Genomic DNA, 452,304 nt, shown 5'->3' on the forward strand with positions numbered 1-452,304 from the left:
GTCAGGGCGCGGTTGACCGTGATCAGCGGGCGTGCCCAGACGGGGGCGGTCGCGTTGGTCCAGGCCGTTGCCCGGGCTCGGATGTCGTCGGCGAGCTTCTCGACGAGACGTTCGCGGTCAGTCAGGTAGTTGCCCCAAGTCGGATCGTCGTGCAGCGCGGTGGGGATGGCGGGCAGCCAGCGAAGGACACCGGTGCCGGAGGAATGGGCGCCGGTGGGGTCGATGCGGTGATCCAACACGGCGGCCGGGTCTATTGCGTCGTCGACGCTGCCCTTGGCCAGTGCGTCGACGAGCAGCTGGTGGGGTTGGCCTCCGTCGAGCGCTTGGACGGCGAGGTTGCGGCGCAGGACGGGCCAGGCTTCGCGTGTGCTCAGCTGGGGGATCACCTGGTCGGCCATCACGTCGAGGCGGTCGCGAGCACCGATGCCGAGGCGATTCTCCGCCGCCGCCCCGAGCGCGTCGTAGAACATGTCGGCTGCCGCCTGGAGCCGCGCGGCCGGATCAGCGGCCTGACGCGCGGCGGTAGTTGCCGAAATTTGGGCGCCGTCGCGGGCCAACGTCCGGGTGAGGACGTCGACGGCGGTATCGGGGTGGGTGGCCTTGGGGGAGAGCAGCCGGTGCGGATCGGCTTCGGCAGTCGACAGGTACAGGTGGTTTTCGTCGGTGCCGCGGGTCATCGCGACGTAGAGGTGCTGGCGGGTCATCGTGTCCGAGCCGACGATGTGGCAGGTGCCCCTGGTGGTGCGCCCGCCTGCGGTCAATCCCTGTGCGGAGTCGATGGTGGCTGCGTAGCCCAGCGTGACGTGTTCGGCGATATAAGCCGCGGGCAGCGTGACGACCAGCCCGCTGCGGACGTGCCGAGCCTTCACGGCGCCGGCGGGAAGGACCTCGGTGATGGTGTAGCGGTACCCGTTGCGCACGAAGTCGGTGCGGCCGATGGTGATGCGGCGGTTGTTCTTCCGGGTGCGGATGGTGTCTCCCACGCTGGCGAGCAGCTGATCTGCCAGCACCACGGTGGGCTTGGTGGCGGCCTCGGGATCGGCGGCCAGACGATCTATGCGGGCGCGGGCGTTGAGCGCGTTGATGACGTCGTTGGTCGGCGCGAGCAGGATGGAGTCCCCGCCGGCGGCCAGGTCGGCCCGCCACGCCTCGTAGGCCATGTCGGCGGCCGTCTCGTCGGTGCCGACGTGGATGCGGTGATGGTCGATGTAGAAGCCGATGCCGGCCGGGTCGGCGTCGTGCAACGCCAGTCCGGCGGCGGCCTCGGCCGGCGACTTAAAGCGGACGACTTCGGACAGGGTGAGCGCGTCGGTGGCCTCGGCGATGTCGCGCAGAACACCGCCGGCCGAGATCGATGACAGCTGTCCGTCATCACCGACGAGGCGCACGCTGGCGCCCTTGGTGAGTGCGTCGGCGATCAATGCGTCGAGCTGGGAAGTTGACGCCCGTCCGGCTTCGTCGACCACGATCAACGTGTCGGGACCTACACGGGTGAACCATTGCGGTCGGGCCGTGGTGGCGCTGGGGTCAGTGGACCAAACGTACTTGTCCAAGGTGTCGGTGGTGGCGCCCAGGTCTTCGCCGAGAACGATCGCGGCGTCGGCAGTCGGGGCCAGTCCGATGACGTGTCCGCCGGAGGTGCGCCACGCGTCGGCGAGCGCGGCCATCGCGGTGGTCTTGCCGGTTCCGGCCGGGGCCAACGCGAGGGCGACACGCCGCCCGGAGGTGGCCATGTCCGCTACCAGCGCGGCCTGGCCAGCGTTGAGGGTGTGACCGCGCGCCACCGAATTTGCCAGCGCGAGTTCGACGTCAAGCTCCGTCGCATACCGCCCATCATCACGACCGACCGCGACCAAGATCCGGCGTTCGGCGGCCAATGTTTCGCGGCTGGTGTAGACCTCGACTCCGTGGCGGCGGTAGACGCTGGCGCCATCGCGGCGACGCAATGCGACAGGTTCACCCAATTCGGCATCCGCGATACGGGCGTGCGGCACCGAAAACGTTTTGGACAGTGCAGTATCGGTAAGGCGGTCGGTGAGTGCGACATCGTGCGCCACGCCATGGGCGCGCACCATGCGCAGGGCTTCGGCACGCACATGATGACGTTGCCACGTCGACCGGGTTTGGCTGACGGTGGCGATGAGTTCGCCAGCGCGCGACGCTACCCACCGCTCATCGATGATGGGGACGCTCCGTGTTGGGCGGGGTCCGGCCAGAACGTCGGCCAGCGTCCGCTGCAGACCGTTGCGACCCAGCACCTGGGCAGCTTGGGTGCGCCAGGCTACGCGCTGCTCGGCCAGCGAGCGCGGCTCGTGCTTGGCCTCGCGCGTTTCCAGGGTCGCCTGTTGGGCCAGGGCGATGATCTCGACATGGGTGGGTTCGCGGCCGTGATCGGTGTGGAACTGTGTGGACAGTGTGGCGGTGCGAGCTTCGATGGCGGCGCGTCGGGTCGACCACTGCGACATCAGTTCGGCGGATAGACCGGCGATCTCGCGGACCGGGCGCTTACCGCGTCCGCGGGACTGTTCGACGAAGCGCACACCCAAGCTCGCGATCAGGTGGGCTTCCAGTCGGGTGTTGTACAACTCCGAGGCCGCGACGGTGACCCGGTGCAGCGGTTGACCATCTAGCGCTAGCCAGCGGCGCACGCCGTTGGTGTCGACGTGGGACACCTTGTTGGAGATCGCGACGTGGGTGTGCAGGTCGGGATCTCCGGCGCGGGAATCGCGGTGGGTGAACGCCGCGGCGATGAGCCCTTCGGTGTCGACTTGGGCGACTCCACCGGCGCCGGTGCGGGTGAAGGTGGCTTGATCCTGCAGCCACTCCAGGACGTCGGCCACTGCCGCGTCGTGGGCCGCCTCGATCTGTTCGGCCACGGTCAGCGGGGCGATGGCCCACAGTGCGGACACCGATTTCACCGGCGAGAAGGTCAGGTCGTACCCGGCGACGGCGGTGGTGCGGGCGCGGGTGTTGCGGGCGATGAAACCGGACAGTTCGCGGTCGTCGGCGGGCGGGCGGCCGTACTCCTCGGTGAATAGGTCTGTCGACACCCGAGTGCGGATCTGGGCGCGCACTTCCGGGGCGATGGTGGCGTTCCAATGGGCGCCGTTTTCGGCGTTGTGGTCCCGGAAAGCCACTGCGAGGCGACGGAGTAGTTTCGGCTCGCCGTCGCGGACCAGGAACTCCCGTCCCAGGCGGCTGGCTACCCGTTGGGTGGTGCCCATGCCGAGGCCGGCGACGTAGCTCTCGATGCGCTCGGCGTTGGGGTGCAAGCCCTCCCCGTAGAGGGCGCGCATCTGGGCCTCGCTGACGCCGGATTCCGCCTCGACGGTCCAAATATCCTCGCGTACTTGAGGGTTGACGTCGCAGCGACCGGTGTCGGAGAGGGCGGCCAGGCCGCGGCCCATCCAGCGGCCGGGGGCTTCGCCTTTGGCGGAGTAGTAGTCGGCCAGGCTGCTGCGGCCTCGTTCGGTGCTGTCAGCGGCAGCGACCTGCCGCACCAGGTAGAGATAGCCGTCCCCGGCGGTTAGCTTGTGCAGCGTCATCACCATGACGCGCTCCTTGGCTCCCACATACACCGGAGGCTACGAAGTCGACGGTCGGAAGAGCCACCACCAAACCGGTTGTTCTTAAACAACTCTCACGATTCGATACCTCGGTGCAAGAGGTGTGTGGTCCGTGGTGGGGCCGTGGGAGGCGGGGTTGAGCGGGGAGCTGGGCGGGCTCAGGAGCGGCGGCGGCGGGGACGGGTGCGGCGCGGTGAACGTGAGGCGATGCGCGCACGGTGGGAGGCGACGAAGAAAATTTGGTGGGGACGAATGTGGCTGGGGTGGTGGCGTGCTCGCCCCGGTCGCTCCTAATGTCGGCGACCATGACATCAGCGAGCACGTCCAAGGTCCAAGCGCGACGCCGGGCACGCGAAGCGACCCGACGCGCCAACGAGTCCCGCGCGGCGCGGGACAAGGCCAACATCGAGGACAGCGCGAACTACCTGGTGGCGGTCGGCAAGATCGCCGAGGTCGAAACCTGGAAGACCGATCGGCTCGCCCGGCTGCGCGAGCAGGTCGACGCCGAGGCCGCCAAGCGCGTCGCGGTGCACCGGGCCGAGGCCGGCGCGGCGATCGTGCGCATGCAGGACCGTGGTGAGACGTTGGCCACCATTGCCAGCCGGACGGAGGCGGGCGTCGGCGAGGTTCGGGCGATGCTGCGTCACGCACCGAAAGCCGAGAAACCCACGGCGACTGACGGTTCGCATGCACCAGGTGGTCAGGCGGTGCAGAACGGTCAACCGCCTAGACCCAATCACCCCGGCGCCAGCGAGCCAGCAGTGAACGCGACCGCTGTCTGACGGCACTGACAGTGCGGGGGAGAACGACGTGGCAGAACCAGCGCGTGAGATGACCGTCGCGCTCACGGCCAGAGTTACGTCGGCGTGCCCGAATCTTCAGCTGCGCTTACCAGTTGGCACCTCGTTGAAGTTGCAGCAGCCGTGGCGAGGACTGCGCCACCGCGGACCGCTTGGCGGGCATGATGAACGCAAGGTGCAGAGACGTCGGACCCTGTCCGGCGGAGCACCGAATGTCACCCCGCAGCTCTGCTCACCGACACGCGCGGCGGCGCTGCTGGTGAAGACGCCGGGGTTCGAGCACGGCCGCGCGGATGTCAGTGCAGGATCTAAGTCAGCGGACGTGAGAAGTGCGGGCCGACTAATTGTCGATCGGCGTCCGCACGCCTTGGAGATCGACCGTTTCCATAGCCACTCCGTTTAGGGGCAACGCATTCGGACCTCGACACCCAGACCGGTGCGATCGGAGCCGATGGTTACGGTCGTCGCTCCCTCGCCCGCGACGGTGTGGGGTTCTGCGTGCGGCCGCACCGTTACGCGTTGGCGATCGCAGGCGGAATTGTCTCGGCTGGGGTGGACGGGTTGTACGAATATCACAACCAGGTCGTGAAGATCGCAGCCGAGACAGACGTTGGACGACACGTCGTTTCCGTCTCCCAGGGCGACAGCATGGAGCGGATGGCGCGGATGCGTGCGGCGTTGGGCGCCATGCGGTGCGACGCTCGACAGTCGCGGGGCGCGGCTCGAACGATCGGTGGTTCCGCGTGATGCGGCGCTGCTTGGCGACCAGCCAGCGTTGTGGTGAGTACGCATGCCCGCAAGGGATCGACGACAGGGCTTCGCTGGGGCGTCTCATGGGCGCTGGGCACGCTGGCGGTGCGAGGTGTCGCAGCTGTTAACGACGGTCTAAACGTAGGCCAGGAGCGACGGTGAAAAGTAGGCCACGTGGTCGTGGTTTATTGTGCCGTGTTGTCGGCTCGGGCGGAGGGCAAGGTGTCTATTCCGGTGTCTTTGAGGCGGTAGCTGGATCCCTTCAGTGTGAGGACGTCGGCGTGGTGGACGATGCGGTCGATCATTGCCGCGGCGACGACCTGGTCGCCGAACACATCACCCCAGCGGGCGAACGGCAGGTTCGAGGTCAAGATCAGCGAGGCATGTTCGTAGCGGCTGGAGACCAGCTGGAAGAACAGGTTCGCGGCGTCCTGCTCGAATGGGATGTAGCCGACTTCGTCGACGACGAGCAGTCCGATGCGCCGCAGCTTGGCCAACTCGGCGGGCAAGCGACCCGCGTTGTGGGCGGCTTTGAGGCGGGCGACCCAGTCCACTGCGGTGGCGAACGCGATCCGGTGCCCGGTCTGGGCGGCTTTGATGGCCAGGCCGGTCGCGAGGTGAGTCTTGCCGGTGCCCGGCGGGCCGAGGAGCACTACGTTGCGGGCCTTGGCCAGAAAGACACCGGTACCGAGGTGGGCGATCATGTCACGGTTGAGAGCAGGTTGGTGATCGAAGTTGAAGTCCTCCAGTGACTTACGCGTCGGGAACCCTGCTGAGCGGATACGGGTCGCTGCACCGGAGGCTTCGCGGGCGGCGACTTCACGGGACAGCACCGCAGCGAGATACTCCTCATGACTCCAGCTGGCTTCACGGGCTTGCTCGGCCAACCGGGCTGCCGCATCCCTGATTCGTGGCGCCTTCAGCGCTTGCGCGTAGTGCAAGATGTCCTTGATCGGATCCTCCGCCATCTCAGGCCACCTCCCCGTCGAATCCGGTTGCACTGCTGGTGAAGTCGACACCGAAGGCACGGTCGTACTCGGCCAAGTCCCGCGCCAGATGCTCGCCTGCCAGTGGAGCCGGGCCCGTCTGGAATTGGCGGCGCATCGCCGCGGCGGTCGCGACGTGGGCCGGGTCGGTCAGGGTTTGACGTGCCGCCCAGCAGCGGTCATGAGCCGCCAGCAGATGCCCGGATCGGCTCACCGTCACCTGGGCCAGGGTGGTGCGAACGTCGACGAGTTGACCGATCGCCGTCGGATCCACCGAGTAGTCATTGCCGGCCACCCGGACGTAGTAGTCCCGTCCCAGCCGTTGGTGCGCCACGGTGTCGATCACCGGAGGCACGGGTGGCAGGACCAGCATCTGAGCTCGATCACGATCCAGGAAATCAACGGGACGCCCGTCGAGGACACGCACATGACGACTGTTGGCGGTCGGAAGCCATTGCCCCAGTTGACTATTGAAGTCGTGCGGGGAGTCGAAGCTGCGTCCGGGCAGGAACGAGGTCTCCAGGTAGCGGTTGGCTCGTTCCACCATTCCCTTCGATTCGGGGTCATAGGGTTTGAGTTGCACCATCCGCGATCCCAGCGTGCCCATCAACGCAGTCACCGGATCGGCCAACCGGCCCCGACGTCCGATCCCGGCTTCGTTGTCCCACCACAACTCGTGCGGCACCGCGGCGAAGCTGCTCGCCAGCAGCTGCCACATCCCGGCCACCAGATCCATCGTTTGGCGCGACGGCAGCATCACCGCGGCGATGAACCTTGAGAACGCCGCCACCATCACCAAGACCGGCAGCATCGCCTCCTGACCGAACCCCACCGCGATCTTGGGCGCCGGGAACCACAGATCGCACTGCGCCACCCGACCGGGCGGATGCTCGAGGCGATCCACCGGATCAGCGGGCAGGTACTCCGGGCGAACCGCCCGGACCCGCTCCCGAAACCACGAGATCGAACCCGTCCACCCAATCCGCTCCGCGATCACCGTCGCCGGCATCCCGGGATAGGCCGACAACAAAGCCCGAATCCGTGGCTCCACGGTATCGATCGCCGGCGTCACCGCCCGCCGCTCATATTTCGGTGGGACGTCGCTGGCCAACGCCCCAGCCACAGTGTCGCGCGCAATACCCATCTGCCGTGCGATAGCCCGCTGCGACAGACCCTCGCTGCGGTGAAGATGCCGAATCAAGGCCCAATCTTCCAAGGAGATCACCCATCCAATCTGTATGGGTGGCCTACTTTTCACCGTCGCGACTGGCCTAGATTTCAACCGTCGTCAACAGCAGCACAGTGCTGAGCCCAGTTTAGGGGCGAGCGTTGGGGTACCCCTGCCAGCACTCGGCCGCGCTGGAGCAGGACGGCGGTACGCGGCGGGTGTGCCGTGCTGTGGTGCTAAAGATCAGCCGTCACTCGTCATGGGGATGATCACCGTGAGCGTCGTCCAGCTGCTCCGCTGGAGGGAGCGAACCTTCGTCAGGTGTCGGTGCCGCGGGCGGGCCGATCGACTCGACATTCGGTGGGGACGTGGCTGGCTCTGAATGATCGTGATGGGCCTCTGCAGGTCCAACATTAGGGCCGTGGTGATCGGTTGCGGCGCCGGCCTGCTCGGGATGGCCGTGCCGAAGACCCGAGGCCACTCCTACCGTCGACGCCAGAGCGACGACAGCAGTTGCGCCGAGGAGCACGATCGCGTTCCCGAACGCTGGTATCGGTTCGCCGTGGTGGCCTCGGTACACCACCCAGCCGGCTGCCATCAAGACATAGATTTGAAGCAGCACCGCACAGAGGTCCGCGGCCTTGACGAGTTCTGGTTCTCCGGCGTGAGGGCCGAACGGCGCGCCCGACGTTCGTGAGAGTGCCCACAGCGCGATGGCCCCGACGTTGAGCATGATCCCCGCGGCGAGCACCGACGTCGTCATCCGAGCAAGGACCAGTCGCGCCCAAATCAGTTGGAACAGTGCGATCGAAAGAAAGAACAGGCCTGCCGGCACCCACTCTTGCCAGTGCGTTGGCACCACCGCGAAGTGGACGATAGCCGCGCCGAACGAAGCTAGTGCTGCAAGCTTCACAGCTAGCCTGCTGTCCGTCCTCGTCGCTGCTTTGGGTGCCACACGTCCGATGATGACAGCACTCGCTCGAACATCAACTGTGCGACACCGTATCTCAACCTGACCGAGATACCTCCGTCACCTGTCCGCCGTCGCAAGGCTGACGTGGGTGCACGGCTCTGCAGGCGGGCCGACTGCTCACTGCGCTTCGGCCGTGTCCGGCGTGGGGAGGCGAAGACGTTTGAGGGTCAACGCATTCACGGCGACGAGGATGCTGGAACCTGCCATCGTGATTGCGGCGATCTCTGGGCGCAGCACTAGACCGAACGCCGGCTCGAAGACCCCCGCGGCAATGGGTAGAGCGACGGAGTTGTAGCCAATCGCCCAGACGAGGTTCTGCTTCATCTTGCGGACCGTGCCCCGCCCGATCCGCAGCGCCACCGCCACATCAAGCGGGTCCGAACGCATCAGGACCACATCGGCGGTTTCCACCGCGACATCGGTGCCGGCGCCGATCGCAATTCCGAGGTCGGCCTGAGCCAACGCCGGCGCATCGTTGACACCGTCACCAACCATCGCCACCCGATGCCCGGCGTCCATCAACTCGGTGACCTTCGCGGCCTTGTCGCCGGGCAACACGTCGGCGATCACCTCGGTGACCCCGATCTGAGCGGCGATCCGCTGCGCGGTGGCCGCATTGTCTCCGGTGAGCATCACCACCTCGACGCCCATGGATCGCAGCTCCGCAACGGCGGCCGCGGACGTGGGTCGCACCGCGTCGGCGATGCCGATCACCGCTACCACCCGCCCATCGATCGCGGCGAGTACCGCCGTCCGCCCCCCTGCGGCGAGCTCCTGCTGCCGCGCAGCCAAGACACCCAGGTCGACGTTCTCCGAACTCATTAGTCGGGTGTTGCCCACCACGACCCGGTGACCATCCACGACCGCGACGGCACCCTGTCCCGCCACGTTGACGAAGTCGTGCGCATCGAGGCGGTGCGCTCCCGCTGCATCGGCGTGCCGAACCACCGCGGCCGCCAGCGGATGCTCGGAGTTGCGTTCGACCGCGGCGATCAGCGCCAGGGCCTCCGTCTCGGGCAGCCCGTCCACCAGTAGGTCGGTCACCTCCGGGGCGCCCAGGGTCAGGGTGCCGGTCTTGTCCATCACCACTACATCGATCTTCTTCGACGTCTCGATCGCGGTCGCGTTCTTGAACAACACTCCGCGGGCAGCGCCCAGACCGGTCCCGACCATGATCGCGGTAGGCGTGGCCAGCCCCAGCGCGTCGGGGCAGGTCACCACCACCACCGTGATCGCGAACAACAGGGCCTCGCTGACCGAGCGGCCCACCAGCAGCCACACCACAAAGGTGCCGACCCCGCCCAGAAGCGCCACCAGAACCAACCAGAACGCGGCCCGGTCCGCGAGGCGCTGACCGGGTGCCTTGGAGTTCTGCGCCTCCTGCACCAGCTTCACGATTTGGGCCAGCGCGGTGTCCGCGCCGACCTTGGTGGCTCGGACCCGAAGTGTCCCAGCGGTGTTGATGGTGGCCCCCACCACTTCATCGCCAAGACCCTTGTGAACCGGCAGGCTTTCTCCGGTCACCGTGGACTCGTCGACGTCGCTGTCTCCGTCCTCCACCACTCCGTCGACGGCGATCTTGGAACCGGGTCGAACCAACAACAGGTCACCCACCACGACCTGATCGGTGGGGATCTCCACCGACTCACCGTCGCGGAGCACGGTCGCCATGGGCGGGGCCAGCTTCAGCAGTGCACGGACGGCGTCGTTGGCGCCGCCCCGTGCCCGCATCTCGAAGTAGTGACCGAGCAGCACGAACGCGGTCAGGATGGTCGCCGCTTCGTAGAAGACGTCGCCGCCCCCAGTCAGGGTGACCCCGACGGAGTACACCCAGCCGGCACCGACGGCGACCGCGACGAGCACCATCATGTCCAACGTGCGGGCACGTAGCGCCCGGTATGCGCCGGCGAAGAACACCTGCGCCGAATAGAAGATCACCGGAACGCTCAGAATCAGCTGGAACACGTCGTCGCGCAGCCCGAACGGCGCGGCCACGGTGAACCCGAACACGTCGCGCCCGATCCGGGACCACAACGTGATCACCACACCGAACACCACCGCGACCAGGAAACGGTCCCGCATGTCGCGGATCATCGCGGCCATCGACATCTCACCGTGCCCGCCGTGCCCCATCACCTCGGTCGGCGTCCCCGTCCGACCCGCACCCGCCACGGCGCTGGCCTCATGGGCTGGGTGGCTTGCGTGGTCGGCAGCTTCGTCGGCGGTGCCGGGGGCCCGCTTCGCATCGGTGGCCGAAATCGGCATGGCACAGAGGTGATCCGGGACCGATTCACCCCGGCAGTGATATCGGCACTCTCGAACCCACCCAGCAAGGTCCTCCACCGTGGTGCGAGCCGGGTCGTAGCGCACCGTCACGGTCTGAGCCACCGGGTTGGCCTCCGCGCCAACAACTCCCGGTCGCCGACCGAGGACTGTCTCGACCACGTTCTTCTGAGTCGCCCACTGCACGCCGTCGAGTTCCAGCACCACGGTGTGCGTACCCGCGACTTCGACGTCTGTGTCCAACTCCTTCACCTGCGCCGACCCCCCATCTACCATGTCCCTGATTCGACTGACTCCCGCCCAGCTCGGCGCAAGCTGGTGCTCTCAGGGACAAGAGGGGCCAAATTCGGGCTGTCAAGGGAGATCATGATCTGCGCTGCGGATTTGTCAGTAGACCGTTCTGGGGTGTCGCACTCCATCTCGCCGCGTTGCTGGCTGCCGCCCATGCCGCGCATCATGACCAACATCGTCGCGGCGCAGGCGCCGAGCCCTACATACAGCGCCCATCCGCCGCTGTTCCCGGTGGAGAGCAGAAGAATCGCGGCAGCGCCAAGGCCGACCATCAAGTGAATGTGTGTCGCGTGTTTCATCACGAATTCTCCTCAGCCGGTTCTTGTCGGTGGGACGGCCACCACCGCTCTCGGAGAATTCTCCGCCGATGAGCCGTTGAGTCATAGGGACCTTGGACCCGAACTTGGACGACGGGAGCTGTTGAAACTGCTTCGATCCCAACGACTCTCGGCACCCGGACTGATGGCCGCAGCCGATACGCCTGAGCTTTGCGACGCCCCCTCGAAACCACGGTGAGTCGATTGGCCATCGAGGTTGGCGATCGACGCGCGCTCATGAGGAGTGGAGACCGAAATGCCGTCATCGTGCCGCCACCGCTAACACGATTCCGCACACCCAAATGCCGTCAAGGCCGACCAGCGCCCATCTGAAGTCCGAATGAATCATGAAGTTGACCAAGGACATCCAGCCGACCGAAGTAATTCCCGCCACTGCGACCATCACAACGGCACCAACGTTGCCGGCCCGCACGCCGGTGCTGGCGATGTACACGACCAGCACTCCCGTCGTGACGATGTAGCCACCCAGTACGCAGAACACGCGGCGCAGCCACGTGCCCAATCGGGGTATGTTGCGGTCGACGTTCTCGATGGTGACACCCATGTAGCGCGCATCCTCGGCCATCAGAGGTGGACGCAGCAGGAGGAAGAACCCACCGATAAGCACAAGTGCGACACCGCATCCTGTGAGAAGCCACGCTGCCAGCGATGTCACCGATCCGCCTTCCGCTGCCGGGGTCCCCGAGCTCCCCGGCACATGGTCGCCGCCCAGCGGCCAACCTACGTATCAACCTAGTAGATAGTCGGCTGCGGAGGTGTCGTATCACCGAGGTTGCGTGTCATCGATACCTGCCATCTTGACAGGACAGAGAACGCTTGTGACCGATTCCGCTACGGGCGCGGGGAGTTGGGAACGGCCGGCGTCGCTGTCGGGGACTGCTGCTGACCAGGGCCCATCATTCCGCCTGGCCCCATCGGTTGGCCGCCGGGCCCCATCTGACCAGGCCCCATCGGTTGGCCGCCGGGCCCCATCTGACCAGGCCCCATCATTCCGCCAGGCCCCATCTGACCGGGCCCCATCGGTTGGCCGCCGGGCCCCATCTGACCAGGCCCCATCATTCCGCCAGGCCCCATCTGACCGGGCCCCATCGGTTGGCCGCCGTACTGGTTCATCATGCCGAACTCGCCACCGTGATGATCGCGACCGAAGCTGCCAGAATGCACGCCGAGGACGAACCCCGAGAAGAAAATGACGGCGACGATGACGACGACACCGGCCACAATGCCCACCACTGCCGCGATCTGGTAGACCTTGTTGGGCCGGTCATGCCGAGGCGTTTCTTCCGTAGCCCGTCGATCCGGGGCCACGGCGGTCGGTTCAATTCGGGTTTCCAGTGGTTCTGTCATGCTTCACCATGCCTCTGTGAGTTGAGCGACGGGAGCGCTCCTACCAATGGATTGCCACGAACGTTGCTCAAACGGGCCAGCCGTGGGGATGCTTTGAATTCAACGCCAGCGACTACGTCGCACCTCGACGGGTGAATCTCTGTCGCTTGCCAGGGTGATGGGACCACCTGATTGCCAGGAGGATGGGACCACCGTGGCGCGTTATTGAGGATGCTCGGCGGGGTGGTCTGGGTCAAGCTGGCCGGGCCGGGCGCGTTGGCGGTAGGACGGTCCTTCGATGACCAGGGTGTGGGCCGCCGCGGTCAGTCGGTCGATGGCTGATTGAGCCAATAGCGTGTCGGCGGTCATGGTCAGCCATTCGGCGGGTTCCCGGTTGGAGGTCACGATGGTGGTCTTGGTGCGGTGACGTTCGACGACGATTTCGTAGAAGTCGCTGGTTTCGGTGGCATCGAGCGAGCGCAGCGCGAAGTCGTCGATGATGAGGACGTCAATCGCGGCCAGGCGGCGGATCTCGGTGTCGACGGTGTGGTCGAGTCGGGCTGCGCGTAGCCGGGTGAACAGTTTGTCGGCGCGACCGAATATGACGGTGTGCCGTCGGCGAATAGCCATGTGCCCCAACGCTGTTGCCAAATGCGTCTTGCCTACTCCGACGGGCCCGAGGACGATCGCGGACTGGCCGGCGTCGAGGAACCGCAGCGAGGTCAGATCCCCGAGCAGGGTGCGGTCATAGCGGAGGTCCTCTTGTGCGGTCCAGGTGTCGAAACGCATGCTCGGGTCGAGTCCGGCTTTGGTCGCCCGTAAGGCGGCTGAGCGGGATTCGCGTCGGGATACCTCATCAGCCAGCAGAGTTTCGAGGAACCCGATGTGGCTGAGTTTGTGTTGGCGGGCCAGGGCGGCACGTTCGGGCAGGGTGTCGGCCAACGCGCCGAGTTTGAGTGCTTTGAGCAGTCGGAGCAGATCAGCGCCGACCGGGTCGGCGGCTGCGCGGTTGGTCGTGGTCATGTCAGCGGGTCTCCTCGGGTTGCGCATCGGCCACGACGGTCAATGATGCTGGGGTGTTGGTGAATTCGGATGGATCACGCGAGAACCGGGTAGCTGACTGCCCGACCGCCCGGGGCAATGCCGGAGTGGTGGTTTCGGTGGCGCGTTCCAGCATGGAAGCGATCTTGTTGACCGAGACGACGTCGAGGTCCAACGCGAGTGAACATGCTCGATCGACGCGCTCAGCGCCGTAACGGCGCACCAGACCCTGGAGCCGGTAGACGGTCCGCATCCGGGTCCAGGGCAGCGGGTCATCGAGGATGCGTTCGGCGTAGATCCCGACATTCGGCCCGTGGCTGGCACACGCCGCGATCAACGCCGCCAAGTCCCGCAGCGCATAGCTGGCCTTGTGCTCAGGCAGATCATTGCGGTCGGTGCTGCGCCCACCTGCCGGTTGGCGGGGATGGACCTTCACCAGCGTGCCGCGGTGATAGAACTTCACCAGCTCGCTATCGGCGCGCACGTCCACCGTGGTGCCGATCCACTGCTCGGGCAACGAGTACAGGGCTTTGCCGACCTCGGCGTGGAAGTCGCGGTGCACCTTGACCGCCTTGAACACCGGCACGTCGTAGGCCCCCGGCACCGGCAGCAGGAGTCGCTGTTCTTCGGCGGTGAACACCTCCACCGGCCGTGCGCAGGTGGTGCCGTGGATGCGCATACCGGCCGTCCGCTCACACCACGCGGTCGCCGCCTGCTGCGCCTGCTCGAGACTGGTGAATGTTTCACCGTCCCAGAAGTTTCCACGCACATACTGCACCGTGCGTTCGACCCGCGGCTTGTCCTTGGGCGAGCGCACCCGGGCCGGGTCGGTGAGGAACCCGCCATGACCGGCGTAATCGAGCCAGCCCGCGGTGAACCGGGGGTTGACCGCATCGGCAGCGGCGATCACCGGTTTCAAGTTATCCGGGATCAGCACCGCGAAGACGCCGCCGAAGAACTCCCACGCCGCCTGAGCGCCAGCGATCACCGCCGCCAAGGTCTGCGAATACGACAACCACACGAACATGTGCCGGCTGTAGACGGCGGTGAAGATCAACGCGTGCACCTTGCGGCGACGACCATCACCGGTGTCGGTGAGCATCCCCAGGTAGCCGAAATCGATCTGGCATTCCACCCCCGGGTCGCCGTCGGCGACTCGCACCGTGGTGTCCTTACGTCCGAAACCGCAACGTTCACTGGCGAATCGGTTCAACGTCCGATACGGAACCACACACCCTCGGCGGTCCAACAGCGTCGCGATCTTGGTGATCGTCAACGGCCGCGCCTCGCCCTCGCCGGCCACCCACGCGGTGATCTGCTCCTCGAATTCGAGCAGCCGATCCCAGGCCGCGCCGTGACCATCGGGGCGCACCGGGCGGACCGCTTCGGCGACCGCACCGATCAACCCGTCATCGAGCGCGCTGACATCGTCGTCTCGGCGCAGCCCCGCTGCCTGGGCGGCCTCCACGTAGCGGCGCACCGTTTTGCGGTCCACACCGCAATGCGCGGCGATCCTGCGGTACCCCGGCGCCGGTAACCCCACCACCCCGAGCCACACCCGCAGCACTTCCCTGATCTCGTTCACACTGACCTCCCGAAAAGCCATGCCCGTGCCTCCGTGACTTGAACTGTCACGGCGATCGAACGGGCAAACGAAGAGACCACCGACGCGGCGCGCCGGTGGTCCCATAACTGGCAATCCAGGTGGTCCCATCCCACTGGCAAAATCAGGTCACAGTGGTCCCATGCTCATGGCAAACGACAAATCTCTTTGTCTGACCGCCGACGGAGACACGGGCTCTGGGACTCGACCGCAGGTCTATTTCAAAGCCGTTGAGGCGCAACGTCATCATCAATGCTCACGAAGTAAGGCGTGACTCTGCCGAAATTCGTCGGCGTCTATCTCGCCGCGAGCAAACCGTTCGGAGAGCAGATCCTCCGCGCGCGACGCACCGGAACTGGGCACGTGCGAGGCAGTACTACGTGAATCCGTCAGATACCGGATGCCGACAACTATGGCGGTGATCAACACCGCCCAGAACAAGACCATCGCCACACTGATCAAGAGCCAGCCGCCCCAGCCCCATCCGCCACTGCCAAACCACATCATCGTTTTTCGCCCTTCTTCGGAACAGTCCAACCCGAGCATTTGCAAGCGACTGCGCGCGCCAGTCTGCCCGCGGCACGCCGATCAGATGTAGTGCCAATGGTCCCCGCCGCCGACTCCAAAGGACCTTGAAGACCTGGAAAGGCCGGTGGCTCGTCTGACCTTGGAAACGATTGAGTCATCCGTAGGAACAGTTACCGGGTTGAGCCGACGACGCGTATGGCTGTGAGCAGGGGGCTGCCGCCGCACGGATGATCCGGACCGTGCGGACGCAGTTGGATGCTGAGCTGGGACGCGTGGGTAGTTCCTGGATCTTGCTCGTCATCGCCGCCATCGCGAATCGTCAAACCCCGATCTACGTACCAAGGACGTAGGATCAACGTGGGCAACGGCTACGCAATGGGCACGTGCCCGAACACCACACGGACAAGGCAGCGCGGAGGTTCCAAGAATGCCAGTAATCGACAGCAAGGTCGGTGCCTCGGCCGTCGAAGCGCCCCCCACATTTCAGGCTTCTTCGACGCCCCGCGATGAGGTGACCAACGAGCACCCCAACTTTCGACCCGTCGGTTCTTCGCTGATCCGTCAACGATTTCGCTGCTGGCCCAGGTCAATTGTCGCGCTCGTTGTTGCCGTCTTGGCGCTCACCGCTTGCACCGGAAACGTTTCGCCGCCGCCACCGGCTGCGCAAGTCATCTCAGAGAAAGGCGACCCATACTCGACCCTCTTGGTGCCGAAACTTGATATCTCGACCACCGACGGCGCCGTCGGCGTCGAGGTGGACTCTCCGATCACCGTCAGTGCTAGCGCCGGGGTGTTGGGCGCGGTGAGTCTGACCAACGACAACGGCAAGGCAATAGCCGGCCAACTGAGCCCCGACGGGCTGACGTGGGCGACGGCGGATCAGCTGGGTTACAACAAGCGGTACACACTTCGAGCCGAAGCCCTCGGGTTGGGCGGCATCGCCCACGACACGATGACTTTCCGTACCAGCTCGCCGGAGAACCTGACGATGCCCTACGTGCTGCCCAACGACGGCGAGGTGGTCGGAGTCGGCCAGCCGGTGGCGATCCGGTTCGACGAGAAGATTCTCGACCGCACGGCAGCCGAGAAGGCCATCACCATCACCAGCCAACCTGCTGTCGACGGCGCGTTCTACTGGCTCAGTGATCGCGAAGTCCGTTGGCGACCAAGGGATTACTGGAAGCCAGGCACCGCCGTCGTCGTCGCGGTGAACACCTACGGGGTCGATCTCGGGGACGGCCTCTTCGGCCAGGACGACGTCACCACGCGCTTCACCGTCGGCGACGAGGTCATCGCCACTGCCGACGACACCACCAAGACGTTGACGGTCCGGGTCAACGGCGAGGTGGTCAAGACGATGCCAATCTCGATGGGCAAGAACAGCGCCCCTACCGACAACGGCACTTACCTCATCGGTGACCGCTACCGCGACCTCGTCATGGATTCCTCGACCTACGGTGTTCCGGTGAACTCGGCGGAGGGCTACCGACTCGAAGTCGAGTACGCCACCCAGATGTCCTACAGCGGCATCTACGTTCACGCCGCACCCTGGTCTGTAGGCAGCCAAGGCCGTAGCAACGTCAGCCACGGCTGCCTCAACGTCAGCACCAGCAATGCTCAGTGGTTCTACGACAACACGAAGCGGGGCGACATAGTCCAGGTCCTGAACACGGTGGGTCCGACGTTGCCGGGCACCGACGGCCTGGGCGATTGGAACATTCCCTGGGACCAGTGGCAGGCCGGGAACGCGGTCACCCCATGAGTCGGGGTTGAGCGTCAGGGCTTCATCGGGGCGTAACAGGCGGACCGGGTGTCCAACCGGTTCCGCGGGACCAGGGTGATGAGCTTTGGCGTCAGCCCGCAGTCGATCGCCCGTAACCAATTCGGCGATCCCGAATGTCGTCATGTTAGCCAGGTTTCGACGGTAATCGCGCCGATGACCGCGGGTAGAGGGTCCGCTGTGCGGTACTTCACCTGAATGAAGGCCATTCCACCGCTGACCAACAACTGCTCAGCGATCCGAACGATTCGGAACGCCGCCTCGGGCCCGCGGTGAGTTCGATGACATAGGGGCAGAGAAAGGTTTCGCAGGATTCCTCGCGACCCTCCACGGCCCGTTTGGGGTTCTCGATGTCGATGTGCACCGGTTCGACGAGGGTCTGGCAGACCGCCCGGACATGTCGTACGCACCCCGTGACACTCTCGGGTGGGACGTCGGCGGCGAGGAACGTCGAAGCGATGGGCGCGAACGCGACGACGTTCGCACCGAGAACGCAACCCCATTCGATCACCCGACCGGGACTGGACGGAAGGTCAAGTTCCTTGGCGAACCGTTCAAAGATGCTGAGGTGATCTCGACCAACGTCCAGCCACGCCTCGTCGCCGAGACCCGTTGCGCCAGTGGGAGTCCGACGACTACGCCTCGCCCGAGGATGCGGACCTTTAGTTGCGAACGTCGGCGATCCTGCGGGAGATCCCCTGTGCTGGAACGGCTCGAACGAGGGCCGTCAGCACCCTGTGGGCTGAGTGCACGTATTCCAGGTGTGCATTATTCGTCTGTTCGACCGTAGATCTCGTCTTTTCGACCGTAGATCGAACCATGCGTCAGCAGAGGGTGGATGTCATAGACGGCTGTGGCGGGGACAAGGCGCGGAGCAGCCGAGTACCCGCTGGGCAACGCCGTCGGCTCGCGAAACCGCAAACCTCAATCGGGTTTCGCCCACCCTAGCCAGCCGCAGCAGCACGCCCCCACCGCAACGCCGAACGACGCCTGCTGTTCAGCGGTAATGGTGGCCGCGCCAGGCGTCGCGGCCTTCCCTGAACGCGACGGCGGCGATGATCAGCGCGACGACAGGGTCAGCCCACGACCAGCCGAACAGGCTATTGAGCAACATCCCGACCAGTAAGACTCCCGACAGGTAGGTGCACAGCAGGGTCTGTCTGGAGTCGGCAACGGCACTGGCTGACCCGATCTCACGGCCGGCGCGACGCTGGGCATGGGACAGAAACGGCATCACCACAAGCGATACCGCGGCCAGCACGACTCCCACGGTCGATGGTGAGGCGTCGACCGACCCGAACAACGCCCAGACCACCTCGACGGTGACATAGCCGGCCAGGGCGAAGAACGACGGTGCAATGACGCGCAGCGCGGCGCCTCACGGGTCTCGGGGTCACGGCCAGAGAAGTGCCATGCCACCGCGGTGGCGGAGGCCACCTCGATGACCGAATCGAGTCCAAACCCGATCAGAGCAGCCGAGGACGCGACCGTGGCAGCGCCGATCGCGACGACCACCTCGATCACGTTGTAGGTGATCGTCGCCGCGACGAGCAATCGCACCCGCCGGGTGAGCTGTGCGCGACGATCCTCAGAGAGGGGGGTTCGCTTCGATGCAGGCCAGGGAACTACCGGCGCGCTGTCGTGGGCGCAGCAGTGGAAATGGTTTGGGCACATTCACTGAACTCGTCCAGAAGTATTCGGTGATGTGACATCCGTCCAACGGCCGGTTGTTCCGGAAGGGCGATGACTCGGGGGGCTGGGGCTGTCCTCGGCCCCGGTCAGTCCTGCACTGCAGTGAAGTCGACATCGCCGGCGGCCGACATTCCAATCACTAAGCGCCGCCGTCGTTCGAGGGATATGCGTGTACCAAGGCGCTGGACAGTTTAGGTACTGCGTGGGTCAGTGTGTATTCGGCCTCGTGCGCGATTCGATGGGCATCGGACAGGCTGGTGGCCGGGTCGATGTCGAGTTCGGCGTCGGCGTGCAGGCGGTGGCCGAGCCAGCGCATCTTGACGCTGCGGACGGCGGTCACGCCGGGTTCGGCGGCCAGGGCGGCCTCGGCGGTGTCGACGAGTGCCGGGTCGACGCCGTCCATGAGGCGGCGGAACACGTCTCTGACCGCGGTACGCAGGACCGCCAAGATGGCGGCGGTGATGAGCAGCCCGATGATGGGGTCGGCGAGCGGAAAGCCCAATGCGACACCCCCGGCACCGAAAAGCACGGCCAGCGAGGTGAATCCGTCGGTACGGGCGTGGAGACCGTCGGCGACGAGAGCGACCGAACCGATGCGACGCCCGACCCGGATGCGATAGACCGCGACGAGTTCGTTGCCGATGAAGCCGACCAGTCCTGCGACGGCGACCCAGCCGAGGTGCTGGACCGGGACCGGGTTGATCAGGCGCCTGACGGATTCGACCCCGGCGATGATGGCCGACAGGGTGATCATCGCGATGACGAACAGCCCGGCGAGGTCTTCGGCGCGGCCGAACCCGTAGGTGTAGCGCCGCGTGGCAGCTTTGGTGCCCAGTGCGAAGGCGATCCACAGCGGGATCGCGGTGAGGGCGTCGGAGAAGTTGTGGATGGTGTCGGCCAACAACGCGACCGATCCCGAGATCAGCACGATCACCAGTTGCGCGATCGAGGTGGCACCGAGCGCGAGAAGGCTGATCTTCACTGCCCGGATACCGGCAGCGCTGGATTCCAGTGCCCCGTCGATACTGTCCGATGCATCGTGGCTGTGCGGGGCGAAGACCTCGCGGATCGCGGCACCGAACCGGCCGCCGCGGCCCTGATGGCTATGCCCGTGGGTGTGCCCGTCTTCTGCACCGTGGTCGTGTCCTGAATGGTGGCCCTGGCCGGGTGCGCCCGGTATGCCCTCGTGGGTCATGCGCGGTGTTCCTCCGGTCGCTTCGAGATCGGTTCGGAGGGTGTGTCTGATTCGAAAGGCCTGTCGGAGTGCAGGATTCGTAGGTCATCACTGCTGCGATGATGGCCCGGGACGCCGGGTCCGGCGTGTTCGGCGTTGAAGACTGCGTCGGTGACGAGTTGTCCGACGTGGTCGTTGTCCAGGCTGTAGAAGATCGTGGTGCCCTCACGACGGGTGCGGACCAGGCGCGCCATCCGCAGCTTGGCGAGATGCTGTGACACCGATGGCGCTGGTTTGCCCACGTGGGTGGCGAGGTCGTTGACCGACATCTCCCGGTTGACCAACGCCCACAGCACCTGCACCCGGGTGGCGTCGGCCAGCATCCGGAACACCTCGACCACCAAGCCCACCTGATCGGGCGGCAGCTCCCGATGACATGCGCCGCTATCTGCATTCATACGCAAATAGTAGGCGGGATAGATGGCCGGTGCAATCTCGGGGATGGGTATCTGGTTGATCTCCCACCACAGCGCTGGCATTCGCACGGTCTAACGAGGGACACTCGTGCGATCCAACCATGTCACGAAATCGCTTGATGGAGCGTGCATTAGGTCGATGGCTGGACTTTTGCGGTCCATTTACTCCACAAGGTCAGGTGAGTTCGAAGGCGCGTCCAGGTAACCCATCACCAACCGAGCGATCTCGGCGCTCAGGGCGTCGGTGGATTCGCCGACGGGCGCGTCGTGCGCGACGCTATGTGTGAGGTGCTCGATGACGCGGGCAGCGAGCTCGGCCCGTAACAGCAGTTCGCGGTCGGGCATTGACCGTCGCGTGGCTCGAAGCCGGTTGACGATCGTGTCGGCGATGAGGCGCCGGGTTTCTGACAAGTGACCCTGGAGCAGGGTGCTGCGCGGTGCGTAGGCCTGCATGATGCTGCCCAGGTCGGGATGCGCGGTGTTGTGTGCCAGCGTGAAGTGCACGAGCTCGGCGATCACGGAGCGAAGGTCGGGTCCCGGCAGATCACGAAATGCCGTCGCGATTGCTTGCTGGGCGGCGGCGACGTGGTGCTCCAACAGGGCCATCAACAGGTCGTCCTTGTTCGCAAAGTACTGGTACAGCGTCCCGATCGATACGCCGGCGCGTTCGGCGACCGCGTTGGTGGTGACCGCGTCATAGCCGCTTTCGGCGAAAAGCTGAGCCGCCGCTTCGAGAACAAATGACACCGTCGCGCGCGAGCGATCCTGAAGCGGACGTCTGCGCTGCTCAACGACACCGCTTGGCGGCAATGTGGGCACCGTGGAACCTTCCTGACGCCGGTCGTGAAACGCGAGTTGTCAAATATGAGGATTCCTCAGATATTAGAGGCATGTCGAATCCGAACACCACCGTTGGCCCGGCGAACAGCGTGGGAACGCTGGCGATCACCGGCGCGACCGGCACCATCGGACGCGAAGTGCTGACGTCGTTGATCGCAGGAGGCCACGAGCGACGCGTGCGCGCAGTCGTGCGCAATCCCGCCGACATCACCGCCGACGTGCAGACCGTCCACGCCGACTTCAGCGATCCGGACACGCTGACCGCCGCGTTCGACGATGCCGAAGCGGTGCTGTTGCTCTGCGGGCATCACCCCGACCAGCTCACCTACGAACGCGCCGCGCTCGCTGCCGCCACCGCAGCCGGGGTGGAGCGGGTCGTCTACATCTCCGCCGCCGCAGCCGACCGCGACCCCCCGCCCACAATCGCGCTCGACCACCATCGCCTGGAACGCGAACTCCTCGCCAACACCGGGTTGGCTGGGACCGTGTTGCGCCCCACCGCGGTGTTCTCGTCGCTTCTCGGCGGGATCAGCCGTCTGATCCGGCCCGACGGGCAGGTGCCGTTGGCCTTCGGCGCTGCCCGAGTCAACCTCATCGATGCGCGCGACGTCGGCGACGCCGCAGCTACCGCTCTGACCGATCCCCGTCACGCCGGCTGCGCCTACACACTGACCGGTCCCCAAGCGCTGTCAGGCGACGAGATCGTGGCGGCCCTGGCAGATGCGCTCGCAGTGCCGCTGCAGCACACTGATCACACACCCGACGAGCTGCAGAACCTTCTCCTTCGCGCAGGCGCCCCCACCGAGATGGTGAATCATCTCTTCGATCTGTTCAGCTACTTCGGCAGCGGCGAGATGGACACCGTCACAACCGACTTCGCCTCCCTCACCGGTCACCAACCACGGTCGCTGGCGTCCTGGTTGCACTCCTCCCAGGGCAAGGCGCTCGTCGCACAAATGACACTCTGATCCAACCGGCCAGCGGCCATCACGACTGAGTGCTGCTTGACCGACATTTCCGTTACTCCCATTCGACGCCAGCTCAGATCCACGGAAGGTTCATCACCATGACGAAAGTCGTCATTGTCGGCGGTACGGGAATGATCGGTGCCAAGGTGGCCGCCCAGCTCATCGCGCGTGGCCACCACGCACTGCCGCCTCACCGAGTACTGGGGTCAACGCGGTCACCGGCGACGGCTCGCCCAGGCGCTCACCGACGCCCACGTCGTCGACGTATCCAACTCGCCATCGCTGGACGACGAGGCCGTCCTCGATTTCTTCACTACCTCCACCGGCAACCTTCTGTCTTCGGAGACCGCGGCTGGCGTCCGCCACCACGTTGCCCTTTCCATCGTGGGAGCCGACAAACTGCCGGACAGCGGATACATGCGGGACAAGATCGCGCAGGAGCAGCTGATCAAGGAGTCCGACGTCCCATACTCGATCGTTCGTGCAGCTCAGTTCTACGAGTTCATCGATGCCATAGCTGATTCCGCAACCAGTGACACCACGGTCCGTCTCCCGCACGCGCTCATCCGGGCCGTAGCGGCCGACGACGTCGCACGTGAGGTCACTCGCGTTGCGCTCGGCGAACCCGCCGACGGAACGATCGAAATCGTTGGCCCAGAACCCATCGGCCTCGATGACCCCGCACGAACGACCTTAGCTCACCGGTCGGATCCACGTGACGTCTTGACCGACCCCGAAGCCCGCTACTTCGGTGCACTGCTGAGCGAGCGAACACTGCTACCCGGTGTCGGCGCCTACGTCTCCGAAACCCTCTTCGCCGAATGGATTTCGAGCACGAAGTGCTGAACGTATTCTGCAGCGCAGAGGCCACCCGATAGCCCGCAGTCGCCGAGGAGGCGGCGGCGAAAATTGCCTAATTCACGAATTGATACCGCCGAGGTCGGGAACGATGTCGCCAAGGCTGAAGGTCAGCGGCTGTTCGAGTTGAGCGTAGGTGCACGAACCCGCGTGGCGGTCGGTACGCCAGCGGTTGAATTGGGCGGTGTGGCGGAATCGTCGCACTTGCATTTGGTCGTAGCGGACAGCGCCTAGTACCGACGGGCATTGTGGAATGGAGACGAATCTACCGGCGCTACGCGAACCGGGGTGCCGTAGGTCGAGGCGTGCACCATCATTCCGTCCCCGATGTAGATCCCCGCATGGGACACGTCGGAGTAGAAGGTCACGATGTCCCCGGGCTGCAGGTCGTCTCGCGAGACGGGCTGACCACCGGTGGCAAGCGACTGGCTCGAATGCGGCAGCGACTTGCCGGTTTGCTGGAACGCCCACATGATCAGACCCGAGCAGTCGAACGCGTTCGGCCCGGAGCCACCCCACGAGTAGGGGGAGCCGATGCGGGTCAGGGCAGCTTGGACGACGGCCGCGTTCCCAGACCCCCCACCCACCGGCGGCGCCGCGTCGGGGGCGGTGACCTCACCCGGCGGTACACCGTCGATGGGTGGCACGACCTCGCCGCCGGCCAGCACGTCAGGCCCTGCTGCCGGTGTATTGACGGGCGGCGGGAGGGCTGCCAGCGCGGCCTGCTGGTCGGGGGTCAGCGCGTCGTATCTGGACTTCACCGCCGCAATCTGCAACCGGAGTCGAGTTTGCTTGGCCTGCAGTTCGGTACGGACGGCGCTGGCCTGCTCGGCAGCGGTGCGCGCCTCGGATGCTGAAGTGGCCGAGGCCCTTTCAGCGGTGCCGGCTCGGGCGCGGGCCTCCCGGAAGCGGCGCATCGTCGTGGCCATCTCGGTGCCCATCGCGTTCTTGACGGCAAGTTGGTCGATCAGCTGCTGCGGCGAGTTCGCGGTCAGAATGCCCGTGAGTTCGTCGGTGGGTCCACCCATGTACTCGGCCGCAGCAACGTCATCGACGGCCCCCTGATAGGTGGTGAGGTTGGCCCGCGCGATCGTCACGACGGCGAGGTCGTCGATATTCCTTCGCTCGGCGACGTCCTCCGCCGCCGCGGCCGCATCGAGGCTGAGTTGTGCCGAATGCATGGCTTCGGTGGTCTGCTCGGCCTCCCGCGACAGTTCGTTGAGTTGGGCGAGCGCGTCGGCGGCGGGGTCGGCTCGCACATCGGCAGCGATGACACCGGTGGACAGGATAAGCATCGCCAGCAGGGCGGCGACGAGACGATGGGATGCCGCGGTCACGCCGTTGGCCAGGGCGCGGGCAGACAAGAAGAGGCGGCGTGTGTGGGCCTGCATCAGATTTGCCAGTCCTGGGCGCCGTCGTTCTGGTCGTAGAGGCCGACGGAGTTCTTGACGACGACGGGATCGCCACTGCCGAAGTTGTCGTAGAACCACTGGGCGTCGGCAGGGCTGAGGTTGGGGCAGCCGTGGCTGACGTTGCGCTTGCCCTGATCGGCCACCGACCATGGAGCGCCGTGGACGAAGATTCCGCTGTTGTCGATCCGAACGGCGTCCTGAACCTTCAATTTGTAGCCTTCCGGGCCGTCGATCGGTACGCCGTAGGTGGAGGAGTCCATCACCAGGTCGGCGAACCTCTCCAGGACGTAGTAGGTCCCGTTAGGCGTTTCGTAACCCTTCTTCCCCAACGACACGGGGAAGGTCTTCTCCAGCTTGCCGTTTCGCATGACCTGCATCTGGTGTGTCTTGTCATCGATGGTCGCGACGAGTGCATCTCCGGTCCTGAAACTCGACTTCGTGCCGGCGGCGTCGATGGTGACGTTCGTGTTGGCTGGCCAGAAGTCAGTGGGTCGCCACCGGACTTGGCTGTCGCTCATCCAGTAGAACTTGCCTGGCACCGGCGGTGTCGAGGACACGTGAATGGCCTGTTCGGCCATCGGCCGGTTGGCGATCGGGCGTTGGAAGTTGACGATGATCGGTTTGGCCACGCCCACCATCGAGCCGTTGACCGGGTTGAACGACGGCGGCAAAAACGGCGGCTGCCCGGTGAACGGTGCCGGGTTTTGCCCAGCCGGCGTGCCCAAGGGCACGACTGCCGCGGGAGCTGCGAAGGGATCGGCGGGCGGCAAGGCCAGAGGTGGCGGCGGTATCCTGCCCGGACCGGGCAGGACTGCGGGACCAGGAAGCATCGGGGTCGGTGCGGCCAAATCGACTGGCACGTCCAGCAGTGCCGGATCGTCGACGACGGGGTCGGGGTCAGCTGACGCGGGTGTGCCGCCCATGAAGACTGCGGCCACACCCATCGCGGCAGCTATTAGCGCCCGCATGAACCGCGGCATCCTCGTGACCTCCAGTTGACGACATCGATCCGGATCGGGCGCATCGACCCAGACTCACTGCCTACGAGTGGCTTTGTCCTACATCGGCGGCGGTGGCGGCATCGGCATCGCCATCGGCGGGCAGCAGCTCGTGGCAGCGGCGGCAGCCATCGCGTCACAACACGCGCACATTGCTGGATCCATGGTCGTGACCTCCGTTGCCGAACCGTGACCAAGAACCTACGCACTAAAGTAGTACGTCGCAACACAGTAGATGCGATACCGGCAACGAGCCGCGCGGAGAACTGCTCTGCTAGGTCGCCTGTGCCGGCCCGCGCGTGTCAGGTCGTGGCAAGTCGGTAGCCGCTGCCCCGCACCGTGGTCACGTATCGGGGGCTGCTGGGTCATCACCGAGCTTGCGGCGCAGCCCACCGATGTGCGCCTCGACGAGCGCCCGACTGACCGGACGCGAGTCGCCCCACACCTCGGCCACCAGCTGCCGACGGGTCAGAACGACACCGGGCCGTGCCGCCAGCGCCGCACCTCGGAGCGACGTCATACCTGCGGGAGCTGGCGGCGTCGGATTGCAGTCCACTCACAGTTCGAAGTTACGCGTTCGACCTGCTGCGGTGGGTCCGGTTCCTGCACGAGCGGCTGATTGGTTGGGAGCGAGCCGAGCGTGTCGACGTCCGCGCCTTCGTGGAGCATCTACGCGAAACGCCGAACCCGCAGCGTCTGCGCCGGCACCCGGACCGACCCCCTCCATTCGGTCAATGCGCTCACGGGTATGACCGAGCTGCCGGTGAAGTACGCAGCGCGGACCATCAACCATCAACTCTCGGTGTTGTTCGGCTTCTACGACCATGCCTGCGCCACCGATCTTTGACCTTTGGTCAACCCAGTACCAGCGCAGCGCACCCGGGGTGGTGGACGTCCGCATGCGCACCACAATCCCATGCAGGACTTCGTCATTCACAAGCGTGCGAACTACCGGCAGAAGACGCGACCTGGACGCCGGCCGGTACACCATCACGGTGACCAGCAAGGGCAGCCGGGCGCGTGAGACGGTTCCGGCGTCGGTGGACTCCTTCGTGTGGTTGGCGCTGTACCTTGCCGATCAGCGGCCGTCGATGAGTCCCGGCGGTCCGCTGTTGTGGACGCGGCGATCCACGCCAGCACCGCTGAGCTATCACGCGATGCGGGCGGTCCTACGACGGGCGAATGACGGCTTGGGGACCAACTGGTCCTGCACGATTTCCGTCACACCGCCGCCGCGCGGATGCTGGCCGATCCCGCGTTCGCGCTGGTCGACGTACAGACCGTACTGCGGCATACCAGCGTCACGACCACCCAGATCTACACCCAACCGCGGTTGGAAGACCTGGTCGGCAAGGTCCTGGAGCGCTACGCCCAATCGCCGGTACGGGGCCGACGATCGAGCCGAGCTACGACGCGGCCGCGGTTCGGGAGCTATTGGGGCTTCCGCCGAAGTGACGATCGAGGACGAGGACCCCCGGCCTCAGGCACGTCGACAGGCGGCCGCGACCCGCGCGGCGGCCGCACCGCCAGTAGCGCTGTTGTCACGGCCCGACTCCCCTCACCAGGCAGCGATCCCGCCGGACGATCGGTTCGGCCGGACCGGCAAATTGCGAATTCACTCGATCTTGTTCGCCATCCGCGGCTTCTACCGCGATCTGGCCCGCGCAAGAACGAAACCTCCCGCTGGAATGCGGGCAAGGATCTCTCGTTCGTGCCGTTGCGACCCGAGCGGGTAGTCGAGGTTCGCGACGACCACATGGAAGGCGAGCGTTTCCGTCACACCGCCCAATTCAATCGCTGGCGCGTCGACCGCGACCCGTTCTCATTCACCACCCAGCTCGAACAACCGCTCAGCTTTGAATTGAGCAACATCATCCCCGGCCTCATGTGAACTGAAAACTGATGCGCTTTAAGCGGCTTCGTGCACCGCAGGGGGCCTGACTTGGCCACTAGAAATGTCACGCCGGCCGTGCAGTATGAGGTTGTTTGCCCCTCATTTCGTTCCAATTGCCTCGACGCAAGAATCTCCGCCAATTGTTGACCGACTCAGTCAGTTATAATAACGTGGCGTCATGCCGCGCGTCATACCTCCAGACCGCTTCCCTGCTGTCGTTGCCGCTGCGGCGCGGGTCTTCGTCACGCACGGATATCAGCGCACACAGATGCAGGACGTGGCCGATGCGCTCGGTCTGGCCAAGGGCACGCTGTACGGCTACGCACAGGGGAAGGCTGCATTGTTCGCAGCGGCGGTGCGCTATGCCGACGGCTACGAGCCGATGCCCGGTCCGACGGACTTGCCGATACCGGCGCCGGGGGACGGCGAACTCGCCGCCCTCGTCGCCGGACGGCTAACGGCCGAAGTCGCCGAGACTTCGCTGGCGCGAACGCTTCTCGACCCGTTACCGGCCGGGGCCACACCGGCGGAGTGCCGCGCTGAGCTCGCCGGAATAGTCATCGACCTGTACACCCGGCTCGCCCGGCACCGCATCGCGATCAAACTCATCGACCGCTGCGCCCCCGAGCTGCCCGACTTGGCCGAGGTGTGGTTCGGGGCGGGTCGCGACGCGCAGATCAGCGGCATCGAGGCATACCTCGGTCGCGGCGTGCGAGCCGACACCATGAACTTGCCCGGGCCGGTGCCGGTGGTCGCCCGAACGATCGTGGAGCTGTGCGCGCTGTGGGCGGTGCACTTCCACTTCGACCCGGCACCCGGCCAACATTCGACCGCCCGACCCGGAGTGATCGACGACGCTGCAGTCGCCGCGACTCTCGCCGAACTGGTCGTGCGGGCCACCACGCCACCTTCCACCAACTGACCGGAGGTCAAATCATGCTGAGCCGCTCCTGCCCAATCCCCGCAGAACGCAAGCCGTCCTGGTCCGCCCGGTACCTGTCACGCCAGGCCGCCCAGCCCAGCGGGGCATTCGGTTGGCTACTCGGCCGGATCTGGCTCGCCGAGACCGCCGAGGTCAACGACGTGGCTCTCGAACTGCTTGCGCCGGCGCACGGCGAGCGCGTCTGCGAAATCGGGTTCGGTCCCGGCCGAACCCTGACACAGCTCGCCGCGGCCGGCGCCGACGTCGTCGGAGTCGAGGTTTCGGGACAGATGTTGGCTGTTGCCGGGCGCCGCAACGCCGACCCGATTGCCGCAGGCAATATGTCGCTACATTGCGGGGACGGCACGACCCTGCCGTTACCCGACGACAGCCTCGACGCCGTTCTGAGTGTGCACAACGTGTACTTCTGGCCACACCCCGGTGCCACCCTCGCCGACATAGCCCGGACTCTGCGCACCGGCGGCCGGCTCGTCCTCACCTCACTGGCCGACGACCACCCACTACCCGAACGTTTCGACCCGACCATCTACCGGGTGCCCACTATCGCCGACACCACTTCATGGCTGCACTCGGCGGGCTTCGTCGACGTCGGTATCCACCGCAGGCCACACATCCCCACGACGGTGTGGTTCACCGCAACGGCGACCTGACCGCTGGTTGCCCGCATCGTGAGCGTGTGCGAGGCTCGAGCGGGAAGGCGCCAATGACATCGAGTGACACGGGAATCCGGGTTGCGAAGCAGCCCGGCGGTGACCGCCTCGCGGTCCGAGTCGTCGTGCCCGCCATCCTGATCGCGATTGCCGGCGTCGGATGGTGGTGGTCGGCGCGGGTGGCCGCAGGGATGGCCGACGGCGGGATGGACGACATGGCCGCCATGCCAATGTCGCTGGGCGCGTTCGTCATAGCGTGGGCCGCGATGATGGCCGCAATGATGCTTCCGGCCATCCTGCCGGTCGTCAAGCTGTATGCCCGCGCAGCGGCCCGCCGCACCGTCGCGCCGCTACCGTTCTTCGTTGGCGGCTACCTGGCGCTGTGGACGGTGCTGGCAGTGCCGGCCTACTTCGCGTGGCGCCCGCTGGAGATGGCGGTGGCCGGCGGACGTCCCTGGGCCGGGCGGGTCGCGGGCATCACCCTGATCGTGGCGGCGCTGTGGCAGGTCAGCCCACTGAAATCAGCCTGTCTACGGCATTGTCGGTCGCCGGTCGGATTCTTCCTGCGCTACAGCGGACGGCTGCACAGACCCGCTGGCGCGGTGCGGATGGGTGTCGTTCACGGCGCGTTCTGCATCGGTTGCTGCTGGGCATTGTTCGCCGTTCTCATCGCCACCGTCAGCATGAGCGTGCTGTGGCTGGTCGTCTTCACCGTGTTGATCATCGTCGAGAAGAACTACAAGCACGGCGAGCGCGTCGCTCTCGCCGCCGCACCGGTCCTCGCCGCCCTCGGCGTGGCACTCCTGATCTCTCCATCCTTACTGCACACCATCGCCTAGGAGGGCACATGTCAGTCACCGAAACGATCACCAGCTGGCGTCTCAAGGGCATCGGCTACGAGTTCTGCAACTGCCAGGCGGGCTGCACCTGTAACTTCAACGGATTCCCGACCTCGCCGGACGGCAGCTGCAAAGCTGCGGTCGTCAGCCAGATCACCGAGGGCAGCTGCGGTGACGTCGACTTGTCCGGTGTGACGGCACTGGCGATCATCGACTGGCCCAAGGCAATTCAAGACGGCCACGGCAGAGCGGTCTTCGTCGTCCCGCCGGAGGTCGGCGACGACCAGGTCGACGCGCTGGCCCAGATTTACACCGGTCGGCTGGGCGGCATGCCCTGGGCAATACTGGGGACGACCTTCGAGGTCGCCGGCATGGTGCGCGCCGAAATCGAGCTCGACGACGACGGCATGCACAGCGGCTTCCGCGTGCCGGGGGTGGGGCAGGCGAAGGGCACCACGCTCAAGAATCCGGTGACCGGTGAGGATCATCTCGTCTCGATCGTGCTCGACACCGGCTTCATCTGGAAGCAGGGTGACTGCGGGCAAGGCAGCTTCGACGTCGAGGCGGCGGGGCTGCATCTGGCATTTCAGGACACCAACTGGATCCGCTACGAGTTCGACTGGACCAACGCCGAGTCGTGATCACAGCGTCACCGTTGTGAAGACTTACCCTTTGGTCGATGTGGGAGCGGGTGCGGAGCGTTGGCCAAGGGCGAGGGCGGGAATGATCGCGAGTGAGACAGCGGCCCCGGCCAGGGCCAGAGCGGGGTAGCTGGCAGTCGCGACGACCACTCCCGACGCCAGGCCGCCGCCCGCACCTGCGACGGCGATGCACACGTCTACTGCGCCTTGAGTTGTGGCACGGGTAGCCAGCGGTGTCGAGTCGGTGATGATCGTCGTTCCGGCGATGAGTCCCATACTCCAGCCCAGCCCGAGCAGTCCCAGTGCAAGGGCCAGAATGAACACGGAATCGACGGGTGCGAACGCTGCGGTCACCCCCGCTGAGAGGAGCACGATCGCTGCGGCGGCCGCAACGGGGTAGGCCCCGACGCGGTCCACCAGCAGCCCCGACAGCGGCGAGGGCAGGAACATCGCTGCCACGTGCACGGAGATGACGAGACCGGCGGCGGCCACGTCGTGGCCGTGCTGTTGCATGTGGATCGGTGTCATGGTCATGATCGCCACCATCACCAACTGCGTCAGCACCATGATCGTTGCGCCCACGCCGATCGAACGGTGCCAACCAAGGTTCAATCCCCGGACTCGTTGTGGCTCAGCGGTGTCGGATGTGGCGCACTCTGCCGCGCCGTCCGCCAATTCCTTGGCGAGTAGCAGCGGGTCGGGCCGCAGCATGCGCCACAGCACAACGCCGGCTGCGGCGTAGGCGACGGCAGCGAGCAGGAACGGTCCGGCGAGGCGTGGAATCCCGACGGTACCGGCCAGACCACCGAGGACCGAGACGAGGTTGGGGCCGACGACCGCGCCGACGGTGGTGGCCACCAGGACCGTGCTGACCGCCCGCCCGCGATGCGCCTCGTCGGCGAGATCGGCTCCGGCGTAACGTGCTTGGAGGTTGGTGGCCGTTCCCGCCCCGTAGACGAACAGAGCCACGAAGAGCAGCGGGACGTTGTCCAGGGTGGCAGCGGCGACGACCCCGAGGCTCCCGGCAGCGCCGGTGCCGTAGCCGACGGCGAGTCCGTTGCGTCGGCCGAACCGCTCGGAGAGTCGGCCCACGATGGCTGCTGCCGCGGCGGAGCCGATGGTGAACAGTGCGGCGGGAACTCCCGCGAGACTCGTCTGCCCGAGCATGTCCTGCGCGAGAAGCGCACCGACGGTGACGCCGGCGGCCAAGCCTGCGCCGCTAGATATTTGGGCGGCGAACAGGACTTGCAACACCCGACGTTGGGTGGCCGCAATGGTGGGTTCACGCGTCGTCATTTGCGATCAATCGGAGATCGGGGATGGGTTTCGTCCATGCGCACCGCGACGATGAGTCCGGAGAGCACCGTGATGGCGGCGGCAGCCCAGACGGCGGCGCGCAGTCCCCAGATGTCGGCGGTGACGCCGCCGATGACCGCGCCGGCCGCGTAGCCGCTGTCGCGCCACAAGCGGTACACGCCGACCGCGCGCGCACGCCACAGCGGGTGGCCGACATCGCCGATCGCGGCGAGCAGGGTGGGATACACCATGGCGGTCCCGGCGCCCAGCAGTGCGGATGCCATGATCCACCAGGTGAAGGTGTCGCCAACGGCGATCAGTGCCAGCGCGGCGGCTTGGGTGAGCATGCCTGCGGTGATGAAGTGCTTGCGACCCCACCGGTCCGACAGTGCTCCGCTGGCGATCTGGCCAAGACCCCAGACTGCCGGGTAGACGGCGATCAGGATGGCGATGCGGTCGATGGACATGCCGGTGGTGGCGAACAGGAGGGGAAAAAGACCCCAGGACAGGCCGAAGTTGAGGTTGTTGACCAGACCGGCCTGGCTCGCCGAGGACAGGGCCGGTTCGGTGAGGCTGGTGCGGATGAAGATGTCGCGGTTGGTCAGGCCCGCGGCGGTGTCGCGTTCGGAGCGGGTCGCGTCTTGTTGGGCGGCTTCCAGGCGGGCGAATCCGCGGGTTTCTCGCACGAAGGCAGCCGAGATGCCCAGGCCGATGACGGCATAGGAGAGGCCGAGCAGAAAGGGCGCGGGCCGGAGGCCGTAGTTCTGCGCAAGGTATCCGGCGAGCACGGCGGTGACGGCGACTGCACCGTAGCCGGCGGCTTCGTTGAAGCCCATGGCCAGGCCGCGTCGCCGCGGTCCGACGAGGTCGATCTTCATGATGACGGTGGTCGACCAGGTCAAGCCCTGGTTGATGCCGAGGAGCACGTTGGCGGCTATCACCCATCCCCACGACGGCGCCCAGATCAGCATCAGGGGGACCGGCAGGGCCATCAGCCAGCCGGCCACGAGGACTGGTTTGCGCCCGTAGCGGTCAGACCAGGTGCCGGCGAAGTAGTTGGTGGCGGCCTTGGTGATGCCGAAGGCGAGCACGTAAGTCAACAGGAAGGTGTATCCCGTGAGCCCGAACTCTTGCTCGGCGAGCAGTGGCAGCACAGTCTGTTCCTGGCCGACCATGCCGCCGACGAGGGCGTTGACGGCGACCAGCAGGCCGAACTGAGCGAGGTTTACCCGCAGCCCTAGCCGGGGTTCGCGGTGCGTTGCGCTCATGCGCCGGTGGCCGATTCGTCGCCGGTCGCGTGAGCGCAGTCGGTAGGCCCACACTCGACCTCGACGGCGACGACCACCAGAAGCGTGGTCTGGAGCCAGTTTTCCCGCAGCCCGAGCCAAAGCGGGCGGCTCCGCCGGTCGCCGATGGTGGTGGTCATTGGTGTGCGGCGAGGTAGTCGTCGGGTCCACCGTCGAGTACGGCCAGATCGGTGCGGCCGTGGCGGGCCAGCACGCTGGCCGCCGTCATCGCCCGCTCTCCGTGCCCGCAGGCCACCACCACCCCGTCGGGAACCTCGCCGGCGTGTTCACCGAGGACGCCGAGTTCGACGTGCAGGGAGCCGGGAACGTGGCCGGCCTGGTACTCGGTGTCTTGGCGCACGTCGAGATAGGGGCGATCACCGAGCCGCTCGGCGGTGGCGAAGGTCAGATAGCTTTGCGGCCGGGTGGCCGCCTGCCACGCCTTCATGCCGCCGGTCAGTCGGCCGGCAAGCCGTTCGTAGCCGATCTTGGTAGCCTGCCAACCGATTTCGGACAGGTCCTGGTCGTCGTCGGTGATGAACACCAGCGGCGACTGGTCGTCGACGAGCCAGCCCAGCCAGGTGGCGAATTGGTCGCGCAGCGGGATGGACAACGCTGCGGGGATGTGTCCGGCGGCGAACGCTGCCGCGGGGCGGACGTCGATGACCACACCACCGTCGGCCAGCACCCCGTCGAACTGCTCGACGGTCAACGCGGGCAGCACGGGTGCGCCACTCATGATGGTCGGGCCGCGGCGGTTGACCTCGCCGAGACGACGGAAGTAGTCCGGGTAGCTACCCAGACTCGCCACCAGATCACGGACGAAGCCGTCCTCGTCGGGGGCCGACATCAGCGGATTGTGGTGTTTCTGGTCGCCGATCGTCGAGATCCGTTCCGTGCCAGGGGGTGCCGAGCAGAACGAGCCCGCCCCGTGTGTCGGCCATACCGCCACGTCGTCGGGCAGCGTCGCCAGCCGCCGCAGCGACCGGTACTGAAAGCGGGCGAGTTCTTCGGTGCGGTCGGCCCCCATCAGGTCGGTGCGAGCCGCGGAGTTCACGATCAGCGAGCCACCGGTGAACACCCCGAGGTGGCGGTCGCCGTCGAGCAGCAAGAATGACACGTGTTCGTCGGTATGCCCAGGCGTCGCCCACGCCCGCAGCACCAACCCACCCAGGTCGATCTCGTCGCCGTCAGCCATCCCGACGTGCTCGAACGCGCGCCGACCGTCGGCCGAGGCCAGGATCTGGGCGCCAGTGTCGTGGTGCAATTGCACCGCGCCGGACAGAAAGTCGGCGTGCAGATGGGTGTCGGCGGCGAACGCGACGGTCAACCCGAGCCGGTTCGCTACCGCCCGCAGCGCACGCAGGTCTCGGCTGGCGTCCACGGCCAGTGCACGTCCATCACCGAGGTCGACCAGGTAGGCGCTGTTGCCCAAACCCTCGTCGACCAGCGGGATCAGGTACTCGTCGGCGAATGCCATCCCCCAACCTTTCGGCGTGCTGCGGGGCGCTGGTGGTCATCGCCCAAAAGCAAAGCTACAGTAATCTATGGAAAGGTGGAACATGATGTTCGTGGAGAAGTCGCCTGCCAAGGCGCGGCTGTATGAGGCGTTCGCCGTCAGCGGGAAGGCAATGTCGAACGCCAGTCGACTCGAATTGTTGGACTTGCTCGGCCAGAGCGAACGCACGGTCGACGCACTGGCCAGAGCGGCCGGTTTGAATCTGACGACAGCCTCGGCCCATCTGCAGACCCTCAAGGCCGCCGGGTTCGTCGCCACTCGTCGCGAGGGGGTGCGGATCTACTACCGCCTCGCCGGAGATGACGTGGCTCAGGTGTTTGCGCTACTGCGCACAGTGGCCGAGGCCCATCAGGCTGAGGTGTCCGTCGCCCGCGACGAGTACCTGCTGGCCGGCGGTGACGTTCCGGCAGCGCTAGTCCGTGACGAACTGGCCGCCCGAGTAGGTGACGGAGTCACGGTCGTGCTTGATGTGCGTCCCCGCGAGGAGTACGAGGCCGGCCATGTCCCCGGGGCGGTGTCGATCCCGATCGATGAACTAGCCGAACGGATCGGCGACCTGCCCGTCGACACCGACATCGTGGTCTACTGCCGCGGCGAATACTGCGTCTTCGCCTACGACGCCGTGCGGATGCTCACCGACCACGGCCGCAACGCCATCCGCCTGAACGACGGCATGCTCGAATGGCGCCTCGCCGACCTGCCCGTCGCCACCGACCGTCCCGTCGACATATGACGGCATGCTGCTCAGTCCGACGACGGCGATGACCTTCTGGCAATCAGTGGGGCGAGTGCAAACGAGCCGCTCCATTGGACGAAAGGCCCTCCTTGTCGGAGGAGCCATCGGATGTTCAGGGTCGAAGAGCTTGGTCGAGTGCGGCGGTGAGATCCTCGTAACTGCGGGGCTGGATCCGTTCGCCGGTGAGGAAGAAGGTGGGGGTTCCTTGCACCCCTAGGGCGGTGCCGTCGGCGATGTCGACTTCGATCCGTTCCAGGGTCGCGGGGTCGTTGTAGGTGGTCTCGAACGCGCTCATGTCCAGGCCGAGTTGCTCGGCGAACCCGTGGAATACGTCGTCGGCGGGAATCTGTTGCTCGCCCCACTCTGCTTGTGTCTCATACATCTTCTGACACATGGCTTCGAGCTGGCCTTGTTGGGCGGCGGCTTCAACAGCGCGTGCGGCGCGTTCGGCGTTGAAGTGCGAGCGCAGCGGGAAGTAGCGCACCACGAAATTCACCCGGTCGCCATAATCGGCTCGGAGCTGCTCGATCGCGGGATAGACCGCCCGGCAGCCTTCGCATTCGAAGTCGAGGAACTCGACGAAATAGACATCGCTGTCAGGGACCGAGTTGAGCCGGTGGCTGTTCTCTCGGACAGTCTGCCCGGCCCGCGACCCGTCAAGTTCAATGTTGTTCGCCGAGTTGGTATCTCGGATGGAGAGAAACACAACGGTCCCCACGGTGGCCACTGGTATGACGAAAATCGTGAGGAGCACGCGGGTGTTGGTCAGGATCGCCCCGAACCCTTTCACGTTCATATCAACGTACTTTAGTATATGGATATGACTGAGCCGGTAGATACCTGCGATCTCCTTTGCTTGGACCTGCCCCATGCGGAGTCGATCCGGGCCACGGTGCCCAACAGTGCCACCGTGCAAACGGCCGCCGCGGCGGCACGCGGCTTGGCAGATGCGACCCGGCTGTCCATCGCGGCCGCGTTGGCCGCCGGAGATGAATTGTGCGTCTGCGATATGGCCTGGGTGGTCGGGTCGTCCCAGGGTTTGGTCTCTCATCATCTGCGCCAGCTCAAGAATGCCTCGCTGGTGTCCTCGCGTCGCCAGGGCAAGTTGGTGATGTATCAGCTGACCGAGCGTGGGCGTGAGCTGACCGCCGCGGTCTTGCCGAGCGTGGGCGCAGCGGCCGGGAAGGGGACTGATCGTGTCTGATGCCTGCTGCGGGCCCCAAGACGCCGCCGAACTCGATACGGGTCCGGAAAAGCTCTGGCAGGTCAGGGAATTGCAGCTAGCCGTGCTGGCCGCGGTCTTGCTGGCCGCCGGGTGGGTCCTTCGGAAGTACGGCTATGAGGGTGTCGCGGCAGCGGTGGAGTTGGCTGCCGTCGGTGCTGCGGCGATCACGTTCGTGCCGGATGCGGTGCGCAATCTGCGGCACGGCCGTATCGGTGTGGGCACGTTGATGACGATCGCCGCGATCGGCGCTGTGGCGCTGGGGCAGTTCGCCGAGGCCGCCCTGCTGGGCATCTTGTTCTCGATCGCAGAAGGTCTGGAACACTACGCCGTCAGCCGGACCCGCCGTGGCCTGCGTTCGCTGCTGTCGCTGGTGCCGCCGACGGCCTCGGTGCTGCGCGCCGGCGTTGAAATCAATGTGGCGCCCGATGATCTCGTCATCGGCGACGTCATGGTGCTCCGTCCGGGCGAGCGGGCCGCCACCGATGGCACGATCCTAACCGGTCAGACCAGTCTGGATCTGTCGGCGATCACCGGGGAATCCGTGCCGGTCGAGGCGCGACCGGGTAGCGACGTGTATGCCGGTTCGATCAATGGCGGCGGGGCCATCGAGGTGGAGGTCACTGCCGTCGCTGCGGACAGCTCGCTGGCGCGGATCGTCCATATCGTCGAGGAAGCCCAGGAACGCAAAGGCGCCGGCCAACGACTGGCCGACCGTATCGCCCGCCCACTAGTGCCAGCGATCATGGTTTTGGCCGCGCTCATCGCAGGGGTGGGCGCGGCAGTCGCTGATCCGATGCTGTGGCTGGAGCGCGCCCTGGTGGTGCTCGTAGCTGCCTCGCCATGTGCGCTGGCGATCGCCGTTCCGCTGACGGTGGTCGCGGCCATCGGCGCCGCTAGCCGCCAGGGCGCCCTCGTCAAGGGTGGCGCCGCAGTCGAAGAACTGGGCCGCATCAAAGTCGTCGCCCTGGATAAGACCGGCACCCTCACCCGCAATCAGCCGCAGGTCGTCGAGGTCATCACCGTCGCCGGTGTGAGCGAGGCTGACGCGTTGAGGCTTGCTGCGGCGCTGGAGGCGCGCAGCGAACATCCACTCGCGCAAGCAATTCTGGCTGCCGCCGGTCACGCAGCAGCTGGCAACGACGTGACCGCGGTGCCCGGTCACGGCCTGCACGGCCAACTCGATGGCCGACGGCTGCGCCTGGGTAAACCATCTTGGGTGTCGCCCGGAATCCTCGCCGCTGACGTCGAGCGGTTGCAGGCGGCGGGCGCCACTGTGGTCGTGCTGGCCCGCGATGAGGCCCCGGTGGGCGCGATCGCGGTCCGCGATGAACTTCGGCCCGAGGCCGCTGAGGCGGTCGGACTGTTGCAGCGTCTGGGCATCACGGTGGCGATGCTCACCGGCGATAACGCCCGCACTGCTGAGGCGGTAGCCGCCGAAGCCGGCATCACCATAGTGCATTCAGAATTGCTGCCCGAGGACAAGGCCGCGTTGTTGCCATCCCTGGCGAAGGGCCGGCCTATCGCCATGGTCGGCGACGGGGTCAACGACGCCCCCGCATTGGCGACCGCTGACATCGGAATTGCCATGGGCGCCATGGGTACTGACATCGCCATCGAAACCGCTGACGTCGCCCTCATGGGAGAAGACCTGCGGCACCTGCCCCAAGTGCTGGCGCATGCGCGGCGTGCCCGGCGGATCATGGTGCAGAACATCGCGTTCTCGCTGGCGATCATCGCTGTCTTGATTCCGCTGGCCGCGTTCGGTGTGCTCGGCCTGGCCACGGTGGTCTTCATTCACGAATCCGCCGAAGTACTGGTCATCCTCAACGCCATCCGCGCCGCCCGCATCAGCACCTTGCCCGGCGTGGCGGCGACGTCACTGCGCTTCACCGGTCACGCCATCAACGTCGGCCCCGCACCGGCACTCTCAGACCCGTGTTGCGGGCCCACCCCGTCCGCAACCAAGCCAGCGACCAGGATCGACCTCCCTGTAGCCGCATCCATGACGTCCCAAGCCGAGCGCGGGTGCGACTGCTGCACCCCCGCCGAGTCAACCCCGGAGTTCAGCGACTCGGCGGCACCGACGAGGCCCCGGACTAACCTTCTCTGACCAGGCGCGTGACCGCCAGACAGGAGCTAAGTCGATGTCAGCACTCAGTGCGCAGGCTCACCGGGTGTACCGCCGCGAGATGGCGGCCGCCAACGCCGCCGGCGACCCGCTGACGCGGTGGCAGCATCTGGAGCGGGCTCACATTGTGTCGCAACCGGATCCGTGGCTGCATACCTGCAATCACGCCGCAATGCTAGTGCTGGCTTTACGCCAGCACGACCGCCGCGAAGCACTCGGCCAAATGCTGCGCCTGATCGTCGCCGCCCCCGGATCGATGACCGGTCGGTATCCCGTCGGCAACACCGGGCGCGTCGCCGCAGGGCTGATGACACCAATGCGCATCCCCGATGACCTCGCCGCGGCCCTCGCCCGCCGAGGTCGGACCTAACGAGTTGATCGGGTCGGCCGCGACCCTTGACAAGTCCAGTGAATCCCGGTGCATGGAGTAAGCGAGGCTTCCCACCACGGGCCGGCGGTCGTCGACGACCAACGGCCGAAGACGACCCGATCCCGGGATCGGCTCCGCCGAAGGACACTGCGCCTCCTGAGTCACACCGTCTGCCATTCCTTGGCCGCCCCACCACGTTCGGGCAGCCACCGCGACGATGACGGCGCAGCGGTCAGGCTCACTGGGGACCGCCCGGGTTCTGGTTCGGAATGTCGGTGATCGGCAGGTTGCGCGCAGGCGCCGGTGACGGCGTTGGCGGAAGGGCGGGGATCTGGTCGGCAGGGATGTCGGCGAGGTAGTGGGCCGGCGGGCCGTTGACCCGGCTGCCGTAGCTGCCCCCGGGCTCACGGGGGCCGAGCAGATGGCCGACGGTGACCAGGTGATAGCCGTTGCTCGCCGGATCGGCGGCGACCTTGTTGCCGACGAGGAAGAACGCGGCCTTCGCGTCGTCGGCTGTCAGGACCCGAAGGAGCCGGTCGGTGAGCGGGGTCGGTCCGTCGTCGAAGGTCAACGCCACGCACTTGGCGCGGGTGCAGTCCACCGTGTCCGGATCTACGGATCGGTTCTGGAAGGCCACGACCATCACCGCCCCGGTCAGCGCGACGACCGCGACCAACGCGGCCAACGGAAGCCACCGGATCCGATGCGACCCGATGTACCAGAGCCCGTCGTCACGCCGTTTCATCGGATTCCTTCCTGTCCGTGGATCGCCGCGAGGCATTCGAATGTGTTGGCGTTGGGGTTGACACCCGAGGTGGGTCTGCTCACATCGTCATGATTCAGACTCACTGGCGCCGGGGTCACGTCGTGTAGTCGACACTGGTCATCATGCCGGCTTCTTGGTGATAGGTGTTGTGGCAGTGCATCATCCACACGCCAGGGTTGTCCGCGATGAACGTCGTACTCACCGTTTGCTTCGGTAGCACGAGCGCGGTGTCCTTGCGGGCACCCAGGCTGCCGTCGGGTCGAACGATCTGGAACGTGTGTCCGTGCAGGTGCATCGGATGCCACATCGTCGTGGAATTGCGGAAGGTCAGGCTGACTCGTTGACCCTGCTGAACCGTCATGGGTCGGGCGTCGGGGAACGTGACCCCGTTGATCGACCAGTCGTAGGTCATCATGGACCCGGTCAGTTCCGCGGTCAGGGAAGTGTCGGCCGCACCGGCGGGAAACGATGCGGCTTCCGTGGCGACGAACATCGCCGCTGTGCCGACGCGGCCCGCCATCTCCGGTGGCTGAAATCCGGCGTCGGGTCCAGTGCCCGCACCGGTGGACAGTAGAGCCCGCGCCAGGCCGTTCTTCCCCTCGGGCATGGCCACGAGCGCGAAGACGCCGTCGCCGGCGGTGAGGATCGCGTCGTAGCGCTCACCCATCCCCAGCAGCAACGCGTCGACCTCGGCAGGGACGACCGGGTATCTGTCGGTGTGCGTGACCGTCATGGAGTGATCGGTCAGCGCGACGCGAAACGCCGTGTCCGACCCGGCGTTGATGATCCGGAGCCGGATTCGCTGGCCAGGTTTAGCAGTGAAAATAGTTGGTGCAGCGGGGATTCGGCCGTTGACCAAGTAGTACGGATAGCTCACGTCCCCGGCGTCCCCGCCGAGCAACGTGCTGGTGCCCACGCCCTCCATCGTCGGCATGGCACCCATGCCCGGCATGTCGTCGTGCGCACCAGATCCGCTGCCGGACAGATCACGCCAAATCTGCTCGGGTGTCTTGCCGATTCCGTCGGTCCAGTCGTCGAGGACGACGATCCACTCGACGTCGTAGTCACCCGGCTCGGCGGGGTCGTCGACGATGAGCGGTAGGTAGAGGCCGGTGTCGGCGTCGAGGCCGGTGTGGGGGTGCGCCCAGTACGTTCCGGGATGGGGCACCGAGAATCGGTAGGTGAAGTTACCTCCGGGCTCGACGTTGGGGGTGACTGGGGTGGCGCCATCCATGTCGTTGCGCAGAGCGATGCCGTGACAGTGCAGTGACGTCGGATGGGTGAGCCGGTTGGCGAGGGTGATGGCCAGTTCGTCACCGACGTCGGCGCGGATGAGTGGGCCGGGAACATCGGTGCCATAGGCCAGCGTGCTGGCACGGGTGCCGCCCAGGTCGAGAATCGCCGGTTCGGCGGTGAGTGTCGTCGTGACCGTGCGTCCGGTGTGCGGCCGTGCGGCCTCGACGGTGTCGATGTCGGTCTGCCCGGTGGCTGAGGAATCAGGCGTCCTGGCGCAGCCGGAGAGGACGATGCCGCCGGCGATGGTGGCGCCGGCGGCCAGGAGTTCCCGTCGGTTCAGCCGGAGCCGATTCGGCGTGCGTTGGGTCATGGCTGTTGCCGTTTCAGGGGTGTGCTGGCCACGTGTCGGCCGCGGGGCATCCGGCCATTGTGCGTCGTGTTCCTGTGTGCCATCAGTATTCGATGAGCCTGGTGACATACGGGGTCATTCCGCTGGTCCGCACGGGGGAGATCTTGACCGTGGACCCGGTGTAGGGCGCCTCCAGCATCTGGCCGTCGCCCAGGTACATGGCTTCGTGCTGGCTGGCGTTGGGCCCGTAGAAGATGAGGTCACCGCGCCGCATCTGCGAGGACGGGATCTTGCGGCCGGCGTCGTACTGCGATCCCGAGTAGTGGTCGAGCTTGATGCCGACCCCTGCGAAGGCATACAGGTAGAGCCCCGAGCAGTCGAAGCCCACCGTTCCCGCGCCCTGGTCGATGCCGCGGGACGGCCCGTTGGCGTTCCCGCCGCCCCACGAGTAGGGCACGCCCAGCTGAGACATCGCACGACGGATGACGTACTCGGAGGCTTGGCGTCCGTACACCCGCGGAATGCGCCCGTTGGTGATCCCAGGATCGACGGCCGCGCTGGCCTCAGGCAGGATCCCGATCGTGGTCAAGAACTTGCGGCCCAGGTCGGCGGTGAGTTGCGCTGACGTGGAGGAGATCTGAAGCACCATGTTGATGATGGCGACGGGATCACCGGCGACGTTCGCGCTGGGCACCATGGGCAGCGTGGTGTCCCACTGGCCGGCGCCGGAGGGCGTCGCAGCCGCGGGATCGTGCGGGGCCGCCCGGTCTGAGTCGGCGGCGGCCGTGGGCACGGTGGGCGCCCCAATTGACGTCGCAGTGCCGCTCGGCATCACAGTCCCGCTCGACGTCGACCGCGTGCGGGCGGCATCCAGCCGGGCCTGCGCCGCTCGACGCTGCTCGGCGACCCGATCCACCTCGGCCTGCTGGTCACCGAACTGCCGCTGCGTCTGGGACAACGTCGTGACCGCGGCGTCCATGCTGGTTCGGGCCTGCGCCGCAGCCTCGTCAGCTCGCTCTCGAGCCGCCCGCGCCGAGGACTCCTCGTTCACCGCCGCGGTGCGCGCCCGCGCAAGGTCTGCCCTGGTCTTCTCGAAGCTGATCTGCAGCGTCTGGCCCGTCCCGGCAGCACCGATGACGTCCTCGGGACTGGCCGCCGTCAGGTAGGACTCGGAAGGGCCGTTGACGTAGGCCGCGACGGCGTAGGTGTCGAACCGCTGCTGCGCCGCGGCGATGGCAGTGTTGGCCTCGCGCACGGCCAGCTGGCTGGTCTCCACGTCGCGGCGGGCCGTCTCGGCCGCGTAGCGGGCGGTCTGGACTTCAGCGATCGCCCTGTTCACGCCCTCCTGGCGATCCTGGATTTGGGCACCGAGTTGCTGCAACCGTTGATCCGCCTCGGCTACCCGGACGATCAGCGCGGTCACAGTGTCCGCACCCCCGGCGACGGGTCCAGGTTCCCCGCGCGCAGGGGCGGGGGCGCTCATCGAGGTCACCACGAGCGCGGCGGCAGCGACCACCGACACGGTGCGGGCCAAATGCCGACTGATTGCCATTCGCCTGTGGTCTCCCTACGACTCGGACCGCGCCCACGTCCTGCGCGATGTGCCCGTTTGCTTCGTACGGCCGCCGTACTACGCATGTTCGTAGTACGTACTAGGGCCGTACGTTGCTGGACCGTATATCACAATGGCCGCGGCAGTAACTCTCGTCACAGGCGATGTGCAGAGCTGCAACGGTTTCGAGACATTGGCGCGCCGCGAATTGGCGCGACGCCGTTGGCGGCCTAAGTTGAGCTGCATCTGTCCGACCTCGCAGCCGGTGCGAGACGTCGCAGTCAAACCGCAGGAGCGTGCCGTGCGAGTTCGGGGTTTCGGAGAACTCGAGGCCGTGGTGATGGACCGAGTGTGGGACCACGACGACGTGTGCACAGTCCGCGACATCTTCGACGAACTCGCCGCAGACCGGGTGATCGCCTACACCACCGTGCTCTCGACGATGGACAATCTTCACCGCAAGGGCTGGCTGGAACGCGAACGGGTCGGCAAGGCGTACCACTACCGGCCGGCGATGACCCGGGAAGAGCATTCTGCCAAGTTGATGCGGAATGCCTTCGAATCCGGCGGGGACACCAACCTGGTGCTGTCGCACTTCCTCGATCAGATGAATGACGCCGAATCGGCGCAGGTGAAGTCGACGCTGCGCCGCTTCATCAACCGCCGGGCAGGCTCATGAGCGTCGCGGCGGGCCTCCTGCTGTACGCGGCGGTGATGAGTTGGTGGGGGCCACTCGCATTGGCCAAGATCACCACCCGCGGAATCAACCCGCTCCTCGGCGTGACCGCCTGGCTGACCGCGATCATCGGCGTCCTTGGCGCCTGGGCGGCAGCGATGATCGTGTTGGCGCTCGACGCCGTGGACACCTTCTCCAACAGTGTCGTCGGGACGATGTGCCTGGAGATCCTCGGCCACCTTGGCCAGATCGACATGGCTCGCCCCGTCGCGGCGACCATCGCCGTCACAATCATCGCGACGTCCCTGGCGTTGTCGCTCGTCTTCGGTCTACGAACCGTCGGGACGCTGCGCACGCTCCGAACGACCAGCCACGAGCACGCGATGGCAGCCCGCGTCGTCGGGCGACCCACCCCATGGCCCGACGTGTTCGTCGTGAACGCCGACCAGGCCGCGGCCTATTGCGTATCCGGGCGTCCGCGCGCCATCGTCGTCACCAGCGCGGCGCTGGCAAGCCTCGAAGACGACCAACTGGCCGCAGTACTGGCCCACGAATACGCGCACCTGACCGGTCGCCACCACCAACTGTTGATGGTGTTGCGTGCCGCCGCCGCCGGACTGCCCTCGCTGCCGCTCCTGGCCGCCGGGCCCGACGCGGTCTCACGGCTACTGGAGATGAACGCCGACGACAGCGCGGCTCGCCGCCACGGCCGACACCCCCTGCTGTGCGGCATGGCAGCGCTCGTCGGCCGGCCCACGGTTCCGGCGGCGGCCCTCGGCGCAGCCCACACCGCCGTGCTCGACCGCGCAGCCCGCCTGGCGACGCCCGCGCCTCCCGGTGTGCGGTGGCGCGATCGGGTCACGCTGTGGACGGCGATCAGCGTGACCATCGCGGTCCCGGTGTTCACCGGCGCGCTCTGCCATCACTGACCGAAGCTACCGCTCAGTGAGGGTGTAACACTCATCCGAGTGCGGAGTCGGAGCGTTTCAGTACGTACACCGCGTCGCTCGACGCGGCGTAGCCGGTGCCGTCCGGCCCCGAGGTCAATGCCTCCACCGCGCCGACACGTTCACCCTTGTCCCACTCGGCGCCGTCCGCGCTTGACCAGGCGTACCCGGCGGCATCGACGCCCCACAGTCCACGACCGTTGCCGCTGATCAGAGCCAGCGGCGGCGCGGCGGGCATCGCGGTGAACGACCCGCCGCCATCGGTGCTCCGTGCCACACCATCGGCGGTTATCGCCCACACCGCTGACGGGGTAATGGCCAGCGCCGCCACCGCGACATCGGCGCCCGCGGCCCAGGTGGCCCCACCGTCGTTAGAGGTCTGCAGCCCTCGACCGTCGGAACCCAGCAGAGTTTTGCCGTCGGTGGCCAGGACGTGGAAGTCGGTCGTCCCGGACCGAGATCGGGTCGTCCACGTCTGGCCGCCATCCATACTGCCTCGCAGCCCCAACGGGTTCGGCGCATCACTGGACGGACCGGGGTGCCCGGACGACACCAGGTCGTCAGTGCCAGAGACGCCGGATAGCCCCATGAAGTCGTCGTCGGAGTCACCGACCCGCACGGTCGCGCCAGTAGCGAGATCGATCGAGAACAGTCCACTATGCGTTCCGGCCAGCAACGTCCCCGCGTTCGCCACGTGCACGCCGTGCAAATGGCTGAGCGGCGCGTCGAGGGACACCGACACCGGCGTGGTGAATTCCGTTTCGGCAGAGGGGGATTGCGGATTCGAGCAGGCCGCGACGACCGCACTCAGTGCGCACACGGCGAACGACACGGCGACCCGGGCAGTCACCGTCGATTCCACTCCTCGTCCATCGCGGGCTGCCCGTGGCGTCGACGAGTTCATCACGATTGAGCGTCCTGCATTCGGTGATTCACAACCACGACTCTATACCCCTGTGGGGTATCAATAACGCTGCCGACTATGCTGTCGAGAGTGATGACCGGGCGTGGTGTGGCACCGTTGCCCTCCGTCGCGCGACTCCTCCTCTTGGTAGCCCTACTGGGTGGAATCATCACCATGCACGCCGTCACCTTCACACTCGGTCACGACCACGGCGCGCAACCCTCGATGGCAACGACAAGCCAGCACCACACCACCGGTGCGCTTGCCGCCCCGGCTTCCGCGCCCTGCGATGGCGACGACTGCGGCCACCAGCACACCGGGCTGCATGGCTGCGTCTTCATCATGACCGCCATCGCGATCATCGCCGGCCTGGCGACGCTGTGCTGGATCGGAACCCGCAACGCGGTGCTCGTCGCGCCCAATGCCCGGCGCAGCTTCCGGCGCCGTCAGCGTGCACCACCCTGGACCGTGCTCACCCTTCACCAACTGTCGATTCTGCGGGTCTGACAGGTAGTCGCGTGCGGCCGCTCAACTCGAGCAGGTCGCCCATTGACACCTGTCCTCATTCACCCCAGATCGACACAACGTAGAAGGAAACCAGTCATGTTCAGTTGCACCACCGCCGTCAAGTCCACCGTCCTTGCCGCCGCCGTGGCGGCAGCCCTGGCCGTTGCCGGCTGTACCGACACCACGTCCGACACCTCGACATCCGCGACCGTCTCGAGTTCCACCGGGATGAGCGGATCGATGCCCGGTATGGATCATGGCGGCTCGTCGGCGTCGGCAGCGCCGAGTGCTACCCGCACCGACTTCAACGACGCCGACGTGATGTTCCTGGAGATGATGTACCCCCATCACGCGCAGGCCGTCGACATGGCCAAGCTCGTGCCGAGCCGATCCCAGAATCAGCAGGTCATCACGCTGGCTCAGAACATCGAGAAGGCGCAAGGGCCTGAGATGACGCAGATGACCGGCCTGCTCACCAGTTTCGGCAAGCCCGCGCCGGCAGCAGAAATGTCCGGCCATGACATGCCCGGGATGGGAGGCATGCCGGGGATGATGTCCGCCGAGCAGATGACCAACCTCACCGGGTTGTCGGGCAAGGCGTTCGACCAGGTGTGGCTGCAGATGATGATCGACCATCACAGCGGCGCCATCGACATGTCCAACACCGAGCTGCGCGACGGCACCAACCCGGATGCTAAGAAGCTGGCCCAGGCCATCATCGCCAATCAGCAGGCGGAGATCACCAAGATGCGGGGCATGCTCGGCCAGAGCTAACCCTCGGCCGACGACGCGGGTGCTCGGCGGGCGACCGTCCGTCGAGCACCCTTCGGCCCGTATTCTCGCCGCCTCTCGAAAGCGCTCATGGGCGCAGGTGACATGTGATCGATCGGCCACCCCGCATCCGTCGACTCCGCGAATCTCGACCTACCGGTTCAGCGCACCGGAGACCGACCAGCGTTCGTGAGATGTCCCGGCGCGTTCGCGGGCACCGACCGCCGCCCGTAGCGCCCGGATGACCGACGTACTTGACTTCTCTATACCCCTCGGGGGTATAGTAGGCGTCATACCCCCTGGGGGTACACGACGAGAACGGATCACCCATGGAACACACCGCACCCGGTTATCTCCAGTCCAAGGATGCCCACCTCAAACGCCTCAGCCGCATCGAGGGGCAGGTGCGCGGTGTGGCGCGGATGGTGGAGAACGACAGCTACTGCATCGACGTCCTCACCCAGATCTCTGCCGCCACCAAGGCCTTGGAGTCCGTCGCACTCGCGCTGCTCGACGAGCACCTCACCCACTGCGTCAGCGCCGCCGTCCAGCAAGGCGGGGACATCGCCGACCAAAAGATCAGCGAAGCATCAGCGGCCATCGCCCGCCTCGTCCGCTCCTGATCGAACCCATTCTCCCGCAACCGCTCTCACCCACGGAAGGACATCACATGAACACCCTCGACCTACGCACGTCGCTGCCGTTGCTACAAACCCCCGACAGCGGTTGCGCATGCTGTGCGCCCCGCGCCGCGTCCGGACCGACCACAAGGATCCACGACATGGAGACGAATGACATCGGCACCGTGACTGCGTTCGCCGTCACCGGGATGACCTGCGGCCACTGCGTGGCCGCCGTCACCGAAGAAATCTCCGCAGTCCCCGGCGTCACCGACGTGACCGTCGACCTCAAACCGGGCGCCACGTCGACGCTGCGCGTCACCAGCGAGCATGGCGTCACCCGCGATCAGATCGCCGCCGCCCTCGACGAAGCCGGCGACTACCACCTCGCCACTGATTGACCCATTCAGCGACCGCACCCGCGTTCGCACCCACGAAAGGGACAGGACATGAGCACCACCGATCACATCGCCGACCTCGCGCTGCCGCGCAGTATCGAACTGTCGATCGGCGGTATGACCTGCGCGTCGTGCGCGGCCCGGATCGAGAAGAAACTCAACAAACTCGACGGCGTCAGCGCCACCGTGAACTACGCCACCGAGAAGGCGAAGATCAGCTACCCGGACTCCGTGGAGCCCGCCGATCTGATCGCCACCGTCGCGGCCACCGGCTACACGGCAACGGCACCCACCACGCCATCCCGCGAACCCGGTGCCGACGCCGTGCAGACTGCACCCGACGAGACCGCCGCGTTGCGAACCCGCCTGCTGGTCTCACTCGTGCTGACCGTTCCGGTCATCACGTTGTCGATGATCCCGATCCTGCAGTTCACCAACTGGCAGTGGCTTGCCCTAACGCTCGCCTCGCCCGTCGTGGTGTGGGGCGCGCTGCCGTTCCACCGCGCCGCCTGGGCCAACGCCCGCCACGGCGCCGCCACCATGGACACCCTGATATCCCTGGGCGTCGGCGCCGCCTACCTGTGGTCACTGTGGGCACTGTTCTTCGGTCACGCCGGTATGCCCGGCATGCGCATGTCGTTCAGCCTGCTGCCCGACGCGACGTCCGGTGTCGAGCACATCTACCTCGAAGTCGCCGCCGCCGTCACCGTCTTCATCCTGGCGGGCCGCTACTTCGAAGCGCGCGCCAAGTCCCAGTCCGGCGCCGCACTGAAAGCGCTGCTGGATATGGGAGCCAAGGACGTCGCCGTGATGCGCGACGGCAGCGAAACCCGCATCCCCACAGCACAACTCGCGGTCGGTGACATGTTCATCGTCCGACCCGGCGAGAAGATCGCCACCGACGGGGTCATCACCGAGGGCGCCTCAGCGGTCGACGCCTCGATGCTCACCGGCGAGCCGGTGCCCGTCGAAGTCCGCCCCGGCGACCACGTCACCGGAGCCACCGTCAACGCCGGCGGTCGACTCGTCGTACAAGCCACCCGCATCGGCGCCGACACCCAACTCGCCCAAATGGCGCGCCTCGTCGAGGACGCCCAGAACGGGAAGGCCTCCGTCCAACGCCTCGCCGACCGGGTCTCGGCCGTCTTCGTCCCCATCGTCATCGCCCTGTCTGCGGTAACGCTGGCCGCGTGGCTGTTGACGGGTCACCCAGCCACCGCGGCATTCACCGCCGCCGTCGCGGTCCTGATTATCGCCTGCCCTTGCGCCCTGGGCCTGGCCACACCGACCGCCCTGCTCGTCGGCACGGGCCGCGGCGCCCAACTCGGCATTCTGATCAAGGGACCGCAGATCCTGGAGTCCACCCGCCGCGTCGACACCGTCGTGCTCGACAAGACCGGCACCGTCACCACCGGGCAGATGAGCCTGATCGGCGTGCACCCCGCCGACGGAGAAACCGCCGCCCAGACCCTCGCCCTCGCCGGCGCACTCGAAGACGCCTCCCAGCACCCCATCGGCCACGCCATCGCAGCAGCCGCCGCACCCACCGACGGCACGACCCTGCCCCCGGTCGAGAGCTTTGCCGCTCGCGACGGCTACGGCGTCAGCGGCGTCGTCGACGGGCACGCCGTGCTCGTTGGACGGCGCAGCTGGCTCACCGACGACTGGTCGCTGGCCACCCCCGACGCCCTGCTCGACTCCGCCGAGACCGCCGAGGCGCTGGGACACACCCCAGTGTGGGTGGCCTGGGACGGAGCGATGCGCGCGGTGATCGTCGTCGCGGACACGGTGAAAGACACCTCCGCCGAGGCGATCTCACAGTTCCGCCAGCTAGGTCTGCGACCCGTCCTGTTGACCGGAGACAACCGACGCGCCGCACAAGCGGTCGCCGCGCAGGTCGGCATCGACCCCGACGACGTCATCGCCGAAGTCCTGCCGGCCGACAAGGTCAACGCCGTCAAGGACCTACAGGCCCGAGGACGCGTGGTCGCCATGGTCGGCGACGGCGTCAACGACGCAGCCGCACTCGTGCAGGCCGATCTGGGTCTGGCCATGGGAACCGGCACCGACGTCGCCATCGAGGCGTCGGACCTGACGTTGGTGCGCGGCGATCTACGCGCAGTGGCTGATGCGATCCGCTTGTCCCGGGCCACGTTGAAGACCATCAAGGGCAACCTCTTCTGGGCGTTCGCCTACAACGTCGCCGCCCTACCGCTGGCAGCCTTCGGACTGCTCAACCCACTGATCGCCGGCGCCGCCATGGCGTTCAGCTCGGTCTTCGTGGTCAGCAACAGCCTGCGACTGCGCCGCTTCGCCACCACCGCGGAAAACCAGACAGGGGCAGCTGCCACGGGCACCACGCCCGCGCGTACACCAGCCACAACCACCACCCGGTAGGCGCTCGCCGTTGACGCTTTCATGACCGAGCAGCCCTGGCAGGGATCGGCGCTCCTGCGTCCCGGCGTGTTGGCGTTCACTGGAACCATCGGCGTCACCGACCCCCACGCCCACCACGCCGTCCAGATCATGACCGCACCCACCGCGATGACCATCGTGGACGGCAACGGCGCCCGCCACCGCGGCACCACGGTCATCGTGCCCGCCGATGCGACGCATCGAATCGACAGCGGTGCGGCAGGGGGCGCCCTGGTGTTCCTGGATCCCGAGTCCACCGCCGGCCGCGCAGCCCACCACCGCAGCATCCACCACGGATGGACCAGCGGGCCCGTCCTGAGCCACGCCCGTGAGCGCACTCTGGGCGCGGTGGTGACCGACCTGATCAGCCAACTGACACCCGTTCCCGCCGGGCCGGTCCCGCAACGACACCCCGCCGTCCTCGCCGCGCTGGACCTGCTGGCGAATCTCACCGGCCCGGGCGCGGTGCGGGGCACCGAGGTGGCCGCTCAGGTCGGCATCTCGGCCAGCCGGTTGACGCACCTGTTCACCGAACAGGTCGGAATCCCGTTGCGCCGCTACGTGTTGTGGCGGCGATTGCACATCGCGATCACCCGGGTTCAGGCAGGCGATGACCTGACCGGCGCCGCTCACGCCGCGGGCTTCGCCGACAGCGCCCATCTCAGTCGAACGTGTCGCGACGCCTTCGGATTGCCGCCCTCGCTGCTGAGCAGGCACATACGTTGGGACATCGACACCAGGGTCTAGCCGAAACGTTCAAGCCCGAACACCCCGGTGGCGCCGACCATTCAGGGATGCACCACCTCACCGGCACCGCCATCCGCGCGATCACGCGCTACGCGTACGTCCCATTCATGCTGCTCGGCCTCAACGGAGCCGCGATAGCCCTCACTGTTGCAGGCACGGCGAAGTATTGGCTCCTAGTCCTTCTTGCCGTCGCGATCGGGATGTCATTCCTGGTGGAACGGATCATCCCCTACGACAGCGGCTGGAACCACGACCGCGCCGACAGTGCCCGCGACCGCGTCCACGCCGCAGTCAACGAGGCACTCATCCTGGCCAGCGTCACCGCCATCCCGCTGCTGGCCAATGTCATTCCGGTCCCCGAGATCTGGCCCCGCAGTTGGTTATTCATTGCTCAGGTATTGGCCGCCATCCTCCTCGCCGACCTCGGCATCACGCTGGTCCACCGGGTCAGCCACCACGTCGGGATGCTGTGGCGCTTGCACGCCGTGCACCACAGCACCACCCGCATGTACGGCCTCAATGGCCTCATGAAGCACCCGCTGCACCAGACCGTCGAGATGACTGCGGGCGTGGCCCCGCTGATCCTGATCGGCCTTCCCGTCGACGTCGCTTCGGTGCTCGCCCTCGCCGTCGCAATCCAGCTGCTCCTGCAGCACTCCAACGCCGACTACCGCATTGGCCCCGCCAAGCACCTGCTCGCCCTCAACGAAGGCCACCGCTTCCACCACCTCAAATGGGCCGGCGTCGGCGACGTCAACTTCGGACTATTCACCCTGATCTGGGACCACCTGATGTACACCTATTGCTACGACCCCACCCGCCGCTTCGACTCCACCCAACTGGGGATCGCCGTCAAACCCGACTACCCCTCCGGCTACCTGAAGCAGATGACGTACCCGTTGACGACCGCCGGCGGGTGCGCATCCACATCGCAAGCCTCGACATCCACCGCAGCGGTCATTGCGACTCGATGATGCAGGCCTTCAGATTCCCGATGTCCGTGGCGCTCGACTAGTCAAGGGTAGGAAGAGTCGACGCCGCACATGCCAACGCGCCCAACAAATTACATATGTGTTGTTCTGTTACTGGTGTTAACAAAGGGGCTGATGTGATGTACGTTCGGTCTATATCCGTTGCTGCTACGTACTGAGATGGCCCGTAGAACGGCGACCGGCGCACGAGTCGACGGCACTTCTGGCCCGACGGGCTATGGCCGCCTCAGAAGGAGAACTGACCTCGATGCCCTCCGTATTTCGGCTTAGCAAACATGGTCGACCTCTCAGCGCGTCGCCGAAGGCGGAAAGCGCAGGGCCACGTCGCTATGGCTTCACGCGTCTCCTCCTCGTCGGATGCGCCGTGACGGCGATCGTTCTGGCCACACCCGCTCACGCTGAACCCGTCAGCCCATGGGATCCGTTGCTGCCGAGCGTTCTTAGCGCGGGGGCCCCAGGTGATCCGGTGGCGATCGCGAACGCCTCCCTACAGGCCAGCGCCAACGCGGCAAAGACCACCATGGACATGGGACGCAAATTCCTGAGCAGCCTGGGCTTGACGAGCCCGGCGAGCGATCCGGGCTTCAGCCTGAGCGGCAACCGGGTCTACGGCGCGCAAGCCATCGAATACGTGATTCGCCGAGCCGGATCCCAGCGTGGTGTGCCCTACTCATGGGGCGGCGGTAGCCTGAACGGACCGAGTCGCGGAATCGATTCTGGCGCAGGCACTGTCGGATTCGACTGCTCGGGTTTGACTCGCTATGCGTTCGCCGGCGTCGGCATTCTGCTTCCTCGCTACTCCGGCGCTCAGTACGACGCCGGCCGAAAAGTCCCCCCGTCGCAGGCCAAGCGCGGCGACCTCCTGTTCTGGGGTCCCTCCGGGGGCCAGCACGAAGCCCTTTACTTGGGCAACGGCCAGATGCTCGAAGCGCAACAAACCGGGGTGCCCGTGAAGGTCTCACCCGTGCGCACCGGCGGAATGACACCGTACGTAACCCGTATCATCGAGAGCTAGCGCTCGGCTCAAATTCGTGGGCAATACATTTTGCACCGGGGAGTGCGGGACCGGCGCGCTCAAACAGGGGGCTATCGTTCGCGGCTGATTGTTGTATGGGCTTTAGTTGGAGCTCACGCCGGTTGCGTAGTTCGAGGGCAAGGCTAGCCACGCCCGGGTGCACGAGGACATTTGCAATCCGGCCTAGGCTAGGGCGTAACGCGGGTTCGATGCGGACTTTAGTCTGCAGGTTGAGACCAACTTCGGCGGCGGCAATCCGCACTTCGAGATCCCTCAGCTGCTGTCCATGCACAAGGCGGGCAAGCTGCCCGAGGCCTTCCAGGATTTGGTAGAGACGAAGTGGTTCTAGCCTGCGACGCCTTCGCGGCCGGTCCCGAGGTCTATCGCCACGGTCACCGGGTGTCGTTCTCAAACCCCCGCTGTGCCAAGAGTGTGCCACGACGCGCAGAAACGGCCGAGAAGCACCAGACGCTGCGTAACGCTTGCAACGCTCTGAGCTGGGCATATCCTTACCAAGAGGAACGCAGCGTTACAGCTGAAACGACACGTGGCGGCATTTACACACCAGCGGTCGTGGGTTCGATCCCCTCCGCGCCCACCGAAGTCATTGCAGGTCAGTCGGTGTGCCGCCCGAAAGGTCGGCTGGGCGCACGAGGATCCGGTAGGACACGGGGCGTCCGCCCTGACCCGCCGTCAGCACGCCCTCGTCCGCGAATCCCAACCGCTGCGTCAAACGCAGGCTGCGCTGATTCCAGCTCTGGACCGCGGCCCGCATCGACCGGCCGGGGTGGCGGAGAGCGAGATGGCGCACGACGGCCCAGCCGAACGCGGTGCCCTGCCCGCGGCCGACCAGGCTGGGGTCCATGCCCAGCCCAACGTCGAGCATGTGTGGTTCGACGGCGAGACCCGGAACGCGGGCCGCGTCGCCAGTGCAGCAGAAGCCGATCAACGTGTCAGCGGCAACCACCGCGTGATGATCGGTCAGGGCGTCGAGGATCGGTTCAGCCGACGGCAGATCGTAGACCGACCACGCGCCGCGGTAGCGCCATCGGGCGACTCGCTCGGCGTCCTCACGTGTCATCGGCCGCACCAACACATCTGACCGCAACCCACGCATGGTGGAACGGTAACCGCCGTCAGAAGACCACCGTGTGATTGCCGTCCCGGATGACGCGATCCTCGCAGTGCCACAGAACGGCCCGGGAGAGCACGGCACGTTCGACGTCGGCCCCGAGCCGGATGAGGTCTTCAACCCCGTGTCGGTGGTTCACGCGCACCACGTCCTGCTCGATGATGGGGCCAGCGTCGAGGTCTTCGGTGACGTAATGAGCAGTCGCACCAACGAGTTTGACGCCACGTTCACTCGCCCGCCGGTACGGGGCGGCGCCGGTGAACGAGGGCAGGAACGAATGATGGATGTTGATCAGTGGGCACCCGACTGCGGCGAGGAAGTGGGGCGTCAGGATCTGCATGTACCGGGCCAGCACGATGAGGTCGACGTTGCCGGTCAACACGTCGAGTTGGCGTCGTTCGGCATCTGCCCGGATCTCTTCGGGGACGTGAACGAAGGGCACGCCGAAGAGGCTTGCCCGGTCGGCCAGGTCGGGGTGGTTGGAGATCACCGCAACCACGGACATGTCGAGCTCGCCCCGGCGGTTCCGCCACAGAAGGTCGAGCAGGCAGCGGTCATCCTTGGAGACCATGATCGCCACTCGCTTGGGCGTGGATGCCTCGGTGAGGCTGAAGTCCATGTGGAATCGGGTCGCTATCCGCGCGACGAAGTCGCGTTCGAGCGCGTCGCGCGCACCCGACAGCCCCGGTAGATGAAAGACGGTGCGCTGCATGAACGTTCCACCCGTCGGCTGCGTCGAGTGTTGGTCGAGTGACACGATGTTCGCGCCAGCCTCGGCGAGGAATGCGCTGACGGCGGCCACCAGACCGGGGCGATCGCTGCAGCGCAACGACAACCGACCCATGTCGTCATTGACCGGTGACGCCCGCTCAGCGGGTTGGGGGCCGCCAGCGGCGGTGTCCGTACTCGCGGTCATGACGCATCCCTTCTCGATCGCTCGTCGAGGCCGCCTCCGAGAAGAAATGGATCCGAGAAGTGATGCATAACAGCATAGAGCTATGCATAGACGCATGCAATCGGCTAGTCTAAGGGGCGGCTAACACCCTAGATCACCGTCTTGGTGCTGACCTGGTTCGTTGAACGGCGGCGAAAGGCGACATTGATGGTGGAATCACACACGGATGCTTACCCTGACCGGATGGCCGACGGGACGTGGTGGCGATACGTGGCAACGGTGACTGGTAATTCCACGCAGAAGGACATCGCCGCTGCGACCGGAATCGACCAGTCCAGCATCTCCCGCTGGCAGCGTGGCAGCAATACTCCGCGCGCGGAAGCGGTGGTCACGCTTGCGCGGGTCTACGGTCACTCTCCGGTCGAGGCCCTGGTGGCCGCGGGGTATTTGACCAGTGACGAACTCGGGGTGGTGGAGCTGACGACTCTCACCGGTGATCTGACGGGGGCGTCGATCGACTCGCTGCTAAGCGAGCTGCGGCGTCGCCTGGTCGCTGCAGCTGGCAGCAAGGTGCAGTCCTGGCCGCCCGGTTGGTCCGCCGATGACCCGGGAGTGGGCGGGCCGCAGAATACCGAGGAGGCCAGCGATCTCATCAGCTGACAGATCATTCGGTTTCACCCGCGTCATCACCTGTTCCAATTCCCACCGCAGGTGGGGGAGTCCGCCGCCGCGGGCAGGTACCCCCTCCTCGGCGCGGGAGGCGGCCAAGCGCCCACCATTCTCTGAGATCTCCATATACTGAACCCCCTTCTCGAAGGGCCGCTGGCCGGAGTTCTCCTGCCTAGCAACCGCTCGATTTCCTGCGTACCCGTAAATAATCCCACCCCGCCGCTGGCTCTGTGCCCGCTTTAGCAAAAGCAATCCGCCCGGTCCGCCGTTTACGTAGATGAGCGACGTCACAGGGGCGCCAGTGTGAAAGCCTCCCGGGGACGGGATTGCCAGTTCACGTGTATTGCTGCGGAATCTTTACTTTGGCACGGGAAACACATCGCCAAATGGGCGTGTCACAAGGCCTTCCGGCTGGTTGCGCGGACTCGTGGGACCACGCCCGTTCGAGTCCGGTTGTGTTGCGCGGCAGCACAGCAAACACATAGTCACGTCAGCTCGAATCCCCTCGGCCAACGATCTACCTCTGCCTCGACCGATGAGCAGCAAACATTTTGTGTCGATTCGGTGGCGTCGTCGCCGCTGCCCTCGATGAGCCTCGGTACGGCTCTCGCAACGGTTTCGCAGCCGCGATGTCGATGGCAGCGGGTCATCATTGGGCTGACGCCCTCGATTCGGACGGCACTCGCCAAATAAATTGCTGGCAAAGGGAATCCGATGCGCACGATCGCCCTGGCCCGGCGGCAGAAACCCGCTGACTCGACGTCGCGGAAGCCCTGGTTGATGCCGACGACGCCGGGTCCCGGAGGCGGCGCACCCTCTCTCGGCAATGGCGTAGTCGACGTCATCGGCGAGGGATGGCGAAGACGCCGGGCGTTACGTGCCCGTCTTAGATTGGCCGTCACGCTGCCTGTCGGCCACCGCGGTAATCCGCTGGTGCGCGGTGAGCAGAAGCCGGTCATTGGTGATCCGGCTCTTGAGTGGTGTCGTTCTGGCGAGCTCGGCCATGTCCTTGGTGATTTGTTCGGCGATGAGTCGGAGCTTTACGTTGTGCTGCTGGGACTGCCAGCGCAAGAGGTCGAAGGCCGCGTCAGCGTCGATGCCGTAGATGAACATCAGCATGCCCTTGGCCTGCTCGATGACGGCCCGTTGTTCGGCGATCTCGCGCACGGCCTCGGTTACCGCGAGCCGATATGCTGACGACATCGACTCTTCGATCAAATTCTTCTCACCGGCTTCGATGCTCATCTCTGCTCCCTCGAGAACAACTATCTGTGTTGTCCTGGGTCGGCAGATGCACGACAAGCCGTCGCCAGGGTCCTGGGGCAACCGATCACACTCATGACGCGAGATATCTCACACCGGTCCGTGGGTACCCGCCAACTCCGTCGATTACACACGTCGTTCTCGGCCCCTGGTTCGCGCGACCCTTGCGAGTGCTCGTGAGACGCTGCGGGAGTGTGTGTGTCCCGCAGTCGCGGCCGAGCGGTCGGCTTGGCGGCGGGTTGGCTGGCCGACCTGCTGCTGGCCGACCCGCGGCGCGGGCACCCGGTGGCGTTGTTCGGCACCGTCGCATCGTCGTGGGAACGACTCAGCTACTCGGACGGTCGCGCTGCCGGGACCGCCCACACGGCGGTGCTCCTCGGTGGGCTCGCCGCGCTCGGGCTGGCGGTCGACCGCGCGGCCGCCCGGCGGGGTCCGCGGTGGACCGCGACGGTGACCGCCGTCGTCACCTTCTTCGTGCTGGGCGGGACGTCGTTGTCGCGGACCGGCAGCGAAATGGCCTCCCGACTGGAGCGAGGCAACCTCGAGCGCGCCCGCGCCTTGGTGCCGTCGCTCTGTGGTCGCGATCCTGCGTCACTCGACGAGGCGGGCATCGCGCGGGCCACCGTGGAATCGGTCGCCGAGAATACCTGCGACGCGCAGGTCGCGCCGCTGTGGTGGGGCGCGCTCGGCGGGGTGACCGGGTTGCTGGTCTACCGGGGCGCCAACACCCTGGACGCGATGATCGGGCACCGATCGCCCCGTTACGAGCGCTTTGGTTGGGCGGCAGCACGTTTCGACGACGTCCTGAACTACCTGCCGGCGCGGGCAACGGGACTTCTGGTCGCGGCGTGCGCTCCCGCGGTCGGGGGCACCCCTGGCGGGGCCGCGGCCGCCTGGCGCCGGGACGCGGCCCGACATCCAAGCCCCAACGCCGGCGTGGTGGAGGCGGCGTTCGCCGGGGCTCTCGGTATCCGGCTCGGCGGCCCGACGCAGTACGCCCACCGGCTCGAGATCCGGCCGACCCTGGGGGCGGGGCGGGTTCCGACCAGCGCCGACATCAACCGGTCCGTCCGGCTCTCACGCGCCGTTCAGGCGGGGGCAGCCGTCGCCGCCGTGCTCGTCACGACCGCCTGCCGTAGCGGTCGGCGAGCTTCTGCTCCGCGCTGAGCGGTGCGGTCGACGCCGCCCGCGAGTCGGTCTGAAGCTTCTCCCTACGGCGTTGCTTGACCTCGGCGATGACGAAGTACCCCACGCCGATCGGCGCGATGATCCCGAACGCAATCCACTGGATGCCGTAGGACAGGAACGGTCCCGCGTCGAGGTGCGGCAGGCTGATCACCCCGAGACCACCGGGCTGATCGTCGACGAGCTGTAGATAGGACCCCGCCAACGGCACACCCGTCACCTGCGCGATCTGCCCGGTGCTGATGGAGTACACCTGCCGAACTCCGGCCTCCGTGAACGGATCCTTGCCCACGGCAACGGCTTCCGAGTCACGCAGCCGGGCGGTGATGGTGACCGTTTCCGTCGGCGGAGGCGCGAAGTCAGGTACCGCAGTGCCCTTGTCTGGTTTGACGAAGCCACGGTTCACCAACACGGTGGGGCCGCCGTCGACGTGGAACGGCACCAGCACCTCATAGGCCGGGTTGCCGTCGATGACCCGCAGCCGGGCGAGCACCTGTGCGTCCGCCTGGTATCTGCCGGTCGCGGTGACCTGACGCCACTGCGCCCCGGGCGCCGTCGAATCTTGTTGCGGCAGAAAAGTGGTCACCGTTACCGGCGCCTGGGACAGCGAATCGGAGATCTGCGTGTTCTCGCGTGACGTCGTGGTGTTCTTACCGAGCTGCCACGGCGCCAGCACGGTGAAGCAGAGGTAGGCGAACGCGATCACCACCACGTAGAGCGCCAGCCACTGCGGCTTGAACAAGAACGCGAATCGGCGCAGGGCGGGAGCGAGACGCCCCGGGGATCCGGTACCCATCAGCTCGCCATCCCACGTTCGGCGAGCTGTTCGTCGACCCACCGGTGCAAGCCGGGAAGTGACGCCTCGATGACGGTGAACGTCTCCTCGTAGTCCTGCAGTGATCCGTAGTACGGGTCGTCGACGTCCAGCGCATGGGCGGCCGATCGCGGATCGAAGGAACGCATCATCCTGATCCGTGCGGGCGGCACCCCGAGGTCGCGAAGGATGCGGACGTGGTTGCGGCCCATCGCGACGACCATGTCGGCCGCCAGGTGATCGTCGTCGACCTGAGCGGCGCGGTGCCAGGTCGGATATCCCCGCTCGCGCAGGACGTGGGCCGTGCTGTCGTGGGCCGGGTCGCCGACGTGCCAGCTGCCGGTACCCGCACTGCTCACCCGGACGGCGTCGGCCAGACCGCGCTCGGCGTTCTGGTGGGCGAACATCTTCTCCGCCATCGGAGATCGGCAGATGTTCCCGGAGCACACGAAGGTCACGTGCAGCTGTCGCTGCGTTCCTCCCCGATGCTCAGACACCGAGCGCCTCCCGCAGATCGTCGATCGTCGCCACGTGCAGGTGGGCGGTCACCGCGCCGGGGCCGTCGAAGTCCGAAGCGCCGTAGCCCCATTCGACGACCACGGTGTCGATTCCATGTAACGCGGCGCCCTCGACGTCATGGGAGCGGTCACCGACCATGAGTACCTCGTCCGGCAGCGGACCCAGTTGAGCCAACGCGTGTGCGACCACGTCGGCCTTGGCGGAGCGGGTCCCGTCGGCGCTGGCCCCGGCGATCACCTCGAAGTGGCCATCGATGCCGAAGTGCTCGATGATCCGCCGGGCCGTCGTTTCGTTCTTCGACGTGGCGACCGCCAGCCGAACTCCCTCGGCGCGAAGGTCGGTCAGCAATTCGGGGATGCCGTCGAAGAGGCTGTTGATGGCCCAGCCCCTGGTGGTGTAGTCGGCGCGGTAGGCGGTGAAGGCCTCGTCCGCCCGGCCGCCGAGACCCATGGCCGTGAGCGTGTGGTGCATCGGCGGTCCGACGACCAGGCCGGCGAGGTCGCCGTCGGGCACCTCGGCGCCGACTTCACCGAGCGCATGCCGGAAGCTCGAGACGATACCGGCGGCGGAATCGGTGAGCGTGCCGTCGAGGTCGAAGATGACTAGCTGGGGGCTCACCGGTCCATTGTCTACTGTCGTGGGATGGGCAGTCGCGGAGCGGGTAGGGTACCGCAGTGAGCGCGCGATTGTCCGACGTCATCGAGGTGCTGGAGTCTGCGTACCCCCCCGCCCTGGCCGCCGAATGGGACTCCGTCGGTCTGGTCTGTGGAGATCCAGCCGAGTCCGTCGAGACCGTGACCGTCGCGGTCGACGCGACCTCGGACGTGATCGCACGGGTTCCGGACCGCGGCCTGCTCCTCGCCCACCACCCATTGCTGCTTCGAGGCGTCGACACGGTGGCGGCGAACACGGCGAAGGGTGCTCTTCTGCACCGGCTGATCCGCCGGGGCAGCGCCCTGTTCACGGCCCACACCAACGCCGACTCGGCATCCCCGGGCGTATCGGACGCGCTCGCCGAGACGCTCGGTCTCGTCGTCGAGGACGTCCTCTCCCCGGTGGCGGACGGCGCCCGGTTGGACAAGTGGGTGGTCTTCGTTCCCACCGGCGACGCAGCGGCGGTCCGCGAGGCGATGTTCGACGCCGGTGCGGGCACGATCGGTGACTACGCGCGGTGCAGTTGGAGCGTGCCGGGGTCGGGGCAGTTCCTGCCGCAGGACGGCGCCTCACCCGCCATCGGCCGGGTCGGCGAGGTCGAGCACGTGGCCGAGGACCGGATCGAGGTCATCGCGCCCGCCCGACTACGCGGCGCGGTGCTGGCCGCGATGCGGGGTGCCCACCCGTACGAGGAGCCGGCGTTCGACGTGCTGGCACTCGCCCCGCTGCCGTCCGACGTGGGCATCGGTCGCATCTGCCGACTGCCGAGCCCGGAACGTCTGTCCGCCTTCGTGTCTCGCGTGTCCGAAAGGCTCCCCGCAACCTCGTGGGGCGTGCGCGCGGCAGGTGATCCCAACGCCATGGTGACGCGGGTCGCGGTGTGCGGGGGAGCGGGTGATTCACTCCTCGACACCGTGTCGGCCGCCGGCGTGGACGTCTACCTGACGGCCGACCTCCGGCATCATCCAGCCGACGAGCACCTGCGCGCTTCATCCGTCGCGCTCGTCGACGTCGCGCACTGGGCCAGCGAGTACCCCTGGTGCCATCAAGCGGCCGAACTACTGCGAACGAATTTCGACGATGAGCTCGAGGTTCGCGTCAGCCCGGTCCGAACGGATCCATGGAACATAGAGAGAGATGTCACGAGTTCATGAAAGCCGCTGAAATGCAACAACGTTCGGTTCTCGAACTGGCCACCCTCGATGCCGCTCTGAGCCGGCTGGATTATCGCGCCAAACACCTCGACGAGCAGCAGCGGCTCGACGTCGTCCAAGCCTCGCACCGCGAGGCCACCGACGCCCTGGCGGCGTTGACGATGGCAATCGAAGACCTCGGGGGCCAGGTGGAGAAGTTCGAGAGCGAGATCGACTCCGTCCGCAAGCGCGAGGATCGTGACCGTGCGCTGCTCGACGGTGGCACGGTCGACGTCAAGCACGTCGGCGAGATCCAGCACGAGTTGGAGACGCTGCAACGGCGCCAGGGCAGCCTCGAGGACTCGTTGCTCGAAGTCATGGAGCACCGAGAGTCACTGCAGAACGATCGGGCGGTTCAGTCGAACCGGATCGAGGACCTGCACGCCGAGGTCGCCGAGGCCATGGCGGCGCGGGATCAGGCGCTGGTGCTCATCGACCAGTCGCGACACGAGGCGGCGTCGCGCCGCGACGAGTTGCATGGTTCGCTGGACGCCGCCCTGGTCGCCCTCTACGAGCGCCAGCGGGCCGGCGGCGGGGTGGGGGCAGGCCGGCTGCAGGGCGGACGGTGCGGCGCCTGCCGCATCGAGATCGACCGCGGCGAGCTGGCCCGTATCGCGGCGGCGCCTGAGGATGAGGTGTTGCGCTGCCCCGAGTGCTCGGCAATCCTGGTGCGCGTCAGGGACTTCAGCGAGTGAAGGTCCTCGTCGAGGCCGACGGTGGATCGCGCGGCAATCCGGGACCGGCCGGTTATGGCGCCGTCGTCTGGTCCGCCGACCGCGGACGCGTACTGGCAGAGAGCAAGGCGTCGATCGGGCGCGCCACCAACAACGTCGCGGAGTACCTCGGCCTGATCGCCGGCCTGCAGGAGGCGGCCGAGATCGGCGCCACCGACGTTCTCGCGCAACTGGATTCGAAGCTCGTCGTGGAGCAGATGTCGGGCCGTTGGCGCGTCAAGCATCCCGATCTGATTCCCCTGCGGCAGCGTGCGCTCGAGGTGGCTTCGGGGTTCGACGCCATCACCTACCGATGGATTCCGCGCGCCGAGAACGCACACGCCGACGGGCTGGCCAACGAGGCGATGGACGCCGCGGCCGAGGCGTCGGCTGGTGGCGGGATCGCCGACGCGTCGCCGGAAGCCACTGCTGCGCAGGCGATTTCACCAGCGGGCTGGACCGGCGCGCGGGGGGCTCCGACGCGGTTCCTGCTGCTGCGCCACGGCCAGACCGAGTTGTCGGTGGAGCGCCGATACTCGGGGCAGGGCGACCCGGCGCTGACCGAACTCGGGCGACGCCAGGCCGCCGCTGCCGCTGCCCACCTCGGTCCACGCGGTGGGGTCGCCGCCGTGGTGTCGTCACCCCTGCAGCGGGCGCACGACACCGCGACGGCAGCGGCCGAGGCGCTCGGGCTCGACGTCACCGTGGACGACGACCTGATCGAGACGGACTTCGGCGACTGGGAGGGCCTGACGTTCGGCGAAGCGGCGCAACAAGATCCAGGCCTGCACGGTCAATGGCTCAGCGACACCAGCGTGCCGCCGCCCGGCGGCGGGGAGAGCTTCGACGCGGTGGCCCACCGGGTGCGACGGGCGCGCACCAGATTGATCGCCGAACACGGCGCGGCCACGGTCCTGGTGGTATCGCATGTCACGCCGATCAAGTCGATTCTGAGGCTTGCGCTCGATGCGGGGCCAGGCATCCTGTATCGCCTGCACCTCGACCTGGCCTCGCTGTCGATCGCCGAATTCTACCCCGACGGCGGCTCGTCGGTCCGGCTCGTCAATTCGACGGCATACCTCGAGTGAGGCTCGGCATCAGTACTTCATCCACCAGTGCGCGCACGGTCTCGGCGGTCGGGAGGCGTTCGGAGACGACGGAGCGGAAGACGAGATATCCGGGCAAGAGATCCCAGATCTCGGGGTTTATCACCGCTGAGTCGATCTCCCCGCGGGCCACGGCGTCGCCGAGCACCTCTTGGATCAGCATGTTCCGGTGATAGATGAACTTGTCCTGCATGGCGGCGCTGAGCGCTTCGCTGCGGGACATCTCGTTCAGCACTGCGCGCATGGTGCCGGAGTGTTCTCGGGTGTGCTCACACACCGAGGTGCCGATGGCCAGCAGGTCACCGCGTAGCGATCCAGTGCGCGGAGGGATCGCCGACGCGCGGGTTCCTTCGACGAACGCCGCAAGCACTAGGTCGGCCTTGGATGGCCAGCGACGGTACATAGTGGCCTTGCTGGCCTTGGCCTCGGTGGCCACGGCCTCCACCGTCAGTCGGTCGTATCCGTGTTGCTGAAGCAGGTTCAAGGTCACCGCCAGCAGCTCGGCTTCGCGCGCGCTCCAGGAACAGTCGGACGTCGCGGCGGACGATTCCGTTGAGTCTGAGACCACATCAACATCCTTTGCGCAATGGTTTTCGACGAGTTGCAGTGACCCGTACCGTACCGTACCGTTCCATTTCGGTCGCCCTCAGCCGCAATGAGGACGGCACCGATCTGGATGCCGCGTCGCCGGCTGTCGAAAGGCCTACGGGTGAAGAAGAATTCGATCGGCAGCGTCGTACGGGGGCAGTGGGCCGTGATCATCGCGGTGATCGTCGTCGCGTTGGTCGCCTTCAGCGTCGTTCGCCTGCACGGCATCTTCGGCTCCGACAACGAAGTGACCAGACCCAGTGCCGACTCGTTGGAGAACACCGGTTACAACCCCAAGCGCGTGCTCTTCGAGGTCTTCGGGAGCCCGGGCTCGGTAGCCACCATCAACTTCCTCGATGAGAACGCTCAGCCCCAGCGGGTCGACGATGCGCCCCTGCCGTGGTCGCACACCCTGGTCACCGACGATCCAACACTCTTCGCGGACCTCCGCGCCCAGGGCGACTCTGCGCCCATCACCTGCCGGATCACCGTCAACGGCATCGTCAAGGACGAAAGGTCCGCCAACAACGTGAACGGATACATCGCCTGCCTGGACAAGTCCGCATGAGCGAGCATCGGGAAGAGGGTCCGGTCGAAGGCTCCCGGCCCGCGCGTCTCATTCGGGTCCTCGCGCTGCCGATCATGCTGCTATGGCTGGCCATCGCCGCGCTAACCAACATCGTCTCTCCGCAGCTCGAGGTGGTCGGCGCCGAACGCTCGGTGGCGATGAACGCGAGCGATTCGCCGTCCATCATGGCGATGCGGCACATCGGGCAGAAGTTCGAGGAATTCGACTCCGACAGCGCGGCGATGGTCGTGCTGGAAGGCGATCAGCCGCTAGGCCAGGATGCCCACGACTTCTACGACGTCCTGGTCAAGAAGCTCGACGCGGACACTCAGCACGTCGAGCACGTCCAGGACTTCTGGGGAGACCCGCTCACCGCGGGCGGTGCGCAGAGCAAGGACGGCAAGGCCGCGCTCGTCCAGGTGTATCTACGAGGCAACCAGGGCGAGGCGCTGTCAAACGAGTCCGTCGACAGCATCCGCAAGATCGTGGCGGACACCCCGGCGCCACCGGGGGTCAAGGCCTACGTCACCGGCGCTGCGCCCCTGATCACCGACAACTTCGAGGTGGGCAACGAAGGCACCCACCAGGTCACCGCCATCACCTTCGCGGTCATCGGGGTGATGTTGCTCATCGTGTACCGCTCCATCGTCACCACCCTGATCATGCTTCTCGTCGTGGTCGTCGAGCTGGCCGCTGCCCGTGGCGTCGTCGCGCTGCTGGCACACGAAGGCGTCATCGGGCTCTCGACGTACGCCACCAACCTGCTCACGTTGTTGGCGATCGCCGCGGGCACCGACTACGCCATCTTCATCGTCGGCCGGTATCAGGAAGCCCGTAACCGCGGCCTGGAACGCGAGGCGGCGTACTTCGACATGTTCCGGGGGACGGTGCACGTCATCGTCGGCTCCGGCCTGACCATCGTCGGCGCGGTGGCGTGCCTCTACTTCACCCGGCTGCCGTACTTCCAGACCCTCGGCGTACCGGCCGCGCTCGGCGTACTGGTGACACTCATCGCGGCGCTGACCCTCGGGCCCGCCGTCCTGGTCATCGCGAGCCACTTCGGGCTGATGGATCCGAGGCGCAAGGTGCGCGCGCCCGGATGGCGCCGGATGGGCACGGTCATCGTTCGGTGGCCCGGTCCCGTTCTCATCGCGACGCTGGCCATCGCCGCCATCGGTGTGCTCGCGTTGCCGGGCGCCAAGATCAGCTACGACGGCCGCCCCTACCTTCCCGACACGGCCCCCGCCAACGTCGGGTATGCGGCCGCCGAACGACACTTCTCCGAGGCCCGGCTCAACCCCGAGCTGTTGATGATCGAGTCCGACCACGACATGCGCAATCCGTCGGACATGCTGATCCTCGAGCGGGTGGCCAAGGCCGTGCTGCACACCCCGGGCATCGCACTGGTGCAGTCCATCACCCGGCCACTCGGCACGCCGCTCACGCACAGCTCCATACCGTTTCAGATCAGCGCCCAGAGCGCCGGGCAGATCATGAACCTCAGCTACCAGCAGGCCAGGGCGCAGGACATCCTCAAACAGGTGGACCAGGCCAGCAGGTCCATCGGCATCCTCGAACAGCAGCTGGAGTTGCAGAAGCAGAGCGCCGCCGCGACCGATGAGCAGGTCCAGGCGTTTCACGACACTGTCGCCACCATCAACGAAGTGCGCGACAACCTCGCGAACTTCGACGATTTCTTCCGTCCGCTGCGCAACTACTTCTACTGGGAGCCGCACTGCTTCGACATCCCGTCGTGTGCGGCGCTGCGATCGGTGTTCGACTCACTCGACGGAATCTCCACGCTCAGCGACCAATTTGGCAAGATCACCGCGAGCCTGGACAAGCTCAATGCCCTGCAGCCGCAACTCGTGGCCCTGATTCCGCCCCAGATCGACGTACAGGAGGCCAATCGCGATCTCCTGCAGTCGAACTACGCCACCACCGGGGGCACCAACACCCAGAGCCAGGAGGCGTTGGAGAACGCGACCGCTCTCGGCAAGGCCTTCGACGACGCGAAGAACGACGACTCGTTCTATCTGCCACCGGAGGCGTTCGACAACCCGGACTTCAAGCGCGGACTGAAGTTGTTCATGTCACCCGACGGCAAGGCCGCACGGATGACGATCACGCACGAGGGCACACCCGCCACGCCCGAGGGCATCTCGCACATCGACGCGCTGCGGAACTCCGCCTTCGATGCGATCAAGGCGACACCGTTGTCGGACGCCAAGATCTACGTCGCGGGAACGGCATCGACGTACAAGGACATCCAGGAGGGGTCGCTGTACGACCTCATGATCGTGGCGATCGCGGCGATCGCCCTGATCCTGCTCATCATGATCTTCATCACCCGCAGCATGGTCGCCGCCCTCGTGATCGTCGGCACGGTCGTGCTGTCGCTGGGGGCGTCACTGGGGCTCGCAGTCCTGGTGTGGCAGTACATCTTCGGCATCGAGCTGTACTGGATCGTGCCTGCGTTGGCGATCATCCTGCTGCTGGCGGTGGGGGCGGACTACAACCTGCTGCTGATATCCAGGTTCAAGGAGGAGATCGGAGCCGGTCTCAACACGGGGATCATCCGGGCGATGGCCGGCACCGGCGGGGTCGTCACCGCCGCCGGTCTGGTGTTCGCGGGCACCATGGCGTCGTTCGTCTTCAGCGACCTGATCGTCCTCGGCCAGATCGGCACCACGATCGCCCTGGGCCTGCTGTTCGACACGCTGATCGTGCGGTCGTTCATGACGCCGTCCATCGCGGCCATGCTCGGCCGCTGGTTCTGGTGGCCGCTCAACGTGCGCCAGCGTCCCGCGAGCCAGATGCTGCAGCCGTACGGCTCTCGGATCTCGGTGCGGAAACTGCTCGGCCCCGAGCGCAAGGACGCCGACTCAGGAGTGTAAGTGCAGCCGTTCACCGTGCGGGCCGAGGAGGGCCACGGCTTCCACCGCTTCCTCGACTGCCCCGAACCAATGCGGCGTCCACGTCGAGAACTCGACGGCCTCACCGGGTTTGATGGTGAAGTCGCGATCGCCGAGGAGTAGGCGCATGCGGCCGGCGAGCACGTAGATCCAGTCCTGACCGTCGTGAACGGGGAGTTCATCGGGCGGGGTGCGGCGACGCGCGCTCACCCGGATCTTGAAGGCGTGCAGACCACCGGCGGGCCCGTTGTTGGTCAACGGCCAGAACGTCACCCCGTGTCGGGTCTGGGCCGCACCCTTCACCCGCGGGTCCTCGGCGTCGGGTGCACGCAGCAGATCGTCAGTGCTCACCGAGAGCGCGACGGCGAGCCTCGGCAGGTGATCCAGCGCTAGTCGGCGCTTGCCCGACTCGAGTCGGCTCAGCGTCGAGACGTCGATGTCGGCGCGGGTGGCGACATCCTCGAGGGTCAGCCCGCGCTGCGTGCGCAGCTCCCGCAACCGTCTTCTGACCCGGAGGTCGACGTCATCTGCCTTTGCCTGCATGGCAAAGGATATTGGCAGATCGATCCGCGGTCGGCAAGAGTGGTCCTCAGGAGCCCGGCCGCCACGGCCGCGACGGAAGGAGCACGTCCATGGGAACGCATGACCACGAGGTGGCCGATCCGAGTCAGTCGGCCAAGGACTACTGGGAAGCGCACTACGCTGAGCGAGAACGTATTTGGAGTGGTCGGGTGAACGCCCACTTCGCCACCGTCGTCGCCGACCTGCCCCCGGGTCGCGCACTGGACCTGGGCTGCGGGGAGGGCGGCGACGCCGTCTGGCTGGCCGAGCGCGGTTGGCACGTGACCGCTGTCGACATCTCCGACACGGCGATGGGACGCGCGGGCGAGGAAGCCCGCACGCGAGGGGTGTCGGAGCGCATCGAGTTCCAGCGGCACGATCTGTCGGACAGCTTCCCCGAGGGGACCTACGACCTCGTCTCCGCACAGTTCCTGCACTCCACCGTGCGCCTCGAGCGGCCCCAGGTCCTGCGTCATGCCGCCGACGCCGTCGCGCGGGGCGGTTACCTCGTCATCGTCGACCATGGCGGGATGCCGCCGTGGGCGACGAAGGTGCCGCACGACCATCCGTTCCCCCCTGCCGAGGAGGTGCTCGCAGACCTCGATCTCCCGGCGGGAGAATGGGACCGCGTGCGGGTCGAAGCCATCGACCGGACGGCCACCGGACCCGACGGCGAGGTGGCCACGCTGCAGGACAACGTCATGGTTCTGCGGCGAAGGAGCTGACGCGTCGCCGACTGTGTGGGCTTTGGATGCAGATGTCGGAAGCGTTCGCCAAAGACCCACACACTCGCCGCGCCCGCGCAGCAGAGTACGGTGATCAGCGCGGACGAGTTGGCCGGGCGGCCGCGGCGGTCGGGTTCACCCGAACGTCGAGGAAAGTCCGGACTTCACAGAGCAGGGTGATTGCCAACGGCAATCCGAGGTGACTCGCGGGACAGTGCCACAGAGAACAGACCGCCACCGATTCGGTGGTAAGGGTGAAACGGTGCGGTAAGAGCGCACCAGCATTCCGGGTGACCGGAGTGGCTAGGCAAACCCCACCCGAAGCAAGGCCAAGAAGGTCGCAACCTGGTTGCGGCTGCGCAGACGTTCGAGGGCTGCTCGCCCGAGTCTGCGGGTAGGCCGCTCGAGGCACCCGGTGACGGTGTGTCCAGATGGATGGTCGCCGCCGCGCCACCAGTCATGGTGGTGCGGAACAGAATCCGGCTTACAGGCCAACTCGTCCGCCCTCGCCGGATCGCTACTCGGCGGCGCGCGCCGCCTTCTTCAGTTCTTTGAGCGCCTTCGCGAGTTGTTCCTCCGCACGCTGGGCGACCTCCGCCTCGAGCTGGTGAAGCACGCCGTAGGTGAACGTGTCCTCACCGGCACCGTGGGCCGTCACCGCTTCCTCGGACAACCGCGCCCGGCTGACGACGCTGTCCTGATGGTCGCCAAGCAGTGTCTGGATCACCTTGGCCTTGTCGGTGACGGCGGTCTCGCCGAGGGCGGCCGCCGTGTAGCGAAGCTGCTTGGCTCGCTTGCGGATCTTGTGCAAGGCCTCGTCGGCTTCCACGGCGGAGACGTCGGGGTCCGCTGCTGCGGCGTCGGCCTTCCTGGATGCCTTGCGGAGCCCCTTGTAGGCCGCGCCGACGGTCAACGGTTCGGGCTCGGTACCCGGCTCCAGCGGCGGTGGTTCCGCGGCGATCAACGCCTCCAACCCGTCGAGCAGGCGGAAGTAGCGCTCCGACCTCATCGCCACCAGCGTGCGCTTCCAGCCGGCGCGGTACCGCCGCTTGGCACCCTCGACGAGACGCTCGCGCACCGGCCCCCTGAGCAGTTCGTCGGGCAGTTGGTCGAGGGCGTTCTCGTACTTCTCGGCGAGCACCTCGGCGTCGCGGGCCACCCCGAGAATTCCGGCCAGCTGCTTGAGTTCGACCAGGATCGGTGAGTCGTCGGCGATCCCGAACGACGCCTCGGAGGCGCGGAGCAGGCTTCGGATCTTCCGCGTCACCACCCGCATCTGGTGTATGGAATCCCAGGCGTCGGTGCGCACCGCCCGGTCCCAGACCAACAGTTCCTCGACCTGGTCGGCGATGGCGCTGTGCACCGGGTCGTTGGCGCGCGGTGTCGCCTTCTGCGGCGTCCCCAGTACCTTGGCCAGTTTCGAGCCGTGGCCCGCGGGTTCGGCGCCGGCGTCGAACAGTCGATTGGCGAGCCGGTCGAGCAGTGCGGAATCGTTGTCGTTCCCAGCGCTCTCGACCACTTCGAGCTCCCATTCCCGCCATTCCTGCGGCGGTTGGTCACCCTGCGTCGTGGCGTGCACCGTGTCATCGCAGAACTCGGCCAGTGCCGCACCATCGTGTCCGTACAGGACGTCGACGATGCGGACGGTCGAGATCCGTGCCACCGGGCGCAGCGGTCGGTCCCGCACGATGGCGAGGACGACGTCGCGCAACTCGTCGGGCACCACGTCGTCGGCCGACCCCGGGTCGCCGAGCGGCACGCGGACCTCGGTGCGTGCGTCGGCCCCGCCCGGCAGCTTCAGGTGCCAGCCGGCGTCGGGTCCACCGGTGCGGCGGCGCAACGTGACTCGGCGGGCGGCGAGGTCTTCGTCGGGGGTGTCGAAGTACACGGCGTCGAGTCGTTGCGCCGGCGAGCGCTCCACCTTGGCGACCGCGGAGAGGCCGTCGAACGATGGGGACACGGTTCCGTCGACGACCGCGAACTTGCGCTCTACCTCCGTGTGACGCGACGGCTTGCGCTTGTCGGCTGGCATCTTCACCTTCAGTTGGGAGGGCTTGGTCTTGCAAATCATGAACAGGGTGCCACATCGAGATGAACGCACGACGACGCGCGACCAGAGCGGGTCACACGGGTGCGATAACGTCTGGCCATGCCCGACTTCGAAACGCTGACGTTCGCCGTGTCCGGACCCATCACCAGCATCGTTCTCGATCGGCCCACCGCCGCGAATGGGATGAACGACACGTTGACGCGCGAACTCGCCGCGGCAGCCGCGCTGTGCGACACGCCGTCGACGAAGGTGGTCACCCTGACGGGCGCAGGCAAGTTCTTTAGTGCGGGAGGCGATCTCAAGGCGATGGCGGCGGCGGCGGACCCGGGAGCATTCGTCAAGGGCATCGCCGACGATCTGCACCGGGCGCTGTCCACGTTCGCCAGGATGGACGCAATCCTGATCACGGCTGTCAACGGAGTGGCAGCCGGTGCCGGCTTCCCCCTGGGGGTATCCGGCGACCTCGTCCTCGCGGCCGAGTCGGCGTCGTTCACGATGGCGTACACGAAGGTGGGGTTGAGCCCCGACGGCGGCTCGTCCTACCTGCTGCCCCGTCTGATCGGTCTGCGCAAGACCCAGGAACTGATGATCACCAACCGCGTGCTGTCCGCCGACGAGGCGGCGCAATGGGGTCTGGTCACCGCCGTCGTCCCGGATGCCGAACTGACCGCCAAGCTCGACGAGCTGGCCACCCGAGTCGCTTCTGGCGCAAGTCATTCGCACGCCGCGGTGAAGAAGTTGTTGCTCACCACCTATGGCTCGGGGTTCGAGGAGCAGATGGAGCACGAGGCCAGGCTGATCAAGGCAAGCGCCGCCTCACCCGACGGCCGAGAGGGCATTGCGGCCTTCGTGGGCAAGCGCAAGCCCGAGTTCCCCTGAGGTCCCGCTAGAAGGAGTGTTCCTCGGCGGGGAACACTCCCATGGCCACCTCGGCCGCGTACTGCGTTGCTGCACGACGCAATTCAGCCCCGACATCACCGAAGCGCTTGACGAACTTCGCCGTCCGGCCAGCGGTCATGCCCGCCATGTCCTGCCACACCAGCACCTGCGCATCGCAGTTGGGTCCGGCACCGATACCGACCGTCGGAATGGTCAGCTTGCCGGTGATCTGCGTGGCCAGCTCCGCGGGCACCATCTCGAGCACCACCGCGATCGCGCCCGCCTCGGCGACGGCGATGGCATCGTGAATGGTCTGCTCCGCGGCGTCGCCCCGGCCCTGCACGCGGAAGCCCCCGAGGCCGTTGACGCTCTGCGGGGTGAAGCCGATGTGAGCCACCACGGGGATGCCGGCGCGCGTCAACGTCGCGATCTGGTCGGCCACCCGCTCGCCGCCCTCGATCTTCACCGCGGCCGCGCCGGTCTCCTTCATGAATCGGGTGGCCGTGGCGAGCGCCTGGGCGGCGCCGCCCTCGTAGCTACCGAACGGAAGATCGGCGACCACCAGCGCGTGCGGCGCGCCGCGCACCACGCCCCGCACAAGGGGGATCAACTCGTCGGCCGTGACCGGCACGGTCGTGTCGTAGCCGTAGACCACGTTGGCGGCGGAATCACCCACCAGCAACACGGGGATCTCGGCGTCGTCGAACACGCGGGCGGTGGAGTAGTCGTAGGCCGTCAGCATCGACCACTTGTGGCCTTCGGCCTTCCACTGCTGCAGGTGGTGGGTGCGGACTTTCCCGCGTGGCTTGGCGGGTGAATCGGTGACAGCACCGTAAACCGTTTGCTCAGACATCATTGTCCCCAATCTCGTCGATTCGCTCCTCGAGGCCCATCCGGGTCCCCGGGTCGTCTGACATCAGGAAGTCTGCCACTCCGTTCACCTCAGGTGAACATTTGGTGAAGTGCCGTTCCTCACATCTCGGGTAATTGCCGGGCCTACGATCGGCGGATGCAACGGCTCAGCGGACTCGACGCCAGCTTCCTCTACCTCGAGAGCCCTGCGCAGCCGCTGCACGTGTGTTCGATCCTCGAGATCGACACCGCCACCATCCCCGGCGGCTACACCTTCGCCCGGCTGCGGGATGCCCTCGGTCTGAGGATCAGGGCGATGCCGGAGTTCCGGGAGAAGCTCGGCGACAACCGCTTCAACATCGATCACCCGGTGTGGGTGGAGGACCGCGACTTCGACGTCGACCGGCACCTGCACCGCATCGGACTGCCGGGACCCGGCGGCCGTGTCGAGCTCGCCGAGATTTGCGGGCACATCGCTTCACTGACCCTCGACCGCAGCAGACCGCTGTGGGAGATGTGGATCATCGAGAACGTCGACGGCACCGACGCGCACGACGGCGGCAAGCTCGCCGTGCTGACCAAGGTGCACCACGCGGGCGTGGACGGGGTCACCGGCGCCAACCTGATGTCGCAGCTGTGCACCACCGAGCCCGACGCGCCGCCCCCCGACCCGGTCGACGGCGTGGGTGGCGGATCGGACTTCGAGATCGCGGTGGGCGGCGCCATCAAGTACGCCACCCGTCCGCTGAAGCTGATGAACGTGCTGCCGTCGACGTTGTCGACGGTGGTGGACACCGTCCGGCGCGCCCGCAGCGGGCTGACCATGGCGGCCCCGTTCGCGGCCCCGACGACACGCTTCAACGACACGGTCACCGGACACCGCAACGTCGCCTTCGCGCAACTGGACCTCGAGGACGTCAAGGCCGTCAAGAACCACTTCGGCGTCAAGGTCAACGACGTCGTCATGGCTCTGGTGGCGGGCGTGCTGAGGCGGTATCTGATGGACCGCGACGAACTGCCCGACAGCACGCTGGTGGCGATGGTGCCGGTTTCGGTCCACGACAAGTCGGACCGGCCGGGCCGCAACCAGGTGTCGGGCATGTTCGCCAGCCTGTACACCGACATCGAAGGTGCCGCCGAGCGGTTGAAGTCGATCGCCGAGGCGAATTCCGTTGCCAAACAACACAGTGCGGCGATCGGGGCAACCCTGTTGCAGGACTGGTCGCAGTTCGCCGCACCCGCCGTGTTCGGCGTCGCGATGCGCGTCTACGCGTCCAGCCGGCTGACCAGTGCCCTGCCCGTGCACAACCTCGTCGTGTCCAACGTGCCGGGGCCGCAGATCCCGCTGTACTTCCTGGGGGCCCAGGTCCACGCGATGTACCCGCTCGGACCGATCTTCCACGGCTCCGGGCTGAACATCACCGTGATGTCGTTGCTCGGCACGCTCGACGTGGGCCTCATCTCCTGCCCCGAGCTGGTGCCCGACCTGTGGGACATGGCCGACGACTTCGCCGTGGCAATGGAGGAGTTGCTCGAGGCGACCCGGTAGCGCCGCTGGCAGTGCCCTCAGCTGGGCCGACGGGTCTTCATGGCAGCATGACAGCCATGAACCTCAGACGCGGGGTCCTCGCGGCCGCCTTGGTGGTGCTGCTGGTGGCGGGCTGCAGCAGAGTGGTCGACGGTCGCGGCGTCATCGCGACGCCGAGGCCGGGCTCGCCGGTCGACTGGTCGCAGTGTGATCTGGCGTCGTCGGACATTCGGATCCCTGCGGGTGCGGAATGCGGAATGCTCTCGGTGCCGGTTGATTACGCCAAGCCCGACGGTGACGTCGCGCGGATCGCCATGATCCGGTTCAAGGCCACCGGCGACAAGATCGGTTCCTTGATCGTGAATCCCGGCGGTCCGGGAGAGTCGGGTGTGCAAGCGGCCGCCTCGCTGGTGGGAACCATGCCCGAGTCCGTCCGGCAGCGGTTCGACCTCGTCGGCTTCGATCCCCGCGGCGTGGGGTCGTCCACCCCCGCGGTGTGGTGCAACTCCGATGCCGACAACGACAGGCTGAGGGCCGACCCGCAGGTCGACTACACGCCCGAGGGTGTCGCGCACATCGAATCGGAGACCAAGCAGTTCGTCGACCGCTGTGTCGAGAAGATGGGCGAAGAGTTTCTTGCCAACGTCGGAACGGTAAGCGTGGCAAAGGATCTCGAGGCCATGCGCATTGCGCTCGGTGACCAGAAGCTGACGTATCTCGGCTACTCGTACGGCACCCGCATCGGCTCGGCGTACGCGGAGGCCTACCCGCAGAACGTGCGCGCGATGATCCTCGACGGCGCCGTCGACCCCAACGCCGACCCAGTCGAGGCCGACATCCGTCAGGCGGCCGCCTTCCAGACCGCGTTCAACGACTACGCGGCGGACTGCGCGCAGGGCCCGGACTGTCCCCTCGGTACCGACCCGGCGAAGGCCGTCGACGTCTACAAGAGCCTCGTCGAACCATTGGTGGAGAACCCCGCCAAGACCAAGGACCCGCGCGGCCTGAGCTACAGCGACTCCGTCATCGGCACCATCCTGCCGCTGTACTCGCCCAACCTGTGGCGCCATCTCACGCAGGGCCTGTCCGAACTCAAGCGGGGCTCCGGTGACACCATGCTGGCGTTGGCGGACCTGTACATGGGGCGCGACGAGCAAGGGCACTACAACAATTCGACCGACGTGCGGGTCGCGGTCAACTGCGTCGACGAGCCGCCGATCAAGGATCGCAAGACGATCATCGACGAGGACCGGCGCGCCCGCGAGGTGGCGCCGTTCATGAGCTACGGGCAGTTCACCGGCAACGCGCCGCTGGGCACGTGCGCGTTCTGGCCCGTGCCCGCGACGTCCACGCCGCACCAGCTCGAGGTGGCGGGTCTGCCGCCCGTGCTGGTGGTGTCGACGACGAACGATCCGGCGACGCCGTATCAGGCCGGCGTCGACCTGGCCAAGCAACTCGGTGGGTCCCTGCTGACGTTCGAGGGCACGCAGCACACGGTGGTGTTCCAGGGCGACGCCTGCGTCGACGACATCGCCGCCAAGTACCTGGTCGACGTCGCGGTACCGCCGCCAGGCGCGCGCTGCTGAGGAGTAGGTCACCGTCGGATCACCGTCCGGTTGCCGACACGTCTCTGCTGGTGCCCCGCTTCACCACCGAAGGCCTTTGCGTGCAACGATGTTCGCCATGTGGTTGGTGGGCAGGCTGATCGCGGCACTGCTCGCACCGGTACTGGTGTCGACTTTCACCGGACCCGCCGCGTGGGCGTCACCCGAGGGGCAGCCCACCGTGAACTACGGTCAGCCGCCCGTATGGGGCAGCTGCGCCGACTTCCTCGGGGCGGTTACCCCCATACCCGCCGCGCAGTGCGGAACCATCGGCGTGCCCATCGATTATGCGAATCCCGAAGGGCCGCAAACGTCCCTTGCCGTCATCCGGGTGCCGGCCACCGGTGACCGAATCGGAATCCTCTTGGTCAACCCCGGCGGCCCCGGCGCCTCGGCCGTCGACACCGTCGCGGGGATGGCGATGGGCCTCGCCGACACCGACGTCGGCCGTCGCTTCGATCTGGTCGGGTTCGACCCCCGTGGCGTCGGGCACTCCACCCCGCAGGTGCGCTGCCGCACCGACGCCGAGTTCGACGCCTACCGCCGCGAATCCCTCACCGACTACAGCGCCGAGGGCGTGGCCCGCATCGAGCAGATCTACCAGCAGATGGCGCAGAACTGCATCGACCGCACCGGGCGGGACTTCCTGGCGAACGTCGGCACGGCGTCGACCGCACGCGACATGGACGTCGTCCGCGCCGCGTTGGGGGAGAGCCAGATCAACTACCTCGGCTACTCCTATGGAACGGAGCTCGGCGCCAGGTACGCCGAACTGTTCGGTGACCGCGTGCGGGCCATGGTGCTCGACGGTGCCGTCGACCCCAGCTCGGATCCCATCGCGGAGAACATCCGTCAGCTCGCCGGCTTCCAGACCGCGTTCGACGACTACGCCGCCGACTGCGCCCGGTCGGTCGACTGCCCGCTGGGCCAGGACCCGACGCAGTTCGTCGCGCGATATCACCAGCTGGTGGACCCGCTCGTGCAACGGCCGGCGCCGACGTCGGACCCGAGGGGGCTGAGCTACCAGGACGCCATCACCGGCACGGTGAACGCGCTCTACACCGAGCGCTACTGGAAATTCCTCACCAGTGGTCTGCTCGGGCTGCAACGCGGCACCGACGCCGGTGACCTGTTGTTGCTGGCCGACGACTATCAGGAGCGCGACGCGAACGGGCACTACTCGAACCAGCAGGATGCGTTCACCGCGATCCGGTGCGTCGATTCGCCCTACCCGACCGATCCGTCGGTATGGGCCGAGGCCGACCGCCAGGCCCGCGCGGCTGCACCGTTCATGGCCTACGGCGAGTTCACCGGACTCGCGCCCAGGGACGCCTGCTCCATGTGGCCGGTACCTCCGACCTCGGCACCCCAGGGCGCCACGTCACCGGGGCCGGGCAAAGTCGTCGTCGTCTCGACCACCCACGATCCCGCCACCCCGTATGAGGCGGGTGTCGACCTGGCCCGCGAGATGGACGCCTCGCTGATCACATTCAACGGCACGCAGCACACCGTGGTGTTCAACGGCGATGCCTGCGTCGACTCCGCCGTGGTGGCGTTCCTGGTGGATTCGGTTCCGCCACCGCCCAACCTTCAGTGTTAGCTGGAGCGGCCTGGCAGGTGGCCTTCGGTCCTTCGCTCGACTAGTGTCGGGCGAACCGAACGCATTCGTATGCGTGACCGACGAAGGAAAACTGCACCCGATGGACAACGACACCAGCACCGTCGTCGAGGACGGCCATTACTACCGCGATCAGATCGGCAACTCCAACAAGGTCATCGCGTGGAGTCACCGGTCGCGGTTCGTCAAGGCGATCAGCCTGATCGACGACGACGCCGCCAACCTGCTCGACTACGGCTGCGGGGACGGCACGTTCCTCGCGATGGCGGCCGCAAAGTACGAGAAGGGCCACGGCGCCGACATCGACGCCAACCAGATCGAGGGCTGCAAGGAGCGCTTCGCCGATCTCGACGACGTGAGCTTCTCCGTGATCGGCGAGCTGACCAGCGAGTATGACGGCACCTTCGACGTCGTGACCTGCATGGAGACTCTCGAACACTGCACCGAGGACATCGTCGAGATCGTGCTGGCCGACCTGGCCCGGCTGGCCGCGCCCGGCGGCCGCGTCATCGTCAGCGTGCCGATCGAGATCGGTCCGTCGTTCGTCCTGAAGCAGTCGATCCGCGCCCTGGCCAGGCGCATGGGTAACAGCAGCTATCACATGGTGGAGCGCTACACCGCCGCCGACGCCGCCAAGATGGTGTTTGCTGGCCGCAACACATCGGTTGAGCGGCCGCTCTACAAGGTCGACGGTGCCGAGGGGTACTCGCACTTCGGCTTCAATTGGCGCGCCCTCCGCGAGCGGGTTGCGCACCACCTCGTCGTCGAGGAGACCCAGTTCACGCCCGTCGGACAGCTGCGCGGCTTCGCCAGCAGTCAGGCGTGGTTCCTCTGCCGGCCGCGCTGAGAGCGCCGCCGAACACGACATGCAGCAGGCGCGTAACACAGAATTAACAGCCGGTGCCTACGCTTCGCACATGGATCGGCAGAAGGAATTCGTGCTCCGGACGCTCGAGGAGCGCGACATTCGGTTCGTCCGGTTGTGGTTCACCGACGTCCTCGGGTACCTCAAGTCAGTCGCGATCGCGCCTGCCGAACTCGAGGGCGCATTCGAAGAGGGCATTGGCTTCGACGGTTCGTCGATCGAGGGTTTCGCCCGGGTCTCCGAATCCGACACCGTGGCCCGCCCCGATCCGTCGACCTTCCAGGTGCTTCCGTGGACGACGAGCGCGGGCAAGCACCACTCCGCCCGGATGTTCTGCGACATCACGATGCCCGACGGATCGCCGTCCTGGGCAGACTCGCGGCACGTGCTGCGCAGGCAGCTGGCCAAGGCGAGCGATCTCGGCTTCTCCTGCTACGTCCATCCGGAGATCGAGTTCTTCCTGCTGCAGCCCGGCCCGGACGACGGTTCCGAACCCATCCCCGCCGACAACGGCGGTTACTTCGATCAGGCCGTGCACGATTCGGCGCCCAACTTCCGGCGACATGCGATCGACGCGCTCGAGTCGATGGGCATCTCGGTGGAGTTCAGTCACCACGAAGGTGCACCCGGACAGCAGGAGATCGACCTGCGGTACGCCGACGCCCTGTCGATGGCCGACAACGTGATGACGTTCCGCTACGTCGTCAAGGAGGTCGCGCTGACCGAGGGCGTGCGCGCGTCGTTCATGCCGAAACCGTTCAGCCAGTACCCGGGCTCGGCCATGCACACCCACATGAGCCTCTTCGAAGGCGACACGAATGCCTTCCACACCCCGGACGACCCGCTGCAGCTCTCGGCCATCGGAAAGTCGTTCATCGCAGGAATCCTCGAGCACGCCAGCGAGATCAGCGCCGTCACCAACCAGTGGGTGAACTCCTACAAGAGGCTGGTCCACGGAGGCGAGGCACCGACCGCAGCGTCCTGGGGTGCGGCCAACCGGTCCGCGCTCGTCCGGGTGCCGATGTACACCCCGCGCAAGGCGTCCTCCCGCCGCATCGAGGTACGCAGCCCCGACTCGGCCTGCAACCCGTACCTGGCGTTCGCCGTCCTGCTGGCAGCGGGTCTGCGCGGTGTCGAGAAGAACTACGTCCTCGGGCCGCAGGCCGAGGACAACGTCTGGACGCTCACCCCCGAGGAACGCCGCGCCATGGGCTACAAGGAGCTGCCGGGCAGTCTCGGCATGGCGCTCAGCGAGATGGAGAACTCCGAGCTGGTCGCCGAAGCCCTCGGCGAGCACGTCTTCGACTTCTTCCTGCGCAACAAGCGCGCCGAGTGGGAGACCTACCGCAGCAGCGTCACCCCGTACGAACTGAAGACCTACCTGTCCCTGTAGAGGCGGGCCGGCCGAGCCGGTGCGATAACGTTCCTGCGTGGCCAAACCCGCGACGCAACGACCGACGTTGCCCAGCGTGGGCAGGCTGGGTCTGGTCGAACCGCCCGCACGGGCGGATCTGGACCGGCTGGGGTGGAACGCCGTCGAGCACGTGGAACTGTTGTGGTCGCTGTCCCGCGCCCCGGACGCCGATACCGCCCTGCGCTCGATGGTCCGGCTCGCCGATGCGCTCGACGACGACTGGGACGAGCTGAACCGGGCTCTGGTCAAGGACCGCGGGCTGCGCGGCCGGCTGTTCGGCGTGCTGGGCTCGTCGATGGCACTCGCCGACCACCTGATCGCGCAGCCACGGTCGTGGCACCTGCTGGCGGGCAGCGTCACCCTGCCCAGCGCTGCCGAACTGTCTCGCGTCTTCGCCGACCTGGCCGAGAAGTCCTCTGAGACAAACGAATTGCGCGTTCTCTACCGCGACCGGCTGCTGGTGCTGGCTGCACTGGATCTGGCGCCGACCGTCGAGAACGAACCGGTGCTGCCGTTCCCGACGGTGGGGGAGCACCTCGCCGATCTCGCCGACGCGGCCCTGGGTGCTGCGCTGATCGTCGCCACCAGGACCGTGTGCAAGGACGGCAAGGACGGCGCGCCGCCGCACCCACGACTGGCCGTCATCGCGATGGGCAAGAGCGGGGCGCGCGAACTGAACTATGTCAGCGACGTCGACGTCATCTTCGTCGCCGAGCAGGCCGACCCGATCACCACCAGGGTGGCCGGCGAGATGATGCGATTCGCCGGCGACGCCTTCTTCGAAGTGGACGCCGCGCTGCGGCCCGAGGGCAAGCAGGGGCAGCTCGTCCGCACGCTGGAATCCCATGTGGCGTACTACGAGCGGTGGGCCAAGACGTGGGAGTTCCAGGCCCTGCTGAAGGCGCGCCCGGCGGTCGGTGACCGCGCGCTGGGCGAGCAGTACATGGCGGCGCTGAAGCCGATGGTGTGGGCGGCCTCCGAACGTGAGGACTTCGTCTCCGAGGTTCAGGCGATGCGGCGGCGGGTCGAGGAACTGGTGCCCGCCGGGGTTAGGGCGCGCGAGATCAAGCTGGGCACCGGAGGGCTCCGCGACGTCGAGTTCGCGGTGCAGCTGCTGCAACTCGTCCACGGCCGCAACGACGAATCGCTTCAGGTGACGTCGACGGTCGACGCGATCGCCGCGCTCGGCGCGGGCGGTTACATAGGTCGGGACGACGCCGCCAACCTCACTGCGTCCTACGAATTCCTGCGGTTGCTCGAACACCGACTGCAACTGCAGCGGCTCAAGCGCACCCACATGCTCCCCGAACCCGACGACGACGAGGCGATGCGGTGGCTGGCCCGTGCGGCGCACATGCGCCCCGACGGTCAGCACGACGCGATCGGCGTGCTGCGCGAGGAGCTCAAACGGCAGAGCCTGCGGGTGTCACGGCTGCACGCCAAGCTGTTCTACCAACCGCTGCTGGAGTCCGTCGAGGGTGCCGTCGACTTCTCCCCGAGCATGTCGTCCGCGGCGGCCGAACGTCAGCTCGCCGCACTGGGATACGAGGGCCCGCAGAGCGCGCTGACCCATCTCGCCGCCCTGACCGGTAGCAGCGGCCGACGCGGACGAGTGCAGCAGGTACTGCTGCCGACGCTGCTGGACTGGCTGTCCGACACGCCCGATCCCGACGCCGGGCTGCTGGCCTACCGTCGCATCAGCGAGGCTCTCGCCGACCAGCGCTGGTTCCTGGCATCGCTGCGCGACGAGGGCGCCGTCGCCAAGCGACTCATGCGTGTCCTGGGCATCTCGGCGTTCGTCCCCGAACTCCTGATGCGTGCACCCGAGGTGATCCTGCAGTACGCCGACGGACCCGCGGGACCGAAGTTGCTGGAGGTCGAACCCGACGGACTGGCCAAGGCGCTGGTCGCGTCCGCCGGCCGGCAGGACGAGCCGCTGCGGGCCATCGCGGCGGCCAGGACTCTGCGCCGTCGCGAGCTGGCCCGCGTCGCGTCGGCCGACCTGTTGGGAATGCTCGAGGTGACCGACGTCTGTCGGGCCTTGACGTCGGTGTGGGTCGCCGTGCTGCAGGCCGCGCTGGACGTGGTGATGCGGGCGAACACCCCTGCCGGTGGCCCGTTGGCGCGGATCGCGGTCATCGGCATGGGCAGGCTGGGCGGCGGAGAGTTGGGCTACGGCTCCGACGCCGACGTGATGTTCGTCTGCGAGCCCGTCGGCGAGGTCGAGGAATCCGCGGCGGTGAAGTGGTCGGTCACCATCGCCGAGCAGGTGCGCGCGTTGTTGGGTACGCCGAGCGCCGACCCGCCGCTGGAAGTCGACATCAACCTGCGGCCCGAGGGACGGAGCGGGCCGTTGGTCCGCACCCTCGGCTCCTATGCCGTGTACTACGCCCGGTTCGCCCACACGTGGGAGGTCCAGGCACTTCTCCGGGCCCACTGCGTGGCGGGCGACCGGGATCTCGGCCTTCGCTTCCTGCTGATGGTCGACAAGACCCGCTACCCGCCGGGAGGTGTGTCCCCGGACGCGGTGCGGGAGATTCGACGCCTCAAGGCGCGCATCGACGCCGAGCGGCTGCCGCGTGGCGCTGATCCGAACACGCACACCAAGCTCGGGCGCGGCGGCCTCGCCGACGTCGAGTGGACGGTCCAGCTTCTCCAGCTGCGGTATGCGCACCGAATTCCGGCTCTGCACAGCACCTCTACGTTGGACACCCTCGACGCCATCGGCGCCGCCGAGCTGATCGCCGAGGGTGACGTCGACCTGCTCCGACACGCCTGGCTGACCGCAACGCGGGCACGCAACGCGTTGGTGCTCGTCCGCGGCAAGCCAACCGACCAACTGCCCGGGCCGGGCCGTCAGCTCAACGCCGTTGCCGCGGCGGCGGGCTGGCCCAACAGCGATGGCAGCGAGTTCCTGGACAACTACCTGCGGGTGACCCGCCGGGCGAAGACGGTGGTACGAAGGGTCTTTGGCGAATGAGCATGAACTTTCCGTTCGACCTCATCAGCGCCGAGGAGTACGACCGGCAGCGGATGATGCACGCTCCGCTGACGCAGGCCATTCGCGAGTTGATCGATGCGGGTATCCGCACCGACGTCGACGAGGACACCGTCGCCGACGCCCGGGCCGCCATCGAGGCGGTCACGGCCCGGCTGCGCAGCACCCAGCGCGCCGCCACGTCGACACTGCGACATGCGGGGACGGGTCGGCCGCTGGCGTGGGCCAATCCCGCGGTAGGACTGCGCAATGCGATCGCCCCGCCGATGGACATTCAGCACGAGGAGTCCGGTCGCTGCTGGGCCGAGTTCGACCTCGGGTTGGCCTACGAGGGGCCGCCGGGTCTGGTGCACGGCGGCATCTGCGCCCTGGTGCTCGACCACATCCTCGGGGAAGTCGCCAGTGACGGACTGACCAAGCCCGTATTCACCGGCACCATCACGCTGCGCTACCTGCGGGGCACGCCACTGGGTCCGCTTCGGGCGGAGGCGTTCATCGAGAGGACCGAGGGAATCAAGACCTACGCGCGGGGCTACCTCGGCGACACGGACGGCTGGAGCGTGGAGGCCGACGGTGTGTTCATCCGGCCGGCATGGGCGCGGGATGCCGGGTGAAGTTCTATGTCAGCCCAGCGTTCCTGAAGACCCGCGAAGTCGTCGAGTTGGCAAGGGCCGCAGACGATCTCGGATATGATGGGTTCGCCATCCCCGATCACGTCGTCAACCTGGAGAAGCTGGCCACGCCGTACCCGTACACCAAGGACGGTCAACGCCGGTGGCCGCCGTTCACCGACTGGCCCGACCCCTGGGTGCTGATCGGCGCCCTCGCTCAGGTCACCGAGCGACTGCACTTCGTCACCACGGTGTACATCCCCGGCATGCGGGACCCGTACTCGGTCGCGAAAGCCGTTGGTACCGCCGCTCATCTAGCCGACGGACGGGTCGAACTGGGTGTCGGGGTCGGGTGGTGCGAGGAAGAGTTCACCTTGATGGGCCAGCGGTTCGACCGCCGCGGCAAGCGCACCGACGAGATGCTCGAACTCCTCCGTGCGCTCTGGGCGCCGGGCTGGACCGAGTTCGACGGCGAGTTCTACCGCACACCCCGCTTGGAGATGGAACCCACCCCGCCGCACATCCCGATCTACGTCGGCGGGCTGAGCGACGTCGCGCTCCGCCGTGCCGCCCGCAACGATGGGTGGATCGGCGACCTGATCAGTACCGAGCGGGCCATCGCGGGAGCTCGACGCCTACGCGAACTCCGCGCCGAAAGGGGTTTGACGATGGACGGTTTCACCATCCTGACCCCGCTGACCGACGCGCTGACCATCCCGGACTACAAGCGTGCCGAGGTTGCGGGTATCACCCACATCATGACAATGCCGTGGATGTTCTACACGGGACCCAACGCGACGACGGCCGAGAAGATCGATGGCATGAAGCGCTTCCGCAAGGATCTGGCGCTCGACGTCTAGGTCTCGCTACCGGCTTCCTCGTGGTCGTGCAGGACAGCCAGGATCTCGCCGATGCGGTGACCTCGTTCGACCGGATGTCGCAACGGCCGGTCGTCGCGGATGCGGTAGTAGTTGCGTCGGCCTTCCCGCAACCGGTCCAGGTAACCGGCTTCGACGAGATCGCTGACGATGCGTTGGGCCGCTCGCTCGGTGACGCCCACGCGCTCGGCGACGTCGCGCAGCCGGATGCCCGGGTCGCGGGCGATGCACAGGAGGGCATGGGCGTGGTTGGTCAGAAACGTCCACTCCGCCATGCCGGAAGTGTAGTTCCGGCCTGGGAAGACCGGAAATGCGCCGCGCGGGCGGGCTGGACCCATCGATACCGACACGTAATTCACGAAGCTTGACACGCGTATTTCAAAACATGTAATTTGTGTCCCATGTTGGCGGGAATCCTGGTGGCGATGGTGGTGGTACCGGCCACGGTCGCGCCGATCGCCCTGATGACGGGGAAGTGGTACCCGCGGCCGGTCGGTCACGTCGGGGTGCTGGCCGCCGGGCTCGGGTTGATCGGCGCCGCCGTCCTCGCCGTCCGAGCCGCGGACGGTGCCGTGGTGTCGGCGGTGTTCGGGGGCCTGGCCGTGTCGGCGGACCAGCTCGCCGCGGTGATGCTGCTCCTGGTGTTCGGGGTCAGCGTCGTCGTCCAATCCTTCGCCGTGCGCTACCTCGCAGGAGATCCCCGGGCACCGTGGTTCGTCGCAGGAGCCAGTCTGATCACCGCCGCCTCGGCAGGGCTGGTGACGGCAGCCACGTTAATCGGTCTGGCGCTCGCCTGGACCCTGGCGGGCGCCGCGCTGTGTCTGCTCCTGGGCACGTACTGGCACCTGCCGGCCGGGCGCGAGGGAGTGAAGCGAACCGTGACGGCATTCCTGATCGGCGACCTGGCGCTGTGGACCGCGGTCGTCCTGGTCACCGTCCGGTGGGGGACTGTCGACCTGCGCGCCGCCGACCCCGTCACGCCGACGGGGCCGGTGGCGCCAGTGGTGGCGTGTCTCATCGTCGTCGCCGCGCTGTCCCGGTCCTCCCAGATCCCGTTCCACGGGTGGCTGCCCGCCACGCTGGCGGCGCCGACGCCGGTCTCGGCGCTGCTCCATGCCGGCGTGGTCAACGCGGGCGGAATCCTGCTGATCCGGCTGAGCCCGCTGGTGACCGGCAACCTGGCGCGCACGCTGATCATCGTCGCCGGTGCCGCCACCATGGTCTACGGCGCGGCCGTCATGCTGGTGAAGCCGGATGTCAAAGGGGCTCTTGCGCATTCGACGATGGCCCAGATGGGCTTCATGATCCTGACCTGCGGGCTCGGGCTCTGGGCGGCGGCGGTGTTCCACCTCGTCGCGCACGGTTTCTACAAGGCCACCCTGTTCCTGTCCTCGGGCTCTGCCATCGCCCACCACCGTCGGCAGGCTGCCAGCCCGCCCGCCCGTCCGTTGCGGCCTCGGGTCCGGCGACTCGACGCGATCGTCGCGGCGGCCCTACCCGCCGCCGGGCTCGCCGCTGCGGCACTGACACTTCCCGCGCCGATCGGGGACCACGCCGCAGGGCACGCCCTGCTGCTCTTCGCCTGGGTGACCGGCGCCTCGATGACGTGGGGCTGGCTGCAGCGACGCCCGGGTGCCGGCGGCATCCTCGCGGCGGGAGCCGTCCTGGTACCGGTGTCCTTCCTCTACGTCGGGCTGATCAACGCGGTCGGCGGATTCCTGGTGCCGGCACTTCCGGCGGCGGTGCCGGCGACGGTCACGGTCTGGCTGATCGCCGCCGCAGCCCTCGGTGCGCTCGGCCTCCTCGCCGTGCTGCGGTGGTCGCCCGGTCGACTGCACCGTGCCGTGTACGCCCGGGTGTTGACCGCAGGCCACGTTCCGATGTCCCTGCCCCGCCGACTGACAGGAGCGCCATCGTGACCACCGTGACGCACTCTGGTTCCGAGACCCGACGCGCGCAACTCCGCAGCGACGTCACGCTCGCCGCGCGGGTGCTGCCCACGCACTATCCGCTGGAGACCTTCATTGCGGTCAACCCACTGGCCGGTCTGGAATCCACGCCCTTCGAACAGGCGATCCGGCGCTCGGGTGATCTCTACGGCGCGCGAGGCACCCTTCCCGAGAGGGTCTTTCGTGATCGGCACCGCGCCGGCCGGATCACCGACGCCGACCTCGACGAAGCGTTGATTCGCCGCTATCCGAACCTGCTCGACCGGCCCACCGTCTGCCTCGGTCAGCGGGAGCTAACCCCCGTGGCGTTGCTACGGGCCGATCTGCTGTACGGACGTCCGGCGCCCGAGCCATTGCGGCGCAACCAGATTCGGCCCGAACGGGTCGCGCCTGACGTCGCCGCCACCGTCGACGACCAGGTGGCCAAGTGGTGTGCGGCGTTCTTCGGCCATGGTGCGTGGCCGATGCCCGGACGCGAGGACGGCTTCTATGCGGCCTGGCGGGCACTTGCGCCGAGTGATCGCTCGCTTCCCCGCGGGGTACGGGCGCAGCTGCGTGCGGTCGCCCATCGGGCAGACGACGCCGCACTGGCCGCGTTGTCCGCGTTGGCGGTCGACGACGACACCCGCATCCTCTATCTGCAAGCGCACCTCACTCGCCTTCCCGGCTGGGCCGCTCACGTCCAGTGGTGCGGTGGCAGGGGGATGGGCGTCGACATGGTGGACTACCTCGCGGTTCGGCTCACCTACGAGGCGGCGCTCTCGAGGGACCGTGGCGAGTGGCGATTCGTCGAGGCGGTGCCCGACCGGATTCCCTCGGCGCGAGAGCGGGTGGAGGACCTGATCGATGCCTGGGGACTCGTCGGCGTCGGCGAGACGGAGGTGGCGGCTGCGGCCCGGGTGCTCACCATCCTGCCCGTCCCCGCGCGAGAGCTGCTCTGGCAGAACGCCTTCGAGGGACACTACCGCGACGGTCTGCTGTCCGAACTGAGCCGGGTACGAGACCGGGAACCCAGGCCGGTTCACACGCAGCTGGTGAGTTGCATCGACACCCGGTCAGAGGGTCTGCGCCGACGTCTCGAAGCCTTCGACGGTTACGAGACCCTGGGGTTCGCCGGGTTCTTCGCCGTCGCGATTCGCTTCACCGATCTGCTCGGCGGGGCGGCCAACGATCTGTGCCCGGTGCTGATCTCGCCGAGTCACTGCATTCGCGAGGAGCCGGTGCCGGGGGCGGCCGAGGCGGCTGCCCGGCAGCTGGCCGGCGCGCGAAGCCTGGCGGGGGCGGAGTCGGCGTTCCACATCGCCAAGGACTCCGCCGCGGCGCCGTTCGCGCTCGCCGAGGCGGCCGGCTGGGCGGCGGGACCGCTGTCAGCGGTCAAGACGTTCGCCCCCGCGATGAGCGCGGGCATCAGGCGGCGGCTGCACGGTCTGGTCGCCCCGCCCGCCCCGGCGGTGGTCGACGTCACCGACATGCCCCTGGCCGAACGCGCGCTGTTCGCCCAGGTGGCGCTCACCACGATGGGTCTGGTCCGCGGCTTCGGCCGACTGGTGGTGCTGTGCGGCCACGGCAGCGCCACCGAGAACAACCCCTATCAGGCGGCCCTCGAGTGCGGCGCCTGCGGTGGACAGGCGGGCGGGCCCAATGCCCGCACCGCTACGGTCATCCTCAACCAGGACGAGGTGCGCGGCGAGTTGCGCGGTGTCGGCATCGACATTCCGGACGATACGTACTTCCTTGCCGCACAACACGACACCGCGACCGATCGGGTGAGCATCCTGGACCCGCACCTGATACCGGCCGGGTATCGCGACGACGTTCGTCGGCTGCACGAGGACCTGGTCGCCGCAGGGGCGGCACTCGCCGCAGAACGCTGCTCGGCGCTGCCCGGGGCGAGGCGGGTGAAGTCGCCGCGTCGCGCGGCACGCCACGTCGAAGGTCGAAGTGCAGACTGGGCGCAGGTGTATCCCGAGTGGGGACTTGCCGGCAACGCCGCGTTCGTCGTCGCGCCGCGTGACGTCACGCGGGAGGTCGATCTGGGCCGGCGGGTGTTCCTGCACTCCTACGAGGCCGACGTCGACGTCGATGGCACGGCGCTGGAGACGATCCTCACCGCGCCCCTGGTCGTGGCGCAGTGGATCAACTGCCAGTACTACTTCTCCGCCGTGGCCCCGGAGGTCTTCGGCGCCGGCACCAAGACCATCCACAATGTCGTCGGATCGGCGGGCGTGATCGCGGGCCACAGCGGCGACCTGCGACTCGGGCTGCCCTGGCAGTCAGTGGCGGACGGCGACCGGCTGTTGCACGAGCCGCTGCGGCTGTTGGCAGTGATTCAGGCACCCCTGGACCGGATCGACGCCGTGGTGGACCGCAACCCCATCCTGCAGCGGCTGTTTGGGAACGACTGGGTGGGTGTTGCCGCCCGGTCCGACGCCGGTCGGCCGTGGCAACGCTGGACCACCGCGGGATGGCGATCATGGTCCGAAAGACGTTCCGAGATAGACATTTCCGACGAGGAGGCCGTTCGATGAAGACACCCGAGCTGACCAAGATGACGAAGATCGAGGTCGTCGTCGCCGGTAGCGACGCACCGGCGGTGCGCGAGTTGATCCAGAGCGTCGGCGCGACCGGATACACCAGCGTGTCCGGTGTGTCGGGACTCGGTCACCATGGATATCACCAGGGCCGGCTCCTGTTCAACCAGCAGGCGACGCTGGAGCTCCTGATCACCGTGGTGCCCGAGTCGAAGGTCCAACCCCTGCTGGCCGGGCTGCGTCCGCTGCTCGACGCCTCGCCGGGGGTGATGTTCGTAACGGAGACCTACGTCAGCCGCCCCGACTACTTCAGTTGACCCGACCGATCGCAGAAGAAGGGATCACCGTCATGTCCACACCTTCAGATACCTTGCAACGACTCCGCCTGGGCAACGAGTCTTTCTACGTTCCGATTCGCTCGCGTCGGGCGGACCTGCCGTCCGAGCCTCCCAGCGCCGTGGTGTTCCGCTGTGCCGATGCCGTCGTCGCGAGCGAGATGGTGTTCGGCCAGAGCTGGGGTTCGCTGCTGAACGTCAGCACCTGGGGCCATGTCGTGGACAACGGCGTGCTGGCCTCGATGGAGTACGCCGTCGACACGCTGGAACTACCGCTGATCGTCGTTCTCGGACACCAGAATTGCTCGGCGATGCACGCGACGATGCGGGCCTGGCATCACGCGGAGCTACCCGACGGCGCTGCTCGCTCGATGGTCGAGCAGGCGATGTCGTCCATCGTTCGCCGCGGATCGGCCGCCGACTCCGTGGCGGCGATCACGGCGGCTCATGTCACCGAGGTCGGCCTGGCGCTGCTGAACCGGTCGCCGGTCATCGCCAGGCGGGTAGATCGGGAGCAGTGCGGAATCGTTTGCGCGACAACGGATCCGATGACTGGTCAGGTGGTTCCGCTGGCCACCATCGGCGCCCTCGGCGACACCGACGGCGCGTTGCTGGAGTGTGTATGAGCGCTAGCGGCGGCCCAGGCCGAACCCGCGGCGACGGGCGGCTGTGCCCGTGGTGGCAACCGATCCGGTGCGGCGCCGGGCATCTAGGGCCCACGCGCCCCCGCCGGTGAAGACCAGGAGGAAGAACGCGAAGCAGTAGAGAACGGCCAACTCGCCACCGTTGGTCATGGGAATGACTCCACTCGGCAGATGCTGTGTGAAGAAGGCAAAGGCCATCACGCCGGAGGCGACGAACGCGGCGATGCGGGTGAACAGTCCGATGATGACGAGGACCGACGTCACCAATTCGAGCACGCCGGCGAACCAGAAGGGCCAGGTTCCCACCGGTGCCTGCTGCGCCGCAAGAGGCCAGCCGAACAGGTGAGTGGTGGCGTGGCACAGAAACAGCAAGCCGACGATCACCCGGAACAGGCTCAGAACGGTGGGGGCGTGAGGGTTGAGTCGGGCGTCCAGATTGGTCATGTCTCCACGCTACTATTCGGACTGCGGTCCGCATAGTGCTGGTGACCACCCCACGACGAAGGGGCCGGACGAACTGAACTCCGCCCGGCCCATTCGTCGAACTACTTAGACGTCGTAGTAGAGCGCGAATTCGTAGGGGTGGGGCCGGATCTGGATCGGCATGATCTCGTTCTCCCGCTTGTAGGAGATCCAGGTGTCGATCAGGTCCTCGGTGAACACGCCACCCTCGGTGAGGTAGTCGTGATCCTCCTCGAGACGGTCGATCACCGCGGACAGTGACGTCGGCGCCTGCGGAATGTTGGCGGCCTCGTCCGGGGGCAGCTCGTAGAGGTCCTTGTCCACGGGTGCCAACGGCTCGATCTTCTTCTTGATGCCGTCGATGCCGGCCATCAGCATCGCCGCGAACGCCAGGTACGGGTTACCCGAGCTGTCCGGGCAACGGAACTCCAACCGCTTGGCCTTCGGGTTGTTGCCCGTGATCGGGATGCGCACGCACGCCGACCGGTTGCGCTGGCTGTAGACCAGGTTGATCGGCGCCTCGTAGCCCGGCACCAAGCGCTTGTAGGAGTTGACCGTGGGGTTGGTGAATGCCAACAGCGACGGCGCATGGTGCAGGATGCCGCCGATGTAGTGGCGGGCCAGATCCGACAGCCCGGCGTACCCCGACTCGTCGTGGAAGAGTGGTTTGCCGTCCTTCCACAGCGACTGGTGGGCGTGCATGCCCGAACCGTTGTCACCGAACAGGGGCTTCGGCATGAACGTCACGGTCTTGCCGTTCTTCCAGGCCGTGTTCTTGATGATGTACTTGAACAGCAGCACGTCGTCGGCCGCCGCCAGCAGCGTGTTGAACTTGTAGTTGATCTCCGCCTGGCCCGCCGTGCCCACCTCGTGGTGGCCGCGCTCCAGGGTGAAACCGGCATTCTGCAGGTTGGTGGCCATCTCGTCGCGCAGGTCGACGTAGTGGTCGTACGGAGCGACCGGGAAGTAGCCGCCCTTCTGGCGGACCTTGTATCCCAGGTTGGGGCTGCCGTCGGCCTCGTACGGTTCTCCGGTGTTCCACCAGCCCGACTCGGAGTCGACCTCGTAGGAGGTGCCGTTGATCTTCGAGTCGAAGGTCACCGAGTCGAAGATGTAGAACTCGGCCTCGGCGCCGAAGAAGCAGGTGTCGGCGATGCCGGTGCTAGTGAGGTAGTTCTCCGCCTTGCGGGCCACGTTGCGGGGATCCCGTGAGTAGGCCTCGCGGGTGAAGGGGTCGTGGACGAAGAACTGCAGGTTCAGGGTCTTGGCGTGCCGGAACGGGTCGATGCGGGCGGTCTCGGGATCCGGCAGCAGCATCATGTCCGACTCGTGAATGGACTGGAAGCCGCGCACCGACGAACCGTCGAAGGCCAGACCGTCCTCGAAGACGCTTTCGTCGAACGCCGAGGCCGGGATCGAGAAGTGCTGAACGACGCCGGGAAGATCGCAGAACCGGATGTCGACGTACTCGACCTCTTCGTCCTTGATCAACTTGAAGATGTCGTCTGCAGTCTTTTCTGCCACTGAGAATTCTCCTTTGACTGGTGATCCGCCGTTCGACGCTAGGTACACCATATTGCGCGGCGGTGAAACGCATGTTGCGCGGACGTTACGCACTGGCTGCCATGAATACCGGACCTATGCTGGATTCATGGCCCGCACCTTCGGTTCCTGGCTGTCCGGCCCGCCGCCCTCCGAGGCCGGTGATGCCAGCCAGGGGCCCAACGACTTTCCAGGTCAACGCCTCGGATTGCCCGAGAGCGGTTCCGGCTCGCTGTCCGGTGTTGGCCGTCGGATCGTCGCGCTGATGATCGACTGGTTCATCGCCTACGGGCTGGCGAGCCTGGCCGTCACCGTCGGCTTGGTCAGTTCGGACCGGTTCTTCGGCACGCAGATCGGCTCCACCGCGGTGATGGGGGTCTGGCTGGTCCTCGGAGTGCTCTCGGTCCGGCTGTTCGGCTTCACCCCCGGCCAGTACGCGGTGGGTTTGCGGGTGGCCTCGGTCGACCACCGGATGCACGTCGGGCTCGGTCGCGCCCTCTGCCGTGGACTGCTCGTCGCCGTCGTGGTGCCGGCGCTGTTCACCGATGCCGACGGGCGCGGCTTCCAGGACCGGTTGACCGGCACCGCGGTGGTGAGGCGCTAGCGCTACTTCCTGCGCACCGTGCGCTGCACGCCCCGCATCTTGGCTCCCGGCGGGAGCGGACCCTTCGGCATCGCCGCCGGTCCCATGCGCGAGCCCAGTGCCGCGAGCCGCGACTCGAGCGAGTCCATCTGCTTGACCGTGATGTTGGCGGGCAGCTTGGTCAGGTGCCGCTCCAGCTTGGACAGCGGCACCTCGCCCTCGCCATTGCCCACGACGAAGTCGTAGATCGGCGTGTCGCCGATGAGCCGCGCCGTCCGCTTCTTCTCCTGGGCCAGCAGCGGCTTGACCCGGGCGGCCGACCCCTCGCCGACGAAGATCACGCCGGGCCTGCCGATCACCCGATGGACCGCGTCGAAGTGTCCGGTCGCCGCGACGCCGGGGGTGACCCGCCACTTGCCGCGCAGGTTGTCCAGCGCCCAGGCGGCCGCTCCGGTCTGTCCCTCCGCCTTGCGGTAGACCGACTTCTGCGCGCGCCGACCGAAGATGATGAACGCGACCAGCAGGCCCAGCACGACACCGAGCGGGATCAGCGTCGCCGCGGTGAAGGTACTGCCGCTGACGACGCCCACGGCGACCGCCGCGGCCACGATCAGGACGAAGGCACCGACCATGTAGGGCAGGAGCCGGGTGTCTTCCTTGCGCTGAATCTGGAACGCCTGCCAGAGCTGGCTGCGCCGCTCCTTCGATGCGGCCTTGCGGGCGGTCTTCGCCTCGGCCTTGGCGGCCTTGTCGGCGGCGGTATTGCGGGTCTTCGCCATCGGATCAGGATACGGGTGGGCGGCTGGGATTCCGAAGCTGCGCTGCCGCGGCGTACAACTTGCCCGCTCGGTAGGACGATCTCACCAACGGTCCGGCCAAGACCCCGGGAAATCCGATCTCCTCCGCGTACTTCGAATGCTCGACGAACTCGTCGGGGGTGACCCACCGTTCCACCGGATGGTGCCGCGCCGACGGCCGCAGGTACTGGGTGATGGTGACGATGTCGCAGCCCGCCTCGCGCAGGTCGACGAGTGCGGCCCGCACTTCCTCCGGGGTCTCGCCCATGCCGAGGATGAGGTTGCTCTTGGTCACCAGGCCGTAGTCACGGGCCGCGGTGATCACTGCCAGGCTGCGCTCGTATCGGAACGCCGGGCGGATTCGACGGAAGATTCGCGGGACCGTTTCGACGTTGTGCGCCAACACTTCCGGGCGCGTCTCGAAGACCGTCTCGAGCTGTTCGGGGATCGCGTTGAAGTCCGGGATCAACAACTCCACACCCGTGTTGGGATTCAGCGCCTTGATCTGTCGCACGGTCTCGGCGTAGAGCCACGCGCCACCGTCGGGCAGGTCGTCGCGCGCCACCCCGGTGACGGTCGAATAGCGCAGCCCCATCGCCTGCACGCTCTCCGCGACCCGTCGCGGCTCGTCACGGTCCAGCTCGGACGGCTTGCCCGTGTCGATCTGGCAGAAGTCGCACCGCCGGGTGCACTGCTCGCCGCCGATGAGGAAGGTGGCCTCGCGGTCCTCCCAGCATTCGTAGATGTTGGGGCACCCCGCCTCTTCGCAGACGGTGTGCAGACCCTCGCGGCGGACCAGGGCCTTGAGCTCGGTGTACTCCGGGCCCGTCTTCAGCTTGGTCTTGATCCACGGGGGTTTGCGCTCGATCGGGACCTCGGCGTTGCGAACCTCGAGGCGCAGCAATTTACGAAATCCGGGTTCGGCGCTCACTTCATGAATGCTAGCGCGGTGCGGCCGTCGAGGGCGTCGGGGACTGCCCGCGCGACGGCGTCCGCCACCTCGTCGACGGTGACCCGCCGTCCGAGTTCGGCGGTCAGAGACGTCACACCTGCATCGGAGATGCCGCACGGGACGATCGATGCGTACGCCGAGAGATCACAGTCACAGTTGAGGGCGAACCCATGCAGCGTGGTCGCCCGCGCCACCCGGATCCCGATCGCGCCGACCTTGCGGGCCGGCCGGCCGTCGCTGGCGGGTACCCACACTCCCGACCGGCCCTCGACGCGGCCGGTGGTCAGGCCGAGGCTGGCGCATACCGCGATCAGCGAATCTTCAATGCGGCGAACGAATTTGACTACGTCCAGCGGCTGGGCCAGGCCGATGATGGGGTAGCCGACCAGCTGGCCGGGGCCGTGCCAGGTGATCTTGCCGCCGCGGTCGGTGTCGACGACGGGGATGCTCGACGGGCCGGACGACGCCGGTCGCTCGTGCGGTTCGGTACGCCTGCCCGCCGTGTAGACGGCCGGATGCTCGAGCAGTAGCAGGGTGTCCCGGCCGCCGGCGATGCGGGCCTCGGACAGTTCGCGCTGCATCTGCCAGGCGTCGAGATAGTCCACCGAACCCAGTCGCCTGACGTTGATCTCGGTGTCCGTGGACCGGACGGAAGCTGCCGCCATGGTGACGACGCTACGCGTCACGAGGGCCAGGCGTTCCAAGACTCCAGCGTCCTAGGACCCCTTCGGCGCGGTGACGTAGGACATCGCCTCGCCGATGGTGTTGTGGTGGAAGTCGAATCCGGCGCGTTCGAGGACTGCGGGAATGGCACGCTGCCCACCGAGCAGGCCCTCGTCGGCGAACTCGCCCAGCACGGCGCGCAGCGCGAACGCGGGCACCAGCATGGGAGTCGGCCGGTTCACCGCCCGTCCCACGGCGGCGGTGAACTCGGCGTTGGTCACCGGCGCGGGCCCGGTCCCGTTGACCGCTCCGGCGACCTCGTCGTGCCCGATGGCGAACAGCAGCGCCCGCACCTCGTCCTCGAGGCTGATCCACGGCATGTACTGGCGCCCATTGCCCAACCGTGCGCCCAACCCGAGCGAGAAGAGCGGCTTGAGGCGCGCGAGCATGCCACCCGACGGGGACAGCACCAGGCCGGTGCGCATCAGCACCACCCGGACACCCGCGGTGCTCGCGGATGCGGTGGCCGCCTCCCAGTCCTCGCAGAGTGTGGCGAGGAAACCCGAACCCGCGGGCGCCGACTCGTCGATGACCCGGTCGGACGCGTCGCCGTAGTAGCCCACCGCGCTCGAGTTGACGAGGATCGGCACCCCTGCCTCCACGACCGCCCGCGACAACACCTCGGTGGGGCCGATCCGGCTGTCGCGCAGGCTCTGCTTGAACGCCCCGGACCACCGCCTGTTCGCCACGCCGACACCACACATGTTGACGACCGCGTCGGCACCTCGCAGGGCACTCGCGTCGAAGTCGCCGGTGTCGGGATTCCAGAAGACCTCGTCGGCGTTCGACGGGGCCCGGCGCACCAGCCTCAGCACCCGATGGTCCGCCGCCCGCAGCGCGGACGTCAGCGCAGAACCGATCAGGCCCGAGGAACCCGCAATCGCAATGACGAGGTTTTGCACTGGCTCTACAGTCCGAGGTCGGCCTCGAACGCTCCCTCTTCGAGGCGCCGCTTGATCGTCGTCAGGAACCTGCCGGCATCCGCACCGTCGACGAGTCGATGATCGTAGGTCAGCGGCAGGTAGCACACCGACCGCACGCCGATCGACTCGTTGCCGTTCTCGTCGACCACGACCCGCGGGCGCTTCACGATCGCGCCGGTGCCCAGCATCGCCGCCTGCGGCGGGACCAGGATCGGGGTGTCGAAGAGCGCGCCCTGGCTGCCGATGTTGGTGATGGTGAACGTCCCACCGGACAACTCGTCCGGCTTGAGGTTGCCCGACCGGGCGCGTCCCGCGATGTCGGCGATCGCCTTGGCGAGCCCGCCCAGCGACAGATCGCCAGCGTTCTTGACGACGGGGGAGAGCAGACCCTGCTCGGTGTCGACCGCGAAGCCGAGGTGCTCGGCGTCGTAGTAGGTGATCTCCTTGGAGTCCTCGTCGTAGCTGGCGTTCACGTTCGGATGCGCCTTCAGGGCATCGATCACAGCGACCGCGAAGAACGGCAGGTACGTCAGGTTGACGCCCTCGCGCTCTTGGAACGTCGCCTTGGCGCGAGCTCGCAACGCCACGATCTTGGTCAGGTCGACTTCGTGAGTCTGCGTCAATTGTGCTGTCGTCTGCAGAGATTCGCGCGTCTTCTTGGCTGTGATCTGGCGGATGCGGTTGGCCTTCTGCGTGGTGCCACGCAGGTGTGCCAAGGCGGGCGCAGGCGCGGGCGCCTTGGCCGCCGGGGCTTGGGCTGCAGCGGCCGCAGGTGCGGGTGCCGACGGCGCGGGCGCCTTCTTGGCCTCTGCCGCTGCGAGCACGTCCTGCTTGCGAATCCGTCCTCCGACGCCAGTGCCCTTGACCGACGCCAGGTCGACGTCGTTCTCGCTCGCCAGCTTGCGCACCAACGGCGTCACGTAGGGGCTGCCGCCGTCGGACGCCGGGGCCTCTGCCGTCGCGGGTGTCGGTTCCGGCTTGGGTTCGGGTTTCGGTTCCGGCTTGGGCTCGGGCTTGGGTTCCGGCTTCGGCTCGGGCTTGGGTTCCGGCTTCGCCTCTTCCGCCTTCGGTTCCGGTTCCGGTTCCGGTTCCGGTTCGGGTCCGGGTTCCGGCTTCGGCTCTGGCGCTTCGGCCTTCGGGGCGGCACCCTCGGCGCCGATCTTGGCCAGCTCGCCACCGACCGCGACGGTGTCGTCCTCCTCGGCCGTGATCGACAGCAGTGTGCCCGCCACCGGTGAGGGGATCTCGGTATCGACCTTGTCGGTGGAGACCTCGACGAGTGGTTCGTCGACGTCGACGCTGTCGCCCACCTTCTTCAGCCACCGGGTGACGGTGCCCTCCGTGACGGATTCACCCAGTTCGGGCATCACGACGGAGGTGGACTCGCCACCTCCGGAGCTCGGGGCGGCAGCAGCCGGCTCTTCCTTCGCCTCGGGCTCTGGCTCCGGTTCTGGCTCGGACTCGGGTTCCGGCTCGGACTCGGGCTCTGGCTCCGGTTCGGACTTCTCCTCCGCTGCCGGAGCGCTCTCACCGCCGTCTTCGGCCGCGTCGCCGATCGTGCCGAGGTCACCGCCGACCTCGACGGTGTCATCCTCGTTGGCGATGATCTTGGTGAGTACACCCGCGGCGGGTGAGGGGATTTCGGTGTCGACCTTGTCGGTGGACACTTCGAGCAACGGTTCGTCGACCTCGACGGCGTCGCCTTCTTGTTTGAGCCATCGCGTGACGGTCCCTTCGGTGACGCTCTCACCGAGTGCGGGCATCTGGACGGTGATGGCCATGTGTTGTGACTCCTCGAACGGTGGCTCGTCATGGGTCGAAAATGCTCGCTGCCCATCCTGTCACGTCCGTGCCCGTCGGTCGTCGCAGACCTGTCGAGTTCGTCCTCTGGCACCATGGAAAGTCGTGGCGCCGCGATGGACGCAAGGGCGCCGAAGGGAGCGGGATCGCGTTGGGACTGTTCGACACCTTCCGTCGTCGCGGTTCCAAGCGCGCCTCCGACGGCCGTGATCCCGGGACGGATCTGAAGTATCTGCGCCAGTGGGTCGCCGAGCATCACGGTGTGGAGGCGTTCGTGGAGCCGAAGACCACCGTCACCGAGGTCACGGTGGTCCTCGTCGCCGCGGACGGCGAGTGGACCCGACGCCGCGCCGGTGGCGACAAGGGGGCCCGTCGGCTCAGCGACAAGCTCGACATCCCGGTCTACGACGTGCAGAAGGTCGGCTACCCGCAGCGGATGCGGGACCACGACGCGAGGCAGCGAATCCTCCGCGACCGCGAGCGCAAGGCACGCGACCGCGACATGCGCCGCGAGCTCGGCGAGAGTTAGCCCTTCTCGGCGATGTCCTCGAGCACGGCGAACATGGTGCGCGTCGGCACCCCGGTGCCGCCCTTGCCCGTGTAACCCCACGGTCCGCCCGTGTTGTACGCCGGGCCCGCGACGTCGATGTGCGCCCACTGCACGCCGTCGGCGACGAACTCGCGCAAGTAGACGCCCGCGACCAGCATGCCTGCGTAGCGGGACCCGCTGACGTTGGCGAGGTCGGCGACCGTCGACTTGAGATCGTCCTTGAGTTCCTCGGGCAGCGGCATCGCCCAGGCGTTCTCGCCGACGGCCTGCGACAGCGTGGCCACCCGGTCGCGGAACTCGTCGTTGCCCATGACGCCGGGCGTGCGACCGCCGAGGGCCACCGTCTGCGCGCCCGTCAGCGTCGACGTCTCGATCAGGTAGTCGGGGCCGTCCTCGCAGGCCCGCACGATGCCGTCGGCCAGGATCAGCCGGCCCTCGGCGTCGGTGTTGAGCACCTCGACGGTGATGCCGCCGTACTGGGTGAGGACGTCACCGGGCCGCTGCGCGGTGGACGACGGCATGTTCTCGGCCATCGGCACGGTGGCGATCACGTCGATGGGCAGTTGCTGCTTGGCGGCCAGCACCACGGTCGCGATGACCGCGGCCGCACCGCCCATGTCGGAGGTCATCTGATGCATGTTGGCGGCGGGCTTGATCGAGATGCCGCCGGTGTCGAAGGTGATGCCCTTGCCGACGAGGGCGACCTTCTTGGCCTTGCGCCCCTTGCCGCCCTTGTGGGTCAGCCGGACCAGGCGCGGCGGGCGTGAGGATCCCTTGCCGACGCCGATGATGCCGCCGTACCCACCCTTCTCGAGGGCCTTCTCGTCGAGGACTTCGACCTGCAGGCCCACCGATTCGCCCAAAGCCCTTGCGCGTTTGGCGAATTCGTCGGGATAGAGGTGACTCGGGGGAGTGTTGACCAGATCGCGCGCCGTGGCGACGGCGGTAGCGACGTTCGTGCCGCGGGCGGCGGCGGCCTTGGCGCCCTTGGCCGTCGAGAGCACCGTGATCTTCGCCAGGCCGGGCTCCTTGGGGGCGGTCTTGGCGCTGCGGAAGTCGCTGAACCGGTAGGCACCGAGGATCAGTCCTTCCACGGTCGCCGCCATGTCGAGTTCCGACAGCGTGGTGACGACGCTCTCGGTGCCGCTGAGGGCTCGCGCCGCCGCGCCGGCCGCCCGTCGGATCGCGTCGCTCGGCCATTCGTCGCGGGACTTACCGAGGCCGACCGCGAGCACGCTTCCCACCGCAAGGGACGGGGCGGGCAGCCGCGTGGTCTGGTCGGTGCCGCCCTTGGCCCCGAGGGCCTCCAGCGCCACCTCGATCTCGCCGACCGCCTCGGCGTCGAGGAACGGGTTCGAGACGACCTTCGCCCGGTCGTCGTCACCGGTCACGACCGGGACGATCAGCACCGCCGAGCCGGTGCCACGCTTGGGCAGCGTGGCGGAGACGGTGACGGACGGGGACTGGTAGCCGGGTGCGGTGCTCACGGACTGAGCCTAGTCACGGCCGCAGCCCGGGCGCAGAGGTCGCCGCGGCTCCCGGCTACTAGGCTCACTGGTCGTGAGTGAGAACCTGCTGAAGGGCCCGCTGGAGGACCGCCACCGCGCACTGGGGGCGAGTTTCGCCGAATTCGGGGGCTGGCTCATGCCGGTGTCCTACGCGGGCACGGTGAGCGAGCACAACGCCACCCGCAACGCCGTCGGTCTCTTCGACGTCAGCCACCTGGGCAAGGCGCTGGTGGTGGGACCGGGAGCCGCCGAGTACGTCAACGCCTCGTTGACCAACGACCTCCGTCGCATCGGCACCGGCAAGGCGCAGTACACCTTGTGCTGCAACGACTCTGGTGGCGTTATCGACGATCTGATCGCCTACTACGTCTCCGACGACGAGGTGTTCCTGGTGCCGAACGCCGCCAACACCGCCGCGGTCGTGGCCGCGCTGCAGGCGAAGGCGCCCGCGGGGCTCACCATCACCGACGAGCACCGCTCCTACGCGGTCCTCGCGGTGCAGGGTCCCAAGTCGGCCGAGGTGCTCCGCGCCCTGGGGCTGCCTGCCGACATGGACTACATGGGCTACGCCGACGCGGAGTACGCAGCGGGCGGGGAATCAGTCAAGGTCCGCGTCTGCCGCACCGGCTACACCGGGGAACACGGTTACGAGCTGCTGCCCGAGTGGGACCGCGCCGCGGTCGTATTCGACGCGCTGGTCGAAGCGGTGAAGGCTGCGGGCGGAGAACCGGCCGGGCTCGGCGCCCGTGACACGCTGCGCACCGAGATGGGCTATCCGCTGCACGGTCACGAACTGTCGCTGGACATCTCTCCGCTACAGGCCCGGTGCGGCTGGGCCGTCGGGTGGAAGAAGGATCAGTTCTGGGGCCGCGACGCCTTGCTGGCGGAGAAGGAAGCCGGGCCGCGGCGCGTGCTCCGCGGCCTGAAGGCACTGGGCCGGGGTGTGCTTCGCGCGGACATGACGGTGCTCGACGGCGACCGGCCGGTCGGTGTGACGACGTCGGGAACCTTCTCTCCGACACTGAAACTCGGCATTGCACTGGCTCTCATCGATGCCGACGCCGACGTCGCCGACGGGCAGCGCGTCGCGGTGGACGTGAGGGGTCGCGCGCTCGAGTGCGAGGTGGTCGCACCCCCGTTCGTGGAGGCAAAAACTCGCTAGTCATGAGTTATACAATCGGCTCATGACTGATGGCCCCCTCGAGTTCACGCTTGCCCGCAATGCGAATCCGGCAAGCGACGAGGTACGCGCCGGAATTCTCGCCGACCCGGGGTTCGGTCGCTTCCACACCGACCACATGGTGTCGATCACCTACGCCGAGGGCCGGGGGTGGCACGATGCGACGGTCCTCCCGTACGGCCCGATCGAGCTCGACCCGTCCGCGGTGGTGCTGCACTACGCGCAGGAGGTCTTCGAGGGTCTCAAGGCGTACCGATGGGTGGACGGCTCCATCGTGTCGTTCCGCCCCGAGGTCAACGCCGCGCGGTTGCGGAACTCCTGCCGCCGAATCGCCATCCCCGAACTGCCAGAAGACGTCTTCCTGGAATCGCTGCGACAGCTGATCGCCGTCGACCACGACTGGGTGCCCGCAGCGGGCGGCGAGCAGTCGCTGTACCTGCGGCCGTTCATCTTCGCCACCGAGCCCGGTCTGGGAGTGCGGCCGGCCACCGAGTACCGGTACATGGTGATCGGATCGCCGGCGGGGGCGTACTTCAAGGGTGGCATCAAGCCGGTGTCGGTGTGGCTGTCGACGGAGTACGTGCGCGCCAGCCCGGGCGGGACCGGCGCGGCCAAGACCGGCGGCAACTACGCCGCGTCGCTGCTCGCGCAGGCGGAGGCGGCGGAGCACGGTTGCGATCAGGTCGTCTGGCTCGATGCCATCGAGCGCCGCTACGTCGAGGAGATGGGCGGCATGAACCTGTTCTTCGTGTTCGGTAGCGGCGGCACCGCGCGCCTTGTCACGCCCGAACTGAACGGTTCCCTGTTGCCCGGGATCACGCGGAAGTCACTGTTGCAGTTGGCAACCGATGCCGGCTACTCCGTCGAGGAACGCAAGATCGACGTCGACGAATGGCAGAAGAAGGCCGCCGCCGGTGAGATCACCGAGGTGTTCGCCTGCGGCACTGCGGCCGTGATCACCCCGGTGTCCCACGTCAAGTCCAATGACGGCGAGTTCACCGTGGCCGACGGCGAGCCGGGTGAGGTCACGATGGCGCTGCGCCACACCCTGACCGGCATCCAGCGCGGCACGTTCGCCGACACCCACGACTGGATGACCCGCCTCGGCTGACCCTCAGCCGACCGCCAGGCCCAGCGCGGTGAGCGTGGTCGTCAGTTCGACGCACGCCCCGAGCACGTCGCCGGTGATCCCACCGAACCGGCGTACGCAATGCGCCACCAGCGCGACGCTGAACGCCAGGGCCACCACGACGACCAGCGGTCCCTGCCAGGGGAGTTCGGTTGCGGTGACCGCGGCGGCGGCGACGGCGGCGACCCAGGCCGCGGCCACCCACAGCGGCTGTGTGCCCGCGACCAGCGCCGCCAGCGTGCCGCCCGGCGCGGCGGGTACGGACCGGCGGCAGGCGAGAACCACCGCGACCCGGCCGGCCGCGACGGCGACGACGATCGCCATGGGTCCGAGCACGGTGAACGTCAGTCCCTGGACGACGATCGTCACCACGATTGCGGCCACCCCAAACGGGCCGGCCGGGCCGTCGCGCATGACGGCCAGTGCCCGCTCGGGCGGTCCGTAGCAGCCGAGTCCGTCCACCGTGTCCGCGAGACCGTCGACGTGCAGACCACGCGTCGCCAACAGCAGCACCGTCACTACGGCCATGCCGGACAGGGGATTACCGGCACCGAATGCCGCCGTGGCCACCCACGCCGCTCCCGCCGCCGCCGCACCCAGGGCCAGGCCGACGACCGGCAGCGCGGTCAGGGCGCCGCGACCGAAGGGTTGGCGAGTGCGCACCGGCAGAACGGTCGCAAATGCGAATGCCGATGCCAGAGAGCCGATCACGCCTCATTTCCCGGGTCGCTCCGCTCCTGCCCTCCGAATTCATTTCCCGGGTCGCTCCGCTCCTGCCCTCCGGATTCGATTCCCGGGTCGCTCCGCTCCTGCCCGCCGGATTCGATTCCCGGGTCGCTCCGCTCCTGCCCTCCGGACGCGTTGTCGGAGACGTGCGCCTCGTCGAAGGTGGCCATCGACGACAGGGCGGCCACCGCCGCCCGCAGCACCGGCAGCGCGACGGCGGCACCCGTACCCTCGCCGAGGCGCATTCCGAGATCCACGATGGGCTCCAACCGCAGGTGCTGGAGCGCGATCGTATGAGCGGGCTCGGTCGATCGATGCCCGGCCTGCCACCACGCCCGCGCCCCCGGCGCCAAGCGGTCGGCGACCAGGGCAGCCGCAGTCACGACCACACCGTCGAGCAAGACCGGAGTTCGTCGGACGGCGGCCTGCGCGAGGAAACCGGCCATCGCGGCGAGGTCGGCACCGCCGCACACCCGCAGCAGGCCGACGGGATCCGCGGAGACGTCGCGGGCGCGGTGCAGCGCATCCCGGATGGCCGCCGTCTTGCGGGCCCACCCCGCATCGTCGATGCCGGTGCCGCGTCCCACCACCACGACGGGTTCCGATGCGGTCAGCGCGGCAATCAATGTCGTTGCCGCCGTAGTGTTTCCGATGCCCATGTCACCGGCGATCAGCAGGTCGGCGCCGGCGTCGACCTCCTCGTCGGCGATCGCCCTGCCCGCCGCCACCGCGGCGACGGCCTCCTCGGCCGAGAGCGCGTCCTCGACGGCAATGTTGCCGCTGCCGCGCCGCACCTTGTGTGCGCCGATCGCCTGCGACAGTGGCTCGTCACAGTCGACGGCGACGTCGACCACCCGCACGGATGCGCCGGCGACGTCGGCCAGTGCGTTGATCGCCGCGCCGCCGCCGTCGAAGTTCGCGACCATCTGCGCGGTCACCTCGGGGGGGAAGGCGGAGACCCCGGCCGTGGTCACCCCGTGATCGCCGGCGAACACGACCACCCGCGGACGCAGGAACTGGTTCGGTGGGCACGCGCCCTGGCATCCCGCCACCCAGATCGACAAATCCTCGAGGCGGCCCAGTGACCCGGGCGGTTTCGTCAGCCTGCCGTGGCGGGTGCGGGCGGCGGCCTCGGCGTCGGCGTCGAGGGCCGGAACGTCGGGGATCGATGGCATGTCCGTCACGAGGGCTCCTTGACCGTCAGCGGCTGTCCGGCGATCACCAGTACGGCGTGATCGCACACGGACGCGAGACGTTGATTCAACACGCCCAGCTCGTCGGCGAACCGTCGGCCCGACGCGGTCGCCGGCACGATCGACAATCCGACCTCGGGACTGACCAGTGCCAGCGGCCCCCGAAAGGACTCGACTGCCTCGATGAGGTCGTCGACGTCGGCCGCTATCGCGCCCCCGGTCCACGCGTCGCGCCGGTCCATCGCGGCGACGAGCCAGCCGCCCACGTCGTCCACCAGGGTCGGCACCCTGTCATCGGACCGCAATTGCGTTGCTACGTCGGTACTTTCGACCGTGGACCACTGGTCGCTGCGGCGGGCCCGGTGGACTGCCACCCGCGCCGACCAGTCGGGATCGGACGAGATGGCACCGGTGGCCACGTAGCGGAGGTCGGCGCCGGGCCCGGCTGCCCGGGTGATGGTCGCCTCAGCCCACTGCGACTTGCCCGACCTGATACCGCCGAGCGCGAGGACGCGCACCTCGGCTCAAGCGACCTTCGCGCCGCGCTCGACCTGAGGGCGGGGGGCACGCATGCGGCGCAGCTGCGACGCGCGACTGGCGGCGTAGAAGCCGAGCTTCCAACCGCTCTCGGTGTTGTCGGGGAACTTGGCGTCGACGCCGGCGTTCACCCGCCGCGCGATCAGGAACCCGTCGATCACCATCACCACGACCAAGCCCAGCATGACGAACTGCACGTAGTACTGAATCTGGACCGATGGCAGCGACAACATGACGAACACGAGTGCGAGCGCGGCCGGCATGAACAGCCCGAGCAGGTTGCGGCGCGCATCGACGATGTCGCGGGCGTACCGGCGGAGCGCACCCTTGTCGCGGGGCAGCAGATAGGCGTCGTCACCCGCCATCATCTTCTCGCGGCGCTCGGCCAGCGCGGCACGCCGTACCAGCTTGTCGGCCTTGCGCTCGTCCTTGGTCATCGTCTGCTTGGCGGCCTTCTTGCGCTTGCGCGCCTCGGCAGCCGTCATCGGCGCGGGCGCCACCGGCCCACGCGCGCGGGTCTGGTTGCGCTTCGGCGTCGGCCTGCCCTTGGGGGCGGTGACGCGGGCCCGGGCCTCCGCCTCGGCGTTGGTCAACCTCTCGGCGCCGAAGCCGTCGGTCTCCTCGGGTGGGGGACTGTCCTTCTTACGACCCAGCAGATTCACGTCTCCCAGGTTACGTCCGTTTGGTGCGCCGCTCGACATGCACCTCCGACCACCCGGACTTACCGTGAACCGATGACGGTCTCGGCGATGCGCGTGTTGATCGCACCCGACTGCTACGGCGACAGTCTCACCGCGGTTCAGGCCGCCGAGGCCATCGCCACCGGCTGGCAGCGGGCCCGCTCCGGCGATCGGTTGACGCTCGCCCCCCAGTCCGACGGCGGCCCCGGCTTCGTCGACGTGCTCGCCAGCCGCTTCGGCGGTCGCCGCTCGGCGGTGGTCAGCGGCCCACTGAGCGACGACGTCACCGCGGAATGGGTCTACGACGCCGCGTCGGGAACGGCCTACGTCGAGTGCGCGCAGGCGTGTGGACTTGCCCGGCTCGGCGGTCCGCCGACGGTCGAGACCGCCGTCGCCGCGCACAGCGGGGGAGTCGGTCAGCTCCTCGACGCCGCGCTGCAGGCGGGCGCCGCTCGCATCGTCGTCGGGCTGGGCGGCAGTGCCTGCACCGACGGCGGCCGCGGCATGGTCGAGGCGCTCGACGGCCTCGACGCCGCCATCGCGCGTCTGGCGTCCGTGGAGTTGATCGCCGCCACCGACGTCGAGCACCCGCTGCTCGGCCCACGCGGCGCGGCCCACGTGTTCGGCCCGCAGAAGGGCGCCGATCCCGCCACCGTCGACCGGCTCGAAGCGAGGTTGACCGGCTGGGCCGACGTGCTGGCTACCGCCGGGGGCCGCGACGTCCGCACCGAACCCGGCGCTGGAGCCGCCGGAGGCATCGGGGCCGCCCTGCTGGCGCTCGGCGGGCGCCGCGAGTCGGGCGCCGCCGTCATCGCCGAGCACACCGGGCTGTCGGGCGACGTGGCGGACGCCGACCTGATCATCACCGGCGAGGGTCGTTTCGACGACCAGTCACTGCACGGAAAGGTGGTCAGCGCGCTGGCCGGGGGCGCCCGCGACGCGCCCGTAGTGGTGCTCGCCGGGCAGGTGACGCTGCCCGCGGCCGCATGGCGGGAGGCGGGCATCGCCGCCGCACACTCGATCACGGACTACGCGGGCTCCGTCCAGGTCGCGATCGACGACGCCGCGCGTCAGCTCACGGGGCTCGCGGAACAGACCGCTGCGGGTTGGGGAGACCGCACGGGTCGGGAATAGCGGTCCGGCAAGGTACCGTTGAGCTATCCGACGCATGACAATGCACAGGGAGTAGGAATGACCATTCAGGACGAGTCGACCACGACTACCACCGCTGCTCACGGAGCACTCCTCACCGACGCTGCCGCTGCCAAGGCCAAGTCGCTGCTGGACCAGGAAGGCCGCGATGACCTGAAACTGCGGATCGCGGTTCAGCCCGGCGGTTGCGCGGGCCTTCGCTACGAGCTCGCCTTCGACGACCGGTCGCTCGACGGTGACCTCAACGTCGAGTTCAGCGGTGTCACGCTGACGGTCGATCGCATGAGTGCCCCGTATCTACAAGGCGCCACGATCGACTTCGTCGACAGCATCGAGAAGACCGGTTTCACGATCGACAACCCCAACGCGGGCGGCTCCTGCGCGTGCGGCGATTCGTTCAACTGAGTCACCCCCGCTAGCCGGCCGATGCGCCGAACGTGACGCCACTGCGAGATTCACGACGACTTCTCGCAGTGGCGTCACGTTCGACGGCGTTGGAGCTGGCTAGAACTGCCCGGCGTTCCTTGGCAGGTATGAGCAGACCAGGATGTCCGGTCCCTGGATGAGCAACTGGGCGATGCCTTGGCGCTCCACCTCACCCTGACTGCGGCCTGCGGGTGTGGCCCGCATCGTGAAGAGCACCTGGGACTGATTGGGCGACCACGCCACGACCTTGTCGATTTTCGACACTTCGACGCTGTCGTACTGCCGTTGGAAGGCGTCACTGGTCAGCTTGGCGAGCGTCATGTCCGACCGCTTGTCGGTGACCGCATCGAAGAATCCGCAGGAGTTGTTGCGCGCCACCGTCTCGTCGTCGCCCTTGGTCAACGCATCGAGGTAGCCCTGGATGGCGGTCGTGGCCGACGCATCGGTCACGGTGGCGAGGCCGCCGTCGTCCTTGCGTGAGGTCATGACGATCGTCGTGATGACGGCGACCACCAGGGCGATGACCACCAGGGCGACGATGATGAGCGCAAAGCGATTGCGGCGCTGAGGTGGCGGGTAGTTGACCGGGGGCGGCAGAGTGCCCGGGTACGGCGATGGCGGATAACCCGGATGGGGCATGGGTCCGAGGGGCCGCTGATTGGGGGACTCGGGGTACGGGATTGGGCCAGCCATGACGTTGTTAGGCTAGCGCACCGACCTGCCAGCTAGTGTTGTCTAGACGGTTTAACTAATTGAGGGGTAGCGCTTCGTGACGATTGTGGTGACCGGATCCATTGCGACCGACCATCTGATGAAGTTCCCCGGCAAGTTCTCTGAACAGTTGCTGGCCGACCACCTCCAGAAGGTGTCGCTGAGCTTCCTGGTGGACGATCTCGTCCTGCACCGCGGCGGGGTGGCGGGCAACATGGCCTTCGCCATCGGCGTGCTGGGCGGCGACGTCACGCTCGTCGGTGCGGCGGGCAAGGACTTCGACGAATACCGGGACTGGCTGACCTCGCACGGGGTGGACTGCTCGTCGGTCCTAATCTCCGATTCCGCCTACACCGCGCGCTTCGTCTGCACCACCGACGAGGACATGGCGCAGATTGCATCCTTCTATCCGGGCGCAATGTCGGAGTCCCGCAACATCAAGCTCGCCGACGTCGTGTCCCGCACCGAGTCGATCGACCTCGTCATCGTCGGGGCCAACGATCCCGACGCGATGTTCCTGCACACCGAGGAATGCCGGGCGCTCGGGTTGCCCTTCGCCGCCGATCCGTCCCAGCAGCTCGCCCGCCTCTCGGGCGAGGAGATCCGCAAGCTCATCGACGGCGCGACCTACCTCTTCACCAACGACTACGAGTGGGACCTGCTGCTGCAGAAGTCGGGGTGGAGTGAGGCCGAGGTGATGAACCAGATCGGTCTGCGCGTGACGACCCTCGGACCCAAGGGTGTCGACCTGGTGTCCTCGGACGGTGACTTCATCCACGTCGACGTCGTGCCCGAGACCCATCAGGCCGACCCGACGGGTATCGGGGACGCATTCCGCGCCGGCTTCCTGACCGGCCGCGCCGCGGGGCTGAGCCTGGAGCGCGCGGCGCAGTTGGCGTCACTGGTCGCCGTGCTCGTGCTCGAGGCGAGTGGACCGCAGGAGTGGGCGTGGGACCGCGACGCCGCGGTCACCCGGCTCGCCGACGCCTACGGCCAAGAGGCCGCGGACGAAATCGGCGCGACGCTGAGCTGATTCCCCGCCGGTCGCTGAATCCTGCTACAGCTGAACGGGATACGTCGGTTCGGCGATGCGGGGTACCACGCTTTGCTCGACGAAGATCGCGTGCCACAGCATGAAGATGAGGACGGTCCACAGCCGGCGGCTGTGATCGGCTTCGCCGTTGCGGTGTTCGTCGAGCATCCGCGAAACGCCGGCAATGTCGATCAACCCGTCGGTCTGCGATGCGGCCACCGTCGCATGCGCCCAGTCGAGCAGCTCACCTGAACGCAGCCAATGGCGAATCGGCACGGGGAAGCCAAGTTTGGCGCGGTTGAGCACGTGTGGGGGGACGATCGGTTCGAGCGCCCGGCGCAACGCGTACTTCGTCGTGGCGCGGGTGATCTTCTGGTCGAACGGAAGTCGGGACGCGACCTCGAATACCTCGGGGTCGAGGAAGGGCACGCGCAACTCCAGCGAGTTGGCCATCGTCATCTTGTCGGCCTTGACCAGGATGTCGCCGCGCAGCCACGTGAACAGGTCGACGTGTTGCATGCGGGCCACCGGGTCCCAGCCCTCGGATTCGGCGTAGAGGGCCGCGGTCACGTCGGTGTGCGTCCACTCCGGCCGGAATCCCGGCAGCACCGCACGCAACTGGGCGTCGGAGAAACTCCTGGCGTTGCCGTAGTACCGGTCCTGCAGCGTCAGCGAACCGCGGTGCAGCAGACTCTTGCCACGCATGCCCTCGGGCAGGGGACGCGATGCCCTGCCCAGCGACCGGCGCAGCGCGCCGGGAACGTAATCGAAGGCCTTCAGCGACAACGGCTCCCGATAGATCGTGTAGCCGCCGAACAGTTCGTCGGCACCCTCGCCCGACAGCACCACCTTGACGTGCTTGCGCGCTTCGCGTGCGATGAAGAAGAGCGGCACCAGGGCGGGATCGGCCACCGGTTCGTCCAGATACCAGACGATCTCGGGCAACGCCTCCACGAACTCGGCCTGGCTGACGACCTTGGTGACGTGGCGGGCGCCGATCGCCTCGGCGGACGCGACGGCGACGTCGACCTCCGAGAAGCCCTCGCGCTCGAAGCCGGTGGTGAACGTGATCAAGCGCGGGTTGTGCCGCATCGCCAGCGCGGCGATTGCCGTCGAATCGATGCCGCCCGAGAGGAAGGCTCCCACTGTGACGTCGGCGCGCATGTGCTTGGCGACGGAGTCCTCCAGCACGGCGGTGATCTCGTCGTAGCGGGCCTGCTCCGACCCCACGGCGAACGGCGTCGCGGCGAAGCGGGGCACGAAGTACCTCGTCACCTCCGGTGTGCCGCCCTGGCGGATGCGGGCGTAGCTGCCCGACTCCAGCCGGCGCACGCCGCGGTGCAGCGTCTCCGGCTCCGGCACGTACTGCAGCACGGTGTAGTGCTGCAGGGCGCGCTCGTCGATGGTCAGGTCGATGCCCGCCACGGGGGCGAGTGCGAGCAGCGACTTCTTCTCGCTACCGACGATCGTGCCGCCCGCCCCGGTCGCCATGAACAGCGGCTTGATGCCGAACGGGTCGCGCGCGCAGAACAGCTCCCGCTCCTCGGCGTCCCACAACGCGAAGGCGAACATGCCCCGGAGGCGGTGCAGCGCGTCGGTGCCCCAGTGGTGGTACGCCGCGAGGATCGCCTCGCCGTCACCATCGGTGGCGAACTCGACGCCATGGCTGGCCGACAGTTCGGCCCGCAGTTCGAGGTAGTTGTAGATCTCGCCGTTGAAGACCAGCTTGTAACGGCCGGGCTGCTCGGGTGGGCCCCAGCTCAGCGGTTGGTGGCTGTGGGCGATGTCGATGATCGACAGGCGGTTGAAGCCGAGGACCACCCCGGGCGCAGCGTCGTCGTCCGCCCAGGTGCCCGGCTCGTCGGGGCCGCGGTGACGCATGAGATGAGCCGCCCCGGACACTGCGTCCACCAGTTCGGCGGACGGGTCGGCCGACGGGTCACGCAGGTAGGCCAGCAGTCCGCACACCGCGCCAGTATGCGCCAATGGCGAGGCGCGTCGAACCAGCGCCCTAGGTCATTTTGCGATCCCATCGGTGACATTCCCCGGTCGCTTCGTCCGTGTCCGTCGGTGTGGTCTACGCTGCGTAGTATTCGCCGGTTTCACCCATTTCTAGGAGGCACCAACGTGACCGCTCGCGGGTTCCGGTTGGTGGCGTTGTCGGTCGTACTGGGCGGGACTGCGCTCCTTCTCAGCGGCTGCAGTTGGTCCGAGGCCCTCGGGCTCGGCTGGCCGAACGGCATCACGCCAGAGGGCAAGCTCAACCGTGAACTGTGGATCGGCAGCGTCATCGCCTCGCTGGTCGTCGGTGTCATCGTGTGGGCGCTGATCTTCTGGACCAGCGCGTTCCATCGGAAGAAGGACACCGACACCGAACTGCCGCGTCAATTCGGCTACAACATGCCTCTCGAGTTGGTGCTGACAGTCGTGCCGTTCCTCATCATCTCGGTGCTGTTCTACTTCACCGTGGTCGTGCAGGAGACGATGCTGAAGAAGGAGCCCAACCCCGACGTCGTGATCGACGTGACGGCCTTCCAGTGGAACTGGAAGTTCGGCTACCAGAAGGTCGACTTCAAGGACGGCACGCTCAGCTACGACGGTGCCGACCCCGCGCGCAAGAACGCGATGGTGTCCAAGCCCGAGGGTGTCGACGAGCACGGCGAAGAGATCGTCGGTCCGATCAAGGGACTGAATCCCGAGGATCGCACCTACCTCAACTTCGACAAGGTCGAGACCACCGGGACCAGCAACGAGATCCCGATCCTGGTGCTGCCCAAGGGCAAGCGCGTCGAGTTCCAGATCGCCTCGGCGGACGTGATCCATGGCTTCTGGGTTCCGGAGTTCCTCTTCAAGCGCGACGTCATGCCCGATCCGAAGGCCAACAACTCCGACAACGTCTTCCAGGTCAGCGAGATTCAGAACACCGGCGCCTTCGTCGGTCGCTGCACCGAGATGTGCGGCACGTACCACTCGATGATGAACTTCGAGGTCCGCGTCGTGGAGCCCAACGTGTTCAAGGCCTACCTCCAATACCGCATCGACAACCCCAACGGGACCAACGCCGACGCGCTGGGGGCCGTCGGCCTGCCCGAGTTGGCGGTCACGACGCGTCCATTCGAATCGCGCCGGGGCGAGCAGGTTCCCATGGCGAGCAAGTAGGGGACGACACCTCATGCACATCGAAGCGAGACTGTTCGAGTTCCTGACCGCATTCTTCGCGCTCTGCGCCGTCCTGTACGGCACGTTGACCGCGATCTACGCCAACGGCGGCATCGAGTGGGCGGGTACTACGGCACTGGTTCTGACCATGGGCCTGTCGCTCATCATCGGCACGTTCTTCCGGTTCGTCGCGCGGCGGCTCGACACCCGTCCCGAGGACTACGAGGACGCCGAGATCTCCGATGGCGCGGGGGAGTTGGGCTTCTTCAGCCCACACAGCTGGTGGCCGTTGCTGATCGCGTTGTCGGCGTCGGTGACCGCCGTGGCCGTCGCTCTGTGGTTGCCGTGGCTGATCTTTGCGGGCGTCTGCTTGGTGCTGGCGGCGGTGGCCGGCCTGGTCTTCGAGTACTACGTCGGCCCCGAGAAGCACTGACCGCCCCCGGCTCAAGGTCACGATAGAGGCCTCAGTTGGTCGACGCACGGTGCCACCCGAGCCGCCACGGCGCGACCTTCGCTAAGGTTGCCGAGGCACGGCCAGTCACGACACCGACGCTGACGTCGCGCCGTATGGGCAGTCGAAAAGGACAGGCGTAGATGAGCGGGCCGAATCCCCCAGAACCGGATTCTCCACAGTCGAAGTCTTCGGGGCAGGACGAACCGGCTCGGGAGGTGCCGCCGAAGACGGGCGAGACGGAGATCTACTCCCAGGCGTACTCAGCGCCGGAATCCGAGCAGTTCACCAGTGCACCGTATGTGCCCGCGGACTCCGCGCTGTACGACTACGACACCTTCGACCCCGCCTCGGGCGACGACGATGACGCGACGCCACCGCGATGGCCCTGGGTGGTCGGCGTGGTGGCCATCGTCGCGGCGATCTCGTTGGTCGCCTCGGTAGCGGTGCTGGTCACCCGGACGGATAGTGAAACGCTGGCGACCCCGGAGACCAGCACGACGACGTCGGTGCCACCGGTCCAGGACGAGATCACCACGACGACGCCACCGCCGCCGCCGCCCACCACCGAGGAGCCGCCCCCACCGCCGCCGGAGACGGTCACGGTGACGCAGGAGCCGCCCCCTCCGCCGCCACCCCCAGCGACGGAGGCACCGCCACCGCCGCCTGCCGAGACCGGGCCTCCGCCGGTGACGAGCACCGCTCCCGCGGGTCCGAGATTCATCACCTACACGGTGACGGGAACCAAGGCGCCATTGGATCGCATCTCCGTCACCTACACCGATGCATCGGGCCGGCAGCGCACGCAGCAGAACGTATACATCCCGTGGTCACTGACGGTGACACCGATCTCGATGTCGGAGTTCGGCTCGGTGCAGGCATCGAGTCTGCTGCGACTGAGCAAGTTGAACTGTCAGATCACCACCAGCGACGGGCAGACCATTGCCTCACAACAGAACAATGATTGGCAGACGAGCTGTTGATGACCCATGACACCGGAGCAGTGGTCACACCGGACCGGACCGACCGCATTCTCGTCATCGTCGCCATCGCCTTCTGGCTGGCGGCGCTGGGCGCCGCAGTGGCGGCCGTCGTCGCCCTCGTCGGCCTCACGAACTCCGAGACGGTCGGCCCCGGCGGAGGCAGCTCAGACACCCCGTGGTTGCTCTACACCGTCATCGGCGTATCCGCCGCGGTGATCGTCGGCGCCATTCCGCTACTGCTGCGCGCCCGGCAGACGGCGACCTCCGACGGTGCGTCGCGACCGGCCGCAGCGGACGCCGGGAACGTAGCCGGTGACGCCCCGGGGCTGACGCAGCGGCTGCAACCCTTCGGAGCGCCCGTGCAGCGCCGACATCCCCTTCCGACGGCGGGCGGTCCGGTGGGTTTCCCCACTGCCGCGGTCGAGCAAATCTGGCTCCGTTGCACGTCGGTCGTCACCGCCGCAACCGGTGCTGCCGCAACGGGAGTCGGCGTAGCGACCTATCTGATGGCCACGCATCACGACTCCGCTTCATGGGCCGTATACGTCGTAGCGGGAGTCATCACCGTGGCCATGTGCGCCGCCCCGTGGTATTTCCTCCGTCAGCTGCGCCACGTGCTCGCCGGCTCCCGCTGACCCCTTCTTCACCGCCCCCCGCCAACGCGACGACCGCCCCGACTCTCGTCGGGTCGGCCGTCGGTTGACGTGCGGTCGAGCGGCTAGTGCTGGCCGTTGGACCCGTTGCCGTTGGACCCGTTGCTTCCGTTGGTGTGTTGCCGTTCCTTGAGGGCGAGTTGGGCACGGTGTTCGGCAGCGTGTGCGGCCTCGACGAGTGCGGTCTGTTCGCCTTCGGGATCGGGGGAGAGGAAGCTGCCGGTGCCGGGGGCGCCGGCGGAGCCCAGTTTGTTCATCTTCTTGGGGAGAGCGGCGCCCTGGTATTGCAGCGGGATCGGGTGACCGTGGTCGTCGACCGGGCCGAGCGGTTGGTGCAGCTCGATGTAGGCGCCGTGGGGCAGGCGCTTGAGGATGCCGGTCTCGATGCCGTGTTCGAGCACGGCGCGGTCGCTGCGCTGCAGGCTGATCGCCCACCGGTAGGTGATGTAGTAGACGATCGCGGGCAGCACCACCATGCCGATGCGGCCGATCCAGGTGGTCGCGTTCAGCGAGATGTGGAACTTCAGCGCGAGGATGTCGTTCATCGCCGAGAAGGTCAGCACGATGTACAACGCGATGGCCATGGCGCCGATCGCGGTGCGCACCGGGGCGTCCCGCGGGCGTTGCAGCAGGTTGTGGTGGGCCGTGTCGCCGGAGAACTTCTTCTCCAGGAACGGATAGATGGTGAGCAAGATGAACACCAGCCCCATCAACAGAGCGACGGCGACCGCGGCGGGCACGGTGTGTCCAAAGGGGTAGAGCTCCCATGGCGGCCAGATGCGGGCGAGGCCGTCGGTCCACATCATGTAGAAGTCGGGCTGGCTGCCCGCGGAGATCTGGGAGGGCTTGTAGGGGCCCAGCTGCCAGATCGGGTTGATCTGCAGCAGCCCGCCCATCAGGCCGAGCACGCCGACGGTCATGGCGAAGAACGCACCGGACTTCACCGCGAACACCGGCATCACCCGGACACCGACCACGTTGTGCTCAGTGCGGCCGGGGCCGGGGAACTGGGTGTGCTTCTGGAACCACACCATCGCCAGGTGCACCCCGATCAACGCCAGGATGATGCCCGGCAGCAGCAGGATGTGCAGGGCGTAGAGCCGGGGGATGATGATGTCGCCGGGGAAGTCCCCACCGAACAGGGCCCAGTGCAGCCAGGTCCCGATCAGGGGCATGCCCAGGGTGATCGAGGAGAACGCCGCCCGCAGGCCGGTGCCCGAGAGCAGGTCATCGGGCAGGGAGTAGCCGAAGTAGCCCTCGAACATGGCCAGGATCAGCAGCAGCGAGCCTATCACCCAGTTGGCCTCGCGGGGCCGGCGGAACGCGCCGGTGAAGAACACCCGGGCCAGGTGCACCATGATCGAGGCGGCGAACAGCAGCGCGGCCCAGTGGTGGACCTGACGGACGAACAGCCCACCGCGGACCTCGAAGGAGATGTCCAGTGCGGTCTCATAGGCCCGGGACATCTGAATCCCGTTGAGCGGCTGATACACCCCGTGATAAGTGACCTCGGCCATCGACGGGTCGAAGAACAGGGTCAGGTACACACCGGTCAGCAGCAGCACGATGAAGCTGTACAGCGCGATCTCACCCAACAGGAACGACCAGTGCGTCGGGAACACCTTGTTCAGCTGACGCCGCACCGCCCCCGACGGGTGATACCGCGAATCGATCGCATCGCCTTGATGCGCTGCCAACTCAGCGAGTTTTGGGCTCATGACGTCCGCTCCCAGAATGCCGGTCCTACTGGTTCGATGAAATCACCGTTTGCGACGAGATACCCGTCCTTGTCGATGGTCACCGGAAGCTGCGCCAGGGCGCGGGCCGCCGGGCCGAAGATGGGACGGGCGAAGTGGAGTGCGTCGAACTGCGACTGGTGGCACGGGCACAGGATTCGGTAGGTCTGCTGCTCGTACAGCGAGGACGGGCACCCCAGATGCGAGCACACCTTGGTATAGGCGAACAGATCGCCGAAGTTGAAGCTCTCCTGACCCTGGCGCTTGACCACCCGCGTCATGTCCTCGGGCCGGATGCGGATCAGCATCACGGGGTTCCGCACACCCATGGCGATTTCGGTCAGCAGCTCGTGGGACTCGAACGTGGACCCGTCACCGTCGGACGCCCGCCACGGGAAGACCGTCTCCATGCCGCCCGCGTCGATGTCCTCGGGGCGCATCTTGACGAACGGCGAGCTGCCGGGCTGGCCCGTGGCGCGGGCCATGTAGATGGTCTCGCCGACGAACCGCGGGGTCCACCCGGACGTCCACAGCACCGCCTTCTTGCCCTCGGCGGTCGGGACCACGGGCTTCCATGGGTTCTTGATGATGCCGCCGATGAACGCTACCGCGGTGCCCAGCCCGAACGCGCCGAGACCGATACCGAGTGACAAGCCAATCAGCTTGCGCCGCTTGAGGGTTGAGCCCTCCAGCGCGTCGGTGAGGTTGGCCGCCGCCGTCCTGCGCTGTATCTCGGGGGAGGCGCCGTCGTGGCGGTCCTGGATCGAGATCTCCTCGGGGATGAACTTCTTCTGGAAGAGCACCGCGCCAATCCCGATTGCCAGGACAGACAGTCCGAACGTCAGGCCGTAGAGGGGCGTGGCCAGGCTGTACACGAACTCGCCTGCGGAACCGTACGGCTGGTACTCCCACGGCCAGAACAGGAACACGAGAAGCAGCGCCAAACCCAGGAAGCCGCCGAACATGAGCCAGTAGGACACGGTGCGCTCGGCCCGCTTCTCGGCCTTGGTGCCCTCGATCGGCCAGCGCGTCTCCATGAAGACGGTCTCGACGCCGTCCATCCTGCCGCCGAGTGCGACGAGCTCCTGACGCGACATCTTCGCCAGTTCGGCGTCGCTCGGTTGACCGGGAACGCCGGCCTGGCCCGGAGTGTCGGTGCCCTTGACGTCGCCGTTCGTATCGTTCGTGTCGCTCATGCGCGCGATCCCACCCACATAGCGGCGCCGATGACGGCGACCATTCCGATGATCCAGGCCGCCATGCCCTCCGGCGCAGGGCCGAAGCCGCCCAGACCGTAGCCGCCCGGATCGGGCGTCTCGGTGGCCTGGCGGACGTAGGCGACGATGTCCTTCTTCTGCTCCGAGCTGAGCTGGCGATCGGAGAACTTGGGCATGTTCTGCGGGCCGGTCTGCATCGCGGTGTAGATCTGTGCGGGGGTGGCCTCGTCCAGGGCCGGCGCGTACTTGCCCGATGACAGGGCGCCGCCCTTGCCGGTGAAGTTGTGACACGACGCGCAGTTGAGGCGGAAGAGATCGCCACCGCGGGCGACGTCGCTGCCGATCAGGCTGCTGTCGGCGACCGCGCCGTTGGCGTCCCGCGGGGTGACGGGTCCGCCGCCGTTGGCCTGGACGTAGGCGCCGATCGCGTCGACCTGGTGGGGGTCGAAGATGGGGGGCTTGCGGGCGATCTGCGCTTCGCCGCGCATCGCGGGCATGCGCCCGGAGCCCACCTGGAAGTAGACCGATGCGTCGCCGACACCGATCAGGCTCGGGCCGCGACTGGGCACACCCTGCAGGTTGGCGCCGTGACACGTGATGCAGGCCGTCTCGTACAGTTGCTGACCGGTTCTCAGCAGCGCCAGTCCCGACTCGTCGGCGACGGCGACCTGCGGCTCGGGCGTGAGGGTGGCCGCGATGCCACCCGCCACGAGAAGTCCGGTCAGAAGCAGAAGTGCTGCCGACACACGCCGGCGTAGCCGACGGCGAGACTTGCTGCTCATCGAACCCCTTCTCATCGGCCGTCCGGGGGGCGGCGCATCATCCTTGACACTCATCGGGCACTCATCGAACGAAGTAGATGACGGCGAACAGCGCGATCCACACGATGTCGACGAAGTGCCAGTAGTACGACACGACGATCGCTGCGGTGGCCTGCGCCGGGGTGAACTTGCTCATGCGGGTGCGCGCCAGCAGGAACAGGAACGCGATCAGGCCGCCGATGACGTGTAGGCCGTGGAATCCGGTCGCCAGGTAGAACACCGAGCCGTAGGCGCTGCCGGGGATCGTCGTGCCGTGGGTGACCAGGTGGTAGTACTCGTAGCCCTGACCGGCGACGAAGAACGCGCCCATGAAGAAGGTCAGCAGGTACCAGCGGCGTAGTCCGAATACGTCACCGCGCTCGGCGGCGAAGACACCCATCTGGCACGTGAACGACGACGCGATCAGCACCAGCGTCACCGGAACGGCCTGCACCAGGTTGAGCTCGGTCGGGGACGGCGGCCAGTCACCGGCGGCTTGCGCCCGCGCGGTGAAGTACATCGCGAACAGTCCAGCAAAGAACATGAGCTCGCTGGAAAGCCACACGATGGTGCCGACACTTACCATGTTGGGACGGTTCAGCGAATGCACACGCGCAGTGATCGCGGTTCCCGACGTCCCTACAGCACTCGTCACATCATGAAGTATGACGCTTTGTAGTTGTCGAACTCCACCCGGGGCACGACATTCGTAATAATCAATTCGTGACATCCACCGATTCGATGACCTGGCCGCAGATTCTGGGCCGCCTGACCACTGGACGCCCGCTCGAGAGCGGACAAGCGGGGTGGGCCATGGACCAGATCATGACCGGGGTCGCGACGCCCGCCCAGATCGCGGGATTCGCGGTCTCGATCAAGATGAAGGGGCCCACCTCCGCGGAGGTGAAGGAGCTCGCCGACACGATGCTTCGGCACGCGCGCCGGGTGCCCACCGACGTCATCGGGACGGCGGCGGTGGACGTGGTCGGTACCGGCGGTGACGGCGCCAACACGGTCAACCTGTCGACGATGGCCGCGATCGTGGTGGCGGCCAGCGGTGTGCCCGTCGTCAAGCACGGCAACCGGGCCGCCTCGTCGCTGTCCGGGGGCGCCGACACGCTCGAGGCCCTCGGCGTGCGCATCGACCTGGGCCCGGACGACGTCGCCCGGTGCGTGGCCGAAGTCGGCATCGGCTTCGCGTTCGCCCCGCAGTTCCATCCGTCGTACCGGCACGCCTCGGCTGTGCGACGGGAGATCGGTGTCCCGACGGTCTTCAATCTCCTTGGACCGCTGACGAATCCGGCGGCGCCGCGGGCCGGTCTGATCGGGTGCGCGTGGGGTGACCTCGCCGAGGTGATGGCGGGCGTGTTCGCGACGCGCGGGTCCAGCGTGCTGGTGGTGCACGGCGACGACGGCCTCGATGAACTGACCACCACCACGACGAGCACCATCTGGCGCGTGCAGGCCGGCACCGTCGAACGGCTGACGTTCGACCCCGGCGCCTTCGGCTTCGAGCGCGCCCATCTGAGCGAGCTGACGGGCGGCGATGCCCAGGCCAACGCCGCCTCGGTCCGGGAGGTGTTCGCCGGTGCCAAGGGTGCCGTCCGCGACGCCGTCGTCCTGAACGCCGCGGGCGCCATGGTGGCGCACGCCGGGCTATCCAGCGACGCCAAATGGGTGCCCGCGTGGGAGGTCGGCCTCGCGCGGGCCGCCGACGCGATCGACTCGGGGGCGGCCGAAGACCTGCTCGCGCGTTGGGTGCGGTTCACTCTGCAGCTCTGACGCCTCGGTCTGCCTGGCGGCGATCCGTGCCGAGCGTGCGGTCGCCGCCCACGCCGCGTGCCTGCCCGCGGCGGCCACCGGCGTGGCATAGCCGTCCCCGGACGTCGTCTCGACCCGGACGATGCGCACTCCCGGCTGAGTCAACCACCGTGCGATGAGGCCGGTCTCCTCGACGAGCGCACCGCCCAACGGGGCGGCCGAGGGCAGAACCGATTGTGCCGCAGCGCATATCGCGTCGATCACCGGCATCGGGGGCACGCCCCGGCAGGCGTTGCCCGCGGCGGCGAGCTGACCGTATCGGACGATCGCGAGGTGCCAGCCGCCCGCACCGTCCGGCCGTGCGGCGACGAGTTCGTCGACCGCGACGAGGGCGTGCAGCCGCTGGCCCCGCCAGACGGTGTCGATCGCGGTGGCGGCATGATCGCGCCACCGTGCGGCGGTCTCGTACTTGCCCCGCTCGGCCAGCAGGCCGACGTGGGTGAGGGCTTCCGAGAGCGCCGAGTCGTCGGCCCCGGCGATGAGTTCCACGGCCCGCGCGGGGGCGGCGGCATAGACCGTCGCGGGCACGTCCCGGGCGGCCGGGCACGGCGAGAGCTCCAGCTGGGGGCAGGACGGCCCGTGGAGCGCCGAACGGGCCAGCCGGGTGGTGCACGTCCGCACCCCGGTGAAGCGGGCCAGCAGCGCAGCCGTCTCGACGGCGTCGGCGCGGGCGCGGAACGGTCCGATCGCTCGGTCGTGCCGCGGCGACCGGACCACCGAGAACCTCGGGAAGGCCTCCTCGGTGAGCACCACCCACCACCACTTGTGCGGAAATTTGGAACGCCGGTTGTAGGGCGGGGCGTGGGCGGCGAGCAGCCGGAGCTCGCGGACGCCCGCCTCGAGTTCGTGCGCACACTCGACGTGGTCCACCCGGATGGCCAGCGAGGCCATCTCCTTCATCCGGATGCGCGGATCGGTCCCGTTGAAGTACCCCGCGACACGGCGTCTCAAGTCGACGGCGGTGCCGACGTACAGCACCTCGTCGGAGGGGCCGCGGAACACGTACACGCCGGGTCGGCGTGGCAGTGCGGTCGCGAGATGCCGGTTGCGGCGCTGGGCCGGCGTCACGTCGGGCAGGTAGGAGCGGAGGTCGGCGAAGGTGTGGATGCCCTGGTTGCCAATGCGTTCGATGAGGGCATGCAGGACGTCCACCGTGGCGCGAGCGTCGTCGAGCGCCCGGTGCGTGGGCCGGGTACGCGCACCGAGAAGCAGGGCCAGCGCCGACAACCGCACGCTCGGTGCCTCGTCCCGGGTCAGCACCCGGCGCGCCAACTTCACGGTGCACAGCACCGGGGGTCGCTTCCACGGGAGCTGCAGGCGATCCGCGGCGGCCCGCAGGAACCCCACGTCGAAACCGGCGTTGTGGGCGACCAGCACCGCACCGCGGGCGAACTCGAGGAACGCCGGGAGCACGGAGTCGATGGTCGGCGCATCGCAGACCATGGCCGTCGTGATGCCGGTCAGCGTGACGATCTGCGGGGGGATCGAGCGGCCCGGATCCACCAGGGTGGCGAACTCGCCGAGCACCTCGCCACCGCGCACCTTCACGGCACCGATCTCGGTGATCGCGTCGAATCCCCGGCCATCCTCGTCGCCCTTGGCCCGACCGCCGGTGGTCTCGAGGTCGACGATGACGAAGGTCGTCTCGCGCAGTGGCAAGTCGGCCAGTCCGGCGAGCAGCCCAGCCGGATCGTCGCGGAAGACCGCGTCGACGTCGCCGAAGCTCAGCTGGCCCATGGGAGGACCGTAGGCGTGGCGACCGACACCCGACTCACATCGTTGTAATTCGCGTGTCAGGGCCTGTCGGTGGTCGTCGTTACCGTGCGGCATGACTCTATTGAGAGGAGTGCGGCCATGACTCGAGCAGAGACGGGACCGGACCTGCCAGAACCGTCCGACGACGACGCCGGGACCCTGCACATCGATTGCGATGACTGCGCGGTGCGCGGACACGGCTGCCAAGACTGCGTCGTCAGTGTCTTATTGGGCGTCCCAGAGACTTTGCTGGCGGATGAACGCCAAGCCCTGGAGGTCCTAGCAGACGCCGGATTGGCCCCTCGGCTACGGCTGGTTCCGATTCACCGGAGGCGCGCTGACGGGGTCGCGTAGCGGGGTCCGTCGCTGGGTGGCAGCGAAAAATTCCCCTGGCGCCTGTTAAGTTTGCGTCTCTGTTGGACAACCCCGTTGCCGTTTCGTAACCTGTCTGAGACCCAACGCAGTTCGAGCGGCTCGCTTACAGCAGTTGAAGGACGCGAAATCTTGAGGTTTGACGCCATGCACCGAAGCACACGTGGTCTTCGGCGACCGATTGTTGGCGCGCTAGCAGGGCTGATGGTCTTCGCCGGGGCGCTCGCAGGCAATTCGCAGGCAGACCCTGCCGCCGACGCGCTGGCAAAGCTCAATGAGCTGTCCCGCCAGGCCGAGCAGACCACCGAGGCCATGCACTCTGCGGAGTTGGATCTCGGAAACAAGTTGCAGGCTCAGAACGCAGCCGAACAGAAGCACGCCGCCGACCTTGCCGCCGTGGATGCGACCAGGGCCCAGCTGGCAACCTTTCAGATGTCGGTCGACAAGGTTGCTGCCGCCCAGTACATGGGGGGTCGCACCGACGGGCTGGACGCGATGCTGACCGCAAGCTCGCCGCAGGGCCTCATCGACCAGCTGGCCGTGCAGCGCGTGATGGCCACCGAGATGTCGGTGCAGATGAAGAACTTCAAGAGCAGCAGTGTGCTGGCTAACCAGGCCGAGTTGGCGTCCGCTAAGTCCGCTGCCGACACCAAGACGCTTGCAGAGCAGGCCGCAGCGGTGCGCGCGGACCTGCAGTCCAAGCAAAGCAAACTGCAAGTGCAGATGGCGATCGTCAAGTCGCAATACACGGCGCTGACCCCCGCCCAGCGTCAGGCGCTGGCCGCCATCCCGCCCCCACCACCCATGCCCGCACCGGATGCCGCCCCGCCCACCGAGGGCCCCGACGTACTTGCTGCCGCACCCGGTGGCATCAACCCCGGCGACCTCGCACCGCCGGAGGCCGCCATCCCGGCCCCGCCCGCCGAGGGAGAGGGCATGGTCGCCGTCCAGGCGGCACTGACCCGAGTTGGTTCGCCGTACTCCTGGGGTGCGGCAGGTCCCGGTGCGTTCGACTGCTCGGGACTGGTCATGTGGGCCTTCGGCCAGGCCGGTGTCAACCTTCCGCACTCGAGCCAGGCCCTGGCCCAGGGCGGCCTGCCCGTGTCCACGGATCAGATGCAGCCCGGCGACCTGGTCACCTTCTATTCGGACGCCTCACACGTCGGCATCTACATCGGCGACGGAATGATGGTGCATGCCTCGACGTACGGCACACCGGTGCGAGTCGCCCCGGTGAACAATGCGCCGATTCACAACGTCCGTCGTTACTGAGCGCCCGCTGGTCGGCCTGCTCCTGCTGGCCGAGTTGGCCGCCGCTGCGGTACTGATCGCGAGTCCGCTCGGCGATGGCCGGCCCGACCAAGGGCCGCCGACCGCCACGCATGCCTCGCTCGACGTGCCGTCCACGCCCGCCGACCCGCTCGTGCTCCGCGACGGCCGCACGGTCTCGCTGATGGCCCTCGGGGGCGCCAAGACGGCTGATCTCCAGAGTCGGATCTGGGGTGAACTCGACGGCGCTGCCGACGCGGTCACGGCGTTCTGGGGTGACGACTGGCCGCGCAACGTCGTCGTGGTGCTCACCGGTACCAATGAGGAGTTCCGGGCACTCGCGGTGGGGGAGCCCGACATCGCCGCCGCGACGACGGCGCAGCGGATCGTCTTTGCGCCAGGCGCCAGCTCGATGAGCGACGCCTCGTTGCGAATCGTGTTGCGCCACGAACTCTTCCACTACGCCGCCCGTGGACGCACCGTGGCCGACGCGCCGCGCTGGCTCACCGAGGGGATCGCCGACTTCGTCGGCAGGCCACCCACACCGAAGCCCGGGCCCGAACGGGCCGCCGTCCTGGCGCAGCTGCCGACGGACGTCGAGCTCGACACGCCGGGCGCGACGCGGTCGCTGGCCTACGACAGGTCGTGGTGGTTCAGTCGGTTCGTGGCCAGCCGCTACGGGACCGAGACGCTGCGCACGCTGTACGTCAAGGCCTGTGGCGCCGGCCATCCCGAGCCTTCCGCCGCCATCTCCGACACCCTCGGCGTGGACACACCCCAGGTGCTCGCGGCGTGGCGGGCCTGGCTCAGCGGATAGCGATGTCCCGAGTCCTGTTGGTGACGAATGACTTTCCGCCGCGTCGCGGTGGCATTCAGTCCTACCTCGAGAACCTGGTCGCCGAACTGGTCAAGACCGGTCGTCACTCGCTGGTGGTATACGCACCGAAATGGAAGGACGACAGCGACTACGACGCACGGGCCCGCGAGGCCGGCGTCGAGATCGTGCGTCACCCGACGACGCTGATGATCCCGGAGCCGTCGGTGGCGCTGCGGATGCGCAAGCTCATCAGCCGTCACGACGTCGACACGGTATGGTTCGGCGCCGCCGCTCCACTGGCGCTGTTGTCCCCGCTCGCACGCGATGCCGGCGCCACCCGGGTGATCGCCAGCACGCACGGCCACGAGGTGGGCTGGTCCATGCTGCCGGTGGCGCGAACGGCGTTGCGGCGCATCGGAAACGACACCGACGTCGTCACGTTCATCAGTCAATACACCCGCAGCCGGTTCGCCGCCGCCTTCGGCCCCGCCGCCGCACTGGAACGACTCGCGCCCGGGGTCGACACCGACCGCTTCGAACCCAATTCCGTGGCCAGGGCCGAGATGCGCGCCCGCTACCGCCTGGGTGACCGGCCGGTCGTCGTCTGCGTGTCGCGACTGGTGCCACGCAAGGGTCAGGACATGCTCATTCGGGCGCTGCCCGCAATTCGCCAGCGCGTGTCCGGCGCGGCACTCGTCATCGTCGGTGGCGGGCCCTACCGGGACGAGTTGCGCCGCCTCGCCCACGGTGTCGGCGTCGCCGAGCACGTGATCTTCACCGAGGGCGTGCCCGCCGAGGAGCTGCCCGCCCACCACGCCATGGCCGACGTCTTCGCGATGCCGTGCCGCACCCGCGGCTCCGGGCTCGACGTCGAAGGCCTCGGCATCGTCTACCTCGAGGCGTCGGCGACGGGCGTGCCGGTCGTCGCGGGGAAGTCGGGGGGCGCACCGGAATCGGTCATCGACGGCGAGACGGGTCTGGTGGTCGAAGGCTGGGACGTCGGTGCCATCGCCGCCGCGGTGTCCGACCTGCTGGCCGACCCCGACCGGGCCGCGGCGATGGGCAGGGCGGGCCGTCAATGGGTCGTGGACCACTGGCAGTGGCGCACCAAGGCGGAGCGACTCTCGGAACTGCTCGCCGGTTAGTGCCCGGCCTTCGAGTAGAGGGCGTCGATGTCGCTGGCGAACTTCTCGGCGACCACCTTGCGCTTGACCTTCAGCGTCGGCGTCAATTCACCGGTGTCCTCGGTGAAGTCGACGGGCAAGATGCGGATCTTGCGGATCGACTCGGCATGGGACACCGACTGATTGGCGTCCTTGACGGCCAGGTCGACCTCGGCGAGCAGGTCGGGATCCTCGGCCAGATCGCCGACGGTGGCCGAGGCGTCCTTGCCATTGCGCTGCTTCCAGCCGGGGAAGGCCTCGGGGTCGATGGTGATGAGCGCCGCGATGAAGGGTTGCGCGTCACCGACGACCATCGCCTGACTGATCAGCGGGTGTGCCCGCAGCCTGTCCTCGAGCAGAGCGGGGGCGACGTTCTTTCCGCCCGCGGTCACGATGATCTCCTTCTTGCGGCCGACGATCGTTAGGAAGCCCTCGTCGTCGATCGCCCCGAGGTCACCGGTGTGGAACCAGCCGTCGGTGAACGCGCCCTCGGTCTCGGTTGGGTTGTGCCAGTAGCCGCTGAACACGACGCCACCCGACACCAGGAGCTCCCCGTCGTCACCCAGACGCATGCTGTTGCCCGGCACCAACTTTCCGACCGAGCCGACCTTTACGTCCCCGACGCGGTTGACGGTGATGGCCGCGCTGGTCTCGGTCAGGCCGTACCCCTCGTAGATCGTCAGGCCGACGCCGCGGTAGAAGTGCCCGAGCCGGGCTCCCAGCGGTGCCCCGCCGGAGATGGCGGCGTGGCAGTTGCCGCCCAGGGCCGCCCGCAGCTTGCCGTAGACCAATCGGTCGAACAGGGCGTGCTTGAGTCTGAGCCGCAGGCTGGGCCCGCCGGTGGCCTGGGCCTGGCTCCAGGCGATCGCGGTCGCCGTGGCCGCACCGAAGATCTTCTGCTTGCCGCCGTCGCTGGCATTCTGTTCGGCCGTGTTGAAGACCTTCTCGAACACGCGCGGTACCGAGACCACCAGTGTCGGCTTGAACACGCCGAGCGTGGGGACCAGGTTCTTGACGTCGCTGGTGAAACCGAGGGTGACCTTGTTGCTGAACGCCGCGATCGTGATGGCGCGCGCCAGCACGTGGGCCAGGGGGAGGAACACCAGGAGCTTCTCGCCCTTGTCGAGAAGGGTGGGGAAACAGGCCTTGGCGCCACGCATCTCGTTCAGGAGGTTCGAGTGGGTCAGCTGGCAGCCCTTGGGCTTTCCGGTGGTGCCCGACGTGTAGACGAGCGTGGCGACGTCCGCGGACGCGATCCCATCGAGCCGCTGCCGCACCGCGTCGGCCTCGACGCCCTCACCGATGCGGGCGAGCTCGCCGAGCGCGCCGGGGCCGGTGCCGTCGATGCGGTACACGTGGCGCAGGTCGGGCAGTTCGGCCTTCAGCTGCTCGATCTTCTGGAAGTGTTCGTCGGTCTCCGCGAAGGCCGCGACCGCCCCCGAATCCGACAAGACGAACCGCACCTGCTCCGCCGAGCTGGTCTCGTAGATCGGCACCGTGATCGCGCCGATGGACAGGATCGCGAAATCGATGATGGGCCACTCGTAGCGGGTCGCCGAGAGAACGGCCACCCGGTCGCCCGGCGCGACACCCTCGGCGATCAGACCCCGGGCGGTCGACCGGACCTGCTCCGCGACCTGGGCACACGTCACGTCGGTCCACGATCCATCGACGAGACGCTGGATGATGACGTGATCGGGATCGTCGGCCTCGTGGGAGAACACCGAGCTGACGACGGTGTCGTGCTCGCTGACGGTGAACGATGCGGAGACACTGAACTCGCGCACGATGTGTGCCACCTCTTTCGACGGTTCCCCCCACAGGACGGATATCTCGTCGGACCAGCCTAGTCGGCCGCCGAGCGTCGTCGTCGCCGCATGTGTGAAGGTGGTGAACGATGAACAGCATTCAGGTAGCGGACGAGACGTTCGTGTGCGCCGATCCCGCGGACGTCGGCGCGGCGGTCGCGGATCCGGCGAGCTGGCGACGATGGTGGCCCGACCTGCGGCTGACGGTCGTCGAGGACCGCGGCCCGGCGGGCCAGCGCTGGACCGTCACGGGCGCGCTCACCGGCACGATGGAGATCTGGTTGGAGGCGTCCTTCGACGGCGTCATCCTGCACTACTTCCTGCACGCCGAGCCGTCCGGAGTGGCCGCCTGGCAGTTGGCGAAGATGGACCTTCCCAAGGCGATCCATCGGTGCCGCGTGGCAGGGAAGAAGATGGCGTTCGAGGTCAAGCAGAGGCTCGAGGAGTCGCGCAAGGTCGGTGTGTCCCGGCTGGCGTGAGCGCCGCGCGATACGGGTACATTCCTGCACGTGGCGGACAAGACTGCGCAGACCATCTACATCGACGCCGACCCCGCGACGGTGATGGACGTGATCGCCGACATCGGCTCCTATCCGGACTGGGTGGCTGAGTACAAGGAGACCGAGGTCCTCGAGAGCGACGCCCAGGGCTACCCGAAGACGGCGCGCCTGGTGCTCGACGCCGCCGTGCTGAAGGACACCATGGTGCTGGCCTACACCTGGCCGCCCGACCACGCCTCGGTGCGGTGGTCATTGGTGTCCAGCTCGCTGTTGCGGGCGCTTGATGGGGCATACCTCCTGTCCCGCAAGGGTTCTGGTACCGACGTGACCTACGAGTTGGCGGTCGACCTGGTGATTCCGATGATTGGTCTGCTCAAGCGCAAGGCCGAGCGACGGCTCACCGACACTGCACTGAAGGATCTCAAGAAACGAGTCGAGGCTGACTGAGAGCGACAACCCGGTCGAAACCCTCGCCACCGGCAGCGCAAGGATCAGCCTCTTCGTCGGCAAGGGTGGAGTGGGCAAGTCCACGCTGGCGACGGCCACTGCGGTGCGCGACGCGCGCAGCGGCCTACGGGTACTACTGGTGTCGACCGATCAGGCCCACTCGACGGGTGACGTGCTGGGCACCAGCGTGATCCCGACGGGGGAGCGGAGCCCCACCAGGGTCCTGGCCGATGAGTTCGAGGCAGGCGGCGGGTGGCTCGACGCCCTCGCTCTCGACACACTGGCGCTCATGGAGCAGCGGTGGCGGCAGGTGGCGGGTGTCCTCGCCGCCCGGTTTCCCGAGTCTGATCTTGGAGACGTTGCCCCCGAAGAGCTTTCGGCTCTGCCCGGCATTCAGGAGGTCTTGGGTCTCGACGAGGTCGGCGAACTGGCCGCGTCGGGGCGATGGGACCACGTGGTCGTCGACTGCGCGTCGACCGCCGACGCCATGCGCATGCTCACCCTGCCCGCCACCTTCGGGCTCTATCTCGAGCGGGCCTGGCCACGGCACCGCAGACTCTCCCTGGCCGCCGGTGACGCCACCGCCTCCGGGGTGGTCGAACTGCTGGAACGGATCGCCGTGGCTACCGATCGCCTCGGTGAACTGCTCACCGATTCCTCGCGAGTGCGGGCCCACCTGGTGCTCACCCCCGAGCGGGTGGTCGCCGCGGAGGCGGTCCGCACGCTCGGCGCGCTGGCCCTGATGGGGGTCTCGGTGGAGGAACTGATCGTCAATCAGGTTCTGTTGCAAGATGACTCGTTCGAGTATCGGAACCTGCCAGAACATCCGGCGTTCGACTGGTACGCCGAGCGGATCGCCGAGCAGCGAGGGGTCCTCGATGGTCTCGACGCCGCGATCGGTGACGTCACGCTGGTGCTCGTCCCGCATCTGGCGGGGGAGCCGATCGGGCCGAAGGCGCTCGCCGACCTGCTCGACGCCGCGCGACGGCGGGACGGCTCGGCGCCACCCGGGCCGGTGCGTCCAGTGGTCGACCGCGAATCCGGGTCCGGGCTCGAGGCGGTGTACCGGATGCGGCTAGAGTTGGCACAGGTCGATCCGGGCACCTTGACATTGGGCCGGGTCGACGACGACCTGATCATCGGCGTCGGAGGCATGCGTCGCCGCGTTCGGTTGGCGTCCGTCCTACGGAGATGCACCGTGGTGGACGCGCAGCTGCGCGGTAGCGTACTGACGGTGCGTTTTCGACCCAATCCGGAGGTGTGGCCGGCGTGAGCGAGTCCCACTCCGACATTCCCCCCGAGCTCCGGCAGCTGGCCCAGTCGCTCCTGGACCGCCTCGACCCCGCCGTGCGGCTGGCCGCCGCCCGCGCCACGTCGGGGTCCGACGGCAAGTGCCAGCAGGTGTGGTGCCCGGTGTGTGCCCTGGCCGCATTGGTGACCGGGGAACGGCATCCGCTCTTGACCGTGATCGCCGAGCACAGCGTCTCCCTGTTGGCGGTCGTTCGCGCAATGACGGATGCCCTCGACCAAGAGGGAACCGACGCACCGGAGCCGCCGCCGACCGACCCGCCGCAAGCACCCGGCCGCTACGAGCACATCCCCGTCACCGTCGAGGACTGAGCGCCAACTGGGTACAGTTGTCGCAGGGCTCCGTCCGGGCGCCCGCCGCGGGAGGCTCGATGTGGTATTGGCTGTTCAAGTACATCTTCATGGGCCCGCTGCTGCAGTTGCTGGGCCGCCCGAAAGTGCAAGGGCTGGAGCATGTTCCGAACTCCGGTGCCGTCATTCTGGCCAGTAACCACCTCGCCGTCGCGGACAGCTTCTACAAGTGCCTCGTGGTTCGGCGCCGGATCACCTATCTCGCCAAGGCCGAGTACTTCACCGGCACCGGCATCAAGGGCTGGTTCAACCGCTGGTTCTACTCGGCCGCAGGCCAGGTCCCGATCGACCGGACCGACGCCGACGCCGCCCTCGCGGCGCTGACCACCGCGGAGCGGATCCTGGGTCAGGGCAAGGTCTTGGGGATGTATCCCGAGGGCACGCGCTCACCCGACGGGCGTCTGTACAAGGGCAAGACCGGCATCGCCCGGTTGGCGCTGGAGACCGGCGTCCCCGTGATCCCCGTGGCGATGGTCGGCACCGACCACGTCAATCCGCCCGGCTCGAAGATGTGGCGGTTCGCCCGCGTCGAGGTGCGCTTCGGCAAGCCGATGGACTTCTCCCGTTTCGAAGGCCTGGCGGGTAACCGGTTCATCGAACGGGCCGTCATCGACGAGGTGATGTACGAGTTGATGCGTCTCTCCGGACAGGAGTACGTCGACCTCTACGCTGCGGACATCAAGGAGGCGCTCGACGGTGGGACCGGCGCCACGCCGGCGGCGCGCATCCCGACGGCTGCGGCCGGCTAGCTAGAGGCGTGCGCGGGCGTCGAGTCGTCGACCGCCTGCGCGCCGTCTCGCTCCTTCAGATTGACCGTCCCCGCGACGATGATCAGCGCCAGCGCCCACCACAGGTAGGAACCGCCGAGCAACTGGCGCCAGAGCGACGCGGACGTCTCGTGATGTTCGATCATCAGATGGATGGGTGCAAAGTACATCAGCAGGACACCGGTCACGCTGACCGCACCCATCGCGATGCTGCGGTGGCGCAGCGCGAGCACCGCCATCACCAGGACCGCCGGCAGCGCCCACACCCAGTGGTGTGACCACGACACGGGTGAGACGACCAGACCGAACATCGCGACGCAGATCAGCGCGAGCACCGGCTGGTCGCCGTCACCCGAGCGCAGCACCCGACGTACCGCCCACACCGTCAGGCCGAGCACGGCGAAACAGGCGACCACCCAGATGACGAAGCGCGGCGTCTCGCCGAGGCCGAGTCGGGCCAAGGTGCCTGCGATGTTCTGGTTGGTGAGATACGTGGCGGTGCCGATGCGGTCGGTGTCGTGCACCGTCTCGGTCCAGTACTGCCAGGAGTCGCGCATGGCCACCTGAAACCCGACCGCCGTCGCCAGGATGGCCGAAGCCGCGCTGGTCAGCAGTGCCCGGGTATCCCGCCGCAGCAAGAAGTACAGCAGGAACACCGCGGGTGTCAGCTTGAACGCGATCGCCACGCCGAGCAGCAACCCCCTCGGCCACGGGGTCTTCCTCGGCACGCAGTCGGCGATCACCAGGGTCATCAGGACGACGTTGATCTGACCGAACTCGAAGTTCGAGCGAATGGGCTCCAGGTAGACCACGGCCGGGGCGACGATCGCCGCGGCCAGCCAGCATCGGCGGACCCACGCCGCTCCGGACAGCCGGGGCGAGTGCTCCCATACCCGCAGGCGGGTCAGCACGATCATGGTCGTGACCAGCAGCAACGCAAAGGTGATGACGGTGATCGTCGCGCTCGCCGCGGGTAGCGACAACCATGCGAAGGGAGCGAAGACGGCGGCGGCGAGCGGCGGATACGTGAACGGCAGATTGAGGCCTGCTTCGGTATGGAAGAGCACGCCGTCGCTGTAGAGCGACGCGCCATCGAGCCACGCCCGGCCGCCCATCCGATAGACGTCGATGTCGATGCGGTAGGGGGTCGTGGCCAGCAGGTGGCGGCCTGCACCGAACACCCCGGCGATGACGAGCAGCTGAAAGAGGCGCCACGCCGCGGTTGGCCACAGCGCCCGCCAACCTGGTGCCCCTTTAGAGAGCTGCCGAATTCTCATCTCGCGGACAAGAGTATCGGTGCGCGTCGGCGAGTCGGGGACCATCCTGTCCGCCACGCGCGCTGGTCGGCGTAAGTTTTGCCCGTGTTCGACGATTGGAAGTTCGACTTGGGACTCGACCTGGCGATCCCGCCCGGCCGATTGCCGCTGCTGTGGTGCCTGATCTCGTTCCTGCTGACGTTTCTGGTGACCCGCACGATCGTCCGATACATCCGGCACAACGCCGACAACGACACGCCGCCCAAGTGGTGGCAGCCACGCAACATCTCCATGTCGGGCGACGAGTCCGCCACCCACATCCACCACGTGGTCATCGGGGTCGTGCTCGTCATGATCTCCGGGGTCACGATGGTGACCCTCGCGGTCGACGGCGGCGTCCCCGAGTTCACCGTGGCCGCGATCTTCTTCGGCATGGGCGCCGCGCTGGTGCTCGACGAGTTCGCGCTGATCCTGCATCTGGAGGACGTGTACTGGTCCGAAGACGGCCGGACGTCGGTGGACGCAGTCTTCGTGGCGATCGCCGTGGCCGGGCTGTTGATCCTCGGCTTCAACCCGCTGTCCTTCTTCGACATCGACATCTGGCGGGAGGATCAGACGCTGCTTGCCCGCGCCACCGTCGTCGGCATCGCCGTGGTCACCCTCGCACTGGCGGTGGTCGTGCTCCTCAAGGGCAAGGTGTGGACCGGGTTGGTCGGCATGTTCATCACCCCGCTCCTGATCATCGGCGCAGCGCGGATGTCGCGCCCCCACGCGCCGTGGGCGCGGTGGCGGTACGGCAAGCGGCCGAAGAAGATGCACCGGGCCATGGAGCGCGAGCGTCGGCAGCGGCGCCCCGTCGTGCAGGCCAAGCTGTGGCTGCAGCACGTCGTCGCGGGAGAACCGCACTTCCCCGACGACCACGAGGTCGAGGCGCAGCTCGACCGTGAAATCCATCCGGCGCCCGCACCGCTCGCGTCGACGACCGAGGCGGCGTGATGCGCTACTTCTACGACACGGAGTTCATCGACAACGGCCGCACCATCGAATTGATCTCGATCGGCGTCGCCGCCGAGGATGGTCGCGAATATTACGCCATCTCAACCGAATTCGATCCTGACCGCGCGGGCGCCTGGGTGCGCAAGCACGTGCTGCCGAAGCTCCCCTCGCCGTCGTCGAAGCTGTGGCGGTCACGGCGGCAGATCCGCGCGGAACTCGAGGACTTCTTCGACGTCGACGGTGACGAGACAATCGAACTGTGGGCGTGGGTGGGCGCCTACGACCACGTCGTGCTCTGTCAGCTCTGGGGCCCGATGACCGACCTGCCGCCCGCAATCCCCAGGTTCACCAGGGAGCTGCGGCAGTTCTGGGAGGAACGGGGTTCGCCCCGCATGCCCCCCCGACCCCGTGACGCGCACGACGCCCTCGTCGACGCGAGGCACAACCTGACCAGGTTCCAGCTGATGACGGCCGACCTCGGCGACATCGATGACGACGGGGCTTGGGCAGCACGCGCCTGAACTGCGGCTATGACTCTTGGCGGGGTGTAAAACCCGCTTCTGGACGCGGTTACCATGGACGGGTGAACTGGACCGTCGACGTGCCCATCGACCAGCTGCCTGAGCTACCGCCGCTGTCGCACGACCTTCGCGAGCGGCTCGACGCCGCTCTGGCCAAGCCGGCCGCCCAACAACCCAGCTGGCCCGCCGACCAGGCCAAGGCGATGCGGACGGTGCTCGAGAGCGTGCCGCCGGTGACCGTGCCGTCGGAGATCGAGCGGCTCAAGGGGCATCTGGCCGACGTCGCGCGCGGTGAGGCATTCCTGCTGCAGGGCGGCGACTGCGCTGAGACGTTCGTCGACAACACCGAACCGCACATCCGCGCCAACATCCGCACGCTGCTGCAGATGGCCGTCGTGCTGACCTACGGCGCGAGCATGCCGGTGGTCAAGGTCGCCAGGATTGCCGGGCAGTACGCCAAGCCGCGCTCGGCCGACGTCGACGCGCTGGGGCTGAAGTCCTACCGCGGGGACATGGTCAACGGCTTCGCACCCGATGCCTCGGTGCGTGCTCACGACGCCTCACGGCTGGTGCGGGCCTACGCCAACGCCAGCGCCGCCATGAACCTGGTGCGGGCGCTGACGTCGTCGGGCCTGGCGTCGCTGGAGTCGGTGCACGACTGGAACCGGGAATTCGTCCGCACCTCGCCCGCGGGCGCCCGGTACGAAGCGCTGGCCGCCGAGATCGACCGCGCGTTGCGCTTCATGAGCGCCTGCGGGGTCAACGACCGCAATCTGCAGACGGCAGAGATCTACGCCAGCCACGAGGCGCTGGTGCTCGACTACGAGCGCGCCATGCTGCGGCTGAGCCATGAGGACGGCACTCCCAAGCTGTACGACCTGTCGGCCCACTACGTGTGGATCGGCGACCGGACCCGTCAACTCGACGGCGCGCACGTCGCGTTCGCCGAGGTGATCTCCAACCCGATCGGCGTCAAGATCGGTCCGAACATGACGCCGGAATTGGCCGTCGAGTACGTCGAGCGGCTGGACCCGCACCACGAGGCGGGCCGCCTGACGCTGGTCAGCCGGCTCGGCAACGGCAAGATTCGCGACCTCCTGCCGCCCATCATCGAGAAGGTGCAGGCCACCGGACACCAGGTCATCTGGCAGTGCGACCCGATGCACGGCAACACCCACGAGTCGTCGACCGGTTACAAGACCCGCCACTTCGACCGCATCGTCGACGAGGTCCAGGGTTTCTTCGAGGTGCACCGTGCGCTGGGCACCCATCCGGGCGGCATCCACGTCGAGATCACCGGTGAGAACGTCACCGAATGTCTCGGTGGCGCACAGGACATCTCGGACTCCGACCTGGCCGGGCGGTACGAGACGGCATGCGACCCGCGGCTCAACACGCAGCAGTCGCTGGAGCTGGCGTTCCTGGTCGCGGAGATGCTGCGCGACTAGCGGGGGACCGGCGGGCAGGAGCGCAGCGACCGGGGGATGGGACCGGCGGGCAGGAGCGCAGCGACCGGGGGATGGAACCGGCGGGCAGGAGCGCAGCGACCGGGGGATGGAACCGGCGAGCCGCTACAGCAAGTCCTGCAAGTGGGTGCCCAGCGTCCACGCGCCTGCGGCGACCAGTGCGGTGAGGGTGAGGACGCCCACCAACCAGAACCACGTGAGGCGTCGACCGCGTTGCCTGGCCCACTCCAGGTCGTCGATGTCGATGCCCGCGAATTGGTTTGGTGCGGAACGTCTCTCGGGTTCCTCCCATTCGTCGGGTCCGCGCGTCATGGCCCTGGTGTGCTGCCGCGGTGGTGATGGCGTGGCGGCGGTCTCGATGGTCTGCTCGTCGTCCTGGTGTATCCGGCTGTGGTACTCGTCGGCCGCGGCGTGCTGCGCGGAGTTCTGTGGGGCCGGCACCTTGAATGGCGGCAGGCCCAGCTCGGAGACGATCGTCCGCACGTCGGCGGCCATCGCCTCGGCGTCGGGGTACCGGCCGTCCGGATCGCGTCGCGTCGCCCGCCCCACCAGTGCGTCGAACTGGGGTGGGACCCCGGCGATCACGGTGCTCGGCGCCGGAACGTCGTTGTCCATCCGCTGATACGCCACGGTCAGCGGATTGTCACCGCGGAACGGCGTGACACCGGTGAGCAATTCGTACGCGAGGATGCCCACGCCGTAGACGTCGCTCGCCGGGGTGGCGTCACCCGTGCCGACCTGTTCGGGTGACAGGTAGGCCGCCGTGCCGAGAATCACACTGGTCGAGGTGATCTTGGCCTCGGCAACGGCCCGGACGAGACCGAAGTCGGCGATCTTGACCTCGCCGTCGTCGGAGATCAACACGTTCTCCGGCTTGACGTCGCGATGGACCAGGCCCGCCCGGTGCGCCGCGGCGAGACCCCCCAGGATCGGGGTCAAGACGGCCGCGACGGCGTGCGGTGGCATCGGTCCGCGTTCGGTGAGCAGCTCGCGCAGCGTGCCGCCCTCGATCAGCTCCATGACCAGGAACGGGTGCTGATCGTCGAGGCCCTGGTCGTAGACGGCGACGAGGCCGGGATCCTTGAGGCGGGCCACCGCGCGTGCCTCGCGCTGGAACCGGACGAGGAACTGTTGGTCGCCCGCGTACCGCGAGTCCATCACCTTGAGGGCGACCGGTCGGTCCAGCCGGAGGTCGAGTCCGCGGTACACCGAGGACATGCCTCCGGTGGCGATCACGGCGTCGACGCGGTAGCGCCCGTCCAACACGACGCCGACGAGCGGGTCCGATCGTTGGCTGGTACCCACGCGTGCATCTTAGACTCGGTCCGGTGAGCAACATTCCGGCTGCCGACGACGTCCTGGACCCCGACGAAGCCGTCTACGACCTTCCCGCCGTGGCGTCCATCCTCGGCATCCCAGTGACCAAGGTGCACCAGCATCTGCGACAGAAGCACCTCATCGGAGTGCGTCGCGACGGGGTGCTGGTGGTGCCGAAGATCTTCTTCGACGACCAGGGGCACGTCGTCAAGAGCCTGTCGGGTCTCCTGGTGGTGCTGCACGACGGCGGGTACGACGAAACCGAGATCGTGCGCTGGCTGTTCACGCCCGACTCGTCGCTCACCATCAGCCGCGACGGGTCGGATGAACTTCGGCCGAACGCCCGGCCGGTCGACGCACTGCACTCACACCAGGCACGCGAAGTGGTGCGCCGAGCCCAGGCGATGGCCTACTGAGCCTCTCGCGCCTTCGCCAGCGAGTACCACGCCGCGGCCGCGCATGCGGTGGCCAATGCGACGTGCAGCCACGAGTACATGCCGTGTGACCCATCGGGTTTGAAGATCACCATGATCCACGTCGAGAACCCGGCGATCAGCGCGATCGCCTGGCGGCTCTGCGCCAGTGCCGAGAGCACGGCCAGCGGCCAGGTGTAGTACCAGGGCAGCGCGGCGGGCACGAACAGCACCACGACGAGCATCGCCAGCGCGATGCCCATCAGCGCTTCGCGATCGTCGTGCCGAAAACGCCACCACAGCAACGGAAGTGAGATGGCGATGATGGCCACGCCGGCAATGCGCGTCACCTCCAGCACGGCGTAGAAGTTGACGGGGAAGAACAGGCCGCCGACCGCGTTGGTGAGGTTCGCGATCGCAGTGGGCACCGTGAGCCAGTTGATGATCTTCACCGAACCGGCGAGCGCGGTCAGCCATCCGAGTCCGACGCCGGCGAGCCAGGACAGCACCGCGAACACCACGACGAAGATCAGCGCCGAGGCGGCCGTGGCGATCCCGAACGCACGCACCGACCCGAGGCTGCGTTCGTCCCGCAGTCGCCGCATCCACATCCAGACCATGAAGGGCAGGGCGATTCCCGCCGTCGCCTTGACCGCCACCGCGATCGCGATGAGGCCGACACCGAAGATGGGGCGGTTCTGCAGGGTCAGGGCGATGGCCGCCATCATCAGGCCGACCATCAGCATCTCGTTGTGCACGCCGCCCATCAGATGGATGATCACCAATGGGTTGAGCACGCAGATCCACAGTGCGGCAGGGCCGCTGGCACCGACGTGGCGCGCGATCCGGGGCGCCGCCCAGATCAGCATGATCAGCCCCGGCAGCATGCAGAGCCGCAGCAGCATGGTGCCCTGAATGACGTTGTCGCCGACCACCATCGTGACGAACTTGGCCACCAGGATGAAGACCGGCCCGTACGGCGCGGTGGTCGTGGTCCAGATCGGGCTCACGTCGTCCAGCAGCGGGTTGGGATTCTCGATGGGCCCGACGACGTAGGGGTCGAAACCGTCGCGGAGCAGCGCGCCCTGCGCCAGGTAGGAATACGTGTCGCGACTGAACACCGGCACGCTCAGCAGCAGCGGAGTCAGCCAGAAGCCCGTGGTCGCGAGCATCGTGTACGTGGTGGCGGTGCGGTCGACCACCCGCCGGCCGAGCCACAGCCAGGCCACCAGCATGGCCGCCACGCCACCCCACAACAACACCGAGGAGACCACCAGGCCATGGCCGAAGCGCAGCCACGACAGCTGGATCGACTCGAGTACGGGGTCGTGCAGTCGGGTGCTGCCTGCGCCGAGGCCGCCGAGGGTGATCAGGGCGGCACCCAGGAAACCGAGGAGGGCGGGTCGGCCGTCCTGCGACGAGGCAAAGGTGGTCAGTCGCGAAAGATGCTGCGCGGCAGTGCTTCTCGGTGACCGCGGCGCAGTCGACGCGGGGGTGGGGGTAGTCATTGGCCTCAGGCGGACCGGTTCGACGCCAATCGGGCGAGTTCCGCCAGACCGACCTTGGCGGTGCCATCGATGGGGGCGGCGTCGAGCAACGCCAGGGCCTGGCCGGTGAGCCGCTCGATGCGGCTCTCCACCGCGGCGAGGGCACCGACCGACTCGATGACCTGGCACAGCTCGCGGACCTGGGACTCGGACAGGTCCGTACCGACCGCCGTGCGTAACAGCTTGGCGGCCAGGGGATCTGCGGTGTCGGCCCGCTGGACGGCCTCGGCCAGCAGCACCGTGCGCTTGCCCGAGCGGAGGTCGTCTCCCGAGGGCTTCCCGGTCACCGCGGGGTCGCCGAAGACGCCGAGTACGTCGTCGCGCAGCTGAAATGCCACGCCGAGGTCGGTACCCAGGGTGTGGAAGGCGTCCTGCACGTCGGGTCGGTCCGCCGCGGCTGCCGCGCCGAGCTGCAGTGGCCGGGACACGGTGTAGGAGGCCGTCTTGTAGGTGCAGACGTTCATCGCCGACTCGACCGTCTCGGCGCCGCTGGCCTCGGCGACGATGTCGAGGTATTGCCCGCCGAGCACCTCGGTGCGGATGTCGGCCCAGACGCGCTGGACGCGGCGGTGGGCGTCGGGTGGCAGCTCGGCCGAGGTGACGATGTCGTCCGCCCACACCAGGGAGAGATCACCGAGCAGGATGGCGGTCGAGACGCCGAACTGTTCCGACGACCCTCGCCAGTCCCGCTCCCGGTGCAGGTCGGCGAAGTAGCGGTGCACCGTCGGCAGGCCGCGCCGGGTGGCGGAGGCGTCGATGACGTCGTCGTGCACCAGCGCGCAGGCGTGCAGCAATTCCAGCGCCGAACACAGGAGCAGGACGTCCGAGTCGGCGGTCCGCCCGGCCGGTGCGACGGCACGCCACCCCCAGTAGGCGAACGCGGGGCGCAGGCGCTTGCCACCGCGCAGGACGAACTCCTCGAGGGCGGCCGTCATCTCGGCGTAGTGCTCACCGATGTAGGCGGCGTCGCGCCGACGGGTGCGGAGATGATCCCGCAGTCGTTCGCTGACGGCTCCGACCAACTCGATGGCGGACGGTGCCGCAGCAGACTCCACGCTCAGCACGCGCCCCTTTCGCTACCCCAAAGTGCCTTCAGAGTAGAGCGTGCCGACCGGTGGGAGGCAAGTCAGGTCGACGCGGGCGTCAGCGCGTCTCGTGCGGGTTGGGCATCACCGGGCTGCGGTCGCGGCTGTTCCACGCGACACCGCCGATGATCCCGGCGACGAGGAAGGCGGCGACACTCAGCCAGATCGCGGCACCGGTGAAGGACCTCGCGCTGGGATCGGTGTAGCGCGCCTGGGCGTTCATCGAGCTGACGACGCCCGGCTTCAGCGTCCACTGCACGACGTCCGAGGCGACCTGGTCGCCGTTGGTGGACGTGACGTCGCCGGGGAACGCGACGTTGAGCGAGACGTCGGCGTCGGGATCGTTCAGCAGGGTGAGATCCGCCCGGCCCTCCAGGATCACCAGGTCGCCGGCGCGGCGCAACGAGATGTCGACCCCGGCGGCGTCGCGGTTCATGTTCGCGAGCTGCGGCAGCTCGGCGAACGTGAGGTCGGAGAAGACGGCCTGGCTGCCGACGTAGTCGTCGCGGGTGTACGACGAGACCGACACCTTGTTGCCGAAGGGCAGGCTGTTGAGCAGCTGCGGACCCTTGTCGTCGTCGTTCCGCTGCTTGGCGGCCGCGATGATCTGACCCGATACCCGGTCGTCCGGGGACACCGTGATCGACGCCCGGACCCGGACGCAGCCCGCGATCATGGGCGCGATGAGCACCAGCATTAGCAGGGCGAGCAGGCGTTTGCGGCGGGATGGCACCCCGATATGGTGCCAGACCGGCCGGCGCTACAGCGGCAGTTCCCTGCCGAGGATGGCGAACGGCCTCGGGTCCCCCGCGAAGTGGTAGCCACGGATGACGTCGGTGAATCCCAGCCGTCGGTAGAGCCGCCAGGCGCGGTTGGCCTCCCCGTTGATCTCCGGAGTGGAGAGCAGCACGTGCGGCTCCTGGCGGTCGGACAGCAGCCGTCGAGCGAGCGCCTCGCCGAGCCCATGTCCCTGCGCCTCGGGGTGGATGTGCAGTTCGGTGAGCTCGAAATAGCTGGCCATCAGCTCGGCGATGCGTGAGGTGGCGGTGCCGCCGCGCTTCAGCCCCTGCACCACCTGCTGTTGCCACCACTGATCCGGTGCGCCGCAATAGCCGTAGGCGATGCCGACCATGCGGGCCTCGGCCAACGGACCCTCCCCGTCCTCGTCGTCGGTGAAGGCGTCCGGCGCGTCGACGGCGGCCACCGCCGTCCACCCCTTGCGGCGGGTGTGCTCCAGCCACATCGAGGCGCGCTGATCCTCGGTGCCGCGGGGGTATCGCATCGCCTCGACGTAGACACCCAATGCGTCCCCGAGCCGTCGCTGCATGTCCGTGGGGGACAGATCGATGAGGAACGTGGCCAAGCTATCGGTGTCCTTCGCGCCGTTGCGTACTCGATGTCATTATCCGGTCAGCGGCGCAGTATCTCGCCATCGGCGGGCTACCAACTACAATCGGGGTCTGAGTGAGTTCGGCGGGGTTGAACGAAGTGACTCGGGGAAGTAGGTGGTACGGGTCAGATTCTGCTCGTATCATGGAGATCGGTGCTCCGCGAAAGCGGGCGCACGAAGTTTTGACGCAGGCGGCCGCAATCTTGCGGGTGCGGCAGGAACGCGACATGGGAGGCACGGATGCCACTCTCCGATCATGAGCAGCGCATGCTCGACCAGATCGAGAGCGCACTTTATGCCGAGGACCCCAAGTTCGCGTCGAGCGTTCGCGGCGGGAATCTGCGGGCCCCGTCGGCCCGGCGCCGACTGCAGGGCGCGGTGCTGTTCCTGGTCGGCCTTGGTCTGCTGGTGGCAGGCGTGCCGTTCTACGCCAATGTCAACCACGCCTTCCTGATCGTCAGCGTGATCGGTTTCATCATCATGTTCGGCGGCGTCGTGTTCGCGATCACCGGCCCTCGGGTGGCGGGCGGCCGAGAGGGTGCCGCACCAGAGGCGGGTTCGGCCCGGCAGCAGAAGCGAGCCAAGGGCGGTAACTCCTTCTCCAGTCGCATGGAGGAAAGGTTCCGTCGCCGCTTCGAGGAATGACGGTCCGCGGGACATTAGGGCAGCTCCGATGAGGGGTTGCCCTTTTTCTTTGCCAGTCGACACGCCGTAGTGGGCGTCGACCGCCCACTGGTGCGTCGCTGTGCCCCACCCTGCCCCACCGCGGCTTGCGGGGGTCTCTAGCTGCGACGATCCCGGATCCGCCGTGGTCGACGGGTCGGCCGGACCGCTCCCCATCGGTGATAAGTGGTGTTCAGTGGGGCCTGAGCCCAAATTGTTGCCAAGGAGTGGAGCAATGTGGGGGATCGTGGGGTAATGTGGCGGGCAACGGAGCAACCGGAGTTCCGTGAGCAGGGCAGCTGGAGGTGGCGTGATGTTCCTCGGCACCTACACGCCCAAGCTCGATGACAAAGGGCGGCTGACGCTGCCCGCCAAGTTCCGCGAAGCGCTGGCAGGAGGGTTGATGGTCACCAAGAGTCAAGATCACAGCCTGGCTGTGTATCCGCGAGCGGAATTCGAGAAGCTCGCCGAGCGGGCGTCGCAGGCCTCGCGGAGCAACCCGGACGCCCGTGCCTACCTGCGCTACCTGGCGGCAGCCACCGACGAACAACATCCCGATGCTCAAGGCCGGATCACCCTGTCGGCCGACCATCGTCAGTACGCAGACCTCTCCAAGGAATGCGTGGTGATCGGGTCGATCGAATACCTGGAGATCTGGGACGCGCAAGCCTGGCAGGCGTATCAGCAGACCCACGAAGAGAACTTCTCCGCGGCCAGCGATGACACCCTGCGCGACATCATCTAGTCCAGCTGCCCCTGCATGGTGGCCTCTGCCCGAACCGGCCCTGGCGTACTTCCCCAACGCCAGGTCCGCAATCTCGGACAGGGACCTCCATGCAAGGGCGGGCACACGTTTCGAGGGTGCAGCCATGCCTGACGATCACCCCCACGCCCCGGTCCTCCTCGACCGTTGTGTCGAACTGCTCACACCGGCGCTCACCCGCCGCGGCGCCAACGGTGGGGGTGCCGTCCTCGTCGACGCCACCCTCGGTGCCGGGGGTCATGCGGAACGCTTCCTGACGGAATTGCCCGGCCTGCACCTGATCGGTCTCGACCGTGACCGCGCCGCGCTGTCGATCGCTGCGGAGCGACTGGCCCCGTTCGGTGACCGGGTCACCTTCGTGCAGACCCGCTATGACGGCTTCTGGGCGGAGCGCGCCGATGACGCGCCTCCCCTCGATGGCGTGCTCTTCGACCTCGGCGTGTCGTCGATGCAACTCGACCGTGCCGAACGCGGCTTCTCCTACTCCCACGACGCACCCCTAGACATGCGAATGGATCAGGACGCGCCCCTGACGGCGGCCGAGATCCTGAACACCTACGACAAGCGCGCGCTGACGAGGGTGCTGCAGGAATTCGGCGAGGAGCGCTTCGCCAGCCGCATCGCCGGCGCCGTCGTGCGGCGCCGCGAGCGCAAGCCCTTCGAGACCACCGCCGAGTTGGTCGAACTGCTCTACGACGTGATTCCGGCGCCGGCCCGCCGCACGGGTGGCCACCCGGCCAAGCGCACGTTCCAGGCCTTGCGCACGGCGGTCAACGGCGAGCTGGACTCGCTGCGCTCGGCCGTGCCCGGCGCGCTCACGGCGCTGCGCGAGGGCGGACGCATCGTGGTCATGGCCTACCAGTCTCTCGAGGACAAGATCGTCAAGGGGGAGTTCGCCGCAGCGACGGCGTCGCGAACCCCCGCGGGTCTGCCGGTCGAGCTCCCGGGCCACGAGCCCTATTTCGTCTCGTTGACGCGTGGGGCCGAGAAGGCGGGGGCCGACGAGATCGACCTCAATCCGCGAAGCGCATCCGTCCGGTTGCGAGCTTTGGAAAAGGTTGTCAGAAGGGAAGTTTCGTGATGGCCAAGCGACCGGACCAGGCACGCACCAATGATGAGCGCCGCACACCGCGCAAGCCACGCGACGGTGTCACCCAGCGCCGCGGCACCGAGGCACCGCCTCGCGGCCGCCGATCGACTCGGGAGCAGCGCCCACCGCGCCCCGATCACCCCCGGCCGCACAACAGTCCGACACCCCGTCCCGTCGACGGACCGGTCCGGCCGAAGAACGCCGCCCAGGCCAAGGCGCGGGCAAAGGCGCGTAAGGCCAAGGCCCCGAAAGTCGTTCGCGCGCCGCTGCGGGAGCGGCTCTTGGTCCGGCTGGCGGCCGTCGACTTCGACCCTCGCCGGTTCGTCACCAGGGTGCCCTTCGTGGTGCTGGTGATCGGTGCGCTCGGGGTCGGCCTTGGCGTCACGCTCTGGTTGTCGACCGATGCCGCCGAACGGTCCTATGAGCTGGGCCGCGCGCGCCAGGTCAATCAGGCACTGCTCCAGCAGAAGGAGGGCCTCGAGCGCGACGTGCTCGAGGCTCAGGCCGCGCCCGCTCTGGCCGAGGCGGCCCGCAACCTCGGGATGATTCCCTCGCGGGACACCGCGCATCTGGTGCAGGACCCCACGGGCAACTGGCTGGTGGTCGGCACGCCGAAACCCGCCCAGGGCGTGCAACCGCCGCCGTTGAACAGCCCGCTGCCCGAACCCGGGCCCCCCGCTCCGCCCGCACCGCCCGCCCCGCGGGTCGTCGAACCGCGCGAGGTGGCAGTCCACCTGCCGCCGAGGCCAGCGACCCTGCCGAATCCCGCAGCGGCGCTTCCCAATCCGGCGGTCCTGCCCAACCCCGCGGCCGTGCCCAATCCCGAGATCCTGCCCAATCCCGAGGTCGCCGTGCCGGCGCCTGCCGGGGTGCCGGTCCCGGCGCCGGCGGCCCCACTGGATGCCGCGGGACCACACCTCGAGTCGCCGCAGACGCCTCCGCTGCCGGGTCCGCCGCCCGGCGCCGAGCCCGTCCTCGAGCCAGTCCCGGCCCCCGTGCCAGGCGCCCCCGCATGAGCCGATCGGGCACTCCACACCCGGCGAACGAGCGCCGCACCCGCAAACCCATGGCCGACGACGGACTCCGCAGTGCGTCGTTCGGGTTCCGCCACCGGGTCGGCAACGTCGTGATCGTCCTCGTCCTCGTCATCGCTGCGGGCCAGCTCTTCATGCTGCAAGTGCCGCGCGCCCAGGGTCTGCGCGCCGAGGCCGCCAGCCAGCTGAAGGTCACCGACGTCGAGGAGGCGGTCCGGGGGAGCATCGTCGACCGCAACGACGACAAGCTGGCGTTCACGACCGAGGCGCGTGCGCTCACGTTTCAGCCCGTCAAGGTGCAGAAGGCGCTGGTGGAAGCCCAGGCGAAGGTGCCTGATGCGCCGGAGCCCATCAAGAGGCTCCGCGAGATCGCCAAGGGGGTGGCCGGACTGCTGAACAACAAGCCCGACGCGAACACCCTCTACAAGAAGCTCACCGGCAAGGACTCCTTCGTCTACCTCGCCCGCGCGGTCGACCCGGCCATCTCCGACGCCATCACCACGAAGTACCCGGAGGTCGGGGCGGAGCGCCAGGACATTCGCCAGTACCCCGGCGGGTCGCTGGCGGCGAACATCGTCGGCGGCATCGACTGGGACGGGCACGGCCTGCTGGGCCTCGAAGACTCGCTGGACGCCAAGCTTGCGGGGACCGACGGCTCGGTCACCTACGACCGCGGGTCCGACGGCGTCGTGATCCCCGGCAGCTACCGCAACCGGCACGACGCGGTCGACGGCTCCACCGTGCAGCTGACCATCGACGACGACATCCAATTCTTCGTGCAGCAGCAGGTGCAGGAGGCCAAGAACCTCTCCGGCGCCAAGACGGTCTCCGCCGTCGTGCTCGACGCGAAGACCGGTGAGGTCCTCGCGATGTCGAACAACGACACCTTCGACCCGAGCCAGGACATCGGTCGGCAGGAAGACCGGCAACTGGGCAACCTGTCCGTGTCCTCACCGTTCGAGCCCGGCTCGGTCAACAAGATCGTCGCGGCGTCGACCGCCATCGAGAACGGTCTGACCAACCCCGACGAGGTGTTGTCGGTGCCGGGTTCGATCAACATGGGTGGCGTCACCGTCAAGGACGCGTGGGATCACGGCACGATGCCGTACACCACCACGGGAGTATTCGGTAAGTCCTCGAACGTCGGAACACTGATGCTGGCCCAGCGCATCGGGCCGGAGCGCTACGCCGAGATGCTCGACAGGTTCGGTCTCGGGCAGCGCACCGGCGTCGGACTGCCCGGCGAGAGCGACGGCCTGGTTCCGCCGATCGACCAGTGGTCGGGCAGCACGTTCGCCAACCTGCCGATCGGACAGGGTCTTTCGATGACGCTGCTGCAGATGACGGGCATGTACCAGACCGTCGCCAACGACGGTGTCCGCATCCCGCCGCGGATCATCAAGTCCACCATCGCCGCCGACGGCACCCGAGTCGACGAGCCGCGGCCCGAGGGCGTCCGCGTGGTCTCGCCACAGACTGCGCAGACCGTGCGGAACATGTTGCGCGCCACCATCCAGAAGGACCCCATGGGGATCCAGCAGGGGACGGGTTCCGGCGCCGCGGTGGAGGGCTACCAGCTGGCCGGCAAGACGGGTACCGCACAGCAGATCAACCCCGGCTGTGGCTGCTACTACGACGACGTCTACTGGATCACCTTCGCCGCGATGGTGCCCGCGAACGATCCGCGCTACGTCGTCGGAGTGATGATGGACAACCCGCACCGCACCGCCGACGGATCCGCGGGCACGACCGCCGCGCCGCTGATCCACAATCTCTCGGCGTGGCTTCTGCAGCGCGAGAACGTGCCGCTGTCTCCCGATCCCGGTCCGCCGCTCGTCCTGCAGGGATGAGCCCGGGTTCATCCCTGCCGTCGTCCGATGCTCGGCCGGTAGGGTGTCATGGCCATGAACTTGCGTCCCTCGAGTCCTGCCGGTGAAGGCCTCGTCGCGTTGGCCGAACGTATCCACGCGCACCCGCTGGCGGAGGCGGCCGCCGCGCACGTGCGGGTCACCGGCGTGACGTTGCGCAGCCAGGACGTCCGGCCCGGGGACCTGTTCGCCGCACTTCCCGGGGCGTCGTCGCACGGGGCGCGCTACGCCGCGGATGCCGTCCGGCAGGGTGCCGTCGCGGTGCTCACCGACGAGGCGGGAGTCGAGGTCATGGGCAGCGGTGTCGCTGCGCCCGTGCTGGTCCATCCCACGCCGCGAAGAGTGCTCGGCGAGCTGGCGGCGGAGGTGTACGGCAGACCATCGGAACACGTGCGCGTCATCGGCGTGACGGGCACCTCGGGCAAGACCACCACCACGTATCTGGTCGAGGCCGGGCTGCGGGCCGCCGGACGGGTGGCCGGCCTCGTCGGCACCGTCGGCATCCGGATCGACGGCCGCGAGGAACCGAGCGTGCTGACCACGCCCGAGGCTCCCGACCTGCAGGCCCTGCTCGCGGTGATGGTCGAGCGTGGCGTCGACACCGTGGTGATGGAGGTGTCCAGCCACGCGTTGACCCTCGGCCGGGTGGACGCCGTCCGGTTCGCCGTCGGCGGTTTCACCAACCTGTCGCGCGATCACCTGGACTTCCATCCGACGATGGAGGACTACCTAGAGGCCAAGGCCCGGCTGTTCGATCCCGAATCCTCAACGCACGCAGCCCTTTCCGTGGTGTGCGTAGATGACGAAGCGGGACGCACCATCGCCGCACGCGCCAGTCGGCCCGTCACGGTGAGCGCGTCCGGCGACGATGCGGACTGGCGGGTCGAGGGTGTCGGCACCGTCGAGGGAGGTGGCCAGGAGTTCACGGCCGTCGATCCGGCGGGTGTCCACCATGCGGTGGGCATCGGACTGCCGGGGCACTACAACGTGGCGAATTGCCTGCTGGCGACCGCCCTGCTCGACGCGGTCGGCGTGTCACCGGAGCAGGCGGCGCCGGGGCTGCGGACGGCGACCGTTCCCGGCCGGCTCGAACCGATCGATTGCGGCCAGGGCTTCCTCGCGCTCGTCGACTACGCACACAAGCCCGGCGCCCTGCGCGCGGTGCTGGAGACGCTCCGGGCTCAGACCCAGGGTCGCATCGCGGTCGTGTTCGGCGCCGGCGGCAACCGTGACCATGGCAAGCGGGCGCCGATGGGACAGACGGCCGCCGAACTCGCCGATCTGGTGGTCGTCACCGATGACAACCCGCGGGACGAGGACCCAGCCACCATCCGCGAGACCATCGTCGCCGGGGCAGCGGGCGGCGCCGCGCAGGTCGCCGAGATCGGTGATCGCCGCGCGGCGATCGACTTCGCCGTCGGTTGGGCGAGGAGGGGAGACGTCGTGCTGGTCGCGGGCAAGGGGCACGAGGCCGGCCAGACCAGTGGTGGCCGCACCCGGCCGTTCGACGACCGCGAGGAGCTGGCGCACGCCCTCCAGGCCCTGGGGTCGCTGCCATGATCGACCTGACCCTGGCGCAGATCGCCCGCATCGTCGGTGGGGAACTGGCCGACGTCACCGCCGAGGACGCCGAGACGACGCACGTCACCGGGACCGTCGAGTTCGATTCGCGCGCCGTCACGCCAGGCGGGCTCTTCCTGGCGCTGCCCGGCGAGCGTTCCGACGGCCACGACTTCGCGGCCGGCGCCGTGGCCGCAGGCGCGGTGGCGGTGCTGGCGGCCCGCCCGGTCGGAGTGCCCGCCATCGTGGTGCGGCCCGACGCGGCCCTCGTCGACGCCGGAGCCAGCGTGCTGGAGCACGACCGCGACGGGTCGGGTGCTGCGGTGCTGGCCGCGCTGGGCAAGTTGGCCGCCGCCGTCGCCGCCGAACTGGTCGCGGGCGGACTGGTGATCGTCGGTGTCACCGGGTCTTCGGGCAAGACGTCGACCAAGGATTTGTTGGCCGCCGTGCTCGCTCCCCTCGGCGAGGTCGTCGCCCCGCCCGGTTCCTTCAACAACGAGCTCGGGCATCCGTGGACCGTGTTGCGGGCCACCGCCGACACGGACTACCTAGTGCTGGAGATGGCGGCTCGCCATCCGGGCAACATCGCCGCGCTGGCGCGGATCGCGACGCCGTCGATCGCCGTCGTGCTCAACGTCGGGACCGCTCACCTCGGCGAGTTCGGCTCACGCGAGGCCATCGCGGCTACCAAGTCCGAACTCCCACAATCGGTTCCGGCCTCCGGGGTGGCGATCCTCAACGCCGACGATGCGAACGTGGCCGCGATGGCGGACAAGACGGTGGCACGGGTGGTGCGCGTCGGACGTACCTCCGCCGCCGACATCTGGGCCGACGGCGTCGTCCTCGACGAACTGGCCAGGGCCCGCTTCACCCTGCACGCCGGCGGCTCGGAGATCGACGTGGCGCTCGCCGTGCACGGAGACCACCAGGTGTCCAATGCGCTGTCCGCGGCGGCCGTCGCGCTGGAGTGTGGCGCCGACCTCGACACCGTGGCGCGCGCGCTGGCGGGAGCCGGGCCGGTGTCGCGCCACCGCATGCAGGTGAGCACGCGGGCGGACGGCGTCACCATCGTCAACGACGCCTACAACGCCAATCCCGACTCGATGCGGGCGGGTTTGAAAGCGCTGGCCTGGATGGCGCAGGGCGGCCGGGAGAGGGCCGCCGAGCGGCGGAGGAGTTGGGCGGTCCTCGGCGAGATGGGTGAACTCGGTGATGACGCGATCACCGAACATGACAGCATCGGTCGACTCGCCGTGCGCTTAGATGTGTCACGACTCGTCGTCGTCGGAACCGGGAGGTCAATGAGCGCCATGCACCACGGGGCGGTGATGGAGGGGTCATGGGGGAGCGAAGCCATCATGGTCGCCGACGTGGACGAGGCGCTCGAACTCCTGCGATCCGAACTGCGCGGAGGTGACGTGGTCCTGGTGAAGGCCTCGAAGTCGGCGGGGCTGGCCGCGCTCGCGGAAGCGCTGGCCAGCCAGGGGAACACGACCGGATGAGACAGATACTCATCGCGGTCGGCATCGCCCTGGCCGTGTCGATCCTCCTGACGCCGGTGTTGATCCGGTTGTTCACCCGGCAGGGGTTCGGCCACGAGATCCGCGAGGACGGTCCGCCCAGCCATCGCAAGAAGCGCGGCACGCCATCGATGGGCGGCGTGGCCATTCTCGCCGGTATCTGGGCCGGTTACCTCGGCACGCACCTGGTCGGGCTCGCGCTGGACGGTGAGGGGCCGTCCGCCTCGGGTCTGCTGGTACTCGGGCTCGCCACGGCACTGGGCGGCGTCGGGTTCATCGACGACCTCATCAAGATCCGGCGCTCCCGCAACCTCGGGCTGAACAAGACCGCCAAGACCGTCGGCCAGCTGTTCGCCGCCGTGCTCTTCGGCGTGCTGGCCCTGCAGTTCCGCAACGCCGACGGGCTGACGCCGGGCAGCGCGGAGCTGTCGTACGTCCGCGAGATCGCGACGGTCACCCTGGCGCCCGCGGTGTTCGTGTTGTTCTGCGTCGTCATCGTCAGCGCCTGGTCGAACGCGGTGAACTTCACCGATGGACTCGACGGCCTCGCCGCAGGTGCGATGGCGATGGTCACGGCGGCCTACGTGATCATCACGTTCTGGCAATTCCGCAATGCGTGCGCGTTCAGCCCGGGCCTGGGTTGCTACAACGTTCGGGACCCGCTCGATCTGGCGCTGGTCGCGGCGGCCACGGCGGGTGCCTGCATCGGGTTCCTGTGGTGGAATGCCGCTCCGGCCAAGATCTTCATGGGTGACACCGGCTCCCTCGCACTCGGTGGCATCATCGCCGGGTTGTCCGTCACCAGCCGCACCGAGATGCTGGCCGTGGTGCTCGGTGCGCTGTTCGTCGCCGAGGTCACGTCGGTGGTCGTCCAGATCCTGGCGTTCCGCACCACCGGCCGCCGGGTGTTCCGGATGGCGCCGTTCCACCACCACTTCGAGTTGGTGGGCTGGGCCGAGACGACGGTGATCATCCGTTTCTGGCTGCTCACGGCCATCGCCTGCGGTCTCGGCGTGGCGCTCTTCTACGGCGAGTGGCTGGCGTCCGTCGGCGCCTGATCGCCGCCCGGCCGACCGTGACCCTCCGCCCATTCCGCGACACGCGGCGGATGTCCGCTCGCCGTGGCGGGTGACGGGGGAGGATTCTGGGGTGCAAGGGACAAACGAGTCTGCTGTTACTCCTGTGACCTATGTGATCGAAGCGGGTCGGTAGTCACGGTGAGCCAGATCTTTGCCCGATTGCGGCGCAGCACACCTCCCGCCGACGACGCCGCCAGTCCCACCGGCGCCGTCGCGGTCGAGACGGCCCCCCGGACGCGCGTCGGAGCGTGGCTGGGACGCCCGATGACCTCGTTCCATCTGGTGATCGCCGTCGCCGCGCTCCTGGTCACCCTCGGCTTGATCATGGTCTTGTCGGCTTCGGGTGTGCACTCGTACGACGAGGATGGCTCGCCCTGGGCGATCTTCGCCAAGCAGTTGCTCTGGACGGTCGTCGGGCTGGTCGCGTTCTACGTGGCGCTGCGCACGCCGGTGGGCCTCTTGCGCAAGCTGGCCTTCCCCGGGTTCGCCCTCACCATCGTCATGCTGATCCTGGTGCTGGTTCCCGGAATCGGCAAGGAGGCCAACGGTTCCCGCGGCTGGTTCGTGGTCGCCGGCTTCTCCATGCAGCCCTCGGAACTGGCCAAGATCGCCTTCGCGATCTGGGGTGCGCATCTGCTGGCCGCCAGGCGGATGGAGCGCGCGTCGGTACGCGAGATGCTTCTCCCGCTGGTGCCCGGCGCCGTGCTGGCGCTGCTGCTCATCGTGCTGCAGCCCGACCTCGGCCAGACCGTGTCGCTCGGCATCATCCTGCTGGGTCTGCTCTGGTACGCCGGACTTCCTCTGCGGGTGTTCCTCAGCTCGTTGGTCGCCGTGGTGGTCGCCGCGGGCATCCTGGCGATGTCGGAGGGATACCGCTCCGACCGCGTGCAGTCGTGGCTGAACCCCGGGGCCGACACGCAGGGGTCGGGCTACCAGGCTCGGCAGGCCCGGTACGCGTTGGCCAACGGCGGCATCTTCGGTGACGGGCTGGGGCAGGGCACGGCGAAGTGGAACTATCTGCCCAACGCACACAACGACTTCATCTTCGCGATCATCGGGGAGGAATTGGGCTTCGTCGGCGCGGTCGGCCTGCTGTGCCTGTTCGGTCTGTTCGCCTTCACGGGGATGCGGATCGCGCGCCGCTCCGCGGACCCGTTCCTGCGACTGCTCACCGCCACGACGACGCTGTGGGTGCTGGGCCAGGTGTTCATCAACGTCGGCTACGTCGTAGGCCTGCTGCCCGTCACGGGTCTGCAGTTGCCCCTGATCTCCGCAGGCGGAACGTCGACGGCCACGACGATGTTCATGTTGGGGTTGATCACCAATGCGGCGCGCCACGAACCCGAGGCCGTCGCCGCGCTGCGGGCGGGCCGGGAAGACCGGTTCAATCGCTTGCTGCGGTTGCCGCTGCCCGAGCCGTACGTGCCGACTCGTCTGGAGGCGGCGCGCGACCGGTTGCGGACCCGGCCGGACAAGGCGGCACCCGCCAAGCCGAAGTCCAAGCCCAAGGCGAAGGCAGCCTCTAAGGCAAAGCCCAAGGTGAAGGCCAAGCCGAAGCCGAGGCGCCAGCCCGCGGACGACCGCCGGCGCAGAACGGCGGATGCGGCCGATCGGACGCCGAAGGCCGCAGGGCATCATGGAGACCGTCAGCGTCAACCGAGCCGACGGGCTCGCTCTCTGGAAGGTCAGCGTTACGGGTGAGCAAGCCGTCCTCCGGGATCTCCGTGGTCCTCGCCGGCGGTGGCACCGCGGGCCACATCGAGCCCGCGATGGCCGTCGCCGACGCACTCGTCGCGCTCGATCCCGGGGTCCGCATCACTGCGCTGGGCACCCATCGCGGTTTGGAGACGCGGCTGGTGCCCGAACGCGGGTATCCCCTGCGGCTCATCACGCCGGTGCCGTTCCCGCGCAAACCGTCCGGTGACCTGGCGCGGCTACCGCTGCGGGTCCGCACGGCCGTCCGCGAGACGCGGGCCATCCTCGACGACGTCGCAGCCGACGTGGTGATCGGGTTCGGGGGGTACGTCGCGCTGCCCGCCTACCTGGCGGCCCGCGGCAGCGCGGTGCGTCGGCGCCGGGTGCCCGTCGTCGTCCACGAGGCCAACGCCAGCGCGGGCTGGGCCAACCGAGTCGGGGCCCGCACCGCGCGTCGGGTGCTGTCCGCGGTCCCCGCTCCCGGTCTGCGCGACGTCGAGGTCGTCGGTGTGCCGGTCCGGGAGTCCATCACCTCACTGGACCGGACGGCGCTGCGGGCTGAGGCCCGCGCCCACTTCGGCTTCGCCGACGACGACCGGGTGCTGCTGGTGTTCGGCGGCTCCCAGGGTGCACAGTCCCTCAACCGCGCCGTCGCGGGAGCCGCGAAAGACCTTGCTGCTGCTGGCATTTCGGTCTTGCACGCGCACGGCCCCAAGAACGTCCTCGACCTTCGAGAGCCTGCCCCCGGTGACCGACCCTACGTCGCGGTGCCCTACCTCAGCCGGATGGATCTTGCCTATGCCGCGGCCGACCTGACGATCTGCCGGTCCGGCGCGATGACCGTCGCCGAGGTGACGGCGGTGGGCCTGCCTGCCGTGTACGTCCCGCTGCCGATCGGCAACGGCGAGCAGCGGCTCAACGCGTTACCCGTCGTCGGTGCGGGTGGCGGACTGTTGGTGTCCGATGCGGACCTGACACCTCGTTTCGTCGCGGAGACGGTCCGCGACCTGCTTGGGGATCCGCACCGGCTGGCGGCGATGACCACCGCGGCCGCTCTCGCCGGGCACCCGGATGCCGCGCGGCGGGTGGCCGAGATAGCCCTGCAAGTCGCGCACGACGACCGGAAGCGGACCCGATGAACACGCGTGAGCTGCCCCCCGAGTTGCGGCGCGTGCACATGGTGGGCATCGGGGGAGCCGGCATGTCGGGCATAGCCCGCATCCTGCTCGACCGCGGCGGTCAGGTTTCGGGATCGGACGCCAAGGAGTCCCGCGGCGTTGCGGCGCTGCGGGCCCGCGGCGCCCAGGTCCGCATCGGGCACGACGCGTCAGCGCTCGACATGCTGCCCGGCGGGCCCAGTGTCGTCGTGAACACCCACGCCGCGATTCCGAAGGACAACCCGGAACTCGTCGAGGCCCGGCGGCGCGGCATCCCGGTTATCCTCCGGCCGGCGGTCCTTGCCAGCCTGATGGACGGCTACACCAGGGTGATGGTGTCCGGCACGCACGGCAAGACCACGACGACGTCGATGATCATCGTGGCGTTGCAGGGTGGCGGTTTCGATCCGTCGTTCGCGGTGGGCGGCGACCTGGGGGAGGCGGGGACCAACGCGCACCACGGCAGCGGCGAGTGCTTCGTCGCCGAGGCCGACGAGAGTGACGGTTCCCTGCTGGAATACAGCCCCGACGTCGCGGTGGTGACCAACGTCGAGGCCGATCACCTCGACTTCTTCGGCACCGTCGCGGCATACGTGGCGGTCTTCGACGAGTTCGTCGCTCGGCTTCGGCCGGGTGGTGCGTTGATCGTGTGCGCCGACGACCCGGGCGCCGCGGCGTTGGGCGAACGGGCGACGGCCGGCGGGGTCCGCGTGCTGCGTTACGGTAGCGCCGATGGATCCACGAATCTTGCTGCTGCCCTGATTGATTGGAACCAGCAGGGGACGGGCAGCGTATCGACCGTGCAGCTGGCGGGGGAGTCCCACCCCAGGGGTATGCGGTTGGCGGTGCCGGGCAGGCACATGGCGCTGAATGCACTGGGTGCATTGCTGGCGGCGGTCGAGGCGGGCGCCGACGCCGACACGGTGCTCGACGGTCTCGCCGCGTTCGAGGGCGTCCGACGGCGGCTCGAGTCCGTCGGCACGGCGGCGGGCGTGCGGGTGTTCGACGTCTACGCCCACCATCCCACCGAGGTGCGCGTCGATCTCGAGGCGCTGCAGGCGGTCGCCGGGGATGGTCGCTGCATCGCGGTCTTCCAACCGCACCTGTACTCGAGGACCCAGACCTTCGCCCGTGAGTTCGGGCAGGCGTTGAGCCTTGCCGACGAGGTCTTCGTACTCGACGTGTACGCGGCCCGTGAACAACCGATCGCGGGGGTCAGCGGAGCCAGCGTGGCCGAGCACGTCGGCGTTCCCGTCCGGTACGTCCCCGACTTCTCGGCCGTGGCCGGTCTGGTGGCGAGCTCCGCGCGCCCCGGGGACGTCGTGGTCACGATGGGTGCGGGCGACGTGACGTTGCTGGGCAGGGAGATCCTGGCGGCGGTGCGGTCGTGACCGGTCCGAACGACACCGCCGAGGAACCGGTCGCCGAGGAACCGGTCGCCGAGGAGCCGGCGGCCGAGGACGAGGCCGCCGACTCCTCGTACGAGGGTCCCCGGCGGCGCGCCCGGCGGGAACGCGAGGAACGGCGCGCGGCGCAGGACCGCGCGGTGGCGATCGAGCAGGCCAGGCGCGAGGCCAAGCGACGGGTCACTGGCCGGGCGGCCGATGAGCCGAAACCCCCTGCACGCGGATTGATTCGCGGTCTCAAGGCGCTGATGTGGTCGGCGCTGGTCAGCGTGATCGCCGTCGGTGTCGGACTACTCCTGTACTTCACGCCGATCATGTCGGCGCGCGTCACGGCGATCACCGGTTTGATCACCCTCACACCGGAGGAGGTCCAGGAGGCGGCCGCGGTACCCGCCGACACGCCGCTCCTGCAGATCGACACCGACACGGTCGCCGAACGGGTGGCGACCATCCGGCGGGTGGCGAGTGTGCGGGTGCAGCGGGAGTACCCGTCGACGTTGAGGATCAGCGTCGTCGAACGGGTGCCGTTGGTGGTCAAGGACTATCCGGACGGCTCGCACCTCTTCGACCGCGATGGCGTGGACTTCGCCACCGCGCCTCCGCCGCCGGGCCTCCCGTACCTCGATGCCGACACGCCCGGGCCCACCGACCTGCCCACGAAGGCGGCGCTCGACGTGCTCACGTCCTTGCGGCCGGAGGTGGCGGGGCAGGTGAGCCGTATCGCCGCGCCGTCCGTCGCGTCCATCACGCTGACACTGTTCGACGGTCGCACGGTGATCTGGGGGACCACCGAGCGCACCGACGAGAAGGCGCTGAAGCTGGGCGCGTTGCTGACTCAGCCCGGCACCACCTACGACGTCTCCAGCCCGGATCTGCCGACCGTCAAGTAGGCACACGGTATCCACTCGCGAAAATCCCGCGACGCGTTCGGCGCGCCTGCACGGATACCTCGCGTGCTCGCCCTACCGTTCTGTTTGCGCGAAACTACTTGACATAACTCTAAGCCTCCGGTTGAGGTTGAGGGTTGGCCCAGGAGGAAGACTACCGATGACACCCCCGCACAACTATCTCGCAGTAATAAAGGTGGTCGGCATCGGTGGCGGCGGCGTCAACGCCGTCAACCGGATGATCGAGCAAGGCCTCAAGGGCGTCGAGTTCATCGCCATCAACACCGACGCGCAGGCGCTGTTGATGAGTGATGCCGACGTCAAGCTCGACGTCGGACGGGATTCGACCCGCGGCCTCGGTGCAGGCGCCGACCCCGAAGTCGGCCGCAAGGCCGCCGACGACGCCAAGGACGACATCGAGGAGCTCCTCCGCGGCGCCGACATGGTCTTCGTCACCGCTGGCGAGGGCGGCGGCACCGGTACCGGCGGCGCGCCCGTCGTGGCGACGATCGCCAGGAAGCTCGGTGCCCTGACCGTTGGCGTGGTGACGCGTCCGTTCTCGTTCGAGGGCAAGCGCCGTTCCAACCAGGCCGAGGCTGGCATCGCCGCGCTGCGCGAGAGTTGCGACACGCTCATCGTGATCCCCAACGACCGGCTGCTCCAGATGGGCGACGCCGCCGTCTCGCTGATGGACGCCTTCCGCAGCGCCGACGAGGTGCTGCTCAACGGCGTCCAGGGCATCACCGACCTGATCACCACGCCCGGCCTCATCAACGTCGACTTCGCCGACGTCAAGGGTGTCATGTCCGGAGCGGGCACCGCGCTGATGGGCATCGGCTCGGCCCGCGGCGACGGGCGCGCCCTCAAGGCGGCGGAGACCGCGATCAACTCTCCGCTGCTCGAGGCGTCGATGGAAGGTGCTCTCGGCGTGCTGCTGTCGGTCGCCGGTGGCAGTGATCTCGGCCTCTTCGAGATCAACGAGGCGGCTTCGCTGGTGCAGGACGCCGCGCACCCTGAGGCCAATATCATCTTCGGCACCGTGATCGACGACTCGCTTGGTGACGAGGTGCGCGTGACGGTGATCGCCGCGGGCTTCGACGCCGCCGGCCCCGGCCGCAAGCCCGTCGTGGGAGCCGGCGTCGGTCCGGCCGTCGCGTCGGGTACCTCGGGCCGGCTGCGGCCGCCGTCGGCCTTCGATCCCGATCCGGCGAGCGTGCCGTTGCACACCAACGGCGCGACGGTCAGCATCGGTGGCGGCGGTGACGATGACGACGACGTCGACGTGCCACCCTTCATGCGTCACTGATCCGCACGGGTGCGGGCGGAATACTGGGCACCGTGACGTTTCGCATCCGGCGTGTGACCACAACCCGTAGGGGCGGGGCCTCGGCGCCACCCTTCGACACGTTCAACCTCGGCGATCACGTCGGGGACGATCCAGCCGCAGTGGCCGCCAACCGCGCACGCCTCGCGACCGCCGTCGGCCTGGGTGAGGACCGCATCGTCTGGATGAACCAGGTGCACGGTGACCGTATCGTCGACGTCGACGGCCCCGTGGCTGGCGCAGTCGACGACACCGACGGTTTGGTCACGGCCACACCAGGTTTGGCCCTCGCGGTCGTCACCGCGGATTGCGTCCCGGTTCTGCTGTCCGATGCTCGGGCGGGCGTCGTCGCCGCCGTGCACGCGGGCCGGGTGGGCGCGCACAAGGGTGTGGTCGTGCGCGCGGTGGAGGCGATGGTGGCGCGCGGCGCGCACGTCGAGGATGTCTCCGTGCTGCTCGGGCCCGCCGTGAGTGGCCGCAACTACGAGGTGCCCGACGCAATGGCCGACGACGTCGAGGCGGCGCTACCCGGCAGCCGGACCACGACCGCGCGCGGGACCGCCGGCCTGGATCTGCGATCGGGGCTCGCCCGGCAGCTGACGGCGCTGGGCGTCACGGCGATCGACGTCGATCCACGCTGCACGGTCGAGGATCCCGATCTGTTCAGTCATCGTCGGGCCGCTCCCACCGGACGGCTGGCCTGCCTGGTGTGGATGGAATGAGCACTACCCGCGCTGCCGAACTCGGCGAATCCCTGACCGCGCTGCGAGCGCGAGTCGCCGCCGCGGCCGTGGCGGCGGGCCGCGATGTCGCCGATGTCGAACTGCTCCCGGTGACGAAGTTCTTTCCGGTCTCCGACATCCTCGAGCTGGTGGACCTCGGCTGCTCCGCGTTCGGTGAATCGCGCGAACAGGAGGCGTCGAGGAAGGTCGCGGAGGTGGCCGCGCATCTGGAGGGTCGCGACCCGACGCCGACGATCCGTTGGCACATGATCGGCACCATTCAGCGCAAGAAGGCGCGTGCGGTCGCCGGGTGGGCGTACGCGGCGCACTCGGTGGACGGCAGCGCGCTGCTCACCGCATTGGACCGGGCGTCCGCCGAGGCGCTGGCCGATGGCAGGCGAGCTGCACCCCTGCGCGTGTATCTCCAGGTGAGCCTCGACGGCGATCCCGACCGTGGCGGCGTCGACGTGAACCGGCCGGACCTCGTGGACGAACTGTGTGCCCAGGCCGACGGGGCCGAGGGCCTGGACTTCGTGGGCCTGATGGCCATCCCACCGTTGCAGGCCGACGCCGACGATTCCTTCGCGTTCCTGGAGCGTGAACTGGCCCGGGTACAGACGTCCTACCAGCAGCGACTGGGTCTCTCGGCGGGAATGTCGGGTGACCTCGAGACGGCGGTGAAACACGGCTCTACGTGTGTGCGTGTCGGTACCGCGCTAATGGGGCAGCGTCCTCTAACGTCACCCTGAGTAGTCACTCCAGTCACATCTTCATCACAGACAACACGGTTCTCTCAGTCATCAGAAGGGTCTCCGATGAGCACACTGCATAAGGTCAAGGCCTACTTCGGTATGGCGCCGATGGACGATTACGACGACGAGTACTACGACGACGACGATCGCTCGTCGCGCGCCTACCCACGCCGGCCCCGCGAGGAGCGGTTCGAGGACGAGGGCTACGCGCGTGCCGCCGAGGGCCGCGGCTATGACGACCGCATGGAGCGCGTCGGCGGACGCGAGTTCGAACGCGAGATGGCTGCTGCCCCTTCGGGTTACCGCGGCGGCTATCTCGACGACCCCACCTTCCGCGGCAGGCGCGACTTCGAGCGCCCCCGCTTCAACACCTTGCGCGGGGCCACCCATGGCGCCGTGGCCATGGAGCCGCGCCGGATGGCGGAACTGTTCGAGGCGGGCAGCCCGCTGGCCAAGATCACCACCTTGCGTCCCAAGGATTACAGCGAGGCGCGCACGATCGGTGAGCGCTTCCGCGACGGCACCCCGGTGATCATGGATCTGGTGTCGATGGACAACGCCGACGCCAAGCGCCTCGTCGACTTCGCCGCCGGGTTGGCGTTCGCCCTGCGCGGATCGTTCGACAAGGTCGCGACCAAGGTCTTCCTGCTCTCGCCCGCCGACGTCGACGTCACCGCCGACGAGCGCCGCCGGATCGCCGAGGCGGGCTTCTACGCCTACCAGTGACCGAGCCGTTGGCACCCCGGTGCCGAGGTCCGTCACGGGTAGGCTGGCGGTAAGCCTTCGTTCGTCACCACCGCCCTGAGTGAGGTCGCGCAGTTGTCGCTGTTCTTTGAGATCCTCGGCTTCGTGCTGTTCGCCTTTTGGCTGCTGCTGATCGCCCGGGTGGTCGTCGAGTTCGTTCGGTCCTTCAGCCGGGAGTGGCGCCCGAGGGGCTTCATGGTCGTGGTCCTCGAGGTCATCATGAGCTTGACAGATCCGCCGGTGAAACTGCTCCGGCGAATAATTCCCCAGCTCACGATAGGTGCGGTGCGCTTCGACCTGTCGATCATGGTGCTTCTGCTTGCCGCCTTCATCGGCATGGAGCTGGCCTGGAGTCAGTAGATCCGGGGCTGGTCGCGAGCGCGCTCGACTTTGAATTTCGCTCTTATTTCTGGACCTCGCCCGCAACCGCCGGGTCTGCTGTGACAGGATGGACGCCAGTTACCTCCAGTACGGCTTTACACTTGACACCGATTGACGGTCCAGACCTCAAGGGGGCAGACGATGCCGCTCACACCAGCCGACGTCCATAACGTCGCGTTCAGCAAGCCGCCCATCGGCAAGCGGGGCTACAACGAGGACGAAGTCGATGCGTTCCTCGACCTGGTTGAGAACGAACTGACTCGCCTCATCGAGGAGAACGCCGACCTCCGTCAGCGGGTATCCGAGCTCGATCAGGACCTCGCCGGCGCGCGGTCCGGCAGCGAAGTCCAAGCGACGCAGTCGATTCCGCAGTACCAGCAGCCCGAGCCGGAACCCGAGCCCGTCGCTCCGCCGCAGCCGGTCTACGAGGCGCCGCCGCAGCCCGTGGCCGCCGCTGCCCCCGCCAGCGAGGATTCGCACATCCGGGCGGCCAAGATCCTCGGCCTGGCCCAGGACACTGCGGACCGACTGACGGACACTGCCAAGGCCGAGTCCGACAAGCTCCTCGCGGATGCCCGCGCACAGGCCGACGCCATGGTCAGCGAGGCCCGTCAGACGGCCGAGACCACGGTCTCCGAAGCCAAGGCGCGCGCCGATGCGATGCTGTCCGACGCCCAGAACCGGTCCGAGACCCAGCTTCGGCAGGCGCAGGAGAAGGCCGACGCCCTCCAGGCGGACGCCGAGCGCAAGCACTCCGAGATCATGGGCACCATCAACCAGCAGCGCACCGTCCTCGAGGGTCGCCTCGAACAGCTGCGGACCTTCGAGCGTGAGTACCGGACCCGGCTCAAGACCTACCTGGAATCGCAGCTCGAAGAACTCGGCCAACGCGGCTCGGCGGCACCGGTTGACTCCACGGCCAACAATGATGGCGGCGGATTCAACCAGTTCAACCGGGGAAACAACTGATCGGCTGATTGATGCTGATCGTTGCGCTAGTCCTTGCCGTCATCGGCCTTGCGGCCCTGGTCACCGCCGTCGTCACCAGCAATGAGCTGATTGCCTGGGTGTGCATCGGCGCCAGTGTGATCGGTGTCCTGCTCCTGATCGTCGACGCCCTCCAGGAGCGCTCCCGGGGCACCGACACCGAGGACACCGACGCCGAAGCCCGCGACGACGAGACCACGGTGATACCGGCCGTCCCGGAGTCCGAGATCACCGAGGACTACCCGGACGACTCCGCCGGCGAGGCCGAGGTGCTGACACCGGACGTCGCTCCGCACGAACAGGCGGTCGACCCGGCCGACGACGAGCTGCCGCCCGGCGGCACCCGCGACTAGCGTCGCAGCGCTGCCCGTACCTCGTCGTCGCCGACCTGTTCGAAGTCGGCGTACACCTGCCCCACCGCGTGGAAATCCCGGGGGGTCACCGCGATGACGACGTCGTCGGCCTCTTGGCGCAGCCGCTCGTCGACCGAGCACGGTCCGACCGGTACCGCCACGATCACTCGCGCCGGGCCCGCTGCGCGCACCGCCCGCACCGCGGCGAGCATCGTCGCACCCGTGGCGATCCCGTCGTCGGCGAGCACCACCGTCCGGCCGGTAAGTAGGGGCGGCGGTGCGGTCCCTCGATATCTGCTCTCCCGACGCGCGAGTTCCGCTGTCTCGGTGGCGATGACCCCCTGCAGCTGCGCGTCGTCGATCCCTAGACTCGCGATCACCCGATCGTTGACGACGACCCCGCCACCGCTGGCGATCGCGCCCATCGCCAGCTCCGGCCACTGCGGGACGCCGAGCTTGCGTACGACGAAGACGTCCAACGCGGCGTCCAGTGCGCTGGCGATCTCGGCGGCCACCGGGACGCCCCCTCTCGCGAGGCCCAGCACCACGACGTCGCCGCCGGCGCAGGAGTCGACCAGTCGCGCGGCGAGTACCCGGCCCGCTTCGCGGCGGTCCCTGAACGTGCGGTTGACGAATCCCTCGATGAGACGAGCCTAGTTCGCCATCCGACGGGCCAGCGAGTACGAATGGAGCTCGTGGGCATCGAATTCGAAAGCGTCGTCGACCATCCCCTGGACGACGTGTTCGCCTGGCACACCCGTCCCGGCGCCATGCCGCGGCTGGTTCCGCCGTGGCAGCCCATGACGGTCGTGGCCGAGACGACGTCGGTGGCCAACGGGCGCGCGGTGCTCGGGCTACCCGGGGGACTGCGGTGGGTCGCCCAGCACGAGGCCGACGCCTTCGATCCGCCGTACCGATTCGTCGACGAGCTCTCCTCGGACGGGCTGAGGTCGTGGCCACCGCGGATCATCGGCAAGTGGCGCCACACCCATTCGTTCAGTGCGGAAGGGCCCGAGGCCACCCGCGTGCACGACCGTGTCGAGGCCCCCGTCCCCGCCGCGGCACTGCGATCGACGTTCATCTATCGGCACCGCCAGCTGCGCGACGATCTCGCCGTGCACCGCGAGGCCGCCGAGGCGGGAACCCAGCCGCTGACCGTCGCGGTCACTGGGGCGTCCGGCCTGGTCGGCTCGGCGTTGACGGCTCTGCTGACCTCCGGCGGTCACCGGGTCATCCGGCTAGCCCGCCACGATGCGCATGGCCCCGACGAGCGGCAGTGGCAGCCCGACGCCCCCGCCGGCGACCTGCTCGACGGGGTGGACGCCGTCGTCCATCTGGCCGGCGCGTCGATTGCGGGGCGCTTCACCGACGCGCATCGTGCGGCGATTCGGGATAGCCGCATCGAGCCCACCCGCAGGCTGGCGGAGGTCGCCGCACGCGGCACCGGCGGTCCCCGGACATTCGTGACCGCGTCGGCGATCGGCTACTACGGGTATGACCGTGGTGACGAGCTCCTCGACGAGAATGGTTCCCGTGGCGACGGTTTCCTGGCCGACGCGGTCGCCGACTGGGAGGCCGCGGCCACACCTGCGGCCGACGCCGGGCTGCGCGTCGTCGCCATGCGCACCGGAATCGTCCAGGCGGCCCGCGGCGGCACCCTCAAGTTGATGCGACCGCTGTTCGCCGCCGGGCTGGGTGGGCGGCTGGGCAGTGGCAGGCAGTGGCTGTCCTGGATCGGCATCGACGACCTGATCGACACGTACTACCGTGCGCTCTTCGACTCGCGACTCACCGGCCCCGTCAACGCGGTGGCCCCGAACCCGGTGCGCAACGTCGACTACACCAAGGCACTGGCGCGCACCGTGCACCGTCCGGCGGTGGTACCGGTGCCGTCGTTCGGTCCTCGACTACTGCTGGGCAGCCAGGGCGCGCGTGAGCTCGCCGAGGCCGACCAGCGCGTCACACCGGCCAAGCTGCTGGCGCTCGGTCACCGGTTCCGGCAACCCGAGATCGGCGAGGCGCTCGCCCACCAGCTGGGGCACACTCAGGCCTGAGCCACCGTGTCCACGAAGGCCCTGACCAGGGCGTGCACGCGTTTGGTGGCGCTCTCCAGCTCCTGGGTCGTCGCGGCGCGCAACTCGTCGGCGGTCCGCCCGTGCTCGGCGATCTCGTGCCCGCCGCTGCCCTGCAGCCACATCTCCAGGAGTCCTTCGTCGACCTCGGGGTGAAACTGCAGGCCCATCGTCCGGCCCATGACGAAGGCCTGAGAGGCGCTGGCATTCCTGGCGATCTCCACCGCCCCCGCAGGCACGGTGAACCGGTCGAAGTGCCATTCGAACCAAGGACCACCGGGGACGAGGTCGCTTCGATCTGATTCGACTGCGTACCAACCAATTTCGGGTGCGGGGGACCGGGTGACCGAGCCGCCGAGAGCGTGGGCGAGGAGTTGGCCGCCGAAGCACACGCCCAGCATCGGCACCCCGGCTGCCTGGGCATCGCGCACCATCGCCGCCTCCGACGCCATCCAGGGCAACTCGTCGTTCACGCCCCAGCGGGACCCCAGGGGGACGACGACGTCATAGGACAGCGGGTCGGGAAACGTGACGTCGAAGGCGGGGTCCTCTTCGCGTGCTGCGGCGACGACCTCGAAAGTCCGGACGTCGTAACCGCATTCACTAAAGGCATCACCGAGCATCGCCTCGGGAGCGCTCGGGTCGTTGTAGAGGAACAGTACGGTCTTCGCCACTGCTCGAGCTTACGGGGAATGGGCGCTCATTTCGCAGGTGGGACGGGTGGGGCTCGATCCGGGGCGAGCTCGGCGCCGATCCGGCGAAACAGCACCTCCGCGGCGTTCGAGTAGTTCCCCTCGTCGTCGAAGGCCTCGGGGGCGAAAGTCGCGGCGACGGCGATCGCGATCTTCTCCTCCGGTAGGTAGGCCTCGACGGCGGAGTAGCCGGCGAACATCGGGTTCTGCAGCAGCCACCCACCGGAGATGACGATGCCGAGACCGTAGGTGTAGCCGTCGGTCATCGGGGCGCAGGTGGCACATCCCGGCTGTGCCCTCGTCCTACCGCGCAGGTCCGTCGACACCATCTTCTGGTACGAGTCGCGGCTGAGCAGCTTGCCCGAGCCGATGCCCACAGCGGTGGCCTCGAGGTCGTAGATGTTCGACGTCTGGATCGCGCCGCGGGTGATCGTCCACGACGGGTTCCAGTAGGTGCTCTCCTCGTAGAAGGGGGTGCCGTTGGGAACCCGCAGTGCCGCCCGGCGCTCCGAGGTGAAGGCGTGCAGTGCGGGGGACGGAATGTCGGCGGTGTCGGCGTTGGCCGTGTTGGTCAAGCCCAGGGGCCGTAAGACCTTCTCCATCAACAGCTTCGGCATCGCCTTGCCAGTAGCCTTCTCCAGGGCCAAACCGAGCAGCACGTAGTTGGTGTGGGCATAGTTCCAGTTGGTTCCGGGTTCGTAGAGCAGCGGCTGATTGACGGCGAAGTCGAGCAGTTCGTCGGTGCTCCACTGGCGGAACGGGTCGGCGTACAGGGCATCGTTCATGGCCGTGTTGCCGATGACGTAGTCGACGTAACCCGATGTCATCTGGGCGAGCTGGCCCAGAGTGACCCGGTCGGAGTGCGGCACGTCGGGCAGCCACGTCGAGAGCTTGTCGTCGAGGCGCAGCTTGCCGTCGTCGACGAGGCGCAGCAGCAGGGTCGATACGTAGGAGATCGCCACGGCGCCATTGCGGAAGTGCATGTCGGTGCGGGCGGGTACGCCCGTCATCGATTCACCGAAGGCGCGGGTGACGACCTCCTTGCCGTCCTGGGTCACCCGCACGATGACGGCCTTCAGGTGCGACTGCTTCATCACGTCGTCGACGATGCGCATTACCGCGTCCGACCGGTCGCTGGTGGTGGTGGTGTCCGAGGGTGCGGGCGGCACCGGCGCACAGCTCGTGAGCAGCAGAGCCGAACACGCGAGGGCGCAGACCAACTGACGACGGGACATACGCGAAGCTTCCCAGCCGGTGTCTACGGTGCGGAGCGCTATCGTGTTTTGGGTAGGTTTGTTCACGAGGTGCGGGTGATGGGCAATGAACCACTTCTACGGGACGGTCGTCGCGATCACTGCCGCCGTCCATCTCGCCTTCGTCGGATACGGCGTGCTCGGCGGATTCCTGGCGCTGCGGTGGCCGAGGACCATCTGGTCACACCTGCCCGTGGTGCTCTGGTGCGTGGCGATCGAGATCGTCGACTTCAGCTGTCCGCTCACGGCATTGGAGCGCTGGGCCAGGGCGGAGGCCGGTATGGCGCCGTTGCCGCCGAGCGGATTCATCGACCACTACCTCACCGGCGTGCTTTATCCGGCCGCCTACGAGAACGTCGTGCTGGGGTTGGTGCTGCTGGTCTTGGTGACGTCATGGCTCATGGTCGGACGTCCAACAGCTGTTCGAAGAATCCTTCGAAGCCACGCTGCTGATCGATGAAGTGGACCTCGAGGTCGGCAAGTTGCCCGACGTCGAGATGCGCGCTTGGTGCGCGGGGGTGCCGTCGGCGGCAGTTCTGTTGGCAAGAGTGAAGAGCTGGGCGGTCAAGGTCGAATCTGGCGTTGGGTGGTGGTCGGATTGATCAGCGAGTAGGTCCCCACGACGGTGATGAGCGTACATGCGACGCAAAGGATGATGGTGAACGCGCGAACGCGTTGCCCCGCTGCTGAACTCGCCGCACCCATGTTGGTCACCATCGCTTTCGCTGCGCACGATCCAATTCAGGACTTCAAGGTCGGGGTCAGCGCCGCGGCGAGGATCTTCGCGTCGCGGGTAGCGACGGTGAGGTTGCGACGAAGCGCTTGAGCGACGATCACTCGGTCGAATGGGTCGCGGTGATCCCAGGGGAGCCGCCCAGCGAGGATCGCGTCGTCGGAATCGATGGGCAAGTCCTCGACGCGCATCGCTTCCAGCTGACTGGCCCAGGTCCCCAACAGCGTGGCGCCGTCCAGCCGGCCAAGGCGAGTCTTGATGGCGATCTCCCACGCCGACGCTGCACTGACCCACACCGATGATGCGGGATCGGCAAGCTGGCCCAGCACTTCGGGGTCCAGTGCGGTCGGCTCACTGAGGAGCCACAGCAAGGTGTGGGTGTCCACGAGGATGTTCACGACGGCTCGCCGCCCTCCCACCGTGCAAGCTCGGCATCCGGCAGTGGGTCGTCGAAGTCCTTGGGCACGGACATGTTCGGCAGTTGCCCGAACTGCCGAGGTGTCGGGGTCGCGGGCACCAGGCGTGCGACATCGCGGCCGTGGTTGGTGATTATTACGGTCTTCCCGGTGCGCTCGACGTCGGCCAGGAGCGCGTTCAGGCGGTTCTTGGCGTCAGTGCTGGATACCTTCTCGACGGCCATGCCGCCAGGCTACCCGCAAATGAGCGTATCGCGCTAGCGGTACTAGCGCGTTTTGCTCGCCGGTGACGGACCTCGGATCTGGCGGTCGCCGGGGCGATACTGGCGGCCGCGGGTGAGAGCCAAGCCAAGGCGCGGCGGGGTTACCTCCCCTACGACGACACCTTCACCAAAGAACCTGAACCACCACCCTTCTAGCGACGAAGGTAGTAGCGCCGCTCGGGCCGGCCCGCGCCGTACTGCAATCGGAGCTCCAGGGCGCCCGTGCTGAGGTAATACTCCAGGTAGCGCCGTGCGCTTACGCGCGAAATGCCCACCAGCTCCGCGCATTCCGCTGCGGAGACCTCGGTTGCGGTGCGCACGGCGTCTAGGACCAGCTGTCCCGTGACCGCGCCGAGCCCCTTCGGCAGTGCATCGTCGGGAGGGGTAGCGCCCGGCCCGCCGAAGAGCGAGTCGATCAGGGACTGATCAACCCCGGTCGCGGACGTCAGCGCCTCGGCCCTGGCGGCGAAGGCCTCGAGCTTCGCTCGTAGCTGGGGGAACTCGAACGGCTTGATCAGATAGTCGGCTGCGCCGCCATCCAAGGCGCCGCTGACGGTATCGAGTTCCCGTGCGGCGGTGATCATGATGACGCCAACGGGATTGCCCGTGGTGCGAAGCTGTTGTAGCACTTCCAAACCCGTCATGTCGGGCAGGTACACGTCGAGCAGGATGAGGTCCGGTTGCAGTGCGGCGGCCATCTCGAGGGCCTCCGAGCCGCTGCGCGCCGCCCCGACGGTGGTGAACCCGTCGACCCTGTCGACGAATCTTCGATGGATCTCCGCCACCATGAAGTCGTCGTCGACGACGAGCACCTCACGCATGGTCGGACCGCGCGGGCGGCAGCGTCACCGTGAAGCACGCGCCGCCCGAGGGCGCATCGGTGACCTGGACCGAGCCCCCGTGCTGTGCGCTGACCAGCCGGACCAGCGCCAGGCCGATGCCACGCCCGCCGGGCTCGTCGGACTTCGACGTGACCCCGCGGGCGAAGATCTTCTCCCGAAGGTGTTCGGGCACACCGGGTCCCGAGTCGGTGACCGCAAGTGTCATCGTCTCCTCATCGTCGAGGTGGACTCTGACCAACGCCTCGCGCGACCCCTCGGACACGTCGACCGCGTTGTCGATGAGGTTGCCGAGCAGCGTGATCACGTCGGTCGCGAGCGTGGGATCAAGGGCCGACAGGTGCGAGTCGTGGTCGATGGTCAGCGCGACACCGCTCTCGGCCGCCAGCGAGGTCTTGGCGATCAGGAGCGCGGCTACGGCCGGATCCAAGATGTGGCGTGTCACGGCATCGCTGATCTCGGCCCGACGTCGGGTCAACTCTCCGACGAAGTCGTGCACCGCATCGTATTCGCCCAATTGCACCAGCCCGGAGATGGTGTGCAGTTGGTTGGCGAACTCGTGGGTCTGCGCTCTCAAGGTGTCGGTAACGCTCTTGTGCGAGGAGAGCTGCCCCTGCATGGACGCCAACTCGGTGCTGTCCCTCATGGTGGTGACGGTTCCGATGCGCTGACCCTGGCTGGACGCCGCGCGGCGGTTCAGCGCCAGGACGCGGGTGGGCGTGACGATGACGACATCGCGACCGTCCTCACCCGACAGCAGGAAGTCGGTGATCGCCGGATCGAGTCCGACCTCGTCGATACGGTGGCCCACCGCGTGCGGTGCCACGTCCAACAACAGTTGTGCGCTGTCGTTGAGCACCGTGATCACTCCGTCGGTGTTCACCGCGACCACTCCCTCTCGAATGCTGTGCAGCAATGCTTCTCGATGTTCGGCGAGGCTGGCGATCTCGGCGATCTCCAAGCCTCGGGTCTGTCGCTTGATGCGCCGCGACAGCAGCCAGGAGGCCAGCACGCCGAGCGCGGCGCCGAATCCGAGGTACACGAGCAGGCGTTCACCGGCGCCGCCGAGCAGTTGCCACACCGAGGGATACCGCTCCGAGACCGACACGACTGCGAGGACGGCGCCGTCGATGTCGTTGATCGGCACCTGCCCGGCCAGGCTGTGCACGCCGTCGACGTCGAGATCACCGAACCAGGCGCGGCCCTGCCGGGCTCCGCTGTCCTCCAGGTCGAGCTTCCGGCCGACCCGCGACGGGTCCGAGGACACCGTGACCGTGCCGTCGGGGTCGGCGATCTCGGCCAGTCCGGCACCCGACAGGGCGATGGCGCGGTCCACGTCGGGAGCCAGGATCTCTGCGGCGAAGGGATCGGCGAATCGTTCCCGAACGATCGGGGTCGACGCCAGGTTCTCCGCGACGGCGATCATCCGCTGGCCGCGCACGTCGCGAAACTCCTTGGTGGACTGGTTGACCGACACCGCGGCCACCGCGACGAGAACGACGGCGACCACCACCATCTGAAACGCGAGGAACTGGCCGGCCAGGCTTCTCAATGACCACAACTTCCTTTGCGACCGCAACGGTGACCTGTGTCACTTCCGTGGTCCAGTATTGCTGAGCATCACAGTCGAGCGAATGGGGACGACCCATATGAGAACACGATCAGCCAGAACCACCCGGATTCTGGCGCTCCTGATGGGCCTCGTGATCGCCGCGGCCGTCGTCTCGGGATGCGGCGTGACCCGGGGCAACGACGAGCCCGGGTTGCACCGCCTCCGAATGATGGTCCCGAACAGCCCCGGCGGCGGTTATGACCTGACCGCACGCACCGCGGTCAAGATCATGGAGGACGACGACATCACGGGTCGCATCGAGGTCTTCAACGTCATCGGAGCGGGCGGCACCGTCGCCATGGCCCGGCTGATGAACGAGAAGGGCAACGGCGACCTCATGATGATGATGGGGCTCGGCGTGGTCGGCGCGGTGTACACCAACGGATCGTCGGCGCTGGCATCCAACGCGACGGCACTCGCCAAGGTCGTCGAGGAGCAGGAGGGCATCCTCGTCCCCGCCGACTCACCCTTCAAGACCGTCGCCGACTTCGTGGCGGCGTGGAAGGCCGATCCGGCCAAGGTCACCGTCGGGGGCGGTTCCTCACCGGGTGGTCCCGATCACCTGTTCCCCATGGAGACCGCACGTGCCGCGGGCGTCGATCCGAAGACCGTCAACTACGTCTCCTACGACGGCGGCGGTGACCTGCTCACCGCGCTGCTCGGCAAGAAGATCGCCGCGGGCACCTCGGGTCTCGGTGAATACGTCGACCAGATCGAGGCCGGTCAGGTCAGGGTCCTGGCCGTGTCGGGCGACGAGCGGGTCGAAGGCGTCGATGCGCCGACGCTGAAGGAAGCCGGAATCAATCTCACCTTCACCAACTGGCGCGGCGTCCTTGCCCCACCGGGCATCTCGGACGAGTCCAAGCAGGCCCTGGTGAAGGTCCTCGAAGATCTGCACGCCACCGATGCCTGGAAGGAGGCCCTGGTGAAGAACGGCTGGAGCGACGCGTTCATGACGGGAGCGCCGTTCGAACAGTTCCTCAAGGATCAGGACCAACGCGTCTCATCGACGCTGACCGAGCTGGGGCTGCTATGACCACGCCGGTCGAAGAATCGACGTCGGTCGACAAGGCCCAGTACCTCGTCGTCGCGGTGTGCGTCCTCGTCGGCGCCTTCTTGATCTACGACGCGTTGTCCCTGCCCGGCGGTTTCGCCAAGGTGGATCCCGTTGGGCCCAAGCTCTTCCCGATGGTCATCGGCATCGGGCTGCTGGTGCTGGCGGCCATCCTGGCCATCGCGATCCCACGCGGATCCAGGGGTGAGGCCGATGCGGGGGAGGACATCGACCCCGATCTGCCAAGTGACTGGCGGACCGTGGGGCTGCTCGTCGCGATCTTCGTCGTGATGATCCTCGTGGTGAACCCGCTCGGTTGGGCGATCACCGGCGCCTTGATGTTCGCCGGCTGCGCGACCGTTCTCGGTAGCAAGCACTACGTGCGCAACATCCTGATCGGCGCGGTACTGAGCGTCAGCAGCTTCTATGCGTTCTACTCGGGGCTCGGAATTCCGTTGCCCGCAGGCATTCTGGATGGGATTCTCTGATGTTGGACAACATGGGCTGGCTGCTCCAGGGCTTCGAACAGGCCGCCACTCCGATGAACCTGCTGTACGCCGTTATCGGCGTGCTGCTCGGCACTGCGGTCGGCGTCCTACCGGGCATCGGCCCCGCCATGACGGTGGCCCTGCTACTGCCGATCACCTACAACGTCAGCCCGAGTGCCGCGTTCATCATGTTCGCGGGCATCTTCTACGGAGGCATGTACGGCGGGTCGACGACGTCGATCCTGCTGAACACCCCAGGTGAGTCGTCGTCGGTGATCACCGCGATCGAGGGCAACAAGATGGCCAAGGCGGGCAGAGCCGCGCAGGCGCTCGCGACGGCGGCCATCGGGTCGTTCGTCGCGGGCAGCATCGGCACCCTCCTGCTGTCGCTCTTCGCGCCGGCCATCTCGCGGTTCGCCGTGACCCTTGGGGCGCCGTCCTACCTCGCGATCATGTTGTTCGCCCTGGTCGCGGTCACGGCCGTGCTCGGCTCGTCGAAGCTGCGCGGCGGCATCTCCCTGCTGCTCGGCCTGTCGATCGGACTGGTCGGCATCGACTCACTGACCGGGCAGGCCAGGGCCACCTTCGGCCTGCCACTGCTGTCCGACGGTATCGACATCGTGGTCATCGCGGTCGCGATCTTCGCCCTCGGCGAGGCTCTGTGGGTAGCCGCACATCTGCGACAGAAGCCTGCCGAGGTGATTCCCGTCGGCAGGCCATGGATGGGCAAGAGCGACTGGCAACGGTCGTGGAAGCCATGGCTTCGCGGGACCGCCTACGGCTTCCCGTTCGGCGCCCTGCCCGCGGGTGGTGCCGAGTTGCCGACCTTCCTGTCCTACATCACCGAGAAGAAGCTCTCCAAGCACCCGGAGGAGTTCGGCAAGGGTGCCATCGAGGGTGTCGCGGGCCCGGAAGCGGCCAACAATGCCTCGGCGGCAGGCACTTTGGTGCCGATGCTGGCCCTCGGGCTGCCGACCAACGCCACGGCCGCGGTCATGCTGACGGCGTTCGTGTCATACGGAATCCAGCCCGGGCCGACGCTCTTCGACAAGGAACCGCTGCTGATCTGGACGCTCATCGCGAGCCTGTTCATCGGCAACTTCCTGCTCCTGATGCTCAACCTGCCCCTGGCGCCACTGTGGGCGAAGCTGCTGCGCACGCCTCGTCCGTACCTCTACGCGGGGATTCTGTTCTTTGCGACCCTCGGCGCGTTCGCCGTGAACATCCAGCCGTTGGACCTCGTGCTGCTGCTGATCTTCGGGCTGCTGGGTTTGATGATGCGGCGGTTCGGGTTACCCGTGCTTCCGTTGATCATCGGCGTCATCCTCGGTCCACGCATCGAGCGCCAGCTGCGTCAGAGTCTGCAGCTCGGCGGCGGCGACTGGGGAAGCCTGTTCACCGAACCGGTGGCGATCGTCGTGTACGTCTGCATGGCACTGCTGCTGCTGGCGCCACTGGTGCTGAGGTTGATGCACCGTAGCGAGGAGACGCTGTTGATCGTCGAGGACGACAAGGATCAGAGAGAGAAGGCGCAATTGTGACCACTGACGAGCGCTTGCGCGAGGAGCATGACCATGAGCGCTTGCGCGAGGAGCATGACCACGAGCGCTTGCGCGAGGAGTCGAAATGATAGTCGTTGGATACACCACCGATCGCTTCGGCGCTGCGGCCCTCGCGCACGGCATCGACGAGGCCAAGCTGCGGCAGACCTCCCTGCTGGTGCTGAACTCGACTCAGGGCGACTCCTACGTGGACGCCGCATTCGCGCATGAGCACCAGGTTCACGACCTGGAGGCCACGTTGACCGACTGCGGTGTGCCGTTCTCGGTGGAACAGCCCGTCGGCGTCCACGCCGCGGACGCGCTCCTCGAGATGATGGACCGACCCGACGCCGAGCTGCTGGTGATCGGCATTCGGCACCGCAACCCGGTGGGCAAGTTGTTGTTGGGAAGTGTGTCCCAGCGATTGTTACTGGAATGCGGCAAGCCGGTGCTGGCCGTCAAACCCGCCGAGTGAGCGGCGCAGAAGCAGAGCGATTACCCACCTTCGCCATGTGCAAACCTATTAATTGACGATTGCTCCGAGCGAACTCCTGGCTATTTCACTTCCGGGCTACTACACCGTCCAATCATTCAGCGCAAGCAAAGCGTGACCAACATGCTTTTTGATCTTGAGCAAAGTCGGTCTGAACAGCACTTTCAATGCCGTATCGCCCGTGAGTCGGGCGCGCGCCGCCATCTTGGCCGAAAGAATGGTCGTAGGCCCCGCGACGCGCCGTTCTGCCCGGTGAACGGGCATCGGTGGTGAGCGACACGCCTATGCGTGAACTGATTTCCCTTCGGGCTCCTGGTGCGCAACCGGAGTCGAGCGAAGCACCGCTGAACGGCCTTGGGATGAGCCAGATCGCCATCGTCGTGGCCGTCGCCCTTACGCCGAGACTTGCTGAAACGGTTCACGAGCGACGCGCATTGCTTTTACGTCGACGTTAGTTGCGGGAGGACGTGCGCATTTGCCGCCCGGCCGCCAAGTGCCGACTCGCACCTGTTCGAGTTCGCTGTTGCCAAACCGGCCTGATGGCGCCCCTCGAATTAGATCGCTAGTTTGCCAAACTACCGCACTTCAGGGTCGGAGCAAGCTCCAATTCCATCGATATAGCAAACCAAATTCAAGATCAAAACAATGGCGTCAAAGATTTCCTCAGCAAAGTAGTGCTTCTGACCATTTCGGCGTTATAAAGTTTGCTCATCGCTCACACACCTATGCAGGGGGTCGCCATGCAACGCGCCATCCGTTCACCACTCACCGCTGGCATTGCGCTCGTCGGGGCAACCGCCATCGCGATTGCTCCACTCACGCCGACGCCGCCGAAACTGGCCATCGAGGCCGACCACATCTCGTCCGTCTTCGCCGACTACACGCCCACCGGGCTGGCGTCGGCGCTTGCCGATCTGGCAAACGGAGCCTCGACCGCCTTGGCCCAGGGGTCCCAAGGCCTCGGCCTCACCGGCACCCAGGCGTTGATCAACTTCGGCACCGCCGGAACCGCGCTGAACCAGACCATCGGGGTGGCAGGTACGACGTTGTCGGCGACCACCCTCGGTGCGCTCGCCACGATCGCCTCCAATCCGCTCAACCCCGGCGCCTACCCCGCCGCGCTGGCGCTTCTCATCGCTGGCGGCAGCACCGGGCTGAGCCAGGCCGCCCAGGGACTCGGGCTCACCGGAACCCTGGGGTCGTTTGCGGTGGGCGCGTTGGGCACCAGCCTGCTGAACACCGTCGGCACCGTCGGCACCACGCTCAACACGGCCGTCGGCGCCGCTCTGGCCGATCTCGTCCCCGACGTGCTGGCCGCCGTCGGTGTGCTCGCCACGGGGGCCGCGATCGCGTTGAGCCAGGCCTACGTCGGACTCGCGACCGCGGGAACGCAGGCGCTGGCAGGCGTCGGCCTCGGCCTCACCACCGGACTCGCCGGCCTGGGCGCTGCCGGGACCGTGGCCCTCGCCGGCCTCGGCACGGCCGGTGCCCTGGGTCTCGCCGGTCTGGGGGCGACGGTCGCCTCCGGTCTGGGCACGGTCGGATTGGTCGGAGCCTCAGGTCTCGCGACAGTCGGCGCCGCGGGCACCGCAGTGCTTGGCGGCGGAGTCGGGGCGTTGACGGCGATCTTGGCGAACCCGTTGAACCCCGCGAATTACGCAGTGGCGCTTGGCTCCCTGCTGACCGGGACCTCCGCCGGGCTGACCCTGGGACTCGCGGGCCTCGGCGCCACCGGTGCGCTCGGCCTGGCCGGTTTGGGTGTCACGGTGGCCACCGGTCTCGGCACGGTGAACGTTGCGGGCGGTACTGCGCTGGCAACCCTTGGTCAGGCCGGCGCCATCACGCTGGCCTCCGCCGGTTTGGGGGGTGCGCAAGCACTCGCCGGACTCGGCGCGGCGGGCGCGACCACGCTGGCCACGGTCGGCGGCGTGGGGGCGACGTTGCTGACCGCGATCACGACTGCACTCGGACTGGTCGTCGGCGGGACCCCGACGACATTGGCCGCGACGCAGGGGGCTCCGGTGTCGACGCTCGCCGTCGCACCGGGTGATCTCGCGGCCGCGGCGGGCCTGGTGCTCACGGGGAGCAGTGTTCAGGACGCCGGCGCAGTCGGCCTCCAGGGACTGGGCGTCACGGGTGCCACCGCGCTTCAGGCGGCCGGCGTGACGGGTGCGACCGCGCTGCAGGGTATCGGCGTCACTGGCGCGACTGCCCTTGCGGGAGTGGGGGTCACGGGTGCCACCGGGTTGCAGGCGGCCGGCGTGACGGGTGCTACCGCGCTTGCCGGCCTCGGGGTCACGGGTGCGACGGGGCTTGCCACCATCGGCACCGCCGGGGCGGCGTTGACGGCCGGTGGCATTGGAGCGTTGGCCGCCATCCTCGCCAACCCGCTGAATCCCGGGAGCTACGCCGCCGCACTGGCCTCGCTGGCTACCGGTGGGTCGGTCGCGCTCGCGCAGGGACTCGCCGGTGCGGGTGCCACGGGTGCGCAGGCACTAGCCTATGGCGTGGCCACGGGCGCTCAAGCGCTTGCGGGTACGACGGCCACGGGTGCTCAGGCGCTCGCGTACGGAACGGCCACGGGCGCACAGGCTCTCGCCTACGGCACCGCGACCGGCGCGCAGGCGCTGGCGGGCGGGGCGGCGACGGTGGCTCAGGGGCTGGCGACGGTCGGTGCGGTCGGCGCCACGGCGACTGCCCCGGCGGCCACCGCGACCACCACCGCGGCGGGGCAGAACGACATCGCCAACGTCCAAAGCCTGGCCCGCACTTCGCAGAGCGCCGACTCGGTCACAGTCACGCTGCCGAAGTCGCAGCCGGCAGCGATCGCCTCGGGCCCGGCACCGAGTGCCACGCAGGCGTCCGATGACGGCGTGAGCGACGCCAAGGACGCGAAGAAGGAAGCCAAGGAGGCGAAGAAGGAAGCCAAGGAGGCGAAGAAGGAGGCCAAGGAGGCCGAGAAGGCCGAGAAGGCCGAGCCGAAGACCACGGCATCCACGGCATCCACGGCATCGAGCACCGCTTCGACGAGCGGTGGCGCCGATACCGGCTCTGCCGCAGGCGGAAGCGACGCGGGCGGGTCGGCGGGCGGCTCCGGCAGCGGAGGCTCCGACGGCTAGCCACCGGATGTGAGCGCGGTGGGCCCCTCCCGACGGAGGGGCCCACCGACGTCTGGGCCCCCCTACATTGCCGTCAATTTTCGGTTTGGCCTGCGACGGGCGGGGGGTACCCGCGTGCCATGGTCGACACCCGGTCGGCGGCTCACACCGCCCACGACAACGTCTGGTTCCAACGTGCAGCACAGGCAGGCTTTGCCGCAAGCGGACTCCTGCACCTGCTCATCGCGTTCATCATCGCGCGCCTGGCGCTTGGCTCCGGCGGCAACGCCGACCAGTCTGGCGCACTGGCCGCTTTGGCCGCTCAGCCCGGCGGCGCGGTCATGCTCTGGGTGGCGGCGGTCGTCCTTGGCGCCCTCGGCGTCTGGTACCTCGTCGAGACGTTCCTCGAGGAGGACGCCAAGCACCGGGTGAAGTCTGCCGCCGTCGGCGTGGTGTACCTCGCCCTCGCAGTCTCCGCCGGCAAGTTCGCCATCGGCAGCGGCAAGTCCAGCGGGCAGCAGAACGCGGGCCTGAGCGCCCAGATGATGCAATCCGGCTGGGGCAAGGCAGTTTTGGTGGTGGTCGCGCTGGTGATCATCGCCGTGGGGGGCTACCACGTCTACAAGGGCGTCACCAAGAAGTTCTTCAAGGACCTCAACGTCTCGGGTGGTACCGCGATCACGTGGGTGGGGATCGTCGGCTACGCCGCCAAGGGGCTGGTGCTGATGGGCGCCGGCATCCTGGTCATCGTCGCCACGTTCACCGCCGATCCGGCGAAGGCGTCAGGCGTCGATGCCGCGGTCAAGACGCTGGGCACCGCGCCCTTCGGAAAGTTCCTGCTGCTGCTCGCCGCGGTCGGCCTCGCCGCCTACGGTGCCTACGGTTTCGTCCGCGCGCGGCACGCGGATATGTGAATCGACCCGTCGGGTTCCGCACCGACGGGATGCGTGCAGACGCCAGGCCCACTTCCGGTCAGCTCGGCGCCGGTGGCTAGGTCGTAGGTCCGGCCGTGCAGCGGGCAGACGACCGCATCGTCGTCGGTGAGTCCGTCGGCGAGCGGTCCACCGAGGTGCGGGCACACCGCGCCCAGCGCCCGCAGGGACCCGTCCCGCATCCGGTAGACGGCGACCTGTTCTCCGTCGACGGTGAAGGTCCGTCCCTCCCCGACCGGAATCTCGTCTACCCGGCCGACGACCACGCCGCTCATCGCACGGGCACCTGGGGGAGCGGCAACAGAGGCAACGACGTGCGGAACTGTCCCTCGCTTGCGGGCTCACGGCCGTCGAGCCACGGATCGCGATAGGCGGCAACCGATTTCGCCATGTTGGCATCCAGCTGCGCGGCCAGGCCCTCGGCATCGTCGACCACCACGGCCCGGATGTGCTCGATGCCGACCCGTGGCACCCACTTGTAGGTGCGTTCGAGCCAGTTGGCGTTCTCCCGGTAGTACTGCAGGAACCGGCCGGTCAGCGTGATCACCTCGGCGGCATCGTCGACGGTGGCGAGCAAATCACCCTTGCGGATGTGCGCCCCCGCCGCGCCGCCGACGTACATCTCCCACCGGCCGCCCTCGACGGCGACCACACCAAGGTCCTTGCACAGGGCCTCGGCACAGTTGCGGGGGCACCCCGTGACGGCGAGCTTCATCTTCGCCGGGCTCGCCAAGCCCTGGTAGCGCTCCTCGATGGCGATGCCGAGCGCGGTGGAATCGCCGACGCCGAACCGGCAGAAGTCGCTGCCGACGCACGTCTTGACGGTCCGAAAGCTCTTGCCGTACGCGTATCCCGATGGCATGTCCAGGTCCGCCCACACCCCGGGGAGATCCTCCTTCCTGATGCCCAGCAGGTCGATCCGCTGGCCACCGGTGAGCTTGATCATCGGGACGTCGTACTTGTCCGCCACGTCGGCGATCTTGCGCAACTGCGCCGAGTCGGTGACGCCGCCCTTCATCTGAGGCACCACGGAGAAGGTGCCGTCACGCTGGATGTTGGCGTGCACGCGGTCGTTGATGAAGCGCGCATCCCGTTCGTCGACGTATTCGTCGGCCCACATCATGTCGAGCAGTGACGCCAGCCCCATCTTCGATCCCGCGTCCACCCGGCCTTCCGGTGCCAGGGCGGCGAAGACCGATGACACCGAATGCAATTGGAGTTCGCGGATCATCCGCATCAGGGTCGGCTTGTCGTACGGAATCCCGGGCACGTACCAATTGGCCGACGGTTCCTCGGTGACCGCGCCGCCGGCTGCCCACTCCACGACCTGGGCCACCAGTTCCTTGCAGGAACCACAGCCCTTGCCCGCCTTGGTGGCCTTCATGACCCCGGCGACGGAGCTCTCCCCGCCGCGCACGCACTCAGTCAAGGCGCCCTTGGAGACACCGTTGCAATTGCACACCTGGGCGTCGTCGGCGAGCTCGGCCACGCCGACCGCGATGTCCGGTGTGCCGATGTCGAACATCAACGAGACGCGCTCGTCCGGCAGCGCCAACCCGCTGTCGAACGCCTGCGTGAGGAACGCGACCTTGGTGACGTCCCCGACCAGGGTGGCGCCGACGAGCTTGCCGTCGCGGATGACGATCGTCTTGTAGATCCCGTGTCGCGGTTCAGAGAACTGGACGAACTCGTCGTCGGGCAGCTCCGGGCCCTTGAGACCCATCGACGCGACGTCGACGCCGGCCACCTTCAGCTTGGTGGCCGTTCGCGAACCATGATATTTCGCAATGGAATTGGCACCCGTCAGATGATCGGCGAGGACCGCGGCCTGCTCCCACAGCGGTGCCACCAGCCCGTACACCTGACCGCGGTGCTGCGCGCACTCGCCCACGACGTAGACGTCGTCGTCGTCGATCGAACGCATGTGGTCGTCGACCACGATCGCGCGCTCGACGGTCAGGCCCGCGCGCTGCGCGAGCCCCACGTTCGGCCGGATGCCCGTGGCGATCACGAGCATGTCGCAGTCGATCGAGCTACCGTCGGCGAACACGATGCCGGTGAGCCGGCCGTCCTCGGACGTGGTCACCTCGGTCGTGCGCTTGTCCACGTGCACGGTGATGCCGATGCCCTCGACCGACCTGCGCAGGATCGCTCCGGCGGGGTCGTCGAGCTGCGCGTTCATCAGCGTGGGTCCGGCATGGACGACGTCGACGGTCAACCCGCGATTCTGTAGGCTGCGGGCTGCCTCGAGGCCGAGCAGCCCACCGCCGATCACGACGGCCTTGGTGCGGTGCACGGCCTCGGAGATCATGCCGATGCAGTCGTCGAGGGTCCGGAAGCCGAACACCCCGTCGGCCAGGTTCTTGTCGTCGGCCCACAATCCCTTCATAGGCGGGAAGAACGATCGGCTGCCGGTGGCCAGAATGAGCCGGTCATACCGGGTCGCCGAGCCGTCGTCGGAGTACACGATGCGGGCGTATGGGTCGACGCGAACCACCCGCACGCCGGCCCGCAGGGAGATCCCGTTCTCGGCGTACCAATCCACCTCGTTGAGGTAGATCTCGCTGGGATCATCGCTGCCGGCAAGCACGTTGGACAACAGGATCCGGTTGTAGTTGCCGTAGGGTTCGTCGCCAAAGACGGTGATCTCGAACAGATCCGACCCACCGCGGGCAAGGATCTCCTCGACGGCGCGGATGCCTGCCATGCCGTTGCCGACCACGACTAGTTTCGCAGGAGCGGTCACTGGACCTGCACCAGGCCGAGATCGATGACGACGGTTCCGCTGCAGCCGGCGGGTGCGGCGACGTAGAGCTCCAGCACCGAGTCGGCGAGCAGATCCTCGACGACCCTGAGCGCGACGTGAGTGGCGCCCTTTGCGGCAATTGGGAAGTAGCGCATCGGCTTTCCGTCACGGAACAGCACCACCGAGATCATGTCCCCAGTGGAGTTGCCCCCGCGGAAGTAGACAGGCTGGGTGGTCGCACCGGCCGGGACGACGTAGCGCAGCGATTCATCGATCAGCAGCGGCTTGTCCAAGCCGTTACCCTCGAACTCGAACGGACCCTGCAGGAAGACGGGTGTGCTGCCATCGCTCATCGCACCGAAGCTAAGGCGGCTTTGTTTCGGGCTCGTTTCATCGGCGCGTCCGCTGAGAACAACATCGCCTCACCCGCACCCCGAGCCGCCTGTGAGGCACTGTTGACACACTCGACACGGCTGGGCAACGGATGCGGAACGCCTTGGCCGTAAACCTGATTCAACACCTTTCAAGGAGAATCAGTGATGCCGCTCACACGGGACCGCAACATCGAACGCCCGCGGCGTAGCCGCAACATTGAACACTGGGATGCCGAAGACGTCGAGGCGTGGGAGGGGGTCGGCGGCAGCGCACCGGGAAAAGACATAGCGAAGCGCAATCTCATCTGGTCCATCGTCGCCGAACACGTGGGCTTCTCGATCTGGTCGATCTGGTCGGTCATGGTGCTGTTCATGCCCCAGGCCATCTATCACATCGATGCCGCGGGGAAGTTCTACCTCGTGGCGATGCCGACCCTCGTCGGTGCCTTCATGCGCATTCCGTACACCATTGCGCCCGCCCGCTTCGGGGGACGTAACTGGACCATCGTCAGCGCGCTACTGCTGCTGATTCCAACGGTGCTGACGCTGTACGTGATGAAGCAGCCCGACACGTCCTACACGACCTTCATGATCGTGGCGGCGTTCGCCGGCTTCGGTGGCGGCAACTTCGCGTCGTCGATGACCAACATCAACGCGTTCTATCCCCAGCGGCTCAAGGGCTGGGCGCTGGGGCTCAACGCGGGTGGCGGCAACATCGGCGTACCGGTGATCCAGCTCATCGGTCTGTTCGTGATCGCCGTGATCAGCAACACCGCGCCCGAGATCGTTTGTGCCATCTATCTGGTCGCGATCGCGCTGGCCGCCCTTGGCGCGGCGTTCTTCATGGACAATCTTCGCAATCAGCGTTCCAACCTAGGGGCGATGGTCGAGGCGTTGCGGTACAAGCACTCCTGGGTGATGAGCTTCCTGTATATCGGCACGTTCGGCTCGTTCATCGGCTTCAGTTTCGCCTTCGGTCAGGTCATGCAGATCAACTACCTGGCCGGCGGGGACAATGCCGCGCAAGCGTCGTTGCACGCCGCTCAGATTGCCTTCATCGGGCCGCTCCTCGGGTCCATCGCGCGGCCGTTCGGCGGCAAGCTGGCCGACCGGATCGGCGGTGGCAAGGTGACGCTGTACGTGTTCGTCGCAATGATCTTCGCAGCCGGCATCCTGGTGGGAGCCGGCGTGCTCGACGACGGGGCCGCCGGAGCGCCGACGGGCGGGCAGATGACGGCCTACGTCGTCGGATTCATCCTGCTGTTCATCCTGTCCGGCACCGGTAATGGTTCGACCTACAAGATGATTCCGTCCATCTTCGAGGCGAAGGCCCAGGGCAAGGAGGGCTGGAGCCGAGAGGAGAAGGCGATCTGGTCGCGCAGCATGTCGGGCGCGCTGATCGGATTCGCCGGAGCCGTCGGTGCGCTGGGCGGGGTGTTCATCAACATCGTGCTCAGGGCGTCCTACGTCGGTGACGCCAAGTCCGCCACCAATGCGTTCTGGGTGTTCCTGGGCTTCTACGTCGTCTGTGCAATCACCACCTGGTTCGTCTTCCTCCGGATGAAGACCGTCGCGCACGCCGGCGAGCACGTCGGCAGGGCGCACGAGCCGGTCGCCGCGGGCTGAATCGCGTGACAGTCACGACCAGAACCGCATGCTCGTACTGCGGTGTCGGCTGTGGCATCGAGGTCCAGACCCGAACCGACACCGCGAGCGGCCTCCCGGTGATCGCCAGGGTGTCGGGTGACAAGTTGCACCCGACCAACTTCGGTCGCCTGTGCACCAAGGGGGCCACACACGCCGAGCTGATGGCGGCCGACGGCGACCGGCTGAGCTCGGCGCTGCTGCGGCCGTCCCGCGGTGAGCAAGCCGTGGCGACTTCGGTGGACGAGGCTGTCGCCGAGGCCGGGCGGCGCCTGCGGGCCATCGTCGACGAGCACGGACCGGACGCGGTGGCGCTGTACGTCTCCGGTCAGATGTCCATCGAGGCGCAGTATCTGGCGACCAAGCTGGCCAAGGGCTTCTTGCGGACGGTCCACATCGAGTCGAACTCGCGGCTGTGCATGGCAAGCGCGGGCACGGGCTACAAGCAATCGCTGGGGTCGGACGGTCCGCCCGGGTCGTACACGGACTTCGATGTCACCGATCTGTTCTTCGTCACCGGCTCGAACATGGCCGACTGCCATCCGATTCTGTTCCTGCGCATGGCTGAACGCCACAAGGCGGGTGCCAAGCTCATCGTCGTCGATCCGCGCCGCACGACGACCGCAGAGAAGGCCGACCTGTTCCTCCAGATCAAGCCGGGGACCGACCTGGCCCTGCTGAACGGCATCCTGCACCTGCTCGTCGAGTCCGGTGACGTCGACCGTGACTTCATCGCCGAACACACCGACGGCTGGGACGCGATGCCGGACTTCCTCCAGGACTACCCGCCGGACGTCGTCGCGGAGATCACCGGATTGGCCGAAGCCGACATCCGGACGGCCGCAACGATGATCGCCGAGGCGGGCGCCTGGATGACCTGCTGGACCATGGGTCTGAACCAGAGCACGCACGGGACGTGGAACGCCAACGCCATCTGCAACCTCCACCTGGCGACCGGCGCCATCTGCCGGCCAGGAAGTGGGCCCATGTCGATGACGGGTCAACCCAATGCCATGGGTGGCCGCGAAATGGGTTACATGGGGCCGGGTCTGCCCGGTCAGCGGGTGGTCACCTCCGCCGACGACCGCCTGTTCGTCGAGGGCAAGTGGCACCTGGAACCCGGCTCCATCCGCACCGACGTCGGGCCGGGCACGATCGACATGTTCAAGCAGATGGCCGACGGCGACATCAAGGCCTGTTGGATCGTCTGCACGAATCCGGTTGTCAGCGTGGCGAACCGCAAGACGGTGATCACCGGTTTGGAATCGGCGGAGCTCGTCATCACCCAGGACGCCTATCGGGCGACGGCGACCAACCACTACGCCGACATCGTCCTGCCAGCGACCCTGTGGGCCGAAACGGACGCGGTGATGGTCAACTCGGACCGTAACCTCACCCTGCTGCAGCAGTCCATCCCCGCCCACGGCGACGCCAGGCCCGACTGGTTGTTGATCTGTCAGGTCGCCGAGCAGCTCGGCTTCGGCGAACACTTCGCGTACGAATCGAGTGCGGACGTCTTCGACGAGATCCGCGAGTTCTCCAATCCGGGAACCGGTTACGACCTTCGTGGCGTCAGCTACGACCGCCTGCGACAGGGACCGGTGCAATGGCCCGCGCCGCCGCTCGACCAGCCGGGCGGGGACGTCGACCGGCATCCGATCCGCTATCTGAACGACGGCGTGAGCCAGAACCTCTACGTCGACGGCGACGGCCACCGCCCCAGGCTGGCCTTCGCGACCCCATCGCGGCGCGCGGTCTTCCTTCCGCGGCCGCACATGGATGCCAAGGAGATGCCCGACGACGACTATCCGATGGTGCTGAACACCGGACGTCTGCCACACCAATGGCACACGATGACGAAGACCGGCAAGGTGGCGAAGCTCAACAAGCTCGACAACGGGCCGTTCGTCGAGATTCACCCGATCGACGCCGGAGCGCAGAACATCGTCGACGGACAGCCGGTCGAACTGGCGTCGCGACGCGGTCGTGCGGTGCTGCCCGCGGTGCTGACCGACCGCGTCCGGCCCGGCAACTGCTTCGTGCCGTTCCACTGGAACGACGAGCATGGCGAGTACCTCGCCATCAACGCCGTCACCTCCGACGCGGTCGACCCGGATTCGTTGCAACCCGAGTTCAAGGCGTGCGCGGTCAGCCTGCGCGCGGCGGGACCAGCCCCGCCGCCGCCGGACGTCGTCGCACCGCCCGCGGACGGTCTGGGGGCACTGGTGCTCTGGGCGTCCCAGACCGGCACCGCGGAGGACGTCGCGGCACGGGTGGTGGAACGTCTCGGCACCCCCGACACACCTGCCCGCGTGATGAACATGGACGCCTGTGCGCTGACCGACCTCGCTACCTCCGGCGAGGTGCTGATCGTCACCAGCACTTTCGGCGACGGCGGTCCACCGGACAACGGTGCCGACTTCTGGCGCCGGTTGGCGTCAGCCGAGGCACCCGCCTTGGACGGGGTCCGCTACGCGGTGCTGGGCATCGGTGACCGCGCCTACGACGACTTCTGTGGCCACGCCAGGTCGGTGGACGCCCGGCTGGCCGAACTCGGGGCGACCCAGCTGGCCCAGCGCGTCGACTGCGAGGCGTACGACGACGAGCCGATGGCGCAGTGGATCCAGCAGGTCTCCGGCCTGGTGACCGCATCGCCCGGGCCGGTGGGGCCCCGGGAGGTGCGCCCCGTCGCACCGTTCACCCGAGCCAAGCCGGTCGACGCACCGTTGAGTCGCAATGTAGTGCTGACGGCCCCTGGAGCGGCAAAGGAGGTGCGGCAGTTCGGGTTCGACATCTCCGCCTACGACGTCACCTACGAGGTCGGGGATGCGCTCGGGGTGTACGCCACCAACGACGACGCGACCGTCACGCGGTGGCTCGCGGCCACCGGGCTGCCCGCCGAGGACGTGATCGAGGTGGACGGTCGCGAGCTGACGCTGCGCGAAGCCCTCACGACGCACTTCGACCTGTGCCGCATCACCCCGAACCTGCTCGACTTCGTCACCGGGGCCAGCGTCCAGGCGAGTTCGCTGCGAAACCTTCGCCGCAATCGCGCGGAGTGGGACCGGTGGCTCCGGGGCCGCGACGGGGTGGACGTCGTGACGGAGTTCGGGGTGCGCGCCGAGGTGGAGCAGTGGCGCGACGCCCTGGTCCGCCTGACACCGCGGTCGTATTCGATCTCGAGCAGCCCGCTGGTCAGCCCTCACGAAGTGCAGTTGACCGTATCGGTGGTGCGCTATCCGGGTCGCGACGGGACGCGGCGCGGCGGGGTGTGTTCGACGTTCCTGGCCGACCGGGCGTCCCACGCGTCGGTCTTCCTGCAGCCGTCACCGCACTTCCGGCCGCCGGACGACGGGACGACCCCGATGATCATGGTGGGACCGGGGACCGGTGTCGCACCGTTCCGCGGCTTCCTGCAGCAGCGCCGCGCCCTTGGTCACACGGGCCGCAACTGGCTCTTCTTCGGCGATCAGCACCGGGCCGAGAACTTCTATTACCGTGAGGATTTGGAGGACATGGTCGACGACGGTCTGTTGAACCGGCTCGATCTCGCGTTCTCGCGCGACCAACCTCAGCGGGTGTACGTGCAGCACAAGCTCGCGGACTACGGGCACGACGTCTGGCGGTGGCTGGAGGACGGTGCGCACTTCTACGTGTGCGGTGATGCCACCCGCATGGCCAAGGACGTCGACGATGCGCTGACCGCCGTCATCCGTGAGCACGGCGGGATGTCCAGCGAGCGCGCCCGCGACTACAAGCGCGAACTGGTCGCCGCCAAACGCTATGTGCGGGACGTCTACTGACGATTCGACTCAGGAGCGCACCGAGACGTCATCGCTGGCCGTGACGTCACCGCCCTCGGGATGTGGACCGCCGCCGATGTGCGACTCGGCCCGCATGCGTTCCACCATGTGCGGGTAGTGCAGCTCGAAAGCCGGCCGTTCCGAACGGATTCGGGGCAGCTCGGTGAAGTTGTGCCGCGGCGGCGGGCAACTGGTCGCCCATTCCAGCGAGTTGCCGTAACCCCACGGATCGTCGACGGTCACCGGCTCGCCGTAGCGCCAGCTCTTGAACACGTTCCACACGAACGGGATCGTCGAGATGCCCAGGATGAACGCACCGATCGTCGATATGACGTTCAGCGTGGTGAAGCCGTCGGTGGGCAGGTAGTCCGCGTAGCGGCGCGGCATCCCCGAATTGCCCAGCCAGTGCTGCACCAGGAACGTGGTGTGGAACCCGATGAACGTCAGCCAGAAGTGCACCTTGCCCAGGCGTTCGTCGAGGAGTCGGCCGGTCATCTTCGGGAACCAGAAGTAGATGCCCGCATAGGTGGCGAACACGATCGTGCCGAACAGCACGTAGTGGAAGTGCGCGACGACGAAGTAGGAGTCGGTGACGTGGAAGTCCAACGGCGGGCTGGCCAACAGCACCCCTGACAAACCGCCGAGCAGGAACGTGACCAGGAAGCCCACCGAGAACAGCATCGGTGTCTCGAAGGTCAACTGGCCCTTCCACATCGTGCCGATCCAGTTGAAGAACTTGATCCCGGTGGGCACCGCGATCAGGAACGTCATGAACGAGAAGAACGGCAGCAGAACGGCTCCCGTGGCGTACATGTGGTGCGCCCACACCGCAACCGACAGCGCGGCGATCGAGATGGTGGCGTAGATCAGCGTGGTGTAGCCGAAGATCGGCTTGCGGCTGAACACCGGGAAGATCTCCGAGACGATGCCGAAGAACGGCAGCGCGATGACGTACACCTCGGGGTGGCCGAAGAACCAGAACAGGTGCTGCCACAGGATCACCCCACCGTTGGCGGGGTCGTAGATGTGCGCCCCGAGCAGCCGGTCGGCCGCCAGTCCGAACAGCGCCGCCGTGAGGATGGGGAAGATGATGAGCACCAGGATCGAGGTCACCAGGATGTTCCAGGTGAAGATCGGCATCCGGAACATCGTCATGCCGGGCGCGCGCATGCAGACCACCGTGGTGATCATGTTGACGCCACCCAGGATGGTGCCCAGACCGCCGACCCCCAGACCGAAGATCCACAGGGTGGCACCCACACCGGGCGAGTGGACGGCGTCGGTCAGCGGGGTGTACGCGGTCCAACCGAAGTCGGCCGCGCCGCCGGGAGTGATGAACCCCGACAGGGCGATCAACGCCCCGAAGAGGAAGAGCCAGAAGGACAGTGCGTTCAGTCGGGGAAACGCCACGTCGGGCGCGCCGATCTGCAGCGGCAGCACCAGGTTGGCGAAGCCGAACACGATCGGGGTGGCGTAGAACAGCAGCATCGCGGTGCCGTGCATGGTGAACAGCTGGTTGTACTGCTCGTTGGACAGGAACTGCAGTCCGGGGGCGGTGAGCTCGGCGCGGAGGAACAGCGCCATCAGCCCGCCGATGAAGAAGAAGATGAAGCAGACGACGCAGTACATGATGCCGATCAGCTTGTGATCGGTGGTGGTCACCAGCTTGTAGATCAGATTGCCCTTGGGGCCGAGGCGCTCGGGGAACGGACGACTGGCCTGAAGTTCGTCGATCTGCGCTTCGTCGATGGTCATAGGCGTTCATTCACCGTCAACGCGGTCATGCGTCGCTAGGGGCTTTCGTCACCAGTGTTCTGCAGTAGGTTTTCGACATGGCTGCACCGCGTACGGTCGACGTCACCCTTCCCGGCCGCCTCGGCGACCCGACCATGGAATTGCGCTCCGATCCGAGGGCAGACCCCCGGATGCTGGCGGCCATCGCGCCATTCGGGCTCGACACGTTGGCAGCCGATCTGCCCGTTGACCGTCGGTCACCGCTCGAGGAGCTGCTCGCCGTCGCGGCGGCCGCCGAACAGGCCTTCGACGGTGTGTTCGGTGCCCTGCTCGCCGACATCCCGTCGCCTCAGCCGGTGGACACCCGCACCCTGAGCGTCACCGGGGTCGACGGCAACGAGATCACGCTGTACGTCCATCGTCCGATCGGTGTGTCGGCACCCATGCCGGGTCTACTTCATCTCCACGGCGGAGGGATGGCCATCCTCAAGGCGGCCGACCGGTCCGCCTCGGTGTGGCGGGAAGCGCTTGCCGCCCAAGGCTGCGTGGTCGTCGGCGTCGAGTTCCGTAATTCCGCCGGAACGCTTGGCGCGCACCCGTTTCCGGCCGGTCTCGAGGACTGTGCCAGCGCGCTGGAGTGGATGCACGCGCAGCGCGACGGTCTCGGGTTGACGTCGATCGTCGTGACCGGTGAGTCCGGCGGTGGCAACCTGTCGCTCGCCACGGCGTTGAAGGCCAAGCGGGACGGCAGGCTCGACCGGATCGACGGGGTGTACGCCCAGGTGCCGTTCATCTACGGCGGTTACGACACCCCCAACCCCGCGCTACCGTCGCTCGTCGAGAACGAGGGCTACTTCCTGGGCCCGTCGATGATGACGCTCATGGCGGCGCTGTACGACCCGACGGGTCAGCACACCACCGATCCGCTGGCGTGGCCGTACTACGCCGACGAGCGTGACATGCAGGGGTTGCCGCCGCACGTCGTGAGCACCGACGAGCTCGACCCCCTGCGGGACGAGGGGCTGGCCTACCTGCGGGCGTTGCAGCGCGCAGGCGTGGACGCCTCGGGCCATACCTACAGCGGGGTCGGGCACGCAGGCGAGCAGATCGTGGCCGCGGCGGTTCCCGAGCTGTTCCAACGGGCGCTGCGCGACGTCGCGACCTTTGCGCGCCGCGTGCGATGAAAACAGTGTCCGAGGGGGGACTTGAACCCCCACGCCCGTTAATAGGGCACTAGCACCTCAAGCTAGCGCGTCTGCCATTCCGCCACTCGGACAAGAGCGCCTAAGGCTAACGGATCAACGGTGCCCGGACCAAAACCGGAGGGAGAGTGCAATGGTACGAATGGTGACCGTGAGTGATTCTCCCCAGCCGTCCGACGAGGTCGTCGAACTCGTCAGCGCGTTGATTCGGTTCGACACCTCGAACACCGGCGAGCTCGACACCACCGCGGGTGAGGAGGAGTGCGCCCGCTGGGTGGCTCGTCAGCTCGAGGACGTCGGCTACGAATGCGAGTACGTCGAGTCGGGCGCCCCGGGCCGCGGCAACGTCGTCACCCGACTGCGCGGCGCCGACCCCAGCCGCGGGGCCCTGCTCGTGCACGGCCACCTCGACGTGGTGCCCGCCGAGGCGGCCGACTGGAGCGTGCACCCGTTCTCCGGCGCCGTCTCCGACGGCTACGTCTGGGGCCGCGGGGCGATCGACATGAAGAACATGATCGGGATGATGATCGCGGTCGCACGCCACCTCAAGCGGACCGGGACCGTGCCGCCGCGCGATCTGGTGTTCGCCTTCGTCGCCGACGAGGAGGCCGGCGGCAAGTACGGCTGCGGGTGGCTGGTCGAGAACCGGCCCGATCTGTTCGCGGGCGTCACCGAGGCGATCGGCGAGGTCGGCGGGTTCTCCCTGACCGTGCCGCACCGAGACGGCGGCGACAAGCGGCTCTATCTGATCGAAACCGCCGAGAAGGGCATGCGGTGGATGCGGCTGACCGCCCGCGGCCGGGCCGGGCACGGTTCCTTCGTGCACGACGACAACGCCGTCACCACGCTCGCGGGGGCGGTCGCACGGCTGGGCAGCTACGAGTTCCCGGTCGTCCTGACCGATCCGGTCGCGCAGTTCCTCGGCGCCGTGGGCGAGGAGACGGGACACGCCTTCGATCCCGCGTCACCGGACCTCGAGGGGACGATCGCCAAGTTGGGGCCCATTGGGCGCATCGTGGGCGCCACGCTGCGCGACTCGGCCAACCCCACCATGCTGAAGGCCGGCTACAAGGCCAACGTCATCCCCGCCACCGCCGAGGCCGTCGTCGACTGCCGGGTGCTGCCGGGGCGGCAGGCGGCGTTCGAGGCGACGGTCGACGAGCTGATCGGGCCGGACGTGACCCGCGAGTGGATCACCGAGTTGCCGTCGTATGAGACAACGTTCGACGGCGAGCTGGTCGACGCCATGAACTCGGCGCTGCTGTCGGTGGATCCCGACGCGCGCATCGTGCCCTACATGCTCTCCGGCGGTACGGACGCCAAACACTTTGCGCGCCTTGGCATTCGTTGCTTCGGCTTCATCCCGCTGCGCCTGCCCCCCGAACTGGACTTCGCGGCGTTGTTCCACGGCGTCGATGAGCGGGTACCCGTCGAATCGCTGACGTTCGGAACCCAGGTTCTCGAGCACTTCCTCCTGCACTGCTGAACAATCACCGGAAGACCAACCGAAGGGATCCAATGAGCACCCCGTACGACAACCTTCCCCAGTTGCCGAGCTTCACCCTCACCTCGACCTCGATCACCGACGGCGCGCCGCTGTCGCAGGAACAGGTCAGCGGCATCATGGGCGCCGGGGGATCGGACGTGTCCCCGCAGTTGAGCTGGTCGGGGTTCCCCGAGACCACGCGCAGCTTCGCCGTGACGATGTACGACCCCGACGCGCCGACGGCCTCCGGGTTTTGGCACTGGGCGGTGGCGAACCTGCCCGCGACGGTGACGGAGCTGCCCGAGGGCGTCGGCGACGGCAGCCACGCCGAGTTTCCCGGCGACGCGCTGACACTGCCCAACGACGCCGGTCTGAAGCGCTTCATCGGCGCTGCCCCGCCCCCGGGACACGGCCCGCACCGCTACTTCGTGGCCGTCCACGCCGTCGACGTGGAGAAGTTGGACCTGCCCGAGAGCGCCACCCCGGCGTACCTGGGTTTCAACCTGTTCAGCCACGCGATCGCGCGCGCCGTCATCATGGGCACCTACGAGATCGCCGACTAACCCCGCGAGCAGACGCAAAGGGCCCTGAAACCCTGCGAATGAGGGCCTTTTACGTCTGCTCGCGAGGCGTTGCCGAGCCGACCGCCTCGGCCAGGGTGGCGAACCCGCCGTCGTGGAGGCGTCGCGCCAGGCCGTCGTGAAGGTTCTTGGCCCAGGAACCGCCGCCGTAGACGAAGCCGGTGTACCCCTGCAGCAGTGAGGCACCCGCAGTGATTCGCTCCCACGCGTCGTCGGCCGTCTCGATGCCGCCGACGCTGATCAAGACCAGCCGGTCGCCGACGCGACGGTAGAGCCGCCGCAGGATCTCGACGGAGCGCTGCGCGACCGGCGGCCCGGAGACGCCGCCGGGGCCAAGGTCGGCGACGCCGAGGGTCGCCAGACCGTCGCGCGACACGGTGGTGTTGGTGGCGACGATGCCCGCCAGCCCCAGTTCGACTGCCAGATCGGCGATCTCGTCGACGTCGGCGTCGGACAGGTCCGGGGCGATCTTCACCAGCACCGGTGTCGTGGTCTGCGCCCGGACCGCCGTCAGGATGGGCCGCAGCGAGGCCACGGCCTGCAGGTCGCGCAGCCCGGGGGTGTTGGGCGAGCTGACGTTGACCACCAGGAAGTCCGCCAGGGGGCCGACGAGGCGGGCGCTCTCGGTGTAGTCGGCCACCGCGTCCGCTCCCGGCGTGGTCTTGGTCTTGCCGATGTTGGCGCCAATCGGGATTCCGGCGACGTGGCGGCTCAGTCGCAACGCCAACTCGCCGGCACCGTGGTTGTTGAAGCCCATCCGATTGAGCAGCGCTCGGTCGTCGGCGAGGCGGAACATCCGCGGCGGGGGGTTGCCCGGTTGCGCGTGCGCGGTCACGGTGCCGATCTCGGCGTACCCGAAACCCATTGCGCCCCAAGTGTTCAGACCCGTGCCGTCCTTGTCGAAGCCTGCGGCCAAGCCCACGGGGCCGGGGAATTTGACCCCGAACACCGTCGACTCCAGAACGGGATCGTGTGGCGCCAGCCACTTCCCGAGAACCCGGCGCGCCAGCGCGGTCGCCGTGACCAAGCGCAGGCAGGCGAAGACCACGGTGTGGATCCGCTCGGGCGGCACCAGGAACAGGATCCGCCGCAGCGCGCCATAGATCATGGCTTGGGCCGACCGTCGTCGCTCATCCATTCCGACGCAGACTTCCTGCGCCGCAACAACACCCGTCGACTGCCATCGGTGTAGAGGCGCACGCGGGTCAACTCCCAGCCGCGATACTCGGCCTCGATGGACAGCCGGATCGACGCGGACACCCGGGTCACGTCCGGCGGCAGCCGAAGTGGCACCCACTCGTAGTCGTCGGAGAGATCCGCCTCCCACGCGGCGGGCATGCGCCCGCGCTGATGGGCCGTCATCCGGCGGCCCGTGGGATCACTTGCACGCCCGCACCCGAGCCGGACACCACGAACAGCGTGCCGGTCGAATCGTCGAAGCTCAGGAAGTTGGGCTGCTGCACGGTGGGATGGCGCACCTTCTCGACGGGAATTCCGGTCGAGAGATCGTAACCAACCACGCTGTTGGTCGCCGTCTGCGACACCCACGCCAGCCGCGAGGTGCCCGCGAGGCCGTAGGGCGCCCCCTTGACGGGGTACTGCTGGCGCAGCATGAGCGGGTCCGTGCCGAACACTAGGAGTGCCTGACCGCGGGTGTCGGCGACGAGGATGCGGCCCTCGGGGTCGGTGACCATCGTGGTGGCGCCCTCACCCGCCCGCAGTGCGTGCTCCTGCTTGGTGCCGGAGGCGTCCACGGTCGTGACCGACGTCTGGCCGCGATCGAGGACGGCGACCGTGTCACCCCGCGCGACCAGGGCGTCGACGCGAGCGAAGATCTGCAGCCGCGCCTGCACCGAGGTGTCGGAGCCGAGCGTGTACACCGCACCGTCGGCGCTGCCGAGGACCACCTTTCCGTCCGCCCGACGGGTGATCGCGGTGAACTCGGTGTCGGGCTGGCCGTCGACGTCGAACCGGGTCACCGCGTCACCTCCGCGAACGTCGACCATGAAGTAGCCACCCTTCGTGGACGCGAACACCGTGCCGCCGCCGTCATCGACGACGGCGGTCGCTGGCGCAGGCAGCCGCACCGTCCGAGCCGCCCCGGCCGCGGGAAACACGGTGAGCGCCGACCCGCCCCCGGCGCCCTGGGTCAGCACCACCAGCGTCGATGTAGCCGCATCGAAGACCGCTGCCTCGCCCACCCCGTCGAGGGGTCGCACCGACCCCGCGGGCGTCGTGGTCACCGCGGGCGAATCGGCCGCCCGGGCAGGGGAGATCGTGGGTGGCGGACTGTCGGTGGGCGTAGTGGAACACGCCAGGCAGGCAACCATCGTCACGATCCAAAGAAGGCTGTGACCTAGGCGACGCTTCGGTGTTTCGTTCAGCGGCAAAGGGTAACCCTCAGTTGTGCGAATCGGATGGCAATCGAACGGTCAGTCTAGGCACCATCAGGAAGCGACCCCCCGATATGGTTCCCTCATGACCGGCGCAGCGGACGGTGGTCAATTCGCGATCGACGATCTGTCGACCGGAGTGCATGCCAGCGGATTCGGGCGGGTCGGCGACGGCAGGAGCTTCTCCTTCCACGTCGAGAAGCAGACGCTGTTCGTCGAGGTGTATCGCCCGCGCCTGAGCGGTCCGGTGCCCCACGCGGAGGACGTGGTTGCGGCGGCCAGCCGGAGCCTGGCCCACGTCGACGTTGCCGACGAGCGCAGCTTGGCCGCCGCCGTCCGCGATGCCGTCGCCGACGCCCAGCCGGTGCCACGCTCAGCGCGCTGACAGCTACGCCACGGTACGGTCGTCGGCGTGATGGACATGTCGTGGCTGCAGGTCGTGGTGTTGGCAGTGGTCCAAGGCCTTACGGAATTCCTGCCGGTGTCGTCCTCCGCCCATCTCGCGATCGTGTCGAAGCTGTTCTTCGCCGATGACGCGGGCGCGTCTTTCACCGCCGTCAGCCAGCTCGGCACCGAGCTCGCGGTGCTGATCTACTTTGCCCGCGACATCAGCCGCATCGTGGTGGCGTGGTTCGGCGGGCTGCGCGACCCCGCCCGCCGCACCCCCGACTACTGGCTGGGCTGGTGGGTGATCATCGGCACCATCCCGATCGGCGCCGCCGGGCTGATCTTCAAGCACTACATCCGCGACGACGTGCGCAATCTGTGGATCATCGCAACAGCGTTGATCGCGTTCTCCGCCGTCATCGCGGCCGCCGAGTACTTCGGCAAGCAGACCCGACCGATCGAACGATTCACCTGGAAGGACAGCATCGTCATCGGACTGTCACAGTGCCTGGCCCTGATCCCCGGGGTGTCGCGATCGGGCGCCACGATCAGCGCAGGCCTGTTCATGGGCCAGGAGCGTGAGGCGGCGGCCCGGTTCGGGTTCCTGCTGGCCATCCCCGCCGTGCTCGCGTCGGGGTTGTACTCCCTGCCCGACGCATTCCACCCCGACGGCAGGGGGATGAGTGCGTCCGGCCCGCAACTGGCGGTGTCCGTGGTCATCGCCTTCGTCGTCGGCCTCGCCGCCGTGTCGTGGTTCCTGAAGTTCCTGGTGCGCCACGGTATGTACTGGTTCGTCGGCTACCGGGTGATCCTCGGCGTGACGCTCCTGATCCTGCTGGGCACCGGCGTGGTGGCAGCGCAGTGATAATGGACCAACGATGACCGTCATCCTGCTGCGCCACGGTCGCTCGACGTCGAATACCGCCCACACGCTGGCGGGCCGCGCCGACGGGGTCGACCTCGACGACAAGGGACGCGAACAGGCCGAGTCGGTGATCGCCCGCATCGGCGAGCTGCCCGTGAAGGCGATCGTGCGGTCGCCGCTGCTGCGCTGTGAGCGAACAGTGACTCCGCTGGCCGAGGCACTCGGACTGCAACCCGTGGTGGAGGACAGGCTGACCGAGGTGGACTACGGCGCCTGGACCGGTCGCAAGATCGGCGACTTGGTCAAGGAACCGCTGTGGGCGGTGGTGCAGCAGCAACCCAGTGCGGCGGTCTTCCCCGACGGCGAGGGCCTCGCCGAGGTTCAGGCGAGGGCGGTAGCGGCGGTCCGCCACCACGACCGCACCCTGGCCGAGCAGCACGAAGGCGACGTGCTGTGGGTGGCCTGTACGCATGGTGACGTGATCAAGTCGATCATCGCCGACGCGCTGGGAACTCACCTCGATAGCTTTCAGCGCATCACCGCGGATCCGGCGTCCATGAGCGTCATCCGGTACACCTCGGTGCGGCCCTTCGTGCTCCACGTCAACCACACCGGCGCCGCGTTGACCGCGGCACTCCTGGCGAAACCCGAGCCCTCGGGTGACGCGGTGGTCGGCGGCTCCACAGACTGACACGCGTCGTTCGATTCACGGCCGAGGTCGCACTACCGGTATTTTGGGAGGCGTCATGACTCGTTCGATTCACGTCTTCCGTTCACCCGACCGCTTCGTGGCCGGGACGGTCGGGCAACCGGGCGACCGTACGTTCTACCTTCAGGCCGTGCACGACGAACGCGTCGTGTCGGTCGAGCTCGAGAAGCAACAGGTGGCGGTGCTGGCGGAGCGGATCGCCGCGCTGCTTCTGGAGATCAACCGCCGGTTCGGTACCCCGGTGCCACCCGAGACGGACGAGATCGAGGATCTCAGTCCGCTGGTGACACCGGTCGACTCCGAGTTCCGCGTCGGGACCATGGGTCTCGGCTGGGATGCCGAGGCGCAGACGGTGGTGGTGGAACTGCTCGCGGTGTCCGACACGGAGTTCGACGCATCGGTCGTGCTCGACGACGCCGAGGAGGGACCCGACGCCGTGCGCGTGTTCCTGACGCCGGAGTCGGCGCGGGAGTTCGCCGCCAGGTCCAACCGGGTCATCTCCGCGGGCCGGCCGCCGTGCCCGCTCTGCGACGAACCACTGGATCCCGCCGGACACATCTGCGTGCGCACCAACGGCTATCGACGAGGCGCGATGGCGGGAACCGACGATGACGCAGCCACCTGACCACGACGGGGTGATCCGTGACGGCGAGCTGACCGTCATCGGGCGCATCAGGTCGGCGAGCAACGCCACCTTCCTCTGCGAGGCGCACCTCGACGATCGCCAGGCGCACTGTGTCTACAAGCCGGTCGCCGGCGAGGCGCCGCTATGGGACTTCCCGGACGGCACGCTTGCGGGGCGGGAGGTCTCGGCCTACCTGATCTCGGCGGCGCTGGGCTGGAACGTGGTGCCCTACACCGTCCTTCGCGACGGGCCCGCAGGCCGGGGGATGGTCCAGCGGTGGGTGGATCAGCCCGGTGATGCCCTCGCCGGTGAGGAGGCACCGGAGCCGCCCGACACCGGACCGGACCTGGTGGACCTGCTTCCGACGGGTCACCTGCCGCCCGGCTTCCTGCCGATCCTGCAGGCCTACGACTACGCGGGTGACGAGGTGACCCTGGTCCACGCCGACGACGACCGGTTGCGTCGGATGGCCGTGTTCGACGTCCTGATCAACAACGCCGATCGCAAGGGCGGTCACATCCTGGCCAGTGTCGACGGCAACGTGTACGGCGTCGACCACGGTGTGAGCCTGCACACCGAGAACAAGTTGCGCACGGTGCTGTGGGGCTGGGCGGGCAAACCGGTGGACGATGACGCACTGCACGATGTCACGGGTCTGCGCGATGCCCTCCTCGGCGATCTCGACGAAACGTTGCGGCCGCACATCAGCAGTCGGGAGATCGACGCGTTGTATGCCAGAGCGGTTGCTGTGCTGGACAATCCGGTGATGCCCGCGCCTGACCGGCGCAGGCCCATCCCGTGGCCCGCGTTCTGAGTTTGGCCGAGCCGTCGGCCACGGCAGCGCGGTGTTCTACGCTCATCGTCATGACTGATCACGACCACGCCGCCGCCCGCAGGGAGATCGCCGACGCCCTCCAGAAGGCGCTCGACCGCCGTCACGAGGTGCTCGACGTGATCGTCGAAGCCGACGACCGGTCGGCCGCGGTCAAGGCCATCGCGACCTTGCTCGACACGTCACAGGTCGGCGGAGAGTCGGTCATGTCGATCTCGTTCGACCAGCTCACCAGGGATTCGCGCCGCAAGATCGCCGTCGAACTGGAGGATCTCAACAAGCAGCTCAGCTTCACCCTCGGGGAGCGGCCCGCCAGCTCGGGGGACAGCCTGGTCCTGCGCGTGTTCACCTCGGAACACGACCGCGATCTGTTCGCCGCCCGCACCGACGACGTCGGCGCCAAGGGCGACGGCTCCGGGGCCCCCGCGGGCAACCTCGACGACGAGATCAACGCCGCGCTGCGACGGGTGTCGAACGAGGAGGCGGTGTGGTTCGTGGCGGAGGAGGGTGCCGACAAGGTCGGCATGGTCTTCGGTGAGCTCGTCGGTGGTGAGGTCAACGTTCGGGTCTGGATTCACCCCGAGCACCGGCACCGCGGGTTCGGCACCGCCGCGCTGCGCCGGTGCCGCTCCGAGATGGCGGCCTACTTCCCGGCGGTCCCGATGGTCGTGCGCGCGCCCGGCGCCACGCCCAGGTAGCACCCGATTAACGACCCTGGGAGCGATACGGCACTCGCCGCGGAGATCGCCGCCGAAGCCGGAGAGATGCTCGTCGAGCTGCGCGCGGAGCTCGGCTTCAACGATTACTACGACCTCGGCGACGCCGGAGACCGGCGCGCCAACAGGCTGATCCTGGACCGTCTGAAAGAGCACCGGCCCGGTGACGCCGTCCTGTCCGAGGAGGCGGCCGACGACCTGGCCCGGGTGCGCGCCGATCGGGTGTGGATCGTCGATCCGGTCGACGGAACCCGGGAGTTCTCGATGGCCGGCCGGACCGACTGGGCAGTGCACATCGCGCTATGGCAGCGCACCGGCGGTCCGGCCGGTGAGATCACCGACGCCGTCGTCGGGTTGCCCGCCCTCGGCGAGGTCTACCGCTCGGACACGATCACCCCGCCGCCGCCGCGCGAGCCCGGGCCCATCCGCATCGCGACGAGCCGCAACCGGCCACCGACGGTGCTGTGGTGGCTGCGCGACATGCTCGACGTCGAGCTGATCGGCATCGGTTCGGCGGGTGCGAAGGCGATGGCGGTCGTGCGTGGCGACGTCGACGCCTACGTGCACGCCGGTGGACAGTACGAGTGGGACTCGGCGGCTCCGGCCGGCGTCGTGCTGGCGGCGGGACTGCACGCGTCGAGGCTGGACGGCTCGCCGCTGCGGTACAACCGCCCCGACCCGTACCTGCCGGACTTCGTGATGTGCCGGCCGGAGGTCGCCGCAACCCTGCTGGACGCGATCCGCTCGGTGTTCTGACCTGCGATCGGGAATGGATCGCCGCCGCGCATTGTCCCTTCACGTCGAGTAACCACCGTCGGAGGCCGAACTGAGCGCACACCCTAGAGTCGAAGCCATGCAATCGTGGCCGGCGCCCAACGTCCCGGAGCTCCCCGGCCCGGGAGTGCCGTTGCGTCTGTACGACAGTGCCGACCGGCAGGTACGTCCCGTCGCGCCCGGTGCCACCGCGACCATGTACGTCTGCGGCATCACACCGTACGACGCGACCCATCTCGGCCACGCCGCGACCTATCTCACGTTCGATCTGGTCTACCGGTCCTGGCTCGATGCCGGCCATCGGGTGCACTACGTCCAGAACGTCACCGACGTGGACGACCCGCTGTTCGAGCGGGCGGCGCGCGACGGCATCGACTGGCGCGATCTCGGCGCCAGGGAGATCCAGCTCTTTCGCGAGGACATGGCGGCGCTGCGGGTGCTACCGCCGCACGACTACGTCGCGGCGACCGACGCCATCGCCGAGGTGATCGAACTGGTCGAGAAGATGCTGGCCTCCGGCGCGGCCTACGTGGTGGACGACGCCGAGTACCCCGACGTGTACTTCCACGCCGACGCGACCGCGCAGTTCGGTTACGAGTCGAACTACGACCGCGACACCATGCTCAGGTTCTTCGGCGAACGGGGCGGTGATCCGGACCGCCCCGGCAAGGGTGATGCGTTGGACGCCTTGCTCTGGCGCGCGGAGCGACCGGGGGAGCCGAGCTGGCCGTCACCGTTCGGGGCCGGCCGGCCAGGGTGGCACGTCGAGTGTGCCGCCATCGCACTGGACCGCATCGGCACCGGCCTCGACATCCAGGGCGGCGGCAGCGATCTGATCTTCCCGCACCACGAGTTCTCCGCCGCGCACGCCGAATCGGCTACGGGGGAGCGGCGTTTCGCGCGGCACTACGTGCACGCGGGCATGATCGGCCTCGACGGCCACAAGATGAGCAAGAGCCGCGGCAATCTGGTGCTGGTGTCGCGGCTGCGCGCGGACGGCGTCGAACCCGCGGCCATTCGACTCGGTCTGCTCGCCGGGCACTATCGGTCCGACCGCTCCTGGGACGAGGCGGTCCTGGCCGAGGCCCAGGGCCGCCTCACCCGGTGGCGGGCGGCCACCGCGTTGCCCGCGGGTCCTGACGTCGCCGATGTGATCGCGCGCGTCCGGCAGTATCTTGCCGACGATCTTGACACCCCGAAAGTCCTTGCCGCACTCGATGGTTGGACCACCGACGCCTTGGAGTACGGCGGCCGGGACGCCGACGCGCCGGGCCGACTCGCGGCCGTCGTCGACGCGTTGTTGGGAATTCAGCTGTAGCTGCCCGCGGTGACACCCCGTGACACGCGGATCAGCCGCGGCTCGGACTTCCAGTGGTTTGATGTCGAGGTGAGAACCGAATCCGTCCGACGGGTGCTCGCCGTCGGCGTCGTCGCAGCGCTCGTCATCGTCTTGGCGGCCTGCGCGAGAAGTGACAAGCCCGAGGCGGTCGGTTCGGCCCCGTCGCCACCACCGGCGCCGGTGGTCACCCCCGAGCAGGCCAGGGCGATAGCCAAGGAGGCCTATGTCTGGGGCTTCCCGATGGTCGACGACTATCGCGTCATGTACTCGTACTTCGTGGACCAGGACGACGCGGAGTACAAGGGCGCGTGGAACCAGGTGCACAGCGCGGCACGCGTCTACACGCCCGCCGACACCACGATCCAGACGCCGAACTCGGACACCCCCTACTCGGCGCTCGGCGCCGACCTGCGCACCGAGCCCCTGGTGCTCACCGTTCCGCCCATCGATCAGGACCGGTACTTCTCGCTGCAGTTCGTCGACCTCTACACCTCCAACTTCGCCTACGTCGGCAGCCGGACGACGGGCAACAGTGGCGGCAAATACCTTCTCGCGGGTCCGAAGTGGAAGGGAGACAAGCCGGCGGGCATCAACGAGGTCATCCGCTACGACACCGATCTGGCGCTGGTGCTCTACCGCACGCAGCTGTTCGAGCCCGCAGACATCGACAACGTCAAGCGCATCCAGGATGGCTACCAGGTTCAGCCGCTGTCGGTCTTCCTCAAGCAGCCGCTGCCGCCACCGGCTCCGGCGATCGACTTCGTCCCCGCGCTCACCGCCGATCAGGAGCGCACGTCACCGCAGTTCTTCGACATCTTGAACTTCGTGATGAAGTTCGCCCCGACGCTGCCCGCCGAGCGGGACCTGCGCGCCCGGTTGGCCACCATCGGGATCGGCCCGGACGGCTCCTTCGACGCCGAGAAGCTGTCTTCAGAGATGAAGACGGCGATCCAGGACGGGATGGCCGACGCATGGGCCGAACTCGACACGTTGAAGAAGGATCAGATCGACACCGGAAAGATCGGTGCGGCCCAATTCTTCGGAACGGCAGCCGATCTCAAGGGAAACTACCTCTACCGAATGGCCGGCGCGGTGTTGGGCATCTACGGCAACACCGCCGCCGAGGCGCTCTACCCGAGCGCCAGCACGGATTCGACGGGTGCACCGCTGACCGGCGCGTCCAACTACACCTATCGGTTCGCGCCCGATGAACTGCCGCCGGTCAACGCGTTCTGGTCGCTGACGATGTACGAGTCGCCCAAGAACCTGCTGGTGGCCAACCCCGTCAACCGCTATCTGATCAACTCGCCGATGCTGCCCGCGTTGGTTCCCGATGCCGACGGCGGCTACACCCTCTACGTGCAGCACGAGTCGCCCGGGCCGGAGCGCGAACCCAACTGGTTGCCGGCGCCCGAGGGGCCGTTCACGTTGGTGTTGCGGCTGTACTGGCCGAAACCCGATGCGCTGAACGGCACTTGGAAGGCCCCACAACCGACGAAGGCTTAGGCGCGGTTCACCGGAATTCCTTCGCTGCGGTAGTACTGTAGCTGCACGATGGCACGCCTCCTGACCGACCCAGAGCTCATCCGAGAGCTAGAACCGGTCGTCGAGGCCGGCCTCAACCAGCACTTCGCGACCACCAGGAACTGGTCTCCGCACGATTACGTGCCGTGGTCGGACGGCTCCGACTACGCGGCCCTCGGCGGCCGCGACTGGGATCTCGAACAGTCGCCGCTGTCGGAGTTGGCCCGCATCGCGATGGTGACCAACCTCCTCACCGAGGACAACCTGCCGTCCTACCATCGCGCGGTCGCCGGTTACTTCACCCTCGACGATGCCTGGGGCAACTGGGTCAATCGGTGGACCGTCGAGGAGAACCGGCACGGCATGGCGCTGCGTGACTACCTCGTGGTGACCAGGGCCGTGGACCCGATCGAGCTGGAGCAGGCCAGGCTGTTGCAGGTCACCGCCGGGTTCAGCCCCGGGCAGCAGGGTCAGGGCGACATCGCGCCCGAATCGTTCCTCGATGCGGCCGCCTACGTGACCTTCCAGGAGCTGGCCACCCGGGTCAGCCACCGCAACACCGGGAAGGCGTGCGACGAGCCCGTCGCCGATGCCCTGCTGAAGCGCATCGCGTTCGACGAGAACCTGCACATGATCTTCTACCGCGGGCTGACGGGTGCGGCGCTGGACCTATCGCCCGATCGCGCGATGCACTCGATCTGCCGCATCCTGACGAACTTCCAGATGCCCGGCTTCTCCATCCCGAACTTCCGCCGCAACGCGGTCAAGATGGCCGTCGGTGGCATCTACGACGCACGTCAGCATCTCGACGAGGTGGTGCTGCCGGTGCTGCGCAAGTGGCGCATCTTCGAGCGCACCGACTTCACCGCGGCGGGTGAGGCCGAACGCGACGCCCTCGGCGCCTTCCTCGAGAAGATGGAAGCCGAGGCGGCCAAGTTCGACGAGTCGAAGGCCCGATATCTCGAGCGGGCCGCCCGCAAGGGGCAGCGGATCGCGTCGAAGTCGCTGGTCTAACCGCGGAAGCCGGGGCCGCGCCTACGCAGGTAGCGTTCGAACTCCGCGGCCAGTGCGTCCCCGTCGATCTTGCCGAGCGCCTCGGTCATGTCCACCTCCGCGTCACCGCGTTCCTCGAGCGAGGTGACGTATTCGGCGATCTCCTCGTCCTCGGCCGTCATCTCGCTGACGGCCTGCTCCCACTCCTCGGCCTGGATCGGCAGGTCGGCGAGGGGGACCTCGATGTCGAGGACGTCCTCGACCCGTCGGAGCAGCGCGACCGTAGCCTTCGGATTGGGCGGTTGCGATACATAGTGCGGGACCGCGGCCCAGAACGTCACCGCCGGGATGCCCGCGGCCACGCAGGCGTCCTGGAAGACGCCGGCGATGCCGGTCGGCCCCTCGTACCTGGTCTCCTCGAGGCCGAAGAACTTCGCCGACTCGGGGGAGTAGGCCGCCCCCGACACCGGTACCGGACGGGTGTGCGGCGTATCGGCGAGAAGGGCGCCGAGGATCACCACCGTGTCGACGTTCAGCTTGTCGGCGATGGCCAGTAACTCGGCGCAGAACGTCCGCCACCGCATGTTCGGTTCGACGCCGTGCATCAGCACGATGTCGCGGTCGCTGCCCGGCGGGCGGCAGTGTGAGATGCGCATCGACGGCCACACCAGCTCACGCGTCACACCGTCGATCTGGCGGATCACGGGACGGTTCACCTGGTAGTCGTAGTAGGCCTCGTCGTCGATCTCGACGATCGTCTCGGCCTCCCAGATCACGTCGAGGTGCTCGAGGGCGTCGCTGGCCGCGTCACCGGCGTCGTTCCAGCCTTCGAAGGCCGCGACGATGATGGTGTCCTGCAGGCTTGGCAGGTCTGTCACCAGGCCAGCGTAAGCCCTGCCCGGCGTCGGCGAGGGCCATGGTGTGGCGGGTCGGCATACGGATCGAAAGGCCCTCGACGGGGCCGTCCGACGCGGTCGAGACGAAACACGTTTGGCAGCAATCTGGTTGAGGGGGGTGGCCGCGACACCACCGAGGAGATCGGTGAGCCGTCACGGCGCAGCAAACCGGGCGTCCCAACGTCGACGAGGTGACGACGTAGACTTGATGGGTCGAGAGGCGTTGCAACGGTTTCTGGGGGGTCTGGGTCTCCCCGGTATCCGCCACGCTCGGCAGAGCTAAGGACGCCTTCCGCAACTTACGGAAGGATCGTTACGTGGACGCCTGGGAGCCGAACATCCGCCCCGACTGCACCGGTGAGCTGACGGCAGCGCTGCGCCAGCGGATCATGGTGATCGACGGCGCGATGGGCACGGCGATCCAGCGCGACCGGCCCGACGAGGCCGGATATCGCGGTGACCGGTTCAGGGAGTGGCCGACTGCGCTGCAGGGCAACAACGACCTGCTCACCCTGACGCAGCCTCAGATCATCGAGGGGATCCACCGCGAGTACCTCGAAGCGGGCGCCGACATCCTCGAGACGAACACGTTCAACTCGAACTCGGTCTCGCTGTCCGACTACGACATGCACGAGCTGGCCTACGAGCTGAACTACGCCGGCGCGGCCCTTGCCCGCAGGGTCTGCGACGAGTTCAGCACCCCGGACAAGCCGCGCTACGTCGCAGGCGCCCTCGGGCCGACGACGCGGACCGCGTCGATCTCGCCGGACGTCAACGACCCCGCAGCCCGCAACGTTTCCTACGACCAGCTGGTCAGCGCCTACCTCGACGCGGCCAACGGCCTGGTCGACGGTGGTTCCGACCTCCTGATCATCGAGACGATCTTCGACTCGCTGAACTCCAAGGCGGCGGTGTTCGCCATCGAGACGCTGTTCGAGGAACGCGGACGCCGCTGGCCGCTGATCATCTCGGGCACCATCACCGATGCCTCCGGGCGGACGTTGTCCGGTCAGGTCACCGAGGCATTCTGGAACGCGATCAGACACGCCAAGCCGCTCGCGGTCGGCCTCAACTGCGCGCTGGGCGCGCCGGAGATGAGGCCGTACATCGCGGAGGTGGCGCGGATCGCGGACACCTTCGTCTCCTGCTACCCGAACGCCGGCCTGCCCAACGCGTTCGGCGAGTACGACGAGTCCCCGGAGCGTCAGGCCAGTTACCTCGCCGAGTTCGCCGTGGCCGGCCTGGTCAACCTGGTCGGCGGTTGCTGCGGAACGGCGCCGCCGCACATCGCCGAGATCGCCAAGGTCGTGGACGGCAAGGCGCCCCGTCAGCTGCCGGTGATCGACGTGGCGACCCGGCTCTCGGGCCTGGAGCCGCTCAACATCACCGACGGGTCCCTGTTCGTGAACATCGGTGAGCGGACCAACATCACCGGCTCCGCCCGGTTCCGCAACCTGATCAAGGCCGAGGACTACGACACCGCCCTGTCGGTGGCCCTGCAGCAGGTCGAGGTCGGTGCACAGATCATCGACATCAACATGGACGAGGGCATGATCGACGGCGTCGCCGCGATGGACCGGTTCACCAAGCTGATCGCGGCCGAGCCCGACATCAGCCGCGTGCCGGTGATGATCGACTCCTCCAAGTGGGAGGTCATCGAAGCGGGCCTGAAGAACGTGCAGGGCAAGCCGATCGTCAACTCGATCTCCATGAAGGAGGGCGAGGAGAAGTTCATCCGCGAGGCACGGCTGTGCCGCAAGTACGGTGCCGCCGTCGTCGTGATGGCCTTCGACGAGCAGGGTCAGGCCGATAATCTGGAGCGCCGCAAAGAGATCTGCGGGCGCGCCTACCGAATCCTGACCGAAGAGGTCGGCTTCCCGGCCGAGGACATCATCTTCGATCCGAACTGCTTCGCGTTGGCGACCGGTATCGAGGAGCATGCGACGTACGGGATCGACTTCATCGAGGCCTGCTCGTGGATCAAGGAGAACCTTCCCGGGGTGCACATCTCCGGCGGTATCTCGAACGTGTCGTTCTCGTTCCGGGGCAATAACCCCGTCCGTGAGGCGATCCACGCCGTGTTCCTCTACCACGCCATCAAGGCCGGCCTGGACATGGGCATCGTCAACGCTGGCGCGCTGGTGCCCTACGACTCGATCGACCCCGAGCTGCGGGACCGCATCGAGGACGTCGTGCTGAACCGTCGCGAGGACGCGGCCGAGCGACTCCTCGAGATCGCCGAGCGATACAACAGCTCCGACAAGCCCGACGATCCGGTGGCCGCCGAGTGGCGATCTCTTCCGGTCCGCGAGCGGATCACGCATGCCCTGGTCAAGGGGATCGACGCCGACGTCGACACCGACACCGAGGAACTGCGGGCCGAGATCGACGCCGCGGGTGGTCGCCCGATCGAGGTGATCGAGGGCCCGCTGATGGACGGTATGAACGTCGTCGGTGACCTCTTCGGCGCGGGCAAGATGTTCCTGCCTCAGGTGGTGAAGTCGGCCCGGGTGATGAAGAAGGCCGTGGCCTACCTGCTGCCGTTCATCGAGGCCGAGAAGGAACAGTCCGGCGCCACTGCGAAGAAGGACACCAACGGCACGATCATCATGGCGACCGTGAAGGGCGACGTCCACGACATCGGCAAGAACATCGTCGGAGTCGTGTTGCAGTGCAACAACTACGAGGTGATCGACCTCGGTGTGATGGTGCCCGCCCAGAAGATCCTGGACGCGGCCAAGGAGCACGACGCCGACATCATCGGGCTGTCCGGCCTGATCACCCCGTCCCTGGACGAGATGGTCAACTTCGCCGTCGAGATGGAGCGTCAGGGGCTGGAGATCCCGCTGCTGATCGGCGGTGCGACCACCTCGCGTGCACACACGGCGGTGAAGGTGGCGCCGCGTCGTTCCGGTCCGGTGGTGTGGGTCAAGGACGCGTCCCGCTCGGTGCCGGTCGCTGCCGCGCTGCTGGACGACAAGCAGCGGCCAGCCCTGCTGGAGGCCACCGAGAAGGATTACGCGTCTCTTCGCGAACGGCACGCCCAGAAGAGCGAACGCAAGATGCTGACACTTGAGAAGGCCCGCGCGAACCGGACGCCGATCGAGTGGGAGGGGTACACGCCGCCGGTGCCCGCCCAAGGCCTCGGGGTGCGGGAATTCCTGGACTACGACATCGCCGAGCTGCGCGAATACATCGACTGGCAGCCCTTTTTCAACGCCTGGGAGATGAAGGGCCGCTTCCCCGACATCCTCAACAACCCGGTTGCGGGCGAGACTGCCCGCAAGCTGTACGAGGACGCCCAGGAGATGCTCGACACCCTGATCAAGGAGAAGTGGCTGACCGCCAACGGGGTGATCTCGTTCTTCCCGGCGAACGCGGTCGGCGACGACGTCGAGGTCTACACCGACGAGACCCGTACCGAGGTGCTGACCACGTTGCACCACCTGCGCCAGCAGGGCGAGCACCGCGACGGCATCCCGAACCGGAGCCTCAGCGACTTCGTCGCCCCCAAGGACACGGGCCTCCGGGATTACATGGGCGGTTTCGCGGTCACCACCGGGCTCGGCAGCGGGGACAAGATCGTCGAGTTCCAAAAAGCCAACGACGACTACAGCGCCATCCTGCTGGAGTCGCTCGCCGACCGGCTGGCGGAGGCGTTCGCCGAACGGATGCACCAGCGGGTCCGCAAGGAGTTCTGGGGATTCCAGCCCGACGAGACGTTGGACAACGAGGCACTCATCGGTGAGAAGTACGTGGGAATCCGTCCCGCCCCCGGTTATCCGGCCTGCCCGGAGCACACCGAGAAGGCGACGCTGTGGGAGTTGATGGACGTCAAGGAGCGCACCGGCATCGAGCTGACCGAGTCGATGGCGATGTGGCCCGGTGCTGCCGTCAGCGGCTGGTACTTCGCGCACCCGCAGTCGCAGTACTTCGTGGTCGGCCGGATCGCCCAGGACCAGGTCGCCGACTACGCGAAGCGCAAGGGCTGGACCCTGAAGGAAGCCGAGCGTTGGCTCGCCCCCAATCTCGGCTACAACCCGGAGGACTGAATGAGCGCAGTGCTGAGGGCCGTCCTATTCGACATGGACGGCACCCTCGTCGATTCGGAAAAGCTCTGGGACATCTCACTGCAGGCGCTCTACGGGCGCCTCGGCGGCGAGCTGTCGGCCGAAGTCAGGGAGACCACGGTGGGCAGCTCTTCGGAAGGGCTGATGCGGATCGTGTACACCGACCTCGGTCTGGATCACGATCCGGTGGCGATGGAGGAGTCGGCGGACTGGCTGCACGAGTACACCGGTGAGCTCTTCGAGCAGGGGCTGACGTGGCTGCCCGGTGCGCGCGAGATGCTCGACGCGCTGACCGACGCCGGCGTTCCAATGGCGTTGGTGACCAACACCCGTCGCGGTCTCACGGAGCGCGCGCTGAAGAGCATTGGCAGCCACTACTTCTCGGCGTCGGTCTGCGGCGACGAAGTCGAGCACGCCAAGCCGGCGCCGGACCCCTACCTGCGTGCCGCGCACCTACTGGGGCTGCCGCCCGCGCAATGCCTTGCCATAGAGGACTCGGTGACGGGATCGCAGGCGGCCGAGGCCGCGGGGTGTCCGGTCGTGGTGGTGCCCAACGACGTCGAGGTTCCCGCCGGACCGCGCCGTCGACACGTGCCGTCGCTGGCCGAGGTGGACGTCGACGCGTTGGCGAGGATTCACCGCGAGTTGAGTGGGTATCTGGACGTGGCCTGCTCCGATCGGGGTTGATCCCGATACGGTCGTAAGGCCCACCGGAGTGTCCTAGGGTGGTGTGATACCCGTCACGTTGAGGTGAAAGGAAACCCCCATGGCAGGCCAGGGACCCCCCGTCTCCGACGGTCCGTCGGCGATCTCCGATGAGGACTTCTCGTCGGGCCGCACCGCCATCCGAATCGCGTCGGTGGCCGCCCTCGGCGGCCTACTGTTCGGCTACGACAGCGCCGTCATCAACGGTGCGGTCGACTCCATCCAGGAGGACTTCGGCATCGGCAACGCCGAATTGGGCTTCGCCGTCGCCTCAGCGCTTCTCGGCGCGGCAGCGGGCGCCATGTCCGCCGGTCGCATTGCCGACCGCATCGGCCGCATCTCCGTGATGAAGATCGCCGCGCTGTTCTTCTTGGTCAGCGCGTTCGGCACGGCCTTTGCCCCCAACGTGGAGATCGTCGTCCTCTTCCGCATCGTCGGCGGCATCGGAGTGGGCGTCGCGTCGGTCATTGCGCCGGCCTACATCGCCGAGACCTCGCCACCCAGCATCCGTGGGCGATTGGGCTCGCTGCAGCAGCTGGCCATCGTGTCCGGCATCTTCTTGTCCTTCGTCGTCAACTGGCTGCTGCAGAAGGCCGCCGGCGGGCCCAACGAACCGCTCTGGTTCGGCATGGATGCCTGGCGCTGGATGTTCCTGGTGATGGCAGTACCCGCAGTCGTCTACGGCTCTCTGGCCTTCACCATCCCCGAGTCGCCCAGGTATCTCGTTGCCAGCCACAAGATTCCGGAAGCCCGCAAGGTGCTGTCCACCCTGCTGGGCCAGAAGAATCTCGAGATCACCATCAGCCGAATCCAGGAAACCCTGGAGCGCGAGGACAAGCCGTCCTGGAAGGATCTGAAGAAGCCGTCCGGTGGCATCTACGGCATCGTGTGGGTGGGCCTCGGGCTGTCCATCTTCCAGCAGTTCGTCGGCATCAACGTGATCTTCTACTACTCCAACGTGCTGTGGCAGGCGGTCGGATTCAGCGCCGACGAGTCCGCCATCTACACCGTGATCACGTCGGTGATCAACGTGGCGACCACACTGATCGCCATCGCGCTGATCGACAAGATCGGACGAAAGCCGCTGCTGCTCATCGGTTCGGCGGGGATGGCGATCACCTTGATCACCATGTCGGTGATCTTCGCCAACGCCGGCCTCGGGCCCGACGGCACCCCGAGTCTCCCGGGTGCCTCCGGTGTCATCGCGCTGATCGCGGCGAACCTGTTCGTCGTCTCCTTCGGCATGTCGTGGGGGCCGGTGGTCTGGGTGCTGCTCGGCGAGATGTTCCCGAACCGCATCAGGGCGGCCGCGCTCGGCCTGGCGGCGGCCGGCCAGTGGGCGGCCAACTGGCTGATCACGGTGACGTTCCCCGGACTTCGCGACCACCTCGGTGTGGCGTACGGGTTCTACGGGCTGTGCGCGGTGCTGTCGGGCCTGTTCGTGTGGCGTTGGGTGCAGGAGACCAAGGGCGTCTCGCTCGAGGACATGCACGGCGAGATCGTGGCCACCAAGAAACCCGCCGCGAACGCCTGACGACTACGAGGTGCGGTCACGGCGGCGGGGAAACCGCCGTGACTTCGCTCGGCCCGACGTGGAACAATCGCCTGCCGTGAAGACCTTCGACGCGTTGTTCGCCGAACTCAGTGAGCGCGCGCGCACCCGACCTGCAGGCAGCGGCACCGTGAAGGCCTTGGACGGTGGCGTGCACGGGCTCGGCAAGAAGATCCTCGAGGAGGCGGGCGAGGTGTGGCTCGCTGCCGAACACGAGGGCGACGAGGCGCTGGCCGGTGAGATCAGCCAGCTCCTGTACTGGACCCAGGTACTGATGATCTCGCGCGGCCTCACCCTCGACGACGTCTACGCGAAGCTATGAGCGGTTCCTTGGCGATGGATTCTCTTCGCGTCGCCGTACCGAACAAGGGCGCGCTGAGCGAGTCGGCTGCCGAGATCCTGTCCGAGGCGGGCTATCGGCGGCGACGTGACCCCAAGGATCTGACGGTCGTCGACCCCGCCAACAACGTCGAGTTCTTCTTCTTGCGGCCCAAGGACATCGCGATCTACGTCGGGTCGGGTGAACTGGACTTCGGGATCACCGGGCGAGACCTCGCGCAGGAATCCGATGCGCCCATCCGCGAACGCCTGGCGCTCGGCTTCGGGTCGTCGACGTTCCGCTATGCCGCCCCGGCCGGTGGCGACTGGACCATCGATCGGCTGGCCGGCAAGCGGATCGCCACCGCGTATCCGAACCTCGTCCGCAAGGATCTGGCGGCCAGGGGGATCGAGGCCACGGTGATCCGGCTCGACGGAGCGGTCGAGATCTCCGTCCAGCTCGGCGTGGCCGACGTCATCGCCGACATCGTTGGCACGGGTCGCACCCTCGGGCTGCACGGGCTGGTGGCCTTCGGCGAAACGCTGTGTGACTCCGAGGCCGTCCTCATCGAACGTGCCGACGCCGACCCCGACACCGCGTCGGCCCGCGACCAGCTCGCCGGTCGGGTGCAGGGCGTCGTCTTCGGACAGCAGTACCTGATGCTCGACTACGACTGCCCGCGAACAGTTCTGGACAGGGCGACCGCGGTCACGCCAGGGCTGGAGTCGCCGACGATCGCGCCACTGGCCGACCCCGCGTGGGTCGCGGTGCGCGCACTGGTGCCCCGCCGCACCGTCAACGCCATCATGGACGAGCTCGCGGCCATCGGCGCCAAGGCGATCCTGGCATCCGACATCAGATTCTGCCGCTTCTAGCGTTCGAGTGTTAGCTTTCTCGCCATGACGCAAGTCTTGGTGATCGTCTTCGCCCTCCTCATCGGTGTCGTGGCCGGGCTTCGCGCGCTGACCCCGCCTGCGGTGGTCGCCTGGGGTGCGCTGCTCGGCTGGCTGCCCGTCGAGGGCACCTGGGCGTCGTGGGTCGCTCACCCGATCACGGTGGCCGTCCTGACGGTGCTGCTGGTCGTCGAATTGGTCACCGACCAACTGCCCAAGACGCCCAGCCGCACGGTGCCGCCACAGTTCCTCGCGCGATTGGTCATGGGGGCGTTCGCCGGTGCGGTCATCGGCGCGGGATCGCATCACACCATCCTCGGGATCGGCGCCGGCGTGATCGGCGCGGTGCTGGGGACACTGGGCGGCTATCAGGCCCGCAGCCGGCTGGTCGCCCGCAACGGCGGGCGTGATCTGCCCATCGCACTCACGGAGGACGTGCTCGCGGTGGTCGCCGGGTTCGCCGTCGTAGCCCTCGCCTCGACGATCTGAGCGGTTGCATGACAACGCATTTCGACGCCATCATCGTTGGCGCCGGCCAGGCCGGACCGCCGCTTGCCGGCCGGTTGACCGCCGCGGGCCAGTCGGTCGCGGTCATCGAGCGCAAGCTCGTCGGGGGAACGTGCGTCAACTCCGGATGCATACCGACCAAGACGCTGGTGGCCAGTGCGCACACCGCGCAGACCGCACGCCGGGCCGCCGAGTACGGCATCGACACCGGGGATGTCACCGTCGACATGGCGTTCGTCAAGGCGCGCAAGGACCGGATCATGCTCGATGACCGGCACGGGCTGGAGTCCTGGCTGGATGGGATGGACGGCTGCACCTTGATCCGCGGGCACGCCCGGTTCGAGGGTCCCCGCACCATCCGGGTGGACGACCGGGTGCTCGAGGCCGATCGCGTCTTCCTCAACGTCGGCGGCCGCGCAACCGTCCCCGACATCCCCGGCCTGGCGGACGTCGACTACCTCACCAACGTCGGCATCCTGGATCTCGCCGAGCTGCCCGAGCATCTGGTGATCATCGGTGCCAGCTACATCGGCCTCGAGTTCGCCCAGATGTACCGCCGCTTCGGCGCGCGGGTCAGCGTCGTCGAGCGCGGCTCGAGGGTCACCTCGCGCGAGGACGAGGACGTCTCCGCCGCCGTCCAGGAGATCCTCGAAGCCGAGGGCATCGAGTTTCATCTCGACGCGACTCATATGCGAGTGATCAAGCACGACAACGGGATTGGATTCGATCTCCATCCCCGTAACGGCGCCGAGCCAATCGCGGGCAGCCACCTCCTGGTGGCCACCGGCAGGCAGCCCAACACCGACGACCTCGGCCTCGACGTCGCCGGGATCGCGACGGATGCGCGCGGTTACGTCACGGTCGACGACCAGTTGCGGACCAACGTCGAGGGCGTCTGGGCGATGGGGGACTGCAACGGCAAGGGCGCCTTCACCCACACCTCGTACAACGACTTCGAGATCGTCGCCGCCAACCTGCTCGACGACGACCCGCGCCGGGTCAGCGACCGCGTGACGACGTACGCGCTGTACATCGATCCGCCGTTGGGGCGCGCCGGAATGTCGACCGCCGAGGTCCACGAGAGTGGTCGCAAGGCGCTGGTCTGCAAGCGTCCGATGACGCGCGTCGGTCGCGCGGTGGAGAAGGGCGAGACCCACGGGTTCATGAAGGTGCTCGTCGACGCGGAGACGAAACACATTCTCGGCGCCGCGATTCTGGGTGTCGGCGGCGACGAGGTCGTGCAGGACATCCTCGACGTGATGACGGCCAAGCTGCCCTATACGGCGATCTCGCGGACCATGCACATCCACCCCACCGTGAGCGAGCTGCTGCCGACGATGCTGCAGGAGCTGAAGCCGCTGGACTAGCCGCGCCGCTGAACCAACAGCGTCTGGGCCGATGTGCCGATGAACCCGCGGCGGTCGAAGATCTCGGCCGTGGTCACGCCGATACCGTCCGGGCCGATCGACCCCCTGGTGCGCAAAGCGAAGTCGTTGCCCTTGGGCGTCCGGTGCAGGTGCACGGTGGTGTCGGTGTTCATGAAGACGAACTCGTTCGGATCCAGTGCCGCGCCAACGCCATTCGCCGAATCCACGACCATCGTCATGCGCTGCAGGTCGGTCAGTTCCTCACCTGCCACCAGGGGTACCAGTGGACTGAGCCATGCCACCGCGGCCTCGCCGGGCGTGGTGCGCTGAGTGCGCCAGCTGATGGTCTCCAGATACCCCGGCGCACCCGCCCACCCGTGGAGATGGGGCGCGGCCTCACCCTCGAGGAGTGGGGGATAGCGGTCGGTGGCGACGTCGTGGGTGTCCGACGGCGCCAGCAGCCAGGCGGTCACCCGGGCGACGGCCCGTTGTCCGCCGTCGGCCGTCGTGGCCGTCATCTCGGCCGCCATCAACGAGATCCTCGCGCCGGGACGCAGCACCGAGGCCCGGACCCGGACCGGCGCGACGGGCACCGCGCCGAGGAGGTCCAGGGTCAGCCGCCCGACGCGCAGCCCCGAACCGGCCGCCAACTCCTCGATGGCCTTGGTCATCAACGCCAAAGGTGGTGAGCCATGCTGAATTTCGGCGTTCCAGTTGCTCGCGGTGCCCCGGGTGGACTCGAAGACCTGAGATTCCCCGTCAGCGGTGAGCCGGCGATAGTGGCAGTCGATCACGCAGCGGGCTCCGCGGGCCCGGCGGCCGAGGGCCAGCCGGGGTACGGCGGTGGCGTGCCGCCGAAGGTCGGGCAGTGTTGGTGGTGGGCGCACCAGTCGCACAGGCGGGACGGCTTGGGCCGGAAATCGCCTGTGGCGCCAGCCTCTTGGATGGCGCGCCACATGGCCATCAAGGTCTTCTCGAAGCGCACCAGCTCATCGAGGTCGGGCGTGTAGTCCAGCACCTGACCATCGGCGAGGTACAGCAGCCGCAGCCGCGCGGGCAACACGCCACGGGACCTCAGCAGCGCCACCGCGTAGAACTTCATCTGGAACATCGCCTTGACCTCGGCGAGTTCACGGGCGGCGGCGGGGGCCTTGCCCGTCTTGTAATCCACCACCCGCATCTCGCCGGTCGGTGCGACGTCGATCCGGTCGACGAAGCCGCGGAGCAGGGTCCCGTCGGAGAGCTCGACCTCGACCCGTTGCTCACAGCTCTCCGGCTCGAACCGAGTCGGATCCTCCAGGCGGTAGTACCCGGACAGCAGCGCACGGGCCTCGTCGAGCAGCTTGGCCCGTAGCTCTGGCTCCATGTCCATGGCGAACTCCGGACGCGATGCGGCCACCTCCGCCCAGGCGGGCTCGACCAAGGTCATGGCGGTGTCGGGCACCCGGCTGGCCGCGGGCAGCGCGTAGAGCCGTTCCAGAGCACCGTGCACCACCGAGCCGCGCACCTGCGCGGTGGACGACGGTTCGGGGAGTCGGTCGATGGCACGGAAGCGGTACAGCAGCGGGCACTGCTTGAAATCGCTGGCGCGTGACGGCGACAGGGCGGGACGCCTACTGCCCGCCGCGTCGTCACTCATGTGGCGAGCCTATGACGTCCGACCGACAGCCCCGGGCATCCACCGCGGCGGGTCTGCTGGCAGGCTGATCGGCTGTGAAGCGCACCGGCCCGTTCGACATCGGCGATCGTGTTCAGTTGACCGACGCGAAGAGTCGGCACTACACGATGGTGCTCACGCCAGGCGCCGAGTTCCATACCCACCGCGGCGCGATCACGCATGACTCCATCCTCGGGCAACCCGAGGGCAGCGTCGTGAAGTCGGCCAACGGCGATCCGTTCCTGGTGCTGCGCCCGCTGCTCATCGACTACGTGCTGTCCATGCCCCGCGGCGCGCAGGTGATCTATCCGAAGGACGCCGCTCAGATCGTGCACGAGGGGGACATCTTCCCCGGTGCTCGCGTGCTGGAGGCCGGCGCCGGTTCGGGCGCGCTGACCTGCTCGCTGCTGCGCGCCGTCGGACCGGAGGGCTCGGTGGTGTCCTATGAGGTGCGCGAGGACCATGCGGTGCACGCCGAGCGCAACGTCACCACGTTCTACGGCGAGCGGCCCGTGAACTGGGACCTGCGGATCGCCGACCTGGTGACCTACGACGGGCCGGAAGTCGACCGAGCCGTGCTGGACATGCTGGCGCCGTGGGAGGTGCTCGACGCCGTGGCGGGAGCGCTCGTCCCCGGCGGTGTGCTGATGGTGTACGTCGCGACCGTCACCCAGCTGTCCCGGGTGGTGGAGGCGATGCGCGAGCAGCTGTGCTGGACCGAGCCGCGGGCATGGGAGTCGCTTCAGCGCGGATGGGACGTCGTCGGCCTGGCGGTACGCCCGCAACACTCGATGCGCGGCCACACGGCGTTCCTGGTCAGTGCGCGAAAGCTGGCCCCAGGCACCGAGACGCCGGCGCCGTACCGCCGCAAGCGGCCCGCGGTCTGACCCGGCTAACGAGTGGGGGGCGTGGCGTCGACGAGGGGCAGCAGCTGATCGGCGGTCCGCCTGCTGAGCTGCCACGTGCCGCGGATCGGGGTGAACTCCATCGGGAACGTGAACGGTCGCACCTGCGGGTTGGGCGAGCCGATCGTGACGCTGGCGATGACGTGGCCGGGTTCCCCCGCCCAGGCGAGGTCGGTGGCATCCACGGTCAGCGGCGTGAAGCCGCTCGCGGCCAGCGCCTCGCCGAAGTTCGACAGGGCGGCGTGGTCGTCCGCGGTCGCGTACTGCACCAGACCGACCTTCTGCTCAACGGGAATCGAAGTGTCCGCGAGCCGGTACAGCACGCCGGTCAGCTGATCGACCGGCGGCAGCGGAGCCACCGTCGGCATCGGCCGAGTCGGCGCCTCGACCATGGAGCGCGACGTGGCCGAGACGGCCGACGGGTTCCCGTCCGCGCACCCGACGAGCCCGAGCGCCGCCACCAGGGTGACGGCGCTCAGGACGGTCGCACGGGTGCGTGGCACCGGGTCCTGGCTAGCCGGGCGGGCGGATCAGCTCGCCGACGACAGCAGCGCCAAGGCGGACTGCTTGGAGATCTGCCAACCGGTCGGGCTCGGGCCCGCGACGAAGACCACCGGCTCGGTCTTGCTGGCGCCGGTGTTAGCCGTGGCGGTGACGTTCGCCGTGGCCGTTGGGCCGTTGGCGTCGATGTCGGCGACGGCGAAGTTCAGCGGGAAGTAGCCCTTGGCCGCAGCCTTGCCGTACTCGCGGTCGGCGGCGATGCCCTCGATGCGGCCGAGGCCGCCCTCGATGTAGGAGCCCTTCGAGCCGGAGAACGAGCCTCCGCCCGCGAGGCCGTTGAGGGTCTGCAACAGTGGGGCCTGAAGATCCGGCGCAGGTGCCTGTGGGAGGGGGATGCCCTTGACCACCGGCTGCACGGCCGCAGTGGTCGATGACGCGCCCGAACCCATGCTCGATGCAATGGAGGTCACACCACCCGCGGCTCCGGCTACGACGGCTGCTGCTGCCACACCGGTAACGAGGGTTTTCAGGATCACGACTGTCCTTTCGATGGGCCAAACTCAACAAGGAGGCTAACAGTGTTGCTGGTGTGTCGAATTCCCACACCGCACACAAAGTCTGAATCGCCGGTAGCGTTGAAGTCGTTACTGCATCAACTTTGGATGCGGGAAGGTGCGCAACATGAGTGAGTCAGAGCCCATGTCCAGTGAAGACGCGGCCGAATTGGAAGAACTGCGCCGCGAAGCCGCCGCGCTACGCGAGCAACTCGAGCAGACGGTCGGTCCCAATAGCGGGCTGCGGAGTGCCCGAGACGTCCACCAACTCGAGGCGCGCATCGACTCGCTCGCCGCGCGCAACGCCAAGCTCATGGACACCCTCAAGGAGGCCCGTCAGCAGTTGCTGGCGCTCCGCGAAGAGGTGGACCGGCTGGGTCAGCCACCCAGCGGTTACGGCGTGCTGCTCGCGAGCCACGAGGACGACACCGTCGACGTGTTCACGTCCGGTCGCAAGATGCGTCTGACGTGCTCGCCGAACATCGAGGTGTCCGAGCTCAAGCAGGGCCAGACCGTCCGCCTGAACGAGGCGCTGACCGTCGTCGAGGCCGGCAAGTTCGAGGCGGTCGGTGAGATCAGCACACTGCGCGAGATCCTCGCCGACGGCCATCGCGCGCTCGTCGTCGGCCACGCCGACGAGGAACGCATCGTCTGGCTGGCCGAACCGCTCGTCGCCGCCGAGTTCCTGCCCGAGGAGATTAAAGCCGACGGTGACGACGACTGGAAGCCGCGCAAGCTGCGGCCCGGCGACTCGCTGCTGGTCGACACCAAGGCCGGCTACGCCTTCGAGCGCATTCCCAAGGCCGAGGTCGAGGATCTGGTGCTCGAAGAGGTGCCCGACGTCAGCTATCACGACATCGGCGGCCTGACGCGGCAGATCGAGCAGATCCGCGACGCCGTGGAGCTGCCGTTCCTGCACAAGGACCTCTACCGCGAGTACTCGCTGCGGCCGCCCAAGGGCGTGCTGCTCTACGGCCCCCCCGGCTGCGGCAAGACCCTCATCGCCAAGGCGGTCGCCAACTCGCTGGCCAAGAAGATGGCAGAGGTGCGCGGCGAGGACACCCGCGAGGCTAAGTCGTACTTCCTCAACATCAAGGGCCCGGAGCTGCTGAACAAGTTCGTCGGCGAAACCGAGCGGCACATCCGGCTCATCTTCCAGCGCGCCAGGGAGAAGGCGTCCGAGGGCACGCCGGTGATCGTGTTCTTCGACGAGATGGACTCGATCTTCCGGACCCGTGGCACCGGCGTCTCCTCCGACGTGGAGACCACCGTCGTGCCGCAGCTGCTGAGTGAGATCGACGGTGTCGAGGGCCTGGAGAACGTCATCGTCATCGGCGCCTCCAACCGTGAGGACATGATCGACCCGGCGATCCTGCGGCCCGGCCGCCTGGACGTCAAGATCAAGATCGAGCGGCCCGACGCCGAAGCTGCACAAGACATCTTCAGCAAGTACCTGACCGAGGCACTCCCGATCAATGAAGACGATCTTGCGGAGTTCAACGGTGACCGCAGTCTGACCATCAAGGCGATGATCGAGAAGGTCGTCGACCGGATGTACGCCGAGGTCGACGACAACCGGTTCCTGGAGGTCACCTACGCCAATGGTGACAAGGAAGTCATGTACTTCAAGGACTTCAACTCCGGCGCCATGATCCAGAACGTCGTCGACAAGGCCAAGAAGTTCGCGATCAAGTCGGTGTTGGAGAGCGGCCAGAAGGGTCTGCGCATCCAGCACCTGCTGGACTCCATCGTCGACGAGTTCGCCGAGAACGAGGACCTGCCCAACACCACCAATCCCGATGACTGGGCGCGGATCTCGGGCAAGAAGGGTGAGCGGATCGTCTACATCCGCACGCTCGTCACCGGCAAGAGTTCCTCGGCCAGTCGGGCTATTGATACCGAGTCGAACCTAGGTCAGTACCTGTAACCCAAGACGGATGACGATCAGGCCGACAGCGAATAGCTGTTGGCCTGATCGTCTTGCAGGACATGGGCTTTGGTGGTGGACGTGTCGATGCGCAGCTCCGCGTCGAGGGTGCGCGTCCCGTAGCTCCAGCCATCGGGCAGGACCAGGCGCGCGGCCAGCCCCGGCAGGTCGGCCAGCTCGAGTGTGGGGTCGACGGTCTGACTGAAGGTCTGCATCACCCACCGTCGACCCTCCGGATCGGTCAGTTCGAACACCGCCTGTCCCGCGTCGTAGACGAAGACGGCCTTGCGGTCGACTTCGTTGACGCTGTAGGGCGCCGGGTTCATCGACGACAGTGCGACGGTTGCCTGGCGCAGCATCTCGATGCCGCCGAACGTCCGTCGCTCCTGTTCGGTGGCGCCGTCCTTCTCGATCCGGCTCATCAGCCAATAGCGGGGTCCGTTGAGCAGCGCACCGACGGCATCGTTCGCCGCGGCGACCGCCGTTGCGTCGAGCGTGGCCCACTGTGCGGCCGGGCAGTCGTTCAGGGGGAAGGTGTTGTAGACCTCCGCCTCGGGTCCGCTCTCGCCGACCCGGATCAGCAGCACCTCGCCATAGCGTCTGCCGAAGACCGACTCCGGGGCCCTCAACAGAGGTTCACGATCGCGGCCTTGTAGAGGAACTTGGCGTCGGCGACATCGACGGCGTCACCGGTGTTCTCATAGATCGCGTCGAGGGTGGCTGCTGAGGCACGCCGTTCTGCACGTCCTCGCAGATCGCGTAACCCAGCTGCAGGGCGGTGTCGGTGGAGGTGTCGCCGTAGCCGTAGTCGGTCAGGTCGACGAAGAAGCCGTCTTCGTCGGCGTGGGCGGAGCCGGCGGTGGCCAGCCCCACGGCGAACGTCGCCGCGATGAGCGAGAGCAGTGCTTTCTTCATCCTGGGAACCCTTTCGTGCCATGCTGCGCACTGTTCGCCGTCCCTTGGGCGATCACAGTCGGTGCACAGCATTCGCGCAGTGTAGAGACGAGTCGCCGAACCTGCAGGCCAAATCAACCGGTTGCCCGTGCGCGGGAGACGAGTTCCAGGTAGGCATCTCGACCGGCGACGCTCACGGCGACGTCGGCGATCAGGGCGTCGAAGAAGCGCTGCCTATCCAGCGATCAGCAGGCGCCGGATGACGCGTTCATCACCATGAGACCCAGAATGTCGAAGACGATGGTTGCCGCTGCGATGCAGGTGATCTCCGCGTGGTCGTACGCCGGCGCGACCTCGACGACGTCGGCGCCGACGATGTGGAGGCCCGTCAGCGCGCGCAGCATGCGCAGCAGTTCGCGGGCCGTGAGGCCGCCCGATTCGGGAGTTCCGGTACCAGGTGCGAAGGCGGGATCCAGGACGTCGATGTCGATGGAGAGGTAGACGGGGACGTCCCCGACCCGCCTGCGCACGGCGTCGACTGCGGCGGGCACCCCCATCACGTCGAGATCGCCCGCGCGGATGATGCGAAATCCCATCCGGGCGTCGTCGTCGAGGTCCATCCGATCGTAGATCGGGCCACGGATCCCGATGTGAATCGAGTGGTCCTCGATGAGAAGGCCTTCCTCGAACGCGCGCCGGAAGATGGTGCCGTGGGTGACCGGCGCCTTGAAGTACGTGTCCCAGGTATCCAGATGTGCGTCGAAGTGCACCAGAGCGACGGGTCCGTACACCGAGTGCAGCGCACGCAGATTCGGCAGCGCGATGGTGTGATCCCCACCGATCGACACCACTTTGCGGTGCCGGTTCCCGATTACCTCACGGACGCGGTCCTGGATCTGCGTACACGCCTCGGTGATGTCGTACGGCGTCACCGCGACGTCACCGGCGTCCACGATCTGGACTTCCTCGAGCGGTGCCACACCCAGTTCCACGTGGTACCCGGGCCGGAGTGCGCGCGCGGCCTGACGGACGCCGAGTGGACCGAACCGGGCACCCGGCCGGTAGGACGTGCCGCCGTCGAACGGCACCCCGAGGATCGCAACGTCGTAATCGGCGACTTCATGGACGTCCGCGATCCGGGCGAAGGTGCCCTTGCCCGCGTATCGCGGGATCTGCGTCGACGGGGTGGCCCCGATGATTGCGGCGTCGGACATGGCGGCCTTTCGTTGGAGAGGAATCGACGGCCCTCAGCGCGAAGGGATTCCGGCGGCGGGGAATTCGTCGTCGAGGATCGCCACCAGGCGGTCTACCAGCCACTCGGTGATCAGTCGACCCTTATCGGCGGTGGCAGGCACCGGGGAGGACAACGATCCGCTGGCGGTGGACATGCGCGTGTCGATGGGAACCACGTCGTGGTTGACGACGCGTCGCGGTGCATCCGCCGCGATCCGGTCGACCCGCACGGCCGTGGGATCGTGATGCATCCACAGCGACGTCTCGATGACGGCGGCGTGTTCGAGTGCGAGGCCGGGAAATCCCTCCGGCCAGATGGCCTTGACGCGTTCGGGCGTGAAGTCCGGGTTGGCGTCCTCGATCACGACGATCTTGAGCTCGGGGTTGTGCTCCGCGACGAGGAAGGCGGGCTCGTAGACGAAGCCGCTGTTCTCGAAGTGCCAGTTGTACAGCACGATGTTGCGGAAACCGCACCTCTTCAGTTCGCTCAGGACGTCCTCGACGAGGCTCATGAAGGTGGTGGCCCGCAACGACACCGTGCCGGGGAAGTGCTGGCCGCCGCCACTGCCGGGCCTGCTGCGGTAGCCGAAGGGCAGGAAGGGGCCGACGACCATGGGGCGTCGACGGCCGGCCTCCCGGGCTATCCGGTCGGGTATCACCCAGTCCGTGCAGACCGGAAGGTGGCGTCCGTGTTGTTCGGTCGCGCCGATCGGGATCACGATCGGTGTGTCGGCTCGGGCGGCCTCGTCGATCTCCTCCCACGTCATCTCTTGGAAGACCAGTGGTGCGTTCGACACGTTGAACTCCTCGTCCGCCGAATTGCTCGTGGTTTCGCCTGCAGGATGGGTCGACATCAGTGCGTTTCGGGGGTCGGGTCGAGTGTCCTTGCGGCGGGCGCAATCTCGCCAGGGGCCCACTTCTTGGCCCCGAGCCAGCAGGCGATCGCAACGGCGATGAGGACGACCTCCGCGACGAGGTACTGCGTCTCCTGCGTGGCCAGTGCGATCGCGGTGAAGGCCACGACGACGACCGGCGGCAGCGGCCACAGTGGCATCTTGAACGGCCGCGGCTCATTCGGCATGCTGCGTCGGCCCCACAGTGCGGCCAGTCCGATGCAGAAGTACACGGCGGCGATGACGGTGCCCGCGAAGATGATCAGGAAGTTCAACGCGGAGGTGAACACCAGGATCGCCGCGGGGATGGCGAGCACCAGGATTCCGTTGCCGGGGGCCCGGAACTTGTTGAGTCCGCCCAGGGCCCTGTTGATTGCGGCCGGCCAGACGCCGTCGCGGCCGGTGGTGTACACGCCGCGGCCGAAGTACATCAGCAGCGACAACATCGCGTTGAACAGGGCGATGATGACGCCGATGTCGATGATGATGCGGGCATTCGAGCCCAGCGATGCCTGCACGGAGTAGATGACGGGCGCAGGCGCGTTGAAGAACTCCTTCAGGTCGGGGGCTGCGACGACCGCCGAGGTCAGCGGCACCATGATCAGAATGCATGCCAGCACCGCAGAGATGATCACGGCCTTGGCGATATTCCTCTCCCCACCCTTGAGTTCCTCGGAAAAGCCAAGCGCCGCATCGTAACCATTGATGACGTTGAAGGCAGGGGCGAGCGTGGCCAGCATGACCGCGAAGCTCACGGCGGTCAGCTCACCACCGGACAGCACCACCGGTTGGAAGGTGACCTCGGCCAGTGGCTGATGCGGGTGCAGCAGTGCCGCCACGGTGATGATGCCGAGTACCAGGCACTCGACGACCACCATGGCCGCGGTGGCCCAGGCGCCTACCTCGACCTTCGTCAACGCCAGGGCGGTGGCCAGCGCAAGCAGCACGATCGCCACCACGGTGTCGGGAAGTGCCAACCCGGGCACGAGGTCCTTAAGGAACGCGACCGTGCCGAGGGCGATGCTGGCGGGAATGACGACACCCTGGATGAGGTAGTTGAACATCGTCACCCAGGAGAATGGCCCGGGGAGTACCCGGCGAACGAGGGAGTACATCCCACCGGCGATCGGGAACATGCCAGCCAGCTCCGCCAGACACAACGAGATCAAGACGACGACGACGGACAGGATGAGCCCGGCGCCGATGGAAAACGTTCCACCGACGACGAATACGCCGGCGGAGAGGAATAGAACCGCCATCGTGGGGGACACGTCGGCCATGGCGAGACCAACGACTTCGGGGATGTTGAGGCGTCGTTCGAGCTGTTGGGAGTAGCCGAGTTCTTCGAGCCGGGTCTGAGGTTCGGTCGGTTCGGTCGGTTCGGTCATGATGTCTCCGGAGTCGGGTTGGGTTTGGTCTACTGGGCGGCTACGCCGATGGATCCGGCGGGGACGCAGGTGGTGCGACCGCCGTCAGCGGTCAGATGTGTGCCGGTGACGTAGCTCGCCCGATGCGAGAGCAGGAAGGCGACGGCCTCGCCGATCTCTGCGGGCTCGGCTATCCGCTGCATTGCCACGCTGGCCGCGTTGTCGGCGAGTTCGGCCTCGGGGTCGGCGACGCCATCGAACTCGGCGAGGAACATCGGCGTCTTGGTGGTGCCAGGGCACACGGCGTTGACCCGGATGCCCCACGACGCGAGTTCGGCTGCGGCGCTGCGCGTCATCGCGAGGATGGCGCCCTTCGTCGCGGTGTAGGCGACGTAGCCGGCCTGTCCCATCAACGCCAATTCGGACGCGGTGTTGACGATGGCGCCTCTGCGGCGTGGTTGCATGACGCGCGCTGCTTCCCTCAGGACGTAGAAGGAACCCTCGAGGTTGGTGCGGATGAGCGCGTGCAGCAGTTCGTCGGTGGTCTCGACGAGCGGCGCCACCGCAGAGATGCCTGCGTTGTTGTGAACTGCATCGATGGGGCCCAGTTCGGCTTCGATCCGATCGAACGCCGCGCGCAGCGCGGCTGAGTCGCCGACGTCGGCGCCGATGGCGAGAACCCTTCCACCGTAGGCGCTTACGAGCTGCGCCGCGCCTTCGAGGTCGTCCTCGGGGCGGGACAGGATCGCGACGTCGGCACCCTCGCGAGCCAGGACCCCGGCGGTCGCGAGGCCGATTCCCGAGGCTGCCCCCGTGACGACGGCGATGCGGTCGGTCATCTCGGGCATGTCACTTTCCCCTTCGCGGTGAGGTGTCGGTTCTGGTCGGCGCAACCCGACTCGGTACTGGTCATGACGAGCGTTCCGTTGATCGGATCCACTCGATCTGCTCCTCGAGTCCGCGCTCGAGCGTCCAGTCCGGTGCGTAGCCGAGGTCTCGGGTCGATGCGGACAGGTCGTACTCGCCCTGGTGGTCCCATTGCGGCAACAGGCCGCCCCCGATGTCGTAACTCGCATCCGGCAAGAGCTTTTCGAGCAGCCGCGCGGTATCGGCGACGGTGATGCGGCGGGCGCCGGAGACGTTGTAGACCGTCTGCGGCGGCGTCGGGGCCGTCGATGCCAACCGGGCGGCGGTGGCGACGTCGTCGACGAAGACGAACTGAAAGGGATGGTCGCCGCCGGTGTCGAGGCGGAACGTCTCGCCGCGGATTCCGGCGCGGATCATGTCGCCGAGAAGGCTCGGCATCCACAAGCCCGGACCGTAGACCTCGGTGACCCGAAGCGAGACGATCTCCATGCCGTAGAGGGACGTGTAGACCGTCCCGAAGAGTTCGCCGGCCACCTTCGTCACTCCGTAAGGCGTGGTCGGTTCGGGCTTGACGTCCTCGCGGACGACGGTGTCCAGGTCCAGATTTCCCAGGGCGCACTCGGAGGAGAAATTCACGACGCGGCGGACACCGGTGACGCGTGCGCACTCATAGACCGCGAGGGTGCCCTCCGCGTTGGCTGCGAAGGTCGTCCACGGCAGGTCGATCGACACACCTGGGTGACTCTGGCCGGCGGTGTGGATGATCCGGTCGACGTCGTGCGCGCGGATCGTCTCGCAAAGGCGGGGCATGTCGAACAATTCGCCTTGGACGAGGGTCAGGCCGTCGCGGTCGTCGACGGCGAAGTCCCTGTTGTAGCTGACCGTCGGCGTCCCGTTGCGCAGCAGTTGGTCGACGAGGTGGCGACCGACGAATCCGCGGCCGCCGGTGACGAGGGTGGTCACGGCGTATGTCCTTTCACCACTTGGGGTACACGGCAGGGTCGACGGTGACGGGCTCGTGTTTGCGTCGTTCGATGGACGGGTCGGCCAGCACGGCATCGCGCAGTTCGCTTCCCGTCCTGAACTTGACGTCACCGCGGTCGAGGATGGTCTCGATCATCGTGCGCATGTTGCGCGCCCGGCCGGCGCGCCCGGACAGGAACGAGTGCGCGGTGAGCTGGAAGAGGCCACCGAACTCGCGCATACCGTCGAGCTCGGCAGTCCACAGTGCGAGTGCCTTCTCGGGTGGCTCGATGACATAGCCGAGGTGGGGCGCGGGTAGATACGCGTACTGCTCCCAGTCGTCGAGCGACCAGTGCGGCGGGAGTTCGACGAGTGGGCCGCGGCTGGTTTCGATGATGTACGGGCGGTCGTCGTCCATCAGGCTGGTGTCGTAGGTAAGGCCGTGTTCGACGGCGAGCTCCGCGCTGTTCCACGTCGCCGCCCACATGGGGGAGCGGTACCCGGACGGGGTTATTCCGAGGGCGGCGAGCGCCTCGGATCCGCGCTCGAACTCCCACCGCTCCTCGGCGGGTGTGAGTTCGGTCGCCGGTCGATGGCTGTAGCTGTGGTGACAGATGTCGTGACCGCGGGTGGCGATGTCGGTGACTGCGGCGGGCCAACGCTCTGCGGTGAAGCCGGGGACCATGAAGGTTGCCTTGACGTCGAACTCGTCGAGGATGCCCAGCAGCCGGGGCAATCCCCGCCGCGCATCGAATGCCTGATGCGTCATCGCCATGGCGTTGTCGGCATATCGCCGCCCGGCGGCGAGCACGGGGGTTTCGGCGTCGACGGCAAAGGTGAGCATCGCAATGGCCGCGGCCCCGTCTCGCCACGAGGGAACCGTCGCGTCGGTGGCTGTGCTCTGCGGAGACTCCGCGGTCATGTGTTCTCCTGCTGGTCGTGGACGTCGAAACAGCATGCGATTTGCTGATCCGCCACGGCAACGGACGATCTGTCATGTGTTTGTCGGGATCAGTCGGTCACAATGTCGTATGACGTTGAACCTGCGGGAGGTGCTGGACCACCCCGTCCTGCGGCCGGCGAATCCCGTCGTCCTCAGTGGGAGCGAGCACTTGGACCACGTCGTGCGGTGGGTGCACAGCGCAGATCTGTACGACATCGCACCGCTGCTCCGGGGTGACGAGGTGCTGCTGACCAACGGCGTCGGCCTGGTGCGGGTCGACGAGGCGGCGCGCCGGCTGTACGTCCGTCAACTGGCCGAAAGTGGAATCGCCGCACTGTTCTTCGAGGTGGGTAGGTCGTTCGGGGTCGTACCTCCCGAGATGGTGGCCGAGGCCTGCGAGGTCGGTCTGCCGATCGTCGAGCTCCAGCCCCGGCTTCGCTTCACCGAGGTCGCCGAGGCGGTCAACAGCGAGCTCATCGATCGCTCGGTGGCCCGGCTGCGGCACGCGGACGAGACGTCTAGGGCACTGTCGGAGGCACTCGCTAGGGGCGCCACGTTGAATGAGCTGGTGGAACAGGTGGCGGCAACGCTCGGTGCCTGGGCTCGCCTCACGGACCATGCGGGCCGGGCGGTGGCGCTGTTGGGATGCTCGGAGAATGAGCCGGGAGCTCGCTTCGAGGTCCCCGTCCTGGTCGATGGCACCGCATGGGGGCGGCTGACGGTCGGGCCATCTGATTCGCCGGAGCTACTGGTCGAAGCCGTCCTCGACCGGGCGCCCACCGTGCTGGGTCTGTGTCTCATTCGCGAGCAACGCGACGTGGCGAGTTCACTACGCGCGCAACAGATTCTGCTCAAGCAGCTTGTCGGGAATCAGCCCGTGGACATCGGGGTCCTGGAGGCGGGTCTGCGGGCAGCGGGTGTGACCATCCACGGTGCCCGATACGTGTGCGTCGCGGTCGATCCGCGCCGGGTCCCGACGGCGGCCCAGGTGGTCGATGGACTCGTCCGTCACGTCGGGCACGGAATCTTCGGGATCGTGGACGGAACGTTGTACGGACTGCTCGCCGGATCACCGGATGGCGCGACCGACCTCGCCGACTCCGTGCGGACTGCCGCCACCGAGGCACTGAGCTCGCACTCGCGACTGTGCGCCACGGTGAGTCGCGCCGTCAGCGACGTCGGTCAGCTCCCGCGAACCATGGCCGAGACCCGGACCACTCTCGCGCTGGGCCAAGACCTCCACCTGATGAAGCCCGTCACCGCCGTTCACACGTTGGCCTTGGAGCGGCTGCTCGCCGCACATGGCGACACGGATGCAGTTCGCCAGTTCGTCGACGACCAGATCGGAATTCTGATCTCCGCCGATGCGGCGAGGAGCAGTCAGTTGCTCGTCACCCTGGAGACGTTCATCGCCTGCGCGGGCAGCAAGGCCGAAGCGGCCAAGCGCCTGCACATCCGGCGTCAGTCGCTCTACTACCGGCTGGATCAGATCTCCACGATGACCGCCTTCGACCTGGAGGACCCACACCAGTTGATGACCATGGCGGTGGCGATGGCCGCTCGGAGGGTGGCACGGGCGGCGGAATAGACGAGTGCGTCTGCCGAAGACGGCTCGGGGGCGTTCACCAGAGGTTCACGATCGCCGACCTTGCAAGTCAAATCAACCGGTTGCCCGCGTGTGGGAGACAAGTTCCAGGTAGGCATCTCGACCGGCGAGGCTCACCGCCACGTCGGCGATCAGCGGGTCGAAGAAGCGCTGCCGGTACAACGGGTCGACGCTGGTGCTCACCGTGAAGTAGAGACCGGACAGCACCGCCACCAACAGCGACATGTGGACGATGGTCTGCGGTATCGGGATGTGGATGCCGAACCACGTTCCCGCACAAGGGGGTTCACCGACCGCGCAGGTCTGCTCGGCCGACCACAGGACCGCGACGTCGTCGGGCACCGCGATGACGCCGAGAGCGAGGAAGAAGGCGAGCACACCCGCGGTGAAGAACACGACCTGAATGGCCTGGGACACCACCATCACGGCCACGACGTTGATCTGTTCGGCGCGGGACAGTGCGGTGCGCGGAAGGTGTACCCCCGGTGGCACGCTCAGCGGCGTGCCCGCCAGCAGGCTGGCCGGATCCGTCCGTTCGGCCCGGTCCTCACGGAGGGCGCGCACCTCGTCGCGGATCGTGGTCACCACGAACAGCAGGGCGACCAGTGCGAGGAACCCGATGACCTGCCAGAGCCTTTGGCGACTCATCCGGGCGGCGAGCTGCCACAGCTCGCCGGTGAAGTAGACGACCACGGTCAGCATGAGCAGCGGAAGTGCACGGCTCATCAGCGTGCCGAGGGCGCCCAGCTGCACCCAGGCGAACCGGAAGGCCCAGCCGGCAATCGACCCGAACCCGAGGTAGGTGAGCCAGATCGCCAGCAGGGTGATGGCGACGAAGGCGGGCGCCTCGGCCGCGGCCGACGCCGACCAGCCGCTGACCGTCACCGGCATCACCACGACGAAGATCGCCATCACCGCCAGGGCGGCCGAGCGGCGACCAGCTTCGGAGAGCGTGGTGTCGGCGCGGTGCAGGAGGTAGAGCGCGAAGGGTGCGGCCGCCAGCACGGCCGCGATGACGCCGAGGCGCAGGGAGTAGCCGTAGTCGGGGGAGTCACCGGTCACCTCGGCCAGCAGCATCGTCACGGCGGTGAGCGCGCCGACCCCGCTGACCATCGGGGCCGACCGCTCGATGAGGTGACGCGACCGGACCCGCCTAGTGAGCACCAGGGGCAGCCCGCGATGCAGGAACCAGTCGTGGACTTGCTGCATGTCGGACACGGCGAACATTGTGATGGACTGGGAGCCGCTATGGCGAGACCATTCACGGGCAACTGGGGCGTCTCCGCGCGATCGGCCTTCGTCGCGGCGACCGTCGTGTTCGTGGCGCTCGGTGTCGCGGGGGCCGGGCTGGCGGCAATTCTCTACCGAACCATGCTGGCGGGCATTGATTCCGCGGCCGCCACCCGGGTCGGTGAGGTCGCCGAGCAGGTCGTGCAACGCGGGGCGGCGGGCGTCGATCCGGCGATGCTCGAGACCGATCAGCGGATCGTGGCGGTCCAGGTGATCGGCGGCAACGGCACGGTGCTCCTGCGGTCGCGATCGGCGCCGGACACCCCGCTGGTGGCGATGGGGGACGTCGGCGACGGGTTGCGGATCGGGATGCCAGAGCAGTCCTCGCCCCTGGGCCGCATCCGCGTCAGCGCCCAGACCGTGACGGGTCCGGACGGCCGGTACACCGTCCTCGTCGGTGAGGGCAGTGCGACGATCGCGTCGACGGTGTGGGCCGTGGTGGTCGCGTTGGCAATCGCCGCACCCGTGGTCGTCGCGGTGTCCGCGGCGGCCACCTACGTCCTGGTGCGTCGGTCCATGCAGTCCGTCGACGACATCCGGTCCCGGGTCGCCGACATCACCACCTCCGATCTCACCGAGCGCGTGCCGGTGCCACCCGGTCGCGACGAGGTCGCCGCGCTGGCGGTCACCATGAACGAGATGCTGGCGCGCATCGAGGCGGGGCACGACGCGCAGCGGCGGTTCGTCGGCGACGCCTCCCACGAACTGCGGAGCCCGCTGACCACGATCATCTCCGCTCTCGAGGTCGCCGTGGCCCATCCGGAGTTGCTCGGCGGTGAGCTCGCCACCACGACGTTGTTGCCCGAGGCGCTCCGCATGAAGGACCTCATCGACGATCTGCTGCTGTTGGCCAGGGCCGACGAACGCGGTCTGGACATGGCGCGCGAAGACGTCGACCTCGACGACCTCGCAGGCATCGAAGTCGAGCGCCTGCGCAGGGAGACCACACTCGACGTCGGGGTCGACCTCGAACCCACCCGGGTGACGGGTGACCCGGCGGCGTTGGCACGGGTGCTGCGCAACCTGCTCGACAACGCCGCCCGGCATGCGGCCTCACGGGTCCACGTATCGGTCCGGCGGGTCGGTGCGCACGCGCTGCTCGAGGTCGCCGATGACGGAGCGGGTATCTCACCGGAGGATCGACGCCGCGTCTTCGACCGCTTCGTCCGACTGGATCCGGACCGGTCCAGGAGCGCCGGCGGGACGGGTCTGGGCTTGGCGATCGTGCGGGAGATCGTGCTGGCGCACGCCGGTCGGGTGACCATCGGTGACGGCATCGAGACCGGGACGACGGTGTCGGTTCAGCTACCCTCGCCCGAATCGAGCCGGTAGCCGACACCCCGAACGGTATCGATCGTCTTGGTGCCGAACGGCACGTCGATCTTGCGCCGCACGTAGCCCACGTACACCTCGACCACGTTGTCGGCACCGTCGAAGTCGGCGTCCCACACCGCGTCCAAGATCTGGGCCTTGGTGACGACCGAATCCTTCTGGCGCATCAGGTATTCGAGTAGGCCGAACTCACGGGGCGTCAGCGAGATGACGGTTCCGTCGCGCTCCACCCGACGGCGGGCCGGGTCCAGTGACAACGAACCCGCCCTCAGCACGGGCGGACGCTGCGGCGCCGACCGCCGCAGCAGGGCCCTCAGCCGGGCTACCAGCACGATGAACGAGAAGGGTTTGGTGAGATAGTCGTCCGCGCCGAGCTCGAAGGCATCGGTCTGGTCGTACTCGCCGTCCTTGGCCGTCAACATCATCACCGGCGTGTGCACGCCGCGGGCTCGCATCCGCCGCAGCACCTCGTAGCCGTTGAGGCCCGGAAGCATGATGTCGAGGAGGACGACGTCGAACCTGTTCTCCACGGCCTGCGCCAGCCCGTCGATACCGTTCGCCACGGCGACGACGTCGAACCCCTCGGCTTGCAGCCCGACCGTCAGCGTCGAGGCGAGCCGCGCTTCGTCTTCGACGACGAGCACCTTCATCTCAACCACCCCCGAGCGCGCGGACGTGGGCGCGGTAGCGGTTGCGGGCCAACAACGTCAGCTTGAGGTCGTCGATGAGCGGGTCGAGGAAGCGTTCGCGGTATTCGGTGTCGACGACCGCCCTGGCGCTGACGTACATGAACGTCAAGGCGCCCAGGAACATCGTCACGTGAATCAGGGCCTGCGGCACCGGGATCATCATGCCGAACACCGTGCCCTCGCTCGGACCGTTGCGGGTCCACAGCGCAAGCAGTTCGGGGCTCAGCACGATCAAGCCGAGCATCAGGAAGATGATGCCGGTGACGATCGCGACCATCAGGATCTGGGCCATCTGGGTGGCGGCGAGGACGAAGACCACGTTGGCCCGTTCCAGTCGGGTCAACCGCTCCGGTGCGGCCAGATCCGGCAGGGTCTCGAACGGCGTGCCCTCCAGGCGCTCGGCATGGCGCGGCGATACCGTCGCGGTCTCCAGGGTCGGCCTGGCCCGGTTGAGCAGCCGCGAGACGACGAAGGTCGCGGCGATTAGAACCAGGAACGCCACTGCCACCCAAAGCCGCTCACGGCTGATGGTGGAGGCCATGACCCACACCGGTGAGTTGAAGAACACCAGGACGGTCAGGAGCACCACCGGCAGCGCACCGACCAGCAGGTCGCCCATGGCGGTGAGCTGGGAAAGCGTCAGCCGGCCCGCCCAGCCGAGGACCGAGCCGAGACCCGAGGCGGTCAGCACTGCCACCAGTGCCACGGCGACACTCGTCGCGACGACGTCGCCCAGATCGTGCAGCAGTACGGGGGTGGCCAGCGCCACGATCGCGGACAGCACCGAGGCCACGGCCCTGGCCCGGCCGGTCGCCATCCTCGCGACCAGCCATCCGACCAGGAAGGCGAGGGGGAGTGCCAGCAGGAGGACCACCAGCACGAACCACTGCGCCGTCGACGGCACTCCGTCGACCTCGACGTCGGTCGATCCCGTGAGCAGGTAGACCATCAGCAGGCACGCCGAGATGGTGCCGATGCCGGCCAGGGCGGGCGCCGATCGCGACCACAGCTTGCGCAGCCGCGCGCGCTGAGTCAGCACCGCCGGCAAACCCCTTGCGAGGAACCAGGATTCGGCTTCAAGCCGGTCGGTGGGTGTGGACATCGGGCCAGATCTCCGTTCGGCTCGGCCCCGCAACGTGTGCGGGGCACGGGATAGTTGACCAACAACGTGCCCCGCGTGCAAGCGTGGGCCGTGACCGGCGCCAACGGCCTTCGCCTAGGCTGAGCGCATGCAACGGATCATCGGTACCGAGGTCGAGTACGGGATTTCTTCACCGTCCGATCCGACCGCGAATCCGATCCTGACGTCGACGCAGGCGGTGCTCGCGTACGCGGCCGCCGCGGGCATCCAGCGGGCGAAGCGGACACGGTGGGACTACGAGGTGGAGTCTCCGTTGCGCGACGCACGCGGGTTCGACCTGAGCCGTGCGAGCGGACCGCCGCCGATCGTCGACGCCGACGAGGTCGGCGCGGCGAACATGATCCTCACCAACGGCGCTCGGCTCTACGTCGACCACGCCCACCCCGAGTACTCGGCCCCCGAGGTCACCGATCCGCTGGACGCGGTCATCTGGGACAAGGCCGGCGAACGCGTGATGGAGGCGGCGGCACGCCACGTGGCCAGCGTGCCCGGCGCGGTCAAGCTGCAGCTGTACAAGAACAACGTCGACGGCAAGGGCGCGTCGTACGGAACCCACGAGAACTACCTGATGAGCCGGCAGACACCGTTCTCGGCGGTGATCGCGGGGCTGACGCCGTTCCTGGTGTCCCGACAGGTGGTCACTGGTTCGGGACGCGTCGGCATCGGACCCGCCGGTGACGAACCCGGCTTCCAGCTCACCCAGCGCGCCGATTACATCGAGGTCGAGGTCGGCCTGGAGACCACCCTCAAGCGCGGCATCATCAACACCCGCGACGAGCCGCACGCCGACGCCGACAAGTACCGGCGGCTGCACGTGATCATCGGGGACGCGAACCTCGCCGAGACGTCGACCTACCTCAAGGTGGGCACCACGTCACTGGTCCTCGATCTCATCGAGGAGGGGCCCGCAAACGGGTTCGACCTCTCCGATCTGGCCCTGGCGCGACCCGTGCACGCCGTCCACGTCGTCAGCCGGGACCCGTCGCTGCGCGCTACCATCGCGCTCGCCGACGGTCGCGAACTGACTGCCCTTGCGCTGCAACGCATCTACCTGGACCGGGTGGCCAAGCTGGTCGACTCCCGCGATCCTGACCCGGCGGCCAGTCGCGTGGTCGAGACGTGGGCTCACGTACTCGACCTGCTCGAGCGGGATCCGATGGAGTGCGCGGAGATCCTCGACTGGCCCGCCAAGCTGCGCCTCCTCGAGGGTTTCCGGCAGCGCGAGAACCTGGCCTGGTCGGCACCGCGGTTGCACCTCGTCGATCTGCAGTACTCCGACGTCAGGCTCGACAAGGGGCTCTACAACCGCCTCGTCGCCCGCGGCTCGATGAAGCGTCTGGTCACCGAGCAGCAGGTCATCGACGCCGTAGACAACCCGCCCACCGACACGCGCGCCTACTTCCGCGGAGAATGCCTGCGCAGGTTCGGCGCGGACATCGCCGCGGCCAGTTGGGACTCGGTGATCTTCGACCTCGGCGGCGACTCGCTGGTGCGAATCCCCACGCTGGAGCCCTTGCGCGGCAGCAAAGCGCACGTGGGGGCGCTGCTCGACTCCGTGCACAGCGCCGCCGAACTCGTCGAGCAGCTCACCACCTGACGACCGGCATTTCGACCACCGCCCGGTAGGGTGGAAGAACTGGCGGGCTCCGTAGTCCGTTGAAGACGAGCAGGAGGCAGCGATGGCTCAGGAGCAGACCAAGCGTGGTGGTGGCGGCGATGACGACGGCGCCACCGGCAGTACTGCAGCTGGCCAGGAGCGTCGAGAGAAGCTCTCCGAAGAGACCGACGATCTGCTCGACGAGATCGACGACGTGCTCGAGGAGAACGCCGAGGACTTCGTCCGGGCATACGTCCAAAAGGGCGGACAGTGACCTGGCCGCATAACGAACGGCTGCTTCCCTTCCCACCGAACCCCGGAGTCTCCGGCCCGCAGTCCCTTCCGATGGACACGTCGTCCTTCTCTGAGCTGCTGCGGCGCCAGGCTCCGCATCTGTTGCCGGCAGGCTCCACGGCCGAGGACCTCACCGTGAGCAATGCCCTGCCGCACGGCACGACGATCGTGGCCATCAAGTTCGCGGGTGGCGTGCTGATCGCCGGTGATCGACGGGCGACCCAGGGCAACATGATCGCCGGGCGTGACGTGCAGAAGATCCACGTCACCGACGACTACACCGCGACGGGCATCGCGGGCACCGCGGCCATCGCCGTCGAGTTCGCCCGGCTCTACGCCGTCGAACTCGAGCACTACGAGAAGCTCGAAGGCGTCGCGCTGACGTTCGCCGGCAAGGTCAACCGGTTGGCGATCATGGTGCGCGGCAACCTCGGTGCGGCTCTGCAGGGGTTCGTGGCGCTGCCGCTGCTCGTCGGGTACGACCTCTCCGACCCCGACACCCAGGGTGCCGGCCGCATCGTCTCGTTCGACGCCGCCGGCGGCTGGAACGTCGAACTCGAGGGCTACCAGTCGGTGGGCTCGGGGTCGCTCTTCGCGAAGTCGTCGATCAAGAAGCTGTACTCCCAAGTGTCCGACGCCGACTCGGCGCTCGCCGTGGCGATCGAGGCCCTGTACGACGCGGCCGACGACGACTCGGCCACCGGTGGTCCCGACCTGGTTCGCGGCATCTACCCGACGGCCGTCGTGATCGAAGCCGAAGGGGCGCAGGAGGTCACCGAGGAGCGCGTCGCCCGAATCGCCCGCGAGGTCATCGACAAGCGAACCCGTGACGATTCGTTCGGTCCTGACCATGGGACGGTGCAGCTGTGAGCTTCCCGTATTTCATCTCGCCCGAACAGGCGATGCGCGAGCGTTCCGAGCTTGCCCGCAAGGGCATCTCGCGGGGGCGGAGCGTCATCACCCTGGCCTACTCGGGTGGTGTGCTGTTCGTCGCGGAGAACCCGTCGCGGTCGCTGCAGAAGGTGTCCGAACTCTACGACCGGGTCGGCTTCGCCGCCGTCGGCCGGTTCAACGAGTTCGACAATCTGCGTCGCGGCGGCATCCAGTTCGCGGATACGCGCGGCTACGCCTACGACCGGCGGGACGTGACGGGTCGCCAACTCGCGAACGTCTACGCCCAGACCCTCGGCACCATCTTCACCGAGCAGGCCAAGCCCTACGAGGTCGAACTGTGCGTGGCCGAGGTCGCGCACTACGGCGAGACGAAACCACCTGAGCTGTACCGGATCACCTACGACGGCTCCATTGCCGACGAGCCGCACTTCGTCGTGATGGGCGGTACCACCGAGCCCATCATCACGGCGTTGAACGACACGTTCAAGGAGAACGCCGGTCTGAACGAGGCCGCGAAGATCGCGGTCGACGCGCTCAAGTCCGGTATCGCGGCGAGTGTGAGCGGCGGTGCCGAACCGCGGTCGCTGAGTGCGGCCACGCTGGAGATCGCGATCCTGGACGTCAACCGTCCGCGGCGGGCGTTCCGGAGGATCACCGGCTCGGCGCTGGAAGCGCTTCTGCCGGTGGAGGATCCGGCCCAGGGTTAGATCTCGTCGACGTCCTCGGTGCGGCCGGTGGCGATCTCCTTGAGCTTGTCCACCGAATGCGTGGCGATGTCCATCGAACTCGCGACGATGCCCTGCACGCCTTCGGAGACGTCACCCTTGAGGATGTGGCCCGCGCTGTCGACGATGTCCGCGGACCGCTCGACGGCGTTGGTCGCGATGTCCTTGACGGACTCGATCGCGTCCCTGGGGTTGAAGCCCATCAGGTTCTCCTCTTCGACGACACTCGACGACTCTCGTGTCGACAGTATCCCCTGAGACGGTGCCGGGTGACGGTCAGCCGGCCAGCCTGATGTGCTCGCGGTCCCCGACGATGACCGCCAGGACGTTGCGCCATGCGTCGGACCCGGGGACGCTCAGGATGTCGGTGTGCGCCGCGGGCCCCGCCATCGGGCGTCCGTCGTCATACCGGCCGGTGGCCAGGCGGATGACGCCCGGCATCCGGTCGGGGTCGGCGCCGTGCGGCCCGCCGACGATGCCCTGGACCAGCTGGATCGGATCGGTCGGAGCCGTCATCGAGAAACGCAGGACGTGCGGGTTGCGGTCGTGCCACTCCTCGGGACCGTCGACGCCGAATCCCGCCCCGGCTGCCGCGGCGTACACGGTGCGGTCGGCCGTCAGCCCCAGCGCCTCGGCGGTGCCGAGGATGGCACCGCCGTAGGAGTGTCCGACGTAGGTCACCGGGATGCGTCTGCCGGTGGCATCGACGGTGGCGTCGACGTCGCGGCTGAACGACACCAGCCGTGGCGCCATGTCGATCGCGAACCGTGGGGTGGCGGCCTCCAGGAGCGCGCCCACCACCGTGTCGGCCTGCGGGAAGGGCCCGCCGAGGTAGGTGATCGCCGCGACCGCACCGCGCGTCGCCGCCACGAACCGTCGAGCCGACGCGGTCTCCTCCGCCGAACCGTCGATCGTGGTGTTCATGCCGGGCACGAACACCGCGACGCTGCTCGCGGTGGCGACGTCACCGTTGAGTTCGACGAGCGAATCTCGCGCGGGGTCGAAGGCCAGGATCTTGCGGTCGACGCGGCCGCCACCGCCGGCGGGGTCCGCGACCTCGCCGAGCAGGCCACGGTAGAAGGTGGTGCGCGGCGACGCGTCGCGGTCATCCAGCCGTTCGACGATCGCCTGGGCGATGTTGGTGCGGTTGGCCGCGATTCGGTCCTCCCACGGCACCCCGTCGGTATTGCCAGCCGCCGGATCGGCCAGCCGATCGACGGTGGCCAACGCTTCGCGGACATCGGTGGCGGCGTCGTCATCGGCGTCGCCCACCCGGTTCAACGCGGTGACGATCTGTCGGGTCAGCTCGCGGCCGCGCCCCGCGAGCATCCCGGCGGCGACGCCGGCGTCGTTGCCCGACAACATGATCAACAGAGTCGACGGAGCTGCCTCGGGCACGGCAGACCCGTCGTCGGCTACCGCGAAGCCCTCGGCGCGTGCCGCCTCGACGTGCGCGGCAAGGTCTCCCTGCGCGGCGGCGATCTGATCGGCGGCGTCCCGCGCCGCGACCGCCGCCAGCACCAGGGCCCGTGCGACGGCGTCCCCGCCCAGGGCGAACGCCTCCGCCTCGACACGCGCGGCGTCGGCGGCGGTGCCGGTCCAGACCGCTTCGGTGTCCCGTCCCGCGCGGGAGGCTGCCGCCGCGTGGGCGTGGACGGCGCGGGCCGTGTCATCCCAGGCCTCGGCCAGCCGCCGCAGCGCGTCGGTGCGCCACGCGAGCGCCGTCGTCAGCGGCGGTCGGCTCATCGGGACCCGTCGAGACGGCTCCGGTGGTCCAGCTCAGCCCGTTCGATAGCCGCGACGGACGTCCGAACGGCCGATGCCCACGCCCGCATCCGGGCGGCGACGTCGGCGACCCGGTCCTGCACCGACTCGGCCTCGGTCGCCGTGCCGACGGCAGACCCCGCCACGGCAGCCGATGCCAGGGTGGGCCAACGGATTTCATCGAGCCTGTCGGCACCGTCGAGTACGCGGTCGGCGAGGGCCCGAACGGCCTCCGCGTCCATCCTCACTGTCCCCATGGCCCCGATGCTGTCCGACGGCGGCCCCGCGCCGCTCGATTCATCCACAGGCCGGAAAAACACCCCGGATTGCAGACTCCGGTAGCGGGTGTCACTACGGGCGGGACGTGTAACCCGTAAGCTCGGTGAGGTGCAGCGGCGAATCATGGGCATCGAGACCGAATTCGGCGTGACGTGCACTTTTCACGGCCACCGGCGCTTGTCTCCCGACGAAGTTGCGCGCTATCTGTTTCGGCGCGTGGTGTCGTGGGGCCGCAGTTCCAACGTGTTCCTTCGCAACGGCGCCCGGCTCTATCTGGACGTGGGCTCCCACCCCGAGTACGCGACCGCCGAGTGCGACAGCCTCATTCAGCTCGTCACCCATGACCGCGCAGGTGAGCGGGTGTTGGAGGATCTGCTGATCGATGCCGAGCAGCGGCTCGCCGACGAGGGCATCGGTGGGGACATCTACCTGTTCAAGAACAACACCGACTCCGCGGGCAACTCCTACGGCTGCCACGAGAACTACCTCATCGTGCGCGCCGGCGAGTTCTCCAGGATCTCGGACGTGTTGCTGCCGTTCCTCGTCACGCGTCAATTGATCTGCGGCGCGGGCAAAGTGCTGCAGACCCCCAAGGCCGCCGCGTTCTGCCTCAGCCAGCGGGCCGAACACATCTGGGAGGGCGTCTCCAGCGCCACCACCCGCAGCAGGCCGATCATCAACACCCGCGACGAACCGCACGCCGACGCCGAGAAGTACCGTCGCCTGCACGTCATCGTCGGCGACTCCAACATGTGCGAATCCACCACCATGCTGAAGGTGGGCACCGCCGCGCTGGTGCTCGAGATGATCGAGGCGGGGGTGCCGTTCCGGGACTTCTCGCTCGACAATCCGATTCGCGCGATCCGCGAGGTCAGCCACGACCTGACCGGACGCCGCCCGGTACGGCTGGCCGGCGGTCGGCAGGCCAGCGCGCTCGACATCCAGCGGGAGTACTACAGCCGCGCCGTCGAGCACCTGCAGACCCGTGAGCCCAACGCCCAGATCGAGCAGGTCGTCGACCTGTGGGGCCGTCAGCTCGACGCCGTCGAGAGCCAGGACTTCGCCAAGGTCGACACCGAGATCGATTGGGTCATCAAGCGCAAGCTGTTCGAGCGCTACCAGGACCGGTACGACATGGAGCTGTCGGATCCCAAGATCGCGCAGCTGGACCTGGCGTACCACGACATCAAGCGCGGTCGCGGCGTGTTCGATCTGCTGCAACGCAAGGGTCTGGCTGCCCGCATCACCACCGACGAGGACATCGACGCGGCGGTCAACGAACCTCCGCAGACCACCCGGGCGAAGCTCCGCGGTGAGTTCATCAGCGCCGCGCAGGCCGCCGGTCGCGATTTCACCGTCGACTGGGTGCACCTCAAGCTGAACGACCAGGCGCAGCGCACGGTGCTGTGCAAGGACCCGTTCCGTTCGGTCGACGAGCGAGTCAAGCGACTGATCGCCAGTATGTAGCGACTAAACTCGCCGGGTGGGGATCTCCAAAGTCGAGCGGTTGATGAACCTGGTCATCGCGCTGCTTTCCACGCGCACGTTCATCACGGCCGAACGGATCCGCGAGACCGTTTCCGGTTACTCCGAGAGCCCCAGCGACGAGGCGTTCTCGCGAATGTTCGAGCGGGACAAGAACGAGTTGCGCGATCTCGGCATCCCCCTGGAGACGGGACGGGTGTCGTCCCTGGATCCCACCGAGGGTTACAAGATCAACCGGGAGGCGTACGCGCTGGCGCCGGTGGAGCTCACCGCCGACGAGGCGGCGGCCGTCGCCATGGCCACCCAGCTGTGGGAGTCGCCGGAGCTGGTGACCGTCACCCAGGGCGCCCTGCTCAAGTTGCGGGCCGCCGGTGTCGACGTCGACGTGCCGGAGTCGGCGGTCGCGATCACCACCACCGCCGCACTGCCGGGACTGCGCGGATCCGAGGACGTCCTGGGCACCCTGCTCACCGCGATCGACTCCGGCCAGGCAGTGCAGTTCAGGCACCGCGCCTCCCGCAGCGACCCGTACACCGAGCGCACCGTCGAACCCTGGGGCGTCGTCACCTTCGGCGGCCGCTGGTATCTGGTGGGCCACGACCGCACCCGTGACGCGACGCGCACGTTCCGGCTGTCGCGCATCGATGCCGGCCTGACCGCCGTCGGGCCGAGAGATGCGGTGAGCAGGCCGGACGGGGTGAATCTGCGCGAGATCGTGCACCGTGCCGTCGCCGAGGCGCCGCCCAGCGCACAGGGGCGGGTGTGGGTCGCCGAGAGCCGCGGGACGGTGTTGCGACGTCAGGCCGCGACTGTCACCGCGAAGACCGTGTCGGGACGGGCCGGCGACGAGCTCGCCCTCGACATCGGCAGGCAGGACCGGCTGGCGCGCGAGATCGCCAGCTGCGGTGCCGACGCCCTCGTCCTGGAGCCAGAGTCGTTGCGGCAGGACGTGATCGAGCGCTTACGGGCGCAGGCGGGAGCGGATCGCGCATGAGGGCCCAGCGAGAAGCGGAGGGGATCGCGCATGAGGGCCCAGCGAGAAGCGGAGGGGATCGCGCATGAGGGCCCAGCGAGAAGCGGAGCGGATCGCGCATGAGTAGCGTGTCGACCCGCCTGGTGCGGCTGCTCAACATGGTCCCGTACTTCCAGGCCAACCCGCGGATCACCCGCGCGGAGGCCGCCGCCGAGCTCGGCGTCACCGAGGAGCAGCTCACGCAGGATCTCGATCAGCTGTGGATGTGCGGGCTGCCCGGGTACGGGCCGGGCGACCTCATCGACTTCGAGTTTTCCGGTGACACCATCGACGTCACGTTCTCCGCGGGGATGGATCATCCGCTGCGGCTGACGTCGCCTGAGGCGACCGGCATCCTGGTGGCCCTGCGGGCGCTGCTGGAGGTGCCCGGCATCGTCGATCCGCAGGCCGCCCGCAGCGCGATCGCGAAGATCGAGTCGGCGGCGGGCACCGCGACGGGGGCCCGCGAGGGTGCCGACGCCGCGACCGACGAGCCCGCGCCGATCGAGAGCGGCACCGCCGCGGCGGCGCGCAAGGCGGTCCGTGATGGCCGGGCGCTGTCGCTGGACTACTACTCGGCGTCGCACGATGCGCTGTCCAGTCGCGTGGTGGATCCGATCCGCGTGGTCCTGGTCGCCGACCACACCTACCTGGAGGCGTGGTGCCGGGCCGCCGAGGGGGTCAGGCTGTTTCGGTTCGACCGCATCGTCGACGCGCGGGTGCTCGACGAACCCTCGTCACCGCCGGAGCCCGCCCTGCAGGCCCGCCCCGACACGTCGCTCTTCGATGCGGACCCGTCGCTGCCCGCGGCGACGCTGCTGATCGACCGGTCGGCCGCCTGGATGTTCGACTACTACCCGCTGCGCGTGCTGCGCGAATTGCCCGACGGCGCCTGCGAGGCGGCGATGACGTATGCCTCCGACGGGTGGATGGCGCGCTTCGTCCTCGGCTTCGGGGCGGCGGTGCGCGTACTGGAACCGGCGGCGCTGGCCGACCGGGTGCGTGAGTCCGCCGCGGCGGCGCTCGAGGCGTACGACGTGCTCGAGGCCGATGGCGGGTAGACTCGTCGACAACATCTGGAGGTGTCTGAATTGGGTGGTCTACAACCGTGGCACTGGTTGATCGTCATCGCGGTTTTCGTGTTGCTCTTTGGTGCCAAGAAGCTTCCCGACGCTGCGCGGTCGCTCGGCAAGTCGATGCGGATCTTCAAGTCGGAGATCAAGGAGATGCAGGCCGACGGCAAGGACGAGGCGCCGACGCCCGCTGCGCCGACCGCGCCCACGTCGATCACGTCGGAGCGGGTTCAGCCCGCGCCGGTCGAGCAGCCCACCGAGCAGCGACCCGCCTGACGGATCTCTCCCTTCGGCGCGCCGCGAGGCCGCGCCGCTAGGTGGCGCCCGGACACTACGTGCAAGCCCCCGGAATCTTCGCGAAACTCGATCCCCGTCGTCGTCGCTCCAAGGCGAATCCCGACGGGACTATGGCGCTCGTCGATCACCTGCAGGAGCTGCGCAATCGCTTGCTGATCGCGGTCGCGGCCATCTTCTTCACCACGATCTTCGGGTTCTTCTGGTACACCCACGGCTTCTTCGGCGTCCGCAGCCTCGGCGACTGGCTGCGCGAACCGTACTGCTCGCTGCCCGCGTCGGCCCGCGCGACCATCGCGCCCGACGGGGAATGCCGGTTGCTCGCCACCGCGCCGTTCGATCAGTTCATGCTGCGGCTGAAGGTCGCGCTGACCGTCGGCGTGGTGCTGGCGTGCCCGGTATGGCTGCAGCAGTTGTGGGCGTTCATCACGCCCGGCCTCTACAAGAAGGAGCGGCGCTTCGCATCGGCGTTCGTAGCCGTTGGCGCGGCCCTGTTCATCACCGGCGCCGTGCTGGCGTACGTCGTGCTGTCGACGGCGTTGAGCTTCCTGCTCACCGTGGGCAGCGACGTCCAGATCACTGCCCTGTCGGGTGACCAGTACTTCAGCTTCCTGCTCAACCTGCTGCTGGTGTTCGGGATCAGCTTCGAGTTCCCCCTCCTGATCATCATGCTGAACCTGGTCGGAATGCTGCCGTACGAGAAGTTGAAGGCCTGGCGCCGAGGGCTGATCTTCGGTCTGTTCGTATTCGCCGCCTTCGCGACGCCGGGCTCGGACCCGTTCTCGATGTTGGCCCTGGCCATGGCGTTGACGCTGCTGCTCGAGTTCGCCATCCAGATCGCGCGCGTCAACGACAAGCGCAAGGCCCGCAAGGCCGCCCTGGAGGACGTGCCCGACGACATGGCCGCCCCGCTCGGTGACGTGGAGCCCGTCGAACCCCCGACAGCCGTGCCCACTCCGTCCCGGCTGGGTATCGATGACCAAGCCACCTGAGGCCGCCCCCGGTGACACCCAGCTCGACGAGTTCACTCGGCAGTTGCCGTTCTCGCTCGACGACTTCCAGGTCCGTGCCTGCCGTGCGCTCGAGGCCGGGCACGGCGTGCTGGTGTGCGCTCCGACGGGCGCCGGCAAGACGGTGGTCGGCGAGTTCGCGGTGCATCTCGCGCTCGCGGCGGGCCGGAAGTGCTTCTACACCACGCCAATCAAGGCGCTGAGCAACCAGAAGCACAACGATCTGGTTCAGCGCTACGGTCCCGAGCGCATCGGCCTTCTGACCGGCGACCAGAACATCAACGGCGACGCACCGGTGGTCGTGATGACCACCGAGGTCCTCCGGAACATGCTCTACGCGGATTCTCCTGCACTGCAAGGTCTTTCACATGTCGTGATGGACGAGGTGCACTTCCTCGCCGACCGGATGCGTGGCGCGGTGTGGGAGGAGGTGATCCTGCACCTCTCCGAGGACGTTCGCCTGGTCAGCCTCTCGGCGACGGTGAGCAACGCCGAGGAGTTCGGCGGCTGGATCCAGACCGTACGCGGTGACACGACGGTCGTCGTCGACGAGCACCGGCCGGTGCCGCTGTGGCAGCACATGATGGTCGGCAAGCGGGTCTTCGACCTCTTCGAGGGCGCAGACGCGCAAGGTGCCCGCACCCTCGTCGACCCCGACCTGATCCGGCACATCGCCCATCGGCGGGAGGCGGACCGGTTGTCGGACTGGCAACCTCGCGGCCGGGGACGTCCGGGCCAGCGTGGCGGCCGCCCGACGCTGTACCGGCCGCCGTCCCGGCCCGACGTCATCAGCGTCCTCGATCACGAAGGGCTGCTGCCCGCCATCACGTTCGTGTTCTCCCGTGCCGGGTGCGACGCGGCGGTCAAGCAGTGCCTCCGGTCGTCGTTGCGGCTCACAGACGACGAGCAGCGGGTACGCATCGCGGAGGTGATCGACCGTCGGTGCGCCGATCTCGACGATGCCGACCTGGGAGTGCTGGGCTACTACGAGTGGCGCGAAGGGCTGCTGCGCGGGCTCGCCGCCCACCATGCGGGCCTGCTGCCGGTCTTCCGCCACACGGTCGAGGAGCTGTTCACCGCGGGGTTGGTGAAGGCCGTCTTCGCCACGGAGACACTGGCATTGGGCATCAACATGCCGGCCCGCACCGTCGTGCTCGAGCGGTTGGTGAAGTACAACGGTGAGCAACACGCCCCTCTGACGCCGGGGGAGTACACCCAGCTGACGGGTCGCGCAGGCCGCCGCGGCATCGACGTCGAGGGTCATGCCGTCGTGCTGTGGCACCCGGACGTGGAGCCCGCCGACGTCGCGGGTCTGGCGTCCACCCGGACGTTCCCGCTGCGCAGCTCGTTCGCACCCTCGTACAACATGACGATCAACCTGACCCAGCACATGGGTCCCGAACAGGCACATCGACTCCTGGAGCGGTCGTTCGCGCAGTATCAGGCGGACCGGTCCGTCGTCGGGCTGGTCCGCGGTGTGACGCGCGGTGAACGGATGATGGACGAGCTCGCCGCCGAGTTGGGTGGACGGGACGCACCGATCCTGGAATACGCCCGCCTGCGCGCGACCATCTCCGAACGCGAACGAACCCAATCCCGCGCGTCGCGGCTGCAGCGCAGGCAGGCCGCCAACGACGCCCTGGCCAACCTGCGGCGCGGTGACATCATCACGATCGGGCAGGGGCGCCGCGGCGGCCTCGCGGTGGTGCTCGAACCCGCCGGGGACCGTGAGGACCCCCGACCGCTGGTGCTCACCGAAGATCGCTGGGCGGGCCGCATTTCGTCGACCGACTTCTCCGGATCGTCGGTCCGGTTGGGGTCGATGAGCCTGCCGAAGCGGGTCGAGCACCGGCAGCCCAGGGTGCGTCGCGATGTCGCGTCGGCGCTGCGGTCGGCGGCGGCGGGGTTGCACGTTCCCACCGGACGGCCGAAACGCGGTCAGTCGGGCCACGATCAGGAGCATGACGTGGATCCCGAACTGGCAGCGTTGCGCGAGCAGCTGCGCGCCCATCCCTCGCATCACGTTCCCGATCGGGACGAGCGGGTCCGGGTCGCCGAGCGCCTCCTGCGGATCGAACGGGACAACGCCGACATCCAGAAGAAGGTCGACGCGGCGACCAACTCCCTCGCCCGCACCTTCGACCGCATCGTGGTGCTGCTCACCGAACGTGGCTTCATCGAGGCGGCGGACGGCGATCTGAAGGTCACCGCCGACGGGCAGCTGCTGGCCCGCATCTACAGCGAGAGCGATCTCCTCGTCGCCGAATGTCTGCGCAGCGGCACCTGGAACGGCTTGGACTCCGCCGAGCTGGCAGGTGTGCTGTCCTCGGTGCTCTTCGAGTCGCGCGGCGACACGCCCGGTGCGTCGCCCGTCGTCGAGGGTGCGACGCCCGCCATGCGGCGGGCTCTGTCGCAGACCCGTCGGGCGTGGTCGGAGATCCGGGCCGACGAGCAACGGCACCGGCTGCCCGCCAGCCGCGAACCCGATCCTGGTTTCGTGGCGGCCATCCATCGTTGGGTGACCACCGGAGACCTGTCGGCCGCGCTGGCGGCATCGGATGCCTCGGGCACCGGATCACCGCTGTCGGCAGGCGATTTCGTGCGCTGGTGTCGGCAGGTGCTCGATCTGCTGGACCAGGTGCGCAATGCCGCCCCCACATCGTCGTTGCGGACGTCCGCGAAACGTTCGATCGAGGCGATTCGGCGCGGCGTCGTGGCTGTTGATGCGGGGTAGTGTGTGGCCACGGTTTCGATTCTGACGATGGAAGCAACAAGGAGAGACGATGAGCGGACCGCAGGGATCCGACCCCACCCAGCCGTGGGCGGGTCAGCAGCCGGCCGACCCCGCTTGGCAGCCTCAGGCTCCCGAACAGCCGCAGCCGCAACCCGAACAGCCCGCGTGGGGCCAGCAGCCGCCCGCCTACGGTTCCCCGCCTCCCGCCTACGGCGGCCAGTCGTATCAGCAGCCGCAGTACGGGCCGCCCCCGGGGCAGTACGACCCGAACCAGCAGTACGGCCAGCAGCCCACCGCGTACGGCCCGACGTCCTACCCGCAGCAGCCCCAGTACGGGCAGCCACCGCAGTACGGGCAGCCGCCGCAGTACGGCCAGTACGACCCCAATCAGCAGTACGGCCAACAGCCCGGCCAGCCCGGCCAGCCCGGCCAGCCCGGCCAGTACGACCCGAACCAGCAGTTCACGCCGTACTCGACCAGTGATGCGGGTTCCAAGAAGTCGATGGGCCTCGTCCTGGGCGTCGTCGGTGCCATCGTCGCGGTCATCGTGATCGCCGTGGGCATCCTCGGCTTCTGGAAGCCGGGCTGGTTCGTGACCACCAACCTCGACGTGAACGCCGCGCAGTCCGGCGTGCAGCAGATCCTCGGCGACGAGACCAATGGTTACGGCGCCAAGAACGTTCAGGACGTCAGCTGCAATGACGGCGCGAATCCGAAGGTCGTCAAGGGCGGCACGTTCGACTGCGAGGTCAGCATCGACGGGACCAAGCGTCAGGTGACGGTCACGTTCCAGGACGACAGCGGCACCTACGAGGTCGGCAGGCCCCGCTAGCCAGAGGGGAGTGCGTCGAGCGCCTTCTGCAGGCGCGCGACGGACGACATGACCCCGAAGTGGCCGGCCAGTGCGGCGACCGTCCTGGGATCGCGGGCGCTCAACGGAAGCGCATCCGAATCGGTCGACATGCCCACTTCGGCGTCGGTGGCCACCCGCACCACCTTCTCCGCGGCGGCCACGTAGTCGGTCGCGGCGCTCAGCTTCTTCCGTTGTGCCGCAGGCATCTTCGACGAGGGATCGGCTGCGGCGGCCATGATTTGCTCCAGCGAGCCGTGCTGCGCCAGTAGCGTCGCCGCCGTCTTCTCGCCGATCCCCGTCACGCCGGGTAGCCCGTCGGAGGGATCGCCGCGCAGCAGCGCCAGCTCCGCATACGCGGCGCCGGCGCGATCCAGTGGCACGGCGTACTGGTCGGCCACCTCCCTGGGGCCGAACATCGTCGCCTTGGCCAGTCCGCGGCCGATGTAGAAGACCCTGACCCGGACGGGATCGTCGGCCACCAGTTGAAGTAGATCCCGATCGCCGCTCACCACGACGACGGGGTCGCGCCGCTCGCGAGCGGCCAACGTGCCCAGCACGTCGTCGGCCTCGTAGCCGGGCGCCCCTGCGGTGGCGATGCCGAACGCGTCGAGCACCGCCATGATCATCTCGACCTGCGGGGTGAGGTCGTCGGGCACTTCCTCGACGTCGGGTTGTCCTGCGGCGCCCTCTCGTTCGACGCGGTGCGACTTGTACGACGGGATCAGGTCGACCCGCCACTGCGGCCGCCAGTCCAGGTCCAGGCAGACCACCAGCCGCGCCGGGCGTTCCCGGGTGATCAGCGTCGCGACGGCGTCGAGGAACCCGCGTAGGGCGTTCACCGGGCGGCCGTCGGGCGCCGTGATCGACGACGGGACGCCGAAGTAGGAACGGAACCACATGCTGGCTCCGTCGAGGAGCATGACGGGTGCGGTCATCGCACTGACAGTAGCCTCGACGCCATGGACACCGGAAGATTCGGCACCGACGTGTACGCGGGACGACTGAGGGCCGCCGCCGCGGCGGCTGCGGACGCAGGCCTGGCCGGTCTGGTCATCACCCCGGGCTACGACCTGCGCTACCTGGTCGGGTCCCGGGCGCAGACCTTCGAGCGGCTCACGGCGTTGGTGGTACCCGCCGGGGACGGGCGCGGCGAGGCCACCATCGTGGTGCCGCGCATGGAGTTGGCCTCGCTCAAGGAGTCCGCGGTGACGGAACTGGGCCTGGCCGTGCGGGACTGGGTCGACGGCGACGACCCGTACCAACTGGTCGCCGACGCGCTGGGCGGCGGCAGGCTCGCGACGGCGGTGACCGACGCCATGCCCGCGCTGCACCTATTGCCGCTGGCCGAGGTGTTCGGCGTGGTACCGGTCTTGGCCACCAACGTGCTTCGCCGGCTACGGATGGTCAAGGACGCCGCCGAGATCGACGCGCTCCGCAAGGCGGGTGCCGCGATCGACCGGGTGCACGCGCGCGTCCCCGGGTTCCTGGTGCCCGGTCGGACCGAGGCGGAGGTGGCGGCTGACATCGCCGAAGCGATTGTCGCCGAAGGACATTCGGAGGTGGCGTTCATCATCGTCGGGTCGGGGCCCAATGGCGCCGACCCGCATCACGAATGCTCCGAGCGCAAGCTCGAAGCGGGGGACGTCGTCGTCGTCGACATCGGCGGACCCTACGAGCCGGGATACAACTCGGACTCGACGCGGACCTACAGCCTCGGTGCGCCCGACGCCGACGTGGCGAAGCGCTACGGGGTGCTGCAGCGGGCGCAGCAGGCCGCGGTGGCAGCGGTGCGGCCGGGGGTGACCGCCGAGCAGGTCGACGCCGCGGCGCGCGACGTGCTGGCCGCCGAGGGGTTGGCGGACGCGTTCGTCCACCGCACCGGGCACGGCATCGGTCTGTCCGTGCACGAGGAGCCCTACATCGTCGCGGGGAACGATCTACCGCTCGAGGAGGGGATGGCGTTCAGTGTGGAGCCGGGCATCTACTTCGCCGGGGAGTGGGGCGCCCGCATCGAGGACATCGTGATCGTCACCGCGGACGGCGCGATGTCGGTCAACGACCAACCCCACGAGCTGGTGGTGGTCCCGGCCTGACGGGTCAGGAGTCGGGGCCGCGGTCCAGCAGATCCGAGGAGCCGAGGACGCGTTCGATCCGTACCTCGATCACCACGCGGCGGGGATTGACCCGCGGCGTGCGGTAGCGCTGGGCGTACCGGAGTTCGGCGTCGCGGACGTCGTCCGGATCGGCGCTCACCGTCGAGCTGCCCTCCAGCGACAGCCACCGGGCGCCGTCGACCTGGCTGAGCACCGCGACGCCGCGCTGGTCGGCGTTCACGGCCTTCTGGGAGCCGCCCGTGGTGATGACCCGGGCGACATGGGTCTTGGGGTCGAACGTGAATCCGACCGCGACCACGTGCGGTGAATTGTCGGATCGCAGCGTGGTCAGCATGGCGAGATGTCGTTCGGTCAGGAACGCGAGCGCGTCGTTCGTCAGGCGCGTGGTTGCCTTGCGACCGGAAGTAGCCATCGGGGTCCAACTTAGCGCAGGACATAATCGCAACCATGAAGGACACGGCTGACGATCGCGTCGTAGTGATTTTCGGCGGACGAAGCGAGATCGGGGTCGAACTGGCGACCCGACTCGCCGACGGCGCGACGGTCGTCCTGGCGGCGCGCGGGGCCGACCGGCTGACCGACGAGATCGCGGCGGTGAAGGCGGCGGGTTCGACCGCCGTTCACGTCCGCGAGTTCGACGCCGACGCGCTGGCCTCGCACGCACCGCTCGTCGAGTCGATCGTCGCCGAGTACGGGCCGATCGACACGGCCGTGGTGGCGTTCGGGATCCTCGGCGATCAGGCCAGGGCCGAGGTCGACCCCGCCCACGCCGCCGCGATCGTGCACACCGACTACACCGCGCAGGTCAGCCTGCTGACCGTACTGGCGGCCACGATGCGGTCGGCGGGTCGCGGATCGATCGTGGTGTTCTCGTCGGTGGCGGGGGCAAGGCCCCGGCGGGCCAACTACGTGTACGGCTCGGCCAAGTCCGGCCTCGACGCGTTCAGCCGCGGGCTGGCCGATGCGTTGCACGGCAGCGGGGTCCGGCTGCTGCTGGTGCGGCCGGGGTTCGTCATCGGCCGGATGACCGAGGGCATGTCACCCGCCCCGTTGTCGAGCACCCCGGCACAGGTCGCCGACGCGGTGGCACGCGCGTTGGCAAGCGGCCGTCACGAGATCTGGGTGCCGCGGACCCTGGGTGCGCTGGTGTTGATCATGCGGGCGCTGCCGCGCGCGATGTGGCGGAGGTTGCCCCGATGATCGCTTGCGCGAAGAGCAGAGTGACCCGATGATCGTCGTCGTGGGCATCGGAGCGGACGGAATGGCGGGGCTGTCGGCCGTCTCCCGCGCCGAATTGACCAGGGCCACAGTCATCTACGGATCACCCCGGCAGCTCGAGCTGCTCGACGACTCCGTGTCGGCACCCCGGCGGCCGTGGCCCACTCCGATGATGCCCGCGGTCCGCACCCTGCTCGACGGGTCGGACGGCGGTGACGTGCACGTCGTTGCCAGCGGGGACCCCCTGCTGCACGGGATCGGCAACACCCTGATCCGGCTCTACGGGCCGGAGGTGGTGGCGGTCCTGCCGCACGTGTCGTCGGTGACGTTGGCGTGCGCCAGGGTCGGGTGGGCGGTGCAGGACACCGAGATCATCAGCCTGGTGACCGCCAAGGCGCACACCGCCGTGCGCCGGGGCGGCCAGGCCGTCGTGCTGTCGCGTGACGGCAGCAGTCCCGCCACGCTGGCCCGCCTGCTGGCCGAGATCGGGCGCGGGGATTCGGAATTGACGGTGCTCGAGCAACTCGGTGGCGGGCGGGAGCGGCGTCGGTCGGCCACGGCGCGGGAGTGGGCGGATCGGCCGCCACACGACATCGACCCGCTGAACGTGATGGCGGTGCGGTACCTGCCCGACGACCGGCTCACGCAGGTTCTTCCCGACGACGCGTTCGCCCACGACGGGCAGCTCACCAAGCAGTCGATCCGTGCCCTCGTGCTGGTCGCCCTGGCCCCGCGGCCGGGAGAGCTGTTGTGGGACGTCGGTTCTGGTTCGGGAAGCATTGCCGTCGAGTGGTGCCGTAGCGGCCCCGGGTGCACGGCGGTGGCGTTCGAACGGGACGGGGTGCGGCGGGCCCGCATCGAGGACAACGCGATTGCCAACGGCGCGGCGGTGGAGGTGCGGGGAGCGGCGCCCAGCCACTTCGACGGCGCCCCGGAACCGGCGGCCGTCTTCGTCGGTGGCGGACTGACGCACCCAGGGTTGCTCGAAGGCTGCCTCGACCGGCTTCCCGTGGGCGGTCGGCTGGTCGCCAACGTGGTCACCGTCGAGTCGGAAGCGCTCATCTACCAATGGTATTCACGCCTGGGCGGCACGCTGCGCCGGTTCCAGCACTACCGCGGTGAACCCGTCGGCGGTTTCACCGGGTGGCGCCCCGCGATGCCCATCACCCAGTGGGCGGTGACCAAGCGGTGACCGTCTACTTCATCGGCGCGGGCCCAGGTGCCGCCGATCTGATCACCGTCCGCGGCGAACGCCTGCTGAAGCGGTGTCCGGTCTGTCTGTACGCGGGCTCGATCATGCCGGACGACCTGTTGGCGCTCTGCCCACCGGACGCGCGCGTCGTCGATACCGGCCCGCTGACGCTGGAGCAGATCATCGGTGAGCTCACCGACGCTCACGCCGCCGGGCTGGACGTCGCGCGGCTGCACTCGGGCGACCCGTCCCTCTACAGCGCGGTGGCCGAACAGTGCCGTCGCCTCGACGCGGCGGGCGTCGACTACGAGATCGTGCCCGGGGTGCCCGCATTCGCGGCCGCGGCCGCCGCGTTGAAGCGGGAGTTGACCGTGCCGGGGGTCGCGCAGACCGTGACGCTGACCCGCGTCTCGACGCTGTCGACCGCGATGCCCGAGGGGGAGGACCTGCGTTCGCTGTCGGCACCGGGGGCCACGCTGGTGCTGCACCTCGCCGCCGCACAGGTCGATGCGATCGTGCCGGAGCTGCTCGCCGGCGGATACGACGGTGAAACCCCTTGCGCTGTGGTCGCCTTCGCGTCGTGGCCGCAGGAGACGGTGCTGCGGTGCCGGCTCGGCGAGCTGGCAGAGCAGGTGCACGTCGCGGGTATCACGCGCACCGCCGTGATCGTGGTCGGCGACGTGCTCGTCGCGGACGGTTTCTCCGATAGCTATCTGTACTCGGCGGGCCGGCGCCGCGGGAGCCGACACTAGTGCGGGTGCTCCTGCTCGGTGGAACGGGCGAGGCGAGGGCGCTCGCCGCCGAGTTGCATCCGCACACCGCGGTCATCAGCTCACTCGCCGGTCGGGTCCCCGATCCGGCGCTGCCGGTGGGCGAGGTCCGCATCGGCGGCTTCGGGGGTGTCGACGGGCTGGCACGCTGGCTGGGCGACGAGCGCGTCGACGCCGTCGTCGACGCCACGCACCCGTTCGCCGCGCGCATCACCGCCAACGCCGCCAGCGCATGCGCGCTGGTGGGTCTGCCGCACGTGGTCCTGGCCCGCCCCGCGTGGCCGACGGGCGACGCGATCGTGGTCGACTCCGACGTTCACGCCGCGGACGTCGTGGCGCGCAACGGATATGCGCGGGTCTTCCTGACCACCGGCCGTTCCGGGAGTGCAGCATTCGCGGGCGTGGACGCCTGGTTCCTGATCCGCGCGGTCACTGCGCCTGCCGACACCGAGCTGCCGCCGCGTCACCGACTGCTGCTGTCTCGCGGCCCGTACGATTACGACGACGAGCGTAAACTGTTGCACGACTTCGCCATCGACGCGCTGGTGACGAAGAACAGCGGCGGGGACATGACCAGGGCCAAGGTGCTGGCCGCGGACGATCTCGGGATCCCCGTCGTGATGGTGGATCGTCCGGATCTGCCCCCCGGCGTCGCCGCGGTGTCCACCGTGGCGGCCGCGGCCGAGTGGGTCAGAGCCCTCTGACGAGGTCCAGGCTGCCGAGGTCGCGAATGGCCCGGCAGCCGCGTTCCAGCATGACCAGCATCATGTCGTCACCGCGATCGGTCGAGATCGAGAATGCGCAGCCGAGCACGGACAGCAGCGGCACCTGCAGCATGCCGACGCGGTAGTCGCGCCAGCAGGTCTCACGGTCGTAATCGGTGATGCCGTAAGCCATGAGCTCGGAGTAGTAGGTGGCGACCAGGTCCTCGTCCGACGCCGCCCGGGCGGCGGGCAGCAGGCTGGTCCCGGTGAAGTACGCCAGGTCGCGCGCGGGCAGGCCGACCCCCAACGTCTGCCAGTCGACGATGGTGACCCGGGTGCGGTCCGGGTCGAAGAGCATGTTGTCGAGGCGGTAGTCGCCGTGCATCAGCGAGAAGCGATCGCGGTCGGCCAGCAACCACGGCGCTACCAGCGACATCGCCTCGTTCACCGTGTCGCGATTCTCGGCGGTCATCCGCTCGCCGAGCCGGTCCAGCGTCATTTGCGCGGCCATCATGGCGATGTCGCCGAGCCCCTTCATGGACTCCTCGGTCGTCATCGACATGACCAGCCCGGGGAACTCGGGCCACCGGGGGTCACACCACGTGGGCCCGTGCAGGCCGGCCAGGGCGCGCACGGCGAGGTCGGCCTCCAGGATCGTGCAGCCGCTGATCTGGTCGCCCTGGACGGCGGGCGCCATGTCGGCGAGCAGGAGCACGAAATCGCCTCCGTCGTCGGAGATCTCGCAGTGGTAGTGCCGCGGGATCGGTACCCTTACGACGTCGGCAACACCCGTGTAGAAGGCGTGCTCGGAGCGATAGCCCAGGGCCACGCGCTCTCGTACCGCATCGTCTTGGGACGAGAGCTTGATGGCGAAGCTGTCCGGCAGCCCGGTCCCGTCGTCGCGGTACGCGACCGCGAGTCGATAGGTCGCGCCGGTCTGGCCGGTTCCGATGGGAGTGACGTCCACCGCGTCGACCTCGACTCCCAGCACGGACTCCAGCCACTGCGGCGTCACGTCCGTCGGGCTGCGAGGAATGGACGGGGCCGGTGCCGAGGGCCTGGTCATGACGCGCGACAGTAGCAGGCGGGCGTCAGGAGGGATAGCGACGCGGCGTGTACACGCGGTCGACGGGGCCGTCCGCCGAGTCGGCCTGCTGCCACTGCGTCTGCGACGAGCCGATGATCAGGAGGCAACGCATGTCGACGTCGGCGGCATCGAGGTCGGCCAACCGCACGACGTGCACGTGTTCGGCGGGTCCGGAGACGTCGCGGCCGATGACGACGGGCGTGCCGGGGTCGCGGTGCTCCAGCAGCAGGTCCCGCATCGCCGCGACCTGCCAGGTGCGACTCTTCGACGCCGGGTTGTAGATCGCCAGCACCAGATCCGCGGTGGCCGCCGCGCGCAGCCGGTCGACGATCACGTCCCACGGCTTGAGCCGGTCGGACAGCGAGATGACGGCATAGTCGTGGCCCAGCGGGGCGCCGACGCGGCTGGCCACGGCCTGGGCTGCCGTCATCGCGGGGATCACCCTGACGTCGACGCCCGGCCACTGCTTGGCCTCCTCGAGCACGGCCGTCGCCATCGCGAACACGCCGGGATCGCCGGACGACACCACGGCCACCGAGCGGCCCTGCTCGGCGAGCGTGCACGCCAGCCGGGCCCGAGCGGGCTCGTCGGTGTTGTCGCTCGGGTGGTGGCGCTGGCCGTCGCGGGCAGGGATCCGGTCGAGGTACGGGCCGTAGCCGATCAGGTCGGTGGCGGCCGCCAACTCGTGGCGCGACTGTGGCGTCATCCAGTCGACGTCGCCGGGACCGAGGCCGACCACGACGACGCTGCCCCCGACGGCGCTTCCTTCGGCAGTGTCCGCGGCCGGCTTGCCGCCGGTCATCCCCGGCACCATGGCGATCGAGAAGTAGGGGACCGTCGACTCGTCGACGTCGGCCGCGGGGGACACCCGCTGCCGGTCGGTGCTCGCGCGCTCGACGTAGTAGGCGTCGTCCAGTCGGCCGACTGCCGAGAGTGCTTCCCGCACTGCGGGATACGTCCGGCCAAGCTTCATGATCACGGCAGCGTCGGTATCGGCGAGCCGGCGCTTGAGCTCAGTGGGTGGCAGCGTGCCCGGCAGGATGGACAACACCTCGTCCCCCTGGACGAGTGGACGTCCGATGGCCGCGGAGGCGGCGCTCACCGACGTCACCCCGGGGATGATGACCGCGTCGAATCGGGCCGTGAGCCGGGTGTGCATGTGCATGTACGAGCTGTAGAACAGCGGGTCGCCCTCGGCGAGCAACGCCACGTCCCGACCCGCCTCCAGGTGGCCGGCGATCCGGTCGGCCGCCCGCTGGTAGAAGTCCTCCATCGCGCCCGCGTAGCCGCCGGGGTGGTCGGTGGTCTCCGTGGTGACCGGGTAGACCAGGTGCTCTTCGAGCTGGCCGGGCCGCAGGTAGGGCTCGGCGATGGTGCGGGCAATGCTGCGTCCGTGGCGGGCGCTGTGGTAGGCCACGACGTCGGCCTCGCCTATCACCCGGGCCGCCTTGACCGTGACCAACTCGGGGTCACCGGGGCCCAGCCCGACGCCCCAGAGTGTGCCCATGTCGCTCATTCCCGTTCGCTCGCAATCGCATTGACCGCTGCTGCGGCCATGGCGCTGCCGCCGCGTCGGCCCGTCACGACGAGGTAGTCCATGCCGCGTGGGCGTTCGATCAACTCGTCCTTGGACTGCGCCGAGCCGACGAAACCGACCGGGCCGCCGAGGACGGCGGCGGGCACGGGCGCGCCGTCGTCGAGCAGCTCGAGCAAGCGGAACAGGGCGGTGGGGGCGTTCCCGATGGCGACGACCGCGCCACCGAGTCGCTCGGCCCACAGGTCGACGCCCGCGGCGGAGCGTGTGCTGCCCAAGCGTGCCGCCAGATCGGCCGCCCGCGGATCGGCGACGAGTGAGACCACCTCGTTGTCGGCGGGCAGCCGCGCCCGGGTGATGCCCGCGGCCACCATCGACGAATCGCACAGAATCGGTGCTCCGGCGGCCAGCGCGCGGTGGGCCGACGACGCGACACCCGGGGTGAAGGCCACGTGCTCGGCGACGTCGACCTGACCGCACGTGTGAATCAGCCGGACGACGACACGCGACACGTCCTCGGGGAAGCGCGTGAGATCGGCTTCCTCTCGGATCATCGAGAACGACTGCCGATAGATCTCGGAGGCGTCGCGGATGTAGTCGAGCACCAGATCACCCTACGGGTGACGTAGCTCGTAACCGCTTGCGGTGGCCACCAGCACCTCACCGATCGGCGGGCTGCCGCAAGCGCGCTCGCAACCCACGAAATGCCGGTGTGAGGTCGTGGCCCCGTCGTGCACCGCCCGAGCAGCATCGCTGCGGACGTCGGCCGCGGAGTGGACACAGCCCGGGCTGCCGGTGCACGCGCTGACGTCGAGCCACGGCGACGCGTCGTCGAAGACCAGCCCGAGCGGCGCGAGTACCCGTAGCGCGGCGTCGGCGATCCCCTCGTCGAGATCGCAGACCAGCACCGAGCGCCACGGCGTGATCACCAGGGGGGATCCGATCGCCGCCAGGTACTCCGCTGCCCTGGTCGTCAGGACGCCCAGGGGAACGGCCGCGCCGAGGGTGACCAGGCCGTCGTCCTGCTGAATCCAGCCGACGGGGGGTCTAACCAGGGGCGGCCACGTGGCGCCCGGCTCGGCCGTGCGATCGAGGCCCGTGAGTAACGGTTCGACGTCGGGGAGTTCCGTCGTCCGCCAGGCGGTGCCGCGGATCTCGGCGAACCGTTCCGCCAGGCCGATCAGGGTCGACACCCCGTTCTGCGTGCGGATGCCGGTGTCGACGCCGGCCACCAACACGGCCGCGGTGTCCTGATCGAGGAAGTGGAGCGCGACGTCGGCGCCGAGCCCGGACACGTCGCCGCGGCCGTCGTCGACGGCGAACAGGAAGCGACCGGGCAGGTCGGCGAGTCGGGGGCTGGCCTGAATCGCCGCATCCAGTGCGCGCACCAATTCCCGGACGTCGGCCGCACCGCCCTGGCGGCCGGCCAGCGGGGAGGCGATGACGTTGCGCACCCGCTCGTGGCTGGCCGATGGGAGCAGGCCCGCCTCCGCGATGGCCTCGGCCAGGCCCTCGGCATCGGTGACGCCGCGCACCTGCACGTTACCGCGGGAGGTGAGTTCCATTGCGGGAGAACCGAACCGGTGCGCAGCCAGCGCCAGCGCCTCCAGTTGGGTGGCGTCGATCATGCCGCCGGGCAGACGCACCCTCGCCAGCGCACCGTCCGCCGCCTGATGCACCTGGAGTGCACCGGGGCAGGCGTCGTCATCGCGGATCCTGGCCATTCACCTACGGTACGGCGACCAGGCGGGGCGGCGCCACGACCTCCGAGTAGTGCGAGGCGTCCCCGGTGATGACCCGGCTGGGGGCACCGTGCACGTCGAGGGGGACGTCACCGGCCAGGGTGACCCGGCTCAGGCGACGGTACTGGTCGTCGTAGTCGGACACGGCGTAGTGCTGGGTCGCGCGGTTGTCCCAGATGGCGAGGTCACCGGGAAGCCAGTTCCAGCGAATGGTGTTCTCCAGCTTGGTCACTCGCGCCTGGAGCAGCTGCAGAAGCGTGGTCGACTCGATGCTGCCGAGACCGACGAACCTCTTCACGAAGTGACCGAGCAACAGCACGCGGCGTCCCGTCTCGGGGTGGACGCGTACCACCGGGTGCTCGGTCTCGTAGACCGCCGAGACGAACTCCTCGCGGTACTGACGGGTGTTTGCCGCGACGTCGTCCGATACGCCGTCGACGTCCTCTGCGACGTCCTTGATGTAGTCGTAGTCGTTGGTGTGAATCGCCCGCAGGTTCTCGGTGAGCGCCTTCAGCGGTGGCGGTAGCTGGTCGTACGCCGCTTCCGTCGAGGCCCATGTCGTGGTGCCGCCGTACTCGGGCAGCGCAATGGCGCGCAGCAGTGAGGCCTTGGGGATCCGGTCGACGAACGTGACGTCGGTGTGCCACGAGTTGGCCTTGTCGTAGCGCGAGTCGATCGGCAGTACGTCGGCGCCGCGCGACGTGACCGTCGGGTGCGCGATGGTGGGCGTGCCGAGCGTCCTGGCGAAGGCGAGCTGGCTCTCGTCGTCGAGATGGTGCTGATCGCGGAAGAAGATCACCTTGTGCGTCAGCAGTGCGTCGTTGATCGCCACGATGGTGGCCGGGTCGAGATCGCCGCCGAGCCGTACGCCGTCGACCCGCGCACCGATGTTCGCACCGAGTTTGACGATGACAGGGGAAGTGGACATGCATCAATTGCCGCACGGATCGAGCCAGCCCGCCACCCTTCGAATGTCGACGATTCGAACTACGAGTGACTTCCGTCACGTTTCGGCCGAGTGTGTTCCGTCCCACACGAAAGCCGTTTACCCGGTACCGCCGGTATTACGTTTCTTGAGAACCTCGATGACGCATCGAGACGACACAGGAGGAATGGCAATGATGGGACTTCTCGTCTTCGCGATGGTGGTGCTCGGCATGCTCGCAGTTCTCGGCCACCCGTACCGGGAGTCGTGGTACGGCAGGTGGGGTAACTCCGACCGCTGACGTGCGGTACGAATGGTGAGTGCACCAGCCCACCGTTCTTCTGCTGTCTACGTCGGACACCGACCTTATGACGGCCCGTGCCAGCGGTGCGGGCTACCGGTGGATGAACCCCAGCCGGCTCGTCGACGGTGAGCTCGAATCCCTGCTGGATGGTGCCGACATCGCCGTGGTTCGGATCCTGGGTGGATACCGAAGTTGGCAGGAGGGCATCGACGCCGTCGTCGCCGCGGGCGTGCCCACGGTGGTGATCAGCGGTGAGCAGTCACCCGATGCCGATCTGATGAGCCACTCGACGGTGCCGGCCGGTGTCGCGCTACAGACGCACGTCTACTTGGCGCAGGGTGGCGTCACCAATCTCCAACAGCTGCATGCGTTTCTGAGCGACACACTGCTCATGACGGGCTTCGGCTTCTCGCCACCCGAACCGACGCCGACGTGGGGCGTGCTCGAGTGCCCGGCCGGCCACGTCGCCTCCAACGACGGCCCACGCGTGGCAGTGCTCTTCTACCGCGCCCAGCACCTGGCGGGTAACACCGCCTACGTCGGCGCGCTGTGCCATGCCATCGATGCAGCGGGCGGCCAACCCGTCCCCATCTTCGCAGCGTCGCTTCGTAATCCGGACCCGGCACTGCTCGAGCTCCTCGGCTCCGTCGACGCCTTGGTGACCACGGTGCTGGCGGCCGGTGGGGCCGCCCCTGCGACGGTGATCGCCGGCGGTGCCGACGATACCTGGGACGTCGCCCATCTCGCGGCGCTCGACATCCCGATCATGCAGGGCCTGTGTCTGACCAACTCGCGCGCCAGATGGATCGAGAACGACGACGGCATGAGTCCGCTCGACGTGGCGACCCAGGTGGCGGTGCCCGAATTCGACGGTCGCATCATCACGGTGCCGTTCTCGTTCAAGGAGATCGACGCCGAAGGTTTGATCTCCTATGTCGCCGACCCGGAACGATGCGCGCGCGTCGCGGGCCTTGCGGTGCGGCAGGCCAACCTGCGACGCGTCGCCAACGAGGACAAGCGGGTCGCGCTGATCTTCTCCGCGTACCCGACCAAGCACGCGCGCATCGGCAATGCCGTTGGTCTCGACACCCCGGCGAGCGCGATCGCACTGTTGACGGCGATGCGCGACGCCGGCTATCAGATCGGCGACGTGCCCGGGGTGGACGCTCAAGATGGCGACGCGCTGATCCACGCCCTGATCGAGCGCGGCGGGCAGGATCCCGACTGGCTCACCGAGGAACAGCTGGCGCGCAACCCGATCAGAGTGTCGGCACGCGACTATCGGGCCTGGTTCGCGAAGCTGCCAAGGGGCCTCGCCGACGCCGTCGTCGAGCACTGGGGTCCGCCGCCCGGTGAGCTGTTCGTGGACCGCAGTCATGATCCCGACGGCGAGATCGTCATCGCGGCAATGCAATTCGGCAACATCGTGATCGTGGTCCAACCGCCGCGCGGCTTCGGTGCCAACCCGGTCGCGATCTATCACGATCCCGACCTGCCGCCCAGCCACCACTACCTCGCGGCCTACCGGTGGCTCGACTCGGAGTTCACCAATGGCTTCAAGGCCGACGCGGTCGTGCACCTGGGCAAGCACGGCAACCTGGAATGGTTGCCGGGCAAGACGTTGGGCATGTCCTCGACCTGCGGCACCGACGCCGCTCTCGGCGATCTCCCGCTGATCTACCCGTTCCTGGTCAACGATCCGGGCGAAGGTACGCAGGCCAAGCGCAGGGCGCACGCCGTGCTCATCGATCACCTGATTCCCCCGATGGCCCGGGCCGAGACGTACGGCGACATCGCTCGACTCGAGCAACTGCTCGACGAGCACTCCAACATCGCGGCACTCGATCCCGGCAAGCTGCCCGCCATCCGGCAGCAGATCTGGACGCTGATGCGGGCCGCGGAGATGGACCACGACCTGGGCTTGCAGGATCGGCCGGAAGAAGACGTCTTCGACGACATGCTGCTGCACGTCGACGGTTGGCTGTGTGAGATCAAGGACTCCCAGATTCGCGACGGGCTCCACGTCCTCGGTCACGCCGCGGCCGGCGAGAGTGAGGTCGACCTGGTGCTGGCCATTCTGCGGGCCAGGCAGCTGTTCGGCGGCGAGCAGTCGCTGCCGGGACTGAGGCAAGCGCTGGGACTGGTCGAGGACGGCACGGACCTGCGCGCCGACGTCGACGCCGCCGAGTCGCGGGCGCGTGAGCTGGTCGCCGCCCTCGCCGAAACCGGTTGGGACGCCGGTGCCGTCGACCGCATCGCCGACGACGCCACCGTCGCCGACGTGTTGCGGTTCGCGGCGACCGAGGTGGTGCCGCGGTTGCGGCAGACCGATCGGGAGATCGTTCAGGTCCTGCATGCCCTCGACGGCGGTTTCATCCCCTCCGGTCCGTCGGGTTCGCCGCTGCGTGGGCTGGTCAACGTGCTGCCCACGGGGCGCAACTTCTACTCCGTCGACCCCAGGGCGGTCCCGTCGCGACTGGCGTGGGAAACCGGTGTGGGTCTTGCGGATTCACTGCTGCAGCGCTACCGGGCCGACCACGGCGAGTGGCCGCGTTCGGTGGGAATCTCCGCGTGGGGTACGTCGGCGATGCGGACCTCGGGCGATGACGTCGCCGAAGTGCTTGCGCTCCTTGGCGTTCGGCCGATCTGGGATGACGCGTCACGACGGGTCGTCGACCTTGAGCCCATCGACCTGGCCGAACTGGGTCGGCCACGGGTCGACGTGACGCTCCGCATCTCGGGGTTCTTCCGCGACGCCTTCCCGCACGTGGTGACGATGCTCGACGACGCCGTCAACCTGGTGGCCGACCTGGACGAGCCGGCAGACCAGAACTACGTCCGCGCCCACGCGCAGGCAGACCTCGCCGAGCACGGCGACAAGCGTCGCGCCACGACACGCATCTTCGGCTCCAAGCCAGGGACCTATGGCGCCGGTCTGCTTCAGTTGATCGACAGCAAGAACTGGCGCGACGACGCCGACCTCGCCGAGGTGTACACGGCGTGGGGCGGCTTCGCCTACGGCCGCGGTCTCGGCGGGTCGGCCGCCTCCGACGACATGAACCGGCAGTACCGCCGGATCGCGGTCGCCGCCAAGAACATCGACACTCGCGAACACGACATCGCCGATTCCGACGACTACTTCCAGTACCACGGCGGCATGATCGCCACGGTGCGGTCGCTGACCGGGCGTGCCCCGGCGGCCTACATCGGCGACAACACCCGCCCGGAAGCTGTCCGCACGCGGACCCTGTCGGAGGAGACGACACGGGTCTTCCGAGCCCGGGTGGTCAATCCGCGCTGGATCTCGGCGATGCGCAGGCACGGCTACAAGGGCGCCTTCGAGATGGCGGCCACCGTCGACTACCTGTTCGGGTACGACGCCACGGCGGGGGTGATGGCCGACTGGATGTACGAGCGTCTGGCCGGTGAGTACGTCCTCGACGAGGAGAACCGGAAGTTCATGGACGAATCCAATCCATGGGCGCTGCACGGCATGGCCGAACGATTGCTCGAGGCGGCCGGGCGCGGAATGTGGGCCCAGCCCGATCCCGCCACCCTCGACGGACTGCGACGGGTGCTCCTCGAGACCGAGGGCGACCTGGAGGGTTAGGGACCACTAGATTGGCGTCATGCCCGCCACATTCGCCGAGGTCGCCAAATCCGAATACGTGCTGTTGACGACGTTCACCAAGGACGGTCGGCCCAAGCCGACCGCCATCTGGGTGGCCCCACTCGGCGATCGCGTGGTCGCCATCACCCAGGAGAAGTCCTGGAAGGTCAAGCGCATCCGCAACACGCCGCAGGTGACCATCGCCGAGTGCGACCGCGGCGGCAAGCCCAAGGGTGAGGCGGTCGAAGCCGTCGCGGTGGTGTTGGACAAGTCCGAGACCCCGAAGGTGTACGACGCCATCGGCAAGCGGTACGGGCTCATCGGCAAGGTCTTCAACGTCTTCAGCAAGCTCCGGGGCGGCGAGAAGAACAACGTCGGCATCGAACTGCAGGCGACGCCGGGGCAGGGGATCTAGTGCCCACCTTCACCGACGTGTCGAAGGAGAAGTACCTGCTGCTGACCACCTTCACCAAGGACGGGCGCCCCAAGCCCACCACGGTGTGGGGTGTGCCGGACGGTGACAAGCTGTTGATCAGCACGGACGACGGATCGTGGAAGACCAAGCGCATCAACAACACTCCGCGGGTCACCATCCAGAAGTGCGGCGTGCTCGGCAAGGTGAAGGGCGAACCGGTCGAGGCGGTCGCGCGGATGCTGCCGAAGTCCGAGACGCGGCGCGTATTCGACATGGTGACCAAGCGTTACTGGTGGCACGCGTGGTGGTGGGTCCCGCAGGCGCGGCTGCGCGGCGGCGTCGACAAGGTGCATGCCGCAATCGAGGTGCGCGCGGCCGAGCCGTCCGCACCCGCGGGTTAGGAACCCCGGCGCCCCGTGGAACGTTGACACGGTATGGCTATGCGGCTCTTCCTCGTCTACGTCCTCGTCGAACTGGCGGTGGTGGTCGCCCTGGTGTCCACGATCGGATTCGGCTGGACCTTCCTGCTGGTGGTGGGAACGTTCGCGCTGGGGCTCGTCCTCGCGGGTTCTCAGACGAAACGGCAGATCGAGCGGTTGCGGACCGGCCTCGCCGCACCGCGTGGCGCGGTGCCCGACGGCGCGCTGGTCGCCCTTGGCACGGTGTTGACCGTCATCCCGGGCCTCGTCACCTCCGCGCTGGGGCTGCTGCTCCTGCTGCCGCCGACCCGCGCCGCCGCGCGCCCCGCGGTGACCGCCCTGGCTGCGCGCGGTCTCGGACGGATCCCGCTCATCGTCACGACGTCGGGCGGCACCGCCTACCGACCGAACCGCGGTGACGTCATCGACGGTGAGGTGATCGACGTGACCGACGTCGAGCCGCCCCGCCTGCCCCAGCATCCCGACGTCGCTTGACGACGCTTCTGGTCGGCGGTCAGGTCTACAGCCCGACCATGCCCGACGCGACCGCGATCGCGGTCAGCGACGGTCCCGACGGCGTGGTGGCCTGGCTGGGTGCCGACGACGTCGGCCGCAGGCAGTTCCCCGACGCTCGAGTGATCGACCTCGACGGCGGCTTCGTGACGCCCGCGTTCGTCGACGGCCACGTCCACGTCACCGCCACCGGACTGGCGGTCGTCGGACTCGACCTGCGACCCGCGGCGTCGCGGGACGACGCCTTGCGGCTGATCGGGGAGTACGCCCGCGCGAACCCCACGGGCCTGATCTGGGCGCACGGGTGGGACGAGTCGCGATGGTCGTCGCCCGTCGCGCCGACGACGTCCGACCTCGACGGGCTGCTCGGCGATCGACCGGCCTACCTGGCCCGAGTCGACGTGCACTCGGCGGCGGCGTCGACCGCGCTGCGCCGATCGGTGCCCGGTCTGGCGGCGGCGGCCGGCCACCACGACCAACAGCCATTGACGACCGAGGCGCACCACCTGGTGCGCGCGGCAGCCAGGGCGCTGCTCACGCCCGCCCAGCGCCGCGAGGCCCGGCTGGCGGCACTCGACCTGGCCGCCCGCTCGGGCATCGCCGCAGTCCACGAGTGCGCAGGCCCCGACATCGGCGGCATCGAGGACTGGACCGAGCTCCGCGCGTTGCAGCACGGCGTCGAGGTGATCGGGTACTGGGGCGAGGCGGTCGGCACCGCCGCCGAGGCGCGCCAGTTGCTCGGCGACACCGGTGCGCGTGGCCTCGGGGGAGACCTGTTCGTCGACGGCGCCCTTGGCTCGCACACGGCGTGGCTGCACGACCCCTACGTGGATGCGCCCGGCTGCGTCGGCAATGCGTACCTCGACGTCGAGGCCATCGAAGCCCACCTGACCGCATGCACCGAAGCGGGGATCACGGCCGGCTTCCACGTCATCGGCGACGCCGCCGTCACCGCGGTGGTGGACGCCCTGACCCGCGTCGTGGACCGGTTCGGCGCCCCAGCCGTTGCCCGCTGCGGCCACCGCCTCGAACACCTCGAGATGGTGTCCGAGGCGCAAGCGGGTCAGCTGGGTAGCTGGGGCGTCATCGGCAGCATGCAGCCGAACTTCGATGCGCTCTGGGGTGGGCCGGACGGCATGTATGCCCAGCGATTGGGTGCCGAGCGGGCGCGTCGGCTCAACCCGCTGGCGCTGTTAGCATCCCAAGGCGTGCCACTCGCCTTCGGTTCCGATTCGCCCGTCACCGGTATGAATCCGTGGGAGACGGTGCGGGCCGCGACCGCCCACCACACCCCGGGAAGTGCGCTCTCGGCGCGGGCGGCGTTCGCCGCGGCCACCCGTGGCGCCTGGCGGGCCGGTGGCGTCCGGGACGGCGTGGCGGGCACCCTGACCCCCGGCGCACCTGCGACGTACGCGGTGTGGGACGTGCCCGGTGGTCCGGCGGCGCTGGAAGTGGCCGCCCCCGCCGACACCGTGCAGCGGTGGTCGACTGACCCCCGGTCCCGCATTCCGGCGTTACCCCGCCTCGTCCCAGAGGCGCCCCTGCCCGTCTGCCGCCAGACGGTCCACCGGGGCGTCGCCATCCATGGTTGAGCGCACGGAGCCTCGCGAACGGACGCCGATCGTCGACCGATGGCGGCGAATCCTCGGCCCCCGGGCCCTGCGGATCGCCGCGTCGATCGCGGCCGGCCTGCTGGTCTGCGTCAGCTTCCCGCCGTTCGGCTGGTGGTTGTCGACGTTCGTCGCCTTCGGTCTCCTTGCGTGGGTGCTGACCCATCCGTCGACCACCAGGGCGGGTGGCTTCGGCTACGGATTCCTGTTCGGGCTCGCGTTCTACGTGCCGCTGCTTCCGTGGATCAGCGGTCTGGTCGGAGCCGTTCCCTGGCTCGCGCTGTCGGCGATGGAGGCGCTCTTTCCCGCCGTCTTCGGAGTCCTCGCGGTCATCGTGCGGCGCCTGCCCGGCTGGCCGGTGTGGTTCGCCTGCCTGTGGGTCCTGGCCGAATGGCTCAAGTCCACGATCCCGTTCGGCGGATTCCCTTGGGGTGTCGTCGGATTCACCCAGAGCAACAGCCCGCTCCTGGTGATCGCGCACTTCGGCGGGGTGCCGCTGGTGTCGTTCGCCGTGGCACTCGTCGGCTTCGGCCTCGGAGCCCTGGTCATCGAAGCGGCCCAGTGGTGGCGAAACGGTCACCACACGGGTCACGCCCTCCCGCCCGCAGTCGTCGCGCCCGGGGTCAGCGTGGCCCTCGTCCTGTTGGCGGTCGCGGCGGGAACCCCCTACGTCCGTCAGTCCGCCGCCGGTGCCGGCGAGGACCCGACCACGACGGTGGCCGCGATCCAGGGCAACGTGCCGCGACTCGGGTTGGAGTTCAACGCTCAGCGGCGCGCGGTGCTCGACAACCACGTCCGAGAGACCCTGCAGCTCGCCGAGGACGTCCGAACCGGCCGGGCACCCCAGCCGGCCGTCGTCATCTGGCCGGAGAACTCGTCCGACATCGATCCGATCGCCAACCGCGACGCGGCCGAGCAGATCGCGGTCGCCGCCGACGCGATCCGGGCGCCGATCCTCGTCGGCGCCGTCGTCTCCGCCCCCGGGTACACGCAGGAGGACCCGCAGGCGACGAACACCGTGATCGTCTGGGACGGGGCCAGTGGGCCCGGCGAGCGCCATGACAAGAAGATCGTGCAGCCGTTCGGCGAGTACCTGCCGTGGCGCAGTTTCTTCCGGATGCTGTCATCGTTCGCCGATCGTGCGGGGTACTTCGTACCCGGTGACGGGAACGGCGTCGTCCATGCGGCCGGGATCCCGATCGGCGTGACGACGTGCTGGGAGGTGATCTTCGACCGGGCTGGCCGTGAGTCGGTGCTGAACGGGGCCCAGTTCATCGCCGTGCCCACGAACAACGCCACCTTCGACGAGTCGATGAGCGTCCAGCAGCTGGCCTTCGCCAGGCTGCGCGCCGTCGAGCACGACCGCTACGTCGTCGTGGCGGGAACCACCGGCATCAGCGCCGTGATCGGGCCCGACGGGCGCGAACAGGCGCGTACCGCGTTCTTCGAACCGGCCTACCTCGATGCCCAGATCCAACTGAAGACCAGCCTCACCCCGGCGACGCGATGGGGCCCGTGGATCCAGGCCTTGATCGTGATCGCTGGTGCTGGCGCCGTCGTCGGAGCGATGTTGCACAATGGAGCGTTCGCAGGGAAGCTCACGCGCCGTCGCCGGAAGGTCGCCGACGGCGAGGAATCTAAGACGAAGGAGTGACATGACCGACGAGCGAGACGCGAGGCGGGATCACTCATGAGCACCGGTGGCGACCGCCCCAGTGAGCGCACGCTGGTCATCATCCCGACCTACAACGAGCGCGAGAACCTGCCGTTGATCGTCGGTCGCGTGCACGTTTCGCGCCCCGACGTCCACATCCTCGTCGTCGATGACGGCAGCCCGGACGGCACGGGGGAGTTGGCCGACGATCTGTCGCTGGCCGACCCTGATCGCATCCACGTCATGCACCGCTCCAGCAAGGCAGGTCTCGGTGCGGCCTACCTGGCGGGTTTCGCGTGGGGTCTGGGCCGGGGTTACTCGGTCCTGGTCGAGATGGACGCCGACGGATCGCACGCTCCCGAGGAGCTCTACCGGCTGCTCGACGCCGTCGACGAGGGCGCTGACCTGGCCATCGGCTCGCGATACGTGCCCGGCGGCACGGTCCGCAATTGGCCCCGCCGGCGGATGGTGCTCTCGCGCACGGCCAACGGATATTCACGCATCTCGTTGGGGGTCGACGTCAACGACATCACCGCCGGCTACCGGGCCTACCGGCGTGAGGTGCTCGAGAAGATCGACCTCGGCGCCGTCGACTCCAAGGGTTACTGCTTCCAGGTGGATCTGACCTGGCGCACGATCAGCGCGGGATTCATCGTGAAGGAAGTGCCCATCACGTTCATCGAGCGCGAGCTCGGCAAGTCGAAGATGAGTGGTTCCAACATCCGCGAAGCGATCTTCAAGATCGCCGAGTGGGGGATCCGCGGGCGCATCGACCGCGCCCGCGGCGTGGTGCGCTAGCTGCTGCTACTGCTGCCGCGACGCCGCGTCTTGATGATGTCGAGACGCTCCTTGAGCAACTCGTCGAGTTCCTCGACCGAACGGCGCTCCAGCAGCATGTCCCAGTGCGTACGCGGGGGCTTGACCTTCTTGGGCTCGGGCACGTCACCGTCGATCAGCGTGCCCTCCATGCCGTTGCGGCAGGGCCAGGTACCCGGGATCTCGGCCTCGTCGGCGAAGGGAACCTCGAACTCCTCGCCGTTGTCGGTCCGGTAGCGCGCCACCTGACGGGGCGCCAGGTCATGGTTGCGGTCGGTCTCGTAGCTCACGGCTCCGAGTCGACTACCTCGCAGGACACGATCAGCCATAGTCACTACTCCTCTGTACAGATGTTCCGCGGTATCAACGCAGCCGTGTGGCGCGAAGTTCCCGACGCGACTGTCCATGATACCGGGATCGGTGCCGTCGGCCGTTTACAGTCGGAACCCGTGGCACCCGACCGACGACGAACCCGAGTGCAGCCGTGCCGGTGGTGCGGTCGCGAGGTGCCCGACAGCGGAATGGGGCGCCGTCGGCAGTACTGCCGGCAGTCGTGCCGTCAGCGCGCCTACGAGCAGCGGGCGATGGTGAAGGGCACTGCGGTAGCACCTGATTCGGTCGTGTTGACCGCCGAGGAGGCCGCCGCGCTATCCGATCGCGTCTACCAGGTGCGGTGCGCCGCAGAGGACATGGCCACCGCCATCGAGGAAGGGGCCGCGGCCGCAGAGCTCAGAGACCTGTGCGGTGAGTTGATGCGCGCGGCGGAGGCGGCCGACGGCTGGCGCTGAACCCCGCCGAGCAGGCGCTATGCGGCTACGATCTCTATTCATGTCGCCCACGGAGTCGGCCTCGCCCGGCCGCGCGTGGGTCTTCGACGAGTTCGTCCTCGACACCGCCCGCTACGAGCTGCGCCGCAACGGCGTGGTGATCCGCATCGAGCCTCAGGTGTTCGACGTGATGGCTGAGCTGGTGGCCCATCACGAGCGTCTGGTCACCAAGGAGGAGCTGTTCGACACCGTCTGGGGCGGTCGCTTCGTCGGTGAGGCGGCGCTGACCAGTCGGATCAAGGCAGCCCGCCGGGCACTCGGCGACGACGGTGAGTCTCAGCGGTTCATCCGCACCGTCCGTGGCCGGGGCTACCAGTTCGTCGGCACCCTCGTCGTCGACGCACCCGAGCCGGCGGTCGAGCCCGAGCCGGAGCCCCCACCGCCGCGTCAGCACATCGCGTTCTGCCGTGCGGCCGACGGCATCCGGCTGGCGTATGCGGTCGCCGGCGAAGGGCCCCCACTCGTCCGCGCCGCCAACTGGATGACCCATCTGGGGTACGACATCGAAAGCCCGGTGTGGCGCCACTGGGTGCGCGATCTCGCATCGGAACACCAGTTCATTCGCTACGACGAACGCGGCTGTGGGTTGTCCGATTGGGACGCCGGTGAATTCACCTTCGAGGACTGGGTCTCCGATCTGGAGTCTGTCGTGGAAGCGCTTGGGCTGGAGAGGTTTCCGCTGCTCGGCGTGTCTCAGGGTGGGGCGGTCGCGGTGGCCTATGCCGCCCGGCATCCCGAACGGGTCACCAAGCTCGTCCTGTGCTCGGCGTATGCCAGAGGACGATCGGTACGTGCCATGAATGATGACGAAAGACGGGCTGCCGCACTGGATCTCGACCTTGCCCGGGTCGGATGGGGGCGGGACGACCCCGTGTTCCGGCAGGTGTTCGCCGCGCAGTTCCGGCCCGACGGCACGCGTACCGACTGGGAGGCGTTCGACCATTTGCAACGCCGGACCACCTCACCCGAGAACGCCGTCCGGTTCCTCGAGGTGTTCGCCCGCATCGATGTCCGCGACCTGGCCGAACGCGTGACGTGCCCGACGCTCATCCTGCATGCCTTCGACGATCATCGGGTTCCGATGCGCTACGGCGAGGAGCTGGCGGCGATCATCCCCGATTCCCGGCTGGTCGCACTGTCGAGCAACAACCATCTGTTGAGCGAAGACGAGCCGGCGTGGCAGGTCTTCCGCAACGAGGTGGCCGACTTCCTCGCCGAGTGACGACCAACCGGGCCGATCTCCATGGAATCTCCACTCAATCTTCATGTAACGACGCACGGGCGCGTAGATGCTGGTCCACATGAGAAAACTCCTTCGCACCCTGATCGTCGGTGTCATCGCGCTCATCGCCCTTGGCGCCCTGTCCGCCTGCTCGAGCGAGAAATCGCCCACTGTCGCCGCCACGTCCGCGGCGTTCCCCCCATCCGCCAGATACATGGCCGACATGGAGGCCGACGGCAAGAAGATGACCATCGGCATCTCCGTCGACGGTGATGAGATCGCCGCCTACGCCTGCAACGGCATCGACGACGAAGCGTGGTTCTTCGGCAACCAAGCCGACGGAGCGATCGACATCACGTCGAAGTTCAAGGACACGCTCTCGGCGAAGCTCACCGGCTCCGACCTGTCCGGTGACCTGACGATGAACGGCACCAAGTACGCGTTCACCGCCAACGCCGTCGACGCCCCCGCGGGCATGTACACCGCCGACCTCGACGGAGTGCGGGCCTCCTGGATCGTGCGTCCCGACGGATCGGTGACGGGCGTTCAGCTCAACGGCGGGGTGAGCGGCCGCGACTTCGAGCAGGCAGAGCTGCAGCAGCTCAACGCTGCACAGTTCCAGGCTCAGGTGCGCAACAAGCGAATCCTGCAGCAAGCCGATCAGTCGGTGACCCTGCAGAACGGTTCGCTGCTCTCGAAGATCAACGGCCGCAACGTCACTGGCAAGCTGGTGACGGGCACGACCCGCTTCGCCTAGGTCGCGCTGGCAAGGGCCCCGCCGGGCGAGCGTCCGGTGGGGCCCTTGTCTTAGGCTTGTGTCGGACCCCGGTGGCATACTCGAACACATGTTCGATTCGAATGGTGTTCCGGTGGCGTTGGTGCAGCAGATCTGCTCGGCGGCGCGGGCCGAGGCGTGCGCGGCCGGGGCCCGGTTGTGGGCGACCGGGGAGCTGTTCGGGCTGCGGATGCGCCTGTCGGATGAGACCGCGGACTGGGCGGTCGACGCCGAGGACGCGGTGTGTGCCGAGTTGTCGGCGGCGTTGTCGATCAGCGCCGGCCTAGCCGCATCGCATCTGCGCTACGCCCGGGCGATGCGCGAGCAGCTTCCCCGGCTGGGTCAGGCGTTGATCGCCGGGGACATCGACGAGGCGACGTTTCGGGCGTGTGTGTTCCGGACCGGGTTGATCCTCGATGCGGAGGTGTTGGCGCGGGTGGACCAACGCCTAGCACTTGCGGCGCCGCGGTGGGGATCGACCAAACCGCAGCCAGCTGGCCGCCCGGATCGACAAGGTCGTCGCCGAGGTGGACCTCGATGCGGTCCGCCGCCGCAAGGACCGGGTGGCCGGGCGGGAGGTGTTCGTCGGGGATGTGGACAACGGGTTGGCCGAGATTCACGCCACGGTGTACGCCTCCACCGGTCACGCGGTGGCCGACACGCTCACCGCGCTGGCCGCCACGGTGTGTGAGGACGATCCGCGCACGGTGGCCCAGCGCCGCGCCGATGCGTTCGACGCCTTGGCCGCCCGCGCGGAGCGGTTGGGGTGCCGGTGCGGCAACCCGGACTGCCCGGCCGGCGGGAAGACCGCTAGCGCGGTGGTGATCCACGTGATCGCCGAGGCCGCGACCGTCAACGCGACCGGGAGTACCCCGGCGGCGATGCTTGGCTACGAGGGGTTGATCCCCGCCGAGCTGGTCGCGGAGTTGGCGACGTCGGCCCGGCTGCGGCCGCTCATCCACCCCGGGGACGCGGCCCCGGAGGCGGGGTACGTACCGTCGGCAGCGTTGGCGGCGTTCGTCCGCAATCGGGATGTGACGTGCCGTTTCCCGGGGTGTGACGTGCCGGCGAACCGCTGCGACATCGACCACAGCGTGCCGTATGCCCAGGGCGGGGCGACGCAGGCGGCGAACCTGTCGTGCAAGTGCCGGCTCCATCATTTGCTGAAGACGTTCTGGGGGTGGCGTGACGAACAGCTCGCCGATGGCACGTTGATCTGGACGGCCCCGTCGGGCACGAGGTATGTCACCCACCCCGGCAGCGCGTGGCTGTTTCCCAACCTGTGTGCACCCACCGAATTAGTCACCGCCGCAGTCCCCGCGACCGCGCCGTGTGGTGATCGGTCGGTGATGATGCCGCGGCGGCGTCGCACCCGCGCCCAGGAACGCGCTGCGGCGATCAAAGTCGAACGCGCCCACAACCACCGCAAGCGCACCGAACCGCCCGCATCGGCATACATCCCCGACGAAGACCTCGAGTACGACGACGCCTTCACCAAAGAGCCTGAGCCACCACCCTTCTGACGGCGGCGGCGTCAGCAGCTGAACCGCAAGCCGATGTCGGCAGGCGGGGTCACCCTCTTCAGGCAGCCGAATCCCTCGACGCCCGCAGCGCTGAGCTTGACGGCAGTCTGATGCGCGTAATCGACGCAGAACAGACCCACCGCGTCGGCGCGACAGCGGTACTCGCCGAACGCCAACGAGTGCCCAGCGGGAAGCTCCGCGCCGGTGCCGTCGCCGAACGGGCCCGGATCGCCATGCGGCGAACCGACGTCGACGCCCGCCGCGGCGAAATCCACCCAGTTGGCCTTCCACGCCGTCTCGATCCCGGGCGGACGCGGTGGCGGATCGGCCAACTTGACCAGGCACGCCAGCGCGCCATCCACATAGCGGTTGGTCACGCAGTTCGACTCCGTCCCGGCGGTCACGAACGCGACGCCGTCTCCGAGTTCGGTCGTCTCCCCGCCGCGGGTCATCGACCGATAGCCGCTGGCGTCGGCGGGCTCACCCGCCTCGATCCACCGAATCACGTCGGTGACGTCGGTCCCCGCGGCAGGAGCAACGGTCGGTGCAAGCGACGGCGTGGCGGACGGCTTGATGGACGTCGGCGTGGACGTCGCCGTCGACGATGGGAACGGTGAGGTTCGGTCCGCCGCATCGTCGGTACCTGTAGAACAGCCCGCTACCAGCGCACATGCGGTAACGAGTCCGGCGATTCGCATGCCGCCCACGTTAGCGGGCGCCCTTCCATCGGCACGTCAGGCACGTCGGGTCGGCAGTACTTCGCTAACGTCGGCCTATGCACGATCGAACCATTCGCGTGACCATCGACAGCGGAGTCATCGAGGGGTTCACCGCCGACGGCGTCCACCGGTGGCGATCGATCCCCTTCGCCCGTCCGCCCGTGGGCCGACTGCGCCTCCGCGCCCCACAACCGGTGGAGCCGTGGCCCGGCGTCCGGTACTGCCACGGCTTCTCCTACTGCGCTCCGCAGCAGAAGAGATACACGCTGCTCGGCGTCGGCAGGTATCAGCCGATGAGCGAGGACTGTCTGACGGTCAACGTCGTGGCGCCCGAGAAGCCGTCCGACGAGCCAATGCCGGTGATGTTCTTCATCCACGGCGGCGGTTACATCCTCGGCAGTTCGGCGACACCGATCTACGACGGTGCCGCCATGGCGCGGCGCGGTTGCGTCTACGTGTCGGTCAACTACCGGCTCGGCGCCCTTGGCTGCATGGACCTCTCCGCGCTGGCGACGCCCGAACACCCCATCGACGACAACCTCTTCCTGCGCGACCTGGTCCTGGCACTGCAGTGGGTGCGCGACAACATCGCAGTGTTCGGGGGCGACCCCGAGAACGTGACGATCTTCGGTGAGAGCGCCGGTGCCCACGCGGTCGCGACGCTGCTGGCGGTGCCGGACGCGGAAGGGCTCTTCGCGCAAGCCATCTCCGAGAGTCCGGCGAGCGGCATGTCGGGTCCACCGGACGTCGCCGCGGCCTTCGCCTCCGACTTCGTCGAGGTCCTCGGGGTCGACCAGAAGGATGCCGCAGCCGCGGTGATGGCGGCCCGGCCGTCCGTACTAGTCCACGCGCTCGACGCGGTGATGAGGCGGGGGATGAAGGAGATGCGCGGCGCCTTCGTCGTAGGCCCGACGCATGACACCGAGTTCCTGCCGCGGGACCCGCTGCAAGCCATGCGGGACGGCACCGCCCACCGGATCCCGCTCATCGTCGGCACCAATGCCGACGAGGGCAAGCTGTTCACGCGCTTCCTGCAGTTGTTGCCGATGAGCGAGCCCACGATCGCGCTGCTCCTCGCCGACCTGGACGTCGCGTCGCGGGACAAGATCACCGGCGCGTACCCCGGCTACCCGAGTCCTAGTGCCTGCATCCGGCTCGGTGGCGACTTCGCCTTCGGCACCGCGGCCTGGCAGATCGCCAGCGCGCACGGCAGGCATGCGCCCACCTACGTCTACCGTTACGACTACGCGCCGCGCACGTTCCACTGGTCCGGGTTGGGCGCCACCCACGCCACCGAGTTGTTGGCCGTCTTCGACATCTACCGGACCCGGTTCGGCGCGCTGATGACCGCGGCCGCCGACCGCCGTTCGGCCCGCCGGGTCAGCAACGACGTCCAGGCCAGGTGGCGGGCGTTCAGCCAGGGCGGAGTCCCCGGCGACGGGTGGCCGGAGTACACCCCCGACGAACGCGCGGTCATGGTCTTCGACCGGCGCTCACACCTCGAGTACGACCCCCACTCCGACCGGCGCCAGGCGTGGGAGGGCTTCACGCTGGCTGCGAACTAAGGCCGGCTGCGGTTTCTCCTGATCCCGCTGCGGGTCCGCCGTCGATGTGGTCGAGTGTTGTGGTGACGCATCCACTGGATCCGCTGTCGGCGGACGAATTCGGCGCTGCCGCTGCACTGTTGCGCAGCGAGCACGGCGTGACGGCGGCGCCGTCGGCAACCTCTGAACGGGGGTGGCGGTTCGCCTCGATGGAATTGTTGGAGCCCAGCAAGGGCGAGTTGCAGGCGTTCGAGCAGCAGGGCACAGTGCCGCCACGCCGCGCGACCGTCATCTGTTTGGACAGGTCGGCGAATGCCACCTACAAGGGCGTCGTCTCGCTCAGTGACTCCTCGGTCGAGACGTTCGACCACGTCCCCGGTGTGCAGGCCAACTTCACCGTCGACGAGTTCTTCGAATGCGACCAGCTGTTGCGGCGGCATCCCGATGTCATCGCCGCGCTCACCGCACGCGGCATCACCGACCTCGACGACGTCTTCATGGACACCTGGACGTTCGGCGCCGCCGTCGCGCCGCCCGAATACCGCGACCGCCGGCTGGGCTGGTCGGACACCTGGCGCAAGGGTGCACCCGGCGCCAATCCCTACGCCCATCTGGTCAGCGGTCTGCACTGCGTCGTCGATCTGAACACGATGGAGGTGCTTCGGGTGGAGGACGCCGGCCCGTTCGCCGGCGGGGCAGTCGAAACCCCTACCGTGATGGGCGAATACGCACCGAGGCACATACCCGACCACATCCGCACCGCGTCGACCCGGGAGCCGCTGAAGCCGCTGCACGTCACTCAGCCCGACGGGCCGTCGTTCACCCTCGACGGCAACCTCCTGCGGTGGCAGAACTGGTCGCTGCGCGTCGGCTTCAACCATCGCGAGGGCATGACCCTTCACACGGTCCGGTACCGCGACGGCGATCGCGAACGATCCATCGCCCATCGCATGTCGTTCGCCGAGATGATCGTGCCGTACCGCGACTCCTCGCCAGATCACTACCGCCGCACCGCGTTCGACATCGGTGAATGGGGCCTCGGCTTCATGACGACCTCGCTCGAACTCGGTTGCGACTGCCTCGGCGAGATCCGCTATCTCGACGCCGTGATGCACGACAGCAAGGGCTCGCCGTACACCATCACCAACGCCATCTGCATCCACGAGGAGGACGGCGCCGTGCTGTGGAAGCACGTCGACCACGACACGGGCGCCGAGGTGCGCCGGATGCGCCGTCTGGTCATCTCGTTCCACGTCACGGTCGCCAACTACGAATACCTCGTCTACTGGCGGCTCTACCAGGACGGCAACATCGAGTGCGAGGTGCGGGCCACCGGCATCATGGTCACGACGCCGCTCGCACCCGGCGCGCCCAACCCGAACGGGACCCTCGTCGACGAGCGCACCTATGCGCCCTACCACCAGCACTTCCTGGTGGCGCGGCTCGACATGGACGTCGACGGTGAGGACAACACCGTGTTCATGTCGGAGTCCTACGCCGAGCCGATGGGCCCCGACAACCCGTACGGTCTGTCCCTCGTCACGCGAAACGTGCCACTGCGTACCGAGAGCGAGGGCAAGCAGGACTTCGACTTCGCCACGCAGCGGACGTGGAAGGTGGTCAACACCAACGTGACCAACGGCCTGGGCACCCATCCGGCGTACAAGCTGGTGCCGGGCGGTGCGATACCCCCAATGTTCGATCCCGAGTCGCCGGTGTTGAAGCGCGCCAACGTCATCGGTCACACGTTGTGGGTGACACCAAGTTCGGCCGAAGAGCGTTGGCCTGCAGGAGAATTCGTCAACCAGTCGGCCGAGGATACCGGCCTTGGCCAGTGGACCAGGGCCGACCGCTCCATCGCCGACACCGACGTCGTGCTCTGGTACGTGTTCGGGCTGCACCACATCACCCGGCCCGAGGACTGGCCGGTGATGCCGGTGGACATCGTGTCGTTCTGGCTCAAGCCGTTCGGCTTCTTCGACCGCAACCCGTCATTGGATGTACCGGCCACGAACTCCGACACCTGCCACGCCCACGATGACTGAACCCGGCCGACTAACCTCGGACCACGTGGATGCCGCCCTGCTTGAACGACCATCCGAGCTCACCACCGAATGGCTGACCACCGCGGTCGGGGCGGGGGAGGTCACCGGCTTCACGTTCGACCGGATCGGCACCGGTCAGATGAGTGAGTGCTACCGGGTCGCCCTCACCTACGCCGACGGGCAGCACGGTCCTCCGTCGGTGGTCCTGAAGGTGGCCGCGGCCGATCCCAGCAGTCGGCAGACCGGTTTGGCGATGGGCCTGTACGAGCGTGAGGTCCGGTTCTACACCGACGTCGCCCCCGGTTTGCAGGGCCCGGTCGCGCCGTGTCACCACGCCGCCTACGACCCGGCGACCGGCGTCTTCGACCTGGTGTTGGGTGACGCCGCTCCGGCCGTCGTCGGCAACGAGATCGACGGCGCGACCCTCCAGCAGGCCACCCTCGCGCTGACCGAGCTGGGCCATGTGCACGGGCCGCTGCTGGGCAACGCCGCCCTTGCCGGCGCCGAGTGGCTCAACCGCGAGACCCCGTTGAGCCAGAGTCTGATGGCCGCGCTGTATGCGGGGTTCGTCGACCGTTACCGCGATGACGTCGCCCCCGAACACCGCGAGGTGTGCGAGCGGCTGGTCGCGACGTTCGACGCCCACCTCGCCGCCCAGGCCGAGTCGGGCCTGCCGCAGGGGCTCATCCACGGCGACTATCGGCTGGACAACATGCTCTTCGGCGAGGCTGGCGCGGATCGCCCGCTGACGGTCGTCGACTGGCAGACCGTCACCTGGGGTCCGGCGTTCACCGACGTCGCCTACTTCCTCGGATGCGCGCTGCCGACGGAGCAGCGCCGCGAGCACGGTGACGCGCTGTTGCGCGCGTATCACGACGCACTCGGACCGGATGCGGGCGTCACGTTGGACGACGTCCGCGAGGGGGTGCGACGCCAGAGCTTCTTCGGCGTGATGATGGCGATCGTCTCACCGATGCTGGTCGAACGCACCGACCGCGGTGACCAGATGTTCATGACGATGATCGAGCGACACTGCGCGCACGTCCTGGACACCGACGCGCTCGCCGTCCTTCCCGCGCCATCGACGCCGGAACCCTTGCAGCCCAAAGCAGAAGACGAGGGTCCGCACGAGCCGACGGCCGAGGCGCTGTGGAGTGAGAGCTGGTACTTCGACTTCGCCGATCCCGGCCAGGACGTCGGCGGCTGGCTGCGGCTGGGCCTGATCCCCAACCAGGGCCACGCTTGGATCAACGCGCTGCTGTGCGGACCGGACATGCCGACCATCGCCGTCCTGGACTTCGAGGCGGCTCTGCCGGCGGACCACACCCACGTCCGCGGGGACGGAGTCGACCTCGAGCTCGAGTCCACCGTTCCGTTGCAGACCTACCGGGTCGCACTGCGGGGCCGGGGTCAGGCCTATGACGACCCTGCAGATCTGTTGCGGGGCAACCCCGGTCGTCCCGTCGACCTGGTCATGGATCTGGTGTGGACCACCGCCGGGGTTCCCTACCAGTACCGACTGTCCACCCGCTACGAGATCCCTTGCACCGTGTCGGGAACGGTGACCGCGGACGGCCGCACCATCGAGCTCGCCGACGTCGCGGGCCAGCGGGACCATTCGTGGGCGGCGCGGGACTGGTGGAGCATGGACTGGGTCTGGAGCGCACTGCATCTCGATGACGGCACCCACATCCACGGTCTCGACCTGAGGATCCCCGGCGCACCCCGGATGGCCGCCGGCTACGTCCAGCGCGCGGGTGACATCACGGAGTTGCAGACGGTCATCGCCCGGGAAGCGTTCGGCGAGAATGACTTACCGACCGGGACGACGCTCGAGATGTCTCCGGGCGACACCACGGCGACCATCGAGGTGCGAGGGCACGCCCCGGTATTGCTGACGTCCAGCGACGGTCGGGTCAGCAGCTTCCCCCGGGCCTGGGCCACCGTGACCACGTCCGACGGCCGCAGCGGTGTCGGCTGGCTCGAGTGGAACCGCAACCAGAATTGATGGTGCTCAAGTCGATCCTGCTCTTCGTGCTGGCGGCGTTGCTGGAGATCGGCGGCGCGTGGCTGGTCTGGCAGGGCATCCGGGAACACCGCGGCTGGGTGTGGATGGGCGCCGGGGTGCTCGCCCTGGGGGCCTACGGTTTCGTCGCCGCGTTCCAGCCCGACGCCAACTTCGGCCGGGTGCTGGCCGCGTACGGCGGGATCTTCATCGTCGGTTCGCTGTTGTGGGGCATGGTGGCCGACGGCTTCCGGCCGGATCGCTGGGACGTCACGGGCGCGGTCATCTGCCTGGTCGGAGTGGGCCTGATCATGTACGCCCCGCGCTAGCCGAGGTGCGCGCCGTCGTCGTCGAGGTCGTCCCGGCGGAGCCCCATGGGCGTCGCGCCGGGAATGTCGCCGCCACCGATCACCGCCCTGGTGATCGGGGTGAGCGTGCGGAACAGCAGGGTGAGTTCGGCGTCGTCGAGCGCGTCGAACGCAGGCAGCGCCAGCTCGTCCGTCGCGTCCTCGAGATGCTTCTTGAGGTCGCGTCCTGAATTGGTCAGTGCGCCTTGCTCGTCGACGATCCCGCGCGCCTCGAGCCGTTCGACGCAGCCCTGCCATTCCTCGTCGTCGTAGCGACGGCTGGCCATGATGAAGTCGCGGGGCACCCGATCGGCCGAGGCGTGCAGGACGTTGGAGTCCCGCCCGCCGATGCCGTTGGCGACGAGGACCGCCACGTGTGCGTCACCGCGCTGCTCGCGCAGCAGCGTAGTGGCATGCCAGAGCCGCGCCACGGGGTCGTCCGGCCATGGCAGAGCGCGGTTCGCGGCGAACAGCGGGCGGCCGTCCAACGGAGCGTGGACGGCGGCCTTGGCCAGCAGGTCGGCGGCGGTGCGCACCTGCTCGCCGTCGGTGACGCCACAGCGCTGAAGGGCGGCCACGGCCGACGTCTCACGCGCCTGCAGCGCGTCCGCCGGGCTGGCCAGGTCCCACGCCGCGGGCAGTGCGCGGGCCACGTGCGACGGCGCGAAGTTATAGAACACGGCGGTGACGACGTCGGCGGGGACCCGACCCAGCGGTGCGGACCTGGCCGCGAAGTAGCCCGTCCAGAAGCCGTGGAAACCCGCCTGCTCGAGCGCGTCGCGGGATTCGGGGGCGAAGTACGTCAGGGCGTGGACGGGTTCGAAGCGATCGAACAGTCGGCGGGCGGTCAGCGGCGTTCTGCTCATGCCGGCCCCTCGGACGAGCGGACGTCGGTCATGGCCTCGTCGATGATCTCGCGCATCGCGCGCTCCGCGGCCGCCTCATCGCGCAGCCGGATGGCCCTGGCGACCTCGTCGTGCAGAGCGATCGCGACGGGGTTGGGCTTCTCCGGCATCATCCCGTGCCGGGTGCGCCCGGTCAGCACCTCGGCGACGACGCCGTTGAGGGCGCGGAACATCTCGTTCCCACTGGCTTCCAGCAGGGTCTGATGAAAGACTTTGTCCGCCAATAGGTATGACTCCAGATCGCCTGATCGCCCATGCATGACCATGTCGGAGACGGCGGCCGCCATGATGCGGCACTGATGCGGATCGGCCCGGCGGGCGGCCAGCGCTGCCGCGGCCGGCTCGAAGCCACGGCGCAGTTCCGAGAACGACACCAGTTGGGCCGCGCGGTCCCCGGATTCGAGCCTCCATCGAATGACCCTGGGGTCGAAGACATTCCACCGACTTGCCGGCTGGATGGTGATGCCGACGCGCCGCCGCGAGGCCACCAGGCCCATCGATTCCAGGACCCGGACGGCTTCGCGGGCCACGCTGCGGGACACGCCGTATTGCGCGCCGACGCCCTCCAGGTTGATCACCCCACCCGCGGGTAGCGTGCCCGAGACGATCTCGGCACCGATCCCGGTCAGCACGTTGTCGTGCAGGGCGCTGACGTTTGCGGGTGCAGCCACGCATACATGTTGTCATACGGCGCGCCCGTTGGCTTAAAGACATATCTTTGGTCTCTGTGCTTGCAATAAGCAGATGATTGCGGCACGCTGTGTGATGCCAGGCACAACGGGGTACAGCGGACCGGGAGGTAGGCGATGGCGCCACCAATAGTGGTGATGGGTGTTTCGGGTTCCGGCAAGTCCGCCGTGGGTGCGGCCCTCGCGCAACGTCTGCGGGTGCCCTTCGCCGATGCGGACGACTTCCATCCCGAGGCCAATATCGCGAAGATGACTGCAGGCCACGCCCTCGACGACGCGGACCGACGACCGTGGCTCGACGCCATCGGGCGGTGGCTGGCCGATCACCCCGACGGTGGCGTGATGAGCTGCTCAGCGCTGAAGCGGGCCTACCGGGACCAGCTCCGCGGCCACTGCACCGACGTCGCATTCCTGCATCTCGCGGGAACGCCCGAGTTGATCGGCCGTAGGCAGGCGAGCCGGCCGGGCCACTTCATGCCGGCGTCGCTGTTGGCCTCGCAGTTCGCCACCCTCGAACCGTTGACCGCCGACGAGAACGGCGTCGACGTCAGCGTGGACCAGGACATCGATTCCATCATCGACGAATTCGTCACGCTGACTGAACGGGAGTTGTGATGATCAACGGCATTACCCTGCTCGCCGACGAGGCCCCGAAGCTCACCGAGCCGGTGGCCTCCGGCTGGCATCTGGTGCTGGCCTTCGCCGTAGGCATCGCCGTCATCGTCGTGTTGATCACGGTGGTCAAGCTGCACCCCTTCCTCTCGCTGATGTTCGGCGCGCTGACGGTGGGAATGGTCGCGGGAGAGAACCTCACCACCGTGCTGGCGTCGTTCACCAAGGGGTTCGGGGAGACCGCGGCGGGCGTCGGCATCCTCATCGCGTTGGGTGCGATGTTCGCCAAGCTGCTCGCCGACTCCGGTGGCGCCGACGAGATCGTCGACACCATCGTCGGGCACGCGTCGCCACGCATGCTGCCGTGGGCGATGGCGTTGGTCGGCGCGATCATCGGTCTCCCGATGTTCTTCGAGATCGGGCTGGTGCTGCTGATTCCGGTGATCTACCTGGTGTCGCGCCGTTCGCAGCTGTCCCTGATCACCGTCGGAATCCCGGCTCTGGCAGGGCTTTCCGCGATGCACGGGTTCGTGCCGCCACACCCCGGACCGCTGACCGCCGTCGGGCTGCTCAACGCCGACCTCGGCATCACGCTGGCCCTCGGTGTCATGGTCGCGATCCCGACCATCGTGCTGGCGGGCCCGCTGTTCGGGAAGTTGGCCGGGCGGTGGGTCGTCGTCGACGCGCCCGACACCTTCGACGCGGACCGCTTCGCCGAGGGTGAGACGCCTCGCCGACCGTCGTTCGCCATCACGCTGTTCAGCGTTCTGCTGCCGGTCGTGCTGATGCTGGGCAAGGCGCTGGTCGACATCTTCATCGACGACAAGGCGAATCTGCTCCGGCTGGTATTCGACACCCTCGGCACCCCTCTGATCGCGCTGCTCATTGCCGTCATCGTCGGCATGTTCACCCTTGGTCGAGGGGCCGGGATGGACCGCAACGCAATCACGAAGTGCATCGAGTCGGGGCTCCCGCCGGTCGCCGGCATCATCCTGATCGTCGCCGCGGGCGGCGGGTTCAAGCAGGTTCTCGTGGACACCGGGATCGGCACGCTGCTGGCCCGCTGGGCCGAGGGTGCCAATATCTCGGTGCTCATCCTGGCCTGGCTGATCGCAGTGCTGATCCGGCTCGCCACGGGTTCGGCCACGGTCGCGACGATCACCGCGTCCTCGCTGATCGTCCCGCTCGTCGCCGACATGCCGACCGGGCAGGTATCGCTGGTGGTCCTGGCCGTCGGCGCCGGCTCGCTGTTCTTCTCCCACGTCAACGACGCAGGCTTCTGGTTGGTCAATCAGTACTTCCGGCTCACCGTCGGTCAGACCATCAAGACCTGGTCGATCATGGAGACGGTGTTGTCGGTGAGCGGTCTCGGCGTCGTGCTGCTGCTGGACCTGGTGATCTGATGGCCGGCGGGCGGGCCTAGCCCTTCACGACCTGGGTACCGCCCGCCAGCTCGTCGTGCTTGCCCTGCTTGGTTGGGCTGCCACTGACGGTCACGGCGATGACGATGATCGCGATCACCCCGAGCAGGCCGCCGACGAACGGGATGACCGGCAGCAGCGTGAACGCGTTGCGGATGGCGGACTGCTTGAGGTCGGGCTTCGGGCCGCCCGCGGGCCCGTGGACGCTCATCCCGAGGACCTTCTTGCCGGGTGTCCAGCCCTGCGTGACTTCGAACGCCACGAAGTAGACGAACATCAGGACACCGGTGAAGAGACCGGTGACCGTCACGTTCGACAACGTGTCGGTGGCGATGCTGAGGACGACGCCGACGATGCCGACGAGTAGACCGTCGATCACCCTGGCGAAGAACCGGGGGAGCAGTGCACCCGGCTCGACGCGGTGGTATCGGGAGTCGCCGTACTGGGGTTCGTAGCCGCCGGTAGTCACGCGCTCAATCTACCGGCGGCCACGCCCTCAACGGGTGCGCTTCTCGAGCTCCTTCTGCGCACGCTTGACGTCCTTGCGGGCCCGGTTGGCCTGGGCGCGGCTCGCGGCGGCCAATTCGTCCCGGCGGTCGCGGGCGGCGTTGGCCAGCTCGGGCGCGCGATCGCGGGCCACGTCGACCAGGTGCGTGCTGTGCTTTTGCGCGAGCTCGGCGAATTCAGCACTGCGGTCCTGGGTGAGCGCGGCGATCTCCTCGGCCCGCTTGCGCGCCTTCTTGGCGATCTGGGGGGCACGCTCGCGCGCTACCTCGGCGAACTCCGTACCACGCTCGACCCCGACGCCGGCGAGTACGGCGCCCCGCTCCAGCGCGACGTGGGCCAAGTCCCGGCCGCGTTCCGCGCCGACGTGCAGACCCCCTCCGACGCGGTCGACCAACTCGCTGTCGATGAGCGCGTTCGGCGCATCGGGCGTGCTCGGCAGGACGCCGGACACCCGCTCGGACACCTTGCGCGCGGCACGGCGGCCACGCCACCCCAGCGAGGGCCTGCCCTCGGTGTCGACCGAGGCGATGATCAGGCCGCCGATCAGGCCGACGTCCGTGAGCAGCGCGCGCCGCTCGACGGCCTTCCGCTCGGCATCGTCCTCATTCCAAAAGGCATGGGCACCAAGGCTTCCCGGGACCACGCTGATTGCGAGGGCGGCCGATGCGAGGCGCGGCAGACGGCCCGTGGCGAGGAGGAGGCCCGCGCCGATCTGGACGCCTGCAGTCACCTTGGCGACGGTCTCGGCGTTGGTGGGCACGTTGGGGCCGACGGGGTCGGGCAGCTTGGCGAGGCCCTCCAGGGTGGGACGGGCGGCGTCAGCAGCTGGCTTGGGACTCCGCAGCGCCTCTACACCACGGGTGATGAAGGTGGTGGCCAGCATGGGACGCGCGATTCGACGGATCAACATGCGCGGAAGATACCCGGTAAAGCCCCTTTCAAACCCCGGAACGGTCGTCCGTGGTCAGGCCGATTCGAGTCCTGCCAGGAGCATCTGGGCGAGCCGAGTGGCCAGACAGGCGTTCGCCGCCACGAGCCATTTCATCGAGGCAGCTTCGCACTAGGGTGGACCTTTCACATCGAAGGAGGACGGCGTGGCCCTCGTCGCAGGAATCGACTCGTCCACCCAGTCGTGCAAGGTGCTCATCTGCGAGGCCGACACCGGTGAGACCGTGCGCTCGGGTTCTGCACCTCACCCCGGCGGCACCGAGGTCGACCCGGCGGCGTGGTGGGCAGCGCTCGGTGATGCCGCGGCCGAGGCCGGCGGTCTCGATGACGTCGCTGCCATCTCTGTCGGCGCGCAGCAACACGGCATGGTGTGTCTGGACGAGGCGGGAGACGTCGTACGAGATGCATTGTTGTGGAACGACACTCGATCGAGCGCCGCCGCCGAGGCGTTGGTCGAGGAGCTTGGCGGGCCCGCGGAGTGGGCAGCCCGGATCGGGGTGGTGCCCGTGGCGTCGATCACGGCGACCAAGCTGCGGTGGCTGGCCGACAACGAACCCCGCAACGCCGATGCGACCGCCGCCGTGTGTCTACCCCATGACTGGCTGACGTGGCGGTTGAGTGGATCGACCGACGTCGCCGACGTCCGCACCGATCGCAGTGACGCCAGCGGGACCGGTTACTTCGCCGCGGAGGACAGCAGCTATCAGCCCGATCTGCTCCAACTGGCCATGCGCGGTCGTCGGCCCACCGTGCCGCCGGTGCTCGGGCCGTACGACGCGGCCGGTCGGTCCACGACGGGAGCCGTACTCGGTCCCGGGGCGGGCGACAACGCCGCGGCGGCGCTCGGTCTCGGGGTCGGTCCGGGGGACTGCGTCGTGTCGCTGGGCACCTCGGGTGTGGTCAGCGCGGTGGGCGATGCCGCTCCCCATGATGCCGCCGGGCTGGTCGCCGGGTTCGCCGACGCCACGGGGCGTCAGCTTCCCCTGGTGTGCACGCTCAACGGCGCACCGGTCCTGGCCGCGGTGGCGAGGATGCTGGGTGTGGACTTCGACGAGTTCGACCGGTTGGCGCTCTCCGCGGCGCCGGGTGCCGACGGGCTGACGCTGGTGCCGTACTTCGACGGTGAACGATCACCCAACCTGCCGGAGGCGGCGGGCGCGCTGCACGGCGTCACGACCCGAAACCTGGGGCCCGCCAACGTCGCTCGCGCAGCGGTCGAGGGTTTACTTGCGTCGATCGAGTTCTGCGTCGAGCAGATCGCGGGTCAGGGCATCGAGGTGGGCCGCGTGATCATGGTTGGGGGAGGCGCTCGCTCGGAGGCGATTCGCCGCATCGCCCCCGCGGTTCTCGGCAAGCCCGTGCAGGTGCCGACCCCCGGGGAGTACGTCGCGCTCGGCGCCGCTCGGCAGGCGGCGTGGACCCTGTCCGGAGAGGACGCGCCACCGTCGTGGAACTACGGGGTGACGGAGTCCTACACCGCCGATCCGACGCCAGGGGTCCTGGACCGCTACCGGGCGGCGCAATCCCTGACGTTAGGCCAGCGCCGCGTCTGATGCGGCCGACGTCACGTCCGCGACCGCAGGACTGCGTCCGCCTCATCACCGCCGTGGACCACCGCGCGGGCGAGGTCGGACAGGGCGCGCCGGGTGTTTCGCGCATGCGCACGCAGGGACGTGAACGCCTCGTCCATGTCCACGTTGCCTCGTTCGGCGAGCACACCCTTCGCCTGCTCGATGATCAACCGCGTCTTCAGCGCGGTCTGCAACTGAGCGTTCAGCTCCGCGGAATGGGATATCTCCCGCTGGTGCAGAATGCCGATCGTCGCGATGTCGGCGAGGGCCTGAGCGATGGCGACGTCACCCGCAGACATGGGACCTGGGCTGCGGCTGAACAGGTTCAGCGTGCCGATCCGCTCGTCGCGGAGCCTCATCGGCAGCGCGGCCACGGACCGGAACCCGTGTTCGTCGGCGCGGATGGCGAAGGCCGGCCATCGTTCCGGCCCCGTGCGCAGGTCGTCCACCAACACCGGTTCGCCAGTGCGGTAGACGTGCAGACAGGGTCCGGCGTCGGCGTGGAGTTGTAGGAGTTCCAGCATCCGGGCCTCCTCGCTGCTCGAGGCGAGTACCCGCGGACCGCCCTCATCGGCGAGCACGATCCCGGCCGCGTCCACGGGAAGCAGGCTCACCGAGTAGTCGATGAGCTGCTGAGTGAGCTCGGCGACGTCGTAGTCTTCGGTCAGGGTGTCGGCGAGGTCGACGAAGGCGCTCGCCAAGAGCTGATATCGATCCAAGACAGGCTCCAATCGCCGTCCGATGGCTTACAGAATCCCCCGGGCCGGTGAATTCGAAACGCGGATCATTCCCCGAAGCGGTGGATCCGAAACGGAGTCCAGTGCGCACTTGTGACGACCCCACGTTTGCGTCAAGTGGCAACCGATTCAACTGATGTGTCAAATATCCTCCACCGCAATGCCTTCGAACGAGCAGTCAGCTACCAAAGTGGTTGCTGTACATTGAACGGTGGCGACACACTCGGACCCCGTGTCTCGACTCCACGTGAGTACAAAGGGGGACGACGTGAGGGGTGTTTGGCGTGTAGACGTCGATCGACAGGCTCGGACGCTGCGCGAACTCGAGCACGCGGTCGAGGTGGCACGGGCCGTGACCGACGCTTCTGATGCCGCGGCCGGTGCGGTCGCACAGGGGGCCGTCCACGCGGCGGTGGACGCCGCTAGGTCCGCAGACGTACCGTGGGGCGCGATCGGCGACGTGCTGGGCCTGGCCCGCGGCAACGAAACCAGCAATATCGGCCGCGCCCGTCGCGGCGACGCACGAGCGCCGGCCCGGCTCGCAGGCCGGCGTCGCCCTAACCCTGTTCGCTGCGGGCTTCCGCGCCGCTCTGACCGGCGTCGAAATCGTCGTCGCTGCTCGACCGGCCGACGTAGCTTCCGTCGCCTTGGCCGTGCTTTCCCTCACGCGAACCCGCGACCGCCGAGTCGGCCTCGATGTCGGATTCTGCCTTTTCCTTCTCTTGCTCGCGGTCGGTCACGTTGGCCCCTTTGGTTGATCACGCAGTTGCTGATGTGCGTGACCCTTACCCGCCCTCGCGGGAACTAACCCCGTCGCCGACCGGCGGTCGCGGCCAGCTCGTGTGGGGAAGCACGTCCTCCCCAGGCCCGAGGCCGTCCAGAATCAGGCGAAGCGGTGGCCAATTCGCGCGCCCGCGGCGCGTGGCGGCGTAGGTCGTCATGACGACGGCCGGTTCGGCGATGGGCAGCACGGTGACGCCGTCACGGACGGATCTGTCGAGTGGCAGCAACCCGACGCCGTACCCGGCGATGATGAGATCTTCGACCAGATCGAGGCTGTCGATCTGATGGGCGATGTGGGGTGTGAAACCCGCCAGCGCCGCCAAGGTCCGCACGGCGTCCTCGTCGGCGGTGTTGCGGGAGTTGACGATCCATTCGGCGTCGCCATAGTCCCGCAGATCGGCCGCGGTCGCGGGGGAGCCGCCGCTCGGCACGCCGAGACCCCACGGAGTCGACCACAACGGCACCGTCTGCAGCACCGGATCCGGCGAGGCGGGCACCAGGTTGTAGTCGTAGACGAGCGCTAGGTCGAGATCGTCGTCGACGAGTAGCCGGAACGCCTCGGTGGGCTCGTACTCGCTGATGATCACCCCGACCCGGGGGTGACTCGACGCGAGTCGCCCGAGGACGGGCAGCAGCGACACGCGAATGCCGGTGGCGAACCCGCCGACCCGAACGGTGCCTGCGGGCTCGGCGTCGGGATCGAGGTCGAGGCGCGCCATGTCGACGGCGGCGAGGATGGTCACGGCGTGTTCGGCCAGCCGATGGCCTGCGGGCGTCAGCCGGACCCGCCTGCCCTCGGGTTCGATGAGCGCGACCCCGGCGTCCTTGGCGAGCGCCGCGATCTGCTGGGACACCGTCGAGGTCGTGAGGTGGTGGGCTTCGGCGACCGCACGCATCGAGCCGAGACGGGACAATGCCAGCAGTAGGTGCAGGCGCCGGGGGTCCACGAGGTCATTGTCCGCCATGCGACGATTCTCCGAATGACCGCACGCCCGGCACACTTCACTCCTTCCACGGAGGACACGTTCCTGCCCACCGCTAGCGCGCAAAGCCATTGGGGTGACGACCATCTGAACGGACCGGCACTCGTCGGTCTGGCGGCCTGGGTCCTCGACGGCCGATACGGGGACGACGACTTCCTGCCCACTCGGCTCACCGTCGATCTGTTCAAGGCCGCCCGCGGGGTGCCGACGGTGGTGTCCACGCGTCTGATCCGCGACGGCAGGCGGGTGCGGACGTCGGAGTGCGAACTGTCCCAGGACGGGCGGCCGGTGGTCCGTGCCACGATGGTGCAGTACCGGCTTTCGTCGGCGCCGGCGGGCGAACAGTGGAGACCCGCAACGACTTTCCCCCACCCGGAGGTGGACGCCGCGAGTTATATGCGGATGGGGAGTGACGAAGGGGGCTGGTCCGACGCCATTGCCGACCACCAGAACGCCTCGAGGAAGCGATTCTTCAACAGGTCCGTCGACGTGGTGGATGGTCAGTGCAACGGTCCCTTCGTCGACGCCGTCATGGTCGCCGAGGGCACCAGTCTGGTCACCAATCTCGGGAGTGCCGGCATCGGATACATCAACGGCGACCTGACGGTGGGGTTGACCCGCCTGCCGGGTGACGAGTGGATCGGGGTCCAGGCCGAGTCCCATTGGGCGCAGGACGGCATCGCCGTGGGCACGGCCACTCTCTTCGACGCCATGGGGCCGTTCGGGTCGGGCATGGTCACCGCGGTGAGCAATCCTGCCGCACAGATCGACTTCACCCACGATCAGTTTCCCTCCCGCACGCCCTGAACGGATGATCGTTCGGCATGAATGAACGGTATGTCCGCAAATATCACGTGGACGCGAACGTTCTCCCTGCCATTCAATGCAACGGTGTTCACGAATCAGACCCGCATCGGGGTGTCGATGGCAACGGCCTCGATGTTGTTCGTGCAGGTCGGCCTTGCCCTGTCGCTGGGTCTGATGGACCGCATCGGCGTGGAGGGCGCGGCGTGGCTGCGGCTGACGTGGGCGGGCGTGCTGCTGCTGATCATCGTCCGGCCGCGTCCGTCGGCGTTCACCAAGACCACGTTCGCGACCTGCCTCGTGCTCGGCGTGGTCACCGCCGCAGTCACCCTCTTCTTCATGGCCGCCGTCGCGCGCATTCCGTTGGGCACGGCGAGCGCCCTGGAGTTCCTCGGCCCCCTCGGCGTCGCGGTCGCCAAGGGCAAGGGTCGGAATCGCTACGTCTGGCCGGGGTTGGCCGCCGCCGGCGTCGTGCTGTTGACCCAGCCGTGGGGGGAAGCCGCCGATCCCGTCGGCGTGGCCTACGCATTGGCCGCCGCCGTCTGCTGGGGCGGCTACATCCTGCTGACCCAGCGGGTGGGTGACGGCGTGGACGGAGTCAATGGCTTGGCGGTGTCCATGGGCGTGGCGGCAGTGTTCTCCACGCTCGTCGTCGGCTCGTCGGTGCTGCCGCGGATGACAGGTGAAATACTGCTGTGGGGAATCGGTCTCGCGATCCTGTTGCCGGTGATCCCCTTCACCCTTGAATTAATGGCGCTCCGCCGATTGACCACGGCGTCGTTCGGGACGCTCATGAGCCTGGAGCCGGCGTTCGCCATGGCGGTGGGATTCGTCGTGCTCTCCCAGGCGCCCGACGGCGTGGGGGTATTCGGAATCTGCCTCGTCGTCATCGCGGGGATCGGCGCCGCACGCGCCGGCACCAGGGCGCCGATCCGCGTCGACGTCATTTGAGCCCAAATCCTCGACCGGAGTCAGCAACCCGTGTCGACCCGGTCAGCTATGCGCGGGTGGCGAGGCCGATTCGCGGGGACGCATGTGGCCAGTGGTTCTATGCGGCGAGACTTCTGGAGCGCAACCGACGGCTGACGCCGCTGGCAAATACGTTGCTGTGGGTGTCAATTTCGACATAAACCTGAGGTTAGACAATATATATACCGAAGGTATTGTATTGCTCTGAGTCCCCACTTCACACGACGAAGGCAGGCCCCGAATGACGGCTGCACTGACTACCGAGCCTAAGCTTTCGCCCCTGGCGCACGTGACCTCGTGGTGGGATCCCGCCGGGGAGTGCACGGTGACCATCGCCGAGCCGGGCGCTGCACCCGACCTGTTTGCCGAGTATCACGACGGCGCCGTCGAGAGCTACGCGAAGTTCGGGGTGAGCGACGCCATCGATGCAGACCCAGGACGATGCGCGGATGACACCGCGCTGTTCTGGACGATGACCGATGTCGACGGACGAATGATCGGCGGGGTCAGGACCAAGGGCGTGCTGACCGCCCCGGAGGACTCGCACGCCGTCGTCGAATGGCGCGGCAGGCCGGGAGAGGCCGCCGTTCACAGGATGCTGGCGGACCGCATTCCGGCTGGAGTCATCGAGATGAAGGCCGCCTGGATGCGTGGCGACGGCGACCTGAGCCGAAGTCGGGCAAAACTACACGCCCGCAGCGGATTTCACCTCACCACGTGCTTCGACGTCGACTACTACATGGCGACCTCCGCGGCGCACTGCCTCGAGCGGTGGCGCTCCACGGGCGGGGTGGTGGCGCCCATCCCCGCGACGCCCTATCCCGACGAGCGGTACCAGACGAAGATGATGTGGTGGGACCGCAGGACGTTCACGACGCACGGCGAACCCGAGCAGGTCGACTCACTCGTCCACGAGATGGCGCGCATCGAGCAGACGTGGCCACGTGCCGCGGTCGGTGACCGGTTCTTCTGCCAACCGAGTCCCTGGATGATCTCGCCGAGGGTGCGTGCCGGTCAGGCGTCGACTCGCTTGCGGCGGTAGAGCGTTCCGATACCGACGAGCAGCAGGCTGATCAGCAGGATCGCCGTGGCGAGGACGTTGATCTGGGGAGGGACGGCGGCCTTGACCGCCGCGTTGACGTAGAGCGGGTACGTCACGGTGGAGCCACTGACGAAGTACGTGATGATGAAGTCGTCCAGCGACAGGGCGAACGACAGCATGGCCGCGGCGACGATACCGGGCACGATCAGCGGCAGCGTCACCTTGAAGAAGGTACGGGTCGGGCTCGCCCCGAGGTCCATCGACGCGTCCTCCAGGGTCCAGTCGAATCCGCGGACGCGGGCGCGGACGGTCATCGCGATGAAACTGATCTCGAAGGCGATGTGTGCGATCAGGATCGTGACGTATCCCGTCGCCCAGCCGAAGTCGAGGAACAGCACCAGCAGCGACGCTCCCATCACGACCTCCGGTGCCGTCAGCGGCAGGACGAGGAACGTGTCGATCGCCTTACTGCCCCGGAAACGTTGGCGCACCAACGCAATGGCCACCAGTGTGCCGAGCACCAAGGCGATGGCCGTGGAGACCGCCGCCACGTTGATGCTCAACTGGAGCGCATCGGTGAGGGCGGGGTACTTGAACGGGTTCAACCAGTTGTCGAGGGTGAAGCCCTGCCAGCTGTAGTTGAACTTGCCGGCGGGGTCGTTGAAGGAGAACAGGATGATGACGAAGATCGGGAGGAAGAGGTAGAACAGCACCAGTCCGGCGACGACGCGCAAGGTGACGTCGCCAAAGGCGAAGCGGCGCGGGCTCCGACGCGGCCTGGGTGTCTCGGCGCTCCCGGCGGCGTCGGTGATGAGGGGTCCGGCCGCGAGCGTCATACCAGTTCCTCCGTACCGAGCGCCTTGGTGTACAACAACACGCCCACCAGAATGAACGCCATCAGCACGAGGCTCAGCGCAGCCGCCGCCGGATAGTCCTTGACGACGAGGAACTGCTTCTGGATGACGTTGCCGATCATCGTCGTCTGAGTGCTGCCCAGGTAGTCGGCGTTGATGAAATCACCTGCCGCGGGGATGAATACGAGCAGGCTGCCAGCGAGCACGCCGGGCATCGACAGCGGCAGCACCACCTTGGTGAACGAACGGGCATTGCTCGAGTACAGATCCCGCGATGCCTCCAGCAGGCGCGGGTCGATCTTCTCCAGACTCACGTACAACGGCAGGATCATGAAGATGATCCAGTTGTAGATCAGACCGCCGATCACCGCCCAGCTGGTGGACAACAAGCGGCCCTCGCTGGGCAGCAGACCGACGCTGCCCAGCGCGCTCACCACCCAGCCGTCGTCGGCGAGGATGGTCTTCCACGCCAGCGTGCGGATCAGGAAGGTCACGAAGAACGGCAGGATCACCAGACCAAGGATCAAGTTCTTGTATCTACCGGCCTTGAAGGCGATCACGTAGGCCAGGGGATAGGCCAGCACGATGCAGACCACGGTGGCCGTCAGCGCGTACGTGAACGACCGGATGATCTGGTCCTGATAGATCGAGAACGCGTGACCGAAGTTGCCAACGTTCCAGTCGAACGACAGCGTCGGCAGGAAGACCGATCCGCTCATCGACGACAACGAGGTGCGGAGCAGAGACCAGATCGGCACCACGAAGAACAGCGCCAGGTACGCCAGCGCTGGCAGCACCATCAGGTACGGAGCGATCTTGCTCCGCTGGCGACTACTACTGGCTACACCCGCCATCCGCCGACCCTCAGCCGCCGGTGACGGCTGCGTACAGCGTGTTGTATTCCTGAGTCTGCTCATCGGTGAGCGGCGCCCAGCCCTTCACCATGTCCAACGTCGCCTTCGACGGGTTGACCAGCGGGTTGGCCGCGAGCTCTGGGTCGATCTTGTTCAGTTCGTCGGTCATGTCCGACAGCACCGGCACGTACTGGACGAACGCGACGAGCTTCGCGTAGTTGGCCCGGTCGTAGACGTAGTTGATCCACGCCTCGGCCGCGTTCTGGTTCTGCGTGGTGTACGGAATCACCATGGTGTCGACGAAGGTGGTACCGCCGGACTCCGGGACGACGAACACCAGGTCGGGGTTGTCGGCCTGCAACTGCACCACGTCGCCCGAATAGGCCTGCGCGATGGCGATGTTGCCCGCCGCGAGGTCGTCGGCGTAGTCGTTGCCGGTGAACCGACGGATCTGACCCTTGTCCTTCTGCTCCTTGACCAGGTCGACGGCCTTCTTGATGGACTCCGAATTCGGCTCGGCGGGCGACGCGCCCTGCGACATCATGATCATGCCGAGCGCGTCCTGCGAGTCGCTGAACAAGCTGACCTTGCCCTTGAATGCGGGATCCCACATGTCGTCGATGGTCTTGATGTCGCGCCCGGTCGCCGCCTTGTTGTAGGCGATACCGACGAGGCCGGACATGTAGGGGGCGCTGAACTTGCGGCCCGGGTCGACGCTCGCCTCGAGCAGATCGGTGCGCAGGTTGCCCTTGTTGGACCAGCCCGCGTCGCTGATCTCGTTGAGCCAGCCGAGCTGCTGGATGCGCGAGGCCATGAACGTGGTCGGAACCACCAGATCGGCCCCGATGTCCTGCTTGCGCGACAACGGCTCCTTCACCTTCGCGAACCACTGCTCGTTGTCGTTGAAGTCTTCCTTGTAGTCGACGGTCAAGCCGCTGGCCGTCTGGAACGCGGCGACGAACCCGTCGGCCATGTAGAGCGGCCAGTTCGACACGCGCAGCGTGCCGGTGGCGGGGCCCTCTGTGACGGAGGGACCGGCCGATTCCTTGCTATCGGATCCGCACGCCGCGAGGAAGGACGGGCCGAGCGTGAGGGCTGCGGCCGCGGCGGCGCCGCCACCGAGGAAGCGTCGCCGTGAGGTTCGTGCCGAAGCCATCCTGAGGGGATCGATCCGATTCGCCATGGAAGTACCTTTCGGTTTTTCTGAAGAGGGGTCGTCGAGCGGGGTCGTCAGGGTTCCGGAGGCGCGTCGAACATCTCCTCCAGGTCCTCGGTGGTCGGAATGTCGGCCGCCGGCAGCACCAGGGAGGCATCGGGAGCCCACGCGACGTGGACCCGGTCACCCGGTCGCAGTAGCGGCAAATTCTGTTCGGTACCGACGTGGGCGACGATCGGCGATCCGTCGGGCGCATCCATCAACAGCCGGACCACCGGACCCTGGAACGTCAGGTCGGTCACCGTGGCGGCGACCGTCGCGACGTCACCGTCGGGCCGATCCATCGACACCCGCACGCGCTCCGGGCGCACCATCAGGGTGGCATCGCCGCCGGGTTCGATCGCGGTGTCGCCGGGCCTGGCCCGCAACGTGGTGCCGAGCACCGACAGCTGGGCCAAATCGCCGTCCATTCCGTTCTGCTTGCCCGGCCAAAGATTTGCCTGCCCGATGAAGCTGGCGACGAAGACCGTCGACGGACGGTCGTAGATCTCGGTCGGGCTGCCGATTTGCTCGACGTTGCCGGCGTTCATGACCGCGATGCGGTCACTCATCGTGAGCGCTTCCTCCTGATCGTGGGTCACGTAGATGAACGTGATGCCGACCTCGCGCTGGATGCGCTTGAGTTCGAACTGCATGGCGTGGCGCAACTTCAGGTCGAGCGCACCGAGCGGCTCGTCGAGAAGCAGGGCGCTGGGGTAGTTCACCAGCGCCCGCGCCAACGCGACCCGTTGCTGCTGTCCGCCGGAGAGCTGCGCCGGCTTGCGCTTGGCGAAGTCGCTCAGCCGGACGATCTCGAGGAGCTCGTCGACTCGGCGCTTCACCTCCCCCTTTCCGGCGGTCTTGTCGATCTTCTTGCTGCGCGGACCGTAGGCCACGTTGTCCCACACGGTCATGTGCGGGAACAGGGCGTAGTGCTGGAACACGGTGTTGACGTTGCGCTTGTGCGGGGACAGCGTCGAGACGTCGACCCCCTCGAGGCGAATCGCCCCCTCGGTCGGCGTCTCGAAACCCGCGATCATGCGGAGCGTGGTGGTCTTACCGCATCCCGAGGGACCCAGCATCGAGAAGAACTCGCCAGACGCGATCGTGAAGTCGGCGTCCGCCACGGCGACGTAGTCGTCGAAACGCTTCGTCACGTGGTCGATCTCGATCACCGGCTGACCCGCGGTGCGGGTGCTCGGCTGTTCTCCCGTTGCGCTGTCGACGGCGGTGCCGTGTGTGCCGCTCAGGACGACCTCCCTGGTTCTGCGCACGGAGGGCGGGTCCCCTGGATGAGGTCATGGCCTGGCTCAGCCCCGTGCATGGTGGATAAACCTTCGCCGATGAGGACGACCTTCGCAAGCGATTCCGCAACGAATTTACATTTCGACAGTGGATTCCCTCGTCTCCGAGGTTGCCAGCGCCCCGAATCCGCTTGAGCGCACGGGCGGTAAAACATGGCCCGACGCCCGTGATCGAATGAACGCATGACACAGGAGGCCGTCGACTCGGGGCCGGCTAGGAACACCTCAGACAGTTCGCTGACTGCATCACCGTTCAGTGGCCGGACCCCCAGCGGCGTCGGTGACTTCTCCGTCGAGACCCACGGCATCGCGCCCGTCCCCGCCGACCGGCGATACGGCACCCCGCGCCGCCTGTTCACGGTGTGGTTCGCCCCGCAGGTCAACATGACCGGCGTCTTCACCGGTGCCCTGGCGATCGTGCTGGGGCTGGGGTTCTGGCTGGGCCTGCTCGCGATGGTCATCGGGACCCTGCTCGGCTCGGTCGTGGTGGGCTACCTGTCGACGTGGGGACCGCGGACGGGCACGGCCCAGCTGCCCGGCTCCCGGATGGCGTTCGGGGGCGGTGTCGTCCTGCCGGCCGCACTGCAGTGGCTGTCCTCGATCGCCTGGGACGCGCTGGTCGGCTTGTTCGGTGGAGAGGCGCTTTCGCTGCTCCTGGGAATCCCGTTCTGGGCGGCCGTGCTGATCGTCCTCGGCGTGCAGGGTGTCGTCGGCTTCTTCGGCTACGAGGTCATCCACCGGCTGCAGGCGGTGCTGACCGTGGTGCTGCTGGTCACGTTCGTCGTGTTCGCCGTCAAGCTCGTCGGCGGGCACGACATCGTGACCCCGGCGGTCGCTCAGGGTCCCGACCTGATCGGGGCGTTCGTGCTCGAGGTGACGATCTCGCTCAGCCTGGCGGTGTCGTGGGCGAGCTACGCCTCCGACTTCAGTCGATACCTGCCGTCGACGTCATCGCGGCTGAGCGTGTTCGGCTATACCTTCGCCGGCATCTTCGTGGCGTACGTCTTCGTCCAGGGCATCGGCATCGCGGCGGGCGACCTGGTCTCGGAGCAGACCGCCGAGGGCGTCCGGTCGGTGATGGGTGGCGGTTTCCTCGGTGGGTTGGCGCTGCTGATCATCGCGCTGGCGTCCATCGGCTCGGGGGTGATGAACGACTACAGCGGATCGCTGGCACTGCAGACGCTCGGTGTCAGGGTCCGCAGGCCGTTGTCGTCGCTGTTGGTGACGGCCATGGCGTTCGGCCTGATCCTCTGGCTGCACTCCGCCGACACCGCAGCCCGGTTCCAGAATGTGCTGCTGTTCGTCAGCTACTGGATTCCGGCGTTCGTAGCGATCGTGGCGGTGGACTGGCGGTCGAGGCTCGGGGGACGCGCCACGCTCGATCCCGCCTGCGAGCCCACCGGTCGGGCCGACGCGGTGGCGGCCGTCCTCGTGTTCGTCGCGGCCTACGCCGTGGCCGTGCCGTTCATGGACACGTCGATCTTCGTCGGTGCGATCGCCGCGAAGTGGCACGGCGCCGACATCGCCTACTTCGTCAACTTCCTGGTGGCCCTCGCGCTCTACGGGGGCTACCGCGCGATTCGCGCACGGCGCTAACCTGTCGGCATGCGCGCTCTCACCCTTGTCAAGACCGGCACCGCGGCCGCGATCACCGCGGTCTCCGGCGGCCTCGCGACCGGGCCGGTCGTCCAATCGCAGTGGTATCAGACCCTGCGCAAGCCCAGTTTTCAGCCGCCGCGACAAGCGTTTCCGATCGTGTGGCCGCTGCTCTACGCAGACATCGCCGTGGTCTCGGCGTCGACCATCGACACGCTCGACGAGCGCGGCGAGGCAGACGCCGCCCGTACCTACTCGGCACTGCTCGCGCTCAATCTGCTGCTCAACGGCAGCTGGTCGTGGCTGTTCTTCAACCGTCGCCAGCTCGGTCCGTCGGCGGTTCTGGCAGGGGCCCTCGCCGTCAGCAGTGTCGATCTGACCCGGCGGGCGGTCAAGGTCAACGGGTCCGCCAACGCGCTGTGGCCGTACCCGCTGTGGTGCGCCTTCGCGACCGCGCTGTCGACCCGCATCTGGTGGCTGAATCGCTGATCGACGATGCCTAGGGACCTCAACGCCGACGGTGAAGCCGACGGGGACGTCGAAACGGAAGAAGGAGACCGCCAGCGACTGGCCGACCGCGTCCTGAGTTGGGTCGAGGACGCCATTTACTGGGCGATCGCGGTGGTGCTGGCGCTCGGTTCGGTGGCGCTGCTCGTCGCGCAGTTCAACACGATGCTGCGGCTGCGGAACACGCCGACCTCGACGCTGATGCTCGAGATCCTCGACGGACTCCTGCTGCTGTTCATCTTCGTCGAGTTGCTGTACGCGGTGCGGGCGTGCCTGCGTTCGCACGAGATCGTGGCCGAGCCGTTCCTGATCGTCGGCATCCTCGCGGGCATCAAGGAGATCGTCGTGCTGTCCGTCGAGGCGGCGACACTGCTCGAGAAGGGTCCCGAGTTCTCCCGCGCCATCGTCGAGATCGGCGTGCTGGGAGGTGTCGTCCTCGTATTGGCCTTGGCGGCGTACGTCTTACGCGTCAGGCGCCAGCACGGCGACGGCGCGACCGGCTGAGCGCGTCACCGCACGGTCGCGAAGAACGCCCTGACGTCGTCGACCCACAGCTCGGGTTGTTCGAACGCCGCGAAGTGGCCGCCGCGCGGCATGGTGGTCCACCGGGTGATGTTGTAGTTGGGCTCGCACCAGGATCGTGGTGGGCAGGTGATCTCCTTGGGGAACGCCGCGATTCCGGTCGGTAGCTCCACGCGGCCGCCGGGTCCGGAGGCGGCGGTGCGTTCCCAGTACAGGCGGGCCGACGACGCGCCGGTCGCCGTCACCCAGTAGAGCGTCACGTCATCGAGCATCTCGTCGCGGGTGAGCGCGTTCTCGGGATGGCCGTCACAGTCGGTCCACGACCAGAACTTCTCGATGATCCACGCCAGCTGTGCCACGGGGGAATCGACCAACCCGTAGCCAAGGGTCTGCGGCCGCGTGGCCTGTTCCTTGAAGTAGCCCGAATCGACGTTGCGGTAGTACGCCAACGCGGCGAGTGCCGCCTTCTCGTCGTCGGTCGGATTCTCGGTCGCGCCGGCCGGTGGACTCCCGATCGGAAAGTTCGTGTGAATCCCTATGCAGTGACCGACGTTTCGGCCGATGTCGGTCGTCACGGCCGATCCCCAATCACCGCCCTGCGCGCCGTAGCGGTCATAACCGAGCCGCACCATGAGCGTTTCCCACGCCCGGGCGATCCGGCCGATGTTCCACCCCGTTGCGGTCGGCTTCCCGGAGAATCCGTAACCCGGCAGCGACGGGCACACCACGTGAAAGGCGTCCTTCGCGCTGCCACCGTGTGCGGTGGGGTCGGTGAGCGGTGCGATGACCTTCTGGAACTCGACGACCGAACCCGGCCAGCCGTGGGTGATGACGAGCGGGAACGCGTCGGGGTGTGGAGAACGCTGATGGATGAAGTGGATTGGCAAACCATCGATCTCGGTGGTGAACTGGTCGAACCGGTTCATCGCCGCTTCGCGGGTGCGCCAGTCGTACTCGTCGGCCCAGTACGCCGCGAGCTCGCGGGTGTAGGCCAGCGGGATGCCCTGGCTCCAGTCGTCCACGCATTCGGGCTCCGGCCAACGGGTCCCGGCCAGCCGGCGCCGCAAATCGACCAGGACGTCGTCGGGCACGGCGATGCGAAACGGCTCGATGGTGCTCATGGTCCGTCATCCTTCTCTTCCCGGCTGGCGGGGATCGACACCTGGGTGGGCTCGCCCCGGCCACGCAACACCGTCGACCCGTGCGCGATCCACAGCCCGCATTCGCCTGCGTCGGCGCGGGAGATGGCCGCACCGGAGGCCATGGTTCGGCCGTGGATGGTCTTGGCGCAGTCGGCAAGACGTGCCGCCTCGTTGACGGGATCCCCGATCACCGTGTATTCATATCGGTCCTCGGCACCGATGTTGCCTGCGAAGACGGGCCCGGCCGAGACCCCGATGCCGAAGTCGACGACGGGTAGCTCGCGCAGATCCGCCGAGAGGGCGCGGGCGGTGGCCAGAGCCGAGGTGGCCGCGCCGTCCCTCCCGAAGACGACCAGTGCCGCGTCGCCCTGAAACTGGTTGATCAGACCGGCATTGTCGTTCACCGCGGCCACCACGATCCGGAAGAAGTCGTTGAGGATGTCCGCGACCGCGGGAGGGCTGAGGGTCGCGGCCATGGCGGTGGACCCCGCGAGGTCGATGAACAGGATCGCCACCTCACGGACCTGTCCGGTCAGGGAGTCGTCGCCGGAGATGGCCAGCCGTGCCACGGCGTGTCCGACGTGGCGGCCGAACAGATCTTGGATGCGGTCCCGCTCCGCCAGGCCGGTGACCATGCTGTTGAAACCGCGCTGCAGACCGCCGATCTCGGACTGCTCGTACACGTCGACGGTGCGACCTATGCGTCCCTGCTCGACGTCGGCCATGGCGGCGACCACGTCGCGGACGGGATCGGCGATCGAGCGGGCCACCAGGATCAGGGCGCGCAGGCCGAGCAGAACCGACACCACCGACAACACGACGATGGGGATGTCCAGCGATGCGGTGGTGGGGATCAGCCAGCCGTTGGCCTTGCACATGACCAGCGCGACGATCGTGGCGCTGGGCAGCGCGCTGTTGAACGACCACATCATCACCAGGCGGCTGGCGATTCCCGGCGAGGTGGTGCGAACGGCGGCGTCGTCGGTAGCCGCCGCGACGATCGGTCGCGAAATGCGTTGGGTGAAGAGAAGACTGGCGCTGACCGTCGACATGCCGCCGAATCCGGCGGCGAAACAGATCAGCATCGTCGGGCCGACGCCCGCCGTGACGTTGAACAGCAGGAGGACGGCACCGCCGATCGCCCAGACGGCGAGCAGGAGGAAGGATTGATGCCGGACGATGTTGATCGCCCGGCGCCGCTGGCCGGCATCGGGAGTGGTCGCCGTCAGGAACCAGCGCAGCGACGACCCGATGTGCAGGTAGCCGCCGACGGCGACGACGACCGTGCTGACCACGACGGTGGCGGCGACCAGCACCAGGTTGGTCTGCGTCAGGAGCGACTGGGTGTTGCCGAAGCTCTGGCCGGAGAGCGACCACACCACGGCGAGCACCTCTGCGGCGGTCATCAGGTGGGCGGCGGTCAAGCCCGCCGCATAGCGCAGCGCCAGCGGGGTCTCGCGTGTGTCTTCGTGCGGCATGGGGCGCCGGTCCCGTTCCTTCCGTGTCGGAGTAACGCTGCCACACCTGAGCCGCCTGTGACGTCGTCGTGGTCCAATCGACCTGGTTGGGTCGGGTGGCAGCAGGCTGTGTACAGTCGTTCACCGACTGATGACGTGATTGCCACGGGCGACAGCCCCGGCCGCCCACGTGCGGGAGGCCACCGCCGAAAGGACCACCCGCGTGACGTTTTCGCTTGACCTCTCCGACGACGTGATCGAGGTCAGAGATTGGGTGCACGACTTCGCTGAGAGGGTCGTCAGGCCCGCGGCCGCGGAGTGGGACGAGCGCGAGGAGACGCCGTGGCCCATCATCTCCGAGGCCGCCAAGATCGGCCTCTACTCGGTGGAGCTCTTCGCCACCCAGGCCGCCGAGCCGTCCGGGCTGGGCTTGCTCACGGTCTTCGAGGAGATGTTCTGGGGTGACGCCGGCATCGCCCTGTCGATCCTTGGCACCGGGCTGGCGGCCGCGTCACTGGCGGCGACCGGAACACCAGAACAACTGGGGGAGTGGCTGCCTCAGATGTTCGGCACCGTCGAGGAGCCGATGCTCGCCTCCTTCTGCGCCTCGGAACCCGGCGCCGGCTCCGACGTCTCGGCCATCATCACCCGTGCGCGCTACGACGAGGCGACGGACGAATGGGCCATCAACGGGACCAAGACGTGGGCCACCAACGGCGGCATCGCCAACGTCCACATCGTGGTTGCCTCGGTGCACCCCGAGTTGGGTTCGCGTGGTCAGGCGACCTTCATCATCCCCCCGGGCACCAAGGGTTTCAGTCAGGGCCAGAAGTTCAAGAAGCACGGCATCCGCGCGTCCCACACCGCCGAGGTGGTGCTGGACGACGTCCGCATCCCCGGCCGCCTCATCATCGGCGGCAAGGAGAAGTTCGACGAACGCATCGCGAAGGCGCGCGATGGCAAGAGTTCCGCTGGCCAAGCCGCGATGAAGACCTTCGAGCGGACCCGGCCGACGGTCGGCGCGATGGCCCTTGGCGTGGCGCGGGCGGCCTACGAGTACGCCCTCGAATACGCGCAGCAGCGTGAGCAATTCGGTCGGAAGATCGGCGACTTCCAGGCCGTTGCGTTCAAGCTCGCCGACATGAAGACCAGGATCGACACCGCCAGATTGCTGGTGTGGCGGGCCGGTTGGATGGCTCGCAACGACAAGCCGTTCCTCAACGCCGAGGGCTCGATGGCCAAGCTCGCGGCCAGCGAGACCGCCGTCTACGTCACCGACGAGGCCATCCAAATCCTCGGCGGAAATGGTTACACCCGTGACTATCCCGTCGAGCGCATGCACCGCGACGCAAAGATCTTCACGATCTTCGAGGGCACCAGCGAGATTCAGCGTCTGGTGATGGCCAGGGCGATCACCGGGCTGCCGCTCAAGTAGTCGAGTCGTTCCCCGGTTACAGGACGAGCAACCATATCGCGGCGTAGTGGCACAGCGCCCCGGCCGCGGTGAACGCGTGGAAGAACTCGTGGTAGCCGAAGGTCTGCGGCCACGGGTTGGGCCAGCGGACTCCGTAGAGCACGGCTCCGATGTTGTAGAGCACGGCGCCGGCGATGAGTAGGGCGAGGACACCGACGCCACCCCCCGCGAGGAGGGCTGGAGCGAAGAAGACGGCTGTGTAACCCAGCACCAGGTAGAGAGGAACCCCCACCCACCGAGGCGCGGACGGCCAGAACATCTTGAGCGCCACCCCCGCGGCGGCACCCGAATACACGATGGTGAGAACCAACTTCGCCGTTTCCGGCGGCATGGCCAGCAGCGCCAACGGTGTGTAGCTGCCCGCGATGAAGATGAAGATCATCGAGTGGTCGGCCCGCTTCATCCACTTGTACGTGGCCGGATTGACCCAGCGCACGCGGTGATAGACCGCGCTGACCGTGAACATGCCGATGATCGTGGCCGTGTAGACGAGGGTCGCCACGCCCGCATGGGGTGGACCGACGAGCCAGGCCACCGGCACGAGCACCGCGCCGGCCACGATGGCGCCGACCGCGCACACCGTGTGGATGAGGCCCCGGGCGCTGGGGATGTGAAAGAAGTCGGTGACGGTGTCCGCGAGGACCTGGGGTAGGTCGTCGTCACCACGGAGGATCTCCGGAGTGTCGCCGACCGTCGTCCGTTCCGACTCGGTCGATCCCGTGATCATGCCGCTCACGGGGAAACCGATCTGTGCTCGTTCAAGACATCTCCGCTGTCGAGGTAGAACCGTTGCCAATCGGCGTGGGTGCCGCAGTGCGGGCAGTGCCTAGGTCGAGGCTAGCCCAACGAAACCCCCTCGTGGTCACGGACGTGGCGTCCGACGGGTGAAGCTCTGGTGACGATTCCGTCTCGCCGCGGCCTGGCCTGCGGGGTTAGCCGAAGTGTGACTTCGCAATGCGATTTCGGCCAGGTTGCCGTGACATAACCGAAGGTAGGGGTTGTCGGCCATGCTGTGGTCGGCGTGAATGGCCACGCCGAGACGATCGAGGAGAAGCGATGAGCAGGTTCGGCGGCAAGGGTGTGCTCGTGACGGGCGCGGCGTCCGGCATCGGCAGGGCCACGGTCGAGCGGCTGCTCGGCGAAGGCGCCCGCGTGGTGGGCGTCGACCTGGGCCAGGCGCCTGCCGGTCTCGACGGCGAGGACTTCACCTACCGGTCGGGGGACGTTCTGGACGCGGAAGCCGTCGGCGCCGCCGTGGCGGACGTGGTCGCTGCGGCCGGTCGACTCGACGGAGTGGTGCATGCCGCGGGCGTCGCCGGTGGCGGACCGATCCACGTGCTGCCCGACGAGGAGTGGGACCGGGTCGTGGGCGTCAACCTCAAGGGCACGTTCATGGTGTCCAGGGCGGCGCTCGGGCAGATGGTCGGGCAGGAGCGGGTGAACGGTGAGCGAGGGGCGATCGTCAACCTGGCGAGCATCGAAGGTCTGGAGGGCACCGCCGGCGGCAGCGCCTACAACGCCTCCAAGGGCGGCGTCGTCCTGCTCACCAAGAACACCGCCATCGACTACGGACCGAGCGGTATCCGCGCCAACGTGATCTGCCCGGGTTTCATCCAGACGCCGATGTTCGATTCGGTCATGGGGATGCCGGGATTCGAGGGACCGCGCGAATCGCTGCGCCACGAGCACAAGCTCCGGCGCTTCGGCCGCGCCGACGAGATCGCGTCGGTGGCGGCCTTCCTGCTGTCGGCCGACGCCAGCTTCGTCAGCGGGCAGGCCATCGCGGTGGACGGCGGGTACACCGCCGGCCGGGACCACGGCGTCACCGAGCTGATGGGGTTGGGTGAGCAGTAGGACTTGCGGCTGCGGATCGAGGACTTAAGCCTCCTCTCTGCAGACGGCCGGCTCCCTACCGTCAGTGACGCGGGTCACAGCAGTGGCCGTGCATTCTCGTGGACGGAGAGAAGGTCATGTCAGACACCGTGGTTTCCAGGCCTCCCGAGGCGCCGCGCACGGCCAGCGCGAAGACCGGCCTCGGCATGGCCGCCCTCACGGCGATCGTCGTCGGGTCCATGATCGGCAGTGGCATCTTCGCGCTGCCCTCGCAGATGGCGGCCAGCGCCGCACCCGGTCCACTGCTGATCGGCTGGGCCATCACGGGCGTCGGCATGCTGACTCTCGCATTCGTGTTCCAGACCCTGGCCAACCGCAAGCCGGACGTCGACGGCGGCGTCTACGGATACGCCCGCGCCGGCTTCGGCAACTACATCGGCTTCACCTCGGCCTTCGGCTACTGGGTGTCGGCCTGGGTCGGCAACGTGGCCTACCTGGTCCTGCTGTTCTCCACGCTGGGCTACTTCTTCCCCCAATTCGAAGGTGGCGCAACGGTTCCCGCCATCATCGGCGCCTCCATCGTGCTCTGGATCGTGCACGCCATGACGCTTCGTGGCGTGAAGACCGCGGCATTGGTCAACGTCGTGGTGACCATCGCCAAGGTGGTACCGATCCTGGTGTTCATCGCCATCGCCGCGGTCGGCTTCAAGGCCGGACTGTTCTCGGCAGACTTCTGGGGCCGCGCCGTACAGATCGACGGCGCACCGCTCGGCGACACGATGAGCCAGGTCAAGAACATGATGCTGGTCACCGTGTGGGTGTTCATCGGCATCGAGGGGGCCTCGGTGTACTCGCAGCGTGCTGCCAGACGCAAGGACGTCGGCCGCGCCACGGTGCTCGGCTTCGTGGCGGTGTTGGCGCTGCTGCTCATGGTCAACCTGCTGTCCTACGGCCTGATGGCCCAGGCCGAACTGGCCGGTGTGCCCGACCCGTCGATGGCCGGTGTGCTCGAGAACGAGGTCGGCAGCTGGGGTGCGGCGTTCATCTCGATCGGTCTGGTCGTCTCACTGCTCGGGGCTCTGATCGCCTGGGTGCTGCTGTGCGTCGAGATCCTTCGTCTGCCCGCGCTGGAACACGTGATGCCCAAGGCGTTGGCCCGCGAGAACGCCCATGGCGCACCGGCAACCGCGCTGTGGCTCACCAACCTGTGCGTCCAGGCGCTGCTGCTGTGGACCCTGGCCAACTCGAGCACCTACACGAACCTGGTGTACCTGGCGACGTCGCTGATCCTGTTGCCGTACCTGTGGTCTGCGGCCTACCAGGTGCTGCTGGCGGTCCGCGGCGAGACGTACGGATCGGGCGGCGGCCGAGCCCGAGACCTGGTCATCGGCGTGATCGCGCTGGGCTATGCGGTCTGGCTGGTCTACGCGGGGGGCTGGCAATACCTCCTGGTTGCCGCGATGTTCTATCTCGTCGGCACCGCGCTGTACCTATGGGCGCGTCGCGAGAGTCATCTGCCGTTCTTCACCACACCGGAATGGGGTGTCGTCGCCGTGGTGGCGCTGACGTCCGTCCTGGCCGCCGTCCTGATGGCCACCGGAAACCTGTCCGTCCTGTGAACGCCACCGAACGCAAGCTCGGCGTCTGGTCCGAGGCGGGCAAGCTGCGGCGGGTGATGGTCTGCGCGCCAGGTCTCGCCCATCAGCGGCTCACCCCGGACAACTGCCACGAACTGCTCTTCGACGACGTCATCTGGTTGCAACAGGCCCGCCGTGACCACTTCGACTTCGTCGCCAAGATGGTCGACCGCGGTGTCGAGGTGCTCGAACTGCAGGACCTGCTCGCCGACGTCGTCGCGAAACCCGATGCGCGGGACTGGGTTCTGGACCGCAAGGTGACCGATGATCTCGTCGGCCCGGGCCTCACCCACGAGATCCGCGCCTGGTTGACCGACTTGGCTCCAGAACGGTTGGCGGAGTTCCTCATTGGCGGTGTCGCGTACCAAGACGTGGTCGACGAACTGGGCAGCAGCTTCCTGTCCCTGTTCAACGAGCTGGACCCGGCGGGCTTCGTCATCCGGCCGCTACCCAATACGCAGTTCATGCGCGACAACTCCGCCTGGATCTTCGGCGGCGTTGCGTTGAACCCGATGTACTGGCCCGCGCGCCGTCAGGAGACGCTGCTCACCACCGCGGTGTACCGATTCCATCCCGCCTTTGCCGACGAGACCTACGACGTCTGGCTGGGCGATCCGGACGGGCTGCCCGTCGACCACGGCATGGCCAGCCTCGAGGGCGGCGACGTGATGCCGATCGGCAAGGGCCTGGTGGTGATCGGCATGGGGGAGCGGTCCTCGCATCAGGCGATCACCCAGGTGGCGCGCAATCTGTTCGCGGCCGGAGCGGCCGAACGGGTGATCATCGCCAGCCTGCCGAAGACCCGCTCGGCGATGCACCTGGACACCGTGTTCACCTTCTGTGACCGCGATCTGGTGACGGCGTTCGCACCCGTCGTCGACGGGATCGTGCCGATCAGCCTGCGGCCGGACGACGGCTCACCGTCCGGGCTGGACGTCCGCCGCGAGCCGAAGGGATTGGTCGAGACCATCGGCGAGGCCATCGGCGTGAAGTTCCGCGTCGTCACCACGGCGGGTGACGTGTACGGCATCCAGCGTGAGCAGTGGGACGACGGCAACAACGTGGTGGCTCTAGAGCCCGGCGTCGTCATCGGGTACGACCGCAATACGCTGACCAACACGGCGCTGCGCAAGGCGGGCGTCGAGGTCGTCACCATCGACGCCAGCGAGCTCGGCCGGGGTCGCGGTGGCGGCCGATGCATGACCTGTCCGATCCTGCGCGATCCGCTCTACACCTAGTTCCTCTCGGAAGGACGAACCGGTCATGGCCTACAACAACCGCAACCGCAGCCTGCTCAGCCTGGTCCACCACACCGACCGCGATCTGCACTACCTGCTCGACCTGTCCCGAGACCTGAAGCGGGCCAAGTACTCCGGAGTCAGCCGAAACAGCCTCGCGGGTAAGAACATTGCCCTGATCTTCGAGAAGACCTCGACACGGACCCGGTGCGCCTTCGAGGTGGCGGCGCACGACGAGGGGGCGCACGTGACCTACATCGATCCGACGTCATCGCAGATCGGGCACAAGGAGTCGATGAAGGACACCGCCCGGGTGCTGGGCCGGATGTACGACGCTATCGAGTATCGGGGCGCGGGGCAGGAGATCGTCGAGGAGTTGGCGGAGTACGCCGGGGTGCCGGTCTTCAACGGGCTCACCGACGAGTTCCATCCGACGCAGATGCTGGCCGACGTGCTCACCATGACCGAACACAGCCCAAAGCCGTTGCACGACATCGCCTACGCCTTCCTCGGCGATGGCCGCAACAACATGGCCAACTCGCTGCTCCTGGTCGGCGCGAAGCTGGGCATGGACGTCCGCATCGGCGCACCCCGGGAGCTGTGGCCCACCGACGAGCACGTAGCGATGTGCCGTGAGTTCGCGGTCGCGTCGGGGGCGCGGATCACCATCACCGACGACCCGAAGGAAGCGGTCAGCGGCGTCGACTTCATCCACACCGACGTGTGGGTGTCGATGGGGGAGCCGATGGAGGCATGGGGGGAGCGGGTCGACATGCTGCTGCCCTTCCAGGTGAACGCCGCGCTGATGCTGGCGGCAGACAATCCACGGGTCAAGTTCATGCATTGCCTCCCGGCCTTCCACAATTCGGAGACCAAGGTGGGCGCCCAGATCGCGGCGCAGTACCCGTTCCTGGCCAACGGTGTCGAGGTCACCGACGACGTGTTCGAGAGTCCGGCCAACATCGCCTTCGAACAAGCGGAGAACCGGATGCACACCATCAAGGCGGTCCTCGTGGCCGCGCTCAGCTGAGCGCGCGCAGCATGCGGATCGTTATTGCGTTGGGGGGCAACGCGCTACTGCAGCGCGGGCAGCCGATGACGGCGGACAATCAGCGGGCCAACATTCGCGTGGCGGCGGAGTGCATCGCCGCGGTGGCACCCGGAAACGAGATTGTCGTCGCGCACGGAAACGGGCCGCAGGTCGGGTTGTTGGCGCTGCAGTCCGCGGCGTATCACGATCTTGGGCACGGGGTGGCGCCGTATCCACTGGACGTCCTCGGTGCGCAGACCGAGGCGATGATCGGCTACGTGATCGAGCAAGAGCTCGGCAATCTGCTGCCGACTGAACAGCCGCTCGCCACGCTACTGACGATGATCGAGGTAGACCGCGACGACCCGGCGTTCGGTCACCCCACAAAGCCGATCGGTCCCGTTTACGACAAGGAGACCGCAGAGACCCTCGCGGCCGCCAGCGGCTGGTCCATCGCGCCCGACGGGGACAAGTTCCGTCGCGTCGTAGCCAGCCCAAAACCGCTGCGGATATTCGAGATACGCCCCATTCGCAGCCTGCTCGAGCAGGGCACGATCGTGATCTGCGCAGGCGGCGGCGGGATCCCGACGATGTACGACGAGCACGGCAAGCTGCACGGCGTCGAAGCCGTCATCGACAAGGACCTCGCGTCGGCCCTGCTCGCCGAACAACTCGACGCCGACCTTCTGGTCATCGCCACCGATGTCGACGGCGTGTACACCGGCTGGGGGACACCCGAACAGACCCGGCTGGGTCGAACGACACCGGACGAAATCATCGGGATGGACCTGCCTGCCGGGTCGATGGGCCCAAAGGTGGCGGCCGCGTGCGGCTTTGCGCGCAACACCGGGAAGGAAGCCGTCATCGGCTCGCTCGCCGACATCACCACCATCGTCGGCGGCACGGCGGGCACCAGAGTGCGCACCAGCTGGGCGGATACAGTCAGCGCATGAATTCGGATCAGACGTCGTCGAGGGTGATTACGACCTTGACGTCGTCTGGTCGGGCGGTGAAGGCGTCCTGAGCGTGGTGCAGTGGGACGCGGCGGGTGACCAGGCTGCCCAACCAGTCGGAGTCGGCCTTGCCCAATGCTTCGGCGGCGTAGTGGTAGTGGCGCAGGTTGGCGTTGACGGACCCGATCACCGCGTCATTCTCCAGCACGATGTCACGGTTGATGGTGCCAGCGTCGACGGTCAGCGTGCGTCCGGTCGGTGACACCCCGGTCAAGCAGACGATGCCGTAGGTGGCTGTGTGGGCGATGGACCCGAAGACCACCGGCCCGGCGCCGGTGGCCTCGATGACGACGTCGGGATTGACGCGGGCGGCGACGTCGTCGATGTCCCCGTGGTGGTACGTGGCGCCGAGCGCGGCCACGATGCCCGGCTTGGGTCCGTCGCTAACGCGGTCCAGCACGTGGGTCTGCAAACCCTGCTGCACCCCGAGCAGTGCCGCGAGCAGACCGATCGGGCCGGCGCCGGTGATCAACACGCGCTGCGGGGCGAAGTAGGAGCGTTCCCCGACGCGGCGCACCTGTTCCCAGGCCTTGGCGACCACTGTGGTCGGTTCCATCAACATCCCCACCTCGCGCAGCCGGGGGGCCAAGCGCACCGCGTAGTCCGGTTCCACGGTCCAACGCTGGCTGCCGTACCCGTCGCGTTCCTTGATGCCGCGTTCGGTGTAGCGGCCGTTGCGGCACATGTCGAACTCGCCGTGCGCGCACGCCCCGCACGGCACCGGGTCGGGCCGGCGCACCACCCCGACGACGAGGTCGCCCTTGGTGAACCCGCTGCCCAGCGGTGCGCTCGCGACCCTCCCCAAGGACTCATGTCCGATGACCAGACGGTTGCGACCTGGTGGTGCCCAGCCGTACTCACCGGCGACGATTTCCTTGTCGGTGCCGCAGACACCGATGGCCAGTCCGTCGACCACCAAGGCACTGGGATCGTCGTCAGGGTCGTCGACGTCCTCGAGGCGCAGCGACGACGCCATACCGGGCGTCACGGTCAAGGCCTGCATCGTCGATGGGTTACCGGCGCGGAGTCGTTGCAAACGTGCAATCATTGCGTTCCAGTAAGGATCATGGAGGGAAGAGCCGATGCCGAGTCGCCACCCCGGTGTTGCCAAGGGTCAGGTGGACGCGGTGATGCGCGCGTCGCGCGCTCTGGTGGGGATCACCGCCGCGTCGATTGCCGAGGTCGACGACCAGGTGACGCTGCCGCAACTGCGAACGATGATGATGATCGCCACCCGCGGCGCGATGAATTTGGTCGCGGTGGCGGCGGGACTGGGCGTCAGCTCGCCCAACGCCAGCCGGATCTGCGACCGCCTGCTCAAGGCCGGCATGCTGGACCGCAGCGAGGATCCCGAGGACCGCCGCCACATCACCCTGACGTTGACCGCCGACGGCGACGCACTCGTCGAACGGCTGATCCGTCACCGGCGCAAGGCGATTCGACGGATTCTGTGTACCATGACGCCGCGTGAGCGCGATGACCTGGCGATCGTCATGAACGGCTTCGCCGATGCCGCGGGCGAGCCACTCGGGAAACCGACCCCCGCGCTGGTCTGACATCCCCAAGCTTAGGGGAGGCGCCGGCCGCGGTGAGATCCGACGCCGAGGTGCGCGAGACGATCCGGTCCAACGCGGTGTCCCAGTCCGTGTCTACCAGTTGGCCGTTGCGGCGGATCAACGGGGCGCTCAGTCGGTCTGGTGAGGAGTTGGCTCGCCACCCGAAGAGATCTTTCACGTCCAGCTGGCCGGGGTTGACCCGGTCCACCGCTCGCCCGCGCACTCCGACGATGCGGGCGTCGCGCTCCGCGATGTCCAATCCGTCACCGTTGGAGTGCAGCACCGCTGCCGTTTGCACCCACCGCCGCACTTGATCGTCGGTGATTCCGTCCGCCAGCTGGGTGTCCACCCGGCGGGGCCATTGTTCGTCCCGGCCGTAAGGGGTGCGCGCACCCCACGGGTCGGCAATTCGATCCGTCTCCACTGCCATCGCGTCTGCTGTTCATTGATCGCTCGCCCGGGACGTGACTTTTCGTTGCGCACCCGCAATCATTGATCTCAAGCACATATTTGACGGCGCTGATGTTCGTTGTTCGACCCTGGTCGACCTTCACGCGCAGAAGAAGTGTTTCGAATGCTGCGGCGTGGCAGACGCCCGACGCTTGGACGGGAAGGTACGACGTGGCGAGTTGGCCGTCATGGCTGCTGGTGATCGGGTTCGTCGCGGCCGCCGCAGCGATCTGGGTGGCCGGCATCTCCCTGTCCAACCAGACCGACGTGCTGTCCACGCGGCTGCACCTCGGGTCGGCGCTAGGCGGGCTGATCCTGTTAGCGATCGCGACCAACCTGCCCGAAATCGCCATCGTGGTCAGCGCCTCGCTGTCGGGCAATCTCGAGGTGGCGGTCGGCAACATCCTGGGCGGTATCGCCATCCAAACGGTGGTACTGGTAGGGCTGGACGTCTTCGGTCTCCGCGGATCTCGACCCCTGACCTACCGGGCCGCCTCACTGGTCCTGGTGCTGGAGGCGGCACTGGTCGTGGGAGTGTTGGCCATCGTGATCGCCGGAACCCAACTTCCTGGCACGTTGATCGCCTGGCGCGTCACCCCGGCGGCGCTACTAATCCTGCTCGCGTGGGTCGGCGGCCTACTACTGCTGCGGCGGGCTGGACAATCACTCCCGTGGCACGAATCCGGGCAGCCACCCGACGGCCAGACCCACCCGCGAGGCCACAGCGCCACCCGAACCGAGCAGTCAGCCACCAAACGAGGTACAAGCACCGCGAAGTCCACCACGATCTTCGGGATCGCGGCCGCGGTCACACTGGGCGCCGGAGTCGTCCTCGAACGCAGCGGCGACGCACTCGCCGACCACATCGGACTGTCCGGAGTGTTGTTCGGCGCCACCATCCTTGCTGCCGCCACCTCATTGCCCGAACTGTCGACCGGCCTGACGTCGGTGCGCAACGGCGACTACCAGCTCGCCGTATCCGACATCTTCGGCGGCAACGCCTTCCTGCCCGTGCTGTTCCTCGTGGCGACGCTACTGTCGGGCAACGCCGTGCTGCCCCAAGCCGAACGCACCGACATCTACCTCACCGCGCTGGCCATAGTGCTCACCCTCATCTACGCGGCCGGCCTTCTGTTCCGCCCGCAGCAGCGCATCGCTCGCATGGGGGTGGACTCCCTGGCCGTCATCGCCGTGTACCTACTCGGCGTCGGTGGCCTGTTCGCCATCGCCAACGTTGGTTGACGAGCCGCAACGCTGGATCAGCTGGGCGGATACAGTCAGCGCATGAGTTCCACGTCGTGGACGCTGGACGCCTCCGTCGGTCAGCTCTTCCTGCACACGGGCGTCGCGGGTCGGGCGGCCCGGCTGGGTCACGACCTGACGATCGCCATGAACGCGTGGGAGGCCGAAGTGTCATGGGCCGGTGGCAAACCCACCGCGGTGGAGCTGAGGGTCGAGGTGTCCTCGCTGGAAGTGCTCGAGGGGCACGGCGGGGTGAAGTCGCTGTCGGGTCCGGAGAAGGCGATCGTGCGGTCGAACGCGCTGAGTGCGCTCGACGTGAAACGCCATCCCACGATTGGTTTTCAGTCCGACGACATCGAGGAGACCGGCGACGGCTACCGCCTCGTCGGGTCGCTCGACATCCATGGCACGACAAGGCCGCGAACGATCGAACTGCACACCGAGGATCTCGGCGACGCGTGGCGGGTGTCCTGCGAATCCGTGGTCCGCCAGTCGGAGTTCGGCGTCAAGCCGTACTCGTTGTTCATGGGCTCGCTCAGGGTCGCCGACGACGTGACGGTGTCGTTCACCGCGAGCTGGGCGAAGGACGACTGACCGTCACAGAATCGGTGGGCCGCGGCGTCGGGCAGGCGTCGGTTGACCGCTCGACGACTCGCCCGGGCAATGCGACGCACACCGGATCCTAAGCGCTGCAAGCAATCCGACGGGCGTCAAGACCATCGTCAGCAGTATCAAAAGGGTCAATGCGTTCGCCATGCCTACTGAATATTCGCCTCCGCGCACGTGACCGACAGTGGCAGTAATGCCACGGTTAGAATAGATACTGCCATGATGCGGCGGTTCAACCGAAGACAGGTAGTCCGCTACGCGTGAGCACGAGTGTCGCGCCGCCATACGTTCAGCGTGCGGAGAAGGGCTCCGCCACGGCGCTGAGGAGCAACGACATGAAGACCTACCAAGTACGAGCAGGTGACACGCTCTCGGTGATCGCTCTTCGCGAATACGGCGACGGCACCTTGTATCCGGTGATTGCCCGCCAGAATCAGATGAACAATCCTGACGTGATAGGCGTTGGTGAGGAACTCTTGGTCCCGTACGTCACCATGCGGCATCACTTCACCACGCCCGATTCCACCGACGCCCGAAGCAAGCTCACGCTGCACTACTACGGCACCGCAGACACCCGTGTCCAGCTCATCTGGGAGATCGTCAATGGCGTGGCGCAGCGCGAAATACAGTCCGGTGCTTGGCTGCTCGTTCCGGACCTGGCCGACGTCGGGCACCACACCGTGGTCGCGCCCGAGACGTTCGATTCGTTGGCAGATCGTTGGTACGGAGACGCGCACCTGGCAGAAGTGATCCGGCTGGCGAATGACATTCCCTCCGGAAGCGACGCCACCGACGGTCAGTTATTGATCGTGCCCAGGCTGAATCGCAGGGTGCACGTCGCGGGGGACACGCTGGAATCGCTGTGTCGCGAGCAGTACGGCGACGCGGAGGTCGCGACCCGCATTGCGGTCGTCGCCGCGGCCAACCGCATCGGCGACCTGAATGCGGTTTTCAGCAATCAGGTGATCTACTTCCCGTCGTGAGACCGATCGACCCTCGCGGGTAGCCTGGGCCGCCGTCCGCGGATCGCTTCTTCGGCGTCGCCGCATCGCCATGGCTTGGTGGCCAACCCGCCGAGTGCGATGCCGATATCGGCGACGGCCTCGCCGTCCATCCGCACGGCCACGGCCGCTGAGACCAGGGCGAAGGCGTACGAGGAGCGGTCACGCAGCTTGCAGAACGACGAGGTTTCGAACAGGTGCCGTGGAACCGTCACTGTTGTGATGACGGTCGCGCCCCGGCAGTTCGCGGTCCTCCAGAGCAAGCGTCAATAGGGTTAGCGCACTGATGATCACGTCCCAGCCGAAGAAGCCTGCCGATGGAGCCGCCATCACCTCAGGTCGTGACGGGCAGCTTGAGTAGCCCACGGATGGTGTATCCGGTCCGGTAGCGGTCTGCACCGTTGCGCCGCAGGCTCGGCATCCGCGTGGCCAGGGTGCGCAGTGCGACCGCCCCCTCCCTGCGGGCCAGGTTCGCGCCGAGGCAATAGTGGATACCGCTGGAGAAGGCCAAGTGCTCTGGCCCTCCTGCTCGGCTGATGTCGAAACGGTGTGGGTCATTGAACACCAACGGATCCCGGTTGGCGCCGCCGATCAGTAGAGCGACGATGCTGCCCTTTGGCAACTGATTTCCGGCGAGTTCGACTGACGTGGCGGCAATTCGAGAGGTGACTTGCACCGGTGCCTGGTGCCGCAACGTTTCCTCGACTGCTCCAACGGCCAGCGAAGGGTCGGCGACCAATGCCGACCACTGATCCGAGTGGTCGAGCAGCATGGCGACAGCGCTGCCGATGAGGTTGACGGTCGTCTCGAAACCGGCGACGAGCAACAGTTGGCACAGTGCAATCAGTTCGGCGACCGTCAGCACGTCGCCGTCGTGCGCCACGACCAACTGACTCATCAAATCGTCACGTGGCGCGCGACGACGACGATCCATCAAGTCGGTGAACAGCTCCGACAGACCGTCTGTCGCGGCGCGGAGTTCACGGGCTTGGCGCGTCGACGTGACGCCAGAGAGCGAATCGGCAACGGCCTTGCCATATTTGGCGAAGGTAATGTGATCGACGTTGTCGACTCCGAGGACGTCGGTGATGACCGTAATCGGCAACGGCCAGGCGAATTCATCCACGAGGTCGAAGCCGCGGGGGTCGATGTCGTCGAGGAGGGCGTCCGCGACGGCCTGCATCCGCTGTTCGTAGCCGGCGACTAGCCGGGGACGGAACGCGGGCGCCGCGAGTCGGCGAAGCCGGGTGTGATCCGGCGGGTCGAGTTCGAGCAGCGACAGTTCGGGAGCGTCGGTCCCGTTCGACTGGCCCTCCACGACGAATCGTCCATCGCGAAGAATCTGTTGGCACAGTTGGTGGGACGCGGTGGCCCACATTCCCGTCGAACTGCGTACTAGCGTACCTCCGGCACGAATCTGCTCATACAGCGGAAATGGGTCGGCCTTACTGGATACGACTCGTGATAGGGCGTCGCCGCGGGCGGCGTGCCACCGCAACGCGAGGTTCTGCGCGAGCATCAGCATCCGCGGGCGAACCTCGGCCACCCACGACGCCGGCCGACTCGATGCTGTCGATGGGATCACTGCACCAATGATACAGAATTGTCTCATCTGCGCTAGATTCGAGTCATGGCAGTTTCCTCTGACGACGTGCTGGACGCCGTGACTGTGCTGTTGTCCCGCGACGCCTCGGCCACCACCGGTGACATCGCGCGCGCGGCTGGAGTCAGCCGTGCCACGCTCGGACGACTCTTTGCAGATCGGGACGCAATGGTGCGCGCCCTGCTGGAGCGTTGCGTCGCAAGGGTTGTCGGCGCCATCGACCGGGCTCTCGAAGTGCACGACCGCGGCACCCCTTTGCTGACGGCGCTCGTCGAGGAGGTGTTGCCGGAGGCGCAGGCCTTCGTCTTCCTAGCCGCGCAACCTGCCGCTTACGGCGATGACGCCGATCGCATATACGACCGGATCGCTCAGCGCCTTGAGCTCGTTATGCGCGATGCGCAACGTGACGGCACACTACGTAACGACCTTCCAGCCGCCTGGCTAGCCGACGTCGTGCAGGCAACCACCCTCGCGGGCGCGGAATCGCTGCGGCTCGGCCGGATCGCGGCCCGCGACGCACCTGCCCTGGTCATCGAGACGCTGCAGCGCGGCATCGGCACGCAGGGCGCCCTCCCGGGTTGATTCGGCTTGTCCGGCCGCCGTTTGCCCACGAGCGGTGCGCCCCTCGCCCGCCCTCGTGCTCGCTCGATCCCGCCTAGACGGCCAATGTCATTGGTGCCGTGTGCGTTCCCTGCGCGGCAAGCCAGCGATCGTTGTCCATCGCGTACAGCGGCTGGGCCGGCACCGGGTGGCGGTGTTCGCGGGCGTGGCGAGCGAGGTCGTGCGGGCGCGCGAAGGGGACGCGCAGGAAGTCGGCGATGACGCGGCGGCGGTTGGCCGCCGAGCGACTGGCGAAGGGGCGTGCGGCGTACCCGGCGACGGTGGCCTCGAACGGTTCGGCGGGCGTGCCGGTGACTTCGGCCACGACGTCGTTGGGCGCATCGTGGGCGAACGCTCCCTGGTGGTGGCCGACGAGGTAGTGCTTGAAATTGCCGAGTTCGTCAGCGGTGACGCCCTGCACCTTGGCTGCACGGCAAAATAATGCCCATGGCATTGGCGTCGCGGTGACGCGGCGGCCGAGGACCTCGCTGATGACGGGCACCATGTCGTAGGCCGACAACAGGGTGGGTCCGGTGGGTCGATACCTTCTGCCGCCGTGGCGGTTTGGATCCATCAGTACCGCGGCGGCCACTCGGGCGATGTCCTCGTTCGAGGGTGGGGCGTTTTTACTGTCGCCGGTGAGAACCGGGAAGCGGCCCAACACGGCCGCGAAGTCCAACAGTCGAAGGTAGTTGTCGGCGAAGTAACCGGGGTTGACGGTGGTGTGGGTGATCCCCGGCAGCGTCGAGAACATCTGTTCCAATAGCCATGCGTGCCGCGTCGCCAGGGCGGGATGGACGGGGCTGGCCAGCCACTGACTGAGCAGGACGGTCGATTCCAGCCGCGCTTCCCTCGCGGCGATCGTGAACGCCGCAGCGCTCTGCATGATCAGCGGGTGGAAGGACGGCAGGTAATAGGCGCGCGTCGTGCCGCGCATCGCGTCGAAGAGTTGGTTGGGATCGAACATGTCTGCGATCACCAATTGCGCACCAGCGCTCTCCAAGTCAGCGCTACGCCCATCGTGGCGGGTGATCATGGCCCGTACCGGAAATCCGTGTCGCAGCAGTTCGCGAACGACGGCGGCACCTGTCTTTCCGGTCGCCCCTGTCACCAAGATCGTGGGATTGGTCATGCGAAAGTCCTTCCGAAGACAGATTAGAGTATGTAGATACTCCATTAAGAGTATGGGCGTGCGCTATATTGTCAAGGACAGGCCGAACGAGGGAGACGAGACGTGCGAGTGTCTCAACAGGAGAAGGACCGCAGCGGGCAGCGCATCGTCGCCAGCGCTGCGCGGCTGATGCGCGAGCGCGGCATCGACGGGGCGACCGTGGGGGAGGTGATGAACGGCGCCGGGCTGACCCTGGGCGGGTTCTACCGGCACTTCGACAGCAAGGAGGCGTTGGTGTCCGCCGCGGTCCAGGGCGCCTTCGATCAAATCCTGAACCCGCGAGAGGCCCGCCTGCAAACCGACGACCCGAGGGCCGTCACCGCGGACTTTCAGCGCGACTATCTCTCCGACGTGCACGTCGCGGACCGCGCCGACGGGTGTCCCATCGTGGCGCTCGCCGGCGAACTGAGCCGGGGCCCAGCCACTTCCACGTCGGCGGTCACTTCCGGGGTGAATCGCATGCTCGATCTCATCGCAGCCGGGCTGGAGGGAGATCCCACCCAGCGGCGGGCTGAGGCCGCACGTCAGCTTGCCGCCATGGTCGGTACCGTGCTGATCGCCCGCGCCACCGACTCCGACACCGCCCAGGTCGTACTCGATGCCACCCGCTTGCAGCTCCCCTCCCATGAAGAAGGCAAGCAACCGAGATGACCTATGACGAAACGGGACTCGCCGGTCGCGTCGCCGACCAGCTCGACGCGGCCGGTCGCACTGACCAGCTCACGACCGCCGACACCGGGCTGCTCGACCAATACCACGCCGGCGGTGTCGACGCCGTGGACAAACTCATCGACAGCCTGGGCTTGCGTCCAGGCGACGCCCTGATCGACGTCGGCTCGGGCTTCGGCGGACCGGCCCGCCGCATCGCCGAGAAGACGGGCGCCACCGTTCTCGGCGTCGACATCACCGCCCCCTACGTCGAAACTGCCCAAATGCTCACCCAGCGAACCGGACTCGGTGACCTGGTGACGTTCCGCCACGGCGACGTCATGAACTTCGTGCCTGGCCGGCTCTTCGACGCCGCGATCACCATGCACGTCCAGATGAACCTCGCCGACAAGGTCGAGTGGTTCGCCGCGATCGCCGATGTGTTGGCACCAGGAGCGAAGTTGGGGATCTGGGAGGTCTGCCTCAATGATCCCGAACGGGATCCCGCCTGGCCGATGCCGTGGTCGCTGGACGGTAGTGACAGCCACCTCGTCACACCTGACGAACTTCGAAAGGCCATCACGTCGGCAGGATTTCGGATGGTCGAATGGAGTGACGAGACCCCGTGGGTGACCCAGTGGGCGGCCACGCTGGGCACTAGGTCGACTCCGGTGGCCGGACTCGTCCTGCCGATGCTGCTCGACGATGGGATCACCCGGGTGGTCAATTTGGCCAACGCACTCGAAGACGGAGGGCTAGCCGTCGTCAGGGGGATGTTCATGAAACCGGATGCCGATGGCGTGCACACGCGATGAGCGATTCCTGGGGCACGCGCAACGCAATCAGGGCACCCGCGATGCGGGTGCCCTGCGTGGCGGAGGTCGAGGGTCAGCGGTGGGCGGTGGTGTCGACGTGGGGCACCGACACGCTGGAGCTCATGTCGTTGATCCACTGGTTGTGTCCGTAGTCGGCGTTGGCGGGGGAGGCCAGACCGAGCACGGCGGCGGCGAATCCACTGGCAATGATTCCGGCGAGTCCGAGATTCTTCATGAGGGTGTCTCCTTGATTCGGGTTGATCGTTCAACTGTGGTGTTGTGTCGGCGCACGGCCCGTGCGTTACACGGGTGCGCCGCGATCAATTCGCGAAATCGTATGGGGCGGCGAACTCGACGGCGGGATAGTCCACCGGCACGTCGGTTATGTGATGCAAATAGTTCGTCAGAATGTTCGCAACGACGAGTCCGAGGATTTCGACGATCTGACCGTCGGTCCATCCTGCGGTGCGGACCACACCCAGGTCTGAGTCGGTGACGCAGCCCCTAGTGCGGACCAGCGCTTGCGCGAACCGCAGAGCGGCCTCGACTTTGGGATCCGACGCCGAACCAGTGCGCGCTGCGGCTGCGTCGTCCGATGACACCCCGTAGGCGCGTGCGGCGGCCGTGTGCGCGGCCAGGCAGTAACTGCAACGGTTTTCGTTGGCAACCGCGATGGCGAGTTGCTCGCCGACCGGGTTGTCGATCGAGCCGGCCGCCAGAGCGGAGTCGAAATCGAGAACTGCCTGGGTGAAGGGCAGGGACAGCGCCATCACCTTGCCGAGGTTGGGCACCCTGCCCCAGGCGTCCCGAATCATGGCTCGGGCTCGGATCTCACTGGGGTCTGTGGTCTTCTGATCAGCGGTGGCGAAGGTCATTCGTGGTCCTATGGTTGTCGTAACGGGTTGAGCCAGGCCAAGGGATGCGCTCGCGGCGCCCCGACGACGATCCGTGGCGGTCACGGAGACGAAATCTCGGCCGACCACCATCTGTGTCCGCGCGGCGACGCTGCGTTACAACGGATGTGCGGTCTCAACGGCGTCGGCTATTGCCTGAGCTGCCGTGATCAGGCCGAGGTGGCTGAACGCTTGCGGGAAGTTGCCCATGAGCTCGCCCGAAATTGGGTCCACCTGTTCGGATAGCAGCCCCAGCGACGAGGCGTAACCGGCGGCTCGTTCCAACACCCTTTCCGCGCGTTGCGTCTGACCGCTGTAGGCCAGTGCGTGCGCCAACCAGAACGTGCACAAGAGGAACGTTCCCTCGGAGGTGTCAAAACCGTCGTCACCGCGGTATCGGTAGATCAGCCCGCGTTGATCGGACAGTTCTTCTTCCACGGCGTCGATGGTGGCCAGCAGCCGGGGGTCGTCCGGTGCACAAAAGCCCACGATGGCGATGATCAGCGCGGAGGCGTCGAGGGCGTCTGCGCCGAAGTACTGGGTGTAGGCGCCGCGCTGCTCGCTCCAACCTTCGGCCTGAATCGCGTCGCGCACTTCATCGCGGTGCGCCGTCCACTCGTCGACGTACAGCTGCGCCTTCAACAGGCGGTACATCGCGACACCGCGGTCAAGTGCCACCCAGCACATGACCTTGCTGTGTAGGTAGGGCCGCGCCGGGCCGCGCACTTCCCAGATGCCCTGGTCGTCGTCATGCCATCGGGCCGCCGCGGCGTTCACTGCGCTGATCAGGAACTGCCGGGTGGTCTCGTCCATCTCCGACAAGTGGTTGCGCAAGGTGTAGGCCGCGTCGAGGATGGCTCCGTAGACGTCGAGTTGGCGTTGCTGCCACGCCCCGTTGCCGACTCGCACCGGACCCGTGCCGTGCCATCCCGAAAGATGGGGCAGTGTCCGTTCACTGAGGTCGCGTTCCCCGCCGACGCCAAACATGATTTGCAGGTCGGCTCCGCGGTCGAGCTGCGTACCCGCGGCGCGGGCGAGAAATTCGAAGAAGCGCACCGCTTCGTGTGGGCAGGCCGCGATGAACAGACCCTGCAGCGTCATGCTCGCATCGCGGATCCAGGTGAATCGGTAGTCCCAGGTGCGACCGCTGCCGATGCCTTCGGGCAGGCTGGTGGTGGCGGCGGCGACGATGGCGCCGCTGCGGGCGAAGGTCAGTCCCTGTAGCACGGCGCCGCTGTGCAACACCAGGTCCCGGTGCGGACCGTCGTAACGTTGGTGCAGGGTCGACCAGCTGCGCCAGCTCTTCTCCGTAGCGTTGATGCGGCGCGAGATCGCCCGCGACGTCCAGGGTTTGGGGGACGTGTCCCACGGTTCGTACTGTTCGAAGGCGAAGCCCAGCTCGTCGCCCTGGACGAGCCGCACCGTGGCTGACGCGCCGCCGTGCGTCATTGACAGCTGAACCGTGGTGGCTAGCCGTAGCACCGTCGCACCGCCATGTGAGATGACGCTGCCTGCTGCTGAGGTCAATCGTGGGCGGATCAGCCCGAACTCCGGGCGCGGCACGTACTCGATCCTTACGGCCGTGTTTCCGCGAACGCAGCGGACCCGCCGCAGCAGCACCCCGGGGGATGAGAGGCCTAGTTGATGGCCGCGTTCATGCTCGCCCAGTGCCATGGTGTCGGTCACCACGACCTCCGCACTCGGACCCGTCCAGGTCGTTTCGAGGACGAGCCCGGGTGTCAGGTAGCGCCAGCGCGCCGTCATCGTCAGATCGTCTGGGGCGATCGAGAAGTAGCCGGCGTCGTCATCGAGGATTCGGGCGAAGACCGGTGCGCTGTCGAAACGTGGGAAGCACAACCAGTCGACCGATCCCTGCGACGTCACCAGGGCAGCTGAGCGGCAGTCGGAAAGCAGGGCGTGGTCGGCAAGGGGAGTGGTCGACACGAAATGCCTCCGATGCAGGGTTGAACCGATCGGTACAACGCGACCGATGGCCGCACCTTACCTCAAGGGTAGACGCGAATATGGCTGCGGCACAGGACATGGCCCCGAGCACGACCGACGCATGGTCGATTGCGGGGACAGCTGCCCGATCGTTGCTCCTTGTAACGCTCCGCTGGTTTCGCGACACATCATCGCCAGTTGACGTGGGCACCAACGTGCCACGACTGAAGGACGATTGAAGGGGGCGGGTCAATTGGCCACCGACGACGAGGTCGCTGACGACTGGGCTGAATTCGCGCGACTCACCCGGTCTCAGCTCGAACAGCTCCACACCCTGTTGGAACGGCCATCGACCTTGGGCTACAGCACGAGCATCGCTGTCACACTTCGCTCGTTGCTTCCTGACCTCGCTCGGCGCTTGGACTCCTCCCTCGATGCTCACGTCACCGACTATCTGCAGAGGCTGCAGAGAGTCGTGGCGGCGGCATTGCAGGTGTAGCACGCCGCAGTCATGATGCGGCCGAGTCGATCTAGGCAGACTGTACTAGACCGTACATTGCTGTCGTCCATTGGGAACCGGCGTCATCGAATCCGTAAGCAGTTGCTGCGTAACGGCGGTCGGCGCACCGAGTACTACGCATCAGCGCGCGAACCTCCGGGCGCACAACGAGGGGATCAGCTATGAAAGGTTTCGTCTTCACCATGGTCGCCACAGGCGCCTTGGCGGGCGCAGCACTCGGGTTCGCTGGGGCCGCCTCGGCCGCCGGCGGTGCTGACGCCACCATCAACGGGTTGCACAGCGAGGGCTATATCGTGCAACTCAACGGATCGCAGACCGCTCCGCTCACCGCCTGCACGGTGACCAACGTGCAGAAAGACCCGTTGGGCGGCAACAGTCTCACCGCGCAGGTCGACGTAGCGTGCCCCGATGGCTGCTAGCTCCGCCGGATTGGCCGCGGCGAGACGTGGTCCGCGCGCCTGGCTGCTGGCGGCGAGCGTCACCGCAGCGATCGGCGTGGTGACCGCGTGTTCTCACGACGCGACCACCACTGCGGCGACGCCACCACCGGCCATGCCCGCGTCGGCAACCTACGTCGCCGACATGGCCGGCGCTGGCGGCCAGACGGTGACCCTGGCGATCACCGTCGCCGGCGACGAGGTCGCGGCGTACGAGACCAACGGCGTCGACGATGACACCTGGTTCTTCGGTACGCAGATCAACGGGGTCATGAACTTGACGTCGACGTTTCACGATGACTTGACGGCGTCGTTCGACGGCACGAAGGTCACCGGCACGCTGGCCATGAACGAGGGCGGCGGGGCACCTCACGCCTTCGCGGCCTCGCCGGTGGCGGCGCCCGCCGGTCTGTACACGGCCGATCTCGGTGATGCCCGTGCCTCGTGGGTGGTGCGTCCAGGTCACCCCACCGTCGGGGTGATGAACAACAGCGCGCCGGGAGATCACAAGGTCACCGACCAGATCGCCGCCGACCAACGTGAGTTCCAGGACTCCGTGCGGGACATGCGGATTGCCCGCAACATGGTGCCCGCGCCACCGATTTCGCTGGACACCGGTATGACGGTGATGCACGACAAGCCGGTCCGTGCGGTCGCGGTCACCGGCGACATGAGGTTCTAACTATCGAGCTGACACCGCCGCCAGCGCACTCAGCGACTAACAATTAGCGGCGGTGTCAGTCTCGTTTGGGTTCGACGAAGTTATCGAAACCTATTCTCCAACAGATCAGTTCGTCGCAGTGACGAATCTGCCTGCCCGGGCAAGCCGAGGGGCTACAGTTCGTCACACCAAGACATCTGCTTTGCCGGGTTCAGTACGACGCAGATGGGGCACTCATACACCGACCGACATCCCGGTGGGACGAGCCCGGCGGGTGAATGAAGAGGACGTGCACATGACGATGCCCACTGACGCCGCGGATGCGGTCGAGCCTCACGGGTCCAACGAAGGTCCACGCGACCACCAGGGTGTCGATACCGATCACGTCGCCTACGTAGACGATGACAACGTTCCCCATCCCGGTGACGCCAACGAGGCCGGCTGACTTCGAAGGTTCCGCTGGACGCGAATACGTTCTGCCTCAGACGGTCTCGCTCACTTGCGTCACCGTACCGACACGGCCTGACGGCGGGGGAGAGGGCCCAACCGCGGCCCACCGTCCTGCTGATGCCCTAGCCCAGGTGAGCCGAGAGTAGCCAAGCTCCCACTGACGTTCGGCCCTGCCCCTCGTCGCGGAGGTCGGTGGCGCCGAACTCCTTCATTGCTGCCAAGGCATCCGTGGCACCGTCGTTAACAAATTCGGCGTGTCCAGTGGCGGCGCTGCGGGCAGCGGCCTTGGCGGTTCTCTCGGTGTCCAGAGGGGCGAAGCAGCGACACTTTCACCGCCTCCTCCTACGCTGTGATCCTGCGCCGACGATCGGATGCGTCAAGAGTGGCGAAATCATCACGTGGTGATGTCGAAGACGCTCTTTACTCACCGATCGGGAAGTCAGACCCTGCCGAATGAGCTCGCGCTCAGCTTAGGACTTTGGCCCCTATTTCCCAGCGTCCAGGCAAGCCGAGACTGTAACCGCACGAGAACCCTTCTGCACCGCTGCGAGGTAAGGACCGCCTCGGCGGCCCGCGCCCGGTTTCCGGCGAGCGGCGGGTACGCGAGTTGAAGCCCGAATGCTGTCCGGAGGACTGAGCTGTGACGAAACCGATTCCGCCGCTTGACCTCTTATGGCTGCTGATTGAGTCACCGGGCAGCACGACGCACGTCGGGGCGATGCTGCTGTTCAAGAAGCCCGCGGGCCGCGGGCCCGTCGTGCGCGAGATCGTGGAGGCCTACCGGGCGCAGCGGCCGGCGCCGCCGTTCACCTATGTCCCCGAGCTCCTGGGCGGCGGCGCGCCCCATTTTCGGGAGGTGGCGAGCTGGGACCCGAGCCACCACATCCAGCATCTGTCGCTGCCCGCGGGAGCCTGCTATGACGACCTGCTGCGGCTCGTGGCCGATCTGCACGAGCCGATGATCGATCGCGACCGCCCGCTGTTTCGCTGCTGGGTGATCGATGGGGTACCGGGCGGCATGTTCGCGATCTACACGAAGACCCATCACTCCATCATCGACGGCGCCTCCGGAATGAAGGTCCTGTACGCAGGCCTGAGCATGTCCGCAGAGCGGACGGTCTCCAAGCCCGCCTTCGCGCTTGGCGTGCCGGCACCCACGCCGCGCCCGCCGACGCCGGTCGCGCAGAGAATCGCCGACTCAATCCGCGCGGCGGTCACGCAGGTAGAGGCGCTCAACCAGGTCTCGGTCGGCGCGCTGCGCAAGACGCTCGCTGGGCTCGTGGGCTCGCATCTCGACGGCAGCCTGCCGTTCACGGCGCAGCACGCCCCGACCAACGAGCCGCTCACAATGGGGCGCAGGTTCGCGACGCTCGCGCTGCCGCTCGAGGAGATGCACGAGATCAGCCGGCACTTCGGGGCGACCCTCAACGACGTGGCCGTCACCGTGATCGACGCCGGGCTGCATGCCTACCTGCGGGAGACCGGCCGCGCCTTTGCCCACCCGTTCATCTCGATGTGTCCGGTGTCGCTGCGCGCCGATGGCGACAACGCGATCGGCACCCGGGTGTCGGCGATGTTCGTGCGGCTCGGCGAGCCCGGCGCGACCGTGCCGGAGCGGATCCGGCAGGTGGTGGACTCGATCGCCACGGCCAAAAAGGAGCTGCGCGGAATGTCGAAGGATGCCGCGATGACCTACGCGGTCGGAGTCGTCGCGCTCGCGGGTCTGGCCGCCTCGACGCATCTGGACCGGGTCGGGCACCCCGCCTGCAACTTGGTTGTTTCCAACGTGCCGGGCGCCAGGGAGCCCCGGTATCTGAACGGTGCCCGCCTCGTGGGCATCTATCCGGTCTCCGCACTCGCCGCCTCGATCGGGCTGAACGCCACGCTCACCTCCTACCACGACCAGATGGACTTTGGGTTCGTCGCCAACGCCGCGGCCATCGACGATCTGGCCGAGCTCGCGCGCCACACATTGCAGGCCTACACGGACCTGAAAGAAGCAGTGGGGGAGCGGCCGACGGGTCGCGAGCGCGCGCGGTCCTGACCGACCGCGACCCTGAGCCTCGCGAGCCGACCGACGACGAAACACGTTGTAATGAGCCTTCAGTCGCCGCTGACGTCTCTTGAGGATCTCGGACTCAACGAGGAGGGCCAGCAGTTGTCAGCCAGCTGCCGTTGATCCTGTTCCATTGCCGCGGGATCGATGTTAACGACGGTCTAAACGTAGGCCAGGAGCGACGGTGAAAAGTAGGCCACGTGGTCGTGGTTTATTGTGCCGTGTTGTCGGCTCGGGCGGAGGGCAAGGTGTCTATTCCGGTGTCTTTGAGGCGGTAGCTGGATCCCTTCAGTGTGAGGACGTCGGCGTGGTGGACGATGCGGTCGATCATTGCCGCGGCGACGACCTGGTCGCCGAACACATCACCCCAGCGGGCGAACGGCAGGTTCGAGGTCAAGATCAGCGAGGCATGTTCGTAGCGGCTGGAGACCAGCTGGAAGAACAGGTTCGCGGCGTCCTGCTCGAATGGGATGTAGCCGACTTCGTCGACGACGAGCAGTCCGATGCGCCGCAGCTTGGCCAACTCGGCGGGCAAGCGACCCGCGTTGTGGGCGGCTTTGAGGCGGGCGACCCAGTCCACTGCGGTGGCGAACGCGATCCGGTGCCCGGTCTGGGCGGCTTTGATGGCCAGGCCGGTCGCGAGGATGCTTCTATGTCTGTCAAGCCACCTTCTCGACGGAGGTGATCGACGCCGCGTGGGTCTGCATGATGCGGTAGACCTCGCGGGCAATGACGCGTTTGAGGCAGCGTTTGATCTCTCGGGGTGTCTTTCCTTCGGCCGTGCGTCGCGCGGCGTAGGCCTTGGTGGTCGGTTCGAAACGGAGGCGAGTCAATGCCACGGTGTGCAGTGCGCGGTTGAGTTGTCGGTCCCCGGCTCTGTTGAGGCGGTGTCGCACGGTGGCGCCGCTGCTGGCTGGAATCGGTGCTGCACCGGCTAGGGCCGCGAAGGCGGCTTCGTTGCGGATGCGGCCGCGGTGTGACCACGAGATGAGGAATTGGGCGGCGGTGATGACGCCGATTCCGGGGCGCTCGAGCAGTTGCGGGCAGGCGGCGGTGACGAGGAGCTCCAGTTCGGTTTCGTGTTCTGCGGCTTCGGCTTCCAGCATCAGTGCGCGGCGAGCAGTGGCACGGATGGCCCGCACGGTCGCGCGGTGCTCCACGGAGTGACTGGGAAGGGTGCGAAGCCGTGCGCAGCGGTTGAGTTGCTCGTCGGTGGTGCCGCGACGCAGTTGATCGCGCAGCGCTTGGGGAGCGTTGACGATGAGTGCTTTGAGTTGGCCAATTGCTTTGGTGCGGGCGACGATTGCACCTTCGCGGGTGGTCAGCAGTACACGCATCGCCTCTCGGTCACCGCGAGCCCGCGGGGCAGCGAGGTGCTCGCGTGCCAGTGCCTCGCGCGCGGCTCGCACGGCATCCAGATCATCTGACTTCGCTCCGTCACGGCGTGCCGGGCGGGCGGGACGGTCGATCTCAACGACCCATTCGCCACGTTCGAGCAGATGGGTAGTCAAACCCGCGCCGAAGCTGCCGGTGCCCTCTATCGCCCAGACCCGCCGGCCAGTGGCGTGCGTTGCGGCCAAGACGTCGAGCTTGCGGAAGCCGAACGCGTCGGTGGCCACGGTGAGTCGTTCGACGAGCCCCCCGCCGGCGGTGACCACGGCGGCGGTGTGTGAATCGCGATGGGTGTCGACGCCGATGACGAAGTCGACGGTTTCTGCCAACATGGGTTTCATGGTGTTCCTCCATTTCGGTGGGGTGCATCAAGGTCGGCACCGGCCTGGAGGAAGGTCACCGTGACGGCAAGACTGTGATGAGGCACGACCCCGAAAGGGCCGGCCAGGCTTCTGATCAGGCCAACAGGGTGGGCCAGGCCGGTGCCAGTGGCCAACGACGACATATCCACAGCAAGGGCACGACCGCCGTTACGGTGATCGGCCAATGAGTCTTTCGAGTCAGTCGTGGCCACAGGCACCGACCCTTCCACGGGCGACGCCAGGACTCTAGGAGCCCGTTTCAAGACTCACAGTGAGTCTTGCCGGTGCCCGGCGGGCCGAGGAGCACTACGTTGCGGGCCTTGGCCAGAAAGACACCGGTACCGAGGTGGGCGATCATGTCACGGTTGAGAGCAGGTTGGTGATCGAAGTTGAAGTCCTCCAGTGACTTACGCGTCGGGAACCCTGCTGAGCGGATACGGGTCGCTGCACCGGAGGCTTCGCGGGCGGCGACTTCACGGGACAGCACCGCAGCGAGATACTCCTCATGACTCCAGCTGGCTTCACGGGCTTGCTCGGCCAACCGGGCTGCCGCATCCCTGATTCGTGGCGCCTTCAGCGCTTGCGCGTAGTGCAAGATGTCCTTGATCGGATCCTCCGCCATCTCAGGCCACCTCCCCGTCGAATCCGGTTGCACTGCTGGTGAAGTCGACACCGAAGGCACGGTCGTACTCGGCCAAGTCCCGCGCCAGATGCTCGCCTGCCAGTGGAGCCGGGCCCGTCTGGAATTGGCGGCGCATCGCCGCGGCGGTCGCGACGTGGGCCGGGTCGGTCAGGGTTTGACGTGCCGCCCAGCAGCGGTCATGAGCCGCCAGCAGATGCCCGGATCGGCTCACCGTCACCTGGGCCAGGGTGGTGCGAACGTCGACGAGTTGACCGATCGCCGTCGGATCCACCGAGTAGTCATTGCCGGCCACCCGGACGTAGTAGTCCCGTCCCAGCCGTTGGTGCGCCACGGTGTCGATCACCGGAGGCACGGGTGGCAGGACCAGCATCTGAGCTCGATCACGATCCAGGAAATCAACGGGACGCCCGTCGAGGACACGCACATGACGACTGTTGGCGGTCGGAAGCCATTGCCCCAGTTGACTATTGAAGTCGTGCGGGGAGTCGAAGCTGCGTCCGGGCAGGAACGAGGTCTCCAGGTAGCGGTTGGCTCGTTCCACCATTCCCTTCGATTCGGGGTCATAGGGTTTGAGTTGCACCATCCGCGATCCCAGCGTGCCCATCAACGCAGTCACCGGATCGGCCAACCGGCCCCGACGTCCGATCCCGGCTTCGTTGTCCCACCACAACTCGTGCGGCACCGCGGCGAAGCTGCTCGCCAGCAGCTGCCACATCCCGGCCACCAGATCCATCGTTTGGCGCGACGGCAGCATCACCGCGGCGATGAACCTTGAGAACGCCGCCACCATCACCAAGACCGGCAGCATCGCCTCCTGACCGAACCCCACCGCGATCTTGGGCGCCGGGAACCACAGATCGCACTGCGCCACCCGACCGGGCGGATGCTCGAGGCGATCCACCGGATCAGCGGGCAGGTACTCCGGGCGAACCGCCCGGACCCGCTCCCGAAACCACGAGATCGAACCCGTCCACCCAATCCGCTCCGCGATCACCGTCGCCGGCATCCCGGGATAGGCCGACAACAAAGCCCGAATCCGTGGCTCCACGGTATCGATCGCCGGCGTCACCGCCCGCCGCTCATATTTCGGTGGGACGTCGCTGGCCAACGCCCCAGCCACAGTGTCGCGCGCAATACCCATCTGCCGTGCGATAGCCCGCTGCGACAGACCCTCGCTGCGGTGAAGATGCCGAATCAAGGCCCAATCTTCCAAGGAGATCACCCATCCAATCTGTATGGGTGGCCTACTTTTCACCGTCGCGACTGGCCTAGATTTCAACCGTCGTCAACAATCGAATGTTTCCGACATCGTCAATACCGCCCACCAAGCGCACGTTCCCGGTTTTGTCAGGCGATATCGCCGCTCCAGAGCTGCGCTTCCAGGGCTGCGGCGACATGAACGCTGGTCTGCTCGAGTGGCCGAGGTAGTAGTCGTTCTGCGCGTTCGATGCGGCGCAGCACGGTGTTGCGGTGGGTGTAGAGGCGTGTTGCCGCGCGTGAGGCGCTGCATTATTCGTCGATGAAGGTGAGTACCGAGTGTTTGAGTTCGGGGCTGGCCGCCTGCAGCGCACCGAGGGTGTCCGTGATGAATTGGTCGGCCCGTTCGGGATGTTCGGTGATCAGGCGACCAGTTGCAGGGCCTGGAATTCGGCGGCATGAGGCTTCCCGTCGACGGCGCCGAAGTGAGCTTGCCCGACATGGTGGCGTTCAAGGGCTTCATGCTCAGCGGTGTCCCAAACTTCGCCTCCGCCTTCGGCTACACCAACTCGTCGTGGACGCTAAAGATCGGCCTGTTGTGCGAACACTTCTGCCGGTTGCTGGACTACATGGACGCCCACGGTCATGGCATCTGCTGTCCGGAAGTCAGCGATCCCGACATGGCGACTCGACCCTTGCTGGACCTCGGCGCCGGCTATGTGAAGCGATCAATCGACCAACTCCCGCGCCAGGGCGACACAGCACCGTGGCAGATGTCGATGAACTGTCGCTCGGACCTCAAGGTGCTGCGCGAGGGCTCCGTCGAGGACGCCAATCTGCGGTTCACCACCAGCACCGTGGGCATGGTGCACCGTGAAACGCCCAGCCGCGCAACCAGCCTGGCATGAGCGGTGGCGACCACCTCGGGTGATCACAGTTGCGCGTAGGGCCTTGCGGTTCAGGTGTAGGCGACGTGGACGCGGTCGATGTGGCCTTCGAAGGGGAAGGGCGCGCGGTCGTAGTAGTCCAGGGATACCGGTGAGCCGAGGCAGACTCCGATGTCCAGACAGTCGTTCCCGGTGAAGGCAAGCGGTGCACTCATCGGGACCTGGCCCTGCGCGACCTCGTCGGCACCGACCCGCAGGGTGATGTCGAGCGGGCCGGCCGGTCGCACCTGGGCGTAGGACGTGTCGACGGTGATGGTCGTGGCCCCGGCGGGGAGCTTTGCCGCCGAGCGGATCTTGGTGCGGGTCAGGATGAACAGGTTGTACTCGTAACAGAGGTAGCCGTCGTCGAGGTAGCAGGTGAGTCCACCGGCGACACCGCCGAGGGCGTAGAGCACCCCGTTGGCGTTCGCCGGCAGGTCGGCCTCGATGGTGACGGTGTTGTTCTTGTTGCCCAGCGCGGGGGCGCAGAACTCCGGCATGCGGGTCAGGTCGCCGGGGAACTCCCACTCCCGATACGGCGGGGCGATGCGAAGTTCGGGGTGGTAGACGGGTACCCACAGCCCGGCTCCCACGGGCAGCACCTGGTTGCGGGCGGCCTCGATGGCGAACAGTTCGCGCATCTGCGCCAACTTCTCCGGCATCTCGGCGGCCAGATCGCGGGCTTGTGACCAGTCGTCGTCGAGGTTGTAGAGCTCCCAGCGGTCGTCGTCCGGCGTCCACGTCTCGAAACCAGCGGGCAGCCCGGGCAGCCACGGCGTGCGGGGGCCGAACGCGGAGGCCATCCAGCCGTCGAAGTAGATCGCCCGGCTGCCCATGATCTCGAAGTACTGCGTCTTCTTCCCGCCGGCTGCCGAGCGGTCGGTGAGGGTGCGCGCGAAACTGGCCCCGGCCATCGGGATCTGCGGTACCCCGTTCACGACGAGCGGCGGTTCGATGCCCAGGATCTCGTAGATGGTGGGCACCACGTCGTTGCAGTGCAGGAACTGATCGCGCGGCACCGGATCGGGCTTGACCTTCTTCGGCCACCGGATCGCCATCGGATTGCGGGTGCCCCCGAGGTGGCTGGCGAGCAGCTTCATGCCCTTGTACGGGGTAACCCCCGCCCACGCCCAACCCGCGTGGTACTGGTTGTCGACCTTCGGTGAACCGAGCACGTCGAGTCCGCCCAGTTCGTCCAAGGCGTCGATGTGCTGGCGGATGGTGGTCGGAATGCCGTTCTGCGCCAACAGTTCCGCGATCGTCCCGTTCTGTCCCTCCCCCGAGGACCCGTTGTCACCCCAGATGTAGAGGAATAGCGTGTTCTCGGCGTAGCCGAGCCGATCCAACTCATCGGCCAGGCGACCGACCTGGACGTCGACGTGTTCGGCGAAACCGGCGGCCACCTCCATCAGCCGACGCTGAAAGGGCCTCTCGTCCTCGGGGATGCTCTCCCACGACGCCAACGTCTCGTCGCGCTCGGTGAGTTCGCAGTCCTGCGGGATCCACCCCTTGTCCTTGGCCCGGTCGAACACCCGCTCCCGGTAGGCGTCCCACCCGTCGTCGAACTTGCCCGCATACTTGTCCGCCCAGTCCTTCATGACGTGGTGCGGGCCGTGCAGGCAGCCGCTGGCCCAATACATGAAGAACGGCTTGTCGGCTTGGAGCGCCTTGTGATTGCGCAGCCAGGTAATAGCGTCGTCGGCCAGATCCTCCGAAAGGTGGTAACCCTCCTCCGGTGTCTTCGGCGGCAACACGACGGTGGTGTTGCGCACCAGGTTCGGCTCGTACTGCGAGGCCTCACCGGCGAGGAACCCGTAGAAATACTCGAATCCCATTCCAGTGGGCCAGTTCTCGAAGGGACCGGCGACGGTGGTCTCCTCCGCCGGGGTGTTGTGCCACTTCCCGAACGCCGCCGTGCTGTATCCGTAGTCCTTGAGTACCTCGGCTGCCAGTGCGCTGCTGGTTGGGATGTGTCCGGCGTAGCCGTCCCAGTCATTCGCCAGTTCGGCGATCTGCCCGTTGCCGATCTCGTGGTGATTGCGGCCGGTCAACAGCGATGCCCGTGTCGGTGAACACATCGCGGTGGTATGGAACCGGTTGTAGGAGACGCCTTCGGCGCATATTCGGTCCATCGTCTCGGTGCGGACTTCGCCGCCGAACGTGGTCGGCAGCCCGGGCCCGGCGTCGTCGATCAGGACGATCACGATGTTGGGTGGATCATCATGCAGGCGAGGCGGTGTCACCCGTTGCGCGTACGTCGATTCCTGCAGCGTGCGGCCCGCGGTGCTCGCGGACGGCGTTGGCGGAAACGGTAGCGTTGCACCATCGGGCAGCCTAGGGGCCACGACGCCTTCCGCACCGTCGCTGCTGTCATTACCTGACGCCGCACCAGTCATCTTGCGCTCCACTCCTCAAGACCGCACGAGCCGCCGCCGACGCGACCACCACCGAGCCAAGACGCCGAACGTACCCCGATCCACGCCAGAGTTAAGGCATACGCGCAAACCTCTCCATCGAGGCGCACACACGAGATTGGGCGCGCTCGGCAGCCGCCTGGGCGCCCGGGCGGCGACGAGGTTAGGGGCAGGGCAGGGGTCCGTGCCAGGGGTGTAGAACGTGTTGCACCCCTCCGTGGTCGTCATCGAGAGGGACGCTCGACAGGCAGTCGAAAGATCACAGTGCGTGGAATGTGACGAACCGGGTCCGCGGCTCTATGCCTGGGAGATGAAACGCCAGCGCGTCCAGGTCAGGAGGGTCGCCGTCTACGGCGACACGCCTGAGTTCCTGGGGCGACGCGGGCCAACCTTCGAGGCTGACCTAATCAGCCCGCCGTGTAAACATGGAATCCACTGCAACACAGCCTATTACGTCCTTGTGACGAAAGTATGCTAGGCCGCTGGAAGCCCTGGAGGCCGCTCGAACGGGAAGAGCAGGGGCGCACCCACCGGTCTGTCGATGCCGACCGGCACAGCCGTGTACGTCGCATTCATTAGCCGAATGAAACTGCAAGCCATGCAGGTACATCGGATGCCTACAGTGGTGGCCGTCCTGGCGGCGCAGCCGGGAACCGCGAACGCCCAGGTCAGGCCGAAAAGCACTGTCCGATCCGGAACTAGTTAAGAGTGAAGCGAGTCCGTGACCTGCGAGCTCTCAACTAGTCGCGGACGATTCTTCGCTGGGCTGTCCAGAAAGACGTGTGAGTGCCGGCGGGAATCTGAAAAGACTTCAAAGTGCCAGACACCACGACGGATTGCCTCGTAGCAGGGGAGCGGACCTCACGACCGCCCAGGAGCCTTCCGTAACGAAAGACGATCTGCGACAGCGCTCTTGAAGAATATTGACGAAATCGGAATCGTAACTGTGTCCATGGAGGCGAGCTGGAAAACTTCTTGGAGAACGACGACGCGCCACCGTCAATCCGGGAGACACGCTGCTGCGCCGCGGTGACCCGATGCACTGTTGCAGTCTGGGCCCGACGTTAACGAACGCCGCCTAATTGATATTGGATCGTGAGTGCACTCGATCGGCCTTCATCTGTTGACTACGGGCCCCACGCTCCCGTTCGACGACGAGGACAGTCTTGCCCCGCTCTGCGAGCTCGCCGGCGGCGACCAGCCCGGCCCAGCCCGCCCCGACAACGATGACGTCAGCGTCCATGGCGCTAACGCTATCGACTAGGTTCATCAACTCTGGCTCAGATGTTCACTCCAATGGCTCGGGCCTGAAGGTGACGTCGACACCGCCCACGGTCATCATCACCTGACCTTCGATCACCATCACCTGCGCCGCGACCCGTCGATCCACAGTCTGAGCCAGCTGCTGCACCGGCTCGTGCGGTATCTGCACCACAGACAGGTTCGGCAGCCCCGCCACTTTGGGGCCGACGGTGCGCCACCAGGTGGCCGCTCCGGCGGCGTACGGGAACAGCAGCACCTGTTCGGCCTGGCTGGAGGCCTTGCCCAAGGCGCGTCCATCGGGCTGGCCAACGGTGATCCACTCCAGGATCCGGCCCGTGTAGTCGGCGAGCCGCAAGTCCGGTACGCCAGGGGTGGACAAGCCTGACCCGAACGCCAACTCACCGTCGACGTCGCTGAGCCGGTGTGCGCGCAGCCCAAACGCCAACAACCGCACCACCATCCGCTCATCGGTCTCAGTGGGATGACGGGCCACGGTCAGCGTGTGATCGGCGTAGTAACTGTGATCGACATCGGAGACGCCAAGTTCGACTTTGAACACTGTTGCAGAAAGAGCCACGTCATAGTGTCCACCCGGGGTGGTATTCCCCGAGCGGTCAGGCCACTTCGAGTGGTCAGGCCGCCGCGCTCTTCGCCGGACCGAGTTGCCACCGATAGACGCCTGGCTCGCAACCACGCAGCACGCCACGTCAACCGCGTCGAGGATGGCCCGACGCAGCCCCGGCTTGGGCATCTGCGGTGAAGTTCCGCTCCACAGGATCGCCGTGCACCGGAGGGTCCACTTTGCCGTTCTTGCCGCGTTTCTTCCCGAAACACGCTCGACCACTGGTTGCTGGCGCAGATCCGCCAGGCAGTGCGCTCGGCCATTGGCTTAGCGGCCTCGCGGGCCTCCTCTACGAGGTAGCGGTAGCCCAACTCCGGGTTGTCGTGGTGGGCGTCCAACAGGGCGTTGGCGCGGTTGGCCTCGACGCCCCCGCGTCCGCCGCGTAACTGGTAATTGCCCAAGCCGGGCTTCGTGACAAGCGCTCACCTGCCCGGCATTTGGATGCTCGCGCGGCGGTGCATTCGAGTGCGGCCGTTCGGTCGTCATCGACGATCGTCTCATCCGTATACGGTGGCGACGATCAGCCAGCCGACGGCTATTAGTAGGAACAAGCCCCCTATCGGGTCGATTTCGTCGATCATGTTTCGGCGTCCACAGGTGGTTCCGCGTGCCACAACTTTCCTCCGCGCCGTCGCTTCAACTGTCGACCCTGGCCGGGTATTGACGAGGTGATGCTGGGACCTGCGGACTGGAGTGGACGTTGATAGCGCCTGTGGGCATTGCCCTTTGACGCCGTGACATCAGCGCGGAGCGGTTTCGTTCAGGTCGGCGACGTGGATGCCATAGGGCACTGCGTTGAGCAGTGTGACCGTAAGAGAGCCGCCAGCAGATGGACTGTAGGTGCGGCGTGCGCCGGGGCGTGCGCCGGCGATGGCAGCGCCCAATGGGGATTGGATGGAGTAGACGTCGATGTCTGCGAATTCGGCGCCATGCGCTCCCAGCAGGAACGTGCTGGTGTCGCCGGTGGCGTCGTAGCGGATGGTGACGACCATTCCGGGTTCGGCTACTCCGTCGTTGGGTGGGTCATCGCCGACGACAGCATGCATCAGCAGGTCATGAATCTGTTGCATCCTTCCCTCCCACGCGCGCCGGACGGCGGCGGCGTTTTCGTCGTCATCCCCATCGGCGACTCCGGCGGAGTACAAGAAGCGCAGCGTGTCCAGTTCCCGCCGTAGCCGTTCATGGGCCTGCAGCGAGATCCATACGCATGGGGTTGTGGGCATGTCGGTTCCTTCGTGTCCAATGTCGGTCGGGGGTGTGTCGTCGGTTCCTCAGAACTTGCGTCGTGCTTGCGCGGCGATCTGCTTGGTTGTGGCCGCGCGTCGATGTTCACGTGTCCAGCGGTCTACGTGGAGGGGGGGATGACGGGTCTTGGTCGCGCCGCTGTCGCTGTATGTCCGCCGGCGCGTGCCGGTGGTGAGTGTCGGGCGGCGGTGGATGCGCGGTGTACCTTGCGAATTCGGGTAATTCCGCTGTAGGGCACCGCCTTTAGCAGCGTCACTGGCAAGTGGGTCCCGTTGGGAATGCCGTAGGTGCGCTGTTCACCGACCCGCGCGCCGGCAATCGCGCTGCCAAGTGGTGAGTGTATTGAATACACCTCGATGCCTGCGTCTTCGGCGCCACGCACGCCGAGTAGAAAGGTTTCGATTTCGCCGGTGTCGTCGTAGCGGATGGTCAGCACCATCCCCGGTTCGGCGATGCCGTCGTCGGGTGGATCCTCACCGACGACGGCGTGCTTCAGCAGGTCTTCAAGCTGGCGGATGCGTACACGACGCGCGACGTGGTTCGCGACGAGGGTGTCGTCGTATTCCATGAAGTCTTCGGGAACCTCGATACTGGGACGCGAACACAGGGCGGAAAGTTCCGTCTGCAGACGGGAGTGCGCCTGTGGCGTCATCCAAATACGTTCGGTGCTGGTCATTGTGGAGTGTCCTTCGTGTGGGCAGAGTGGTTGTCGCCAGGGGCGGGCCGGAGCTGAGCGCCGCCCCTGACGACTGGAGGGCCCGTGATGGGCTGGCTTCGTGCCGGGTGGATTTCCGGGTGCCGGAGGTGTCTCAGTGGCGCCCGCGGCGTAGCGGGTCGAAGTCGCGCAGGGCTTCGGGCTGTTTGCCGGTGGTCATGTATTCGGCCAGAAGGCGGCCGGTGACCGGGCCGTGTGCCAGTCCCCACATGCCGTGTCCGCCCGCCACGTAAACCCCTCGAGAGATTTCACCGATGAGGGGGCGACCGTCGGGGGTGACCGGTCGCGAACCGACCCAGATGTCACTGCGTTCGGCCCAGCGGACTCCGTCCAGTAGCGGTTTGGCGGAGGCGACGATGGCGCCTACCCGTTCGGGGTCCGCCGGTTCGTGTGGGTCGCGGAACTCTAGGGTGCCCGATACGCGCAGGGCGCCTTGGTAGGGCGTGCACGCCACCCGCACGTCAGGCAGGTAGATGGGTCCCGGAATGGGGCGGTCCACGGGCACGGTGAATGAGTAGCCGCGACCAGCCTGCACCGGGATGCGTGCCCGGTGCCCCGCCAGCCGAGACAACCAGGCACCGGCGGCGATCACTGCGGTGTCGGCGGTCAGTGGCGCCCCGCTACGCGGGTATACCGTGACGCCGCTGCCGGAGCTCAGGACGTCGCTGACTTCCAGCGTGAGTATCGTTGCCCCCCGGGCGATGACCGCCGCTGCCAGGGCCGCGACGAATCGGCCGGGGTCGATGAAGCGCTGGCCGTTGACGTTGAGCGCGGCTTTGATCGCCGGTGACGCCAGGGGCACTTGTTCGCGCAGCGCTTCGCCGGACAATGCGTTGACAGACAGGGTTTGTCCGGCACCTTCGAGCAGGCGCAGTTCGCCCATCATGCGTTCTGCGGCGTTCGTGGTACAGAACACGGCGGTGATCGGGGCGTCGGTCACCGGCGCGTCGACTCCGTTATTGACTAGTACGTCAAAGGCTTCGATGCATTCCTCGTTGAGGGGCACGTTTGCCTGCACCGCCCGCTTCCACGACGATCGACGGCAGTTCAGAGCGAACTGGACCAGGAAGCTCGCAAGCCCGGAGTTCGCGGTCAGAGGGATGTGCAATGGGGCGGAGGGGTTACGCAGGGAGCGCAGCCCCCCGCGCAGTGCGGCGGGGGAGTTCAGGGGAAGCGTCAGCGCCGGTGCGATCCATCCGGCGTTGCCCCAGGAGGCGCCAGCGGCCACCCCGGTGCGGTCGATCACGGTCACGTCGACTCCACGCTCTTGCAAGAACCATGCCGTCGACAGCCCAACGATGCCTGCACCCACCACGATCGCCGACCGCGGCCCACCGTCCAGACGTTCGACGCCGACCATTGCATGCCTCCTTTGCTGAAAACTTGGTTGTTGTCCTCCATGATGGCGGGCACAGTCCCGGATCGGTTTGCCGGAATCGGACAATTGGTCGAGGGCTTGTTGGGGTATTTCGACAACGGGCCTCAGAGATCTGCGCGTAGGCGCTGAAGCGACTGCACACGTCGAATTGGCAGCGATCGAGGTCGACGAATTCACCACTACCCAAGGGCACGGATTGTCGACAGATGTCGGCGACGGCAGCAACACGTCGCCGGATCCCGACGACGGAGGTTAGCCGCCGTCGGTGGCGGTGAGTTCGATCATCATCGCGAGCCGGGTGCGTGCGTCGTCCAAGCCCAGATCCGTCACTTCGGCCATCTTGCGGAGCCGGTAGCGCACGGTGTTCTCGTGCACGCCCAGTCGATCACCCGCGGCGACGGGATCACCTTGTTCCTCCAACCATGCGCGCAGGGTAGCTACGTATTGGCTGGCGTGTTGATTATCGTGCCGACGCAATTCGGTCACCGGACCCCGGGTCGGCGTGCGCCCGGAGCGTGCAGCGGTGCGCAACCGTTCCAGCAGGATGTCGTCCCACGCTTCGTCGTAGACCGGGGACTTCCCGTCGCCGGGTGGGCGAACCTCGTGCAGCGCCAGGCACTCGTCGGCCTCCTGGCGCGCGGCCACCAGCTCGGCTGCGTCGGCGATACCGCTGATCCCGGCCAGCACCGTGGCCCCAGCAGGAAGCGCTGCCCGCAAGTCGGACACCCAGCGATGCGCCGCCGCCGGCGGCTCACCGGGCAGTACCGTGTAGACGGTGGTGCCCGATAGCGCGCTGCGACCCGGTCGCGACCAGCCGAATCCCGTCGTGGCTCGTTCGAAGGCCAGCAGCAACGGAGCGTGTTTTTCTTCACCCACGTGTGCGCGGACAGCGATCACCCGTAACGGATGCTGCGGAAGTCCGAGTTTGCTGGCCAGGGTTGCGGCGTCAACTGTGCCCTCGAGCAAGCGGATGACCAGATCGGATTCGACCTGGCGCTCCAAGTCTGCGCTGGCCCGTGACCGCAACAGGTGCAAGGCCACGGTGCGCGCACCATCGGCCAACGCCGTCAGGCGCGCGCCGTCCAGCGGTGCCGCACAGGTGATCCATACCGCGCCAAGCACTTCGGTCCCTGCGCGCGCTGCAACAACCATCCGTCCCGTCATGTGCAGTGCGACGTCGGCGGCCACGAAGAGCGGTTCGTCGGACGCCGCTAGGTGTGCCGGCACTCCGCGGGCTTTGAACAATGCGCGCAGCGGCTCGGAGGCTTCACGGTCCAGGATCGTCTCGACCCGCGCCGGGTCGGTGTGCTGCTGTAGCCGTGAGTAGGCCAGGAGCCGCGAGAGCCGATCCTCTATGGTCACCGCGCCGCCGATGGCGTCGGCCAAGCTGTCGGCCAAGGCGAACAAATCCGTGGGTCCACGTCCGGATTCGGTTTCGCGGCCCTCCAGCACCAGTCCGTGCACGACTGCGGCCAACTCGCTCCAGGATACGGCGGGGTCCACCACCATCATCGCGATCGGCGGGTCCTCACCGCCGAACGTGGCGTGTTCGTCGTCGCGGAATAGCACGGCGACAGCCCGGGCCGCCACCGCCCAGCGCACCGCCTCTTCCGCCGAACGGGCGCCGATGGCCATGAGGACATCGCCGACTACCACACGGCCGTGGGCGCTCTCGTGCATCACCACGGTGCGCAGTTCGGTAGCCCGTGGCACCGAACAGAAAATCAAGCGAACCCCATAGCCTCCCAGGACGTTCACCAAACGGTCCAACGTGACCACGGGCCGCTCCTCGTGTCGAGCCGACGACCCCAGCCTATCCAGCGGCCGACCGCGAAGTGTCGAAGACGGAACGGTCGCAGGTCGGACAGCGACCTCGTGAATCCGCTCGGCCCCGAGGCGTCGATTGTCCCGATGACTCCGCTCCGTTGGGACCTGTTAATATAGAGGAAGTATGTCCGTTAAATCTACGGAAAGGACGTTTGTGAGGTGACCGAAGAGGCAGACGCGTCACCCGGGCGACCGCGGGCGGGCCATTTCGCGGTCGAGGCACATCTGGATTACCCGATTCTCGCCAAGGTGCTCGGGGTGGAGCTGGGCAAGACCGTGCAGACGCGTGCTCGTCGTGCGCAGCCCGCGGGACGGAAATGGGCCACCCGGACCACGGCATCAAAGGGCGCGGCCGTTGAGCGTGTCGCAGCGCCGCCCGACGATGCCGATGAGCCCCTTGATCGCACGGCACTGCGTAGCACCGTCGTCGTCACGCCGATGGGATTCGCCGCCGAACTCGAGACCGCAGACGAACTGGCGGTGGTCGACGGCCACGCGCCAACGGCTCCGCAGGAGCGGATCATTCGACTACAGCCCTGCCCGGTCCGGGAGCTGGCTCGATCGCATCCGGGAGTGGGATGTGGGATTCATTCAGGGCCGTTGCAAGGCTTGCTCGCCGACAACCCCGCGACAGACGGCCGTCGAAAGGCCCCGCAGCCGCCGAGGTGGGCGTACCTCGAGCTGTTCGTCGAGCCCGAGCCGTGTTTGGCCAGGCTGGTGGCGGGGTGAGCGCTGCCCGGTACGCTCAGCTGCTCGTGCCGATGTTGTGGCTCGGCATGGTTGTCGCGATCTCGTTTTTGGAAGCACCCATCAAGTTTCGTGCGCCGGGAGTGACGTTGCCGGTGGGGCTGGGCATCGGCCGGCTCGTGTTCAAGGCGCTCAACGGTGTCGAAATCGCTCTGCTGTTGGTACTTTTGGTCGCCTGCTATGTCGCCAGACCGGAGCAGCCCGCGCCCGTCCTGCTCGCCTCGGTTGCGGTAGTGCTGGTCATTCAGGTGGTCGTCGTCCGCCCGCCGCTGAACAGACGCACGGACCGCGTCCTTGCCGGGGCGGTCCTGCCGCGCTCGAGAATGCATTGGGCATACATAGCGTTGGAGCTGGCCAAGGTCGCAGTGCTGACCGCATTGGCCGTTGCCCTCACCGCGGGGGCGCTCGCATGGGCGCCCTAATACCAGCACGGGCGCGGCTGGATCTAGCGTGCCGCGCCGATGTGGAAGCGTTGTTGGTTCGCTTCTACGGCAGGGTGCTCGTCGATGACATCCTCGCCGAACCGTTCGCTCAGATTCGCATGGCCGGCCTGCAATCCCACCTCCCGGTCATGGTCGACTTCTGGCAGACCGTGCTGTTCCACGCCGGGCTGTATCAAGGCAGCGCGGTGCTCGCTCATCAAGTCGTCCACGATGGCCACGCACTGACTGCCGCGCACTTTTTGCGCTGGCTCACACTGTGGGACAGCACCATTGACCAGATGTATCAGGGGCAGAACGCCGAGCGCGCGAAGATTCAAGCCTTAAGAATTGCCAGGGCAATGCACCGCCGGCTCACCGGCGACGACTCGCGGGCACTCGATGCCCGTATCCGACAATGAATCTGGTTCTATTCGAAGGCCAGCCCGACAGGTCAGCGGCGCACGCCGGATCGGACGACAAAGCACGCGGTCGTGCGGGCGTCGGGACGGGCACGGTTCTCCAGGAATCCCAGGTCCCGACAGGTGGAGTCGGGCCGGAGATGCTGCTGCGAATACTTCCGACAATGGCCGTCACGGACAGGCGGACCGTGGCGGCATCGCCGAAGTCGGCTCCGGTGCTGTCGGCTGGCTACCCCCAAGCCTGCCAGGGCCCAGCGTCGCGGCAGTCGACCGCTTCGACTTCACGCTGAAACATTCATGTGTCAGTGCCCGCGAAACCGAGCCGCGATCATCTCCCGGGGGAGCATTCCTGGACCGGGGTAGGCGATGATGACGCGCCCGTGATCGGGTTTGCAGCCCTCGACGAATGTCACTCCGTTCTCGGTGTAGGTGTAGGTCGACGCATCGTAGATCCGCAGACGCTCAGTGATGCGCCCCAATTCGGCCTCGCTATCGGTCGCCCACATGAGGTACTCGACGCCGACGGCCCCGACTGCTGGCTGGCGTGACGAGTCCTTCGAGTACACGTAGATCTGGAAACCGTCCGGGGCCATCAGTAACGCGGCATCGGGCTCGCGCAGAGCCACGCGGCACGCGAACACGTCGCAATAGAAAGCGATCGTGCGATCGACGTCCTGCACGCGCATCACCGTGGACGCGACTCGGACCGTGGCATCCGTGGTGTGAGTAGAGCTCGCCTCGGGTCCCGTATCGGGCATGTCAACCTCGATCAATAAAAGTGTTGTGGTACTTGATATTACTCCGCATGAGAACACTCGCGTCGCGGCGAGAGCATCTTGACCCTGATGTCGCGCGCTGCCCGGCAGCCCGACGATCACGTCGGACGATGTGTGGTCTTGCAGATCCTGGGGATGACGCTCTGCGAAAGCCGAAAACCGTGTGATCGTCGGCGACAAGTGGGGCAGCGCGACCCGAGCGACCTTCACGTCACGGAAAGTGCCCGTGCGCCAGCACGCCCGGCCGTGATCGCGCCGCCCACCTGGCAGCTCCCTCAGCCCTCGGCCCGTACTCGTGCTGCGGCCGTGACGAGGTTGCGCAGCGAGGCGTTCACCTCGGTGCTGCCGCGGGTCTTGAGCCCGCAGTCGGGGTTGACCCACAGGCGCTCGGCCGGAACGGCTTTCAGTGCTGATCGCAGCGATTCAGCGATCTTGGCGGTCGTGGGGATTCGTGGCGAGTGGATGTCGTAGACGCCCGGGCCCACGCTGTTTGCGAAGCCGATCGCATTGAGGTCGTCGAGGACCTCCATGTGGGATCGGGCGGCTTCGATGGAGGTGACGTCGGCGTCCAGGTCGGCGATCGCGCCGACGACTTCACCGAACTCCGAGTAACAGAGGTGGGTGTGGATCTGTGTGGAGTCTGCGACCCCGCAGGTGGCGAGTCGGAACGCGGCGACCGCCCAGGCGAGGTATCCCGCCTTGCCCTTGGAGCGCAGCGGTAGCAGTTCGCGCAGCGCCGGCTCGTCGACCTGGATGATGGTGATTCCCGCTGACTGCAGGTCCACGGTCTCGTCGCGGATGGCGAGCGCGATCTGGTTGGCGGTGTCGGCTAGCGGCTGGTCGTCGCGAACGAACGACCAGGCCAGGATCGTCACCGGACCGGTCAGCATGCCTTTGACAGGCTTGTCGGTGAGTGATTGTGCGTAGGTCGCCCAGTCCACGGTCATCGCATGCGACCGGGACACGTCGCCGTAGAGGATCGGTGGGCGCACGCAGCGCGTGCCGTAGGACTGCACCCAGCCGTTGGTGGTGGCGCAGAAGCCGCTGAGTTGTTCGGCGAAGTACTGCACCATGTCGTTGCGTTCGGGCTCGCCGTGCACCAGCACGTCGAGGCCGAGTTCTTCCTGCAACCTGATCACCTCGGCGACTTCGGCACGCATGAGGCGGGTGTACTCGATTGCGTCGATCTCGCCTGATCGTAGTGCAGCGCGCGCCTTGCGGATCGTGGCGGTCTGCGGGTACGAGCCGATCGTGGTGGTCGGCAGCGACGGTAGATGCAGCCCGGCTGCCTGGCTCGCTCGGCGAACGTCGGCGGGTCCACGTCGGCTTCCCGAGGTGGCGATGCCGTCGATGCGTGTCCTGATGTGCGCGTTGCGCAGTCGAGGGTCAGAGGTGCGGGAGGAGATGGCCGCATTGGACGCCTTGATTGCCGTGGCGACCGAGTCCCGCCCTCCGTGCAGAGCCGCCGCCAGGGTGACGACCTCGGCGACCTTCTCGGCACTGAACGACAGCCACTGGCGCAGTCGGTCGTCGATGTCGTTCTCGGCGGTCAGCGAGTAGGGCACGTGCAGTGTCGAGCAGGAGGTCGACACAGCCACCGATCGGGCCGCGCCCCGGAGGCTGGCCAGCCGGTCTAGCGCCGTCTCGAGATCCGTGCGCCAGACATTGCGTCCATCGACGATTCCTGCCACCAGGATCTTGTCGGCCAGCTGCCGCAGCGCCGCAGCGGCCGGGTCGCCGCCGGCGACGAGGTCGACGCCAATCGCCTCGATCGGTGTGCGCGCCAGGGAGGGCAGCGCGGCGTCGAGCCCACCGAAGTAGGTGGCGACGAAGATCGCCGGGCGGTCCGCGTGCGCTCCCAACGTGGTGTAGGTGCGCTCGGCCAACTCGGGACCGTGGTCCAGGATGTCGGTCACCAGCACCGGCTCGTCGAACTGAACCCACGCCACCCCGGCCCCGGCGAGCAGTCCGAGCAGCTGGGTGTAGAGCGGAATCAGCTCACCAAGTCGCGCGATCGGGGCGGGCGCGCCCTCAACGGACTTGCTCAGCGACAGAAACGTGAGGGGGCCGATGATCACCGGTCGAGCGGTAACACCCTGCTGCCGAGCCTCTTCGAGCTCGGCGAGCACTTTCCCCGGGTTCAGCGTGAACGTGGTGCTCGGGGCGATCTCGGGAACGATGTAGTGATAGTTAGTGTCGAACCACTTCGTCATCTCCAGTGGCGCTACTTCCTCGGTGCCGCGCGCCGCGGCGAAATAGCGGTCGAGATCATCGACGATGCCGGTGACGCGGGGCGGCAATGCGCCCAACAGGACAGCGGTGTCGAGCATCTGGTCGTAAAGGGAGAAGGAGTTGACCGGTACCGAGTCCAGCCCGGCCATCGTCAGGGCGGCCCAGGTTTCTCGGCGCAGCTCGGCGCCCACCGATTCCAGATCGGCGCGGGTGATTCGCCCCGCCCAGTACCCCTCGATCGCGCGTTTGAGTTCGCGGTGCGGGCCGATTCGGGGAGCTCCGAGAATGGTGGCGGTGAATGGCTGAGTTGGCATGAGGCGTCCTTCACTGTGGGTGGGTGCTCATCGCCGATGATGTGCTACCGGACCGGTTACGGTGCGTACCGGCGGGTGCATCGCGCAACCGCTACGGCCATGCCGCGCACTCCACGAAGCGATGAACCGACGGACGCGGCGCGCCCGGCACAACTGACGGGTCTTCGGAATCACGCGCACACCGGTGCGGGACAGTGCCGGATCCCATCGGGTTCCCGCTCACCCTGCACCCGCGGCGCCCACCATTCGCTATCGAGACCGTGCCAAGGCGCCGTCGCGGCCGGCCGGGTGTAAGCCAAACTGCAGCGCTGTAAGCCTTTTCGGCCTCTAGCAGGATCGGGACGTAGCACCGCCCTATTCATTCGGCGGCTGGTCCTGTGCCGTGCCCGTCGACTCCCTTGGTGGTGAGCGCATCGCTACGCCGCGACCGATGTGGGATTCGGCGCGCATGCGGTCACTCATATGGGGGTAGTGCAGTTCGAAGGCTGGCCGCTCGGAGCGGATGCGGGGCAGTTCGGTGAAGTTGTGCCGCGGCGGGGGACAGCTTGTTGCCCACTCCAGGGAGTTGCCGTGACCCCACGGGTCATCGACGGTGACGGGCTCGCCGTAGCGGTAGCTCTTGAAGACGTTCCACACGAACGGCAGCATCGACACGCCCAGGACGAACGCCCCGGCCGTCGATACGACGTTCAGCGTGGTGAACCCATCGGCGGGAAGGTAATCGGCATAGCGGCGCGGCATGCCCTCATTGCCCAGCCAGTGCTGGACGAGAAACGTGGTGTGGAATCCGATGAACGTCAGCCAGAAGTGCAGCTTGCCGAGCCGTTCGTCGAGCAGTCGGCCGGTCATCTTCGGGAACCAGAAGTAGATGCCGGCGTAGGTGGCGAAGACGATGGTGCCGAACAGCACGTAGTGGAAGTGCGCGACGAGGAAGTAGGTGTCGGTGACGTGGAAGTCGATCGGCGGGCTGGCCAGCATCACCCCGGACAAACCGCCCAGCAGAAAGGTGACCACGAACCCAACCGAAAACAGCATCGGGGTTTCAAATGTCAACTGGCCGTGCCACATGGTGCCGATCCAGTTGAAGAACTTCATGCCGGTCGGGATGGCGATCAGATAGGACATGAAACTGAAGAACGGCAGCAACACCGCGCCCGTGGCGAACATGTGGTGCGCCCACACCGCCGTGGACAGGGCGGCGATGCTCACGGTCGCAAAGACCATGGCGGTGTAGCCGAAGACCGGTTTACGGCTGAACACCGGGATGATTTCAGTGATGATGCCGAAGAACGGGATCGCAACGATGTAGACCTCGGGATGGCCGAAGAACCAAAACAGGTGCTGCCACAGGATCACTCCGCCGTTGGCCGGGTCGTAGATGTGCGCGCCTAGGTGGCGGTCGGCGGCCAGCCCGAGCAGCGCGGCGGTCAGCAGCGGGAACGCTCCCAAGATCATGATGCTGGTGACGAGTATGTTCCAGGTGAAGATCGGCATCCGAAACATCGTCATCCCCGGTGCCCGCATGCACACCACCGTGGTGATCATGTTGACCGCACCCAGAATGGTGCCCAGACCGGCGATCGCGAGGCCCATGATCCACAGATCGGCACCGGCGCCGGGACTGTGAATGGCGTCGGAAAGCGGCGTGTAAGCGGTCCAGCCGAAGTCGGCCGCGCCGCCGGGAGCGAGGAAACCGCCCACCGTGACCAGCGCCCCGAACAGGTAGAGCCAGTAACTGAGCGCATTGAGACGGGGGAACGCGACATCGGGCGCACCGATTTGTAGCGGCAGAATGCAATTCGCGAAGCCGAACACGACCGGGGTTGCATACAGCAGCAGCATGATCGTGCCGTGCATGGTGAACAGCTGGTTGTACTGCTCATTGGACAAGAACTGCAAGCCCGGCGCGGCGAGCTCGGTCCGCATCAACAAGGCCATCAACCCACCGACCATGAAGAATCCGAACGAGGTGACCATGTACATCATGCCAAGCAGCTTGGGGTCGGTGGTGGTCGCCACCCGGTACACGAATGACCCCTTGAGACCGCGACGCTCGGGGAACGGCCGGACGGGAGTCAGCTCGGCGACGGTGCTCATGACGGGCTGGCGCCGGCAACGGAGACGGCATTCACCGACGCCGAATCGGGCTGGGCGCCCAGCGGGCGTCTCCCGTACCCGCGATCGGTGAGAGCCGGGCACGGCGGGGCGTCGGCGAGGCCCACCCATTGGAGTAACGAGATTCCGACGGTCACGATTTCGTTCACCACTCATCACCACCTTTTAGCGGACTATAACCCTCTAAACGAGTAGCGTAAAGACCACTGCCCAGTCGGAGGGACCGTTCAGCCGGCTGTCGGGTGATGATCCGCCCGACGTGGTGAGCTGCACCGTCGGCCTCCGCAGTTGCATCACCTGGGATGGATCTGACCGCCGTCCCATGAGGCGTAGATGCCGTCGAGAACCCCCGGAGGACCACGCCCGCAATCGAATTCGAGAGGGTGGTCAGGGGCGACTGTCATAGTGGTCGAACCCGAGTCGTTGCCAGTGAAGTCTTCGATCGTCGAGCTGCGTGCACACGCCGCATTGCCAACGACCCGATCACGGTTGTGTATTGGTCCGACCGTCGCCGTTGATCTGCAAGCTTCTGAGTTCACGCTCCCAGTCATTGCTGTGCAGCCGGGCCAATCGCCACCGCACCGCAGCGGCCGCCGCCACCGCCATGCCGACCGCACCCAGCCACGTCGCCACGCCTGCCCGCGCACCATCGACACCGGCTTGCGAGGCAGGGCCCGGCGCAACCACCCGGTTGCCGTCATCGTCGACCCGGATATCGACGCGGTCACCGGCTCCGACGAAGTGTTTCCAGGCCAAGGGTTCAGGCGCCAGCGTGGGCCTCTCTGGCTTGCCCCGACCTCCCAACTTTGTTTAACGTATTATAATCCTCTATATATATTCGCACCGCGACACGGGCGAAGGGGGAGACGGCGACCCCATCCCCGTGCTCACGGGCGGTCAGGTCCGCGCGCGGAACACCGTTGCGGGGTGGCACTTCTCGGCCTGGTGGGAGTTGACGTGGACGGGCGCGTCGACGCGCTCCCGCAGATCCGTCAGGCCCTCGAGTTCGATCCCCATCATTGAGCCGCCGTTGCGGTCGGGGTGTTGGTGGGTGGCCAGTACGCCGGGCAGCGTCATACCGTCGCTGTCGAGATCATCGAGCAGATCGCCCGCCATGGGCAGCGTCGACGGCGACGCACTGGTTGGCCTCGCGGTCACGGATCAGATGATTCAGTTGCGCATCTGCTGGGCCATCGTGTCCCTCCCGCGAAACCGCGACCCGACGGCAGCTGCCGGAGGCGGCGGCGGCCGGTGCGCTGGCCATGCCTGCCGGCCCAGGACGGTACCGTCACGCTCGCTAACCGCAGGTACAAAAACCGCACGTCACGGGGTATTCAACGTCACAGCGGTAAAAGTCGCATCTGGGCGCAATTAACTAACGTTCCCGGTGTGCAGCTGATGCGATTCACTGATCTGGGTCTGCGGGCGATGATGCTGCTGGCAGCCGGGGAATCCGGCGAGCGGCGGGTCACCACCCGCAGCATCGTCGTGGCCGCCGGGGCTTCAGAGAACCACATCGCCAAGGCGGTGTCGCGATTGGTCGAGATGGAGATGGTGCACGCTCGCCGAGGCCGGGTTGGCGGTCTCCACCTCACCGACGCGGGGCGGGTGGCCTCCGTGGGCTGGCTGGTACGTCGGCTCGAAGGTGACCGCGACGTCATCGACTGCATCGGTCAGCATGCGTGTCCGCTGGTTCCCGCCTGCCGGTTACGGCGGGCGCTGGCTGATGCCAAAGAGGCCTTCTACGCCGAGCTCGACCGACACACGATCAACGATTTGGTTGGTGGCGCAGGGCTTTCCGGCATTCTGAAACTCTCCATCAAAAGGAAGATTCAATGAGCACAACCGAATCCGTCGCCGTTCGTCAGGAACTCGACCCCCAGCACGCCGAGGTCGTCACGGCGACGCTCCCGTTGATCGGCGCACATATCGACGAGATCACCACGGCCTTCTACCGGCGACTGTTCGACAGCCATCCCGAGTTGCTGCGCAATCTGTTCAACCGAGGCAATCAGTCCCAAGGTGCCCAGCAGCGCGCCCTTGCCGCGTCGATCGCGACCTTTGCCACCCATTTGGTGGACCCGGCGCTGCCGCACCCGACCGAATTGCTCACGAACACCTATTCGCCGGGATCGTGGAAGTGCTAGGCACCGACACCGTCACCGCCGACGTGGCGAAGGCATGGACCCAGGTGTACTGGCTCATGGCTGAAGCCCTGATCGATCTGGAGCGCAGCCTGTACGCGGACTCCGATGTCGCCGACGGCGACGTCATCCGCCAGCTGAGGGTGACCTCTCGGGTGGACGACCCGTCGGGCGCCGTGCTGTTGAGCGTGCGCGGCGATGTCGCAAATCACGCTCCGGGCCAATATGTTTCGGTTGGCGTGACGATGCCCGACGGTGCCCGTCAGCTGCGACAGTACAGCCTGGTGAACGCACCGGAAAACAATGAACTCACCTTCGTGGTCAAACCGGTGGGCGCCGACGGAGACCACCCCGCCGGAGAGGTTTCCAATTGGATCCAAGCCAACGTCTGGGTCGGCGACCTTCTCGATGTGACGATCCCGTTCGGGGACCTACCAGTCCCGGCCGCCGGTGCACCGGCGGTTCTCATCTCGGCCGGCATCGGCATCACACCGATGATGTCCATTCTGGATTCACTGCTGGCCGAGGCGCCCGACACGAAGGTGCAGGTGCTGCATGCCGACCGCAACGATCACAGCCATCCGCTGCGCGAGCGTCAGCGCGAACTGGTGGCGGCGCTGCCGAATGCCACCCTCGACCTCTGGTACAAGGACGGTGTGCCTGCGGGACGGTCCAGCACAGATACGGGTTCCTGACGTTGGCAGCACTGGAGCTGAGCGACGGCGCCGAGGTGTACCTGTGCGGTGGCGATGGCTTTGTCCAGGCGGTGCGCGCCCAGTTGAGCGGAGTCGACGCATCTCGGGTGCACTGCGAGCTGTTCAGCCCCAAACGACTGGCTGCTCAACTAGCCGTAGCAGTCGTCGATATTCGGACTTTCACTGCGAATCTGGGAGTCGTTTGATCGGGAATGCCGGAGTCGATGCGATTGGGACAGGTTCATTTACTGCGAATGTGGGTCGGTGGGCAGTACGGGACCGCGCGTCGTCCCGGGAGTCGTGTTGTCGGCGTGGCATTCTGGCTCGATGATGGATGCGGTGATCGCCGAACCCGGCGAACTGACACAACATGATTTGGACCCCGCTGAGGCGTTTGTCCGAGCAGGGTTTGGGGAGAGTTTCCGTGCCCATGATTGGCTGCATAACGTTGAGGGCGTGCACGTGCTGGTCACCGAGGATGACGAGCTGTTGGCTCACGCCTCAGGGTGACTCGCACCCTGCGCGCTGGTTATCTGCAACGCAATTGAGCAATCGGAGCGTCTGTGCCGGTGTGCAATTCGACGCCATGTGCATGACGTTGGTATACGAGCGGTTCCGTTGTGTACATGCAACTGACGATGGCGCCTATTGGTGGTCTCGGCTCAGGGAAGATCTGGCCCACTACGTGCCCCAGGAACTGGGGGCAGACAACGTGATTGGTGACCGAGCCGGGTCACCCCGGTCGCTCGGCGCGCCGCCCCCGGACACGGCGATGAGGACCCCCGGCTGCGCTCGTTCAGATCAGCCCGTGACGGTCGGTCCCGCGTCGTCGTGGAGTCGGCGACCTGTGCAGTATCCACGCGGATTGCCTTGCCTAGTGTGGTCGTCTCTGGCAAGCTTCAGCCAGCGCATCCGCCGCTCAGTCATCGAGCTTCCGGTGCCGTCTATCACCACCCGGAACCGGTGGTTCCCGCATCCCGACGACACTGTCAACTTAGGGTCCCTCGATGACTTCTACAAGCTTGATGTCCATTCCGAACCCGATCAGTATCGGTTGCGGCGCCTACAAATTCGGAGCGCTCGACGGCGTAGCGCCGAGACGCGGCCCGGTCCGCGTTGCTCGACACGACCCTCTTACGCTCCCAGCCCACATACCGGGCGTCTTGGTAATGGAGCGCCTCGATCGGAGACCCGGGTCATGACGACCGCAGGAACGGTCCAGGCGAAGACCACCGACGTGGTGAGGTCGCCGTGGCTGATGCTGGCGCTGGCCACGACCGGGTTCGTCATCAACTTCTGGGCATGGGCGCTGCTCAGCCCCTTGGGCCCGCTATTTCGCGACCAGGGGACGCTCGGCGCGCTGAGCGAGTCCGACGTTGCCTTGATGGTCGCAGTGCCGGTGGTCGTGGGCTCGCTGGGTCGGATCCCGGTCGGTGCGCTGACCGACAAGCTGGGTGGCCGGGTGATGTTTCCGCTCGTCTCCGCGGCCACGATCGTGCCGATCCTGTTCCTGGCGTTCTTTGCCCTGGACTCCTACGTCCTGATCCTGGTTGGCGGGTTCTTCCTCGGTATCGGTGGCACCGCGTTCGCTGTCGGCGTTCCGTTCGTGAACGCCTGGTTCCCGCCCGAGCGGCGCGGACTCGCCATCGGAATATTCGGTGCCGGTATGGGGGGCACCGCAATCAGCGCGCTCACCACGGTCAAGCTCTACTCGAATGTGGGCGAGAAGGCCCCTTTCCTCATCACGGCGGTCGTGCTCGCCGTGTATGCCGTGGTGTCCTGGCTTCTGCTGCGTGATGCGCCGGGCCGAACCGCGCCGACCACACCCCTGATGTCCCGCCTCCTGGCCAACGCCAGGCTCCCCATCACCATGCAGGCGAGCATCCTCTACGCGGTGGCCTTCGGCGGCTACGTGGCGTTCTCGGTGTACCTACCGGCCTACCTGAAGACCGCCCACGGCTTGGCCGCCGCTGACGCGGCCAACCGGATGGCCGGCTTCGTAATCGTTGCGGTGATCATGCGCCCGATCGGCGGGTGGCTCTCTGACCGGTTCGGCGCGATCCCGGTGCTCGCCAGCGGATACGCCGTCGTGGTTGCGGGTGCCGCGATTTCAGCAGGCAGTCCGCCGTTAGGTGGCATCGGCACGGCCGCGTTCTTGGCCATGGCCGCCGCCCTCGGGTCCGGCAGCGGCGCTACCTTCGCGCTGATCGCCAAGGTCACCGAGCCATCGCGGGTCGGTGGGGTGACGGGATTGGTCGGCGCGGCCGGCGGACTGGGGGGCTTCGTGCCGCCGCTGATCATGGGCTATGTCTACGGACGCACTGAGTCCTACGCGATCGGGCTGTGGATGCTCGCCGTCACTGCGGCACTCGCACTCGCATTCACTCTCACCGCCGTCCGCGCCACCGCACGCTCATCGCAGCAGGCGATCCGGCCATCACAAGATAGATGACGAGAGGACCAGCTCGTGACCCAGCAGCCGGGCATGGACGGAGCTATCAGCGACGCACTGGTGCGCAGTCGTCGCTACTTCACGAAGGCGAAGATCTCCGACGACCTCCGGACCCTCACCAAGGCGGGGGGACGGCAGGCCGACGATTTCTACCGGGACCGCTGGAGCCACGACAAGGTGGTCCGCTCGACGCACGGCGTGAACTGCACCGGGTCGTGCTCGTGGAAGGTCTACGTCAAGGACGGGATCATCACCTGGGAGACCCAGCAGACCGACTACCCATCGGTCGGCCCGGACTCCCCGGAATACGAGCCGCGTGGCTGCCCCCGCGGCGCCGCCTTCTCCTGGTACACCTACTCGCCGACCCGGGTCCGTTACCCCTATGTCCGCGGCGTACTCCTGCAGATGTACCGCGAGGCCAAGAACCAGCACGACGGAGATCCAGTCGAAGCATGGGCGCACATCGTCGAAAACCCCCAACGTGCCAGGGCCTACAAATCTGCCCGCGGTAAGGGCGGTCTCGTCCGCGCCACCTGGGACGAGGCCGCGGAAATCGTTGCTGCCGCACACGTGCACACGATCCAGAAGTACGGCCCCGATCGGGTCGCCGGGTTTTCGCCCATCCCGGCCATGTCGATGGTGTCGCACGCCTCCGGCGCCCGGTTCGTGAACCTGATCGGCGGCTCGATGCTGAGCTTCTACGACTGGTATGCCGATCTGCCCGTCGCTTCACCGCAGGTCTTCGGCGACCAGACCGACGTCCCGGAGTCCGGGGACTGGTGGAATGCCGGCTATTTGATCATGTGGGGTTCCAACCTCCCTGTCACGCGCACCCCCGACGCGCACTGGATGACCGAGGCCCGCTACCGCGGTCAGAAGGTCGTTGCGGTCGCGCCCGATTACGCCGACAACGTGAAGTTCGCCGACGAGTGGCTGCCCGCCAAACCGGGTACCGACGCCGCGCTGGCGATGGCCATGGGGCACGTCGTGCTGAAGGAATTCTTCGTCGACCGAGAGACCCCGTACTTCACCGACTACGTCAAGACCTACACCGACCTGCCGTACCTGGTGAAGCTCGACGAAGCCGGCGGCGGGACCTACACATCGGGCAAGTTCCTGACGGCCGCCGACCTGGCGCCGGCCGCCGCGGCTGAGGCGAACGCCGCCTTCAAGACCGTCCTCATCGATTCGCGCACTGGGGAACCGGTCGTCCCGAAAGGCTCACTCGGGCACCGGTTCGGTGACACCGATGTCGGTCGGTGGAACCTTGAACTCGGCGACGTGGACCCGCTGCTCTCGTTGCTCGACGGCGCGGCCGAGACCGTCACGGTGCGGATGCCGCGCTTCGACACACCCGATGGGGCGGCCGTCGACCTTCCGAGGGGGGTCCCGGTCCGTCGGGTCAACGGGCATCTGGTCACCACCGTGTTTGACCTGTTGCTCGCGCAGTACGGTGTCGGTCGCGACGGGCTGCCGGGAGAGTGGGCCAGCGGGTACGACGACGCGGAGTCGCCGTACACACCCGCGTGGCAGGAACTCATCACCGGCGTCCCGTCCGCGACCGCCGCCCGGATCGGGCGGGAATTCGCCGCGAACGCCGAGGAGTCGCGGGGCCGTTCGATGATCGTGATGGGAGCGGGAACCAACCATTGGTTCCACTCCGACACGATCTACCGCGCCTTCCTCACCCTGACCAACCTCACCGGTTGCCAGGGAGTCAACGGTGGCGGCTGGGCACATTACGTCGGACAGGAGAAGGTCCGCCCCATCACGGGCTACACGCAGATCGCCAATGCGCTCGACTGGAACCGGCCGCCCCGCAACATGATTCAGACTGCCTTCTGGTATCTGCACACCAACCAATTCCGCTACGACCACTTCGGCGCCGACACCCTGTCCGCGACCACCGGCACCGGACAGCTGGCAGGTTTGTCCACCGCCGACGTGATCGCCAAGAGCGCCCGCATGGGCTGGATGCCTTCGTATCCCACATTCGACCGCAATCCGCTCGACCTCAGCGACGACGCTGCCGCTGCGGGCAAGCCGGTGGGTGAGTACGTCGTCGAGCAGCTCAAGTCAGGTGAGCTGGACTTCGCCGGCGAGGACCCCGATGCGCCGCAGAACTACCCGCGCATCCTGTCGATCTGGCGAGCGAACTTGCTTGGTTCGTCGGGCAAGGGCAACGAGTACTTCCTCAAGCATCTTCTCGGCACGGACTCTTCGGTGCGGGCCACCGAGACCCCCGAGGGCAAGCGCCCGGTCGACGTGACGTGGCGGGACGAGGCACACGAGGGCAAACTCGATCTGCTGATGACGATCGACTTCCGTCAGACCAGCACCACGATTTTCTCCGACGTTGTCCTGCCGGCGGCGACCTGGTACGAGAAGCACGACCTCAACACCACCGATATGCACCCGTTCGTGCACTCCTTCAACCCGGCGATCGCTCCGCCCTGGCAGACCCGCACCGACTGGGACGCGTGGCAGACGATCGCAGCGAAATTCAGCGAGCTCGCTGCTACCCGTTTGGGTGTGCGCAAAGATGTTGTGGCCGTGCCACTTACGCACGACACCCCCGACGCGATGGCTAACCCCCACGGCGTCGTACGCGACTGGAAGAAAGGCGAGTGCGAGCCGATTCCCGGTGTCACGATGCCCAAGCTGGTCGAGGTCGAGCGTGATTACGGCGCGGTCGCCGAGAAGATGAACGCGCTCGGACCGTTGGTCGACACCCTGGGCGCGACCACCAAGGGCGTCACCTTCGAGCTGAGCGAGCAGGTCGAATACCTCAGAGGCAAAAACGGTGCCGTGCGCGGCGGCGTCGCTGACGGACGGCCCTCACTCAAGCGCGACGTGCATGTCTGCGAGGCCATCCTCGCCCTGTCCGGCACGACCAACGGCCACCTGGCCACGCAGGGCTTCAAAACCCTGGAGAAGCGCACTGGTGTGCGGCTGGCCGACCTGGCTGAGGAACACGAGGGTAAGCAGATCACCTTTGCCGACACCCAGGGCCCGCCCGTCCCGGTGATCACCTCGCCAGAGTGGTCCGGTTCCGAGACCGGCGGACGGCGCTACTCGCCGTTCACCATCAACGTGGAGCGAAAGAAGCCTTGGCACACGCTGACCGGGCGGATGCACTTCTACCTCGACCACGACTGGATGGCCGAGCTCGGTGAGGGGCTGCCGGTATACCGGCCACCGCTCAACATGGCGGCGCTGTTCGCGGAGCCCGTACTCGGGAATGTCTCCGACGGTTCGGGCGGACAGGTCGAGGGGCTGACGGTGCGGTACCTGACCCCGCACAACAAGTGGTCGATCCATTCGGAGTATCAGGACAACCTGTTCATGCTGTCGCTGTCGCGTGGCGGCCAGAACATCTGGATGAGCGACCGGGACGCGGTCAAGGTCGGGATCAAGGACAACGACTGGATCGAGGCGGTCAATCGCAACGGGGTGGTCGTGGCGCGGGCCATCGTCTCGCACCGCATGCCCGAAGGGACGGTGTACATGTACCACGCCCAAGACCGGCTCATCGATGTACCGATCGCGGAGACGTCGGGCAAGCGGGGCGGCATCCACAACTCGCTGACGCGTCTGCTGGTGAAGCCCTCGCACCTCATCGGTGGCTATGCGCAGCTGACCTTCGCCTTCAACTACCTCGGCCCCACCGGCAACCAGCGTGACGAGGTCACGATCATCCGCAAGCGCTCACAAGACGTGGAGTACTGACATGAAGGTCATGGCTCAGATGGCGATGGTGATGAACCTCGACAAGTGCATTGGGTGCCACACCTGCTCGGTCACGTGCAAGCAAGCGTGGACCAATCGTGCAGGGACGGAGTACGTTTGGTTCAACAACGTCGAGACCCGGCCCGGCCTCGGTTATCCGCGCACGTACGAGGACCAGGAAAAGTGGAAGGGCGGCTGGGAGCTCAACAAACGCGGCCGCATGAAGCTCAAGGGTGGTGGGCGGTTCAAGAACCTGATGACCATCTTCTCCAATCCCAAGCTGCCGTCGATCTACGAGTACTACGAGCCGTGGACCTACGACTACGCCACGCTCACCAACGCTCCCGCCCAGGAGCACACCCCCGTTGCGCGGCCGAAGTCGTTGCTCACCGGTGAGAACATGAAGATCGAATGGTCGGCGAACTGGGACGACGACTTGGGTGGATCGACTGCCACGGCGCACCTCGACCCGATGCTTGCGAAGATCGCGGAGAAGGTGAAGTTCGAGTTCGAGCAGACCTTCATGTTCTATCTGCCGCGGATCTGCGAGCACTGTCTGAACCCCTCGTGTGCGGCCTCGTGTCCCAGCGGCGCGATCTACAAGCGTGAGGAGGACGGCATCGTCCTGGTCGATCAGGAGAAGTGCCGCGGCTGGCGCAAGTGCGTTTCCGGTTGCCCCTACAAGAAGATCTATTTCAATCACCGCACGGGCAAGGCAGAGAAGTGCACGTTCTGCTTCCCGCGCATCGAGGTCGGCCTGCCCACCGTCTGCGCCGAGACCTGCGTAGGCCGGCTGCGCTACATCGGCCTGATGCTCTACGACGCCGACAAGGTGCTCGAAGCGGCGTCCACTGAGGACGAACACGGTCTCTACGAAGCCCAGCGCGAGGTGTTCCTCGACCCGTTCGACCCCGAGGTGATCCGCGAGGCAGAGAAGGCCGGAATCGCGCGCGACTGGATCGACGCCGCCCAGCGCTCGCCGATCTACGCGCTGATCAACACCTACCGCGTCGCGCTTCCGCTGCATCCGGAGTACCGCACGATGCCCATGGTCTGGTACATCCCGCCGCTCTCCCCGGTCATCGACGTCGTGCGTGACACCGGAGAGGACGCCGAGGACAAGGGCAACCTATTCGCGGCCATCGACGCGCTGCGGATTCCGGTCGAGTACCTCGCCGAGCTTTTCACCGCAGGCGATGTCGCCCCGGTGGACGCCGTGCTCAAGAAGCTGGCCGCGATGCGGTGCTACATGCGCGACATCACCATGGGCCGCGAACCGAACGGCTCCATCCCGGCCGCAGTCGGGATGAGCGAGGAGGAGATGTACGACATGTACCGACTCCTCGCGATCGCGAAGTACGACGAGCGCTACGTGATCCCGCCCGCGCACGCGGAGCAGGCGCACTCCCTCGAAGAGCTGGGGACAGAGTGCTCGGTCTCCGAGTACGGAGGCGGGCAGCAGGACCTGTTCGGCGAAGGCTCCGGTGTGCCGACGCCGATCGCGGTCGAGAACTTCAAGATGCTCAAGGAACGCCAGACAGCCGACTCGCTCGGCTCGCTCACCGCAAAGAGTGCGCGCGTCAACCTCCTGAACTGGGACGGCAAAGGCCCGCCCGCAGGACTCTTCCCCCCAAGTGGCCCGGACTCGTGAGCCGACGAACGAAGGTCGACCTCGCACCGCAGCAGCTGACCATCGCTTGGCAGTCAGTATCGCTGTTGCTTGACTACCCCGGCCCCGAGATTCTCGATCGCCTGGACGTTCTCCGCCACGCGTCGCACCGGTTGCCGGTGGTCATCGGGGAACCGATCCGCAGATTCACGGACCATCTGGAGCAGTCGTCACTACCGGCGCTGCAGGCCGAGTACGTCGAGACATTCGATGACCGTCGCCGATGCAACCTGTTCCTGACGTACTTCGCCCACGGGGACACCCGCAAGCGAGGAATGGCCTTGCTACGGTTCAAGCAGACCTACCTCGGCGCCGGCTACGAGCTCGACGACTCGGAGTTGCCAGATCACCTCTGCGTGGTGCTGGAGTTCGCGGCGACCGTGGATCAAGAACGTGGTCGGCAACTGATGCTCGACCACCGCGCAGGGCTGGAGCTGTTGCGCCTCTCGCTGGCCGACTTGTCCTCTCCGTGGGCGGATCTCCTCAACGCGGTCACTCTGACCCTGCCTGCGCTCCGCGGCGACGAGCGCAAGGCGGTACGCCGGCTCGCCGCGCAAGGTCCTCCGGAGGAGGAGGTGGGACTGGCGCCGTTTGCGGCTCCGCAGTTCAGCCCCAGCGCGACGTCGGGCCCGCACGCCTTGTCGATGCCGTCTTTCCCAGGAGCACACCAATGAACGAATTCCTTTTCGTCGTGGTGCCCTATGTTTGCCTGACGATTTTCATCGTCGGGCACCTGTGGCGCTACCGCTACGACAAGTTCGGCTGGACCACCCGATCGAGCCAGCTCTACGAGAGGCGGTTGTTGCGTATCGGGAGCCCGCTGTTCCACTTCGGGATGGTCGGAGTCATCGGCGGTCATATCATCGGTCTCCTGATACCACAATCCTGGACGGACGCCGTCGGGATCAACGAGCACGTCTATCACATAGTGGCCGTCTCGGGTGGTCTGCTCGCAGGTGCCGCGGCGGCAGTGGGGATGGCCATCTTGATCTACCGCCGTCGCACCGTCGGCCCGGTGTTTTCAGCGACGACGGTGATGGACAAGGTGATGTACGCGTTCCTCGGCGCCGCGATCGTGCTGGGAATGTGGAACACCATCGCCGGCTCGATCATGACCATCGGCGGTGAGTACAACTATCGTGAGGGCGTCTCGGTCTGGTACCGCTCGTTCCTCGCCTTCCAACCAGATGCCAGCCTGATGGCGAACGCCCCGTTGGGCTTTCAGTTGCACGCTCTGGTCGCTTTCGGTCTCTTCGCGCTGTGGCCGTTCACCCGGCTCGTTCACGTGTTCAGCGCACCCGTGGGTTATGTCACGCGCCCGTACATCGTCTACCGCAGCCGCGATGACCACCTAGGCAGCCACCGGCCACGGCGTGGCTGGGACCAAATGTCGCAGTGACTCCCGTGGCCGTCTCTCCGAACCTAGGCGACCCGCCCGCATGAGCGCGTCCAATACGCGCGAGCTCGGTTCGTGCGCGACGAGAATGCACGGTTCTGTCTTGCACGTTCGGTGAGACCTCCGCATACCCCCGCACCGGACGCGACGGCGACCCGCTGCAACCTTGTGCGGGTTGTATTGGGGTTGACCCTTGATGGTGGACATCTGATCGCGGGACTGCTGGTCCTGCGGGGAGGATGTTCCCGTGTCGGGGAAACGCAAGCGCAAGACCTACACCCCGGAGTACCGCGAGCAGGCGGTGCGTCTGGTTGTCGATACTGGCCGCCCGATCGCGCACGTCGCCGCGGAGATCGGTGTTGGAGAACAGTTGCTCGGCCGGTGGGTCGCAGCGGCCAAAGCGCGCTCGGCAGCCGATAATCCCGAGGTGCTCGATGACGACGAACGCAAAGAGTTGGAACGGTTGCGCAACGAGAATGCTGAATTGCGTTTGGATAGGGCGTTTTTGAAAAAAGCAGCGGCCTTCTTCGCCTCCGAACAGAACCGGTAGCAATGTACCGGGTCATCGAAGCGGAGAAGGCCAACTTCACGGTGGTACGCATGGCCGGACTGCTGGAGGTGTCGCGTTCGGGGTTCTACAAGTGGCGTGCCGGCGGACTGGCCGGCCCGTCGCCGACTCAACGGCGCCGCGACCTCATCGACGCAAAGGTCAAGGAATTCCACGATGCGTCCGATCAGGTGTACGGCTCACCGCGGATCCGCGCCGATCTGCGTGACGACGGGGTGACGATCTCACGCAAGACCGTGGCAGCCTCGATGCGGCGACAGCAGCTGGCCGGGATCAGCCCACGAAAGTTCACCCCGGTGACCACCGTGATCGACCTGGATGCCCACCGGCCCCAGGACCTGGTGGAGCGCCGATTCGACCGCGGTGAGCTCGACAAGGTGTGGACATCGGACATCACGTACTTGTCCACCGGTGAGGGCTGGCTGTACCTGTGCGCGGTCCGGGACGGGTGCTCGCGGCGGGTGCTGGGCTGGGCCGTGCAGGACCACATGCGCACCGATCTGGTGGAGTCCGCACTGTCGATGGCCGTGGCGCTGCGCGAGGCGCTGCCCGGACAGGTCATCTTCCATGCCGACCGGGGCACTCAGTACACCTCCGGGCAGCTCGCCCGGTTCGTCCGCCGCCACGACATCGCCCAATCGGTGGGTCGAACCGGGGTGTGCTGGGACAACGCCCAGGCCGAATCCTTCTGGAGCACAATCAAATCGGAGTTCTACCACAAATACTATTGCCCACGTAGAATGCTGCTAGGCTCGCGGTCGGCGACTCGATCGAACGGGTCTACAACCGCCGACGGAGGCACTCGAAACTCGGCATGATCAGCCCAGTCGAGTTCGAGAACCGCCACACTCAGACGGCACAAGCCGCCTGACCCCGTGTCCACCATCCGGGGGCAACCTCATCCCCGACTTGCTACGACGGGACTTCACCGCCTCGGTGCCGAACCAGAAGGGACTGTGGATTTAACGGTGTTTCCGGCCTGACACGCTGAGCGATGCTCGGCGAGAAAGGTCGCCACGATGACGACACTGAATGACGTGACCAAGAAGAAGGCTGAGCAGTCCGCTGAGCAGAAGGCCGCGGTCGAGCTGGTGCGGCTGGCCCAGGAACAGGGCCTGTCACTGACCGGACCCGATGGGCTGCTCAAACAGCTGACCAAGACGGTGATCGAGGCCGCGCTGAACGAGGAGATGACCGAGCACCTCGGTTATGAAAAACACGACCCGCCCGAGGCGGGGTCGAGCAACATCCGCAACGGCACCCGGTCCAAGACTGTCCTGACCGACACCACCGGCCCGGTCGAGATCGACGTACCGCGGGATCGGGCGGCGACGTTCGAGCCGCAGATCGTCAAGAAACGGCAGCGCCGGCTCACCGGTGTCGATGAGGTCGTGCTGTCGTTGTACGCCAAAGGGCTTACCACCGGCGAGATTTCGGCGCACTTCGCCGAGATCTACGGTGCCTCGGTCTCCAAGGAGACGATCAGCCGAATCACCGACAAGGTACTCGAGGAGATGAACGAATGGACGGTACGGCCTCTGGATGAGACCTACGCCGCGATCTTCATCGACGCGATCGTGGTGAAGGTCCGCGACGGCCAGGTCGCCAACCGACCGTTCTACGCCGCCATCGGGGTCACCCTGGGCGGGGAACGCGACATCCTCGGCCTGTGGGCCGGCACCGGCGGTGAAGGCGCCAAGTTCTGGATGGCCGTGCTCACCGACCTACGAAACCGCGGCGTCAAGGACACCTTCTTCGTGGTCTGCGACGGCCTCAAGGGACTGCCCGAAGTGGTGAGCAACGTGTGGCCCCAAGCGATCGTCCAAACGTGCATCATTCACTTGATACGCAACACCTTTCGGCTCACGTCCCGCAAGTACTGGGATGAGATCAAACGCGATGTGAAGCCGATCTACACCGCGGTCAATGCTACTGCGGCCCGCTCGGCGTTCGATGATCTGGCCGAGAAATGGGGACAGCGCTACCCAGCGGTGATCAAACTCTGGGACAACGCCTGGAACGAGTTCATCCCGTTCCTGGACTACGACGTGGAGATACGGAAGGTGATCTGCTCGACGAATGCCATCGAGTCACTCAACGCCCGCTACCGCCGCGCAATCAAGGCCCGCGGGCACTTCCCCTCCGAGCAGGCCGCCCTGAAATGCCTGTACCTCGTCACCCGATCCCTGGACCCGACCGGCGTCGGCAGGGCACGATGGACGATGCGGTGGAAACCCGCGCTGAATGCGTTCGCGATCACCTTCGGCGACCGATTCCCGGCAGCCGAAACCTACTGATGAAAACCGCCGGAAACACCGTTAACGAGATAGTCCCAACCAGAAGTGGTGCGGCGACTTTTAATGCCGACGTCGGCATTAGAAGTCTTATGCCGACCCGTGGAATATGCCGACAGTCGTTGCGATGGTGCAGCCCAACGGTGGTGCTGAGGTACAAAAGGTCGGCATAGTCGCATAGTCGTGGTCACGCTTCAGGCACTGAATTGTCTGGAGGTGAGGTCCGTGACGAAGAGATCGCCGACGGCCCGGTCGTATCCGGTTCGAGTCCCGCGGGTTCCGGTGGGCCCTTTGGCGCCGATGGTGCTGGGCGAGTGTTCGGGATGGTTGGCCGGGCTGGGCTATTCGCCGGGTTCGGCGGCCGCGGTCGTGAATGTGTTGGAACGACTGAGCTGGTGGATGCAGCTGGTGGGCGTCGAGGTCGACGACATCGATGAGGATCTGCTGGCCCGGTTCCTCGAAGTGGAGGGATCCCGAGATCTTCCGTGCGCCACAGTGAAGCGTTGGATCGGCACCATACGCAGGTTCTTGATGGCCGCCGGCTATCTGAATTCGGCTGGGGTCCAAATAGATTCACTCACGCCGGTGAAGTCCGCGGTGGTGGACTGGTGTTCGTGGATGCGGCAGCAGCGCGGACTGACTGAGAAGACCATCGCGGCCCGTTGTCACTACGCGGCCGGCCTTCTGGAGGTGTTGACGGCGGCTGACGGTTCGGTACAGTGGCGGCGCCTGGACGCGTCGATCATCAACGCCTACGTCGCTGAGCGTGGACGCCCCTACGGTGTTGCTGCACGTGCTCACATCGTCGGATCTGTCCGCTGCCTGCTGCGGTGGGCGTTGAGCACCGGCCGCCTCGATCGGGACCTGACCGCCGGGATCCTCAAGGCTGCCGGGACGCGGCGATCGTTGCCGCGGGGCGTGGACACCGATCAGGTCGCGGCCTTGCTGAGTGTGTGCAATCAGGCCACCGCGCTCGGCGCGCGGGACCGGGCACTCGTCACGATCCTGGTGCGCCTTGGCCTACGTGCTGGCGAGGCCGCCCAACTGAGGATCGACGACATCGACTGGGCAAGTGGACGTCTCAGGGTCACCGGCAAGGGTCGCGAGCACCTGTTGCCGCTCCCGGTCGATGTGGGTCAGGCATTGGAGACGTGGTTACGGCTGCGGCCGCCCGCTCTGGACCGGGCCGTGTTCGTGCGGCTGCGGGCACCCCGACAGATGATGACGACCTCGGGCATCTCGGGGGTCATCGCCCGGTTATCGGATCTGGCGGGGATCGACCGGATCTACGCGCACCGGCTGCGGCACACCGCCGCGATGGACGTGTTGGCCGCAGGTGGCTCCTTGACCGAAGCCAAGGAGCTCCCGGGGCACGCCTACACGGTCACCACGATGGGCTACGCGAAAGTCGACCTCGCATCGTTGCGCGAGTTGGTCGTCCCGTTCGGGCAGGTGCCGCGATGAGGACACTGCGCGAACGACTCGATGAGTACTTGCAGCTGCGCCGGTCTCTGGGGTTTCAGCTCAACGACCTCGAACGCCAAGTCGGCTTGTTCTGCACCTGGCTCGAAGCTCAAGGCCAGACAACGACGTTCACCATCGATGATGCCGTGACGTGGGCCCGGCTCAACCCCGACGCGCACCCCTCATGGTGGGCGACCCGCCTGTCGTTGGTGCGCCGCTTCGCCGCCTACCTCCACGCCGACGATGTCGATGTCCCCGTCATCCCCAACGGCTTGCTTGCGGCCCGCAAACCCCGAGCCGTTCCCTTCATCTACAGCCAACAAGACATCGATGCGTTGCTTGCCACCTGCGACACCGAGTTCGCCGACGAACGGATCGCCGCGACCCTGCGCACCGTCATCGGTCTGCTTGCCGCTACCGGCCTGCGGATCGGCGAAGCACTGAACCTGCGAGTACCCGACATCGACCAGCACAACGACCTGCTGACGATCAAGGCCGCGAAGTCTGACGAGCGGCGCGTCCCAGTGCACCCCTCGACGACGGCCGCCCTCAGGCAGTACATCGCTCTGCCTGCCCGAATGGCCACCCGCCCCGACCCCCACGGCCCGGTCTTCGTGACCTGCAAGGGAACCGGATACGTCTACGTGTCATTTCAGTCCCTGTTCAAACGAGTCCGGGAGGCTGCCGGGCTCATCCCACGGAGCAGGGCACGCCCCCGTCTGCACGACCTGAGACACACCTTCGCCACCGCGCACATGACCGTGGCCTATGCCCACGGCGGTGACCCCGACCGGGTGCTCTCGCTGCTGGCCACCTGGCTGGGGCACTCCGACGCCGCCCACACCTACTGGTACCTGACCGCGACCGGGGAACTCATGGCCCTGGCCGCAAGCAAACTCGAACCCATCTCCGAAAGTGAAATACAGTGAACGCCTTGGCTATTAGTTTGCAGACCTACTTCACGACCTTCGCCCACACCCAGCGCGACCTGTCGATCAACACCATCGCTTCCTACCGCGACACCTGGCGGATGCTCCTGAAGTACCTGACCGCGACACTCGGGATTCCCGCCGACGCACTCGACTTCGACGCCGTCACCGCCACGCACGTCACCGGGTTTCTCGACCACCTCGAACACGAACGTGGCAACAGCAGCAGAACCCGCAACGCCCGACTCACCGCGATCCGCTCCGTGCTCGGCCGGGCTCTGCCCGACCATCCCGAGCACGCCGCCACCATCACCCAGGTCCTTGCGATCCCACCCAAACGCACAATCAGGCCCGTCATCGAGTTCCTGACCCCCGCAGAGGTCGACGCACTACTGGCCGCACCAGACCCCACCACCTGGACCGGGCGACGCGACCACGCCCTGCTGGCCATGACCGCGCAAACCGGTCTGCGGATCAGCGAGATCTGCTCACTGACCCACGACGACATCCACCTCGGCACCGGCCCTCACATCGCCTGCACCGGCAAAGGACGTCGCCAACGGATCACCCCGCTGACCAGAGCCACCGCCAGCACCATGACGACCTATCTCGCCGAACGGATGACCCGGCCAGGCTCCGCGCTGTTCTGCGGCCCCCACGGACAACCCTTGTCCCGCGACGCACTCGAACATCGCCTCGCCACGCACATCGCGACCGCGACGACCACCTGTCTCAGCCTCACCGCCAAGCACGTCACGATGCACACCCTGCGCCACACCGCGGCGATGAACCTTCTCGCCGCTGGAGTCGACGTCTCCGTAATCGCCTTATGGCTCGGGCACAGCGACACCCACAGCACCGACGCCTACCTCCACGCCGACATGGCCATCAAACAAGCCGCCATCGACCGGACCAGGCCACCCAACGTCAAGCCCGGGATCTACCGCCCCGCGCCCAACATCCTGGCCTGGCTGACATCCCTGTGAATATGCCGACCCCTCAGCCCCGAAAGCCGCGCAGGAGAGCGCCATCGCAAGCACTGTCGGCATATTCCACGGGTCGGCATAAGACATGACCGAGATCCCCATTGGCGAGGGCAAGCTGTACCTGGCCACCGTGCTCGACTTGTGCTCCCGGCGCCTGTTGGCGTGTCCGACCTCGGCGCACCCTAAATCCGACCTGGCGTGTGATGCGATTACGATCGCCGCGGCGTCGCGCGGGGGGGCGTGCCACCATCGGGGGCGTGATCATTCACACCGACCGGGGTCGACCTACACTGCGTCCCGCTTTACTGCTCTGTGCCGCAACAGACTTGGTGTCCGACAATCGATTTGACGGGTCGGATCCTGCCTGTTGGCCGGTGGTCCGGCCTTTCTGGTCAGGCCTGGCTTCTTCGCGAAGACCGACCAGATGTGTTCCTGGGAGCACAGTCGGGCGACGCGGTTCTCCCCGGCGGTGATCCCGCGTCCGGGGAGTTCATCGGCGATGAATCGATACCCGAACGCCGGGTCGTCGGTGTGGATGCCGCGGGCCGCGTTGATCAGATGCGCGTCAGCCCAGTAACGTTGTGACACTGGCTCTTTGCACCACTTGAAGAACGCTTGTGTGGAGAATCCGAGCACCCGGCAGGTCACCGTGACGGGCACTGTGTCAGCGGCATGGTCAAGGACCAGCGGGTACATCATTTTGGGTTGACGCGCCGGGAGAGATAGCCCACGGCGCGCCGCATGACCTCGGCTTCTGCTCGAGGAGCTCGCGGTGCGTCAGACCGCTCGCGTGCGCTGCGTCGAGTGCAGCCGCGATCTGCTTGATCCGTTTGTGGGCTTCGCGCAGCTCCGCCGACTGGTCGCCGGCACGTTGACCATCGGGATCAAGGCCGTCGTCGCGGTCGGCGATCTTGAGCCAGCGATGCAAGCAGGCTTCAGAGATGCCGAAGTCCTTTGCGAACTGACGGACCGGGGCCTCGCCCTTGCGGGCCAAGGCGATCACGTCTCGGCGGAACTCTTCGGGAAATGCTTTCGGCACGAAAAACATCCTTTCACCGTGAGGAACGATCCTCACAGATCAGATGTCAACCAAACCCGGGGCAGTCCCTAACGAGGCAGTGAAGCATTCGCCACGGGGTACGTCGAGAGCGTCGCCCTTCACGCCGACCAACAGGGCCGCGGTCTGGGGCGTCTGGTCAGGGATCACGCAAAAGCGATCATCCGCGCTCAGCATCGGCTCGGCGCCCTCAATGCAGTCGAGAGTGCCGCTCCGTTCTATGTCGGTCGGGGTTGGCAACCTTGGTGCGGTCCGACTCGGGCGGACACTCCCGGTGGGGTGGTCGATACCTACGACCCGGCTGATCGGAATTTCGTCTTGCCGACGGTCAGCACCGGCCGCCGACTTGCGGAGTCGGCACCGCTGAGCGGCGGCGAGCCGACAGGTTCACTGACTTCCTACAGTAGCTAGGCTGCACCGTACCCAAAGCCTCGGGTAGACAGTCGAATCCATGCCAGTCATGGCCCCTTGGTGGCGCACCCGGATTCTCGCTCGGGACGGTCACGCGCAGCGCCACCGACGGGGCGTGCACCGCGTGTGTTCATGCATTGAGGTCTACTCCCGGCCAGGATGTCCTCGTAGCTAGGCGATCCAGCCTTGCGGGTTGGCAGTGCGTCCACGGGCCTGAACCGTCGCGAATACCTCGTACTAATCCGCCACGATCTTCGTAGCTAAGCTAGGTGAGGAGGCTGCTGACTAATCTCGCGTGGCGGTCGAGTGTTTGGTCGCGAGATGTTGGGATGCTTTGGGGGTGTAAGCTCGCCGACTCATCGGTGCGCCGACGCAAACGGGCGGACGATTGCTCACCGGATGCGTCGCCGCCACGCGGTACGGTGTCGATCGCCCGGAAGTGTTTCGATACAACCGATCTCAGAGCGACCGGGGAAGGTCCATGATCTTGACGATACGGATCCGCCACAGTCGCTCGGACTGACTGCCTTCCAGATATCGCCATTTGTGGGCACCGGGACGCGCCCGTGCGAACTGCTGGCGTAGGTCAAGCGGATCGTGACAGATGACTAGGACGAAGGACTGGCCGACTTCCAGCGCGTCGAAGCGGGCGAAGATCATCTGGTCGCGTTGAGATTTGGGAAACCGGCGCACGTCCAGTTCGTCGGCACCGTCGAAGCTCATCTCGGGGTCGGGAAGGCTCATCTCGTCATCTCATTCCTCACCCATGCCCTCGGAGGGGGTTGAAGCATTCCCTTGGCGGACAGACTTTTCGATGCGCGCCCCGAGGTTGGCATCGACGCTGCGCCAGTATTGCAGCGCACGGTCGAGCACGTCACCGGTGACGCCGCCGGTCAGCGCGCCGGCGATCTGTTCGACGGCAGCGGTACGTTGCGCGTCGTCCCAGACTTCACGCACCAGCGTGCCGGGCTGTACGAAGTCGTCGTCGTCAGAGTGCAGCGAATAGGCCGAGCGGAGCAGCTCGCCGTCGGTCTCCCAGCCGTCCTCGGCCGGTCCGGTGTCATCCGACCAGGGCCGTCCGATGCTGTTGGGTGCGTAGACGGCGCCATCGCCTGCGTGATGGTAGGTCATCTGGCCGTCGAACATGTAGGTGTTCGTCTGCAGGCCGTCGCGGGGTTGGTTGACCGGCAGTTGGTGGAAGTTCGTGCCGATGCGGTTGCGTTGGGCGTCGGCGTAGGCGAAGGCGCGGCCGAGCAGCATCTTGTCCGGGGACAGCCCGGTGCCGGGCACGGTGTTGCCCGGGGAGAAGGCGGCCTGCTCGATCTGGGCGAAGAAGTTCTCCGGGTTGCGGCTCAGGGTGTAGGTGCCGACCGGGATCAGGGGGTAGTCGGCGTGTGGCCACACCTTGGTCAGGTCAAATGGGTTGAAGCGGTAGTCGGCGGCCTCGGCGTAGGGCATCACTTGAACCGATAGCCGCCAGCTTGGGTGGTCGCCGTGAGCGATCGCCTCAAACAGATCCCGGCGGTGGAAGTCGGCGTCCTCGCCGGCGAGTGTGGCGGCTTCGGCGTTGGTGAAGAACTCCATGCCCTGTTCGGTGTGGAAGTGATACTTCACCCAGAACTTCTCCCCTCCGGCGTTGACCCACAGATAGGTGTGCGAACCGTACCCGTTCATGTGCCGCCACGTCCTGGGCAGTCCGCGCTGACCCATGAGATAGGTGACCTGATGCGCCGATTCTGGATTCAAAGTCCAGAAATCCCACTGCATCTGGGCGGAGCGCAAGCCGGAGTCCGGTAGCCGCTTCTGGCTACGGATGAAGTGCGGGAACTTGATCGGATCGCGGAGGAAGAAGATCGGCGTGTTGTTGCCGACGATGTCGTAGTTGCCCTCTGCGGTATAGAACTTCATCGCGTACCCACGCACGTCCCGCCAGGTGTCGGGGCTGCCTTGCTCCCCGGCCACGGTGGAGAATCGCACCAGCAGATCGGTGTTCGTACCCTTCTGGAACAGCGCGGCCTTCGTGTACTGGGAAACGTCCTCGGTAACCTGCAGGCCGCCGAAAGCGCCTGAGCCCTTCGCGTGCGGGCTACGTTCGGGCACTCGTTCTCGGTTGAAGTGCGCCATCTGCTCCAGAAAGTGCACGTCGTGCAACACGATCGGCCCATTGGATCCCACCGTCAGCGAGTTGCGATCGCTAGCCGCTGGTGCACCGGAGCTCGTCGTCGAGCCGGATTCCGAAGTAGTCATGCTGTTCTCCGCTCAGTTGGGCGCTAATGGATTTGGCAGTCGGGGCAGACGCCCCAGAAAGTCACTTCGGCCTCGTCGATCACGTAGCCGGTGTCGACGCTGGGCTGCGCGCACGGCATACGGCCGATGACGCACTCGACATCGGCGATCGCGCTGCACGATCGGCAGGCAGTGTGGTGGTGATGATCGCCCGTCTCCAGCTCGAATCGTGCTGGCGCACCGGCTAGCTTGATGCGGCGCAGCAGGCCCGCCTCGGTCAGGGCATGCAGCACGTCGTAGACGGCCTGGGTGGACAGCGACCCGAGGTGGTGCCTGGCGCCGACGGCGATCGCCTCGACGTCGGCGTGTGGATGCTCGCTCAACACGTCCAGCACTGCGAGCCGGGCCTGCGTCACGCGCAAACCCGCCATCCGCAACTGGTCCTGTCGATGAGCCACGAGATTCCGCCCTTCCCAAACTCGAACCATTCAAGTACTACTCTCCCTCCATCACTTGCATACTGCAAGCCTTGTTATCAGCAATACGTAAGATTCAAGTGACCCCCCCGAACCCGGGCCGACAGGGCGGGTGGGGAGCAGGACGGGAAGGTTGAGATGGACGAGGCCGCGATCGCGGCAGCGATCGTGTCCGGACCGGGCGCGGTCATCGCCGCCGACCGCAATGCCTTGATCACGTTTTGGAACACCGGCGCCGAACGAACCTTCGGGCTCGCCATCCAAACAGGCCGTGGGGGAGTCGCTTGACCTGATCATCTCAACGCGACTGCGGGCGCGGCACTGGGGCGGATGGCATCACGTCATGGATACCGGCTAGAGCCGTTACCGCGACGGGAGCATACTCGCGATGCCCGCCGAGTGACGGGACGGACCGACGATTTCAGTCGAGTTCACCATCCACCCGGTCTTGGACGCCGGCTTTCAGATGCTGGGTATCGCCGCCACCCGGCACGATGTCACCACACGTTTCGCCGAAACACCGGACTTGAGCCGACAACTCGACGCGCGAATCTGACACTGCGACCACGACTCACGATGTCATTTGGCGGCTTCGCCTGTGCTTGCAATACTTGTCGAATGCACCAGGTTGAGCGGCACGGGACGACGAAGACCACGGTCGAAGAACTGGTGTCATTCGAAGTGGCCACCAGGGATCTTGTCGGCGTCGCCCTGCGTAGTGTGGACGAGGTCGGAGTGTCCCTGCCGCAGGCCCGGCTGCTGCTGGTGCTGGCGCAGTTGGGACGGTCGACGTCGACGGAATGCGCGAACGCGCTTGGCGTGGTGGGGTCCTCAGTAACGCGGCTGGCTGATCGATTGCACGCCACTGGGCATCTGGTGCGCGGTGCGGATCCGGGTAACCGCAGTGTCGTCACGTTGGAACTGACGACGAAGGGTCGCAAACTGGTCCGGCAGGTGACCACCCGTCGTCGCCGCGAATTGAGCCGGGTGCTGGATCAAATCGACCCAGCAGAGCGCGCCGTCTGCGCAACTGTCCTGCGCATCCTGCATGAACGGTTCAGCGAGGACGATCGGCACAGTGCGATGCCGCTCTGACACAGACACCGTGTTCGTCGATCCTGGGCGCTGACCGTACCCGGACGTCCCAGGGGCGGCGGTACCGCGAGTCGTTGGGCGCGGAGTATCCCCGACTCACCTCGGTAGGGATCCTTCATCACGCTAGTGGTGTGTTCCGCTCGACGAATCTGCAAAGTTCGCCGTCGGCCTGGGATGGCCAACGCGCGCTCGACCGTCTAGTATTTACACAAATCCGACTTGTATAAACTCGGCCCAAGCGGTCCGGCGGAGGAGGTGATGAGCATCGGCGTTGCCGAAGTGTGCGCGCGCTACACGGGGGAGAACACGCGGCGTCTAGCGCCGGCCCGTGACGGGGGGCGACAGCTCAGCGCTGGATCGCCTGGTGACGGGACGGGAATTCCTAGACGCGGCAGCGCAGCAGCCACAGCGGCATCCGAAAGGCTCAGCAGCAGTCGCACACTCGTAATGTTCGATGACGCCGAATCTGGGCAGAGCGACCACCCGCGACCGATTGCACCGGTCGCGACGCCCTGCTCACGGTGACGTACAGGAGGACCCATGCGCGTCGAAGTCGACCGTGATCGCTGTGAAGGCAATGCCATCTGTGTGCGAATCGTGCCAAAAGTGTTCCAACTCGACGACGACGAATACGCCATGGTCGTTGCCGATCCCGTTCCGATCGAGCAACAGACGCTCGCCGAGCGCGCGATCGCCGAGTGCCCCCGCGCAGCCCTGTCGCGAATTGTCTAGACGTGGTGGATTTCTCACCGGATTCGACCGAGCATTGATGCTGGGTGATCTCGACCGCCCGCCCCTTGCCGATCAGATCGCCGCGGCGGCGCGACCACACGTCCCGTCGCGATCGGCGATCGGACGCCCGCCACTTAATACTATTCTTCTACGTGTTAATTAGAGTAATGTTGCACTATGACGTACGTGATCGGACTTCCTTGCGTGGACATCAAAGATCGCGCCTGCGTGCAGGAGTGTCCCGTCGACTGCATCTATGAGGGTGCTCGGATGCTCTACATCCATCCCGACGAGTGCGTGGACTGCGGTGCGTGCGAACCGGTGTGCCCTGTCGAGGCGATCTACTACGAAGAGGACCTGCCTGAGGCGCTGCAGGCCTACGCCGGCGAGAACGTCAAGTTCTTCACCGATACCCTGCCGGGGCAGGCCCTGCCACTCGGATCGCCCGGCGGCGCCGCGAAACTCGGCGTGATCGACGCCGACACCGAACTGGTGGCGTCCCTACCGCCGAGGGAAGGCTGATGTCCAACGACGCCCCGGCGCCACCGGGGAGGCGTGAGCTGATCCTGCAGCTGCTGCGCACGGCGACCGGTCCGCGCAGCATTGCCGATATGGCCGAGGAGATGGCCGTTCACCCGAACACGATCCGCTTTCATCTCGAGGCCTTGGTGCGTACTGGTCGGGTCGAGCAATTCATCGGCGACACCGCCGGCCCCGGGCGGCCGCCGGTCCTGTTCCGGGCCAGCCGTCGGATGGACCCGGCGGGACCGACCAATTACCAGCTGCTCGCGAACATCCTGACCACCTATCTTGCTACCAACGCCGCGGATCCCACCCGTACCGCGGCGAGCTTGGGACGCTCGTGGGGCCCCTCTCTGGTCGACGACCGGCCGCGCCGTGCGCTGTCCAAGACCCAAGCGGTGACCGCGTTGACCGATGTCCTTGCCGATCTCGGCTTCGGGCCCGAGCCGCCCACGAGTCGACGGAGCACCGAGATCCGGTTGCGACACTGTCCATTTCACCAGCTGGTCCAGACCCACGGCGAGACGATCTGCGCCCTACATCTCGGTCTGATGCAGGGTGCACTGGAGTCGATGCGCGGACCGGTGACAGTCGACCGCCTCGATCCCTTCGTTGAGCCGGATCTCTGCGTGGCTCACCTCGCGCCGTTGGCCACTGCAGCCCGCGAGGGAGGTGCTCACGGTGCCGGCCGTCGTCCGGGGCGCTGATCACGGGCGCCGGTGCAGCGATGCGCGTCCGAGCAGAGCCGCACTCTCTGCCCACCAGGCCCTCCTTCCACGACAGGAGTCCGACATGGCACATGAACCCACCCTGACCTCGAGGGGGCGACGATGAGCGTTCAAGAGGCGGGCATCGAGGCGCTCGGCGATCACGACTACCTGGCCCTCGTGCCCTTGGGCGAGGACGTCGTCACGATCCGCATCCGAGCTACCCCCGAGGTCGTCGCCCAGATCGCCGGAACAGCGGGCGACGAGACGCGCGTGGTCGCCGCCACGATCGCGTACCTGACTGCGCGACAGCGCGCCGACGACCTGCCTGGGCAGCTCGACCTCGAGGACGTCGCGGCCGCCTATAACGGCTACGTGGAGGACATGCGCACCCGACTTGCCGGCGCGCAATGACCTCGCATGCAACCGACGGGTCCCAGGAAGACTCGGGCATGGCGAAGAATGCACTGATCTCCCTTGCACGTGCACAGTTGACGGCTGCGCACGACTCCGGCAGCGGACGCAGTGCGCACACCCTCTACGGCGGTCCTCACCACGCACTGCGCCAAACGCTGATGGCTCTGACCGCCGGATCACGGCTGTCCGATCACGAAAGTCCCGGCGAGGCGACATTGCAGGTGCTGCAGGGACATGTCCGGCTGACCAGTAGCAACGCTCGCTGCGACGGCATTGCGGGTGACCATCTCGTCATCCCGCCATCCCGGCACGGCCTCGACGCCATCGAAGACTCCGTCGTCCTCTTGACCGTCGTCAAATCGGTTCAGCCGCCACAATCCTGACCCTGCAGAATCTTCGACGAGACGCCCCGCTCGAACGCGTTACTGCCCGTCGACGTTGCCCATGTGGTCGTGCAGCACTATCCGGCCGTCGGCGAGCTGATAGGTGAGCCCGACGATCCCCAGCGACCCGGCTGCGACCCGTTCGGCGATGACGGTGGAGCGGGAAATCAACTGGGCGGCTGTCTCATTGACGTGCCGCGTGACGAATTCGCCAACCTCGGTGAGTCCGTCGCGGCGGCCACGCAAGATCGACGACGACACTCGCTCGACCACATCCTGGACGTAGCCGGAGGGTACGACACCCTCGTCCAACGCGGTCAGCGTGGCCTTCACCGCGCCGCAACTGTCGTGACCGAGCACCACGATCAGCGGCACGTTGAGCACCGCCACCCCATATTCGATGGACCCAAGGACCGCCGAATCGACGACATGTCCGGCGGTGCGCACGACGAACATGTCGCCCAGACCCTGGTCGAAGATGAGTTCGGCCGCGACCCGGCTATCGGCGCAGCCGAAGACCACCGCAGTGGGATGCTGGGACGTGGCGAGCGAGGCCCGGTGCTCGATGCTCTGGCTGGGATGCTCGACCTTGCCGGCAACGAACCGCGCGTTACCCTCCCTGAGCGCCTTCCAGGCGGTCGCGGGGCTAGTAATGGGCACAGCGCACATTGTGGCTCGCTTTCTGGGCGATCAATACGGTCATGCGTGAGGTAGTTCTAGCGGCCGCGCACTCTGCAACGGTGATCGGCTTTGGTTCCGGAAGTCAGGCTGATGTGCAACCGACGCACCCTGGGGAGCCTCGCTGCGAACCGTCAAGCGGCGCGGGGAATTAGAGGCCTGCGGGGGTGATGGTCAAACCGGGACGGCGGGTGTGCACCGTCAGATAGCTCAATCCGTCCTTGCCTGCGGCGACGGCGCGCTGCGCCAGGTGCGGCAGCCACACGAGGGTGCCCTCGGTCAACGGTACGGCCCCATTGATGGTGATGAGCTGACCGTCGCCGGCCAGGACATGCCACATAACGTCGATGTTCGGGTCGGTGTGCCACTCGATCCGCTCCTCGGGTTGCAGACGGATTACGTTGGCGTCCAACTGCCGCTGCGCGGTCTCAATCGTCCACACGGTCCGGTCGGCGGGCGCAGCAGTGGCTGCGGTCAACGCCTTGGTGTCACACACGACTCGGGGTAAGTCGATCGCGGTCCGGCGGGTGATCTGGATTCGCCACAGCTGGCGCTCGGACTCGGCCTTGTGCAGGTAGTCCCAGTCATACTCCCCAGGGTGGTCACGCTCGAACTCCTGCCTCAAGTGTTTCGGGTCATGGCTGTTGACGAGTACAAACGATTCGCCCACGGCGAGAGCGTCGAAGCGGTCAAAGATCAACGGATGCCGCAGCGGCTTGGCGATCTCGCGAACATCCAGGTCTTGTCGTTGGATGCCGTCAACGTGGGATTGATTCATGTTTACATCCTATTCCTACAAGTATAAATTGTATTAAAATGGATGACGTGGCTGAGGGCTTCTCGTCAGTGGTATTGCAGCCAATTGAATCGGCACCGGCGCGGGGATCACCGCCCCTGCGTCCGCACTGGTGAAATCACTACGGCTTCTATCTCAACCCTCACTAGATGCGAATCGCCATCCGGGGTTCGCTGCTACCGATCGCGGGTTGCGTTGCCGGCTAGGTACATCAAGAGGACTTCGGGGTCGGCGAGCGCGGCGGGATCGACGCGTGCGCCGGAGCGCACCAACGCTTCGATGGCATCGGTGACACCCCAGGTGTTGACGTTCATGCCGGCCAGCACTCGTCCGTCGCGCATCCAGAAGGCGATGAACTCGCCGCTGGGGACGTCGCCGCGGAAGACGACCCGGTCATAGCCGTCTGGCCCGATGTAGCCGGAGTACTCCATGCCGATGTCGTATTGGTCGGAGAAGAAGTACGGAACATGGTCGTAGGGGGTAACCGTGCCCATCATGTTCGCGGCCGCTACCGGTCCTTGGTTGAGGGCTGCCGACCAGTGCTCGAGTCGCAGGTGTTTGCCCAGCAGCGGGTAGTAGGAGTTGGCGACATCCCCGGCCGCGAAAACGGCGGGGTCGCTGGTGCTCAGGTGCTCATCGACGACGATCCCGTTGTCCACGTGCAGGCCGGCCGCTTCGGCGAGCTCGGTGTTGGGCGTGATGCCCACACCAACCACGACCGCGTCGGCCGCCACGAGGTCGCCGTCGGCCAGGCGTACGCCGGTCGCCTTGTCACTCGCACCGATGATTTCAGCCACGCCGGCGTCGAGTCGCAGTTCGACGCCGTGCGCGCGGTGCAGAGTGGCGCAGGTTTCGGCCACCTCTTCGCCGAGCACCGCCAGCAACGGCAGCTTGGCCCGCTCAATGAGTGTCACGTGACACCCCGCCGCCCGGGCGGCGACCGCGGTCTCCAAACCGATCCAGCCCGCCCCGATGATCGCCACGCGCTGCGCCGAGGCGAAGGCCGCCTGCAGTGCCTCGCTGTCGGCGACCCTGCGCAGGTAATGCACACCAGCGAGGTCCGCGCCGGGCACCGTGAGGCGCCGGGGCGAAGAACCGGTCGCCACGAGCAGCTTGTCGTAGCCCAGCGTCTCTCCAGACGATGTGCTCACTTCGTGTGGAGAGCAGTCGATTCCGGTGACCTGTGTGCCCAGGCGTAGGTCGATGTCGTGTTCGACATGCCCTGTGCCGGATGGATGTAGATCTTTTCCCGCTCGGTGCTGCCCAGCAGGAAGCCCTTCGACAGCGGGGGTCGGTCGTAGGGCCGCTCGGCCTCATCTCCGAGGAGGACGACCTTCCCGCCGAAACCGTTCGTGCGCAGCGCTTCGGCTGCCTTGGCGCCAGCCAGGCCGGCGCCCACGATGACAAACGTCTGCTGTGCGCTCATGTCTATCCCTTTCCTGTCGTCGGAGCCTTGCGTGCTCGTGCACGCTGGCCGAATCTCATTGCGGCGCTGCATGTGAGCGCCCGCAGACCCTCAGGGTGTCGAGGAGCCCACGGAGGGCGACGATCCCCGACGTCTGTTTTGCGCGGTGTCGCCGCAAGGGCGGTCATTGCTGCGCCACCCGACGTGCCTTGGCGTCCAATGTGACCAGGAGATCGGCGAACGACTGGTGAAAGCTGGCGACGCCTTGGTCTTCAAGGGTGTGCCCGACGTCATCCATGTCGACCCCTGCCGTCCTCAAATCGTGCATGACTTCGTGGGCCGGCGCGATCCCGACGTCGATGGTGCGCGCGACCGTACCGTGGTCCTCGAATGCGGTGATGGTGGGCTCGGCCATCGTGTTGATGGTGTCGGAGCCCACGAGACTGTCAACGTAGAGGGTGTCGGGGTAGGCGGGGTTCTTCGTCGACGTCGAGGCCCACAATGGCGTCTGCGGGCGGGCGCCGAGGGCGGCGAGTTTCTCCCACCGCTGACCGGTGAATCGGTCGCGGTACATCTGATAGGCCAGACGTGCCTGTGCGACTGCGGCACGTCCGCGCAACGCCAAGGCGTCTGCACCGCCGATCTGCCCGAGTCGATGGTCGACCTCGGTGTCGACACGACTGACGAAGAATGACGCCACACTGCGGACCGCCGCGAGAACACCGCCGCGCTCGGCAAGGGTTTCCAGGCCGTCTAGGTAGGCGTCGATCACCTGCGCGTAGCGGGACAGGGAGAAGATCAGGGTGATGTTGATGCTCAGCCCCCGACCAATCAGCGCCGCGATCGCCGGGATGCCCTCGGCAGTCGCGGGAATCTTTACCAGTAGGTTGGGGCGGGCGATGCGCTCGTGCAGGCGGGCGGCCGCGGCGATGGTGGCCTCGGTGTCGCGCGCGAGCTCCGGGGTGACCTCGATCGACACGAACCCGTCGTTGCCGCCGGAGTCATCGAAGGCCGGACGCAACACCGCCAGCGCATCGGTGACGTCCTGCACGGCCAACTCTCAATACGCATCCGAAACCGAAAAGCCCTGTGCGGTGAGAATGGCGAACTGCGCGTCATAGGCATCGGAGCCCTCGACGGCCCTTGCCAAGATGGTCGGATTGGCCGTCACGCCCCGTACTCCGTTGGCTACGAAAGTGGCCAGTGTGCCGTCGCGCAAGTACGGACGGGTGAGGTTGTCGAGCCAGGGGCTCTGCTGTTGCTCGGTGTAGAGCCGCTTTAGCCGTGTCATTGCAGCAGCCGAGATCTGTGGGGCCGCCCGCTGATCACGGGCTCACCCGCGTTGAACGGCGGCCGAATCAAGGACGTCATGATGACCTCTTTTCACACACCGCCGACTCGCTGTCGGCGGGACTGCTGAGGGACGACGCCTGCGGCGCCGACAGGTGTGCACTTGGGGGGCTCACGTCGTGCACCACCACGCAGCAGCGATCAGGGTGCGGATCGAGTTCGGCGTGCGCGTGCGGGTCACCGCAACCCTCGATAACCCCTTCGACGAGGCGCAGATTCAGCCCACACACCACGTCTGTGTGCTCCTGGGCGACCATGTGAAACGGACAATTCCGCAGGGTGATGCGGCCATCATCGCCGGTCCGCGGCAGGTAGCCACAGTTGTGCAGCGCCCCAACGACGTTGCCGCCCGTTTCGCCGCCCGCGCGCCTGCCGGCGTCGGCGGCGGCCTCGTTCACGGCGGCTCGAACTGCTCCGCTGCCATCCCGCTCCACCGATGCGACGAGCAGTTTGGCGAGCAGTTCGTAGTCGCGGGGCGGCACGCTGACGCTCATTTCCTGCGTGGCCCGGGTGTAGAACTTCAGCTTCCCCGGCTTCTACGACGTCGCGTTGCGCGACTTCGGGTTGCTGCTGGCCGCCCTCACCCTGGCCCGGTTGGCCTTCGTCTACGACCCGGCGTGGCATCGGCGAGGCGAATGGGTCACCGATCTGCCGGTCGCGTAGTCGACCCCACCATGGTGATCCCTCCGTTCATTCCGGCGCCACTACGCCGGCGACGGGTGAACGGAGGGATCACTCTCGTCTCCCGGAAGGAACCCGCCATGCATTCCAGCCCGGCACTGCAACTCGTGCACGAACCATCACATCGGGATCTGGCCGCCGCCGAAGTCGCTGCGGCCGCATTCCTTCGAGCCCTGGGGATTTCCTTGGATTCGGAGAGTCTTGCAGGCACACCGGGTCGGATGACGCGCGGCTACGCCGAACTGTTCACTCCGCGGGCCTTCGATCTGACCACCTTTCCCAACGACGAGGGCTACGACGAACTCGTCGTTTCCCGCAACCTGCCGCTGCGATCGGTGTGCGAGCATCACATGTTGCCCTTCGTCGGGATCGCACACATCGGGTATCTGCCCGGCGAGCGCGTCATCGGACTATCCAAGCTCGCCCGCGTCGCCGAGCACTTCGCCTGTCGGCCTCAGCGCCAGGAACGGCTCACCAAACAGATCGCCGATTGGCTAGACGAAAAGCTCGCGCCCCGCGGCGTTGGCGTCGTCATCGGAGCTCAACACAGCTGCGTGACCCTGCGAGGTGTGCAAGCCGCCGGGTCGTGCACCCTCACCTCCGCAATGCTCGGCGCCCTCCGCGAGGACCCCCGTTCACGTCAGGAGTTCTTCGCACTGACTGGCGCCAACGCCTAACGGCGCGGCGCCCATTTCCCCAAGGAGTCTGTCATGCAGACCTTCACCCTTCAGCCGAAGCGCTGGTGGGTTGTCCGGGTATTCGGTCGCAATCCGCTTGTGCGCCTAAGTGACCGAGTGGAGGCGGTGCTCGTGGTCCTGGCAGTCGTGGTCTTAACCATCGCCGCTCCGGTCGCGGGGGCCGTCGGCACCGCCGTGTACCGAAACGCACCGTCTGACGTATCCCGAACAGGCACAGACGCGGCATCCGGTCACCGCGACCGTTCTCGAGGACAGCACCGCCGTCGTGGACGGCTTTGGATACACCGTCAGCGTCCAATGGCATACAGCAGCAACAGAACACGCCGAATCCTTGGCCTGGAAACACCTTGTCAAAGCCGGTGACCGTATCGACATCTGGGTGGACACCGACGGGACTCCGGTGAGTGCGCCGGCCCCGGCCTCGAATGCAGGCATCGATGCGGTGATGGCCGGGATCACGATTTGGCTGAGTGTGCTCGCCGCGGCGGCGGCGCTGACCGTTCTGGTGCGGCGGCGACTGAACCGTCTCCACAGTGCCGACTGGGACCGTGAACTGTGCAGCGTGGGGGAAAGGCGCTCGACATGAGTCACTACAACAGCAACGTGCGAAGACCATCATGTTGGTGCCCGCAGCGGGTGCCCATGGGTCGTCGCTGCCGTTGCTTCATCACGGTGTAGCGATATTGGCGGTGTTATCGGTACAGCCTCGTCGATCGCGAGGGAACAGAAGGCCTCCTCGCGGTGATGTGTCGGCGCATTGCTTCCAATGCCGGGCTCAACGGTCCGGTTCATGCTGTCACCGTCGTGCTCTTCGATGAAGGCCTTCGTCTCATGGTCTATTTCGTGGTACGCACGCTCTACAACGACACATAGACCCCCGTCGGGCATGGTCTTGTGCCCGTGGTCAGTTCGCAGCTCTTGCGCTGATTGATCTAGTCGAGCTTGGCATCGACGATGATCTTCGCCCCGGCGAACAATCGCGACACTGGGCACAACGTTGCGGCCTCATCCACCACGGCGGCGAAGGCGTCGGCAGCCAGCCCCGCCACCTTTGCGGTGACCTTCAGCCGCGACGTGGTGATCGTCGGGACCCCGTCGACTGCGTCCAGGGTCACGGTGGCGTGCACATCCAGCCGTTGTGGCGGGGTGTTGTTCTCGCCCAACTTCAATGCCAACGCCATCGCGAAACACGATGAATGTGCTGCCGCCGCCAGCTCCTCCGGACTTGTCTTGCCGCCTGGTTGCTCGGTTCGAGAGGCCCAGGTCACCTGCAGGCCGTCCAACGCGCCGCTACTGCCCTGCGACAGCGTGCCTTCGCCAGACGCTAGAGGACCCTCCCAGGTGGTCTGCGTGGTCCGATCCGCGATGCTCATACGAACTCCTTTACGTCCTATCCGAACGCGTACCTCGAATATAAAGCAGTTTATCCCTTTATATCACTCGTTGCGCGTAGAGTGGCTCAGTGAGGCCAGCGCTGCGGGTGCGACGAGCACCGCCACGGCCCGACAGCGCAGAGTGGAGACGCGCCATGTCCGATTCGCTGTATCAGCCGACCACACCGCAGATGTCGGCTCGCCGAAAAGCTCTTGCTCCCAACATTCACGACGCCTTCGACGGGTTTTCCCGGGCGGTGTTCGCCAACGGTGCGCTGCCCGAGAAGACCAAACAGCTCATCGCCGTCGCAGTGGCACACGTGACCCAGTGTCCGTACTGCATCACCGGCCACACCAAGTTGGCGAGGCGCAAGGGTGCGAGCCCCGAAGAAATCATGGAGGCCATCTGGGTCGCGGCGGAGATGCGAGCCGGCGGCGCGTTTGCGCACGCCGCGTTGGCCATTCACGCGATGGATCAAGTCGACGCCCACGCTCACACCCCAGGTGTGGATGGAGAGCCGTCGTGAGCCTCAACGGTTTCGGTGCCCGTGATCGGCTCGTCGTCGACGGCCAAGGCTACGACATCTTTCGCCTGGACCGGGTGCAGACCGCGCAGCGATTGCCCTACAGCCTGCGGGTGCTGCTGGAGAATTTGGTGCGCAATGAGGACGGCCGTCTGGTCACCGGCGAGCAGGTGCAGGCGTTGGCGGCATGGGATCCCTTGCGGCAGAGCGGGACCGAGATCCAGTTCACCCCTGCGCGGGTGTTGATGCAGGATTTCACCGGCGTCCCCTGCGTGGTCGACCTGGTCGCGATGCGTGATGCGATGACCGCGCTCGGGGGGGACGCGGCAAGAATCAATCCGCTGATCCCCACGGAGTTGGTCATCGACCACTCGGTGATCGCGGATACGTTCGCCCGTCCCGACGCGTTCGGCGTCAACGCCGGCCTGGAGTTTCACCGCAACCGGGAGCGCTACCAGCTGCTGCGGTGGGCACAGCAGGCGTTCGACGATTTCCTGGTCGTCCCGCCAGACACCGGAATTTGCCATCAGGTCAACCTCGAGTATCTGGCCCGGGTGGTGTTCACCCGGGCCGGCCCAGATGGGCTCCAGGCCTATCCGGACACGCTCGTCGGCACCGACTCGCACACCCCGATGGTCAACGGGCTCGGCGTACTCGGTTGGGGGGTCGGCGGCATCGAGGCGGAGGCGGCCATGCTCGGGCAGCCGATGAGCATGCTGATCCCGCAGGTGCTCGGTCTCAAGCTCACCGGGGAGCTGCGCGAAGGCACGACCGCCACCGATCTGGTGCTCACGGTCGCCGAACTGCTGCGTCAGACTGGGGTGGTGGGGAAGTTCGTCGACTTCTACGGCCCCGGCGTGGCGAACGTGCCGCTGGCGAACCGCGCGACCCTGGGGAACATGAGTCCCGAATACGGTTCGACCTGTGCGATCTTCCCGATCGACGGGGAAACGCTGACCTATCTGCGGCTGACCGGACGCCCCGAACCCCAGATACGACTGGTCGAGGCGTACGCCAAGGAACAGGGTTTGTGGCATGACCCTGATGACGAGCCGGTCTACAGCCAAAGCGTCGAACTGGACCTGGCTGGCGTTGAGCCATCGATCGCCGGGCCGAAGCGACCACAGGATCGAATCCCGCTGTCCATGGCCTCGCATGCGGTCGGTTCGCTGCTTGCCGGTGGCCCTCGGTCGGTCATGCAGGCGGCGGGGCTCGATGAGGCGTTGGGTGAATCATTCCCGGCAAGTGACCCGGTGGCCATCGACCACGACCGCGACGACGACGTCCCGTTTGCGCCGTGCGGTTGCGGCCAGTCCCACGAGTGGCGGTTGAACCCGGTGTCGGTGACCCTCGAGGACGGCACCCGCGTGGAAATCGGTCACGGCCACGTGGTGATCGCCGCGATCACCTCGTGCACCAACACTTCCAACCCGTCGGTCATGATCGGTGCCGGCCTGCTGGCCAAGAAGGCCGTTGAGCGCGGCCTGTCCCGACAGCCTTGGGTGAAGACGACACTCGCACCCGGCTCGCGTGTCGTCACCGACTACTACGACCGGGCCGGACTGACCCCCTACCTAGATCGGCTCGGGTTTTCCTTGGTCGGCTACGGCTGCACCACCTGCATCGGCAATTCTGGACCGTTGATCCCGCAGGTCAGCGCAGCCGTCACCGGACACGACCTGACGGTGTGCTCGGTACTGTCGGGCAACCGGAACTTCGAGGGCCGCATCCATCCCGAGTGCAAGATGAATTTCCTGACCTCCCCGCCGCTGGTGATCGCCTACGCGCTGACCGGCACCATGCTTGCTGACCTGCTCAACGATCCCCTCGGCACCGACTCCGCCGGCCAACCGGTGTACTTGCGAGACATCTGGCCCAGCACCCAGGAGGTCAAGGAGGTGATCGACGAGTGCGTGCAAGCCGAGATGTACACCCGCGGCTACGCCGACGTGCTAGTCGGCGACGACCACTGGCGCAGCCTGGACGTCGCCAGCGGGCAAATCTTCGATTGGGACGCCGGATCCACCTATGTCCGCCGCCCCCCGTACTTCGACGACATGCGCGCCGATCCGGATCCGGTGACGGACATCAGCGGGGCCAGAGTCCTTGCGATGTTGGGTGATTCGGTGACCACCGACCACATCTCACCGGCCGGAGCGATCAAGTTCGATTCACCGGCCGGGACATACCTGCAAGAACATCAGGTGGAGCGGAAGGACTTCAACTCCTACGGATCCCGGCGCGGCAACCACGAGGTGATGATTCGCGGCACCTTCGCCAACATTCGGTTGCGCAACCTGCTGGCGCCAGGCACCGAGGGGGGTGTCACCCGGCACCTTCCCGACGGCGAGGCGATGTCGATCTTCGCAGCAGCCACCCGGTATGCCGCTGATCACGTGCCGTTGATCATCCTTGCCGGTGCCGAATACGGGTCCGGATCGTCACGCGATTGGGCGGCGAAGGGCACACTGCTGCTCGGCGTCAAGGCCGTGCTGGCCACCTCGTTCGAACGGATCCACCGATCCAACCTGATCGGCATGTCGGTGCTGCCGCTGCAATTCGCCCAGGGGGAGTCGCCCGAGAGTCTCGGGCTCACCGGTGAGGAGGTGTACTCGATCACCGGTCTCACCGCCAACGGAGCATCGGGACCCCTGCCGAATCGGGTGACGGTGCGGGCCGAGACGGGTGGATCTGCAACGGAATTCGATGTCACTGTGAGGATCGACACGCCGGCTGAGGCTTCCTACTACCGCCACGGCGGAATCCTGCGGTACGTGCTGCGGCAACTGCTCGGCCAAGATCCCAAGTAGGGAATCGAGGGAAATGACACCCAAGAGGCCGCCGCTTGTTATCTCGGTGCTGGCTCCCCGCCTGCTGAAATGGGTGTCCAGGTCGAACGTGGCGGTCTATCGCGCCACCGACGGGCGCGTCGGTGGCCACGAACTAGGGCTCCCGCTGTGTCTGTTGACCACGACTGGCCGCAAGAGTGGGTTGTCCCGAACGAGCCCACTGATATTCATGGCCGACGGCGCCCGGGTGGTCCTGGTGGCGTCACAGGGCGGTCTGCCCACACACCCAATGTGGTTTCTGAATCTGTGCGCCAACCCCGAGGTGCGCGTCCAGATCCGAACGCAGACTTCTACCATGCAGGCCCGCGTCGCCGACGACGCGGAACGCACCCAACTGTGGCCGAGACTCGTTGCGCACAACCCGCGGTGGGCCAAATACCAATCGTGGACCGACAGGGTGATTCCGGTCGTGGTTTGCGAGCCGGCCTAGCCTCACTTCGCGAACCCGAAGGAGTTCCTGCCCGGCCGCGTCGGCAAGAAGCAGACCGTCTAGCGCAAGCGTCTGTCGATCACCTTGCGCGGCCCTGCTCGAGGCTGGGGTGGGTAATCGGTACGCGATTGTCAACTGCGCCGGCGCCATCGACGAAAGTGATCCCGTTCAGGGCATTGGTGTACGCACTGGGATAGCGCGTCCGCGGCCGCTGTTCGATCCGTTGCAGTTCAGCTTCCCTACCGGTCGACCAGATGCTGTGCTCTTACGTCCACGCCGTTCGATGCCGAGAATCCCCAGCGTCTCGTCTGCGCGGAGACGCATCGGGAAGCCCGGCGTCACGTGAATCGCCGGTCTTGGGTCGTGAAGCGCGACACGGCATTCGAACACGTCACGGGACAAGTCACCGAACGGTCGGAAGTCGTGTCGCCGGCTTCAATCGCTGCACTTATGCGGCCACGTTGCGCTCCGGTGCGCCAGAGCGGTCATGTCCCAACGAATGTGGCCGGGTCATGCCGATCCAGGGCGCGACGTTCGCGACGCGAATTCCGAGAGTGTACAGCGGGGGTGACCCACCTCAATGCAGCAGCGCAGCAAGGACGACGGCCTCGCTGATGTCAACAGCCTTGCTCGCCGTAAGCAGCGTCAGTGTTCTCGCTTTTGCTAGGTCGCGTAAGTGCGTCAGGGCTTCGGCCCGCGCAGGGTCAGTCAACTCGTCCTGATAGCGACGCGTGAACTCCTCGAAACGTTCTGGAACGTGGTTGTACCATTTACGCAGCTCGTTGGAGGGCGCGATCTGCTTGCACCACTCGTCCAAGTCTGCTTTTTCCTTGGTCATCCCGCGCGGCCAGATTCGGTCCACCAGCACCCGAGTGCCGTCACCGCGTGCCCGATGGTCATACACGCGGCGCACCTGCACTGCGTGGGCGTTCCCCATGTGTTGACCTCCCGCCTCGGCACGGCATCTCGCCTCGTCTATCGACGGCTGAGTCGATGGACTTCTGCTAATATAGAGGAAGTATATCCGTCAAACACGCACAAGGTAAGGGGTGTGAGGTGGACGAGGAGACAGACACTGCGGCCGGTCCGCCCAGGCGACGAGATCGCCTGCCGCGCAACCGGCAACGTGAACGGGTACTTCGGATGGTGCGTGAGCACGGCGGCGCGATTGATGCGGTCGAGCTCGCTTCGCGCCTCGAATTGCACGTCACCACGGTGCGTTTCCATCTGGACGCGTTGTGCGACGAGGGCGCCATCGAGCGCACCCGCATGAACCGGGACGGCGTGGGTCGTCCACGCACCGGATATCGTGCCGTCGAGGAACGCCTGGACTATCGGATACTCGCGGAAGTTCTCGCGATGGAGCTAGGGGAGACCGCGGAAATACGCGCTCGACGTGCTCAGCGAGCCGGACAGCAGTGGGCCGGCCGGATCGTGGATTCGCAGAGCAAAGCCGTTGTCGGCCAGGATGGTACGGATGCGGCGGAGGTCGGTGACGCGCTGGATCGCGGAGCGGTGCTCGCCACTGAGGTCTTCAACCGGATGGGGTTCGCCCCCGAACTGGCTGCTGAATCAGAACCATCGTCATCGCTGTCGGCTGACAGCGAGCAGGTGCTCGGGCGGGAGCGGGTCATTCGCTTGCACGCCTGCCCCGTACGGGATTTGGCCCGCGCCCACCCCGAGGTGGGATGTGGCCTGCACCTGGGGTTGCTGCAAGGTCTGCTCGACCACGCCGCGGCCGCGGGTGGACATCCAGACAATGAAGACGCGGCCTTGTCGGCCACGGCCAGGCTCGAGCCGTTCGTCGAACCCGAACTGTGTATCGCCAGGTTGGCTCCATCGTGAAGGTCTCCAGGTGATTGAGGTCCGGGCGCCGCTGAAGCGGTCGTGGGTAGATCTGGCCGCGCGGACGTCGAGGCGTCGCCGCGATGTATCTACCGCCAGCTACATGTCGAGGACATGCCGGCGGAACGGTTTGTAAAGACAGCCCAATGATGACGGTGCTCGAACGTGCCATCGCCGCCGCGGCGAACGCCGTCGGCGCCGACGCGGAGGATCTGCGGGGGCTCGCGACCGGCGCGGCTCTGCGTGAATGGCAGCCCGGGGAATGGTTGTTTCACGAATCGACGCCCTACCACTGGGCGGGCATCCTCGAGGAGGGTGCAGTCGAGATCGTTCGCGGCCTGCACGGCGATGAACACGTCCTTTACACCCTCGGCAAGGGATCGATGGTCTCCGAGGGCGCGATCCTCGGCAACACCGCGCACTTCGCGAGCGGGCGCACCCGCACCGGCGCACGCGTGTGGGTGATCACCCGCGAGACAATGGATCTCGTCCGCCAGCAGAACCCGGAGGCCTATTACCGCGTCGTGGCACGCGTCGGCCAGCGACTAGCCGACCGTATCGGGCTGCTGTCGGACACGGCGTTGGGCGTGAGCGCTTCGCGGCCACTGCTCGCGCCGCGCAGGGAATGCGACCTGCTCGGCTGCCGCGAGGTTCCCGGGCGCGCGTACTTCGGCGTGCAGACATTGCGCGCCGTCGAGAACTTCGCGATCTCCGGAGTCGCGCTGCGCGACTTCTCGCGGTTCATCGACGCGTTCGCGTTCGTCAAGAAGGCCGCGGCACTGGCCAACGCCGAACTCGGGGTGCTCAGCGAGGACAAGCGCGACGCCATCGTGGCGGCCTGCGACGAGATCACCGCCGGGCGCCTTCACGACCAGTTCGTCGTCGACATGATCCAGGGCGGCGCGGGCACCTCGACCAACATGAACGTCAACGAGGTGATCGCTAACCGCGCACTGGAGATCCTCGGGCACCAGCGCGGGCAGTACGCGTATCTGCACCCCAACGACGACGTGAACCGCTCGCAGTCGACCAACGACGCCTACCCGACGGCGCTGAAGCTCGGCGTCTTCCTGGCCAGCCGCGACACGCTCGCGGCGATGGCAGAGCTGCAGGCGGGGCTGCGCGCGAAAGGCGAACAGTTCGCGCACGTCATCAAGATGGGCCGCACGCAGCTGCAAGATGCCGTGCCGATGACGCTCGGCCAGGAATTCACTGCCTACGCGACGATGGTCGCTCAGGCGCGCAGCCACCTCGACGATGCCGCCCAGGATCTGCTTGACGTCTCGCTGGGTGCGACCGCGATCGGCACCGGGATAGCCAGCCCGCCCGGCTACGCGCCGCTGGTGACCAAACGCCTCGCCGAGTGCAGCGGCCTACCGGTGCGACTGGCATCCGACCTGGTCGAGGCGACCCAAGACTCGAGTGCGTTCGTCGAGTTCTCCGGCGCACTCAAACGCGCCGCAGTCGTGATCTCGAGGATCTGCAACGACCTGCGGCTGTTGTCGTCGGGGCCGCGGGCGGGTCTCAACGAGATCAACCTGCCGCCGACGCAGCCCGGCAGCTCGATCATGCCGGGCAAGGTCAACCCGGTCATTCCGGAAGTCGTCAACCAGGTTTGCTTCCAGCTGATCGGCTACGACGCGACCATCTCGATCGCGGCCGAAGCTAGCCAGCTCGAGCTCAACATGGCCGAGCCGATCATCGCCTACGACCTGTTGCACGGGCTGCTGATCCTCAAGAACGCCTGCGTCACGCTCGAAAGTCGTTGCGTGAGCGGGATAACCGCCAACGAAGACGTCTGCCGGGGCTACGTCGAGCGCTCGATCGGCGTCGTCACCGCACTCGTGCCGAGGATCGGTTACGAGCGCGGCGTCGCGATCGCGCAGGAGGCACTGGCCAGTGGACGCAGCGTCTTCGAGCTTGTGCGCGAAAAGGGCTGGCTCGACGACGACGAGCTGGCGCGCCTACTCGCGCCCGAGGCGATGACCGACCCGCGGACGCCGAGCGACTGGCCTGGCACGACGTCGCTACCCCAGCGTCACGTGGAACCAGCCGTCGGGCTCGGGACCGTAGGAGATTGACCAGCGACCCGAATGGCTGTGCTGGGTCAACGACTCCTAGGCCTCGGGGACCCTGGTGCGGAGGCGTCGTCGAAGGGAGCGGAGGCGTCCGCGGAGTCGGGAGGCGATCACCTCTCGGGGGAGCTGGCTCGGAGTGGGGCAGGCGACGATGATCCTTCCGTCATCCGGGTCGCATCCCTCGACGAAAGTCACTCCGTTCTCGGTGTACGAGAAGGTCGCCACATCGTAGGCGAGCAGACGATGCGATATCCGGAGCAGTTCAGCCTGGCTGTCGGTTGCCCACATGAGGTATTGGACACCGGTCGCGCCGACACGTGGCCGCCGAGAGGGTCCGTTCGAGTGCAGATAAATCTGAAAGCCGCCAGGTGTCAACAGCAGCGCCGTGTCTTGCTCGTGCAGGGCGACCCGGCAAGCGAACACGTCGCAGTAGAAGTTGACCGATCGGGCCAAGTCGGAGACCGTCATCAATGACGACGCCACCTTGGCGCTGGCCCCAATAGCTGATCCTGATTGAGGTTGTTGGTCCGGTTCCGCCGCCACCGCGCCCCCCTGTTTAGATGATTTCATTCCTCTATAATACGCTTTGAGGTCTTGCGATAGAAGCCGTCGCCCGAAAGCGGAGGGTCACTAAAGGCAGGTACGGGCCTCAATGTCACGAAAGCCTCGACGTCGGGCGTCGTACGGAAGCTCGTCGTTCGAATGGTCGCAGTGCTGGCATTGTCGCCGCTCAGATTTGCCGTTGGACAAGACCATCGATCTGCACTTTGAGTCGTTCCCGGAGCTCCAGTTCGGTTTCGTGTTCTGCGGCTTCGGCTTCCAGCATCAGTGCGCGGCGAGCAGTGGCACGGATGGCCCGCACGGTCGCGCGGTGCTCCACGGAGTGACTGGGAAGGGTGCGAAGCCGTGCGCAGCGGTTGAGTTGCTCGTCGGTGGTGCCGCGACGCAGTTGATCGCGCAGCGCTTGGGGAGCGTTGACGATGAGTGCTTTGAGTTGGCCAATTGCTTTGGTGCGGGCGACGATTGCACCTTCGCGGGTGGTCAGCAGTACACGCATCGCCTCTCGGTCACCGCGAGCCCGCGGGGCAGCGAGGTGCTCGCGTGCCAGTGCCTCGCGCGCGGCTCGCACGGCATCCAGATCATCTGACTTCGCTCCGTCACGGCGTGCCGGGCGGGCGGGACGGTCGATCTCAACGACCCATTCGCCACGTTCGAGCAGATGGGTAGTCAAACCCGCGCCGAAGCTGCCGGTGCCCTCTATCGCCCAGACCCGCCGGCCAGTGGCGTGCGTTGCGGCCAAGACGTCGAGCTTGCGGAAGCCGAACGCGTCGGTGGCCACGGTGAGTCGTTCGACGAGCCCCCCGCCGGCGGTGACCACGGCGGCGGTGTGTGAATCGCGATGGGTGTCGACGCCGATGACGAAGTCGACGGTTTCTGCCAACATGGGTTTCATGGTGTTCCTCCATTTCGGTGGGGTGCATCAAGGTCGGCACCGGCCTGGAGGAAGGTCACCGTGACGGCAAGACTGTGATGAGGCACGACCCCGAAAGGGCCGGCCAGGCTTCTGATCAGGCCAACAGGGTGGGCCAGGCCGGTGCCAGTGGCCAACGACGACATATCCACAGCAAGGGCACGACCGCCGTTACGGTGATCGGCCAATGAGTCTTTCGAGTCAGTCGTGGCCACAGGCACCGACCCTTCCACGGGCGACGCCAGGACTCTAGGAGCCCGTTTCAAGACTCACAGTGGGTCTTGCCAGTCCCGGGCGGCCCGAGCAGGACGACGTTGGATGCCTTGGCCAGGAACGCGCCGGTGCCCAGGTGGGCGATCATGTCCCGGTTCAGCGCTGGTTGGTGATCGAAGTTGAAGTCCTCCAACGACTTCCGGGTAGGGAAACCCGCCGAACGGATGCGGGTCGCCGCGCCGGAGGCTTCACGGGCCGCGACCTCCCGCGACAAGACTGCCGCGAGATACTCCTCATGGGTCCAGCCCGCGTCGCGAGCTTGCTCGGCCAGGCGGGCGGCGGACTCGCGGATGCGCGGCGCCTTGAGGGCTTGCGCGTAGTGGAGAATGGTCTTCATCGGGTCCTCGGCCATGCTCATGCCACCTCGCCATCGGAAGTGACTGTGCCCGTGGTGAAGTCGACACCAAAGGCGCGGTCGTAGTCGGCCAGGTCACGCACCAAATGATCACCTGCCGACGGAGGTGGGCCGGCTTGGAACTGCTGCCGCAACGCTGCGGCGGTCGAGACATGGGCGGGGTCGGTGAGGGTTTGTCGCGCCGCCCAGCAGCGGTCATGAGCCGCCAGCAGGCGTCCCGATCGAGTCACCGTCACCTGAGCCAGAGTGGTGCTCACCTCGACGAGTTGGCTGATCGCGGTCGGGTCCACGGAGTAGTCATTGCCGGCCACCCTCACGTAGTAGTCGCGTCCCAACCGCACCGAAGCCATTGACTGCACGACCGGCGGCACCGGCGGCAGCGCCAGCATGTGAGCTCGATCGGGATCGAGGAAGTCGATTGGACGACCATCGAGGACCCGCACCCGACGACTGTTGGCGGCCGGAAGCCATTGGCCAAGTTGATCATTGAAGTCCTGCGGTGAAACAAAGCTGCGACCGGGCAGGAACGACGTCTCCAGATACCGGTTGGCTCGCTCCACCATCCCCTTCGATTCCGGGTCATAGGGTTTCATCTGCACCAGCCGAGCGCCCAGCGTGCCCATCAGCGAAGTCACCGGCTCGGTCAACCGACCCCGACGTCCGATCCCGGCCTCGTTGTCCCACCACAACTCATGAGGCACCGCAGTGAAGTTCTGCGAGAGCAACTGCCACATCCCGGCCACCAGATCCATCGTCTGGCGCGAGGGCAACATCACAGAGGAATGTGCACAGTACGTTCCAGGTCGACCAGCAGCGTCGGATGGACGCTGCTTCGTGGTCTCGGGCGTAACCGGCGAACGCGGTCCGCATCGAATCCCTTGTTATGTCAGTTGTGTTGAGTCGCGTCGGATCGCCGTCGGTGACTAGTGTCGCGATGGCGATGAAGTCTTGACGGTACGCCTTCATGTTCAGACGGCTTCCGCGTCTGAAGCTCGTCGAGGAACTCCACGAACCACGCCGGGAACTGAACCTTCCCGAGCCGGGCATGTTCATATCGTCACTGTGACGTTTTGAGGCCCCGCCCGTGGAACGCGGGGGCGTCGCAGGACGTGTCATTGCCGGGCGAACTCCGGTCCGGCACCACTCAGGCGGTCCTTGGATAGCGGTTCGACGTCGAATCGAGGCCTTGAACTGTAATGATCGCGACTGTCACGTAATGGCGGAAAGCAGGGGGTAAATCGGATAGCTCTCAGGCATTCCCGGATTACCCTCAACTATTTCCGGATCGGACAGGAAAAACCTCGTCGCGAGCACTCGGCTAATGACGCTCACCTAGAAATCGTGCCGATAAGCGACATTATGTCAACTAGTAAGTTGGTTATTCGCATGCGATGCGAATACGTCCTCTCCTGAATCTCATCGGGCAAGGCCGAGGAATGCCATCATTGCCCGCTCGACCTCAACGAGTTGCTCTGCGGTCAGCCGACCGACCCGGTCGTGGACGTTCGACCTTCTGACGGTGGTGAGCTTGTCGATCATCACGTCACTATCGCGATCAAGTCCGGATAGCCGGCCGTCTCCACCGGCTATCCGAATACGAATCAGCGGCGCATCCAACAGCGTGCTGGTCATCGGCGCGACCGTCACCGAACTCGTGGCGTCGAAAAGATCGTCCTGAACGATCATTGCCGGACGCGGTTTCGTCGCGTAGACACCCCCCGCTACGGTCCAGATCTCCCCTCGATTCACTCCTCGTCCCATGGCGTCGAGACGGCCTCGATGAAGTCCTGGTCATCGCTGCGTTCGTCCGCTCGTGCGACCAATGAGGCCTGGCGACGCGCCTCGGCGGCGAAACCCTCAGTGCGCACGTCAGGCACCCAGACCTGCACTGGCCGCAGCCCCCGCTCGCGCATACGCCGTCGGTACTCGCCGACCCTCTCCCTCACCGCCATAACGCAATGTTACATGTAACGCTGAATCTTGGGCCGAATCGTCAGATCGGGCTGGCCAGCAAATTAGTATCCCAGCTACGGCACTGCTCGACGATTCGCCTGGCCCGCACTGGAGATGGTTATCAGCGCGAGCTTCGACGGCTGATTCGATGTTGGCTACCCTCGCGACTGGGTGGAATACGGCGAGATCGAATATGGCGGGTTGCCAGTAACTTCAGTCGGATCGATTCTGGCGCGGCCTCATGCGGATGCGACCAGTACTACTCGTTGTAGCTAATGGCTGCCGCTCGAGTCATGGGCCGACCGCTGCGGCCGGTTGACAGCCGCGCCAGAAGATTCAGGGGCGTCCGCTATCTTTCTCAGCGGAAATAAGGTTCAACCGTGCCACTGCGCTTGACGACCATCGGATGTCCGCGGCGATCCTTCGCGGTAGGCACTTCGACACGCACCCAACCCTCGGCCACGTTGTATTCGTGAACATTGGTGTTCTCGACGCCATTGAAGCGAATGCCCACGTCTCGGCGCAGAACCTCCTCGCTATAGAAGGCGCTGCGCGGATCGATGGAGAGGTGATTCGGCGGAACGTCTGTGTTCTGATCCTCGGACATGATGGCCTTCGTTGCATACATCGTTAGGTGCTTGATTGTTCTCAAAGAATCTACGCGACCCTGCAGTAGCGGGTTGCGCGTAGGTCTCCGCCGTTGAAGCGAGTACGCATCAACGGACCATCCAACAGCGTCCACGTCGTCGGAGCTATGGTGACCAAACTCGTGAAGTCGACGAGGTCAGCCTGAACGATTACCGCCGGGCGCGGCTTCGCCGCGTAGACATGTCCGGCCACCGTCCAGGTCTCCCGTCGATTCACTCCTCGGCCCAACGCGTCTTGCGCTGAGCTGAGCTGCTGGATCGTGGAACGAGCCTGGCAGGCAACCGCTCTAGCTCGAGCTCTCCCCTAGACGTCCAAGTCGACCCGGCCAAGCGATGCCGCCGACCCGAGCCGCTTCGCGCGAACTGCGTGGCGCTGACCGATCCGAATTGACTGGCGGCGCGGTACTTTCGTTCGCGCCGTAGGCTCACGGCGTGGACAACGTGACCCTGGCCAGCACCGCGGCAACGGCGGCGCTGACGGTGGGGCTGGCGGCCTATGCAGCGTTGATCTTCGTCGGCATCGCGATGGCGATCTACGACGAACGCCGGCACCGTCGGCGCCGGGCGATCGTCGCGGCGGTGATGGTCGGGGTGCTGACCCTCGGCGGGCTGGTTATCGCGATCGTCAGCAGTGTCGCGTGAACTCGTGCGGCAACGCCAATGAGGCGCTCGACGGCATCAAGACAGCATTGGCCGTGAAACGACGAGAGCAGTTGAGCGCGAATGACGTCGTTGTCGTGACCACGGCGCACACGTCCGGTGAGCATGCCCTGCCCCAGTGGGCCCCACACGAGGACACCTAGTCCGTACTGCTGTGCTGCGGGAAGCACTTCACGCTCGATGCCGCGATTGACATTTGAGTACGGTGACGTCTCGATCAAGCCGATCCGGAATAAGCCCGCACCCGATGATCTTGGAAGAGTTGCCCTCTCCCCGACTCAGGAGCATCCATGACCCGTCCCGTCCGCGTTGCCGTGCAGATCCAGCCCGGCGGCACGCCCGACTACCGCACATGGCGCGACGCCGTCCTGGCCGCCGACGACCTCGGCGTCGACGTGATCTTCGGCTACGACCACTTCCACCGCCCGGCGATGAAGGGCATCGCCGACGGCAAGCCCATCATGTTCGACGAGCAGCCCGACGTCGCCAACTTCGAGGGGTGGACCGCGCTCGCGTCGTGGGGCGAGATCACCTCACACGCCGAGATCGGGCTACTCGTCACCGGCGTCGGCTACCGCAATGCGGACCTGCTCGCCGATATGGCGCGCACCGTCGACCACATCAGCGGCGGCCGGCTCATCCTGGGCCTCGGCGCGGGCTGGTACGAAAAGGACTACAGCACTTACGGTTATGACTTTGGTACCTTCGGCTCCCGCTTCGATCTGTTCGACGAGCGCCTGATCCGCATCGAAAGCCGGCTCGCCGCATTGATTCCGCCGCCCGTGCGCAAGCTTCCGATCCTCATCGGCGGCACGGGGCCCAAGCGCTCGCTGCCCGCTGTCGCCAGGCATGCCGACATCTGGCACGCGTTCCAGGACCTCGACGCGTTCCGTAGGTCCAGCGACCGCGTCGACGAGTTGGCGGCGACGTTCGGCCGAAACGGCGCCGATATCGAACGGTCGACCCTGTGGGAGAACCCCGACAGCGCTGATGCCTTCCGTGATGCGGGAGTGACGTTGTTCCAGACCGAACTCACCTCCGACGACGGCTACGACCTCACGTCTCTCAAGCAGGTGCTCACCTGGCGGGACAACGGCTGAGCCAAATCGTTGTCTCGCTGACCTATTCGCCGCCCTGGTGATCTGAAGAGGTCCCTCGATGTACCGAAGGTGAAGGATTCGGCTTAACACCTCGACCTCGCCCGGTACACCCTCAATGAACTCCGTCAAGGCCTCGAAGCGGAGTTGCCCCAGTTCCCTCATGGCTGACGATCCGGCTGTGCGATCTGCGTTCTAGCATCGCTTTCGTGGTTGCTGGGGCACAATTGCGCTTACGCGAGTGACGATTTTATCCGGGGGCCGATCGGTGAATGAACGTACAGGCATGATCCTGATGGTGGGGGCGGCGTCCATCGGGCTCGCACTGACCACTGGTGACGGGATTGCGGTGGCCGAACCATCGGCGACGAACTCGGCGGAATCTGGTCCCTCCTCATCGACCGATTCGTCTCCGTCGACGGCCGGAAGCACGCACACCCACGCCAGCGGCGGCCCCAGCACGGCGATGGGCGCATCCAGCGATCCGAAGGGGCAAGCTACTTCAAGCGGAATAGGCGTTGAAGACGCTGGCGCTGATGCAAGCGAGTCGACTCCCGGCACCGAACGAGCCGCCGGTTCCAGCGCCGACGACGACGATGACTCGACGGGTGACGCGGGCACCGACGCCGGTGCCAAACACCACCGATCCGGTGCTGTGAAGTCCAGTCCTGTTGCGAAGGGCACAGTTTCGCCGCCCGAACGCGACCGCGCCGACTCGTCGGTGAACCCGCGACCTCAGGCGCCCGCCGTGCACGATGAGGGGCCGGCGGAGACCCCTACCGCCGTCGACGCCGTCTCGTCCACTCCATCGGATCTGGTGACCAAACCCCAGCCATCGGTGGCGGCCGTTCCCGAGCAGGTGCCGACAGCGGCGACGGTTCCACCGTCAGACCCCAGCCCGGCTCATCAGGTGGTGACGGCACCGGACGGGGTCATCGCCGGCGTCGCCAACTTGCTCGGCACACCGGGTGCACCAGCTCCGGTCGAGCCCCCGTCGGTGTGGACCGTCCTGGCGTGGGTTCAACGCCAGGTTGCCGAGATGGTGGCCGCTCCCATGGCGTCGCGGCAGATCGCGGCATCCAAGAGCACCACCGCCACCACCATCGCGACCGTCACCACCATCAACGTCAAGGAGTACGGAGCGGTCGGAGACGGCATCACCGATGACTCGGCCGCCATCAAGGCTGCGGTTGCCGCCTTGACGTCCGGCGAACGCCTCTATCTCCCCTTGGGAGATTACCGATTCGCCCAACAACACCCCGTCGGTGAGGCCGCGATCGTGCTGGCGGGCCTGTCGAACGTGACCGTCGAATTCGAGCCGGGGGCTCGGCTGCTGATGGACAACCTCGACTCGAACGGGTACGGGACGAGTCACGGCATCCGCGTGCAGGGGGCGGCGTCGCACGTAGCGATCCTGAACCCGACGATCGAATGGGTCACCAGGCCCTCGGCGCGGAGCTTCGGCGACGGCATCTCGGTCCTCGGCTGGCCATCGGACTCCCCGCCCCCGGCTGGCTGGGTCGGCTCGACGGGAACGGTCGACTTCGTGTCGATCATCAACGGGCGGACCGTCAACGCCCCGCAGGCTGGAGCCGTAATCATGGGGGCCTCCGACGTCACGGTCACTAACTTCACGGCGATCGGTACTTTGGCCGACGGGCTGCACTTCAACGCCGATCGCCGCGTCACCGTCGACGGCCTCGTCGCCGTGAACACCGGTGACGACGGGCTGGCCTTCGTCACCTACTACGACCCGAGCCAACTCTGGACCTACGGCCCCACCGACGGCCCCTTCAATCAGGCCGGCGTCGGCGCATGGAACAACGGCGGCTCGGTCGCCTCGCACATCTTCGTCACGGGCGGCCGCGCGAACGGCGTCCGCGTGCAGGGCGGTTATGACATCACCATCAGTGACATCACGGTGACCGACAAGGACTTCGGCATCCAACTCAACTCGGCGAAGGCTACCGGGCCCGGGGACTGGACGAGCCTGGCCTCGCGTGACGTTCACTTCTCTAACGTGACCATTGATGGTGCCCAGACCGCAATAGTATTGGCCACCAACAACATCGATGGTACCGAGGACCCCATGTGGTGGGACTTCGCTGGTTCGTCGATCAGTGACGTCACGATCACCGGCGCCAAGAACTGGTCGCTCGCGGTGGAGACGCCCGCCACTATCACCAGCAAGTTCGCTGGAATCACACTGCGGCACATTCGTGCCGAGAGCATGGCGGCCGATGGACCGTTCGGCGGCGGCAACGGAGGAATCCTGCTCGCGTCGTTGCACGACTCGGTGATCGATGACGTGCAGCTGGTCTCGGATCACTCGGGCGACATCAACTTGCTCGGCGCGGGGCAACTGCGCTCTGCTCTCTCCGCCGAGGATCTGCCGTCATCCAACCTCGACGTGAATGATCTCGTCCTGCGGGGACCCGGCCGCATCCTCATTCAAGACATCGCGGGCGTGCACTTCGGGAACGTGGCGTCTTATGGCGCGGACTCGAGCGCAGTGATCCTCTACCGCGTCAAGGGCGCGTCGTTCGACCACATCGGTGCATACATGCCCGGACGGGGTAGCGGTGAGGGCTACGGCGTGCGCCTGCTGCAGGTGTTCGACATCGGCATTCAAGACATCGAGGTGACCATCGACGACCACATCGGAACCACCTGGTGGGCAATCGAACTCGGCGGGGGAATCCCGACCGGGGACATCGCGGGCAGAGGCGTGCGGATCGCGAACGTCACCTACGTCAGCGAACGGGACGCCACCGGGTCCGACATCGTCTGGCAGGGCGGACCCTACGGCCCGGTGGACTGGTTCATCCAGGCCACCTGGCGCCACGGTGGCGAGGCCACGCCGCAGTGGCGGTCGGCGCTGTACGGCGACACCAGTCCGGTCTGAGCCCAGCACAGCCATCGCTCGGCTACCCACGCCCGGAAGCGCGGCGCGCCCCAACAGCCGAGCGCGATCGCTTCGGGAATCAGCGAGATCGCCGCCTCGGACCACGGTTGAGCATCGATGACGAACACCGACGCCAACGCCTCATCGACTGGCGCGAGCTGATCCTCGCGGCTGATCGCGAGGACCTTGGCCCGCGCCCGACGCGCCGCCGCACCATACGGCGAGTTCTCCAGCAAACCAAGCCCTGCGAGCACCGCCAGCGACTCCGGCACCGAGAGATTCAGCGGCGGCAGTGAGTGTTCCCGCAGGATCGAATACCCGCGCGACACCCCGTAGTCGGCGTAGATCGGAACCCCCGCAAGCTGGATGGACTGGATGCCAGCTCAATCGTGCGCTTCGACACCTCGAACTCCTCCGAGAGCCGAGCGGCCGACAATGGCCGGCGTGATCCCCGCAGCAGATCGACCAGCGCGTACAACCGCTCGGCTCGCCTCATGAGTGTGAGTGTCCCCCAGTCTCAGGTGAGGTGCGCGCGTGTCCCATTGACCGACCACACCTCGCGGATCAGCCCATCGTCGGTGAAGTCGAAGACATCGATCCCGCCCACGGCAAGATCCCCGACCTGCATGTTCCAGAGCATCCGCTGAGAGGTCACCCCCCCGGGCACACCACGGTACCGAGCAGTCCCCCGGTGTGTCTGACGATGACTTCCGAAGTGCCCTAGGGACTTTCGCCAAGCCGCCTGCTCAGCTGCGAGTGAACCTGCGCGCCGTGCATCAGAGCCCGGAAGGTACGACCTTGCCGTTGACCGTCACCTCGACCTGATCCGTCTTCGCGTCGTACTCGATCTTGCCGTGTTCGAAGGTCGTCACGAGGAGATCGCCGACGGTGTTCTCGTCGCTGGTGGGCGCGCCCAGCGGGCCCACTGAGCCGTTTTCGCCGGTGACCGCAGGCAAGCCCTCAGGGTCGCGCTGGACATTCCAGGCCTCGCGGATCCTGCCCCAGGTGATGTATCCAGGCGTACCCGCTTCGTCGTTCTTGGCAGTAATCACGCCGCCCTGGAACTGCTGGAACACCACACCACTCTCCCGTGCGCCCGCATTGCGGTCACCCGTCAGTGGCTTGCCGAGGGCCTGCCGCTGATTCTCGGTTGCCGACGCGTACTTGGCCGCAATCGGACCGGTCAGCGTCACCTCGACGTCTCTCTCCCCGGTGAGCTTCACTTCGGTGGGCGGGGCTTGAGTCTCGGAGGTGACGATCAGCTCGACCTGCGGCGGCGCCGACGCGTCGACATTTCCGCCATTGCTGCAGCCGACGGTGATCAATGCGACGACGGCCAGGCCGACGACTGCCGTGTGGCGGTATGCGATCGTCCTCATGGGACTCACTCTCGCGTCTTCCTTCGGTACGGGTCAAATCTCGGCGGAATCGCCAGCCATGCGGTCCCCGACCCGGCCGGACTGAAGGGTGGGCTATCCGTGGGTGCATGAAGCTCGGTTGCCGACGTCTCTTGGCTGGCCCATGACGCCAACACGGCCAGATTGTCAAAGGCCGGGCCCTCCCGCAGGTGCGGTGTAGACATTCAAATGCAGGCCAGGTTCGGTGGGCACGTCCATGGACTCAAGATTCGAGTCGGCGGGCCCACCACCGCTGCCGGAATAGCTCACTGCACGTTGATAATTCGCCCGGCAACGCGATGAGCCCCTCGTCGTGGGGATTACGGCCCACTTCCATACGCAACGTGGCTGCCGCATTCCGCGCCACCTGGCGATCACTCCCCCGGCCTCTGTGCGTCCAGTGGGGGCCGAAGCATGCCGTAGCAACTCGCGTAATTCCCCACTGAGTCACGGGGGCGCACGTCTGGTGGCGACCCCCACGATTGCAATTTCGATTAGGGGGAACCCATCTGGCACCGGTTCTCGTCAATCGACGATGAGCCGAGCGACCCTCCGCGCCAAGTGCGCGAGAGCTCCGACGAAGAAGAGAGCCACATCATGACCACCTCAGACCCGCGGGAACCGACCGACTCCACGACTTCCGACACCGGCGCCGACCTGGAGGTCGACCACGCCGCCTTGGATGAGCCGCGCGGTAACTGGCAGGCCGCACAGGACGCGGCGGCCCATGCCGAGAATCAGCTCTCCCTCGTGTTGGGACGGCTCGAGGACAATGCCGAACGCCGCACCGCCGACGAGGCCGCGCTGCAAGCCGCGATCGACCAGCAGGCCGAACTCAAGCGCGCGATCAAGACGGCGGGTGAACAGCGGGAAACGCTGCGCAAGGCGCGAAGCAAGGCCCAACGCGAAGTGGAAGAGGCACGCAAGCGCGCCCAAGCCGCCGAGGCGAAGTACGACGAGGCTCTCCTCGTCGAGGTGCTCGCCGCGCAGAAGAGCAAGGATCTGTCTGCGTCCGATAGCCAGTCGGAGGCAGTGCATGACGAAACCGATGGCGTGGCGACACCTCTCGCGCCGTCGTCTGCTCAGACGACGGCCGCAGCGGTGACGGCTCGCAACGCGGGCGCCTAGCTCACGTCGTCCAAGGCGGTGCAGGCGTTCCGATCACCCGACTGAGTGATTCCAGGAGGTAGGCGATCATGGCTCGCTTCGAGGACAGGGTTGCGATCGTGACGGGCGCGGGGGCGCCGAACGGCATCGGCGCCGAAATCGCCCGCCAACTGGTCGAGGAGGGCGCCCGGGTGGTCATGGGCGCGACGTCGGACCGCATTCACGAGCGCTCAGCCGAACTGGGCCCGGCGGCGGTAGGCGTGATCGCCGACCTCACCGTGGACGGTGCAGCCGACACACTCGTGCGAGCCGCGTTGCAGAAGTGGGGGCGGCTCGACGTGTTGGTCAACAACGCAGGCATGACGTCTGTCTCGGCTGGTTGGGACGCCGACGACGAGGTGGCAGACCTGTCTCTGGCCGACTGGGAAGCCGCGATCTCACGGAACCTGACCACCGCGTTTCTCGCCTGCAAAGCAGCGATCCCGGTGATGCGCGCGGCGGGCTACGGCCGCATCGTGTCGATCGGATCTACCACCGGGACGGTCAACGCGATGCCGGGCCAGTCGACCTACACTGCCGCCAAGGCTGGCCTCGTCGGGCTGACGCAGGCGCTGGCGCTAGAGGTCGTCACCTCCGGGATCACCGTGAATGTCGTTGCGCCGGGCTATGTCTCGACAGGATCGCAGCTGGCCTTCGAAGCTGATGCTGCCGCCGCGGGCCCGATCGGGCGCAGCGGCACGCCACATGAGATCGCCGCCTGCGTGCTGTTTCTCGCTCACGAATCAGCCTCGTTCGTCACCGGCTCGGTGTTGGTGGCCGACGGGGGACACAACCTTCCCGAGACGTGGAACGCGCGCTGATCGGCTCGGCTCCCCGACCCGCGGTCGCCGCCAATCACCGCTAGATTTGACGCAGAAGTCCGACGGAAGGATCCGCCCATGAGCGTGCAGACACGTGCCACCTACCGCACGATGGACGAGGGCACCGCGGAGGACTACGCCCTCATCGAGCGGGCAGAAGAGGCCAACAACGCTGGACTGGTCCCCCGCGTCCTCGCCCTGGTAGAGGCGCTCGCCGATGGACAGCAGGCGTATCCGATCAGTCGGCTCGAGCACACCCTGCAATCGGCGACCCGTGCCGTCGATGACGGACGTTCGGATCAGTACGTCGCCGCCGCGCTCCTGCACGACATCGGTGACACGTATGCACCGCACGCCCATGGCGCCTTCGCGGCCGCCGTCATCGCGCCTTACGTGTCCGAACGGCTCGCCTGGATCGTCAAGGTGCATCCCGAGTTTCAGCAGTATTACTACGCCCCTCACATGGGTGGTGTGCGGGATGCCCGGGAGAAGTACCGCGGGCACCAATGGTTCGACGACTGCGTCGAGTTCTGCGAGAAGTACGACCAGAACTGCTTCGACGTGGACTTCGAGCACCGTCCGCTCGAGTTCTTTCGATCGATCGTCGAGCGCGTGTTCGCGCGCGAACCGTGGACTGCCACCGACTGACCGATCTGTCGCACGACGACGCGGCCGGACGCATAATGAACGCCGTGATCAAGTCACTCGCCCCGGCCCACGACGATTCCACCGCCGTGGCCGGGTCCGTGGGGACGGTCAGCAGCGCGGTAGTCGCCGGCTCGGCGGGCACCGTGGCGAGCACCGTGGTGGCCGGCTCCGCTGGCACCGTGGCCAGCGCCGGTGTGGTGAGTTCTGCGGCTACGGTGGCGAGTACGGCAGTGGCGGGCTCGATGGCCACCGCTGCCAGCGCAGCCGTCTCCGGAAGCATGGTCATCACGATGTGCGTCGCCATGGCTGGATGCATCGCCTGCGTCGCGTGCGGATTCTGCAAGAAGTGCGTCGCCTGCGTGGGTTGCGTCCGTTGCTTCGACTGCGTGGGCTGTATCGGCTGCTACGACTGCACCGGTCTGCGTTTCGCGTTCGGGAAGCGCGACGTTCATGCCTGACCGCGGCTAGGCGGACCTAGGTATTGAAGTCCGGCAGTGGGTTGTCGGCCGCGGCCTGTTCCGGTGTCACCTCGTCGTCGCGTTCGTCGGACTGCTGTTGGCGGGTCACCTCGGCGGCGTGCCGCAGGTTCTCGCCGGTGTTCTCCACGTGGTCGGGTGTGCTCATGACGAAGGCATACCCGTAGCGGCGCGATCCTATGTGGCCGCACGTCTACAGCGCTCCGAGCAATAGACGACCTGCTCCCACTGTCCGCGGGCGCGCCACTTCTTGCGGTTCGCGAACGGTCGCTGGCACACGACGCAGAGCTTCTGCTCGGTGTTCTTCTGCACGATCTCCCTCAGCTCCCCGTGCCGTCGTTCACTGGTAGCGCCGCGGAACCGTCCACGGTCTGCCGAACTCCTCGTCGAAGCGTTCGGGATCGAACGGGCTGTCGCCCCCGGCGGGAAAGCTCGTCAACTCACCGAACACCACGCGTCCATCGACGTCGTAGAGATCGACCCGTACGAAGTCGGTGTCGGCGCCGAGCCGTTCGGCCAGACCGATCATCTCGTCGAGGCAGGCCGGCCTGGGGGGCCGCGGATCGGCCCACGGCGAACCGCCGCTGAGCGGGAGGTGCTCCCAATCGGGGTGGAAGAAGTCCTGCGTCCGACGACCGAACCGCCCGCCGTCGACCTCGACGAAGCAGCAGCGGCCGTGAAACACGAAGAGCTTGTAGTCGTCCGGTATCTCGCCGTCCGCCCCGGCGAGCATCTCCTCGACGATCACTTGCCGAGGCACCTGGCCGTACACCCACTCCCGGTTCGGGCCCTGCCCGTAGAGCTGCGCCAACCAGCCTTCGGCGATGCGGATGACGTCGTCCCGGGACGCGTGCTCGGGCAAGACGTGTCGGTACACCCAACTCCCCGGCTCGGTCGGCAGGCGCGCGTCCCGCGGTGCGCGTTCGGAGACGACGATGGCCGCGCCGCTGCCATGCGTCGGCTTGACCACGTAGGCGTCGGGCAGTGTCGTCTCGCGCAGCGATCCGGGTTTCGCGGTGATGGAGTACGCGTGCGGAAGATATTGAGCGCCAACGGTGTTCGATACGTAATCACGCACCCCCGCCTTGTCGGCGAAGGTGACGACGAGCTGTCGACGATCACGCAACATCTTGTAGCGCACCTTCTCGCGAAAGGTCACGGGGCGGCGCGTGCGCCAGAGGCGAACTCCGCGTACTACTCTGCTCCGCTCGCGCCAGCGGACGCCGTCAGTCACGTGCCCAGGCTACGGCCGGGCGCGACACGGCTGCGGGCGGATGTAGCGTGGCGACCGTGAATTCATCTCGCAGGTCCACCTCCGTTGCGTTCGTGGCATGTGCCGCACCGCTGGTCATCATGCTCGCCGCGTGCGGCTCCGACGCGGACGCCGAACCGGCCACGGCCGGCAGCTCGTCCACCGTCGCGGCACCAGGCCCCGCGCCCGCGGCCGACGCCACGTGTCCGACGGCTGCGCCCGTGGCAGGTGGCCAACCCGAGTGGACGTTAGCCGGGACGACCGGGACCCTTGCGGTGACCGGATCGACCGACGCCGCAGCGCCGGAGGTCAAGGTCGAGGGACCGTTCAGCGTGGCCGAGACCCAGGTCCACACCCTGCAGGCCGGTAACGGCCCGGTCGTCACGGACACCGCGGTGGTCAACGTCTGCTACATGGGTGTCAACGGACGCGACGGCGCCGTGTTCGACAGCAGCTACCAACGCGGTGAGCCCGCGGAGTTCCCGCTCGACGGGGTCGTGCCGGGCTTCCAGAAGGCGATCGCCGGGCAGAACGTCGGATCGACCGTCGCGGTCGCGATGGCCCCCGCCGACGGCTACCCCGAGGGTCAGCCCGCAGCAGGCATCCAAAAGGGCGACTCGCTAGTCTTCGCGATCAAGATCCTGGGCGTCACCGGCTGAGTTTGGCCCATCCGCCCCGCTCACCACGGTTCGTCGGGAAGACTCCGGACATGAGTATCCGACGCACCGCTCTGGCAGTCGTCTGGGTGGGTGCCGTGGTCATCGGAGGCGCGGGAACTGCAGGGGCTGCGCCTCCCCCGCCGACCCCGCAGCAGGACAGTGCGGAGTGGACCGTCACCGACGGCTACTTCGTCAAGCAGATCGCCTGCACGCCGGATACACCCGGTGATCCGGTGGCCATCACCTGGGATGCCCCCGGATTCATCCCGTGGCTCGGTGGGACGGGGATGATCCACGACGCCAACCCCCAGCTGGGCGGTCAGTTCTCGACCCACTGGGTGCCGGTGCCCGGCTACTGGGACGTGGCGTACGAGTTCTGCTGACGACGGTGTTCACGCGATCGCTAACCTATGGCCCATGACCGATGACCGCGTGCCCGGCGGCGTCGTGCACGACTTGCCCGACGACCTCCACGGCGCATTGATCGCCAACGACACCGCACTCGACGCGTGGAAGGACATCACACCCCTGGCGCGCAATGAGTTCATCTGCTGGGTCGAGGACGCCAAGCAGGCGAAGACCAGGGAACGCCGGATCCGTCGGACCCAGGAGGAATTAGAGGAAGGCAAGCGCCGGCCGTGCTGTTGGCCGGGGTGCAAGCACCGCTAGGGGACGATCGGTGGTGCCGCCGGATCGACGGGTGCCGGTGCCTCGACGCCGGGGGGCGGCGGGCCGTTCAGCGGGTAGTACCCGGGCGGCAAAGCGGGTCCGCCGGTGTTGGGGGCGGCCTGGACCGGTGCCGTATTGGACTCGGGGTAGTTCAGCGAGACGAATCCGGGCGGCAGTGGTGGCGGCGGGCCGGCGCCAGGCGGCGGCGGCGCCCCGGCGGGCATGCCGTCGGGCGAATCGCCAACGCCGTACGGGTCCTTCGCCTGATGCCAGGCGTCCTTGATGAATCCCAGGGGACCGGAACCCGAGCCGTAGGACTGGTTCGCGATCTCCGGCACCATCGGCGCACCGACGGGTGGAGGTGCGGGCGGGGCGTCTCCCCCGGCAACGAGTTGCTGGGCCGGCGCTGGCGGCGGCGGCGCATCGGGAGCACCCGGTACCGGCGTGAAGGGCACTTCTGGGTCGGCTGCGGCCTGGGCGGCCATCGCCAGCGACCCGCCGGCGATGAGCATGCCCGCGAAGACGAGCTTTGCGGCGTTGGCGGCTATGACCCGCTGTCCTTCAGTCATGTATCCCGTTCGTCCTCTCCGATGGCGCTGCGTCATCGTCCCACACATCGACGTCGAGCGACCCGACATCGTTGCCCAGAACGGGTCCGGCCTGGCTGGCCCGCCACCTGTCGAGCGCTCGCCGGTCCCGCTTCGTGGGTCGACCGGCGCCTCGCTCACGGAACGCGACCGGCACCGTGACGGCCGTCGGAGGGGGCGCGGGCGTGCGATCGAGGAAGCACGTCACGGCGTCGGCGGCACCGACGCGCTTCTGGATGACCCGCACCACTTCGACGATCCGCGTGGTCTCCCCGACGCGCGCCCGCACCTCGTCACCGGGTGACACCGTCGTCGACGGCTTCGCCGGGCGATCGTTGATCCTGACGTGACCGCCCCGGCACGCGGCGGCGGCGTCGGGTCTGGTCTTGGTCAACCGAACGGCCCACAGCCACCGGTCCACGCGTGTCGATTCGGGGGTCATCAGAGCCGGGCGAAGCAGGCGTCGGCGTCGTCGCGGGGAATCGAGGCGTCCCGTGTCGAGAACGTGCCGACGACGCCGGTGGCCGTCACCTGCACGCTGTCGGCATGAATGCCGAGCGGGTACTGCGCGTTCAGCTTGGCGGTCAAGTCGTCGAGCGCGGTCTGCACGGCGTCCTTCGCCAGCGGACCGGTGACGTCGAGGACCTGCAGGGCGAGGTCGCCGTCGGTCACCACCGGCTTCGCCGTGACGGTGATGCTCCCGGCCTCCAGGTTGAGCGTGCCCGCGGCGGCGTCGGTGGTCACCGCGGTGACCAGGTTGCCCACTCCGGGCAGGTTGGCGGCGACGGTGTCCTTGATGCCAGCGGCCGTCCACGTCAACGTGGCGTCCAGGGAACCGATCGTGCCCTTGGAGTCCGAGGTGCCCTGCAACCGGACGTCGGAGACGGTGACGTCGGCCTGCATGCCCTTCGCGTCCTGCACGTTGTCGCCGTCGGTGGCGACCGAGATGTTGGTGTAGTGGCCGGTGACGTGCTGCCACAGGAACGGCGGATTGACGCCGAACGAGACCGTCGCCCCGTCCCTGACGACGCATTCGGCGACGTCGACCAGGAGGGCGTCCACTCGGTGTCTCGCATACAGCTCGGCACCGGCCAGACCGCCGACGACGATGGCCAGCACGATGATCGCGATGAGGGCGAGTGACAGCGGTTCGCGCAGCCACGACCGCTTCTTGTTCGGCGGATCGTCGGTGGGGGGCGGCGGGACGACGGGTCGAGGGCTCCGCGGGATTCGCTCGGTGGGGACGGCGTCATCCGGGCGGCGGAACCGCTCGGTGGGCGGTTCGGGTCGCGGGGGGCGCGGAATCCGCCGGGTCGGGGCATCGGGACGGACGGGTTCACGCCGCTCCCCCGGTCGCCAGGGACCCTGCGGCGGTGTCGTCACCCCACCGATTGTGCCCCACGCCGGCCCGGCCAGGGCCGGTGTCAGGTCCGGGTGTCGAGGGAGATCACGCTGATGTCGGGCGGCGCACCGACTCGGACCGGCGGGCCCCAGTAGCCGGCTCCGCGCGTTACGTACAGCTGGGTGTCGTCCACGGCGGACAACCCGGCCAGCGCCGGTTGCACGGCGCCGACGATGTAGTGGAAGGGCCACATCTGGCCGCCATGGGTGTGACCGGACAACTGGAGGTCGACGCCCCGCTCGGCGGCCTTGGTCACCTGCACCGGTTGGTGGGCGAGCAGGACCGTCGGCCGGGACGGGTCCACGCCTGCGAGGGCGCGGTCGAAGTCGGGTGGGTCCCCCTCGGAGGCGCCTGCCACGTCGTTGACCCCGGCCAGGTCGAAGGCCGCGGCACCCCGACGAATCACGGTGTTCTCGTTGCGGAGCGGCTGTACCCCCAGCCGCTCGAGCTCGCGTAGCCAGGACGATGGATCCTCGACGAAGTACTCGTGGTTGCCCGTGACGAAGAACGAGCCTTCTCGGGACGTCAAGTCCCGCAACGGTTCTGCAGCAGATCCGAGTTCGGCGACCGTTCCGTCGACCAGGTCGCCGACGATCGCGATGAGATCGGGTTCGGTCTCGTTGATCATCCGGACGATTCGTTCGGTGTGCGCCCGTCCGGCCAGCGGGCCCAGATGGATGTCGGACACCACGGCGATCCGAAACCCGTTGAACGCCGGGTCGATCCGGCGCAGGCGCACCGGTACGTGCAACACGTTGGGCGGGCCGAGCGCGTTGGCCGCGCCGAATCCGACCACGCCGACGGATGCGGCGCCGGCCGCCACCGCCCCGGCCCGCGCGAGGAACAGCCGGCGGTTGACGCCCTGGGGCCCGGTGGGCGCCTCGGGTGCCTCGGGTGCCGACCAGCGCCGCAACGCCCAATGGGCCGGCTCCAGCACGAGAAGGCTCAGGAACAGATAGACGATCAGACCGAACCACAGATAGCCGGGCCAGGTGAACCAGGCCGACGCGGTGTACCCAAGCCGGTCCGGAAGGGTCAGTGCGGCGATCAGCAATGCCGCCAGTGCGATCAGCAGGCCGGTGAGGAGCCAGCGCATCGGCCCGGCGGCGGTCGTGTCCTTGACCATCCGCTTCCACACGTAGACGTGCATCAGCCCGAGGACCGTGCTCAAGACGACGAAGAACATCGGGTCAGCGCACCCGCACGCTCAGGCAGGTGACGCAGCCCTCGAGCTTCTCGTATTCCGAGACGTCGACGAGTTCGAGCCGGTAGCCGCGATCGGCGAACATCGCGGCCGTGCGGGGCGCCGCGGAACTCATCAGCAGCAGGTCGTCGTCGAGGATCACCACATGGGCGCCGGGTTCCTCGGGGACGGCGAGGAACGTCGGGAACAGGCCGGGATCGTCGACGACGGGTGCGTACCCGATCACGGTGCCGTCGGGCAGCGCCGTGACCGCGCTCTTCAGGTGCAGCGCACGGGTGAGTGGCACCGGGGTGACGGTGTAGCCGCGGGGTGCGACGAGGCGGGCCAGCTGCTCGATCGCCGGCGCATCGGTGGTGCCGCTGAGCCCGACGTACACGTGCGGGCCGATCTTCAGCACGTCACCACCGTCCAGCGTGCCCTCGGTGATCGCGGCTGCCTCGAACCCGAGATCCTCCACCGTGCGCCGCACCGCGGTGACCTCTGGATTGCGGGCGGGTTGCCGGGGATTGGTGAACACCGCCAGGTCGCCGAACATCACCACGGTGTCCTCGACGAAGACGCAGTCGGGCATCGTGTCGTCGGCGTCGATCACCACCGTGGGCCAACCGCTGCGGTGCAACGCCGCCACGTAGCCGTCCCACTGCCGCTTGGCGAGTTCGAGCTCGACGGGGTGGCGCTCGATGAACGTGACGATGCCGTCGGCCAAGGTCTGCGCCGGTCGACGCACCAGCGCGTACGGACGATCAGGCACGCCGCGTCACCTCGGTGTCCTGGCACAGATGGGCGGCGAGCTGATCGGCCGTGGCGGTCCACCCGTACCGATGGTCCTCGAGTGCCTCGGGTGGCAGCAGCGAATGCTCGATCGACATCAGCGTCCGGTCGTCGCCGAGCGGTTCGAAGGCGACGTTGACGATGCTGACCGCCGTCGGATCCTGCCAGCCCGAGTGGCTCCAGGTGAAGCGCAGCAGGCGGGGCCGATCGATGGCCAGGAAGTGTCCGATGATGAGCGTCACGTGCCCCAGCCGGTCGACGTCGAAACGTACCGTGCCCCCGACGCGGGGCTCGACGTCGATCGCGACGCACCGTGCCGGACGCGGACACATCCAGTCCGCCAACGACTCCGGGTCCAGCCACTCGTCGAACACCACCTCCGGCGTCGCAGGCATGACGCGCTGCACGCGGGCGGTCGCCACCTCGCTCACCGTGTCCCCCGCTTCCGTCGTAGGCGGTCCGAAAGCGCATCGGCACGCGCCGACCAGAAGTCCGTCTGCTCACCGATCCACTGCTGAGCCGCGCTCAGCCCGTCGGGTTGCAAGGAGAACCAGTGCTCGCGGCCGCGCACCTCGCGGCGCACCAGGCCGGCAGATTCCAGGACACCGACGTGACGTGACACGCCCGCGAATGTCATCGGCAACGGAGCGGCCAGATCGGTCAGCCGGGCGTCGCCCCGGCGCAGCGCCTCCAGGAGGGCGCGGCGCGTGGGATCGGCGAGGGCGGAGTAGGTCCGGTCGAGCAACTGATCTTCAACCACCCTGTTGACTATACCCACGGTTCCGTGGTGTGCTTCCGTCATGAAACATTCAACAGATGTGTTGAACGACGACACGGTCCGCCCCGAAACCGTTGTCGCGCAGGCAAGGATCGTCTCGGCGCAGGAGTGGCAGGTAGCCGATCCGCGCCTGATCGCGCAGCAGTACCAGAAGACGCGTGAACGCGTCGTCGGGCTCCTCGCCGACCCCGACGCCGACTGGACCGCACCGGTCGCTACATGTCCCGGATGGTCGGTCCGCGACGTCGTGGCGCACCTCGCCGCCGTGGCCGAGGACATCTCCGCCGGGACGCTGACGGGTGCCCCGACCGACGAGCAGACCGCCGCTCAGGTCGCGCGGTTCGACGGGCACGACCACGAGGGAATAGTCGCGGCGTGGACCGCAGCCGCGGGACGGCTGGACCGGAACGCCGCAGCGTCGGGTGTAGCTCCCCCGCTGGCCGACGCGGTCTGCCACGAGCACGACGTGCGCCACGCCCTGGGGCGGCCGGGCGCCAGAGATTCCGACGCGGTCTGGTCCGCCACCGAGCAGCTACTCACCATGTTGGTCACGCCCCGACCACTGCGGGTGATCGTCGAAGACGCCGAGTACGTCAGTGGCCCGGACGGGCCGGACGAAGTAATGCTTCGGACGACGCGTTTCGAGGCGGTGCGCTGGCGGACGGGCCGCCGCAGCCGTGCGCAGCTCGCGGCCATGAACTGGTCCGACGATCCAACGGAGGTCCTCGATCACCTCTATCTGTTCGGGCCGGCACGGCGCGACATCGCCGAATGACGGCTGCGGGTACGGGTGCGGAAGACCCGGCAGCGGCGCGCACGGGTTAAGGTGAACGCGAGTCGGCCGAATCGGTGGGAGCAAAATGATCAACGTGAAGCGCGGAATGCTGGTCGTCGGCTGTGCCGTCGCATTCGCCGCCGCCCCTCTGGTCGCCGCCTCGCCGGCTGCCGCTAAGGACTGCCCGTACGGCACGGTGCCCACCAAGTTCGAGGGCGTGTGCGTTCAGGGCCAGGCCGGCGGATTCGGCGCCCCCGGCGTCGTCGTACCGCCGCAGGCCTCGATGCCCGGCGCCGTCGTCGACGAGAACTTCAATGGCTACGGCTCCGTGAACGGCATCCCCTGCACGCCCGGCAACGTGGGCAAGTGCATCGCCCTGCAGCAGAGCCAGGGCTAGGCGCCGACCCTCTGGCCCGTCAAGCGACCGGGCCGACATATCTCGAGTAACCCGCGCCTGCGTGATGGCGCGCGGGGAGACGAGATCGTCGTTTCGATCGCCCTGAGGTAAAGCAGTGACTTGTCGCGGCGCGGCCGCGAGGCTTCTGCCAGTGACCCGATCCATTCGCTTCAACGCCTTCGACATGAACTGCGTCGCCCACCAGTCCCCCGGCCTGTGGCGACACCCGCAGGACCGCTCCTCGGAGTACAAGGATCTGGCCTACTGGGCCGATCTGGCGAGACTCCTCGAGCGAGGCCGGTTCGACGGGCTCTTCATCGCCGATGTGCTTGGCACCTATGACGTTTACGGTGCCAGCGATGAGGCTGCCATCCGGCAGGCCGCGCAGATCCCGGTCAACGATCCGCTCCTGCTGGTGTCGGCGATGGCGGTGGTGACCGAGCACCTCGGCTTCGGCGTCACCACGGGCACTGGGTTCGAGCACCCGTACCCGTTCGCGCGCCGCGTCTCGACCCTCGACCACCTCACCAAGGGCCGGGTGGGCTGGAACGTGGTCACCGGCTACCTGCCTGCGGCCGCCCGCAACATGGGGCAGACCGATCAACCGGCTCACGACGCCCGCTACGACCACGCCGACGAGTACCTCGAGGTGCTCTACAAGCTGTGGGAGGGCTCGTGGGAGGACGACGCGGTGCTCCGCGACCGTGAGCGCGGCGTCTTCACCGACCCCGACAAGGTGCACCACATCGGCCACGAGGGAACGCATTTCACCGTTCCGGGCATCCACCTGTCCGAACCGTCCCCGCAGCGGACGCCTGTCATCTTCCAGGCCGGGGCGTCTCCACGCGGGGTGCGGTTCGCCGCCGAGAACGCCGAGGCCATCTTCACCGCCGCGCCGACGAAGGCGATCCTGCGCGAGACGGTCACCACGATCCGCCGCGAGCTCGAGCTGGCGGGCCGTGATCCCTACTCGGCCAAGATCTTCAACCTGACCACCGTCATCACGGCCGGCACCGACGAGGAGGCGCGCGCCAAGCACGCCGAATACCTGTCCTACGGCGATCCCGAGGGCGCGTTGGTGTTCATGTCCGGGTGGATGGGGGTCGATCTGGCGAGTTACGGCCTCGACGAGCCGATCGGGAACGTCGACTCCAATGCCATCCTGTCCGCGGTGAAGGCGTTCCAGTCCGCCGATCCCGACGGTGGCGAATGGGCCGTCCGCGACATCGCCAACTGGGGCAAGATCGGTGGCATGGGGCCTCTGATCGTCGGCTCGGGTGACCGGGTCGCCGACGTGCTGCAGGAATGGGTCTCCGAGACCGACGTCGACGGCTTCAACCTGGCGTACGCGATCACGCCGGGGACGTTCGCCGACTTCATCGATCACGTGGTCCCCGTGCTGACGGCCCGCGGCGCCTACCAGTCTGAGTACGCGCCGGGAACTTTGCGCAACAAGCTGTTTGGCCGTGGTGACCGACTGCCCGAGGAACACCGCGGCTCGCGGTACCGTGTGGGCGGTCCTTCCTCCACGATCGTCGACCGCCCGACCACCGTGCCCTCGTCATCGTCTTCGGCGACATCGCAGCCGACCGCCAGCCGCTAGGAGTTCCTCCCATGCCCGTCAAGCTGCACTGGTTCCTCCCCACCTACGGTGACAGCCGACTGATCGTCGGGGGTGGGCACGGCACTCCCGCCGGGGCTGCCCACAGTGACCGGGATGCGTCGATCGACTATCTCGGCTCGATCGTGCGCGCGGCCGAGTCGTTCGGGTTCACCGGTGCCCTGATCCCCACCGGAGCCTGGTGCGAGGACGCGTTCATCACCGCCGCGCTGCTGGCGCGGGAGACGACGTCGCTGGCCTTCCTGGTGGCACTGCGGCCCGGTCTCGTCAGCCCCACCCTGTCCGCGCAGATGACGGCCACGTTCGCGCGGCACGCCCCCGGCCGGATCCTGATCAACGTCGTCGTCGGCGGTGAGGCGCACGAGCAGCGGGCCTTCGGCGATCACCTGGACAAGGACGCCCGCTACGAGCGGTGTGACGAATACCTCGACGTCGTCCGCCGCCTGTGGGCCGGCGAGACGGTGACCACGGACGGCGTGCACATCCAGGTCGAGGAGGCGTCCCTGGCGACGTTGCCGAATCCCTTGCCGCCGTTGTACTTTGGAGGAAGCTCGCCCGCCGCCGGTCCGGTCGCGGCCCGTCACGCCGACGTCTACCTGACCTGGGGCGAACCGCCGGAAGCGGTGCGGGACAAGATCGAATGGATCCGCGGTCTGGCCGCCGAGCAGGGCCGCCGGGTGCGCTTCGGCATTCGGCTGCACACCATCTCGCGGGACACCGCCGACGAGGCCTGGGCACAGGCGGACAAGCTCGTCGGTGCGCTCGACGACGAGACCGTCCGCGCGGCGCAGGCTGGGCTGAGCCGCAGCCAGTCCGAGGGTCAGCGCCGGATGTTGGCACTGCACGAGGCCAACCGTGCCAACGGATCCTGGCACGACGCCCGCAGTCTCGAGATCGCGCCGAATCTCTGGGCGGGGGTCGGTCTGGTGCGGGGTGGGGCTGGGACGGCGCTGGTGGGGAGTCACACCGACGTCGCCGATCGGATCGCCGAGTACGCCGAAATCGGCATCGACGAGTTCATCTTCTCGGGCTATCCGCATCTCGAGGAGCTCTACTGGTTCGGCGAGGGCGTGGTTCCGGTGCTGCGTGAGCGCGGACTGTTCGACGCCGGCCGCGTCGATTCAGCGCCCGCCTCGATCCCCTTCTTGGGCACCGCGCGGTGAGTGCACCGGCCGCAGTGGATCATTCGACCTCGGCGGCCGACGCCGTCGCGGTGGCGGAACGGCTGTCCGCACGGTTCGCGGAGGAGGCGGGCACCCGTGACGCCGGACGAGAGCTACCGCACGAACAGGTCCTGGCGCTGAAGGAGTCCGGGCTGCTGGCCCTCTCGGTGCCCGCCGAGTACGGCGGCGTCGACGCCCCGGCGATCGTCCTCGCGGAGGTGTTCCGATCGCTGGCCCACGCCGACCCGTCGGTCGCGCAGATTCCGCACTCGCACTTCACGTTTCTCGAAGCCCTCCGGTTGCAGGGGACGCCAGGACAGAAGACGTTCTTCTACGGCATCGTCTCGGCGGGTGGGCTGCTGGCCAACGCCCAGTCCGAGCGGGGCCCCCACCCGATCGACGTCGACGCCACCACGCTCACCGCGACCGACTCCGGTGACTACGTGCTGAGCGGCCGCAAGTTCTACGCCACCGGATCGCTCTTCGCCGACTGGCTAATCGTGCGGGCGTCGCTCGCGGACGGCTCGGGTGACGCACCGACGTCGGCCACCCCCAAGGCGGTGGCCTTCGTTCCGCGCGATGCGCCAGGACTGCAGATCGTCGACGACTGGGACGGCATGGGTCAGCGCACCACGGCGTCGGGCACCGTCACCCTCGACGACGTCGTGGTGCCCGCCGCGCACGTCGTCCCCTTCAGCCCGATCTTCGCCGAACCGACCGTGTACGGCGCGCGGGCGCAGCTGCTGCATGCGGCCATCGACGTCGGCATCGCGACCGGCGCGCTCGCCGAGGGCATTCGCCAGAGTGCGAAGGCCCGCCCGCACTTCGAGGCGGGGGTCGACGCCGCCGCGGAGGATCCGACCGTCGTCGCGATGGCCGGGGAGCTCTACGTCACCGTGTGCGGTGCCCAGGCCTTGCTCGCTGACGCCGCCCGGCAGGTCGATGCCGCCCGCGCCGACCTGACGGCCGACTCGGCCGCAGCGGCGTCGGTGGCGGTGTCGGTGGCCAAGGTGGCGGCGGTACGGGCTTCGCTCGAGGCGTCCTCGGTGCTGTTCGATCTTGGCGGCACGCGAAGTGCCTCGGAGGCGGGGAATCTGGCCCGCTACTGGCGTGACGCCCGCACGCACACCCTGCACGACCCGAGCCGCTGGAAGGTGCAGCACATCGGTCGGTACGTACTCTCGGGCACCCGGCCCCCGCGCCACGGCCAGATCTAGCTACGACCAGGCGCCGGCGAGGTATTCGGCGCGACAGGCTCGGCGTGCCAGCTTGCCGCTGGTGGTGCGCGGAATGGCCCCGGCGGGCAGGATCTTCACGTCCTGCAGCGAAAGTCCATGGTGGTGAAGCACTTCCGACCGGATGGCGTCGAGGGCCGCTGCCGGATCGGCGCGGCTGCTACCCGCCGCACGCTCGGCGATGACGACCAGACGCTTACCGTCCGCGGTGGGGATCGGGAACGCCGCGACGTAACCGCGCCGGACCGTCGATGAGGCGTCCGCCGCGGTGGCTTCGACGTCCTGCGGGTAGAAGTTGCGGCCGTCGATCACGATGTGGTCGGCGATGCGACCGGTGATGAACAGCTCACCATCGAGATGGAAACCCAAATCCCCGGTGCGCAGCCAATTCGCTTCGGACGGCACTCCCCCGGCATGGCTGCCCGATGGCTGCCGGGACAGCAGCTTGGCGCCGAACGTCCGACGCGTCTCCTCTGGCAGGCCCCAATAGCCGCGGCCGATGTTGTTGCCGTACAACCACATTTCGCCGACCTGCCCGTCGGGCAACTCCGCGCCGGTCTCGGGGTCGACCACCACCGCCCATTCGCTGCGGGCGACCTGACCCAACGACACGTGCCCGACGGCGTACGGGGTGTCGGGTGCCACGGCGACCGCCTGCCCGGCGGCGAGCCGGTCACGATCGAAGTAGACGACGGTCGCCTCGGCGGTGGGCGCGGTGGTCGAGATGAACAGCGTCGCCTCGGCGATGCCGTAGGAGGGCTTGATCGCCGTGGGCCGCAACCCATGTGGGGCAAACGCCTGGTTGAACATCGTGATCGCCTCGATGCTGACCGGTTCCGAACCGATGATGAGCACCACGTTGCTCAAGTCGACGTCGTCTCCCGGTGCGGGCAGGCCCCGCTGGGCGGTCCACTCGTAAGCGAAGTTGGGTGCGGCAGTGACGACATTGCCGCGCCGCGACCCGTCGGACAGGGCACGGATCCATCGCTGCGGTCGGCGGATGAACGCCGTCGGCGACATCAACGTGGAGTGTCCGCCGTAGACCGCGGGAAAGCCGATCATCGAGAGGCCCATATCGTGGTAAAGCGGTAACCAGCTGACGCCGTGGGTGTTTCGGTTCAGCAGGTCGATCGACAGGATCATCTGGATCAGGTTGGTGCCCACTGCCCGGTGGGTGATCTCCACGCCGACGGGTGGGCGCGTCGACCCCGACGTGTACTGGAGATGGGAGATGTCGGCCACGTCGACGTCGACCGGGACGAAGCCGTCGCCGTCGGCGTCCGCGATCCGGTCGATGACCGCGATCTGCGGTCGCTGCGCACGCGGCAGCGTGTCCAGGAATGACTCGACGGATTCCAGCACCGCAGCCGTGACCAGCACGACGGCAGGCCGCGAATCGCGAAGTGCCGTATCGAGGCGCTCGGCATGGCCGGGCAGCTCGGGGGCGAAGAGTGGTACGGCGATGTTGCCCGACTTGATCGACGCGAAGAACCCCGCGACGTAGTCGAGACCCTGTGGGGCGAGGATCGCGACCCGGTCCCCCCGGGATGCGACCGACTGAAGGTGCGCCCCGATGGCACGCATGCGGACGCCGAGCTGTGCCCAGGTCAACTCGAGTGCCTGACCCTCGTCGGCGCGGGTGAAGTCGAGGTAGCGGTAAGCCACGGCGTCCCCGACGTGCGCGATGTTGCGGTCGATCAACGAGGACAACGTCACACCCGGCGGCAGCGCGACACCGCCGTCGGGGGTGAGGCAGTCCTCGATGCGCAGCAGCCCACGGGGGGCGAGGTACTCCTGCTGAGAACCGCGAGACATGGCGTCATTCTAAGCGGCCCAACGGATTGCGAGGTCGGTCCGACGGGTGTCAGGCCGTGCTCCCTCAGCTGGGGTCGCCCACCTTGACCAGCATCTTGCCGATGTTGGCGCCGGTGAACAGCCCGTTGAGGGCGTCGACGCACGACTCGAGGCCCTCGAAGATCGTCTCGCGGTGGACCAGCAGCCCCTGTTCCTCCCAGCCGCGCAGCGCGGCGAACGCCTCGTCGAACCGGCCCCACTCGTCGAGTGCGTTGAAGCCCTGCATGGATGCGGTCTTGGCCAGGATGTTGACGTAGTTGGCCGGTCCCGGATGCTCACCGGTCAGATAACTGGAGATGACGCCGCAGAGGACGACCCTGGCCTTGGGCGCAAGGCGGCCCAGCACCGCGTCGAGGATCGGCCCACCGACGTTGTCGAAGTAAACGTCGACCCCGCGCGGACAGTGCTGCTTCAGGGCGGCCGACAGGTTGCCCTGGCGGTAGTCGATGCAGGCGTCGAACCCGAAGTCCTCGACGACCGCCCGGCACTTGTCCGGGCCGCCCGCGATGCCCACGACGCGAGCGCCCGCGATCTTGGCGATCTGACCGGCCACCGATCCGGTGGCACCCGCGGCGGCCGACACCACCACGGTGTTGCCCTCCCGGGGTTGGCCGACGTCGTGCATCCCGAAGTAGGCCGTCGCCCCCGTCGGCCCGTAGATCGACATCACCGCCGGCTGGTCGACGTCCGCCATCCCGGTCACCGGCGTGCAGAAGATGTCGTCACGGACGATGACGTACTCCTGGAAACCCGACAGGGTGGTGACGACGTCGCCGACGGCGTAGGCGTCACAACGGGATTCCACCACTTCCCCGATGCCGGCCGCCCGGATCACCTCGCCGAGTTGGACGGGGGGTAGATATCCCGGTTGGTCGTCGAGCCACGTCCGGGCGGCAGCGTCGATGCCCACGTACGTCGTGCGCACGAGGGCCTCGCCCTCCTCGGGTCGCGGCGCGGCGCTGCTGATCAGTTCGGTGTCGCCCGCGTCGATCAGACCCCTCGGACGGTGACGCAGGACGATCTGGCGGTTCGTCAGGTCGGGCACGAGGGTGAAACTACCGAACCGTGCCGTCGCACGGGGCCGAAGCGGGAAGCCTGCCTAAATACATCGCGTAACATTCTGCTACCGGGTGTAGCATTTTGTAACAGGAGGTGCCGTCATGTCGGAAGTCGCCGATCGAGTCACCCGTTTCGCTGCCGACCTCGTCGACAGCGCCGAAGCCGAGGGTGCCCGCCAGAGTAGGTCGACCAAACAGCAGCTGGACCACTGGGTGCGGGTCGGACGCGCAGTGTCGAGCCAGCAGACCGCCGCCCGTCGGCGGGTCGAGGCCGCACTGGCGGGTCAGCTTCCGTTGGCAGAGCTGACGGTCGAGGAGGGCGTGGTGTTCAACGCGGAGATCGCCGCCGGCATCGACGAGAGCCTGTCCCGCACCGACTACGGCCGGGTTCTCGCCGGCCGCGGGATCACGACCGTGGCCCTCGACGGCGACGGCAACATCGTCGAACACCGCCCGGATGGGACCTCGACCGTGTTGACCGGCGCCACGTGACCGCGGTGTGAACCGTCTCGACCTGGTGGTCGGTCCGAACGGCGCGGGCAAGTCGACGTTCGTGGAGTTGACCCTCGCGCCGCTCCTGCCGAGAAGTGTCTTCGTCAACGCCGACGAGATCGCCAGGCAACGCTGGCCCGACGAGCCCGCGTCACACGCCTATGACGCCGCCAGGATCGCGGCCGACACCCGGTCGGCGCTCATCGACTCGCACGTGTCGTTCATCGCCGAGACCGTCTTCTCGCACCCATCGAAACTCGAGCTCATCGCGACTGCCCACACCGCGGGCTACACGATCGCGTTGCACGCGTTGATGATTCCCGAGGACCTCGCGGTCGAGCGGGTCGCCTACCGGGTGCAGGCGGGTGGGCACGCCGTGCCGCCGGACAAGATCCGCGAACGGTACCGCCGGCTGTGGTCGCACGTCGCCGAGGCCGTCGCCCGCTGCGACACCGCCGTCGTCTACGACGGCAGCGGCCACCGAGGCCCGCGCATCGTCGCCCAGCTCAGCGGCGGCAACGTGATCGGTGCGCCGTCGTGGCCCGCGTGGGCACCGCACGAACTAGCGAAGCGCTGGCCCGCCTGAGCATCACGCGATGATGCGGCCCAGGTACGGGGTCATGTTGTTGGTGCGCACCGGGGAGACCTTGACGACGGGGTCGGTGGCCTCCACCATCTGGCCGTTGCCGATGAACAAGGCGACGCTCTGCGCGCCGTCGACACCGTAGAAGATGAGGTCGCCGGGAAGGGCCTGGCTCGGCGCCACCTTCTGGGCCACCTTGTACTGCTCGCCGGACGAGCGCGGCAGCTTGATGCCAGCGCCCGCGTAGGCGTAGACGACGATGCCCGAGGCGTCGAAACCGACGACGCTGGCGGCCGGCGCCGGGGTCAGGGCCGGGGCCGTGCCGATGATCGTCGAACCCGGTGCGCCGCCGAAGATGCCGCCGCGGGGATCTGGCGTGTTCGCGAGTTGTTCGGTGGCGAGCTCGTCGCCGCTCCTCGAGCCACTGCCGAGGGTGGGGCCGCTGGCGTCGCCGCCACCGTAGGAGAACGGGATGCCACGTTGCGAGAGGGCTCGGGTGATCACCAGATCGACGGCCTGCTGGTTGCGTGCGGGCCGCGTGTACGGGTCGGCGGTGGCCAGTCCAGGCGTCACCGCCAGCAGAGCCAGGCTGATCGCTAGGGCATAGAGGCGTTTCATCGGTCTTCCATTTCTCGTCGAGCCAACAGTGCACTTTCTACTACCTCTCAACGTCGACGATCCAATTGCAGAGTCGCTCAACGCCAATGAGCCGCCATACCGTGACCGAACGGTGACGGGCGCGGCCGGACAGGGCCCCAAATGCGTTGGTGCCGCCGAGGATCGGCGCCCGGTAGGTTTCGTGTCATGAGCACGCAACCCCGCACCTGGTCGGATCGACTCTGGAACGACATCGAACCGACGTTCGCAGCGATCCTCGCCCATCCCTTCGTCACCGGTCTGACCGACGGCACCCTGGACGCGGGCGCCTTCGCCCACTACGTCGCACAGGACGTGCACTACCTGCGGGACTACGCGCGGGCGTTGGCGATCGTCGGCGCCAAGGCGCCCACCTTGGCGGACACGGCGATGTTCGCGCGCCACGCCGCCGAGGTGTTCGACGTCGAGCTCAGCCTGCACGACACGCTGCTGCCCGCCCTCGGTCTCGATCCGGCCACGGTGGGCGGTGCGCGGATCATGCCGACCACGCAGGCGTACAACAGCTATCTTCTGGCCACCACCTACGGCGGAAGTTTCGCCGAGGGTCTGGCCGCGATCCTGCCCTGCTACTGGATCTACGCGCGGGTCGGCACCGCGCTCGCGGACCGCGGCTCCCCCGATCCGCGGTTCCAAAGCTGGATCGACAGCTACGGCGGCGAGGACTTCGGCGAGACGGTGGCCCGGGTGCTCGAGCTCACCGACCGCATCGGCACCGAGCTGAACCCGGCCGAGGAGCTCGCCGCCCGCGCCCACTTCGTGACGACGGCGCGTTACGAGTGGATGTTCTTCGACGCCGCCCATCGCCGCGAGGACTGGCCGGTGTGAGCCAACCGGTGACGAATTCCGGGTTCGCATGACTCCGGCGGTCAGACGGAGGACGATCCAAGTAGGAGTCCATCGGACCCCGTCAGCCCCGTGATTGGGAGGTCTTCGCCATGACACGCACACGACTCGGGTCGCTCGCCAAGGGCGGGCTGAACTGGGACAGCCTGCCGCTGAAGCTCTTCGCCGGCGGTAACGCCAAGTTCTGGGATCCGGCCGACATCGACTTCACCCGGGATCGCGAGGACTGGGAGTCGCTGTCGGAGGTCGAGCGCGACTACGCCACCCGGCTGTGTGCCGAGTTCATCGCCGGTGAGGAGGCCGTCACCGAGGACATCCAGCCGTTCATGTCGGCCATGCGAGCCGAGGGGCGCCTCGGCGACGAGATGTACCTCACCCAGTTCGCGTTCGAGGAGGCCAAGCACACCCAGGTGTTCCGCCTCTGGCTCGACGCCGTCGGGATCACCGAGGACCTGCACCACTACCTCGACGATCTTCCGGCCTACCGGAAGATCTTCTACGAGGAGCTCCCGGAGTCACTCGGCACGCTGTCGACGGATCCCTCTCCCGCCGCTCAGGTGCGCGCGTCCGCGACCTACAACCACGTGATCGAGGGCATGTTGGCGCTGACGGGATACTATGCGTGGCACAAGATCTGCGTGAGCCGCGGCATCCTTCCCGGCATGCAGGAACTGGTCCGTCGCATCGGTGACGACGAGCGACGCCACATGGCGTGGGGCACCTTTACGTGCCGGCGCCACGTCGCCGCCGACGACGCGAACTGGTCGGTCTTCGAGACCCGGATGAACGAGCTGATGCCCTTGGCGCTGGCCAACACCCAGGAGTCCTTCGCACTCTACGACGAGGTCCCGTTCGGCCTCGAGATGGACGAGTTCATGCAGTACGCCAGCGACAAGGGGATGCGTCGGTTCGGCACCATCAGCAGCGCCAGGGGCAGGCCGGTCAGTGAGATCGACCTCGACTACTCGCCGCTGCAGCTCGAGGAGACGTTCGCCGACGAGGACGAGAAGTCCCTGACGTCGGCCTGAACGCCCCTTGCCTCAGCTCAGCGCGGCGAGCGCCGCGTCGTAGTCCGGCTCCTGCCCGATCTCGGGCACCAGTTCGGAGTACGTGACGTTGCCGTCAGCGCCGATCACCACGACCGCGCGACCGAGCAGACCCGCGAAGGGTCCATCGGCGATCGCGATGCCGTAGTCCTGGCCGAAGCTGTCACGGAACCCGGAGGCCGTCGTGACGTTCTCGATGCCCTCGGCGCCACAGAACCGGCTCTGCGCGAACGGCAGATCGTTCGACACGCACAGGACCGAGATGCCGTTCGAGGCGGCCCGCTCGTTGAACGTCCGCACGCTGTTGGCGCACACCGGCGTGTCGACCGACGGAAAGATGTTCAGCAGCACGCTCTTCCCGTTGAACTGCTCGTTGGTGACGGCGCCCAGGTCGGTGCCGGTGAGGGTGAACGCGGGTGCGGGCGATCCGACCGCAGGCAGTTCGCCAACCGTGTTGATGGGATTTCCGCGCATCGTTATCTGTGCCATGGGGACAGTCTGCCAAGTGCCGCCGAAAGTCTCGCGGTCAGTACGCCAATTGGTTGACCGCGGTCGCGAAGACGGTGGGCAGGGCGGCGGCAGCGGGAACGATCCTGGCCCGGATCCGCGCATGGCCGACCGCCTCGACCAGGGCGGCGGTCAGAACGCGGTAGCGAAGGGTCTCCCGGCGCCAGCGACGGTCGTAGGCGTCGGGCCGATCGGCGAGTACGCAGTCCACCAGCAGTCGTGCTCCACCGAACGCCAACCCCAGCCCCTCGCCCGTCAACGCGTCGATGTACCCCGCGGCGTCACCGACCAGCATCACCCGCCCCGCCGTCCGGCTGCGGGCCTTCTGGCGCAGCGGACCTGCGGCCCGGTCGGGTCCATGGGCATGACCGTGAACCCGCTCCACGAGCTCGGGGAAATGCTCGAGGTGGCCGTCGAAACCGCTGCGGGTCGAGCTGAGGATGGCGATGCCGACGCAGTCTTCGGCGACCGGCGTCACGTACGCCTCGGCACCGGGCGCCCAGTGCACTTCGACGGAGTCCGTCCACGGCGCGATCTCGAGGTGGCGTCGGATCCCCCACCGCCGCGGGCCCCGACTGGCCTGCTCCAGCCCCAGGGCGCGCCGCAGGGGTGAGTGCAACCCGTCCGCTGCCGCGAGGTATCTGGCGCGCAGGTCCCCCATCCGCACCGACGCCGAGTCCTGCGACACCTCGCCGACGTCACCGTGCACGAACCGGACGCCCGCGGCGTCGGCGGCATCGCGCAGGGCGGTGTGCAGCACCGTCCTGCGCACTCCGAGACCGGCGCCCGCGCGAAAGGTGGCGTTCACGCGCCGGCGTCCGTCGAGATAGCTGATTCCTTGTAGTGCAGAGCCTTTCGGGGCGACGCCGAGGCGTTCGAGGTGGGCGAGGGTGTGCGGCATCATGCCCTCACCGCACGCCTTGTCGAGCGCTCCGTGGCGGCGTTCGACGACGACCACCTCGAGCCCGGCCCTCGCGCCGTACAACGCGGTCACGAGGCCCGCCGGTCCGCCACCGGCGATCAGCAGGTCGATCACGACAGGCTCGCGAGCGCGGTGTTCTCCACCTTGATCCTGGTCCGCAGCAGTGCGGCGTTGAGCACCGTGAACGCGCAGGCGGTCAGCCAGGCGGTGTGTACCAGGGGTAGCGCGATGCCTTCGACCACGACCGCGACGTAGTTCGGATGCGCGAACAGGCGGTACGGACCACCGGTGATGCGATTCGCCCCCGGGACGACGATGACCCGGGTGTTCCATTGCGGTCCGAGCGCGGTGATGCACCACCAGCGCAGGATCTGGGCGCCGACGACGATGGCCAGCATCGGCCAGCCGAGCGCCGGGATGAACGGTCGGTGCAGGACCAGTGGCTCGACCACGCAGCAGACGAGCAGCCCGACGTGCAACGTGACCATGGCGGGATAGTGGCCGGCTCCGAACTCCATGCCGCCGTTGAGGCGGCTCCAGGCCCGATTCCGTTGGGAGACAACGAGTTCTCCAACGCGCTCGACGGCGATGACCCCGATGAGCAGCGAATACCAGATCATTTCTCAGCGCCAACGCAGCAGAACGAGTTCGGAGCAGAAGCCCGGACCCATTGCCATCATCATTCCCGGTGTGCCCGGTTCGGGGCGTTTGGCGATGGTGTCGCGCAGCACGTGCAACACCGACGCCGAGGACATGTTGCCCACCTCGGCGAGGGAACGCCACGTCAGCTCCAACGCGTCATCGGAGAGTCCGAGCGTGGCGGTGATGGCCTCGATGACCTTGGGTCCGCCGGGATGGCTCACCCACGTACCGACGTCCTCGATGCTCATGTCATGTGCCGCAAGGAAATTCCTGACGTCGTCGCCGAGATGGCGTTCGACGACCCTGGCCACGTCGGGTGAGAGGACCAGGCGGAAGCCGCTGGAGTCGATGTCCCACCCCATCGTGCGCTGCGAATCCGGATACAGATGACTCCGTGAGTCGAGCACCTCGGGGCCGGACGCATCCACGTCGTCGGCGCGGCGGTCGCCGACGGCCACCACGGCGGCCGCCCCGTCGCCGAACAGGCTGCTGCCCACGACGGTGGCCATCGACGGATCGCGTTTGGGTATCAGCGAGCACAGTTCCACGGCCACCAGGACGGCGACGTCGTCGGGTGCACCACGCAGGTAATCGTGGAGTCGCGCCACGCCCGCTGCCCCCGCCACGCAGCCGAGCCCGAACATCGGCACCCGGCGGACGTCGGGTCGCAGGCCGATCTTGCCGGCGATGCGGGCCTCCAGGGTCGGCACCGCTAGACCGGTGACCGTCGTCGAGTAGATGACGTCGACGTCGGACGGTTGCAGGCCGGCCTCGTCGAGCGCCCCCAGCAACGCTGCACACCCCAGCTCGACGGCGTGCTCGATGAAGAGGTCATTGGCCGCGCCGAAGTCGTCGAGCGCGGCGTATTCCTCGATGGGAAGCACCATGTGCCTGCTGTCGACCTTCGCGCTCTGGTGCAGCTTGCGGATGGGGTCGGCGTACTCCGCGTATCCCGGGATGGCCAGCAGTGCCTCGGTCACCTGGGCCTGGGTGTAGCGGTGCGATGGGAGTTGTCCCCGTACGGCGGCGATCACACTCATGTCACCCTCCTCGTTCTAGATACGGCATTCGGTACCGAATGGTTCACGGATGTGTTGGCCGGAGCGGGCGACGGTGGTCGCTCCGGCGTAGTGGTTGAGGCCGAGGCGGTGGTTTCGACGTGTGAGCCGCCCTGGGGCCCACGAATTCCACTCCCCCAGCACGCGCTTGAACGCCGGCATCAGGATCATCCCCACCAGCGTGGCGTCGGTCAGCACGGCCAGCGTGAGGCCGAGTCCGAACACCCGGTACGCCGCGGCGGAGCGGCGAAATGGTCCACGAATCTTCAAGGCGTTCAAGCGATCCCCGAGCGATACGATGACCGCGGGGGTGACGATGAGGGCGGCCGCCGCGGCGAACGCCACCGTCGCGACCCGGCATAGGCGAACGATCGTTGCCGAGAATAGCACCGTGCGGCCCGCCGTAACCATGGTTATGGCAAGGGCCTCCGGCGACCGTCACCAGCGTCGCGATGACGACCAAGCGCCGCGGTGCGGCGATGGCCAGGCGGGCGATCTCGTGCAAGAACGAGCGTCGCGGTCCCGCGTGCGTCACGGTGGCTCCCTACGGTGCACATGTCAACAGTTGATGACTTGCGACGGTAGGGCCCCTAGGGAGCTGTGTCAACAGGCGGTGACTTGACGCAAGGATCCCCCGGGGCGATCGTCGATCACCCCGGGGGATCCCCGTATTCGATTTACCGGCGCTACCCGGCGTTGGCGCAGAAGTTCGGGACGCAGAAGCTGGCACCGCCGGGCCCGGCCGTGGCGCTGCCTCCGGGCACGTACGCGCTGGCGCCGTCGGGACTGGTGGCGGCACCCGCGCCGGGAACCGTTGCCTCGGTGCCGTCGGGACCGGCCTGCACACCCGCGCCGGGAACGGTGGCCGCTGCCCCATCGGGTCCAGCGACAGCGCCTGCGCCGGGCACTGCCGCGCCAGCGCCATCGGGCCCGGCGTCAACGCAGGCAGGCGTGCCTTCGACGCCGCAGGGTGGTGGTGGATTGGCCCCAGCCAGGGGGGCGAACGCGATGGCCGTCGCACCGGCGCCGGCCACCAGGAACTGTGTCAGGAGGTGCTTTCTCATGCCAGTCGGGTACCACCCCATGAGCTCCTCGAAACCACATCTTCGATGAATGCCGATGTCGTGGAGCGAGGTTCAGCGCGCACTCAGGACGAACCGGCATCGGCCCCGCGATGGTCGCGGCGGTGCACCACCACGCCCGCCACGACGATGAACACGGCCGATATCAACGACAGGAAGATTGCCTGCTGTTGATCGGGATCGAACGCCATCAGCACTAGAACGGCGACGATCGCCACGATCACCGCGACGGTGAGATACGGGAACAACCACATCTTGACCGGCGCCCGCTCCCCCTCGGCACGCATCTTGCGGCCCAGCACGAACTGGCTGACCGCGATCGCGAGGTAGACGAAGAGCGCCACGGCGCCACTGGTGGCGAGGAGATAGCCAAAGATCTTCTCCGGCAGCACGTAGTTACCGGCGACCGCTATGAAGCCCACGACCATCGACGCCAGTACGGCCACCCACGGCACACCGTTGCCGGTCAGCTTGCTGACCGACCGCGGCGCGTCCCCACGTTGACCGAGGGAGAACAACATGCGGGAGGCCGTGTACAGCGACGAGTTCAGGCAGGACGCCACCGCCGTCAGGATGACCAGGTCCATGACGATCTTGGAGCCGGGAATGCCGATGGCCTCGAGCGTGGACTGATACGAACCGTTCGCCAGCTTGTCGTACGGCATGAGCGCGACGATCACGAAGATCGACCCGATGTAGAACAGGGAGATGCGCCATATCACCGAGTTCACGGCCTTGCTGATACCGGTGGTCGGATCGGGTGACTCGGCGGCCGCGATGGTGACGATCTCGGTGCCCATGAACGAGAACATCGTGACCAGCATGCCGGCGATCACCGCACCGAACCCGTTGGGCATGAACCCGTCTGGCTCCCAGAGGTTGTGGATGCCGCTGACTTCCGAGTCGGGAATCAGGCCGAAGATCGCCGCGGCGCCAATCCCGATGAACGCCACGATGGCAACGACTTTGATGAGGGCGAACCAGAACTCGAACTCGCCGTAGTTGCCAACGCTGATGAGGTTCGTCGCCGTGAGCAGCAGCGTGACGGCGAGTGCCCAGAACCACTGGGGCCAGCCCACCAGGTCGGACAGGATCGAGGCCGCCGCCGTTGCCTCGACCGGGATGACGAGCACCCAGAACCACCAGTACAGCCAACCGGTGGAGAAACCGGCCCACCCGCCCAGTGCGCGTTCGGAGTAGACGGAGAACGAACCAGTGTCGGGATTGGCCGTGGCCATCTCCCCCAGCATGCGCATCACCAGTACGACGAGGCTGCCCGCCAGGAAATAGGAGATGAGGACGGCGGGACCGGCCTCCTTGATGGCGTTCGCCGAACCGACGAACAGGCCCGCCCCGATCACTCCGGCTATCGAGATCATCGTGATGTGACGCGGTTTCAGACTGGTGCCCAACGCGCCCTCGGGCGTCTTCGATTTCGACGCCTGATTGGTCGACGGTGCTCGGTTGCTCATTGGAACGCCACCCCTTCGGTCCGTGCCGGGTGGGCGACACCCGCCCGGAGACGCGTTGGTTGCCCACCCCGTGCCGGATCAAAACTTCGCGTTACCGGACCCCGATGCACCCGATTTCGGGCCGCGGTAGACGACCATCTCACGCGACAGGATGCGGCGGATCCGCGGCTCGCGGCTGCAGGTCACCGCAAAGACGGTGAGCAGAACCCAGCTGGTCACCGCGCTGGCCAGCACCAGCAGAAAGGCCGCCCATTGTCCGCCGACCAATTCGGTCGAGGCCGTCTGGCGTGACCACAGACGCCAGAAGATCATCAGGTTCACGGTCAGTCCGACGCCGTAGGACAGGGCGAACGAGAAGAGGAAGGGCTGCCATGTGCCATCGTTCAGACGCGCCGAAATCGGCTCGTGCCGAAGGGGATACAGCACCGACAGCACGTTGCCGACGCCCAGCCAGATGAACACCATCGTGATCAGCTGATCTCCCATTGCGATGGGGTTGCCTTCCTCGGCGAAGGTCAGGAAGACGATGACGGGCAGCGCGGCCACGGTCACCAGCGCCGCCATGGCGAGGTTCTTGGTGACCAGGATCTGCCAGATTCGTACGCCGTGCGACATCGCGTCGCGCACCCGCTGCGCCTCGAAACACAGAGCATTGGTGCACACGACACTCCCGACCACCGCCGAGAACAAGTAGAGCGAGAGCCGGCCGACGTCGTCGTACCTCGTCCAGCCGCTGAAGTGGTAGAAGGTGACCAGCGACAGGCTGATGCCCAACGTGATGAGCAATCGGACGAGGATGTCGCGGGGCTTGTCGGCGACCACATGCCGATTCTCGTCGATGATGCGCCTCCCCGCGCCGGACACTGGCGCGACGCGCAGCACGGCGAGGCGTTTCGTCGGCCTCGCGCCGACCCCGTCGATGTCCGTACCGTCCGCCCGGGTGACGGCGAGGATCGCCTCGGCGACGGCGGCCCTGGCGAGCGCCACGGCCACGACGGCGTTCGCGCGGGCCCGTTCCGGTGACTCGACCTGTGCCCGCGTCAGCTCGGCGTCCCGCTGGTAGTCGGTAGCGCGCTCGCGCCAGCCATCCGACGCCGCGGTCGCGGCGATGTCGTGGACGGTCTCGTGCACCGCTGCCAGTTCGGCCCAGGCGTCCTCGACCACCCGGCGCAGCGCGTCGTCGCCGAACTGCGCGGCGGCCGCGGCGCGGTCGAGGCGCCGGAGGGCGTCGGCGAGGAACCGCAGCTCGTCTACGGCGGCGATGTCGGGAGCGGAATCGGCCTCCGAGGTCATGACGCCTACTGAACCATCCCGAAAGTCCGGTGGCGACGCTGCGCGACGCCGACATCTGGGATCAGACGGTAACCTGGTAACAGAGTGACGGGAGTGACGATTGGGTATGTGATCGGCATTGCCCCACCCAACCCCTTCAGGTCAAGGAGCGGCCTTGAACGTCTCAGCTAGTGCCACGCGCCGATGTGCGGTCGCCGGTGCGGTTCTCGTGCTGACTGCCGCCACGCCGGCCGTGGTGGCGGCGCCCGCGGCAGCGGCGGCCGACTGCCCCGACATCGAGGTGGTGTTCGCCCGCGGAACCGACGAGCCGCCGGGGATCGGCGTCGTCGGCCAGGCTCTCGTCGACGCGCTGAAACCGCTGGTGAAGGGCGATTCGATTCGTTCCTACGCCGTGAAGTACCCCGCGTCCTACGACTTCCTGGGCGTTGCGACGGGTGCCAACGACGCCAGCGCCCGCGTGCAGGCGACGGCGAAGAACTGTCCCAAGACCAAGATCGTCCTCGGCGGCTACTCGCAGGGTGCTGCGGTCATGGACGTCGTGACGACATCCCCCATCGCGGGGCTCGGGTTCAAGACCCCGATGCCTCCCACGATGGCCGACCACGTCAGTGCCGTCGCCGTCTTCGGTAATCCCTCGGCGCGGCTGGGGCAGCCCCTGACGACGCTCAGCGCGCTCTACGGACCCAAGACCGCCGACATGTGCAACACCAACGACCCGATCTGCTCACTAGGCCGGGATTTCACCTCACACGTCCGGTACCCGCAGTCAGGCCTGGTCAAGCGGGCCGCCCAATGGATCGCCGACAACCACCTCTAACCGACGATCACCTCTAACCGACGACCACCTGTAGCCGACGACGCCACCAATCGATGCGGCCCCGATCGGTCAGGGCGTACCGCGCCAGGAACTCCGGTGCCGGCTCGGCGGCCATCGGCGCGACCGGTAGGTAGCCGGCCACGGGGCGCAGTGAGCGGCGCTCCGCCACGACGTCCCCGGTCAGCAGGGTGATGGTGCCGAGCCCGCAGGCGAAGGGGAGTTCGGGCAGCGCGCCCGCCAGTGCGAGGCCGGAGGCCAGGCCGATGCTGGTCTCGTTGGAGGACGACACCACGCATGGCCGCTCGAGGCGCTCAGCCAGCCGCAACGCGCGCCGCACGCCGCCGAGCGGCCCGCTCCGCAGGATCGCGACGTCCGCCCCGTCGGCCAGCCACGCGCTCGCGGCGACCGGAACGTCCAGCCCGCGGCGGACGGCGGCCAGCTCGTCGGGCGTGCGCCACGGTGCCGCGACGAACTCGAGCGCGCCGGCGGCCTTTGCCAGCCGCGCAATGGCCAGGACGGCGTCGTCGACGTCGTGAATCTTATTGGTGTGGAATCGAATTGAACCCCGCGGACCGAGCGCCTCCCGAACGGCTTCCACCCGCGCGAGATCAGCGGCCAAGGAGTCCGGCGTAGCGGTGACGGTGACGTCGGCGGTCAGGCACCCCGAGTCCACGACGATGCGGTGGGTCTCGGCGGGATCGACCGCGGGCACGGCCACGGCGATCGCGATCCGGCCCCGCACCGGGTCTGGCCACCCGACGGTTCCACCCTCCATGGCCGCGGTCAGCCACCGCGCCGTCTCGCGGTCATCGGAGTCGGGCGGCGGACTGAACTCACCCCATGCTTGCGGGCCCTCGAGCAGCATGCCCTCGCGGACACCGGACCCGTCGCTGGTGGGGATGCCGAAGACCGGTGCGGTGTCGAAGTCGATAAATGCCTTCATCAAGCACAAAGCTAGCGAAGCATCAGGTCGGCGGGCGCCCGGTACGCCTGCACGCTCGGGGCGACGACTTCGAATCCGGCCCTGCGGTACACGCGGCCGGCCGGATTGACCGCCTCGGTGACGATGACCCATTCGGTGCATCCGCGCGAGGCGGCCCAGCTGGCCGCGACGCCGAGCAGGTGGGACGCAATCCCCCGGCCCCGGTGTTCAAGCGCGGTGCCGACGTTCTGGTAGCGCGCCGTGCCGCCGCAGTCGACGATCCCCAGTTCGGCGACCAATCGGCTCTCGAAGAACGCGCCGACGAACTGGGCGACGTCGTGGTCGACCAGGTCGCGCTGAGCGTTGGCACGGGCCGTCGCGAACCGTTCGTGGGTGCCCTCGGAGACCGCACGGGTGATGACCTGCTCCCAGTCGGCGCCAACGAGGGCGTGGACGTCGTATCCGACGGGTGGCGTCGTCTGTTTTGGCAGAACCGCCGTCGCCAACACGTCGTCCAGTTCCAACTCCAGCCCGCAGGTCGCCCACGCCTGCGGGTTCGCGGGCATCTGGGCGAGTCCGATCGCGATCCAGTCGGCGTCCGGCACGGCGCTCCGGAAGGTCCGCACCCAGCGGTCCGCATCGTCGACCGCCTGGCTATCGGTGACGAAGATGCAATTGCCCCAATGGAAGTCGGGGTTGCGGGGAGTACGGACGACGAGGTGATCGCCGCGATCCTCGACGGTGGAACCCATGTGCGCAAGCACCGCCAGATCGGTAGTCCAACCGATCGGGAGCCTCCGGGTTGGTAAGCCGTGCGGGTCGTCAGCCGAAGAAGCCATGACTGCCCGACTGCCCGGGCGTCGCCCGGCCCTTGTCGGTGTCGCGCGGCGGCGGTGGCGGCGTTGCGCTCAACGGCGCCCGCGTCACGTTGGTCTGCGGCTTCTTCGGTGGATCGTTGGGGGTTCGGTACTGCGGCGTGTACTGCCGCGTGGCGGGTGGCTTGAGCTGCTCAGCCGTGGGAGGTGGCGGAGGTGGCGGTCCCGGCGGTGGTGGGGGCAGTGGCGCGGCCGATGGTGGCAGGGGCGCCGCCGACGTGGTTGGCGCGGCCGGTTTGGCGGACTCGGTCGTGGCCGTTGGCGTCGACTCCTCGACGGCGGGGCCCGGGCCGCGCAGCACGACGACCGCTCCGACGACGGCGAGGATGCCCGCGGCGATCGCCGCAGCGATCAGGACCGACCTCGACCGGGACCGCGAACCGCCGGACCGCGCCTTGAAATCCCAGGCACCGCTGTTGGAGAGACGGGATTCCCACGACGGCTTGGGGGCGGCGGCGACGAAGCCGCTGCGGCGCGTGGGCACGATGTTCAGCGTCGCGGCGATGGAACTTGAAACCGGCCGGTCCTCGACGTCGGCACGTGGCGGGTCTTCGCGCCGAGCAGGTTCGGGCGCGACCGGCGCGGCGGCGATCATGTCCGCCACGAACCACCGGTCGGTGTCCTCGCCGCCGTCGTCGGGGTGAGTCGCCACTGGCTCGACTGGCTGGACTGGCTCGGGCGGTCGCACCGGGGCTTCGTCGGCTGGCTGTGCCATGCCGAACCACCCCTCGTCGGGGTCGTCGAAGGCATATTCGACGTCGATGCGCCGGACGGTCACAGCTCGATGTTAGTCGGATTCCCCGGGACGGCGGCCCGGCGTGTGGACGCCCCCGCGTACTCAATGTTCCCCACCCCGCTCACCGCTGGAAGGATGTCGGGGGTGAGCACGCGATGGCAGCACACCGATGCGCCCCGTGGTGACGACTACGACGCGCGGTGGGCACGGCTCGCCGAGGCCGGCGAAGGCATCCACGGTGAGGCCGACCTCGTCGACGACCTCTTGAGGGCGACGGGTGGACGGCGGGTCCTCGACGCCGGGTGCGGAACCGGGCGAGTCGCGATCGAACTGGCCCGCCGGGGCCATGACGTCGTCGGCATCGACGCCGATCCCGACATGCTCGACACCGCGCGCGCCAAGGCGCCGGAGCTCACCTGGCTGCATGGCGATCTCGCCGAGCCGCCGGGCGCCTCGTTCTCCTCCGTCGACGTCGTCCTGCTTGCGGGCAACGTGATGATCTTCCTCGACCCGGGCACCGAAGCGCTCGTGGTCGGCGGACTGGCGGCTGCCCTGGCGCCGGGCGGCCGGCTGGTGGCCGGCTTCTCGATCTGGCCGGACCGCCTGCCGCTCGAGGAGTACGACCAGTACACCGCCGCTGCCGGGTTGACGCTCGAGAATCGTTGGGCGACATGGGATCGCACCCCTTATGACGGGGGTGACTACGCCGTGTCGGTGCATCGTCGGGCACGTGTGGCAGGGTCGTCGCTCTCGTGACCATGACACCCGACGGTATCCACACGCTGGCGATGACGCGGATCGACGGCTATGTCGAGCCGAGCTGGCCGGAGCGAGGCCAGTGCAGCAGATGCACTTGGACATCTCCGACCCTGCCGGGCATCCCTTCTGCCTGACCACCGTCGGCGCGTAGCCCGGCTCGCACAGATCGCGGCCGACGAACGCGTTGACCGCCAAGTCGCTAAGCTGGCGCCTCTCGGCTGGATCGCCAGCAACCCCGACGAGCGAGGAGCGAGGAGTGACTGCCGACGCAGATGCCGCGAACTCCCCCGCCGTGTCGAAGTCCGCTGCCGGACACATCCGATTGACCTCGCACAGCGGCGGAGTCGGCGCGCTCCAGATCACGTGGTACGCCCCAACGGCGACCGAGCGCGGACCGGTGATCGGAACCACCACCAAGCGGGCGCACCGCAACGTGATCGGCACGCACAGCGGTTCCTACGGTGTGTACCGGGCGCTGGCCATCGCCGCGGGCGCGCTGTCCCGTGAGCACAAGGCAGACCTCACCGATACCGCGCCGACCGACGTCATCGGCCCCCATCCGCAGTGGAGCGAGCCCGGCAAGATCGTCAGCCTGGATCCGTGGGGAGCCACGGTCGCCGAGGTGTTCGCCGACGAACTCGCCGCCGGTCACGACATGCGCCCGTCCATCGCCGTCACGAAGGCGCACGTCATCCTGCCCGAGATCGTCGACGCCGTACGCCACGGCAGGCTCGTCCCCGACGGCACGGTGCTGCTGCCCAGTGGCGCGGCACTGGTGACCAAGGCGGCGATCGAGCCGGTCTGGTATCTGCCGGGGGTGGCGCAGCGGTTCGACTGCACCGAGACCGATCTGCGCCGGGTCCTGTTCGAGGAGACCGGCGGGATGTACCCCGAGCTCGTCACCCGTTCGGATCTCGAGGTATTCCTTCCCCCCATCGGCGGGCAGACCGTCTACGTCTTCGGGAATCCCACCGATCTGGCGGATCCGTCGGTCGAGCTGACGGCGCGCGTCCACGACGAGTGCAACGGTTCGGACGTGTTCGGCTCCGACATCTGCACCTGCCGGCCGTATCTCACGCACGCCATCGAGGAGTGCATCCTCGGCGCCCAGCGCGGCGGCGTCGGATTGGTGGCCTACTCGCGCAAGGAGGGGCGCGCCCTCGGCGAGGTCACGAAGTTCCTGGTCTACAACGCCCGCAAGCGCCAAGTCGGCGGCGACACCGCTGATCAGTACTTCGCGCGGACGGAATGTGTTGCGGGCGTGCAGGACATGCGCTTTCAGGAGCTGATGCCGGACGTGCTGCACTGGTTCGGCGTTCGCAAGATCCACCGCCTGGTGTCGATGAGCAACATGAAGTACGACGCCATCACGGGGTCGGGCATCGAGGTCGGCGAGCGCGTCAACATCCCCGACGAACTGGTGCCGGCCGATGCACGCGTCGAGATCGACGCCAAGATGGCCGCCGGTTACTTCACCCCGGGACCCGTCCCCGACGGTGCGGAGCTGAAAAAGGCGAAGGGCCGCGGGCTGAGCGGATGACCCTCGGCACCACGGGCGCTCAGAACGCCGAGAAAGCCGATGGCGCAATGGCTTTGCTGCGAACGACCGCTGCCGTTCGCGAGCGCGCCAACCACCTGCTGCGGCGGGCGCGCGCCGGCGGATCGGCGTACTTCGACGTCGACGACTCCGCACTGCCGGTCGCGGTGGCCGAGGTCGTCGAGGCGACCCGTCGTCGCTATCCGGATCTGCACATTCCGTTCCACAGTCGATGGCGGCACTTCGAGGCAGGCGGTATCGACCGCAAGACCGAGTTGGAGACGCGACTCACGGCACCCGATGCCGGGGCGCGTGCGCGGGCGATGATCGATCTGGTGGTGGTCAGCGTCCTCCTCGACGCAGGCGCAGGCCCCGACTGGCATTACGACGAGGCGGCCAGTGGCCGGCGTTTCGACCGGTCCGAGGGGTTGGCCGCGGCCAGCTGGAACGCCTTCGTCGACGGGCTGTTCTCGAGTGCCGCCGACGCACCGCTGCGGGTCGACGCCGTGGGCCTGCTGAACCTGACTCCCGCACGGCTCGCCGAAGCGTTCCAGGTCGGGCCCGGCAATCCGTTGGTCGGCATCGACGGCCGGGTGCAGCTGCTGCACCGGCTGGGCCGGGCGCTGGCCGCGCAGCCCGAGGTCTTCGGTCCGCTCGGCCGCCCCGGTGACCTGTTCGACCGGCTGCTGCCCGGGACTGGTCCGGCAACCATCGACGCCCACGACGTCCTATCGCTGCTGCTCGACACGCTGTCCGGGATCTGGTTGGCGGACAACGTCATTGGCGGGCAGCCGCTCGGCGACTGCTGGCGTCACGCGGCGGTCCCCGGACCCGGCCTCAGCGCGGGCTGGATGCCCTTCCACAAGCTGTCGCAGTGGCTGACCTATTCGCTGCTCGAGCCGTTCGCATGGGCCGGTGTCCGCGTGGTGGGTCTGGACTCGCTGACCGCGCTCCCCGAGTATCGCAACGGTGGGCTGCTGCTGGACACCGGCGTGCTCCGCATGCGCGATCCACGATGGCTGACGACTCCATGGGCGGTGGGTGACGAACCAATCGTCGAATGGCGGGCCCTCACGGTCGCCCTACTCGACGAACTGGCGCCCGCGGTCCGTGACGATCTCGGCGTCGACGCCGAACACATGCCGCTGGCGTGTGTGCTCGAAGGGGGTACCTGGGCGGCCGGTCGCGTGCTGGCGCAGCGGCTCCGGGGTGGTCTGCCGCCGTTGGTCATCGTCAGCGACGGCACGGTCTTCTGAGGGGATGGCATGAGCGACGACATGGACGGCCTGCATCTGATCGACCATCCACTGATACAGCACAAACTCACGCTGCTGCGTCGGAAGGAGTCCTCCACGAAGACCTTTCGACAACTCGTCAACGAGATCGCCACGCTGTTGGCCTACGAGGTGCTCCGCGACGTTCCCTTGCACGACATCGAGATCGAGACGCCGCTGGAGACCATGACGGGGCGGGTGATCGACGGCAAGAAATTGGTCTTCGTGTCAATCCTGCGCGCGGGCACCGGCATTCTCGACGGCATGTTGGACGTGGTGCCGAGCGCCCGGGTGGGCCACATCGGGCTGTACCGCGACCCGAAGACGCTCGTCGCCGTCGAGTACTACTTCAAGATGCCCGGCGACCTCCACGAGCGCGACGTCGTGATCGTCGATCCCATGCTGGCTACGGGCAATTCGGCGGTCGCGGCCGTGGATCGGCTCAAGGAGTGCGGCCCCAAGTCGATCAAGTTCGTATGCCTGCTGACCTGTCCCGAGGGGGTGGCGGCGATGCGGACGGCGCACCCGGACGTGCCGATCTACACGGCGGCCGTCGATCGCCAACTCGACGAACACGGCTACATCCTGCCGGGGCTCGGCGATGCCGGCGACCGCATCTTCGGCACCAAGTAGTCAGACCCGGCGCGGCAACTGACCACCGATGAGCGGCGCGATCATGTCCGCCATGTACACGTGGCCGGCATCCGTCGGGTGCACACCGTCCGGTCCGATCAGGTCGGGCCGGTCGACGAACCACCGCTCGGCGATCGGGTCGATGAACGTGGCTCCCGCCAGTACGGACTGGAACGCCAGGATGTCGCGGATCTGCAGGACGGCCGGCGGGACGTCGGCCGTCGGCCACGGCGGTCCGATGACGAGGAGTCGCGCGGTCGGTGCGATGCCGTGCGCGAGGGAGAACGCGTTGAAGATCTGCCCGCTGAGCGCGTTCGGGTCGATGCCCTGGTCATTGCGCGAGCCGTAGAACACCACCAGGGCGTCGTCGGGTTTGACGGCCCGCGGAACGAGATCGCCGAAGAGGTTGCCCTGGTCGCCGCGTGCCCCGTAGCCGGCCCGGCCCTCGGCGGCCACGTCGGCGTTGACCGGCACGCCCTGGCGCGCCAGGGTCCGCCACGCCCGCACGGGCCAAGCGTTGCCGCCCTGACCGCCGATCGCGGTGCCATTGGTATAGGAGTCACCGACGACGGCCACGCGGCTGAGCGGAGCGCCTGCGGTCAGGGCGTGGTACTGCGTCACCCGGGTCGACGGCGCGTGGAGCAGCAATCCGACAAGCAGGGCGACCGACGTGACGAAGGTGGCCAGACGAGTACCCATCGTGCGCATCATCCCGCCCGCAGGGTCTTGGGCCGGTCCTCACCTGGGCCGGCGATGGACTTCAGGACGTCGCCGGCCGGGTCGGAGAGCGGCGTGTGTGCGACCTCGACCGGGGTCCGGCGTTCACCGACCATCCGCCTCATCCACATGCGGGCGGGCTCCTCCACGAAGTGAAACAACAGGATCGCCAGGACGACGGCGACGACGATCAGCCCGACGAACACCAGCTTCGCGTTGATGCTCGGCACCATGGTGATCTCGTACTGCGCCATGATCCACAGCCACGAGGTGTGGACCAGTTCGTGCACCATGTAGAGGCCGAATGACACCTGTCCCCCGTAGACCAGAGCCCGGGTCGACAACAGGGCCGGCAGCGTGCCGGACCCGATCGCCAACGTCACGATCAACGGCATGAACAGCACACCGACGAGGCCGAAGTCGTCGCGAATGGACGGGATGGGATGCGCTTGGAACCAGTAGAGCGCCCCGACGATCGTGGCGAGCAGCAGCACCGAGGCGAGACCGGCACCGCGCTGGGCGCGTTCGGTGGGTCGCAGCTTCCGCACGGCGGCACAGGCCAGCGCGCCCGCGGTGAATTGCAGGACGATGCGCGGTAGCCAGCTCCACGGGGTGTAGAACTGTCCCCCCGAACCCACTAGCAGCAACATCGGCGGCAGAGATACCGCGACGGCGAGGAGCAGCAGACCCCGGGCCCGCGTCGCCCGCTGGATCCTGAACACCGCGAGCACCAGCAACCCGAACAGGAGGTAGGCGAGCCACTCGGCGCTGATGGACCACGCGGGGCCGTCCCAGCTCGAGCCGTCGAAGAACGGCTGGAACCAGAGTTGCACCATGAACAGCTGGCGTAGGTAGGTCACCGCCGTGAGCGTGCTCGCCTCGGGCGACGGGAAGTCTCCGACGTTCAGCGTGAAGACGATCCACAACGCGGCGAGATGCATGGTGAACAGGTACAGCGGCCACACCCTGGCGAGCCGCAGCCACAGGAAGTGCATCGTGCTCCTCGTCGACCACGAGTCCCCCATGCGATCGAGGTAATTCCAGGTCAGGACGAAGCCGCTGAGGATGAAGAACAGGTCGACGCCCTGTGCGCCGCAGTCCAGAATCGGCTTCAGTGAGTCATACAGCGGTGGCGAAGCCATCTCGAGCAGGGGCCGGAAGTGGAACAGGACGACCCACAGCGCGGCCACGATGCGCAGGCCGGACAGGGCCCTGATCTCTCCGCTGCGCACAACACTCTTTTCGTGACTCTGCTGTTCTCTTCGCGTGTGATCCGCGCCGTTGCGTCCGCCAGCCGTGCGGGTCGGTGACCCGCCACCGGCTCATGGCAGGGTAACAGCGTTGCTTCGGCCCGGGCACGTCCGCAACGCCGTGTGGTTCCCGAACGGGCCGAATTGACCACTGTACGAGCCGGTCTCGCGATTCAGGTCCGAAGCCGGCGGTTCGAGCTAGGCTTCTGGGCAGTGACCTGCGCCCCTACCGACACGAGGATCCCACCAATGCTCGAAGAAGTTCGTCCGCCGCGCCGAGCGGTCGTCGTCGGAGCTGGGCTCGGTGTGATCGCCACCGCCGTAGCCGCGTGCGGGTCGTCCACGACCACCCCGCAGGCCAGTTCCGAGACGTCGAGCCAGCCACCCGCACCCACCGGCTCGGCGAGTCCATCGGTCTCGGGCGCGCTGGCCGCGGTCGCCGACGTCCCCGTCGGGTCGGGAGTCATCGTCGGCGACGTCGTCATCACCCAGGCGACGGCAGGTGACTTCAAGGGCTTCTCGTCGGTGTGCACGCACGCCGGTTGCAACGTCTCCAAGATCACCGACGGGAAGATCGTCTGCCCCTGCCACAACAGCGAGTTCAATCTCGACGGGACCGTGGCTCAGGGGCCTGCGAAGAAGCCGCTGGAGGCCAAGGCCGTTTCCGTACAGGGAAATTCGATCGTCACAGGCTGATCGGGCCTACCCGGCGGCGTTGGGTCTCAGCGGCGGGCAGTTGCCCTGGTCGTCGACGGCGAGCTCGAAGTGCCAGATCTCGTTGGCGTAGATCTGGCACAACCCGAACTTCGGGCCGTTGCGGATCATCCACTCGTCCGCGGCGACGGGTCCGACGTCCACCGCCCTGCCGAACACGTGCATCGACGCATCCGGTGACGCCACGAACTGACTCGCGACGTCGACGCTGCCGTAGGTCACGACGGCTTCGTCGAAGAGTCGTCGCTGAAAACCCTTCGACCGCCAGCCCGACGTCAGCCTCACGTCAACCCCTTCGGTGGCGGCGGCGCGGGCGGCATCCTGAATGGCATTGCGCAGCAAGGGGTCCAACAGGCCGACCACGGGGTTCGCGTCGTCGAACGGGGATGCCGTCTGACCGTCGGGAATCGACCCGCCGGTCGTGTCCACGGCGGCCTGGCCGATCGAGAGTGCCGCGGCGTCGGCCGGTCCCGCGGTGGCCACGGGCGGCGTCGCGGCCGACCCGATCGCCAGCGGCGCGATGGCGATGGTCGGGCTACGCGTCGGCGTCGGCGCTGGGGTCGGTGTGGTGGGCGCGCATCCGGTCAGGATGGCGGTGAGCCCGACGGTCGCCGCGACCATCCCGTTCACCCCCTGACGCATGTGGTGAGCGTATTCGCCATCGGTGATGGCACGGGCCCCGGAGCCTGTGGCAGGCTCTGGAGGCCGTGGAACTTCCGCGCCCCGATCCGGACCTCCCGCACCTCGCCGATGTGGTGCCGTCGGTGTTGGCGGCGCTCGGCGCACCCCACTTCGAGCGCCGAATCCCCCTGCGCGACGACGTGTGCGGCGCAAGCGTGCTGCTCATCGACGGGCTCGGCGCAGAACTGCTCGACACCTACGCCGACGACGCTCCGCTGCTGGCCGAACTCCGCGGGCAGTCGCTCAGCGTCGGCTTTCCCTCGACGACGGCGGCCGGGCTGGCCGCGGTGGGCACCGGATACCGCAGCGGGGAACACGGCATGGTCGGCTACAGCTTCCTGGTGCCCGGTGCCGGCGTGATCAACGCCCTACAGTGGCGGCCGCATCCGTGGGGTGAGGATCTGCGCGACTCCCTTCCGCCTGAACGGGTGCAACCGCTGCCGACGACCTTCGAGCGGGCGGCCTCGGCGGGCTTCGCGGTGAGCGTCGTGTCGAACGCGCAGTTCGCCGGCTCCGGATTGACCCGCGCCGTGCTCCGCGGCGGCCGCTACGTCGGCGTGCACGGTCTCGGGGATCTCGCCGCCGGCGTGCGTGAGGCGATGGCGGGACGCGGTTTCTGCTATGGCTACCACGGCGACCTCGACCTCATCGGGCACCTGCACGGCCCGGGCTCGACGGCGTGGCGCCTGCAGCTGCGGCAGGTCGACCAATTGGTGCAATCCGTGGTGGAAGCCCTGCCGCCCGGTGCGTTGCTCGCGGTCGTGGCGGATCACGGCATGGTTGGCGTCGACGACTCCGATCGCGTCGACGTCGAGGCGAACAGCGCGCTGCTCGACGGGGTGACCGCGATCGGAGGCGAGGCGCGGGCTCGGCACCTGTACACCGCCGACGGCGCCGCCGACGGGGTGCTCGCCGCCTGGCGAGAGGCGCTGGGTGATCGAGCCTGGGTGGTCTCGCGGGAGGAGGCGATCGCGGCGGGCTGGTTCGGCGAGCGGATCGCCGACGGCGTTCGGCCGCGAATCGGTGACGTCGTGGCCGCCGGACGCGACTCGACGGTGCTGGTCCGACCCACGGTGGAACCGGTCGAATCGCGACTCGTCGGACACCACGGCTCACTCACCTCCGCGGAGCAGCGTGTCCCCCTGCTGCTGGCCTACGGATAACCTCTTCGCCGTGATCGTGCTGCTGCCGCCGTCGGAGACCAAGCGTGACGGCGGCGACGGACCGTCGCTGCGTCTCGATGCCCTGGCCGCACCGGAGCTGGGGCCGCTCCGCGCAGCGCTGATCGACGAGCTGGTCACCCTTGCCGCCGACCGGCCCGCGGCGAGGCGGGCACTGGGCATCTCGGCTTCGCAGGACGCCGAGATCGACCGCAACGCCGCCCTGCTCACCGCGCCAACCATGCCCGCCATCGAGCGTTACACCGGCGTCCTGTACGACGCGTTGGACGTCGAATCCCTTCGCGGCGCCGCGGCGGCGCGCGCCCGGTCGCGGCTCGCCGTCGGGTCGGCGCTGTTCGGGCTGCTGCGCGCCGACGACGCGATCCCCGCCTACCGGCTGTCGGCCGGTTCGAAGCTGCCCGGTCGCGCGACGCTGGCTTCGCGTTGGCGGCCCGTCCTGGAACCCGTGCTGGCGCGCTTGGCCGCCGACGAACTGATCGTCGATCTGCGATCCGGTTCCTACGCGGCGCTGGGCAGGCTGCCGGGGGCGGTCGACGTCGACGTCGTCGCCGAACACCCCGACGGGCGCAGGACCATCGTCAGCCACTTCAACAAGGCCCACAAGGGCAGGCTGGCGCGGGTGCTGGCGGCCAGCAGGTCGGAACCGAACGACGCGTCGGCGGTGGCCGCGCTGGCCCGCCGCGCCGGCATGCGCGTCGAGCGGAGGGGTCGAGAGCTGCTCGTCGTGGTGCCCGCGTGAGGCTCAGGTGATCGGCCCGGCGGAAGGCACCGGCGTCAGCTCCACCGGAACTTCGTAGACGCCACCGCTACCCGCACAAACACCGGCGGCGCCGCCCGTCGACTCGGTCAGCGTGCGGGTCCCGATCAAGGTCCCGTCGGGGCGGGGGGTCAGGCGCCAGCCGACGGACAGCGCCACGTCCCGCCCGGGGTCCGCGAGGCACGGCGCGACGTCGGCGACCGGTTCACCAATCCAGTGGCCGCGCTCGAACGACAGGTGGAACGCACTCCCGCCGCCCGTCGCGGCCCGCCGCCCCGGGTCGTCGACCGGGGTGCCGTCGGCCGTGCATCCCGCCGCCGAGCACGACGAACGGATCGCGTACCACCGGGTGGAATCCGGGCCCGGGTAGAGCTCGCCGTCGAACCGTCCACGTGAGCCGAGCACCTCGGTGCGGTACACGCCGGCGAGAGCTGCGGGCGCGGCCGGGAGGACGGCATCCGCCGACGCCAGGGCCGCGTCACGGTCGCTGCTGATCACGCCGCCGGCCACCACGAGTGCGGTCGCCGTGGCGATCAGCCGCATGCTCAGAGCATCCCGAACAACTCGATGCAGTTGCCGTCGGGATCGGCGATGAACATCCATCCCATGCCGGGAACGGGCGCGAACTCCGTGGGCGGTTCGACGAGGTCGTATCCCGCGGCCTCCACCTTGGCGGCGACGTCGTGGAGGTTCTTCACGCCGACCGTGAAGTATCTGAGCCCGGCCTGCGCACGGCCACCGCCGGGAGAGGGCGGCAGTGGCGGCGGCGTCCTATAGGTGACGAGCTTGAGCACGCTGCCGCCGAGGCCGTAGCGCCGCTGGGTGCCGTCGGCGAACTCGATCTCGCCCTGGGGCTCGAGCCCGAGGAAGCCTTCGTAGAACTCGACCATCGCCTCGAGGTTCGTGGTCACCACACCGATCTCGATGCTTGGGCTCAGCAGATCCAGGATCACGGTTTCTCTACCTCTTGTCGCCGAAGGGGTGCGGGCCAGCCCACACTATTGGGCCGTGCCACGGGTGTGGCCGGTTTCCCCTTGGGGTACCCGTCTGACACACTGAACCCCGAGGGGAGTATTCCTTACGCCACGGTGTCGTCATCACGTTGTCCAACGCTGGGCAGCCGGTGCCGTGGATCGCACGCACAGTGCGGTGGTAGAGACCTCGGCCGTATGACTACGTCCGGAGGCAGTCCCACACATGCAGGTCACCCAGATCGAATGGTTCGTCACCCTCGGCGTGACGTTGGCCGTTCTGTTGTTCGACATCATCTTCATCGCCCGCAGGCCGCACGAGCCGACGTTCAAGGAGTGCGCGATCGCGCTCGGGTTCTACGTCGGGCTGGCCATTGCCTTCGGCGTCTGGGTCACGTACTTCCACGGCACCCAGTTCGGAGTGGAGTTCTTCGCCGGCTGGCTGACCGAGTACAGCCTGTCGATCGACAACCTGTTCATCTTCCTGATCATCATGGCCAGTTTCAACGTGCCGAGGAAGTATCAGCAGGAGGCGCTGCTGATCGGCATCATCCTGGCGTTGATCTTCCGCGGCATCTTCATCGCCGTCGGTGCCGTGGCGATCAACCAGTTCTCCTGGATCTTCTACGTCTTCGGCGCGTTCCTGGTGTACACGGCGATCAAACTCGCCCGCGACACCGAGCACGACGACGACGGCGAGAACGGCGTGGTCAAGTTCGCCCGCAAGCACCTGACCCTGACCGACAAGTGGGACGGTCTCAAGCTGTGGATCAAGGAGGACGGCAAGCGTCTGATGACGCCGATGTTCCTCGTCATCGTGGCGCTCGGTACGACCGACCTGCTCTTCGCGCTCGATTCGATCCCGGCCATCTACGGGCTCACCAGGGAGCCCTACATCGTGTTTACGGCGAACGTGTTCGCGCTCATGGGTCTGCGGCAGCTGTACTTCCTCCTCGGCGACCTGCTCAAGCGCCTGGTCTACCTGTCCCAGGGGTTGGCGTTCATCCTGCTCTTCATCGGCGTGAAGCTCGTCCTGCACGCTCTCCACGAGAATGAACTGCCGTTCATCAACGGCGGCGAGCACGTGCCGGTCCCGGAGATCCCGACGTTGCTGAGCCTCGGGGTCATCATCGTCACGCTGGTCGTCACCACGGTCGCGAGCCTGTACAAGACCCGGGTCGTGGACAAGCGTTCCGAGGACGCCGAGGAGACCACGTAACCGCCGTCGAGTTGCCGATCGCCCTACGAGGCTTCAGGATCGGCAACCAATGGACTCCCAACAGGCTCGCGAGCTGGCTTCGTTCGATGCGCTCGGTCAGGCGGAGCTCGTCGCGTCGGGTGAGCTGACGGCCGTCGAACTGCTCGACGCCGCCATCACTCGACTCGACGCGGCCCGCCCGCTGAACGCCGTCATCACCGATCTGTTCGACCTGGGTCGGCGGCAGTCCGCGGCCCTCGACGACTCCGGCGGGCTGCGCACCGGCGAGGCGGGGCCACTCGCCGGCGTTCCCTTCCTGTTGAAGGATCTCGGGTCGTCGCTGGCCGGGGCACCGGAGGCGATGGGCTCGCGGGCGCTGCGCTCGCACGTCGCCTCGGAGACCTCGTGGACCGTCGAGCGCTATCTGGACGCCGGGCTGGTGGTCTTCGGGAAGACCAACACCCCCGAGTGGGGCAATCACTGCACCACCGAGCCGTTCTTGTTCGGTCGGACGGCGAATCCGTGGTCGCCGGACGTCACCCCCGGTGGATCGAGCGGCGGGTCGGCGGCAGCGGTCGCGGCGGGCGTCGTGCCCGCGGCCTCGGGCGGTGACGGCACCGGCTCGATCAGGGTGCCCGCGTCGTGCTGCGGTTTGGTCGGGTTGAAGCCGCGGCGCGGTCGCAGCTCGTTCGCGCCCGACGGCGGGCAGGGCATGGAGGGTCTCGTCAACGGCCACGCCCTGACGCGGACGGTTCGCGACAGCGCCGCCCTCCTCGACGTCATCACCGGCTCGGCAGTCGGCGATCCCTACACCGTGCCCGCTCCCGACACGTCGTTCCTCGGGGCGTTCGCGCAACGGCCCGCGGCCGCGCGGATCCTCACCACCACCGACTCGCCGTTTCCCGGTGCGCCAACGCATCCCGAGGTGGCCGCCGCGGTGGAGTCGGTGGCCCGCACGCTGGCAGATCTCGGGCATGCCGTCGCCGAGGGCGCCCCCAGCTTCGACCCGGACGTCGTCGCCGACGCGATCGCCGTCCTGCATGCCGTCAGCAATGCCCAGCTGCACGGGTTCGGCAAGCAGGTCCTCGGCCACGAACCGACGGAGGACGACTTCGAGCCCAGCAGCTGGGTGATGATGCGCGAGGGCTTCACCACGACGGGTGTCGCCTACGCGGAGGCGATCGGCGCCGTGCACGCGCAGACCCGCAGATTCGCGACGGGCATGAGCGGCCATGACGTGCTGTTGGTGCCGACGCTGATCACTCCCCCGCCGCCCTACGGTCTGTTGAATCAGCCGCGCGGAACCACCAGGGCCTTCTTCGACGTCGAGTTCGCCACGACGGGCTGGACGACGATGGCGAATGTGACTGGGTGGGCGGCGATTTCGCTTCCCCTCGGGGTGACGTCCACGGGCCTGCCGATCGGTGTTCAGCTGATGGCGCCCGACGAGCTGATCCTGCTCCAGCTCGCGGCTCAGCTCGAGGTGGCGATGCCGTGGTCAGGACGGCTGCCCGCCGGCTGGATCGGCTAGCGCGGTCTGCGGGATTTCGACCCTGTCCGCGAGGCCGACGAACCCGAAGCCTCCGCCCGCCGACGTTGGACCGCCCACGCCGTCATCGGCGATGACCCCGCGGATGGCACTCATCGGTGGGATTCTCGAGCGGGTCGGTCCAAGCGGGGCTTACGCGCGAAACTCGCATGCGACACTCGTCGGATGCTCATGCCAATCGAACGTCCCCGATTGGAAGGCAATGTCGCCGTCGGGGACGACCGTCAGATCGGCTTCGCCGAGTTTGGGGAACCGAGGGGCCGCGCCGTGTTCTGGCTGCACGGCACGCCAGGGGCCCGCCGACAGATTCCGGTCGAGGCCAGGGCCTACGCGTTGCACAACAACATTCGATTGATCGGCATCGACCGACCGGGCATCGGTTCGTCCACGCCGTTCCAGTACCGCAACGTGCTCGCGTTCGCCGAGGACCTGCGCACGATCGCCGACGTGCTCGGCATCGACGACATGGCGATCATCGGTCTGTCCGGAGGCGGTCCCTACGCACTGGCCTGTGCGGCGGCGATGCCGGAGCGCGTGGTGGTAACCGGTGTGCTCGGCGGCGTCGCGCCGACGGTCGGGCCCGAGTCCATCGCAGGCGGGTTGATGGGCTTCGGGTCGACGATGGCACCCCTGATGCCCTTCATCGGTTTGCCGCTCAGGTTGGCGGCCGTGGGCCTAATTCGACTCGTCCGTCCCCTCGGTTCGCGCGCGGCCGACATGTATGGGCGGGTGTCGCCCGCGGGTGATCGTCGTCTGCTCGCACGCCCGGAGTTCAAGGCCATGTTCCTCGACGACCTACTCAACGGCAGCCGCAAGCAGATGGCGGCGCCGTTCGCGGACGTCGTCGCCTTCGCCAAGGACTGGGGATTCCGCCTCGACGAGGTCAAGGTTCCCGTGCGGTGGTGGCACGGCGACAAGGACCACATCGTGCCCTTCGCGCACGGTGAGCACGTCGTCGCACGGCTACCCGACGCCAAGATGTTCGTCCTGTCCGGCGAGAGCCATCTCGGCGGACTCGGCTGCGCCGAGGACGTCCTTGGGGAACTCATGGAGGTCTGGGATGACCTCGAGCCGACCATCTGAGCGTCCCGGTGCCGCCGGTCAGTTCTCCGTGACCGTCGCCTTGGCGCGTCCGAGAATGCGGTCGAGCCAGTCGAAGGCGTAACCCTCGAACAAGGTGCTGCCTAGGCCCTGGCAGTGCCCACCGGCACCCTCGGCCTCGCTGAACGTCGTCAGCCGTCGCTCGCACTTCAGTTTCTCGAACAGCAGCTCACCCTGGGCCGCGAAATCGCCCTCACCCTCGGTGAGGAGCGTCGGGCAGCGGATGTCCGCGGCGATGCCGTCCAGGGTGAACTCCAGCTGCTTGCGCAGAAAGTCACCGACGGTGGTGGCGCCCATGGCGGCCATCCGCGACCCGTACCACTCGACGTCCCGGGGCCCGGCGAGTGCGCCCTGTAATTCGGCGTCGAGGTCGGCGTCCTTGGCCAGCAGGCGCGCGAGGAAGGCGTCGGGATCGTCGTGACCCAGGGTCTTGGCGAAGCCGCCGATCCGGGAGGCGAAGTCGTACTGCCCCGGGTCCGCGACCAGCGCGGCGACCCGCGATTCGAAGGCTGCCGCGCGCGGTCCAAGGTAGCCGCCGAACGATCGCCCCATCACGATCACCGCGTGCGGATGGACGCCGTCCTGCTCGAGCAACCAGTCGAACGCCGCGGCGAACGGAACCTCGTAGTCCGGCTGGAACGTGCGCCGGTGCTCGTAGAGGGTGCCACCCTGCCCCGGCCCCTCGAAGACGAAGAAGTTGTACCCGCGGGGCAGCGCCATGTAGCCGGTGGCGACGTAACCCGATTCGGCCGTCGAGTCGAACCCGCAGGGGGCCATCACAGTGGGCCGCGGGGTGTCGGCGTCCGCAGGACGGAACAGGTAACCGGTCATCATCACGCCGTCGTACGGGATCTCGGTGATGACCGCGTGGCAGTCGAGCAGCGGGAGCGCAGCCCGGAACGCCAGGCGATGCTGTTGCCACGCGTGCCTCAGCCGGGCGTCGTCGATGTCGTGGCGGAGGAAGAAGAAGGACTGCCGCCAGTACTCCGAGGCGCGCAGGAAGGCCTTGCGTGCCGTCACCACGTGACCGCCACGCAGCGCGTCGTCGGCGAGTGCCTGGGCCACCTCGGCGGTAGCGGACCATTCGGTGAACCACGAGTCGTAATCACCGTTGGTGACGCGGGCCGCCGTCGCCATGACCTCCCCCAGGTCAGCCGCTTCGGCCGACACGGCGATGAGGGTCCGACCGAGCTGGGCGTCCATCTCCTTGTCGTCGAGCAGAATCTTCACGAGTCGCCTGTCTGTATCGGAGCATGTCGATCGGGCGCGATCCTATCGCCGGTGGCGGTGCCGGGTTCGTTCATCGGGTCAGCGGATCCTCGTGTTGCCCGGGTCGTAGATCGCCTTGAGTGACACCGAGATCGGGTACCGCACGCCGGCGACGTTCACCTCGTAGTCCCCCGCGCCGATCCACCGGGCGTCGACCTTCTCCCCGTCGGCGGACCGGACGTAGGCGAGGCCGACGCACGAGCCCTGGGTCTCCGCCCATGCCGCCGAGGTGACCTGTCCGGCGACCACGCCGTTGCGGAGGATCAGTTCGCCACCCCACAGCATGGCCTCCGCCGAACCGACCGTGAACCCGACGACCCGGCGGCGAGCACCCTCGGCCCTGGCCTTCTCGACGGCGGTGCGCCCGAGGAAGTCGACGTCGGTGTCGAGCTTGCAGGCGAACAGAAGTCCGGCCTCGATCGGATTGTCGCCGGGCGTGAGCTCGCGCCCGAATGCCCGGTAGCCCTTCTCCAGGCGCAGCGATTCGATGGCGTAGTACCCGCCGCGGGTGACGCCGTACTCGGCCCCCGCGGCCATCAGATCCTCGTATACGCCGACGGCGAATTCCGTCGGGACGTACAGCTCCCACCCGAGCTCACCGACGTAGGTGATGCGGGTGGCGCGAACGGTCGCGTACCCCAACGTGATCGAGCGGCTGGTCCCGAACGGGAAGGCGGCATCGTCGAGGTTGGCATCGGTCAGGGTGCTGAGAAGGTCGCGGGATCGTGGGCCCATCACCCCGAACACCGCCAGCGACGACGTCACGTCGACCAGCTGCGCGTGCGTTCCGGCGGGCAGATTCCTCCGGATGTGGTCCTTGTCCCGTTCGGTGGTGGCCGCACTGCTCACGATGAGGAATTCGTCGGGGGCCGTGCGGGTGACGGTGACGTCGGACTCGTAGCAGCCCCGTTCGTTGAGCATGCCGGTGTAGACGCACGCGCCTACGTCGACGGCCATGTCGGCGGTGCACAGCCACTGCAGCGCGGCCTCGGCGTCGGGCCCGGCGAGGAGGTACTTCGAGAACGACGTCTGGTCGAAGACGGTGACCCCGGTGCGGGTGCTCACCTGTTCGGCCGCCGACCACGGCAGCCAGTTCTGCTTGGCCCAGGAGTATTCGATGACCGGCTCCTGGCCCGCCGGGGCGAAGAAGTTGGCGCGTTCCCATCCCATCCGGCTGCCGAAGTTGGCTCCGGCCGCGGCGAGCAGGTGGTGCACCGGGGAGCGACGGAAGGGTCGCGCGGTGGTCATCTCCCGGTTGGGCCAGGGAATTTCGTAGTGCAGTCCGAGCACCTCCGACACCCTGTCGTGCAACCACCGGTTGTTCCCGTTGAACGGGGCGAAACGCCGGATGTCGACACTGGTGAGGTCCGACGTCGGTGAGCCGTTCACGATCCACTCCGCCAGTGCCCGGCCCGCACCGCCGGCCGAGGCGATGCCGACCGAGTTGAAACCGGCGGCGACGAAGAAGTTGGCGACCTCGGGGGCCTCGCCCATGATGAACTGGTTGTCGGGGGTGAAGCTCTCGGGCCCGTTGTACAGCTTCTTGAGCCCGGTCTCCTCCAGCACCGGGATGCGCAGCAGCGCGTTGTCCATCAGGATTTGGAAGTGGTCCCAATCCTCCTCCAGCAGTTGGAATTCGAAGGGATGAGGAATGGCATCGGGGCTCACCCACGGCTTGGCCTCCGGCTCGAAGCCGCCGATGACCAGCCCGCCGACCTCCTCCTTGAAGTAGGTGTAGCCGTCCGGGTCGCGAAGGATGGGCATGTCGGTGTGCACACCCACGATGGGTTCGGTGACCACGTAGAAGTGTTCGGCCGAGTGCAGCGGGACGTTGACTCCCACCATCGAGCCGACCTGCTTGGCCCACTGACCCGCGCAGTTGACCACGATCTCCGCCTCGACGTCGCCGGCGTCGGTGCGCACGCCGGTGACTCGGCCCTCGTCGGCGTTGATGCCGGTGACCCTGGTGCGCTCCATGATTCGGGCGCCACGCAGACGTGCGCCCTTGGCCAGCGCCAGCGTGAGATCGGTGGGATTGGCCTTGCCGTCACCGGGCAACCAGATGGCTCCGACGAGATCGTCGATGCGGATCACCGGATAGTGCTCGAGCGCCTCCCGTGGCGTCAGCAGTTGGCATTCCAGGTCGAACGCCGCCGCGCTGGCCGCCGTGCGGCGCAACTGGATCATCCGGTCCTCGGTGCGGGCGACGGTGACGCCACCGCACTGTTTGTACCCCGCGGTGAGGCCGGTCTCGGCCTCCAGTTCGGTGTAGAGCGCCGTGGAGTACTGGACCAGCCGGGTGCCGCCCTCGGTTGCGCGCAGCTGGCCCACCAGGCCTGCGGCGTGCCAGGTGGTTCCCGAGGACAGCTGGCCCTGCTCGAGCAGCAGGACGTCGGTCAGACCGAGCTTCGTCAGGTGATAGGCGACGCTCGCGCCAACGACCCCTCCGCCGATGATGACGATCTGGGCGCGGGTGGGCAGGGCCTGGGTGGGCGGCGTTCGGGTGGGAAGCGTCGTGGGGCTCATGAATTCGTCCCGTTCGGTGGTGTCGTCGATGTGGTCGATGTGGTCGATGTGGTCGATGTCGTCACGGTGTCAGTCCTCGGCGGCCACGTCGTCGAGCAGCCGGCCGAAGTCGGGCCCCCTGAACTCCTCGACGGCGTTCTCGTAGCGCTCCATACCCCACTCCCAGAAGTCGAAGTCCAGTGCGCTGCCACCGTTCTGGATACAGCCCCACAGTGTCCAGCCGTACTGTGACACGGTGCCCTGCAGGCGGGCCCTGGCCAGTTCGTTGCGGGTGGATCGCCCGTAGTACGCCGTGACCAATTCCTCGAGCTGCTCGAGTGTCAAACGGTTGTCGCGCCAGATGTTCCCGAGTTCGAAGCACGCGTCGTTGTTGCCCGAGTACTCGTAGTCGATCAGCCAGATCTCGTCACCGTCGGAGACGAAGTTCGCGGCCAGCAGGTCGTTGTTGCACGGCACGGTGGGCTGGCGCCGGTGGGCCAGCGCCCGCCGGATCGACTCGAAGCGGTCCTCGAAATCGAGATAGTCCTCGGGAATGCGAAAACCGTTCTGCTGAATGATGTTCAGGTACGACGCCCGAAGGGCGAACATGTCGAAGTCGTTGCGGAACCGCGGCCCGCCGTGCAGGGTTCGGCAGGCGTACGCCGCCTTGGCGATGATGCCGGGCCGCGAGAAGTCGGCCTTGGTCAGGGTGACGCCGTCGAGGTACCCGATCAGCAGGATGCCGAGATCGGGGCGGTAGTCGATGACCGGCGCGCCGACTCCCGACCGCTCGGCGGCGCAGGAGTTGAAGTATTCGTTGTCGCGGTCGATGGCCAGCAAGCTCGACGAGCTGCCTGCGCAGCGCGCGACGTACACCCCGTCGGGCGTGGTGATCTTGAGGTTGCGGTTGGTGAGGCCACCGGTGAGCTCCTCGAGCCGGCGAGACCGTCCGGCCAGTGCAGGCAACTGGTCGAGAGCTGCATTGAGCTCGATGTCGTTGCGCAAGATGGACATCGACGGTCAGCCGGCATCGCCGGGTTGGCTCAGGATCCGCCGGAGCAGGTGCATGGCGACGGTGGTGGATCGTTCGCGGATGTCGGACCTGTTGCCTGGCAGCACCAGCGTCCGAGTGACGGTGGGCCCGTCGGCGAGCCGTACGCTGAAACACACCGTCCCCACTGGCTTCTCGGCGCTGCCTCCCCCGGGACCGGCGATACCCGTGATCGCCACCGCGGTGTCGGCGCTGAACCGCGCCAAGGCGCCGTCGGCCATGGCCTCCGCCACGGGTTCCGACACCGCGCCGTGTTCGGCCAACAGCTGCGGGTCCACGCCGAGCACTTCGGACTTGGCGTCGTTCGAGTAACTGACGACACCGCCCGCGACGTATGCCGAGGAGCCCGGACGATCGGTCAGCCTGGCGGCAACCAGTCCCGCGGTGCAGGATTCGGCGGTCGCGATCGTCCGGCCCGCCAATAGCTCGGCTACCTGATCGTCGACCAGCGAGCCGTCCTCGGAGAACAGTTGCTCCCCGTGACGCGCGCGCATCAACCCGACCAGATCGGCATACACCGGGGCGGCGTCCGGCTCGTAGCGCGTGACGATCTCCAACTCGCCGCGCCGCAGGCACGTGGTGATCTCGAGCCGGTCGAAGTCCGCGATGGCGACTTCACCGTCCCGCAGGGTCTCGGCCAGACCGGACTCGGGCAGCCCGAACATGCGCAGCGTCTCCTGCACGTACTCGGTCCGCCCGGCGATCGCCTCCTGCACGCTGACGGTCCGAACCGCCTTGTCCCACATGGGTTGCAGCTCACGCGGCGGTCCGGGTAGGACGACGATCGTCGGCTTTCCCGGCACGACGACACCGGGCGCCGTGCCGACGGGTCCGAGGATCTCCGCGCCGGCGGGGACCATGGCCTGCTTTCGGTTGGCGGCCATCACGGCCTCGAAGTCGACGTTGCCGCCGGGCTGGGACCGCCCCATCAGAAGACGTCGCAGGATCTCGGCGATGGTCTCCTCGAGCGCGGCATCCAGCACGAGCTCGCGTTCGCAGAACTGCGCAACGGTGGCCACCGTCATGTCGTCGGCGGTGGGCCCCAGTCCCCCGCTGGTGACGATCAGGTCGACGCCCTCGGCGGCCAAAAAACGCAGCTGCGCCTCGATGTCGGACGGTCTGTCCGCGCAGATCGTGATGTGCGCCAATTCGACGCCGAGTTCCAGCAGCCGATCGGCGAGCCACGGACCGTTGCGATCCTGAACGCGACCGGTCAGTACCTCGGTTCCGGTGACGACGATTCCCGCGCGTGCGCTCACGAGGTATGACACTACGACCCCGGGCGGGCGCCGGTGTCGGTGCGGTCGACCGGATGTCGGGTGTCGTTCAGCGTGCCGCAATGTGGGGCGACTACGTTCAGCGGCCGTGACGACCGCCGTGGTTGCCCTGCCCGCCGTCATGGATCCGATGTACTGGCTGGGCGCCGGCGGCCTGTTCGGATCGGCGGTACTGCCCGGCGTGATGCTGATCGTCTTCGTGGAGACCGGGCTCCTGATTCCGTTCCTCCCCGGCGACACGTTGCTGGTGACCGCGGGTCTCCTCGCCGCCCAGGACGACGCCCCCGTCGGCATCTGGCCCCTCGCCCCGTGCGCCGCGGTGGCTGCCATCGCGGGCGGGCAGGTCGGGTATCTCACCGGGTGGCGGCTCGGGCCCGCGCTGTTCGCGAAGGAGGATGCGCGACTATTCAAGAAGCGCTACCTGAACTCGTCGCACGAATTCTTCGCCAAGCACGGCCGCAAGACGATCGTGATCGGGCACTTCGTCGGGGTGGTGCGGACGTTCATGCCCGTCATCGCCGGCGCGTCGGGCATGCGGTACCCGGTGTTCCTGGCCTACGACGTGGTGGGCGCGGTCGGCTGGGGCGTCGGACTGACCGTCGTGGGATACCACCTCGGTGGGGTGCCGTTCGTCAACGATCACCTCGAGGTGATGGTGCTGTTCATCGCGATCCTGTCGACGTTGCCGATCGCGATATCGGTGCTGCGCGCCGTCGTCGCCAGGCAGCGGGTGGGGTGACTAGCGGGCTAGCCAGCCCTTGACCGTGGCCAGATCCCGCGAGTACGTCTCGAGGTTGTCGTCCTGGTAGCGCGATCCCCCGCTGATCGTGTCGTCGCCCTGCCAGATGACGCGGACTCGGGTGGCACCCCGTAGGTAGATGTCCACCCGTTCGTCCACGCGGCGGTGCCAGCCGGCGGCGGCGGTGATCTCGGCGAGTTCCGATCGGACGTCTGAGCTCATGGGAACATCCTCCCGGTCGGGGTTCGGCCCCCTGCGGTCGGGCCGGTTTCAGCAACCGCCCAGGGGGCATGCCTACCTTCGCTGTGATGTCGGTGAAGGCGAGCGCGTGGGTGCGGGGCCATGGAGTCGCGATTCTGGTCCTCGCAACGGTCGCGTACGTCGCGATCTACCTGCGCTGGCCTGCTCTCGCAGCTCAGGTCGACCTTCAGGTCTACCGGTTCGGCGCCGCCCGGGTGCTCGAGGGCCAGGATCTCTACTCGCTGGGCCTCACCGGCAACCCACACACGCTGCTGTTCGACTACTCGCCGTTCGCCGCGCTGTGCTTCCTGCCGCTGGCCCTCGTCACCACCCCTGTGGCCCAGGTGGCGGGATTCGTCGGGAACCTCGTTCTGGTCACGTACGTCGTGCGACGGGCACTCATCAGTCTCGGGGTCACCGCCTCGGCGGAGCGGTGGGCCCTGTGCGCGATGCTGGTCGGCCTCGTCTGTTGGCTGGACCCGGTGCGGCTCTCCCTGCAACTGGGCCAGATCAACCTCGTCATCCTCGCCGTCGTGGTCGCCGACGTGCTCGGGCCGGACACGCGGCGGTGGGCCGGCGTCGGCATCGGGATCGTCGCAGGCATCAAGCTCACGCCCGCCCTGTTCATCCTGTATCTCGTCCTCATCGGCCGGCGGCGCGCTGCGGTGGTGGCATCGCTGACGTTCGCCGCCACGGTCCTCGTCGGCTTCCTCATCCTCCCCAGGGACTCCGACGTCTTCTGGATTCGCGGCGGGTTCGACGACGTCGCACGGATCACCAGCGATCCAGTGGCGAATACCAGCCTGCGCGGTCTGTTCATTCGCCTCCACGTCGTCGGTGCGTCCACCACGGTCGCGACGGCGGTGCTGGCCGTCGTCGCGTTGGCGGTCGCCGTGCTGGCGTGGCGTCGCGGCCATGCGGTCCTCGGCTTGGCGATCGCGGGTTTCACCGCGGCGGCGGTGTCCCCGTTCAGTTGGAGTCACCACTGGGTGTGGATCACGCTGCTGTTGGTCCACCTCGGGTACCGCGCCTACGTCCTGGGCTCGCGTTGGTCGATGGCGGCGGTGTGGCTGCTCTGGGCGACGTATGCGGGCTGGGTGGTGCACACGCCCGGGGACACCCCCGAGACGGGGCTGCTGTCACTGCGTCGCGCCGGCATGCAGGACGTGATCATGCCCGCGGGGTACCTGTTGGGATTCGCAGTCGTGCTGATCGCCACCGCGTGGTGGTTGCGCAGGCCTGCGGGCTATGAGACCGGCACCACGACCGGTGGGGAGTTGTACCCGGTTACCCGTACCCAGTCCGCGGGTGCGGAGCGGCCCGGCAGCGTGGCACGCACGTTGACCGCCTCGCCGGGGAACACCGTCACGTAATTGTCGTCGTAGGTGATGGGCAGGACTTCGTCTCCGTCGCGGGTGGTGGTCACCTCGGCGCGTTCGAAGAAGGCGATCCGACCGGTCGGGTTGCGCAACGAGATCACCACGTCGTCGGCGGAGCGTCTGGCCGAGACCTCGAGTGGCACCCTCGTCATCGAGTTGAGCGCGGACATATCGGCCCAACTGTCCTGATGAAGTTCGAAGGCGAAGTCCCCGTTGGGATCCCCGACGTCGTCGTTGCGTTGCGATTGCCAGTAGACGTTCTCGTCGACGACCTTGCCCGCCGCGTCGAGCACTTCACACCGGACGAAGAACACCCGCGAATCGCGCGCTTCCCGCGGAAGCGTCATCGCCGGTGCGGTGCCTCCCGATGCCACGTCGAGACCCGCGGTCGTCCGGTCGTCGCGCAGCCTGCCCTGAAGGTCGTAGACCCTGACCCGCACCCGGACGTCCTCGACGTCGGCTGGCGACTGATTGACGAGGGTGACCTTGGCCTGACTGCGGTCGCCCGTCGCGTAGGCGTCGAATACCGCCGACAGCGGCCGCAAGCCCTTCTTGGCGCCGTAGTAGGCGCCGCCCGGGCGCAGGTAGTAGTCGAAGATGTTGCCGAAGAACGACGGCCAGTGGCTGTTCAGCATCCAGTAGATGGTCATCTTGTGGCCGGCCCAACCCAGCGCGGCGAACGACTCGAACTGCGCGCGGGTGGACTCGTAGTGGGCCAGCTGCGCCTTCCGCGCGAACTCGTACGCCCCGCTCGACGGGCCGTAACGGCGGTTGATCGCGAGCTGGATGCTGGTCAGCTTCGCGTTGCCGGGGTTGGACCCGGCGTGGAAGGTCCAGTAGTCGTTGATGGGCCACAACTTGTCCGGCGGAATGAACTGCTGCAGCGTCGCGAATGGCGGAATGTGCTCATTGTCGCCCTGCTCGGCCGAGGCGCCCCTCGCGGCGCGATACCGCCCACTGAACCAGTACGACGGTGGTCGCCAGGTGTACGGGCCCGCCATCTGGATGCCGTCCCACAGCCGTTCACCGTCGGCGTCGGTGACGTAGGACGACACGGTGTCGACGATCGCGTTCTGCCAGTGCAGATCTCGCAAGATCTGGTGGTAGTCCTCGCGCACCGCGTCCGGCGGTCGACCGTCACTCGCGTTGGCCCACACGAACGCCGACGGGTGGGAACGCAGCAGGGTGATCTGGGATCGCAAGCTGTCCCTGGCGACGCGGTTGTCCTCGTCGTCCCACTGCGGCCACTTCTCCCATTGGTTGCAACACATCCACCCGACCATCAGCGGTATGCCGAGCTCGTCGGCGGCCTCCACGAAGCGCTCGTCGGGAATCTTGGACTCGAGTCTCAGCATGTTGAGACCCAGATCGCGGACGTAGGAGAGGATGGCGTCCTCGCGGCGGGGGTCGTAGGCGTATAGCAGATCCGGGGTGTAGGTCGCGCCGCGGACCAGGAAGTCGCGGCCGTTGACCTGTAAGTAGAAGCTTCCACCCCGGCCCAGCTCCGGGAATCGTTCGTCGTCGTCGCGGAACTGTGAGACGGTGCGCACGCCGAAGCGCTGATGCGTCTCGTCGACCGGGTTGCCGAACTGACGGAACTGTATGCGGAGGTCGTACAGGTCGGGAGCGCCCATGGTGTACGGCCACCAGAGGTCGGGATTCTTCAGCGTCAGTTGATCGAAATCGGTTGCGGTGAAGCTGACTTCGCGCTGTTCGCCAGGTGCCAGGCTGACCGCCTGCTCGACCTCGACGTCCGGCTTGCCCGACCGGCTGATGGTGGCCCGTACGATGCCCTTGATGCGACTGGTGGACGAATTGCGCACGTTGGTGAAGATGGACAGGCGCGCCGTATCGGTATTCGGAAGTGGGAGTTCGGTGTTCACGGTCGCGGCGGCGATCGCGACCGCGCCGGACATCCGTAGCGTGACGGGTTTCCAGATCCCTGCGTTGCGGTCGGGGACGAAGGAGTTGCCGTTGCCGGGATTCTTGTCCGGTCCCTGATAGCCGAGATACTTCCAATTGATCCAGTCGAACCAGCTGTCCGCCAACTCGACTCCGTCGACGTCCTGCAACGACCGTTCGGGAGTCACCTTGACCGCGAGCGTGTTGGGTTGACCCTGGCGGATCCACGGCGTGACGTCCAGGTCGTGGTCGACGTACATGCCGACGATCTGGTCGGCGTCGGCGACGAGGTGGCCATTGAGCCACACCTCGGCGCGGTAGTTGATGCCGGGGAAGTTCAGTCGGTAGGCGCTGTGTCCGGCTGCGGCGTCGAACGTGGTGCGGTACCACCAGTCCTGCTTCCAGAGGTCCTGGGGCACTTCGTCGACGAGATTCTTGCCGTAGTACAGGTTCGGGTAGGTCCCGTCGTCCTCGAGCGCCTGCAGGACGGTGGTGGGCATGCGGCGAACGTCATGCCAATTGGCAGCGCGGTAGCCCTCTCGCGCGATGGCCGAACCGTCATCCGGCACGTCTCGGGCCGACGCCAGTTGCCAGCCGTCGGCCAATTGAACCTCTTGGGCAGGCGGTTCCGGCCTGGCGAAACGGGGCAGGTCTCCGGCGCTGATCAGCAGCAGGACCAGCAGAACCACGACTCCCAGGACTGCGGTTCGGCGCATCTCGGGCGGGATGGTTCCACTCCTTGCGGGCGCCGGGGCGCGTCGGTGGACACGCGGGGGCCTTCATTGTGCCTGCCGACCGGGCGGGGGGCTTACCTGCCCGCGATGCCGCTGATCACGCGATCGAAGACCGCGTACATCTCGTCGAGCGCCTGCTGGGTGTCATCGGCGCGAGCGATGTAGAGGGCAGCCTCGTCGAGCGCGCCCAGAAGGATGTGCGCCGTCGGGCGGAGCGGTTGTTCGGGGATGACTCCGTCGGCCATCGCCGTAGCGAGCATCGCCTCGACCACGCCGAGGCCATACCTCATGCCCACTTCGCGCCACTGGGCCCAGCCCAGGACGGCGGGCGCGTCGATCAAACCGATTCGCTGCACGTCGGGACCGGAGCATTCCTCCAGGAACAGTCGAGCTCCGTAGCGCATCGCGGCCAGATGATCGGCGGGTTCGGCCGCGACGATCCTGGTGGTGATCGTCTCGACGAGACCGCGCTCGACCTCCTCGTACACCGCGGCGAACAGCCCCGTCTTGTCACCGAACTGGTGGTAGAGCGCACCCCGCGTCACCCCCGCCGCGTCGACGATGGCCTGCGTGGGAACGGCGGCGAAACCGTCCCTGGCGAACAGCGTCCTGCCCGCGTCGAGCAAGCGCGCTCTGGTCGCGGCAGTGCGCTCCGCCTGGGTGCGGCGGACCGATGACGTGTCACCGTTGACTTTCATACAGTCTGTACGTAACTTTCATACGAAGTGTCCGTAACTCGTCCCAGGAGGTTAGTCGACATGCCGCAGGTGACGTTGGAACGAGCCACGATCGATTACCGCGTGTTGGGTCCCGAGGACTCACCGCATCCTCCCGTGCTGTTCATCCACGGCATCCTGGTCGACCACCGGCTCTGGCTGAAGGTTGCAGAACAA

General features: G+C 67.3%; 432 protein-coding genes, 1 tRNA gene, 1 other RNA gene and 23 pseudogenes (2 of these 457 only partly in view). 250 read left to right on the forward strand and 207 right to left on the reverse strand.

Features of this window, described 5'->3' with window-relative positions; translation table 11 throughout:
- Nucleotides 1-3,551: the 5' portion of a MobF family relaxase gene (mobF, locus tag QUE68_RS10590; protein ID WP_286275576.1), read on the reverse strand. 2,281 nt of this gene lie to the left of the window's left edge; 3,551 of the gene's 5,832 nt are visible here — the first part of the coding sequence; it begins with the start codon at nt 3,549-3,551; the stop codon falls past the left edge of the window.
- A gap of 320 nt (nt 3,552-3,871) precedes the next feature.
- Between mobF and QUE68_RS10595 the strand changes: the two genes are divergently transcribed.
- Entirely contained in the window at nt 3,872-4,348 is a 477-nt protein-coding gene (locus QUE68_RS10595; RefSeq protein WP_286275577.1) for a hypothetical protein, read from the forward strand.
- Nucleotides 4,349-5,301: 953 nt separating this feature from the next.
- Here QUE68_RS10595 and istB (QUE68_RS10600) read toward each other — a convergent pair.
- The 9 genes from istB (QUE68_RS10600) to istA (QUE68_RS10640) form a co-directional block, all read right to left on the reverse strand.
- A complete protein-coding gene (gene istB, locus QUE68_RS10600) occupies nt 5,302-6,084 on the reverse strand; it encodes an IS21-like element helper ATPase IstB (protein ID WP_286274579.1) in 783 nt (260 codons plus the stop codon).
- Between the two features lies 1 nt (nt 6,085).
- Nucleotides 6,086-7,327 (reverse strand): IS21 family transposase, encoded by a 1,242-nt coding sequence (gene istA, locus QUE68_RS10605; RefSeq protein WP_284226727.1) that lies wholly within the window; start codon nt 7,325-7,327, stop codon nt 6,086-6,088.
- 193 nt (nt 7,328-7,520) lie between these two features.
- A complete protein-coding gene (locus QUE68_RS10610; protein ID WP_455013147.1) occupies nt 7,521-8,183 on the reverse strand; it encodes a hypothetical protein in 663 nt (220 codons plus the stop codon).
- A gap of 177 nt (nt 8,184-8,360) precedes the next feature.
- The gene (locus QUE68_RS10615) at nt 8,361-10,802 is read right to left on the reverse strand and encodes a heavy metal translocating P-type ATPase (RefSeq protein ID WP_286275579.1); all 2,442 of its coding nucleotides are present in this window, start codon (nt 10,800-10,802) and stop codon (nt 8,361-8,363) included.
- The gene (locus QUE68_RS10620) at nt 10,796-11,119 is read right to left on the reverse strand and encodes a hypothetical protein (RefSeq protein WP_286275580.1); all 324 of its coding nucleotides are present in this window, start codon (nt 11,117-11,119) and stop codon (nt 10,796-10,798) included. The genes QUE68_RS10615 and QUE68_RS10620 overlap by 7 nt, the downstream gene beginning before the upstream one ends.
- A gap of 277 nt (nt 11,120-11,396) precedes the next feature.
- Nucleotides 11,397-11,810, reverse strand: a complete 414-nt coding sequence (locus tag QUE68_RS10625; RefSeq protein WP_286275581.1) for a hypothetical protein — start codon at nt 11,808-11,810, stop codon at nt 11,397-11,399.
- A 176-nt stretch (nt 11,811-11,986) separates the two neighbouring features.
- Nucleotides 11,987-12,502 (reverse strand): hypothetical protein, encoded by a 516-nt coding sequence (locus tag QUE68_RS10630; protein ID WP_286275582.1) that lies wholly within the window; start codon nt 12,500-12,502, stop codon nt 11,987-11,989.
- A gap of 201 nt (nt 12,503-12,703) precedes the next feature.
- The gene (istB, locus tag QUE68_RS10635; protein ID WP_284226300.1) at nt 12,704-13,504 is read right to left on the reverse strand and encodes an IS21-like element helper ATPase IstB; all 801 of its coding nucleotides are present in this window, start codon (nt 13,502-13,504) and stop codon (nt 12,704-12,706) included.
- A 1-nt stretch (nt 13,505) separates the two neighbouring features.
- Nucleotides 13,506-15,128, reverse strand: coding sequence for an IS21 family transposase (gene istA, locus QUE68_RS10640; RefSeq protein WP_284226301.1), 1,623 nt, complete (start codon nt 15,126-15,128; stop codon nt 13,506-13,508).
- A gap of 1,078 nt (nt 15,129-16,206) precedes the next feature.
- Between istA (QUE68_RS10640) and QUE68_RS10650 the strand changes: the two genes are divergently transcribed.
- The gene (locus tag QUE68_RS10650; RefSeq protein WP_286275795.1) at nt 16,207-17,415 is read left to right on the forward strand and encodes a L,D-transpeptidase; all 1,209 of its coding nucleotides are present in this window, start codon (nt 16,207-16,209) and stop codon (nt 17,413-17,415) included.
- A 1,015-nt stretch (nt 17,416-18,430) separates the two neighbouring features.
- Here QUE68_RS10650 and QUE68_RS10655 read toward each other — a convergent pair.
- The 4 genes and pseudogenes from QUE68_RS10655 to QUE68_RS10670 form a co-directional block, all read right to left on the reverse strand.
- Nucleotides 18,431-19,107 (reverse strand): annotated as a pseudogene (locus QUE68_RS10655) (cation transporter).
- A gap of 157 nt (nt 19,108-19,264) precedes the next feature.
- Nucleotides 19,265-20,320, reverse strand: coding sequence for a cation diffusion facilitator family transporter (locus QUE68_RS10660; RefSeq protein ID WP_286275583.1), 1,056 nt, complete (start codon nt 20,318-20,320; stop codon nt 19,265-19,267).
- Complete coding sequence (locus QUE68_RS10665; RefSeq protein ID WP_286275584.1) at nt 20,317-20,757, reverse strand: ArsR/SmtB family transcription factor; 441 nt, start codon at nt 20,755-20,757, stop codon at nt 20,317-20,319. The genes QUE68_RS10660 and QUE68_RS10665 overlap by 4 nt, the downstream gene beginning before the upstream one ends.
- 180 nt (nt 20,758-20,937) lie before the next feature.
- The gene (locus tag QUE68_RS10670; RefSeq protein ID WP_286275585.1) at nt 20,938-21,594 is read right to left on the reverse strand and encodes a TetR/AcrR family transcriptional regulator; all 657 of its coding nucleotides are present in this window, start codon (nt 21,592-21,594) and stop codon (nt 20,938-20,940) included.
- Nucleotides 21,595-21,665: 71 nt separating this feature from the next.
- Here QUE68_RS10670 and QUE68_RS10675 point away from each other — a divergent pair, with 71 nt between their 5' ends.
- Entirely contained in the window at nt 21,666-22,583 is a 918-nt protein-coding gene (locus tag QUE68_RS10675; protein WP_286275586.1) for an NAD(P)H-binding protein, read from the forward strand.
- Nucleotides 22,584-22,751: 168 nt separating this feature from the next.
- The gene (locus QUE68_RS10680) at nt 22,752-23,429 is read left to right on the forward strand and encodes an SDR family oxidoreductase (RefSeq protein WP_286275587.1); all 678 of its coding nucleotides are present in this window, start codon (nt 22,752-22,754) and stop codon (nt 23,427-23,429) included.
- 72 nt (nt 23,430-23,501) lie between these two features.
- Here the strand turns inward: QUE68_RS10680 and QUE68_RS29610 are convergent, their stop codons facing one another.
- From QUE68_RS29610 to QUE68_RS10695, 3 genes are read right to left on the reverse strand one after another with little or no spacing between them, the layout of a single operon-like run.
- Nucleotides 23,502-23,645, reverse strand: coding sequence for a hypothetical protein (locus QUE68_RS29610; RefSeq protein ID WP_455013152.1), 144 nt, complete (start codon nt 23,643-23,645; stop codon nt 23,502-23,504).
- A gap of 26 nt (nt 23,646-23,671) precedes the next feature.
- Nucleotides 23,672-24,832 carry a peptidoglycan hydrolase RipC gene (gene ripC / locus QUE68_RS10690; protein WP_455013154.1) on the reverse strand — a complete coding sequence of 387 codons (1,161 nt, stop codon included), beginning with the start codon at nt 24,830-24,832 and terminating at the stop codon, nt 23,672-23,674.
- Nucleotides 24,832-25,821 (reverse strand): L,D-transpeptidase, encoded by a 990-nt coding sequence (locus QUE68_RS10695; RefSeq protein WP_455013156.1) that lies wholly within the window; start codon nt 25,819-25,821, stop codon nt 24,832-24,834. The genes ripC (QUE68_RS10690) and QUE68_RS10695 overlap by 1 nt, the downstream gene beginning before the upstream one ends.
- 79 nt (nt 25,822-25,900) lie before the next feature.
- On the opposite strand from QUE68_RS10695, the gene QUE68_RS10700 reads away from it, so the two are divergent.
- Nucleotides 25,901-26,044, forward strand: a complete 144-nt coding sequence (locus QUE68_RS10700; RefSeq protein ID WP_286275589.1) for a hypothetical protein — start codon at nt 25,901-25,903, stop codon at nt 26,042-26,044.
- A gap of 150 nt (nt 26,045-26,194) precedes the next feature.
- Here the strand turns inward: QUE68_RS10700 and QUE68_RS10705 are convergent, their stop codons facing one another.
- Nucleotides 26,195-26,371 carry a winged helix-turn-helix domain-containing protein gene (locus QUE68_RS10705; protein ID WP_455013158.1) on the reverse strand — a complete coding sequence of 59 codons (177 nt, stop codon included), beginning with the start codon at nt 26,369-26,371 and terminating at the stop codon, nt 26,195-26,197.
- On the opposite strand from QUE68_RS10705, the pseudogene QUE68_RS10710 reads away from it, so the two are divergent.
- The 6 genes and pseudogenes from QUE68_RS10710 to QUE68_RS10735 form a co-directional block, all read left to right on the forward strand.
- A pseudogene (locus QUE68_RS10710) lies at nt 26,338-26,472 on the forward strand (tyrosine-type recombinase/integrase); the annotation flags it as partial. The gene QUE68_RS10705 and the pseudogene QUE68_RS10710 overlap by 34 nt on opposite strands.
- A 1,039-nt stretch (nt 26,473-27,511) precedes the next feature.
- Nucleotides 27,512-27,742 (forward strand): annotated as a pseudogene (gene ligC, locus QUE68_RS10715) (ATP-dependent DNA ligase); the annotation flags it as partial.
- A gap of 181 nt (nt 27,743-27,923) precedes the next feature.
- Nucleotides 27,924-28,667 (forward strand): TetR/AcrR family transcriptional regulator, encoded by a 744-nt coding sequence (locus QUE68_RS10720; RefSeq protein ID WP_286275590.1) that lies wholly within the window; start codon nt 27,924-27,926, stop codon nt 28,665-28,667.
- Between the two features lie 14 nt (nt 28,668-28,681).
- A complete protein-coding gene (locus QUE68_RS10725; protein WP_286275591.1) occupies nt 28,682-29,338 on the forward strand; it encodes a class I SAM-dependent methyltransferase in 657 nt (218 codons plus the stop codon).
- Nucleotides 29,339-29,391: 53 nt separating this feature from the next.
- Nucleotides 29,392-30,177, forward strand: a complete 786-nt coding sequence (locus QUE68_RS10730; protein ID WP_286275592.1) for a DUF2182 domain-containing protein — start codon at nt 29,392-29,394, stop codon at nt 30,175-30,177.
- A gap of 8 nt (nt 30,178-30,185) precedes the next feature.
- Nucleotides 30,186-30,818, forward strand: coding sequence for a DUF1326 domain-containing protein (locus tag QUE68_RS10735; protein WP_286275593.1), 633 nt, complete (start codon nt 30,186-30,188; stop codon nt 30,816-30,818).
- A 24-nt stretch (nt 30,819-30,842) separates the two neighbouring features.
- On the opposite strand, the gene QUE68_RS10740 is transcribed toward QUE68_RS10735, so the two are convergent.
- Genes QUE68_RS10740 through QUE68_RS10755 form a run of 4 tightly spaced genes read right to left on the reverse strand, consistent with a single transcriptional unit; the run spans nt 30,843 to nt 34,880 of the window.
- Complete coding sequence (locus tag QUE68_RS10740; RefSeq protein ID WP_286275594.1) at nt 30,843-32,114, reverse strand: MFS transporter; 1,272 nt, start codon at nt 32,112-32,114, stop codon at nt 30,843-30,845.
- The gene (locus tag QUE68_RS10745; protein WP_286275595.1) at nt 32,111-33,382 is read right to left on the reverse strand and encodes an MFS transporter; all 1,272 of its coding nucleotides are present in this window, start codon (nt 33,380-33,382) and stop codon (nt 32,111-32,113) included. The genes QUE68_RS10740 and QUE68_RS10745 overlap by 4 nt, the downstream gene beginning before the upstream one ends.
- Nucleotides 33,379-33,540 (reverse strand): hypothetical protein, encoded by a 162-nt coding sequence (locus QUE68_RS10750; RefSeq protein WP_286275596.1) that lies wholly within the window; start codon nt 33,538-33,540, stop codon nt 33,379-33,381. The genes QUE68_RS10745 and QUE68_RS10750 overlap by 4 nt, the downstream gene beginning before the upstream one ends.
- A complete protein-coding gene (locus tag QUE68_RS10755) occupies nt 33,537-34,880 on the reverse strand; it encodes an MBL fold metallo-hydrolase (protein ID WP_286275597.1) in 1,344 nt (447 codons plus the stop codon). Before QUE68_RS10755 ends, QUE68_RS10750 begins: the two co-directional genes overlap by 4 nt.
- A gap of 82 nt (nt 34,881-34,962) precedes the next feature.
- Between QUE68_RS10755 and QUE68_RS10760 the strand changes: the two genes are divergently transcribed.
- Nucleotides 34,963-35,652, forward strand: coding sequence for an ArsR/SmtB family transcription factor (locus QUE68_RS10760; RefSeq protein ID WP_286275598.1), 690 nt, complete (start codon nt 34,963-34,965; stop codon nt 35,650-35,652).
- A gap of 115 nt (nt 35,653-35,767) precedes the next feature.
- Here the strand turns inward: QUE68_RS10760 and QUE68_RS10765 are convergent, their stop codons facing one another.
- Entirely contained in the window at nt 35,768-36,451 is a 684-nt protein-coding gene (locus QUE68_RS10765; RefSeq protein WP_286275599.1) for a DsbA family protein, read from the reverse strand.
- Nucleotides 36,452-36,475: 24 nt separating this feature from the next.
- On the opposite strand from QUE68_RS10765, the gene QUE68_RS10770 reads away from it, so the two are divergent.
- The 3 genes from QUE68_RS10770 to QUE68_RS10780 are packed head-to-tail and all read left to right on the forward strand — an operon-like array spanning nt 36,476 to nt 39,378.
- A complete protein-coding gene (locus QUE68_RS10770) occupies nt 36,476-36,859 on the forward strand; it encodes an ArsR/SmtB family transcription factor (RefSeq protein ID WP_286275600.1) in 384 nt (127 codons plus the stop codon).
- Nucleotides 36,852-38,990, forward strand: coding sequence for a heavy metal translocating P-type ATPase (locus QUE68_RS10775; RefSeq protein ID WP_286275601.1), 2,139 nt, complete (start codon nt 36,852-36,854; stop codon nt 38,988-38,990). The genes QUE68_RS10770 and QUE68_RS10775 overlap by 8 nt, the downstream gene beginning before the upstream one ends.
- 34 nt (nt 38,991-39,024) lie before the next feature.
- Entirely contained in the window at nt 39,025-39,378 is a 354-nt protein-coding gene (locus QUE68_RS10780) for a DUF3703 domain-containing protein (RefSeq protein ID WP_286275602.1), read from the forward strand.
- A gap of 238 nt (nt 39,379-39,616) precedes the next feature.
- Here QUE68_RS10780 and QUE68_RS10785 read toward each other — a convergent pair whose 3' ends face one another.
- The 3 genes from QUE68_RS10785 to ripA all read right to left on the reverse strand — a co-directional run bounded on the left by QUE68_RS10785 (nt 39,617) and on the right by ripA (nt 43,281).
- Nucleotides 39,617-40,123, reverse strand: coding sequence for a polysaccharide deacetylase family protein (locus tag QUE68_RS10785; protein ID WP_455013165.1), 507 nt, complete (start codon nt 40,121-40,123; stop codon nt 39,617-39,619).
- A gap of 115 nt (nt 40,124-40,238) precedes the next feature.
- Nucleotides 40,239-41,750: a multicopper oxidase family protein gene (locus tag QUE68_RS10790; protein WP_286275603.1), complete on the reverse strand. Its 1,512-nt coding sequence runs from the start codon at nt 41,748-41,750 to the stop codon at nt 40,239-40,241.
- An 82-nt stretch (nt 41,751-41,832) separates the two neighbouring features.
- A complete protein-coding gene (gene ripA / locus QUE68_RS10795; protein WP_286275604.1) occupies nt 41,833-43,281 on the reverse strand; it encodes an NlpC/P60 family peptidoglycan endopeptidase RipA in 1,449 nt (482 codons plus the stop codon).
- Nucleotides 43,282-43,582: 301 nt separating this feature from the next.
- On the opposite strand from ripA, the gene QUE68_RS10800 reads away from it, so the two are divergent.
- Nucleotides 43,583-43,960, forward strand: coding sequence for a BlaI/MecI/CopY family transcriptional regulator (locus tag QUE68_RS10800; RefSeq protein WP_286275605.1), 378 nt, complete (start codon nt 43,583-43,585; stop codon nt 43,958-43,960).
- On the forward strand, nt 43,957-44,886 hold the full coding sequence (locus QUE68_RS10805) for a M56 family metallopeptidase (protein ID WP_286275606.1): 930 nt from the start codon (nt 43,957-43,959) through the stop codon (nt 44,884-44,886). Before QUE68_RS10800 ends, QUE68_RS10805 begins: the two co-directional genes overlap by 4 nt.
- Nucleotides 44,887-44,917: 31 nt before the next feature.
- Here QUE68_RS10805 and QUE68_RS10810 read toward each other — a convergent pair whose 3' ends face one another.
- The gene (locus QUE68_RS10810) at nt 44,918-45,754 is read right to left on the reverse strand and encodes a F510_1955 family glycosylhydrolase (RefSeq protein ID WP_286275607.1); all 837 of its coding nucleotides are present in this window, start codon (nt 45,752-45,754) and stop codon (nt 44,918-44,920) included.
- A gap of 147 nt (nt 45,755-45,901) precedes the next feature.
- Here QUE68_RS10810 and QUE68_RS10815 point away from each other — a divergent pair, with 147 nt between their 5' ends.
- The 9 genes and pseudogenes from QUE68_RS10815 to QUE68_RS29615 all read left to right on the forward strand — a co-directional run.
- Entirely contained in the window at nt 45,902-46,315 is a 414-nt protein-coding gene (locus QUE68_RS10815; RefSeq protein WP_286275799.1) for a DUF6153 family protein, read from the forward strand.
- A 96-nt stretch (nt 46,316-46,411) separates the two neighbouring features.
- Nucleotides 46,412-47,089 (forward strand): DUF305 domain-containing protein, encoded by a 678-nt coding sequence (locus QUE68_RS10820; RefSeq protein WP_286275608.1) that lies wholly within the window; start codon nt 46,412-46,414, stop codon nt 47,087-47,089.
- Nucleotides 47,090-47,415: 326 nt separating this feature from the next.
- Complete coding sequence (locus QUE68_RS10825; RefSeq protein ID WP_286275609.1) at nt 47,416-47,709, forward strand: metal-sensitive transcriptional regulator; 294 nt, start codon at nt 47,416-47,418, stop codon at nt 47,707-47,709.
- A gap of 158 nt (nt 47,710-47,867) precedes the next feature.
- Nucleotides 47,868-48,107 carry a heavy-metal-associated domain-containing protein gene (locus QUE68_RS10830; RefSeq protein ID WP_286275610.1) on the forward strand — a complete coding sequence of 80 codons (240 nt, stop codon included), beginning with the start codon at nt 47,868-47,870 and terminating at the stop codon, nt 48,105-48,107.
- 48 nt (nt 48,108-48,155) lie between these two features.
- Complete coding sequence (locus QUE68_RS10835; protein WP_286275611.1) at nt 48,156-50,501, forward strand: heavy metal translocating P-type ATPase; 2,346 nt, start codon at nt 48,156-48,158, stop codon at nt 50,499-50,501.
- Between the two features lie 21 nt (nt 50,502-50,522).
- Nucleotides 50,523-51,266, forward strand: coding sequence for a helix-turn-helix transcriptional regulator (locus tag QUE68_RS10840; RefSeq protein WP_286275612.1), 744 nt, complete (start codon nt 50,523-50,525; stop codon nt 51,264-51,266).
- A 47-nt stretch (nt 51,267-51,313) separates the two neighbouring features.
- On the forward strand, nt 51,314-52,240 hold the full coding sequence (locus QUE68_RS10845) for a sterol desaturase family protein (protein ID WP_286275613.1): 927 nt from the start codon (nt 51,314-51,316) through the stop codon (nt 52,238-52,240).
- A 382-nt stretch (nt 52,241-52,622) separates the two neighbouring features.
- Nucleotides 52,623-53,273, forward strand: coding sequence for an NlpC/P60 family peptidoglycan endopeptidase RipB (ripB, locus tag QUE68_RS10850; RefSeq protein ID WP_286275614.1), 651 nt, complete (start codon nt 52,623-52,625; stop codon nt 53,271-53,273).
- Nucleotides 53,274-53,508: 235 nt separating this feature from the next.
- Nucleotides 53,509-53,580 (forward strand): annotated as a pseudogene (locus QUE68_RS29615) (hypothetical protein); the annotation flags it as partial.
- Nucleotides 53,581-53,877: 297 nt separating this feature from the next.
- On the opposite strand, the gene QUE68_RS10855 reads toward QUE68_RS29615, so the two are convergent.
- Nucleotides 53,878-54,354 carry a GNAT family N-acetyltransferase gene (locus QUE68_RS10855; protein WP_286275615.1) on the reverse strand — a complete coding sequence of 159 codons (477 nt, stop codon included), beginning with the start codon at nt 54,352-54,354 and terminating at the stop codon, nt 53,878-53,880.
- Nucleotides 54,355-54,409: 55 nt separating this feature from the next.
- Entirely contained in the window at nt 54,410-55,249 is an 840-nt protein-coding gene (gene purU / locus QUE68_RS10860; protein WP_284230837.1) for a formyltetrahydrofolate deformylase, read from the reverse strand.
- A gap of 294 nt (nt 55,250-55,543) precedes the next feature.
- Between purU and QUE68_RS10865 the strand changes: the two genes are divergently transcribed.
- Complete coding sequence (locus QUE68_RS10865; RefSeq protein ID WP_286275616.1) at nt 55,544-55,960, forward strand: helix-turn-helix domain-containing protein; 417 nt, start codon at nt 55,544-55,546, stop codon at nt 55,958-55,960.
- A gap of 882 nt (nt 55,961-56,842) precedes the next feature.
- Here QUE68_RS10865 and QUE68_RS10870 read toward each other — a convergent pair.
- Complete coding sequence (locus QUE68_RS10870) at nt 56,843-57,214, reverse strand: ANTAR domain-containing protein (RefSeq protein ID WP_454786245.1); 372 nt, start codon at nt 57,212-57,214, stop codon at nt 56,843-56,845.
- 210 nt (nt 57,215-57,424) lie between these two features.
- Here QUE68_RS10870 and QUE68_RS10875 point away from each other — a divergent pair, with 210 nt between their 5' ends.
- The gene (locus QUE68_RS10875; protein ID WP_284225998.1) at nt 57,425-58,399 is read left to right on the forward strand and encodes a cobalamin biosynthesis protein; all 975 of its coding nucleotides are present in this window, start codon (nt 57,425-57,427) and stop codon (nt 58,397-58,399) included.
- On the opposite strand, the gene QUE68_RS10880 is transcribed toward QUE68_RS10875, so the two are convergent.
- The 3 genes from QUE68_RS10880 to QUE68_RS10890 all read right to left on the reverse strand — a co-directional run bounded on the left by QUE68_RS10880 (nt 58,353) and on the right by QUE68_RS10890 (nt 60,368).
- Nucleotides 58,353-59,177 carry an SURF1 family cytochrome oxidase biogenesis protein gene (locus QUE68_RS10880; RefSeq protein WP_284230838.1) on the reverse strand — a complete coding sequence of 275 codons (825 nt, stop codon included), beginning with the start codon at nt 59,175-59,177 and terminating at the stop codon, nt 58,353-58,355. The genes QUE68_RS10875 and QUE68_RS10880 overlap by 47 nt on opposite strands.
- Before the next feature lie 35 nt (nt 59,178-59,212).
- Nucleotides 59,213-59,650: an arsenate reductase/protein-tyrosine-phosphatase family protein gene (locus QUE68_RS10885; RefSeq protein ID WP_286275800.1), complete on the reverse strand. Its 438-nt coding sequence runs from the start codon at nt 59,648-59,650 to the stop codon at nt 59,213-59,215.
- A gap of 70 nt (nt 59,651-59,720) precedes the next feature.
- A complete protein-coding gene (locus QUE68_RS10890; protein ID WP_284226000.1) occupies nt 59,721-60,368 on the reverse strand; it encodes an HAD-IA family hydrolase in 648 nt (215 codons plus the stop codon).
- A gap of 56 nt (nt 60,369-60,424) precedes the next feature.
- Between QUE68_RS10890 and QUE68_RS10895 the strand changes: the two genes are divergently transcribed.
- The 3 genes from QUE68_RS10895 to QUE68_RS10905 are packed head-to-tail and all read left to right on the forward strand — an operon-like array spanning nt 60,425 to nt 63,398.
- Nucleotides 60,425-61,558 (forward strand): Nif3-like dinuclear metal center hexameric protein, encoded by a 1,134-nt coding sequence (locus QUE68_RS10895; RefSeq protein WP_284226002.1) that lies wholly within the window; start codon nt 60,425-60,427, stop codon nt 61,556-61,558.
- The gene (locus QUE68_RS10900) at nt 61,555-62,292 is read left to right on the forward strand and encodes a zinc ribbon domain-containing protein (protein ID WP_284226003.1); all 738 of its coding nucleotides are present in this window, start codon (nt 61,555-61,557) and stop codon (nt 62,290-62,292) included. The genes QUE68_RS10895 and QUE68_RS10900 overlap by 4 nt, the downstream gene beginning before the upstream one ends.
- Nucleotides 62,289-63,398: a bifunctional RNase H/acid phosphatase gene (locus QUE68_RS10905; protein WP_284226004.1), complete on the forward strand. Its 1,110-nt coding sequence runs from the start codon at nt 62,289-62,291 to the stop codon at nt 63,396-63,398. The genes QUE68_RS10900 and QUE68_RS10905 overlap by 4 nt, the downstream gene beginning before the upstream one ends.
- Here the strand turns inward: QUE68_RS10905 and QUE68_RS10910 are convergent.
- Nucleotides 63,373-63,984: a TetR/AcrR family transcriptional regulator gene (locus tag QUE68_RS10910; protein ID WP_284226006.1), complete on the reverse strand. Its 612-nt coding sequence runs from the start codon at nt 63,982-63,984 to the stop codon at nt 63,373-63,375. The two genes, QUE68_RS10905 and QUE68_RS10910, sit on opposite strands and share 26 nt — an antisense overlap.
- A gap of 141 nt (nt 63,985-64,125) precedes the next feature.
- On the opposite strand from QUE68_RS10910, the gene QUE68_RS10915 reads away from it, so the two are divergent.
- On the forward strand, nt 64,126-64,572 hold the full coding sequence (locus QUE68_RS10915) for an MmpS family transport accessory protein (RefSeq protein ID WP_454786246.1): 447 nt from the start codon (nt 64,126-64,128) through the stop codon (nt 64,570-64,572).
- The gene (locus QUE68_RS10920; protein ID WP_284226007.1) at nt 64,569-67,469 is read left to right on the forward strand and encodes an MMPL/RND family transporter; all 2,901 of its coding nucleotides are present in this window, start codon (nt 64,569-64,571) and stop codon (nt 67,467-67,469) included. The genes QUE68_RS10915 and QUE68_RS10920 overlap by 4 nt, the downstream gene beginning before the upstream one ends.
- Here the strand turns inward: QUE68_RS10920 and QUE68_RS10925 are convergent.
- Nucleotides 67,458-68,030, reverse strand: a complete 573-nt coding sequence (locus tag QUE68_RS10925) for a helix-turn-helix domain-containing protein (protein WP_284226008.1) — start codon at nt 68,028-68,030, stop codon at nt 67,458-67,460. The two genes, QUE68_RS10920 and QUE68_RS10925, sit on opposite strands and share 12 nt — an antisense overlap.
- Nucleotides 68,031-68,119: 89 nt before the next feature.
- Here QUE68_RS10925 and QUE68_RS10930 point away from each other — a divergent pair, with 89 nt between their 5' ends.
- Together QUE68_RS10930 and rnpB are read left to right on the forward strand one after the other, a co-directional pair.
- Complete coding sequence (locus tag QUE68_RS10930; RefSeq protein ID WP_284226009.1) at nt 68,120-68,773, forward strand: class I SAM-dependent methyltransferase; 654 nt, start codon at nt 68,120-68,122, stop codon at nt 68,771-68,773.
- 104 nt (nt 68,774-68,877) lie between these two features.
- Nucleotides 68,878-69,276, forward strand: an RNA gene (gene rnpB / locus QUE68_RS10935) — RNase P RNA component class A.
- A gap of 14 nt (nt 69,277-69,290) precedes the next feature.
- Here rnpB and QUE68_RS10940 read toward each other — a convergent pair.
- Entirely contained in the window at nt 69,291-70,805 is a 1,515-nt protein-coding gene (locus QUE68_RS10940; RefSeq protein ID WP_284226010.1) for a CYTH and CHAD domain-containing protein, read from the reverse strand.
- A gap of 117 nt (nt 70,806-70,922) precedes the next feature.
- On the opposite strand from QUE68_RS10940, the gene QUE68_RS10945 reads away from it, so the two are divergent.
- The gene (locus tag QUE68_RS10945; protein WP_284226011.1) at nt 70,923-71,702 is read left to right on the forward strand and encodes an enoyl-CoA hydratase/isomerase family protein; all 780 of its coding nucleotides are present in this window, start codon (nt 70,923-70,925) and stop codon (nt 71,700-71,702) included.
- Between the two features lie 7 nt (nt 71,703-71,709).
- Here QUE68_RS10945 and panB read toward each other — a convergent pair whose 3' ends face one another.
- Nucleotides 71,710-72,555: a 3-methyl-2-oxobutanoate hydroxymethyltransferase gene (panB, locus tag QUE68_RS10950; protein ID WP_284226012.1), complete on the reverse strand. Its 846-nt coding sequence runs from the start codon at nt 72,553-72,555 to the stop codon at nt 71,710-71,712.
- 156 nt (nt 72,556-72,711) lie between these two features.
- Between panB and QUE68_RS10955 the strand changes: the two genes are divergently transcribed.
- From QUE68_RS10955 to QUE68_RS10990, 8 genes are all read left to right on the forward strand, one after another.
- Nucleotides 72,712-74,103 carry a WS/DGAT/MGAT family O-acyltransferase gene (locus tag QUE68_RS10955; RefSeq protein WP_284226013.1) on the forward strand — a complete coding sequence of 464 codons (1,392 nt, stop codon included), beginning with the start codon at nt 72,712-72,714 and terminating at the stop codon, nt 74,101-74,103.
- A gap of 56 nt (nt 74,104-74,159) precedes the next feature.
- A complete protein-coding gene (locus QUE68_RS10960; RefSeq protein ID WP_284226014.1) occupies nt 74,160-75,668 on the forward strand; it encodes an alpha/beta hydrolase in 1,509 nt (502 codons plus the stop codon).
- Nucleotides 75,669-75,756: 88 nt separating this feature from the next.
- Nucleotides 75,757-77,286: an alpha/beta hydrolase gene (locus tag QUE68_RS10965; RefSeq protein WP_284226015.1), complete on the forward strand. Its 1,530-nt coding sequence runs from the start codon at nt 75,757-75,759 to the stop codon at nt 77,284-77,286.
- A 73-nt stretch (nt 77,287-77,359) separates the two neighbouring features.
- The gene (locus tag QUE68_RS10970; RefSeq protein WP_284226016.1) at nt 77,360-78,151 is read left to right on the forward strand and encodes a class I SAM-dependent methyltransferase; all 792 of its coding nucleotides are present in this window, start codon (nt 77,360-77,362) and stop codon (nt 78,149-78,151) included.
- 70 nt (nt 78,152-78,221) lie between these two features.
- The gene (gene glnA, locus QUE68_RS10975; RefSeq protein WP_284226018.1) at nt 78,222-79,562 is read left to right on the forward strand and encodes a type I glutamate--ammonia ligase; all 1,341 of its coding nucleotides are present in this window, start codon (nt 78,222-78,224) and stop codon (nt 79,560-79,562) included.
- A 37-nt stretch (nt 79,563-79,599) separates the two neighbouring features.
- The gene (locus QUE68_RS10980) at nt 79,600-82,563 is read left to right on the forward strand and encodes a bifunctional [glutamine synthetase] adenylyltransferase/[glutamine synthetase]-adenylyl-L-tyrosine phosphorylase (protein WP_286275617.1); all 2,964 of its coding nucleotides are present in this window, start codon (nt 79,600-79,602) and stop codon (nt 82,561-82,563) included.
- A gap of 2 nt (nt 82,564-82,565) precedes the next feature.
- Nucleotides 82,566-83,195, forward strand: coding sequence for a PaaI family thioesterase (locus QUE68_RS10985; RefSeq protein WP_284230840.1), 630 nt, complete (start codon nt 82,566-82,568; stop codon nt 83,193-83,195).
- On the forward strand, nt 83,192-84,052 hold the full coding sequence (locus QUE68_RS10990) for a TIGR03619 family F420-dependent LLM class oxidoreductase (RefSeq protein ID WP_286275618.1): 861 nt from the start codon (nt 83,192-83,194) through the stop codon (nt 84,050-84,052). The genes QUE68_RS10985 and QUE68_RS10990 overlap by 4 nt, the downstream gene beginning before the upstream one ends.
- On the opposite strand, the gene QUE68_RS10995 is transcribed toward QUE68_RS10990, so the two are convergent.
- Nucleotides 84,049-84,345, reverse strand: coding sequence for a helix-turn-helix transcriptional regulator (locus QUE68_RS10995; RefSeq protein WP_284226022.1), 297 nt, complete (start codon nt 84,343-84,345; stop codon nt 84,049-84,051). The two genes, QUE68_RS10990 and QUE68_RS10995, sit on opposite strands and share 4 nt — an antisense overlap.
- Nucleotides 84,346-84,471: 126 nt before the next feature.
- Between QUE68_RS10995 and QUE68_RS11000 the strand changes: the two genes are divergently transcribed.
- The 4 genes from QUE68_RS11000 to QUE68_RS11015 are packed head-to-tail and all read left to right on the forward strand — an operon-like array spanning nt 84,472 to nt 89,511.
- Nucleotides 84,472-85,989 carry a proton-conducting transporter transmembrane domain-containing protein gene (locus QUE68_RS11000; RefSeq protein ID WP_286275619.1) on the forward strand — a complete coding sequence of 506 codons (1,518 nt, stop codon included), beginning with the start codon at nt 84,472-84,474 and terminating at the stop codon, nt 85,987-85,989.
- On the forward strand, nt 85,986-88,547 hold the full coding sequence (locus QUE68_RS11005) for a DUF2309 domain-containing protein (protein ID WP_286275620.1): 2,562 nt from the start codon (nt 85,986-85,988) through the stop codon (nt 88,545-88,547). The genes QUE68_RS11000 and QUE68_RS11005 overlap by 4 nt, the downstream gene beginning before the upstream one ends.
- Entirely contained in the window at nt 88,544-88,867 is a 324-nt protein-coding gene (locus QUE68_RS11010) for a P-II family nitrogen regulator (protein WP_284226026.1), read from the forward strand. The genes QUE68_RS11005 and QUE68_RS11010 overlap by 4 nt, the downstream gene beginning before the upstream one ends.
- Before the next feature lie 32 nt (nt 88,868-88,899).
- Nucleotides 88,900-89,511: a carbonic anhydrase gene (locus QUE68_RS11015; RefSeq protein WP_286275621.1), complete on the forward strand. Its 612-nt coding sequence runs from the start codon at nt 88,900-88,902 to the stop codon at nt 89,509-89,511.
- Between the two features lie 3 nt (nt 89,512-89,514).
- Here QUE68_RS11015 and QUE68_RS11020 read toward each other — a convergent pair whose 3' ends face one another.
- Together QUE68_RS11020 and glnA (QUE68_RS11025) are read right to left on the reverse strand one after the other, a co-directional pair.
- Nucleotides 89,515-89,973 carry a DoxX family protein gene (locus QUE68_RS11020; RefSeq protein ID WP_284226029.1) on the reverse strand — a complete coding sequence of 153 codons (459 nt, stop codon included), beginning with the start codon at nt 89,971-89,973 and terminating at the stop codon, nt 89,515-89,517.
- A 105-nt stretch (nt 89,974-90,078) separates the two neighbouring features.
- Nucleotides 90,079-91,515 carry a type I glutamate--ammonia ligase gene (glnA, locus tag QUE68_RS11025; protein ID WP_284226043.1) on the reverse strand — a complete coding sequence of 479 codons (1,437 nt, stop codon included), beginning with the start codon at nt 91,513-91,515 and terminating at the stop codon, nt 90,079-90,081.
- A 127-nt stretch (nt 91,516-91,642) separates the two neighbouring features.
- Between glnA (QUE68_RS11025) and QUE68_RS11030 the strand changes: the two genes are divergently transcribed.
- A complete protein-coding gene (locus QUE68_RS11030; RefSeq protein ID WP_284226044.1) occupies nt 91,643-92,137 on the forward strand; it encodes an RDD family protein in 495 nt (164 codons plus the stop codon).
- Nucleotides 92,138-92,139: 2 nt separating this feature from the next.
- Here QUE68_RS11030 and QUE68_RS11035 read toward each other — a convergent pair whose 3' ends face one another.
- The 5 genes from QUE68_RS11035 to sucB are packed head-to-tail and all read right to left on the reverse strand — an operon-like array spanning nt 92,140 to nt 97,292.
- The gene (locus tag QUE68_RS11035) at nt 92,140-92,895 is read right to left on the reverse strand and encodes a DUF4191 domain-containing protein (RefSeq protein ID WP_284226045.1); all 756 of its coding nucleotides are present in this window, start codon (nt 92,893-92,895) and stop codon (nt 92,140-92,142) included.
- Between the two features lie 4 nt (nt 92,896-92,899).
- Complete coding sequence (gene lipA, locus QUE68_RS11040) at nt 92,900-93,844, reverse strand: lipoyl synthase (RefSeq protein ID WP_284226046.1); 945 nt, start codon at nt 93,842-93,844, stop codon at nt 92,900-92,902.
- On the reverse strand, nt 93,841-94,530 hold the full coding sequence (gene lipB / locus QUE68_RS11045; protein WP_284226047.1) for a lipoyl(octanoyl) transferase LipB: 690 nt from the start codon (nt 94,528-94,530) through the stop codon (nt 93,841-93,843). The genes lipA and lipB overlap by 4 nt, the downstream gene beginning before the upstream one ends.
- A gap of 51 nt (nt 94,531-94,581) precedes the next feature.
- Nucleotides 94,582-95,490 carry a TIGR01777 family oxidoreductase gene (locus tag QUE68_RS11050; RefSeq protein WP_284226048.1) on the reverse strand — a complete coding sequence of 303 codons (909 nt, stop codon included), beginning with the start codon at nt 95,488-95,490 and terminating at the stop codon, nt 94,582-94,584.
- Nucleotides 95,491-95,495: 5 nt separating this feature from the next.
- Nucleotides 95,496-97,292 (reverse strand): 2-oxoglutarate dehydrogenase, E2 component, dihydrolipoamide succinyltransferase, encoded by a 1,797-nt coding sequence (sucB, locus tag QUE68_RS11055; RefSeq protein WP_284226049.1) that lies wholly within the window; start codon nt 97,290-97,292, stop codon nt 95,496-95,498.
- A gap of 170 nt (nt 97,293-97,462) precedes the next feature.
- Between sucB and QUE68_RS11060 the strand changes: the two genes are divergently transcribed.
- Complete coding sequence (locus tag QUE68_RS11060; RefSeq protein WP_284230842.1) at nt 97,463-97,840, forward strand: oxidoreductase; 378 nt, start codon at nt 97,463-97,465, stop codon at nt 97,838-97,840.
- Here QUE68_RS11060 and QUE68_RS11065 read toward each other — a convergent pair.
- Nucleotides 97,837-99,348, reverse strand: a complete 1,512-nt coding sequence (locus QUE68_RS11065; protein ID WP_284233845.1) for a leucyl aminopeptidase — start codon at nt 99,346-99,348, stop codon at nt 97,837-97,839. The two genes, QUE68_RS11060 and QUE68_RS11065, sit on opposite strands and share 4 nt — an antisense overlap.
- A 73-nt stretch (nt 99,349-99,421) precedes the next feature.
- Between QUE68_RS11065 and gcvT the strand changes: the two genes are divergently transcribed.
- Together gcvT and QUE68_RS11075 are read left to right on the forward strand one after the other, a co-directional pair.
- Nucleotides 99,422-100,531, forward strand: coding sequence for a glycine cleavage system aminomethyltransferase GcvT (gene gcvT, locus QUE68_RS11070; RefSeq protein WP_284226051.1), 1,110 nt, complete (start codon nt 99,422-99,424; stop codon nt 100,529-100,531).
- Nucleotides 100,532-100,553: 22 nt separating this feature from the next.
- Nucleotides 100,554-101,660, forward strand: coding sequence for a branched-chain amino acid aminotransferase (locus QUE68_RS11075; protein ID WP_286275622.1), 1,107 nt, complete (start codon nt 100,554-100,556; stop codon nt 101,658-101,660).
- Nucleotides 101,661-101,663: 3 nt separating this feature from the next.
- On the opposite strand, the gene QUE68_RS11080 is transcribed toward QUE68_RS11075, so the two are convergent.
- From QUE68_RS11080 to QUE68_RS11095, 4 genes are read right to left on the reverse strand one after another with little or no spacing between them, the layout of a single operon-like run.
- Entirely contained in the window at nt 101,664-102,389 is a 726-nt protein-coding gene (locus tag QUE68_RS11080) for an adenosylcobinamide-GDP ribazoletransferase (protein ID WP_284226055.1), read from the reverse strand.
- On the reverse strand, nt 102,386-103,579 hold the full coding sequence (gene cobT, locus QUE68_RS11085; protein ID WP_286275801.1) for a nicotinate-nucleotide--dimethylbenzimidazole phosphoribosyltransferase: 1,194 nt from the start codon (nt 103,577-103,579) through the stop codon (nt 102,386-102,388). Before cobT ends, QUE68_RS11080 begins: the two co-directional genes overlap by 4 nt.
- 5 nt (nt 103,580-103,584) lie before the next feature.
- Nucleotides 103,585-104,115, reverse strand: a complete 531-nt coding sequence (locus QUE68_RS11090) for a bifunctional adenosylcobinamide kinase/adenosylcobinamide-phosphate guanylyltransferase (RefSeq protein ID WP_286275623.1) — start codon at nt 104,113-104,115, stop codon at nt 103,585-103,587.
- A gap of 6 nt (nt 104,116-104,121) precedes the next feature.
- Complete coding sequence (locus QUE68_RS11095; RefSeq protein ID WP_286275624.1) at nt 104,122-104,796, reverse strand: DUF3043 domain-containing protein; 675 nt, start codon at nt 104,794-104,796, stop codon at nt 104,122-104,124.
- A gap of 72 nt (nt 104,797-104,868) precedes the next feature.
- Here QUE68_RS11095 and QUE68_RS11100 point away from each other — a divergent pair, with 72 nt between their 5' ends.
- Both QUE68_RS11100 and QUE68_RS11105 read left to right on the forward strand, forming a co-directional pair.
- Complete coding sequence (locus tag QUE68_RS11100; protein WP_286275625.1) at nt 104,869-105,948, forward strand: glycerate kinase family protein; 1,080 nt, start codon at nt 104,869-104,871, stop codon at nt 105,946-105,948.
- Nucleotides 105,949-106,005: 57 nt separating this feature from the next.
- On the forward strand, nt 106,006-106,371 hold the full coding sequence (locus QUE68_RS11105) for a HesB/IscA family protein (RefSeq protein ID WP_284226061.1): 366 nt from the start codon (nt 106,006-106,008) through the stop codon (nt 106,369-106,371).
- A 99-nt stretch (nt 106,372-106,470) separates the two neighbouring features.
- On the opposite strand, the gene QUE68_RS11110 is transcribed toward QUE68_RS11105, so the two are convergent.
- Nucleotides 106,471-107,085, reverse strand: coding sequence for an Rv0361 family membrane protein (locus QUE68_RS11110; protein WP_286275626.1), 615 nt, complete (start codon nt 107,083-107,085; stop codon nt 106,471-106,473).
- Nucleotides 107,086-107,161: 76 nt separating this feature from the next.
- Between QUE68_RS11110 and QUE68_RS11115 the strand changes: the two genes are divergently transcribed.
- Nucleotides 107,162-108,136, forward strand: a complete 975-nt coding sequence (locus tag QUE68_RS11115; RefSeq protein ID WP_286275627.1) for a carbohydrate kinase family protein — start codon at nt 107,162-107,164, stop codon at nt 108,134-108,136.
- 24 nt (nt 108,137-108,160) lie between these two features.
- Here the strand turns inward: QUE68_RS11115 and asnB are convergent, their stop codons facing one another.
- Nucleotides 108,161-110,104 carry an asparagine synthase (glutamine-hydrolyzing) gene (gene asnB / locus QUE68_RS11120; protein WP_286275628.1) on the reverse strand — a complete coding sequence of 648 codons (1,944 nt, stop codon included), beginning with the start codon at nt 110,102-110,104 and terminating at the stop codon, nt 108,161-108,163.
- A gap of 102 nt (nt 110,105-110,206) precedes the next feature.
- On the opposite strand from asnB, the gene ctaC reads away from it, so the two are divergent.
- The 4 genes from ctaC to QUE68_RS11140 all read left to right on the forward strand — a co-directional run bounded on the left by ctaC (nt 110,207) and on the right by QUE68_RS11140 (nt 113,364).
- Complete coding sequence (ctaC, locus tag QUE68_RS11125) at nt 110,207-111,295, forward strand: aa3-type cytochrome oxidase subunit II (protein ID WP_455013188.1); 1,089 nt, start codon at nt 110,207-110,209, stop codon at nt 111,293-111,295.
- A 13-nt stretch (nt 111,296-111,308) separates the two neighbouring features.
- Nucleotides 111,309-111,728: a cytochrome c oxidase subunit 4 gene (locus QUE68_RS11130; protein ID WP_286275629.1), complete on the forward strand. Its 420-nt coding sequence runs from the start codon at nt 111,309-111,311 to the stop codon at nt 111,726-111,728.
- Between the two features lie 161 nt (nt 111,729-111,889).
- Entirely contained in the window at nt 111,890-112,729 is an 840-nt protein-coding gene (locus QUE68_RS11135; protein WP_286275630.1) for an MmpS family transport accessory protein, read from the forward strand.
- On the forward strand, nt 112,729-113,364 hold the full coding sequence (locus QUE68_RS11140; protein WP_286275631.1) for a DUF2561 family protein: 636 nt from the start codon (nt 112,729-112,731) through the stop codon (nt 113,362-113,364). The genes QUE68_RS11135 and QUE68_RS11140 overlap by 1 nt, the downstream gene beginning before the upstream one ends.
- Nucleotides 113,365-113,447: 83 nt before the next feature.
- On the opposite strand, the gene qcrB is transcribed toward QUE68_RS11140, so the two are convergent.
- The 4 genes from qcrB to ctaE form a co-directional block, all read right to left on the reverse strand.
- Entirely contained in the window at nt 113,448-115,100 is a 1,653-nt protein-coding gene (gene qcrB / locus QUE68_RS11145) for a cytochrome bc1 complex cytochrome b subunit (protein WP_286275632.1), read from the reverse strand.
- The gene (qcrA, locus tag QUE68_RS11150; RefSeq protein WP_284226069.1) at nt 115,097-116,314 is read right to left on the reverse strand and encodes a cytochrome bc1 complex Rieske iron-sulfur subunit; all 1,218 of its coding nucleotides are present in this window, start codon (nt 116,312-116,314) and stop codon (nt 115,097-115,099) included. The genes qcrB and qcrA overlap by 4 nt, the downstream gene beginning before the upstream one ends.
- The gene (gene qcrC, locus QUE68_RS11155) at nt 116,311-117,117 is read right to left on the reverse strand and encodes a cytochrome bc1 complex diheme cytochrome c subunit (protein ID WP_284226070.1); all 807 of its coding nucleotides are present in this window, start codon (nt 117,115-117,117) and stop codon (nt 116,311-116,313) included. The genes qcrA and qcrC overlap by 4 nt, the downstream gene beginning before the upstream one ends.
- Nucleotides 117,118-117,178: 61 nt before the next feature.
- Complete coding sequence (gene ctaE, locus QUE68_RS11160) at nt 117,179-117,790, reverse strand: aa3-type cytochrome oxidase subunit III (RefSeq protein WP_284226071.1); 612 nt, start codon at nt 117,788-117,790, stop codon at nt 117,179-117,181.
- 86 nt (nt 117,791-117,876) lie between these two features.
- Between ctaE and trpD the strand changes: the two genes are divergently transcribed.
- Nucleotides 117,877-118,917, forward strand: a complete 1,041-nt coding sequence (trpD, locus tag QUE68_RS11165) for an anthranilate phosphoribosyltransferase (protein ID WP_284230848.1) — start codon at nt 117,877-117,879, stop codon at nt 118,915-118,917.
- Here the strand turns inward: trpD and QUE68_RS11170 are convergent.
- A pseudogene (locus QUE68_RS11170) lies at nt 118,855-120,786 on the reverse strand (DEDD exonuclease domain-containing protein); the annotation flags it as partial. The gene trpD and the pseudogene QUE68_RS11170 sit on opposite strands and share 63 nt — an antisense overlap.
- 24 nt (nt 120,787-120,810) lie before the next feature.
- Between QUE68_RS11170 and QUE68_RS11175 the strand changes: the two are divergent.
- From QUE68_RS11175 to QUE68_RS11190, 4 genes are all read left to right on the forward strand, one after another.
- Nucleotides 120,811-121,065, forward strand: a complete 255-nt coding sequence (locus tag QUE68_RS11175; protein WP_284226072.1) for a hypothetical protein — start codon at nt 120,811-120,813, stop codon at nt 121,063-121,065.
- Nucleotides 121,066-121,230: 165 nt separating this feature from the next.
- Entirely contained in the window at nt 121,231-122,355 is a 1,125-nt protein-coding gene (gene ripC, locus QUE68_RS11180) for a peptidoglycan hydrolase RipC (RefSeq protein WP_284226073.1), read from the forward strand.
- Nucleotides 122,324-123,169 (forward strand): peptidase, encoded by an 846-nt coding sequence (locus QUE68_RS11185; RefSeq protein WP_284226074.1) that lies wholly within the window; start codon nt 122,324-122,326, stop codon nt 123,167-123,169. The genes ripC (QUE68_RS11180) and QUE68_RS11185 overlap by 32 nt, the downstream gene beginning before the upstream one ends.
- A 2-nt stretch (nt 123,170-123,171) precedes the next feature.
- Nucleotides 123,172-124,314, forward strand: coding sequence for a glycosyltransferase family 4 protein (locus QUE68_RS11190; protein ID WP_284226075.1), 1,143 nt, complete (start codon nt 123,172-123,174; stop codon nt 124,312-124,314).
- On the opposite strand, the gene QUE68_RS11195 is transcribed toward QUE68_RS11190, so the two are convergent.
- Nucleotides 124,311-126,119 (reverse strand): AMP-dependent synthetase/ligase, encoded by a 1,809-nt coding sequence (locus QUE68_RS11195; RefSeq protein WP_284230850.1) that lies wholly within the window; start codon nt 126,117-126,119, stop codon nt 124,311-124,313. The genes QUE68_RS11190 and QUE68_RS11195 overlap by 4 nt on opposite strands.
- 110 nt (nt 126,120-126,229) lie before the next feature.
- Here QUE68_RS11195 and QUE68_RS11200 point away from each other — a divergent pair, with 110 nt between their 5' ends.
- The 5 genes from QUE68_RS11200 to QUE68_RS11220 are packed head-to-tail and all read left to right on the forward strand — an operon-like array spanning nt 126,230 to nt 129,495.
- Nucleotides 126,230-126,619 (forward strand): SRPBCC family protein, encoded by a 390-nt coding sequence (locus QUE68_RS11200; protein ID WP_284226076.1) that lies wholly within the window; start codon nt 126,230-126,232, stop codon nt 126,617-126,619.
- Between the two features lie 30 nt (nt 126,620-126,649).
- Nucleotides 126,650-127,087 carry an SRPBCC family protein gene (locus QUE68_RS11205; protein WP_284226077.1) on the forward strand — a complete coding sequence of 146 codons (438 nt, stop codon included), beginning with the start codon at nt 126,650-126,652 and terminating at the stop codon, nt 127,085-127,087.
- On the forward strand, nt 127,080-128,360 hold the full coding sequence (locus QUE68_RS11210; RefSeq protein WP_454786352.1) for an ArsA family ATPase: 1,281 nt from the start codon (nt 127,080-127,082) through the stop codon (nt 128,358-128,360). Before QUE68_RS11205 ends, QUE68_RS11210 begins: the two co-directional genes overlap by 8 nt.
- Nucleotides 128,348-128,707: a hypothetical protein gene (locus tag QUE68_RS11215; RefSeq protein WP_454786248.1), complete on the forward strand. Its 360-nt coding sequence runs from the start codon at nt 128,348-128,350 to the stop codon at nt 128,705-128,707. Before QUE68_RS11210 ends, QUE68_RS11215 begins: the two co-directional genes overlap by 13 nt.
- Nucleotides 128,708-128,766: 59 nt before the next feature.
- On the forward strand, nt 128,767-129,495 hold the full coding sequence (locus QUE68_RS11220; protein ID WP_284226080.1) for a lysophospholipid acyltransferase family protein: 729 nt from the start codon (nt 128,767-128,769) through the stop codon (nt 129,493-129,495).
- Here the strand turns inward: QUE68_RS11220 and QUE68_RS11225 are convergent.
- On the reverse strand, nt 129,492-130,790 hold the full coding sequence (locus tag QUE68_RS11225; RefSeq protein ID WP_286275633.1) for a glycosyltransferase 87 family protein: 1,299 nt from the start codon (nt 130,788-130,790) through the stop codon (nt 129,492-129,494). The genes QUE68_RS11220 and QUE68_RS11225 overlap by 4 nt on opposite strands.
- Before the next feature lie 84 nt (nt 130,791-130,874).
- On the opposite strand from QUE68_RS11225, the gene QUE68_RS11230 reads away from it, so the two are divergent.
- From QUE68_RS11230 to QUE68_RS11240, 3 genes are all read left to right on the forward strand, one after another.
- Nucleotides 130,875-131,765 carry a hypothetical protein gene (locus QUE68_RS11230; protein ID WP_284226082.1) on the forward strand — a complete coding sequence of 297 codons (891 nt, stop codon included), beginning with the start codon at nt 130,875-130,877 and terminating at the stop codon, nt 131,763-131,765.
- Nucleotides 131,765-132,286 carry a polyadenylate-specific 3'-exoribonuclease AS gene (locus QUE68_RS11235; RefSeq protein WP_284226083.1) on the forward strand — a complete coding sequence of 174 codons (522 nt, stop codon included), beginning with the start codon at nt 131,765-131,767 and terminating at the stop codon, nt 132,284-132,286. Before QUE68_RS11230 ends, QUE68_RS11235 begins: the two co-directional genes overlap by 1 nt.
- Before the next feature lie 62 nt (nt 132,287-132,348).
- Nucleotides 132,349-133,734 (forward strand): class II 3-deoxy-7-phosphoheptulonate synthase, encoded by a 1,386-nt coding sequence (locus tag QUE68_RS11240; protein WP_284226085.1) that lies wholly within the window; start codon nt 132,349-132,351, stop codon nt 133,732-133,734.
- Between the two features lie 123 nt (nt 133,735-133,857).
- Here the strand turns inward: QUE68_RS11240 and QUE68_RS11245 are convergent, their stop codons facing one another.
- Nucleotides 133,858-135,057: a protein kinase domain-containing protein gene (locus QUE68_RS11245; RefSeq protein ID WP_284226086.1), complete on the reverse strand. Its 1,200-nt coding sequence runs from the start codon at nt 135,055-135,057 to the stop codon at nt 133,858-133,860.
- 23 nt (nt 135,058-135,080) lie between these two features.
- On the opposite strand from QUE68_RS11245, the gene QUE68_RS11250 reads away from it, so the two are divergent.
- Nucleotides 135,081-135,485, forward strand: a complete 405-nt coding sequence (locus QUE68_RS11250) for an Rv2175c family DNA-binding protein (RefSeq protein WP_284226087.1) — start codon at nt 135,081-135,083, stop codon at nt 135,483-135,485.
- Here QUE68_RS11250 and QUE68_RS11255 read toward each other — a convergent pair.
- The 4 genes from QUE68_RS11255 to QUE68_RS11270 all read right to left on the reverse strand — a co-directional run bounded on the left by QUE68_RS11255 (nt 135,479) and on the right by QUE68_RS11270 (nt 139,477).
- On the reverse strand, nt 135,479-136,990 hold the full coding sequence (locus tag QUE68_RS11255; protein ID WP_284226088.1) for an alpha-(1->6)-mannopyranosyltransferase A: 1,512 nt from the start codon (nt 136,988-136,990) through the stop codon (nt 135,479-135,481). The genes QUE68_RS11250 and QUE68_RS11255 overlap by 7 nt on opposite strands.
- A 5-nt stretch (nt 136,991-136,995) precedes the next feature.
- Nucleotides 136,996-138,093 carry a bifunctional (2E,6E)-farnesyl/geranyl diphosphate synthase gene (idsA2, locus tag QUE68_RS11260; protein ID WP_284226089.1) on the reverse strand — a complete coding sequence of 366 codons (1,098 nt, stop codon included), beginning with the start codon at nt 138,091-138,093 and terminating at the stop codon, nt 136,996-136,998.
- Between the two features lie 79 nt (nt 138,094-138,172).
- Nucleotides 138,173-138,811: an LppM family (lipo)protein gene (locus QUE68_RS11265; RefSeq protein ID WP_284230852.1), complete on the reverse strand. Its 639-nt coding sequence runs from the start codon at nt 138,809-138,811 to the stop codon at nt 138,173-138,175.
- Between the two features lie 63 nt (nt 138,812-138,874).
- Nucleotides 138,875-139,477 carry a GNAT family N-acetyltransferase gene (locus tag QUE68_RS11270; protein ID WP_284226090.1) on the reverse strand — a complete coding sequence of 201 codons (603 nt, stop codon included), beginning with the start codon at nt 139,475-139,477 and terminating at the stop codon, nt 138,875-138,877.
- Nucleotides 139,478-139,744: 267 nt separating this feature from the next.
- On the opposite strand from QUE68_RS11270, the gene QUE68_RS11275 reads away from it, so the two are divergent.
- The 19 genes from QUE68_RS11275 (at nt 139,745) to QUE68_RS11365 (ending at nt 159,489) form a co-directional block, all read left to right on the forward strand.
- Nucleotides 139,745-140,149 carry a DUF3040 domain-containing protein gene (locus QUE68_RS11275; RefSeq protein WP_284226091.1) on the forward strand — a complete coding sequence of 135 codons (405 nt, stop codon included), beginning with the start codon at nt 139,745-139,747 and terminating at the stop codon, nt 140,147-140,149.
- A 331-nt stretch (nt 140,150-140,480) separates the two neighbouring features.
- Complete coding sequence (mraZ, locus tag QUE68_RS11280; RefSeq protein ID WP_284230854.1) at nt 140,481-140,912, forward strand: division/cell wall cluster transcriptional repressor MraZ; 432 nt, start codon at nt 140,481-140,483, stop codon at nt 140,910-140,912.
- Nucleotides 140,887-142,011 (forward strand): 16S rRNA (cytosine(1402)-N(4))-methyltransferase RsmH, encoded by a 1,125-nt coding sequence (gene rsmH, locus QUE68_RS11285; RefSeq protein ID WP_284226093.1) that lies wholly within the window; start codon nt 140,887-140,889, stop codon nt 142,009-142,011. The genes mraZ and rsmH overlap by 26 nt, the downstream gene beginning before the upstream one ends.
- Nucleotides 142,011-143,036 carry a hypothetical protein gene (locus tag QUE68_RS11290; RefSeq protein WP_284226095.1) on the forward strand — a complete coding sequence of 342 codons (1,026 nt, stop codon included), beginning with the start codon at nt 142,011-142,013 and terminating at the stop codon, nt 143,034-143,036. The genes rsmH and QUE68_RS11290 overlap by 1 nt, the downstream gene beginning before the upstream one ends.
- The gene (locus tag QUE68_RS11295; RefSeq protein WP_284226096.1) at nt 143,033-144,904 is read left to right on the forward strand and encodes a peptidoglycan D,D-transpeptidase FtsI family protein; all 1,872 of its coding nucleotides are present in this window, start codon (nt 143,033-143,035) and stop codon (nt 144,902-144,904) included. The genes QUE68_RS11290 and QUE68_RS11295 overlap by 4 nt, the downstream gene beginning before the upstream one ends.
- Before the next feature lie 54 nt (nt 144,905-144,958).
- Nucleotides 144,959-146,482: a UDP-N-acetylmuramoyl-L-alanyl-D-glutamate--2,6-diaminopimelate ligase gene (locus QUE68_RS11300; RefSeq protein ID WP_284226098.1), complete on the forward strand. Its 1,524-nt coding sequence runs from the start codon at nt 144,959-144,961 to the stop codon at nt 146,480-146,482.
- The gene (locus QUE68_RS11305; protein ID WP_284226099.1) at nt 146,479-147,984 is read left to right on the forward strand and encodes a UDP-N-acetylmuramoyl-tripeptide--D-alanyl-D-alanine ligase; all 1,506 of its coding nucleotides are present in this window, start codon (nt 146,479-146,481) and stop codon (nt 147,982-147,984) included. Before QUE68_RS11300 ends, QUE68_RS11305 begins: the two co-directional genes overlap by 4 nt.
- Nucleotides 147,981-149,060, forward strand: coding sequence for a phospho-N-acetylmuramoyl-pentapeptide-transferase (gene mraY, locus QUE68_RS11310; protein ID WP_284226100.1), 1,080 nt, complete (start codon nt 147,981-147,983; stop codon nt 149,058-149,060). The genes QUE68_RS11305 and mraY overlap by 4 nt, the downstream gene beginning before the upstream one ends.
- Before the next feature lie 159 nt (nt 149,061-149,219).
- Nucleotides 149,220-150,782, forward strand: coding sequence for a putative lipid II flippase FtsW (gene ftsW / locus QUE68_RS11315; protein WP_284226102.1), 1,563 nt, complete (start codon nt 149,220-149,222; stop codon nt 150,780-150,782).
- Nucleotides 150,779-151,915, forward strand: a complete 1,137-nt coding sequence (gene murG / locus QUE68_RS11320; RefSeq protein WP_284226103.1) for an undecaprenyldiphospho-muramoylpentapeptide beta-N-acetylglucosaminyltransferase — start codon at nt 150,779-150,781, stop codon at nt 151,913-151,915. Before ftsW ends, murG begins: the two co-directional genes overlap by 4 nt.
- The gene (murC, locus tag QUE68_RS11325) at nt 151,912-153,324 is read left to right on the forward strand and encodes a UDP-N-acetylmuramate--L-alanine ligase (RefSeq protein WP_284226104.1); all 1,413 of its coding nucleotides are present in this window, start codon (nt 151,912-151,914) and stop codon (nt 153,322-153,324) included. Before murG ends, murC begins: the two co-directional genes overlap by 4 nt.
- Entirely contained in the window at nt 153,321-154,229 is a 909-nt protein-coding gene (locus QUE68_RS11330; protein ID WP_284226105.1) for a cell division protein FtsQ/DivIB, read from the forward strand. Before murC ends, QUE68_RS11330 begins: the two co-directional genes overlap by 4 nt.
- 157 nt (nt 154,230-154,386) lie before the next feature.
- Complete coding sequence (ftsZ, locus tag QUE68_RS11335; RefSeq protein WP_284226106.1) at nt 154,387-155,532, forward strand: cell division protein FtsZ; 1,146 nt, start codon at nt 154,387-154,389, stop codon at nt 155,530-155,532.
- A gap of 32 nt (nt 155,533-155,564) precedes the next feature.
- Nucleotides 155,565-156,272 carry a peptidoglycan editing factor PgeF gene (pgeF, locus tag QUE68_RS11340; RefSeq protein WP_284226107.1) on the forward strand — a complete coding sequence of 236 codons (708 nt, stop codon included), beginning with the start codon at nt 155,565-155,567 and terminating at the stop codon, nt 156,270-156,272.
- Nucleotides 156,269-157,021, forward strand: a complete 753-nt coding sequence (locus QUE68_RS11345; RefSeq protein ID WP_284226109.1) for a YggS family pyridoxal phosphate-dependent enzyme — start codon at nt 156,269-156,271, stop codon at nt 157,019-157,021. The genes pgeF and QUE68_RS11345 overlap by 4 nt, the downstream gene beginning before the upstream one ends.
- 66 nt (nt 157,022-157,087) lie before the next feature.
- On the forward strand, nt 157,088-157,750 hold the full coding sequence (locus QUE68_RS11350) for a cell division protein SepF (protein WP_284226110.1): 663 nt from the start codon (nt 157,088-157,090) through the stop codon (nt 157,748-157,750).
- 93 nt (nt 157,751-157,843) lie between these two features.
- The gene (locus QUE68_RS11355) at nt 157,844-158,128 is read left to right on the forward strand and encodes a YggT family protein (RefSeq protein WP_284226112.1); all 285 of its coding nucleotides are present in this window, start codon (nt 157,844-157,846) and stop codon (nt 158,126-158,128) included.
- A 162-nt stretch (nt 158,129-158,290) separates the two neighbouring features.
- Nucleotides 158,291-159,118 carry a DivIVA-like cell division protein Wag31 gene (gene wag31, locus QUE68_RS11360; RefSeq protein WP_284226114.1) on the forward strand — a complete coding sequence of 276 codons (828 nt, stop codon included), beginning with the start codon at nt 158,291-158,293 and terminating at the stop codon, nt 159,116-159,118.
- 11 nt (nt 159,119-159,129) lie between these two features.
- Complete coding sequence (locus QUE68_RS11365) at nt 159,130-159,489, forward strand: hypothetical protein (protein ID WP_284226115.1); 360 nt, start codon at nt 159,130-159,132, stop codon at nt 159,487-159,489.
- Here the strand turns inward: QUE68_RS11365 and QUE68_RS11370 are convergent.
- Nucleotides 159,486-160,133 (reverse strand): phosphoribosyltransferase, encoded by a 648-nt coding sequence (locus QUE68_RS11370; RefSeq protein ID WP_284230856.1) that lies wholly within the window; start codon nt 160,131-160,133, stop codon nt 159,486-159,488. The genes QUE68_RS11365 and QUE68_RS11370 overlap by 4 nt on opposite strands.
- 51 nt (nt 160,134-160,184) lie before the next feature.
- Here QUE68_RS11370 and QUE68_RS11375 point away from each other — a divergent pair, with 51 nt between their 5' ends.
- Nucleotides 160,185-161,543, forward strand: coding sequence for a TIGR01777 family oxidoreductase (locus QUE68_RS11375; protein ID WP_284226116.1), 1,359 nt, complete (start codon nt 160,185-160,187; stop codon nt 161,541-161,543).
- On the opposite strand, the gene QUE68_RS11380 is transcribed toward QUE68_RS11375, so the two are convergent.
- Complete coding sequence (locus QUE68_RS11380) at nt 161,534-162,235, reverse strand: type 1 glutamine amidotransferase (protein ID WP_284226117.1); 702 nt, start codon at nt 162,233-162,235, stop codon at nt 161,534-161,536. The genes QUE68_RS11375 and QUE68_RS11380 overlap by 10 nt on opposite strands.
- A 26-nt stretch (nt 162,236-162,261) precedes the next feature.
- Nucleotides 162,262-163,488: a serine hydrolase domain-containing protein gene (locus tag QUE68_RS11385; RefSeq protein ID WP_284226118.1), complete on the reverse strand. Its 1,227-nt coding sequence runs from the start codon at nt 163,486-163,488 to the stop codon at nt 162,262-162,264.
- Between the two features lie 85 nt (nt 163,489-163,573).
- Between QUE68_RS11385 and QUE68_RS11390 the strand changes: the two genes are divergently transcribed.
- Nucleotides 163,574-163,966, forward strand: coding sequence for a DUF2784 domain-containing protein (locus QUE68_RS11390; RefSeq protein WP_284226119.1), 393 nt, complete (start codon nt 163,574-163,576; stop codon nt 163,964-163,966).
- Nucleotides 163,967-164,247: 281 nt separating this feature from the next.
- On the opposite strand, the gene QUE68_RS11395 is transcribed toward QUE68_RS11390, so the two are convergent.
- From QUE68_RS11395 to QUE68_RS11410, 4 genes are all read right to left on the reverse strand, one after another.
- A complete protein-coding gene (locus QUE68_RS11395) occupies nt 164,248-164,637 on the reverse strand; it encodes a type II toxin-antitoxin system VapC family toxin (protein ID WP_284226120.1) in 390 nt (129 codons plus the stop codon).
- On the reverse strand, nt 164,634-164,879 hold the full coding sequence (locus tag QUE68_RS11400; RefSeq protein WP_284226121.1) for a type II toxin-antitoxin system Phd/YefM family antitoxin: 246 nt from the start codon (nt 164,877-164,879) through the stop codon (nt 164,634-164,636). Before QUE68_RS11400 ends, QUE68_RS11395 begins: the two co-directional genes overlap by 4 nt.
- A gap of 191 nt (nt 164,880-165,070) precedes the next feature.
- Nucleotides 165,071-165,739 carry a response regulator gene (locus QUE68_RS11405; RefSeq protein WP_284226122.1) on the reverse strand — a complete coding sequence of 223 codons (669 nt, stop codon included), beginning with the start codon at nt 165,737-165,739 and terminating at the stop codon, nt 165,071-165,073.
- The gene (locus QUE68_RS11410; RefSeq protein WP_284230858.1) at nt 165,732-167,273 is read right to left on the reverse strand and encodes a sensor histidine kinase; all 1,542 of its coding nucleotides are present in this window, start codon (nt 167,271-167,273) and stop codon (nt 165,732-165,734) included. Before QUE68_RS11410 ends, QUE68_RS11405 begins: the two co-directional genes overlap by 8 nt.
- 178 nt (nt 167,274-167,451) lie before the next feature.
- On the opposite strand from QUE68_RS11410, the gene QUE68_RS11415 reads away from it, so the two are divergent.
- The 6 genes from QUE68_RS11415 to QUE68_RS11440 all read left to right on the forward strand — a co-directional run bounded on the left by QUE68_RS11415 (nt 167,452) and on the right by QUE68_RS11440 (nt 174,957).
- Nucleotides 167,452-168,405, forward strand: a complete 954-nt coding sequence (locus tag QUE68_RS11415) for a Bug family tripartite tricarboxylate transporter substrate binding protein (RefSeq protein ID WP_454786466.1) — start codon at nt 167,452-167,454, stop codon at nt 168,403-168,405.
- Nucleotides 168,402-168,911 (forward strand): tripartite tricarboxylate transporter TctB family protein, encoded by a 510-nt coding sequence (locus QUE68_RS11420; protein ID WP_284226124.1) that lies wholly within the window; start codon nt 168,402-168,404, stop codon nt 168,909-168,911. The genes QUE68_RS11415 and QUE68_RS11420 overlap by 4 nt, the downstream gene beginning before the upstream one ends.
- A gap of 2 nt (nt 168,912-168,913) precedes the next feature.
- Nucleotides 168,914-170,452 carry a tripartite tricarboxylate transporter permease gene (locus QUE68_RS11425; protein WP_284230860.1) on the forward strand — a complete coding sequence of 513 codons (1,539 nt, stop codon included), beginning with the start codon at nt 168,914-168,916 and terminating at the stop codon, nt 170,450-170,452.
- Nucleotides 170,453-170,537: 85 nt separating this feature from the next.
- Nucleotides 170,538-170,927, forward strand: coding sequence for a universal stress protein (locus QUE68_RS11430; RefSeq protein WP_284226126.1), 390 nt, complete (start codon nt 170,538-170,540; stop codon nt 170,925-170,927).
- A gap of 758 nt (nt 170,928-171,685) precedes the next feature.
- Nucleotides 171,686-174,064 (forward strand): beta strand repeat-containing protein, encoded by a 2,379-nt coding sequence (locus tag QUE68_RS11435; protein WP_284226127.1) that lies wholly within the window; start codon nt 171,686-171,688, stop codon nt 174,062-174,064.
- A 119-nt stretch (nt 174,065-174,183) separates the two neighbouring features.
- Complete coding sequence (locus tag QUE68_RS11440; RefSeq protein WP_284226128.1) at nt 174,184-174,957, forward strand: DUF1206 domain-containing protein; 774 nt, start codon at nt 174,184-174,186, stop codon at nt 174,955-174,957.
- On the opposite strand, the gene QUE68_RS11445 is transcribed toward QUE68_RS11440, so the two are convergent.
- Genes QUE68_RS11445 through QUE68_RS11455 form a run of 3 tightly spaced genes read right to left on the reverse strand, consistent with a single transcriptional unit; the run spans nt 174,921 to nt 178,074 of the window.
- On the reverse strand, nt 174,921-175,250 hold the full coding sequence (locus tag QUE68_RS11445; RefSeq protein ID WP_284226129.1) for a Rieske (2Fe-2S) protein: 330 nt from the start codon (nt 175,248-175,250) through the stop codon (nt 174,921-174,923). The two genes, QUE68_RS11440 and QUE68_RS11445, sit on opposite strands and share 37 nt — an antisense overlap.
- A complete protein-coding gene (gene nirB, locus QUE68_RS11450) occupies nt 175,247-177,682 on the reverse strand; it encodes a nitrite reductase large subunit NirB (RefSeq protein WP_286275804.1) in 2,436 nt (811 codons plus the stop codon). Before nirB ends, QUE68_RS11445 begins: the two co-directional genes overlap by 4 nt.
- 35 nt (nt 177,683-177,717) lie before the next feature.
- The gene (locus QUE68_RS11455) at nt 177,718-178,074 is read right to left on the reverse strand and encodes a molybdopterin oxidoreductase (protein ID WP_284226131.1); all 357 of its coding nucleotides are present in this window, start codon (nt 178,072-178,074) and stop codon (nt 177,718-177,720) included.
- Between the two features lie 186 nt (nt 178,075-178,260).
- Here QUE68_RS11455 and QUE68_RS11460 point away from each other — a divergent pair, with 186 nt between their 5' ends.
- Nucleotides 178,261-179,721 carry a nitrate/nitrite transporter gene (locus QUE68_RS11460; RefSeq protein WP_284226132.1) on the forward strand — a complete coding sequence of 487 codons (1,461 nt, stop codon included), beginning with the start codon at nt 178,261-178,263 and terminating at the stop codon, nt 179,719-179,721.
- Between the two features lie 5 nt (nt 179,722-179,726).
- A complete protein-coding gene (locus tag QUE68_RS11465) occupies nt 179,727-183,542 on the forward strand; it encodes a bifunctional nitrate reductase/sulfite reductase flavoprotein subunit alpha (protein ID WP_284226133.1) in 3,816 nt (1,271 codons plus the stop codon).
- Nucleotides 183,543-183,551: 9 nt separating this feature from the next.
- Here QUE68_RS11465 and ctaD (QUE68_RS11470) read toward each other — a convergent pair whose 3' ends face one another.
- Nucleotides 183,552-185,297: an aa3-type cytochrome oxidase subunit I gene (gene ctaD, locus QUE68_RS11470; protein WP_284226134.1), complete on the reverse strand. Its 1,746-nt coding sequence runs from the start codon at nt 185,295-185,297 to the stop codon at nt 183,552-183,554.
- Nucleotides 185,298-185,374: 77 nt separating this feature from the next.
- Between ctaD (QUE68_RS11470) and QUE68_RS11475 the strand changes: the two genes are divergently transcribed.
- Nucleotides 185,375-186,460 (forward strand): alpha/beta hydrolase fold domain-containing protein, encoded by a 1,086-nt coding sequence (locus tag QUE68_RS11475; protein WP_284226135.1) that lies wholly within the window; start codon nt 185,375-185,377, stop codon nt 186,458-186,460.
- Nucleotides 186,461-186,466: 6 nt separating this feature from the next.
- On the opposite strand, the gene QUE68_RS11480 is transcribed toward QUE68_RS11475, so the two are convergent.
- Nucleotides 186,467-186,552: transfer RNA gene (locus QUE68_RS11480), tRNA-Leu, on the reverse strand.
- Nucleotides 186,553-186,620: 68 nt separating this feature from the next.
- On the opposite strand from QUE68_RS11480, the gene QUE68_RS11485 reads away from it, so the two are divergent.
- Both QUE68_RS11485 and QUE68_RS11490 read left to right on the forward strand, forming a co-directional pair.
- Nucleotides 186,621-187,964: a M20/M25/M40 family metallo-hydrolase gene (locus QUE68_RS11485; RefSeq protein ID WP_284226136.1), complete on the forward strand. Its 1,344-nt coding sequence runs from the start codon at nt 186,621-186,623 to the stop codon at nt 187,962-187,964.
- Nucleotides 187,965-187,996: 32 nt separating this feature from the next.
- The gene (locus QUE68_RS11490) at nt 187,997-188,527 is read left to right on the forward strand and encodes a YbhB/YbcL family Raf kinase inhibitor-like protein (RefSeq protein WP_284226137.1); all 531 of its coding nucleotides are present in this window, start codon (nt 187,997-187,999) and stop codon (nt 188,525-188,527) included.
- Between the two features lie 49 nt (nt 188,528-188,576).
- Here QUE68_RS11490 and QUE68_RS11495 read toward each other — a convergent pair whose 3' ends face one another.
- From QUE68_RS11495 to QUE68_RS11505, 3 genes are read right to left on the reverse strand one after another with little or no spacing between them, the layout of a single operon-like run.
- The gene (locus tag QUE68_RS11495) at nt 188,577-189,650 is read right to left on the reverse strand and encodes a quinone-dependent dihydroorotate dehydrogenase (RefSeq protein ID WP_284230863.1); all 1,074 of its coding nucleotides are present in this window, start codon (nt 189,648-189,650) and stop codon (nt 188,577-188,579) included.
- Nucleotides 189,650-189,907 carry a DUF5703 family protein gene (locus QUE68_RS11500; RefSeq protein WP_284226138.1) on the reverse strand — a complete coding sequence of 86 codons (258 nt, stop codon included), beginning with the start codon at nt 189,905-189,907 and terminating at the stop codon, nt 189,650-189,652. Before QUE68_RS11500 ends, QUE68_RS11495 begins: the two co-directional genes overlap by 1 nt.
- Entirely contained in the window at nt 189,904-190,875 is a 972-nt protein-coding gene (locus tag QUE68_RS11505) for a YncE family protein (RefSeq protein ID WP_284230865.1), read from the reverse strand. The genes QUE68_RS11500 and QUE68_RS11505 overlap by 4 nt, the downstream gene beginning before the upstream one ends.
- Before the next feature lie 148 nt (nt 190,876-191,023).
- Between QUE68_RS11505 and QUE68_RS11510 the strand changes: the two genes are divergently transcribed.
- From QUE68_RS11510 to QUE68_RS11555, 10 genes are all read left to right on the forward strand, one after another.
- Nucleotides 191,024-191,323: a hypothetical protein gene (locus QUE68_RS11510; RefSeq protein ID WP_284226139.1), complete on the forward strand. Its 300-nt coding sequence runs from the start codon at nt 191,024-191,026 to the stop codon at nt 191,321-191,323.
- A gap of 36 nt (nt 191,324-191,359) precedes the next feature.
- Nucleotides 191,360-192,190 carry an undecaprenyl-diphosphate phosphatase gene (locus QUE68_RS11515; RefSeq protein WP_284230867.1) on the forward strand — a complete coding sequence of 277 codons (831 nt, stop codon included), beginning with the start codon at nt 191,360-191,362 and terminating at the stop codon, nt 192,188-192,190.
- 13 nt (nt 192,191-192,203) lie between these two features.
- The gene (locus QUE68_RS11520) at nt 192,204-192,881 is read left to right on the forward strand and encodes a histidine phosphatase family protein (RefSeq protein WP_284226140.1); all 678 of its coding nucleotides are present in this window, start codon (nt 192,204-192,206) and stop codon (nt 192,879-192,881) included.
- Between the two features lie 55 nt (nt 192,882-192,936).
- Nucleotides 192,937-193,524, forward strand: a complete 588-nt coding sequence (locus QUE68_RS11525) for a DUF3090 domain-containing protein (RefSeq protein WP_284226141.1) — start codon at nt 192,937-192,939, stop codon at nt 193,522-193,524.
- Complete coding sequence (locus QUE68_RS11530; RefSeq protein ID WP_284226142.1) at nt 193,508-194,338, forward strand: SCO1664 family protein; 831 nt, start codon at nt 193,508-193,510, stop codon at nt 194,336-194,338. Before QUE68_RS11525 ends, QUE68_RS11530 begins: the two co-directional genes overlap by 17 nt.
- 50 nt (nt 194,339-194,388) lie before the next feature.
- The gene (locus QUE68_RS11535) at nt 194,389-195,054 is read left to right on the forward strand and encodes a GNAT family N-acetyltransferase (protein ID WP_284226143.1); all 666 of its coding nucleotides are present in this window, start codon (nt 194,389-194,391) and stop codon (nt 195,052-195,054) included.
- A gap of 66 nt (nt 195,055-195,120) precedes the next feature.
- Nucleotides 195,121-195,828: a 3'(2'),5'-bisphosphate nucleotidase CysQ gene (locus QUE68_RS11540; RefSeq protein WP_286275634.1), complete on the forward strand. Its 708-nt coding sequence runs from the start codon at nt 195,121-195,123 to the stop codon at nt 195,826-195,828.
- A 97-nt stretch (nt 195,829-195,925) separates the two neighbouring features.
- Nucleotides 195,926-197,164, forward strand: coding sequence for a cysteine--1-D-myo-inosityl 2-amino-2-deoxy-alpha-D-glucopyranoside ligase (gene mshC, locus QUE68_RS11545; protein ID WP_284226145.1), 1,239 nt, complete (start codon nt 195,926-195,928; stop codon nt 197,162-197,164).
- Between the two features lie 69 nt (nt 197,165-197,233).
- Complete coding sequence (locus tag QUE68_RS11550) at nt 197,234-198,691, forward strand: DUF1254 domain-containing protein (protein ID WP_284226146.1); 1,458 nt, start codon at nt 197,234-197,236, stop codon at nt 198,689-198,691.
- Between the two features lie 48 nt (nt 198,692-198,739).
- Nucleotides 198,740-199,723 carry an acyl-ACP desaturase gene (locus QUE68_RS11555; protein ID WP_284226148.1) on the forward strand — a complete coding sequence of 328 codons (984 nt, stop codon included), beginning with the start codon at nt 198,740-198,742 and terminating at the stop codon, nt 199,721-199,723.
- Here the strand turns inward: QUE68_RS11555 and QUE68_RS11560 are convergent.
- Nucleotides 199,720-200,583, reverse strand: a complete 864-nt coding sequence (locus tag QUE68_RS11560; RefSeq protein WP_284230871.1) for a PAC2 family protein — start codon at nt 200,581-200,583, stop codon at nt 199,720-199,722. The two genes, QUE68_RS11555 and QUE68_RS11560, sit on opposite strands and share 4 nt — an antisense overlap.
- Nucleotides 200,584-200,987: 404 nt before the next feature.
- Between QUE68_RS11560 and metH the strand changes: the two genes are divergently transcribed.
- The 7 genes from metH (at nt 200,988) to QUE68_RS11595 (ending at nt 210,011) form a co-directional block, all read left to right on the forward strand.
- Complete coding sequence (metH, locus tag QUE68_RS11565) at nt 200,988-204,650, forward strand: methionine synthase (RefSeq protein WP_286275805.1); 3,663 nt, start codon at nt 200,988-200,990, stop codon at nt 204,648-204,650.
- Between the two features lie 12 nt (nt 204,651-204,662).
- Entirely contained in the window at nt 204,663-205,355 is a 693-nt protein-coding gene (locus tag QUE68_RS11570) for an HAD family hydrolase (RefSeq protein ID WP_284230873.1), read from the forward strand.
- A 79-nt stretch (nt 205,356-205,434) separates the two neighbouring features.
- Nucleotides 205,435-206,907 carry a sugar porter family MFS transporter gene (locus QUE68_RS11575; RefSeq protein ID WP_284226150.1) on the forward strand — a complete coding sequence of 491 codons (1,473 nt, stop codon included), beginning with the start codon at nt 205,435-205,437 and terminating at the stop codon, nt 206,905-206,907.
- Nucleotides 206,908-206,965: 58 nt separating this feature from the next.
- Entirely contained in the window at nt 206,966-207,247 is a 282-nt protein-coding gene (locus tag QUE68_RS11580; RefSeq protein ID WP_284226151.1) for a phosphoribosyl-ATP diphosphatase, read from the forward strand.
- Nucleotides 207,248-207,261: 14 nt separating this feature from the next.
- On the forward strand, nt 207,262-208,119 hold the full coding sequence (gene hisG, locus QUE68_RS11585; RefSeq protein ID WP_284230874.1) for an ATP phosphoribosyltransferase: 858 nt from the start codon (nt 207,262-207,264) through the stop codon (nt 208,117-208,119).
- A gap of 24 nt (nt 208,120-208,143) precedes the next feature.
- Nucleotides 208,144-208,626, forward strand: a complete 483-nt coding sequence (locus QUE68_RS11590; RefSeq protein WP_284226153.1) for a DUF4126 family protein — start codon at nt 208,144-208,146, stop codon at nt 208,624-208,626.
- 8 nt (nt 208,627-208,634) lie between these two features.
- A complete protein-coding gene (locus QUE68_RS11595) occupies nt 208,635-210,011 on the forward strand; it encodes an FAD-containing oxidoreductase (RefSeq protein ID WP_284226156.1) in 1,377 nt (458 codons plus the stop codon).
- On the opposite strand, the gene QUE68_RS11600 is transcribed toward QUE68_RS11595, so the two are convergent.
- Both QUE68_RS11600 and QUE68_RS11605 read right to left on the reverse strand, forming a co-directional pair.
- A complete protein-coding gene (locus QUE68_RS11600; RefSeq protein WP_284226158.1) occupies nt 210,008-210,805 on the reverse strand; it encodes a thioesterase family protein in 798 nt (265 codons plus the stop codon). The genes QUE68_RS11595 and QUE68_RS11600 overlap by 4 nt on opposite strands.
- A complete protein-coding gene (locus QUE68_RS11605) occupies nt 210,802-211,650 on the reverse strand; it encodes a RecB family exonuclease (RefSeq protein ID WP_284226160.1) in 849 nt (282 codons plus the stop codon). Before QUE68_RS11605 ends, QUE68_RS11600 begins: the two co-directional genes overlap by 4 nt.
- A 74-nt stretch (nt 211,651-211,724) precedes the next feature.
- On the opposite strand from QUE68_RS11605, the gene QUE68_RS11610 reads away from it, so the two are divergent.
- On the forward strand, nt 211,725-212,555 hold the full coding sequence (locus tag QUE68_RS11610) for a tRNA (adenine-N1)-methyltransferase (RefSeq protein WP_284226161.1): 831 nt from the start codon (nt 211,725-211,727) through the stop codon (nt 212,553-212,555).
- A 5-nt stretch (nt 212,556-212,560) separates the two neighbouring features.
- Here the strand turns inward: QUE68_RS11610 and QUE68_RS11615 are convergent, their stop codons facing one another.
- Both QUE68_RS11615 and QUE68_RS11620 read right to left on the reverse strand, forming a co-directional pair.
- On the reverse strand, nt 212,561-213,076 hold the full coding sequence (locus QUE68_RS11615) for a hypothetical protein (RefSeq protein WP_284226164.1): 516 nt from the start codon (nt 213,074-213,076) through the stop codon (nt 212,561-212,563).
- A 27-nt stretch (nt 213,077-213,103) separates the two neighbouring features.
- On the reverse strand, nt 213,104-213,610 hold the full coding sequence (locus QUE68_RS11620) for a hypothetical protein (RefSeq protein WP_284226167.1): 507 nt from the start codon (nt 213,608-213,610) through the stop codon (nt 213,104-213,106).
- A 145-nt stretch (nt 213,611-213,755) separates the two neighbouring features.
- On the opposite strand from QUE68_RS11620, the gene arc reads away from it, so the two are divergent.
- The gene (arc, locus tag QUE68_RS11625) at nt 213,756-215,555 is read left to right on the forward strand and encodes a proteasome ATPase (RefSeq protein WP_284226169.1); all 1,800 of its coding nucleotides are present in this window, start codon (nt 213,756-213,758) and stop codon (nt 215,553-215,555) included.
- A 17-nt stretch (nt 215,556-215,572) separates the two neighbouring features.
- Here arc and QUE68_RS11630 read toward each other — a convergent pair whose 3' ends face one another.
- The 8 genes from QUE68_RS11630 to QUE68_RS11665 form a co-directional block, all read right to left on the reverse strand.
- Nucleotides 215,573-216,184, reverse strand: a complete 612-nt coding sequence (locus tag QUE68_RS11630) for a hypothetical protein (protein WP_284226172.1) — start codon at nt 216,182-216,184, stop codon at nt 215,573-215,575.
- A gap of 7 nt (nt 216,185-216,191) precedes the next feature.
- Entirely contained in the window at nt 216,192-216,470 is a 279-nt protein-coding gene (locus QUE68_RS11635) for a DUF732 domain-containing protein (protein ID WP_286275635.1), read from the reverse strand.
- Between the two features lie 224 nt (nt 216,471-216,694).
- A complete protein-coding gene (gene speB, locus QUE68_RS11640) occupies nt 216,695-217,663 on the reverse strand; it encodes an agmatinase (protein WP_284226174.1) in 969 nt (322 codons plus the stop codon).
- 33 nt (nt 217,664-217,696) lie between these two features.
- Nucleotides 217,697-218,479, reverse strand: a complete 783-nt coding sequence (locus QUE68_RS11645) for a creatininase (RefSeq protein WP_284226175.1) — start codon at nt 218,477-218,479, stop codon at nt 217,697-217,699.
- A 56-nt stretch (nt 218,480-218,535) separates the two neighbouring features.
- The gene (locus QUE68_RS11650; protein ID WP_284226182.1) at nt 218,536-219,963 is read right to left on the reverse strand and encodes an APC family permease; all 1,428 of its coding nucleotides are present in this window, start codon (nt 219,961-219,963) and stop codon (nt 218,536-218,538) included.
- A gap of 29 nt (nt 219,964-219,992) precedes the next feature.
- A complete protein-coding gene (locus tag QUE68_RS11655; RefSeq protein WP_284226183.1) occupies nt 219,993-220,790 on the reverse strand; it encodes an SDR family NAD(P)-dependent oxidoreductase in 798 nt (265 codons plus the stop codon).
- Nucleotides 220,791-220,851: 61 nt separating this feature from the next.
- Nucleotides 220,852-221,772, reverse strand: coding sequence for an NAD-dependent epimerase/dehydratase family protein (locus QUE68_RS11660; RefSeq protein ID WP_284226185.1), 921 nt, complete (start codon nt 221,770-221,772; stop codon nt 220,852-220,854).
- Nucleotides 221,773-221,785: 13 nt separating this feature from the next.
- A complete protein-coding gene (locus QUE68_RS11665; protein WP_284226186.1) occupies nt 221,786-222,694 on the reverse strand; it encodes a polysaccharide deacetylase family protein in 909 nt (302 codons plus the stop codon).
- Between the two features lie 109 nt (nt 222,695-222,803).
- On the opposite strand from QUE68_RS11665, the gene QUE68_RS11670 reads away from it, so the two are divergent.
- Nucleotides 222,804-224,303 carry a PucR family transcriptional regulator gene (locus tag QUE68_RS11670; RefSeq protein WP_284226187.1) on the forward strand — a complete coding sequence of 500 codons (1,500 nt, stop codon included), beginning with the start codon at nt 222,804-222,806 and terminating at the stop codon, nt 224,301-224,303.
- Nucleotides 224,304-224,375: 72 nt separating this feature from the next.
- Here QUE68_RS11670 and QUE68_RS11675 read toward each other — a convergent pair whose 3' ends face one another.
- Nucleotides 224,376-225,548 (reverse strand): hypothetical protein, encoded by a 1,173-nt coding sequence (locus QUE68_RS11675; protein ID WP_284226188.1) that lies wholly within the window; start codon nt 225,546-225,548, stop codon nt 224,376-224,378.
- Nucleotides 225,549-225,569: 21 nt separating this feature from the next.
- On the opposite strand from QUE68_RS11675, the gene QUE68_RS11680 reads away from it, so the two are divergent.
- Nucleotides 225,570-226,943, forward strand: a complete 1,374-nt coding sequence (locus tag QUE68_RS11680) for a HAMP domain-containing sensor histidine kinase (RefSeq protein ID WP_284226189.1) — start codon at nt 225,570-225,572, stop codon at nt 226,941-226,943.
- Here QUE68_RS11680 and QUE68_RS11685 read toward each other — a convergent pair.
- Nucleotides 226,913-227,593, reverse strand: coding sequence for a response regulator transcription factor (locus QUE68_RS11685; protein WP_284226190.1), 681 nt, complete (start codon nt 227,591-227,593; stop codon nt 226,913-226,915). The two genes, QUE68_RS11680 and QUE68_RS11685, sit on opposite strands and share 31 nt — an antisense overlap.
- A 1-nt stretch (nt 227,594) precedes the next feature.
- A complete protein-coding gene (locus QUE68_RS11690; protein ID WP_284226191.1) occupies nt 227,595-228,734 on the reverse strand; it encodes a hypothetical protein in 1,140 nt (379 codons plus the stop codon).
- Between the two features lie 127 nt (nt 228,735-228,861).
- Between QUE68_RS11690 and dop the strand changes: the two genes are divergently transcribed.
- The 4 genes from dop to prcA all read left to right on the forward strand — a co-directional run bounded on the left by dop (nt 228,862) and on the right by prcA (nt 232,265).
- Nucleotides 228,862-230,370: a depupylase/deamidase Dop gene (gene dop, locus QUE68_RS11695; RefSeq protein WP_284226192.1), complete on the forward strand. Its 1,509-nt coding sequence runs from the start codon at nt 228,862-228,864 to the stop codon at nt 230,368-230,370.
- 82 nt (nt 230,371-230,452) lie between these two features.
- Nucleotides 230,453-230,644 carry a ubiquitin-like protein Pup gene (locus QUE68_RS11700; protein ID WP_284226193.1) on the forward strand — a complete coding sequence of 64 codons (192 nt, stop codon included), beginning with the start codon at nt 230,453-230,455 and terminating at the stop codon, nt 230,642-230,644.
- Nucleotides 230,641-231,534 (forward strand): proteasome subunit beta, encoded by an 894-nt coding sequence (gene prcB / locus QUE68_RS11705; RefSeq protein ID WP_454786249.1) that lies wholly within the window; start codon nt 230,641-230,643, stop codon nt 231,532-231,534. Before QUE68_RS11700 ends, prcB begins: the two co-directional genes overlap by 4 nt.
- The gene (gene prcA / locus QUE68_RS11710; protein ID WP_284226195.1) at nt 231,531-232,265 is read left to right on the forward strand and encodes a proteasome subunit alpha; all 735 of its coding nucleotides are present in this window, start codon (nt 231,531-231,533) and stop codon (nt 232,263-232,265) included. Before prcB ends, prcA begins: the two co-directional genes overlap by 4 nt.
- On the opposite strand, the gene QUE68_RS11715 is transcribed toward prcA, so the two are convergent.
- The 3 genes from QUE68_RS11715 to QUE68_RS11725 all read right to left on the reverse strand — a co-directional run bounded on the left by QUE68_RS11715 (nt 232,262) and on the right by QUE68_RS11725 (nt 234,304).
- On the reverse strand, nt 232,262-232,486 hold the full coding sequence (locus QUE68_RS11715; RefSeq protein ID WP_284226196.1) for an Rv1893 family protein: 225 nt from the start codon (nt 232,484-232,486) through the stop codon (nt 232,262-232,264). The genes prcA and QUE68_RS11715 overlap by 4 nt on opposite strands.
- A gap of 73 nt (nt 232,487-232,559) precedes the next feature.
- Nucleotides 232,560-234,029, reverse strand: a complete 1,470-nt coding sequence (locus QUE68_RS11720; RefSeq protein WP_284226197.1) for an alpha/beta hydrolase — start codon at nt 234,027-234,029, stop codon at nt 232,560-232,562.
- Nucleotides 234,026-234,304: a DUF7162 family protein gene (locus QUE68_RS11725; protein ID WP_284226198.1), complete on the reverse strand. Its 279-nt coding sequence runs from the start codon at nt 234,302-234,304 to the stop codon at nt 234,026-234,028. The genes QUE68_RS11720 and QUE68_RS11725 overlap by 4 nt, the downstream gene beginning before the upstream one ends.
- A gap of 130 nt (nt 234,305-234,434) precedes the next feature.
- Here QUE68_RS11725 and pafA point away from each other — a divergent pair, with 130 nt between their 5' ends.
- The 7 genes from pafA (at nt 234,435) to QUE68_RS11760 (ending at nt 242,766) form a co-directional block, all read left to right on the forward strand.
- Complete coding sequence (gene pafA / locus QUE68_RS11730) at nt 234,435-235,793, forward strand: Pup--protein ligase (protein WP_284226199.1); 1,359 nt, start codon at nt 234,435-234,437, stop codon at nt 235,791-235,793.
- Nucleotides 235,794-235,809: 16 nt separating this feature from the next.
- Complete coding sequence (locus QUE68_RS11735; protein WP_284226200.1) at nt 235,810-236,805, forward strand: helix-turn-helix transcriptional regulator; 996 nt, start codon at nt 235,810-235,812, stop codon at nt 236,803-236,805.
- Nucleotides 236,806-236,903: 98 nt separating this feature from the next.
- On the forward strand, nt 236,904-237,884 hold the full coding sequence (locus QUE68_RS11740; RefSeq protein ID WP_284226201.1) for a helix-turn-helix transcriptional regulator: 981 nt from the start codon (nt 236,904-236,906) through the stop codon (nt 237,882-237,884).
- A 30-nt stretch (nt 237,885-237,914) separates the two neighbouring features.
- Nucleotides 237,915-238,172: a Sec-independent protein translocase subunit TatA gene (tatA, locus tag QUE68_RS11745; protein WP_284230878.1), complete on the forward strand. Its 258-nt coding sequence runs from the start codon at nt 237,915-237,917 to the stop codon at nt 238,170-238,172.
- A 59-nt stretch (nt 238,173-238,231) separates the two neighbouring features.
- Nucleotides 238,232-239,182 (forward strand): twin-arginine translocase subunit TatC, encoded by a 951-nt coding sequence (gene tatC / locus QUE68_RS11750; RefSeq protein ID WP_284226203.1) that lies wholly within the window; start codon nt 238,232-238,234, stop codon nt 239,180-239,182.
- Nucleotides 239,166-241,934 (forward strand): DEAD/DEAH box helicase, encoded by a 2,769-nt coding sequence (locus QUE68_RS11755; protein ID WP_286275636.1) that lies wholly within the window; start codon nt 239,166-239,168, stop codon nt 241,932-241,934. Before tatC ends, QUE68_RS11755 begins: the two co-directional genes overlap by 17 nt.
- A gap of 49 nt (nt 241,935-241,983) precedes the next feature.
- The gene (locus QUE68_RS11760) at nt 241,984-242,766 is read left to right on the forward strand and encodes a DUF4333 domain-containing protein (protein ID WP_284226207.1); all 783 of its coding nucleotides are present in this window, start codon (nt 241,984-241,986) and stop codon (nt 242,764-242,766) included.
- Here the strand turns inward: QUE68_RS11760 and QUE68_RS11765 are convergent.
- The gene (locus QUE68_RS11765; protein ID WP_284226209.1) at nt 242,763-243,722 is read right to left on the reverse strand and encodes a 5'-3' exonuclease; all 960 of its coding nucleotides are present in this window, start codon (nt 243,720-243,722) and stop codon (nt 242,763-242,765) included. The genes QUE68_RS11760 and QUE68_RS11765 overlap by 4 nt on opposite strands.
- Before the next feature lie 24 nt (nt 243,723-243,746).
- On the opposite strand from QUE68_RS11765, the gene QUE68_RS11770 reads away from it, so the two are divergent.
- Nucleotides 243,747-244,880: a M24 family metallopeptidase gene (locus QUE68_RS11770; protein ID WP_284226211.1), complete on the forward strand. Its 1,134-nt coding sequence runs from the start codon at nt 243,747-243,749 to the stop codon at nt 244,878-244,880.
- A 4-nt stretch (nt 244,881-244,884) separates the two neighbouring features.
- On the opposite strand, the gene QUE68_RS11775 is transcribed toward QUE68_RS11770, so the two are convergent.
- Complete coding sequence (locus QUE68_RS11775; protein WP_284226212.1) at nt 244,885-245,313, reverse strand: F420-dependent biliverdin reductase; 429 nt, start codon at nt 245,311-245,313, stop codon at nt 244,885-244,887.
- Nucleotides 245,314-245,348: 35 nt separating this feature from the next.
- On the opposite strand from QUE68_RS11775, the gene QUE68_RS11780 reads away from it, so the two are divergent.
- Genes QUE68_RS11780 through QUE68_RS11795 form a run of 4 tightly spaced genes read left to right on the forward strand, consistent with a single transcriptional unit; the run spans nt 245,349 to nt 248,785 of the window.
- Entirely contained in the window at nt 245,349-246,101 is a 753-nt protein-coding gene (locus tag QUE68_RS11780) for an SDR family NAD(P)-dependent oxidoreductase (RefSeq protein WP_284226214.1), read from the forward strand.
- 28 nt (nt 246,102-246,129) lie between these two features.
- Entirely contained in the window at nt 246,130-247,311 is a 1,182-nt protein-coding gene (gene cbiE, locus QUE68_RS11785) for a precorrin-6y C5,15-methyltransferase (decarboxylating) subunit CbiE (RefSeq protein ID WP_284226216.1), read from the forward strand.
- Complete coding sequence (gene cobM, locus QUE68_RS11790; RefSeq protein WP_286275637.1) at nt 247,308-248,063, forward strand: precorrin-4 C(11)-methyltransferase; 756 nt, start codon at nt 247,308-247,310, stop codon at nt 248,061-248,063. Before cbiE ends, cobM begins: the two co-directional genes overlap by 4 nt.
- Nucleotides 248,063-248,785, forward strand: a complete 723-nt coding sequence (locus QUE68_RS11795; RefSeq protein WP_286275638.1) for a cobalt-precorrin-6A reductase — start codon at nt 248,063-248,065, stop codon at nt 248,783-248,785. Before cobM ends, QUE68_RS11795 begins: the two co-directional genes overlap by 1 nt.
- On the opposite strand, the gene QUE68_RS11800 is transcribed toward QUE68_RS11795, so the two are convergent.
- Genes QUE68_RS11800 through QUE68_RS11820 form a run of 5 tightly spaced genes read right to left on the reverse strand, consistent with a single transcriptional unit; the run spans nt 248,772 to nt 254,076 of the window.
- On the reverse strand, nt 248,772-249,851 hold the full coding sequence (locus QUE68_RS11800; protein WP_286275639.1) for a phosphotransferase family protein: 1,080 nt from the start codon (nt 249,849-249,851) through the stop codon (nt 248,772-248,774). The genes QUE68_RS11795 and QUE68_RS11800 overlap by 14 nt on opposite strands.
- A gap of 25 nt (nt 249,852-249,876) precedes the next feature.
- A complete protein-coding gene (locus tag QUE68_RS11805) occupies nt 249,877-251,388 on the reverse strand; it encodes a precorrin-2 C(20)-methyltransferase (protein WP_286275640.1) in 1,512 nt (503 codons plus the stop codon).
- Nucleotides 251,385-252,011, reverse strand: a complete 627-nt coding sequence (locus QUE68_RS11810) for a precorrin-8X methylmutase (protein ID WP_286275641.1) — start codon at nt 252,009-252,011, stop codon at nt 251,385-251,387. The genes QUE68_RS11805 and QUE68_RS11810 overlap by 4 nt, the downstream gene beginning before the upstream one ends.
- Nucleotides 252,012-252,020: 9 nt before the next feature.
- Nucleotides 252,021-253,130, reverse strand: a complete 1,110-nt coding sequence (gene cobG / locus QUE68_RS11815) for a precorrin-3B synthase (RefSeq protein ID WP_286275642.1) — start codon at nt 253,128-253,130, stop codon at nt 252,021-252,023.
- Between the two features lie 4 nt (nt 253,131-253,134).
- Nucleotides 253,135-254,076, reverse strand: coding sequence for a TauD/TfdA dioxygenase family protein (locus tag QUE68_RS11820; RefSeq protein ID WP_286275643.1), 942 nt, complete (start codon nt 254,074-254,076; stop codon nt 253,135-253,137).
- Nucleotides 254,077-254,441: 365 nt separating this feature from the next.
- Here QUE68_RS11820 and cobN point away from each other — a divergent pair, with 365 nt between their 5' ends.
- The 7 genes from cobN to QUE68_RS11855 are packed head-to-tail and all read left to right on the forward strand — an operon-like array spanning nt 254,442 to nt 263,396.
- Nucleotides 254,442-257,987 (forward strand): cobaltochelatase subunit CobN, encoded by a 3,546-nt coding sequence (gene cobN, locus QUE68_RS11825; protein ID WP_286275808.1) that lies wholly within the window; start codon nt 254,442-254,444, stop codon nt 257,985-257,987.
- Between the two features lie 19 nt (nt 257,988-258,006).
- Complete coding sequence (locus QUE68_RS11830; RefSeq protein ID WP_286275644.1) at nt 258,007-258,402, forward strand: PPOX class F420-dependent oxidoreductase; 396 nt, start codon at nt 258,007-258,009, stop codon at nt 258,400-258,402.
- Nucleotides 258,402-258,803 carry a PPOX class F420-dependent oxidoreductase gene (locus QUE68_RS11835; protein ID WP_284226229.1) on the forward strand — a complete coding sequence of 134 codons (402 nt, stop codon included), beginning with the start codon at nt 258,402-258,404 and terminating at the stop codon, nt 258,801-258,803. Before QUE68_RS11830 ends, QUE68_RS11835 begins: the two co-directional genes overlap by 1 nt.
- Nucleotides 258,804-258,836: 33 nt before the next feature.
- Entirely contained in the window at nt 258,837-259,316 is a 480-nt protein-coding gene (locus tag QUE68_RS11840) for an FxsA family protein (RefSeq protein ID WP_284226230.1), read from the forward strand.
- Entirely contained in the window at nt 259,313-260,926 is a 1,614-nt protein-coding gene (locus QUE68_RS11845; RefSeq protein ID WP_286275645.1) for an amidohydrolase, read from the forward strand. Before QUE68_RS11840 ends, QUE68_RS11845 begins: the two co-directional genes overlap by 4 nt.
- Nucleotides 260,919-262,598 carry an apolipoprotein N-acyltransferase gene (gene lnt / locus QUE68_RS11850; RefSeq protein ID WP_284226232.1) on the forward strand — a complete coding sequence of 560 codons (1,680 nt, stop codon included), beginning with the start codon at nt 260,919-260,921 and terminating at the stop codon, nt 262,596-262,598. Before QUE68_RS11845 ends, lnt begins: the two co-directional genes overlap by 8 nt.
- A gap of 36 nt (nt 262,599-262,634) precedes the next feature.
- Entirely contained in the window at nt 262,635-263,396 is a 762-nt protein-coding gene (locus QUE68_RS11855) for a polyprenol monophosphomannose synthase (protein WP_284226233.1), read from the forward strand.
- Here the strand turns inward: QUE68_RS11855 and QUE68_RS11860 are convergent.
- Entirely contained in the window at nt 263,393-263,743 is a 351-nt protein-coding gene (locus QUE68_RS11860) for an RNA polymerase-binding protein RbpA (protein WP_284226234.1), read from the reverse strand. The genes QUE68_RS11855 and QUE68_RS11860 overlap by 4 nt on opposite strands.
- Nucleotides 263,744-263,863: 120 nt before the next feature.
- On the opposite strand from QUE68_RS11860, the gene QUE68_RS11865 reads away from it, so the two are divergent.
- From QUE68_RS11865 to QUE68_RS11885, 5 genes and pseudogenes are all read left to right on the forward strand, one after another.
- A complete protein-coding gene (locus tag QUE68_RS11865) occupies nt 263,864-264,202 on the forward strand; it encodes a hypothetical protein (protein WP_284226235.1) in 339 nt (112 codons plus the stop codon).
- Nucleotides 264,203-264,242: 40 nt separating this feature from the next.
- Nucleotides 264,243-265,463 carry an alpha/beta fold hydrolase gene (locus tag QUE68_RS11870; protein WP_284226236.1) on the forward strand — a complete coding sequence of 407 codons (1,221 nt, stop codon included), beginning with the start codon at nt 264,243-264,245 and terminating at the stop codon, nt 265,461-265,463.
- Nucleotides 265,464-265,542: 79 nt separating this feature from the next.
- Nucleotides 265,543-266,220 (forward strand): hypothetical protein, encoded by a 678-nt coding sequence (locus QUE68_RS11875; protein WP_284226237.1) that lies wholly within the window; start codon nt 265,543-265,545, stop codon nt 266,218-266,220.
- A gap of 88 nt (nt 266,221-266,308) precedes the next feature.
- A pseudogene (locus tag QUE68_RS11880) lies at nt 266,309-266,659 on the forward strand (DUF222 domain-containing protein); the annotation flags it as partial.
- A gap of 106 nt (nt 266,660-266,765) precedes the next feature.
- Nucleotides 266,766-267,761: an HNH endonuclease signature motif containing protein gene (locus tag QUE68_RS11885; protein WP_286275646.1), complete on the forward strand. Its 996-nt coding sequence runs from the start codon at nt 266,766-266,768 to the stop codon at nt 267,759-267,761.
- Between the two features lie 11 nt (nt 267,762-267,772).
- On the opposite strand, the gene QUE68_RS11890 is transcribed toward QUE68_RS11885, so the two are convergent.
- On the reverse strand, nt 267,773-268,459 hold the full coding sequence (locus QUE68_RS11890; RefSeq protein ID WP_284226239.1) for a hypothetical protein: 687 nt from the start codon (nt 268,457-268,459) through the stop codon (nt 267,773-267,775).
- A 77-nt stretch (nt 268,460-268,536) separates the two neighbouring features.
- Between QUE68_RS11890 and QUE68_RS11895 the strand changes: the two genes are divergently transcribed.
- From QUE68_RS11895 to QUE68_RS11910, 4 genes are read left to right on the forward strand one after another with little or no spacing between them, the layout of a single operon-like run.
- Nucleotides 268,537-270,045 (forward strand): carboxylesterase/lipase family protein, encoded by a 1,509-nt coding sequence (locus QUE68_RS11895; protein ID WP_284226240.1) that lies wholly within the window; start codon nt 268,537-268,539, stop codon nt 270,043-270,045.
- A gap of 44 nt (nt 270,046-270,089) precedes the next feature.
- Nucleotides 270,090-272,069 carry a primary-amine oxidase gene (locus QUE68_RS11900; protein ID WP_284226241.1) on the forward strand — a complete coding sequence of 660 codons (1,980 nt, stop codon included), beginning with the start codon at nt 270,090-270,092 and terminating at the stop codon, nt 272,067-272,069.
- Nucleotides 272,062-274,077 carry a DUF7064 domain-containing protein gene (locus QUE68_RS11905; protein WP_284226242.1) on the forward strand — a complete coding sequence of 672 codons (2,016 nt, stop codon included), beginning with the start codon at nt 272,062-272,064 and terminating at the stop codon, nt 274,075-274,077. Before QUE68_RS11900 ends, QUE68_RS11905 begins: the two co-directional genes overlap by 8 nt.
- Nucleotides 274,077-274,403, forward strand: a complete 327-nt coding sequence (locus tag QUE68_RS11910; protein WP_284230882.1) for a YnfA family protein — start codon at nt 274,077-274,079, stop codon at nt 274,401-274,403. The genes QUE68_RS11905 and QUE68_RS11910 overlap by 1 nt, the downstream gene beginning before the upstream one ends.
- On the opposite strand, the gene QUE68_RS11915 is transcribed toward QUE68_RS11910, so the two are convergent.
- Nucleotides 274,400-275,287, reverse strand: a complete 888-nt coding sequence (locus tag QUE68_RS11915) for an SCO6745 family protein (RefSeq protein WP_284226244.1) — start codon at nt 275,285-275,287, stop codon at nt 274,400-274,402. The two genes, QUE68_RS11910 and QUE68_RS11915, sit on opposite strands and share 4 nt — an antisense overlap.
- Entirely contained in the window at nt 275,284-275,997 is a 714-nt protein-coding gene (locus QUE68_RS11920; protein ID WP_284226245.1) for a FadR/GntR family transcriptional regulator, read from the reverse strand. The genes QUE68_RS11915 and QUE68_RS11920 overlap by 4 nt, the downstream gene beginning before the upstream one ends.
- A 135-nt stretch (nt 275,998-276,132) precedes the next feature.
- Between QUE68_RS11920 and QUE68_RS11925 the strand changes: the two genes are divergently transcribed.
- Entirely contained in the window at nt 276,133-276,630 is a 498-nt protein-coding gene (locus QUE68_RS11925) for a gluconokinase (RefSeq protein WP_284226246.1), read from the forward strand.
- Nucleotides 276,630-278,030 (forward strand): GntP family permease, encoded by a 1,401-nt coding sequence (locus tag QUE68_RS11930; protein WP_284226247.1) that lies wholly within the window; start codon nt 276,630-276,632, stop codon nt 278,028-278,030. The genes QUE68_RS11925 and QUE68_RS11930 overlap by 1 nt, the downstream gene beginning before the upstream one ends.
- Before the next feature lie 16 nt (nt 278,031-278,046).
- Here QUE68_RS11930 and QUE68_RS11935 read toward each other — a convergent pair whose 3' ends face one another.
- Together QUE68_RS11935 and QUE68_RS11940 are read right to left on the reverse strand one after the other, a co-directional pair.
- Entirely contained in the window at nt 278,047-278,517 is a 471-nt protein-coding gene (locus QUE68_RS11935) for an RDD family protein (RefSeq protein WP_284226249.1), read from the reverse strand.
- Nucleotides 278,518-278,544: 27 nt separating this feature from the next.
- Nucleotides 278,545-279,465, reverse strand: coding sequence for a DoxX family membrane protein (locus QUE68_RS11940; protein WP_284226250.1), 921 nt, complete (start codon nt 279,463-279,465; stop codon nt 278,545-278,547).
- 184 nt (nt 279,466-279,649) lie between these two features.
- Here QUE68_RS11940 and QUE68_RS11945 point away from each other — a divergent pair, with 184 nt between their 5' ends.
- On the forward strand, nt 279,650-281,056 hold the full coding sequence (locus tag QUE68_RS11945) for a xylulokinase (protein WP_284226251.1): 1,407 nt from the start codon (nt 279,650-279,652) through the stop codon (nt 281,054-281,056).
- Nucleotides 281,057-281,067: 11 nt separating this feature from the next.
- Here QUE68_RS11945 and QUE68_RS11950 read toward each other — a convergent pair whose 3' ends face one another.
- From QUE68_RS11950 to QUE68_RS11960, 3 genes are all read right to left on the reverse strand, one after another.
- The gene (locus QUE68_RS11950; RefSeq protein WP_284226253.1) at nt 281,068-281,793 is read right to left on the reverse strand and encodes a GAF and ANTAR domain-containing protein; all 726 of its coding nucleotides are present in this window, start codon (nt 281,791-281,793) and stop codon (nt 281,068-281,070) included.
- Between the two features lie 575 nt (nt 281,794-282,368).
- The gene (locus QUE68_RS11955; RefSeq protein ID WP_284226255.1) at nt 282,369-282,551 is read right to left on the reverse strand and encodes a hypothetical protein; all 183 of its coding nucleotides are present in this window, start codon (nt 282,549-282,551) and stop codon (nt 282,369-282,371) included.
- 45 nt (nt 282,552-282,596) lie between these two features.
- Nucleotides 282,597-283,541, reverse strand: a complete 945-nt coding sequence (locus QUE68_RS11960; RefSeq protein WP_284230883.1) for a LysR family transcriptional regulator — start codon at nt 283,539-283,541, stop codon at nt 282,597-282,599.
- A gap of 33 nt (nt 283,542-283,574) precedes the next feature.
- Between QUE68_RS11960 and QUE68_RS11965 the strand changes: the two genes are divergently transcribed.
- The 3 genes from QUE68_RS11965 (at nt 283,575) to QUE68_RS11975 (ending at nt 286,392) form a co-directional block, all read left to right on the forward strand.
- Nucleotides 283,575-284,384, forward strand: a complete 810-nt coding sequence (locus tag QUE68_RS11965) for an acyl-CoA thioesterase domain-containing protein (protein ID WP_284226256.1) — start codon at nt 283,575-283,577, stop codon at nt 284,382-284,384.
- A gap of 117 nt (nt 284,385-284,501) precedes the next feature.
- Entirely contained in the window at nt 284,502-285,332 is an 831-nt protein-coding gene (locus QUE68_RS11970) for an EamA family transporter (protein ID WP_454786354.1), read from the forward strand.
- A gap of 307 nt (nt 285,333-285,639) precedes the next feature.
- Nucleotides 285,640-286,392, forward strand: coding sequence for a hypothetical protein (locus tag QUE68_RS11975; RefSeq protein WP_284226258.1), 753 nt, complete (start codon nt 285,640-285,642; stop codon nt 286,390-286,392).
- On the opposite strand, the gene QUE68_RS11980 is transcribed toward QUE68_RS11975, so the two are convergent.
- The 4 genes from QUE68_RS11980 to QUE68_RS11995 are packed head-to-tail and all read right to left on the reverse strand — an operon-like array spanning nt 286,365 to nt 290,470.
- Nucleotides 286,365-287,228 (reverse strand): ABC transporter permease, encoded by an 864-nt coding sequence (locus QUE68_RS11980; RefSeq protein ID WP_284226259.1) that lies wholly within the window; start codon nt 287,226-287,228, stop codon nt 286,365-286,367. The genes QUE68_RS11975 and QUE68_RS11980 overlap by 28 nt on opposite strands.
- The gene (locus tag QUE68_RS11985) at nt 287,225-288,100 is read right to left on the reverse strand and encodes an ABC transporter permease (protein ID WP_284226262.1); all 876 of its coding nucleotides are present in this window, start codon (nt 288,098-288,100) and stop codon (nt 287,225-287,227) included. Before QUE68_RS11985 ends, QUE68_RS11980 begins: the two co-directional genes overlap by 4 nt.
- A gap of 10 nt (nt 288,101-288,110) precedes the next feature.
- Nucleotides 288,111-289,283, reverse strand: coding sequence for a polyamine ABC transporter substrate-binding protein (locus tag QUE68_RS11990; protein ID WP_284226264.1), 1,173 nt, complete (start codon nt 289,281-289,283; stop codon nt 288,111-288,113).
- Between the two features lie 47 nt (nt 289,284-289,330).
- Nucleotides 289,331-290,470, reverse strand: coding sequence for an ABC transporter ATP-binding protein (locus tag QUE68_RS11995; RefSeq protein WP_349816696.1), 1,140 nt, complete (start codon nt 290,468-290,470; stop codon nt 289,331-289,333).
- 312 nt (nt 290,471-290,782) lie between these two features.
- Here QUE68_RS11995 and QUE68_RS12000 point away from each other — a divergent pair, with 312 nt between their 5' ends.
- Genes QUE68_RS12000 through QUE68_RS12010 form a run of 3 tightly spaced genes read left to right on the forward strand, consistent with a single transcriptional unit; the run spans nt 290,783 to nt 293,206 of the window.
- Nucleotides 290,783-292,195: a purine-cytosine permease family protein gene (locus tag QUE68_RS12000; protein WP_284226265.1), complete on the forward strand. Its 1,413-nt coding sequence runs from the start codon at nt 290,783-290,785 to the stop codon at nt 292,193-292,195.
- Between the two features lie 9 nt (nt 292,196-292,204).
- Entirely contained in the window at nt 292,205-292,684 is a 480-nt protein-coding gene (locus tag QUE68_RS12005) for a TspO/MBR family protein (protein ID WP_284226267.1), read from the forward strand.
- A gap of 6 nt (nt 292,685-292,690) precedes the next feature.
- Nucleotides 292,691-293,206 carry a phosphate-starvation-inducible PsiE family protein gene (locus tag QUE68_RS12010; protein ID WP_284226268.1) on the forward strand — a complete coding sequence of 172 codons (516 nt, stop codon included), beginning with the start codon at nt 292,691-292,693 and terminating at the stop codon, nt 293,204-293,206.
- Between the two features lie 5 nt (nt 293,207-293,211).
- On the opposite strand, the gene QUE68_RS12015 is transcribed toward QUE68_RS12010, so the two are convergent.
- Entirely contained in the window at nt 293,212-294,336 is a 1,125-nt protein-coding gene (locus QUE68_RS12015) for an epoxide hydrolase family protein (RefSeq protein WP_454786355.1), read from the reverse strand.
- Nucleotides 294,337-294,341: 5 nt separating this feature from the next.
- A complete protein-coding gene (locus QUE68_RS12020) occupies nt 294,342-295,844 on the reverse strand; it encodes an adenylate/guanylate cyclase domain-containing protein (protein WP_284226272.1) in 1,503 nt (500 codons plus the stop codon).
- Between the two features lie 202 nt (nt 295,845-296,046).
- Here QUE68_RS12020 and QUE68_RS12025 point away from each other — a divergent pair, with 202 nt between their 5' ends.
- The gene (locus tag QUE68_RS12025) at nt 296,047-297,258 is read left to right on the forward strand and encodes an acyl-CoA dehydrogenase family protein (protein WP_284226273.1); all 1,212 of its coding nucleotides are present in this window, start codon (nt 296,047-296,049) and stop codon (nt 297,256-297,258) included.
- Nucleotides 297,259-297,274: 16 nt separating this feature from the next.
- On the opposite strand, the gene trhA is transcribed toward QUE68_RS12025, so the two are convergent.
- Nucleotides 297,275-298,024: a PAQR family membrane homeostasis protein TrhA gene (gene trhA / locus QUE68_RS12030; RefSeq protein WP_454786356.1), complete on the reverse strand. Its 750-nt coding sequence runs from the start codon at nt 298,022-298,024 to the stop codon at nt 297,275-297,277.
- A gap of 329 nt (nt 298,025-298,353) precedes the next feature.
- On the opposite strand from trhA, the gene QUE68_RS12035 reads away from it, so the two are divergent.
- From QUE68_RS12035 to arcC, 5 genes are all read left to right on the forward strand, one after another.
- Nucleotides 298,354-299,151, forward strand: a complete 798-nt coding sequence (locus QUE68_RS12035; RefSeq protein WP_284226276.1) for an SDR family NAD(P)-dependent oxidoreductase — start codon at nt 298,354-298,356, stop codon at nt 299,149-299,151.
- Between the two features lie 116 nt (nt 299,152-299,267).
- A complete protein-coding gene (gene arcD / locus QUE68_RS12040; protein ID WP_284226277.1) occupies nt 299,268-300,749 on the forward strand; it encodes an arginine-ornithine antiporter in 1,482 nt (493 codons plus the stop codon).
- A gap of 56 nt (nt 300,750-300,805) precedes the next feature.
- Nucleotides 300,806-302,005 carry an arginine deiminase gene (locus tag QUE68_RS12045; protein WP_286275810.1) on the forward strand — a complete coding sequence of 400 codons (1,200 nt, stop codon included), beginning with the start codon at nt 300,806-300,808 and terminating at the stop codon, nt 302,003-302,005.
- Between the two features lie 25 nt (nt 302,006-302,030).
- Nucleotides 302,031-303,035 carry an ornithine carbamoyltransferase gene (locus QUE68_RS12050; protein ID WP_284226280.1) on the forward strand — a complete coding sequence of 335 codons (1,005 nt, stop codon included), beginning with the start codon at nt 302,031-302,033 and terminating at the stop codon, nt 303,033-303,035.
- An 11-nt stretch (nt 303,036-303,046) separates the two neighbouring features.
- On the forward strand, nt 303,047-303,988 hold the full coding sequence (gene arcC, locus QUE68_RS12055; RefSeq protein WP_284226281.1) for a carbamate kinase: 942 nt from the start codon (nt 303,047-303,049) through the stop codon (nt 303,986-303,988).
- A gap of 7 nt (nt 303,989-303,995) precedes the next feature.
- Here the strand turns inward: arcC and QUE68_RS12060 are convergent, their stop codons facing one another.
- Nucleotides 303,996-305,051 carry a glucose 1-dehydrogenase gene (locus QUE68_RS12060; RefSeq protein WP_284226282.1) on the reverse strand — a complete coding sequence of 352 codons (1,056 nt, stop codon included), beginning with the start codon at nt 305,049-305,051 and terminating at the stop codon, nt 303,996-303,998.
- A gap of 79 nt (nt 305,052-305,130) precedes the next feature.
- Between QUE68_RS12060 and QUE68_RS12065 the strand changes: the two genes are divergently transcribed.
- Entirely contained in the window at nt 305,131-305,604 is a 474-nt protein-coding gene (locus tag QUE68_RS12065) for a MarR family winged helix-turn-helix transcriptional regulator (protein ID WP_286275647.1), read from the forward strand.
- A 49-nt stretch (nt 305,605-305,653) separates the two neighbouring features.
- Here QUE68_RS12065 and QUE68_RS12070 read toward each other — a convergent pair.
- Nucleotides 305,654-306,028: pseudogene (locus tag QUE68_RS12070) on the reverse strand (nitrate reductase); the annotation flags it as partial.
- Nucleotides 306,029-306,225: 197 nt separating this feature from the next.
- Here QUE68_RS12070 and QUE68_RS12075 point away from each other — a divergent pair.
- The 3 genes from QUE68_RS12075 to QUE68_RS12085 all read left to right on the forward strand — a co-directional run bounded on the left by QUE68_RS12075 (nt 306,226) and on the right by QUE68_RS12085 (nt 308,888).
- The gene (locus tag QUE68_RS12075) at nt 306,226-307,296 is read left to right on the forward strand and encodes a sodium:calcium antiporter (protein ID WP_284226284.1); all 1,071 of its coding nucleotides are present in this window, start codon (nt 306,226-306,228) and stop codon (nt 307,294-307,296) included.
- 42 nt (nt 307,297-307,338) lie between these two features.
- Nucleotides 307,339-307,890: a YceI family protein gene (locus QUE68_RS12080; RefSeq protein WP_286275648.1), complete on the forward strand. Its 552-nt coding sequence runs from the start codon at nt 307,339-307,341 to the stop codon at nt 307,888-307,890.
- 275 nt (nt 307,891-308,165) lie between these two features.
- A complete protein-coding gene (locus QUE68_RS12085; RefSeq protein ID WP_286275649.1) occupies nt 308,166-308,888 on the forward strand; it encodes a LysM peptidoglycan-binding domain-containing protein in 723 nt (240 codons plus the stop codon).
- Here the strand turns inward: QUE68_RS12085 and QUE68_RS12090 are convergent.
- Both QUE68_RS12090 and QUE68_RS12095 read right to left on the reverse strand, forming a co-directional pair.
- Nucleotides 308,873-309,121: an FAD binding domain-containing protein gene (locus tag QUE68_RS12090; protein ID WP_286275650.1), complete on the reverse strand. Its 249-nt coding sequence runs from the start codon at nt 309,119-309,121 to the stop codon at nt 308,873-308,875. The two genes, QUE68_RS12085 and QUE68_RS12090, sit on opposite strands and share 16 nt — an antisense overlap.
- Before the next feature lie 119 nt (nt 309,122-309,240).
- Nucleotides 309,241-310,491, reverse strand: a complete 1,251-nt coding sequence (locus tag QUE68_RS12095) for a cytochrome P450 (RefSeq protein ID WP_286275651.1) — start codon at nt 310,489-310,491, stop codon at nt 309,241-309,243.
- A gap of 45 nt (nt 310,492-310,536) precedes the next feature.
- On the opposite strand from QUE68_RS12095, the gene QUE68_RS12100 reads away from it, so the two are divergent.
- Nucleotides 310,537-311,091 carry a TetR/AcrR family transcriptional regulator gene (locus tag QUE68_RS12100; protein WP_286275652.1) on the forward strand — a complete coding sequence of 185 codons (555 nt, stop codon included), beginning with the start codon at nt 310,537-310,539 and terminating at the stop codon, nt 311,089-311,091.
- A 73-nt stretch (nt 311,092-311,164) separates the two neighbouring features.
- Here QUE68_RS12100 and QUE68_RS12105 read toward each other — a convergent pair whose 3' ends face one another.
- Nucleotides 311,165-312,241 carry an NmrA family NAD(P)-binding protein gene (locus QUE68_RS12105; RefSeq protein ID WP_286275653.1) on the reverse strand — a complete coding sequence of 359 codons (1,077 nt, stop codon included), beginning with the start codon at nt 312,239-312,241 and terminating at the stop codon, nt 311,165-311,167.
- A gap of 102 nt (nt 312,242-312,343) precedes the next feature.
- On the opposite strand from QUE68_RS12105, the gene QUE68_RS12110 reads away from it, so the two are divergent.
- Together QUE68_RS12110 and QUE68_RS12115 are read left to right on the forward strand one after the other, a co-directional pair.
- Entirely contained in the window at nt 312,344-312,931 is a 588-nt protein-coding gene (locus tag QUE68_RS12110) for a TetR/AcrR family transcriptional regulator (protein WP_284226293.1), read from the forward strand.
- Nucleotides 312,928-313,743 carry an SAM-dependent methyltransferase gene (locus QUE68_RS12115; protein WP_286275654.1) on the forward strand — a complete coding sequence of 272 codons (816 nt, stop codon included), beginning with the start codon at nt 312,928-312,930 and terminating at the stop codon, nt 313,741-313,743. The genes QUE68_RS12110 and QUE68_RS12115 overlap by 4 nt, the downstream gene beginning before the upstream one ends.
- 73 nt (nt 313,744-313,816) lie before the next feature.
- Here QUE68_RS12115 and QUE68_RS12120 read toward each other — a convergent pair whose 3' ends face one another.
- The 3 genes from QUE68_RS12120 to QUE68_RS12130 all read right to left on the reverse strand — a co-directional run bounded on the left by QUE68_RS12120 (nt 313,817) and on the right by QUE68_RS12130 (nt 316,580).
- On the reverse strand, nt 313,817-313,978 hold the full coding sequence (locus tag QUE68_RS12120; protein WP_284226295.1) for a hypothetical protein: 162 nt from the start codon (nt 313,976-313,978) through the stop codon (nt 313,817-313,819).
- 85 nt (nt 313,979-314,063) lie between these two features.
- Complete coding sequence (locus tag QUE68_RS12125) at nt 314,064-314,618, reverse strand: carboxymuconolactone decarboxylase family protein (protein ID WP_286275655.1); 555 nt, start codon at nt 314,616-314,618, stop codon at nt 314,064-314,066.
- Nucleotides 314,619-314,753: 135 nt separating this feature from the next.
- Nucleotides 314,754-316,580, reverse strand: a complete 1,827-nt coding sequence (locus QUE68_RS12130; RefSeq protein WP_286275656.1) for a glycoside hydrolase family 15 protein — start codon at nt 316,578-316,580, stop codon at nt 314,754-314,756.
- 681 nt (nt 316,581-317,261) lie between these two features.
- Between QUE68_RS12130 and QUE68_RS12135 the strand changes: the two genes are divergently transcribed.
- The 4 genes from QUE68_RS12135 (at nt 317,262) to QUE68_RS12150 (ending at nt 320,692) form a co-directional block, all read left to right on the forward strand.
- Complete coding sequence (locus QUE68_RS12135; RefSeq protein WP_284234013.1) at nt 317,262-317,519, forward strand: hypothetical protein; 258 nt, start codon at nt 317,262-317,264, stop codon at nt 317,517-317,519.
- Nucleotides 317,509-318,219 (forward strand): hypothetical protein, encoded by a 711-nt coding sequence (locus tag QUE68_RS12140; RefSeq protein WP_286275657.1) that lies wholly within the window; start codon nt 317,509-317,511, stop codon nt 318,217-318,219. Before QUE68_RS12135 ends, QUE68_RS12140 begins: the two co-directional genes overlap by 11 nt.
- Before the next feature lie 274 nt (nt 318,220-318,493).
- On the forward strand, nt 318,494-318,643 hold the full coding sequence (locus QUE68_RS12145) for a hypothetical protein (RefSeq protein ID WP_284226305.1): 150 nt from the start codon (nt 318,494-318,496) through the stop codon (nt 318,641-318,643).
- A gap of 645 nt (nt 318,644-319,288) precedes the next feature.
- Nucleotides 319,289-320,692, forward strand: a complete 1,404-nt coding sequence (locus tag QUE68_RS12150) for a wax ester/triacylglycerol synthase family O-acyltransferase (protein ID WP_286275658.1) — start codon at nt 319,289-319,291, stop codon at nt 320,690-320,692.
- 223 nt (nt 320,693-320,915) lie between these two features.
- On the opposite strand, the pseudogene QUE68_RS12155 reads toward QUE68_RS12150, so the two are convergent.
- The 5 genes and pseudogenes from QUE68_RS12155 to QUE68_RS12175 all read right to left on the reverse strand — a co-directional run.
- Nucleotides 320,916-321,347 (reverse strand): annotated as a pseudogene (locus tag QUE68_RS12155) (ATP-binding protein); the annotation flags it as partial.
- Between the two features lie 16 nt (nt 321,348-321,363).
- Nucleotides 321,364-322,428 carry an IS110 family RNA-guided transposase gene (locus QUE68_RS12160; protein ID WP_284235544.1) on the reverse strand — a complete coding sequence of 355 codons (1,065 nt, stop codon included), beginning with the start codon at nt 322,426-322,428 and terminating at the stop codon, nt 321,364-321,366.
- A 301-nt stretch (nt 322,429-322,729) separates the two neighbouring features.
- Nucleotides 322,730-323,080 (reverse strand): annotated as a pseudogene (locus tag QUE68_RS12165) (ATP-binding protein); the annotation flags it as partial.
- Nucleotide 323,081: 1 nt separating this feature from the next.
- Nucleotides 323,082-324,323, reverse strand: coding sequence for an IS21 family transposase (gene istA / locus QUE68_RS12170; protein WP_284226727.1), 1,242 nt, complete (start codon nt 324,321-324,323; stop codon nt 323,082-323,084).
- Nucleotides 324,324-324,448: 125 nt separating this feature from the next.
- Nucleotides 324,449-324,724 (reverse strand): annotated as a pseudogene (locus QUE68_RS12175) (helix-turn-helix domain-containing protein); the annotation flags it as partial.
- A 23-nt stretch (nt 324,725-324,747) separates the two neighbouring features.
- Between QUE68_RS12175 and QUE68_RS12180 the strand changes: the two are divergent.
- A pseudogene (locus tag QUE68_RS12180) lies at nt 324,748-325,206 on the forward strand (FAD-containing monooxygenase EthA); the annotation flags it as partial.
- Between the two features lie 50 nt (nt 325,207-325,256).
- Here the strand turns inward: QUE68_RS12180 and QUE68_RS12185 are convergent.
- The 7 genes and pseudogenes from QUE68_RS12185 to QUE68_RS12215 all read right to left on the reverse strand — a co-directional run bounded on the left by QUE68_RS12185 (nt 325,257) and on the right by QUE68_RS12215 (nt 334,640).
- On the reverse strand, nt 325,257-327,620 hold the full coding sequence (locus tag QUE68_RS12185) for an arylsulfatase (RefSeq protein WP_284226316.1): 2,364 nt from the start codon (nt 327,618-327,620) through the stop codon (nt 325,257-325,259).
- Nucleotides 327,621-328,770: 1,150 nt separating this feature from the next.
- Nucleotides 328,771-328,881: pseudogene (locus QUE68_RS12190) on the reverse strand (FAD-dependent oxidoreductase); the annotation flags it as partial.
- Between the two features lie 45 nt (nt 328,882-328,926).
- Nucleotides 328,927-329,478, reverse strand: a complete 552-nt coding sequence (locus tag QUE68_RS12195; RefSeq protein WP_284226318.1) for a YaeQ family protein — start codon at nt 329,476-329,478, stop codon at nt 328,927-328,929.
- A gap of 785 nt (nt 329,479-330,263) precedes the next feature.
- Complete coding sequence (locus tag QUE68_RS12200; protein ID WP_284226319.1) at nt 330,264-330,746, reverse strand: GreA/GreB family elongation factor; 483 nt, start codon at nt 330,744-330,746, stop codon at nt 330,264-330,266.
- Between the two features lie 122 nt (nt 330,747-330,868).
- On the reverse strand, nt 330,869-331,444 hold the full coding sequence (locus tag QUE68_RS12205) for a GreA/GreB family elongation factor (protein WP_286275659.1): 576 nt from the start codon (nt 331,442-331,444) through the stop codon (nt 330,869-330,871).
- A 133-nt stretch (nt 331,445-331,577) separates the two neighbouring features.
- The gene (locus QUE68_RS12210; RefSeq protein ID WP_284226322.1) at nt 331,578-332,843 is read right to left on the reverse strand and encodes an NAD(P)/FAD-dependent oxidoreductase; all 1,266 of its coding nucleotides are present in this window, start codon (nt 332,841-332,843) and stop codon (nt 331,578-331,580) included.
- 270 nt (nt 332,844-333,113) lie between these two features.
- Complete coding sequence (locus QUE68_RS12215) at nt 333,114-334,640, reverse strand: PucR family transcriptional regulator (RefSeq protein ID WP_284226323.1); 1,527 nt, start codon at nt 334,638-334,640, stop codon at nt 333,114-333,116.
- Between the two features lie 207 nt (nt 334,641-334,847).
- On the opposite strand from QUE68_RS12215, the gene QUE68_RS12220 reads away from it, so the two are divergent.
- The 3 genes from QUE68_RS12220 to QUE68_RS12230 are packed head-to-tail and all read left to right on the forward strand — an operon-like array spanning nt 334,848 to nt 336,276.
- Entirely contained in the window at nt 334,848-335,417 is a 570-nt protein-coding gene (locus QUE68_RS12220; protein WP_284226324.1) for a helix-turn-helix domain-containing protein, read from the forward strand.
- A 32-nt stretch (nt 335,418-335,449) separates the two neighbouring features.
- Nucleotides 335,450-335,857, forward strand: coding sequence for a hypothetical protein (locus tag QUE68_RS12225; RefSeq protein WP_284230888.1), 408 nt, complete (start codon nt 335,450-335,452; stop codon nt 335,855-335,857).
- Entirely contained in the window at nt 335,845-336,276 is a 432-nt protein-coding gene (locus QUE68_RS12230) for a group III truncated hemoglobin (protein WP_284226325.1), read from the forward strand. Before QUE68_RS12225 ends, QUE68_RS12230 begins: the two co-directional genes overlap by 13 nt.
- 302 nt (nt 336,277-336,578) lie before the next feature.
- On the opposite strand, the gene QUE68_RS12235 is transcribed toward QUE68_RS12230, so the two are convergent.
- The 6 genes from QUE68_RS12235 to QUE68_RS12260 form a co-directional block, all read right to left on the reverse strand.
- A complete protein-coding gene (locus tag QUE68_RS12235; protein WP_284226326.1) occupies nt 336,579-337,034 on the reverse strand; it encodes a VOC family protein in 456 nt (151 codons plus the stop codon).
- 293 nt (nt 337,035-337,327) lie between these two features.
- Nucleotides 337,328-339,598, reverse strand: coding sequence for a 5-methyltetrahydropteroyltriglutamate--homocysteine S-methyltransferase (gene metE, locus QUE68_RS12240; protein ID WP_286275660.1), 2,271 nt, complete (start codon nt 339,596-339,598; stop codon nt 337,328-337,330).
- A 354-nt stretch (nt 339,599-339,952) separates the two neighbouring features.
- Nucleotides 339,953-341,695: an aa3-type cytochrome oxidase subunit I gene (gene ctaD, locus QUE68_RS12245; RefSeq protein ID WP_286275661.1), complete on the reverse strand. Its 1,743-nt coding sequence runs from the start codon at nt 341,693-341,695 to the stop codon at nt 339,953-339,955.
- Nucleotides 341,692-341,865: a hypothetical protein gene (locus QUE68_RS12250; RefSeq protein ID WP_284226329.1), complete on the reverse strand. Its 174-nt coding sequence runs from the start codon at nt 341,863-341,865 to the stop codon at nt 341,692-341,694. The genes ctaD (QUE68_RS12245) and QUE68_RS12250 overlap by 4 nt, the downstream gene beginning before the upstream one ends.
- Before the next feature lie 331 nt (nt 341,866-342,196).
- A complete protein-coding gene (locus QUE68_RS12255; RefSeq protein ID WP_284234035.1) occupies nt 342,197-342,469 on the reverse strand; it encodes a hypothetical protein in 273 nt (90 codons plus the stop codon).
- A gap of 141 nt (nt 342,470-342,610) precedes the next feature.
- The gene (locus QUE68_RS12260) at nt 342,611-342,871 is read right to left on the reverse strand and encodes an MBL fold metallo-hydrolase (RefSeq protein WP_284226332.1); all 261 of its coding nucleotides are present in this window, start codon (nt 342,869-342,871) and stop codon (nt 342,611-342,613) included.
- Between the two features lie 231 nt (nt 342,872-343,102).
- Here QUE68_RS12260 and QUE68_RS12265 point away from each other — a divergent pair, with 231 nt between their 5' ends.
- The 14 genes and pseudogenes from QUE68_RS12265 (at nt 343,103) to QUE68_RS12330 (ending at nt 360,388) form a co-directional block, all read left to right on the forward strand.
- Nucleotides 343,103-343,552 (forward strand): Rrf2 family transcriptional regulator, encoded by a 450-nt coding sequence (locus tag QUE68_RS12265; protein WP_284230890.1) that lies wholly within the window; start codon nt 343,103-343,105, stop codon nt 343,550-343,552.
- Nucleotides 343,549-344,705: pseudogene (locus QUE68_RS12270) on the forward strand (NO-inducible flavohemoprotein). The gene QUE68_RS12265 and the pseudogene QUE68_RS12270 overlap by 4 nt, the downstream one beginning before the upstream one ends.
- Before the next feature lie 174 nt (nt 344,706-344,879).
- Nucleotides 344,880-345,062: a hypothetical protein gene (locus QUE68_RS12275; protein WP_284226334.1), complete on the forward strand. Its 183-nt coding sequence runs from the start codon at nt 344,880-344,882 to the stop codon at nt 345,060-345,062.
- Nucleotides 345,063-345,750: 688 nt separating this feature from the next.
- Nucleotides 345,751-347,004 carry an MFS transporter gene (locus tag QUE68_RS12280; protein WP_284226335.1) on the forward strand — a complete coding sequence of 418 codons (1,254 nt, stop codon included), beginning with the start codon at nt 345,751-345,753 and terminating at the stop codon, nt 347,002-347,004.
- Nucleotides 347,005-347,037: 33 nt separating this feature from the next.
- Nucleotides 347,038-350,733, forward strand: coding sequence for a nitrate reductase subunit alpha (locus QUE68_RS12285; protein WP_284230892.1), 3,696 nt, complete (start codon nt 347,038-347,040; stop codon nt 350,731-350,733).
- Nucleotide 350,734: 1 nt separating this feature from the next.
- Nucleotides 350,735-352,384, forward strand: a complete 1,650-nt coding sequence (gene narH, locus QUE68_RS12290; protein WP_284226336.1) for a nitrate reductase subunit beta — start codon at nt 350,735-350,737, stop codon at nt 352,382-352,384.
- The gene (gene narJ, locus QUE68_RS12295; RefSeq protein ID WP_284234037.1) at nt 352,381-353,076 is read left to right on the forward strand and encodes a nitrate reductase molybdenum cofactor assembly chaperone; all 696 of its coding nucleotides are present in this window, start codon (nt 352,381-352,383) and stop codon (nt 353,074-353,076) included. The genes narH and narJ overlap by 4 nt, the downstream gene beginning before the upstream one ends.
- On the forward strand, nt 353,073-353,801 hold the full coding sequence (narI, locus tag QUE68_RS12300; protein WP_284226339.1) for a respiratory nitrate reductase subunit gamma: 729 nt from the start codon (nt 353,073-353,075) through the stop codon (nt 353,799-353,801). The genes narJ and narI overlap by 4 nt, the downstream gene beginning before the upstream one ends.
- Nucleotides 353,802-354,045: 244 nt before the next feature.
- Nucleotides 354,046-355,237 (forward strand): annotated as a pseudogene (locus QUE68_RS12305) (IS3 family transposase).
- 148 nt (nt 355,238-355,385) lie between these two features.
- Entirely contained in the window at nt 355,386-356,663 is a 1,278-nt protein-coding gene (locus tag QUE68_RS12310) for an IS256 family transposase (protein ID WP_286274351.1), read from the forward strand.
- A 222-nt stretch (nt 356,664-356,885) separates the two neighbouring features.
- Complete coding sequence (locus tag QUE68_RS12315) at nt 356,886-358,124, forward strand: tyrosine-type recombinase/integrase (RefSeq protein ID WP_286275662.1); 1,239 nt, start codon at nt 356,886-356,888, stop codon at nt 358,122-358,124.
- Nucleotides 358,121-359,053: a tyrosine-type recombinase/integrase gene (locus QUE68_RS12320; protein ID WP_284232744.1), complete on the forward strand. Its 933-nt coding sequence runs from the start codon at nt 358,121-358,123 to the stop codon at nt 359,051-359,053. The genes QUE68_RS12315 and QUE68_RS12320 overlap by 4 nt, the downstream gene beginning before the upstream one ends.
- Complete coding sequence (locus QUE68_RS12325) at nt 359,050-360,039, forward strand: tyrosine-type recombinase/integrase (RefSeq protein WP_284232743.1); 990 nt, start codon at nt 359,050-359,052, stop codon at nt 360,037-360,039. The genes QUE68_RS12320 and QUE68_RS12325 overlap by 4 nt, the downstream gene beginning before the upstream one ends.
- Nucleotides 360,040-360,124: 85 nt before the next feature.
- Nucleotides 360,125-360,388 (forward strand): DDE-type integrase/transposase/recombinase, encoded by a 264-nt coding sequence (locus QUE68_RS12330; protein ID WP_284234039.1) that lies wholly within the window; start codon nt 360,125-360,127, stop codon nt 360,386-360,388.
- Here QUE68_RS12330 and QUE68_RS12335 read toward each other — a convergent pair.
- The 4 genes and pseudogenes from QUE68_RS12335 to QUE68_RS12350 form a co-directional block, all read right to left on the reverse strand.
- Nucleotides 360,364-361,078: pseudogene (locus QUE68_RS12335) on the reverse strand (IS3 family transposase); the annotation flags it as partial. The gene QUE68_RS12330 and the pseudogene QUE68_RS12335 sit on opposite strands and share 25 nt — an antisense overlap.
- Nucleotides 361,079-361,966: 888 nt before the next feature.
- Entirely contained in the window at nt 361,967-362,251 is a 285-nt protein-coding gene (locus tag QUE68_RS12340; protein WP_284234041.1) for a DUF2249 domain-containing protein, read from the reverse strand.
- A gap of 9 nt (nt 362,252-362,260) precedes the next feature.
- Nucleotides 362,261-363,754: a catalase gene (locus tag QUE68_RS12345; protein ID WP_284234043.1), complete on the reverse strand. Its 1,494-nt coding sequence runs from the start codon at nt 363,752-363,754 to the stop codon at nt 362,261-362,263.
- A gap of 23 nt (nt 363,755-363,777) precedes the next feature.
- Nucleotides 363,778-364,164, reverse strand: a complete 387-nt coding sequence (locus QUE68_RS12350; RefSeq protein WP_454786357.1) for a Fur family transcriptional regulator — start codon at nt 364,162-364,164, stop codon at nt 363,778-363,780.
- Nucleotides 364,165-364,347: 183 nt separating this feature from the next.
- Between QUE68_RS12350 and QUE68_RS12355 the strand changes: the two genes are divergently transcribed.
- The 7 genes from QUE68_RS12355 to QUE68_RS12385 all read left to right on the forward strand — a co-directional run bounded on the left by QUE68_RS12355 (nt 364,348) and on the right by QUE68_RS12385 (nt 368,065).
- Nucleotides 364,348-364,497, forward strand: a complete 150-nt coding sequence (locus QUE68_RS12355) for a PAS domain-containing protein (protein WP_284226347.1) — start codon at nt 364,348-364,350, stop codon at nt 364,495-364,497.
- Between the two features lie 330 nt (nt 364,498-364,827).
- Nucleotides 364,828-365,304 (forward strand): MarR family winged helix-turn-helix transcriptional regulator, encoded by a 477-nt coding sequence (locus QUE68_RS12360; RefSeq protein ID WP_284234045.1) that lies wholly within the window; start codon nt 364,828-364,830, stop codon nt 365,302-365,304.
- A gap of 540 nt (nt 365,305-365,844) precedes the next feature.
- Complete coding sequence (locus tag QUE68_RS12365; protein WP_284226350.1) at nt 365,845-366,036, forward strand: ferredoxin; 192 nt, start codon at nt 365,845-365,847, stop codon at nt 366,034-366,036.
- A 177-nt stretch (nt 366,037-366,213) separates the two neighbouring features.
- The gene (fdxA, locus tag QUE68_RS12370; protein ID WP_284226351.1) at nt 366,214-366,558 is read left to right on the forward strand and encodes a ferredoxin; all 345 of its coding nucleotides are present in this window, start codon (nt 366,214-366,216) and stop codon (nt 366,556-366,558) included.
- The gene (locus QUE68_RS12375; protein ID WP_284234047.1) at nt 366,558-367,265 is read left to right on the forward strand and encodes a helix-turn-helix transcriptional regulator; all 708 of its coding nucleotides are present in this window, start codon (nt 366,558-366,560) and stop codon (nt 367,263-367,265) included. The genes fdxA and QUE68_RS12375 overlap by 1 nt, the downstream gene beginning before the upstream one ends.
- A 123-nt stretch (nt 367,266-367,388) precedes the next feature.
- A complete protein-coding gene (locus QUE68_RS12380) occupies nt 367,389-367,679 on the forward strand; it encodes a hypothetical protein (protein WP_284226353.1) in 291 nt (96 codons plus the stop codon).
- Nucleotides 367,680-367,717: 38 nt separating this feature from the next.
- Entirely contained in the window at nt 367,718-368,065 is a 348-nt protein-coding gene (locus QUE68_RS12385; protein ID WP_284226355.1) for a cupin domain-containing protein, read from the forward strand.
- Between the two features lie 39 nt (nt 368,066-368,104).
- Here the strand turns inward: QUE68_RS12385 and QUE68_RS12390 are convergent, their stop codons facing one another.
- The 5 genes and pseudogenes from QUE68_RS12390 to QUE68_RS12410 form a co-directional block, all read right to left on the reverse strand.
- On the reverse strand, nt 368,105-368,725 hold the full coding sequence (locus QUE68_RS12390; protein ID WP_284234049.1) for a carbonic anhydrase: 621 nt from the start codon (nt 368,723-368,725) through the stop codon (nt 368,105-368,107).
- Between the two features lie 169 nt (nt 368,726-368,894).
- Nucleotides 368,895-369,521, reverse strand: a complete 627-nt coding sequence (locus QUE68_RS12395; RefSeq protein WP_286275663.1) for a DUF2249 domain-containing protein — start codon at nt 369,519-369,521, stop codon at nt 368,895-368,897.
- Nucleotides 369,522-369,715: 194 nt separating this feature from the next.
- Nucleotides 369,716-370,965 (reverse strand): annotated as a pseudogene (locus QUE68_RS12400) (NAD(P)/FAD-dependent oxidoreductase).
- Between the two features lie 163 nt (nt 370,966-371,128).
- Nucleotides 371,129-372,235 (reverse strand): annotated as a pseudogene (tal, locus tag QUE68_RS12405) (transaldolase).
- Between the two features lie 76 nt (nt 372,236-372,311).
- Nucleotides 372,312-372,815: pseudogene (locus QUE68_RS12410) on the reverse strand (helix-turn-helix domain-containing protein); the annotation flags it as partial.
- A gap of 240 nt (nt 372,816-373,055) precedes the next feature.
- Between QUE68_RS12410 and folE the strand changes: the two are divergent.
- Complete coding sequence (gene folE / locus QUE68_RS12415) at nt 373,056-373,652, forward strand: GTP cyclohydrolase I (protein WP_286275664.1); 597 nt, start codon at nt 373,056-373,058, stop codon at nt 373,650-373,652.
- 214 nt (nt 373,653-373,866) lie between these two features.
- Complete coding sequence (locus QUE68_RS12420) at nt 373,867-374,259, forward strand: Rv1733c family protein (protein WP_454786358.1); 393 nt, start codon at nt 373,867-373,869, stop codon at nt 374,257-374,259.
- 346 nt (nt 374,260-374,605) lie between these two features.
- On the opposite strand, the gene QUE68_RS12425 is transcribed toward QUE68_RS12420, so the two are convergent.
- A complete protein-coding gene (locus tag QUE68_RS12425) occupies nt 374,606-375,046 on the reverse strand; it encodes an OsmC family peroxiredoxin (RefSeq protein WP_284226364.1) in 441 nt (146 codons plus the stop codon).
- Nucleotides 375,047-375,201: 155 nt separating this feature from the next.
- On the opposite strand from QUE68_RS12425, the gene QUE68_RS12430 reads away from it, so the two are divergent.
- From QUE68_RS12430 to QUE68_RS12440, 3 genes are read left to right on the forward strand one after another with little or no spacing between them, the layout of a single operon-like run.
- Nucleotides 375,202-375,573 carry a carboxymuconolactone decarboxylase family protein gene (locus QUE68_RS12430; RefSeq protein WP_284226365.1) on the forward strand — a complete coding sequence of 124 codons (372 nt, stop codon included), beginning with the start codon at nt 375,202-375,204 and terminating at the stop codon, nt 375,571-375,573.
- Nucleotides 375,570-378,380 (forward strand): aconitate hydratase, encoded by a 2,811-nt coding sequence (gene acnA, locus QUE68_RS12435; RefSeq protein ID WP_284226366.1) that lies wholly within the window; start codon nt 375,570-375,572, stop codon nt 378,378-378,380. The genes QUE68_RS12430 and acnA overlap by 4 nt, the downstream gene beginning before the upstream one ends.
- A 13-nt stretch (nt 378,381-378,393) precedes the next feature.
- The gene (locus QUE68_RS12440) at nt 378,394-378,849 is read left to right on the forward strand and encodes a nitroreductase family deazaflavin-dependent oxidoreductase (RefSeq protein WP_284226367.1); all 456 of its coding nucleotides are present in this window, start codon (nt 378,394-378,396) and stop codon (nt 378,847-378,849) included.
- A 577-nt stretch (nt 378,850-379,426) separates the two neighbouring features.
- Here the strand turns inward: QUE68_RS12440 and QUE68_RS12445 are convergent.
- Complete coding sequence (locus QUE68_RS12445; protein ID WP_284226369.1) at nt 379,427-379,786, reverse strand: DUF488 domain-containing protein; 360 nt, start codon at nt 379,784-379,786, stop codon at nt 379,427-379,429.
- Nucleotides 379,787-379,905: 119 nt separating this feature from the next.
- Between QUE68_RS12445 and QUE68_RS12450 the strand changes: the two genes are divergently transcribed.
- The 3 genes and pseudogenes from QUE68_RS12450 to QUE68_RS12460 all read left to right on the forward strand — a co-directional run bounded on the left by QUE68_RS12450 (nt 379,906) and on the right by QUE68_RS12460 (nt 382,775).
- On the forward strand, nt 379,906-380,694 hold the full coding sequence (locus tag QUE68_RS12450) for a helix-turn-helix transcriptional regulator (RefSeq protein ID WP_455013257.1): 789 nt from the start codon (nt 379,906-379,908) through the stop codon (nt 380,692-380,694).
- A gap of 149 nt (nt 380,695-380,843) precedes the next feature.
- Nucleotides 380,844-381,131: pseudogene (locus QUE68_RS12455) on the forward strand (cyclic nucleotide-binding domain-containing protein); the annotation flags it as partial.
- A gap of 168 nt (nt 381,132-381,299) precedes the next feature.
- The gene (locus QUE68_RS12460) at nt 381,300-382,775 is read left to right on the forward strand and encodes an aspartate ammonia-lyase (protein WP_286275812.1); all 1,476 of its coding nucleotides are present in this window, start codon (nt 381,300-381,302) and stop codon (nt 382,773-382,775) included.
- A 36-nt stretch (nt 382,776-382,811) separates the two neighbouring features.
- Here the strand turns inward: QUE68_RS12460 and QUE68_RS12465 are convergent, their stop codons facing one another.
- From QUE68_RS12465 to QUE68_RS12495, 7 genes and pseudogenes are all read right to left on the reverse strand, one after another.
- Nucleotides 382,812-383,240 (reverse strand): VOC family protein, encoded by a 429-nt coding sequence (locus tag QUE68_RS12465; protein WP_284226370.1) that lies wholly within the window; start codon nt 383,238-383,240, stop codon nt 382,812-382,814.
- Nucleotides 383,241-383,502: 262 nt separating this feature from the next.
- On the reverse strand, nt 383,503-384,216 hold the full coding sequence (locus tag QUE68_RS12470) for an IS110 family transposase (protein WP_286275665.1): 714 nt from the start codon (nt 384,214-384,216) through the stop codon (nt 383,503-383,505).
- A gap of 301 nt (nt 384,217-384,517) precedes the next feature.
- Nucleotides 384,518-384,868, reverse strand: a pseudogene (locus QUE68_RS12475) (ATP-binding protein); the annotation flags it as partial.
- A 2-nt stretch (nt 384,869-384,870) separates the two neighbouring features.
- Nucleotides 384,871-385,644 (reverse strand): Mu transposase domain-containing protein, encoded by a 774-nt coding sequence (locus QUE68_RS12480; RefSeq protein WP_286275666.1) that lies wholly within the window; start codon nt 385,642-385,644, stop codon nt 384,871-384,873.
- A gap of 643 nt (nt 385,645-386,287) precedes the next feature.
- A complete protein-coding gene (locus tag QUE68_RS12485; RefSeq protein WP_284226375.1) occupies nt 386,288-386,620 on the reverse strand; it encodes a type II toxin-antitoxin system PemK/MazF family toxin in 333 nt (110 codons plus the stop codon).
- Nucleotides 386,617-386,823, reverse strand: a complete 207-nt coding sequence (locus QUE68_RS12490; RefSeq protein WP_284226377.1) for an antitoxin MazE-like protein — start codon at nt 386,821-386,823, stop codon at nt 386,617-386,619. The genes QUE68_RS12485 and QUE68_RS12490 overlap by 4 nt, the downstream gene beginning before the upstream one ends.
- Before the next feature lie 359 nt (nt 386,824-387,182).
- Nucleotides 387,183-387,431, reverse strand: a complete 249-nt coding sequence (locus QUE68_RS12495) for a DUF3297 family protein (protein ID WP_284234093.1) — start codon at nt 387,429-387,431, stop codon at nt 387,183-387,185.
- Nucleotides 387,432-387,903: 472 nt separating this feature from the next.
- Between QUE68_RS12495 and QUE68_RS12500 the strand changes: the two genes are divergently transcribed.
- Nucleotides 387,904-388,113, forward strand: a complete 210-nt coding sequence (locus QUE68_RS12500; protein WP_286275667.1) for a hypothetical protein — start codon at nt 387,904-387,906, stop codon at nt 388,111-388,113.
- A 32-nt stretch (nt 388,114-388,145) separates the two neighbouring features.
- Here QUE68_RS12500 and QUE68_RS12505 read toward each other — a convergent pair.
- Nucleotides 388,146-388,301: pseudogene (locus QUE68_RS12505) on the reverse strand (aldo/keto reductase); the annotation flags it as partial.
- Nucleotides 388,302-388,421: 120 nt separating this feature from the next.
- Between QUE68_RS12505 and QUE68_RS12510 the strand changes: the two are divergent.
- Nucleotides 388,422-389,231, forward strand: a complete 810-nt coding sequence (locus tag QUE68_RS12510) for an LLM class F420-dependent oxidoreductase (RefSeq protein ID WP_284226383.1) — start codon at nt 388,422-388,424, stop codon at nt 389,229-389,231.
- A 283-nt stretch (nt 389,232-389,514) separates the two neighbouring features.
- Entirely contained in the window at nt 389,515-392,133 is a 2,619-nt protein-coding gene (locus tag QUE68_RS12515) for a glycosyl hydrolase family 28-related protein (protein WP_286275668.1), read from the forward strand.
- On the opposite strand, the gene QUE68_RS12520 is transcribed toward QUE68_RS12515, so the two are convergent.
- From QUE68_RS12520 to QUE68_RS29620, 4 genes are all read right to left on the reverse strand, one after another.
- Nucleotides 392,031-392,462, reverse strand: a complete 432-nt coding sequence (locus QUE68_RS12520; protein ID WP_286275992.1) for a hypothetical protein — start codon at nt 392,460-392,462, stop codon at nt 392,031-392,033. The genes QUE68_RS12515 and QUE68_RS12520 overlap by 103 nt on opposite strands.
- Nucleotides 392,414-392,629, reverse strand: a complete 216-nt coding sequence (locus QUE68_RS12525; protein ID WP_286275669.1) for an HTH domain-containing protein — start codon at nt 392,627-392,629, stop codon at nt 392,414-392,416. Before QUE68_RS12525 ends, QUE68_RS12520 begins: the two co-directional genes overlap by 49 nt.
- Before the next feature lie 280 nt (nt 392,630-392,909).
- On the reverse strand, nt 392,910-393,512 hold the full coding sequence (locus tag QUE68_RS12530; RefSeq protein WP_286275670.1) for an LGFP repeat-containing protein: 603 nt from the start codon (nt 393,510-393,512) through the stop codon (nt 392,910-392,912).
- 241 nt (nt 393,513-393,753) lie between these two features.
- Nucleotides 393,754-393,867, reverse strand: a complete 114-nt coding sequence (locus QUE68_RS29620; protein ID WP_455013447.1) for a hypothetical protein — start codon at nt 393,865-393,867, stop codon at nt 393,754-393,756.
- Between the two features lie 260 nt (nt 393,868-394,127).
- On the opposite strand from QUE68_RS29620, the gene QUE68_RS12540 reads away from it, so the two are divergent.
- The 4 genes from QUE68_RS12540 to QUE68_RS12555 all read left to right on the forward strand — a co-directional run bounded on the left by QUE68_RS12540 (nt 394,128) and on the right by QUE68_RS12555 (nt 396,603).
- A complete protein-coding gene (locus tag QUE68_RS12540; RefSeq protein ID WP_286275671.1) occupies nt 394,128-394,658 on the forward strand; it encodes a hypothetical protein in 531 nt (176 codons plus the stop codon).
- A 68-nt stretch (nt 394,659-394,726) separates the two neighbouring features.
- The gene (locus QUE68_RS12545) at nt 394,727-395,497 is read left to right on the forward strand and encodes an SDR family NAD(P)-dependent oxidoreductase (RefSeq protein ID WP_286275672.1); all 771 of its coding nucleotides are present in this window, start codon (nt 394,727-394,729) and stop codon (nt 395,495-395,497) included.
- A gap of 78 nt (nt 395,498-395,575) precedes the next feature.
- Entirely contained in the window at nt 395,576-396,145 is a 570-nt protein-coding gene (locus QUE68_RS12550) for an HD domain-containing protein (protein ID WP_286275673.1), read from the forward strand.
- A gap of 35 nt (nt 396,146-396,180) precedes the next feature.
- Nucleotides 396,181-396,603 (forward strand): hypothetical protein, encoded by a 423-nt coding sequence (locus QUE68_RS12555; protein WP_286275674.1) that lies wholly within the window; start codon nt 396,181-396,183, stop codon nt 396,601-396,603.
- 16 nt (nt 396,604-396,619) lie between these two features.
- Here QUE68_RS12555 and QUE68_RS12560 read toward each other — a convergent pair whose 3' ends face one another.
- Genes QUE68_RS12560 through QUE68_RS12570 form a run of 3 tightly spaced genes read right to left on the reverse strand, consistent with a single transcriptional unit; the run spans nt 396,620 to nt 397,780 of the window.
- The gene (locus tag QUE68_RS12560; RefSeq protein WP_284234113.1) at nt 396,620-396,769 is read right to left on the reverse strand and encodes a hypothetical protein; all 150 of its coding nucleotides are present in this window, start codon (nt 396,767-396,769) and stop codon (nt 396,620-396,622) included.
- Between the two features lie 29 nt (nt 396,770-396,798).
- Nucleotides 396,799-396,933 carry a DUF2256 domain-containing protein gene (locus QUE68_RS12565; protein WP_284226398.1) on the reverse strand — a complete coding sequence of 45 codons (135 nt, stop codon included), beginning with the start codon at nt 396,931-396,933 and terminating at the stop codon, nt 396,799-396,801.
- Between the two features lie 28 nt (nt 396,934-396,961).
- Nucleotides 396,962-397,780 (reverse strand): ATP-grasp fold amidoligase family protein, encoded by an 819-nt coding sequence (locus QUE68_RS12570; RefSeq protein WP_284234115.1) that lies wholly within the window; start codon nt 397,778-397,780, stop codon nt 396,962-396,964.
- Nucleotides 397,781-397,911: 131 nt separating this feature from the next.
- Here QUE68_RS12570 and QUE68_RS12575 point away from each other — a divergent pair, with 131 nt between their 5' ends.
- From QUE68_RS12575 to QUE68_RS12585, 3 genes are read left to right on the forward strand one after another with little or no spacing between them, the layout of a single operon-like run.
- Nucleotides 397,912-398,532 (forward strand): FKBP-type peptidyl-prolyl cis-trans isomerase, encoded by a 621-nt coding sequence (locus QUE68_RS12575; RefSeq protein WP_454786440.1) that lies wholly within the window; start codon nt 397,912-397,914, stop codon nt 398,530-398,532.
- Between the two features lie 50 nt (nt 398,533-398,582).
- Nucleotides 398,583-398,915 carry a hypothetical protein gene (locus tag QUE68_RS12580; RefSeq protein ID WP_284234117.1) on the forward strand — a complete coding sequence of 111 codons (333 nt, stop codon included), beginning with the start codon at nt 398,583-398,585 and terminating at the stop codon, nt 398,913-398,915.
- A 34-nt stretch (nt 398,916-398,949) separates the two neighbouring features.
- Complete coding sequence (locus tag QUE68_RS12585) at nt 398,950-399,201, forward strand: YdeI/OmpD-associated family protein (protein ID WP_284226402.1); 252 nt, start codon at nt 398,950-398,952, stop codon at nt 399,199-399,201.
- Here the strand turns inward: QUE68_RS12585 and QUE68_RS12590 are convergent.
- The 7 genes and pseudogenes from QUE68_RS12590 to QUE68_RS12620 form a co-directional block, all read right to left on the reverse strand.
- Nucleotides 399,198-399,770 (reverse strand): hypothetical protein, encoded by a 573-nt coding sequence (locus tag QUE68_RS12590; protein WP_284234119.1) that lies wholly within the window; start codon nt 399,768-399,770, stop codon nt 399,198-399,200. The genes QUE68_RS12585 and QUE68_RS12590 overlap by 4 nt on opposite strands.
- A 91-nt stretch (nt 399,771-399,861) precedes the next feature.
- A pseudogene (locus QUE68_RS12595) lies at nt 399,862-400,230 on the reverse strand (RNA-binding S4 domain-containing protein); the annotation flags it as partial.
- On the reverse strand, nt 400,230-401,171 hold the full coding sequence (locus tag QUE68_RS12600) for an LmeA family phospholipid-binding protein (protein WP_284234121.1): 942 nt from the start codon (nt 401,169-401,171) through the stop codon (nt 400,230-400,232). The pseudogene QUE68_RS12595 and the gene QUE68_RS12600, both read right to left, overlap by 1 nt.
- A 41-nt stretch (nt 401,172-401,212) precedes the next feature.
- Nucleotides 401,213-402,376, reverse strand: coding sequence for a metallophosphoesterase (locus QUE68_RS12605; protein ID WP_286275675.1), 1,164 nt, complete (start codon nt 402,374-402,376; stop codon nt 401,213-401,215).
- A gap of 4 nt (nt 402,377-402,380) precedes the next feature.
- A complete protein-coding gene (gene ddaH / locus QUE68_RS12610) occupies nt 402,381-403,145 on the reverse strand; it encodes a dimethylargininase (protein ID WP_284234125.1) in 765 nt (254 codons plus the stop codon).
- Entirely contained in the window at nt 403,138-403,596 is a 459-nt protein-coding gene (locus tag QUE68_RS12615) for an SRPBCC family protein (RefSeq protein WP_284234127.1), read from the reverse strand. Before QUE68_RS12615 ends, ddaH begins: the two co-directional genes overlap by 8 nt.
- Nucleotides 403,593-403,925 carry an ArsR/SmtB family transcription factor gene (locus QUE68_RS12620; protein ID WP_284226410.1) on the reverse strand — a complete coding sequence of 111 codons (333 nt, stop codon included), beginning with the start codon at nt 403,923-403,925 and terminating at the stop codon, nt 403,593-403,595. The genes QUE68_RS12615 and QUE68_RS12620 overlap by 4 nt, the downstream gene beginning before the upstream one ends.
- Before the next feature lie 40 nt (nt 403,926-403,965).
- Between QUE68_RS12620 and QUE68_RS12625 the strand changes: the two genes are divergently transcribed.
- The 5 genes from QUE68_RS12625 (at nt 403,966) to QUE68_RS12645 (ending at nt 409,116) form a co-directional block, all read left to right on the forward strand.
- A complete protein-coding gene (locus QUE68_RS12625) occupies nt 403,966-404,718 on the forward strand; it encodes a maleylpyruvate isomerase family mycothiol-dependent enzyme (protein WP_286275676.1) in 753 nt (250 codons plus the stop codon).
- A gap of 94 nt (nt 404,719-404,812) precedes the next feature.
- Complete coding sequence (locus QUE68_RS12630; RefSeq protein WP_454786251.1) at nt 404,813-405,115, forward strand: hypothetical protein; 303 nt, start codon at nt 404,813-404,815, stop codon at nt 405,113-405,115.
- 151 nt (nt 405,116-405,266) lie between these two features.
- Nucleotides 405,267-406,718: an LLM class flavin-dependent oxidoreductase gene (locus tag QUE68_RS12635; RefSeq protein WP_286275677.1), complete on the forward strand. Its 1,452-nt coding sequence runs from the start codon at nt 405,267-405,269 to the stop codon at nt 406,716-406,718.
- An 11-nt stretch (nt 406,719-406,729) separates the two neighbouring features.
- Nucleotides 406,730-407,899 carry an LLM class flavin-dependent oxidoreductase gene (locus QUE68_RS12640; protein WP_286275678.1) on the forward strand — a complete coding sequence of 390 codons (1,170 nt, stop codon included), beginning with the start codon at nt 406,730-406,732 and terminating at the stop codon, nt 407,897-407,899.
- Complete coding sequence (locus tag QUE68_RS12645; protein WP_286275679.1) at nt 407,896-409,116, forward strand: SfnB family sulfur acquisition oxidoreductase; 1,221 nt, start codon at nt 407,896-407,898, stop codon at nt 409,114-409,116. Before QUE68_RS12640 ends, QUE68_RS12645 begins: the two co-directional genes overlap by 4 nt.
- On the opposite strand, the gene QUE68_RS12650 is transcribed toward QUE68_RS12645, so the two are convergent.
- A complete protein-coding gene (locus tag QUE68_RS12650) occupies nt 409,117-410,949 on the reverse strand; it encodes a fatty acyl-AMP ligase (RefSeq protein ID WP_286275680.1) in 1,833 nt (610 codons plus the stop codon).
- A 64-nt stretch (nt 410,950-411,013) separates the two neighbouring features.
- On the reverse strand, nt 411,014-412,033 hold the full coding sequence (locus QUE68_RS12655) for an NADP-dependent oxidoreductase (protein WP_286275681.1): 1,020 nt from the start codon (nt 412,031-412,033) through the stop codon (nt 411,014-411,016).
- A 115-nt stretch (nt 412,034-412,148) separates the two neighbouring features.
- Between QUE68_RS12655 and QUE68_RS12660 the strand changes: the two genes are divergently transcribed.
- Complete coding sequence (locus QUE68_RS12660; RefSeq protein ID WP_286275682.1) at nt 412,149-412,538, forward strand: TA system antitoxin ParD family protein; 390 nt, start codon at nt 412,149-412,151, stop codon at nt 412,536-412,538.
- 7 nt (nt 412,539-412,545) lie between these two features.
- A complete protein-coding gene (locus QUE68_RS12665; RefSeq protein ID WP_286275683.1) occupies nt 412,546-413,124 on the forward strand; it encodes a zeta toxin family protein in 579 nt (192 codons plus the stop codon).
- 3 nt (nt 413,125-413,127) lie between these two features.
- On the opposite strand, the gene ripD is transcribed toward QUE68_RS12665, so the two are convergent.
- Nucleotides 413,128-413,739, reverse strand: coding sequence for an NlpC/P60 family peptidoglycan-binding protein RipD (gene ripD, locus QUE68_RS12670; RefSeq protein ID WP_286275684.1), 612 nt, complete (start codon nt 413,737-413,739; stop codon nt 413,128-413,130).
- Between the two features lie 186 nt (nt 413,740-413,925).
- On the opposite strand from ripD, the gene tenA reads away from it, so the two are divergent.
- Both tenA and QUE68_RS12680 read left to right on the forward strand, forming a co-directional pair.
- Nucleotides 413,926-414,603, forward strand: coding sequence for a thiaminase II (tenA, locus tag QUE68_RS12675; RefSeq protein ID WP_286275685.1), 678 nt, complete (start codon nt 413,926-413,928; stop codon nt 414,601-414,603).
- 110 nt (nt 414,604-414,713) lie between these two features.
- Nucleotides 414,714-415,649, forward strand: coding sequence for a R2-like ligand-binding oxidase (locus QUE68_RS12680; RefSeq protein WP_286275686.1), 936 nt, complete (start codon nt 414,714-414,716; stop codon nt 415,647-415,649).
- Between the two features lie 12 nt (nt 415,650-415,661).
- On the opposite strand, the gene tpx is transcribed toward QUE68_RS12680, so the two are convergent.
- From tpx to QUE68_RS12720, 8 genes are all read right to left on the reverse strand, one after another.
- On the reverse strand, nt 415,662-416,156 hold the full coding sequence (gene tpx / locus QUE68_RS12685; protein ID WP_284234149.1) for a thiol peroxidase: 495 nt from the start codon (nt 416,154-416,156) through the stop codon (nt 415,662-415,664).
- A 37-nt stretch (nt 416,157-416,193) separates the two neighbouring features.
- Entirely contained in the window at nt 416,194-417,210 is a 1,017-nt protein-coding gene (locus tag QUE68_RS12690) for an NAD(P)/FAD-dependent oxidoreductase (RefSeq protein ID WP_284234151.1), read from the reverse strand.
- A complete protein-coding gene (locus tag QUE68_RS12695) occupies nt 417,207-417,716 on the reverse strand; it encodes an isoprenylcysteine carboxyl methyltransferase family protein (protein WP_284234153.1) in 510 nt (169 codons plus the stop codon). The genes QUE68_RS12690 and QUE68_RS12695 overlap by 4 nt, the downstream gene beginning before the upstream one ends.
- A gap of 3 nt (nt 417,717-417,719) precedes the next feature.
- Nucleotides 417,720-418,778, reverse strand: coding sequence for a type III polyketide synthase (locus tag QUE68_RS12700; RefSeq protein ID WP_284234155.1), 1,059 nt, complete (start codon nt 418,776-418,778; stop codon nt 417,720-417,722).
- Nucleotides 418,779-418,793: 15 nt separating this feature from the next.
- Nucleotides 418,794-419,141 (reverse strand): hypothetical protein, encoded by a 348-nt coding sequence (locus tag QUE68_RS12705; RefSeq protein WP_349816890.1) that lies wholly within the window; start codon nt 419,139-419,141, stop codon nt 418,794-418,796.
- Nucleotides 419,142-419,482: 341 nt separating this feature from the next.
- Entirely contained in the window at nt 419,483-419,860 is a 378-nt protein-coding gene (locus QUE68_RS12710) for a hypothetical protein (protein ID WP_284234157.1), read from the reverse strand.
- Between the two features lie 83 nt (nt 419,861-419,943).
- Nucleotides 419,944-421,350, reverse strand: coding sequence for an amino acid permease (locus QUE68_RS12715; protein ID WP_284226434.1), 1,407 nt, complete (start codon nt 421,348-421,350; stop codon nt 419,944-419,946).
- A 78-nt stretch (nt 421,351-421,428) separates the two neighbouring features.
- Nucleotides 421,429-422,643: an ABC transporter permease gene (locus QUE68_RS12720; protein WP_284234159.1), complete on the reverse strand. Its 1,215-nt coding sequence runs from the start codon at nt 422,641-422,643 to the stop codon at nt 421,429-421,431.
- A 154-nt stretch (nt 422,644-422,797) separates the two neighbouring features.
- Between QUE68_RS12720 and QUE68_RS12725 the strand changes: the two genes are divergently transcribed.
- On the forward strand, nt 422,798-423,460 hold the full coding sequence (locus tag QUE68_RS12725) for a cutinase family protein (RefSeq protein ID WP_454786441.1): 663 nt from the start codon (nt 422,798-422,800) through the stop codon (nt 423,458-423,460).
- 13 nt (nt 423,461-423,473) lie between these two features.
- Here QUE68_RS12725 and QUE68_RS12730 read toward each other — a convergent pair whose 3' ends face one another.
- From QUE68_RS12730 to QUE68_RS12740, 3 genes are all read right to left on the reverse strand, one after another.
- Nucleotides 423,474-424,403, reverse strand: coding sequence for an enolase C-terminal domain-like protein (locus tag QUE68_RS12730; RefSeq protein ID WP_284234161.1), 930 nt, complete (start codon nt 424,401-424,403; stop codon nt 423,474-423,476).
- A gap of 11 nt (nt 424,404-424,414) precedes the next feature.
- Nucleotides 424,415-425,134 carry a GNAT family N-acetyltransferase gene (locus QUE68_RS12735; protein WP_284234163.1) on the reverse strand — a complete coding sequence of 240 codons (720 nt, stop codon included), beginning with the start codon at nt 425,132-425,134 and terminating at the stop codon, nt 424,415-424,417.
- Between the two features lie 70 nt (nt 425,135-425,204).
- Nucleotides 425,205-426,035 carry a hypothetical protein gene (locus QUE68_RS12740; protein ID WP_284234166.1) on the reverse strand — a complete coding sequence of 277 codons (831 nt, stop codon included), beginning with the start codon at nt 426,033-426,035 and terminating at the stop codon, nt 425,205-425,207.
- 102 nt (nt 426,036-426,137) lie between these two features.
- On the opposite strand from QUE68_RS12740, the gene QUE68_RS12745 reads away from it, so the two are divergent.
- From QUE68_RS12745 to upp, 4 genes are all read left to right on the forward strand, one after another.
- Nucleotides 426,138-426,749, forward strand: coding sequence for a class I SAM-dependent methyltransferase (locus QUE68_RS12745; protein ID WP_284234168.1), 612 nt, complete (start codon nt 426,138-426,140; stop codon nt 426,747-426,749).
- A 259-nt stretch (nt 426,750-427,008) separates the two neighbouring features.
- Entirely contained in the window at nt 427,009-428,292 is a 1,284-nt protein-coding gene (locus tag QUE68_RS12750) for a GTP cyclohydrolase II (RefSeq protein WP_284226443.1), read from the forward strand.
- Nucleotides 428,289-429,545 (forward strand): URC4/urg3 family protein, encoded by a 1,257-nt coding sequence (locus QUE68_RS12755; RefSeq protein WP_284234170.1) that lies wholly within the window; start codon nt 428,289-428,291, stop codon nt 429,543-429,545. The genes QUE68_RS12750 and QUE68_RS12755 overlap by 4 nt, the downstream gene beginning before the upstream one ends.
- 21 nt (nt 429,546-429,566) lie before the next feature.
- A complete protein-coding gene (gene upp / locus QUE68_RS12760; RefSeq protein ID WP_284230902.1) occupies nt 429,567-430,196 on the forward strand; it encodes a uracil phosphoribosyltransferase in 630 nt (209 codons plus the stop codon).
- Here upp and QUE68_RS12765 read toward each other — a convergent pair whose 3' ends face one another.
- Complete coding sequence (locus QUE68_RS12765) at nt 430,197-430,895, reverse strand: Rv0518 family GDSL lipase (protein WP_286275687.1); 699 nt, start codon at nt 430,893-430,895, stop codon at nt 430,197-430,199.
- Between the two features lie 8 nt (nt 430,896-430,903).
- Complete coding sequence (locus QUE68_RS12770) at nt 430,904-432,145, reverse strand: acyltransferase family protein (protein WP_284236100.1); 1,242 nt, start codon at nt 432,143-432,145, stop codon at nt 430,904-430,906.
- Between the two features lie 267 nt (nt 432,146-432,412).
- Here QUE68_RS12770 and QUE68_RS12775 point away from each other — a divergent pair, with 267 nt between their 5' ends.
- On the forward strand, nt 432,413-432,859 hold the full coding sequence (locus tag QUE68_RS12775) for a Rieske (2Fe-2S) protein (RefSeq protein WP_284236099.1): 447 nt from the start codon (nt 432,413-432,415) through the stop codon (nt 432,857-432,859).
- A 6-nt stretch (nt 432,860-432,865) separates the two neighbouring features.
- Here the strand turns inward: QUE68_RS12775 and QUE68_RS12780 are convergent, their stop codons facing one another.
- The gene (locus QUE68_RS12780; RefSeq protein WP_284226450.1) at nt 432,866-433,519 is read right to left on the reverse strand and encodes a M15 family metallopeptidase; all 654 of its coding nucleotides are present in this window, start codon (nt 433,517-433,519) and stop codon (nt 432,866-432,868) included.
- Between the two features lie 65 nt (nt 433,520-433,584).
- On the opposite strand from QUE68_RS12780, the gene QUE68_RS12785 reads away from it, so the two are divergent.
- Nucleotides 433,585-434,721 carry an alkaline phosphatase family protein gene (locus tag QUE68_RS12785; RefSeq protein ID WP_284226451.1) on the forward strand — a complete coding sequence of 379 codons (1,137 nt, stop codon included), beginning with the start codon at nt 433,585-433,587 and terminating at the stop codon, nt 434,719-434,721.
- 10 nt (nt 434,722-434,731) lie between these two features.
- Entirely contained in the window at nt 434,732-435,478 is a 747-nt protein-coding gene (gene yaaA / locus QUE68_RS12790) for a peroxide stress protein YaaA (RefSeq protein WP_284226453.1), read from the forward strand.
- A 3-nt stretch (nt 435,479-435,481) separates the two neighbouring features.
- On the opposite strand, the gene QUE68_RS12795 is transcribed toward yaaA, so the two are convergent.
- Together QUE68_RS12795 and QUE68_RS12800 are read right to left on the reverse strand one after the other, a co-directional pair.
- Complete coding sequence (locus tag QUE68_RS12795; protein ID WP_284226454.1) at nt 435,482-436,039, reverse strand: Rv2253/PknI dimerization domain-containing protein; 558 nt, start codon at nt 436,037-436,039, stop codon at nt 435,482-435,484.
- Nucleotides 436,040-436,041: 2 nt separating this feature from the next.
- Nucleotides 436,042-436,449 (reverse strand): VOC family protein, encoded by a 408-nt coding sequence (locus QUE68_RS12800; protein WP_284226456.1) that lies wholly within the window; start codon nt 436,447-436,449, stop codon nt 436,042-436,044.
- A gap of 244 nt (nt 436,450-436,693) precedes the next feature.
- Between QUE68_RS12800 and QUE68_RS12805 the strand changes: the two genes are divergently transcribed.
- Together QUE68_RS12805 and QUE68_RS12810 are read left to right on the forward strand one after the other, a co-directional pair.
- Complete coding sequence (locus tag QUE68_RS12805) at nt 436,694-437,686, forward strand: TerC family protein (RefSeq protein WP_284226457.1); 993 nt, start codon at nt 436,694-436,696, stop codon at nt 437,684-437,686.
- Between the two features lie 49 nt (nt 437,687-437,735).
- Nucleotides 437,736-439,196: an amidase gene (locus QUE68_RS12810; protein ID WP_284226458.1), complete on the forward strand. Its 1,461-nt coding sequence runs from the start codon at nt 437,736-437,738 to the stop codon at nt 439,194-439,196.
- Here the strand turns inward: QUE68_RS12810 and QUE68_RS12815 are convergent.
- Nucleotides 439,164-439,310: a hypothetical protein gene (locus QUE68_RS12815; RefSeq protein ID WP_284226459.1), complete on the reverse strand. Its 147-nt coding sequence runs from the start codon at nt 439,308-439,310 to the stop codon at nt 439,164-439,166. The two genes, QUE68_RS12810 and QUE68_RS12815, sit on opposite strands and share 33 nt — an antisense overlap.
- A gap of 69 nt (nt 439,311-439,379) precedes the next feature.
- Here QUE68_RS12815 and QUE68_RS12820 point away from each other — a divergent pair, with 69 nt between their 5' ends.
- Complete coding sequence (locus QUE68_RS12820) at nt 439,380-440,297, forward strand: alpha/beta fold hydrolase (protein WP_284226460.1); 918 nt, start codon at nt 439,380-439,382, stop codon at nt 440,295-440,297.
- An 18-nt stretch (nt 440,298-440,315) separates the two neighbouring features.
- Here QUE68_RS12820 and QUE68_RS12825 read toward each other — a convergent pair whose 3' ends face one another.
- From QUE68_RS12825 to QUE68_RS12840, 4 genes are all read right to left on the reverse strand, one after another.
- Nucleotides 440,316-441,545 (reverse strand): alpha/beta hydrolase family protein, encoded by a 1,230-nt coding sequence (locus tag QUE68_RS12825; RefSeq protein ID WP_284226461.1) that lies wholly within the window; start codon nt 441,543-441,545, stop codon nt 440,316-440,318.
- A gap of 78 nt (nt 441,546-441,623) precedes the next feature.
- Nucleotides 441,624-444,110 carry a GcvT family protein gene (locus QUE68_RS12830; protein WP_284226463.1) on the reverse strand — a complete coding sequence of 829 codons (2,487 nt, stop codon included), beginning with the start codon at nt 444,108-444,110 and terminating at the stop codon, nt 441,624-441,626.
- Nucleotides 444,111-444,179: 69 nt separating this feature from the next.
- Nucleotides 444,180-445,103: a phosphotransferase gene (locus QUE68_RS12835; protein WP_284226464.1), complete on the reverse strand. Its 924-nt coding sequence runs from the start codon at nt 445,101-445,103 to the stop codon at nt 444,180-444,182.
- 6 nt (nt 445,104-445,109) lie between these two features.
- Nucleotides 445,110-446,399: a competence/damage-inducible protein A gene (locus QUE68_RS12840; RefSeq protein WP_284226466.1), complete on the reverse strand. Its 1,290-nt coding sequence runs from the start codon at nt 446,397-446,399 to the stop codon at nt 445,110-445,112.
- 106 nt (nt 446,400-446,505) lie between these two features.
- Between QUE68_RS12840 and QUE68_RS12845 the strand changes: the two genes are divergently transcribed.
- Nucleotides 446,506-447,156 carry a VTT domain-containing protein gene (locus QUE68_RS12845; protein ID WP_454786253.1) on the forward strand — a complete coding sequence of 217 codons (651 nt, stop codon included), beginning with the start codon at nt 446,506-446,508 and terminating at the stop codon, nt 447,154-447,156.
- On the opposite strand, the gene QUE68_RS12850 is transcribed toward QUE68_RS12845, so the two are convergent.
- On the reverse strand, nt 447,157-447,378 hold the full coding sequence (locus QUE68_RS12850) for a hypothetical protein (protein ID WP_284226467.1): 222 nt from the start codon (nt 447,376-447,378) through the stop codon (nt 447,157-447,159).
- An 86-nt stretch (nt 447,379-447,464) separates the two neighbouring features.
- Here QUE68_RS12850 and QUE68_RS12855 point away from each other — a divergent pair.
- A pseudogene (locus tag QUE68_RS12855) lies at nt 447,465-448,304 on the forward strand (glycosyltransferase 87 family protein); the annotation flags it as partial.
- 338 nt (nt 448,305-448,642) lie between these two features.
- Here the strand turns inward: QUE68_RS12855 and QUE68_RS12860 are convergent.
- Together QUE68_RS12860 and QUE68_RS12865 are read right to left on the reverse strand one after the other, a co-directional pair.
- The gene (locus tag QUE68_RS12860; protein WP_284226468.1) at nt 448,643-451,393 is read right to left on the reverse strand and encodes a glycoside hydrolase family 2 protein; all 2,751 of its coding nucleotides are present in this window, start codon (nt 451,391-451,393) and stop codon (nt 448,643-448,645) included.
- A gap of 92 nt (nt 451,394-451,485) precedes the next feature.
- A complete protein-coding gene (locus QUE68_RS12865; protein ID WP_284226469.1) occupies nt 451,486-452,109 on the reverse strand; it encodes a TetR/AcrR family transcriptional regulator in 624 nt (207 codons plus the stop codon).
- Between the two features lie 60 nt (nt 452,110-452,169).
- Here QUE68_RS12865 and QUE68_RS12870 point away from each other — a divergent pair, with 60 nt between their 5' ends.
- A protein-coding gene (locus tag QUE68_RS12870; protein ID WP_284226470.1) for an alpha/beta fold hydrolase crosses the window boundary here: on the forward strand, nt 452,170-452,304 show its beginning. 705 nt of this gene lie beyond the right edge of the window; the window shows 135 of its 840 coding nt (coding positions 1-135); the start codon lies at nt 452,170-452,172; its stop codon lies beyond the right edge, outside the window.

Origin of the sequence: Mycolicibacterium sp. TUM20985 (genome assembly GCF_030295745.1) — a bacterium.
In the GTDB taxonomy this organism is placed as follows: domain Bacteria; phylum Actinomycetota; class Actinomycetes; order Mycobacteriales; family Mycobacteriaceae; genus Mycobacterium.

Bases quoted from the DNA above. Each gene is read 5' to 3' on its own strand.
- QUE68_RS10595 (WP_286275577.1), top strand. From the start codon at position 3,872: ATGACATCAGCGAGCACGTCCAAGGTCCAAGCGCGACGCCGGGCACGC.
- istB (WP_286274579.1), bottom strand. From the start codon at position 6,084: ATGGCGGAGGATCCGATCAAGGACATCTTGCACTACGCGCAAGCGCTG.
- QUE68_RS10615 (WP_286275579.1), bottom strand. From the start codon at position 10,802: ATGGTAGATGGGGGGTCGGCGCAGGTGAAGGAGTTGGACACAGACGTC.
- QUE68_RS10630 (WP_286275582.1), bottom strand. From the start codon at position 12,502: ATGACAGAACCACTGGAAACCCGAATTGAACCGACCGCCGTGGCCCCG.
- istB (WP_284226300.1), bottom strand. From the start codon at position 13,504: ATGACCACGACCAACCGCGCAGCCGCCGACCCGGTCGGCGCTGATCTG.
- istA (WP_284226301.1), bottom strand. From the start codon at position 15,128: ATGGCTTTTCGGGAGGTCAGTGTGAACGAGATCAGGGAAGTGCTGCGG.
- QUE68_RS10660 (WP_286275583.1), bottom strand. From the start codon at position 20,320: ATGACCCACGAGGGCATACCGGGCGCACCCGGCCAGGGCCACCATTCA.
- QUE68_RS10665 (WP_286275584.1), bottom strand. From the start codon at position 20,757: ATGAATGCAGATAGCGGCGCATGTCATCGGGAGCTGCCGCCCGATCAG.
- QUE68_RS10675 (WP_286275586.1), top strand. From the start codon at position 21,666: ATGTCGAATCCGAACACCACCGTTGGCCCGGCGAACAGCGTGGGAACG.
- ripC (WP_455013154.1), bottom strand. From the start codon at position 24,832: ATGCAGGCCCACACACGCCGCCTCTTCTTGTCTGCCCGCGCCCTGGCC.
- QUE68_RS10695 (WP_455013156.1), bottom strand. From the start codon at position 25,821: ATGCGGGCGCTAATAGCTGCCGCGATGGGTGTGGCCGCAGTCTTCATG.
- QUE68_RS10705 (WP_455013158.1), bottom strand. From the start codon at position 26,371: ATGACGTCGCTCCGAGGTGCGGCGCTGGCGGCACGGCCCGGTGTCGTT.
- QUE68_RS10720 (WP_286275590.1), top strand. From the start codon at position 27,924: ATGCCGCGCGTCATACCTCCAGACCGCTTCCCTGCTGTCGTTGCCGCT.
- QUE68_RS10725 (WP_286275591.1), top strand. From the start codon at position 28,682: ATGCTGAGCCGCTCCTGCCCAATCCCCGCAGAACGCAAGCCGTCCTGG.
- QUE68_RS10730 (WP_286275592.1), top strand. From the start codon at position 29,392: ATGACATCGAGTGACACGGGAATCCGGGTTGCGAAGCAGCCCGGCGGT.
- QUE68_RS10735 (WP_286275593.1), top strand. From the start codon at position 30,186: ATGTCAGTCACCGAAACGATCACCAGCTGGCGTCTCAAGGGCATCGGC.
- QUE68_RS10740 (WP_286275594.1), bottom strand. From the start codon at position 32,114: ATGACGACGCGTGAACCCACCATTGCGGCCACCCAACGTCGGGTGTTG.
- QUE68_RS10745 (WP_286275595.1), bottom strand. From the start codon at position 33,382: ATGAGCGCAACGCACCGCGAACCCCGGCTAGGGCTGCGGGTAAACCTC.
- QUE68_RS10750 (WP_286275596.1), bottom strand. From the start codon at position 33,540: ATGACCACCACCATCGGCGACCGGCGGAGCCGCCCGCTTTGGCTCGGG.
- QUE68_RS10755 (WP_286275597.1), bottom strand. From the start codon at position 34,880: ATGGCATTCGCCGACGAGTACCTGATCCCGCTGGTCGACGAGGGTTTG.
- QUE68_RS10760 (WP_286275598.1), top strand. From the start codon at position 34,963: ATGATGTTCGTGGAGAAGTCGCCTGCCAAGGCGCGGCTGTATGAGGCG.
- QUE68_RS10765 (WP_286275599.1), bottom strand. From the start codon at position 36,451: ATGAACGTGAAAGGGTTCGGGGCGATCCTGACCAACACCCGCGTGCTC.
- QUE68_RS10770 (WP_286275600.1), top strand. From the start codon at position 36,476: ATGACTGAGCCGGTAGATACCTGCGATCTCCTTTGCTTGGACCTGCCC.
- QUE68_RS10780 (WP_286275602.1), top strand. From the start codon at position 39,025: ATGTCAGCACTCAGTGCGCAGGCTCACCGGGTGTACCGCCGCGAGATG.
- QUE68_RS10785 (WP_455013165.1), bottom strand. From the start codon at position 40,123: ATGAAACGGCGTGACGACGGGCTCTGGTACATCGGGTCGCATCGGATC.
- QUE68_RS10790 (WP_286275603.1), bottom strand. From the start codon at position 41,750: ATGACCCAACGCACGCCGAATCGGCTCCGGCTGAACCGACGGGAACTC.
- ripA (WP_286275604.1), bottom strand. From the start codon at position 43,281: ATGGCAATCAGTCGGCATTTGGCCCGCACCGTGTCGGTGGTCGCTGCC.
- QUE68_RS10805 (WP_286275606.1), top strand. From the start codon at position 43,957: ATGAGCGTCGCGGCGGGCCTCCTGCTGTACGCGGCGGTGATGAGTTGG.
- QUE68_RS10815 (WP_286275799.1), top strand. From the start codon at position 45,902: ATGACCGGGCGTGGTGTGGCACCGTTGCCCTCCGTCGCGCGACTCCTC.
- QUE68_RS10820 (WP_286275608.1), top strand. From the start codon at position 46,412: ATGTTCAGTTGCACCACCGCCGTCAAGTCCACCGTCCTTGCCGCCGCC.
- QUE68_RS10825 (WP_286275609.1), top strand. From the start codon at position 47,416: ATGGAACACACCGCACCCGGTTATCTCCAGTCCAAGGATGCCCACCTC.
- QUE68_RS10830 (WP_286275610.1), top strand. From the start codon at position 47,868: ATGGAGACGAATGACATCGGCACCGTGACTGCGTTCGCCGTCACCGGG.
- QUE68_RS10835 (WP_286275611.1), top strand. From the start codon at position 48,156: ATGAGCACCACCGATCACATCGCCGACCTCGCGCTGCCGCGCAGTATC.
- QUE68_RS10840 (WP_286275612.1), top strand. From the start codon at position 50,523: ATGACCGAGCAGCCCTGGCAGGGATCGGCGCTCCTGCGTCCCGGCGTG.
- QUE68_RS10845 (WP_286275613.1), top strand. From the start codon at position 51,314: ATGCACCACCTCACCGGCACCGCCATCCGCGCGATCACGCGCTACGCG.
- QUE68_RS10855 (WP_286275615.1), bottom strand. From the start codon at position 54,354: ATGACACGTGAGGACGCCGAGCGAGTCGCCCGATGGCGCTACCGCGGC.
- purU (WP_284230837.1), bottom strand. From the start codon at position 55,249: ATGGGTCGGTTGTCGTTGCGCTGCAGCGATCGCCCCGGTCTGGTGGCC.
- QUE68_RS10865 (WP_286275616.1), top strand. From the start codon at position 55,544: ATGGCCGACGGGACGTGGTGGCGATACGTGGCAACGGTGACTGGTAAT.
- QUE68_RS10870 (WP_454786245.1), bottom strand. From the start codon at position 57,214: ATGAGCATCGAAGCCGGTGAGAAGAATTTGATCGAAGAGTCGATGTCG.
- QUE68_RS10885 (WP_286275800.1), bottom strand. From the start codon at position 59,650: ATGGCGGAGAAGATGTTCGCCCACCAGAACGCCGAGCGCGGTCTGGCC.
- QUE68_RS10900 (WP_284226003.1), top strand. From the start codon at position 61,555: ATGAAAGCCGCTGAAATGCAACAACGTTCGGTTCTCGAACTGGCCACC.
- QUE68_RS10920 (WP_284226007.1), top strand. From the start codon at position 64,569: ATGAGCGAGCATCGGGAAGAGGGTCCGGTCGAAGGCTCCCGGCCCGCG.
- QUE68_RS10925 (WP_284226008.1), bottom strand. From the start codon at position 68,030: ATGCAGGCAAAGGCAGATGACGTCGACCTCCGGGTCAGAAGACGGTTG.
- QUE68_RS10930 (WP_284226009.1), top strand. From the start codon at position 68,120: ATGGGAACGCATGACCACGAGGTGGCCGATCCGAGTCAGTCGGCCAAG.
- QUE68_RS10940 (WP_284226010.1), bottom strand. From the start codon at position 70,805: ATGCCAGCCGACAAGCGCAAGCCGTCGCGTCACACGGAGGTAGAGCGC.
- QUE68_RS10945 (WP_284226011.1), top strand. From the start codon at position 70,923: ATGCCCGACTTCGAAACGCTGACGTTCGCCGTGTCCGGACCCATCACC.
- panB (WP_284226012.1), bottom strand. From the start codon at position 72,555: ATGTCTGAGCAAACGGTTTACGGTGCTGTCACCGATTCACCCGCCAAG.
- QUE68_RS10955 (WP_284226013.1), top strand. From the start codon at position 72,712: ATGCAACGGCTCAGCGGACTCGACGCCAGCTTCCTCTACCTCGAGAGC.
- QUE68_RS10960 (WP_284226014.1), top strand. From the start codon at position 74,160: ATGAACCTCAGACGCGGGGTCCTCGCGGCCGCCTTGGTGGTGCTGCTG.
- QUE68_RS10965 (WP_284226015.1), top strand. From the start codon at position 75,757: ATGTTCGCCATGTGGTTGGTGGGCAGGCTGATCGCGGCACTGCTCGCA.
- glnA (WP_284226018.1), top strand. From the start codon at position 78,222: ATGGATCGGCAGAAGGAATTCGTGCTCCGGACGCTCGAGGAGCGCGAC.
- QUE68_RS10985 (WP_284230840.1), top strand. From the start codon at position 82,566: ATGAACTTTCCGTTCGACCTCATCAGCGCCGAGGAGTACGACCGGCAG.
- QUE68_RS10995 (WP_284226022.1), bottom strand. From the start codon at position 84,345: ATGGCGGAGTGGACGTTTCTGACCAACCACGCCCATGCCCTCCTGTGC.
- QUE68_RS11000 (WP_286275619.1), top strand. From the start codon at position 84,472: ATGTTGGCGGGAATCCTGGTGGCGATGGTGGTGGTACCGGCCACGGTC.
- QUE68_RS11010 (WP_284226026.1), top strand. From the start codon at position 88,544: ATGAAGACACCCGAGCTGACCAAGATGACGAAGATCGAGGTCGTCGTC.
- QUE68_RS11015 (WP_286275621.1), top strand. From the start codon at position 88,900: ATGTCCACACCTTCAGATACCTTGCAACGACTCCGCCTGGGCAACGAG.
- QUE68_RS11020 (WP_284226029.1), bottom strand. From the start codon at position 89,973: ATGACCAATCTGGACGCCCGACTCAACCCTCACGCCCCCACCGTTCTG.
- QUE68_RS11030 (WP_284226044.1), top strand. From the start codon at position 91,643: ATGGCCCGCACCTTCGGTTCCTGGCTGTCCGGCCCGCCGCCCTCCGAG.
- QUE68_RS11035 (WP_284226045.1), bottom strand. From the start codon at position 92,895: ATGGCGAAGACCCGCAATACCGCCGCCGACAAGGCCGCCAAGGCCGAG.
- lipB (WP_284226047.1), bottom strand. From the start codon at position 94,530: ATGGCGGCAGCTTCCGTCCGGTCCACGGACACCGAGATCAACGTCAGG.
- sucB (WP_284226049.1), bottom strand. From the start codon at position 97,292: ATGGCCATCACCGTCCAGATGCCCGCACTCGGTGAGAGCGTCACCGAA.
- QUE68_RS11075 (WP_286275622.1), top strand. From the start codon at position 100,554: ATGACTGATGGCCCCCTCGAGTTCACGCTTGCCCGCAATGCGAATCCG.
- cobT (WP_286275801.1), bottom strand. From the start codon at position 103,579: ATGCCATCGATCCCCGACGTTCCGGCCCTCGACGCCGACGCCGAGGCC.
- QUE68_RS11100 (WP_286275625.1), top strand. From the start codon at position 104,869: ATGACGGTCTCGGCGATGCGCGTGTTGATCGCACCCGACTGCTACGGC.
- QUE68_RS11105 (WP_284226061.1), top strand. From the start codon at position 106,006: ATGACCATTCAGGACGAGTCGACCACGACTACCACCGCTGCTCACGGA.
- QUE68_RS11110 (WP_286275626.1), bottom strand. From the start codon at position 107,085: ATGGCTGGCCCAATCCCGTACCCCGAGTCCCCCAATCAGCGGCCCCTC.
- QUE68_RS11130 (WP_286275629.1), top strand. From the start codon at position 111,309: ATGCACATCGAAGCGAGACTGTTCGAGTTCCTGACCGCATTCTTCGCG.
- QUE68_RS11135 (WP_286275630.1), top strand. From the start codon at position 111,890: ATGAGCGGGCCGAATCCCCCAGAACCGGATTCTCCACAGTCGAAGTCT.
- QUE68_RS11140 (WP_286275631.1), top strand. From the start codon at position 112,729: ATGACCCATGACACCGGAGCAGTGGTCACACCGGACCGGACCGACCGC.
- qcrB (WP_286275632.1), bottom strand. From the start codon at position 115,100: ATGAGCCCAAAACTCGCTGAGTTGGCAGCGCATCAAGGCGATGCGATC.
- qcrA (WP_284226069.1), bottom strand. From the start codon at position 116,314: ATGAGCGACACGAACGATACGAACGGCGACGTCAAGGGCACCGACACT.
- qcrC (WP_284226070.1), bottom strand. From the start codon at position 117,117: ATGAGCAGCAAGTCTCGCCGTCGGCTACGCCGGCGTGTGTCGGCAGCA.
- trpD (WP_284230848.1), top strand. From the start codon at position 117,877: ATGACCTGGCCGCAGATTCTGGGCCGCCTGACCACTGGACGCCCGCTC.
- QUE68_RS11175 (WP_284226072.1), top strand. From the start codon at position 120,811: ATGACTCGAGCAGAGACGGGACCGGACCTGCCAGAACCGTCCGACGAC.
- ripC (WP_284226073.1), top strand. From the start codon at position 121,231: ATGCACCGAAGCACACGTGGTCTTCGGCGACCGATTGTTGGCGCGCTA.
- QUE68_RS11185 (WP_284226074.1), top strand. From the start codon at position 122,324: ATGCGCCGATTCACAACGTCCGTCGTTACTGAGCGCCCGCTGGTCGGC.
- QUE68_RS11190 (WP_284226075.1), top strand. From the start codon at position 123,172: ATGTCCCGAGTCCTGTTGGTGACGAATGACTTTCCGCCGCGTCGCGGT.
- QUE68_RS11200 (WP_284226076.1), top strand. From the start codon at position 126,230: ATGAACAGCATTCAGGTAGCGGACGAGACGTTCGTGTGCGCCGATCCC.
- QUE68_RS11220 (WP_284226080.1), top strand. From the start codon at position 128,767: ATGTGGTATTGGCTGTTCAAGTACATCTTCATGGGCCCGCTGCTGCAG.
- QUE68_RS11225 (WP_286275633.1), bottom strand. From the start codon at position 130,790: ATGAGAATTCGGCAGCTCTCTAAAGGGGCACCAGGTTGGCGGGCGCTG.
- QUE68_RS11235 (WP_284226083.1), top strand. From the start codon at position 131,765: ATGCGCTACTTCTACGACACGGAGTTCATCGACAACGGCCGCACCATC.
- QUE68_RS11255 (WP_284226088.1), bottom strand. From the start codon at position 136,990: ATGACTACCCCCACCCCCGCGTCGACTGCGCCGCGGTCACCGAGAAGC.
- QUE68_RS11265 (WP_284230852.1), bottom strand. From the start codon at position 138,811: ATGCTGGTGCTCATCGCGCCCATGATCGCGGGCTGCGTCCGGGTCCGG.
- QUE68_RS11275 (WP_284226091.1), top strand. From the start codon at position 139,745: ATGCCACTCTCCGATCATGAGCAGCGCATGCTCGACCAGATCGAGAGC.
- mraZ (WP_284230854.1), top strand. From the start codon at position 140,481: ATGTTCCTCGGCACCTACACGCCCAAGCTCGATGACAAAGGGCGGCTG.
- rsmH (WP_284226093.1), top strand. From the start codon at position 140,887: ATGACACCCTGCGCGACATCATCTAGTCCAGCTGCCCCTGCATGGTGG.
- QUE68_RS11290 (WP_284226095.1), top strand. From the start codon at position 142,011: ATGGCCAAGCGACCGGACCAGGCACGCACCAATGATGAGCGCCGCACA.
- QUE68_RS11295 (WP_284226096.1), top strand. From the start codon at position 143,033: ATGAGCCGATCGGGCACTCCACACCCGGCGAACGAGCGCCGCACCCGC.
- QUE68_RS11300 (WP_284226098.1), top strand. From the start codon at position 144,959: ATGAACTTGCGTCCCTCGAGTCCTGCCGGTGAAGGCCTCGTCGCGTTG.
- QUE68_RS11305 (WP_284226099.1), top strand. From the start codon at position 146,479: ATGATCGACCTGACCCTGGCGCAGATCGCCCGCATCGTCGGTGGGGAA.
- mraY (WP_284226100.1), top strand. From the start codon at position 147,981: ATGAGACAGATACTCATCGCGGTCGGCATCGCCCTGGCCGTGTCGATC.
- murC (WP_284226104.1), top strand. From the start codon at position 151,912: ATGAACACGCGTGAGCTGCCCCCCGAGTTGCGGCGCGTGCACATGGTG.
- ftsZ (WP_284226106.1), top strand. From the start codon at position 154,387: ATGACACCCCCGCACAACTATCTCGCAGTAATAAAGGTGGTCGGCATC.
- QUE68_RS11345 (WP_284226109.1), top strand. From the start codon at position 156,269: ATGAGCACTACCCGCGCTGCCGAACTCGGCGAATCCCTGACCGCGCTG.
- QUE68_RS11350 (WP_284226110.1), top strand. From the start codon at position 157,088: ATGAGCACACTGCATAAGGTCAAGGCCTACTTCGGTATGGCGCCGATG.
- wag31 (WP_284226114.1), top strand. From the start codon at position 158,291: ATGCCGCTCACACCAGCCGACGTCCATAACGTCGCGTTCAGCAAGCCG.
- QUE68_RS11365 (WP_284226115.1), top strand. From the start codon at position 159,130: ATGCTGATCGTTGCGCTAGTCCTTGCCGTCATCGGCCTTGCGGCCCTG.
- QUE68_RS11385 (WP_284226118.1), bottom strand. From the start codon at position 163,488: ATGTCCCGTCGTCAGTTGGTCTGCGCCCTCGCGTGTTCGGCTCTGCTG.
- QUE68_RS11390 (WP_284226119.1), top strand. From the start codon at position 163,574: ATGAACCACTTCTACGGGACGGTCGTCGCGATCACTGCCGCCGTCCAT.
- QUE68_RS11400 (WP_284226121.1), bottom strand. From the start codon at position 164,879: ATGGCCGTCGAGAAGGTATCCAGCACTGACGCCAAGAACCGCCTGAAC.
- QUE68_RS11405 (WP_284226122.1), bottom strand. From the start codon at position 165,739: ATGCGTGAGGTGCTCGTCGTCGACGACGACTTCATGGTGGCGGAGATC.
- QUE68_RS11410 (WP_284230858.1), bottom strand. From the start codon at position 167,273: ATGGTGGTGGTCGCCGTCGTTCTCGTCGCGGTGGCCGCGGTGTCGGTC.
- QUE68_RS11415 (WP_454786466.1), top strand. From the start codon at position 167,452: ATGGGCCTCGTGATCGCCGCGGCCGTCGTCTCGGGATGCGGCGTGACC.
- QUE68_RS11420 (WP_284226124.1), top strand. From the start codon at position 168,402: ATGACCACGCCGGTCGAAGAATCGACGTCGGTCGACAAGGCCCAGTAC.
- QUE68_RS11430 (WP_284226126.1), top strand. From the start codon at position 170,538: ATGATAGTCGTTGGATACACCACCGATCGCTTCGGCGCTGCGGCCCTC.
- QUE68_RS11435 (WP_284226127.1), top strand. From the start codon at position 171,686: ATGCAACGCGCCATCCGTTCACCACTCACCGCTGGCATTGCGCTCGTC.
- QUE68_RS11440 (WP_284226128.1), top strand. From the start codon at position 174,184: ATGGTCGACACCCGGTCGGCGGCTCACACCGCCCACGACAACGTCTGG.
- QUE68_RS11445 (WP_284226129.1), bottom strand. From the start codon at position 175,250: ATGAGCGGCGTGGTCGTCGGCCGGGTAGACGAGATTCCGGTCGGGGAG.
- nirB (WP_286275804.1), bottom strand. From the start codon at position 177,682: ATGGCAGGCATCCGCGCCGTCGAGGAGATCCTTGCCCGCGGTGGGTCG.
- QUE68_RS11455 (WP_284226131.1), bottom strand. From the start codon at position 178,074: ATGAGCGATGGCAGCACACCCGTCTTCCTGCAGGGTCCGTTCGAGTTC.
- QUE68_RS11460 (WP_284226132.1), top strand. From the start codon at position 178,261: ATGCCGCTCACACGGGACCGCAACATCGAACGCCCGCGGCGTAGCCGC.
- ctaD (WP_284226134.1), bottom strand. From the start codon at position 185,297: ATGACCATCGACGAAGCGCAGATCGACGAACTTCAGGCCAGTCGTCCG.
- QUE68_RS11475 (WP_284226135.1), top strand. From the start codon at position 185,375: ATGGCTGCACCGCGTACGGTCGACGTCACCCTTCCCGGCCGCCTCGGC.
- QUE68_RS11485 (WP_284226136.1), top strand. From the start codon at position 186,621: ATGGTGACCGTGAGTGATTCTCCCCAGCCGTCCGACGAGGTCGTCGAA.
- QUE68_RS11490 (WP_284226137.1), top strand. From the start codon at position 187,997: ATGAGCACCCCGTACGACAACCTTCCCCAGTTGCCGAGCTTCACCCTC.
- QUE68_RS11500 (WP_284226138.1), bottom strand. From the start codon at position 189,907: ATGACGGCCCATCAGCGCGGGCGCATGCCCGCCGCGTGGGAGGCGGAT.
- QUE68_RS11505 (WP_284230865.1), bottom strand. From the start codon at position 190,875: ATGGTTGCCTGCCTGGCGTGTTCCACTACGCCCACCGACAGTCCGCCA.
- QUE68_RS11510 (WP_284226139.1), top strand. From the start codon at position 191,024: ATGACCGGCGCAGCGGACGGTGGTCAATTCGCGATCGACGATCTGTCG.
- QUE68_RS11515 (WP_284230867.1), top strand. From the start codon at position 191,360: ATGTCGTGGCTGCAGGTCGTGGTGTTGGCAGTGGTCCAAGGCCTTACG.
- QUE68_RS11520 (WP_284226140.1), top strand. From the start codon at position 192,204: ATGACCGTCATCCTGCTGCGCCACGGTCGCTCGACGTCGAATACCGCC.
- QUE68_RS11525 (WP_284226141.1), top strand. From the start codon at position 192,937: ATGACTCGTTCGATTCACGTCTTCCGTTCACCCGACCGCTTCGTGGCC.
- QUE68_RS11530 (WP_284226142.1), top strand. From the start codon at position 193,508: ATGACGCAGCCACCTGACCACGACGGGGTGATCCGTGACGGCGAGCTG.
- QUE68_RS11535 (WP_284226143.1), top strand. From the start codon at position 194,389: ATGACTGATCACGACCACGCCGCCGCCCGCAGGGAGATCGCCGACGCC.
- QUE68_RS11540 (WP_286275634.1), top strand. From the start codon at position 195,121: ATGCTCGTCGAGCTGCGCGCGGAGCTCGGCTTCAACGATTACTACGAC.
- mshC (WP_284226145.1), top strand. From the start codon at position 195,926: ATGCAATCGTGGCCGGCGCCCAACGTCCCGGAGCTCCCCGGCCCGGGA.
- QUE68_RS11555 (WP_284226148.1), top strand. From the start codon at position 198,740: ATGGCACGCCTCCTGACCGACCCAGAGCTCATCCGAGAGCTAGAACCG.
- metH (WP_286275805.1), top strand. From the start codon at position 200,988: ATGGTGATCGACGGCGCGATGGGCACGGCGATCCAGCGCGACCGGCCC.
- QUE68_RS11575 (WP_284226150.1), top strand. From the start codon at position 205,435: ATGGCAGGCCAGGGACCCCCCGTCTCCGACGGTCCGTCGGCGATCTCC.
- hisG (WP_284230874.1), top strand. From the start codon at position 207,262: ATGGATTCTCTTCGCGTCGCCGTACCGAACAAGGGCGCGCTGAGCGAG.
- QUE68_RS11590 (WP_284226153.1), top strand. From the start codon at position 208,144: ATGACGCAAGTCTTGGTGATCGTCTTCGCCCTCCTCATCGGTGTCGTG.
- QUE68_RS11595 (WP_284226156.1), top strand. From the start codon at position 208,635: ATGACAACGCATTTCGACGCCATCATCGTTGGCGCCGGCCAGGCCGGA.
- QUE68_RS11605 (WP_284226160.1), bottom strand. From the start codon at position 211,650: ATGAGTGACGACGCGGCGGGCAGTAGGCGTCCCGCCCTGTCGCCGTCA.
- arc (WP_284226169.1), top strand. From the start codon at position 213,756: ATGAGTGAGTCAGAGCCCATGTCCAGTGAAGACGCGGCCGAATTGGAA.
- QUE68_RS11635 (WP_286275635.1), bottom strand. From the start codon at position 216,470: ATGAAGAAAGCACTGCTCTCGCTCATCGCGGCGACGTTCGCCGTGGGG.
- speB (WP_284226174.1), bottom strand. From the start codon at position 217,663: ATGTCCGACGCCGCAATCATCGGGGCCACCCCGTCGACGCAGATCCCG.
- QUE68_RS11650 (WP_284226182.1), bottom strand. From the start codon at position 219,963: ATGACCGAACCGACCGAACCGACCGAACCTCAGACCCGGCTCGAAGAA.
- QUE68_RS11655 (WP_284226183.1), bottom strand. From the start codon at position 220,790: ATGCCCGAGATGACCGACCGCATCGCCGTCGTCACGGGGGCAGCCTCG.
- QUE68_RS11665 (WP_284226186.1), bottom strand. From the start codon at position 222,694: ATGACCGCGGAGTCTCCGCAGAGCACAGCCACCGACGCGACGGTTCCC.
- QUE68_RS11670 (WP_284226187.1), top strand. From the start codon at position 222,804: ATGACGTTGAACCTGCGGGAGGTGCTGGACCACCCCGTCCTGCGGCCG.
- QUE68_RS11675 (WP_284226188.1), bottom strand. From the start codon at position 225,548: ATGTTCGCCGTGTCCGACATGCAGCAAGTCCACGACTGGTTCCTGCAT.
- QUE68_RS11680 (WP_284226189.1), top strand. From the start codon at position 225,570: ATGGCGAGACCATTCACGGGCAACTGGGGCGTCTCCGCGCGATCGGCC.
- QUE68_RS11685 (WP_284226190.1), bottom strand. From the start codon at position 227,593: ATGAAGGTGCTCGTCGTCGAAGACGAAGCGCGGCTCGCCTCGACGCTG.
- QUE68_RS11690 (WP_284226191.1), bottom strand. From the start codon at position 228,734: ATGTCCACACCCACCGACCGGCTTGAAGCCGAATCCTGGTTCCTCGCA.
- dop (WP_284226192.1), top strand. From the start codon at position 228,862: ATGCAACGGATCATCGGTACCGAGGTCGAGTACGGGATTTCTTCACCG.
- QUE68_RS11700 (WP_284226193.1), top strand. From the start codon at position 230,453: ATGGCTCAGGAGCAGACCAAGCGTGGTGGTGGCGGCGATGACGACGGC.
- QUE68_RS11715 (WP_284226196.1), bottom strand. From the start codon at position 232,486: ATGGGCTTCAACCCCAGGGACGCGATCGAGTCCGTCAAGGACATCGCG.
- QUE68_RS11720 (WP_284226197.1), bottom strand. From the start codon at position 234,029: ATGAGCCGACCGCCGCTGACGACGGCGCTCGCGTGGCGCACCGACGCG.
- QUE68_RS11725 (WP_284226198.1), bottom strand. From the start codon at position 234,304: ATGGGGACAGTGAGGATGGACGCGGAGGCCGTTCGGGCCCTCGCCGAC.
- QUE68_RS11740 (WP_284226201.1), top strand. From the start codon at position 236,904: ATGAGTAGCGTGTCGACCCGCCTGGTGCGGCTGCTCAACATGGTCCCG.
- QUE68_RS11755 (WP_286275636.1), top strand. From the start codon at position 239,166: ATGACCAAGCCACCTGAGGCCGCCCCCGGTGACACCCAGCTCGACGAG.
- QUE68_RS11760 (WP_284226207.1), top strand. From the start codon at position 241,984: ATGAGCGGACCGCAGGGATCCGACCCCACCCAGCCGTGGGCGGGTCAG.
- QUE68_RS11765 (WP_284226209.1), bottom strand. From the start codon at position 243,722: ATGACCGCACCCGTCATGCTCCTCGACGGAGCCAGCATGTGGTTCCGT.
- QUE68_RS11770 (WP_284226211.1), top strand. From the start codon at position 243,747: ATGGACACCGGAAGATTCGGCACCGACGTGTACGCGGGACGACTGAGG.
- QUE68_RS11775 (WP_284226212.1), bottom strand. From the start codon at position 245,313: ATGGCTACTTCCGGTCGCAAGGCAACCACGCGCCTGACGAACGACGCG.
- QUE68_RS11780 (WP_284226214.1), top strand. From the start codon at position 245,349: ATGAAGGACACGGCTGACGATCGCGTCGTAGTGATTTTCGGCGGACGA.
- cbiE (WP_284226216.1), top strand. From the start codon at position 246,130: ATGATCGTCGTCGTGGGCATCGGAGCGGACGGAATGGCGGGGCTGTCG.
- QUE68_RS11800 (WP_286275639.1), bottom strand. From the start codon at position 249,851: ATGACCAGGCCCTCGGCACCGGCCCCGTCCATTCCTCGCAGCCCGACG.
- QUE68_RS11805 (WP_286275640.1), bottom strand. From the start codon at position 251,388: ATGAGCGACATGGGCACACTCTGGGGCGTCGGGCTGGGCCCCGGTGAC.
- cobG (WP_286275642.1), bottom strand. From the start codon at position 253,130: ATGGCCAGGATCCGCGATGACGACGCCTGCCCCGGTGCACTCCAGGTG.
- QUE68_RS11820 (WP_286275643.1), bottom strand. From the start codon at position 254,076: ATGTCCACTTCCCCTGTCATCGTCAAACTCGGTGCGAACATCGGTGCG.
- cobN (WP_286275808.1), top strand. From the start codon at position 254,442: ATGACGGCCCGTGCCAGCGGTGCGGGCTACCGGTGGATGAACCCCAGC.
- QUE68_RS11830 (WP_286275644.1), top strand. From the start codon at position 258,007: ATGCCCGCCACATTCGCCGAGGTCGCCAAATCCGAATACGTGCTGTTG.
- QUE68_RS11840 (WP_284226230.1), top strand. From the start codon at position 258,837: ATGGCTATGCGGCTCTTCCTCGTCTACGTCCTCGTCGAACTGGCGGTG.
- lnt (WP_284226232.1), top strand. From the start codon at position 260,919: ATGGTTGAGCGCACGGAGCCTCGCGAACGGACGCCGATCGTCGACCGA.
- QUE68_RS11855 (WP_284226233.1), top strand. From the start codon at position 262,635: ATGAGCACCGGTGGCGACCGCCCCAGTGAGCGCACGCTGGTCATCATC.
- QUE68_RS11860 (WP_284226234.1), bottom strand. From the start codon at position 263,743: ATGGCTGATCGTGTCCTGCGAGGTAGTCGACTCGGAGCCGTGAGCTAC.
- QUE68_RS11870 (WP_284226236.1), top strand. From the start codon at position 264,243: ATGTCGCCCACGGAGTCGGCCTCGCCCGGCCGCGCGTGGGTCTTCGAC.
- QUE68_RS11875 (WP_284226237.1), top strand. From the start codon at position 265,543: ATGAGAAAACTCCTTCGCACCCTGATCGTCGGTGTCATCGCGCTCATC.
- QUE68_RS11890 (WP_284226239.1), bottom strand. From the start codon at position 268,459: ATGCGAATCGCCGGACTCGTTACCGCATGTGCGCTGGTAGCGGGCTGT.
- QUE68_RS11895 (WP_284226240.1), top strand. From the start codon at position 268,537: ATGCACGATCGAACCATTCGCGTGACCATCGACAGCGGAGTCATCGAG.
- QUE68_RS11900 (WP_284226241.1), top strand. From the start codon at position 270,090: ATGTGGTCGAGTGTTGTGGTGACGCATCCACTGGATCCGCTGTCGGCG.
- QUE68_RS11905 (WP_284226242.1), top strand. From the start codon at position 272,062: ATGACTGAACCCGGCCGACTAACCTCGGACCACGTGGATGCCGCCCTG.
- QUE68_RS11910 (WP_284230882.1), top strand. From the start codon at position 274,077: ATGGTGCTCAAGTCGATCCTGCTCTTCGTGCTGGCGGCGTTGCTGGAG.
- QUE68_RS11915 (WP_284226244.1), bottom strand. From the start codon at position 275,287: ATGAGCAGAACGCCGCTGACCGCCCGCCGACTGTTCGATCGCTTCGAA.
- QUE68_RS11925 (WP_284226246.1), top strand. From the start codon at position 276,133: ATGGCGCCACCAATAGTGGTGATGGGTGTTTCGGGTTCCGGCAAGTCC.
- QUE68_RS11930 (WP_284226247.1), top strand. From the start codon at position 276,630: ATGATCAACGGCATTACCCTGCTCGCCGACGAGGCCCCGAAGCTCACC.
- QUE68_RS11940 (WP_284226250.1), bottom strand. From the start codon at position 279,465: ATGTTGATCCGTCGAATCGCGCGTCCCATGCTGGCCACCACCTTCATC.
- QUE68_RS11965 (WP_284226256.1), top strand. From the start codon at position 283,575: ATGACCGCACGCCCGGCACACTTCACTCCTTCCACGGAGGACACGTTC.
- QUE68_RS11970 (WP_454786354.1), top strand. From the start codon at position 284,502: ATGGCAACGGCCTCGATGTTGTTCGTGCAGGTCGGCCTTGCCCTGTCG.
- QUE68_RS11980 (WP_284226259.1), bottom strand. From the start codon at position 287,228: ATGACGCTCGCGGCCGGACCCCTCATCACCGACGCCGCCGGGAGCGCC.
- QUE68_RS11985 (WP_284226262.1), bottom strand. From the start codon at position 288,100: ATGGCGGGTGTAGCCAGTAGTAGTCGCCAGCGGAGCAAGATCGCTCCG.
- QUE68_RS11990 (WP_284226264.1), bottom strand. From the start codon at position 289,283: ATGGCGAATCGGATCGATCCCCTCAGGATGGCTTCGGCACGAACCTCA.
- QUE68_RS12000 (WP_284226265.1), top strand. From the start codon at position 290,783: ATGACACAGGAGGCCGTCGACTCGGGGCCGGCTAGGAACACCTCAGAC.
- QUE68_RS12005 (WP_284226267.1), top strand. From the start codon at position 292,205: ATGCGCGCTCTCACCCTTGTCAAGACCGGCACCGCGGCCGCGATCACC.
- QUE68_RS12010 (WP_284226268.1), top strand. From the start codon at position 292,691: ATGCCTAGGGACCTCAACGCCGACGGTGAAGCCGACGGGGACGTCGAA.
- QUE68_RS12020 (WP_284226272.1), bottom strand. From the start codon at position 295,844: ATGCCGCACGAAGACACACGCGAGACCCCGCTGGCGCTGCGCTATGCG.
- trhA (WP_454786356.1), bottom strand. From the start codon at position 298,024: ATGATCACGGGATCGACCGAGTCGGAACGGACGACGGTCGGCGACACT.
- QUE68_RS12035 (WP_284226276.1), top strand. From the start codon at position 298,354: ATGAGCAGGTTCGGCGGCAAGGGTGTGCTCGTGACGGGCGCGGCGTCC.
- arcD (WP_284226277.1), top strand. From the start codon at position 299,268: ATGTCAGACACCGTGGTTTCCAGGCCTCCCGAGGCGCCGCGCACGGCC.
- QUE68_RS12045 (WP_286275810.1), top strand. From the start codon at position 300,806: ATGGTCTGCGCGCCAGGTCTCGCCCATCAGCGGCTCACCCCGGACAAC.
- QUE68_RS12050 (WP_284226280.1), top strand. From the start codon at position 302,031: ATGGCCTACAACAACCGCAACCGCAGCCTGCTCAGCCTGGTCCACCAC.
- arcC (WP_284226281.1), top strand. From the start codon at position 303,047: ATGCGGATCGTTATTGCGTTGGGGGGCAACGCGCTACTGCAGCGCGGG.
- QUE68_RS12060 (WP_284226282.1), bottom strand. From the start codon at position 305,051: ATGCAGGCCTTGACCGTGACGCCCGGTATGGCGTCGTCGCTGCGCCTC.
- QUE68_RS12065 (WP_286275647.1), top strand. From the start codon at position 305,131: ATGCCGAGTCGCCACCCCGGTGTTGCCAAGGGTCAGGTGGACGCGGTG.
- QUE68_RS12080 (WP_286275648.1), top strand. From the start codon at position 307,339: ATGAGTTCCACGTCGTGGACGCTGGACGCCTCCGTCGGTCAGCTCTTC.
- QUE68_RS12100 (WP_286275652.1), top strand. From the start codon at position 310,537: ATGGCAGTTTCCTCTGACGACGTGCTGGACGCCGTGACTGTGCTGTTG.
- QUE68_RS12105 (WP_286275653.1), bottom strand. From the start codon at position 312,241: ATGACCAATCCCACGATCTTGGTGACAGGGGCGACCGGAAAGACAGGT.
- QUE68_RS12115 (WP_286275654.1), top strand. From the start codon at position 312,928: ATGACCTATGACGAAACGGGACTCGCCGGTCGCGTCGCCGACCAGCTC.
- QUE68_RS12120 (WP_284226295.1), bottom strand. From the start codon at position 313,978: ATGAAGAATCTCGGACTCGCCGGAATCATTGCCAGTGGATTCGCCGCC.
- QUE68_RS12125 (WP_286275655.1), bottom strand. From the start codon at position 314,618: ATGACCTTCGCCACCGCTGATCAGAAGACCACAGACCCCAGTGAGATC.
- QUE68_RS12135 (WP_284234013.1), top strand. From the start codon at position 317,262: ATGAAAGGTTTCGTCTTCACCATGGTCGCCACAGGCGCCTTGGCGGGC.
- QUE68_RS12140 (WP_286275657.1), top strand. From the start codon at position 317,509: ATGGCTGCTAGCTCCGCCGGATTGGCCGCGGCGAGACGTGGTCCGCGC.
- QUE68_RS12145 (WP_284226305.1), top strand. From the start codon at position 318,494: ATGACGATGCCCACTGACGCCGCGGATGCGGTCGAGCCTCACGGGTCC.
- QUE68_RS12160 (WP_284235544.1), bottom strand. From the start codon at position 322,428: ATGTTGGCAGAAACCGTCGACTTCGTCATCGGCGTCGACACCCATCGC.
- QUE68_RS12185 (WP_284226316.1), bottom strand. From the start codon at position 327,620: ATGACTGGTGCGGCGTCAGGTAATGACAGCAGCGACGGTGCGGAAGGC.
- QUE68_RS12200 (WP_284226319.1), bottom strand. From the start codon at position 330,746: ATGCCCACAACCCCATGCGTATGGATCTCGCTGCAGGCCCATGAACGG.
- QUE68_RS12205 (WP_286275659.1), bottom strand. From the start codon at position 331,444: ATGACCAGCACCGAACGTATTTGGATGACGCCACAGGCGCACTCCCGT.
- QUE68_RS12210 (WP_284226322.1), bottom strand. From the start codon at position 332,843: ATGGTCGGCGTCGAACGTCTGGACGGTGGGCCGCGGTCGGCGATCGTG.
- QUE68_RS12225 (WP_284230888.1), top strand. From the start codon at position 335,450: ATGTTGTGGCTCGGCATGGTTGTCGCGATCTCGTTTTTGGAAGCACCC.
- QUE68_RS12230 (WP_284226325.1), top strand. From the start codon at position 335,845: ATGGGCGCCCTAATACCAGCACGGGCGCGGCTGGATCTAGCGTGCCGC.
- QUE68_RS12235 (WP_284226326.1), bottom strand. From the start codon at position 337,034: ATGCCCGATACGGGACCCGAGGCGAGCTCTACTCACACCACGGATGCC.
- metE (WP_286275660.1), bottom strand. From the start codon at position 339,598: ATGCCAACTCAGCCATTCACCGCCACCATTCTCGGAGCTCCCCGAATC.
- ctaD (WP_286275661.1), bottom strand. From the start codon at position 341,695: ATGAGCACCGTCGCCGAGCTGACTCCCGTCCGGCCGTTCCCCGAGCGT.
- QUE68_RS12275 (WP_284226334.1), top strand. From the start codon at position 344,880: ATGATGGATGCGGTGATCGCCGAACCCGGCGAACTGACACAACATGAT.
- QUE68_RS12280 (WP_284226335.1), top strand. From the start codon at position 345,751: ATGACGACCGCAGGAACGGTCCAGGCGAAGACCACCGACGTGGTGAGG.
- QUE68_RS12285 (WP_284230892.1), top strand. From the start codon at position 347,038: ATGGACGGAGCTATCAGCGACGCACTGGTGCGCAGTCGTCGCTACTTC.
- narH (WP_284226336.1), top strand. From the start codon at position 350,735: ATGAAGGTCATGGCTCAGATGGCGATGGTGATGAACCTCGACAAGTGC.
- narI (WP_284226339.1), top strand. From the start codon at position 353,073: ATGAACGAATTCCTTTTCGTCGTGGTGCCCTATGTTTGCCTGACGATT.
- QUE68_RS12310 (WP_286274351.1), top strand. From the start codon at position 355,386: ATGACGACACTGAATGACGTGACCAAGAAGAAGGCTGAGCAGTCCGCT.
- QUE68_RS12320 (WP_284232744.1), top strand. From the start codon at position 358,121: ATGAGGACACTGCGCGAACGACTCGATGAGTACTTGCAGCTGCGCCGG.
- QUE68_RS12330 (WP_284234039.1), top strand. From the start codon at position 360,125: ATGACCGAGATCCCCATTGGCGAGGGCAAGCTGTACCTGGCCACCGTG.
- QUE68_RS12340 (WP_284234041.1), bottom strand. From the start codon at position 362,251: ATGAGCCTTCCCGACCCCGAGATGAGCTTCGACGGTGCCGACGAACTG.
- QUE68_RS12345 (WP_284234043.1), bottom strand. From the start codon at position 363,754: ATGACTACTTCGGAATCCGGCTCGACGACGAGCTCCGGTGCACCAGCG.
- QUE68_RS12350 (WP_454786357.1), bottom strand. From the start codon at position 364,164: ATGGCGGGTTTGCGCGTGACGCAGGCCCGGCTCGCAGTGCTGGACGTG.
- QUE68_RS12355 (WP_284226347.1), top strand. From the start codon at position 364,348: ATGGACGAGGCCGCGATCGCGGCAGCGATCGTGTCCGGACCGGGCGCG.
- QUE68_RS12360 (WP_284234045.1), top strand. From the start codon at position 364,828: ATGCACCAGGTTGAGCGGCACGGGACGACGAAGACCACGGTCGAAGAA.
- QUE68_RS12365 (WP_284226350.1), top strand. From the start codon at position 365,845: ATGCGCGTCGAAGTCGACCGTGATCGCTGTGAAGGCAATGCCATCTGT.
- fdxA (WP_284226351.1), top strand. From the start codon at position 366,214: ATGACGTACGTGATCGGACTTCCTTGCGTGGACATCAAAGATCGCGCC.
- QUE68_RS12375 (WP_284234047.1), top strand. From the start codon at position 366,558: ATGTCCAACGACGCCCCGGCGCCACCGGGGAGGCGTGAGCTGATCCTG.
- QUE68_RS12380 (WP_284226353.1), top strand. From the start codon at position 367,389: ATGAGCGTTCAAGAGGCGGGCATCGAGGCGCTCGGCGATCACGACTAC.
- QUE68_RS12385 (WP_284226355.1), top strand. From the start codon at position 367,718: ATGGCGAAGAATGCACTGATCTCCCTTGCACGTGCACAGTTGACGGCT.
- QUE68_RS12395 (WP_286275663.1), bottom strand. From the start codon at position 369,521: ATGAATCAATCCCACGTTGACGGCATCCAACGACAAGACCTGGATGTT.
- folE (WP_286275664.1), top strand. From the start codon at position 373,056: ATGCATTCCAGCCCGGCACTGCAACTCGTGCACGAACCATCACATCGG.
- QUE68_RS12425 (WP_284226364.1), bottom strand. From the start codon at position 375,046: ATGAGCATCGCGGATCGGACCACGCAGACCACCTGGGAGGGTCCTCTA.
- QUE68_RS12430 (WP_284226365.1), top strand. From the start codon at position 375,202: ATGTCCGATTCGCTGTATCAGCCGACCACACCGCAGATGTCGGCTCGC.
- QUE68_RS12440 (WP_284226367.1), top strand. From the start codon at position 378,394: ATGACACCCAAGAGGCCGCCGCTTGTTATCTCGGTGCTGGCTCCCCGC.
- QUE68_RS12445 (WP_284226369.1), bottom strand. From the start codon at position 379,786: ATGGGGAACGCCCACGCAGTGCAGGTGCGCCGCGTGTATGACCATCGG.
- QUE68_RS12465 (WP_284226370.1), bottom strand. From the start codon at position 383,240: ATGACGGTCTCCGACTTGGCCCGATCGGTCAACTTCTACTGCGACGTG.
- QUE68_RS12470 (WP_286275665.1), bottom strand. From the start codon at position 384,216: ATGTTGGCAGAAACCGTCGACTTCGTCATCGGCGTCGACACCCATCGC.
- QUE68_RS12480 (WP_286275666.1), bottom strand. From the start codon at position 385,644: ATGTTGCCCTCGCGCCAGACGATGGATCTGGTGGCCGGGATGTGGCAG.
- QUE68_RS12490 (WP_284226377.1), bottom strand. From the start codon at position 386,823: ATGGCGGTGAGGGAGAGGGTCGGCGAGTACCGACGGCGTATGCGCGAG.
- QUE68_RS12495 (WP_284234093.1), bottom strand. From the start codon at position 387,431: ATGTCCGAGGATCAGAACACAGACGTTCCGCCGAATCACCTCTCCATC.
- QUE68_RS12510 (WP_284226383.1), top strand. From the start codon at position 388,422: ATGACCCGTCCCGTCCGCGTTGCCGTGCAGATCCAGCCCGGCGGCACG.
- QUE68_RS12515 (WP_286275668.1), top strand. From the start codon at position 389,515: ATGATCCTGATGGTGGGGGCGGCGTCCATCGGGCTCGCACTGACCACT.
- QUE68_RS12525 (WP_286275669.1), bottom strand. From the start codon at position 392,629: ATGAGGCGAGCCGAGCGGTTGTACGCGCTGGTCGATCTGCTGCGGGGA.
- QUE68_RS12530 (WP_286275670.1), bottom strand. From the start codon at position 393,512: ATGAGGACGATCGCATACCGCCACACGGCAGTCGTCGGCCTGGCCGTC.
- QUE68_RS29620 (WP_455013447.1), bottom strand. From the start codon at position 393,867: ATGGAAGTGGGCCGTAATCCCCACGACGAGGGGCTCATCGCGTTGCCG.
- QUE68_RS12540 (WP_286275671.1), top strand. From the start codon at position 394,128: ATGACCACCTCAGACCCGCGGGAACCGACCGACTCCACGACTTCCGAC.
- QUE68_RS12545 (WP_286275672.1), top strand. From the start codon at position 394,727: ATGGCTCGCTTCGAGGACAGGGTTGCGATCGTGACGGGCGCGGGGGCG.
- QUE68_RS12550 (WP_286275673.1), top strand. From the start codon at position 395,576: ATGAGCGTGCAGACACGTGCCACCTACCGCACGATGGACGAGGGCACC.
- QUE68_RS12555 (WP_286275674.1), top strand. From the start codon at position 396,181: ATGAACGCCGTGATCAAGTCACTCGCCCCGGCCCACGACGATTCCACC.
- QUE68_RS12560 (WP_284234113.1), bottom strand. From the start codon at position 396,769: ATGAGCACACCCGACCACGTGGAGAACACCGGCGAGAACCTGCGGCAC.
- QUE68_RS12580 (WP_284234117.1), top strand. From the start codon at position 398,583: ATGAGTATCCGACGCACCGCTCTGGCAGTCGTCTGGGTGGGTGCCGTG.
- QUE68_RS12585 (WP_284226402.1), top strand. From the start codon at position 398,950: ATGACCGATGACCGCGTGCCCGGCGGCGTCGTGCACGACTTGCCCGAC.
- QUE68_RS12590 (WP_284234119.1), bottom strand. From the start codon at position 399,770: ATGACTGAAGGACAGCGGGTCATAGCCGCCAACGCCGCAAAGCTCGTC.
- QUE68_RS12605 (WP_286275675.1), bottom strand. From the start codon at position 402,376: ATGTTCTTCGTCGTCTTGAGCACGGTCCTCGGGCTGATGCACGTCTAC.
- QUE68_RS12625 (WP_286275676.1), top strand. From the start codon at position 403,966: ATGAAACATTCAACAGATGTGTTGAACGACGACACGGTCCGCCCCGAA.
- QUE68_RS12640 (WP_286275678.1), top strand. From the start codon at position 406,730: ATGCCCGTCAAGCTGCACTGGTTCCTCCCCACCTACGGTGACAGCCGA.
- QUE68_RS12650 (WP_286275680.1), bottom strand. From the start codon at position 410,949: ATGTCTCGCGGTTCTCAGCAGGAGTACCTCGCCCCCCGTGGGCTGCTG.
- QUE68_RS12660 (WP_286275682.1), top strand. From the start codon at position 412,149: ATGTCGGAAGTCGCCGATCGAGTCACCCGTTTCGCTGCCGACCTCGTC.
- ripD (WP_286275684.1), bottom strand. From the start codon at position 413,739: ATGAAACGCCTCTATGCCCTAGCGATCAGCCTGGCTCTGCTGGCGGTG.
- tenA (WP_286275685.1), top strand. From the start codon at position 413,926: ATGAGCACGCAACCCCGCACCTGGTCGGATCGACTCTGGAACGACATC.
- QUE68_RS12680 (WP_286275686.1), top strand. From the start codon at position 414,714: ATGACACGCACACGACTCGGGTCGCTCGCCAAGGGCGGGCTGAACTGG.
- tpx (WP_284234149.1), bottom strand. From the start codon at position 416,156: ATGGCACAGATAACGATGCGCGGAAATCCCATCAACACGGTTGGCGAA.
- QUE68_RS12695 (WP_284234153.1), bottom strand. From the start codon at position 417,716: ATGATCTGGTATTCGCTGCTCATCGGGGTCATCGCCGTCGAGCGCGTT.
- QUE68_RS12700 (WP_284234155.1), bottom strand. From the start codon at position 418,778: ATGAGTGTGATCGCCGCCGTACGGGGACAACTCCCATCGCACCGCTAC.
- QUE68_RS12710 (WP_284234157.1), bottom strand. From the start codon at position 419,860: ATGAGAAAGCACCTCCTGACACAGTTCCTGGTGGCCGGCGCCGGTGCG.
- QUE68_RS12715 (WP_284226434.1), bottom strand. From the start codon at position 421,350: ATGAGCAACCGAGCACCGTCGACCAATCAGGCGTCGAAATCGAAGACG.
- QUE68_RS12720 (WP_284234159.1), bottom strand. From the start codon at position 422,643: ATGACCTCGGAGGCCGATTCCGCTCCCGACATCGCCGCCGTAGACGAG.
- QUE68_RS12730 (WP_284234161.1), bottom strand. From the start codon at position 424,403: ATGAAGGCATTTATCGACTTCGACACCGCACCGGTCTTCGGCATCCCC.
- QUE68_RS12735 (WP_284234163.1), bottom strand. From the start codon at position 425,134: ATGGGTTCCACCGTCGAGGATCGCGGCGATCACCTCGTCGTCCGTACT.
- QUE68_RS12755 (WP_284234170.1), top strand. From the start codon at position 428,289: ATGACCCTCGGCACCACGGGCGCTCAGAACGCCGAGAAAGCCGATGGC.
- upp (WP_284230902.1), top strand. From the start codon at position 429,567: ATGGACGGCCTGCATCTGATCGACCATCCACTGATACAGCACAAACTC.
- QUE68_RS12765 (WP_286275687.1), bottom strand. From the start codon at position 430,895: ATGGGTACTCGTCTGGCCACCTTCGTCACGTCGGTCGCCCTGCTTGTC.
- QUE68_RS12775 (WP_284236099.1), top strand. From the start codon at position 432,413: ATGCTCGAAGAAGTTCGTCCGCCGCGCCGAGCGGTCGTCGTCGGAGCT.
- QUE68_RS12780 (WP_284226450.1), bottom strand. From the start codon at position 433,519: ATGCGTCAGGGGGTGAACGGGATGGTCGCGGCGACCGTCGGGCTCACC.
- QUE68_RS12795 (WP_284226454.1), bottom strand. From the start codon at position 436,039: ATGCGGCTGATCGCCACGGCGACCGCACTCGTGGTGGCCGGCGGCGTG.
- QUE68_RS12805 (WP_284226457.1), top strand. From the start codon at position 436,694: ATGCAGGTCACCCAGATCGAATGGTTCGTCACCCTCGGCGTGACGTTG.
- QUE68_RS12810 (WP_284226458.1), top strand. From the start codon at position 437,736: ATGGACTCCCAACAGGCTCGCGAGCTGGCTTCGTTCGATGCGCTCGGT.
- QUE68_RS12815 (WP_284226459.1), bottom strand. From the start codon at position 439,310: ATGAGTGCCATCCGCGGGGTCATCGCCGATGACGGCGTGGGCGGTCCA.
- QUE68_RS12820 (WP_284226460.1), top strand. From the start codon at position 439,380: ATGCTCATGCCAATCGAACGTCCCCGATTGGAAGGCAATGTCGCCGTC.
- QUE68_RS12830 (WP_284226463.1), bottom strand. From the start codon at position 444,110: ATGAGCCCCACGACGCTTCCCACCCGAACGCCGCCCACCCAGGCCCTG.
- QUE68_RS12835 (WP_284226464.1), bottom strand. From the start codon at position 445,103: ATGTCCATCTTGCGCAACGACATCGAGCTCAATGCAGCTCTCGACCAG.
- QUE68_RS12850 (WP_284226467.1), bottom strand. From the start codon at position 447,378: ATGAGCTCAGACGTCCGATCGGAACTCGCCGAGATCACCGCCGCCGCC.
- QUE68_RS12860 (WP_284226468.1), bottom strand. From the start codon at position 451,393: ATGCGCCGAACCGCAGTCCTGGGAGTCGTGGTTCTGCTGGTCCTGCTG.
- QUE68_RS12865 (WP_284226469.1), bottom strand. From the start codon at position 452,109: ATGAAAGTCAACGGTGACACGTCATCGGTCCGCCGCACCCAGGCGGAG.